This is a genomic window from Labrys sp. HAY1-8F (genome assembly GCF_056754975.1).
This window is the reverse complement of the sequence record NZ_JBPGWZ010000002.1, coordinates 4,893,135-5,346,809: the sequence shown is the minus strand read 5'-3', so window position 1 is coordinate 5,346,809 and position 453,675 is coordinate 4,893,135. Positions and strand designations below refer to the sequence as shown.

Annotated in this window: 419 protein-coding genes, 1 tRNA gene, 2 other RNA genes and 9 pseudogenes (2 of these 431 running past the window's edge); 223 read left to right on the top strand and 208 right to left on the bottom strand. The window is 63.0% G+C overall.

Annotated elements, in window-relative coordinates:
* Positions 1-402, top strand: partial view of a LuxR C-terminal-related transcriptional regulator gene (locus ACR9ZN_RS33850; RefSeq protein ID WP_434955974.1) — the 3' portion only. Its footprint begins 273 nt before the window's first position; only the last 402 of its 675 coding nucleotides appear in the window; its start codon lies off the left edge, out of view; the stop codon is at positions 400-402.
* Positions 403-578: 176 nt separating this feature from the next.
* Entirely contained in the window at positions 579-1,487 is a 909-nt protein-coding gene (locus ACR9ZN_RS33845; RefSeq protein ID WP_481274286.1) for a homocysteine S-methyltransferase family protein, read from the top strand.
* Positions 1,488-1,551: 64 nt separating this feature from the next.
* Here ACR9ZN_RS33845 and ACR9ZN_RS33840 read toward each other — a convergent pair whose 3' ends face one another.
* The 5 genes and pseudogenes from ACR9ZN_RS33840 to ACR9ZN_RS33820 all read right to left on the bottom strand — a co-directional run bounded on the left by ACR9ZN_RS33840 (position 1,552) and on the right by ACR9ZN_RS33820 (position 5,966).
* Complete coding sequence (locus tag ACR9ZN_RS33840) at positions 1,552-2,145, bottom strand: hypothetical protein (RefSeq protein ID WP_481274285.1); 594 nt, start codon at positions 2,143-2,145, stop codon at positions 1,552-1,554.
* A gap of 200 nt (positions 2,146-2,345) precedes the next feature.
* Positions 2,346-3,203 (bottom strand): annotated as a pseudogene (locus ACR9ZN_RS33835) (efflux RND transporter periplasmic adaptor subunit); the annotation flags it as partial.
* Positions 3,200-3,409 carry a DUF1656 domain-containing protein gene (locus ACR9ZN_RS33830; RefSeq protein WP_454813586.1) on the bottom strand — a complete coding sequence of 70 codons (210 nt, stop codon included), beginning with the start codon at positions 3,407-3,409 and terminating at the stop codon, positions 3,200-3,202. The gene ACR9ZN_RS33830 and the pseudogene ACR9ZN_RS33835, both read right to left, overlap by 4 nt.
* Positions 3,406-5,514 carry an FUSC family protein gene (locus ACR9ZN_RS33825; protein WP_481274284.1) on the bottom strand — a complete coding sequence of 703 codons (2,109 nt, stop codon included), beginning with the start codon at positions 5,512-5,514 and terminating at the stop codon, positions 3,406-3,408. Before ACR9ZN_RS33825 ends, ACR9ZN_RS33830 begins: the two co-directional genes overlap by 4 nt.
* Positions 5,511-5,966, bottom strand: coding sequence for a MarR family winged helix-turn-helix transcriptional regulator (locus ACR9ZN_RS33820; protein ID WP_434955970.1), 456 nt, complete (start codon positions 5,964-5,966; stop codon positions 5,511-5,513). The genes ACR9ZN_RS33825 and ACR9ZN_RS33820 overlap by 4 nt, the downstream gene beginning before the upstream one ends.
* A 135-nt stretch (positions 5,967-6,101) precedes the next feature.
* On the opposite strand from ACR9ZN_RS33820, the gene ACR9ZN_RS33815 reads away from it, so the two are divergent.
* The 10 genes from ACR9ZN_RS33815 (at position 6,102) to ACR9ZN_RS33770 (ending at position 18,266) form a co-directional block, all read left to right on the top strand.
* The gene (locus ACR9ZN_RS33815; RefSeq protein WP_481274283.1) at positions 6,102-6,797 is read left to right on the top strand and encodes a helix-turn-helix transcriptional regulator; all 696 of its coding nucleotides are present in this window, start codon (positions 6,102-6,104) and stop codon (positions 6,795-6,797) included.
* Between the two features lie 66 nt (positions 6,798-6,863).
* A complete protein-coding gene (locus tag ACR9ZN_RS33810; protein ID WP_481274282.1) occupies positions 6,864-8,156 on the top strand; it encodes an SDR family oxidoreductase in 1,293 nt (430 codons plus the stop codon).
* Entirely contained in the window at positions 8,153-8,626 is a 474-nt protein-coding gene (locus ACR9ZN_RS33805; RefSeq protein ID WP_434955967.1) for a DUF2269 family protein, read from the top strand. The genes ACR9ZN_RS33810 and ACR9ZN_RS33805 overlap by 4 nt, the downstream gene beginning before the upstream one ends.
* Before the next feature lie 82 nt (positions 8,627-8,708).
* Complete coding sequence (gene panE, locus ACR9ZN_RS33800) at positions 8,709-9,620, top strand: 2-dehydropantoate 2-reductase (RefSeq protein ID WP_481274281.1); 912 nt, start codon at positions 8,709-8,711, stop codon at positions 9,618-9,620.
* Between the two features lie 134 nt (positions 9,621-9,754).
* Entirely contained in the window at positions 9,755-11,908 is a 2,154-nt protein-coding gene (locus ACR9ZN_RS33795; RefSeq protein ID WP_481274280.1) for a hydantoinase/oxoprolinase family protein, read from the top strand.
* An 18-nt stretch (positions 11,909-11,926) separates the two neighbouring features.
* Positions 11,927-14,122, top strand: coding sequence for a hydantoinase B/oxoprolinase family protein (locus ACR9ZN_RS33790; protein ID WP_454813576.1), 2,196 nt, complete (start codon positions 11,927-11,929; stop codon positions 14,120-14,122).
* A 7-nt stretch (positions 14,123-14,129) separates the two neighbouring features.
* Positions 14,130-14,636, top strand: a complete 507-nt coding sequence (locus tag ACR9ZN_RS33785; RefSeq protein ID WP_454813574.1) for an acetone carboxylase subunit gamma — start codon at positions 14,130-14,132, stop codon at positions 14,634-14,636.
* Positions 14,626-16,143, top strand: a complete 1,518-nt coding sequence (gene betC / locus ACR9ZN_RS33780; RefSeq protein ID WP_481274279.1) for a choline-sulfatase — start codon at positions 14,626-14,628, stop codon at positions 16,141-16,143. Before ACR9ZN_RS33785 ends, betC begins: the two co-directional genes overlap by 11 nt.
* Positions 16,144-16,152: 9 nt before the next feature.
* Positions 16,153-16,977, top strand: a complete 825-nt coding sequence (locus ACR9ZN_RS33775; RefSeq protein ID WP_481274278.1) for an SDR family NAD(P)-dependent oxidoreductase — start codon at positions 16,153-16,155, stop codon at positions 16,975-16,977.
* A gap of 236 nt (positions 16,978-17,213) precedes the next feature.
* Positions 17,214-18,266: a helix-turn-helix transcriptional regulator gene (locus ACR9ZN_RS33770; protein WP_481274277.1), complete on the top strand. Its 1,053-nt coding sequence runs from the start codon at positions 17,214-17,216 to the stop codon at positions 18,264-18,266.
* Positions 18,267-18,499: 233 nt separating this feature from the next.
* On the opposite strand, the gene ACR9ZN_RS33765 is transcribed toward ACR9ZN_RS33770, so the two are convergent.
* From ACR9ZN_RS33765 to ACR9ZN_RS33750, 4 genes are all read right to left on the bottom strand, one after another.
* Positions 18,500-19,135: an NrsF family protein gene (locus tag ACR9ZN_RS33765; RefSeq protein ID WP_454813571.1), complete on the bottom strand. Its 636-nt coding sequence runs from the start codon at positions 19,133-19,135 to the stop codon at positions 18,500-18,502.
* Positions 19,132-19,677 carry a sigma-70 family RNA polymerase sigma factor gene (locus ACR9ZN_RS33760; RefSeq protein WP_454816737.1) on the bottom strand — a complete coding sequence of 182 codons (546 nt, stop codon included), beginning with the start codon at positions 19,675-19,677 and terminating at the stop codon, positions 19,132-19,134. The genes ACR9ZN_RS33765 and ACR9ZN_RS33760 overlap by 4 nt, the downstream gene beginning before the upstream one ends.
* Positions 19,678-19,745: 68 nt before the next feature.
* Positions 19,746-21,011: a D-tagatose-bisphosphate aldolase, class II, non-catalytic subunit gene (locus ACR9ZN_RS33755; protein WP_481274276.1), complete on the bottom strand. Its 1,266-nt coding sequence runs from the start codon at positions 21,009-21,011 to the stop codon at positions 19,746-19,748.
* A 29-nt stretch (positions 21,012-21,040) separates the two neighbouring features.
* Positions 21,041-22,045: a LacI family DNA-binding transcriptional regulator gene (locus ACR9ZN_RS33750; protein WP_434959621.1), complete on the bottom strand. Its 1,005-nt coding sequence runs from the start codon at positions 22,043-22,045 to the stop codon at positions 21,041-21,043.
* Positions 22,046-22,508: 463 nt separating this feature from the next.
* Here ACR9ZN_RS33750 and ACR9ZN_RS33745 point away from each other — a divergent pair, with 463 nt between their 5' ends.
* The 3 genes from ACR9ZN_RS33745 to ACR9ZN_RS33735 all read left to right on the top strand — a co-directional run bounded on the left by ACR9ZN_RS33745 (position 22,509) and on the right by ACR9ZN_RS33735 (position 25,454).
* Positions 22,509-23,486: an ABC transporter substrate-binding protein gene (locus ACR9ZN_RS33745; RefSeq protein ID WP_481274275.1), complete on the top strand. Its 978-nt coding sequence runs from the start codon at positions 22,509-22,511 to the stop codon at positions 23,484-23,486.
* Positions 23,487-23,676: 190 nt separating this feature from the next.
* Positions 23,677-24,714 (top strand): ABC transporter permease subunit, encoded by a 1,038-nt coding sequence (locus ACR9ZN_RS33740; protein ID WP_454813569.1) that lies wholly within the window; start codon positions 23,677-23,679, stop codon positions 24,712-24,714.
* The gene (locus tag ACR9ZN_RS33735) at positions 24,711-25,454 is read left to right on the top strand and encodes an ATP-binding cassette domain-containing protein (RefSeq protein ID WP_434955955.1); all 744 of its coding nucleotides are present in this window, start codon (positions 24,711-24,713) and stop codon (positions 25,452-25,454) included. The genes ACR9ZN_RS33740 and ACR9ZN_RS33735 overlap by 4 nt, the downstream gene beginning before the upstream one ends.
* Before the next feature lie 106 nt (positions 25,455-25,560).
* Here the strand turns inward: ACR9ZN_RS33735 and ACR9ZN_RS33730 are convergent, their stop codons facing one another.
* Entirely contained in the window at positions 25,561-25,995 is a 435-nt protein-coding gene (locus ACR9ZN_RS33730) for a MarR family winged helix-turn-helix transcriptional regulator (protein WP_454813568.1), read from the bottom strand.
* Between the two features lie 107 nt (positions 25,996-26,102).
* On the opposite strand from ACR9ZN_RS33730, the gene ACR9ZN_RS33725 reads away from it, so the two are divergent.
* The 4 genes from ACR9ZN_RS33725 (at position 26,103) to maiA (ending at position 30,939) form a co-directional block, all read left to right on the top strand.
* Positions 26,103-27,446: an MFS transporter gene (locus ACR9ZN_RS33725; protein WP_481274274.1), complete on the top strand. Its 1,344-nt coding sequence runs from the start codon at positions 26,103-26,105 to the stop codon at positions 27,444-27,446.
* A 52-nt stretch (positions 27,447-27,498) separates the two neighbouring features.
* The gene (gene hmgA, locus ACR9ZN_RS33720) at positions 27,499-28,857 is read left to right on the top strand and encodes a homogentisate 1,2-dioxygenase (RefSeq protein WP_454813566.1); all 1,359 of its coding nucleotides are present in this window, start codon (positions 27,499-27,501) and stop codon (positions 28,855-28,857) included.
* Entirely contained in the window at positions 28,857-30,164 is a 1,308-nt protein-coding gene (gene fahA / locus ACR9ZN_RS33715; protein ID WP_481274273.1) for a fumarylacetoacetase, read from the top strand. The genes hmgA and fahA overlap by 1 nt, the downstream gene beginning before the upstream one ends.
* A 139-nt stretch (positions 30,165-30,303) precedes the next feature.
* Positions 30,304-30,939, top strand: a complete 636-nt coding sequence (maiA, locus tag ACR9ZN_RS33710) for a maleylacetoacetate isomerase (RefSeq protein WP_481274272.1) — start codon at positions 30,304-30,306, stop codon at positions 30,937-30,939.
* A 26-nt stretch (positions 30,940-30,965) separates the two neighbouring features.
* Here maiA and ACR9ZN_RS33705 read toward each other — a convergent pair whose 3' ends face one another.
* Positions 30,966-32,231, bottom strand: coding sequence for an AGE family epimerase/isomerase (locus ACR9ZN_RS33705; protein ID WP_481274271.1), 1,266 nt, complete (start codon positions 32,229-32,231; stop codon positions 30,966-30,968).
* A gap of 307 nt (positions 32,232-32,538) precedes the next feature.
* Here ACR9ZN_RS33705 and ACR9ZN_RS33700 point away from each other — a divergent pair, with 307 nt between their 5' ends.
* Entirely contained in the window at positions 32,539-33,354 is an 816-nt protein-coding gene (locus tag ACR9ZN_RS33700; RefSeq protein ID WP_481274270.1) for a phytanoyl-CoA dioxygenase family protein, read from the top strand.
* A 71-nt stretch (positions 33,355-33,425) separates the two neighbouring features.
* Positions 33,426-33,878, top strand: coding sequence for a GNAT family N-acetyltransferase (locus ACR9ZN_RS33695; RefSeq protein WP_481274269.1), 453 nt, complete (start codon positions 33,426-33,428; stop codon positions 33,876-33,878).
* Positions 33,879-33,895: 17 nt separating this feature from the next.
* Here ACR9ZN_RS33695 and ACR9ZN_RS33690 read toward each other — a convergent pair whose 3' ends face one another.
* From ACR9ZN_RS33690 to ACR9ZN_RS33675, 4 genes are all read right to left on the bottom strand, one after another.
* Positions 33,896-34,396: a 2-thiouracil desulfurase family protein gene (locus ACR9ZN_RS33690; RefSeq protein ID WP_481274420.1), complete on the bottom strand. Its 501-nt coding sequence runs from the start codon at positions 34,394-34,396 to the stop codon at positions 33,896-33,898.
* A 686-nt stretch (positions 34,397-35,082) separates the two neighbouring features.
* Positions 35,083-36,384 carry a phosphopyruvate hydratase gene (gene eno / locus ACR9ZN_RS33685; RefSeq protein WP_481274268.1) on the bottom strand — a complete coding sequence of 434 codons (1,302 nt, stop codon included), beginning with the start codon at positions 36,382-36,384 and terminating at the stop codon, positions 35,083-35,085.
* Positions 36,381-37,397 (bottom strand): phosphotransferase family protein, encoded by a 1,017-nt coding sequence (locus ACR9ZN_RS33680; protein WP_454813559.1) that lies wholly within the window; start codon positions 37,395-37,397, stop codon positions 36,381-36,383. The genes eno and ACR9ZN_RS33680 overlap by 4 nt, the downstream gene beginning before the upstream one ends.
* Positions 37,398-37,407: 10 nt before the next feature.
* Positions 37,408-38,001 (bottom strand): TetR/AcrR family transcriptional regulator, encoded by a 594-nt coding sequence (locus ACR9ZN_RS33675; protein ID WP_481274267.1) that lies wholly within the window; start codon positions 37,999-38,001, stop codon positions 37,408-37,410.
* 68 nt (positions 38,002-38,069) lie between these two features.
* On the opposite strand from ACR9ZN_RS33675, the gene ACR9ZN_RS33670 reads away from it, so the two are divergent.
* Both ACR9ZN_RS33670 and ACR9ZN_RS33665 read left to right on the top strand, forming a co-directional pair.
* Complete coding sequence (locus tag ACR9ZN_RS33670) at positions 38,070-38,498, top strand: VOC family protein (RefSeq protein WP_481274419.1); 429 nt, start codon at positions 38,070-38,072, stop codon at positions 38,496-38,498.
* Between the two features lie 157 nt (positions 38,499-38,655).
* Positions 38,656-39,183, top strand: a complete 528-nt coding sequence (locus ACR9ZN_RS33665) for a DUF1269 domain-containing protein (protein WP_481274266.1) — start codon at positions 38,656-38,658, stop codon at positions 39,181-39,183.
* A gap of 84 nt (positions 39,184-39,267) precedes the next feature.
* Here the strand turns inward: ACR9ZN_RS33665 and ACR9ZN_RS33660 are convergent, their stop codons facing one another.
* Positions 39,268-39,807 carry a GNAT family N-acetyltransferase gene (locus ACR9ZN_RS33660; protein WP_441772573.1) on the bottom strand — a complete coding sequence of 180 codons (540 nt, stop codon included), beginning with the start codon at positions 39,805-39,807 and terminating at the stop codon, positions 39,268-39,270.
* Between the two features lie 264 nt (positions 39,808-40,071).
* Between ACR9ZN_RS33660 and ACR9ZN_RS33655 the strand changes: the two genes are divergently transcribed.
* A complete protein-coding gene (locus tag ACR9ZN_RS33655; protein WP_481274265.1) occupies positions 40,072-41,127 on the top strand; it encodes a hypothetical protein in 1,056 nt (351 codons plus the stop codon).
* Positions 41,128-41,417: 290 nt separating this feature from the next.
* A complete protein-coding gene (locus ACR9ZN_RS33650) occupies positions 41,418-42,239 on the top strand; it encodes a DeoR/GlpR family DNA-binding transcription regulator (protein WP_454813556.1) in 822 nt (273 codons plus the stop codon).
* Between the two features lie 56 nt (positions 42,240-42,295).
* On the opposite strand, the gene ACR9ZN_RS33645 is transcribed toward ACR9ZN_RS33650, so the two are convergent.
* On the bottom strand, positions 42,296-43,231 hold the full coding sequence (locus ACR9ZN_RS33645) for a LysR family transcriptional regulator (RefSeq protein ID WP_481274264.1): 936 nt from the start codon (positions 43,229-43,231) through the stop codon (positions 42,296-42,298).
* 95 nt (positions 43,232-43,326) lie between these two features.
* Here ACR9ZN_RS33645 and ACR9ZN_RS33640 point away from each other — a divergent pair, with 95 nt between their 5' ends.
* The 3 genes from ACR9ZN_RS33640 (at position 43,327) to ACR9ZN_RS33630 (ending at position 44,812) form a co-directional block, all read left to right on the top strand.
* Positions 43,327-43,506, top strand: a complete 180-nt coding sequence (locus ACR9ZN_RS33640; RefSeq protein ID WP_481274263.1) for a hypothetical protein — start codon at positions 43,327-43,329, stop codon at positions 43,504-43,506.
* Positions 43,507-43,550: 44 nt separating this feature from the next.
* Complete coding sequence (locus ACR9ZN_RS33635) at positions 43,551-43,964, top strand: DoxX family protein (protein WP_441772575.1); 414 nt, start codon at positions 43,551-43,553, stop codon at positions 43,962-43,964.
* Positions 43,965-44,212: 248 nt separating this feature from the next.
* Positions 44,213-44,812 (top strand): nitroreductase family protein, encoded by a 600-nt coding sequence (locus tag ACR9ZN_RS33630; protein ID WP_434955931.1) that lies wholly within the window; start codon positions 44,213-44,215, stop codon positions 44,810-44,812.
* A 236-nt stretch (positions 44,813-45,048) separates the two neighbouring features.
* On the opposite strand, the gene ACR9ZN_RS33625 is transcribed toward ACR9ZN_RS33630, so the two are convergent.
* The 4 genes from ACR9ZN_RS33625 to ACR9ZN_RS33610 form a co-directional block, all read right to left on the bottom strand.
* Positions 45,049-46,224 carry a CaiB/BaiF CoA transferase family protein gene (locus ACR9ZN_RS33625; protein ID WP_454813555.1) on the bottom strand — a complete coding sequence of 392 codons (1,176 nt, stop codon included), beginning with the start codon at positions 46,222-46,224 and terminating at the stop codon, positions 45,049-45,051.
* 44 nt (positions 46,225-46,268) lie between these two features.
* Positions 46,269-47,666, bottom strand: a complete 1,398-nt coding sequence (locus tag ACR9ZN_RS33620; RefSeq protein ID WP_481274262.1) for an amidase — start codon at positions 47,664-47,666, stop codon at positions 46,269-46,271.
* Positions 47,667-48,041: 375 nt separating this feature from the next.
* Positions 48,042-49,475 (bottom strand): cryptochrome/photolyase family protein, encoded by a 1,434-nt coding sequence (locus ACR9ZN_RS33615; RefSeq protein ID WP_481274418.1) that lies wholly within the window; start codon positions 49,473-49,475, stop codon positions 48,042-48,044.
* A gap of 63 nt (positions 49,476-49,538) precedes the next feature.
* A complete protein-coding gene (locus ACR9ZN_RS33610; protein WP_454813550.1) occupies positions 49,539-50,825 on the bottom strand; it encodes a 3-phosphoshikimate 1-carboxyvinyltransferase in 1,287 nt (428 codons plus the stop codon).
* A 345-nt stretch (positions 50,826-51,170) separates the two neighbouring features.
* Between ACR9ZN_RS33610 and ACR9ZN_RS33605 the strand changes: the two genes are divergently transcribed.
* The gene (locus ACR9ZN_RS33605; protein WP_454813549.1) at positions 51,171-52,394 is read left to right on the top strand and encodes a TCR/Tet family MFS transporter; all 1,224 of its coding nucleotides are present in this window, start codon (positions 51,171-51,173) and stop codon (positions 52,392-52,394) included.
* Positions 52,395-52,405: 11 nt separating this feature from the next.
* Here ACR9ZN_RS33605 and ACR9ZN_RS33600 read toward each other — a convergent pair whose 3' ends face one another.
* Together ACR9ZN_RS33600 and ACR9ZN_RS33595 are read right to left on the bottom strand one after the other, a co-directional pair.
* A complete protein-coding gene (locus ACR9ZN_RS33600) occupies positions 52,406-53,149 on the bottom strand; it encodes an alpha/beta fold hydrolase (protein WP_481274261.1) in 744 nt (247 codons plus the stop codon).
* A gap of 155 nt (positions 53,150-53,304) precedes the next feature.
* The gene (locus ACR9ZN_RS33595) at positions 53,305-54,834 is read right to left on the bottom strand and encodes a UxaA family hydrolase (protein ID WP_481274260.1); all 1,530 of its coding nucleotides are present in this window, start codon (positions 54,832-54,834) and stop codon (positions 53,305-53,307) included.
* A 161-nt stretch (positions 54,835-54,995) separates the two neighbouring features.
* Here ACR9ZN_RS33595 and ACR9ZN_RS33590 point away from each other — a divergent pair, with 161 nt between their 5' ends.
* Both ACR9ZN_RS33590 and ACR9ZN_RS33585 read left to right on the top strand, forming a co-directional pair.
* The gene (locus tag ACR9ZN_RS33590; protein ID WP_441772584.1) at positions 54,996-55,712 is read left to right on the top strand and encodes a GntR family transcriptional regulator; all 717 of its coding nucleotides are present in this window, start codon (positions 54,996-54,998) and stop codon (positions 55,710-55,712) included.
* 11 nt (positions 55,713-55,723) lie between these two features.
* On the top strand, positions 55,724-56,776 hold the full coding sequence (locus tag ACR9ZN_RS33585; protein WP_481274259.1) for an aldo/keto reductase: 1,053 nt from the start codon (positions 55,724-55,726) through the stop codon (positions 56,774-56,776).
* 86 nt (positions 56,777-56,862) lie between these two features.
* Here the strand turns inward: ACR9ZN_RS33585 and ACR9ZN_RS33580 are convergent, their stop codons facing one another.
* Entirely contained in the window at positions 56,863-57,768 is a 906-nt protein-coding gene (locus ACR9ZN_RS33580; RefSeq protein WP_481274258.1) for an EamA family transporter, read from the bottom strand.
* Positions 57,765-58,424 (bottom strand): nitroreductase family protein, encoded by a 660-nt coding sequence (locus ACR9ZN_RS33575; RefSeq protein WP_481274257.1) that lies wholly within the window; start codon positions 58,422-58,424, stop codon positions 57,765-57,767. The genes ACR9ZN_RS33580 and ACR9ZN_RS33575 overlap by 4 nt, the downstream gene beginning before the upstream one ends.
* Positions 58,425-58,546: 122 nt before the next feature.
* On the opposite strand from ACR9ZN_RS33575, the gene ACR9ZN_RS33570 reads away from it, so the two are divergent.
* Together ACR9ZN_RS33570 and ACR9ZN_RS33565 are read left to right on the top strand one after the other, a co-directional pair.
* Complete coding sequence (locus ACR9ZN_RS33570; RefSeq protein WP_454813542.1) at positions 58,547-59,452, top strand: LysR family transcriptional regulator; 906 nt, start codon at positions 58,547-58,549, stop codon at positions 59,450-59,452.
* Positions 59,453-59,514: 62 nt separating this feature from the next.
* On the top strand, positions 59,515-60,114 hold the full coding sequence (locus tag ACR9ZN_RS33565; RefSeq protein ID WP_481274256.1) for a hypothetical protein: 600 nt from the start codon (positions 59,515-59,517) through the stop codon (positions 60,112-60,114).
* Positions 60,115-60,196: 82 nt separating this feature from the next.
* On the opposite strand, the gene ACR9ZN_RS33560 is transcribed toward ACR9ZN_RS33565, so the two are convergent.
* Entirely contained in the window at positions 60,197-60,787 is a 591-nt protein-coding gene (locus ACR9ZN_RS33560) for a hydrolase (protein WP_481274255.1), read from the bottom strand.
* Between the two features lie 366 nt (positions 60,788-61,153).
* Here ACR9ZN_RS33560 and ACR9ZN_RS33555 point away from each other — a divergent pair, with 366 nt between their 5' ends.
* The 8 genes from ACR9ZN_RS33555 (at position 61,154) to ACR9ZN_RS33520 (ending at position 66,827) form a co-directional block, all read left to right on the top strand.
* A complete protein-coding gene (locus ACR9ZN_RS33555) occupies positions 61,154-61,375 on the top strand; it encodes a GNAT family N-acetyltransferase, cg3035/Rv0428c family (RefSeq protein ID WP_481274254.1) in 222 nt (73 codons plus the stop codon).
* Complete coding sequence (locus ACR9ZN_RS33550; protein WP_481274253.1) at positions 61,341-61,874, top strand: GNAT family N-acetyltransferase; 534 nt, start codon at positions 61,341-61,343, stop codon at positions 61,872-61,874. The genes ACR9ZN_RS33555 and ACR9ZN_RS33550 overlap by 35 nt, the downstream gene beginning before the upstream one ends.
* A 141-nt stretch (positions 61,875-62,015) precedes the next feature.
* Entirely contained in the window at positions 62,016-62,318 is a 303-nt protein-coding gene (locus ACR9ZN_RS33545; protein WP_434955915.1) for a DUF2849 domain-containing protein, read from the top strand.
* 1 nt (position 62,319) lies between these two features.
* Complete coding sequence (locus tag ACR9ZN_RS33540) at positions 62,320-63,987, top strand: nitrite/sulfite reductase (protein WP_434955914.1); 1,668 nt, start codon at positions 62,320-62,322, stop codon at positions 63,985-63,987.
* Positions 63,971-64,738, top strand: coding sequence for a phosphoadenylyl-sulfate reductase (locus ACR9ZN_RS33535; protein ID WP_454813537.1), 768 nt, complete (start codon positions 63,971-63,973; stop codon positions 64,736-64,738). The genes ACR9ZN_RS33540 and ACR9ZN_RS33535 overlap by 17 nt, the downstream gene beginning before the upstream one ends.
* Positions 64,739-64,936: 198 nt before the next feature.
* Complete coding sequence (locus ACR9ZN_RS33530) at positions 64,937-65,437, top strand: DUF934 domain-containing protein (RefSeq protein WP_481274252.1); 501 nt, start codon at positions 64,937-64,939, stop codon at positions 65,435-65,437.
* A gap of 114 nt (positions 65,438-65,551) precedes the next feature.
* On the top strand, positions 65,552-65,902 hold the full coding sequence (locus tag ACR9ZN_RS33525) for a hypothetical protein (RefSeq protein WP_434955911.1): 351 nt from the start codon (positions 65,552-65,554) through the stop codon (positions 65,900-65,902).
* Between the two features lie 97 nt (positions 65,903-65,999).
* Positions 66,000-66,827, top strand: a complete 828-nt coding sequence (locus tag ACR9ZN_RS33520) for a class I SAM-dependent methyltransferase (protein WP_454813533.1) — start codon at positions 66,000-66,002, stop codon at positions 66,825-66,827.
* Positions 66,828-66,861: 34 nt separating this feature from the next.
* On the opposite strand, the gene ACR9ZN_RS33515 is transcribed toward ACR9ZN_RS33520, so the two are convergent.
* A complete protein-coding gene (locus ACR9ZN_RS33515) occupies positions 66,862-67,845 on the bottom strand; it encodes a LysR substrate-binding domain-containing protein (RefSeq protein ID WP_481274251.1) in 984 nt (327 codons plus the stop codon).
* 144 nt (positions 67,846-67,989) lie between these two features.
* On the opposite strand from ACR9ZN_RS33515, the gene ACR9ZN_RS33510 reads away from it, so the two are divergent.
* Complete coding sequence (locus tag ACR9ZN_RS33510) at positions 67,990-69,414, top strand: MFS transporter (RefSeq protein ID WP_481274250.1); 1,425 nt, start codon at positions 67,990-67,992, stop codon at positions 69,412-69,414.
* A gap of 1,634 nt (positions 69,415-71,048) precedes the next feature.
* On the opposite strand, the gene ACR9ZN_RS33505 is transcribed toward ACR9ZN_RS33510, so the two are convergent.
* A complete protein-coding gene (locus tag ACR9ZN_RS33505; protein WP_481274249.1) occupies positions 71,049-72,890 on the bottom strand; it encodes a hypothetical protein in 1,842 nt (613 codons plus the stop codon).
* Between the two features lie 295 nt (positions 72,891-73,185).
* On the opposite strand from ACR9ZN_RS33505, the gene ACR9ZN_RS33500 reads away from it, so the two are divergent.
* The 5 genes from ACR9ZN_RS33500 (at position 73,186) to ACR9ZN_RS33480 (ending at position 78,224) form a co-directional block, all read left to right on the top strand.
* Entirely contained in the window at positions 73,186-73,656 is a 471-nt protein-coding gene (locus ACR9ZN_RS33500; RefSeq protein WP_454813527.1) for a peroxiredoxin, read from the top strand.
* 247 nt (positions 73,657-73,903) lie between these two features.
* Positions 73,904-76,006 (top strand): molybdopterin-containing oxidoreductase family protein, encoded by a 2,103-nt coding sequence (locus tag ACR9ZN_RS33495; RefSeq protein ID WP_481274248.1) that lies wholly within the window; start codon positions 73,904-73,906, stop codon positions 76,004-76,006.
* On the top strand, positions 76,003-76,362 hold the full coding sequence (locus ACR9ZN_RS33490; protein WP_434955904.1) for an MmcQ/YjbR family DNA-binding protein: 360 nt from the start codon (positions 76,003-76,005) through the stop codon (positions 76,360-76,362). The genes ACR9ZN_RS33495 and ACR9ZN_RS33490 overlap by 4 nt, the downstream gene beginning before the upstream one ends.
* Before the next feature lie 65 nt (positions 76,363-76,427).
* Positions 76,428-76,802: a nuclear transport factor 2 family protein gene (locus ACR9ZN_RS33485; RefSeq protein WP_441772598.1), complete on the top strand. Its 375-nt coding sequence runs from the start codon at positions 76,428-76,430 to the stop codon at positions 76,800-76,802.
* A gap of 141 nt (positions 76,803-76,943) precedes the next feature.
* On the top strand, positions 76,944-78,224 hold the full coding sequence (locus tag ACR9ZN_RS33480; protein WP_454813522.1) for a cystathionine gamma-synthase family protein: 1,281 nt from the start codon (positions 76,944-76,946) through the stop codon (positions 78,222-78,224).
* Positions 78,225-78,253: 29 nt separating this feature from the next.
* Here the strand turns inward: ACR9ZN_RS33480 and attM are convergent, their stop codons facing one another.
* The gene (gene attM, locus ACR9ZN_RS33475; protein WP_481274247.1) at positions 78,254-79,045 is read right to left on the bottom strand and encodes an AttM family quorum-quenching N-acyl homoserine lactonase; all 792 of its coding nucleotides are present in this window, start codon (positions 79,043-79,045) and stop codon (positions 78,254-78,256) included.
* 28 nt (positions 79,046-79,073) lie between these two features.
* Positions 79,074-79,475, bottom strand: a complete 402-nt coding sequence (locus ACR9ZN_RS33470) for a tautomerase family protein (protein WP_481274246.1) — start codon at positions 79,473-79,475, stop codon at positions 79,074-79,076.
* 99 nt (positions 79,476-79,574) lie between these two features.
* Between ACR9ZN_RS33470 and ACR9ZN_RS33465 the strand changes: the two genes are divergently transcribed.
* Positions 79,575-80,429, top strand: a complete 855-nt coding sequence (locus ACR9ZN_RS33465; protein WP_481274245.1) for a LysR family transcriptional regulator — start codon at positions 79,575-79,577, stop codon at positions 80,427-80,429.
* An 84-nt stretch (positions 80,430-80,513) separates the two neighbouring features.
* Here ACR9ZN_RS33465 and ACR9ZN_RS33460 read toward each other — a convergent pair whose 3' ends face one another.
* The gene (locus tag ACR9ZN_RS33460) at positions 80,514-81,944 is read right to left on the bottom strand and encodes a hypothetical protein (RefSeq protein ID WP_481274244.1); all 1,431 of its coding nucleotides are present in this window, start codon (positions 81,942-81,944) and stop codon (positions 80,514-80,516) included.
* A gap of 262 nt (positions 81,945-82,206) precedes the next feature.
* Between ACR9ZN_RS33460 and ACR9ZN_RS33455 the strand changes: the two genes are divergently transcribed.
* On the top strand, positions 82,207-83,787 hold the full coding sequence (locus ACR9ZN_RS33455; RefSeq protein WP_481274243.1) for an alkaline phosphatase D family protein: 1,581 nt from the start codon (positions 82,207-82,209) through the stop codon (positions 83,785-83,787).
* 141 nt (positions 83,788-83,928) lie between these two features.
* Here the strand turns inward: ACR9ZN_RS33455 and ACR9ZN_RS33450 are convergent, their stop codons facing one another.
* The 5 genes and pseudogenes from ACR9ZN_RS33450 to dctP form a co-directional block, all read right to left on the bottom strand.
* Positions 83,929-85,446 carry a malonate--CoA ligase gene (locus tag ACR9ZN_RS33450; RefSeq protein ID WP_481274242.1) on the bottom strand — a complete coding sequence of 506 codons (1,518 nt, stop codon included), beginning with the start codon at positions 85,444-85,446 and terminating at the stop codon, positions 83,929-83,931.
* 10 nt (positions 85,447-85,456) lie between these two features.
* Complete coding sequence (locus ACR9ZN_RS33445; protein ID WP_481274241.1) at positions 85,457-86,881, bottom strand: malonyl-CoA decarboxylase; 1,425 nt, start codon at positions 86,879-86,881, stop codon at positions 85,457-85,459.
* Between the two features lie 27 nt (positions 86,882-86,908).
* Positions 86,909-88,252 carry a TRAP transporter large permease gene (locus ACR9ZN_RS33440; RefSeq protein WP_481274417.1) on the bottom strand — a complete coding sequence of 448 codons (1,344 nt, stop codon included), beginning with the start codon at positions 88,250-88,252 and terminating at the stop codon, positions 86,909-86,911.
* A gap of 96 nt (positions 88,253-88,348) precedes the next feature.
* Positions 88,349-88,864: pseudogene (locus ACR9ZN_RS33435) on the bottom strand (TRAP transporter small permease); the annotation flags it as partial.
* A 1-nt stretch (position 88,865) separates the two neighbouring features.
* Positions 88,866-89,906, bottom strand: a complete 1,041-nt coding sequence (gene dctP / locus ACR9ZN_RS33430; RefSeq protein WP_454813513.1) for a TRAP transporter substrate-binding protein DctP — start codon at positions 89,904-89,906, stop codon at positions 88,866-88,868.
* Between the two features lie 159 nt (positions 89,907-90,065).
* Here dctP and ACR9ZN_RS33425 point away from each other — a divergent pair, with 159 nt between their 5' ends.
* The 4 genes from ACR9ZN_RS33425 (at position 90,066) to ACR9ZN_RS33410 (ending at position 94,853) form a co-directional block, all read left to right on the top strand.
* A complete protein-coding gene (locus ACR9ZN_RS33425) occupies positions 90,066-90,725 on the top strand; it encodes a GntR family transcriptional regulator (protein WP_434955893.1) in 660 nt (219 codons plus the stop codon).
* Between the two features lie 639 nt (positions 90,726-91,364).
* Positions 91,365-93,161, top strand: coding sequence for an autotransporter outer membrane beta-barrel domain-containing protein (locus ACR9ZN_RS33420; RefSeq protein ID WP_481274240.1), 1,797 nt, complete (start codon positions 91,365-91,367; stop codon positions 93,159-93,161).
* A gap of 163 nt (positions 93,162-93,324) precedes the next feature.
* A complete protein-coding gene (locus tag ACR9ZN_RS33415; protein WP_481274239.1) occupies positions 93,325-94,059 on the top strand; it encodes a FadR/GntR family transcriptional regulator in 735 nt (244 codons plus the stop codon).
* The gene (locus tag ACR9ZN_RS33410) at positions 94,056-94,853 is read left to right on the top strand and encodes an inositol monophosphatase family protein (protein ID WP_481274238.1); all 798 of its coding nucleotides are present in this window, start codon (positions 94,056-94,058) and stop codon (positions 94,851-94,853) included. Before ACR9ZN_RS33415 ends, ACR9ZN_RS33410 begins: the two co-directional genes overlap by 4 nt.
* Before the next feature lie 13 nt (positions 94,854-94,866).
* Here the strand turns inward: ACR9ZN_RS33410 and ACR9ZN_RS33405 are convergent, their stop codons facing one another.
* Positions 94,867-95,256 (bottom strand): hypothetical protein, encoded by a 390-nt coding sequence (locus ACR9ZN_RS33405; RefSeq protein WP_434955889.1) that lies wholly within the window; start codon positions 95,254-95,256, stop codon positions 94,867-94,869.
* Between the two features lie 11 nt (positions 95,257-95,267).
* Positions 95,268-96,650: an MFS transporter gene (locus ACR9ZN_RS33400; RefSeq protein WP_481274237.1), complete on the bottom strand. Its 1,383-nt coding sequence runs from the start codon at positions 96,648-96,650 to the stop codon at positions 95,268-95,270.
* A gap of 112 nt (positions 96,651-96,762) precedes the next feature.
* Between ACR9ZN_RS33400 and ACR9ZN_RS33395 the strand changes: the two genes are divergently transcribed.
* The 5 genes and pseudogenes from ACR9ZN_RS33395 (at position 96,763) to ACR9ZN_RS33375 (ending at position 100,494) form a co-directional block, all read left to right on the top strand.
* Complete coding sequence (locus ACR9ZN_RS33395) at positions 96,763-97,701, top strand: LysR family transcriptional regulator (RefSeq protein ID WP_481274236.1); 939 nt, start codon at positions 96,763-96,765, stop codon at positions 97,699-97,701.
* A 219-nt stretch (positions 97,702-97,920) separates the two neighbouring features.
* Positions 97,921-98,894: pseudogene (locus ACR9ZN_RS33390) on the top strand (MBL fold metallo-hydrolase).
* A gap of 31 nt (positions 98,895-98,925) precedes the next feature.
* Complete coding sequence (locus ACR9ZN_RS33385; protein ID WP_481274235.1) at positions 98,926-99,390, top strand: tetratricopeptide repeat protein; 465 nt, start codon at positions 98,926-98,928, stop codon at positions 99,388-99,390.
* Positions 99,391-99,449: 59 nt separating this feature from the next.
* Positions 99,450-99,896: a DoxX family protein gene (locus tag ACR9ZN_RS33380; RefSeq protein ID WP_454813500.1), complete on the top strand. Its 447-nt coding sequence runs from the start codon at positions 99,450-99,452 to the stop codon at positions 99,894-99,896.
* 172 nt (positions 99,897-100,068) lie between these two features.
* Positions 100,069-100,494 carry a DUF3592 domain-containing protein gene (locus ACR9ZN_RS33375; protein WP_481274234.1) on the top strand — a complete coding sequence of 142 codons (426 nt, stop codon included), beginning with the start codon at positions 100,069-100,071 and terminating at the stop codon, positions 100,492-100,494.
* A 1-nt stretch (position 100,495) separates the two neighbouring features.
* On the opposite strand, the gene ACR9ZN_RS33370 is transcribed toward ACR9ZN_RS33375, so the two are convergent.
* From ACR9ZN_RS33370 to speB, 4 genes are all read right to left on the bottom strand, one after another.
* Entirely contained in the window at positions 100,496-101,995 is a 1,500-nt protein-coding gene (locus ACR9ZN_RS33370) for a hypothetical protein (protein WP_434955882.1), read from the bottom strand.
* Positions 101,996-102,081: 86 nt separating this feature from the next.
* The gene (purN, locus tag ACR9ZN_RS33365; RefSeq protein WP_454813497.1) at positions 102,082-102,717 is read right to left on the bottom strand and encodes a phosphoribosylglycinamide formyltransferase; all 636 of its coding nucleotides are present in this window, start codon (positions 102,715-102,717) and stop codon (positions 102,082-102,084) included.
* Positions 102,714-103,787, bottom strand: a complete 1,074-nt coding sequence (gene purM, locus ACR9ZN_RS33360; protein ID WP_454816731.1) for a phosphoribosylformylglycinamidine cyclo-ligase — start codon at positions 103,785-103,787, stop codon at positions 102,714-102,716. The genes purN and purM overlap by 4 nt, the downstream gene beginning before the upstream one ends.
* A 41-nt stretch (positions 103,788-103,828) precedes the next feature.
* Positions 103,829-104,812: an agmatinase gene (gene speB, locus ACR9ZN_RS33355; protein ID WP_441772619.1), complete on the bottom strand. Its 984-nt coding sequence runs from the start codon at positions 104,810-104,812 to the stop codon at positions 103,829-103,831.
* Between the two features lie 300 nt (positions 104,813-105,112).
* Between speB and ACR9ZN_RS33350 the strand changes: the two genes are divergently transcribed.
* Positions 105,113-105,631: a PRC-barrel domain-containing protein gene (locus tag ACR9ZN_RS33350; RefSeq protein ID WP_481274233.1), complete on the top strand. Its 519-nt coding sequence runs from the start codon at positions 105,113-105,115 to the stop codon at positions 105,629-105,631.
* A gap of 178 nt (positions 105,632-105,809) precedes the next feature.
* Positions 105,810-106,208, top strand: coding sequence for a (R)-mandelonitrile lyase (locus ACR9ZN_RS33345; protein WP_441772621.1), 399 nt, complete (start codon positions 105,810-105,812; stop codon positions 106,206-106,208).
* A gap of 124 nt (positions 106,209-106,332) precedes the next feature.
* Here the strand turns inward: ACR9ZN_RS33345 and ACR9ZN_RS33340 are convergent, their stop codons facing one another.
* Positions 106,333-107,493 (bottom strand): AAA family ATPase, encoded by a 1,161-nt coding sequence (locus tag ACR9ZN_RS33340; RefSeq protein WP_481274232.1) that lies wholly within the window; start codon positions 107,491-107,493, stop codon positions 106,333-106,335.
* Positions 107,494-107,734: 241 nt separating this feature from the next.
* The gene (locus ACR9ZN_RS33335; RefSeq protein WP_481274231.1) at positions 107,735-107,914 is read right to left on the bottom strand and encodes a hypothetical protein; all 180 of its coding nucleotides are present in this window, start codon (positions 107,912-107,914) and stop codon (positions 107,735-107,737) included.
* Between the two features lie 300 nt (positions 107,915-108,214).
* Here ACR9ZN_RS33335 and ACR9ZN_RS33330 point away from each other — a divergent pair, with 300 nt between their 5' ends.
* Positions 108,215-109,270: a LacI family DNA-binding transcriptional regulator gene (locus tag ACR9ZN_RS33330; protein ID WP_481274230.1), complete on the top strand. Its 1,056-nt coding sequence runs from the start codon at positions 108,215-108,217 to the stop codon at positions 109,268-109,270.
* Between the two features lie 56 nt (positions 109,271-109,326).
* On the opposite strand, the gene rpsI is transcribed toward ACR9ZN_RS33330, so the two are convergent.
* The 4 genes from rpsI to ACR9ZN_RS33310 all read right to left on the bottom strand — a co-directional run bounded on the left by rpsI (position 109,327) and on the right by ACR9ZN_RS33310 (position 112,520).
* The gene (gene rpsI / locus ACR9ZN_RS33325; protein ID WP_434955874.1) at positions 109,327-109,800 is read right to left on the bottom strand and encodes a 30S ribosomal protein S9; all 474 of its coding nucleotides are present in this window, start codon (positions 109,798-109,800) and stop codon (positions 109,327-109,329) included.
* Between the two features lie 4 nt (positions 109,801-109,804).
* Positions 109,805-110,266 carry a 50S ribosomal protein L13 gene (gene rplM / locus ACR9ZN_RS33320; RefSeq protein ID WP_068289828.1) on the bottom strand — a complete coding sequence of 154 codons (462 nt, stop codon included), beginning with the start codon at positions 110,264-110,266 and terminating at the stop codon, positions 109,805-109,807.
* Positions 110,267-110,435: 169 nt separating this feature from the next.
* Positions 110,436-111,014: a nitroreductase family protein gene (locus tag ACR9ZN_RS33315; protein WP_434955873.1), complete on the bottom strand. Its 579-nt coding sequence runs from the start codon at positions 111,012-111,014 to the stop codon at positions 110,436-110,438.
* A gap of 291 nt (positions 111,015-111,305) precedes the next feature.
* Positions 111,306-112,520, bottom strand: coding sequence for an MFS transporter (locus ACR9ZN_RS33310; protein WP_454813491.1), 1,215 nt, complete (start codon positions 112,518-112,520; stop codon positions 111,306-111,308).
* 108 nt (positions 112,521-112,628) lie between these two features.
* Between ACR9ZN_RS33310 and ACR9ZN_RS33305 the strand changes: the two genes are divergently transcribed.
* The 4 genes from ACR9ZN_RS33305 (at position 112,629) to ACR9ZN_RS33290 (ending at position 115,519) form a co-directional block, all read left to right on the top strand.
* Positions 112,629-113,027, top strand: coding sequence for a transcriptional regulator (locus tag ACR9ZN_RS33305; protein ID WP_434955871.1), 399 nt, complete (start codon positions 112,629-112,631; stop codon positions 113,025-113,027).
* A gap of 31 nt (positions 113,028-113,058) precedes the next feature.
* On the top strand, positions 113,059-113,991 hold the full coding sequence (locus tag ACR9ZN_RS33300) for a hypothetical protein (protein WP_481274229.1): 933 nt from the start codon (positions 113,059-113,061) through the stop codon (positions 113,989-113,991).
* Positions 113,992-114,221: 230 nt separating this feature from the next.
* Positions 114,222-114,926: a L,D-transpeptidase gene (locus tag ACR9ZN_RS33295; protein ID WP_441772625.1), complete on the top strand. Its 705-nt coding sequence runs from the start codon at positions 114,222-114,224 to the stop codon at positions 114,924-114,926.
* Positions 114,927-115,042: 116 nt separating this feature from the next.
* Entirely contained in the window at positions 115,043-115,519 is a 477-nt protein-coding gene (locus ACR9ZN_RS33290) for a DUF2867 domain-containing protein (protein WP_481274228.1), read from the top strand.
* Positions 115,520-115,534: 15 nt separating this feature from the next.
* Here the strand turns inward: ACR9ZN_RS33290 and ACR9ZN_RS33285 are convergent, their stop codons facing one another.
* Complete coding sequence (locus ACR9ZN_RS33285; RefSeq protein WP_434955867.1) at positions 115,535-116,431, bottom strand: cation diffusion facilitator family transporter; 897 nt, start codon at positions 116,429-116,431, stop codon at positions 115,535-115,537.
* A 162-nt stretch (positions 116,432-116,593) separates the two neighbouring features.
* Complete coding sequence (locus tag ACR9ZN_RS33280; protein ID WP_481274227.1) at positions 116,594-117,196, bottom strand: class I SAM-dependent methyltransferase; 603 nt, start codon at positions 117,194-117,196, stop codon at positions 116,594-116,596.
* 111 nt (positions 117,197-117,307) lie between these two features.
* Here ACR9ZN_RS33280 and ACR9ZN_RS33275 point away from each other — a divergent pair, with 111 nt between their 5' ends.
* The 3 genes from ACR9ZN_RS33275 to ACR9ZN_RS33265 all read left to right on the top strand — a co-directional run bounded on the left by ACR9ZN_RS33275 (position 117,308) and on the right by ACR9ZN_RS33265 (position 119,472).
* Positions 117,308-118,609, top strand: a complete 1,302-nt coding sequence (locus ACR9ZN_RS33275; protein WP_454813480.1) for an MFS transporter — start codon at positions 117,308-117,310, stop codon at positions 118,607-118,609.
* Between the two features lie 78 nt (positions 118,610-118,687).
* Positions 118,688-119,134 carry an SRPBCC family protein gene (locus tag ACR9ZN_RS33270; protein WP_441772627.1) on the top strand — a complete coding sequence of 149 codons (447 nt, stop codon included), beginning with the start codon at positions 118,688-118,690 and terminating at the stop codon, positions 119,132-119,134.
* Between the two features lie 2 nt (positions 119,135-119,136).
* Complete coding sequence (locus ACR9ZN_RS33265) at positions 119,137-119,472, top strand: ArsR/SmtB family transcription factor (RefSeq protein WP_454813479.1); 336 nt, start codon at positions 119,137-119,139, stop codon at positions 119,470-119,472.
* 28 nt (positions 119,473-119,500) lie between these two features.
* Here ACR9ZN_RS33265 and hisI read toward each other — a convergent pair whose 3' ends face one another.
* The 3 genes from hisI to folE form a co-directional block, all read right to left on the bottom strand.
* On the bottom strand, positions 119,501-119,911 hold the full coding sequence (gene hisI / locus ACR9ZN_RS33260) for a phosphoribosyl-AMP cyclohydrolase (RefSeq protein ID WP_454813478.1): 411 nt from the start codon (positions 119,909-119,911) through the stop codon (positions 119,501-119,503).
* A 70-nt stretch (positions 119,912-119,981) separates the two neighbouring features.
* Entirely contained in the window at positions 119,982-121,511 is a 1,530-nt protein-coding gene (locus ACR9ZN_RS33255) for an NADP-dependent glyceraldehyde-3-phosphate dehydrogenase (protein ID WP_481274226.1), read from the bottom strand.
* 251 nt (positions 121,512-121,762) lie between these two features.
* The gene (folE, locus tag ACR9ZN_RS33250; RefSeq protein WP_434955860.1) at positions 121,763-122,410 is read right to left on the bottom strand and encodes a GTP cyclohydrolase I FolE; all 648 of its coding nucleotides are present in this window, start codon (positions 122,408-122,410) and stop codon (positions 121,763-121,765) included.
* Between the two features lie 146 nt (positions 122,411-122,556).
* Here folE and ACR9ZN_RS33245 point away from each other — a divergent pair, with 146 nt between their 5' ends.
* From ACR9ZN_RS33245 to ACR9ZN_RS33225, 5 genes are all read left to right on the top strand, one after another.
* Positions 122,557-123,000 (top strand): iron-sulfur cluster assembly scaffold protein, encoded by a 444-nt coding sequence (locus ACR9ZN_RS33245; RefSeq protein ID WP_441772631.1) that lies wholly within the window; start codon positions 122,557-122,559, stop codon positions 122,998-123,000.
* Between the two features lie 204 nt (positions 123,001-123,204).
* Positions 123,205-123,534, top strand: coding sequence for a hypothetical protein (locus tag ACR9ZN_RS33240; RefSeq protein ID WP_481274225.1), 330 nt, complete (start codon positions 123,205-123,207; stop codon positions 123,532-123,534).
* A 43-nt stretch (positions 123,535-123,577) separates the two neighbouring features.
* Positions 123,578-123,877: a membrane protein insertion efficiency factor YidD gene (gene yidD, locus ACR9ZN_RS33235; protein ID WP_441772633.1), complete on the top strand. Its 300-nt coding sequence runs from the start codon at positions 123,578-123,580 to the stop codon at positions 123,875-123,877.
* A 63-nt stretch (positions 123,878-123,940) separates the two neighbouring features.
* The gene (gene thrS, locus ACR9ZN_RS33230) at positions 123,941-125,890 is read left to right on the top strand and encodes a threonine--tRNA ligase (RefSeq protein WP_481274224.1); all 1,950 of its coding nucleotides are present in this window, start codon (positions 123,941-123,943) and stop codon (positions 125,888-125,890) included.
* 72 nt (positions 125,891-125,962) lie between these two features.
* Complete coding sequence (locus tag ACR9ZN_RS33225) at positions 125,963-126,493, top strand: metallophosphoesterase (RefSeq protein WP_481274223.1); 531 nt, start codon at positions 125,963-125,965, stop codon at positions 126,491-126,493.
* 47 nt (positions 126,494-126,540) lie between these two features.
* Here ACR9ZN_RS33225 and ACR9ZN_RS33220 read toward each other — a convergent pair whose 3' ends face one another.
* Positions 126,541-127,125 (bottom strand): TetR/AcrR family transcriptional regulator, encoded by a 585-nt coding sequence (locus ACR9ZN_RS33220; protein WP_434955855.1) that lies wholly within the window; start codon positions 127,123-127,125, stop codon positions 126,541-126,543.
* Between the two features lie 1,461 nt (positions 127,126-128,586).
* On the opposite strand from ACR9ZN_RS33220, the gene ACR9ZN_RS33215 reads away from it, so the two are divergent.
* Positions 128,587-128,946, top strand: a complete 360-nt coding sequence (locus tag ACR9ZN_RS33215; RefSeq protein ID WP_441772636.1) for a helix-turn-helix transcriptional regulator — start codon at positions 128,587-128,589, stop codon at positions 128,944-128,946.
* Positions 128,947-129,662: 716 nt separating this feature from the next.
* On the top strand, positions 129,663-130,109 hold the full coding sequence (locus ACR9ZN_RS33210) for a VOC family protein (RefSeq protein ID WP_481274222.1): 447 nt from the start codon (positions 129,663-129,665) through the stop codon (positions 130,107-130,109).
* 222 nt (positions 130,110-130,331) lie between these two features.
* On the opposite strand, the gene ACR9ZN_RS33205 is transcribed toward ACR9ZN_RS33210, so the two are convergent.
* Positions 130,332-130,407: transfer RNA gene (locus tag ACR9ZN_RS33205), tRNA-Thr, on the bottom strand.
* A gap of 148 nt (positions 130,408-130,555) precedes the next feature.
* On the opposite strand from ACR9ZN_RS33205, the gene ACR9ZN_RS33200 reads away from it, so the two are divergent.
* The 7 genes from ACR9ZN_RS33200 to ACR9ZN_RS33170 all read left to right on the top strand — a co-directional run bounded on the left by ACR9ZN_RS33200 (position 130,556) and on the right by ACR9ZN_RS33170 (position 138,323).
* On the top strand, positions 130,556-131,920 hold the full coding sequence (locus ACR9ZN_RS33200; protein WP_481274221.1) for an L-serine ammonia-lyase: 1,365 nt from the start codon (positions 130,556-130,558) through the stop codon (positions 131,918-131,920).
* A 138-nt stretch (positions 131,921-132,058) separates the two neighbouring features.
* A complete protein-coding gene (locus tag ACR9ZN_RS33195; protein WP_481274220.1) occupies positions 132,059-132,598 on the top strand; it encodes an ATP-binding protein in 540 nt (179 codons plus the stop codon).
* 220 nt (positions 132,599-132,818) lie between these two features.
* The gene (gene plsX / locus ACR9ZN_RS33190) at positions 132,819-133,892 is read left to right on the top strand and encodes a phosphate acyltransferase PlsX (RefSeq protein WP_454813460.1); all 1,074 of its coding nucleotides are present in this window, start codon (positions 132,819-132,821) and stop codon (positions 133,890-133,892) included.
* The gene (locus ACR9ZN_RS33185; protein WP_434955849.1) at positions 133,892-134,869 is read left to right on the top strand and encodes a beta-ketoacyl-ACP synthase III; all 978 of its coding nucleotides are present in this window, start codon (positions 133,892-133,894) and stop codon (positions 134,867-134,869) included. The genes plsX and ACR9ZN_RS33185 overlap by 1 nt, the downstream gene beginning before the upstream one ends.
* A gap of 255 nt (positions 134,870-135,124) precedes the next feature.
* Positions 135,125-135,442, top strand: coding sequence for an integration host factor subunit alpha (locus tag ACR9ZN_RS33180; RefSeq protein ID WP_434955848.1), 318 nt, complete (start codon positions 135,125-135,127; stop codon positions 135,440-135,442).
* Between the two features lie 306 nt (positions 135,443-135,748).
* A complete protein-coding gene (locus ACR9ZN_RS33175) occupies positions 135,749-136,405 on the top strand; it encodes a MerR family transcriptional regulator (RefSeq protein WP_481274219.1) in 657 nt (218 codons plus the stop codon).
* A gap of 286 nt (positions 136,406-136,691) precedes the next feature.
* A complete protein-coding gene (locus ACR9ZN_RS33170; RefSeq protein WP_454813456.1) occupies positions 136,692-138,323 on the top strand; it encodes a phytoene desaturase family protein in 1,632 nt (543 codons plus the stop codon).
* 97 nt (positions 138,324-138,420) lie between these two features.
* Here the strand turns inward: ACR9ZN_RS33170 and ACR9ZN_RS33165 are convergent, their stop codons facing one another.
* From ACR9ZN_RS33165 to ACR9ZN_RS33155, 3 genes are read right to left on the bottom strand one after another with little or no spacing between them, the layout of a single operon-like run.
* Complete coding sequence (locus ACR9ZN_RS33165) at positions 138,421-140,685, bottom strand: xanthine dehydrogenase family protein molybdopterin-binding subunit (RefSeq protein ID WP_481274218.1); 2,265 nt, start codon at positions 140,683-140,685, stop codon at positions 138,421-138,423.
* Complete coding sequence (locus ACR9ZN_RS33160) at positions 140,678-141,736, bottom strand: FAD binding domain-containing protein (protein ID WP_481274217.1); 1,059 nt, start codon at positions 141,734-141,736, stop codon at positions 140,678-140,680. Before ACR9ZN_RS33160 ends, ACR9ZN_RS33165 begins: the two co-directional genes overlap by 8 nt.
* On the bottom strand, positions 141,733-142,230 hold the full coding sequence (locus ACR9ZN_RS33155; RefSeq protein WP_434955843.1) for a (2Fe-2S)-binding protein: 498 nt from the start codon (positions 142,228-142,230) through the stop codon (positions 141,733-141,735). The genes ACR9ZN_RS33160 and ACR9ZN_RS33155 overlap by 4 nt, the downstream gene beginning before the upstream one ends.
* A gap of 304 nt (positions 142,231-142,534) precedes the next feature.
* Between ACR9ZN_RS33155 and ACR9ZN_RS33150 the strand changes: the two genes are divergently transcribed.
* Positions 142,535-143,128: a TetR/AcrR family transcriptional regulator gene (locus ACR9ZN_RS33150; RefSeq protein WP_454813452.1), complete on the top strand. Its 594-nt coding sequence runs from the start codon at positions 142,535-142,537 to the stop codon at positions 143,126-143,128.
* Positions 143,129-143,155: 27 nt separating this feature from the next.
* Here the strand turns inward: ACR9ZN_RS33150 and ACR9ZN_RS33145 are convergent, their stop codons facing one another.
* From ACR9ZN_RS33145 to ACR9ZN_RS33125, 5 genes are all read right to left on the bottom strand, one after another.
* Positions 143,156-145,429, bottom strand: a complete 2,274-nt coding sequence (locus ACR9ZN_RS33145; RefSeq protein WP_481274216.1) for an FdhF/YdeP family oxidoreductase — start codon at positions 145,427-145,429, stop codon at positions 143,156-143,158.
* A gap of 226 nt (positions 145,430-145,655) precedes the next feature.
* The gene (locus tag ACR9ZN_RS33140) at positions 145,656-146,096 is read right to left on the bottom strand and encodes an NIPSNAP family protein (protein ID WP_481274215.1); all 441 of its coding nucleotides are present in this window, start codon (positions 146,094-146,096) and stop codon (positions 145,656-145,658) included.
* Positions 146,097-146,158: 62 nt separating this feature from the next.
* On the bottom strand, positions 146,159-147,091 hold the full coding sequence (locus ACR9ZN_RS33135; RefSeq protein WP_454813449.1) for a LysR family transcriptional regulator: 933 nt from the start codon (positions 147,089-147,091) through the stop codon (positions 146,159-146,161).
* Positions 147,092-147,186: 95 nt separating this feature from the next.
* Positions 147,187-149,337, bottom strand: a complete 2,151-nt coding sequence (locus tag ACR9ZN_RS33130) for a sodium-translocating pyrophosphatase (protein WP_434955838.1) — start codon at positions 149,335-149,337, stop codon at positions 147,187-147,189.
* Between the two features lie 159 nt (positions 149,338-149,496).
* Positions 149,497-149,766, bottom strand: coding sequence for a hypothetical protein (locus tag ACR9ZN_RS33125; RefSeq protein WP_441773840.1), 270 nt, complete (start codon positions 149,764-149,766; stop codon positions 149,497-149,499).
* Between ACR9ZN_RS33125 and ACR9ZN_RS33120 the strand changes: the two genes are divergently transcribed.
* Positions 149,765-151,312: an esterase-like activity of phytase family protein gene (locus tag ACR9ZN_RS33120; RefSeq protein WP_481274214.1), complete on the top strand. Its 1,548-nt coding sequence runs from the start codon at positions 149,765-149,767 to the stop codon at positions 151,310-151,312. The two genes, ACR9ZN_RS33125 and ACR9ZN_RS33120, sit on opposite strands and share 2 nt — an antisense overlap.
* 72 nt (positions 151,313-151,384) lie before the next feature.
* Here the strand turns inward: ACR9ZN_RS33120 and thiL are convergent, their stop codons facing one another.
* The 9 genes from thiL to ACR9ZN_RS33075 form a co-directional block, all read right to left on the bottom strand.
* On the bottom strand, positions 151,385-152,371 hold the full coding sequence (thiL, locus tag ACR9ZN_RS33115; RefSeq protein ID WP_454813446.1) for a thiamine-phosphate kinase: 987 nt from the start codon (positions 152,369-152,371) through the stop codon (positions 151,385-151,387).
* A gap of 254 nt (positions 152,372-152,625) precedes the next feature.
* Entirely contained in the window at positions 152,626-153,087 is a 462-nt protein-coding gene (gene nusB, locus ACR9ZN_RS33110; protein WP_441773837.1) for a transcription antitermination factor NusB, read from the bottom strand.
* Complete coding sequence (locus ACR9ZN_RS33105) at positions 153,084-153,611, bottom strand: 6,7-dimethyl-8-ribityllumazine synthase (protein WP_434955833.1); 528 nt, start codon at positions 153,609-153,611, stop codon at positions 153,084-153,086. Before ACR9ZN_RS33105 ends, nusB begins: the two co-directional genes overlap by 4 nt.
* Positions 153,612-153,865: 254 nt before the next feature.
* Positions 153,866-154,501, bottom strand: coding sequence for a riboflavin synthase (locus ACR9ZN_RS33100; RefSeq protein WP_481274213.1), 636 nt, complete (start codon positions 154,499-154,501; stop codon positions 153,866-153,868).
* Between the two features lie 9 nt (positions 154,502-154,510).
* The gene (gene ribD / locus ACR9ZN_RS33095) at positions 154,511-155,662 is read right to left on the bottom strand and encodes a bifunctional diaminohydroxyphosphoribosylaminopyrimidine deaminase/5-amino-6-(5-phosphoribosylamino)uracil reductase RibD (protein ID WP_481274212.1); all 1,152 of its coding nucleotides are present in this window, start codon (positions 155,660-155,662) and stop codon (positions 154,511-154,513) included.
* A 102-nt stretch (positions 155,663-155,764) separates the two neighbouring features.
* Complete coding sequence (gene nrdR, locus ACR9ZN_RS33090) at positions 155,765-156,241, bottom strand: transcriptional regulator NrdR (RefSeq protein ID WP_434955830.1); 477 nt, start codon at positions 156,239-156,241, stop codon at positions 155,765-155,767.
* 123 nt (positions 156,242-156,364) lie between these two features.
* Positions 156,365-157,660, bottom strand: a complete 1,296-nt coding sequence (glyA, locus tag ACR9ZN_RS33085) for a serine hydroxymethyltransferase (protein WP_454813444.1) — start codon at positions 157,658-157,660, stop codon at positions 156,365-156,367.
* Between the two features lie 176 nt (positions 157,661-157,836).
* Positions 157,837-159,081, bottom strand: coding sequence for a L,D-transpeptidase family protein (locus ACR9ZN_RS33080; protein WP_434955828.1), 1,245 nt, complete (start codon positions 159,079-159,081; stop codon positions 157,837-157,839).
* A 291-nt stretch (positions 159,082-159,372) separates the two neighbouring features.
* Positions 159,373-159,780, bottom strand: coding sequence for a DUF6163 family protein (locus ACR9ZN_RS33075; RefSeq protein WP_434955827.1), 408 nt, complete (start codon positions 159,778-159,780; stop codon positions 159,373-159,375).
* Between the two features lie 226 nt (positions 159,781-160,006).
* Between ACR9ZN_RS33075 and hemB the strand changes: the two genes are divergently transcribed.
* The gene (hemB, locus tag ACR9ZN_RS33070; protein ID WP_481274211.1) at positions 160,007-161,044 is read left to right on the top strand and encodes a porphobilinogen synthase; all 1,038 of its coding nucleotides are present in this window, start codon (positions 160,007-160,009) and stop codon (positions 161,042-161,044) included.
* 18 nt (positions 161,045-161,062) lie between these two features.
* Here hemB and ACR9ZN_RS33065 read toward each other — a convergent pair whose 3' ends face one another.
* Complete coding sequence (locus ACR9ZN_RS33065; protein ID WP_434955825.1) at positions 161,063-161,344, bottom strand: Rdx family protein; 282 nt, start codon at positions 161,342-161,344, stop codon at positions 161,063-161,065.
* Between the two features lie 198 nt (positions 161,345-161,542).
* On the opposite strand from ACR9ZN_RS33065, the gene ACR9ZN_RS33060 reads away from it, so the two are divergent.
* From ACR9ZN_RS33060 to ACR9ZN_RS33050, 3 genes are all read left to right on the top strand, one after another.
* On the top strand, positions 161,543-162,880 hold the full coding sequence (locus tag ACR9ZN_RS33060) for a branched-chain amino acid ABC transporter permease (RefSeq protein ID WP_454813442.1): 1,338 nt from the start codon (positions 161,543-161,545) through the stop codon (positions 162,878-162,880).
* Positions 162,881-162,997: 117 nt separating this feature from the next.
* Complete coding sequence (locus ACR9ZN_RS33055) at positions 162,998-163,747, top strand: arginyltransferase (RefSeq protein WP_481274210.1); 750 nt, start codon at positions 162,998-163,000, stop codon at positions 163,745-163,747.
* A gap of 156 nt (positions 163,748-163,903) precedes the next feature.
* Positions 163,904-164,251 carry a GCG_CRPN prefix-to-repeats domain-containing protein gene (locus ACR9ZN_RS33050; protein WP_434955822.1) on the top strand — a complete coding sequence of 116 codons (348 nt, stop codon included), beginning with the start codon at positions 163,904-163,906 and terminating at the stop codon, positions 164,249-164,251.
* Positions 164,252-164,502: 251 nt separating this feature from the next.
* Here ACR9ZN_RS33050 and ACR9ZN_RS33045 read toward each other — a convergent pair whose 3' ends face one another.
* Complete coding sequence (locus ACR9ZN_RS33045; RefSeq protein WP_481274209.1) at positions 164,503-165,429, bottom strand: PfkB family carbohydrate kinase; 927 nt, start codon at positions 165,427-165,429, stop codon at positions 164,503-164,505.
* A 269-nt stretch (positions 165,430-165,698) separates the two neighbouring features.
* Between ACR9ZN_RS33045 and ACR9ZN_RS33040 the strand changes: the two genes are divergently transcribed.
* The 3 genes from ACR9ZN_RS33040 (at position 165,699) to ACR9ZN_RS33030 (ending at position 167,589) form a co-directional block, all read left to right on the top strand.
* On the top strand, positions 165,699-166,070 hold the full coding sequence (locus ACR9ZN_RS33040; protein ID WP_481274208.1) for a hypothetical protein: 372 nt from the start codon (positions 165,699-165,701) through the stop codon (positions 166,068-166,070).
* A 198-nt stretch (positions 166,071-166,268) separates the two neighbouring features.
* The gene (locus ACR9ZN_RS33035; RefSeq protein ID WP_481274207.1) at positions 166,269-166,829 is read left to right on the top strand and encodes a GNAT family N-acetyltransferase; all 561 of its coding nucleotides are present in this window, start codon (positions 166,269-166,271) and stop codon (positions 166,827-166,829) included.
* Between the two features lie 286 nt (positions 166,830-167,115).
* Positions 167,116-167,589 carry a hypothetical protein gene (locus ACR9ZN_RS33030; protein WP_441773830.1) on the top strand — a complete coding sequence of 158 codons (474 nt, stop codon included), beginning with the start codon at positions 167,116-167,118 and terminating at the stop codon, positions 167,587-167,589.
* Between the two features lie 70 nt (positions 167,590-167,659).
* On the opposite strand, the gene ACR9ZN_RS33025 is transcribed toward ACR9ZN_RS33030, so the two are convergent.
* A complete protein-coding gene (locus ACR9ZN_RS33025; protein WP_481274206.1) occupies positions 167,660-168,802 on the bottom strand; it encodes a Gfo/Idh/MocA family protein in 1,143 nt (380 codons plus the stop codon).
* Between the two features lie 219 nt (positions 168,803-169,021).
* On the opposite strand from ACR9ZN_RS33025, the gene ACR9ZN_RS33020 reads away from it, so the two are divergent.
* Both ACR9ZN_RS33020 and ACR9ZN_RS33015 read left to right on the top strand, forming a co-directional pair.
* Positions 169,022-169,174 (top strand): hypothetical protein, encoded by a 153-nt coding sequence (locus ACR9ZN_RS33020; RefSeq protein ID WP_434955816.1) that lies wholly within the window; start codon positions 169,022-169,024, stop codon positions 169,172-169,174.
* A 180-nt stretch (positions 169,175-169,354) separates the two neighbouring features.
* Complete coding sequence (locus tag ACR9ZN_RS33015) at positions 169,355-170,182, top strand: MurR/RpiR family transcriptional regulator (RefSeq protein ID WP_454813438.1); 828 nt, start codon at positions 169,355-169,357, stop codon at positions 170,180-170,182.
* 106 nt (positions 170,183-170,288) lie between these two features.
* On the opposite strand, the gene iolG is transcribed toward ACR9ZN_RS33015, so the two are convergent.
* Positions 170,289-171,275, bottom strand: coding sequence for an inositol 2-dehydrogenase (gene iolG / locus ACR9ZN_RS33010; protein ID WP_434955814.1), 987 nt, complete (start codon positions 171,273-171,275; stop codon positions 170,289-170,291).
* Positions 171,276-171,729: 454 nt separating this feature from the next.
* Between iolG and ACR9ZN_RS33005 the strand changes: the two genes are divergently transcribed.
* The 7 genes from ACR9ZN_RS33005 to ACR9ZN_RS32975 all read left to right on the top strand — a co-directional run bounded on the left by ACR9ZN_RS33005 (position 171,730) and on the right by ACR9ZN_RS32975 (position 181,438).
* Positions 171,730-173,649 carry a bifunctional 5-dehydro-2-deoxygluconokinase/5-dehydro-2-deoxyphosphogluconate aldolase gene (locus tag ACR9ZN_RS33005; RefSeq protein ID WP_481274205.1) on the top strand — a complete coding sequence of 640 codons (1,920 nt, stop codon included), beginning with the start codon at positions 171,730-171,732 and terminating at the stop codon, positions 173,647-173,649.
* 166 nt (positions 173,650-173,815) lie between these two features.
* Positions 173,816-175,642, top strand: a complete 1,827-nt coding sequence (iolD, locus tag ACR9ZN_RS33000; protein WP_481274416.1) for a 3D-(3,5/4)-trihydroxycyclohexane-1,2-dione acylhydrolase (decyclizing) — start codon at positions 173,816-173,818, stop codon at positions 175,640-175,642.
* Positions 175,643-175,942: 300 nt separating this feature from the next.
* Positions 175,943-176,833: a myo-inosose-2 dehydratase gene (gene iolE / locus ACR9ZN_RS32995; RefSeq protein ID WP_454813435.1), complete on the top strand. Its 891-nt coding sequence runs from the start codon at positions 175,943-175,945 to the stop codon at positions 176,831-176,833.
* Between the two features lie 145 nt (positions 176,834-176,978).
* A complete protein-coding gene (gene iolB / locus ACR9ZN_RS32990; protein ID WP_481274204.1) occupies positions 176,979-177,773 on the top strand; it encodes a 5-deoxy-glucuronate isomerase in 795 nt (264 codons plus the stop codon).
* A gap of 434 nt (positions 177,774-178,207) precedes the next feature.
* Complete coding sequence (locus ACR9ZN_RS32985; protein ID WP_434955810.1) at positions 178,208-178,951, top strand: outer membrane protein; 744 nt, start codon at positions 178,208-178,210, stop codon at positions 178,949-178,951.
* Positions 178,952-179,271: 320 nt separating this feature from the next.
* Positions 179,272-180,108: a methyltransferase, TIGR04325 family gene (locus ACR9ZN_RS32980; RefSeq protein WP_481274203.1), complete on the top strand. Its 837-nt coding sequence runs from the start codon at positions 179,272-179,274 to the stop codon at positions 180,106-180,108.
* A 433-nt stretch (positions 180,109-180,541) separates the two neighbouring features.
* Positions 180,542-181,438, top strand: a complete 897-nt coding sequence (locus ACR9ZN_RS32975; protein ID WP_434955808.1) for a hypothetical protein — start codon at positions 180,542-180,544, stop codon at positions 181,436-181,438.
* 30 nt (positions 181,439-181,468) lie between these two features.
* Here the strand turns inward: ACR9ZN_RS32975 and ACR9ZN_RS32970 are convergent, their stop codons facing one another.
* Positions 181,469-182,479: a S1C family serine protease gene (locus ACR9ZN_RS32970; RefSeq protein WP_441773905.1), complete on the bottom strand. Its 1,011-nt coding sequence runs from the start codon at positions 182,477-182,479 to the stop codon at positions 181,469-181,471.
* Between the two features lie 245 nt (positions 182,480-182,724).
* Between ACR9ZN_RS32970 and pdxY the strand changes: the two genes are divergently transcribed.
* The 3 genes from pdxY to ACR9ZN_RS32955 all read left to right on the top strand — a co-directional run bounded on the left by pdxY (position 182,725) and on the right by ACR9ZN_RS32955 (position 185,317).
* Positions 182,725-183,573 (top strand): pyridoxal kinase PdxY, encoded by an 849-nt coding sequence (gene pdxY, locus ACR9ZN_RS32965; RefSeq protein WP_454813432.1) that lies wholly within the window; start codon positions 182,725-182,727, stop codon positions 183,571-183,573.
* Positions 183,574-183,717: 144 nt separating this feature from the next.
* The gene (locus ACR9ZN_RS32960; protein ID WP_441773821.1) at positions 183,718-184,620 is read left to right on the top strand and encodes a PhzF family phenazine biosynthesis protein; all 903 of its coding nucleotides are present in this window, start codon (positions 183,718-183,720) and stop codon (positions 184,618-184,620) included.
* On the top strand, positions 184,613-185,317 hold the full coding sequence (locus ACR9ZN_RS32955) for an NUDIX hydrolase (protein WP_481274202.1): 705 nt from the start codon (positions 184,613-184,615) through the stop codon (positions 185,315-185,317). Before ACR9ZN_RS32960 ends, ACR9ZN_RS32955 begins: the two co-directional genes overlap by 8 nt.
* A gap of 15 nt (positions 185,318-185,332) precedes the next feature.
* On the opposite strand, the gene ACR9ZN_RS32950 is transcribed toward ACR9ZN_RS32955, so the two are convergent.
* Positions 185,333-185,605 carry a hypothetical protein gene (locus ACR9ZN_RS32950; protein WP_454813430.1) on the bottom strand — a complete coding sequence of 91 codons (273 nt, stop codon included), beginning with the start codon at positions 185,603-185,605 and terminating at the stop codon, positions 185,333-185,335.
* A gap of 400 nt (positions 185,606-186,005) precedes the next feature.
* Between ACR9ZN_RS32950 and leuA the strand changes: the two genes are divergently transcribed.
* On the top strand, positions 186,006-187,712 hold the full coding sequence (leuA, locus tag ACR9ZN_RS32945; protein ID WP_454813429.1) for a 2-isopropylmalate synthase: 1,707 nt from the start codon (positions 186,006-186,008) through the stop codon (positions 187,710-187,712).
* Positions 187,713-187,808: 96 nt separating this feature from the next.
* On the opposite strand, the gene ACR9ZN_RS32940 is transcribed toward leuA, so the two are convergent.
* The 4 genes from ACR9ZN_RS32940 to ACR9ZN_RS32925 all read right to left on the bottom strand — a co-directional run bounded on the left by ACR9ZN_RS32940 (position 187,809) and on the right by ACR9ZN_RS32925 (position 191,980).
* A complete protein-coding gene (locus tag ACR9ZN_RS32940) occupies positions 187,809-188,057 on the bottom strand; it encodes a putative hemolysin (protein ID WP_441773819.1) in 249 nt (82 codons plus the stop codon).
* Positions 188,058-188,106: 49 nt separating this feature from the next.
* Positions 188,107-189,150 (bottom strand): ABC transporter permease, encoded by a 1,044-nt coding sequence (locus ACR9ZN_RS32935; RefSeq protein ID WP_454813428.1) that lies wholly within the window; start codon positions 189,148-189,150, stop codon positions 188,107-188,109.
* 41 nt (positions 189,151-189,191) lie between these two features.
* Positions 189,192-190,718 carry a sugar ABC transporter ATP-binding protein gene (locus tag ACR9ZN_RS32930; RefSeq protein ID WP_454813427.1) on the bottom strand — a complete coding sequence of 509 codons (1,527 nt, stop codon included), beginning with the start codon at positions 190,716-190,718 and terminating at the stop codon, positions 189,192-189,194.
* Positions 190,719-190,942: 224 nt separating this feature from the next.
* Positions 190,943-191,980, bottom strand: coding sequence for a sugar ABC transporter substrate-binding protein (locus ACR9ZN_RS32925; protein ID WP_481274201.1), 1,038 nt, complete (start codon positions 191,978-191,980; stop codon positions 190,943-190,945).
* A gap of 318 nt (positions 191,981-192,298) precedes the next feature.
* Here ACR9ZN_RS32925 and ACR9ZN_RS32920 point away from each other — a divergent pair, with 318 nt between their 5' ends.
* On the top strand, positions 192,299-193,072 hold the full coding sequence (locus ACR9ZN_RS32920) for an FAD-dependent oxidoreductase (protein ID WP_481274200.1): 774 nt from the start codon (positions 192,299-192,301) through the stop codon (positions 193,070-193,072).
* Between the two features lie 26 nt (positions 193,073-193,098).
* Entirely contained in the window at positions 193,099-193,557 is a 459-nt protein-coding gene (locus ACR9ZN_RS32915) for an FAD-dependent oxidoreductase (RefSeq protein ID WP_481274199.1), read from the top strand.
* Positions 193,558-193,579: 22 nt separating this feature from the next.
* On the opposite strand, the gene ACR9ZN_RS32910 is transcribed toward ACR9ZN_RS32915, so the two are convergent.
* The 9 genes and pseudogenes from ACR9ZN_RS32910 to ACR9ZN_RS32870 all read right to left on the bottom strand — a co-directional run bounded on the left by ACR9ZN_RS32910 (position 193,580) and on the right by ACR9ZN_RS32870 (position 202,734).
* A complete protein-coding gene (locus ACR9ZN_RS32910) occupies positions 193,580-194,887 on the bottom strand; it encodes a class I SAM-dependent methyltransferase (RefSeq protein ID WP_434955797.1) in 1,308 nt (435 codons plus the stop codon).
* Between the two features lie 156 nt (positions 194,888-195,043).
* The gene (locus tag ACR9ZN_RS32905; protein WP_434955796.1) at positions 195,044-195,313 is read right to left on the bottom strand and encodes an usg protein; all 270 of its coding nucleotides are present in this window, start codon (positions 195,311-195,313) and stop codon (positions 195,044-195,046) included.
* Between the two features lie 172 nt (positions 195,314-195,485).
* A complete protein-coding gene (locus ACR9ZN_RS32900) occupies positions 195,486-196,781 on the bottom strand; it encodes an MFS transporter (protein WP_454813424.1) in 1,296 nt (431 codons plus the stop codon).
* 141 nt (positions 196,782-196,922) lie between these two features.
* Positions 196,923-197,072 (bottom strand): annotated as a pseudogene (locus ACR9ZN_RS32895) (ketol-acid reductoisomerase); the annotation flags it as partial.
* 146 nt (positions 197,073-197,218) lie between these two features.
* Positions 197,219-198,448, bottom strand: coding sequence for a caspase family protein (locus tag ACR9ZN_RS32890; protein WP_481274198.1), 1,230 nt, complete (start codon positions 198,446-198,448; stop codon positions 197,219-197,221).
* 72 nt (positions 198,449-198,520) lie between these two features.
* Positions 198,521-198,928: a hypothetical protein gene (locus ACR9ZN_RS32885; protein WP_440725494.1), complete on the bottom strand. Its 408-nt coding sequence runs from the start codon at positions 198,926-198,928 to the stop codon at positions 198,521-198,523.
* Positions 198,929-199,135: 207 nt separating this feature from the next.
* Positions 199,136-200,155 (bottom strand): ketol-acid reductoisomerase, encoded by a 1,020-nt coding sequence (gene ilvC / locus ACR9ZN_RS32880; protein WP_454813422.1) that lies wholly within the window; start codon positions 200,153-200,155, stop codon positions 199,136-199,138.
* Between the two features lie 149 nt (positions 200,156-200,304).
* A complete protein-coding gene (gene ilvN, locus ACR9ZN_RS32875; RefSeq protein ID WP_434955793.1) occupies positions 200,305-200,841 on the bottom strand; it encodes an acetolactate synthase small subunit in 537 nt (178 codons plus the stop codon).
* A gap of 129 nt (positions 200,842-200,970) precedes the next feature.
* Positions 200,971-202,734: an acetolactate synthase 3 large subunit gene (locus ACR9ZN_RS32870; protein ID WP_454813421.1), complete on the bottom strand. Its 1,764-nt coding sequence runs from the start codon at positions 202,732-202,734 to the stop codon at positions 200,971-200,973.
* Between the two features lie 393 nt (positions 202,735-203,127).
* On the opposite strand from ACR9ZN_RS32870, the gene ACR9ZN_RS32865 reads away from it, so the two are divergent.
* Entirely contained in the window at positions 203,128-204,213 is a 1,086-nt protein-coding gene (locus ACR9ZN_RS32865; protein ID WP_481274197.1) for a DUF1963 domain-containing protein, read from the top strand.
* A gap of 169 nt (positions 204,214-204,382) precedes the next feature.
* On the opposite strand, the gene ACR9ZN_RS32860 is transcribed toward ACR9ZN_RS32865, so the two are convergent.
* The 4 genes from ACR9ZN_RS32860 to serB all read right to left on the bottom strand — a co-directional run bounded on the left by ACR9ZN_RS32860 (position 204,383) and on the right by serB (position 207,527).
* The gene (locus ACR9ZN_RS32860) at positions 204,383-204,895 is read right to left on the bottom strand and encodes a dihydrofolate reductase (protein ID WP_481274196.1); all 513 of its coding nucleotides are present in this window, start codon (positions 204,893-204,895) and stop codon (positions 204,383-204,385) included.
* A 7-nt stretch (positions 204,896-204,902) separates the two neighbouring features.
* Positions 204,903-205,856, bottom strand: a complete 954-nt coding sequence (locus ACR9ZN_RS32855; RefSeq protein ID WP_481274195.1) for a thymidylate synthase — start codon at positions 205,854-205,856, stop codon at positions 204,903-204,905.
* Between the two features lie 180 nt (positions 205,857-206,036).
* On the bottom strand, positions 206,037-206,585 hold the full coding sequence (locus ACR9ZN_RS32850) for a DUF4256 domain-containing protein (RefSeq protein ID WP_481274194.1): 549 nt from the start codon (positions 206,583-206,585) through the stop codon (positions 206,037-206,039).
* A gap of 51 nt (positions 206,586-206,636) precedes the next feature.
* Positions 206,637-207,527: a phosphoserine phosphatase SerB gene (gene serB, locus ACR9ZN_RS32845; RefSeq protein ID WP_481274193.1), complete on the bottom strand. Its 891-nt coding sequence runs from the start codon at positions 207,525-207,527 to the stop codon at positions 206,637-206,639.
* A 17-nt stretch (positions 207,528-207,544) separates the two neighbouring features.
* Here serB and miaA point away from each other — a divergent pair, with 17 nt between their 5' ends.
* From miaA to ACR9ZN_RS32820, 5 genes are all read left to right on the top strand, one after another.
* The gene (miaA, locus tag ACR9ZN_RS32840) at positions 207,545-208,477 is read left to right on the top strand and encodes a tRNA (adenosine(37)-N6)-dimethylallyltransferase MiaA (RefSeq protein WP_481274192.1); all 933 of its coding nucleotides are present in this window, start codon (positions 207,545-207,547) and stop codon (positions 208,475-208,477) included.
* A 271-nt stretch (positions 208,478-208,748) separates the two neighbouring features.
* Complete coding sequence (hflK, locus tag ACR9ZN_RS32835) at positions 208,749-209,879, top strand: FtsH protease activity modulator HflK (RefSeq protein ID WP_434955785.1); 1,131 nt, start codon at positions 208,749-208,751, stop codon at positions 209,877-209,879.
* Positions 209,876-210,796, top strand: a complete 921-nt coding sequence (gene hflC, locus ACR9ZN_RS32830; protein WP_441773809.1) for a protease modulator HflC — start codon at positions 209,876-209,878, stop codon at positions 210,794-210,796. Before hflK ends, hflC begins: the two co-directional genes overlap by 4 nt.
* Positions 210,797-211,190: 394 nt before the next feature.
* On the top strand, positions 211,191-211,394 hold the full coding sequence (locus ACR9ZN_RS32825) for a DUF2065 domain-containing protein (protein WP_434955782.1): 204 nt from the start codon (positions 211,191-211,193) through the stop codon (positions 211,392-211,394).
* 172 nt (positions 211,395-211,566) lie between these two features.
* Positions 211,567-213,069 carry a Do family serine endopeptidase gene (locus tag ACR9ZN_RS32820; RefSeq protein WP_454813415.1) on the top strand — a complete coding sequence of 501 codons (1,503 nt, stop codon included), beginning with the start codon at positions 211,567-211,569 and terminating at the stop codon, positions 213,067-213,069.
* 270 nt (positions 213,070-213,339) lie between these two features.
* Here the strand turns inward: ACR9ZN_RS32820 and ACR9ZN_RS32815 are convergent.
* Positions 213,340-213,959 (bottom strand): annotated as a pseudogene (locus ACR9ZN_RS32815) (SspB family protein).
* 105 nt (positions 213,960-214,064) lie between these two features.
* Positions 214,065-214,415, bottom strand: a transfer-messenger RNA (tmRNA) gene (gene ssrA / locus ACR9ZN_RS32810).
* A 195-nt stretch (positions 214,416-214,610) separates the two neighbouring features.
* Between ssrA and fumC the strand changes: the two genes are divergently transcribed.
* From fumC to ACR9ZN_RS32795, 3 genes are all read left to right on the top strand, one after another.
* Complete coding sequence (fumC, locus tag ACR9ZN_RS32805) at positions 214,611-216,020, top strand: class II fumarate hydratase (protein ID WP_434955779.1); 1,410 nt, start codon at positions 214,611-214,613, stop codon at positions 216,018-216,020.
* 112 nt (positions 216,021-216,132) lie between these two features.
* Complete coding sequence (locus ACR9ZN_RS32800; protein WP_434955778.1) at positions 216,133-216,321, top strand: DUF4169 family protein; 189 nt, start codon at positions 216,133-216,135, stop codon at positions 216,319-216,321.
* A 9-nt stretch (positions 216,322-216,330) separates the two neighbouring features.
* Positions 216,331-216,546 carry a ribbon-helix-helix domain-containing protein gene (locus ACR9ZN_RS32795; protein WP_068282176.1) on the top strand — a complete coding sequence of 72 codons (216 nt, stop codon included), beginning with the start codon at positions 216,331-216,333 and terminating at the stop codon, positions 216,544-216,546.
* A 312-nt stretch (positions 216,547-216,858) separates the two neighbouring features.
* Here the strand turns inward: ACR9ZN_RS32795 and ACR9ZN_RS32790 are convergent, their stop codons facing one another.
* A complete protein-coding gene (locus tag ACR9ZN_RS32790; protein WP_481274191.1) occupies positions 216,859-220,554 on the bottom strand; it encodes an AsmA family protein in 3,696 nt (1,231 codons plus the stop codon).
* A 723-nt stretch (positions 220,555-221,277) separates the two neighbouring features.
* Here ACR9ZN_RS32790 and ACR9ZN_RS32785 point away from each other — a divergent pair.
* Positions 221,278-221,439: a hypothetical protein gene (locus ACR9ZN_RS32785; RefSeq protein ID WP_156771335.1), complete on the top strand. Its 162-nt coding sequence runs from the start codon at positions 221,278-221,280 to the stop codon at positions 221,437-221,439.
* A gap of 312 nt (positions 221,440-221,751) precedes the next feature.
* Here ACR9ZN_RS32785 and ACR9ZN_RS32780 read toward each other — a convergent pair whose 3' ends face one another.
* The gene (locus tag ACR9ZN_RS32780) at positions 221,752-223,164 is read right to left on the bottom strand and encodes an FAD-binding oxidoreductase (protein ID WP_481274190.1); all 1,413 of its coding nucleotides are present in this window, start codon (positions 223,162-223,164) and stop codon (positions 221,752-221,754) included.
* Between the two features lie 304 nt (positions 223,165-223,468).
* On the opposite strand from ACR9ZN_RS32780, the gene ACR9ZN_RS32775 reads away from it, so the two are divergent.
* Positions 223,469-223,987: a thioesterase family protein gene (locus ACR9ZN_RS32775; RefSeq protein ID WP_441773975.1), complete on the top strand. Its 519-nt coding sequence runs from the start codon at positions 223,469-223,471 to the stop codon at positions 223,985-223,987.
* On the opposite strand, the gene ACR9ZN_RS32770 is transcribed toward ACR9ZN_RS32775, so the two are convergent.
* Entirely contained in the window at positions 223,970-224,779 is an 810-nt protein-coding gene (locus ACR9ZN_RS32770) for a DUF817 domain-containing protein (protein ID WP_481274189.1), read from the bottom strand. The two genes, ACR9ZN_RS32775 and ACR9ZN_RS32770, sit on opposite strands and share 18 nt — an antisense overlap.
* Before the next feature lie 32 nt (positions 224,780-224,811).
* Between ACR9ZN_RS32770 and ACR9ZN_RS32765 the strand changes: the two genes are divergently transcribed.
* The 4 genes from ACR9ZN_RS32765 to ACR9ZN_RS32750 all read left to right on the top strand — a co-directional run bounded on the left by ACR9ZN_RS32765 (position 224,812) and on the right by ACR9ZN_RS32750 (position 229,355).
* The gene (locus ACR9ZN_RS32765; protein ID WP_434955773.1) at positions 224,812-224,991 is read left to right on the top strand and encodes a hypothetical protein; all 180 of its coding nucleotides are present in this window, start codon (positions 224,812-224,814) and stop codon (positions 224,989-224,991) included.
* Positions 224,992-225,099: 108 nt separating this feature from the next.
* Positions 225,100-226,071: an ABC transporter substrate-binding protein gene (locus ACR9ZN_RS32760; protein WP_481274188.1), complete on the top strand. Its 972-nt coding sequence runs from the start codon at positions 225,100-225,102 to the stop codon at positions 226,069-226,071.
* A 231-nt stretch (positions 226,072-226,302) separates the two neighbouring features.
* Positions 226,303-227,379, top strand: a complete 1,077-nt coding sequence (locus tag ACR9ZN_RS32755; protein WP_481274187.1) for a quaternary amine ABC transporter ATP-binding protein — start codon at positions 226,303-226,305, stop codon at positions 227,377-227,379.
* Positions 227,376-229,355 carry an ABC transporter permease gene (locus ACR9ZN_RS32750; RefSeq protein WP_481274186.1) on the top strand — a complete coding sequence of 660 codons (1,980 nt, stop codon included), beginning with the start codon at positions 227,376-227,378 and terminating at the stop codon, positions 229,353-229,355. Before ACR9ZN_RS32755 ends, ACR9ZN_RS32750 begins: the two co-directional genes overlap by 4 nt.
* 203 nt (positions 229,356-229,558) lie before the next feature.
* Here the strand turns inward: ACR9ZN_RS32750 and ACR9ZN_RS32745 are convergent, their stop codons facing one another.
* Positions 229,559-230,200: a LysE family translocator gene (locus ACR9ZN_RS32745; protein ID WP_434955769.1), complete on the bottom strand. Its 642-nt coding sequence runs from the start codon at positions 230,198-230,200 to the stop codon at positions 229,559-229,561.
* A gap of 102 nt (positions 230,201-230,302) precedes the next feature.
* On the opposite strand from ACR9ZN_RS32745, the gene ACR9ZN_RS32740 reads away from it, so the two are divergent.
* Positions 230,303-231,220, top strand: coding sequence for a DMT family transporter (locus ACR9ZN_RS32740; protein WP_454813405.1), 918 nt, complete (start codon positions 230,303-230,305; stop codon positions 231,218-231,220).
* A 140-nt stretch (positions 231,221-231,360) separates the two neighbouring features.
* Entirely contained in the window at positions 231,361-233,721 is a 2,361-nt protein-coding gene (locus tag ACR9ZN_RS32735) for an ATP-dependent helicase (protein WP_441773983.1), read from the top strand.
* A gap of 204 nt (positions 233,722-233,925) precedes the next feature.
* Here the strand turns inward: ACR9ZN_RS32735 and ACR9ZN_RS32730 are convergent, their stop codons facing one another.
* Together ACR9ZN_RS32730 and ACR9ZN_RS32725 are read right to left on the bottom strand one after the other, a co-directional pair.
* Positions 233,926-235,287, bottom strand: coding sequence for a dicarboxylate/amino acid:cation symporter (locus ACR9ZN_RS32730; RefSeq protein WP_454813404.1), 1,362 nt, complete (start codon positions 235,285-235,287; stop codon positions 233,926-233,928).
* A 367-nt stretch (positions 235,288-235,654) separates the two neighbouring features.
* Positions 235,655-236,890: a cytochrome P450 gene (locus ACR9ZN_RS32725; RefSeq protein ID WP_481274185.1), complete on the bottom strand. Its 1,236-nt coding sequence runs from the start codon at positions 236,888-236,890 to the stop codon at positions 235,655-235,657.
* 95 nt (positions 236,891-236,985) lie between these two features.
* Between ACR9ZN_RS32725 and ACR9ZN_RS32720 the strand changes: the two genes are divergently transcribed.
* The 3 genes from ACR9ZN_RS32720 (at position 236,986) to ACR9ZN_RS32710 (ending at position 241,114) form a co-directional block, all read left to right on the top strand.
* Positions 236,986-238,155: an aminotransferase gene (locus ACR9ZN_RS32720; RefSeq protein WP_441773985.1), complete on the top strand. Its 1,170-nt coding sequence runs from the start codon at positions 236,986-236,988 to the stop codon at positions 238,153-238,155.
* 82 nt (positions 238,156-238,237) lie between these two features.
* The gene (locus ACR9ZN_RS32715) at positions 238,238-239,161 is read left to right on the top strand and encodes a 50S ribosomal protein L11 methyltransferase (RefSeq protein WP_434955763.1); all 924 of its coding nucleotides are present in this window, start codon (positions 238,238-238,240) and stop codon (positions 239,159-239,161) included.
* Between the two features lie 141 nt (positions 239,162-239,302).
* Positions 239,303-241,114, top strand: coding sequence for an aminopeptidase P family protein (locus ACR9ZN_RS32710; RefSeq protein WP_481274184.1), 1,812 nt, complete (start codon positions 239,303-239,305; stop codon positions 241,112-241,114).
* A 72-nt stretch (positions 241,115-241,186) separates the two neighbouring features.
* On the opposite strand, the gene ACR9ZN_RS32705 is transcribed toward ACR9ZN_RS32710, so the two are convergent.
* The 13 genes from ACR9ZN_RS32705 to murB form a co-directional block, all read right to left on the bottom strand.
* Entirely contained in the window at positions 241,187-241,489 is a 303-nt protein-coding gene (locus ACR9ZN_RS32705) for an AzlD family protein (RefSeq protein ID WP_481274183.1), read from the bottom strand.
* Positions 241,479-242,219, bottom strand: a complete 741-nt coding sequence (locus ACR9ZN_RS32700) for an AzlC family ABC transporter permease (RefSeq protein ID WP_434955760.1) — start codon at positions 242,217-242,219, stop codon at positions 241,479-241,481. The genes ACR9ZN_RS32705 and ACR9ZN_RS32700 overlap by 11 nt, the downstream gene beginning before the upstream one ends.
* A 119-nt stretch (positions 242,220-242,338) precedes the next feature.
* Positions 242,339-243,196 carry a helix-turn-helix transcriptional regulator gene (locus tag ACR9ZN_RS32695; protein WP_434955759.1) on the bottom strand — a complete coding sequence of 286 codons (858 nt, stop codon included), beginning with the start codon at positions 243,194-243,196 and terminating at the stop codon, positions 242,339-242,341.
* A 68-nt stretch (positions 243,197-243,264) separates the two neighbouring features.
* Entirely contained in the window at positions 243,265-243,744 is a 480-nt protein-coding gene (locus ACR9ZN_RS32690) for a DUF3828 domain-containing protein (RefSeq protein ID WP_454813400.1), read from the bottom strand.
* Complete coding sequence (gene ligA / locus ACR9ZN_RS32685; RefSeq protein WP_454813399.1) at positions 243,737-245,875, bottom strand: NAD-dependent DNA ligase LigA; 2,139 nt, start codon at positions 245,873-245,875, stop codon at positions 243,737-243,739. The genes ACR9ZN_RS32690 and ligA overlap by 8 nt, the downstream gene beginning before the upstream one ends.
* A 106-nt stretch (positions 245,876-245,981) precedes the next feature.
* On the bottom strand, positions 245,982-246,545 hold the full coding sequence (locus ACR9ZN_RS32680) for an REP-associated tyrosine transposase (protein ID WP_481274182.1): 564 nt from the start codon (positions 246,543-246,545) through the stop codon (positions 245,982-245,984).
* 70 nt (positions 246,546-246,615) lie between these two features.
* Entirely contained in the window at positions 246,616-248,310 is a 1,695-nt protein-coding gene (gene recN / locus ACR9ZN_RS32675) for a DNA repair protein RecN (RefSeq protein ID WP_454813397.1), read from the bottom strand.
* A gap of 117 nt (positions 248,311-248,427) precedes the next feature.
* Positions 248,428-249,294, bottom strand: coding sequence for an outer membrane protein assembly factor BamD (locus tag ACR9ZN_RS32670; RefSeq protein ID WP_454813396.1), 867 nt, complete (start codon positions 249,292-249,294; stop codon positions 248,428-248,430).
* 263 nt (positions 249,295-249,557) lie between these two features.
* Entirely contained in the window at positions 249,558-250,517 is a 960-nt protein-coding gene (gene lpxC / locus ACR9ZN_RS32665; protein ID WP_434955753.1) for a UDP-3-O-acyl-N-acetylglucosamine deacetylase, read from the bottom strand.
* A gap of 326 nt (positions 250,518-250,843) precedes the next feature.
* A complete protein-coding gene (gene ftsZ, locus ACR9ZN_RS32660; RefSeq protein ID WP_481274181.1) occupies positions 250,844-252,508 on the bottom strand; it encodes a cell division protein FtsZ in 1,665 nt (554 codons plus the stop codon).
* Positions 252,509-252,746: 238 nt separating this feature from the next.
* The gene (ftsA, locus tag ACR9ZN_RS32655; protein ID WP_434955751.1) at positions 252,747-254,072 is read right to left on the bottom strand and encodes a cell division protein FtsA; all 1,326 of its coding nucleotides are present in this window, start codon (positions 254,070-254,072) and stop codon (positions 252,747-252,749) included.
* On the bottom strand, positions 254,069-254,842 hold the full coding sequence (locus ACR9ZN_RS32650) for a cell division protein FtsQ/DivIB (RefSeq protein WP_454813395.1): 774 nt from the start codon (positions 254,840-254,842) through the stop codon (positions 254,069-254,071). The genes ftsA and ACR9ZN_RS32650 overlap by 4 nt, the downstream gene beginning before the upstream one ends.
* 478 nt (positions 254,843-255,320) lie before the next feature.
* On the bottom strand, positions 255,321-256,238 hold the full coding sequence (gene murB, locus ACR9ZN_RS32645) for a UDP-N-acetylmuramate dehydrogenase (RefSeq protein WP_481274180.1): 918 nt from the start codon (positions 256,236-256,238) through the stop codon (positions 255,321-255,323).
* A gap of 115 nt (positions 256,239-256,353) precedes the next feature.
* Between murB and ACR9ZN_RS32640 the strand changes: the two genes are divergently transcribed.
* Both ACR9ZN_RS32640 and ACR9ZN_RS32635 read left to right on the top strand, forming a co-directional pair.
* Positions 256,354-256,941, top strand: coding sequence for a nucleotidyltransferase family protein (locus tag ACR9ZN_RS32640; RefSeq protein WP_481274179.1), 588 nt, complete (start codon positions 256,354-256,356; stop codon positions 256,939-256,941).
* Complete coding sequence (locus ACR9ZN_RS32635) at positions 256,938-257,489, top strand: DUF4269 domain-containing protein (protein WP_441773993.1); 552 nt, start codon at positions 256,938-256,940, stop codon at positions 257,487-257,489. The genes ACR9ZN_RS32640 and ACR9ZN_RS32635 overlap by 4 nt, the downstream gene beginning before the upstream one ends.
* Before the next feature lie 31 nt (positions 257,490-257,520).
* On the opposite strand, the gene ACR9ZN_RS32630 is transcribed toward ACR9ZN_RS32635, so the two are convergent.
* Positions 257,521-258,201 (bottom strand): DNA alkylation repair protein, encoded by a 681-nt coding sequence (locus ACR9ZN_RS32630; RefSeq protein ID WP_454813392.1) that lies wholly within the window; start codon positions 258,199-258,201, stop codon positions 257,521-257,523.
* A gap of 51 nt (positions 258,202-258,252) precedes the next feature.
* Complete coding sequence (gene murC, locus ACR9ZN_RS32625) at positions 258,253-259,656, bottom strand: UDP-N-acetylmuramate--L-alanine ligase (RefSeq protein ID WP_434955745.1); 1,404 nt, start codon at positions 259,654-259,656, stop codon at positions 258,253-258,255.
* A 213-nt stretch (positions 259,657-259,869) separates the two neighbouring features.
* Here murC and ACR9ZN_RS32620 point away from each other — a divergent pair, with 213 nt between their 5' ends.
* Complete coding sequence (locus ACR9ZN_RS32620) at positions 259,870-260,340, top strand: hypothetical protein (protein WP_454813391.1); 471 nt, start codon at positions 259,870-259,872, stop codon at positions 260,338-260,340.
* A 72-nt stretch (positions 260,341-260,412) separates the two neighbouring features.
* On the opposite strand, the gene ACR9ZN_RS32615 is transcribed toward ACR9ZN_RS32620, so the two are convergent.
* The 6 genes from ACR9ZN_RS32615 to ACR9ZN_RS32590 form a co-directional block, all read right to left on the bottom strand.
* Positions 260,413-261,465 carry a DUF2955 domain-containing protein gene (locus tag ACR9ZN_RS32615; protein WP_454813390.1) on the bottom strand — a complete coding sequence of 351 codons (1,053 nt, stop codon included), beginning with the start codon at positions 261,463-261,465 and terminating at the stop codon, positions 260,413-260,415.
* Positions 261,455-262,567: an HlyD family secretion protein gene (locus ACR9ZN_RS32610; protein ID WP_434955742.1), complete on the bottom strand. Its 1,113-nt coding sequence runs from the start codon at positions 262,565-262,567 to the stop codon at positions 261,455-261,457. The genes ACR9ZN_RS32615 and ACR9ZN_RS32610 overlap by 11 nt, the downstream gene beginning before the upstream one ends.
* Positions 262,567-263,199, bottom strand: coding sequence for a MarC family protein (locus ACR9ZN_RS32605; protein ID WP_441773996.1), 633 nt, complete (start codon positions 263,197-263,199; stop codon positions 262,567-262,569). The genes ACR9ZN_RS32610 and ACR9ZN_RS32605 overlap by 1 nt, the downstream gene beginning before the upstream one ends.
* 387 nt (positions 263,200-263,586) lie before the next feature.
* A complete protein-coding gene (murG, locus tag ACR9ZN_RS32600; RefSeq protein WP_441774038.1) occupies positions 263,587-264,681 on the bottom strand; it encodes an undecaprenyldiphospho-muramoylpentapeptide beta-N-acetylglucosaminyltransferase in 1,095 nt (364 codons plus the stop codon).
* Positions 264,675-265,844 (bottom strand): FtsW/RodA/SpoVE family cell cycle protein, encoded by a 1,170-nt coding sequence (locus ACR9ZN_RS32595; RefSeq protein WP_149251433.1) that lies wholly within the window; start codon positions 265,842-265,844, stop codon positions 264,675-264,677. The genes murG and ACR9ZN_RS32595 overlap by 7 nt, the downstream gene beginning before the upstream one ends.
* A 179-nt stretch (positions 265,845-266,023) precedes the next feature.
* Entirely contained in the window at positions 266,024-266,641 is a 618-nt protein-coding gene (locus ACR9ZN_RS32590) for a TetR/AcrR family transcriptional regulator (protein WP_454816727.1), read from the bottom strand.
* Positions 266,642-266,719: 78 nt separating this feature from the next.
* Here ACR9ZN_RS32590 and ACR9ZN_RS32585 point away from each other — a divergent pair, with 78 nt between their 5' ends.
* A complete protein-coding gene (locus tag ACR9ZN_RS32585) occupies positions 266,720-267,691 on the top strand; it encodes an alpha/beta fold hydrolase (RefSeq protein ID WP_481274178.1) in 972 nt (323 codons plus the stop codon).
* Between the two features lie 92 nt (positions 267,692-267,783).
* Here ACR9ZN_RS32585 and ACR9ZN_RS32580 read toward each other — a convergent pair whose 3' ends face one another.
* A complete protein-coding gene (locus ACR9ZN_RS32580; protein WP_434955739.1) occupies positions 267,784-267,969 on the bottom strand; it encodes a 4-oxalocrotonate tautomerase in 186 nt (61 codons plus the stop codon).
* Between the two features lie 113 nt (positions 267,970-268,082).
* Between ACR9ZN_RS32580 and ACR9ZN_RS32575 the strand changes: the two genes are divergently transcribed.
* The gene (locus ACR9ZN_RS32575) at positions 268,083-268,967 is read left to right on the top strand and encodes a LysR family transcriptional regulator (RefSeq protein WP_481274177.1); all 885 of its coding nucleotides are present in this window, start codon (positions 268,083-268,085) and stop codon (positions 268,965-268,967) included.
* An 11-nt stretch (positions 268,968-268,978) separates the two neighbouring features.
* Here ACR9ZN_RS32575 and murD read toward each other — a convergent pair whose 3' ends face one another.
* The 6 genes from murD to rsmH all read right to left on the bottom strand — a co-directional run bounded on the left by murD (position 268,979) and on the right by rsmH (position 276,489).
* A complete protein-coding gene (murD, locus tag ACR9ZN_RS32570; protein WP_481274176.1) occupies positions 268,979-270,367 on the bottom strand; it encodes a UDP-N-acetylmuramoyl-L-alanine--D-glutamate ligase in 1,389 nt (462 codons plus the stop codon).
* Between the two features lie 14 nt (positions 270,368-270,381).
* The gene (gene mraY, locus ACR9ZN_RS32565; protein ID WP_454813386.1) at positions 270,382-271,503 is read right to left on the bottom strand and encodes a phospho-N-acetylmuramoyl-pentapeptide-transferase; all 1,122 of its coding nucleotides are present in this window, start codon (positions 271,501-271,503) and stop codon (positions 270,382-270,384) included.
* Between the two features lie 172 nt (positions 271,504-271,675).
* Positions 271,676-273,127, bottom strand: coding sequence for a UDP-N-acetylmuramoyl-L-alanyl-D-glutamate--2,6-diaminopimelate ligase (locus ACR9ZN_RS32560; protein ID WP_481274175.1), 1,452 nt, complete (start codon positions 273,125-273,127; stop codon positions 271,676-271,678).
* 154 nt (positions 273,128-273,281) lie between these two features.
* Positions 273,282-275,087 carry a peptidoglycan D,D-transpeptidase FtsI family protein gene (locus tag ACR9ZN_RS32555; protein WP_434955734.1) on the bottom strand — a complete coding sequence of 602 codons (1,806 nt, stop codon included), beginning with the start codon at positions 275,085-275,087 and terminating at the stop codon, positions 273,282-273,284.
* Positions 275,088-275,098: 11 nt separating this feature from the next.
* Positions 275,099-275,455: a cell division protein FtsL gene (ftsL, locus tag ACR9ZN_RS32550; protein ID WP_434955733.1), complete on the bottom strand. Its 357-nt coding sequence runs from the start codon at positions 275,453-275,455 to the stop codon at positions 275,099-275,101.
* Positions 275,452-276,489, bottom strand: a complete 1,038-nt coding sequence (gene rsmH, locus ACR9ZN_RS32545) for a 16S rRNA (cytosine(1402)-N(4))-methyltransferase RsmH (RefSeq protein WP_441774003.1) — start codon at positions 276,487-276,489, stop codon at positions 275,452-275,454. Before rsmH ends, ftsL begins: the two co-directional genes overlap by 4 nt.
* A 250-nt stretch (positions 276,490-276,739) precedes the next feature.
* Between rsmH and ACR9ZN_RS32540 the strand changes: the two genes are divergently transcribed.
* The gene (locus ACR9ZN_RS32540; protein ID WP_454813383.1) at positions 276,740-277,774 is read left to right on the top strand and encodes a DUF4424 family protein; all 1,035 of its coding nucleotides are present in this window, start codon (positions 276,740-276,742) and stop codon (positions 277,772-277,774) included.
* 32 nt (positions 277,775-277,806) lie between these two features.
* On the opposite strand, the gene ACR9ZN_RS32535 is transcribed toward ACR9ZN_RS32540, so the two are convergent.
* The 7 genes from ACR9ZN_RS32535 to ACR9ZN_RS32505 all read right to left on the bottom strand — a co-directional run bounded on the left by ACR9ZN_RS32535 (position 277,807) and on the right by ACR9ZN_RS32505 (position 283,893).
* The gene (locus ACR9ZN_RS32535) at positions 277,807-278,655 is read right to left on the bottom strand and encodes a transglutaminase-like domain-containing protein (RefSeq protein WP_441774005.1); all 849 of its coding nucleotides are present in this window, start codon (positions 278,653-278,655) and stop codon (positions 277,807-277,809) included.
* A 146-nt stretch (positions 278,656-278,801) separates the two neighbouring features.
* On the bottom strand, positions 278,802-280,331 hold the full coding sequence (locus tag ACR9ZN_RS32530; protein WP_454813382.1) for a PAS domain S-box protein: 1,530 nt from the start codon (positions 280,329-280,331) through the stop codon (positions 278,802-278,804).
* Between the two features lie 160 nt (positions 280,332-280,491).
* A complete protein-coding gene (locus ACR9ZN_RS32525) occupies positions 280,492-280,674 on the bottom strand; it encodes a CsbD family protein (RefSeq protein WP_481274174.1) in 183 nt (60 codons plus the stop codon).
* 185 nt (positions 280,675-280,859) lie between these two features.
* Positions 280,860-281,111: a GlsB/YeaQ/YmgE family stress response membrane protein gene (locus ACR9ZN_RS32520; RefSeq protein ID WP_434955727.1), complete on the bottom strand. Its 252-nt coding sequence runs from the start codon at positions 281,109-281,111 to the stop codon at positions 280,860-280,862.
* 324 nt (positions 281,112-281,435) lie between these two features.
* Positions 281,436-281,845, bottom strand: an RNA gene (gene rnpB / locus ACR9ZN_RS32515) — RNase P RNA component class A.
* A gap of 156 nt (positions 281,846-282,001) precedes the next feature.
* A complete protein-coding gene (locus tag ACR9ZN_RS32510; protein ID WP_441774007.1) occupies positions 282,002-282,757 on the bottom strand; it encodes an N-acetylmuramoyl-L-alanine amidase in 756 nt (251 codons plus the stop codon).
* A gap of 107 nt (positions 282,758-282,864) precedes the next feature.
* The gene (locus ACR9ZN_RS32505; protein ID WP_454813380.1) at positions 282,865-283,893 is read right to left on the bottom strand and encodes a CorA family divalent cation transporter; all 1,029 of its coding nucleotides are present in this window, start codon (positions 283,891-283,893) and stop codon (positions 282,865-282,867) included.
* Positions 283,894-284,099: 206 nt separating this feature from the next.
* Here ACR9ZN_RS32505 and ACR9ZN_RS32500 point away from each other — a divergent pair, with 206 nt between their 5' ends.
* The 3 genes from ACR9ZN_RS32500 (at position 284,100) to ACR9ZN_RS32490 (ending at position 286,416) form a co-directional block, all read left to right on the top strand.
* Positions 284,100-284,807: a B3/B4 domain-containing protein gene (locus tag ACR9ZN_RS32500; protein WP_454813379.1), complete on the top strand. Its 708-nt coding sequence runs from the start codon at positions 284,100-284,102 to the stop codon at positions 284,805-284,807.
* A gap of 229 nt (positions 284,808-285,036) precedes the next feature.
* Complete coding sequence (locus ACR9ZN_RS32495; protein WP_481274173.1) at positions 285,037-285,570, top strand: GNAT family N-acetyltransferase; 534 nt, start codon at positions 285,037-285,039, stop codon at positions 285,568-285,570.
* A 27-nt stretch (positions 285,571-285,597) separates the two neighbouring features.
* Positions 285,598-286,416, top strand: coding sequence for an AAC(3) family N-acetyltransferase (locus ACR9ZN_RS32490; RefSeq protein ID WP_454813378.1), 819 nt, complete (start codon positions 285,598-285,600; stop codon positions 286,414-286,416).
* 94 nt (positions 286,417-286,510) lie between these two features.
* On the opposite strand, the gene metF is transcribed toward ACR9ZN_RS32490, so the two are convergent.
* Both metF and ACR9ZN_RS32480 read right to left on the bottom strand, forming a co-directional pair.
* Positions 286,511-287,329, bottom strand: coding sequence for a methylenetetrahydrofolate reductase [NAD(P)H] (metF, locus tag ACR9ZN_RS32485; protein WP_481274172.1), 819 nt, complete (start codon positions 287,327-287,329; stop codon positions 286,511-286,513).
* Positions 287,283-288,401, bottom strand: coding sequence for an ArsR/SmtB family transcription factor (locus tag ACR9ZN_RS32480; protein ID WP_481274171.1), 1,119 nt, complete (start codon positions 288,399-288,401; stop codon positions 287,283-287,285). Before ACR9ZN_RS32480 ends, metF begins: the two co-directional genes overlap by 47 nt.
* A 200-nt stretch (positions 288,402-288,601) precedes the next feature.
* On the opposite strand from ACR9ZN_RS32480, the gene ACR9ZN_RS32475 reads away from it, so the two are divergent.
* Complete coding sequence (locus tag ACR9ZN_RS32475; RefSeq protein WP_481274170.1) at positions 288,602-289,171, top strand: dihydrofolate reductase family protein; 570 nt, start codon at positions 288,602-288,604, stop codon at positions 289,169-289,171.
* A 30-nt stretch (positions 289,172-289,201) separates the two neighbouring features.
* On the opposite strand, the gene ACR9ZN_RS32470 is transcribed toward ACR9ZN_RS32475, so the two are convergent.
* The 6 genes and pseudogenes from ACR9ZN_RS32470 to ACR9ZN_RS32445 all read right to left on the bottom strand — a co-directional run bounded on the left by ACR9ZN_RS32470 (position 289,202) and on the right by ACR9ZN_RS32445 (position 294,138).
* Positions 289,202-289,813, bottom strand: a complete 612-nt coding sequence (locus ACR9ZN_RS32470) for an MOSC domain-containing protein (protein ID WP_481274169.1) — start codon at positions 289,811-289,813, stop codon at positions 289,202-289,204.
* Between the two features lie 83 nt (positions 289,814-289,896).
* Positions 289,897-290,271: a hypothetical protein gene (locus tag ACR9ZN_RS32465; RefSeq protein WP_454813374.1), complete on the bottom strand. Its 375-nt coding sequence runs from the start codon at positions 290,269-290,271 to the stop codon at positions 289,897-289,899.
* Between the two features lie 142 nt (positions 290,272-290,413).
* Complete coding sequence (locus ACR9ZN_RS32460; RefSeq protein ID WP_454813373.1) at positions 290,414-291,496, bottom strand: 3-deoxy-7-phosphoheptulonate synthase; 1,083 nt, start codon at positions 291,494-291,496, stop codon at positions 290,414-290,416.
* Positions 291,497-291,741: 245 nt separating this feature from the next.
* Positions 291,742-292,380 carry an SGNH/GDSL hydrolase family protein gene (locus tag ACR9ZN_RS32455; protein WP_454813372.1) on the bottom strand — a complete coding sequence of 213 codons (639 nt, stop codon included), beginning with the start codon at positions 292,378-292,380 and terminating at the stop codon, positions 291,742-291,744.
* A gap of 90 nt (positions 292,381-292,470) precedes the next feature.
* Positions 292,471-293,241, bottom strand: coding sequence for a trans-aconitate 2-methyltransferase (gene tam, locus ACR9ZN_RS32450; protein ID WP_481274168.1), 771 nt, complete (start codon positions 293,239-293,241; stop codon positions 292,471-292,473).
* 170 nt (positions 293,242-293,411) lie between these two features.
* Positions 293,412-294,138 (bottom strand): annotated as a pseudogene (locus ACR9ZN_RS32445) (SDR family oxidoreductase).
* 252 nt (positions 294,139-294,390) lie between these two features.
* Between ACR9ZN_RS32445 and ACR9ZN_RS32440 the strand changes: the two are divergent.
* The gene (locus tag ACR9ZN_RS32440) at positions 294,391-295,734 is read left to right on the top strand and encodes an Hsp70 family protein (RefSeq protein WP_481274167.1); all 1,344 of its coding nucleotides are present in this window, start codon (positions 294,391-294,393) and stop codon (positions 295,732-295,734) included.
* A 115-nt stretch (positions 295,735-295,849) separates the two neighbouring features.
* Here ACR9ZN_RS32440 and ACR9ZN_RS32435 read toward each other — a convergent pair whose 3' ends face one another.
* The 5 genes from ACR9ZN_RS32435 to ACR9ZN_RS32415 all read right to left on the bottom strand — a co-directional run bounded on the left by ACR9ZN_RS32435 (position 295,850) and on the right by ACR9ZN_RS32415 (position 301,096).
* On the bottom strand, positions 295,850-296,848 hold the full coding sequence (locus tag ACR9ZN_RS32435) for a hypothetical protein (RefSeq protein WP_481274166.1): 999 nt from the start codon (positions 296,846-296,848) through the stop codon (positions 295,850-295,852).
* Entirely contained in the window at positions 296,845-298,500 is a 1,656-nt protein-coding gene (gene ettA / locus ACR9ZN_RS32430; RefSeq protein WP_434955710.1) for an energy-dependent translational throttle protein EttA, read from the bottom strand. The genes ACR9ZN_RS32435 and ettA overlap by 4 nt, the downstream gene beginning before the upstream one ends.
* A gap of 116 nt (positions 298,501-298,616) precedes the next feature.
* Entirely contained in the window at positions 298,617-299,381 is a 765-nt protein-coding gene (locus tag ACR9ZN_RS32425) for a site-2 protease family protein (RefSeq protein ID WP_441774020.1), read from the bottom strand.
* A 76-nt stretch (positions 299,382-299,457) separates the two neighbouring features.
* A complete protein-coding gene (locus ACR9ZN_RS32420) occupies positions 299,458-300,489 on the bottom strand; it encodes a transporter (protein ID WP_434955708.1) in 1,032 nt (343 codons plus the stop codon).
* A gap of 154 nt (positions 300,490-300,643) precedes the next feature.
* Complete coding sequence (locus tag ACR9ZN_RS32415) at positions 300,644-301,096, bottom strand: NUDIX hydrolase (protein WP_434955707.1); 453 nt, start codon at positions 301,094-301,096, stop codon at positions 300,644-300,646.
* Positions 301,097-301,719: 623 nt separating this feature from the next.
* Between ACR9ZN_RS32415 and ACR9ZN_RS32410 the strand changes: the two genes are divergently transcribed.
* From ACR9ZN_RS32410 to ACR9ZN_RS32400, 3 genes are all read left to right on the top strand, one after another.
* Positions 301,720-302,016 (top strand): hypothetical protein, encoded by a 297-nt coding sequence (locus ACR9ZN_RS32410; protein ID WP_434955706.1) that lies wholly within the window; start codon positions 301,720-301,722, stop codon positions 302,014-302,016.
* A gap of 126 nt (positions 302,017-302,142) precedes the next feature.
* Positions 302,143-302,910, top strand: a complete 768-nt coding sequence (locus tag ACR9ZN_RS32405) for an SDR family oxidoreductase (RefSeq protein ID WP_454813365.1) — start codon at positions 302,143-302,145, stop codon at positions 302,908-302,910.
* A 97-nt stretch (positions 302,911-303,007) separates the two neighbouring features.
* The gene (locus tag ACR9ZN_RS32400; protein WP_454813364.1) at positions 303,008-304,630 is read left to right on the top strand and encodes a SulP family inorganic anion transporter; all 1,623 of its coding nucleotides are present in this window, start codon (positions 303,008-303,010) and stop codon (positions 304,628-304,630) included.
* A gap of 114 nt (positions 304,631-304,744) precedes the next feature.
* Here the strand turns inward: ACR9ZN_RS32400 and ACR9ZN_RS32395 are convergent, their stop codons facing one another.
* Positions 304,745-305,791 carry a hypothetical protein gene (locus ACR9ZN_RS32395; protein WP_481274165.1) on the bottom strand — a complete coding sequence of 349 codons (1,047 nt, stop codon included), beginning with the start codon at positions 305,789-305,791 and terminating at the stop codon, positions 304,745-304,747.
* A gap of 152 nt (positions 305,792-305,943) precedes the next feature.
* Here ACR9ZN_RS32395 and ACR9ZN_RS32390 point away from each other — a divergent pair, with 152 nt between their 5' ends.
* From ACR9ZN_RS32390 to efeO (ACR9ZN_RS32365), 6 genes are all read left to right on the top strand, one after another.
* Entirely contained in the window at positions 305,944-306,453 is a 510-nt protein-coding gene (locus ACR9ZN_RS32390) for a hypothetical protein (protein WP_481274164.1), read from the top strand.
* Positions 306,454-306,837: 384 nt separating this feature from the next.
* On the top strand, positions 306,838-307,677 hold the full coding sequence (efeU, locus tag ACR9ZN_RS32385) for an iron uptake transporter permease EfeU (protein WP_434955701.1): 840 nt from the start codon (positions 306,838-306,840) through the stop codon (positions 307,675-307,677).
* Positions 307,674-308,843 carry an iron uptake system protein EfeO gene (gene efeO / locus ACR9ZN_RS32380; RefSeq protein ID WP_454813360.1) on the top strand — a complete coding sequence of 390 codons (1,170 nt, stop codon included), beginning with the start codon at positions 307,674-307,676 and terminating at the stop codon, positions 308,841-308,843. Before efeU ends, efeO (ACR9ZN_RS32380) begins: the two co-directional genes overlap by 4 nt.
* A gap of 13 nt (positions 308,844-308,856) precedes the next feature.
* A complete protein-coding gene (locus tag ACR9ZN_RS32375) occupies positions 308,857-309,237 on the top strand; it encodes a Dyp-type peroxidase domain-containing protein (RefSeq protein WP_481274163.1) in 381 nt (126 codons plus the stop codon).
* Positions 309,237-310,148, top strand: a complete 912-nt coding sequence (locus ACR9ZN_RS32370) for a Dyp-type peroxidase (RefSeq protein ID WP_481274162.1) — start codon at positions 309,237-309,239, stop codon at positions 310,146-310,148. Before ACR9ZN_RS32375 ends, ACR9ZN_RS32370 begins: the two co-directional genes overlap by 1 nt.
* A 41-nt stretch (positions 310,149-310,189) precedes the next feature.
* Positions 310,190-311,020 (top strand): iron uptake system protein EfeO, encoded by an 831-nt coding sequence (gene efeO / locus ACR9ZN_RS32365; protein ID WP_434955697.1) that lies wholly within the window; start codon positions 310,190-310,192, stop codon positions 311,018-311,020.
* A gap of 87 nt (positions 311,021-311,107) precedes the next feature.
* Here efeO (ACR9ZN_RS32365) and ACR9ZN_RS32360 read toward each other — a convergent pair whose 3' ends face one another.
* Positions 311,108-312,319, bottom strand: a complete 1,212-nt coding sequence (locus tag ACR9ZN_RS32360) for a hypothetical protein (RefSeq protein WP_454813358.1) — start codon at positions 312,317-312,319, stop codon at positions 311,108-311,110.
* Between the two features lie 103 nt (positions 312,320-312,422).
* Positions 312,423-313,880: a xylulokinase gene (gene xylB, locus ACR9ZN_RS32355; protein WP_454813357.1), complete on the bottom strand. Its 1,458-nt coding sequence runs from the start codon at positions 313,878-313,880 to the stop codon at positions 312,423-312,425.
* 272 nt (positions 313,881-314,152) lie between these two features.
* Here xylB and ACR9ZN_RS32350 point away from each other — a divergent pair, with 272 nt between their 5' ends.
* The 5 genes from ACR9ZN_RS32350 (at position 314,153) to ACR9ZN_RS32330 (ending at position 318,117) form a co-directional block, all read left to right on the top strand.
* The gene (locus tag ACR9ZN_RS32350; RefSeq protein ID WP_454813356.1) at positions 314,153-314,374 is read left to right on the top strand and encodes a hypothetical protein; all 222 of its coding nucleotides are present in this window, start codon (positions 314,153-314,155) and stop codon (positions 314,372-314,374) included.
* A gap of 448 nt (positions 314,375-314,822) precedes the next feature.
* Positions 314,823-315,455 (top strand): outer membrane protein, encoded by a 633-nt coding sequence (locus ACR9ZN_RS32345; RefSeq protein ID WP_434955694.1) that lies wholly within the window; start codon positions 314,823-314,825, stop codon positions 315,453-315,455.
* 113 nt (positions 315,456-315,568) lie between these two features.
* Entirely contained in the window at positions 315,569-315,943 is a 375-nt protein-coding gene (locus ACR9ZN_RS32340; protein WP_434955693.1) for a hypothetical protein, read from the top strand.
* Between the two features lie 51 nt (positions 315,944-315,994).
* Positions 315,995-316,669, top strand: coding sequence for a response regulator transcription factor (locus tag ACR9ZN_RS32335; RefSeq protein ID WP_434955692.1), 675 nt, complete (start codon positions 315,995-315,997; stop codon positions 316,667-316,669).
* Positions 316,666-318,117, top strand: a complete 1,452-nt coding sequence (locus tag ACR9ZN_RS32330) for a sensor histidine kinase (RefSeq protein WP_481274161.1) — start codon at positions 316,666-316,668, stop codon at positions 318,115-318,117. The genes ACR9ZN_RS32335 and ACR9ZN_RS32330 overlap by 4 nt, the downstream gene beginning before the upstream one ends.
* 51 nt (positions 318,118-318,168) lie before the next feature.
* Here ACR9ZN_RS32330 and ACR9ZN_RS32325 read toward each other — a convergent pair whose 3' ends face one another.
* The 4 genes and pseudogenes from ACR9ZN_RS32325 to ACR9ZN_RS32310 form a co-directional block, all read right to left on the bottom strand.
* A complete protein-coding gene (locus ACR9ZN_RS32325) occupies positions 318,169-319,029 on the bottom strand; it encodes a hypothetical protein (RefSeq protein ID WP_481274160.1) in 861 nt (286 codons plus the stop codon).
* A gap of 293 nt (positions 319,030-319,322) precedes the next feature.
* Entirely contained in the window at positions 319,323-319,730 is a 408-nt protein-coding gene (locus ACR9ZN_RS32320) for a hypothetical protein (protein ID WP_454813352.1), read from the bottom strand.
* A gap of 381 nt (positions 319,731-320,111) precedes the next feature.
* Positions 320,112-320,273 (bottom strand): annotated as a pseudogene (locus tag ACR9ZN_RS32315) (sugar phosphate isomerase/epimerase); the annotation flags it as partial.
* Positions 320,274-320,351: 78 nt separating this feature from the next.
* Positions 320,352-320,489, bottom strand: a pseudogene (locus ACR9ZN_RS32310) (ATP-binding cassette domain-containing protein); the annotation flags it as partial.
* 785 nt (positions 320,490-321,274) lie between these two features.
* On the opposite strand from ACR9ZN_RS32310, the gene ACR9ZN_RS32305 reads away from it, so the two are divergent.
* From ACR9ZN_RS32305 to ACR9ZN_RS32295, 3 genes are all read left to right on the top strand, one after another.
* Complete coding sequence (locus ACR9ZN_RS32305) at positions 321,275-321,682, top strand: rhodanese-like domain-containing protein (protein ID WP_454816725.1); 408 nt, start codon at positions 321,275-321,277, stop codon at positions 321,680-321,682.
* A gap of 243 nt (positions 321,683-321,925) precedes the next feature.
* Positions 321,926-322,408 carry a GNAT family N-acetyltransferase gene (locus ACR9ZN_RS32300; protein WP_434955686.1) on the top strand — a complete coding sequence of 161 codons (483 nt, stop codon included), beginning with the start codon at positions 321,926-321,928 and terminating at the stop codon, positions 322,406-322,408.
* Positions 322,409-322,534: 126 nt separating this feature from the next.
* On the top strand, positions 322,535-324,094 hold the full coding sequence (locus ACR9ZN_RS32295; RefSeq protein WP_481274159.1) for a RimK family protein: 1,560 nt from the start codon (positions 322,535-322,537) through the stop codon (positions 324,092-324,094).
* Positions 324,095-324,214: 120 nt separating this feature from the next.
* On the opposite strand, the gene ACR9ZN_RS32290 is transcribed toward ACR9ZN_RS32295, so the two are convergent.
* Positions 324,215-324,349, bottom strand: coding sequence for a hypothetical protein (locus tag ACR9ZN_RS32290; protein WP_454813350.1), 135 nt, complete (start codon positions 324,347-324,349; stop codon positions 324,215-324,217).
* On the opposite strand from ACR9ZN_RS32290, the gene ACR9ZN_RS32285 reads away from it, so the two are divergent.
* Entirely contained in the window at positions 324,348-324,554 is a 207-nt protein-coding gene (locus ACR9ZN_RS32285; RefSeq protein ID WP_454813349.1) for a hypothetical protein, read from the top strand. The genes ACR9ZN_RS32290 and ACR9ZN_RS32285 overlap by 2 nt on opposite strands.
* 405 nt (positions 324,555-324,959) lie before the next feature.
* Entirely contained in the window at positions 324,960-325,364 is a 405-nt protein-coding gene (locus tag ACR9ZN_RS32280; protein WP_481274158.1) for a RidA family protein, read from the top strand.
* 89 nt (positions 325,365-325,453) lie between these two features.
* On the opposite strand, the gene ACR9ZN_RS32275 is transcribed toward ACR9ZN_RS32280, so the two are convergent.
* Together ACR9ZN_RS32275 and ACR9ZN_RS32270 are read right to left on the bottom strand one after the other, a co-directional pair.
* Complete coding sequence (locus ACR9ZN_RS32275) at positions 325,454-330,223, bottom strand: DUF3320 domain-containing protein (RefSeq protein ID WP_481274157.1); 4,770 nt, start codon at positions 330,221-330,223, stop codon at positions 325,454-325,456.
* A gap of 146 nt (positions 330,224-330,369) precedes the next feature.
* On the bottom strand, positions 330,370-332,154 hold the full coding sequence (locus tag ACR9ZN_RS32270; protein ID WP_434955680.1) for an MFS transporter: 1,785 nt from the start codon (positions 332,152-332,154) through the stop codon (positions 330,370-330,372).
* Between the two features lie 501 nt (positions 332,155-332,655).
* On the opposite strand from ACR9ZN_RS32270, the gene ACR9ZN_RS32265 reads away from it, so the two are divergent.
* Positions 332,656-334,644 (top strand): ABC transporter substrate-binding protein, encoded by a 1,989-nt coding sequence (locus ACR9ZN_RS32265; protein WP_481274156.1) that lies wholly within the window; start codon positions 332,656-332,658, stop codon positions 334,642-334,644.
* A gap of 80 nt (positions 334,645-334,724) precedes the next feature.
* Here the strand turns inward: ACR9ZN_RS32265 and ACR9ZN_RS32260 are convergent, their stop codons facing one another.
* The gene (locus ACR9ZN_RS32260; RefSeq protein ID WP_481274155.1) at positions 334,725-336,239 is read right to left on the bottom strand and encodes an FAD-dependent oxidoreductase; all 1,515 of its coding nucleotides are present in this window, start codon (positions 336,237-336,239) and stop codon (positions 334,725-334,727) included.
* A gap of 44 nt (positions 336,240-336,283) precedes the next feature.
* Between ACR9ZN_RS32260 and ACR9ZN_RS32255 the strand changes: the two genes are divergently transcribed.
* Both ACR9ZN_RS32255 and ACR9ZN_RS32250 read left to right on the top strand, forming a co-directional pair.
* The gene (locus ACR9ZN_RS32255; protein ID WP_454813345.1) at positions 336,284-336,766 is read left to right on the top strand and encodes a MarR family winged helix-turn-helix transcriptional regulator; all 483 of its coding nucleotides are present in this window, start codon (positions 336,284-336,286) and stop codon (positions 336,764-336,766) included.
* A 145-nt stretch (positions 336,767-336,911) separates the two neighbouring features.
* Positions 336,912-337,439: a DUF1697 domain-containing protein gene (locus tag ACR9ZN_RS32250; RefSeq protein WP_454813344.1), complete on the top strand. Its 528-nt coding sequence runs from the start codon at positions 336,912-336,914 to the stop codon at positions 337,437-337,439.
* 27 nt (positions 337,440-337,466) lie between these two features.
* Here ACR9ZN_RS32250 and ACR9ZN_RS32245 read toward each other — a convergent pair whose 3' ends face one another.
* Positions 337,467-337,847, bottom strand: coding sequence for a hypothetical protein (locus ACR9ZN_RS32245; RefSeq protein WP_434955676.1), 381 nt, complete (start codon positions 337,845-337,847; stop codon positions 337,467-337,469).
* A 106-nt stretch (positions 337,848-337,953) separates the two neighbouring features.
* Positions 337,954-339,351 carry a glycerophosphodiester phosphodiesterase family protein gene (locus ACR9ZN_RS32240; RefSeq protein ID WP_454813343.1) on the bottom strand — a complete coding sequence of 466 codons (1,398 nt, stop codon included), beginning with the start codon at positions 339,349-339,351 and terminating at the stop codon, positions 337,954-337,956.
* Between the two features lie 667 nt (positions 339,352-340,018).
* On the opposite strand from ACR9ZN_RS32240, the gene ACR9ZN_RS32235 reads away from it, so the two are divergent.
* From ACR9ZN_RS32235 to ACR9ZN_RS32220, 4 genes are all read left to right on the top strand, one after another.
* Positions 340,019-341,089, top strand: coding sequence for an ABC transporter substrate-binding protein (locus ACR9ZN_RS32235; RefSeq protein ID WP_481274154.1), 1,071 nt, complete (start codon positions 340,019-340,021; stop codon positions 341,087-341,089).
* A gap of 233 nt (positions 341,090-341,322) precedes the next feature.
* Positions 341,323-342,132 (top strand): ATP-binding cassette domain-containing protein, encoded by an 810-nt coding sequence (locus tag ACR9ZN_RS32230; protein WP_481274415.1) that lies wholly within the window; start codon positions 341,323-341,325, stop codon positions 342,130-342,132.
* Positions 342,129-343,400 (top strand): sugar ABC transporter permease, encoded by a 1,272-nt coding sequence (locus ACR9ZN_RS32225; protein WP_441773796.1) that lies wholly within the window; start codon positions 342,129-342,131, stop codon positions 343,398-343,400. The genes ACR9ZN_RS32230 and ACR9ZN_RS32225 overlap by 4 nt, the downstream gene beginning before the upstream one ends.
* A 120-nt stretch (positions 343,401-343,520) precedes the next feature.
* Positions 343,521-344,264, top strand: a complete 744-nt coding sequence (locus tag ACR9ZN_RS32220) for an SDR family oxidoreductase (protein ID WP_454813340.1) — start codon at positions 343,521-343,523, stop codon at positions 344,262-344,264.
* A 17-nt stretch (positions 344,265-344,281) separates the two neighbouring features.
* On the opposite strand, the gene ACR9ZN_RS32215 is transcribed toward ACR9ZN_RS32220, so the two are convergent.
* The gene (locus tag ACR9ZN_RS32215) at positions 344,282-345,184 is read right to left on the bottom strand and encodes a LysR family transcriptional regulator (RefSeq protein ID WP_481274153.1); all 903 of its coding nucleotides are present in this window, start codon (positions 345,182-345,184) and stop codon (positions 344,282-344,284) included.
* 104 nt (positions 345,185-345,288) lie between these two features.
* Between ACR9ZN_RS32215 and ACR9ZN_RS32210 the strand changes: the two genes are divergently transcribed.
* From ACR9ZN_RS32210 to ACR9ZN_RS32200, 3 genes are read left to right on the top strand one after another with little or no spacing between them, the layout of a single operon-like run.
* Positions 345,289-345,852, top strand: coding sequence for a chromate transporter (locus ACR9ZN_RS32210; protein WP_481274152.1), 564 nt, complete (start codon positions 345,289-345,291; stop codon positions 345,850-345,852).
* Positions 345,852-346,382, top strand: coding sequence for a chromate transporter (locus ACR9ZN_RS32205; RefSeq protein ID WP_434955668.1), 531 nt, complete (start codon positions 345,852-345,854; stop codon positions 346,380-346,382). The genes ACR9ZN_RS32210 and ACR9ZN_RS32205 overlap by 1 nt, the downstream gene beginning before the upstream one ends.
* Positions 346,383-346,408: 26 nt before the next feature.
* Complete coding sequence (locus tag ACR9ZN_RS32200) at positions 346,409-346,675, top strand: hypothetical protein (protein ID WP_454813338.1); 267 nt, start codon at positions 346,409-346,411, stop codon at positions 346,673-346,675.
* Here the strand turns inward: ACR9ZN_RS32200 and ACR9ZN_RS32195 are convergent.
* Genes ACR9ZN_RS32195 through ACR9ZN_RS32185 form a run of 3 tightly spaced genes read right to left on the bottom strand, consistent with a single transcriptional unit; the run spans position 346,672 to position 349,193 of the window.
* Entirely contained in the window at positions 346,672-347,280 is a 609-nt protein-coding gene (locus ACR9ZN_RS32195; protein WP_454813337.1) for an HAD-IA family hydrolase, read from the bottom strand. The two genes, ACR9ZN_RS32200 and ACR9ZN_RS32195, sit on opposite strands and share 4 nt — an antisense overlap.
* 47 nt (positions 347,281-347,327) lie before the next feature.
* A complete protein-coding gene (locus ACR9ZN_RS32190) occupies positions 347,328-348,329 on the bottom strand; it encodes an NADP-dependent oxidoreductase (protein ID WP_454813336.1) in 1,002 nt (333 codons plus the stop codon).
* A gap of 48 nt (positions 348,330-348,377) precedes the next feature.
* Positions 348,378-349,193 carry an oxidoreductase gene (locus tag ACR9ZN_RS32185; RefSeq protein WP_454813335.1) on the bottom strand — a complete coding sequence of 272 codons (816 nt, stop codon included), beginning with the start codon at positions 349,191-349,193 and terminating at the stop codon, positions 348,378-348,380.
* Positions 349,194-349,282: 89 nt separating this feature from the next.
* Between ACR9ZN_RS32185 and ACR9ZN_RS32180 the strand changes: the two genes are divergently transcribed.
* A complete protein-coding gene (locus tag ACR9ZN_RS32180) occupies positions 349,283-349,714 on the top strand; it encodes a winged helix-turn-helix transcriptional regulator (RefSeq protein WP_434955663.1) in 432 nt (143 codons plus the stop codon).
* A gap of 136 nt (positions 349,715-349,850) precedes the next feature.
* Here the strand turns inward: ACR9ZN_RS32180 and ACR9ZN_RS32175 are convergent, their stop codons facing one another.
* A complete protein-coding gene (locus ACR9ZN_RS32175; RefSeq protein ID WP_481274151.1) occupies positions 349,851-351,425 on the bottom strand; it encodes an MFS transporter in 1,575 nt (524 codons plus the stop codon).
* 151 nt (positions 351,426-351,576) lie between these two features.
* Here ACR9ZN_RS32175 and ACR9ZN_RS32170 point away from each other — a divergent pair, with 151 nt between their 5' ends.
* Positions 351,577-352,434 carry a LysR family transcriptional regulator gene (locus ACR9ZN_RS32170; protein WP_454813333.1) on the top strand — a complete coding sequence of 286 codons (858 nt, stop codon included), beginning with the start codon at positions 351,577-351,579 and terminating at the stop codon, positions 352,432-352,434.
* A gap of 15 nt (positions 352,435-352,449) precedes the next feature.
* Here ACR9ZN_RS32170 and ACR9ZN_RS32165 read toward each other — a convergent pair whose 3' ends face one another.
* Complete coding sequence (locus ACR9ZN_RS32165; protein WP_454816723.1) at positions 352,450-352,932, bottom strand: Lrp/AsnC family transcriptional regulator; 483 nt, start codon at positions 352,930-352,932, stop codon at positions 352,450-352,452.
* Between the two features lie 243 nt (positions 352,933-353,175).
* On the opposite strand from ACR9ZN_RS32165, the gene hppD reads away from it, so the two are divergent.
* Positions 353,176-354,279: a 4-hydroxyphenylpyruvate dioxygenase gene (gene hppD / locus ACR9ZN_RS32160; protein WP_454813332.1), complete on the top strand. Its 1,104-nt coding sequence runs from the start codon at positions 353,176-353,178 to the stop codon at positions 354,277-354,279.
* 61 nt (positions 354,280-354,340) lie between these two features.
* Here hppD and ACR9ZN_RS32155 read toward each other — a convergent pair whose 3' ends face one another.
* Together ACR9ZN_RS32155 and ACR9ZN_RS32150 are read right to left on the bottom strand one after the other, a co-directional pair.
* The gene (locus ACR9ZN_RS32155) at positions 354,341-355,306 is read right to left on the bottom strand and encodes a methionyl-tRNA formyltransferase (protein WP_481274150.1); all 966 of its coding nucleotides are present in this window, start codon (positions 355,304-355,306) and stop codon (positions 354,341-354,343) included.
* A gap of 202 nt (positions 355,307-355,508) precedes the next feature.
* Positions 355,509-356,963 carry an aldehyde dehydrogenase family protein gene (locus ACR9ZN_RS32150; protein WP_434955658.1) on the bottom strand — a complete coding sequence of 485 codons (1,455 nt, stop codon included), beginning with the start codon at positions 356,961-356,963 and terminating at the stop codon, positions 355,509-355,511.
* 240 nt (positions 356,964-357,203) lie between these two features.
* Between ACR9ZN_RS32150 and ACR9ZN_RS32145 the strand changes: the two genes are divergently transcribed.
* The 8 genes from ACR9ZN_RS32145 (at position 357,204) to ACR9ZN_RS32110 (ending at position 363,859) form a co-directional block, all read left to right on the top strand.
* Entirely contained in the window at positions 357,204-358,280 is a 1,077-nt protein-coding gene (locus ACR9ZN_RS32145; protein ID WP_481274149.1) for a substrate-binding domain-containing protein, read from the top strand.
* A gap of 107 nt (positions 358,281-358,387) precedes the next feature.
* Positions 358,388-359,026: a hypothetical protein gene (locus tag ACR9ZN_RS32140; protein WP_481274148.1), complete on the top strand. Its 639-nt coding sequence runs from the start codon at positions 358,388-358,390 to the stop codon at positions 359,024-359,026.
* A gap of 196 nt (positions 359,027-359,222) precedes the next feature.
* Entirely contained in the window at positions 359,223-359,894 is a 672-nt protein-coding gene (locus tag ACR9ZN_RS32135) for an amino acid ABC transporter permease (protein WP_434955655.1), read from the top strand.
* 8 nt (positions 359,895-359,902) lie between these two features.
* Positions 359,903-360,553, top strand: coding sequence for an amino acid ABC transporter permease (locus ACR9ZN_RS32130; protein WP_454813328.1), 651 nt, complete (start codon positions 359,903-359,905; stop codon positions 360,551-360,553).
* 28 nt (positions 360,554-360,581) lie between these two features.
* Entirely contained in the window at positions 360,582-361,409 is an 828-nt protein-coding gene (locus tag ACR9ZN_RS32125) for a transporter substrate-binding domain-containing protein (RefSeq protein ID WP_454813327.1), read from the top strand.
* Between the two features lie 260 nt (positions 361,410-361,669).
* A complete protein-coding gene (locus ACR9ZN_RS32120) occupies positions 361,670-362,359 on the top strand; it encodes a CatB-related O-acetyltransferase (RefSeq protein WP_454813326.1) in 690 nt (229 codons plus the stop codon).
* A gap of 144 nt (positions 362,360-362,503) precedes the next feature.
* Positions 362,504-363,223: a WbqC family protein gene (locus tag ACR9ZN_RS32115; protein ID WP_454813325.1), complete on the top strand. Its 720-nt coding sequence runs from the start codon at positions 362,504-362,506 to the stop codon at positions 363,221-363,223.
* Between the two features lie 45 nt (positions 363,224-363,268).
* Positions 363,269-363,859, top strand: coding sequence for a GNAT family N-acetyltransferase (locus tag ACR9ZN_RS32110; protein ID WP_481274147.1), 591 nt, complete (start codon positions 363,269-363,271; stop codon positions 363,857-363,859).
* A gap of 25 nt (positions 363,860-363,884) precedes the next feature.
* Here ACR9ZN_RS32110 and ACR9ZN_RS32105 read toward each other — a convergent pair whose 3' ends face one another.
* Positions 363,885-364,763, bottom strand: a complete 879-nt coding sequence (locus tag ACR9ZN_RS32105) for a glycosyltransferase family 2 protein (RefSeq protein WP_481274146.1) — start codon at positions 364,761-364,763, stop codon at positions 363,885-363,887.
* Positions 364,764-364,925: 162 nt separating this feature from the next.
* On the opposite strand from ACR9ZN_RS32105, the gene ACR9ZN_RS32100 reads away from it, so the two are divergent.
* The 4 genes from ACR9ZN_RS32100 (at position 364,926) to ACR9ZN_RS32085 (ending at position 368,344) form a co-directional block, all read left to right on the top strand.
* Positions 364,926-366,071 carry a DegT/DnrJ/EryC1/StrS family aminotransferase gene (locus ACR9ZN_RS32100; RefSeq protein WP_434955648.1) on the top strand — a complete coding sequence of 382 codons (1,146 nt, stop codon included), beginning with the start codon at positions 364,926-364,928 and terminating at the stop codon, positions 366,069-366,071.
* A gap of 655 nt (positions 366,072-366,726) precedes the next feature.
* Entirely contained in the window at positions 366,727-366,942 is a 216-nt protein-coding gene (locus tag ACR9ZN_RS32095) for a hypothetical protein (RefSeq protein ID WP_481274145.1), read from the top strand.
* Positions 366,906-367,220, top strand: coding sequence for a hypothetical protein (locus ACR9ZN_RS32090; protein ID WP_481274144.1), 315 nt, complete (start codon positions 366,906-366,908; stop codon positions 367,218-367,220). The genes ACR9ZN_RS32095 and ACR9ZN_RS32090 overlap by 37 nt, the downstream gene beginning before the upstream one ends.
* A gap of 788 nt (positions 367,221-368,008) precedes the next feature.
* Positions 368,009-368,344 (top strand): ArsR/SmtB family transcription factor, encoded by a 336-nt coding sequence (locus ACR9ZN_RS32085; protein ID WP_441773780.1) that lies wholly within the window; start codon positions 368,009-368,011, stop codon positions 368,342-368,344.
* A gap of 46 nt (positions 368,345-368,390) precedes the next feature.
* Here the strand turns inward: ACR9ZN_RS32085 and ACR9ZN_RS32080 are convergent, their stop codons facing one another.
* Positions 368,391-368,966, bottom strand: coding sequence for a TetR/AcrR family transcriptional regulator (locus tag ACR9ZN_RS32080; RefSeq protein ID WP_454816721.1), 576 nt, complete (start codon positions 368,964-368,966; stop codon positions 368,391-368,393).
* A 92-nt stretch (positions 368,967-369,058) separates the two neighbouring features.
* Here ACR9ZN_RS32080 and ACR9ZN_RS32075 point away from each other — a divergent pair, with 92 nt between their 5' ends.
* From ACR9ZN_RS32075 to ACR9ZN_RS32065, 3 genes are all read left to right on the top strand, one after another.
* A complete protein-coding gene (locus tag ACR9ZN_RS32075; RefSeq protein ID WP_481274143.1) occupies positions 369,059-369,964 on the top strand; it encodes an SDR family oxidoreductase in 906 nt (301 codons plus the stop codon).
* A gap of 8 nt (positions 369,965-369,972) precedes the next feature.
* Positions 369,973-370,845 carry a DMT family transporter gene (locus tag ACR9ZN_RS32070; protein ID WP_481274142.1) on the top strand — a complete coding sequence of 291 codons (873 nt, stop codon included), beginning with the start codon at positions 369,973-369,975 and terminating at the stop codon, positions 370,843-370,845.
* A gap of 123 nt (positions 370,846-370,968) precedes the next feature.
* Positions 370,969-372,567, top strand: coding sequence for a peptide ABC transporter substrate-binding protein (locus tag ACR9ZN_RS32065; protein WP_454813318.1), 1,599 nt, complete (start codon positions 370,969-370,971; stop codon positions 372,565-372,567).
* 74 nt (positions 372,568-372,641) lie between these two features.
* Here ACR9ZN_RS32065 and ACR9ZN_RS32060 read toward each other — a convergent pair whose 3' ends face one another.
* The 5 genes from ACR9ZN_RS32060 to ACR9ZN_RS32040 all read right to left on the bottom strand — a co-directional run bounded on the left by ACR9ZN_RS32060 (position 372,642) and on the right by ACR9ZN_RS32040 (position 382,175).
* Positions 372,642-373,241 carry a sarcosine oxidase subunit gamma gene (locus ACR9ZN_RS32060; RefSeq protein ID WP_454813317.1) on the bottom strand — a complete coding sequence of 200 codons (600 nt, stop codon included), beginning with the start codon at positions 373,239-373,241 and terminating at the stop codon, positions 372,642-372,644.
* Complete coding sequence (locus tag ACR9ZN_RS32055; protein WP_441773776.1) at positions 373,234-376,215, bottom strand: sarcosine oxidase subunit alpha family protein; 2,982 nt, start codon at positions 376,213-376,215, stop codon at positions 373,234-373,236. The genes ACR9ZN_RS32060 and ACR9ZN_RS32055 overlap by 8 nt, the downstream gene beginning before the upstream one ends.
* Positions 376,212-376,490 (bottom strand): sarcosine oxidase subunit delta, encoded by a 279-nt coding sequence (locus ACR9ZN_RS32050; protein ID WP_481274141.1) that lies wholly within the window; start codon positions 376,488-376,490, stop codon positions 376,212-376,214. Before ACR9ZN_RS32050 ends, ACR9ZN_RS32055 begins: the two co-directional genes overlap by 4 nt.
* A gap of 110 nt (positions 376,491-376,600) precedes the next feature.
* Positions 376,601-377,851, bottom strand: a complete 1,251-nt coding sequence (locus ACR9ZN_RS32045; protein ID WP_481274140.1) for a sarcosine oxidase subunit beta family protein — start codon at positions 377,849-377,851, stop codon at positions 376,601-376,603.
* Between the two features lie 307 nt (positions 377,852-378,158).
* A complete protein-coding gene (locus ACR9ZN_RS32040; RefSeq protein WP_481274139.1) occupies positions 378,159-382,175 on the bottom strand; it encodes a PAS domain-containing protein in 4,017 nt (1,338 codons plus the stop codon).
* A gap of 254 nt (positions 382,176-382,429) precedes the next feature.
* Here ACR9ZN_RS32040 and ACR9ZN_RS32035 point away from each other — a divergent pair, with 254 nt between their 5' ends.
* Entirely contained in the window at positions 382,430-383,263 is an 834-nt protein-coding gene (locus ACR9ZN_RS32035; RefSeq protein WP_481274138.1) for an aminoglycoside phosphotransferase family protein, read from the top strand.
* Between the two features lie 6 nt (positions 383,264-383,269).
* Here the strand turns inward: ACR9ZN_RS32035 and ACR9ZN_RS32030 are convergent, their stop codons facing one another.
* Positions 383,270-384,127 (bottom strand): aldo/keto reductase, encoded by an 858-nt coding sequence (locus ACR9ZN_RS32030; protein WP_481274137.1) that lies wholly within the window; start codon positions 384,125-384,127, stop codon positions 383,270-383,272.
* 170 nt (positions 384,128-384,297) lie between these two features.
* Complete coding sequence (locus ACR9ZN_RS32025; RefSeq protein ID WP_481274136.1) at positions 384,298-385,233, bottom strand: LysR family transcriptional regulator; 936 nt, start codon at positions 385,231-385,233, stop codon at positions 384,298-384,300.
* A 111-nt stretch (positions 385,234-385,344) separates the two neighbouring features.
* Between ACR9ZN_RS32025 and ACR9ZN_RS32020 the strand changes: the two genes are divergently transcribed.
* Entirely contained in the window at positions 385,345-386,094 is a 750-nt protein-coding gene (locus ACR9ZN_RS32020; protein WP_481274135.1) for an SDR family oxidoreductase, read from the top strand.
* Positions 386,095-386,114: 20 nt separating this feature from the next.
* On the opposite strand, the gene ACR9ZN_RS32015 is transcribed toward ACR9ZN_RS32020, so the two are convergent.
* A complete protein-coding gene (locus ACR9ZN_RS32015; protein ID WP_481274134.1) occupies positions 386,115-387,254 on the bottom strand; it encodes a Gfo/Idh/MocA family protein in 1,140 nt (379 codons plus the stop codon).
* Between the two features lie 192 nt (positions 387,255-387,446).
* Here ACR9ZN_RS32015 and ACR9ZN_RS32010 point away from each other — a divergent pair, with 192 nt between their 5' ends.
* The 5 genes from ACR9ZN_RS32010 to ACR9ZN_RS31990 all read left to right on the top strand — a co-directional run bounded on the left by ACR9ZN_RS32010 (position 387,447) and on the right by ACR9ZN_RS31990 (position 392,685).
* Positions 387,447-388,787, top strand: coding sequence for an ABC transporter substrate-binding protein (locus ACR9ZN_RS32010; protein WP_481274133.1), 1,341 nt, complete (start codon positions 387,447-387,449; stop codon positions 388,785-388,787).
* 4 nt (positions 388,788-388,791) lie between these two features.
* Entirely contained in the window at positions 388,792-389,715 is a 924-nt protein-coding gene (locus tag ACR9ZN_RS32005) for a carbohydrate ABC transporter permease (RefSeq protein WP_481274132.1), read from the top strand.
* Positions 389,712-390,545 carry a carbohydrate ABC transporter permease gene (locus ACR9ZN_RS32000; protein ID WP_434955631.1) on the top strand — a complete coding sequence of 278 codons (834 nt, stop codon included), beginning with the start codon at positions 389,712-389,714 and terminating at the stop codon, positions 390,543-390,545. The genes ACR9ZN_RS32005 and ACR9ZN_RS32000 overlap by 4 nt, the downstream gene beginning before the upstream one ends.
* Positions 390,546-390,566: 21 nt before the next feature.
* Positions 390,567-391,391, top strand: coding sequence for a sugar phosphate isomerase/epimerase family protein (locus ACR9ZN_RS31995; RefSeq protein WP_441773767.1), 825 nt, complete (start codon positions 390,567-390,569; stop codon positions 391,389-391,391).
* Between the two features lie 181 nt (positions 391,392-391,572).
* Positions 391,573-392,685 carry an ABC transporter ATP-binding protein gene (locus tag ACR9ZN_RS31990; RefSeq protein WP_481274414.1) on the top strand — a complete coding sequence of 371 codons (1,113 nt, stop codon included), beginning with the start codon at positions 391,573-391,575 and terminating at the stop codon, positions 392,683-392,685.
* Positions 392,686-392,831: 146 nt separating this feature from the next.
* Here the strand turns inward: ACR9ZN_RS31990 and ACR9ZN_RS31985 are convergent, their stop codons facing one another.
* Positions 392,832-393,182: a hypothetical protein gene (locus ACR9ZN_RS31985; RefSeq protein ID WP_481274131.1), complete on the bottom strand. Its 351-nt coding sequence runs from the start codon at positions 393,180-393,182 to the stop codon at positions 392,832-392,834.
* Positions 393,183-393,588: 406 nt separating this feature from the next.
* Here ACR9ZN_RS31985 and ACR9ZN_RS31980 point away from each other — a divergent pair, with 406 nt between their 5' ends.
* Both ACR9ZN_RS31980 and ACR9ZN_RS31975 read left to right on the top strand, forming a co-directional pair.
* A complete protein-coding gene (locus ACR9ZN_RS31980; RefSeq protein WP_481274130.1) occupies positions 393,589-394,107 on the top strand; it encodes a DUF1176 domain-containing protein in 519 nt (172 codons plus the stop codon).
* Between the two features lie 84 nt (positions 394,108-394,191).
* Positions 394,192-394,848: a TetR/AcrR family transcriptional regulator gene (locus ACR9ZN_RS31975; protein WP_481274129.1), complete on the top strand. Its 657-nt coding sequence runs from the start codon at positions 394,192-394,194 to the stop codon at positions 394,846-394,848.
* Positions 394,849-394,856: 8 nt separating this feature from the next.
* On the opposite strand, the gene ACR9ZN_RS31970 is transcribed toward ACR9ZN_RS31975, so the two are convergent.
* Positions 394,857-395,444, bottom strand: coding sequence for a L,D-transpeptidase (locus ACR9ZN_RS31970; RefSeq protein ID WP_481274128.1), 588 nt, complete (start codon positions 395,442-395,444; stop codon positions 394,857-394,859).
* Between the two features lie 191 nt (positions 395,445-395,635).
* On the opposite strand from ACR9ZN_RS31970, the gene ACR9ZN_RS31965 reads away from it, so the two are divergent.
* The 4 genes from ACR9ZN_RS31965 to ACR9ZN_RS31950 all read left to right on the top strand — a co-directional run bounded on the left by ACR9ZN_RS31965 (position 395,636) and on the right by ACR9ZN_RS31950 (position 398,967).
* Positions 395,636-396,622: a LysR family transcriptional regulator gene (locus ACR9ZN_RS31965; protein WP_481274127.1), complete on the top strand. Its 987-nt coding sequence runs from the start codon at positions 395,636-395,638 to the stop codon at positions 396,620-396,622.
* A 147-nt stretch (positions 396,623-396,769) separates the two neighbouring features.
* Complete coding sequence (locus ACR9ZN_RS31960) at positions 396,770-397,159, top strand: YciI family protein (RefSeq protein ID WP_434955624.1); 390 nt, start codon at positions 396,770-396,772, stop codon at positions 397,157-397,159.
* A complete protein-coding gene (locus tag ACR9ZN_RS31955) occupies positions 397,156-398,412 on the top strand; it encodes an RNA polymerase sigma factor (protein WP_481274126.1) in 1,257 nt (418 codons plus the stop codon). The genes ACR9ZN_RS31960 and ACR9ZN_RS31955 overlap by 4 nt, the downstream gene beginning before the upstream one ends.
* Before the next feature lie 90 nt (positions 398,413-398,502).
* Complete coding sequence (locus tag ACR9ZN_RS31950; RefSeq protein WP_481274413.1) at positions 398,503-398,967, top strand: SRPBCC family protein; 465 nt, start codon at positions 398,503-398,505, stop codon at positions 398,965-398,967.
* 60 nt (positions 398,968-399,027) lie between these two features.
* Here ACR9ZN_RS31950 and ACR9ZN_RS31945 read toward each other — a convergent pair whose 3' ends face one another.
* The gene (locus ACR9ZN_RS31945) at positions 399,028-399,768 is read right to left on the bottom strand and encodes an SDR family oxidoreductase (RefSeq protein ID WP_481274125.1); all 741 of its coding nucleotides are present in this window, start codon (positions 399,766-399,768) and stop codon (positions 399,028-399,030) included.
* A gap of 105 nt (positions 399,769-399,873) precedes the next feature.
* On the opposite strand from ACR9ZN_RS31945, the gene ACR9ZN_RS31940 reads away from it, so the two are divergent.
* On the top strand, positions 399,874-400,800 hold the full coding sequence (locus tag ACR9ZN_RS31940) for a LysR family transcriptional regulator (RefSeq protein ID WP_481274124.1): 927 nt from the start codon (positions 399,874-399,876) through the stop codon (positions 400,798-400,800).
* Between the two features lie 25 nt (positions 400,801-400,825).
* Here the strand turns inward: ACR9ZN_RS31940 and alkB are convergent, their stop codons facing one another.
* The 3 genes from alkB to ACR9ZN_RS31925 all read right to left on the bottom strand — a co-directional run bounded on the left by alkB (position 400,826) and on the right by ACR9ZN_RS31925 (position 403,157).
* Entirely contained in the window at positions 400,826-401,464 is a 639-nt protein-coding gene (alkB, locus tag ACR9ZN_RS31935) for a DNA oxidative demethylase AlkB (RefSeq protein ID WP_481274123.1), read from the bottom strand.
* A gap of 85 nt (positions 401,465-401,549) precedes the next feature.
* The gene (locus ACR9ZN_RS31930) at positions 401,550-402,350 is read right to left on the bottom strand and encodes a DUF72 domain-containing protein (protein ID WP_441773803.1); all 801 of its coding nucleotides are present in this window, start codon (positions 402,348-402,350) and stop codon (positions 401,550-401,552) included.
* Positions 402,351-402,458: 108 nt separating this feature from the next.
* The gene (locus ACR9ZN_RS31925) at positions 402,459-403,157 is read right to left on the bottom strand and encodes a helix-turn-helix transcriptional regulator (RefSeq protein ID WP_481274122.1); all 699 of its coding nucleotides are present in this window, start codon (positions 403,155-403,157) and stop codon (positions 402,459-402,461) included.
* A 120-nt stretch (positions 403,158-403,277) separates the two neighbouring features.
* Here ACR9ZN_RS31925 and ACR9ZN_RS31920 point away from each other — a divergent pair, with 120 nt between their 5' ends.
* Positions 403,278-403,913 carry a LysE family translocator gene (locus ACR9ZN_RS31920; protein WP_481274121.1) on the top strand — a complete coding sequence of 212 codons (636 nt, stop codon included), beginning with the start codon at positions 403,278-403,280 and terminating at the stop codon, positions 403,911-403,913.
* 8 nt (positions 403,914-403,921) lie between these two features.
* Here ACR9ZN_RS31920 and ACR9ZN_RS31915 read toward each other — a convergent pair whose 3' ends face one another.
* Both ACR9ZN_RS31915 and ACR9ZN_RS31910 read right to left on the bottom strand, forming a co-directional pair.
* The gene (locus ACR9ZN_RS31915) at positions 403,922-404,518 is read right to left on the bottom strand and encodes a TetR/AcrR family transcriptional regulator (RefSeq protein WP_441773757.1); all 597 of its coding nucleotides are present in this window, start codon (positions 404,516-404,518) and stop codon (positions 403,922-403,924) included.
* A gap of 125 nt (positions 404,519-404,643) precedes the next feature.
* Positions 404,644-406,233 (bottom strand): rhomboid family intramembrane serine protease, encoded by a 1,590-nt coding sequence (locus ACR9ZN_RS31910; RefSeq protein WP_481274120.1) that lies wholly within the window; start codon positions 406,231-406,233, stop codon positions 404,644-404,646.
* A 385-nt stretch (positions 406,234-406,618) separates the two neighbouring features.
* Between ACR9ZN_RS31910 and ACR9ZN_RS31905 the strand changes: the two genes are divergently transcribed.
* Both ACR9ZN_RS31905 and tuf read left to right on the top strand, forming a co-directional pair.
* Entirely contained in the window at positions 406,619-408,556 is a 1,938-nt protein-coding gene (locus ACR9ZN_RS31905) for a DEAD/DEAH box helicase (RefSeq protein WP_481274119.1), read from the top strand.
* A gap of 524 nt (positions 408,557-409,080) precedes the next feature.
* Entirely contained in the window at positions 409,081-410,286 is a 1,206-nt protein-coding gene (gene tuf, locus ACR9ZN_RS31900) for an elongation factor Tu (RefSeq protein ID WP_434955613.1), read from the top strand.
* A 57-nt stretch (positions 410,287-410,343) separates the two neighbouring features.
* On the opposite strand, the gene ACR9ZN_RS31895 is transcribed toward tuf, so the two are convergent.
* Positions 410,344-411,243 carry a GntR family transcriptional regulator gene (locus ACR9ZN_RS31895; protein ID WP_481274118.1) on the bottom strand — a complete coding sequence of 300 codons (900 nt, stop codon included), beginning with the start codon at positions 411,241-411,243 and terminating at the stop codon, positions 410,344-410,346.
* A gap of 240 nt (positions 411,244-411,483) precedes the next feature.
* Between ACR9ZN_RS31895 and ACR9ZN_RS31890 the strand changes: the two genes are divergently transcribed.
* From ACR9ZN_RS31890 to ACR9ZN_RS31880, 3 genes are read left to right on the top strand one after another with little or no spacing between them, the layout of a single operon-like run.
* On the top strand, positions 411,484-413,112 hold the full coding sequence (locus ACR9ZN_RS31890) for a sugar ABC transporter ATP-binding protein (RefSeq protein ID WP_481274117.1): 1,629 nt from the start codon (positions 411,484-411,486) through the stop codon (positions 413,110-413,112).
* Complete coding sequence (locus tag ACR9ZN_RS31885) at positions 413,109-414,401, top strand: ABC transporter permease (RefSeq protein ID WP_441773752.1); 1,293 nt, start codon at positions 413,109-413,111, stop codon at positions 414,399-414,401. The genes ACR9ZN_RS31890 and ACR9ZN_RS31885 overlap by 4 nt, the downstream gene beginning before the upstream one ends.
* Positions 414,401-415,369, top strand: a complete 969-nt coding sequence (locus ACR9ZN_RS31880) for a substrate-binding domain-containing protein (protein WP_481274412.1) — start codon at positions 414,401-414,403, stop codon at positions 415,367-415,369. Before ACR9ZN_RS31885 ends, ACR9ZN_RS31880 begins: the two co-directional genes overlap by 1 nt.
* An 82-nt stretch (positions 415,370-415,451) precedes the next feature.
* Here ACR9ZN_RS31880 and ACR9ZN_RS31875 read toward each other — a convergent pair whose 3' ends face one another.
* Both ACR9ZN_RS31875 and ACR9ZN_RS31870 read right to left on the bottom strand, forming a co-directional pair.
* Positions 415,452-416,303: an EamA family transporter gene (locus ACR9ZN_RS31875; protein ID WP_481274116.1), complete on the bottom strand. Its 852-nt coding sequence runs from the start codon at positions 416,301-416,303 to the stop codon at positions 415,452-415,454.
* 184 nt (positions 416,304-416,487) lie between these two features.
* Positions 416,488-417,402, bottom strand: a complete 915-nt coding sequence (locus ACR9ZN_RS31870; RefSeq protein WP_481274115.1) for a metallophosphoesterase — start codon at positions 417,400-417,402, stop codon at positions 416,488-416,490.
* 413 nt (positions 417,403-417,815) lie between these two features.
* On the opposite strand from ACR9ZN_RS31870, the gene dapA reads away from it, so the two are divergent.
* Both dapA and ACR9ZN_RS31860 read left to right on the top strand, forming a co-directional pair.
* Positions 417,816-418,739 carry a 4-hydroxy-tetrahydrodipicolinate synthase gene (gene dapA, locus ACR9ZN_RS31865; RefSeq protein ID WP_454813289.1) on the top strand — a complete coding sequence of 308 codons (924 nt, stop codon included), beginning with the start codon at positions 417,816-417,818 and terminating at the stop codon, positions 418,737-418,739.
* 205 nt (positions 418,740-418,944) lie between these two features.
* Complete coding sequence (locus tag ACR9ZN_RS31860) at positions 418,945-419,361, top strand: hypothetical protein (RefSeq protein ID WP_454816713.1); 417 nt, start codon at positions 418,945-418,947, stop codon at positions 419,359-419,361.
* A gap of 18 nt (positions 419,362-419,379) precedes the next feature.
* On the opposite strand, the gene ACR9ZN_RS31855 is transcribed toward ACR9ZN_RS31860, so the two are convergent.
* Together ACR9ZN_RS31855 and ACR9ZN_RS31850 are read right to left on the bottom strand one after the other, a co-directional pair.
* Positions 419,380-420,627 carry an MFS transporter gene (locus ACR9ZN_RS31855; protein ID WP_434955606.1) on the bottom strand — a complete coding sequence of 416 codons (1,248 nt, stop codon included), beginning with the start codon at positions 420,625-420,627 and terminating at the stop codon, positions 419,380-419,382.
* A gap of 141 nt (positions 420,628-420,768) precedes the next feature.
* The gene (locus tag ACR9ZN_RS31850) at positions 420,769-421,320 is read right to left on the bottom strand and encodes an AAA family ATPase (protein ID WP_454813288.1); all 552 of its coding nucleotides are present in this window, start codon (positions 421,318-421,320) and stop codon (positions 420,769-420,771) included.
* Between the two features lie 381 nt (positions 421,321-421,701).
* Here ACR9ZN_RS31850 and ACR9ZN_RS31845 point away from each other — a divergent pair, with 381 nt between their 5' ends.
* The gene (locus ACR9ZN_RS31845; protein ID WP_454813287.1) at positions 421,702-423,276 is read left to right on the top strand and encodes an ABC transporter substrate-binding protein; all 1,575 of its coding nucleotides are present in this window, start codon (positions 421,702-421,704) and stop codon (positions 423,274-423,276) included.
* 24 nt (positions 423,277-423,300) lie between these two features.
* Here ACR9ZN_RS31845 and ACR9ZN_RS31840 read toward each other — a convergent pair whose 3' ends face one another.
* Complete coding sequence (locus ACR9ZN_RS31840; RefSeq protein WP_434955603.1) at positions 423,301-424,362, bottom strand: calcium:cation antiporter; 1,062 nt, start codon at positions 424,360-424,362, stop codon at positions 423,301-423,303.
* A gap of 211 nt (positions 424,363-424,573) precedes the next feature.
* On the opposite strand from ACR9ZN_RS31840, the gene ACR9ZN_RS31835 reads away from it, so the two are divergent.
* Both ACR9ZN_RS31835 and ACR9ZN_RS31830 read left to right on the top strand, forming a co-directional pair.
* Positions 424,574-425,221: a YiiX/YebB-like N1pC/P60 family cysteine hydrolase gene (locus ACR9ZN_RS31835; RefSeq protein WP_454813286.1), complete on the top strand. Its 648-nt coding sequence runs from the start codon at positions 424,574-424,576 to the stop codon at positions 425,219-425,221.
* A gap of 102 nt (positions 425,222-425,323) precedes the next feature.
* Positions 425,324-426,076: an SDR family NAD(P)-dependent oxidoreductase gene (locus tag ACR9ZN_RS31830; protein ID WP_434955601.1), complete on the top strand. Its 753-nt coding sequence runs from the start codon at positions 425,324-425,326 to the stop codon at positions 426,074-426,076.
* A 12-nt stretch (positions 426,077-426,088) separates the two neighbouring features.
* Here the strand turns inward: ACR9ZN_RS31830 and ACR9ZN_RS31825 are convergent, their stop codons facing one another.
* On the bottom strand, positions 426,089-426,739 hold the full coding sequence (locus ACR9ZN_RS31825; protein WP_454813285.1) for a TIGR02466 family protein: 651 nt from the start codon (positions 426,737-426,739) through the stop codon (positions 426,089-426,091).
* A gap of 90 nt (positions 426,740-426,829) precedes the next feature.
* A complete protein-coding gene (locus ACR9ZN_RS31820) occupies positions 426,830-427,075 on the bottom strand; it encodes a DUF1127 domain-containing protein (RefSeq protein ID WP_454813284.1) in 246 nt (81 codons plus the stop codon).
* Between the two features lie 135 nt (positions 427,076-427,210).
* Here ACR9ZN_RS31820 and ACR9ZN_RS31815 point away from each other — a divergent pair, with 135 nt between their 5' ends.
* The gene (locus tag ACR9ZN_RS31815; RefSeq protein WP_454813283.1) at positions 427,211-428,719 is read left to right on the top strand and encodes a winged helix-turn-helix domain-containing tetratricopeptide repeat protein; all 1,509 of its coding nucleotides are present in this window, start codon (positions 427,211-427,213) and stop codon (positions 428,717-428,719) included.
* A gap of 133 nt (positions 428,720-428,852) precedes the next feature.
* On the opposite strand, the pseudogene ACR9ZN_RS31810 reads toward ACR9ZN_RS31815, so the two are convergent.
* The 4 genes and pseudogenes from ACR9ZN_RS31810 to ACR9ZN_RS31795 form a co-directional block, all read right to left on the bottom strand.
* Positions 428,853-429,252: pseudogene (locus tag ACR9ZN_RS31810) on the bottom strand (GFA family protein).
* A gap of 1,106 nt (positions 429,253-430,358) precedes the next feature.
* Complete coding sequence (locus tag ACR9ZN_RS31805; RefSeq protein ID WP_434955596.1) at positions 430,359-431,249, bottom strand: LysR family transcriptional regulator; 891 nt, start codon at positions 431,247-431,249, stop codon at positions 430,359-430,361.
* 194 nt (positions 431,250-431,443) lie between these two features.
* Positions 431,444-432,406 (bottom strand): thioredoxin-disulfide reductase, encoded by a 963-nt coding sequence (gene trxB / locus ACR9ZN_RS31800; RefSeq protein ID WP_434955595.1) that lies wholly within the window; start codon positions 432,404-432,406, stop codon positions 431,444-431,446.
* A gap of 13 nt (positions 432,407-432,419) precedes the next feature.
* Entirely contained in the window at positions 432,420-433,364 is a 945-nt protein-coding gene (locus ACR9ZN_RS31795) for a mitochondrial fission ELM1 family protein (protein WP_454813281.1), read from the bottom strand.
* 211 nt (positions 433,365-433,575) lie between these two features.
* Between ACR9ZN_RS31795 and ACR9ZN_RS31790 the strand changes: the two genes are divergently transcribed.
* A complete protein-coding gene (locus ACR9ZN_RS31790; RefSeq protein WP_434955593.1) occupies positions 433,576-433,947 on the top strand; it encodes a septal ring lytic transglycosylase RlpA family protein in 372 nt (123 codons plus the stop codon).
* A 115-nt stretch (positions 433,948-434,062) separates the two neighbouring features.
* On the opposite strand, the gene ACR9ZN_RS31785 is transcribed toward ACR9ZN_RS31790, so the two are convergent.
* Complete coding sequence (locus tag ACR9ZN_RS31785) at positions 434,063-434,500, bottom strand: MarR family winged helix-turn-helix transcriptional regulator (RefSeq protein ID WP_434955592.1); 438 nt, start codon at positions 434,498-434,500, stop codon at positions 434,063-434,065.
* A gap of 98 nt (positions 434,501-434,598) precedes the next feature.
* On the opposite strand from ACR9ZN_RS31785, the gene ACR9ZN_RS31780 reads away from it, so the two are divergent.
* The 4 genes from ACR9ZN_RS31780 to ACR9ZN_RS31765 all read left to right on the top strand — a co-directional run bounded on the left by ACR9ZN_RS31780 (position 434,599) and on the right by ACR9ZN_RS31765 (position 437,663).
* On the top strand, positions 434,599-436,218 hold the full coding sequence (locus tag ACR9ZN_RS31780; protein WP_454813280.1) for an FAD-dependent monooxygenase: 1,620 nt from the start codon (positions 434,599-434,601) through the stop codon (positions 436,216-436,218).
* Positions 436,218-436,571 (top strand): hypothetical protein, encoded by a 354-nt coding sequence (locus ACR9ZN_RS31775; RefSeq protein ID WP_454816711.1) that lies wholly within the window; start codon positions 436,218-436,220, stop codon positions 436,569-436,571. Before ACR9ZN_RS31780 ends, ACR9ZN_RS31775 begins: the two co-directional genes overlap by 1 nt.
* Positions 436,572-436,741: 170 nt before the next feature.
* The gene (locus ACR9ZN_RS31770) at positions 436,742-437,275 is read left to right on the top strand and encodes an SDR family NAD(P)-dependent oxidoreductase (protein WP_481274114.1); all 534 of its coding nucleotides are present in this window, start codon (positions 436,742-436,744) and stop codon (positions 437,273-437,275) included.
* Positions 437,241-437,663, top strand: a complete 423-nt coding sequence (locus ACR9ZN_RS31765) for an L-2-amino-thiazoline-4-carboxylic acid hydrolase (protein WP_481274113.1) — start codon at positions 437,241-437,243, stop codon at positions 437,661-437,663. The genes ACR9ZN_RS31770 and ACR9ZN_RS31765 overlap by 35 nt, the downstream gene beginning before the upstream one ends.
* 153 nt (positions 437,664-437,816) lie before the next feature.
* On the opposite strand, the gene ACR9ZN_RS31760 is transcribed toward ACR9ZN_RS31765, so the two are convergent.
* A complete protein-coding gene (locus tag ACR9ZN_RS31760; protein WP_454813277.1) occupies positions 437,817-439,019 on the bottom strand; it encodes a pyridoxal phosphate-dependent aminotransferase in 1,203 nt (400 codons plus the stop codon).
* A 539-nt stretch (positions 439,020-439,558) separates the two neighbouring features.
* Here ACR9ZN_RS31760 and ACR9ZN_RS31755 point away from each other — a divergent pair.
* The 5 genes from ACR9ZN_RS31755 (at position 439,559) to queC (ending at position 444,776) form a co-directional block, all read left to right on the top strand.
* Entirely contained in the window at positions 439,559-439,720 is a 162-nt protein-coding gene (locus ACR9ZN_RS31755; protein WP_187829720.1) for a hypothetical protein, read from the top strand.
* A 165-nt stretch (positions 439,721-439,885) separates the two neighbouring features.
* Positions 439,886-440,644 (top strand): NAD-dependent epimerase/dehydratase family protein, encoded by a 759-nt coding sequence (locus tag ACR9ZN_RS31750; RefSeq protein WP_481274112.1) that lies wholly within the window; start codon positions 439,886-439,888, stop codon positions 440,642-440,644.
* Between the two features lie 278 nt (positions 440,645-440,922).
* Complete coding sequence (locus ACR9ZN_RS31745) at positions 440,923-442,980, top strand: elongation factor G (RefSeq protein WP_481274111.1); 2,058 nt, start codon at positions 440,923-440,925, stop codon at positions 442,978-442,980.
* A gap of 77 nt (positions 442,981-443,057) precedes the next feature.
* Positions 443,058-443,993, top strand: coding sequence for an oxygen-dependent tRNA uridine(34) hydroxylase TrhO (gene trhO, locus ACR9ZN_RS31740; RefSeq protein WP_481274110.1), 936 nt, complete (start codon positions 443,058-443,060; stop codon positions 443,991-443,993).
* A gap of 78 nt (positions 443,994-444,071) precedes the next feature.
* Entirely contained in the window at positions 444,072-444,776 is a 705-nt protein-coding gene (gene queC / locus ACR9ZN_RS31735; protein ID WP_481274109.1) for a 7-cyano-7-deazaguanine synthase QueC, read from the top strand.
* 371 nt (positions 444,777-445,147) lie between these two features.
* Here the strand turns inward: queC and ACR9ZN_RS31730 are convergent, their stop codons facing one another.
* Positions 445,148-446,002 carry a PA3715 family protein gene (locus ACR9ZN_RS31730; RefSeq protein WP_481274108.1) on the bottom strand — a complete coding sequence of 285 codons (855 nt, stop codon included), beginning with the start codon at positions 446,000-446,002 and terminating at the stop codon, positions 445,148-445,150.
* A gap of 176 nt (positions 446,003-446,178) precedes the next feature.
* Here ACR9ZN_RS31730 and ACR9ZN_RS31725 point away from each other — a divergent pair, with 176 nt between their 5' ends.
* Complete coding sequence (locus ACR9ZN_RS31725) at positions 446,179-446,889, top strand: GNAT family N-acetyltransferase (RefSeq protein ID WP_481274107.1); 711 nt, start codon at positions 446,179-446,181, stop codon at positions 446,887-446,889.
* Positions 446,890-447,124: 235 nt separating this feature from the next.
* Here ACR9ZN_RS31725 and ACR9ZN_RS31720 read toward each other — a convergent pair whose 3' ends face one another.
* Positions 447,125-447,499: a lysozyme inhibitor LprI family protein gene (locus ACR9ZN_RS31720; RefSeq protein WP_481274106.1), complete on the bottom strand. Its 375-nt coding sequence runs from the start codon at positions 447,497-447,499 to the stop codon at positions 447,125-447,127.
* Positions 447,500-447,655: 156 nt separating this feature from the next.
* Between ACR9ZN_RS31720 and uvrB the strand changes: the two genes are divergently transcribed.
* On the top strand, positions 447,656-450,376 hold the full coding sequence (uvrB, locus tag ACR9ZN_RS31715) for an excinuclease ABC subunit UvrB (RefSeq protein WP_481274105.1): 2,721 nt from the start codon (positions 447,656-447,658) through the stop codon (positions 450,374-450,376).
* 893 nt (positions 450,377-451,269) lie between these two features.
* On the opposite strand, the gene ACR9ZN_RS31710 is transcribed toward uvrB, so the two are convergent.
* Together ACR9ZN_RS31710 and ACR9ZN_RS31705 are read right to left on the bottom strand one after the other, a co-directional pair.
* On the bottom strand, positions 451,270-451,710 hold the full coding sequence (locus ACR9ZN_RS31710) for a hypothetical protein (protein ID WP_434955575.1): 441 nt from the start codon (positions 451,708-451,710) through the stop codon (positions 451,270-451,272).
* A gap of 217 nt (positions 451,711-451,927) precedes the next feature.
* The gene (locus tag ACR9ZN_RS31705) at positions 451,928-453,058 is read right to left on the bottom strand and encodes a polysaccharide lyase family protein (RefSeq protein WP_481274104.1); all 1,131 of its coding nucleotides are present in this window, start codon (positions 453,056-453,058) and stop codon (positions 451,928-451,930) included.
* Positions 453,059-453,556: 498 nt separating this feature from the next.
* Here ACR9ZN_RS31705 and ACR9ZN_RS31700 point away from each other — a divergent pair, with 498 nt between their 5' ends.
* Positions 453,557-453,675: the beginning of a T6SS effector amidase Tae4 family protein gene (locus tag ACR9ZN_RS31700; protein WP_434955573.1), read on the top strand. Its footprint extends 412 nt past the window's final position; the window shows 119 of its 531 coding nt (coding positions 1-119); it begins with the start codon at positions 453,557-453,559; its stop codon lies beyond the right edge, outside the window.

Below are 453,675 nucleotides of genomic sequence, written 5' to 3'. Positions count from 1 at the left end.
TCTACGATGGTCTCCTCCTTGGAGCGTGGAGCACGCGGCTTCGTGACCATGAGCCTGAGCCTGGAAGTGGCCATCGAAGCAATCCGTATCGTGAATGTCGGTGGTACCTTCGTTCCGGCCAGCGGCCTGTTGTCCGCACGCCAGGGCTTCGCGGCACCGACCAACGGCCAGTTGCCGGCCATTGAAGGGCGCCCCCATTTCACCGAGCGCCAATTGGCGATCATTGCCTGCGTCCGCAAGGGCGAACCGAACAAGATCATCGCCCATAAGCTCAATATGACCGAAAGCACGGTCAAGGTTCACATTCGCAATATCATGCGCAAGATCAAGGCCAAGAACCGCACCGAGGTTGCGTTCCTGACCAATGAGCTGCTGCTTCCCAGCGAAACCTCGAACGACTGAGGCGCGCGCCCTCATCGACGATGTACAATGGACTATATGGCGGAGGCCGGTTCGCGGTCATGCCCGCCACCCGGCATCGCGAACGCACCTCTTCTGCCCTTGCCTCCTCCAGCAACACCTTGCTCTCCGACGTGAGGACAGCTAGTGGCTTTTGCATCATGGATGGAGTGCGCTACATGCCTGGAACGATCCGGATTCTCGATGGCGGCATGAGCCGGGAACTGCTTCGCCTCGGAGCAGAATTGCGCCAGCCCGAATGGTCGGCCCTCGCATTGATGGAAACCCCCGATACCGTCCGCCGAGTTCATGCCGAGTTTATCGAAGCCGGCGCCGAGGTGATCACCACCAACAGCTATGCCCTGGTCCCCTTCCACATCGGTGAGCAGCGCTTCCGCGAGCAAGGGCCTGCCCTGATCGACCTCGCCGGCCGGCTCGCAAGGCAGGCCGCCGACAACAGTTCCGGCCGCAAGGTATTAGTCGCGGGATCGCTGCCGCCGATCTTCGGCTCCTATGAACCGCAGCGCTTCGATCCCTCCCGTGCCCAGGAATATCTCAGCGTTCTGGTCGCCGGCCTCGCGCCTCATGTCGATGTCTGGCTTGGCGAAACCCTCAGCCTGATCGCCGAGGGCGAGGCCGTGCGTCAGGCCGTTGCCGCCACCGGCAAGCCCTTCTGGGTCTCCTTCACCCTGGCCGACGAGATGGGGGCCGAGGACGACGAGCCACGGCTGCGCTCCGGCGAAAGCGTGGCCGATGCCGCCGCCTGGGCGGCCGGGTCGGGGGCTGGAGCGCTGCTCTTCAATTGCAGCCGCCCCGAGGTGATGGGCAAGGCCGTACGCGTGGCCCGCCATTTGCTGGACGAACGGCAATCCGACCTCGAAATCGGTGTCTATGCCAATGCCTTTGAAGAACAGGAAGGAGATGGCGCCGCCAACGAGACCCTGCATGGCACGCGCGAGGACCTGACGGCTACCACCTATTCGCGCTTTGCCTGCGAATGGGCCGATGCGGGCGCCACCCTGATCGGCGGATGCTGCGGCATCGGTGCCCGGCACATTCATGATCTCGCGGCGGCCTTGAGGCGCTAAAGACTGCCTCGGATCGGCGCCTCACGCCCACCCCAGGTAGAGAGTCTCCGGCGCCATAATCGCCCTAGCCGGCTCTGCCCAGGGCAATGGCCGATCCGGTGAAAGGCAAGACGAGATCGTAACCCGTCGGCGGCGGCGCGATCGGCGTGGTTGCCGCGGTACCAAATTGAGTGATACCCGCCCCGACGGCCTGTGCGAGATCGTAGCGCCTTCCACCGAAGTCGAACGGATTACTGGCGGTCAGACGGGCCGAGAACACATTGGTACCCACGATGGCCACGCTCGCCGCAGTGAGCGAAGCTGCAACCGTGGTGCCGACCACCAGGCTGGTGCGGCGAAAGGTGGCGATACATTCGCCCTGTGCAAAGGAGGCCGGATCGGCAAAGGTCGCCCCTGGCCGCCGCTGCAGATACAGGGAGAATTCACCGACCGGGTCGAGCCCAAGCGACAATGCGCCATTGTCGATCCCATCCGCCTTGAACGGCGTGGCGGCAAAGGTGAAGTGAGCGCTGGTTTCGGCAGGAGTGCCGTCGAACAGCAGCGCGTCCGGGAACGGCAAATGCAGGAAGTAGCCGTAATCCGCCAACAAGCCGTCATTGGCACGGTAGAAGCGTCCGGTGGCGTACCAGGCAAGTTCGGCGGTCATCAGCGCGGTCATGAAGAGTCCTCAGCGGCAAAGGAACGCTACTCTATAGACCGGGAGCCAAGCGCGTTCACGATTGAACGCTTATCTGCTCCAACTTTGGGAGCTCGAAAGATCGAGGCGACACCGCACGCCCGCAGACGCGCCTCGATATTCTTCTCAGGATTTACTCGTCCCCCCGAACCACCGGTGCCGACCTGTGGCGGCTTCGACTTGACGGTGACGGTCGCCGTCTGGCCCGCCACCAGGCGGAAGCCCTCCGGCAGCTTGTCGAGCGCCACGCGGATCGGCACGCGCTGGGCCAGACGCACCCAGGAGAAGGTCGGGTTGATGTTGGCCAGAAGATTCGAGCCGTCGCTGCGCTCGCGATCCTCGATGCCACCGGCGATGCTCTCGACATGGCCGCTGATGACGGCCGGCTGACCCATCAGATGGATGTCGACGGGGTCTCCCACCGCGATCCGAGGCAGCTTGGTTTCCTCGAAATAGCCCTCGACGCGCAGGGAGTCGGTATCGATGAGCGCGGTCACCGCCTTGCCCGCCGCGACATAGTCGCCGGGATTGAGGTGGAAGTTGGTGATCACCCCATTGACCGGCGCCTTGATCTCGGAGCGTTCAAGATTGAGCCTGGCCACCGCCTGGTTGGCGAGGGCCTGCTGGTAATTGGCGCTCGCAACGTCCTGGCTTGCCAAGGATTGCTCGATCTTCTGGGCGGATGCCACGTCCTTGCCCAGTTCACTGTAGCGCACATAGTCGCGCCGCGCCTGCTCGAGCGTGGCCTTGGTGCCGGAGACGGCCGCATCGGACTGCTGCAAGGCGAGCTCGAAGCGCTTGGGATCGATGCGGATGAGAACGTCGCCGCGATGGACTTCCTGGTTGTCGCGGATCAGCACCTCGCTGACCAGCCCGGACACGTCCGGCGTGATGCCGACGATATCGGCCCGGACATGGCCATCTCGGGTCCATGGGTCGTTCATATAATAGTCCCACAGCCGCCAGCCGAAACCGGCAGCGATGACGACGACGATGAGGGTAATGAGGACTCGCCCCAGCGAGGCAAAAAAGCGTTTCACGATACGAACCGTTGAAAGATGGAAAACAAGCCGCTCAGCACGATGACGAACAATGCGAGATCGAACAGGGAGCGGTGCCAGACCAGGCGATAGACGCCAGCCCTGGCCAATGCAGAGCGGATCAGGAGATTGGCGATGATGGCGACGAGCGCGAGGATCATCAGGCTCGGCACATAGACGCCAAAGATATCGATGTCGGCGTTCACGATGCCAACTCCATTTTGGCGAGCCCCAGTTCGGCAAGGGCGGGCATGGCTGCGGGTGCGGCCAGGTTCACGGGTGCCGGCGAAGCGGGAAAGAGGGCGCGCCGCAAGCCGACGAGCGCCTGTACGGCATTCCGGCGCACGCTCTGCTCCACGCCTTGCGCAAAATCCGACAGAGCCTCGTCGATGGCGCCCAGCAGCGAAGCCGGAGGATCGACCGCCCTGCCCGTCGCCGCCCGCGTGCCGTAGAATCGGGCGATGGCATCGAGCAAATGCTGCAAGCGCCGGCGCTGTGTGGACGACAACTTGCTTCTCAGCCTCTGCAGATCGAGCACGTTGATGCCGACCCGCAGTTCCACCAGGAGATCGGCCGCTGCCACATCCTCGCTGACGCCTTGGGCCAGCCGCGGCACCAATTGGCCGAGCCGATCGAAGACACGACCGGCGAAAGCATTGGCGTCGGCATTGCGCCCGCCGCGCGAGGTCGCGGCAATGTCCGCCCAGCCGGCCTTGACCAGACGCTTGGCGACCAAGGCCGCACCGAAGGGCCTGGTGGCCAGGGTCCAGACCAGGGCAAAGCCACCGCCGAGGATCGAGGCAACTGACGAGTTCATGAAGGCCGCGAACTCGGCGCTGTAATTGGCCTGCAACCCGACGAAGGACGCCGTGTTCACCGCCAGCAGCATGGCGATCATGTTGAACTGCGGGCGCGACACCAGCGTCCCGACGAGAATGAACGGTACGGCGAACATCACCACCAGCCCGACATAGTCATGGGCAAGCGGCAGAAGGGCGAAGAGATACACCGCCGACAAGCCGACGCTGATGGTCATCCACACCGTGAAGCTGCGGATCTGGTTGACCGGGTTGTCGATGGCGGCAAAGAAGGAGCAGCCGACCGCCGTCATGATCACACAGCCCGATCCCTCGCTCCAGCCGGTCCATATCCACATCAGGCCGGACAGGATGGTGGCGAGCACTACCGAGCCGACCTGGAAGGTCAGAAGCGCATAGTCGTAGTGGCTAACCTTGCCGACGGTCCGGCGCATGCGGAAGGTCGGTCGCCAGCGGCTGATGCGGTCGCCGAGTTCGATCTGCCGCTGCAGTTGGCGGCAATCCTCCCACAGATCGACCAGTTCCTTCATGCGTTCCAAGGTGCTCGAAAGCACCAAGGCAGGCCATTGCGCCTGCTGGTCGCTGCCTGGATCGCTTTTGGGCTCCAACGCGGAAATATCGGCAAGCAGTCGGTCGGCCGCGCCGCGCTCATTGCCCTCTCCCGAGCGCATCCAATCAAGCAGGCGCGCACGCAGGGCTTCGATTCCGGCGACCTCCCCGCTCGTCTCATGCAAGGCGGCCAGACGGTCGTCCAGGGACGACAACAGCGGCAGGAGCAAGGCCATGCGCCCTCGCAGCTCGTTGGCGACGCGCACGGTCGCCTGGTTCGCCGTGTCATAGCTGAGCTGGCTGATCAACATGTCCATCGCCCGGATGTCGCTGGCCAGGCGCTGGCGTTCGGGCGTGGCGCCTGTTCCGGCACCATCCGTGAGCACGGCGCTCGCCCAAGCTCCCGCATCACGCAGCCAGCCCTTGATCTGCTGCGCAAGCACGGGCCCGATCCGAGCCGGAAAGAACAGGGAGTTCACCAAGGCGGCGCAGACGATGCCGAGCGTGATCTCCTCGGCGCGCGAAATGGCGACGTCAAAGATCGTGTCCGGCGCATTGACGGTGGGCAATGCAATAAGGGGAAGCGTGTAGCCCGCCAGCATGAAGACATAGCTGCGCGGCGTGCGGTCCAGCAGGGAGACGAACAGGAAGACGCCGGTCCACAGGCCGACGACGATGATGAACAATTCGGGCGCGGACGAGAAAATGGGCAGTAGCAGGATCGACCCGGCCGCGCCGATGAAGGTGCCGAGTGCCCGATAGAGCGCTTTCGACGTCGTGGCCCCAGCCAGGGGATTGGCGACGACATAAACAGCCGCCATCGCCCAATAGGGCCGCTCCAGCCCGGCGGCCAGCGCGATATAGAGCGCCACCATCGAGGCCGAGAAAGCTTTGAGCGAGAAGACCCAGTCCCGAACGGTCGGCAGGGGAAAGCCGGCGGTCATGTCGCCGCCTCCGCCTGCTGGCGGGCCGACGCCTCCTCGATGGCGCGGAACACCCGCAGCGTTGCCTCGATGTCCTCCTGCGACACATGGCCAAGAATGCGGGCGCGCAAGGCGACGAGCTCCTGCTCGATCACGCTTGTCACCCTTTCGCCCTCGGCCGTCAGCCAGAGCGTCTTGGCCCGGCGATCTGCGCCCTCGCGCCTCTCGATCAGGCCGCTGACACAAAGCTGGTCGAGCAGGCGCACCAGGGAGGCTCCTTCGATGCCGATCGCATCGGCGACTTCGGTCTGATTGACGCCGCCGCCCATGCGCTCGATCTGGATGAGCGGCACCGCAGCGGCGTCGGAGACGCCGTGGGCCGCGACGATGTCATGCACCAGACGGCGCCAATGGCGGCCGATCTGCTGGGTTTTCCCGGTCAATGCAAAGCGCAAGGCGTCAATCTTTTCCATGCCTAATAATTAGCATCCTAATTAAAAGCATGCAAATTATTTATTGCGCCCGGTAACGCCGAACGAGAGAAAGCCTCCTGACATCATCTGTCAGTCGGGCGTATAGAATAACGGTTCCACGTCGGATGAGACGCCATGGCCCGAACGAGCCGCCTCCTCTCGCTCCTGCAGATCCTGCGCGGCAAGCGCCGGCCGGTGACGGCGGCTGCCCTGGCTGAGGAACTCGCCGTCTCCGAACGCACGCTCTATCGCGACATCGCCGAACTGGTCGCCCAGGGCGCTCCCATCCAGGGCGAAGCCGGCATCGGCTATATCCTGCGGCCCGGCTTGTTCCTGCCCCCTCTGATGCTCTCGGAGGACGAGACCGAGGCCATCGTGCTTGGACTGCGCTATGTCGAGCAGCGCGGCGACGACACGCTGGGCGGCGCGGCCCGGGAGGCTCTCGCCAAGATCGAGGCGGTGCTGCCGCCTGCAGCGCAGGAAATCGCCCGCAATCCGATCGCCCTGCCCGGACCCAGCCACAAGGGCTTCCCCGACAACAGGGTCGCGATCGAGGTGTTTCGTAGCGCCATCCGTGCCCAAACCAAATTGCGCATCGACTATGGCAACCTCAATGGCCAGGCGACCACCCGCGTGATCTGGCCGATTGCCATCGGCTTCATGAACGAGGCGCGCATGCTCGCCGCCTGGTGCGAGTTGCGTGAAGACTTCCGCCATTTCCGCACCGATCGCATCGCGGCCGCCAGCGAGATCGGCGAGCGCTATCCCGGACGGCGCAGCCAACTGGTGAAGACCTGGCGTGCCGTGATGGACGAAATCGCCAAGCGCTAGCCCCCTACTGCGCACCAGCTCTTCTTCTTGCTTGCCTCGCCATGGCAAACCGGGCAAACGGCCTCCATGCATATTCTCGTTCCCGGCGGTTACGGCTTGATCGGCTCGGCCATCGTTACGGCTTTGCTCGCGGCCGGCCACGAGGTCACGGGTCTCGGTCGTTCCGTCGGCCAGGCGCGGTTGCTCGAACCCCGTGCGCGCTGGCTTCAGCACGACCTCAAGGATCTCATAAGCGCCGAGGCGTGGCGCCCGCTCCTGAACGATATCGATGCCGTGATCAATGCCGCCGGCGTGCTGCAGAGCGGCCCTGGCGACGATGTGATGGTGACCCAGTCCCTGGCCATCGTCGCCCTTTTCGAGGCCTGCGAGCAGGCCGGAGTCAGGCATGTCGTCCAGATCTCCGCCGTCGGCGCCTCGCCTGACGCCGCCACGGTGTTCATGCGCAGCAAGGGCAATGCCGACGAGGCGCTGGAGGGCTCGTCGCTCGACTGGACCATCTTGCGTCCCGGCCTGGTGCTGGGCTCCTCGGCCTATGGCGGCAGTGCCCTGCTGCACGCCCTCGCCAGCCTGCCGGGCTTCATTCCGCTGCCGCCCGCGCCATCGATCCGCAGCGTGGCGCTCGACGACGTCGCCGCAACCGCCCTGGCCGTAGTGGAAGGACGGCTGCCGCATCGGCGCATCTATGATCTCGTCGAGGACAAAGCGCATAGCCTCCGGGAGATCGTCGCCACGCTGCGGGCAAGGCTCGGCCTGCCGCCCGCCCGTTTCGTCCGCTGGCCCCTGTGGATCTTCCGGCTTGGCTTTCGCTTCGGCGATGTGGCGGGCCTGCTCGGCTGGCGCCCGCCGATGCGCACGACCTCGCTCGACCAGATACTGGCCGGCATTGATGGCGATCCGGCGCCGCTCGGGGCCGCAAACGGCCGCTCGCTCAAAGCCCTGCCGGAGATCCTCGAAGCCATCGGCGGCACAGTGCGCGAACGCTGGTTCGCGCGCCTCTTCCTGCTCAAGCCGATTATCGTCACGACATTGGGCCTGTTCTGGCTGCTCTCGGGACTGATTGGTCTCATCGCGGCGAACCAAGCCGAGGCCGTGCTGACAGCGCGAGGCTTTGCGCCGATTACCGCGGCCCTCTTCGTCCATGGCGGTGCCATCGTCGACATCCTGCTCGGCGCAGCCATGCTTTGGCGACGGACGATGCCGGCTGCAGCGATCGGCATGATCGGCATCACCCTCGCCTATTTGCTTGCCGGCAGCGCGTTCACGCCCGATCTCTGGCTCGATCCGCTCGGTCCCTTCCTCAAGACGCTACCGGCGGCCGTGCTCGCCTTGGTGGCGCTCGCCATCAAGGATGCGCGATGACCTATGCCGACCTGCTGCTCTGGCTCCATGTGATCGGGGCGACCGTGCTGTTGGGCACCGGGGCGGGCATCGCCTTCTTCATGCTCGTCGCCCACCGCACCGACGATGCCCGGCTGATCGCACATGTCGCCGGCACCGTGGTTACGGCGGACCTTCTGTTCACCGCCACCGCCGTGGTGCTGCAGCCTCTCACCGGCGCCCTCCTGGCCCTGGAGATAGGCTGGCCGCTGAGCTCGCCCTGGATCGCGCTGTCTCTGGGACTCTACGTCTTCACCGGCCTGTTCTGGCTGCCCGTCGTCGTCATCCAGGTCAAAATGCGTGATCTCGCCAGGAAGGCCGTGCAAGAAAATTCGGCTCTTCCTTCAGACTATTACAGGCTTTTCCGCATCTGGTTTGCCTGCGGTTTTCCGGCTTTCTTCGCCGTACTCGCCATTCTCTGGCTGATGCTGATGAAGCCGCAATTCGGATAGTGCAGGCCTGGCTTGCTTGTCCGCGAATTCACGGAGACCTATACCTCAGGCTCGAATACAGCCAACCAATGGCGGAGGGACCATGCGCATCCTGGTTGTCGGTGCTGGCGCGACAGGCGGCTATTTTGGCGGCCGCCTGATGCAGGCGGGCCGTGACGTCACCTTACTGGTTCGGCCCGCGCGAGCGGAAAAGCTGCGGAAGGAAGGCCTCAGGATCGTCAGCCCGTTCGGCAATGCCGACCTTGCTCCGAAGCTGGTCACCACCGGCAGCATCTCCGCTCCCTACGACCTTGTGCTGCTCACCGTGAAGGCCTATGGGCTCGAAGCTGCCCTTGATGACATCGCACCCGCCGTCGCTTCCGAGACGATGATCCTGCCTGTGCTTAACGGCATGCGCCATGTCGATCTCATCAAGGCCCGCTTCGGCGAGAAGGCTCTGCTCGGCGGCGTCTGCCTGATCGCCGCCACCATCGACGACGAGGATCGCATCGTGCAGCTCACGCCCATGCATAACCTCATCTACGGCGAGATGAGTGGCGAGCGGTCCGAGCGCGTCGAGGCAGTCGATGCGACCATGCAGGGGGCTGGCTTCAACGCCAAGCTTTCCGATGACATCGAGCGCGACATGTGGGGCAAATGGATCACGCTTGCCAGCCTTGGCGGCATCTGCTGCCTGATGCGCGGCTCGGTTGGCGAGATCGAAGCGGCACCAGGCGGCCGCGCCTTCGTGCAACGCTTCTTCGAGGAGGTGGTCGGCGTGGTGAAAGCCGTGGGCAAGCTGCCCGGCGAGCCCATCCTGAACATGGCGCTCTCGATGCTGACCCAGAAGGATTCGGCCATGGCGTCCTCGATGTATCGGGACCTGCAGAAACGCGCGCCGATCGAGGCGGATCAGATCATCGGGGACCTGCTGGTGCGAGCTCAGGAGGCAGGAATGGAAACACCCCTGTTGTCAGCGGCTTACACAAATCTGACGATCTATCAGGCAAGATGATCTGGAGCGTGGACATCACGACATGCTTGCATGTCGCGATGTCCACGCTCCCCGATAGTGACCGCAGGCACATGGCGGATCGCGCCGCCCCCCGCCTAGCTTGTTCCCCAACCTCATCTGGGACGGGAACCGCGATGACAACGGCAGGCGCAGAGACAATCGGCAACCCCATCGTCATCGGCATCGATGCCGGCGGCACCATGACCGACACGATCCTGGTCGACGGCAACGGCCACTTCAAGATCGGCAAGGCAGCGACCACGCCGCGCGATGAATCGGAAGGCTTCATCATCTCGGCCGCCGATGCAGCCGATGCCTGGGGCATCTCGCTGGACGATCTGTTCTCCGGCATCGACGTGGTGCTCTACTCCGGCACCGGCATGCTCAACACCCTGCTCTCGCGTACGGGACGCAAGCTCGGCTTGATCACCACCAAGGGCCTGGAGGATATGATCCTGATGGGCCGTGGCCTGCAGGCCTGGGCCGACTATTCCTATGCCGATCGCCTGCACGCCATCACCCATCACCATCCGGATCCCCTGGTGCCGCGGCGCCGCACGCATGGGGTCACCGAGCGCGTCGACCAGTTCGGCGATGTGATCATCCCGCTTTATGAGCATGAAGTCGTCGCGGCGGTACGCAAGCTGATTGCTGACAAGGTCGACGCCATCTGCATCATGACGGTGTTCTCCCATGTCAATCCGGCGCACGAGAAGCGGATCGCCGAGATCGCCCGGGAGGAGATCGCCGCGGCGGGCACCGAGATCCTGGTCTATACCAGCCATGAGGTCCGCCCCGTCATCCGCGAGCAGTCCCGCCTCAACTCGGTGCTGATCGAAGCCTATGCCACCTCGCGCGGTCGCAGGCAGCTCAAGGGCATCGAGGACATTTCGAAAAAACACGGTTACCGCTATCGCGTGCAGACGCTGCTCTCCTTCGGCGGCCTCACCTCGATCGACCATCCCCGCCTGCACGAAACCATGATCTCCGGTCCGATTGGCGGCATTCTCGGCGCAGCCTATGTCGGCAAGCTGATCGGCAACGACTCGCTGATCTGCTCGGACATGGGCGGCACCTCCTTCGACATGGGCGTGATCACCCGCGGCCAGACCCGCATTGAGAACGAACCGATCATGGACCGGTTCAAACTCAACGTACCGACACTGCATCTCGACACCATCGGTGCCGGCGCCGGCATGATCCTCAAGGTCGACCCGTTGACCCGGAAGATCAGCCTCGGCCCTGAGAGCGCCGGCTCCGATCCCGGACCGATCTGCTTCAACCGGGGTGGCACCCGGCCGACCATCGCCGATTGCGACGCCATTCTCGGACGTCTCAACCCCAACTATTTCCTCGGCGGCAAGGTGAAGCTCGACGTGGAGAAGGCGACACGGGCCTTCAAGGAGCAATGCGCCGACATCCTCGGCGTGCCTCTGCACGAGGCGGCCGAAGGCATGATCGAGATGCTGGAGGCCGACGCCAACAATGCTCTGCGACGCGTGATCTCGGGCCAGGGCATCCATCCTTCCGAATTCACCTTGCTCTCCTATGGCGGTTCCGGGCCACTGCATCTGGCCGGCTGTAGCCGCGGCATCGGCTTCCGCGACATCATCACCTTCCAGTTCGCCGCAGCCTTCTCGGCCTTCGGCTGTACCACGGCCGACTATATGCGCCGCCACTCGATCTCGACGCAGATCGACATTTCGAGCTCGGCCGGCGATGACCACCTGGCAGCGACAGCGGCCCGGATCTCGGGCGTGTGGGAAGAATTGCGCGACGCCGCCGTCAAGGAAATGGTCGCTGACGGGCACGCTCTCGACAAGATCCGGACCGAGCCCTTCCTGATGATGCGCTACACGGGCCAACTCGAAGACGTGGAGGTGCTCGCGCCGCTCCATCAGGCGGCAACGGCGGATGACATGCGCACCATCATCACCGCCTTCGAAGAGGTCTATGGCAAGATCAACCACCGCGTCTCACGCTACGGTTCGGCCGGCTATTCGGTGATGGAACTCGGCCTGATCGCCACGGCCGACAAGGTGAAGCCGACCCTGCTCAGGCGTCCGCTGGGCGCGACCAATCCGGCCCCGGCCCATAAGGGTACGCGTGAAGCCTATATGGGCGGCCGCTGGCACAAGGCCGACCTCTACGAGATGGACGATCTTCAGCCCGGCCACGAGGTCAAGGGTCCCGCCATCATCGAACATCCCGCCACCACGCTGGTGGTCCATCCCGGCGACAGCGTCTTCATCGACGAGTGGACGCTGCTGCATTACCGCCACGCTTGAGCGAAGAGGATTAAACCCATGCTGGACCACGTGAAAGCACGCATGCCGCTTCGCGAACGGATGCTGGAATCCGAGCGGCTGATGGAAGAAACCGGCTGCTATGATGGCATCACCTCGCTGAAGCTGCGCAAGCAGGATCCTCTGAAATTCGAGACACTACATACCAAGCTGCGCGCCTATTGCGTCTCGGCGCGCGAAATGGCCCGCCGCATCTCCGCCTCACCCGGCGTACGCGAGGTCGGCGAGATGGTCGTCGCCCTCTACACGCCGGAGGGCGATGCCATCGCGCTCTCCAACGGCATCATGGTCCATGTCCACACTATGAGCCGCTTCATCAAATGGATGATCCGCGAAGGCTATGAAGCCGATCCGGGCATCAATCCCGGCGACATCTTCGCCAACAACGACGCCTTCATCGGCACCGTGCAGGTGCCCGACGTGATGGACGTGGTGCCGATCTTCCATTCGGGTGAACTGATCGGCTGGGCCGGCGCCGTCTGCCACGAGCTCGAGGCCGGCGGCATCACGCCGGGTGGCGACGTCTGCCTGGCCCAGGAGCGCTTTACCGAAGGCCTGTTCGTCTGTGCCGAGAAGATCGGCACGAATGACGAGATCCGCCGCGATTACGTCATCCGTTGCGAGCGCAATCTGCGTATGCCGATCTACTGGGTGCTCGACGAAAAGGCCAAGGTCGCGTCGTGCATCGACATCCGGGAAAACCTGATCGCCCTCGTCGACGAGATCGGCCTGGATTACTGGAAGCAGATCTCCAAGGAATTCATCGAGGAAGGCCGCATCAGCCAGCTCGCCCGCACGCGCCAGCTTACCGTGCCCGGCATTTATCGCGGCCACACCTTCTATGGCCATGTCACCGAGGGCAAACCGGGTTTCCAGCCCCTGGGCGATCCGAACTGGCTCTACAACATACCCGTCGAGATGGAGATCACCACCGACGGCAAGATCACACTCGACTTCGAGGGCACCCAGCCCTGGGGCTATCATTCGATGAACTGCACGCCGGCCGGCATGGATGGCGGGATGTTCGTCACCCTGACCCAACACATGAACTTCGAGGGCCTGGTGAATGATGGCGCCTGGCTCGCCACTGAACTGAAACTGCCCAAGGGCACCTGGACCAACCCCGACAACGAGATGGTCGCGACAGCGACCTCCTGGGCCCTGCTGCTGCCAGCCTATGGCGTGTTCCAGCGCCTGCTCTCCCGCGGTTTTCTCGCCCGCGGCTTCGTCGAGGAGGTCTTCGTCGGCCAAGTCAACTCGCCGATGATCGAGATGGGCGGCGAGAGCCAATATGGCACCCTGTTCGGCATGGCCCATTTCGAATGCGCGGCTGCCGGCTCAGGTGCCCTCGCCATCAAGGACGGGCTCGACACCGCCTATGTCGGCTGGAACCCGGAATCCGACATGGGCAATATCGAGATATGGGAACAGAACATGCCGATGCTCTATATCGGCCGCTCGATCCTGCCCAACTCCGGCGGGTCGGGCAAGTATCGCGGCGGCTGTGCCTTCATCTCGACCTGGCTGATCAACAAGACGTCGCATCTACGCCTGATGACCTCGGAGCACTCCTCGCGAGTCTTCGACAATGGCGGCATGTGCGGCGGCTATCCTGCGCCGACCTGCCAGATGCACCGGGCCGTGCGCGATACCAATCTTGCCGAGATCATCGCCGACAGGCGGCCTCTCCCCCACACCATCGGCACTGACCCGGCCCATTCGGACTTGGAGAAACTGGTCGAAGGCCGGCACATCACCGAGGAAGGCCCCTATATCACCGCGCCGCACAAGTCCGGCGACATCTTCACCCATTCCTATAATGGCGGCGGCGGTTACGGCGACGTGCTGGAGCGCGATCCGATCAAGACCGCGCAGGATGTGGAAAACGGCTACCTCACCCCGGAAGCATCCGAGCAGGTATTCGGCATCGTCATCCGGGAAGTCCCGCAGACGGATCGGCTGGAGGCCGATCTCGCCGCCACCGCCGCCTTGCGCGAGAAGATGCGGGCTGAACGCATCGCGACGTCCGTGCCTGTCTCGGCCTGGATCGCCGAGGAGGCCAAGCGCGTCGCCGCCAGCGACTTCGCGCCCGAGGTCGCCAAGATGCACGCCAATGCGATGAAGCTCTCGCCGCGCTTTGCCGCCGACTTCCGCAAGTTCTGGGGCCTCGACGCCTCCTTCACGGTTCACTACTGAGGTCAGCATGTCCAGCTATCCCAAGGAAACCATTCGCGAACTCGTTGCAGGCAGCCTGCCCTGGCACCAGACCCGGCAGATCATGAGCGCCTATAAGGACGACGACCGTTTCCACACCTATATCCAGGTCCTGCAGGAGCGGATGGCCTGGAAGGACCCGATCCTGCTGCCGGTCGGCGATCACCTCTTCATCGCCGACACGCCGAATGGCCGCGTTACCAAATGCGAATGCGGCCAGGAGTTCGGGCATTACAGGAAGAACTGGAAACTCGGTGCCCATATCCGCGTGCGTCGGACCAAGGAGGCCCTGCGCGAGATCTATCCCAATTCCGATATCCCCGATCCGGAATGGATGGAAATCCGGGAATTCCTCTGCCAGTCTTGCGGCACCCTTCATGAGGTCGAGGCAGCCGCTCCCGGTTATCCGATCGTGCATGATTTCGAGCCGGATCTGGAGGGCTTCTATCGCGAATGGCTCAAGCGGCCTCTTGAACCCGAGGGAGATGCTCGATGAGTCCCCCAACATCCTCATTCTGATGGCCGATCAGTTGGGTGCCCCGGCGCTCGGCGTCTACGGCCATCCTGTTGTGAAGACCCCCAACCTCGACCGCATCGCCAAAACCGGTGCGGTCTTCGACAATTTCTACTCCAACTTTCCCCTCTGCGCTCCCGCGCGGCTGGCGTTGATGACTGGGCGGCTGTGTTCGAACATTCAGGCCTGGGACAATGCCGCGCAGATCCCGTCTGATGTTCCCACCTTCGCCCATTATCTGCGCGTGCTCGGCTACCGGACCTGCCTGTCGGGCAAGATGCACTTCATCGGGCCCGATCAGTTGCATGGTTTCGAAGAACGGGTAACGACCGACATCTGTCCCTCCGATTTCAACTGGACGGCCGACTGGGACGATCCGTGGCGGACCATGGACTGGTTCCACAACATGAAGAACGTCAGCGACGCCGGCATAGCCGAACGGGCCCTGCAGCAGGACTATGATGAGGAGGTCGCGCACAACGCCCGGCGCTGGCTGTTCGACCAGGCGCGCGACAGCGACGATCGCCCCTTCCTACTCGTTGCCTCCTTCACCCATCCGCACGATCCCTATGTGACGCCGCAACGGTTCTGGGATCTCTACGATCACGACAAGATCGACATGCCCCGCGTGCCTTTCATTCCTCCAGCCGAACGGGACGCGCATTCACGGCGGCTGTGGGAACAATATGATCGCGGAGAGTTCGGGGTCGGCGATGAGCATGTGCGCGCTGCCCGCCACGCCTATTACGGCAGCGTGTCCTATCTCGACGAGCGAGTTGGCGAGGTTCTCGATGCGCTCGAGCGCTCCGGGCATGGCAAGGACACCATCGTGATCTTCCTCGCCGATCATGGCGACATGCTTGGCGAGCGCGGCCTCTGGTACAAGATGAGCTTCTATGACTGGTCGTCGCGTGTGCCCCTGCTCATGGCCGGCCCCAACGTGCCGGCAGGCGCCCGCATCAAGGCGAATGCTTCCCTCGTCGATATTCTGCCGACCCTGGTCGAGATTGCCGCTGGCCCGGAATGGAACGATTACCCAGAAGGTCCCGACGGGCGCAGCCTGCTCTCCCTCCTGAGACAGGACGCCGACGACCGTATCGCGGTCAGCGAGTTGATGTCGGAGGGTGTGGCGGCCCCTTATGTGATGCTGCGCAAGGGCCGCTACAAATTCACCTATGTCGAGCACGACCCGCCGCAGCTCTTCGACATGGAAGCCGATCCGGACGAGGTGCATGACCTCGCAGGAGATCCGGGACATGCGGGCGTGGTGCGGGACATGCTCGGCGAGGTCGAGCGCCGGTGGGACATGTCCAGGCTCAAGCGGGAAATCATCGCCAGCCAACGTCGGCGCCGCCTCGTCTACAAGGCGCTGAGCACCGGCAAGATCACGCCCTGGGATTATCAGCCCTGGAGCGATGCTTCGTTGCAATATTATCGCGGGACGAAGTCGTATCACGAGGCCGAGGCCCGTGAATTCATCCGGCCATAAGGGAAGACCATGACCAGCTTGAAAGGCCGTACCGCGCTTATCACCGGCGGCCTCACCGGCCAGGGCCTCGCCATCGCACAGGCTCTGGCGAGCGTCGGCGCCAATGTCGCGGTCGGCTCCTATATCGGCGAAGGCACGCGCCTGGGCGATGCCGCCGCCTATCCCGAGCGGACTGAACTGCAGCGCGTGCGCGCCATGCTCGATGCTGAGGGCGTCAAGGTGCATGCCGGCCATCTCGACGTGCGCTCCAGCGAGATCATCGAGGCCTTCATCGAGGCGGCCGAAACAGCCTGCGGCCCCATCGACATCCTGGTGAACGCCGCCGGTACCACGGCCGAACAGCCGGTCAGCGGCCATTCCGACGCACTCTGGGACAAGATCCTCGACACCAATCTCACCGGGGCCTTTCGCACCACGCGCAGCCTCCTGCCCGGCATGATCGCGCGGGGCTGGGGCCGCGTCATCAATATCGGCTCGACGGCCGCCAGTGTCGGCTGGAAGGACAATCCAGCCTATTGCGCTTCCAAATCCGGCTTGCTGGGCTTGACGCGCTGCGTGGCGTTGGAAGGAGCGCCGCATGGCGTCACGGCCGTGATGATCTCACCGACCTGGGTGGAGACCGAGCTGATGCGCCGCAACGTCGCCCAGGTCGCCGAGCGCGACGGCAAGGGGGAAAGCCTGGAAAGCGCCATGGCCCGGATTGCGTCTCAGAATCCGCAGCAGCGCATCATCCAACCCGACGAAGTGGCTGGTCTCGCTGTCTTTCTCTGCAGCCAGGCCGCCAAAGGCATCACGGCCGAAAACATCCAGATCACCGGGGGAGCGCTCTGGTAGAAAGCTTCAGGGAACGCTACCCTCCCTCTATGCTAAGGGTTTGCGGGTCAATAGACGGATTAAATTAGCTCGACCTTTGTCATTGCCGGGCTTGACCCGGAAATCCAACTCCCTTCCGGTTATCGGAGTCGGGGCCGCTGGATGCCTGGGCCAGGGTCCGGGCATGACAAAGGCAGCGTCTCACTTATGTCAGACAGCACCTGTGGCCGAATGCGACTTCGGCGTGGAATGTACGGATGAAATCTTCCCTGATCGCTTCCGGCCTTCCGCTCGCCACCGTCAATGCTGCCATCGGAGAGGCCGCCCGGCTGGTAGGAACATCCGACTTCTATGTCGCCCTGCTCGCGGCCTTCCGTTCCCTGGTCTCGCACGACATCGCCACCATGGTGCGATATTCGGCGGTCGGCCGGCCGAGCTTCCTCATGCATCACGGTTTCTCGGATGCCCTGGCCCGCCAATATGAGACGACCTTCCATGTCTTCGACCCGTTCCATCGCTATTGGGCGCAGACGGAACGGCCCGGCGTCGTCAGCCTCGACATGTTTCCGGCCACGGCCACCCGGCAGAGCCGCTATGTCCGCGAATTCCTGCAGGAATCCAGCATCACCGACGAACTTGGTTACTTCCTTCCCGCCATGGGACGGGCCAGCGTTGCCTTGTTCCTGGAACGTCGCATCGGCCGCTTCCTCGACAGTGAACGCACGGCCATGGAAGATTTCTATCCCCTATTTGCCGGGCTGGAGAGCGCGCATGTCAATGCGGTCCTGGCGGCGGCGATCGGGCGCGGCGCAGGCGGCGTCTCCCTGCCGCTGGCCATCATGCTGCGCGACCTCGAAGGCTGCGTCGTCCACGCATCGGAGGCCTGGCGGGAATTGGAAAGCAGGGATGCCGGCCTGCCGCGTGCCGTCGAACGGCTGACGGCCGAGAATGCCGGGGAAGCCATACTGGACGACGCCACCGTTCTGCACAGGACCCGTATCTCGCCAACCCATGGCTCCGCACCGGAAGGTTGGCTGTTCACGGTAGAGAAATCGGCATCCTCTTCAACGGATTACGACCAGACGATCATCTCCAAGCTCAATCCGACCCTCACGCCCCGGGAGATCGACATCGTCAAGCTGGTGCTCGAAGGCCACCCTACCGCCACCATTGCCCAGCGCCTCAAGCTCCAGCGTGGGACGGTGAAGAACCACCGGCTTCGCATCTATGAAAAGCTGGACATCACGTCGGAGCGCGAACTCTTCCTCACCTATATCCAGGCGCTGCAGAGGCATCGATCGAACGGCTAGACTCTCCCAAAAAAACCAGTCTTTACAGAATGATAACCATAGGGCTCAAACCAAATCATTCGTTTCCGCGCAAAAAAGCAAAGCGGCTTGGTGATGGCTATCGGAAAATAGCCACCGCCCTGGAAGTCAGATTCAAATTCAAAGAACAAATAACAATAACAACATATTGCAGGGATATTCAAAATACCCGCTTCATTGCAGAGCATGTCGATGGCCACGAGGCCATGCCGTGCTCACCAGCGCAGCAAACGACGGCCGGCGATATATCCCAAGACGGTGACGATACCTGTCGCCAGGCTATACCAGGTGGCGACGAAAAGCGGGCTGTCGTCCACGCAGTGGCTGGCATAAAGGGTTGCCGCGATGCCGCTGGCGGCCAGGCCTGCCACCGCCCCGGCCCTGCCGGGGTTCTCGGGAGCGCCCTGGCGCAGGGCATAGAGAATGCAGGCCAACGGCCCGAGCGCCAGCAAGGGTATCAACATCAGGCAATAGCGGGCATTGACGCCCATCCAGCGTGTTCCCCAACTGGCGGGCGGCATGACCATCATTTCCACGGCGACTGCGCCAATCAAGAGCAAGGGTGCAACGACCAAAGCAAGGCGCCATCCCCCCGATTGTGCACCCGGCTTGACCAGGCGCAGGATCAGGCCACAGGCCGAAACGGCCAGTGATGCCGTCACCACGAACTTGAACAGGAAACGCCATGTCTCGGCCGCCGCGGCGATATCGGGACGAGGACGGAAGCCCAGAAAGAAAAGCGCGGCCGAAAAAGCCGTACCGACGATCACCGCCAGTCCGAAAGCCCTGCCGAGGGACCATCTGACCGGCGCATCTTCCGAAATGGCATTGATGAGATCGTCGGTCTTCACGACTGGTCACTCCGATAGAGCGCTGCGAGCTTCTTGAGGCCCCGATGCAAAGCAACGCGCACGGCCACTTCCGTCATCTTCAACTTTGCAGCCGTCTCCCGGATGCTGACGCCCCCTAGGGAGATGGCTTCCACGATGTCCCGCTGCGGCGGTTTCAGATGCGCCAGCATTTTCTCGGCCTCATGCTGGGACAGCACGGTTGCCGGCTCCTGCGCTTCGAGAATCTCGATCACGTCCTCGATCGGCACCATCACCTGCCGTCCCCGACGGCGCATGGTATCGATCATCTTGTTGCGCACGATCGTCGAAAGCCAGGGACCGAGCGGGCGCGACTGGTCCCAGGTTCCACGCTTGAGATGAATGGCGAGCAGCACTTCCTGCACGACGTCCTCGACCTCCGCCGATGGGGCACCGAAACGCTCGCAATAGCGGCGCGCCGTGCCGCGCAGATAGGGCGTCACCGACTGCAGGAACCGCCGATAAGCCGGTGCGTCCCCAGCGATCGACTGCCGCAACCATGCCGCCCACTCCTCTTCGCGCATGGGATTATGCACGAGCCTTCCTCTCTACGGCCGGTCTCACGGCTTTGTTACCAAATGCCGGCGCCGACTCACTGCACCGCCGTCGCCCCGGCATAATCGTCCAGCACCGAGCGTATGGCCAGAGAGAGGCAAACGGCCATGTCCAGCGGTCCGTCATGCCCCGCCGCTGCAGGCACGAACTGATGCACCAAAGTGGGTGGCAAGGTGCGCCCTGCCAACGCCTTCGACAAGCGCGCCACGGCGCGGGCCGCGACCGGATGCGGCCAGTAATAGCGGATGCGGTCACTGTAGCTATAATGGCGCAGCACGTGCTGGCCGGCGGCATCGGCTTGATAATAGCGCTGCCAGTAGCCGGGTTCGGCCAGCATCAGGGCCTCCATCGCCTTGGCCAGCGAGCGTTCGCCATAGGAGGCATCGAGTTCCCCGGCGATGAGATCGAGGCCGTAGAGCGCCTCGCGCCAGGCAAAGGTCAGGCCGGGCCCGACTTTCAGGATGGCAAAGCCATCGGCCACCAGTTGCGCCAGCTTTTCCCGTGGCTGGTAGTCGGTGGAATGGGCCTCGAACACGAGGGAGGGCTCGTTGCCCAGCACGCCGATGAGATCCCGGGCCTTCTCGGGCCGGTAGACCACCACATCCTCATGGCCAAATTCGACGCCGGGCTGCACCACTAGACCAATCACGCGCTCCAGCGCCGCCTCGACGCCTTGCTGGCGAAAGATGGTCCGATGGGTCTCGATGGTCTGGCGTGCCGCTCCCGCCGCGGTCGGCTGCAGGCTGTCGAGCGCATGCCAGGCGCCCCCCGGCACCGGCACCTCGGTGCCGATGATGTAGACCGGCAGAGGCAACCCATTGTCGCGGGCTGTCTGCTCCGCCACCCAGGTCAGGCGGGCGGCACGCCTGGCCGTGGTTTCGTCGTCGAGCGCCTCGGGCTCGCCCTTGCAGCCCATGCTGGCATCGAGATGGATCTTGCCAAACCCCGCCACGACATAGGCCGCCATCATCGCCTCGGCCTTGGCCATCGCCTCTTCCGCGTCGAGATGGCGCCAGGGATTGGGACCGAGATGATCGCCGCCAAGGATCAGCCCGGTCGTGTCATAGCCGACTGCCTTCGCCTTCCCGAGCACGAAACGCCTGAAATCGGCTGGCGTCATGCCGGTATAGCCTCCCTCCTGGTTCACCTGGTTGCAGGTCGCCTCGATCAACACCTCGCGCCCGCGCTCGCGGCCATGTGCCAGCGTCGTCTCGATCACGTCCGGATGAGCCGAGCAGATCGAGGCGATGCCCCGCGGCCTTCCGGCACGGCGCGCAGGGGCCAGGTCGAGAAGCTTGGTCATGTAGGGTCTCCGTAAAATGTGGATCGCAATCAGGCCGAAGCCCGCATCATCAATTGTGCCTCGAGCCGCAATTGCTGCTGTCCTTGTGCAGGTTCCTCGCCCTCGACCTGGGCGAGCAGCAGCTCGACGCCGAGATTGCCGAGGCGGAAAAAGTCCTGCGCCACCGTGGTCAAGGGCGGACAGCCGAAACGGCTATAGGGCTGGTCGTCATGGCCGGCGACGCGCAATCGGCAATCGGCTTCACGCCCGACCTTCAGGCCGCGCTGGAAGGCTGCGGCCATCACCCCTACGGCGATACGGTCATTGGCGCACAGCACCGTCGAGGTCGGAAACCCCGCGCCGTCGATCACCTGCAGGGCCTCGGCATAGGCAATTTCCTCGAAACGCCAGTCCGGCTTGCCTGCAACAGTGATGATCTCCGGCTGGAAGCCGAGCCGCTCCATTGCCTGGACATAGGCATTGCTGCGCTCGGCGGCATTGTGATTGACCGCAGGCATTTCAAAGAAGCAGGGAGGCGTCCCCGTGCGGCAGAGATAATCGGTGATCAGACCGATGCTCTGCTCATTGTCGGTGCCGACGAAGGGCGAGCCGTCCTGCAGGGAGGAATCAAGATAGACCACGGGAATATGGGCACGCAGGGTCTCCATCCGTGTCGCATCGGTATAGGCGCCGAGGGGGGCGATGATCGCTCCGGCAATCTTGAGCGACAGCAGCGTCTCCACCGAACGCGCCTCATGCAGGGCATCTCCTCGCGAGGAGAGCACCAGCACGAAGTAACCATCCTGCGCGCAGCGTCGCTCGATGTGACGCACCATCTCCGAATAGAACATGTCCGAGGTATCGGGCACGATCACGCCGATGATCTTGGGCCGCTTTCGGTTGAGGTTCACTGCAAACAGGTTCGGCCGATAGTCATACTTGGCCAGGGCCCGCTCGATGCGAGTGCGGATCGATTTGCGCACACTGCCAGGGTCGTTGAAATATTTCGACACGGTTGGCCGCGAAATGCCACTGAGCTCGGCGAACTCGGCCATGTTCCTGATCTTTCGCACCAACCGCCGCTCCCTGTCGTGTTCAGCTCGCCTTTAATTTTTACACAGGCAAACAATTTTATTTTTTACATGCCATAAAATTGGCCACCCGGAAATTTGATCCGATCATTGCTCTCAAAAAATATAATGTTTTAGTTCAATGCGATAATGCCAAAACCCTTCCTCCGAACAAGGCACATTTTGTCAATTTTTCCATGAGCAATATCTTTAATTGACGCTCATCACGCAAAACCATAGTCTGACAATTAATAAAAGACAAAAACAAATTCAGGGAGGGAGAAGACGAGAGCGCGCGACGCGAATTTACTCGCGTTGGCCGCAATCAAAATCTCTTTCCTCACCTTGATCGGCGGCCTTTCCCGCCATGACCGGCCGGCTACCTCCCGTCAGAAGAGGATCCGTGCCGGAGGGATCGATCCGACTTACGTCAAACCGAGGAAACGACATGAGGAAACTGCTTACGGCCCTCGCGGCTCTTGCCATCGGGGCCAGCGTGCTCGCCGCTCCGGCGCAGGCCCAGGACAAGAAATACACCATCGCCCTCATCCCGGGCCTGACCACCGACGCCTTCTACATCTCCATGCGCAAGGGCGCAGAGGCAGCCGCCAAGGTGGTGGGAGCCGAACTGGTGTTCCAGGGCGCGCCCGACTTCAACCCGGTGACGCAGACGCCCGTGCTCGATGCCGTCATCGCGCGCAAGCCCGACGCCATCCTGATTGCGCCGACCGACAAGGTTCAGCTCGTCCAGCCGCTGAAGAAGGCCATCGATGCTGGCATTCCGGTGATCACCGTCGATACCTTCATCGGCACCGGCAAATATCAGACCGGCGCGGGTGACGCCGACTTCCCGCTCTCCTATGTCGCCTCGGACAATATTCTGGGCGGGCGCATCGCGGCCCGTGCCCTCGCCAAGGCTATCGGCGAGAAGGGCAAGGTCTATGTATCCAATGTGAAGCCGGGCATCTCGACCACGGATCAGCGCGAGGAAGGCTTCAAGGACGAGATGAAGAATTATCCCAACATCTCTGTTCTTGAAACGCAATTCAACGACAATGATGCCAACAAGGCCGCTTCGCAGATGCAGTCGGTCTTCGCCCGCAATCCCGATCTTGCCGGTGTGTTCGGCGCCAATCTGTTCTCCGCTCTGGGTGCCGCCAATGGCGTGCAGCAGGCTGGCCAGAGTGGCAAGATCCGTGTCGCCGCCTTCGACGCTCCGGCTACGATCGTCGACAACATCAAGTCCGGCCTGGTCGACATCGCCATCGCCCAGCATCCGGCGGAGATCGGCTATTTCGGCGTGCTTTCCGCCTATGCCCATCTGACTGGCCAATCGATCCCTGCCTCGATCGGCACGGGCTTCACCGTGATGGACAAGTCCAACGTCGAGAAGCCGGAAGTTGCCGCCTTCATCTACAAGGAATGAGGCCTTCCTAGCATCTGCGCCGCCGGAGCCTTTGGAGCAGGACGCTCTAGAGGAAAATGACTTTTCTCCGAATTGCCATTTTTCTCTAACTCTTTGTTTTGACGCGTTTTCTTAATCGAAAAGTCTGTCAACTTTTCTGGAAAACGCTCTGGCCCGGCGGCCTCTTCATGACCTCTCAACGGAGCGCCTGATGTCGGCAGCCCAATCCTCCCTCAGTCGGGCGCAGCCCGCGGCAGGACCTCATCCCATCCTTCTGCGCATCGCGGAGCTCAGGGCCTGGCTTTTCCTGGTCCTGCTCCTGGTCTTCTTCGAGTGCTGGGCCCGGATCGCCTATGGCTCGACCTTCGTATTCTCGGTTCCCACGCTGCAATCGATCTCGATCTATGCCGTCGCCCCGCTTCTGCTGGCGCTCGGCTCGACCTTCGTGATCATTTCGGGCGGCATCGATCTTTCGATCGGCTTCATCATGGGGCTGTCGGCCGTGGTGGCGGCCCATACCGCCAATCTCGCGGGCGCCTCCATGCCGCCCTTCCCGGCCATGCTGATCGGCATTGTGGCCGGCGTCGCCGTGGCCACCATCCCCGGCTATATCAACGGCCTGCTGATTTCGAAACTCAGGGTCCCTCCCTTCATCGGCACGCTCGGCATGTACGGCGTGGCTCGCGGCATCGCCTATCTGCTCGCCGGCGGCACCACCGTCCCGGTTTCGAATGCCTGGTTCGCAGCACTCGGCAATGGCCGCCTCTACGGGGTGCCCGTCGTGGTGATCGTGGCCGCCCTCTTCCTCATCCTGATGCACTATCTGCTTTCGCAGACGCGCTTCGGCCAGCACACCTACGCCATCGGCGCCAGCGAGCAGGCCGCGCTGCGGGCCGGCATCAATGTCTCCAGGCATACCCGCAAGCTCTACGTGCTGTCGGCTGTCTGCGCCGGCATCGGCGGCGTGCTCTATGCCGCCCGCTTCACCGCCGGTGCGGCCCAGGCCGGCGAGCCGCTCCTGCTCGACTCGATCGCCGCTGTGGTGATTGGCGGCGCCAGCCTGTTCGGCGGCTCGGGCTCGATCTCCGGCACGCTGGCCGGAGCGCTCGTCATCGCCGTCATCCAGTTCGGCCTCGTCTACATCAATGTCGAGCCCTTCTGGCAATTCGTCTCGGTGGGCGTCGTCATCATCGTTTCCGTGCTGGTCGACCAGGCCCAGCGCAGCATTGCCGGAGGCCGCCGCTCATGAGCACCCAGCCTCTCCTCGACATACGCGACGTCTCCAAGCATTTCGGCGGCGTCACCGCGCTCAACGGCGTCTCGCTCCAGCTCAATGCCGGCGAGGTCGTGGCTCTCGCTGGCGACAACGGCGCCGGCAAGTCGACCCTGATCAAGACCATCTCCGGCGTCTACCAGGCCGATGGTGGCGAGATCCGGCTGAAGGGCGAAGTCGTGAAATTCGCGACCCCCGAGGCCGCGCGTGGCCATGGCATCGAGACGATCTACCAGGACCTCGCACTGGCCGACAATCTCTCCATCGGCGCCAACATCTTCCTGGGACGCGAGCCGATGACGAAGGCCTTCGGCTTCCTGCCCGTGCTCGACCGCAAGAAGATGGCCAAGGCGGCGCAGGAGACCATGGCGCAGCTTGATTTCCACGTGACTCGCCTCGATGCCCCCGTCGGCAATTTCTCCGGCGGCCAGCGCCAGGCGGTCGCCATCGGCCGTGCCGTCTACTGGAACGCCCAGGTGCTGATCATGGACGAACCGACCGCCGCTCTCGGCGTACCCGAGCAGCGCAAGGTCGTCTCCCTGATCAAGACCCTCAAGGCGCAGGGACGCGGCATCATCTTCATCTCGCACAATCTGCAGGACATCTTCGCGGTCTCCGACAGAATCGTGGTGCTACGCCGCGGCACCCTGGCGGGCGAGCGCCTGATCGCTGAGACCAATCATGACGAGATCGTCAAGCTGATGGTGGGCGGATAACGTACTTTTGCGAATTGATGGAGCCATCGAAACTCGCAAAAACTCCTCAAAACAATAGGCGGGAGCAAAGAGGCGCTTCGTAAAACGCACCTTGCTCCGGCCGGTGCTATCTCAGATCCATGCTGGCTTCGAGCTTGTCGAGCCCCCGCAACAGCGCCTTGGCCTCCGGGCCAAGGGCCGCCAGCAAGGCGGCTTCGAAAGCCAGCGCCCGCGGCACGATCTCGGCATAGACCCGCCGCCCCAGCGGCGTGAGGCTGAGGATCTCCTCGCGCCTGTCTTCCACGCTCTCGCGGCGTTTGAGCCAGCGGCGTTCCTCCAGCGCTCGCACGGCGCGGCTGACCTTGGTCTTGTGCATGGAGGAATGGGCACCGATCGCCTTCGCGCCCATCTCGTCGAATTCGCCCAATGTCGCCAGCACCCGCCATTCGGGCACCGTCAGGTCGTGCTCCGGGCCATAGACCGCCCGAAAGTCGCGCGATACCGCCGCTCCGATACGGTTGAGCCGATAGGGCAGAAAGTTCTCGAGGGTGAGCTTGGCCATGCTTTGATAGTTACATTATCGACAGTTACAACTGCAACTTCATAAACGAGCGTCCGCTTCTCTTCGGGAGGTCGCATAACCAAAGATCCGCGACCGGGAGGATGAAGATGGCTTCGATGGCGTCCCGCCTGAAGGTGATGCTTGCCGCCACATTGGGCTCGACACTGGAATGGTATGATTTCTTCATCTTCGCCGCGAGCACCGTGCTCGTCTTCAACAAGGTGTTCTTTCCTGCCGACGATCCTTTCGTGGGTACCCTACTCGGCCTCGGCACCTTTGCGGCCGGCTTCCTCGCCCGCCCCTTCGGCGGCATCGTCTTCGGCGTGATAGGTGACCGGCTCGGCCGCAAGAACACGCTGATCGTCAGCCTGTTGATGATGGGTATCGCCACCGTCGCCATCGGCCTCCTGCCGACCTATGACACCCTCGGCGTCGCCGCTCCCCTCCTGCTCCTGCTCATCCGCATCTTCCAGGGCGTTGCGGTCGGCGGCGAGGCAACCGGCGCACTGACGATCGTGGCCGAATCGATGCCGGCCCGGCATCGCGGTTTCTGGACCAGCTTTCCGATGGCGAGCGGCCCGGCCGCCAATGTCCTCGCCCTCGGCATCCTCGGCCTCGTGCAGCTCTGGCTCGGCGAGGAGACCTTCCTGGCCTGGGGCTGGCGCATTCCCTTCCTGCTTTCGATCGTGCTGATCGCCCTCGGGTTCTGGGCCCGCCGGCAGGTCGATGAATCGCCGGCCTTCCTCGAGATTAAGTCGGAAACCGAAATCGCCCATGCGCCGCTGGCCGAAGCCTTTGCCACCCAGAAACTGTCGATGGCCAAGGTCTTCTTCGTCAAGGCAGCCGAGAACACCCTGCTCTATCTGTTCTCGACCTTCGTCCTGCTGCTGGCGACCACCCGGCTCGGGCTCAGCCGTGCCCAGGCCATCGATGTCGTCCTCGTCGCTTCGCTCGCCTCCCTGCCCGTCATCCTCGGTTCGGGCTGGCTCAGCGACCGCATCGGGCGCCGGCCCGTGATGATCGCAGGCTTCATCGGGGCCACGGCCGCCGCCTCTGCCCTGTTCACCCTCGTGAAGGGTGAGGCGCCATCGGCTCTCTACCTTCGCGCCATCCCGGCCCTGTGCGCCCACGGGTTCCTGCTGGGCGGCCTTGCCCCCTATGTCATCGAGATGTTCCCGACGCGCGTGCGCTACACGGCCCTCTCCGCCTCCTATCAGGCCGCATCCGTGCTCGGCGGTTCGGTCGCGCCGCTGATTGGTGCTCTCCTGATCGAGCGCACGGGTACGCCGATGTCAGTCGCCATCTATGCGGCTTTGATGGTCGTGCCGGCCCTGCTGGTGCTCATATTGACGCCGGAGACCCGTGATAGAGCCGCAGATGGCGACGCCTCCAACCAGCCCAGCGCCAGTCCCTTCGGGCAGGAGGATCTGCAGCACCGGACGCACCTTTGATGGTTACAAACGCAACGATTATAACAGGAACGTTCGAATTCAGGAGGCGATCATGGATCTCCAGTCTCCCCGACCAGACAGCGATCGAAAAGGCGAGGCCGTCAGCGCTATCCAGGCCGGCTACATGTCGGGCTTCGGCAACGGCTTCGAAACCGAGGCACTCCCGGGCGCCCTGCCCCTCGGCCGCAACTCCCCCCAGCGCTGCGCCTATGGGCTTTATGCCGAGCAGCTCAGCGGCTCACCTTTCACGGCACCGCGCACCACCAATGAGCGCTCCTGGCTCTACCGCATCCGGCCAACGGTGAGCCATTGGGGCGCGTTCACCAAGGCCGATATCGGTTTCTGGCGCACCGCGCCCGCCCCCGAGGTCGAGGTTCCGATCGCGCCGCTACGCTGGGATCCGCTCCCCATCCCGGCCGAACCGGTTTCCTTCCTCAACGGCGTGCACACCTTGACCACGGCCGGCGACGCCGCCACCCATTCCGGCATGGGTGCTCACGTCTATCTGATCACCCGCTCGATGGTGGACGAGTATTTCTACAATGCCGATGGCGAGTTGCTCTTCGTGCCGCAGCAGGGTTCGCTGCGCCTCGCGACGGAGTTCGGCATCATCGATATCGAGCCGGGCGAAATCGCCGTCATCCCGCGTGGCGTGAAGATCCGGGTCGAGCTCCGGGATGGCCCGGCCCGCGGCTATCTGTGCGAGAATTACGGGGGCGCCCTCACGCTGCCCGAACGCGGCCCGATCGGGGCAAATTGCCTCGCCAACCCGCGCGACTTCCTCAGCCCTGTCGCCGCCTATGAGGACCGGGAGGTGCCCTCTCGCCTCTATGTCAAATGGGGCGGCATTCTCTGGTCCGCCGCGATCAACCAGTCGCCGCTCGACGTGGTGGCTTGGCACGGCAATTATGCGCCCTACAAATATGATCTCAGGCGCTATTCACCGGTCGGGCCGGTGCTCTACGACCACGCCGACCCGTCCATCTTCACCGTGCTGACCTCGCCCTCGGAAACGCCCGGCACCGCCAATATCGATTTCGTGATCTTCCCGGATCGCTGGCTGGTGGCCGAGAACACCTTCCGGCCGCCCTGGTATCATATGAACGTGATGAGCGAATTCATGGGCCTGGTCTATGGCCAATACGATGCCAAGACTGGCGGCGGCTTCGTGCCGGGCGGCGCCTCGTTGCACAACATGATGCTACCCCATGGCCCTGATCTGGACGCCTTCGAGAAAGCGAGCCGTGTCGAACTCAAGCCGCACCGGCTGGAAAATACGCTGGCCTTCATGTTCGAATGCCGCTTTCCGCAGCGCGTGTCCGCCTATGCCGCCGGCTCCGACGCCCTGCAGAAGGACTATGGCGGCTACGGCCACAAGATGACCAAGCATTTCGACCCCAACAGGCCCTGATGTCACAGCTCGATCAGACCCATGACCCCGCTTTGACCAGTTGGGTCGCCTCCGCGAACGGCCATGCCGATTTCCCGATCCAGAACCTGCCGCTCGGCATCTTCAGCCCCGGAGGCGCGACGCCGCGCGCTGGCGTCGCCATCGGCGATGCCATCCTCGACCTACGCGCCGTCCTCGATGGCGGCCTGCTCAGCGGCGCCGCCGAACGGGCCGCCGAAGCGAGCCGGGGCAACGACCTCAACGGCTTGCTGGCCCTAGGCCCTGGCCCACGGCGTGCCCTGCGCCAGGCGCTCTCCAGCCTCCTGGCCGAAGCCAGCTCGCTGCGTCCCAGGGTAGAGCCTTTGCTGTACAAGGCATCCGACTGCTTGCTCCAGCTGCCGGCCCGGATCGGCGACTACACCGACTTCTATGTCGGCATCCACCACGCCACCGCGGTGGGCAAGCTGTTCCGCCCCGACAATCCGCTCCTGCCCAACTACAAATATGTGCCGATCGGCTATCATGGCCGCGCCTCTTCCGTCCTTCCCTCGGGAATCGCGATCCAGCGCCCGCTCGGCCAGTCGAAACGGCCGGAGGCCGAGATTCCCGTCTTCGGCCCGAGTGCACGGCTCGACCACGAGCTCGAACTCGGCGTGTGGGTCGGACCCGGCAACGACCTCGGCGCCCCGATCGGGATATCGGCCGCAGGCGACCAGATCGCAGGCCTCTGCCTGCTCAACGACTGGTCGGCCCGCGACATCCAGGCCTGGGAATATCAGCCTCTCGGGCCCTTCCTCGCTAAGAGCTTCGCCACCACCATCTCGCCCTGGATCGTCACGGCCGAAGCGCTCGCCCCCTTCCGCATCGCGCAGGCGCCCCGCCCCGCAGGCGATCCGGCGCCGCTCGACTATCTCAACGATGCAGGCGACCAGGCCCTGGGCGCTTTCGACATGGAATTGGAGGTCCTGCTGACGACTGCCGAATTGCGCAGCCGGGGGCTCGCAGCCCATTGCCTGGCTCGCTCCAATGCGAGGCACATGTATTGGACCGTGGCGCAGATGTTAGCCCATCACACCTCCAATGGCTGCAATTTGCGCCCGGGCGATCTCATCGGTACGGGCACCATTTCGGGGCCTGGACAGGACGCCTGCGGCAGCCTGCTCGAGGCCAGCCAGGGCGGCAAGAACCCCATCCGCCTCGAAACGGGCGAGGAGCGGCGCTTCATCGAGGATGGCGACGAGGTGATCCTCAAGGGCCGCTGCCGGCGCGAAGGCTTTGCCTCCATCGGCTTCGGGGAATGCCGTGCGATGATCCGGCCAGCGCTATAGTCTCGCCATAAGGATGGAGGCTGGCGCGGGTTTGGTGTGCCGATCTCGCTCCGTCACGTGATGGAACTGAGGAGATTGGCACACCGGATTTCTTGCGTATTGGCTCTGCGCATCGCCATGACAGGAAGGCAACGCGACCATGAAACTCTACACCTATTGGCGTTCCACCTCGTCCTATCGGGTCCGGATCGCCCTTGCCCTCAAGGGCCTGGAAACGGAACAGGCCTTCATTCATCTCGTGCGCAGTGGCGGCGAACAGCATGGCGAGGCCTATCGGGCTCTCAATCCGCAGGAGCGCGTGCCCACGCTGGTGCTCGATGACGGCAATGCTTTGACCCAATCCCCTGCCATCATCGAATATCTCGAAGAAACCTATCCGGTACCGCCACTGCTGCCTTCCGACCCCACGCGGAGAGCCAAGGTGCGCGCCGTCGCCGCCATCATTGGCTGCGACATCCAGCCTTTGCACAATCTCGGCCCGCTGACCTATCTGCGCCGGACGCTCGGCCAGGCCGAGCCGGAGGTCGAAGCCTGGATCGCGACCTGGGCCGGCTCGGGGCTGAAGGCAGTCGAGGCGTTGATCGGCGACGGCCCCTATTGCTTCGGCGAGACACCGGGGCTGGCCGATGTCTATCTCATCCCGCAGCTCTATGCCGCCCGCCGCTTCGGCGTGCCGCTCGACGCCTATCCTCGCATCCGCCGCGTCGAGGCCGAGGCCGAAGGACATCCCGCCTTCGTCAAGGCACATCCGGCGAACCAGTCCGACAGCGAGTGAGGTGAGGAAACGAGCGGCGCGCCGCCCTAGATCTTCACCCCCTCGGTGATCAACCCGCGCGTGATGCTGCCTGTGGTAGGCAGCAGCGGAATGAGGCAGGCCTGGAGAGCGTGGTAGATGTCGACCTTGCCGTAGAACGGGCCGGTGTTGGGCTTGAGGTCGTCGCCGAGCTGGGGGAACCAGCCACCATTTACCTTGTCGATGAAGCGGGCGGCGCTGAAGTTCCAGATAGTACGGTACCATTCTTCGTAGAAACCGTCGCCATCAGTGGCGTTGAGGAAAGCCGCCGCGCCGATACCCTCGCAGCAGGGCCACCAATAGCGATCGCGAATGCGCGCCGCGCCGGTCCAGTCGAGCGTATAGTAGAAGCCGCCCTTCTCGTGGTCCCAGCCGTCCTTGACGGCCTGGCGGAACAGGTTGGTGGCGGCATCGGGCAGCCAGGTCAGCTTGCGCCCGCCCAGTTCCCAGAGCTGCAGCAAAAGGCGGGCCCATTCCAGCCAGTGCCCTGGCGTGGTGCCGTAGGGACGGAAGACCGGGCTGCCGGAATAGTCCTTGTTGAGTTGCCAATCCTGGCTGAAATGCTCGGGCAGATGCCAGCCATTCTCGGCGGCGTGGCGCCGCACGATCAGGTCGGCGATGCGCTCGGCCTTATTGAGATAGGTGTTGTCGCCGGTTGCCTCGAAGGCTGCCATCAGGGCTTCGGTCAGGTGCATGTTCGAGTTCTGGCCGCGATAATTGTCGAAGGGCTGCCAGTCCCGCGTGAACTCCTCCGCGGTGGCGCCGGGGCCTGCCTCCCAGAAATGCTCATCCAGTATGGTGGAGATGTCTGCCAGCAGCCGGTCGGCGTCGGGGTGTCCGGCGACCTTGGCGCTGGAGGCTGCGAGCAGCACGAAGGCATGGCCATAGGCCTGCTTGGTATCATCGGTCGGCCCTTCATAGCCGACGCCCCAGAAATAGCCGCCCTTGTCCTTGTCGCGATGGCCGTTCCAGATGAAGTCCATGCCGTGATCGATCATCACGTCGGCGCCGGGGCGCCCCATCAGATGGGCGATGGCAAAGCAATGCACCATGCGCGTGGTCGCATGGATCTGGCGAGTCGGCCGGCTGCCGGGCGGCTGTCCCGGCGAGAACGGCTTGCAGGCCATGTCGAGGTCGTAAAAGCCACCGAGGGGATTGAGACTGTTCTGTTCGAATACGGAGAACAGCGTATCCGCCTGCTGCAAGAGCCAGGCTCGGTGGCTTGATAACGTCACCCATTTCGGCGTGGCAGAAGCGGAAGCGGCGGACGTCATCTGAAGTCTCCTCGATACGGCATGGATTGGGGCGTCGAGCCCGCCCCTGCTTAGAACAGCTCGGACGCCCGCGCCACTGATTGGTATGAAGAAACAGCGGCGATGTGGTTGACCCACGCACGTGCGTGCCTATGCTGGAGCGGCCATGATGACGCAAACATTTAACGTCGCCACCGTCTTCTTCCTCGTCGGCTAGCGGCTGACCGAAGACTGGACGCCGGTCCGCTCCGCCGGACCTGTCGCCGTGAACCACACGGCTGTCGCCGTTCGCCCCTGTCGGCAGAACGGCGCGATGATTGAGATTGTCATGCCCAAACACCCGGAAGGATGCGCGCTCGATGCTGCGCAGATCGAACGATTCATCGAAGACGGCTTCGTCCGGATCGACGGGGCCTTTTCCCGCGAACTGGCAGACGAGGCCCGCGCCATCATATGGCGGGACATCCCCTGCGATCCCGACGATCCCGCCACCTGGACGAGCCCCGTGATCCGGCTCGGCGGCTATGGCGGCGGCCCGTTCCAGGAGGCAGCCAATACGTCCGTCCTCAGATCCGCCTTCGACCAGCTCGTCGGCAGCGGGCGCTGGTATCCGCGCGACGGGCTCGGCAGTTTCCCGGTGCGCTTTCCCCATCCGGACGATCCGGGTGACGCCGGCTGGCATGTCGACCTCTCCTTTCCAGGCGAGGACTGCGATCCCAATGAGCGCACCGACTTCTCGGCCTGGCGCGTGAACATCACCTCGCGCGGGCGGGCTCTACTCATGCTGTTCCTGTTCTCCGATATCGGGCCCGAGGATGCACCGACCCGCATCCGTGTCGGCTCGCATCTGGACATGGCTCGTTATCTCGCACCGGCAGGCGAGACCGGCCGCTCGCACATGGATCTGGAACAGATGGGCGCCCGGCGGCAGCAGACGCTGGCCACGGGTGAGGCCGGCACGGTCTATCTCTGCCATCCGTTCCTGGTACACGCTGCCCAGAAACATCGGGGCTCGGCGCCGCGCTTTCTGGCCCAACCTCCCCTGATGCCAAAGGAGCCTTTCCGGCTGCAGCGCGAGGACGGCGACTATTCACCCGTGGAGATTGCCATCCAGCGCGCCCTCTTGGAGCGTGTGCAAACCTGACGACGGCCGCTCTCTCCGGCCGGCGACCGGAGAGAGCGGGGATGTCGCCCGCCGTTCTTCAGGAGGACATCATGGTCCAAGCCCTACGCCTGGCCACCACCGCCGACCTTCCGGCCATCGAACATATCGTCAAGGCGGCATACACGCCCTATATCGCACGCATCGGTCGCAAGCCCGGACCGATGCTCGATGATTATGCCGCGCTGGTGCGCGCAGGGCGTGTGCGCGTGAGCCCTCTCGACGGCAATGTCCTGGGCATCCTCGTCCTGATCCCCCAAGAGGATGTGATGCTTCTGGACAATATCGCCGTCGCTCCCGCAGCGCAGGGCCGAGGATTGGGCCGCCGCCTGCTCCAGGCTGCCGAAAACCTCGCCCGCGAAGCGGCCTATCGGCGGATCAGGCTCTACACCAATGAGGCGATGACGGAGAATATCGCGCTCTACGCCCGTAGCGGCTATGTCGAAACCCATCGCGTCGAGGAAAAGGGCTTGCGCAGGGTCTATATGGAGAAAGATCTGGCCTGATGCGGGCGGCCCCTCCTTCAGCCTGCGTCGACGCTTTCCAGCCTGGCCTCGAGAGCAGCGATTTCCGACGGGGTGAAAACTTCCAGGCCTTCCGCCCGCAGGAGTGCGGCCGTGACGCCGGCACCGGCATGTTTTCGCCCGGCGAACGCGCCGTCGTAAATATAGGCACTGCCGCAGGACGGGCTACCGTCGATCAAGAGCGCGAAGCGACAGCCCTCCGCCCGCGCCAAGGCCAGAGCGCTCCGCGCCCCATCGAGATAGAGCGCGGTCACATCGGCACCGTTACTGTCGACCACGCGCGCGGTGCCCGCCAAGACATCGCGGCCCGACAGCCCCTCGGCGATCTCGGCCGGCGGCCGGGGCACGCTGAACCCTCCGGCAAGCTCGGGGCAGACGACGACGAGGCGTCCTTCGTCGCGCCAGCGCGCGAGGGCTAGATGATCCAGCGTCTTCGCCGCCCCGTCATAGCGTACCGGTCGCCCTACGAGACAGGCGCTCACCAGGATCTTGGCCGTCATCGCCACTCCGCATCGTTCCTGCGTATCGTCGCTGTGATAGGGCCATGCACACGCCGCCACAACCTTGAGCTCGCGTTCGATCCGGCTGCGGGCTCTCAGATCGTTCACGTTCCCCAGCCCTTAGGATGTCCGAACGCCACGGCCTACAAACAGGCGCTACCGAGTATTGCCGCAGCCAAACGGCACCGCTTTGGTACCTCTCTGGTATCAGTCCAGTCATACTCTGGTTCTATTCTCGGAAGCCCATAATGGGATTCGAGGATGTGACCAGGCCTCAAATATCACGAATTGTCTTAGGATTTCCACATATCGCCGGAGTTCATGTCAGACAATTTTCGACCATTCAAGCAATTAATCGATTTATCCGATGACGGCATCGTGCATGGCACTTTTTTGCATTGCCGAGTGTAGCCAGCTTTGTTACGGGATGGCGCAAGCTTGTGATGAAGTTATGGAGCTGCAGACGCTTTATTTGCCAGGAGATGCTTAACTTTAGCATTCAAGTGCAGATTTCGATTGCGAAAACTTAACGTCATGCAAGTAAATGCCAGCCGGAGGAGGAAGACAGGCGCTCCCTCCTCCGGCTTTTCTTTGCTTGCTGCCCCGGCGCCCTATCACCCCAGCGGGCAAGCAGCCTTTTCAGCTCCCTGTTAAACCGGACCGACAAGACATCTTGGCGCAGTCTCTCAGGCGGCGCCCTGCCGGCGGTTGAAGGGTAAGGCTTCGATACCCGCAAAGCGTGCCTTGGGTCCCAGGGCCTCCTCGATGCGCAGGGCTTCGTTCCATTTCGCCATACGTTCGGAGCGAGCGAAGGATCCGACCTTGAGCTGGCCGGCGTGCCAGCCAATGGCGAGGTGTACGATGGCCACATCCTCGGTCTCGCCGGAGCGTGCCGACACGATCGTGCCAAAACCGGCACGCCGTCCCGCCTCGCAGGCAGCCCTCGCCTCGCTGACCGTGCCGGCCTGGTTGACCTTCACCAGCACGGCATTGACGGTTTGGTTCCTCACCGCCTCTTCGACCAACCCGGCATTGGTAACCAGGAAATCATCGCCGATCACCTGAATGCGATGACCCACGGCCGCGGTAAAGCGTGCAAGCCCCTCGGCATCATCCTCGGCAAAGGGATCTTCGATCGAAAGAATGGGATAGCGCTCACACCAGCCGAGGAGATAATCCGCCATGCCGTCCCGATCGAGCTCGCGCCCTTCCAGGCCGAGCCGATAGCGCCCGCCGCGGCCAAATTCGGAGGCGGCGACATCGAGCGAGATCACCACCTCGTCGCCCGGCGTGAAACCGGCGCGCTCGATGGCCAGGACCAGGGTATCAAGCGCCTCTTCATTGGAGCTGAAGGCCGGCCACCAGCCTCCTTCATCCGCGACGCCCTGCAGCAGGCCGCGCTCGGCCATGATCCTGCCGGCCGCAAGATAGACCTCGGCCGTGGTTTCGAGCGCCTCGGCGAAGCTCGCCGCCTTCGGCGCCATCACCATGAAATCCTGGATGTCGGTGCGGCGGCCGGCATGGGCCCCTCCGCCGAAGATCTGGATTTCCGGCAGGGGAAGCGTGACCGCCTCCTCCCCTGCCAGATATCGCCATAGCGGCAAGCCCCGGCTGGCGGCGGCTGCGTGCAGCACGGCGAGCGAGACGGCGACGGTGGCATTGCCGCCGAGTCTTTGCTTGGTCGGCGTGCCGTCCAGCGCGATCAGCGCCTCGTCCAACCCCGCCTGGTCGAACGGGTCGCGGCCGATCAGTAGCGGCGCGATCTCCCCGCGCACGCTGGCAAGTGCCCCTTGGACATCGAGGCCCCCCAGCTTTTCGCCGCCATCGCGGCGCTCGAGCGCCTCGCGGCTGCCGCGGGACGCACCGGCTGGCGCGATCCCCCTCGCGATCGTGCCGTCGCTGAGCTCGACTTCGGCTTCGATGGTGGGGCGACCACGGGAGTCCCAGATACGGCGAGCAGCAAGTCTACGGATGGCTATATCGATCATTGGCGGGTCCAGGCATTGGCGATGGCGATCAGGTCTTCAAGGGGATCGGCGATCAGAGGCCTGGCGAAGCGGCGCACTGCTTTCCGTTCCTCCTCCAACGTCAGATATTCGACGGGCGACTTGCCATCCACGCGCGCCAGAAACAGCACAGGCAGCAGGGCGGCGGCCCTGGCCTCGAAAGCGGCGCGGTCCTCCCAGTCGATCCTGGCGAAATAAGCGTTGACCAAAGCCTCGAAGGCATCACGATAGGCCGCGCGGGGCACGCCCTGCCGAGCCCCCTTCAACATGAGATGATTGAGGCAGAAGGCGAGATCGAAAGCCGGATCGCCAAAGCAAGCACATTCGGCATCGAGGAAAACGGGGCCCGTCTGCCCGCACAGGATGTTCTTCGGGCTGACATCGCCATGGATCAGAGCCTTCCTGGTGGCGAGCGTGCGGGCGGCGACGGCCTCAATCTTGGCCGACAGATCGGGATGGGCGCGGGCTGTGGCGACGAGATAGGGCTCGATGCGGATCGGCCCGAAGGTCGCGTCATTGGCAAAGCGCACCGCAAGCCCGGCTTCCTGCGCGCTGGCGGCATGAATGAGGCCGAGATCGGCGCCGACGCGCCCCGCAAATGCCGTATCGATCTGCTGGTCCAGCAACTGCGCCTTCCAGACCGGATTAAGCTCGGGGGACAAAAAGGCCATGGCAAACAGGCCAAGTTGCTCGTCCTCGCCAAGCAAAGTGGGCACACCGTCGGGCAACCAACGGCCGACCTGGCGGATCCAGGCCGCCTCCGCCGCATTGCGGTTCGTCGGCGCCTCCCAGACGGCTGCCACCTTGAGGCGAGCCAGCGCCCGCTTGACGCAAAAGCGCCGGTTCGAGGTTTCGACCAGGTGGATGTCGGAGGAAACCCCGCCCGTCAACGCTGTAAAGCGCGCCGTCTCTTTCTGCCCGAGCAGCCCCATCCGGCGCAACGCAGCGGGGAGCGTCAGCGAGGAGTCATCGGATTGGTGATCGGATTGCGCCATCGGATCCTCATCAGGCCGCAGGACGAAGGCCGTCGAGCACGGCCCGGATGAGCGTCCGCCATTCTTCCCCATTCGCCCCCGCTGCAATGGACAGCGCCGCCCTGTCATAGACAGCCGACAGGAGCAGCGCCGCCTCTTCGACGGGCACAGGCCGCAACCGCCCCCTTGCGATAGCGGCGGCGACGCCTTCGCGCAACGTGCGTCCGCCATGGGCGGCATCGATGGCATCCACCGTCTCACGGCCCAGCACGGCCGGCGCCTCGATCAGCAAGAGCCGGGTACGTCCGGGTTCGGACATGGCGACCAGAAAAGCCTCGCCGCCAGCGATCAGTGCCTCCATCGCGCCGGGTTCTTCCGGTGCCGCCCGTTCGATCTCGTCGGCCAGCGCAGCATTCTCTGCCTCGACGACAGCCCGGAACAGCGCCTGCTTGTCGGCGAAATGATGATAGAGCGCACCACGGGTCACCCCCGCTTCCGCTACCAATTCGGGCGTTCCCGTATCGGCGTAGCCCTTGGACACGAACAGGCGCCGTGCAGCCGCGATCAAGGCCGCTCGGGTTCTCAGCGTCCGATCCTGATTGGAGCGTCGGCTATCTTCTTGCATACATACAGCCTGTATGTTACTGAAAAACATTCAGACTGTATGTTTAAAAGGGAGACGCAGGAATGTCCATGAAGATCACCAGCTATTATCCCGTGATCATGACAAGGCAGGTAGCCACCACGGCGGCCTTCTATGTCGAGCATCTGGGCTTCCAGATCCTGTTCGAAGCCGATTGGTATGTGCATCTGCAGTCGGTGGCAGATGCGAACGTCAATCTCGCCGTGCTCGACGGCGATCACCATACCATTCCCGAACGGGCGCGCGGTGGGCAGGTCGGCGGTCTCCTGCTCAATTTCGAGGTCGACAACGTCGACGCCGAATATGCGAGGCTCAAGCAGGCGGGTTTGCCGATCCTGCTGGAATTGCGTGACGAGGCATTCGGGCAACGCCATTTCATCACGGCCGATCCCAATGGCGTACTGATCGACGTGATCAAGCCCATCCCTCCTACGCAGGAATTCGCCGGCAATTATGCCATCGACGCGGCATCGCCGTGAAACCCAGCTCGGAAGGACATTCAAATGGGTGCCCTCGTGCGCCAAGGAGAATGCCCGATCCGTGCCCGACAATGGTCACATGGATTCAATAGGCTTGCGGGATAAACCTCCTTCATGCCGCAATGCGCGCCATGACAGGTGAACACAGGAGTTCTTGATGTCCGATCTTATTGTCGTCGGGTTTGATTCCATCGATGAGGCAGACAAGGTTCTGCTCAAGCTGGACGCGCTCAAGAAGGAATATCTGGTCGATCTCGAAGATGCGGTGGTGGTCACCCGCAATACCGAGGGCAAGGTTCATCTCAAGCAGAGCATCAACCTGACCGGCATCGGCGCAAGTTCGGGCCTGCTCTCCGGGGCGCTGTGGGGCGGGCTTGTCGGCCTGCTCTTCCTCAATCCGCTGGCCGGCTTCGCCATCGGCGGCGCCGTCGGCGCGGGCGTCGGCGCCCTCTCCGGCTCCTTGGCTGATTACGGCATCGACGACGACTTCATCAAGTCGCTCGGCCAGACCATTCCCAACAATTCATCGGCCCTGTTCGTGTTGGTCCGCAAGGTCCAGCCCGAGAAGGTTCTGGCCGAATTCAGCGGCCTCAAGGGGCGGGTGATCAAGACCTCGCTGTCGCCGGAACAGGAGCAGAAGCTGCAGGAGGCCCTGTCGGCAGCGCCCGCTACGACCAACGGCTAAGTTCTTTGCTCACATGCAGCGGCCAACCCAGCGGCACGCCGCTGCATGTCCTCGCCTGGGTTCTGCGCCCGGAAGCGGAATGCCTCAACGCCCGGTCTCTTCGAGCGAGGCGAAATCGCTTTGTGTCATCTGGTAGCGTCTCCAGATCGCACCTTGATCATCGCGCACGCCGGCGTCGCTCAGGCCCAGCTTCTGCGCGACGCGCAGCGAAGCGGTATTGCGGGGAGCGATCTCCGCCATGATCCTGTCAGCCTTCAGCGTGGTAAAGGCGTGTCGAATCACCGGCATCGCCGCCTCGGTCGCATATCCCCTGCCCCAGGCCTCCCGCACCAGCCGCCAGCCGATCTCGATCTCGGGCCCGATGCCGTCCGCCGGAATGAGCAGGATCCAGCCCAGAAAACGATTGGGCTGATGCTTTTCGACAACAGTCCCATAGCCCAGTCCCGGTCCGTAATCGGCCTGCATGCGCCGCCTGACGAAGGCTTCGTGCTGTTCCGGATCGTGCCACGGGCCAGGAATATGCTTCGTGACTTCCACATCGCGATCCATGACGAGACAGGCCTCGAAGTCGACCATGGTACGCGGCCGGACCAGCAGGCGCTGCGTTTCGAAACTCGGCAGCACGGCATCCCTCCTTCAACCCGGTGCGATCGGCAGGTGCCGTAGCCCCCCGCAATACGGGAGCGAACAACACACCTCATCCATGCAAATTTGCATCGCGATCCGCAAGGTTTCCAGTCCATGCCGGGTGTGGCGACAATTCCAGCAAAAGGAAAACTTTGCACTGGTTTGAAAGATTTTGATCGTATATGAGTGTCATTGAAATGAATGCGACTCGCCGCAGCGAGGAAGCGGCGGCATTCATCGCCAGTCCAAGGAGCCTATGCGATGGCCTATCCCCAAACCCGTCTCGACCAGAAACTGCGCAATATCCGAGCGGGCAACTACAAGCGATCCGATTTCATCATCGCCGATGCCAAGGATGGCGACATGGGCTCCGGCCTTGCCGCGACCGGCTTTGCCCGCAGCGATGATGGCGGCCAGGGCCGTGTACGCACGCGCGCCGAATTTCTCGATCAGATCCAGACCATCGTCGAACAGGATATCGTCGACATCATGCTGGTGTCGGCCTCCAATCTCGAACTGCTGCACGAGCGCGGCGTCTTCCGCAATTCGGCGGTGAAACCCTCCATTCGCGCCAATGACACCACCGATTGCTGGGGTGGCGTGCGTCACCAGGCCTATACCAAGCATCCCTCCCGCCATTTCCGGACCGCCAACCTTTCGCGCGTCATGTACGGCACCAACGAGCCTGCGATCGGTGCACCCGTGATCGGCACCGATCTCGGCCTTTATTCGGTGACCTTCCTCAACGACATCGATCACGATTACGAGGCGCTCGATGCCTTCGCTGCTTTCCGCGAAGAGGCCGCCGACAACAATTTCAAGTACTTCTTCGAAGTCTTCAATCCGAATGTCGATTGCGGCCTCGATCGGGCCCAGATCGGCGAATACATCAATGACAGCATCCTGCGCTGCCTGGCCGGCGTAACCAAGGCGGACCGGCCGCAATTCCTCAAGATCGTCTATAACGGTCCCAAGGCGCTGGAGGAATTGGCGAGCTTCGATCCCGATCTGGTGGTCGGCGTGCTCGGCGGCGGCGCCGGCACCACCCGCGACACCTTCGAGCTGCTGCACCAGGCCGAAAAATATGGCGGTCGTGTCGCTCTATTCGGCCGCAAGATCAACCTGGCTGAGGATCCGCTCGCGCTGCTGGGGTTGATGCGTCAGGTCGCCGACGGCACCGTCGCTCCGGACGAGGCGGTCAAGGCCTATCATGGCGAACTTGCCAAGAATGGCCTCAAGGCCAAGCGCAGCCTGGACGATGATCTGGCGATCACCGAGGATGTGCTCAAGCCGGCGACCCTGAAGAAGGTCGCCTGACCGAAACGGTCCCAGCCCTTTGGCTGGAGCAAGGCTGCTCTAGCCAATCCATTGGACTGGCTGAAAACATGGAGCTCGGGCAAACAGGCGTTCAGTCATGAACAGACCTTGCTCCAGGCAAGGCGGGTCGCTGTGATCCGCCTTTTGTCCATCTGGGAAAGAGCGCACTTTAATGGCAGAATCTGCAAGATTGTGCGTAAGTCTGGGCACTATCGTCTGACTGCGTCGAGGCGGCCCGTACCTGTCGCGGTCCTTTCGATGGTCAGTCCGCCCCAAGGAGTCCGCTTTATATGGAAGCCCCCACCAAACGCGTCGAGATCATCCCCGCCAAAAGGCGGGCGCTCATCTTGGAGCATCTGCGCATCAATGGGGCCGCCTCCATCCAGGAACTGGCCGACTCGATCGGCGGTTCGCAGTCGACCATTCGCCGCGACCTCGAACATCTGATGGAAGGCGGCTATCTCGAACGCACCCACGGCGGCGCCCTGCTCGTGCCGCCGCTGCAGGCGACCTTCGAACGTGAATCGCAGATCAATGCGCATATGCAACGCGCCCAGAAGATCGCCATCGGCGTCGAAGCGGCCTTGCGCATCAACAACCGCGAGAGCGTGATCTTCGAAGCCAGTTCCACCGTGATGGAGGTAGTGCGGGCGGCCGCCCTGCGCGACCTTTCCCTCACCGTCGTCACCAATAGCCTGGAGATTGCCCAGGTGAGTTCCGACGTGCCGAGCTGGCGCGTGATCATGCCCGGCGGCACCATCCGGCCGGGCGGCTGGCGCTCGCTCTGGGGCGAGCCGGGCGAGAGCTTTTTCAACACCGTGCATGCCGATGTCTGCGTCACCGGCGCCTATGCCGTAAGCGGCAATGTCCTCACCGATGCCGCCCTCGAGGTCGCTTCGCTCAAGCGCAAGATGATCCAGTCCTCCCGGCGCACCATCGTGGTGGTCGACAGTTCAAAATTCTCGGCGCCTTCGTTCTCGACCTTCTGCGAGCTTTCCGCCATCGACGAATTGATCACCGATGACGGCATCAGGCCCGAACATCTGGAAGCGCTTCATAGCTACGGCACCAAGGTCACCGTGGTGCCAATGAAGGGGACGGCGCCGCGATAGACTGGCTTCGTCAGCGCACCTGGTGCCTCATCATAAGACTGTCCGGTGCCTTGCGCCTACGCCGCGCTACGCGCAGCGGCAAGCGCCTCGCCGGTCTCGTCCAGCGCCGCCTTGAGCTTGGCAAGCAGCCAGCTCGCCGCAGGACCGAGGGCCGTATCCGTGCGCCGGATGCTCTGCAGGGGATAGAGATTGCGATCCCAACCCGTCATGGCGAGACGAACGAGCCGGCCCGCGGCGATGTCGTCATTCACCATGTCCTCGGGCATGCTGCCCCAGCCGATGCCGGAGCGGAGCAGCATGAATTTGGCGCCGAGATCGGCGATGCGCCACGTCTTCGAGCTGAGTACGCCGAATTCCTGCCCTTCGGTGAATTTGGAGCGGTCCGTCAGCACGAGTTGTACATGCTCCTGCGCCCGGACATCGGCCTCCTCGCTATCGAGGCTGGCCAGAGGATGGGAAGGAGCAGCCACGGGGATCAGGCGGATCGAGCCGATGCCCCGCCTCTCGATGCCGATGATGTCGCGCGACAGGGGCCCGCCCACGCCGAGATCGGCGATGCCGTCGAGCACATGCTGGGTGACGGCGCCGAGCGCCTCGACATGCAGGCGCAGTGACACGGTGGGAAATTCCGCCTGGAAGGCGTTCAGTACCCGCACCAGGGCGCAGGGCGGCAGCATGACGTCGACCGTCAGCGTGACTTCCGCCTCCAACCCCGAGGTCAGGCCCTTGGCCTTGGCGATCAGGCTGCCCACGCCCCGCGCCACCACGCGCGCTTCGGCCAGCATGGCCTTGCCCGCCTCGGTCAATTGGGGTTTGCGGGTGGAATCGCGATCGAAAAGCTCCAGACCGAGCTGGGCTTCCAGATTGGCGATGGTGTAGCTGACCACCGAGGTTGCACGCCCGAGCTGGCGGGCCGCGCCGGCGAAGCTACCGGCCTCGACGATGGCAAGGAAGACCTGAAGCTGGTCAAGCGTGGGGCGCGGATCAGACATATCAATTTTCTCGAACCTAATTGTCTATATTATCCAGATTTTCTTGAACATCAATCTCTGAGATAACAGCGCCAAGTTCAGATGAGGTGCTCGCCATGTTCATCACCAGCCTGTTGGATTGCCTGTTCGGACGCAAAGCCGGTCTCTTCGCTCCAGTCAAGGAGCAGGTCCTGCCACCGCCGAAGATCCATATCGTGTCCCTTGCCCCCTCGGGTGCCACGGATGCGCTGGCCAGGGCGCTGGAAACCGCGCACTTCACCGACACCAAAGCCTGAGCGGCCAATTCCGCTCCCCTCCTCCAAAGACAAGAGATAATCCCATGTCCTCAGACGTTCGTTACACCCCGCTCCTTGGCCGCGTGCTGATCGCCGCCATCTTCCTTCTCAGCGGCTTCGGCAAACTCACGGCCCCTGCCGCCACCGCCGGCTACATCGCCACCGTTGGCCTGCCGCTGCCCTATCTCGGCGTGGCTATCGCCATCGTGGTCGAGCTCATCGGCGGCCTGCTGCTGATCGTCGGCTACCAGACCCGCCTCGTCGCCCTCATCATGGCGGCGTTCTCGGTCGCCGCCGCCGCATTCTTCCACAACAATCTGGGCGACATGAACCAGTTCATCCACTTCTTCAAGAACATCGCCATGGCTGGCGGCCTGCTGCAGGTCGTCGCCTTCGGTGCCGGCAGTCTCAGCGTCGACGCCGTCCTCAACAACCGGAAAACCGTTGCGACCGCCTGAGGAGGAAGGCCGGGCCAGCCCGGCCTTGCGTCGCCAACTGCCAGACGGATCGAAGCGATCCGTCTGGCCTTTTGGCAAAATCGACCAGCCCTCCGATGCAAGCGCTACGACATCTCAACTTTTTCGGATCTAACCATCGAGATTATCGTGATTTCCACGGCGTCTCTTTCGAGACATGGAAAGCTGCGATAGAACCTGCCGCAAATGACGGCTCCTCCTCGCCGTCGAGAAGATAGAGAAGACTCCCCATGTCCAAGACCTTTATCGACCATATCAAGACCCGCCGCACGCAATATGCCCTGGGCAAGACATTGCCCAAGAGCCAGGAAGAGATTTCACTGCTGATCCAGGACGTGATCAAGCATGTGCCCTCCTCGTTCAATTCGCAGAGCTCACGCGCCGTGATCCTGTTCGGCAAGCAGAGCGACAAGTTCTGGCACCTGACCAAGGAGATCCTGCGCAAGATCGTGCCGGCCGACAGCTTCGCCTCGACCGAGGGCAAGATGGATGCCTTCGGCGCCGGCGCCGGCACCGTGCTGTTCTTCGAAGACCAGGATGTCGTGAAGAGCCTGCAGGAGAAGTTCCCGCTTTACGCCGACAACTTCCCGGTCTGGTCCGAACAGTCGGGCGGCATGGCCCAGTTCGCCGTATGGACGGCTCTGGCCGAGCATGGCATCGGCGCCAGCCTGCAGCACTATGCACCGCTGGTCGACGAGGCCGTGCAGAAGGAATGGCATGTGCCGACGTCCTGGAAGCTGCGCGCCCAGATGCCCTTCGGCTCCAACGAGCAGCCCCTGCCCGAGAAGAGCTTCATGAACGACAATGACCGCTTCAAGGTCTACGCCTGAAGACATCGGCGCGTATCGGAGGTAATTCCGGTTGATGACATGAACGAGGCCGCCGCATGGCGGCCTTTTTTCGGGATAGCCGCCATCTCGTTCGTGAGTACTATCGTGACGGGGTAGGCGCGAAATCGGAGGGTCGATCTCCAGATCGACCAACTTGGAAACACCGGGTATGATAGCGAGTGAAGACGGTCGATCTGGAGATCGACCCTCCGTGTTTTGCCCCCCGCAAGCGCCCCTTACACCTTCGGTAGGTCCGGGCTCGCGGTCCGCGCCACCATCGGCTCGCCGTCGATCAGGATGGGCGTGCGCACGGAGGGAATGGAGCCCCCCTTCACCCCGGCATGCGGCAGGTCGACGATCATGCCGCGATGGGTGGCCTGCACATCGTGCAGAGCGTCGGCAACCGAATTGATCGGCCCGGCGGGCACGCCGACCTTTTCCAGAGACGCCAACAGGTCCGCCCTCGTTCGCCGCCCGGTCAATCCGGCGATCAGGGCCGCCAGCGTATCGCGGTTACGCACCCGGTCCTTGTTGGTGAGATAATCGGGATGGGCCGCGATATCCTGGATGTTGAGCACGCCGCAGAGCTTGACGAACTGGCTGTCATTGCCACAGGCGACGATGAGGTGGCCGTCGCTGGCCGGAAACACCTGATAGGGCACGATGTTGGGATGGGCATTACCCATGCGGGTGGGGCTCTTGCCGGAGGCCAGATAATTCATCGCCTGGTTGGCGAGTACCGAGAGCTGGACGTCGAACAGCGACATGTCGACATGCCCTCCGAGACCCGTCATCTCGCGCCGGCGCAGGGCAGCCTGCACACCGACCACGGCATAGACCCCGGTGAAGACATCCGCGAAGGCGACGCCGATCTTCTGCGGCTCGCCGTTTGGATCGCCGGTCAGGTCCATGATGCCACCCATGCCCTGGATCATAAAGTCGTAACCTGCCCTGGAGGCATATGGACCATCTTGTCCAAATCCCGTGACCGAGCAAGTGACCACGCGTGGGTTGATCGCCTTCAGGCTTTCATGGTCGAGGCCATATTTCTTCAGCCCGCCGACCTTGAAATTCTCGAGCACGACATCGGCCTCGCGCACGAGGGCGCGGACCTGCTCTGCCCCCTCGGCGGTCTCGAAATTGAGGGCGACCGAGCGCTTGCCACGATTGCAGGAGTGGAAATAGGCCGCACCGAGATTCTCGCCATCCTCCGTGGTGATGAAGGGCGGTCCCCAGGTGCGGGTGTCGTCGCCCTGCCCCGGCCGCTCCACCTTGATGACCTCGGCGCCAAGATCGGCAAGCAACTGCCCGGCCCAGGGCCCCGCCAGGATGCGGGCGAGTTCGAGCACGCGCACGCCATGCAGCGGCTTAGGCGGATTGTGGGTGGGAAGGTCCGGCAGAGGTGTCCACATGATGGCTTCAAGGGCTTTCTTAGGAAAAACGTTTCGGAGATGCGTCAGACGGCGGCCGGCGGGAAGACGGGAGGCCGCAGGCCTTCGATCCATTTGGCCAAGGCCAGCACGCCGCGATCATCATGCCGATGGCCAACGATCTGCACGCCGGCCGGCATGCCGCTGGCGCCGAGGCCCATCGGCACGGAAATGACGGGGCAGGAACTGGTCAGGTTGAAATGGCCGGTCATGTCGACCGATTTGAAGCGACCGTCGGGCAGGATCTCGTCGCGCTCGCGCCGGGCAGGATCGGCGAAGGGCGCAGTCGTGCAGGTCGTCGGGCACAGAAGGGCATCGTAGCCCTTGAGCACTTCGGCAAAGGCTCGCCACAGAGCGGTGCGCCGATGCTCGATGGCGCGCAGCTTGACGGCATCGAGCTTGCGGCCCGCCTCGATCAGCGCGACCACGTTCGGATCGAGATCGCCGCGATGCCCTTCCAGGAGATGGCCGACATCGCCCGCAAAGCAGTAGGCCCACAGATCCTCCCAATCGAGCACCGACTGCACGCTGAACGGTGTCTTCACCCAGATGATCTCGGCACCGGACCGAGCGAGATCGTCGATCAGGCGATGGAACAACTCGGCGACTTCGTCCGAGATCGCATGGGTGTCGAGATCGAGCGAGACGGCGAGGCGCGGCCGGGTCGGCGACGATGCGACGGGAAAAGCCGGCGGCAAGGCCGGCAGCGACAGGGCATCCGCATCGTCAGGCCCCTCACTGACAGCCAGGAACAGGGCCGCGTCGTCGACGCAGCGCGCCAGCGGCCCGAAATGGGCGAGCGTGTCATATTGCGTGCGCAGGATGTCCATCGGGATGCGGCCGAAACTCGGCTTCAATCCGACTACCCCGCAGAGCGAAGCGGGAATGCGCACCGAACCACCCATGTCGGTGCCTTCGGCCAGCATCACGCAGCCTGCCGCGACCGCTGCCCCCGAGCCGCCGGAAGAGCCGCCCGCGCTGAGCTTGGTATTCCAGGGATTGCGGGTGATGCCCCAGAGGGGGCTCTGGGTGTTGCCGGAATAGGCGAATTCGGGTGTGGTGGTGTGACCGACGATGACGGCACCAGCCGCCTTCAGGCGACGCACGATCACCGGATCATGCTCGGCGACATAATCGCGGAAGACCTTGGAGCCGAAGGTCGTCAGCTTGCCTGCGATAGGCGTGAAATCCTTGATGCCAACAGGCACGCCGCACAGGGCCTGGCCTGCGCGCTCGGCAAGAGGGAAGGCATCGATGCGGGCGGCCTGCTCGCGTGCTTCTTCGGCATAGATCTCGGTGAAGCAATTGATCCTTGGCTGCTCCTTGGCGGAACGGGCGAGGCAAGTCTCGACGGCCTCGGCAGCGGACGACTTGCCGCTCCTGATCGCCTCGGCCAATGCGACCGCGCTGTTCAACTCCGCCATCGATCCCCCCTTAGACTCAAGCACCTCAACCTAGCGGCAAGAACAGCGTCGCGGTAGGGGCTGCGACGTCACTGCAGGCCGCATGCCGGCCTTCGCCATGACATCTCAAAGATGGCCGCGGATTGAATTATTCCTTCGATATCACAGCGCAGCCCCTCACCCTTACCCTCTCCCCGTAAGAACGGGGCGAGGGGGGCACAAGCGTTGCGATTTTATCACCAAGGATCTCATCTGGCTCTTCGGCTGGGCGAGATAAGACCATTTCCATTCAAACGTGCCATCGAAGTCCCCCTCGCCCCGTTTTTACGGGGAGAGGGTAAGGGTGAGGGGCAGTGCCGCCTATCAAACAAAACACCTATTCTTCGTCGCAGCACATCATCCACGTAGCGAGCGCCAAGCCGCCAATGCCCTTTCGCGAGCAACCTTGTGATCGACGATCGGAAGAGGATAGGTCCTGCCGAGGCGGATGCCAGCCGCATCGAGTTGCGCGGACGAGGCGGTCCAGGGCCGATGAACGAAGGGAGCGGGCAGGCGCTCGAGTTCCGGCAACCAACTCTTCACGAAAACTCCATCCGGATCGAACTTCTCGCCCTGGGTCACCGGATTGAAGATACGGAAATAGGGTGCGGCGTCAGCGCCCGATCCGGCCACCCATTGCCAGCTCGCCGGATTATTGGCCGGATCGGCGTCGACCAAGGTCTCCCAGAACCAGCGCTCCCCTTCCCGCCAATCGATCAGCAGATGCTTGACCAGGAAGGAGGCGACGATCATGCGGGCGCGATTGTGCATCCACCCGGTCGCCCACAACTGGCGCATGGCCGCGTCAACGACGGGATAGCCGGTCATGCCCTGCTTCCAGGCGGCGAGATCTCTGCCGTCCTGGCGCCAGGGCATCGCATCGAAATCCGGCTGAAGATTGCGCTCATGCAACGGCGGGCAATGATAGAGGAGAGAATAGGAAAACTCGCGCCAGCCGAGTTCCGACCTGAACTTGTCGACGTCGCGATCGCCGGCCGCCATGCCACCATGCTGGCGTGCCGAGAGCGCATGCCAAAGTTGCCGCACGGATACATTGCCGAAACGCAGAAAGGGCGAAAGCCGCGACGTCGTCCTGTCGTCGAGACCATCACGATCGTTGGCATAACCCGCGAGATCCTCATCGAGGAAGTCCTGCAGGCAGCTGAGCCCTGCCGCTTCCCCGCGCGTCCAGTCCGCACGCATCGCTACGGCCCAATCGGGACGCTGGGGATCGGGCTCGAGGGCGGTTGGATAGCCGAAGTGCTGAACCACTTCTTCCGCAAGCGGCGCAAAGGTGGGTTCGGCCGGTGCCGGCAAGGGTGGCTCGACGGCCCCCTGTTGGAAGGCCCGCCAGAAGGCCCCGAAGACGCGATAGGGTCCACCCGATTGGGAGGAGATCGTCCAGGGCTCCCGCAAGAGAGAGCCATTGAAACTATGGGCTTCGACACTGCGAGACCGCAGCCCCGCCTTGATGCCCGTATCGATATCCCGGCCAGCCGGATCATAGCGCCTGTTCCAGTAGACGGCGCCGGCAGAGACCTTGTCTACAATTGTATTCAGGATCTCCTCGGCTGCGCCGGCGAGGACATGCAATCGCCCGCCTTTTTCGCGCAGGGCCGCATCGAGCGCCACGAGCGACCCATGCAGCCACCAGAGCGCCGCGCCCTCCGGCCGGCGCTGGCCCGTGCCTGCGGGTTCGTGGATATAGAGGCAGAGGATCGGCGCCCCGCTCTGGCAGGCGGCATGCAAGGCGGGATTGTCGCGCAGGCGTAAATCATCGCGAAACCAGATGATGCCGGGCTTGGCCGGGGGGAAACCGTTGTCGCCATGCCTCTGCCCCCGGTCAGCGCGCCTTCACGCGTGGCTTTCCTCCAGCTTTACGCCGAGCGAGGCCAACGCCTGCCAGTAGCCGGGATAGGTCTTGGCGACGCAACCAGGATCCTGGATGGAGATGCCGTGGATCTTCAGCCCTGCCAGCGCGAAACTCATGGCGATGCGATGATCGGCGTAGCTGTCAATCGAAGCCGGCAGGGTCTGGCCTATAAGCCCGGGATCGGAAGCAACGATGAGGTCATCGCCCTCCTCTCTGGCGAGGTCGGGACGAATGCGGGTCAGGCCGTCGGCGAGCGCGGCCACCCGGTCGCATTCCTTGACGCGCAGATTGGCGATGCCGGTGAAGCGCACGGGCGTCTGGTTGAAGGCGGCGAGCACGGCAAGCGTCGGCACCGCGTCCTGCATCTGAGAGCCATCGATCACCGGCGGCAGATGCGGAAAGGCCGCGATCAACGCATGGGCCTTGGCGTCCGGCTGGGTGAAGGCTTCAGCCGGCACGCCAAGATCAATGGCGCCCGATGTCAGCACCTCGGCGGCCCATAGATAGGTCGCGGCGGAGGCATCCGGCTCGATCAGATAGTCGGTGGCACGATAGCCCGTCGGCGACACCCGCCAGGTCCGGGCGTCGGGCCGATCGATCTCGGCACCAAAAGCACGCATGGTGGCGAGGGTCAGGTCGATATAGCCGCGCGCACCGATCTCCTCGCCTTCCCGCCCACCTGCCAACACGATATCGACAGGGTCCTGGCCGCAGGCGGCCGCCATCAGCAAAGCGGAGACATATTGGCTTGATAGCCCCGCATCGATCTCGACCCGCCCTGCCCCGAAGCTGCCCTTGCCGTGCACGGTGACGGGCGGGCAGCCGGTCGGCGCCTCGGCCGCGATACCGAGGGTGCCGAGTGCAGCAACCAACGGCGCGATTGGGCGCTTGCGCATATGGGCATCGCCGTCAACCACGACATCGCCCTCGACCAGGGCCGCCGCGGCGGCCAGGAAGCGGGTGGCCGTGCCGGCATTGCCGAGGAAGAGGGGCGCAGCCGGCTTCATCAGCCGGCCCGAACTGGTGACGGTGAAGCTGGTCGCATCGGGCTCCTCGATGGTGACGCCCATGGCCTGTAGCGCCAGCGCCATGTAACGGGTGTCGTCGCTCTTGAGCGCGCCGGTCAGGCGGCTGGTTCCCTTGGCCAGCGCCGCCACCAGCAAGGCCCGGTTGGTGATCGACTTGGAGCCCGGCGGCACCACGCGTCCGCGCAGCGGGTGATCCGGCGGGATCACCGTGGTCAGATCTCCGCTCCAATCCGTCGACATCCTCTATTCCTTCATTCCAAGAGCAAAGCGCGTTTAAACGGAAACGTCTTTTTGCTCTAGATCTTTGTTTCAACGCGTCTTTGCGATTCTTGGCGATTCCGCCAAATCACAAAACGCTCTGGCCCCGCCGCAGCGGGCAGAAAGACGCAATCGCGCCCTCTCTACGATTGTTGCGCGGTTGCGCCAAGTGAGAACCAATCCCGCCGCCTCCGGCCTCGTGGATTGCACGCCGCGGCTGCGGCCAGCTAAGCAGAATTTCTGCTGATCGTTCCCGTGGCTCGATCAGCAGGAATTTGCTTGGAAGAGCAACCTGCGGAGGATCTGGTTTTTCAGATAGGGTGCCCCATGACGGAATCGAAGACCAGCCCCCACGCCCTCACCTTCGTGCTTATCACCGTGCTGATCGACATGATCGGCCTTGGCATCATCATTCCCGTGCTGCCACGCCTGATCGAGGGGGTCGCGCATGTCGACATCGCCGAGGCTTCGGTGATTGGCGGCTGGTTGTTCGTGGCCTATTCGGCCATGCAGTTCCTGTTCGGCCCGATCCTCGGCAATCTCTCCGATGCGCATGGGCGGCGGCCGGTGCTGCTGCTTTCCATCGGGGGCCTCGGCATCGACTATCTGCTGACCGCCTTCGCCCCGACCATCGCCTGGCTCTTCCTCGGACGGCTGATCGCCGGCATCTGTGGCGCCTCCTACAGCGCAGCGAATGCCTTCATCGCCGACATCACCAGGCCGGAGGAGCGCGCCAAGGCCTTCGGCATGGTCGGTGCCGCCTTCGGCGTCGGTTTCGCGCTGGGCCCGGCACTGGGCGGCCTGCTCGCCGGGTTCGGCCCGCGCGCGCCTTTCTTCGCCGCGGCGGCCCTGTCGCTCGCCAACCTCGTCTATGGCTATTTCGTGCTGCCGGAGACGTTGGCGCCCGAAAAGCGCCGCCCCTTCGCGCTTTCCCGCGCCAACCCGCTCGGCACCCTGATCGCCTTTCGCCACCACCCCTTCCTGCTCGGCGCCGGCCTGGTGCTGTTCCTGCATTTCCTGGCCAACAACGTCTACCCGGCCATCTGGGCCTATTACACGATCTATCGCTATGGCTGGAGCGAGTTCGATGTCGGCCTGTCGCTGGCGGCCTTCGGCGTGATCACCGGCATCGTGCAGGGTGGTCTGGTCGGCGTCATCATCCGGCGCCTCGGTGAATGGCACACCGCCGCGATCTGTCTGGCGCTCGAGGCGGTCGTGCTGGTCGCCTACGGCCTGGCCAGCAAGGGCTGGATGATCTACGCGCTGCTGGGCTTCTCGAGCCTTGCCGGCATCGCCATGCCCGCCATCAACGCCATGATGTCCCATCAGGTCGACGACGATGCACAGGGCGAATTGCAGGGCGCGATCTCCGGCCTGATGGGCATCACCGCCATTCTGAGCCCGGCCATGGCGACCCAGCTTTTCGGCCTGTTCGCCGGCAAGCAGGCGGTGATCGAATTGCCCGGCGCGCCCTTTTTTGCTGCCGCCATCATCGCGGCGCTCGCGTTGCTGGCCTTTCTCGCCGTGCCGGAGAAGCGGCGGGCGTCCTAGAGCAAAACGCTCTAGCCACCTGGCCTGAGCCAGGCCCTGACGGCTCGCGCCCCTTCCGGCGCGTGTTCGTAGACGACGCTGTTGTGGTTTCCCGCGGTCCAGATCATCTCGAGGCCATGGCGCTCGGCGAAGACCTTCATATGGCGCCCTCGAATATCGTCGCGGCCGCACCACATCAGCACCGGCGCTCCGCCGGACAGCAAGGCCTCCGCCAGGCCGTCCATTTCGGCGAGCGCATTCCAGCTCGCGCGCAGGCCCGGCTCGTCCGCAGGCGTCACCCACGAGACCAGATGCGGCACGAAGGCCCGCGCCAATTCAAGGGCCTGCTCGAAATGCAACGGTCCGTCGAAGCCCGGCGGAAAGGCGGCCGACACGCCCTTCACCGGGTCCCAGCCGCCGAGCGTCAGGGATTGCAGGCGATCGGGACAGTGCCTGGCCATACCGGCCGCGGTCCACGCCCCCATCGAGTGACCGATGACATCCGCGCTCTCGATTTCGAGGGCATCCATCACAGCCGCGACCTTGCCGGCCTGGTTCTCCAGGCGATAAGCGGCCTGATCCGCCGGCCCGTCGCTTTGGCCATGGCCGAGCGCATCCACCAGCACCACCGTGTGATCAGTCAGGAACGCTTCAGCGAAGCCGCCTTCGAGCCAGCATTGCGAGCTCAGCAAATGCCCATGCAACAGCATGACGGGCGGTCCCGCGCCGACTGTCTGATAGTGGGTACGATGACCGTTATGGGAGATAAAGGGCATGGCAGATGGTCTTTAAGGAGAGAACGGCACAGAATTTGTCATACCCGGGCTTGCCCCAGGTATCCAGGGGCCGCCAGATGCCGGCCTGAGGCACTGGATTGCCGGGTCAAGCCCGGCAATGACAAGCAACGTACAATCCGACCCGATCCGGAAAGTTACATCGTCGCGCCGACCTGCCAGGGCACGAACTCGTTGGAACCGTAGCCGAGTTCTTCCGACTTCGACTTCTCGCCCGAGGCGACGGCCAGGATCTTGTCGAAGATCTCCCTGCCCTTCTCCTCGATCGAGACGCCCTCCAGCACGTCGCCGCAATTGATGTCCATGTCGTCCTGCATGCGGCGATAGATGTCGGAATTGGTGGCGAGCTTGATCGAGGGCGTCGGCTTGCAGCCATAGGCCGAGCCGCGGCCGGTGGTGAAGCAAAGGACGTTGGCGCCGCCTGCGACCTGCCCGGTGGCCGAGACGGGATCATAGCCGGGAGTGTCCATGAAGACGAAGCCCTTCTCCTTCACCGGTTCGGCATATTCATAGACGGCGGTGAGCGTGGTCGTACCACCCTTGGCCGCAGCGCCGAGAGACTTTTCCAGAATGGTGGTCAACCCGCCGGCCTTGTTGCCGGGGGATGGGTTGTTGTCCATCGAGCCGTTGTTCTTGGCTGTATATTCTTCCCACCACTTGATGCGCTTGACCAGCTTCTCGCCGACCTCGCGGCTCGCGGCGCGGCGGGTGAGCAGGTGCTCGGCGCCATAGATTTCCGGCGTTTCGGAGAGGATGGCCGTGCCGCCATGATGCACCAGCATATCGGCGGCGGCACCGAGGGCAGGATTGGCGGAGATGCCGGAATAGCCATCCGAGCCGCCGCATTGCAGCGCCAGGATCAGCTCGGAGGCCGGGATCGTCTCGCGCCTGGCCTGGTTGGCCAGCGGCAGCATCGCCTTGATGCGCTCCATGCCCTGCTCGATGGTCTTGCGCGTACCGCCAGTGTCCTGAATCGTCATCGTCTGGAAATGGTCGCCCTCGACGATGCCATACTCGGTCTTCATACGGCCGATCTGGAACACCTCGCAGCCCAGGCCCACCAGCAGCACGGCTGATATGTTGGGATTGGAAGCGTAGCCCCATTGCGTGCGCTTCATGATCTCGAAGCCTTCGCCCCTGTCGGCCATGCCGCAGCCGGTGCCATGCACGAAGGGCACCACGCCATCGATGTTGGGATAATCGGCCAGGATGCCGGACTGGTTGAAGGCATCCGCCATGAAACGGGCCACCGAGGCCGAGCAGTTCACGCTGGTCAGGATGGCGACATAATTGCGCGTGCCGGCCTTGCCGTTGGGACGGCGATAGCCCTGGAAGGTTGCCTGCTGGTCGAGCGGCAGGATCGATTCCTGACGCGCGTCCTGTGCAAAGGCGTAATCTCGCTCGAAGGCATGGAACTCGCAATTGTGCGAATGGACGTGGGAACCCGGCACGATCGCCTGCGAGGCGAACCCGATGATCTGGCCGAACTTGACGATCGGCTCGCCCTCGCCAATCGGCACGACGGCAATCTTATGGCCCTTGGGCACGCGCTGCAGCGCCGCCACGCCCTCGACATCGGCCCCGGGCTCGATCACGTCGATGGCGACAAGCACATTGTCCTTGGCATTGAGACGCAAGGTCCGGGCGGTTTTGGCAACGATCTGCATGACGAAATCCAGGTGAAAAGTGCCAAAGCGTTTTCCAGAAAAGTTGATAGACTTTCCGATTGAGAAAACGCGTCAGAACAATGAGTTGGAGAGAAAGTGCGATTTTGGACAAATCGCACTTTGCTCTAGGCAAGGGCAAAAGCCATTGCTAACATGTTAGCATGTCAGATGTCACCGTCAAAGCCTCTTATGCCTTCCTCGAGCCGCTTGGCATGACGGGCCGCGGCGGCACGACGGAGCGCGTGCTGGCGGTCTTGCGCGAAGCCATCATCGGTTTCGAACTCGCGCCGGGCGAGGACATCGACAAACTTGCCATCTGCGAAAGGCTGGGCGTGTCGCGCTTTCCGGTCTCGGAGGCCCTGGCCCGCCTGCAGGCCGAGGGGCTGGTGGAAATCCTGCCGCAACGCGGCACTCGCGTCTCGCGAATCCGACTGGCTGAAGTGCGCCAGAGCATGTTCATCCGCCGTGCCCTGGAGGCCCAGGCGGTGCGCAGCCTGGCCCGCGATCACGACGACAGGCTGCTGCCGGCACTCGAACGCAATCTGCGCTACCAGCAGGCGGCTGCCGAGGCCGGCGACCGGCGTGGCTTCCACCTGCTCGACCTCGAATTCCATCTCATTCTGCTCGATGCCCTCGGCTTTGCCCGCGTCAAAGCGGCTGTGGAGGCGGCCCGCGCCAATCTCGATCGCGTGCGCCGCCTGCTTTCTTCGCCCCGGCACATTGCCCTCACTTTGGTCGACCACCAGGCCATCGTTTCAGCCCTGCGAGGCGGCGATGCCGATGCCGCCGCCAGGGCAATGGAAGCGCATCTCGATACCGTCATCACGGAGCTGGTGGCCTTCGCCGCCGAAAATCCCACACTGTTCGAAGACCTGTGAAGAGAGAGGCCATGACCAACAAATTGCCCGACAGCAAATTCGCCATCCGCAAACACACCAGCCGTTCCGGCGCTGTGATCCCTTTTACCGAACTCGGCTTTGGTACAGCTCCGCTCGGCAATCTCTACCGGGCACTCGACGAGGATGTCGCCGCCCTCACCGTCAGCGCGGCCTGGGATGCCGGCATCCGCTATTTCGACACCGCCCCGCTCTATGGCCTGGGCCTCGCCGAGACGCGCCTCAATCCCCTGCTGCGCCGACGCAAGCGCGAGGACTACGTTCTCTCCACCAAGATCGGACGCCTGCTCAAGGTGGTGCCGCCGGAAGAGCGCACCGGCATCGGCAAGTTCTTCGACACGCCCTCCCGCCAGCAGGTCTACGACTATTCCTATGACGGGGTGATGCGCTCGGTGGAGTTCTCGCTCGAACGCCTTGGCATCGATACCATCGACGTGCTGCTCGCCCATGACGTCGACATCTTCACCCATGGCTCGAAAGAGGCCTCCGACCAGCGCATCAAGGAGTTGATGGAGGGCGGCTACCGTGCGCTCGAACAGTTGCGCAGCGAGGGCACGGTCAAGGCGATCGGCGCCGGCATCAACGAGTGGCAGGTGGCGGAAACCCTGGCACGCGCCGGTGATTTCGACGTCTTCCTGCTTGCCGGCCGTTACACCTTGCTCGAACAGGATGCCCTCACCAGCTTCCTGCCCTATTGCGCGGAAAAGAAGATCGGCATCGTGCTGGGTGGCCCTTACAATTCCGGCATCCTGGCAACCGGCCCGCGCCCGGGCGCCTTCTACAATTACGATCCGGCGCCGCCTGCGATCCTCGACCGGGTTGCCCGGATCGAGCGGGTCTGCGCCTCCCACCACGTCAAGCTGGTCGAGGCCGCGCTGAAATTTCCACTCGGCCATCCCCAGGTGGTTTCCGTCATTCCCGGCGGCCAATCGCCCCAGGAAGTCACCCGCAATGCCGAGATCATGGGCGCCAAGATCCCGGCGGCACTCTGGGACGACCTCAAGGCCGAAGGCCTGCTGCGCGAGGATGCGCCAGTACCGGCCTGACCAGGGCGCGCACGACCTACGACAAAAATGGCGGCCATTGGCCGCCATTTTTATTTGTATACATACGCAGACACTCACGACAGCCGTCAGTGTCTCCGCACTCCAGCCTGCAACTTCTGGCTCGCCCAGACACTGCCGATCACCAGAACCATGCCGATGAGTTGTACAACCGTGAGCGACTGGCCGAGCAGGCCCCACCCCAGCACCACGGCGGTCAGGGGTGACAGGAAGAGCAGCGAGGCCACCGCAGAGGGGCCGAGACGGGCAATGCCGCGGAACCAGAGCATATAGGTCAGCGCCGCACCGATCAGGGTGAGATAGGCGAGGCCAGCGACATTTCCGAGGCTGAGCGCCGGCAAAGGCGGCTCCACCCATAATGCGACAAGCACCAGGAGAAGGCCACCGGCCGTCAACTGCCAGGCCGTGAAGGTGAGCGTCGACACCGGAGGCTGCCAGCGACGGCTCATCACCGTTCCCAACGCCAGCGACAGCGCCCCGGCAAAGCCAGCGGCAATGCCGACCGGATCGAGCACGACACTGCGCGGTGCGATCAAGAGCAGCATCACGCCGCCCAAACCCACCAGGGCGGCCGCAATCGCCGCCAGCCGCACCGGCGTGCCCAGCACGGCCCGGGTCAGGAAGATCACGATCAGCGGCTGGATGGCGCCGATGGTGGCCGCCACACCGCCCGGCAGCCGGTAAGCGGCGATGAACAGCATGGTCAGGAAGAAGGCGATGTTGAGCGTGCCAAGCACCACGACGCGCCACCACCAATGCCCCTTCGGCAATTGCCGCACCAGCAGGAGGAGGAGCAATCCCGCCGGCAAAGCGCGCAGCATCGCCACGGTCAGCGGATAGCCGGGCGGCAGGAGCTGCGTGGTGACGATATAGGTGCTGCCCCACACCGCCGGGGCGATGGCGGTGATCAACACGTCGAGAGGCCGGCCGTGCCCCATGGCGCTCCCTGAAGAAGCCTGACTGAGACTGCTCATGACAGCACCATCACGTCTTCCAGAGGCCGCCGCGGCTTTTGCGAGCCATTGCCCTCCGCCGCTCGGCCGACCGCGACCAGCATCACCGGGATCTCGTCCGGCCCGAGGCCGAAACCGACCCTGACCGCCTCGGCATCGAAGCCCGTCATCGGCCCTGAGGCCAGGCCCGAAGCGGAAGCGGCCAGGATCAGCGTCGCCGCCGCCAGGCTCGCCGAACGGATGGCCTCGTCGCGTTCGGCCTCGGCATTGTCCTCGAATTGGCGCCGGGCCGCCGCGACCCAGCCATCCACCACGCCTTCCGGCATCAGGCCCGCCTCGACCGCGGGACGCAGCCGCGCGGCGAGGTCGACCCGGCCCGCCAGCATGCCGCAGACGATGAAGGTGACGGCGGCATCGCCGACCTTGGCCTGGCCATGCGCCGCCTGGCGCAGGCGCGCCTTGGCCTGCGCTTCGCGCACCGCGATGAAACGCCAGTTCTGCAGATTGTAGGCGGAGGGCGCCGAGGTCGCCAATCGCACCAATTCGCCGATGTCGGCGTCGGACAGCCGATGCGAAGGATCGAAATGATTGGCCGATACCCGGCCTTCGATGGCGGCTTTCCACTGGGCCTCGACCAGTGCGGTGTCGGCAACGGGGATCTTGGCGAAATAGGTCATGGCTTGCCTGCTTGATGTCGGGGGAGCGCGTATTGCGATCACTGCAGATCAATCTAGGCATTCACCACAGAACGATAATATAGGATAAGATTACGATATTCATTACCTGCGGTGTTCAATCAATGGATCAGCTCACGGCCTTCAAGGCTTTTCGCCAGGCGGCCGAGCGCGGCAGCTTCGCCGAGGCTGCCCGCGCCCTCGGCCTGTCGCCGGCGGCAATCAGCAAGAATATCGGTGAACTGGAGGCGACTCTGTCGCTGCGCCTGTTCAACCGCACCACCCGCCGCATGAGCCTGACGGAAGCCGGTGCTCTCTATTACGAGCGCGTTCGCCAGATTCTCGACGACATCGACGACGCCGGTGCCTCGATCGGCGCATTGAGGCAAGCCCCCACCGGGCTCCTGCGGGTCTGTTCGCCGATGACCATGGCGCTCAAATGCCTGACCCCGGCCTTGCCCGATTTCCTGCACGCCAATCCCGCTCTATCCCTCGACCTCAACATGGACGACCGCCGCATCGACATCATCCAGGAAGGCTACGACATTGCCATTCGCGGCAGCGATCTCCTGGAGGATTCAAGCCTGGTGGCCCGTAAGCTCATGGCCGTGCCGCATGTGGTCTGCGGCGCTCCGTCCTATTTCGCCCGCGCCGGCCTGCCGGCGCGGCCCGAAGATTTGAAGCAACACGATTGCGTGCGCTTCACCCTGTCCTCCCATGCCGATCACTGGCATTTCGACAGGCATGGCGAGGCCGTCGGCGTACCAGTCAGAGGCCGCTTCAAGGTGACGTCGAGCCTCGCCGTCCGCCAGGCCTTGCTGGGTGGCTTCGGCCTCAGCCTTATCCCGCGCATCTATGTCGAGGACGATCTGCGCACCGGCCGGCTACAGCCGGCCCTGACGGACTGGCACAGCATGGAAACCTCCATCTTCGCCATCTATCCTTCCAAACGCCACTTGGTGCCGAAAGTCCGGGTGTTCCTGGATTTTGCCGCCGAACAGTTTGCCCGTTCGACATTTCCCGAAATCTAGGGCCGGAATCGCGAATGTCTCGGAATGGGACATCGGTTCCCCTCAAGAGCAATAGTCGATCCATGATGACAAAACCGTCCGCCCTGCTCCTGCTCGGCACCTCGCATGTCGGCAAATCGACCTGTGCCCACCACATCGGCAGCGCCCTCGGGTGGCCCGTGATTTCGACCGATCAATTGGGTCGCCATCCGGGGCGTCCCTGGACGGGTGTGCCAGACCCCGTCATGGAATTTTATCTCCGCCTGGCGGACGACGCCATTCACTGGTTTCTCCGAGTCCATCACGAGAACATACGCCCGCTCATCCAGAGCAAGTTGCAGGCGCTACGCCAAGAGGGCAACGGCTTCGTCTTGGAAGGGGCAGCCCTTCGGCCTGAATATTGTCCCGACTGGGCGATCGGCGCGGCACTGGTCATCTGTCTCCACGCCGAGCCTCGGGCCTTGCGGGAGCGCATCGAAAGAGGGAGCCGTTATTCCCAGCAAGACGACCGGATGAAAATCGCCATCGACAAGTTCGCGGAACGATCCGTTCGCGAGTATGAAGCCTTCGTCGAAGCCGCGACCAGGCACGACATCCCCCTGATGAATGTCAGCGATCCGAACAGCGCCGATCGCCTGGCCAAGGATCTGATTTCCCGCCTTGCCGGTCGATCAGAATCGTGAGCGGACGAATCGCTGCCCCGTCGGCATCTTCCGGGTCGATCAATCGGCCCGGAGCGTCGCTGGGGTGAGGCAACACGACCGCTCAATCCTTCATGGCTTCCTTGATGGCATCGATGATCACGGCACTCGAGCGGATGCGGGCGACGCGCGGCAGGACATGATCGATCGAGAAGCGATGCATGTCGGCCGTCGTGCTGCTGGTGGCGTCCTCGACTACGATGGCGGCATAGTTGTAGGCGAAAGCATCGCGGACGCTGGCTTCGACGCCGAAATTGGTGGCAATGCCGCTGAAGATCACCGTGTCGATGCCACGCCGGCGCAATTGCAAATCCAGTTCCGTGCCGTGAAAGGCGCTCCATTGGCGCTTGGTGATCACCACATCGGCCTTCGAAGGGTTGATCCTGTCATCGAAGGCAACAGCCTCGGGGGGCATTTTGTCCTCGGGCAGGATCAGGGGTGCATCCACAGGAACCTTCACCACATCCCCATAGCCGTCGGAAAAAGCCACGCGCACCAGGATGACCGTGCCACCCGCCTTGCGCAGCGCCTTGCCGATGCGCAGCGACCGCTCGATGACATTCTCGCCCGAATGCGGCGCCACCGGCCGGCCGACGATCCAATTCTGCAAATCGATCATCACGAGGGCGGTATGGCGGGGGTCCAGACGCAACATGGCAAGCTCCGATAAACGTCGATGCGCTGGAGCAAGCCGCGTTCATGGCTGAACGCTTGCCTGCTCTAGCTGTTGTTTCCGCACGTCTTTGCAATTCCGGGCGAGTCCGTCCAATCGCAAGACGCTTCGGGCACCGCGAGGTGCAGTCGGGCCGTGTCGTCGGTTATGGCTTTGCTGGGATCCATAACCGACGACACGGCCCAGGGTAGTCAGCCTTGTAGGAGCAGCCCCGCGCAAAGCTCAAGTCGACCATCCGGTCAAGCTTGCGCTACAAAAGGATGATCAGTCTGACGCAAAATATGGCGCCTTGTCGCCAACCTCGCGGCGGACCATCGAGGTTTCAACGAACAGGCAGTGCATACAACCATGGCAGACAACAACGACGTTCTGGCCCGGCGCGTGGAAGAGGCATGCCTGAACGGCTGGCCAGCCTTGAAGACGATATGGCTCGACGGCTGGCTGCTGCGCTTTTCGCACGGGCACACCAAGCGGGCCAATTCCATCAGCCTGCTCTGGCCCGGCACGCGTTTCGGCGCAGGATATCGGCGGCGCCTTGGACGAGGCCGGATATGGCCCGGGCGAAGATGAAACCTGCGTACTCTATCGCGACTTTGCCACCGCCCGGCCCCAAGGCAACGGCAGCGCAGCGCTCGTGCGGCCCGGTCTCGACGACATCTGGTTCGAGGCCCATGCCCGCCTCCAGAAATTCTCCGCAGCGGCCGCCGCCAACGCTCGCGCCTTGTTCGGCGCCGTCGCCGTGCCCACCGGTTATGCGGTTTCGCTGGCCGGCGACGGCCGCCCGGCCTCCCTCGCCTTCGGCGCGGTGTATGACGGCATCGTCTGCCTCAACGCCGTGGCGACCGATCCCGAGTGTCGGCGCCAGGGTCATGCCTACGGCGCCATCAACGCCCTGCTTGCCTGGGCCCAGGACGAACAGGGCGCGAAAGGAGCCTGTCTCCCGGTGGTGGCTGGCAACGATATCGGCAGGTCCCTCTACCGTTCGCTCGCCTTTTCTACAGAAGTCAGCCGTTATTCTTATCGCCGCAAGGTTGCATGGTCGCCGAGCAGCGTTGCTCAGGATGCATGACTTTCGGGCCATCTCATTGATAAATAAAATAAATTTTTAAAACACCTATAAATAACATTATTTTTACGTATTGAAATCTATTTGACAAATTGCGCGCGAGAACCGATATCGTGGATGAATTCCAATCAGGGGTTTTTCATCATGCCGCTCGCTATCACAGCCAACCGCCTCAAGGATGGGCGCGTGGTGTTCCGCACCCCCAGCGGAAACTGGTCGCTCGATGTGGCGGACAGCGCCATCGAGCCCGATCAGGCAACCGCCGATGTGATCCTCGCCGGCGTTACCGCCGCTGCCAATGAGCAGGATGTCGTCGAGATCTATGCCGTCGAGCTGGACGTCAGCGGCGAGAAGCCCCGTCCCGCCAAACTGCGCGAGGCCATCCGGGCGCTCGGCCCGACCATCGCTTACCTGCCGAAGACCGAACTTGCCGAGGCTGCCGAATAAAATGGGTGCCCTCTACCGTTATGACGAGTTCGACCACGCCTTTGTGAACGCGCGCGTCACCGAGTTTCGCGACCAGGTGCAGCGCCGCATCGCGGGCGACATCACCGAGGAGGAGTTCAAGTCCCTTCGGCTGATGAACGGCGTCTATCTCCAGCTGCATGCCTATATGCTGCGGATTGCCGTGCCCTACGGCACGCTGTCCTCAAAGCAGCTGCGTACCCTCGCGACCATCGGCCGCCGCTGGGACCGTCACTACGGCCACTTCACTACCCGCCAGAACCTGCAGTTCAACTGGATCGCCCTCAAGGACGTGCCCGACGTCCTGCAGGCGCTTGCCGATGTCGAGATGCACGCCATCCAGACTTCGGGCAATTGCATGCGCAACGTCACGGCCGATCATTTCGCCGGCGCCGCCGCCGACGAGGTCGCCGATCCGCGCGTCTATGCCGAAATCATGCGTCAATGGTCGACGGCTCATCCCGAGCTGTCCTATTTGCCGCGCAAGTTCAAGGTCGCCATCACCGGCGCAGAGGAAGACCGGGCCGCGGTCAAGGTCCACGACATCGGCTATCAGATCGTGCGCAACGAGGCCGGGGAAATCGGCTTCCGCGTCTTCGTCGGCGGCGGCCAGGGCCGCACCCCCATGGTCGGCAAGGCCTTGCGCGACTTCCTGCCCGAAGCGGATCTCCTCACCTATACCGAGGCGATCATGCGCGTGTACAATCTCGAAGGCCGCCGCGACAACAAGTACAAGGCGCGCATCAAGATCCTCGTGCATGAAAAGGGCCTCGACGCCATCGCCAAGGAAGTCGAAGCCGAGTTCGACCGCATTCGCGACGGCGCCCTCAAGCTGACGCCGGATTCGGTGGCGGCGATGCAGCAATATTTCGTCGCCGGCCCGTTCGAGACGATCTCCGGGACGCCGGTCTTCGACAAGGCCAGGGACACGGACGCTGACTTCGCCCACTGGGTGTCGGTGAACGTTCACGCCCACAAGCAGTTGGGTTATGGCATCGCCACTATTTCGTTGAAGCCGATCGGCGGCATCCCGGGCGACGCCTCCTCCGACCAGATGGATCTGGTGGCCGATCTCGCCGATCGCTATTCGCTGGGCGAGATCCGCATCAGCCATCTGCAGAACCTCGTGCTGCCGCATGTGAAGCTCGACGACTTGCCGGCCCTGTTTGCCGTGCTGCAGGGCGCGGGCCTTGCCACCGCCAATGAAGGGCTGATCACCGACATCATCGCCTGCCCAGGCCTGGACTATTGCTCGCTTGCCAATGCCCGCGCCATTCCGATCGCGCAGGGATTGTCCGAGCGCTTCGGTTCGGCCAAGCGCCAGGCGGAGATCGGCAGCCTGCCGATCAAGATTTCCGGCTGCATCAATGCCTGCGGCCATCACCATGTCGCGGCGATCGGCATTCTCGGCGTCGACCGCAAGGGCGTGGAAAACTATCAGATCACCTTGGGCGGCTCGGCCCGCGAGGACTGCTCGATCGGCGAACTCGTCGGCCCCGGCTTCGGCAGCGAGGCCATCGTCGACGCGGTCGAGAAGGTGGTCGACACCTATCTTGGCCTGCGTCTCTCCCCACAGGAAACATTCCTGGAGGCGGTGCGCCGTGTCGGCCTGCCGCCCTTCAAGGAGGCACTCTATGGACAGCGTGCTTGATCTTTCGACCGCTCCCGTGACCGTCGGTTTGGCTAGCCCCGCCATCGATCCGGAAGCGCAGGCCATCGCGCTGGCGGCGCAATATCACGACGCCGATGCGCAGACCGTGCTGCGTGCGGCGCTGTCGCTCTACAAGGGCGGCATTGCGCTTGTCTCGAGCTTCGGCGCCGAATCGGCCGCCCTCCTCCACATGGTGGCGGAGATCGACCGCGCCACGCCGGTGATCTTCCTCGACACCGGCCGGCTGTTCAGCCAGACCCTGCTCTACCGCAACGAACTCGCCCGCCGGCTCGGCCTCACCGATCTGCGCACGGCCTCGCCTCGCCAGGCGCTGGTACAACAGGAAGACCCCGATCGGCTGCTGGCCTACAGCAATCCCGACATGTGCTGCTGGATCCGCAAGGTCGACCCGCTCGACACCGCCCTGGAGCCTTTCTCGGCCTGGATCACCGGCCGCAAGCGCCACCAGGCTTCGACCCGTAGTGCCCTGCTGCCCTTCGAGGCGGATGCCGGGCGCATCAAGGTCAACCCGCTGGCGGACTGGACTGGCAAGGACGTGTCGGACTATCTCGAACGCCACGATCTGCCGCCCCACCCCCTGGTTGCCGACGGCTATCCCTCGATCGGCTGCATGCCCTGCACCAGCCGCGTCGCCGAGGGCGAGGATGCCCGTGCCGGACGCTGGCGCGGCAAGTCCAAGGTCGAGTGCGGCATTCATGTTTCGCCTGAGAAGGCCGGAAGTGGTATCTGATAACAATTGACATTGTAGTTGACCGTCATTGCGAGCGGAGCGAAGCAGTCCAGGCGCCGAAAGGCGCATAATTGGGGCTTCTGTTTAGCTCCGCTCGCACTGGCCCTCGACGAGTCGAGCTCCATGCAGTTTGGTATGAGAGACGACTTCCATACTGTTGAGAAGCCTGCGCTTTGCGTGGGGATTTAGGAGACGCGCGTGCCCCTCTGGAAGAATGGCCGTTTCGAGGCAGACATCTATACGCTGGCCGGCGACGAGGACGCCTTGCCGGACGGCGCCGTGATCGTCTCGCTGAAGCGCTTCCTGGCCGAAAAGGACAGCCTCGCTTCCCGCAACGCGCGGGTCGGGGTGGTGCTGCAGCCGGCCGACGACATCGACCTTCTGGCGGAGGTCCTGCCGAACCTGCCGCTGCTGGCCCTCGCCTTCCCCAAATTCGGCGATGGCAGGGCCTTCTCCCTGGCGCGTATCGCCCGCGAGCGCTACGGCTTTGCCGGTGAGTTGCGCGCCGTCGGCGACATCCTGTTCGATCGTATCGCCTATATGATCCGCTGTGGCTTCGATGCCCTGGACATCAGCAATGGCCCGACGATCGCCGCGCTGGAAGCCGGCAAGGTGCCGATCTCGCACAAGCGCTATCAGCCGACCGGCAGCGACGAAACCAAGGCCGACAAGCTCAAGCCCTGGCGCCGGCTGGGATAGCCCGAGCATAAGGCGCTCGAGGCAAGCCGATCACCTCGCGCAATGGTGACCTGCAACCATCAAGCTTGCCCTTGTCCAAATATCGGCCCACAGTGCCTGGGAATCGGAGGCTGCATGCTCTCTTTCCAGGTAATGTTCATTCGGGCCATGTCTTCGGCTCTCGAAACCAGTCAAGCCAGCGCCGTCACCATCGGTCACCGTATGCCCATCCTGGCAACACTGCCATTCTGGCCCCACCCCGACAATCTGATCGAAGCCAGCCTCATGGTGACTGAAAAGTTCGAGGCTCTTGCCGAAGGCGCGGTTGCAGCGACTGGCGAGATGGCCGCGCTCGGCCTGCGCGCCGCTTTCGGCAAGGCCGATGCACAGGATCTGGCGTCCGGCTTGATCTCCGTTGCCGTCGCTGCCGCCAAGCCAGCCGAGCAACGGGTGCGGGCCAATGCTCGACGCCTCTCGCGCCATTGATGTGTGGCGTCGGCGCCAAGCGCGGCGATTGGTTCCATTCAATGGACAAGGCAGCCCGCTGGGCGCCCTGTCAGTTCCCCTGTAGCGTAGCCGGGCCATGGAAAAGGTTTCTCTGAGCCAGGAGAAGGAAACCCTTCTCATCACCCTCTACGCCAAGGGCCAGGAAAGCCACCTGCCCGACTCGCTTTTGCAGGACCGCTTCGCAGCATCGGCGATAGACCGGATCGATTACGATTTCTCGCGCCTCGGCATCAACCGCGACATGATGATCGGGCTGGCGATGCGCGCCTACATCCTGGACAACTGGGCCCGCGCCTTCCTTGCCTTCCACCCTGACGCGATCGTGCTGCATCTGGGCTGCGGCTTGGATTCCCGGGTCTTCCGTATCGACCCACCCGCCAGCGTGCACTGGTTCGACATCGACTATCCCGATGTGATCGCGCTCCGGCGCCGGCTCTATCCCGAGCGCGATGGCTACAGCCTGATCGGATCCTCCGTCACCGATCCTGCCTGGCTCGAGACCATTGTGCCTGAAGGTCGCCCGGCGCTGATCCTTGCCGAAGGCATGTTTCCCTATCTGCAGGCCGACCAGGCCGTTCCCCTGCTCGACAGGCTGTCCGGGCATTTTCGCAGCGGTGAGATTGCCTTCGATGCCTATAACAGCCTCGGCCTGCGCATGATCCGCAAGCAACCCTCCATACGCGCCACCGGCGCACAGCTGCATTGGAGCCTTGGCGATCCCCATGACATTGAACGCCAGATCCCGCGTCTCAGGCTGATGCAGGAATTGCTCGCCTATGACAGGCAGGGTTACGATCCCGCGCAGATCGCCCGAATGTCCCGCCCTGCCCGCCTGGCCGTCTGGTTGTTCAAGGCCATCCCCGTCCTCGGCCGGGTCGGACGGCTGCTGCGCTACAGGTTCTGACCGACCAAGCGACTGGCGATCGCAGAGCCACTTTTCAGATGCGGTCCGGATGGGGAGCAGGCTGGCTCCAGTCTTCTTCCACAGCAAAGCGCTTTAGCTTTTGACGCTGATCGTCAGCCTCGGCGAGCATCCAATCGCGGAACGACATGATCCCGGCGTCCTCGCTGCGGCCTTCCGCGCAGACGAGGTGATAGGTGTGGTCGCCAGCCATTTTGACACCGACATCGAACAGTCTGATCAGCCGCCCTTCGGCAAGGTCGTTGGCGATCATGGCGAGATCGGCGAGGCCGATGGCGCCGCTGTCGATGACGGCCTGCACCACATGGCTGGTATCGGCAAAGGCGACGCAGCCACTATCGTCGAAATCCTGGACACCGGCAGCGGCCATCCACATGCGCCAATTCGGCCAGACCAGATCGCCCCGGCGCCACTCCCGGTAGCACAGCGTCTGCCGCTTGAGGTCCATCGGCCTTTGGAAGCCGTCGCCGGCTTCGAGCCGCTTCGGACTACAGACGGCGACGACGATGGTGTCGAACAGCCGGACTGAACGAAGCCCGTCATATCGACCGTCGCCGAAACGGATGGCGAGGTCGACATCGTCGACCTCGAAATCACGGACCTCATCGGTGATGTCGAAACGCAGGTTCAAGCCTGGATGGGCAGCCTGGAAGGCCGGGAGCCTCGGCAGAAACCAATTGGTGGCAAAGCGGGCGCCAAGAGACAGGCTGAGTTGCGCCGATCCGCGCTGCAGTTGCCCGGCACGGCTGACCGCGCGCTGCAGAGTGTGAAGTGCCTCGCCGACCGCCTCGAACAGAACCACACCCGCCGGAGTGAGTTGGATTCTGCGGCTGGTGCGCGCGAACAACACCAGGCCGAGTTGTTCCTCGATCTCCTTGACCTGATAGCTGACCGCCGCCGGCGTCAGGCCGACCTCCTCGGCCGCGCGGGTGAAATTCAGATGCCGGCCCGCCGCCTCGAACGTCTTCAGGGCCCGGGTCCCCGGCAGGGTGCGCTTCATCGATCTTCAAGCCAATTTTGATGTTTCATCGAGAACTACTCGTTTTTCATGGCCTCATCAATCATCCATGACAGTACGACTTGACAATCAAGGGGCCGGGAGGCGGCGACCTGACTTCTCGGCACCCCCATATGGAGTGATTGCATGTCTGTCGGCACCGCCCCTTGCGAGGCGTATCCGGGCGATCTCGCCCACCCCTCCCCGCCCGATCCAGGCACGGCCTTTCGCTGGCCCGCCCGCCTGTGGATCGTCCTTCTCGTCTCGAGCGGGGTCATCCTGCTCGATGGCCTCGACGTCTCGATGATCGTGGTGGCGATACCGCAGATCCAGCGGGAATTCGGCATGAGCGCCGCCACCGCGCAATGGCTGGCCGGCGCTTATATCCTGGCCTTCGGCAGCTTCCTTCTCCTGGGCGGGCGCTGCGCCGATCTGTTCGGCCGGCGTCGCATGCTGGTCTCGGCCATGGCCGTATTCGTCCTCGTCTCGGTGTTCGGTGCCTTCACCAGCGATCCCTCGCTGCTGATCGCCTCGCGTTTCGTCAAGGGCATGGCGGCGGCCTTCACCGCACCGGCGGCGATGTCATTGCTGACAACCACCTTTCCCGAAGGCCCCCAGCGCAACAAGGCGTTCGGCATCTTCAACGTCTTCGAGGCCTCCGGCTACTCTTCCGGCCTGTTGATCGGCGGGCTGCTCGCCACACTGAACTGGCGGGCCGTGTTCATCCTGCCGGTACCGGTCGCCTTGCTGATCCTGTGGGCGGCGCTGCGCTTCGTGCCGGCAGACCCGCCCACCGCCAAGCGGATCCGGCTCGACCTTGGCGGCGCGCTGACCTTGCTCGGCGGCATGCTGACCTTGGTCCTCGCGCTCGTCTCCGCCGCCGAAACCGGCTGGCTTTCGCCATGGACCATCGGTGGCCTCATTCTGGCAGGCCTGCTGCTTGCCGGCTTTGCTGCCATCGAGAGCCGTGTCGAGGAGCCCCTGATCCGCCTCGGCCTGTTCCGCAATCGCAGGCTGGTGGCCGCGAATGCGAGCGCGGCCCTGCTCTATGGCGGCGCGATGGGCTTCCAGTTCCTGCTCGGCCTCTATCTGCAGAACCTTTTGGGCTGGCAGCCCTGGCAGATGGCGCTCGTCCTGCTACCCGCAGGGTTGATGGTGGTGATGATCGGCCCCAAGCTCGGCGCGCTGATGGACAGGTTTGGGGTTACCCGCATTCTGCTCCTCGGCCTCGCCGCCTTCGTGCCCTGCTACCTGCTGGCGCTCCGCCTCGGCCCGGAGCCGGAGCTGTGGACCCTCTTGCTGCCGGTGTCGCTGCTCTGGGGTTTCGGCTTTGCCCTCAGCATCTCGGCCTTGATGGTTGCCGGAACCAGCGGCGTCGCCGACGAGGAACAGGGCCTCGCCGCCGGTCTTCTCAACAGTTCCCTGCAGGTCGGCGGCGCCTGCGGCCTTGCCGTGGTCACCGCGGTCATCATGCCGGCGACGGAGGTGGCCATGCTTTCCTCCGGCGTGGTGGTCAGCCTGGTCTTCGCATTCCTGACGCTGCTGGTGCAGCTGGCCCTTCGGCGCGGCTGAGGGTACAGGGCCGGAGCGGTACCGGGACAGCTCTCAATTGGTCTGCTTCTGGAACTCGAAGATCTTGCGCAGGAAGCCGGGCGCAATCGCCGAAAGCGGGTTGACCGTGAGCACCGGCGCATTGACCCGGCCCGATACCTTGAAGTTGATGGCGAACAAGCCGCCATATTGGCCGCCGCTCAGCAGGCCGCCGATGAGCGGGATCTTGGAGAAGATGTTGTTCAGGGCATAGGCAGGCACGAAGGTGCCGGTGAGGTTGACCCTATCCGTGCCATAGTCGAGGGCGCCCGACAGGCTGACGCCGACATCCGGCCCCCAGACGACCGAATCCAGGATGCCGATACGCGAGGCCGTCCGGGTGAAGGCGAGTTCGAGCCTGGTGAACTGGGCGGAGTCGCCGCTGCCGGGCGCATAGGAAGAGAGTTTGCCCGCATTCTTCAACGTGCTGCGATATTGCCCCAGAGCCGTCTCGTTCTCCACCGAGAAGCTGCGCATCACCAGGCGGCCGCGCATATTGTCGATCACCGGTGAGAAGCGGGCGCCAAGCGCACCGCCGCGCAGACGGGTGTAGAGATCCAGGAAACGCATGACGGCACCGGCATTGGTGGACTGGACCGTGACCAGATTGCCGTCACGCCCCTCATTGCCCAGCGAGGCGGTGAGCTGGCCATTGACCAGCCTGCTGCTGAGATCGAGCTTGCGGATCGTCGTGCCCTTGCTGTCCAGCATCAGGCCGAGATCGGCGAGCGTCTCGTCGTTGAAGCCGACCACCTGGCCCAGCCTGATGTCGGCATTGACGCTGGTGCTGGCGCTGCCGCCCTTGGCGCGCTTCTGCAGCATCGACAGCAAGGGGCGGGCATCGAGCCGGTTGCCGCGCACGAATACCTTCCAACCATTGCCGAGCGGCTCGAAAACACCCTGGAAATCATCGCCCGGCGACAGGCTGATCCTATCCATCATCGCCTTGCGCAGCTTGTTGTCCGGGCCGAGCGTCACGGTGCCGCGCAGCGAGACCGGCCCGCTGTCCAGCGTCAGCTTGTCGAGCGTGCCGCCGCCCTTGTCGGCGGGATCCCAACTGAAGCTGAGCTTGCCCGGAGCGCCGGCCGGCTTCTGCCAGCCCGGCAACAGGTCCTTGATACGCACCGCGGCCAGATCGATGTCCACATCGTAGCGCGGGTCGCGCGGATCGGCGACCGGGTGAATGTCGGCCTGAACGGGCCCCGTCAGCGCATCGCCGAAATCGAAGCCCTTACGCTTTCTCGTCGCCTCATCCAGGATGACGCTGAGGGCCATCTGCGGTTCCTGGCCTTCGGCCTTGCGCAAGTCGAAATTGGCCGGCAGCCCATCGAAGACGCCCTTGCCGGTGAGCAGCATCAGTCCCGGCTCTAGCGAGAGCTTCATCGTGCCGTTCTGCAAGCTGCTGCCGGCAACGTGATCGATCTGCATTTCCTGCACGCCGCCCGTGATGGCATATTTGATGTCGTCAGGACGGGGATGGTCGATCAGCGGCAGGTCGAGCTTGACCTTGAGATCGGCTATGCCATTGACCTCATCCGGCTTGATATCCATGCCCTTGGCGGCCTCGGCCAACGGCGGCATGGTCATCAGCTTGGCTACCGCCTGTGCCGGACCTTTCACTCCGAAAACCGCGGACTGGCTCGGCGGCTTCTGGGCGAAATCGTTGATCTTGTAGGTCCCGTCGGCAAGGGCGAGCGTACCGGTGTCACCGGTCTCGACCGAAGCGCTGTCGATACTGACAGTAAGACGACGGCCCGAGAAATCGACCCTGCCCTCGGCATCGCTGATCGGCGGCAGCGTATCGACGATCTGAACAATGCCTTTCGACATCGGGACCGAGCCGGAAAGCGCCTCGTCCGGCAGGGGGGAGTCTTGCCATCGACCGAAGCGAGCGCTCCCTGGGGAATAGCGAGCTTGAGCGTCGCTCCATCGGCGACACCGCCCTTGATATGATCCTCCAGCCAGATCTTGGCCTCAGGTATCGAGAAGACGGGCCATATCCGGGTCAGCGCCACGGCCGACAGGGTCTTGGCCTTCGCCGTCAGGTCGATCGCGGGGGTCTTGCCGCCGAAGCCGACAGCGCCGCTGAAATCAATGGCGACGGTCGGCCCCAGCACCTCGCCCTTGTCCAGGCTGAGACGATTGGTGGCGGGATCATAGCGTCCGGCAAGATCGATGCGGTCGAGCTTCAGCGGCGGACGTTCCTCGCGGCGGCCTGCCAGCAGCACGTCCGGCGCCTGCAGATCGTAGGTCCAGACCGGCCCCGTCGCGTCGGAAGGCGGAACGACCTTGCCCTTGAAATCCAGGATGCCCTCACCCGATCTGACCATGGCCTGGACAACCTGCACGGTGCCAGCCGTCTTGTTCCAGTTCAGGCTGATCTGAGCGCCGTCGAACACGAAGGGCGGTTCCTTCGGCTCGACATTCCAACTGCCCCCGGCGCTGGTAACGCTGACCTCGGCCATCTCGACCGAACCGTCGGGATTGATGGTCGCACGGGCCAGCACATCGAAGGAGGCCTTGACCGATGGCTGTTCGACACCCGGCGCCAACGCGGCAACGAGTTCGGTGACGCCAATATTGCTGGCCTTGACATCGATCGAGCGCGGATCGCCGTCTCCTCCTTCGGTGGTGGCATTGATGGAGCCGCCCGCGGCGGCCAGGGCCACCGACAGGCCACCGGCAGCGGCGGTCCGGCGAACGGTCAAATCGATGCCGCGATGAACAGTGTCATGGCCGATCGCCTGGTCGTGCACGGCCAGCGCGGCATCGCGCAACTCGACCCTGTCGATGGAGCCGATCGAGGCGATCATCGTGTCGAAGCCGTTGAGAACCGCCGCAAGCGACAGGACCCCGCCCGCGGGTGGGGCCGTGGTATCGACCCCGGCCTGGAGCGTGAACCGGCCGTCGATGCTGACATTGACGGTAGCCGCGGCGCCCTCCACCACGATCGAGCGCGCCGTGACGTCGCCAAGCAGCAGCGACGTCAGATCGAAACCTGCATAAACGCGCGGTGCCGAGGCGATCACGACGTCATGTTCCCTGACGGTCACGCCGCGGATCATCGCAATCAGCCCCTCCGGGCGGCGTTCGATCGCCACATCGTCCAGGCTGAGGCGATAGCCCGGCGGCAATTTGGCGGCGATGGCCTGATGCACGGTCTGGGTGATGAAAGGCAGCGATAGAGGACCATTGCCCAGCCGCCAGTAGAAGATACCAATGGCAGCCCCGACCACCACCGCAGCCGTAACGACCACGGAAACGGCACTTCGCAACAGCACCCGGCCGCTACCGCGCCGCGGCCGGGCCGGGGAGGCCATGGGCGGTGCTTCTGAATCTGCCGGCAACGCCTCCACGGGATGGTCGTATGGCAATTGGCCCGCAGCGTTCTCCAGGGCCGCCGGGTCATCGGCGGCAGCCGTCGTTTCATGCACTGCGTTGTGTGCGTCCCTCGCCATCAACAATTCGCCAGCCCCTTGCGCTCGATCCTTCATGCCCCACGGCATGCCGCTGGGATCATGGCCTCACCCAGGTTGCCGCACCGTTAAGGAAACGCAGTAGGATGAAGATGCAAATTGTTGAGATAAGTCGACAATTTAATATCGTCTTTCTCACGAATACGCTGGGCAAACACACACCGGACTTCCTCATCCCGATAGATGAGGGCCATGGATGCAAAACGGCCTGGACCGTGCCTGCTCCGAAACATACACGATTGTGCCTTGACGTACCATTTTGCCGAAAGGATGGCATATGCATCCCCTGCAGGCCGGTGAGGCCGCTCCCGCCTTTTCTCTGCCCCTCGCCGATGGCGGCACGATCCGGCTTGCGGATTTCCAAGGCCGCAAACTGGTGATCTTCTTCTATCCCAAAGCGGATACACAGGCCTGCACCCGTGAGGCTGTGGAGTTTTCAGCCGCCAAGGCGGATTTCGCCGCCGCCGGCACGGAACTGCTCGGCGTCTCGCATGACCCTGTGCGCAAGCAGCAGAAATTCGTGGCAAAGCACGGATTGACCACGGCAATCGCCTCCGACGAAAGCCTCGATATGCTCAATTCCTACGGTGTGTGGGGTGAGAAGCAAATGTATGGTCGCACCTATCTCGGCATCGAACGCACCACGCTGCTGATCGACGGCAAGGGCGTCGTCGCCCGCGTCTGGTCGAAGGTGCGCGTCGCCAACCATGTCGCCGAAGTGCTCGAAGCAGCACGCGCATTGGCGTAATGGCAATCTTGGTTTTCATTTAAGCGGGATTTGGAGTGTCAGCCCCACTCCATCACCTGATGGAGCTGAGGGGCTGGCACTCCGTGGCTTCCGCCCCTTCATAAAACAAACGCAGCCGTGGTGCCAAAGGCGCACTCCGCCTATTCATCGTGTGAATGGATCGATGAATTCTCGCAATGGTCGCAGGCAGGGCTGGTTCTTGTAGCGCCCTCGCCTTACGATGCCGTCGTGACATGACGAGACCCCGATGAACAAACCGCTCGGCCCGATCCGCAGGGCCTCCGCCTGCCCGCATGATTGCCCCTCGACCTGCGCCCTCGAGATCGAAGTGCTCGATCGCAACACGATGGGCCGGGTCTATGGCGCCGCCGACAACAGCTTCACCAAGGGCGTGATCTGCGCCAAGGTCGCCCGCTATGCCGAGCGCGTGCATCACAAGGATCGCCTGCTCCATCCGCTGTTGCGCACCGGGCCAAAGGGATCGGGCCAATATACGCGCATCGGCTGGGACGAGGCGCTCGACCGCACCGCCGAGGCCATGCTGGCCGCAGAACGCGACTTCGGAGCCGAAAGCGTCTGGCCCTATTACTATGCCGGCACCATGGGCCTGGTCATGCGCGACGGCATCAACCGCCTGCGCAATGCCAAGCTCTATTCGGGCCAGTATTCCACCATCTGCACCTCTCTGTCCTGGTCGGGCTATCTCGCCGGCCATGGCCGCATGACCGGCACCGATCCGCGCGAGATGGCTCAATCGGACTGCATCGTGCTGTGGGGCACCAATGCGGTGGTGACGCAGATCAATGTGATGACCCACGCCGCCTCTGCCCGCAAGAAGCGCGGCACCAAGATCGTGGCCGTCGACGTCTATGACAACGCCACCATGCAGCAGGCTGACATCAAGATCATCCTCAAGCCGGGCACGGACGGTGCGCTGGCCTGCGCCCTCATGCATGTGCTGTTCCGTGACGGCTATGCCGACCGGGCCTATCTTGCCAAATTCGCCGATCACCCGGCCGAGTTCGAAGCCCATCTGGCCAGCCGCACGCCGCAATGGGCTTCCGATATCACCGGCGTGCCGGTAGCGGAGATCGAAGCGCTGGCCAGGCTGCTCGGCGAGCGCCCCCGTACCTTCTTCCGCCTTGGCTATGGCTTTGCCCGTTCGCGCAACGGTGCGGCCTCGATGCATGCGGTCAGTGCCATTCCCGTGGTGATGGGCGCCTGGCAATATGAGGGCGGCGGCGCGCTGCATTCCAATTCGGGCATGTTCGGCTGGCGCAAGACCCTGATCGAGGGGCTGGACGTGCGCGACCCCAAGGTGCGCGAGCTCGACCAATCCCGCATCGGCCCCATCCTCACCGGCGATGCCGAGGCATTGTGCGGCGGCGGCCCGGTGAAGATGCTGCTGATCCAGAACACCAATCCGATGGCGGTCGCGCCTGACCAGGACCTGGTGAAGCAGGGCTTTGCCCGCGAGGACCTCTTCACCGTGGTGCATGAGCAGGTGATGACGGATACCGCCCGCATGGCCGACCTCATCCTGCCGGCTACCATGTTCGTCGAACATGACGACGTCTACCAGGGCGGCGGGCAGCAGCACATCCTGCTTGGTCCCAAGCTGATCGAGCCGCCGGGCGAATGCCGCAACAATCACGAGGTGATCAGCGCCATCGCTGCCCGCGTCGGCGCCGAGCACCCCGCCTTTGCCATGGATCCGCGCGAGCTGATCGACCGCACGCTTCAAGCCTCCAAGCGCGGCACGCTGACCGAGTTGGAGGAAAAGCGCTGGCTCGACGTGCAGCAGCCTTTCGAGGACGCCCATTTCCTGAAGGGGTTTGGCTGGCCGGACGGCAAGTTCCGCCTCAAGGCCGACTGGCCGAAGAACCCCTATGCGGCACCCGCCAAGTTCGGGCCCGTGCACGACATGCCCGCCTTCCCCGATTACTGGACGGCGATCGAACTGGCCGACGACATCTTCCCCTTCCGCCTGACCACCAGCCCGGCCCGGAACTTCCTCAATTCGAGCTTCACGGAAACTCCGACCTCGCTCGCCAAGGAAGAACGGCCCGATGTGCTGATCCATCCCGACGATGCCGCCGCCCACGGCATAGAGGATGGTGACAAGGTCGAGCTGGAAAGCCCGCGCGGCAAGGTGCGGCTGCATGCCAAGCTCTTCGAAGGCCTGCGCCGCGGCGTGCTGGTGGCGGAATCGATCTGGCCGAACAGCGCCTATGAAGACGGCAAGGGCATCAACACCTTGACCGGGGCCGACGCGCCCGCCCCCGTCGGCGGCGGCGCTTTCCACGACAACAAGGTCGCCATCCGCAAGCTTCCAGCTTTGGCGTCATGACCCGCGACGAATACAACGCCTTCTGCGGCACACTCCCGGCCACCAGCCATGTGGTGCAATGGGGCGGCGCCCATGTCTGGAAGGTCGGCGACAAGGTCTTCGCCATCGGCGGCCAGCAGGACGGCGAACCGCGCTACACCTTCAAGGTCAGCGACATCTCCTATGAGGTGTTGAAAGAACAGCCGGGTCTGCGCCCGGCGCCCTATCTGGCCTCGCGCGGCATGAAATGGATCCAGCATTACGCCGAACCCGGCCTGAGCGACGAGGATCTGCGCGATTATCTGCGCCAGTCCCATCTGATCGTCTCGCGGGGCCTCTCGAAGAAGAGGCGGGCCGCGTTGGGCCTGCCGGGCTAACCTTTACGTGGCCCCCTTCTCCCGTAATGACGAACGGTGTCACCTGCCTATTTGGGACAACCAAGATGGACGCCTCCGCAGCAGAAGCCGTGATTGCCGGCCAGCTCGCCGCCTATAATGCCCGCGACATCGAAGCCTTCATGACCTTCTGGCATGAGGATGCGCTGGTCTTCGAGCATCCTTCGACCTTGCTGGCGGCGGGCGCCGCCGAAATCCGGGCCCGCCACCTCGTTCGTTTTCGCGAACCCGATTTGCACGGCAAGCTGATCGGCCGGCTCTCGGTCGGCACCCTGGTGGTGGACCGCGAAATCGTCACCCGCAATTTCCCAGAGGGCCGAGGCGAGGTCGACGTGATGGCGATCTACGAGGTCGAGGACGGCAGGATCGCCAAGGCCTGGTTCAAGCTCGGCACGCCGAGGCTTGCCGCACAAGGGGACTGAAGAGCGACGTGTGCCAATCCACCCGGCCACGTTTCCCGCCCCTTTTCCATCCCTCCATCGCCTCGCCTTTTGACAAACTGACCTCGCCGGCAGCACCATCCCACGGACCACCAGCGAGGCAATCCGTGAGAGGAGCCGGTCATGGCCGTCGATCGCAGCCACAAGCGCACATTGGGCAATCATCCCCTGCATCCCGAAACCCTGATGCTGGGTTATGGCTATGACCCGGCCCTGTCGGAAGGCTCGGTGAAGCCACCGGTATTCCTCACCTCCACCTTCGTGTTCCAATCGGCCGAGGATGGTCGCGATTTCTTCGACTATACCTCCGGCCGACGCTCGCCCCCCGCCGGCAGTGCGGCTGGCCTGGTCTATTCGCGCTTCAACCATCCCAACACCGAGATCGTCGAGGATCGCCTCGCCATCTATGAGGGCGGCGAAGCCGCCCTGCTGTTCTCCTCGGGCATGGCGGCCATCTCCATGGCTGTGCTGGCCTATGCCCGTCCCGGCGATGTCGTGCTGCATAGCCAGCCGCTCTATGGCGGCACCGAGACGTTGCTCGCCCGTACACTTGCCGATTTCGGCATCGGGCACACGGGTTTCATCGACGGTCTGCATGCCGCAACAATCAGTGAGGCGGCCGACAAGGCGATGACGGCGGGCCGTGTCAGCGTCATCCTGATCGAGACCCCGTCCAATCCGGTCAACACCCTGGTCGATTTCTCCCTCATCAGCGAGGCGGCCGATCGCATCGCCGAGCTCCAGGGTGCGCGGCCGGTGATCGTCTGCGACAATACACTGCTGGGTCCGCTCTTCCAGCGCCCCCTCGGCCATGGCATCGATATCGTGGTCTATTCGGCTACCAAATATATCGGCGGCCACAGCGACCTGATCGCCGGCGCGGCCATCGGCAGCAAGGCCGTGCTGAAGCCCGTGCGCGCCTTGCGCAGCGCCATCGGTACCCAGCTCGATCCCCACACCTGCTGGATGCTCGGCCGTTCGCTCGAAACCTTGTCGCTGCGCATGCAGGCGGCTGCACGCAATGCGATTGCCGTTGCCGACTTCCTGGCCGCTCATGCCGGCGTCGCCGCCGTGCATGCCTTGCACGCACTGCCGGAAGACAGCCCGGCGCGACGGGTATTCGAGCGCCAATGCACCGGCGCCGGCTCGACCTTCTCGATCGAGATCAAGGGCGGCCAGGCCGAGGCCTTCCGGCTGCTCAACGCACTCAAGGTGTTCAAGCTCGCCGTCAGCCTCGGCGGCACCGAGTCGCTGGCCAGCCATCCCGCCTCGACCACCCATTCGGGCGTACCGGCCGAACTGAGGGCCCAGCTCGGCGTGACCGACGCGACCATCCGGCTCAGCGTCGGCATCGAGAATGCCGAGGACTTGATCGCCGACCTCGCCCAGGCGCTGGAGGCCTGAGCGGGCAGACATGCTGGGGAACGGGCGCGTCAGTCGTAGAAGTGCGGGGCCTGCCTGAACCCGGTCCAGGCCTCGGGATCGTGGCCCGGCACCACGGTCGCCCCCACCCGGTCGGCGAGGAAACGCAGCTTGCGTACCGACCGCGCCACGTCGCTGGCCGAGCACATCAGGCCCGGCAGCGCCTTCTCGTTCCAGTGGTCCCAGGTATAGGCGGCATCGATCGCCAGCAGGAACGGCCCGCTGTTCGGAAGGTTGACCAGCACGGATTGATGGCCGGGCGAATGCCCTGGGGTGAATAGGATCCGGATGCTGCCATCGCCATAGAGATCGAAATCGTCGGTCGCCTCCCCCTCGAGGAACTGCCAGGCGAGGCCCGGCCGGTCGAAGTCACGGCGGACATAGGCTGCCGCTGCGAACCAGTCGGGGGCGAAGGCGTACTCATATTCCCGGCGCTGCACGATGTGCGTGGCGTTGGGAAAGCGGCCGACGGCGCCGCTATGGTCCGAATGCAGGTGCGAGAGCAACACGAAGCGGATATTGCCGGGCTGGACGCCGAGAGCCTGAAGCTGGGCGAGGCAGCCTTGTTCGGACGTCATCACCGGCCGGAAGACTTCGACGCTGCCACCCCAATAGGCACCGGGATCAGCAAGGCCTTCAGCCGCCAGACCTCCGTCGATCAGCACGGCTCCCTTTGGATGCATCACCAGGAACCAGGGAACCGGGATCTCGTAGTCCTCCCCCTCGCCCTGGTTCATCTTGATGTGGTGCAGCTTGCAGCGCTGGGTGCCGGACTGGAACATATACAAACGTAGACTAGACATTCGAAACTCCGACTGCCCGCCGAGGCGGTCATCCTCTCGCGCTCTCATGGTAGTGGCGATCCTGGGTGATGCCGCCATAGCCATAGGTCGTCGCCCGGCAATCCACGATGTGGACATTGGAATGGGAATGAACGTTTCCAATTATCGCCGACAGCAGCTCAAAGGCCTGGGCGAGGAAGGCGGCCTTCTCCTCCCGGGTATTGGTCTCGTCGGTGACCGTCACTTCCAGGCGGAACGAGTTCTTGCCGAGCTCCGCCAGGGACTGCCCCGCAATGAACCATTGCTCATGCGGCAGATAGTCGACCGTCACCAGGGTGTGATCGGGCTCTTTGCGCAGAACGGTGCAGGTGAGACGCGCGACTTCGTCGGCAAGGCGGCGGGTGAGGCTGCCGTCGGCCTGGCCGGAAACGGTGAGAAAGATACCGGGCATGTCAGCTCCTTCATGGGGGACAGCGCCTGTATGAAGCGAAGCTTTCATTCGGAAAAGCAGGAAGATATGATATTATCCATCGGAAAATAGGATGAATAAATGCGCCCCTTCGACCTCGACCTGCTGCAAACGCTCGTCGCCATCGCCGAAACAGGCAGCTTGTCGGCAGCGGCGCCACGGGTCCACCGCTCGCAATCGGCCGTCAGCGAACAGATGCGCAAGCTCGAGCAGCATTGCGGCGTGACTTTGCTGGTGCGCGGCAAATTCGGTGCAAGCCTCACGCCGGCGGGCGAGCGCCTGGTCGTGCATGCGCGCCGGCTGCTGGCGCTCAGCGAGGAAGCTTTTCGCGATGTCCTGGGCATGCCACTTGCCGGCGATCTGCGCCTGGCCATCACCGACTATTTCCGCCCGGCGACGATCACGCTGCTGCTCAAGCGCCTGCGCGAGCGCTATCCGCAACTCAGGCTGCATGTCTCCACCCGCCAGAGCTTGATGATCGAGAGCCGCCGCGACTTCGACATCGGCCTGTCGATGCGCCTTCTCGACGACGACACGCCGGGCGAGGACGGCCGCATCCGGCTCGGCCGCGAACCCCTGTCCTGGGTGGCCTCTCCCACCCTTGCGCTCGATGGCAGCCAGCGCCTGCCGCTGGTGGTGCTTCCCGAGGCCTGCGCGCTGCAGCGCCTGATCATCCGCACGCTCAACCAGGGCGACATCGACTATGAGATCGCCCATTCGGCTGCCGGGGTCGCCGGCCTGCATCTGGCGCTCGCCGCCGGCCTGGGCGTGGCCTGCCTCAACCGTTCCGCCATACCGGCCGGCATGGCCATTCTCGACGCCGGTTTCGGCCTTCCGGCCATGCCCGACATCGAATTCTCCATCCTGCCGCCCCAGGCCGGCGAATCGGCCCTGGTAACGGAAGTCCGCCATTTGCTGTCCAAGGAGCTTGCCTGATCGCCTCGGTACTCTAGACGCGAAGAGGGCGGCCTTTCAGGGAAGGCCACCCTCCGAACGCACAGCTTGCAGGTTGAAGGCGCCCTATTTCTGCGCACCCGGCCCGAAGGACTGGCCGTTCACAGTGACCTTGCGGGCGAGACTGTCGAAGTCGATATCCCAGGTCAGCCGGCCGTCAGGCCCGGTCTTCGCCAGGCCCTTCAGGAAGGCGATGCCCATGGCGGCGCGCTGCGGCCCGGGGTCGGAGCCACCGGCCTTTCCGAGAGCGGCGGCGATTCCATCCAGATTGGAGGTAGAGACCGTCGCCTTGCCCTGCTGGGCAGGCAGCAATGAGGTTTCCCCCTGCCCCTTCACATCGTAGGCGGGCGCCGTCAGGCTCTGGCCGAAGGTGAGCTTGGGCTGGTTCGCCAGAAGCAAGGGCATCAGCACCGCTTTTAAGGCGTCGGCCTGGGCAGGTTTTGCATCGGTGCCAGCTTCGATCATCTTGCCGGCGATCGTCTCGAGATCGAGCCCTGTCAGGTTGAAATCGAGGGTAGCTTTTTCCGGAACCAGGGACTTGGCCCAGTCGGGCATCATGCCGTCCGGCAGGACGAGACCGTTCATGGCCAGATTCAGGCCGACATTACCTGTCTTCACCAAGCCGTTCGAGGCGAGATTGGTATCCACCGAGGCAATCTTGATGATGCCCTTGGGCGTCCCCACCGTCATGTTGTCATAGCGGATCTGCGCGGTCAGCGTTTGCCACAATGGCAATACGGCCTTCAGCTTGGCCCGCGCCTGCTCCTGGGCCGCCTTGCCATTGTCGCCAGCCTTGCGGGCCGCGAAATAGGCGAGGGCCTGCATGAACTGCGGGCTGCTGAAGCCACTGGCTACGAAGGTCTCGTGCACGCGATCGGCGCGCAGCACCATGGGAGGGGCAGGGTTGGCCGGATCTTTGACGGTGACCGTCTCGACGAGGTCCAGGAGGTCGCCCGTCATGTTCAGGTCCGTCTTGCTGGCATCCCCCACCTTTCCGGTGATGGTGAAATCGATCTTGCCGACGCTGGCGTCGATGTCCTCGATGGGCGAGCGCATCGTGAAGACGGCCGACTCGCAGCTCATTGTTTGATCGGTGAATTGCACGGCCTTGGGGTCGAAAACGCCCTTTCCGATGCAATTCTTCAGGCGCTGGACCAGTTCGCTCTGAGGGCCGGCCTTGCCCGATTTGTAGACGAAATCGAGCGAAGGCACCGTCTGCTCGAAGACATATTTGCCACCTCCCTGCGGCGTAAGGCGGGTGGCAAGCGGACCGAAGCTGAATTGTGCACCGTCAGCAGGCAGGCCGAGCTTGCTGCTGCTGAGATCGTAGACGAGATCGTAGCTGTCGCCATGGGGCTTGACCGTGACAATACCCTTCTCGATCACTTTCGGGCCAAGATAGCGAGCAATCTCTTCTCGGATCGCCTTGGCTCCCTGCTCGGTGGCAGGTTCTGCCATTGCCGGCGGCGAGACCAACCCGATCAGCGCGACGCTCACCAGCATTGCCTTGCGCGCAACACGGTGCTTACGCTCAGATTTCTTCAAGAAAGTCATAAAATACCCGGTCTGCTGCATGGAAGATCCCCGTCTCCCTATGCCATAACCCGATGCGCGCCGCCTGTGAATTTTTGCTGCAGGCCACCGCATGAGACCCGTTCACCGCCCCTCTCGAGCACAGTTTACAATTCCTCCAACTATTTGACATGCCTCTGTCATGTCGGTGGCCAAGAAGGAGCGCAATTCAAGCCGGAGAGTCGCCATGCGCTTCATCGAAAGACCTTTGTCCCGCCGCCGCTTCCTGACCGCAACCGCCGCAACCGGCCTTCTCGGTGCAACGGGTTCGCTGGCGATGCCGGGGGTCTCCCGTGCCGCCGATCGTCCCCAGGTTACGGCCGGCCTGCAGTCGGGCGACGTAGCCGGCGACAGAGCCGTGCTGTGGTCACGCACCGACCGCCCAGCCAATGCGATCTTCGAATGGTCGACCACCGAGAGTTTCAAGACCGTGAACCGGCTGCCGACGGTGACGGCCTCCCCCGAGACGGACTACACCGTGAAGATCCTGGCGGAAGGCCTGCCGGCGGACCAGGAGATCTTCTACCGCGTGCGCTTCCAGGATCTCGCCCATACCGGCGTCGAGAGCGAGGTCGTCACCGGACATCTGCGCTCGGCTCCGGCCGGGCTGCGTGACGTCTCCTTCGTCTGGTCCGGCGATACCGCCGGCCAGGGGTGGGGCATCGATGCCGACCGTGGCGGCATGAAGATCTATTCGGCCATGCTCAAGCACAACCCGGATTTCTTCATCCATTCCGGTGACAACATCTATGCCGACGGCGTGATCAAGCCCGAGGTGAAGCTGCCTGACGGCACCATCTGGAAGAACATCGTCACGCCGGAAAAGTCCAAGGTCGCCGAAACCCTCGACGAATATCGCGGACAGTACAAATACAACCTCATGGACAAGAATTTCCGCGCGCTCTACCAGCAGGTTCCTGTCGTCACCCAGTGGGACGACCATGAGGTGACCAACAACTGGTCGTCCTCCAAGGACCTGCTCAGCGATGATCGCTACAAGGAAAAGTCGATTGCGGCCCTGGCGGCGCGCGGCGCACAGGCCTTCCACGAATATATGCCGATCGCCACCACTTTGGCCGAGCCGCGCCGGGTCTATCGCAAGATCCCCTATGGCCCGCTGCTCGACGTCTTCATGCTCGACATGCGCACCTATCGCGGCCCCAACGGCGACAATCTGCAGGCCACGGAAGGTGGGGAAGCCGCCTTCCTCGGCGCCGAGCAGCTTGCCTGGCTCAAGCGCGAACTCGCCAACTCCAAGGCGACCTGGAAGGTGATCGCCGCCGACATGCCGCTCGCTCTGGTGGTGTGGGACAAGGCCGACCAGAAGAAGGGCTTCGAAGCCGTCTCCAACAACGACAATGGCAAGCCGCTCGGCCGCGAGCTCGAATTCGCCGATCTCCTGCGCTTCATCAAGGCGGCCGGCGTGAAGAACACGGTGTGGCTGACGGCCGACGTCCACTACACCGCCGCCCATTACTACAACCCGGACAAGGCGGCTTTCCAGGACTTCGATCCCTTCTGGGAGTTCGTCTCCGGCCCGCTCCACTCGGGCACCTTCGGCCCGAACGACCTCGACATGACCTTCGGGCCCGAGCTCAAATATGTGAAGGCGCCGGAAGGCGGCCAGCAGAACCTGTCGCCCGCGGCCGGCCTGCAGTTCTTCGGCCATGTCGCCATCGCCGCCGACACGCGGGTGATGACCGTCACCTTGCGCGACGCCGCCGATGCCTCGCTCTGGTCGACCCAGCTCGAGCCGAAGCTCGGCTGAGTGTCATCCCGCACGCGGTGCAGCATGCAATGCTGCGCCGCAGATGCGGGACCGCATCGAGATATGGCCTCATCCGGCTTGCGATCCCGGATCTGCGCTGCATCACTTCGTGCTGCAACGCGTCCGGGATGACAATATCGATCACCCCCGCGCGTAAAGATCGCGATAGGTCGTCTGCAGCACGTTCTTCTGGACCTTGCCCATGGTGTTGCGCGGCAATTCGTCGACGAAGAGCACGCGCTTGGGCTGCTTGAACTTGGCGAGGCGCCCTTCCAGGGTCTGAAGGATCGTTCGTTCCTCCACGGTGGCGCCGGGCTTGCGCACCACGATGGCCGTCACGCCCTCGCCGAAATCGGCATGCGGCACACCGATGACGGCGCTCTCGAACACGCCGGGAATGCCATCGATTTCCGTCTCGACTTCCTTGGGATAGACGTTGTAGCCGCCGGTGATCACCAGGTCCTTGCCACGTCCGACGATGTGGACATAACCCTGGGCATCGATCTTGCCGAGGTCGCCGGTGATGAAGAAGCCGTCGGGCCGGAATTCCGACTTGGTCTTTTCCGGCATGCGCCAATAGCCCTTGAACACGTTGGGGCCCTTCACCTCGATCATGCCGATCTCGCCTTGCGGCAAGGCCTCGCCCGTCTCGGGCCTGGTGATGCGCAGCGAGATGCCCGGCAGCGGCATGCCGACGGCACCGGCCACGCGCGCCCCGTCATAGGGGTTGGAGGTGATCATGTTGGTTTCGGTCATGCCATAGCGTTCGAGGATGGCATGGCCGGTGCGCGCTCTCCATTGCTCATGGGTCTCCGACAGCAGGGGCGCCGATCCCGACACGAACAGCCGCATATGGGCGGTCGCCTCGGCCGTCAGGCTCTCCTGCTGAAGGAGGCGGACATAGAAGGTCGGCACCCCCATCATGCAGGTTGCTTCGGGCAGGTGGCGCAGCACCTCCGCCGCATCGAAGCGCGTCAGGAAGATCAGCGAGGAGCCTGCCATCAACGTGGTGTTGATGGCCACGAACAGGCCATGCGTGTGGAAGATCGGCAGGGCATGCAGCAGCACGTCGGCCTGGCTGAAGCGCCAATAGGCGGCCAGGGTAACGGCGTTGGAAGCCAAGTTGCCATGCGTCAACATCGCACCCTTGGAGCGCCCGGTAGTGCCAGAGGTGTAGAGCAGCGCCGCCAGATCGTCCTCGCCGCGCGCAACGTCGTCGAAGGCTTCCGGCGCGCTCCTGGCTGCCTCGGCGAGCGAGCCGTCGTCACGGCTTCCCAGGGTTGCAACGGCAGCGCCGAGCCGGGTGCCGATCTCGCCCAGTTCATCCGCCTTCTCAGGCGCACAAACCAGCAGGCGCGGTTCGGCATCGCCGACGAAATAGTCGAGCTCCGCCTTGGTGTAGGCGGTGTTGAGGGGCACGAACACCGCGCCGGCGCGCAGGCAGGCAAGATAGAGAAACACCGCCTGCGGGCTCTTCTCGACCTGGACGACCACGCGGTCGCCGGCCTCGACCCCGTAGCCGCGCAGGGCGTTGGCATAGCGTCCCGACCAGGCAAGCACGGCGCCATAGTCGAAGCCGCTGCCGTCGGAGAGGGTCAGGAAGGGTCTCCCCGCTTCGGGCATCCGGGAACGGATCAGGCTGAACAGATGGTTCGACACGCAAATTTCCTCAGGGATTGGGACGAGGCCGCGGGGCCGGATCGGCGCTGCGGGTGGGTGGTGGCAGGGCCGGTACGGCTGTCTTGCGACGCATCGGCTTCGTTTCCGTGGCTTTCAGAAGCTTGCGCACGGCCGGGCTCGCGGCGATCACGCCCTGATTGGCGAAGGCCTCGTGATTGTCTTCGATGGCATCGAGATCATAGAGATAATTGACCATGAGACCTCCGGCCTGGCGCAACCCGTTCGGCGAGACGTCACCCCGCCAGTTGATGCGTTCGAGGCGGGCGCCATTGCCCAGATGGAACCGCGCCACCGGATCGATCGGCGCACCCGATGGTGTCCGGGCCACCAGGAAATAATGGGCGGCAGCCGCGAGTTGCGCTTCACGCATGGCCTCTGCCGGCCCGGTTCCCCCATGCTCCGCAGGCCGGAACAGCCCCTCCAGCACCGTGAGGTCGGCCACGCCTGGAATATGCGGCTCCTCCTTGGCGAGTTCCCGCTTCAGCCAGCCCATGAATCCGGGAACCGGCGACAGGGTGACGAAACTCTTCAGCTTTGGCAGGTCGCGCCGGAGTTCCTCGACCACCTGCTTGATCAGGAGATTGCCGAAAGAAACGCGACGCAGGCCGACCTGGCAGTTGGAGATCGAGTAGAACACCGCCGTGGTCGCATCCTCGGCCCGGATCGGCTTGCGCTCGAGGGCGAGCAGCGGCGCGATGGTCGCCGGTATGTCCTGCGTAAGGGCGACCTCGACGAACACCAGCGGCTCGTCCGCCATCTGCGGATGGAAGAAGGCGAAGCAGCGCCGGTCCGAAGGCTCCAGCCGGCTGCGCAAATCCTCCCAGCTATGGATGGTGTGCACGGCCTCATACTGGATGATCTTGGCCAGGATGTTCGCCGGCGTCGTCCAGTCGATCCGCTTCAGCATCAGGAAACCCCGGTTGAACCAGGACGAGAACAGATGGGCGAGATCCGCATCGAGGGCCTCCAACTCCTCATTGTCAGGCAGGCTGGCGAGGACGTCCTCGCGCAGGCGCACCAAGGCGGCCGTGCCGCCGGCGGGGCGGTTGAGCCGGCGGAAGAGCTCCTGGCGCCTCGGCTCGGCAGCGGCGCTGAGTTCGGCCATGGTCCGGGGAGACTTGTCACCGAGATAGGCCTCTATCGCCGCATCCAGGCGCGGCTGGTCGGCGCCGAAGTCCTCGGCCAGCGCCGCCAGATGGCGGCGGCGATGCTCGTCATCGGCCGCGGCATAGGCATCGAGCCATTGCTGCGCCAAGGCGACGCCGGAAACCTCGCCCCGGCCGGTCAGCAACGCATTGCTGAGGGCCAGCAGATCGGTCGATCGCACCTGGGATGAGAGGCGTTCGAGGCCGATGAGGCCCCTCCCCCGTTCTGCGACCGCTTCCAGGAATTCCTGCAGGAAGTTTCTGCTCATCGCTGTTCACCATACCCTGTCAATGGATTACCCCATGATCAGATTGGGCAGCCAGGTGGCGAGGCCTGGGATCAGGCAGGCCAGCACCACCGCCAACGCCATCAATCCGACGAAAGGCAGTGTACCGCGCATGATATCCCCGAGCGGGATGTCCGGCGCGATATTCTTGATCACGAAGATGTTGAGCCCGACCGGCGGATGAATCAGGCCCATCTCCATGACGATGGTCATCACCACGCCGAACCAGATCAGGTCGAAGCCGGCCGCTTTCAAGGGCGGCAGGATGATCGGCGCCGTCATCAGAATGATCGAGACCGGCGGCAGGAAGAAGCCGAGCACCACCACGAAGAGCAGGATCGCCGTCAGCAGCAGCCATTTCGACAGGTTCAGGCTGATGATCCAGGCTGCCGCCGACTGGCTGATCTGGAGATAGCTCATCACATAGGAATAGAGCAGCGACATGCCGATGATCATCAAGAGCATGGTCGATTCCCTGAGCGTACCCGAAAGGATCGGCATCACCTTGGAAGGCCGCCAGATGCCGTACATGGCCGAGATCACCACCAGGGCCAGCACGGCACCGACGCCGGCGGTCTCCGAGGGCGTCGCCCAGCCGGCATAGAGAACCACCATCACGCCGGCGAGGATGGAGACGAAGGGCACCACCCAGCCGACCATGCGAAGCTTTTGGGCGAAGGTGTAGCTCTCCTCGTGCAGGATGGCCGAACGAACGCCGGTGCGCTCGGCCTGGACCAGGGCCTGCCGCTTCTCCTTGCGGTAATGCAGCATCGCGTAGATGGCGAACATCGTCATCAGGAGCAGGCCCGGGCCGATTCCGGCCAGAAACAGCTTGCCGAGCGATACCTCTGCCGCCACCGCATAGAGCAGCATGGTGACCGAGGGCGGCAAGAGGATGCCGAGCGTGCCACCGGCCGCAATGATGCCGGCGGCAAAGCCGCCCGAATAGCCGCGGGCCCGCATCTCTGGGATGCCGGCGGCGCCGATGGCCGAACAGGTGGCGGGCGAGGAGCCGGCCATGGCAGCGAACAGCCCGCAGGCGACCGTGTTGGCCACGCCGAGCCCACCAGGAATGCGATGGAGCCAGGCATGCAAGGCCGAATAGAGATCCTTGCCGGCGTTGGAACGACCGATCGCCGCCCCCTTCAGGATGAAGAGCGGGATGGCAAGGATGATGACATTGGCCAGTTCCTCGTAGAAATTCTGCGCCAGCGTGTCGATCGAGGCGGCCGGCATGAACAGGATCATGAAGGTCAGCGCCACCACCCCGAGGGCGAAGGCGATCGGCATGCCCGAGAACAGCACGATCAGCGTCGCAGTACAGTAGGCAACGCCGATGCCCCATTGCGGCAGGCCGGTTAGTAGCGGCAGGGGTGGGCGCGACCACAGGGCGAAGGCGAGCACGGCGAGCAGCACGATGATGCACACCGGCAGCGATCGTTCCGCCACCTGCAGGGCGACCTGCGCAGCCAGCAGCACCATGCCTGCCGTCAGCAGGGAATAGGGAATCCACAAGGGTGGGCCCCAGGCCGAGTGCGAAGTCTGCTCGTCCACCCAGGCTTCATGGAGGAGCGAGCCCGATTTCCAGGCGAACAGCACGCAGAAGAACAGCACCAGCGCATCAACGACCAGCCGCCTGGTGCCGGAGGTCGCCGGCAGCCAATGGTCGAGGATGTCGATCCCGACATGGCCGCGTACCGCCTGCACCGAGGCCGCCGACAGGAAGATGGCACCGGCGATCAGGTAGATGGTGACTTCGTCCTGCCAGAGCACGGATTGGCGCGTCACATGCCCGGTGATGACGCCGAAGGTGAGGACCACAGCCGCCGCCAGCAGAGCCACGGCCGAGAGCCGAAAGGCGACGGCGTTGACAGCCCCGAACACCCGCCGCACCGCTCCCGCCTGTTCCGCCGGGCGGGTTTCGTCGGCGGCGAGAATGGCGTCGTGCTGGATCGAGCCGCCCATCTCACGCCACCTTCTGTGCGAGCTTCAGCAACTCCGCGGCCTCGCTCGAGCGCGCCGCATAATCCTTCCAGGAACTGGCCTCGGCGACTTTGCGCCACTCGGCGAGGTCGGTCGCGCTGAAATCGGCGACTTCGACACCTTTGGCGGCATAGACCTTGGCGACCTCCTCGTCGTCGTGCTGCGCCTGCTTGGTGGCCCAGCCTTCCATTTCGGTGCCGACATCCAGGAGCGCCTTCTGCTGATCGGCAGGCAGGGCGTCGAAGATCGTCTTGGACATCAGCAGCGGTTCGAGCATGAACCAGAAGGAGCCTTTTCGCGCCGAGGTCAGCGATTTGGCGAGTTCCTCCAGGCGGAAGGAAATCAGGCTGGTCGACGAGGTGACGGCGGCGTCGAGCGCACTGGTCTGCATGCCGATATAGATTTCGTTCGAGGGCATGGTAGAGACCTGCGCCCCGGCGGCGGTGAACATCAGATCCATTTCCCGGCTGCCGCCACGGATCTTCAGCCCCTTGGAGCTGTCGGGCGTCAGCACCGGCTTGCCGCGCGAGGCCACGCCGCCGCCCTGCCAGACCCAGGCGATGATCTTGATGCCCTTGGCCTCCAGGATGCCAGAGAGCGCCTTGCCGATTTCGGCATTCTTCCAGGCGGCGCCCTGCTCATAGCTCGTCACCAGGCAGGGCATCAGGCCCAGATTGGTGGCATGCAATTCGCCCCCGGCATAGGCGACGGGAAACAGCGACATGTCCAAGGCGCCGCGCCGCATGGCCGAGAACTGCGCATTGGTCTTCATCAGCGAGGCATTGGCGTAGACGTCGAATTTCAAGGCGCCGCTGGTGCGCTTTTCCACCTCGGCGGCGAAGATGCGGCAAAGCCGATCGCGAAAATCCCCCTGCTCGACGGTGCCGCCGGGAAACTGATGCGACATCTTCAATGTAGTGGCGGCGCGGGCTTCCCCGGCCGACCGGATGATCAATGGCGTTGCAAGTGCGGCAGTCAGGATCTGCCTCCGGGTAAGCGACATCTGCCTCAAGGCAAGCGACATGGCGATTTCCTCTCATCCATCCGAGGCTGGCTGGTTCCGCCTGCGGTTGCATTCACCATTATTGCAGTTTTGAAACAGTTACAATAAAATTGTATACAAGTTTTGCGAGATTGACTCCATCACCTTGAGAGTCGTACGAAATTGCGGAGGATATCGGCCATGAGCGAAAAACCCGCGACCCGCCTGCGCAACCAGATCGAAGAAGAAATCGCCACAGGGGTGTCCAAGCCCGGCGACAGGCTCGACGAGGTCTCGCTGGCGGCCAGATTCGGGGTGTCGCGGACGCCGATCCGCGAGGCTCTCCAGCAATTGGCGGCTGCCGGTCTGGTCGAGATCCGCCCGCACCGTGGCGCCATCGTCAGCGCCCCCGATCCCAAGCGCCTGATCGACATGTTCAGCCTGATGGCCGAATTTGAGGCGATCTGCGGGCGCCTGGCCGCCCGCCGCCTGCTACCGAGTGACGAGGCCGCGCTGGGAGAGACGCTTGAAGCCTGCCGCAAGGCGGCCGACAGCGGCGACATGGACGTCTATTACTACGAGAACGAACGCTTCCACCGCGCCATCTATGTGGCCAGCGGCAATGACTTCATCGCCGAGCAGGCCATCGCCCTGCACAAACGCCTCGCTCCCTTCCGCCGCCTCCAGCTCCGTGTACGCAACCGCATGCGCACCTCGCTGGCCGAGCACGAAGCCATCGTCGACGCCCTGCTGGCCGGCGATAGTGCCCTCGCCTCCACACGCCTCTATGATCACGTCGCGGTGCAGGGCGAACGTTTCACCGATCTGATCGCCTCGCTGAACCGCGCGGCTGCGGAATAAGAAAACCTCGCACTACAAATCAGGTGCTTTGAAGCCGCCACTCGCCGACAAGGCTGCCTTGGCTTGTCACCGCGACCATCTTTTCCATTCTTCATATTATTCATACTATTGTCACGCGCCGTCCCTATGAAGCATCTCATCGAGCAAGCACCCCGCCATCCTACCCATCGGACGGGACGGATGGCATCGAGGCAGCCTGCTCGTGACCGCGCCTCGTGACCACCGATAGGAATTCTTACTCAGCCCGCTATTTCGCCGAGATCACATCATCCGCACAGCGGATGCCGGTACATGTCTTCAAGCCGATGCTTTGATTGTACCTGACACGCGCCGGTCCGATTTCATCTGTACTGGCGCGTCTCCTCCAAATCCTCGCCAATATCCAGGGCCGGGCTGGTGCCGCCGCCGGCCGGGATGTTTCGTCATAGTCGCATTTTCGCACGTCATCGCCGGCCGCAAGGTCGGCGGGCGCCGCTGTGCACTCACAAAAACCTGCCCCGAGAGATCGAAACCATGCCTGCCACACCGTTTGATACGTCGAGCAAACCGCCTGAGAAGACTACCTTCGCTCCCATCGCCTGTGCCGGACTCCGCCCTTGGCTCAGCAGAACCGCCTGGCCATGCCTCGTCGGTCTGTCGATGCTCGGTGCCACCAGCCTGCCCGCGCTGGCGGTGGAACCCTGGATCATGGTCGAGAAATCACTGTTCTCGGGCGTCGATGCCTCACGCGGCCAGGGCGTCACCACCGACGGCACCAATTGGTATTTTTCCGGCACCAATGCCCTGGAAATGACCAACGGCTCCTTCGATCCGAAATTGCTGGTTACCTCAGCCATTCCAGATGCGCTGAAGAATCCCTCCCAATATTCCGATATCGGGCTCAACCATATCGGCGACATCGACTATGCCGACGGCAAGCTCTACATCTCTTTGGACACGAGCAACCGCTCGCCGACCACCAATGGCAAATATGAAAGGCCGGTCTTCGCGATCTATGACGCGAAAACACTGACCTATCTCGGCCAGGCTTTTCCGCTCAATCCTCCGCATGGCACGCATGACATCGCCAGTTGGGTGGCCGTCGACGCCAAGAACAGCGTCGGCTACGGCATGGCCTATGAAAATGCAACGGAACTCGCCGTCTACAACCTTTCGGACTGGTCGTTCCAGAAATACATTCCCCTGTCCCAGACCATCGATCAGGCCCAGGGTGGCAAGATCTTCAACGGCTGGATGTATTTTTCGACCGATAATGACCAGAAGCTGATCTATCGCGCCAATCTCGTGACCGGCCAGGTCGAGCTCATCGGCAATCTCAAGACCAATGGCGAGCAGGAAGTCGAAGGCCTGGTCTTCAAGAACACGCCCGACGGCTGGTCGATGCACATCCTGAATCGCGAGGAAGATCCGAACCATCCCGGCCAAACCGCAATCGGCTTCTACCGCTATGTGCGTCCCTACGGAAATGCGCTCTCGGGCGAGATCCATGCCGATATCAAGGGCGCCTTCCTCGAGGATAGCCGCTACCCACGCGATGCCGCCAACCGACGCCTGCGCTCGGCCTTCGGCGGTATCGCCGGAACGTCAGGCGGCGCGGCCATAGGCAACACCGACGGCATCGTCGTCTGGGGCACGCCCTTCGCCGCCACCGGCCGGGCCAAGGGTTCGGGCGACGCCGCCTCCTTCGACCGCACCAGCGGCGGCTTCATCGGCGGTATCGATGCACCGGTTGGGGACTGGCGCGTGGGCGTCCTCGCCGGCTATAGCCATACGAGTTTCGACGTCTCCGCCCGGACCTCCGACGGCTCCAGCAACAACTATCAGCTCGGCCTCTATGGCGGCACGCAATGGGGCCGGCTCGGTTTTCGTACCGGCGCCATCTATGGCTGGCATAATGTCGACACCAAGCGCGATGTCGTATTCCCGGCCTTCCGCGAAAGGCTTTCGGGGCAGTACAATGCTGCGACGGCACAGGCCTTCGGTGAGCTCAGCTATCGCTTCGATCTCGGTCGGAGCGCCTTCGAGCCTTTCGCCAATCTCGCTTATGTCCATCTGGACACGCAAGGCTTTGCCGAGAAGGGCGGCACCACAGCGGCGCTGACCAGCCAGAAGAGTTCGGCGGACACCGTTTACACCACATTGGGGCTCCATGCCTCGACCGGCTTCGACGTCGCCGGGACCACGCTGACCCTGCGCGGCACGCTCGGCTGGCAGCACGCCTTCGACGACGTGACCCAGAATGCGAAGCTCGCCTTCAACAATGGTTCGTCCTTCACGATAGCGGGCGCGCCGCTCGCCAAGGATGCGCTGGCGGTCGAGGCTGGCGTCGACATCGCGCTCGCGCCCAACACAACTTTGGGAGCCTCCTATTCCGGCCAGCTTGCCAGCCACACCCAGGGCCATGCCTTCAAGGTCAATCTCGACATGAAGCTGTGATCTGAAGGATACCGGCGCGGTGAGGATTGGACGAGGCAGCTTTGTCAAGGCAAGTTTGCCATGCGACCTCACCGCCATCGTCCCAAGCTGCTTATCCGCGGCGTGATACGCCGCTAACAGGAATAGAATGAAGAATGCAGCCTTTCCTTCCAAGGTTTCACCCATGAGCTCCCTGGGAGGGAACGCCACCGGCACCAGCCTCTATTCGCGCCTTCTCAACGACATCGGCCAGAGCATCGTGCGGGGCGACCTCGCCCCGGGCGATCAATTGCCGAATGCCGATGACTGGAGTGCCGCCCATGGCGTGAGCCGCACGGTGCTGCGAGAGGTCGTCAAGGTGCTCGCCAATAAAGGCATGGTGGAGATGCGCCCCAAGGTGGGCACGCGCGTGCGCGCCAGAGAGGACTGGAACTTCCTGGACCCCGACGTGCTGGTCTGGCGCTACGGGCCGAGAACCACGGCCGAGGAGGCCCGTTCCCTGTTCGAGCTGCGGCGCGCCATCGAGCCGATGGCCGCCGCCTTGGCCGCCGAGAGGGCGACCGATGAGCAGGTCGCGCAGTTGCGCCTCCTGCTCTCGCGAATGCAGCAGGCCGGCGACGACAGCGAACGCTTCGCCATACCCGATCTCGCCTTCCATCAAGCCATCCTGCGCATGTCCGGCAATGAGCTGATCGGCTCCCTCGCCGCGCTGATCGAGACCGCCTTGGTCATCAGCTTTCGCCCGACGGACGACAATCCCGAGGGCCAGAGCCACTCGCTCGCCCTGCACCAAGCGGTCGTCGACAACATTGCAAAGCGAGATCCGATCGCGACCGCCAAGGCCATCACCTCCTTGCTCGACGAGGCGGAGGAGGACGTGAAACGCTCTCTGGTGGCAAGGCGCGAGCGGAAATCGTGATCGGCGACGACATCGACCGGCGGCATCGCTTCGCCCAGGAATGCGCCCGGCAGGCCGGAGCAATCGCGCGTCGCTACTTCCGCTCCGACGAGGCGCTGTCCAGCTTCGAAAAAGGCCGGCACGATCCGGTGACCCAGGCCGATTTGGAAATCGATCGTTTCCTGATCGATCAACTTGCCGGGGCGTTCCCGGCCGATGGCATACTGACCGAGGAAACCGGCGGCTCGCCCGCACGCCATCTGTGGGTCATCGATCCGATCGACGGCACGCTGAACTTTGCCCGCGGCATCGCCCACTTCGCCGTGTCGATCGCCTTTTGCGTCGACGGCAGGACGGAGAGCGGCGTCGTCTACGATCCGATCGCCGACGAGATCTTCAGCGCCCGGCGCGGCCAGGGCGCCTTTTGCAACGGGAGCCCCATCGGCGTTCGCACGACACGTGGTCCCTCCGATGCGATTGTCGATGCGGGATATTCGCTTCGGCACCCCGCCGCCGACTATCTCGGGCTGATCGGCCGCCTCCTCGCAAACGACTATGCCTTCGTCCAGAACGGCTCGGCGGCGATGGGGCTCGCCCAGGTCGCCTGCGGCCGTATCGACGGCTTTTGCGAGCTCTCCCTCAAGAGCTGGGACGTGCTCGCCGGCCTGCTCCTGATCGAGGAATCTGGCGGTTGGGCCAGTGATTTTCCGCGCGGACCTGGCCTACTGCAGGACCACAAGGTCCTCGCCTGTACCCCGGCTATTCGCCAATCCCTGCAAGATCTCCTGCAGGCGGAACAGGCTTGGCCAGCGTGATCGCACCACCGCCTCAGAGGCACGGCGTTTCCTGCAGACGCAGCCATTGCACGGAGCCCTGTGCGTCACGCGTGAAGACGGCGGTCGATCGCCGCATGGTGGTCCCACCCGAGGCGCTCTCCTGCCGCTCGCGATAGGAGACGACGGCCCCGTCCTCGTTGCCGAGCAGCGTCTCCAGCTCGTCGATCACGATCCGCAATCCGGGCCGACTGCCGCGAGCCTGAATGAAGAAGGTTTGCAAGCCCTCATAGTCGATCTGCGCTCCTGAGAGGGTCACCATGGTGAAGGCAGGCGAGAAGCGCTCGAGCAAACTGGAGAAGTGCGTTTCATTTCCCTCTCCCGACAGCCACAGGCGGATTTCGACACAGGTGTCGATGACTTCCTGGGCAAAGCAATCATGCATGTTTGGTCTCCTTATTCGGTTTCGGAACGGACCACATGGCCCAGCAGGCGCCGGGCCTGGAGGTTCGGTAGCCGGAGGATCGCCGGCAGGGGCAGGAGCGAGAGCGCCGCCGCCACGAGGAAGGCGCAGAGATAGGCCTGCGATGGCGCCGACGGGCCCAGTATCCCCGCGAAGCTGCCGACGAGGCAGCTCATCACCGCGACGCCGAGGCAGAAGCTCAACTGGCGATTGATGTTCCACAGCGCGCTGGCCTGGCCCATCTGCCGATGCGGCACGTCGAGAAAGGCCGCACTCTGAGCCGCGCTCGAACACAGGCTGCCGCCGAACCCCATCGCGAGATAGGCTGGGATCAGCCAGTCACCACCGGCGCAGAGCAGCAGGATGCCCCCCGCTTGGACCAGCATCCCGGCCACGAGCAGGGGCACCGGCCCTGATCGGGAAATCGCGAGACGCGTGCAGGAGATCGCTGCGAAAGCCGCGATCGACCAGGGAATCATCAGGGCTCCCGTCTGGGAAGCCGTGAGGCCGAGCTCGCCCTGGAGATGGAGGGAGGCGACCAGGTTCACGCCAACGAAAACGCCGGGTACGCACAGATAGACGATGGCCGGGCCACGCAGCAGTGGTCGCGACAGCAGCCTGAGCTCCAGCAAGGGCCGTGACCTGCCCAAAGCGCGTCTGACATGGAGTGTCCCGGCCAGAATGGCGATGCCGATGGCGACGCTTGCGAGCCAGGCCTGCTCGCCTTCACCGAGCCAGGTCAGCCCGAGCAGAAGCGCGACCAGGGCGGTGATACTGGTCGCGAATCCGGAGACGTCGAGGGGACCTGGATCCTCCTGGCGCTCCGTTCTCGGCAGCCAGCGCTGCACGAGGCAGAAGGCGAGGCCGACCACGGGCAGCATGCCGATGAAGATCCAGCGCCAGGACAGGAAATCGACGGCGACGCCTCCGATCCCCGGCGACAGGGCGGGGACGATCAGGGCAACCATCATCACCAGGGATGTCAGCCCGGCGCGCTGACTCGACGGATAGGCGCGGTAGGCCATCGCCTGCCCGACCGGGATCAGCGCGCCGCCTCCCAGTCCCTGCGCCAGGCGCCAGGCCAGCAAGGCAGCGAGGGACCCTGCAACAGCCGAACCGCCTGCCCCGAGCGCAAACACACCGAGGGACACCAGCAAGACCCGACGCTCGCCCCAGCGCGCAGCCATCCAGGCGCCGAGCGGGATCACCACGGTCAGGCCGAGCATATAGGCATTGCCGGTCCAGGCCAATTGCGCCGGGGATGCCTGCAATTCCCGCCCGAGAGCCGGATAGGCCGCGTTGATGACGAACATGTTGGCGAGGTCGAGGCCGAAACCCAGCAGGTAGACGATAGCAATTTTTGAACGAACCGACATGACCGACATGGAGAGCTGATGAACTGCCCCAGACCTAGCGATTGCCAATACGATAAATAGGTCGAATAATTGGACAATATTGGCGCATTATTTTTGACAATGGAGAACGAGTTTGATCAGCCTCGGCCGTCTCGAAATCTTCCGTGCCGTGGTGGAGACCGGTTCCTTTACGGCTGCCGCCGCCCGTATCGGCCAGGCCCGCGCGGTGGTGAGCTTCAACGTCAAGCAGCTCGAAGGGGATCTCGGCATTCCCCTGTTCAGCCGCACCACGCGGCGCGTAGTGCCGACGGCGGCAGGGGAGCGTTTCTACGCGCGTTGCGTCGACATGCTGGAGACCGCGCGTCTCGCCATCGAGGAGGCGCGCGGCGAGCATGCGGATCTCACCGGAACCCTGCGCCTCACCACCACGGTGGAATACGGTCTGACGCGGATCGTGCCGGCATTGCAGGCCTTCATGCGCCTGCATCCGGCCCTCCGGGTCCAGATCGAGACGCATTCCCTCGAGACCGATCTCGTGCGCGAGCGTTTCGACGTGGCCATCCGCCTGGGAGAGCTGAGCCGGTTGCGCGATCTCGGCTACAAGGCCGTCCGCCTGGACACATTCGAAATGCGTCCCGTCATCGCACCCGACCTGCTTGCCGCATCGGGCCGAAAACGCATCGACACGCCGGCGGCGCTCGACGACTATCCGCGGCTCGGGCATCGGCGTTTGGAGCAGGTGCCTGCCTGGGACCTGAAGGATAGTGCCGGTGGCAGCCATGCCTATCGGCCGGCCGGCGAACCATGCCTTCTCGCCGACAACGCTTCGATCCTGCGCGCCTTTGCCCTGCGGGGCGCTGGCTTTGCCCTGCTGCCGCAATGGCTCGTCCAGGACGATCTGGCTAAGGGGCGTTTGCTGGACGCATTGCCGGACTATCGCTTTCCCGCCCAGAATGTCTATGCGCTCTACCCGGCCGCAGGACAGCTGCCGCGCAAGGTGCGCAGTTGGATCGACTTCGTGAAAGCCCATCTTGCCCGCTCTTCCGCTTCAGGCAGCGAACGGAGCGCATGAGGCGTCGGAAGGGCACGGCGACCGCGCCCTACATCGAGGGATGAAACGGTCGAGTTCGATCCCCACGGACTGGCGCGCCGACAACACGAATCCCGGAGATCGAAAAAACTTTGCGACGGACGGGAATAATTCCATGCGTCCCCAGGTCTGGTCACTCAGCGGAGGCACTGACAGGCAGTGCAACCGTCCGGCATAAGCCGTTGAACAGGAGTGACCAGAATGCTGAAGATGACGCGCCGTTCGGTGCTGGGTTCTGCGGCGGCAGCCGCAGCGTTCGGCCTGGCGGGAAAACTTGAATTCATAGCCCCTGCCCTCGCCCAGACGCCCGTCGAGCCAAGCATGGGCTTCTACAAATACAAGGTCGGATCCATCGAGGTGACGGCTATCTATGATGGCATTTGGCGCAAGCCCCACGACCCGACCTTCATCAAGAACGCATCGGTGGAAGATACCAAGGCGGCCTTGTCCAAGGCCGGCCTGACCACCGAGTTCATGCCGATCCCTCTCACGGTGGTCGTGCTCAAGGTCAATGACAAGTTGATCATGATGGATGCCGGCTCGGGTGTCGGACAATGGCAGGCCAATGCCACGCATCTGCCGGCCAACATGGCCGCAGCCGGTATCGACTACAAGGCCATCGACACCATCATGATCTCGCATTTCCATCCCGATCATGTGTGGGGGTTGATGGAAAAGGGCACCAATGCGCCCGTCTTCCCCAATGCGGAACTGATCGTCAGCGCCGCCGAATACAATTGGTGGACGGACCCGTCGCGCGTCGAGAAGCTGGCGGAAGGGCGGCGACCCGCCGGCAAGCGCATCGTCGAAAACTTTCCGAAATGGAAGAACTGGAAGCTGGTGCAGGACGGGGCCGAAGTCGCGCCCGGCATCCAGATCCTGTCGGCGCCCGGCCACACGCCAGGACACTCCGTCTATCTCATGGGTTCCGGCAACGAGCAGTTCATGGTCTCGGCCGACATCATGTATGTGCCCGCTCTGCTTGCCCCCACCCGGACTGGCAAGGCGCCTATGACCAGGATGGTCCGATGGCCATCGGAACACGGCGCAAGCTCATCGACCGGGTGATCGCCGACAACATCAGGATCTGCGGCTCGCATTTCCCATTCCCCGGCAGCGGCACCTTCGTAAAGGACGGCAATGCCTACGGCTTCACGCCGACCGCACAGCTCTGAAAACCGACATTCCGCCATCAGGAGAAAAACCATGCTAAAATATGCAGTCGCGACAGCGGTGGCCACGCTGGCACTGGCCGCGGTCACCACCACGCTGCTCTCGATACCCGCCTATGCCGTCGACAATATCGAATCCACCGACGCGCCGGACCTGACATCCGTCAAGGCCAAGATCGAAGCCAAGAACTATACCGGCGCCCTGGACGAACTGCGGGGCCTGGCCGAAGATACCCAGCAGGCCGATGTCTACAACCTGCTCGGCTTCACGCTGCGCAAAACCGGCGATTACAAAACAGCGCTAACCTATTATACCAAGGCGCTGGAACTGCAGCCCGGTCATAAGGCCGCCCGAGAATATCTCGGTGAGCTCTATGTCGAGACCGGCGACGTCGACAAGGCCAAGATGCAATTGTCGGAACTCGGCAAGCTGTGTCCCCAGGGCTGCGAGGAACTCGAGGACCTGCAGAAAGCCATCGACACCAAGGTGACGAAATGACGTGTGAGCCGGCAGGCGCCAACGCGCCTGCCGCCCTTTTTTGGTCGGAGGTGGCTGCGATGACTCAAATCAGCAAGATCAAGGCAGGACTCACCAATGCCGTGCTGCTCGCCGGCAGATTGCTGCTCGCCTTGATCTTCGTTCACGAAGGGACAACCCTGGCGATGCATTTCACGGGCACCGTCCAGGCCATGGCCGTGGTCGGCATCAGCGCCCCCATGGTCGTCGGCGTCATAGCACTGCAATTGGGGGCGGGCCTGGCCCTCGCTCTCGGCATTCTCGCCCGCATCGGCGCCATTCTACTCGGCCTGTTCTGCCTCGCCACGGCGACGCTTTTCCATATGGACTTTTCAAGCCAGAACGAATTGCTGCATTTCGAGAAGGACCTCGCCATCGCCGGCGGCATGCTCGTCCTGTCGATTGCAGGATCCGGCAGCTTTTCATTGGATCGGTTGCTGCGGCAACTGCCCTCGCTGCCCAGTCCTTTGAGGCGGATCCTGTTCTAGGGCGACAGCCGTTTGATTGCGAACCCGGAATATCGTCATTGCGAGCGCGGCTGCACTGCTAAAACGAAACGCATTCCCGCCGGGCCGCTGCCGGCCGATCTCGCAACCCGCCTGTTCCCTCGGAGCGGCAAGTGCCGTAAACCCCGGACATCGGAATTGTGACTGGAATGACATGATGGTGAGCGTGCGACGTGTCCGAGGCCCGGCAGCCCTGTCGATCGTGGGGCGTAGCTTCCTCATCCTGGGCTTCGCCGGGCTGCTTGCCGCCCCGGTGCTCGGCATGAGCGAATGGCGCAGCCCTCGTACGGCCTCGGCCGCCGGCACCATCGTCTCGGTCAATCCCTATCCGGTCGTCAGTTTTTCGACACCGCAGGGCAGTGTCATCCGCTTCACCAACCTCGTGCGCAGTTCCCTCCTGCGCGAAGGCGACAGTGTGACCGTCGCCTATAATCCGGCCATTCCGACCGACGCCACGCTCGACGGCCTGCTCGGGCGCTGGTTCTTCACAGGCCTTGCCGCCTTGCTCGGCACGGCCTTTCTGTTGGTGGGCGGCCTCGCGACCTTCATCGGCCGCAGGCGCACCGCCGGCAAGACTTGACTTAGTCCGGCTGCGGCAGGCGGAAGACCTGGTCGTTGACCTTCACGCTATGCGTGACGATGTCGTAGGAGACGTTCCAGACCAGTTGCCCGTTCGCCTCTTCCTTGGCGAGTCCCTTCACGAAGGAGAGGAAGAACACCACTTTACGCGCATCCTCGATATCGGCCTTGCCGAGATTCTCCATCACCGCGTCGAAGCCGGTGGCGGATACCGAAAGGCTGGCCGTCGGCTCGGGATTGACCGCCGCGCTGCCATCCCCCTTCAAGGTGTAGCCGGGAGCGGTGATGTCGAAATTGACTTTGTAATTGAGGTCGCCGTCGAGCAGCCGCGTCATCAGCGCCACCGCCATCATCTTGCTGAAGGGCGGATCCTGCGTGGCATCGAGGCCCCGGATCAGCACGTCTGCCATGCCGTCGAGGCCGTTCAGGGACAGCTTGGTGGCGTAGTTCGCTTGGGCCGGGATCAGCGAGCGGGCCCATTCGGGCACCACGACGTCAGGAATCTCGAGGCCGGAATAGTTCAGTGCGTCGGAATAGTAGCCCTGCTTCACCAGGCCGGTGAGCCCGTAGGCCTGCCGGGCCTTGCCCAGCTTGACCTGGCCGAACGGCAGGGTGACCACGAGGTCTTCGATGTGGGACGTGCTCGAAACCTCCTGCCAGAACGGCAAGGCGGCTCGCAGCTTGGTCTTGAGGTCGTCCTGCGCCAGGACGATCTGCCCCTTGGAGGGGTGCTCGCGCAGGAAGGCAACGAGATCATAGATCGCCGCGAAGCGCATACCGGTGGCCGAAAACGTCTGCTGGCCGCCGGCCAGTTCGAACGATACCGGGAATTGCTGATCCTTCTTGTCCTGGACCTTGCCCTTCAGCCCTTGCAACTCGCTGTCGAACTTGACGTCGACGCCGTCGTTCGCATCGGGCTTGCTGCTGGTCGCAAAGCCGAACTTGCCGGTCGACAGATCAATGTCGGCATCATGATTGCGAACCGTCGCGGCGCTGCCGTCGCAGCCGGCCGTCAGGGTCGCAAAGCTCATCAGCTTGGGAGCGAACACACCCTGGCTGGCGCAGGCGGTGAAATTCAGGCTGCCGGTCTCCGGGCTTTCCTTCCAGACCCGGCTCCAGGCCACGGCAATGGGCGCCGGGCCGCTCTTCACAGCCCAATTGCCGTCAGCCTGCGGCGTCAGGCGCACCACGTAAGGATTGATGCGCAAGACCTCGGCGACGCCCTTGCCCTTGGCGGCGTCGAGCTTGGTGCCATCGAAGGAAAGGGTCACATCGTAACCGTCGTCCTTGGGCGCGATAGCGATGAAGCCCTTTTCGAACGGTACGGAGCCGATATAAGACTGGAAGGTCTCGGTCAGTTTGCGCGCGCCTTCCGCCGTGGCCGGTTCGGCCGAGGCAGATGTAGCACTGGTGAGGGCCAACAGGACGGCGCAGCACGCAGCGGCTGATGACAGCGCCGTTTCCCTCTTCATGCGAAGCGCGACACCGTTCATGATCGACATTCTGGCTCCTCGAAAATCCTAAATGAGAAAAACTGGGTCAAAGACAGTTCGGGTCGGACAATAGGGTGGCGACGCGGTCGCCGATGTCACTCGCAGAACAGCAGATCGCCGGGGGCGATCTCGACGCGCTCGCCCATGACCGGTGCCTCACCACGCGCCACACGGGCGAGAGCTGCCGGATACAGTTTGTGCTCGGCAAGCAGCACGCGCGCAGCAAGATCCGAAGCCGTGTCGCCGGGCAGCACGGGCACTGCCGCCTGCGCAATGATCGGCCCCTCATCCATGCCGGGCGTGACATAGTGGACGGTGCAGCCATGCAGGCGCACCCCGGCCTCGAGCGCGCGCTCATGGGTGGCAAGCCCCGGAAAGGCCGGCAGCAGGGCCGGATGGATGTTGATCATGCGCCCGGTCCAGCTTTGCACGAAAGGCGCCGTCATCAACCGCATGAATCCTGCCAGCACCACAAGATCGACGACATGGGCTTCCAGCCGCGCTTCCAGCGCCGCCTCGAAATCGGAGCGGCTGGCAAAAGCCTTGTGGTCCACAGCTTCGGCGGCGATGCCGGCCTCGCGTGCCCGAGCCAGGCCTTGCGCTCCCGGGCGGTTGGAAATAACCGCAACGATCTCAACTGGATAGGACGGATCCCTCGCAGCTTCGATGAGCGCGGCCATGTTGGAACCGCGCCCCGAGATCAGGATGGCGGCGCGCTTGCGTCCCTTCATAGCGACAGCGTGCCGCGATAGCCGACGCGTTCGGCGCCGTCCTGCGTCACCACAGTGCCGAGACGGACCGGTGGCAGGCCTGCTTCGGCGAGAGCAGCTTCGACGGCCTCCGCATCGGCCGCGGCCGTGACGACAATCATGCCGATGCCGCAATTGAAGGTACGCAGCATCTCATGCGCTTCGACGCCACCCGTGCGCGACAGCCAGCCGAAGACCGGCGGCGGGGTGAAGGACGAGAGGTCGATGGACGCCGCGATGCCATCCGGCAGCACGCGCGGGATGTTGTCCGGGAAGCCGCCGCCGGTGATGTGGGCGAGCGCCTTGACGGAAGAGCCCGTCGCCTTCAGCGCCGCCAGCAACGGCCTGACATAGATGCGCGTCGGCGTCAGCAGCGCTTCGCCGAGAGTCTTGCCCTCGGCGAAAGGCGCCGGAGCGTCCCAGCCGAGACCCGAGAGCTCGACGATCTTGCGGATGAGCGAATAGCCGTTGGAATGCGGGCCTGAGGAAGCCAGGCCGAGGATGACATCACCTTCGGCCACGCTGCCGCGCGGCAGGATGGCATCGCGCTCCACGGCGCCGACCGCGAAACCGGCGAGGTCGTAGTCACCATCGGCATACATGCCCGGCATTTCGGCGGTCTCGCCGCCGATCAGGGCGCAGCCGGCATCCTTGCAGCCTTCGGCGATGCCCTTGACGATGGCAACGCCCTGCCCCGGCGCCAGCTTGCCGGTGGCGAAATAATCGAGGAAGAACAGCGGCTCGGCGCCCTGCACCACCAGATCGTTGACCGACATCGCCACCAGGTCGATGCCGACAGTGTCGTGGATGCCGGTCTCGATCGCGACTTTCAGCTTGGTGCCGACGCCGTCATTGGCCGCGACCAGGACAGGATCCTTGAAGCCGCAGGCCTTGAGATCGAACAGGCCGCCGAAGCCGCCGATCTCGGCATCGGCGCCGACGCGGCGAGTGGCGCGGACCAGGGGCTTGATGGCATCGACCATGGCATTGCCGGCATCGATATCGACACCGGCGTCGGCGTAGGTCAGCGAGTTCTTGCGTTCGTTGCTCATGGACGTCGGGTTCTTGGCCGTTGGGTTCTTGGGCGTCTTGCTCATGCCCCGGCTTTGCCCTGCTTCCGCTCGGCAATCAAGCCCAGATAATGCTGAAGTACCGTCGCGCCCGCAATCGAGGTGATATCGGCATGGTCATAGGCAGGTGCGACTTCCACCAGGTCGCAGCCGACGATGTCGAGAAAGCCGAGCCGGCGCAGGATCATCAGCGCCTGGCGCGACGAGGGACCGCCGGCGACAGGCGTGCCAGTGCCGGGCGCATAGGCCGGATCGAGGCAGTCGATGTCGAAGGTGATATAGGCTTTGGCATCGCCGACCCGCTGGCGGACACGCTCGACCACCTGGGCGACGCTGAGCGTTTCCAGATCCTCGCCATAGAGGATCTCGATGCCGCAATCATCCGGCGCATGGGTGCGGATGCCGATCTGGATGGAGCGCTCCGGCAGGATGATGCCCTCGCGCACGGCGCGCGCCACGAAGGAGCCGTGGTCGATGCGCCCTTCGTCGTCGTACCAGGTGTCCTGGTGGGCGTCGAAATGCACCAGCGCCATCGGACCATGCTTGGCGGCATGGGCCTTGAGCAACGGCCAGGTGACGTAGTGATCGCCGCCGATCGAGCATAGCATGGTGCCGGTGTCGATGATGTCGCGCGCCTGCGTCTCGATGCAGGCCGGGATCTCGCCGTGGCGCGCATAGTCGAAGGAGCAATCGCCATAGTCGACCACGGCGAGTTGCTCGAACGGATCGGCCTGGAAGGGATATTGCGGGTCGCCGTCGAAGATCGCCGAAGCGCGCCTCACCCCCTGGGGTCCGAAGCGGGCGCCGGGCCGGTTGGACACCGCCGCATCGAAGGGAATGCCCCAGACGGCAACGTCGATACCGGTCAGGTCACGCTGATAACGCCGGCGCATGAAGGACAAGATGCCTCCATAGGTCGGCTCGGTGGCGCCACCGAGCACCTCCTTGCGAAAGACGGCATTGTCGGTCGGGCGCGGGCGCTTGGGATCATCAGTGGGACCAGCCATGGGATTCTCCTCCAAGCAGAGTTTCCTGGTGAGGCCCACGGATGGGCCTCACCAGGAAACTCTGCAAATGTTGATATCTTGCAGATTCCTCCTGATTGCGCCCGTGGCCCGATCAGGAGGAATCTGCTTAGCGTTTTGCTTACGAATATCGCCCCTGGCTTTAAGGGCAATGCGTGACAAAGGGAATATGTCCGATGGCGTGGTTTCGGCCTCACATGGAGCCGTTGAGCCGGTTTCGTTGGAACATCGCATCGCCAGCTTGGTTTTATGGGGTGGAACGGCTCATCAAAGGAGGTTTCCATGATCCTGAGAAAAGCCACTTGCACCGTCGCCCTCGTCACCCTGCTGGGCTTGCCCACCGCGGCATTGGCGCAGCAGACCACCCCCGCCCCAGTGGGGGCGGTGTCCTTCGTCACCAAGGCCGAGCCCGGCCAATACCGGGCCAGCCAGCTCGTCGGCGTCAAGATCTACAATGCCAAGGATGAGAATGTCGGCAATGTCAACGACGTGCTGGTCGACAAGAAAGGCACGGTCGTCGGCGTCGTTATCGGCGTCGGCGGCTTCCTGGGCATGGGGGAAAAGAATGTCGCCCTGCCCTACACCGCCATAACCTGGACGGACGCCGCTCCGGCCCCGGCCCAACCCGCCGCTGGCGCTCCGGCACCTGCAGGCACGCCATCGGCAGCGCCCGTGACTCCCGAGACCCAGCCCGTCAACCAGGTACGGGACTATCCGGCCCGCGGCATGCTGGCGATGACAAAGGAGCAGCTGGAAGCAGCGCCAGCCTTCAAATACGCCTCGGAAGCCGTCACCCAATAGGCGCGCCTTCGACGCTAGCCGGATTCGACGTGATCCCCGGCTTGCAGGTTGATCCCACCGCGGTTCCCGGCTGGACCCGCTTCTCGCCATACCGGCGAGGGGCGGGTCTGAATGGACTATGACGACGCAGCCATCACCGCTAAGATCCAGCCTTCTCCCATCGATCGCGAGGATCATCATGGAAATCAAGCGGAGCGGCTCACAGCCTTCCGGGCGCGGACCTGCGGACTGGTTCACGGGCACTGTCCGGATCGATCCCCTGTTCAGCGCACCGCAACCGGCCCGCGTCATCGGCGCCAGCGTCACCTTCGAACCTGGTGCCCGCACCGCCTGGCATACCCATCCACTCGGTCAGACCCTGATCGTGACCGCAGGCTGCGGCCTGGCTCAGCGCGAGGGTGGCCCGATCGAGGAGATCAGGCCGGGCGACGTGATCTGGTTCGCCCCCGGCGAGAAGCATTGGCACGGCGCCGCTGCCACCACGGCAATGACGCATACCGCCATCCAGGAGCAGTTGGACGGCAAAGCCGTCGACTGGCTCGAACAGGTCAGCGACGAGCAATATGGCGCTCGCTGAGCACGCCATATCGAGTTCCCTCTCCAAGCAGAGTTTCCCGGCGAGGCCCTCGAATGGGTTTCGCCGGGAACTCTGCAGCTGTTTGATATCTTGCAGATCCCCCTTGATCGCGCCCATGGCTCGATCAAGGGGTATCTGCCTGGTCATCCTCGGCGAAATCGCCCGATAGCCGCAGGCCTTCAAGCCAGGTTTCACCGCCGCGCTTGATCACACGGTGCGCCGGCACGCCGGAGAGGGTTTCGATGGCGTCGGCCAGGGCTTGCGAATGGGTCACCAGCCAGATCTGGGTCCGGCGCGAGGCGCGCACGATCATGCCGGCGAGCGGAGCCAGGAGATCGGGGTGCAGGCTGGCTTCCGGTTCGTTCAAGGCAATGAAGGGCGGCAGTCGGGCGGACAACAGCGCCCCGGCCAGCGCGAGATAGCGCAAGGTTCCGTCGGAGAGTTCGCTCGCCTCGTAGACGCGCTTGGGATTGTCGGGAAAGATCATGCCGAAGGAGGCCATGCGATCGGGCATCGGCACCACCAGGCGGGCACCGGGAAAGGCTTCGTCGACAGAGTCGAACAGCGCCTCGCCATCGGCGCGGATATGGACGAGCGTGGCGAAGACAGCCGCCAGATCGTGGCCGTCGGAAGCCAGGGTCGGCGTGGTGACGGCATAGCAGGGCTGGCGCAGCGCCGAATCCCGGTCCGTGCGCAGGCCGTGATAGAAACGCCATTCCAAGAGAGTGCGGCGCACGGAGGCAAGGTCGGCCAGGCGATCGGCGTCCTGCAGCGTCGCCAAAGCGGTTTCCGACGCCAATAGCGGCACGCCAAACGGGCGCCGCTTGCCATCAGGGCCGGCGATGCTGACGGCCGGTCCCTTGCGCTCCAGCACCGTCTGTTCGCGGCCGCGATGGCTGAATTTGAGCGTCTCGACCTTGACCTGCGGCTCGCCGAGAAAGCCCGTGCCGAGAATGACGCCGCCGGCTTGCTGCACCAGCCCGGCCTCTATCCGGTAGCGATAGCGGGCACTGTCACTGATCAAGCCGACATCGAGATGGATGCGGGCCGGCTCGTTTCTCGGGCGCATGCCGGCCCACAGCGCGGCCGCCAATCCCCCTTCGCGAGCCAGCTCATGGGCGAAGCTGCCCTGTGCCGCCGCCTGTATCAACTGCAAGCCGCGATAGAGGTTAGTCTTGCCGGTGCCGTTGGCACCGACGAACACACTGAGGTCGCCGACCTCGAAATGGATGGAGCGCAGCGAACGGTAACCCTTGAACCAGATATCGCGGACGCTGAAGGACATGGCACGGTTCCGAATCGACAGGGGCCGAGCTTGCCATAGAAGTTGTTCGGGGCGGCATCTTCCACTGCACCCATTGCGCGGGGAATCCGACCAGAGACGCAGTTCGGAGGTTTCGATGCGATGTCCCTTGCTCTCTTCGGATAGTCTGGTGTTCGACTCGACGATCAGCGATCACAGATCGACGGCCGCTGCCCCGCCCAGGCAGGATCACGGCGGGTGATGGCTGGGGAGCGTGGCTCCTTCACCGCCCCCTACGTCCGCCCCGCCCGGAAGGCTTGGGTGCGCGCCAATGGCTGATCGCCGTCGCCAAGGTGCTGTACCAAGCTCGGTTCGGCTGGACGGCCGGTGTTGCTTCCGGCGAGACCGGCTGCTCCCAGCGACGCCGATAGGCCGTCTTGAAGAAATAGCTCGAGGGAATCATGACGGATGCTCCGTGGTCGAATTTATTGAATCGATTCAATATCTTGCGCAAAAACAACCCGCAAGTTGCGGGCGAAGAACTCTTTTACGATCAATTGAATCGATTCAAAAATTAACGGAAAACCTGCTCTGGGTCAAGCAAAATTGAATCGATCCAACGACATGCTACAGTCGGTCGCATCGCCTTCCCGCCGAAGGGAGCAGGCGGGATGGCGCGACTATCGGCGGCGCGCTGTCCGTCGAGGTCGGTTAGGCACGCCTGCCATGCCGAACACGGCGCTAACGCAATGGGAGAAGCCCCTTGGATAAGGTCATACGGCTCGCGGATGTGGCCAAGGCGGCGGGCGTGTCGCAGGGCACCGCCTCGAACGTCTTCAACCGCCCGCGTCTGGTGCGACCGGAAGTCCGTGAGCGCGTCGAGGCGGTCGCCGCCTCCCTCGGCTATCGCGGGCCCGATCCGAAGGGGCGCCTGCTGCGCGCCGGCAAGGTCAACGCCCTCGGCATCGTTACGGCCGAACCCCTGTCCTATTTCTTCGAAGATCCCTTCGCCCGCCTGATGATGGCAGCGATTTCCAAGGCCTGCGACGAACGCGGCGCCGGCATCGCCCTGGTCTCGGCCATGAACGAGCAGAAACTGGCCTGGAATGTGCAGAGCGCCCTGGTGGACGGCTTCATCCTGTTCTGCATCGACGAGGGCCCGCGGCTGGTGGAGCTGACGCGGGAACGCCACCTGCCTTTCGTGGCTTTGCATCTGGGCACGCGCGACGAAGCCATCGCGGCCATCGGCGTCGACAATTTCGCCGGCGCCAAGGCAGCAGCGGCGCATATGGCAAGCCTCGGCCATCGGCGCTTCGCCATCCTGTCCATGCCCTTCGCCGACGACCGGACCGGGCCTGCCACCATGCAGGAGGTCGAGGCCGCGGTCTATTCGAGTTCGCGCGACCGTGTACTCGGCTACTTCGCCGGTCTCTCCGAGCATGGCATCGATACCCGCATCGTGCCGATTTTCGAAACGCAGAACGAGGAAACGGACGTCAACGTCGCGATGGCTCAGCTCTTCGCAGCCCCTGCCCCACCGACCGCCCTGCTGGCCATGTCAGACAGGATCGCCTTCGCCGCCCTCGAATGGCTGCACCAGCGGGCCCTGTCGGTGCCGGAGGATGTCTCGGTCATCGGCTTCGACGGCGTGCCGGAAAGCGCCTTTTCCGAACCGCCGCTCACCACCATTGCCCAGCCGATCGCGGCGATGGGCCAGCTCGCCGTCGAGATGATCCTCGACACGCCCGACGAGACCGGCCGACGGCAGTTTGCCACCGAGCTTGTGGTCCGGGGCTCGACCGCTTCGCCAAGGCCATAAGCCAGCCAACAAAAAACCCCGCCGAAGCGGGGTTTTCGTAAGTCCTGTCCGGAAGCTTAGCGCTTCGAGAACTGGAAGGAACGGCGAGCCTTGGCGCGGCCGTACTTCTTGCGCTCGACCACGCGGCTGTCGCGGGTGAGGAAGCCTTCCTTCTTCAGAGCCGGACGCAGTTCCGGCTCGAAATAGGTCAGGGCCTTGGAGACGCCGTGGCGCACGGCGCCGGCCTGGCCGGACAGACCACCGCCGGCGACGGTGATGTTGATGTCATACTGGCCGGTGCGGTTGGCGACGGTGAGCGGCTGCTGGATCAGCAGGCGCAGCACCGGGCGGGCGAAGTAGACGTCCAGTTCACGGCCGTTGACCGTGACCTTGCCGGCACCCGGCTTGATCCAGACGCGGGCAATGGCGTTCTTGCGCTTGCCGGTGGCATAGGCGCGGCCATGGGCGTCCAGCTTCTGGACATGCTTGGGCGCTTCGGCGGCGGCGGCAGCCTCGCCGAGAGCCTGCAGCGAATTGAGCGTATCGGCCATCGGATCAGCCCTTCACATTCTTGGCGTTCATGGCGCCGACATCGAGCGCTTCGGGCTGCTGAGCCTCGTGCGGATGCTCGGTACCCTTGTACACGCGCAGGTTGAGCATCTGCTTGCGGCCGAGCGGACCACGCGGAATCATGCGCTCCACGGCCTTTTCGACGATACGCTCAGGGAACTTGCCTTCCAGGATGAACCTGGCGCTGCGCTCCTTGATGCCGCCGGGATGCCCGGTGTGGTGGTAATAGACCTTCTGATTGTATTTGCGGCCGGTGAACACCACCTGCTCCGCATTGATGACAATCACGTTGTCGCCGCAATCGAGATGGGGCGTGTAGGTCGGCTTGTGCTTGCCGCGCAGGCGCATTGCAATCACGGAAGCCAGACGACCGACGACCAGACCCTTGGCGTCGATGATGACCCACTTCTTCTCGATATCGGCGGTCTTGAGCGTAAAGGTGGACATGGTGTCGCCTATGGTTGCGCTGTCGATCCGACGGTTGAAAACGACAAGGCGGCCTGAGGGGCCGCCGAGTTGGAGTGCTTCTACACGACAGCCGAATAGGCGTCAACGCGAGATTTTAAGCACGTGTCAAATTTTTATATTTAAAAACAATAACTTACATATAAGGTAATTAATTACCTGCATTTTGACCATAGTAAGTTATGAGATCCTCGAGCTTGGGACGCGGCCGATCCGGCACGGTTTCTCTGGGTGTACCGATATGCACGAAGCCGGCGAGCTTCTCGTGCGAACCGATACCGAGCCTGGCCAGCACTCTTTCGTCATAAGCCATCCAGCCCGTGAGCCAACTCGCTCCGAAGCCCAGCGCATGGGCGGCGATGACCAGATTCTCGCAGACCGCCCCGGCCGACAGCTCCTGCTCCCAGAGCGGGATCTTCACATGGTTGGCAGCCGTCGATACCACGCCGATCACCAGCGGCGCCAAGGTGAAACGCGTCGATTCCTTCTTGCGGGTCCCCTCGTCCGCATCGGGACAAGCAGCCATGAAGGCATCATAGACGACCTGCCCTGCCTTCTCGCGCGCGGCGCCCTGGTAGATCACGAAGCGCCAGGGATGGAGCTTGCCGTGATCGGGCACGCGCGTTGCGAGGGTCAGCAACGTCTCGAGCTGGGCGGCATCCGGCCCCGGTGCCGACAACATGGCTGGGGGCACCGACCGGCGGGTCTTCAGAAGCTCGATTGCATCCATGGCGTACATTCCCAATGCATTGCGATCTGGCGCACTCGCCGAAAATCGCAAAGCCGCGTCAGGGCGCGGCGTTGGAGCAAGGCGGCGTTTTGCTCAAACGCGCTTTGCCCGAGGAGACGAACGCTCACATAAGGCCTGCGGCAGGTCTTGGGTAGGACTTCCGGCGCGATGAGCCTGAGTCCTCCCCATCTTTGCGACCGGGCGATCACGGGATGCCGTTACACAAACTCGCCTATCTCTCTGATAAATAGGAGATTGTCGTTCATTCGCCTTGGCTCGGACTCGGTGAGGTCATTCCGCCGCATCCTGGTGGACGACGGCGCGGGCCGCCTCCTCTACCGGTGTCTGCCGCGCCGGGCGATAGGTTGTCGCCAGCAGAATGGCGAGCGCCAGTACCTCGGTGCCGGCTCCCACCCAGCCGACGGCCTGGACCGAATAGCGCTCGACCACCACGGCGCCGATGGCCGCGCCCGCCGCAGTGCCGAGATAGATGGCCGATGCGTTCAGGGCCAGCAGGACCGAGGCCAGGCGCTGGTCGATGGCAAGCAGGCGCACCTGCTGCACAGCCGGGAAAGCCCAGCCGAAAACGCCCCACAGCACCAGCACCAGCCCTGCCCCGATCCAGCCGGCCAGTCCCGGCAGGAACGCCGGGATCAGCGGAAGAGCACCGAAACTCACCACCAGCACCGCCAGGACGATGGTGAGGAAGCGCCGATGGTTCCAGCGATCGGCCGCATATCCACCCACTGTATTGCCGGCAGCCCCCGCCAGGCCCGCCAGGATCAGGAAGCCGGCGACCGCTTCCGGCGAGGCGCCCAACACGGCTTCGAGATAGGCCCCAATGAAGGTGTAGACGCCGAATGCGCCGGCCAGGACTACGACCGTCAGGCCGATGACCTCGAGCACGTCCGAACGACGCGCGACGGCAAGACGATCGGCGAGGCCGGGCGCCGGAGGCCCCGACACCGCCGGCAGCTTCAGGGCGATGCCGGCCAGTACCAGCAGGCTCATGGCGGCAACCATGACGAATGTCGCCCGCCAACCCAGATGCGCCGCAATGGCGGTTCCCAGGGGCACGCCGATCACCAGCGCCACGGTCATGCCGGTATAGATGAAGGACAAGGCTCGTCCGCGTTTGGCCGGCTCGACCGACACAGCCCCATAGGCAAAGGCGGCCGGCATGAAGGTTCCGGCCGATAGCGCCAGGATGATACGGCACGCCGCCAGGGTGAGAAAGCCGGTGGCGAAGGCCGCCGCCAGATTGGCGAGGCTAAACACGGCCATGGCCGTTATCAGGAGAGTGCGACGCTCCCAGCGCGCCGTCATCACTGCGATAAGCGGCGAGCCGATCGCATAGGCGAGCGCAAAAATGGTGACGAGGTGACCAGCATGGGCGACGGGGATGCCGAGATCTTCGGCGATGCGCGGCAGGATGCCGGCAATCATCAAGCCTTCGCTGCCGATGGCGAAGGCACCTAGTGCAAGCCAGGTCAGGGTCCGATACATGGCGAGTCCATAAGTTCAATAATTATTGAACTTATGGACTCTTCTCCACGCCTGTCAATGAATTCAATGACTCTTGAACTAATGGACCTCAGGCGATATGTCCCAGTCATGGCCAAGACGATCTTTCACCCGGAAACCGATCAGATCGAGTTGACGACGGTTCTGGAAGCGCTCAGCGATCCCATTCGCCGTGACATCATTCTCGGCCTCTTCGAGGAGGGCGAGCAGAATTGCTCCGCCTTCAATGGCCTGAGTTCCAAGACCAATCTGACCTATCATTATGTGCGCCTGCGCGAGGCCGGCCTGACGCGCACGCGTTTGATGGGCACGTATCGCCTGATCACGCTCCGCGCCGACGACATCGAATCGCGCTTCCCCGGCCTGCTCGCGCCAATCCTGGCTGCCGCACGGGCTGAACGCCTTCAGCGGCAGGCCGAAGGCTTGTCCGGTGCCTTATCCTCCGCGAAGGCAGTAGCCCCGGAGGCCGGGCGTGAAGATGGGGCTTGAAATCGCCGCCTTTCCGTGAATCGTGGCGGCCATGATTGCCAAGACCTCGATCCTCAAGACTTCGATCCTCAAGACTTCGATCCTCCTGCTGGCAGGCGCTCTCGTGGCCATGCCGGCGGTCGCGCAGACGCCCCCGAGTTCCGAAGCCGCTCCCGCGGCGGCGCCGCAGGCGCCTGCCCAGCCTGCGCCACCGGCCGCGGCCGAGGAACCCGCCGTCACGCGCAAGGTCGAACTCTCCGCCAGCTTCGCCGAGAAGGGGGCGCCGATTCCATCGGGCCTGAAATGGCGGGTATACCGCCTCGGCAAGGGTGAGGCCGATGCGGTCAAGATGGCTGAATCCGACGATCCGGCTCCCGAATTCTCGCTGGCGCCCGGGCGCTATGTCGTTCATGCCGCCTATGGACTTGCCGCCGCGACCAAGGAGATCGAGGTCGACAAGGCGTCCGTGCGGCAGGGGCTGGTGATCAAGGCGGGCGGCCTGCAGGTCGAGGCTTCGGTGCTCGACAAGCCGATCCCGCCCGAGCAATTGACCGCTCGCGTCATGGTGATCCAGCCGACCGGGGAGCGCCGGCTCATCGCCGAGGGCGTTCCGGCCACCAGCATTCTGCGCCTGCCCGAGGGACGCTATTTCGTCGAATGCACCTATGGCGAGTCCAACGCCACCGTCTCCGCCGAACTATCGATCGGTACCGGCAAGCTGACGCAGGCCACCTTCCACCAAATGGCGGCGACGCTGACGCTCAAGCTGGTGAGCCAGGCCGGCGGCGAGGCGATCGCCAACACGGCCTGGTCGGTGCTGACGCCAGGCGGCGACGTCATCCGCGAATCCATCGGCGCCTTTCCTTCCCTGATCCTGGCGGAAGGCAACTACACCGTCGTCGCCCGCCATGAGGGCCGGGTCTATACGCGCGAGTTCGACGTCAAGGCCGGCCATGACGGCGACGTCGAGGTGATCGCCCGCTAAACTGGGACCGATAGTGGCCCGGAGGGCCGATCGGCAACTTGGTCGAGCAATTCTGTTGCCATTTGATCACAGTTGCATGCACTTTTGCCAATCGCGGCCCTCACCCCGAATTCGGTGCGCAATCCTGCCGCAATGCGCCTCTATCGCCCCAATTCATTGGAGCAACCGCTCCTCAGATTTGCTGGCTCATAGCTGCCATTGGTACACGGCACTGGATATTCGGGGTTGAAATGATACTGACGCGACGCATACTTCTTCTGGGTGCACCACTTTTTCTTGCAAGTTGCGCAACGAGAAGCGGCCAGAGAAATGCCAATTTGCAGCAGGCCGCCTATACACCTGATCCTTACTATGTGTCCCTCTACGGAGGCATCGAGGATGATCGTTTTCCCGTCCAGCCTGTGAACCTAGCCAAGGTGCCGCCGAAATATTGGCGCCGTGAGGTCCCCTATGAGACCGCCGAGCAGCCCGGAACCATCGTCGTCGATCCCAACCAGCGTTTCCTCTATCTCGTCCAGGAAAACGGCCGGGCGATCCGCTATGGCGTCGGCGTCGGCAAGACCGAGGCGTTCAATTTCCAGGGCGAGGCCACCATCTCCCGCAAGGCCGAATGGCCACGCTGGACCCCGACGCCCGACATGATCCGCCGCGATCCCGAGTTGAACGAACCCTATCGCAACGGCATGCCCGGCGGGGTCGAGAACCCGCTCGGTGCCCGCGCGCTCTATCTCTACCGCGACGGCCGCGACACACTCTATCGCCTGCACGGCACCACCAATCCGGCCACCATCGGCACCAAGGTGTCCTCGGGCTGCGTCCGCCTGATGAACCAGGACATCATCGACCTCTATAACCGCGTGCCTACCGGCACCAAGGTCATCGTGCTGCCTTCGGCGCCGGCTCCGGAAGAAGCCCCCCTGCCCGACATGGTCTGAGATTTGCGGGTGCGTGCGGCATCACGGCACGCGCCCGCAGTCCTCAACGGCTCTATACTCCGCCTCATCGCTCCGTTCTGCCGAGATCCTGCCGGAGCGCGTGGAGCATCGTTTCCATGGATACCATCGCCGTCGATCCCGATGCGGGCCTCGCCCGCCTTCTTCCCGGTGCCCAATTCGCCGACGCCTATGCGCTGGACATGGCCCCGCCGAAACTCGACGCAAGGCGAGCCGCTGAGCGTATCATGGCCCGCTCGCCGCGCTGGATCGCCACCCTTCTGGCTCTCAGGAACCTCGTCGTCGCTCCCTTCGGCCTGCACACCCGCCCGCCATCCTCACCGTCAGGCCTGGGTGTCCTCGGCATCTTTCCCGTCCTCAGCCAGACGCCGGACCGACTGGTCGCCGGCTTCGACGACAGCCATCTCGACTTTCGGGTGGTCGTCGACATATCCAGGATCTCGGAGCGTCAGCGCGTCACACTGACCACGCTCGTCCTCACCCATAATCGTCTCGGGCGCGCCTATCTTGCCGCCGTGCTGCCTTTCCACCGGGTGATCGTGCGCGCCATGCTGCGGCAGGCATGCGAGGCCTGATCGCGGGTGCTTGCCTCAGGAAGCCAGCAGGACGGGCACGCCCTTATGCTTGGCCTTCTCCTCCGGCTCGACATGGATGGTCACCCGAGCGCCTTCGATCTCCTGCCGGAGCGCGAGTTCGATGCGGTCGCAGATGGCGTGCGACTCGGTCACCGACATCGAGCCCTGCACCACCAGGTGGAAATCGACGAAGACGACACTGCCAACCTGGCGGGTCCTGACATCATGCGCCTCCTGGGCGCCTTCGCTGTGGGTGGCGATGATCTTGGCGATCTGGTCGAGGATCTCGGGGGGCGCGGAGGCATCCATCAGGCTGGATACGGAATCGCGGATCATCACCCAGCCCGACCACAGAATATTGACGGCGACGATCGCCGCCAGGATCGGGTCGAGAATGAGCCAGCCCGTCACGGCGACGAGGGCAACGCCGATCAGGACGCCGCCGGACGACCAGACGTCGGTCATCACATGCCGGCCATCGGCGACGAGGGCGGGCGAGCGCCACGCCCGGCCCCAGCGCAGCAGCGTCACCGCCCAGCCGAGATTGATCGCGGTCGCCACAGCATTCACCGCCAGGCCCAGCACCGGTGTTTCCAACGGCTTGGGGGCGAGAATGCCGTCATAGGCCTTGACCAGGATCAGGATCGCCGCCAGCACGATCAGCACGCCCTCGATCACGGCGGAGAAATATTCGGCCTTGTGGTGACCATAGGGATGGCCGCCATCCGCAGGCTTGGAGGCCACGCGCAGGGCGATGAAAGCTGCGCCAGCCGCAACCACGTTGATGATGCTCTCCAGGGCATCCGAATAGAGCGCCAGCGAGCCCGTCAGCCAATAGGCGCCGAATTTGAGCGCGAGGACGACAAGGCCGACGCCGGCACTGGCAAGGGCGGCTTTCTGGGCGCGGTTCATGATGGTTCCCGGTTCATGCGCACGGCCTTCGCAAAGGCCTCCGCTAAAGGCAGCTCCCTACTCCGATGAGCTGCCGTAAGGCCAGAGCAAATAGTATAGCCTGGGCTATCGCTGCTGCGACCGCTGCTGAACCATCCCGAACGGCAAGGTTTTTCGGCCTGATCAGGGCATCGACTTGCGCGCCAGGACATAGAGCCAGTCGGTCGGCTTGTTGTCATAACCGCCGCCCTTGGCGGCCTCGATCCCGACGCTCTCCCAGGGGCCGGGCCGATAGGTCTGCTCAAGCCAGTCGGCCGAGGGATAATTGTAATAGCGGTCGAACTGATCTCTGCCCTCCGCTTTGCCAGCCTTGAAGCTGGCGTGGAAAACCCCGCCGGGCTTCAAGGCCCGGTGGATCCTGCCAATGATCGCGGACAGGTTCGCACGCGGCACATGGAGCAGGCAGGCATTGGCCCAGACGCCGTCATAGGCTTCACGCGCCTCGATATCCTCGAACAGCAGGACATCGACCAGCCGGCCTAGCCGCACGGCTGCCGCATGCGCAATTTCCCGCGTGCCATCAGTCGGCGTGACGTCGAAGCCGCGCGCCAGCATGTATTCGCTGTCCTGTCCAGCGCCACAGCCAAGTTCCAAGACGGATCCGCCCGGAGCGACATGAGACAGAAACTGATCCAGGCGATGTTTCTGTGCCACTTGTCCCCGCGTGGTATAGGCACTCGCCTGTTCAGCATAGAAAGCGATCGTCACATCATCTTTGGCAGGCATCTACGTTTCCTGTTTCACTTCCTCGCGCCCGGCGCGATAACGCGAATGCTTCGGCCCTTCTGCCGAATCAGGTCCCTCGCGATATTTCACAATTAATAGACGGAAAATAACATGGCAGGAAACGCGGAAGCCAGCTCTGCTGGGGGCTCCAGCACCCAGACAGCGCCGGGTGGAATCGGCCGCATCGTTCTGGCGAGCCTGGTGGGCACCACGATCGAGTTCTACGATTTCTACATCTACGGAACGGCCGCCGCCCTGGTGATCGGGCAGACCTTCTTTCCGTCGACCGCGCCCGGTTCGCAGGCACTCAACGCCTTCCTCACCTTCGGTATCGCCTTCCTGGCCCGCCCCATCGGCTCCATCCTGTTCGGCCATTTCGGCGATCGCATCGGCCGCAAATCGACGCTGGTGGCGTCCATGCTGGTGATGGGTCTGTCGACCACGCTGATCGGCGCGCTGCCGACCTATGAACAGGCCGGCTTCCTGGCCCCCTTGCTGCTGTGCATCCTGCGTTTCGGCCAGGGCATCGGTCTTGGCGGCGAATGGGGCGGTGCGGCCCTGCTCGCGACCGAGAACGCTCCCCCGGGGCGACGCTCCTGGTTCGGCATGTTCCCCCAGCTCGGGCCTCCGATCGGCTTCTTCATGGCCAATGGCCTGTTCCTCGTCCTGCTGATGTTCCTCGACGAAGCGAGCTTCCTCTCCTGGGGCTGGCGCATTCCCTTCCTGATCAGCGCCGCGCTGGTGGCCATCGGCCTCTATCTGCGCGTCTCCATCAGCGAAACGCCGGAATTCCGCGAAGCCATGGCCCGCAACGAGCGCGTCGAGGTGCCCTTGCTCGAAGTGCTCAGGGACCATTGGGTACCGCTGATCCAGGGCTCTCTCGCCATCGTGGTGTGCTACGCCCTGTTCTACATCTCCACCGTCTTTGCCCTGGGCTATGGCGTCAACACGCTGCATATTTCGCGCAGCGACTTTCTCGGCCTGCTCTGCGTCGCCGTCATCTTCATGGCGATTGCCACGCCGATCTCCGCCGCGCTTTCCGACCGCTTCGGCGCACGTCCCGTCCTGTTGATCTCCAGTGCCCTGGCGGCCTTGTCGGGCTTGTGCCTGCCCGTCCTGCTCGGCAGCGGCAATAGCTTCGAGGTCCTCGCCTTCCTGTCGCTTTCGCTCGCCCTGATGGGGCTGACCTTTGCGCCGCTCGGAGCCCTGCTTCCCGACCTCTTCCCCACCAAGGTGCGCTACACCGGCGCCTCCAGTGCCTATAATCTCGGCGGCATCCTGGGTGCCTCGCTCGCGCCCTATCTGGCTCAGATCCTGCTGCAGAAGGGCGGCCTGCCCTGGGTCGGCTATTATGTCAGCGTTGCGGCGGTCATCAGCTTCATGGCCGTGTTCAGCATGAAGCGGGGCGGCTGAAAATTTGCGAATAAGCAACCAAATGGTTGCATAAGACGGCGCGATCTGACATATATGCGCAACCAGGAGGTTGCAATTATGTCAGATCGTATTGAAAAGACCATCGAGCTGAACGCGCCCATCGACCGTGTATGGCAGGCCCTGACCAATCACGAGGAATTCGGCACATGGTTCCGGGTCAAGCTGGACGGGCCTTTTGTGCCCGGCCAGATCTCGCGCGGCCATATCACCTATCCCGGCTATGAACATGTCGTCTGGGAAGCCAAGGTCGTCAACATGGACGAGCCCCGCCTGTTCTCGTTCACTTGGCATCCCTATGCCGTCGATCCGGACGTCGACTATTCAAACGAGAAGCCGACACTGGTGGAATTTCATCTGCGCCCGGAGGGGACGGGAACCCATCTCAGCGTGACTGAATCCGGCTTCGGCGCCATTCCCGCCCACCGCCGTGCCGAAGCCTTCCGCATGAATGACGGCGGCTGGGCCGAACAGATGAAAAACATCAAGGCCCATATCGGCGGCTGATCATGTCGACAGCTGACCTTGCCACCCCATCGAACCCCGCCGCCATCTTCGCGGCATTGGGAGATCCGACCCGTCTGTCGCTGCTCAAAAGACTGAGCAGCGGCCAGACCCAGTCGATTGCCAGGCTGTCCCTTGACACGAGCCTGACACGCCAGGCGATCACCAAGCACCTGCATGTGCTCGAAATGGCCGGGCTTGTTTCGAGCCTGCGTATCGGGCGCGAGACCCAGTTCGCCTATCGGCCCGAGCCCATCGTCGCGGCGCAGGCCTATCTTGAGGAAGTTGCCGTTCAATGGGACGACGCACTCGGGCGCCTCAAGGCGCTGGTGGAAAAGTGACGGTCGCTGGTTGCCCGGCCAATGGCCACTACTCCGCTATCACCAGCCGCGCCGGCCCGCCCTCTTCGCTCTTCACCACGCGGTAGAAGCAGGAATGGCGGCCGGTGTGGCAACAGCCGCCATCACCGCCGACTTCCACGCGCATGATCAGGGCGTCCTGATCGCAATCGGTACGCAACTCCACCACACGCTGCAACTGACCGGAAGTCTCGCCCTTGCGCCAGAGAGCCTGGCGCGAGCGTGACCAGTACCAGGCCTCGCCAGTCTCCAGGGTGCGGCCCAGAGACTCCGCATTCATATGCGCGACCATCAGCACCTCGCCATGCTCGGCGCCGAGCGTCACCACAGTGATCAGGCCGTCGCGGTCGAATTTCGGCGTGAAGACGAGGCCCTCCTCAAGGGAGGCCTTGTCGCCGGGCGGGGGAAACGAGGTGCTCATGGTTCTACTCTGGGGACAGATGTGGACTAGGCTTGGATCCTGGAAGATCCTGGGCCCTCGATCCAGGGCCCTAAAAGATGAAGTCCGTATGGATGAACTTCGACTTGTGGCTGCGCGTGATCTCGTCAAGCAATTTCTTGCTGGGCTCGGTCTGCTTGGCGGCGATCATCGAGCGGATCGAGAAGGAACGCAGCGCGTCGGTGACCGACAGCGTCCCCTCGGCCGAATCCTTGCGGCCGGTGAACGGGAAGACATCCGGCCCGCGCTGGCACTGGCAGTTGATGTTGACCCGGCAGACCTGGTTCACCAGCGGATCCACCAGGGTGCCGATGTCATCCGCGCTGGTGGAAAAGATGCTGACCTGCTGGCCATGCTCGGAGGTGATGACATAATCGAGCGCCGTCTCGATGTCGTCAAAGGGCATCACCGGCACGATCGGCCCGAACTGCTCCTCGCGATAGAGCTTCATGCCTTCGGCGACAGGATAGACCACGGCCGGCCGGAACAACGTTGCCACCTCATCCCCGCCGCCGGCATTGACCACCCTGGCGCCCTTGGCCACGGCGTCCTCGACGCAGGCCATCATGTACTCGGCTTTGGCCCTGTCAGGCAGTGGCGTGATGCTGACGCCCTTGTCCCAGGGCATACCGATCTTGAGCTTGGCAAGCTCCTCGGTGAAGCGTTCCAGGAAACGATCGACGATGGAACGGTGCACGATCAGCATCTTCAGCGCCGTGCAGCGCTGGCCGTTGAAGGACAGCGCACCCGCAAGGCATTCCTTCACTGCCAGTTCCAAGTCGGCATCGGCCAGGACGATCGCGGCATTCTTGGCATCAAGGCCGAGAATTGCGCGCAGCCGGTTGGCCTTGGGATGCAGCTTCTTGAGGTGATCGGCAACCTTGCTGGAGCCGATCAGGGTAAGCGCATTCACCTTCCCCGATTCCAGCAGATGCGGCACGATTTCCGCGCCCTTGCCGTAGACGAAGTTGACCACGCCGGGCGGGAAAGCACTGCGGAAAGCTTCCAGCAACGGCTCGAACAGAAGGACGCCGAAGCGCGGCGGCTTGAACACCAGCGTGTTGCCCATGATCAGGGCCGGGATCAGCGTGGCAAAGGTCTCGTTCAGAGGGTAATTGTAGGGCCCCATGCACAAGACGACGCCAAGGGGCGTGCGGCGGATCTGGCCGATGGTGCCTTCGACGATCTGGAAACGTGAATTCTCATTATCGAGGTTGCGCACGGCATCGACAGTGGCGCGCATATAGTCGACGGTGCGATCGAATTCCTTCTCGGCATCCGGCAATGACTTGGCGATCTCCCACATGATCAGGCGCACGATCTCACTGCGGCGCGCCACCATCTGGCGGATGAAATCCAGCATGCAGGTGATGCGATCGGCGACCCGCATCGTCGGCCAGGCGCCGCGGCCATTGTCATAAGCGCCGACCGCGGCGGCCAGTGCGGCATCGGCTTCCGGGATGCCGCCGACCGGAATCGAGCCGAGGGTGACCGGCAGCAACCGTCCTTCCCCATCGCGCAGGTGAATGGGCGAGATCACGCTCTGCTTCTCGCCGGTCCATGCCAGCAATTGTCCGTTCACCAGCACGCGATCCTGGTGGATCTCGCCTGGAAGACGGAACTCGGCAGGAATATCCCCGGCCTGCGGGAACAGAAGTCTTGAGCTCAGTCGACTGCGGCATCATCGCTTCTCCTTCGAGACATGGCTGCCCCATCCCCTGCACTATCCATGCCACACGCGTTCCAGCGTGCAGCACAACTCATAAAGGGAATAAGACGCTCGACCGCAGAACTGCGCCGCCGTGACGAGCAGCCCAGGCAGCCAGTTGTCGCTCAGCGTGCCTTGTAGGCGCGCTGTACCAGGGACAGGAAGTGCATCTGCTGCTGCGGCTCAGACTTGAAGACGCCGGTGAAGCCAGTTGTCACCGTGGAAACGCCCTGCTTCTGGATGCCGCGCATGGCCATGCACATATGCTCGGCTTCCAGCATCACGGCCAGTCCCCGCGGCTTGAGGCGTTCCTCGATGGCCTGGGTGACGTTGGCGGTCAGATGCTCCTGCGTCTGCAGGCGGCGGGCATAAATCTCGACCACGCGTGCGAGCTTGGACAGGCCGACCACGCCGCCGCTGGGATAATAGGCGATATGGGCGTGGCCCATGATCGGCACGATATGGTGTTCGCAATGCGAATAGAAGGGGATGTCCCGTACCAGCACCATGTCATCATAGCCGCCGACTTCCTCGAAGACGGTGTCGAGTTCTTCGCCGGCATCGTGCTCATAGCCCTTGAACATCTCGCGCCAAGCCTTAACCACCCGCTTGGGCGTGTCGATCAGGCCTTCGCGATCCGGATCGTCACCGGCCCACTGGATCAGCGTCCGCACGGCGGCTTCGGCCTCCTTGCGTGACGGGCGAGGCATAGGGGCGCGGGCGACGTCATCTCGTTCCAGTTTGGCCGCAGGCTTATCCACCAGTGCATCCATCAACAGCTACTCCCACCGCCAAGGCAGATTGCTCACAATCGGCCTTGCGGGTTTAGATCATACCGGTCTGGAGAGCACCCCTCCCCAACCGACCCATTCATGCCTATATAGGTGAGAGCGAAGCGCATACAATCAAGCGTCCACCCATGCTCGACGATGTCTATAATAAACGTATCCTCGAATTGGCAGCCAATATTCCGCGTATCGGCCATCTGCCGCGCGCAGATGCCGCAGCCACCGCCCATTCCAAATTATGCGGTTCCACCGTCTCGGTGGAGCTGGCGGTAGAAGGCGGCAAGGTCGCTGATTTCGCCCATATCGTGAAGGCCTGCGCCCTCGGACAGGCCTCCTCCTCCATCATGGCCCGCAACATCATCGGTGCAAGCGGTGATGAATTGCGGCAGGCGCGCGAGACCATGCGCCGCATGCTCAAGGAGAATGGCCCGCCTCCGGAGGGCCGTTTCGCCGAGGCTGCCGTGCTGGAACCGGTGCGTGATTTCAAGGCCCGCCACGCCTCTACCTTGCTCACTTTCGACGCCGTCGTCTCGGCCTTCGACAGTATCGAGGCCAAGAGCAAAGCGGCGGAATAGCGCAGTTTCCCGGGATCGCAGGCGTCCTCGCCTGCTCTTGGAAAACGCCGCGTTTGCGTAAAAGAAAGGTGCAGGCGAGAACGCCCGCTGCCACAGGGCTTACCCTGCCCCTTGCGAATTGTGACGGAAAAGCCCCATTCTGCTCTTGAACTTGCCGGTTTTTCCGGAAATGAGCATCGCGTTTAGGTAAGGACGGGGGCGCCCATGTTGAAACTAATCCTGCGGCGAAACGTCAAGTCGGGGCTGATCGGCGGCAAGAAGTTCGAGGTTCATAACCGCATCGAGACGGACAAGGATCTCACCGCCTTGTTCAAGGGTTATCCCGACGAACTCGTACTCGCCTATAAGTCGATCTGGGCCGACCGCAGCCTGTCGCTCAAGCGCAGCGAATTCCTGCGCGGGACCAAGTTTACCGTCACTTCCCTCAACGAGCTCATCGAACTGGAGGAAAGGCTGCAATCGGCCTTCGACCAGGTCCGGCGCATGATCGAGATCGTCGAGACCTTCCAGACCGATATCGCCCTCGAACTTTGATTCCGCTTCCGGCTGGAGGCCGTCACCCCTGTCGCATCTCGTCATGACCTGGCCTCGCACTGCCGCACATCTCGTCATCAGGACCTACCAGGTCACGCTGTCGGCTCTGATCGGGCGGCAATGCCGCTATTTCCCGAGCTGCTCGGAATATGCGGACGAGGCGATCGAGCGCCACGGCGTATGGGCGGGCGGCTGGATGGGGGTGTTCCGCATCTGCCGCTGCCATCCCTGGGGCAGCTCGGGCCTCGATCCCGTGCCGGAACGATTGCCCGCCGACACGAGCTGGTATAGACCGTGGCGCTATGGCCGCCGGCGGCCTTTTACCTGCGACGAGGGCCAGTAAGCCCTCTTTATCACCTGAAATCGCTTACCTGCTTGGTTGGCAGGAGTGAGCCCGGAGACACATATGCCTGTTTTGACTTTCCCCGATGGCAATCAGCGTTCCTACGATGCCGGCGTGACCGGCAAGGCCGTTGCCGAGGGCATCTCCAAATCGCTGGCCAAGAAATCCATCGCCATGAAGCTCGACGGGGTACTGACCGACCTCGCCGAGGAGATCGGCGCGGATGCCCGCATCGAGATCGTCACCCGCGAGAGCCCGGAAGCGCTGGAGCTGATCCGCCACGATGCCGCGCATGTCATGGCCGAGGCCGTGCAGTCGCTCTGGCCCGACACCCAGGTCACCATCGGCCCGGTGATCGAGAACGGCTTCTATTACGACTTCTACCGCGCCGAGCCCTTCTCTTCGGAGGATTTCCCGGAGATCGAAGCGAAGATGCGCGAAATCATCGCGCGCAACGCGCCCTTCACCCGCGAAATCTGGAGCCGTGACAAGGCCAAGCAGGTCTTCGCCGACAAGGGCGAGAAGTTCAAGGTCGAGCTGGTCGAGGCCATCCCCGCCGACCAGGATTTGAAGATCTACTACCAGGACAACTGGTTCGATCTTTGCCGCGGCCCGCATATGGTCTCGACCGGCCAGATCGGCACCGCCTTCAAGCTGATGAAGGTGGCCGGCGCCTATTGGCGCGGCGACAGCAACAATCCGATGCTGACCCGCATCTATGCCACCGCCTGGCGCAACCAGGAGGAGCTCGACCTCTATCTCAAGCAGATCGAGGAAGCCGAAAAGCGCGACCATCGCCGCCTGGGCCGAGAGATGGACCTGTTCCATTTCCAGGAGGAAGGCCCTGGCGTGGTATTCTGGCACGGCAAGGGCTGGACAATATTCCAGGAGCTGATCGCCTATATGCGCCGGCGCCTGAAGGCCGACTACAAGGAGGTCAACGCGCCCCAGCTGCTCGACAAACATCTGTGGGAAATCTCCGGCCATTGGGGCTGGTATCGCGAAAACATGTTCATGGCGAAGTCGGCCGGCGACGAGACCGAGGACGAGCGCGTCTTCGCCATCAAGCCGATGAACTGCCCGGGGCACCTGCTGATCTTCAAGCACGGCCTGAAGTCCTATCGCGACCTGCCCATGCGCCTGGCCGAATTCGGCGCGGTGCACCGCTATGAGCCCTCGGGTGCCCTGCACGGCCTGATGCGCGTGCGCGGCTTCACCCAGGACGATGCCCATATCTTCTGCACCGACGAGCAGATGGCTGCCGAATGCCTGAAGATCAATGATCTCATCCTGTCGACATATGCCGATTTCGGCTTCAGCGAGATTACGATCAAGCTCTCCACCCGGCCGGAGAAGCGCGTCGGTTCGGACGAATTGTGGGACCGAGCCGAAGACGTGATGATGAAGGTGCTCGACACCATCCAGGCGCAGTCGAACCAGATCAAGACCGGCATCAATCCCGGCGAAGGCGCCTTCTACGGGCCGAAATTCGAATACACCCTGAAGGACGCCATCGGCCGCGAATGGCAGTGCGGCACCACGCAGGTCGATTTCAACCTGCCGGAGCGCTTCGGCGCCTTCTTCGTGGATTCGGACGGTGAGAAGAAGACACCGGTGATGATCCACCGCGCCATCTGCGGCTCGATGGAGCGCTTCCTCGGCATCCTGATCGAGAACCATGCCGGGCATTTCCCGCTCTGGCTGGCTCCCGAACAGGTAATGGTGTGCACCATCACCTCGGACGCCGACGACTATGCCCAGGAAGTCGTCGCTGCCTTGCGGGCGGCGGGACTACGCGCGGAAATCGACCTGCGCAACGAGAAGATCAACTACAAGGTGCGCGAGCATTCCCTCGCCAAGACCCCGGTGATCTTCGCCCTCGGCAAGAAGGAAGGGGCTGAACGCACCGTCTCGATCCGCCGTCTCGGCTCGCAGGCCCAGTCGGTCCTGCCGCTCGAGGAAGCGATCACTGAACTGGTCAAGGAAGCGACCCCGCCGGATCTGCGGCGCTAAATCGGAGGGACACTCCCTCCCTTGTGCAATGGGCGTCGGCCTGCGGGCCGGCGCCTCGAAACAGGCCCTGCCGTGAGCAAGCTCTTCTTCACCGCCGATACTCATTTCGGCCACGAATCGATCATCCGCCTGTGCAAGCGCCCCTTCGAAACCGTCGAGGCGATGGATGAGACCTTGATCGCACGCTGGAACGACAAGGTCGCGCCCAACGACGTGGTCTATCACATCGGCGATTTCAGCTTTCGCGCGGGCAAACCAGCCGAGACCTATCTGGAACGCCTCAACGGCCAGATCCATCTCATCCTCGGCAACCACGACGATCCGACCAAGCTGGAATCGACCGGGCGCTTGCGTTCGATAGCCGAGATCAGGGAGATACGCGGGAAGGGCCAGACTATCGTGATGTGCCATTATCCGATGCGGGAATGGCCGGGAGCCTGGCGCGGGGCCTGGCATCTGTTCGGGCATGTGCACGGCCGCCTCGACAACGAGCCCTTCGGCTACAGCCTCGATGTCGGCGTGGACAGCCATGATTACGCCCCCCTCGCAGTGGAGGAAGTGGCCACGCTGATGGCCGGGCGTCAGCAGATTTTCGGCACCTGACGTCTGAAGGACGGCAGCGGAGGCCGTTCTGCAGTCAGTGCTCTATCCTACTCCGCGGCAACCCTGGCCACGGGTTCGTTCCGCACAGCCAGCCCCGCCAGCACCATATCGAAGATCTTGTCGACATAGGCCGCATCGGGCGGTGTCACGGTGGTATGGAACCGCTGGAAGATGGGAGACATGATCAGATCCAGTACCATATCTGGATCGACATCGTCCCGGATCTGCTTCTTATGCATAGCTGAGATCACGAAAGCCCTGGCGATCTCCTGGCGGCGTTTCATGACGATCTCGCTGAATCGTTCTCGGAACGGACGTTCGAACTGCGCCTCGGCCAGGAGGGCCCTGGAGGCGCCCTCCATCATCGGGTTGCTGAGATATTCAGCCAGACGGCGTACATAGTTGCGGAAATTCACCATGGGTTCGCCGCCTGCAACCATGGGTGGCAGCACTTCGGTGCAGCGGGCAAGATAGGCATCGAGCAGGAGATCGGCCTTGCTGTCATACCAGCGATAGATGGTCTGCTTGCCTACCCCGGCAAGGGCAGCGATGCGTTCGACCGAAATGTCGCGATAGGGAGCGCGTTCAAGCAATTCGGCCGCTGCATGCAAAATCGCCTGATGCGTTTCCATGCAGCGCGGTCTTCCGACGGGTCGTGCCGCCTGCTGCGCAATGGCCACCGACAACTCCTTCAAATGTCAAGAATATAATCTAGACGTAATGTCTCATATATATACGCTTCTGTGCTTGTTTACAATCAACCAGACCTTGTATGGCCACCCTATCTCCCGTGGCGGCGGGCGGAAATCGACAGAGCAGCAGCTCGAGACTAAGCGCCGGCCGCCGCCCATTGAGGAGGGATAAGCGACAGCTCACCGCTCACGAAAATTTCAATACGCCCCGTATTATATCTCTTGCATTAGGAGACGATCCGTCTTATAAACAACCCCATGGAAGGGATGGCAATCATTTTTCTGGATTGCGGCTCCTCCGAGACTGAGTGTTCAAGCGTATCGTCAGTTCAGTAACGATTGTTAGTACGTAAGTGTAGATGAAGGCGTGTTTGCGCTTTTCGATATTGCATAGTTTGATTTCTTTTCGGGCGCCGCACCTCCCCAACAGGTGCGGCGCTTTATTTTTGTCACCTAGCAATCGCCCCGGTGATGACGAACAATATTATCGAGCCGCTGGCGGTAACTATGTACGGCCACCCTTTCGCCCCCCGCCGCATCCCCTGAAAACTCGTCATCGCCTATCCTGAAAGAAAACGCGCCGGGCCATATTTAGCCGCATAAGGACTTAGGGCGAGATTCGGGGCTTCGGAACATCACAAGGTAGCCCGCAAAGGGCCCACCCATTCCCGGGCAGCAATGCGACCGCCGGCACGACGGGGAGCGCGCCCTTCGAAACTCAATGAATTCGCGCCAATAAATATAATGGTAGGTCCAAATCCAAAAGGGTGCCACAAAAGTCAACAGGGAATATTTTGGCGTTTCGACGCTGTATTTGCATTTTTCTTGTCTAATATTGACGAAGATGTCGATGCAATTTTTGATGATATCATTCCCTCTGCTTAATTGATCCAGCACTCATGCGTTAAGTGATCGATATTCTGGCGACATCAAAACGAAAATCTTGTGGTTGCAGGCATAAATTAGTCCCTCCGCGCAGTCATGGCATGCCGTCGTTTCTCTCAATCCATCTCCCACGGCAGACGTGCGGCAATCACCGGAGAGTTAATATGAACACGCGCTCTTTCGTCGCTGTTACAGCCATCGTCGCGACGATTTTTGGATGTGGTTACGCAGCGAATTCTCTTCGAGACGCTGCAGCAGATGGCCTCAGATTGAAGATGGAGAGAGTTCAATACCTTACGGACACATCGACAATGAGACTTTCCAGCAACAATCTCACAAAAGCAAAAGAATGCGCCGCCCCTCACAGAGAAATTGATAACTCTACTGTAGAATGTAAATAAAAATTACACGTACTTGAATAATATTTAACCAAAATAAAATGTAATTACATCTATCTATATAATAAAAATCGGAAAAATTCGATTAACACCATTATTTTCAAATATGGAGGTCCATATGCAAAGGCATCCGGCCAAATTACGCCACTCAGACACGCCTGAACACCGAGATATCACCGTCGCCTGCAGTCCCTACTACCGCATGCGGGCTGATATACAACGACACCTGAAATCCTCGCGCGCGCTTCCCAATGGACACGTTGAGGGCAATGAAATCAATATCGTAGAAGCGTGGCGAAAAGCAAATAATCTCAGCCAGGAGGAACTTTCGCACAAAGCACATGTATCTATCGAGGAAATTGTCGACATCGAGACCGGGAAATTCAACTCGCCGATGATCACTTACATAAAAATCGCCAAAGTACTTAGAGTTCACATTTCTATGATACTGGGGTCGAGCAGGACTATTATTTCCTAAGAGGAGATGGATGCCACGCACGCCTCCGCGGCGCTCGCCACCGATATGGCCGGATGCATCACGTGACCGAGCAATCACTGACGCGTGGACGGCATATTCTGGCGAACCGAAGGCCCATGCCGGTGTTGCTGGTTGCATCCTGGGGTGTATGAGCGATCCTGAACCGCTGTATCTCGACTTGCTTTGAGCAGCCGAGGGGCCGGATGGACCCGTGTCGAGACCGCAGTTACGAGACTCGCGGATCTAAATCTCATTGGAGAGACGCTCGGCATTCGCGACATCCGTATCGCCGTCGAGCCAATGTTACATCAGCCTTCGCGACGATGAAAATCCACTCCGTATGGGTTGCGCGCCAAAGACGGACACCTTGCCGAGCATCCGATACGCTGCGGTGGAGAGCGCTTTTTCAGCTATGCTCGCAACCAAGTTCCGCAGTGCCTTGTCCGCTTCATCCGCAAATAGCGGAAGAACCGGCACCAGGGGACAGCAGGCGAGGATCCTCGCCTGCCAATCGAGGCAAATCGTCGACCCGCGCAACACCCCGGCTCTTTTGCGGCGGCACTGGCTCGACCAGCGACCAACCAAAATCCCTCAGATCGAGCCGGCGATGCATCATAAGGCTCCTAACCAGTGCCCTGAATCACCACTTGCTTCCCTGCCCCTAGCAAGCAGTTTTAGGAGTTTACGGCTCAGACGACACCTTGTAGATTTGTGACATGGCGCTCAAACGGATGGACAACGTAGGAATCGTCGTCGATGACCTCGAAGGGACGATCGATTTTTTTCGCGAGCTCGGCCTCGAGCTCGAAGGACGTGCCACGATCGAAGGAGAATGGGCGGGACGTGTCACTGGGCTAGGCGATCAGCGCGTCGAGATTGCCATGATGCGCACGCCGGACGGTCACAGCCGGATCGAGCTATCCCGCTTCCTCTCGCCGCCTGTCATCGCCGATCACCTCAACGCGCCGGTTAACGCTCTAGGCTACCTCCGCGCCATGTTCACCGTCGACGACATCGACGAGACGCTCGAACGGCTCCGCAATAGCGGCGCGCAACTCGTAGGTGAGGTCGTCCAGTATAAAGACGCGTATCGGCTCTGCTACATCCGCAGGCCTGGGGGGCTTCTGATCGGACTCGCCCAGGAACTCGGCCCCGCACAATAAGGCGACAATGACGAGGAGTGACGCGGCCCGATCCGCCGTCATCGCCGGTGCCCAATAGCTGGCTTTGAAACCCTGGCGACTTTCCAGGCAACTGTCACGAGCGACTGGCCCGTGGCGCTCACCATGAAAGCGATGCCAGAGCGTCAAGCTTTAGAACAAAACCACTCCACCAGCCTGCGACGGCACGGCCCAAACAATTGAAACCCAAGGGAAGTGGGAAGGTGGTGCCGGTTGCGGGACTTGAACTCGCGACCTACCGCTTACAAGGCGGTTGCTCTACCAGCTGAGCTAAACCGGCGTCGGTTTTGGGGTAGCAATTCGAGCCCCTTCGCGCAAGTTTCCTGTGCAATGAAAGTTGGTGTAATATTTGTTACGCTCCCTGTGGCGATGGCGCGTTCCGATTGTTGCGATCCAACAGTAACCGGTTGGTGGGGAACTCAGAGCCGATGATCAGTGTCTTCGACATCTTCAAAATCGGCATCGGACCCTCGTCCTCGCACACTGTCGGCCCCATGCGCGCCGCCAATCGCTTCGTGCAGTCGCTGCGCAAGCAGGGCCATTTCATCCATACCCACCGCGTCGAAACGGTGCTCTACGGCTCGCTGGCCTGGACCGGGCACGGGCATGCCAGCGATATCGCGGTGATCCTGGGCCTCGCTGGCGAGGAACCGGAAACCGTCGATCCCGAGACCGTCGCCGCGATCGTCGAAGACGCCACCAGCAAGGGCATGCTCGCGCTCGGTGGGCGCCGGGCCATGAGCTTCGAGCGCAACCGCGACATCGTCTTCGACCGCAAGACCCCGCCCAAGGGACACCCCAACACCCTGTCCTTCACGGCTTGGAACGAGGGCGGCACCGCCCTCGCCACGGAATTCTACTATTCCATCGGCGGCGGTTTCGTGCTGGCAGAGGGCGAAGGTGCCACGGCGCGCGAGACGACGGAGGTCCCCTACCCCTTCCGCAGTGGTGCCGACTTGCTGCGCCTGGGCAGCGAGCACGACCTGACCATCGGCGGCATCGTCCTCGCCAATGAGATGGCGAACCAACCAGAAGCCACCGTGCGCGAGCGGCTCGCCGGAATCCGCGTCGTGATGGATGCGGCCATCGACCGCGGCATGCGCCAGGAGGGCGAATTGCCAGGCGGATTGCGCGTGAAGCGCCGGGCCAAGGCCCTGCATGACCGCCTGCTCATCGATATCGGCCGCAATGTCCGTGCCCCCCATGAGATGATGGACTGGGTCTCCCTTTTCGCCATCGCCGTGAACGAGGAGAACGCCGCCGGCGGGCGCGTGGTGACGGCGCCTACCAACGGCGCAGCGGGCATCGTGCCGGCAGTGCTGCGCTATTACCGGGATTTCTGTGACTATTCGGAAGCCGGCGCCGACGAGTTCCTGCTCACGGCTGCCGCAATCGGCATGTTGTTCAAGATGAACGCCTCGATCTCCGGTGCCGAGGTCGGCTGCCAGGGTGAAGTCGGAGTTGCCGCCTCGATGGCTGCGGGGGGCCTTGCCGCCGCGCTCGGCGGCAATATCGCCCAGGTCGAGAATGCCGCCGAGATCGGCATGGAGCATCATCTGGGCATGACCTGTGACCCGATCGGCGGCCTGGTACAGATTCCCTGCATCGAACGCAATGCCTTCGGGGCCAACAAGGCGATTGCCGCCGCATCCCTCGCCTTGCGCGGCGACGGCACCCATAAGGTCAGCCTCGATCAGGTGATCACCACTATGCGCATCACCGGCGCGGACATGCAGTCCAAATACAAGGAAACCTCGCAGGGCGGCCTCGCGGTCAATGCGGTGGAGTGCTGACGCTTTTCAGCGCTCTCCCCGAAACTGCCTTCCGCCCAGCAAGGCCGACGACCTTCAATGCAGAGTTCGAAAACCTTGCACTCCTCTCGTGCCTGGTCCAGAACGCTTTGAACGCCATTTCCTCCCCTTGCCTGAACCATGCCTGATCTCGCTGGCCAGATCCTCATTCTCACCGGGCCTCCGGGATCGGGAAAAACCACCACTGCCCGTGCCCTGGCCGCCGAGCCCGGTGCACCCGCGGTGCATCTGCATGCCGACGATTTCTGGCACTTCGTCAAGAATGGAGCGATCCCGCCTTATCTCCCGCAGGCGCATCGGCAGAACGAAGTCGTGATCGACGTGCTCGCCCGTACCGCGGAAGCCTATACCAGCGGCGGCTATTTCGTGATCGTGGACGGCATCATCGGCCCCTGGTTCCTGCCACCCTTCAGAACACTCGCCCCACCGCTGCATTATGTGGTGCTGCGCCCGCCGCTCTCGGCCGCCATCGAACGCTGCCGCCTTCGCGGCGGCGACACGCTCAGCGATCCCGAACCGATCACTGCCCTGCACGAGCAGTTGTCCTTGCTGGGGCCGCTTGAGCGCCACGTCATCCCGACCGCGGGGCAATCCCCGTCCGACACGCTCATGGCCGTCCGCCAGGCTGCGGCCAGCGGTTCGTTCCGGCTGGTACACTGACGGGCTTGGTGAAGCTTCGGCAATTTCTTGCGTTTCGAGCCGTCATCACCATGATTTTGACGTGAGAATCGGTCAGTCGAAGGCTTCTACATCTTTGACGAGCCTAAATTCCGGCCGTCAACCTTCGCTACACTCTTGTGGTGCATGGTCTTTTGCTGCAAAACGCAGCGCCTCCCCGCCGTGCGAAGCGGCCAGACGCAACAGGGCAACCGAACACTTCATGGCTTCCGATAATCGGGCTTCGAAAATTCGTATCGCTCTCGACGCGATGGGGGGCGACCACGGCCCCACGGTCGTGATTCCAGCCGCCGAGCTGGCGCTCACCCGCCATCCCGATCTGAGCTTCTCATTCTATGGCGACGAGGCCACCATCGCCCCGTTGCTGACGGCCCATCCGCGCCTTCAAGCCGTTTCCAGCGTCCATCACACCGATGTCGCCATCCGCATGGATGACAAGCCGAGCCATGCCCTGCGCTATGGCCGCAAGAAATCCTCGATGTGGCTGGCCATCGACGCCATCAACAAGGGCGAGGCCGACGCCACCGTCTCGGCCGGCAATACCGGCGCGTTGATGGCGATGGCGCGCTTCTGCCTGCGCACGCTCGCCGAAATCGACCGCCCCGCCATCGCCGCTCTGTGGCCGACCTTGCGGGGCGAATCGATCGTCCTCGACGTCGGCGCCTCCATCGGAGCCGACTCCAACGCCCTGATCGACATGGCGGTGATGGGCGCGGCCATGGCCCGTATCGTGCTGGGCGTAGAGCGACCCACGGTTGGCTTGCTCAATGTCGGCGTCGAGGAGGTCAAGGGCCTCGAAATGGTGCGCGAAGCCGGCCGTATCCTGCGCGAGACCAGCCTGCCCGATCTGACCTATCACGGTTTCGTCGAGGGGGACGATCTCGGCAAGGGCACCGTCGACGTGGTGGTGACCGAGGGCTTTGCCGGCAATATCGCTCTCAAGACCGCAGAAGGCACGGCCAAGCAGATCGCCTCCTATCTGCGTTCGGCCATGTCGCGCACCTTGATGGCGCGCATCGGCTATCTCTTTGCCCGCGGCGCCTTTCAGGCCCTGCGCGATAAACTCGACCCCAACCGTGTCAATGGCGGGGTCTTTCTTGGCCTGAACGGCATCGTGATCAAGAGCCACGGCGGCGCCAATGCCGAAGGCTACGCGGCTGCCATCGATCTGGCCTATGATATGGTGAAGCAAGATCTCATGAAGAAAATCACCGAAAGCCTGAGCTTCGACCATCGCGCCGTGATGGTCGCTGCCAGCAATCCGGACGCGGCATAATGGCGACGATTCGTTCCGTCATCCGAGGCATCGGCTCCTACCTGCCCGAAAAGCGCGTTACCAATGAGGAACTGTCGAAGCACGTCGACACCACCGACGAATGGATCGTACAGCGCACTGGCATCCGCGCGCGCCATCAGGCGGCCGAGGGCGAATTCACCTCGCATCTCGCCACCAAAGCCGCCGAGCGCGCTTTGGCCGATGCCGGCCTGAAGGGCTCCGACATCGACCTGATCGTGCTGGCGACATCGACGCCCGACAACACCTTCCCCGCCACGGCCACCACCGTGCAGGCCAATATCGGCATGACCGGCGGCGCTGCCTTCGACGTTCAGGCGGTGTGCACCGGCTTCGTCTACGGTCTTTCCATCGCCGACAATTTCCTGCGCTCCGGCTCGGCCAAGCATGCGCTCGTCATCGGTGCCGAGACCTATTCGCGCATTCTGGACTGGTCGGATCGTACCACCTGCGTGCTGTTCGGCGACGGCGCAGGCGCCGTGGTGGTCGAAGCCACCATGAATGACGGTTCGATCCACGATCAGGGTGTGCTGGCGACCAAGCTGCGCTCGGACGGGCGCCACAAGTCCAAGCTCTACGTCGATGGCGGCGCCTCCACCACCGGCACCGTCGGCAAGCTGCGCATGGACGGCAAGGAGGTCTTCAAGCTCGCCGTCGGCATGGTGCCGCAGATCATCATCGACACCATGGATGATCTCGGCCTGGCCTATGACGCCGTGGACTGGTTCGTGCCGCACCAGGCCAATGCTCGCATCATCCATGCCACCGCCGAGAAGCTCGGCTTGCCGCCGGAGAAGGTCGTGCTCACCGTGGCCGAGCACGCCAACACCTCGTCCGCCTCGATTCCCCTGGCGCTCGACACCGCGGTCAAGGACGGGCGCATCAAGCGGGGCGACCTTGTCCTGCTCGAAGCCATGGGCGGCGGCTTCACCTGGGGCGCAGCCCTGATCCGCTGGTAGTCTGACGAATTTGACGGTTGCCTGAGAGAGGCGGAAGCGAACACCGGTTTCGATTGGTGGTTGACCTTGACCGATTTCGTCAATAGCTTCGCGTTTTCAGTGACATAGAGTCGGGACTTCAGTGCCGGCCCTGCTGGGATGATTTGCGGGGCGGATTCGTGGCGGGACAGGCTTCCCGCAGTTCCGGGTTGCATCGAACGGATAACAGACAGGTGGCCTCTCCATGGCGCCTGTCCAACGTGGGGCATGAAAGCGATGGCGGGAAATACCGTCACAAGAGCAGATCTTTGCGAAGCGGTTTACCAGAAAGTAGGCCTGTCGCGGACCGAGTCATCGGAACTGGTCGAGATGGTCCTGCATGAAATCTCCAGTTGCCTCGAGCGGGGCGAGACGGTGAAGCTGTCATCCTTCGGCTCCTTCGTCGTCCGCTCGAAGGGCGAGCGCATCGGCCGCAATCCAAAGACCGGCAAGGAAGTGCCGATCTCCCCACGCCGCGTCATGGTTTTCAAGCCTTCCAACATTCTCAAGGCCCAGATCAATGGCGAGAATGTCGACGGCATCGTGGACGAATAGGCACCCTATTGGCATGAGCCAGCCAAACCGGTATTGGACTGTTCTGTCCGATACTCTGCGAGCAGCACATTCTGGTTCGCCGGCCAAGGCAGGTTTCATGTTCAGGCACCCCTGAAATCAGCCGGCAATCGCAGCTGCTCTCGCCCGCTGACAGCGGCCATCCCCTTCCCTCTGACGGTTTCACGCTACCACTCGGTGATGTTTTGGGTTGGAAACAAGTGATAAACGCTTGTCTTTCATCACAGAATCGGACGAGTGATAGGGGAAAGGCACGATTCGCCGCTTTCCGCTCGGGAGTCCGGCAGCATGGAAAAAGCACCTGACGCGTTTCGCACGATCAGCGAGGTCGCCGAAGATCTAGACCTGCCCCAGCACGTCCTGCGCTTCTGGGAAACCCGTTTCAGCCAGATCAAGCCGCTGAAGCGCGGCGGGGGGCGTCGCTATTATCGCCCCGATGACATCGATCTGCTCAAGGGCATTCGCTACTATCTCTATGGCGAGGGCTACACCATCAAGGGTGTCCAGCGCATCCTCAAGGAGCGCGGCAATCGGCATGTGATCGAGATCGGCCGGGCCCAGAACGAGGATTATGTGCCGCCCGTCGCCGTGATCCCACGGGCGGACGAGGAAGAGCGTCGCCGCGAGCGGGCCGAATGGCCCGAAGCGGAGGCCGCTGCGCCCGCTGATCCCGCGGGCGATTACGAAGAGGCCGACGATCGAGTCGAGCCAGTTTTCGACGACGAGCCCGAAACCTATGAGTCACCACCGGCCCAGGCCTCGCTGCCACTGTCGTCTCTCGCAGGCCCGCCCATGCGAGCCGAGCCGCGCCCTGCACCGCCCCCGGCCACTCGCGCCGAAAGCGGCAGCGGATTGTCGCTGAGCGACGAACGTCGCCGGCGACTGCAGACGGTGCTGCTGGAACTCGGCGAGTGCAAGCACATACTCGAAGCCGCGCGCGGTTAAAGCGTTTTGCGATTTGGCGGTCACGCCAAGAATCGCAAAGACGCTCCAGGCAATCCGTTGGATTGGCTTGGAACCAAAGAGCTAGATCAAACAAGCGTTTCCGTCTAAACGCGCTTTGCTCTAGGAAACCGGAACGGCATGGCGCCCGGGACCATGGACGCCGCAGCCATGTGTTCGTCGATTGCGACGACCGGCCCTTGGAAGCGTTGCGCATGCCGCATAAGAACGAGCGGACGAGACGCCCGCGGTCCCAGCCGCAGCGTCACAACAAAAAGGCTTCGAAGAATTGGCTGACGCATCTACGCCCGCGGTCCGCAGCGCGAACGCTCCCTATGACGCGGTCATCATCGGCGGTGGCCACAACGGCCTGACCTGCGCCTATTACCTCGCACGGGCCGGCCGAAGGGTGAAGGTGCTGGAGCGCCGCTCCGTTGTCGGCGGCGCCGCGGTGACGGAGGAGTTCCATCCGGGCTTTCGCAATTCGGTGGCCTCCTACACGGTGAGCCTGCTCAATCCCAAGGTCATCCGGGACATGGAGCTGGAACGCCACGGCCTCAAGGTGGTCGAGCGCCAGGCCTCCAATTTCTTTCCCTTCCCCGACGGGCGCTACATCCTCTCCGGTGAGGGCCGCACCCAGACCGAGATCGCCAAGTTCAGCGAGAAGGACGCCGCCCGCTTCCCGGCCTATTGCGACGAGATCGACACCATCGCCGACGTGCTGCGCGATCTCATCCTGGAGACGCCGCCCAACGTCTCCGATGACGGCTGGTTCGGCTCGCTGCCGGAATTATTGCGCGCCGGCAAGCTTGGCCACCGCCTGTCCAAGCTCGACATGCACCATCGCCGCGTCTTGCTCGACCTCTTCACCAAATCGGCGAGCGATTATCTCGACGGCTGGTTCGAGAGCCCCGAGGCCAAGGTGCTGTTCGGCTTCGATTCCATCGTCGGGTCCTATGCCGCCCCCTCGACGCCGGGCTCGGCCTATGTGCTGCTGCATCACGTCTTCGGCGAGGTGAACGGCAAGAAGGGCGCCTGGGGCCACGCCATCGGCGGCATGGGCGCCATCACCCAGGCCATGGCCAAGGCTGCCCGCGAGGCCGGCGCCGAGATCGAGACGGACGCCCCGGTCCACCGGCTCATCGTCGAAAAGGGCGTTACGGCCGGTGTCGAGCTGGAAGATGGCCGCATCATCCGCACCAAAGCCGTCGCCGCCAATATCGGACCGCGCCTGCTCTTCGACAAGATCGTGCCCGAAGACGCCGTACCGGCCGACTTCCTGCAGCGTATCAGACGCTTCAAATGCGGCTCGGGCGTGCTGCGCATGAACGTGGCGCTCTCCGAGCTGCCTGATTTCACCGCCCTGCCGGGACGCGAACAAGGTGTCCACCACACTGCCGGCATCATCATCGGGCCGAGCCTCGACTACATGGAAGATGCCTTTCTCGAGGCCCGCCGCCATGGCTGGAGCCGGCAGCCCATCGTCGAGATGCTGATCCCCTCCACGCTCGATGATACGCTTGCGCCCCGGGGCCAGCACGTCGCCAGCCTGTTCTGCCAATATGTGGCACCGCAACTGCCGAACGGCGAAAGCTGGGATGCTCATCGCGAGGAAGTCGCCGACCTGATGATCGACACGGTCGAACGCTACGCGCCCGGCTTCAAGCAGAGCGTGCTTGGACGCCAGGTGCTGACGCCGCTCGATCTCGAACGGGTGTTCGGCCTCGTCGGCGGCGACATCTTCCACGGTACATTGTCGCTCGATCAGTTGTTCTCGGCCCGGCCCATGCTTGGCTATGGCGATTACCGCACGCCCGTGAAGGGGCTCTATATCTGCGGCTCCGGCACCCATCCCGGCGGCGGCGTCACGGGCGCCCCAGGCCACAACGCCGCTCGGGAGATGCTCTGCGACCGGGTCTGATTGAGTGGTAGTGGTAGCGGTGGCGGGCAGACGCCCCGCCACCCATCACTGAGCCACGTAATTGCCCACGGTGCTGCGAGCCGTTACCCAGCCCCGATCACAACAACTCCTCGATGGCGATCGGGAAGCTTCTCACGCGCTTGCCGGTCGCATGCCAGACGGCATTCGCCACCGCGCCCGCCGTACCGGTGACGCCGATCTCGCCGACGCCCTTGATGCCGAGCGCGTTCACATGCGGGTCGTGCTCCTCGACCAGGATGGCCTCCAGGGACGGCACGTCGGCATTGACGGGCACGTGGTATTCGGCGAGATCCGCATTCATGATCCGCCCCGAACGGTGGTCAACAACCGCATGCTCGTGCAAGGCGAAGGACACGCCCCAGATCATGCCCCCCAGATACTGGCTGCGAACCAGATGCGGATTGACGATCCGGCCCGCGGCAAAGGCGCCGACGAGGCGGCTGACACGTACCTGTCCGAGATCGGGATCGACCTTGACCTCGGCGAAAACTGCGCCGTGGGCATGCATGGCGTAATTGGCCTGCGACGCCGGATCGGCGCTGCTGCGGCCCCGAGCCTCGATCTCCGACAGCCCCGCCCGGACGAGGATGTCGCCATAGCTCTCGCTGCGGCTCTCGTCGTCGCGGCGGAAGAGCCGCCCCTCGCGGGCGATCACACCGGCATTGCCGGCCCCGAACAGCGGCGAGCGCTCATCGCCTACAGCCAGTTCGGCCAGCCTGGCGATTACCGCCGCGCCAGCCTCATGAATCGCGGAGCCGGCCGTGGCCGTATGCGCCGAACCACCGGCGATGCCCGCATCCGGCAGGTCCGAGGTGCCGGCGCGAAATTCCACGCGATCGAGATCGAGCCCCAGGCCATCGGCGGCGATCTGGGCCAGGGCAGTCCAGGCGCCCTGCCCCATGTCATGGGCGCCGGTTTCCATCAGGCCGGAACCGTCTTGCCGGATCACGGCCCGCGCCTCGGCCTGGAACATCAAGGCCGGGAAGATCGCTGTGCCCATGCCCCAGCCGACGAGAAAGCCGGCCTCATCGCGCATCTGGCGGGGAGCAAGCGGCCGACCGGCCCAGCCGAAGCGCTTGGCGCCTTCGGCATAGCATTCGCGCAGGGCCTTGGAGGAGAAGGGCTTGCCAGTGGTTGGCTCGATCTCCGCATAGTTCCTGAGCCGGAACTCGAGCGGATCGATACCGCTTGCCCAGGCCGCCTCGTCCATCGCGCTTTCCAGGGCAATGGAGCCGGAGGCCTCGCCGGGCGCACGCATGAACAGCGGCGTTCCCGTATCCGTCCGCACGGCGTCATAGGTGGTGGCGATGGCGGGACTGGCATAAAGCGCATGCGAGGCACCGGCCGCCGGCTCGAAGAAATCGTCGAAGGTCGACGAGGCCGTCAGGGCGTGATGGACCAGCGCCGTCAGCGCCCCGTCTTTGGCAACTCCGAGTCGCAAGGTCTGGCGGGTCGGGGCACGATGACCCACCGGCCCGTACATCTGATCGCGCCTCAGCACGAGCTTCACCGGCCGGCCGACCAGGCGGGCGGCCATGATCCCCAGGATCTGGGGACCGGAAACGAGCCCCTTGCAGCCGAAGCCGCCGCCGAGAAACGGGCTGCGGATGTGGATCTTGTCGGGCGCTATGCCGAAAAGCCCGGCAATGCGGCCCTGCGCCATCGCCATGCCCTGGCTGGGCGTATCGATCGACAGGGTGTCGCCCTGCCAATGCGCGACGATGGCATGCGGCTCGATCGGATTGTGATACTGGGCAGGGGTCTCGTAGACGGCTTCCACTTGGCTGTCCGCCCTGGCAAAGCCGGCCTCGATATCACCATGAACGGCTTGCGACGGATTGCCGACGCCCACGGCCGACGGCACGAAACTGTCGCCGTCGAGCCCAACTCGCGCCGTCTCGGCCTCGTAACGCGGCGCCAGCAGCGCGGCGCCTTCCGTAGCCGCTTCCAGCGATTGCGCGATCACCACTGCGATCGGCTGGCCAGCATAGCGCACGCGATCGTTCTGCAGGAGATCGAGCCGGAACATGAAGGGATGGTCCTTGGCATCCGGATCCTGCGCCAAGGGGGGCTTGTGGTCTGATGTCATCACCTCCACCACGCCCGGATGGGCCTTGGCGGCTTGGATGTCGAGGAAGGCAACCCGGCCGCGGGCAATCTGCGCCACAGCCGTTACGGCATAGAGCATTCCGGCAGGATGATTGTCGGCCGCATAGCGCGCGGCCCCGGTGACCTTGAGGACGCCATCGCGGCGCGTCAGGGGTTGGCCGATATTGGAACCGTGCCGGACATGAGCCGGAGCACGGTTGAGCTTGAGGTCGGGCGTGACGGGTTCAGGCATCTCGGCGTGCTCCGGGCTGCGTTGAGAAGGGAGAACCTGGCAGAGCAGGAACGCGATCCGGCGTGCCGGCGGCCGCTTCGGCCAAGGCGCGCACGAGCGTGCGGCGCGCCAGTTCGATCTTGAATTCATTGTCGCCCGAGGGCTTCGCTTCGGCGAGAGCCGCCTGTGCCGCGCGTTGGAAGGCGGCTTCGTCCGGCGCCGAGCCGACCAGGATCGCCTCCGCTTCGCTGGAGCGCCACGGCTTAGCCGCGACGCCGCCGAGCGCCAGCCGAGCCGCTTCGATCACACCGTCCTTGAGGCGCAAGGCTGCTGCCGCCGACACCACCGCAAAGGCATAGGACGTCCGCTCGCGGACCTTGAGATAGCGCGCATGGGCGGCAAAGAGTGCGGCATCGGCGGGCAGCCGCACCGCCACGATCAGATCGCCGGCGTCGAGGGCGGTATCGCGCTCCGGCAATTCGCCCGGCAGGCGATGCAGATCCGCAAGCAAGATCTGGCGAGCCCCTGCCTTGCCCTCGATTTCCACCACCGCGCCAAGAGCCGCCAGCGGCACGCAGAAGTCGGATGGATGCGTGGCAATGCAGGCCTCGCTCCAGCCCAATATCGCGTGCAGGCGATTCTCGCCGCCGTGGGCATCACAACCGGACCCCGGCGCGCGCTTGTTGCAGGCGCCGGTAACGTCGAAGAAATAGGCACAGCGCGTGCGCTGCATCAGATTGCCGCCGACCGTAGCCGCATTGCGCAACTGCCCGGATGCGCCCGACAGCAGAGCTTCGGCGACCGCGGGATAGGTTTTTGCGAAAGCCGGATCATGGGCAAGGTCGGCATTGCGCACCAGCGCACCGATCCGCACACCACCGTCGGGAAGCCAGTCGATCCGTCCGAGATCCGGCAGGCGGGTGACGTCGACGAGCCGGTCGGGACGGCTCACGCCGGTCTTCATCAGGTCGAGGAGATTGGTACCGGCGGCAAGAAAGGCAGCGCCAGGCTGTGAGGCCGCCGCAACCGCATCGGCGATCGTCGCCGGCCTCACATAATCAAAGCTCTTCATGCCGATTTCCTCCGTCCGCTCTCGGCGAGGACATGGTGGGCTTCCAGAACGGCCTCGGTGATACCGGCATAGGCGGAACAGCGGCACAGATTGCCGCTCATGCCCTCGCGGATACGCTCGGGATCCTCCCCGGCCTGGCCCTCGCGGATCAGGCCGATCGCGCTCATGATCTGGCCTGGCGTGCAGAAGCCGCATTGAAAACCATCATGGGTGATGAAGGCCGCCTGCATGGGGTGAAGATGGTCACCCTGCGCTACGCCTTCGATGGTTTCGATCTCCGCACCATCATGGCTGACGGCAAGTGCCAGGCAGGAATTGATACGGCGGCCATCGACTAGAATGGTGCAGGCGCCGCATTGCCCGCGGTCGCAGCCCTTCTTGGTGCCGGTGAGATCGAGGCGCTCCCGCAGGAGGTCGAGAAGCGTCACCCTGGGATCGTCGAGTTCGACGTGACGTTGCTCACCGTTCACGGTGAGGCTAATGGAGAAAGTCATACACTGCTCCAATCGACTGATTTCTGGCTGTCGAGGCTGCCAAGAGCAAAGCGCTTTTGGGTGTGGCCGATTCCTCGGATCGAAAAGCGCTTGTCTCTTCAGAGTCTCCGGAGGAGCGCGATCCGGATGGATCGAACTCCGGGCTTCAAGCCGCGAGACACAATCTGGGCGGCCGGATGCAAACGGGGTGCCCAACGGGATCGGGCATCGATTTGATTGGAAAGCATCTGTCTGATTTGATGCTCATGCTGTATTTATACGGAGGGATCCTCCGTTTTGCAAGAGGCAGGCTGACTGAATTCAGATGGTGGAGCGAACCGAGAAAACAAGCCGCAGACCGCGCGCCGATGCGATCCGCAATCGAGAGCGGCTGCTGGCGGCCGCCAAGACCGTCTTCAGCTTGGGGGGATCCGGGGCGAGCCTGGAAGCGATCGCGAGGCAGGCGGAAGTCGGCATCGGCACGCTTTACCGCCATTTTCCCACCCGCGAATCACTGTTCGAGGCGGTCTATCGGCAAGAGGTGGACCATCTGAGCGAATTGGCGGAGCAGCTGAAGGACGAGATGGAGCCGGTCGATGCCGTCCGCCGCTGGCTGCATGCCAATGTCCAGCTGGTCGCCACCAAGAAAGGCATGCTGACGGCCTTGGCTCTCGCCGCCTATGCACCATCCGAACTCTATGCCTATTCCTTCGATCGCCTGACCAAGGCGCTCGGCGCCCTCCTGGACCGCGCCATTGCCGCAGGCCAGATGCGGACGGACGTCGCACCGGAAGACCTGCTGCGGGCCCTGGTGGGCATGTGCTACATGCGCGACCATCCCGGTTGGCTGGAAGCGGTACAGCGGCTCGTCGACGTTTTCGTCGACGGCCTGTGCGTTGGAGCTGCAAAGGCAGGGTGAGTATCCGGTCGGGGAGTCTTCTGCCGATCAGCTTGCCTTCCGGATCCGCACCGGCACGGATTTGTAGGAGGGCGTACCGCTTTCCTCATCCTTGTAGTCGAGAGGCACCAGCCCATTGGCTTCGGGATAATAGGCCGCGACCGAGCCACGGGCGATATCATAGGCAATGGCCGTGAGGCTGAGGCGCCGAGGTTCGCCCGACGGCAGCGCTGTCTCGACCTCGACGAGATCGCCATGCTCCAGGCCCAATCGGGATAGATCATTCGCGTTCACGAACAACACGTCGCGACGGCCGAACACACCGCGATAGCGGTCGTTCAAGCCATAGATCGTGGTGTTGTACTGGTCGTGGCTGCGTATGGTCGCCAGCTTGAGGATGCTGGTATCGGCGCTGGCTGGGTCCTCTTCCAACCCCTTGAAGGGCAGGAACTCGGCCTTGCCCGACGGGGTCGGCCAGATGCGCTCGGTCGGCGGTAGGGGCAGGCGGAAGCCGCCGGGGATGCGAATGCGCTGATTGTAGTCCTTGAAATCCGGCAGGACATTCTCGATGGCGTCACGGATGAGATCGTAATCGGCGACCATCTCGGCCCAATAGACCTTGCTGTTGGGCAGCGTCGCCATGGCCATGCCGGCGACGATGGCCGTCTCGGAGCGAAGATGCTCCGATGCCGGCGGCAACCTGCCACGCGAGGCATGCACCATCGACATCGAATCCTCCACCGTGACAGCCTGAGGCCCGCTCGCCTGCATGTCGCGCTCGGTCCGTCCCAGCACCGGCAGGATGATCGAGTGCTTGCCGACGAGCAGTTGCGAGCGGTTCAGCTTGGTGTCGAGATGCACGGCAAGGTCGAGCTTGCGCATGGCCGCGTGGCAGCGGTCAGGGTCCGGCATGGCGACGGCAAAATTGCCGCCCAGACAGATCAGGACTTTCGAGCTGCCCGCATCGATCGCTTCCATGGTGGCCACCGCATCATGGCCGTGATGCGTCGGCGGCTTGAAGCCGAAGGTGCGTTCGATGCCCTCGAACAAGGGTGTGTTGGGCCTTTCGGTAACGCCGACCGTACGATTGCCCTGCACGTTGGAATGGCCGCGCAAGGGGCAGATACCGGCTCCCGGCTTGCCGAAATTGCCTTTCAGCAGGAGGAGGTTCGCGATCTGCTGGACGTTGGCGGTTCCCCGATTGTGCTGCGTGATGCCCATGCCATAGGCGACAATGGTAGCATTGGAACGGGCATAGGCCTCGGCAACGTCACCGAGCTGGGCTTTGCCGAAACCGCTGATGGCCTCGATGGCGTCCCAGGACGTCGCCTTCAGATCGGCGGAGAACTCGGCAAAGCCGCGAGTATGGGCGGCGATAAAATCGTGGTCGAGCACCTGGTTGCCCGAGGCCTCGTCCAACTCGACCAAGGCCTTCATGACCCCCTTGAGGGCTGCGGCGTCCGCACCGACCTTGACCTGATAGTAGGAAGAGGCGATCCGCGTGGAACCGAAGGTGCCCATCTCGATGGCATTCTGGGGGTCGGCGAAACGTTCTAGCGCCCGTTCTTTCAGTGGGTTGAACACGATGATCGGCACGCCACGCCGCGAACATTCATGCAACGTTCCCATCATGCGCGGATGGTTGGTACCCGGATTGTGCCCGAGCGAGAGGATCAGCTCGCAATGGTCGAAATCCTCCAGCGAGACCGTGCCCTTGCCGATGCCGATCGATTGCGGCAGGCCGACGCTGGTGGCCTCGTGGCACATGTTGGAACAATCGGGGAAATTGTTGCTGCCGAATTCGCGGGCGAAGAGCTGAAACAGGAAAGCGGCCTCGTTGGAGGCGCGGCCGGAGGTATAGAATTCCGCCATGTTCGGATCCGGCAGAGCGTGCAATGCAGCGGCGATACGCGCGAAAGCATCGTCCCACTCGATCGGCTGATAAGTGTCCGTCTCCGAATCATAGGCCATCGGGTGGGTAAGGCGGCCCTCGTTCTCGAGGTGATAGTCGCTCCAGCCCAGGAGTTCGGTCACCGTGTGATCGGCGAAGAATTCAGGCGTAACGCGCTTGCTCGTCGCCTCCCAGGTCACGGCCTTGGCGCCGTTCTCGCAAAACTGGAAAGTCGAGCTGTGCTCCTTGTCCGGCCAGGCACAGCCGGGACAGTCGAAACCCTCCGGCTGGTTCATCCGCAAGAAGGTCAGCGGCGCTTCGAGCACTTCCATCTGCGTGCGCACGGCCGCTGCCGTCGCCTTGAGTGCGCCCCAGCCGCCGGCGGGGCTGTCATACGGCCTGATGCCAGGAACGTCGCGCTTGCGGGCCATATGTCCCTCCGCTCCTATGTATCCCATTTGGATCGTCGCGGGTCGCGGCCAGCCAGGCAGCCCTCGCATATCGAGGAGCCTCCCGGATTGTTTCGGCTCAACCCCGATCCAGCTTGCGCGTTCTCCTCATCGTGTCAACCAACATAAAAAGGCGTTCGCCGACGGCCCATTGGGGGCACTGAGAAGGCAGGCGAAGACGCCTGCGTTCCCGGACGATTTCAGCCCCTCAGATCTGGGGTGCGTAATCAACAGCCTGCATGGCGCGGTCTTCGATGGCGCCCACCATCTTGCCGTCATGCGCCGCGGTTTCATCCTTGATACGCTGCCACTCCTGATCGGCCATGAAGCGGTCCCAGCTCGCTTTCATGGTCGCAGCATCCGGCCAACGCAGCAGGTAGACAAGTTCCGTCCGCTCCGGCGTGGCCGTCTCCCACAGCGAGACGAAGTCAAAGCCATAGGTCTTCATGATGCGGATGGCATGGTCGCGAAAGCGGGCATGAAAAGCCGCCTTGTTGTGCTCGAATATCTCGTAGATGCGCAATTGATAGATCATCGAATTCTTGCTCCTTCGGGCATCACTGGAGCCGGTATGGAGGGCAAAGGCCGTCGCTACGGCAGCCGTCGCAAATTTCAGGACATCACGTCGGTCCGTGGTCTGAAGATTCATGGCAACCGCTCCAACTCAACTCGGAAGCGATTTTGGTCACTCGGCGATCAATGTAAAATATATTATAGATGAGCGATTGATACCTCTTGAGTATCAAGCTTTGCCACCTGCCTGACAACTTCAACGAAGCTATCGCGGATCGGCGAGGCAATATCGGCCCGCCAACCGAGAACCATATCCATATGGCTCAATTCATCCGGTGCGGCAGTGATGATCGGACAAAAAACCACCCCCTTGCGGTTCTCCTGACAGGCCGAGGCCGGCACCAGCGCGACCCCGAGGCCGCCTGCAACCAGGCCGACGACGGTCTGCATTTCGCAGGCTTCCTGGGTAATGCGCGGCTCGAATCCCTCGTGGCGACATAAGGCGATCAGTTGGTCGTGAAAGCTCACCCCCTCGTTGCGAGGGGTCATGATGAAGCCTTCCCCGGCCAGTTGCTCCAGCCTTATCGCCGCACCCGTCGCAAGGGGATGATCGTCGGGCAAGGCAGCCAGGACCGGCTCGCGCTCGATTCGCTCAAAATGGATATCGTCGGCAGGAACCCCCGGCCAGCGCATGAAGCCGATATCGGCTTGGTTGCCTCGCAAGGTCTCGATCTGCTTGGCCGTTGTCGCCTCGCGCAGAATGAGTTCCACATCCGGGAAACGGGAGCGGAACGTCCGCAGTGCCAACGGAACCAGGTCACGACGGGCCGTGCCGACAAAGGTGATGGCAAGCCGGCCGGTCAGCCCCGCCTCGATCCGGCGTGCCCGCAAAGCCCCCTGCTCCAGGTTTGCCAGGCACGCTTTCGCCGTCTCCAGGAACGCGACCCCCGCCTCGGTCAAGGCGACATGCCGATTGCTGCGTGTGAAAAGGCGTGCGCCGACCTTCTCCTCCAGCTTGCGCACGGCCTGGCTGAGCGGCGGCTGGGCCATGTGCAGGCGTTCGGCGGCGCGATGGAAATGCAGCTCCTCGGCGAGGACGACGAACTGGTGCAGGAGACGCGTCTCGATCATCGGTCAGAACCATTCTGGCCGCGGCGTCGGCCATTTCAAAACGAATGAGGGAGGGCAATGCCCTCCCCCACACGACCATAATCTATCGCAAAAACTCAGTGATGGGCCAGGATGGCCAACAGGAGGAGTGCGACGATGTTGGTGATCTTGATCGCCGGATTGACGGCGGGACCAGCCGTATCCTTGTAGGGATCGCCGACCGTATCGCCGGTCACCGAGGCCTTGTGGGCTTCGGAGCCCTTGAGGTGCTTGGTGCCGTTGGCGTCGATGAAGCCATCCTCGAAGGACTTCTTGGCATTGTCCCAGGCACCACCGCCCGCCGTCATCGAGATGGCGACGAACAGGCCGGTGACGATCACGCCGAGCAGCATGGCGCCCACGGCAGCGAAGGCGTCGGACTTCGAGCCGGTGATCCACAGAACCAGGAAATAGATCACGATCGGGGAGAGCACCGGCAGCAACGAGGGGACCAGCATCTCCTTGATGGCAGCGCGGGTCAGAAGATCAACCGCCTTGCCGTAATCCGGCTTGTCGGTACCCTGCATGATACCAGGCTTCTCGCGGAACTGACGCCGAACCTCCTCGACGATAGCCGAGGCTGCCTTGCCCACGGCGGTCATGGCGATACCACCGAACAGATAAGGGATCAGGCCGCCGAGCAGCAGGCCGACCACCACATAGGGATTGGCCAGCGAGAAGTTCGGCTGCACCCCGGCAAAATAGGGATACTGTGTCGAGTTCGCGGCGAAGTAGGTCAGGTCCGAGGTATAGGCGGCGAACAGCACCAGGGCGCCGAGGCCGGCCGAACCGATGGCATAGCCCTTGGTCACGGCCTTGGTGGTATTGCCGACGGCGTCGAGTGCGTCCGTCGACTTGCGGACTTCCTTGGGCAGGCCGGCCATTTCGGCTATGCCGCCGGCATTGTCGGTAACGGGGCCGAAGGCGTCGAGCGCCACCACCATGCCGGCGAGGCCGATCATCGTCGTCACCGCGATGGCGGTGCCAAACAGGCCGGCCAGCGAGTAGGTCGCGATGATGCCCGCGACGATCACGATGGTCGGCAGCGCCGTCGCTTCGAGCGAGACGGCAAGGCCCTGGATGACGTTGGTGCCGTGCCCCGTGACAGAGGCCTGCGAGATCTGGCGCACCGGCCGATAGCCGATGCCCGTGTAATATTCAGTGATCCAGACGATCAGGCCAGTTACCAGCAGGCCGACGATGCCGCAGGCGAACAGAGCGGTGCCGGTGACATCATGCCCAGCGATGGTGCCGATCGAACCCCAGCCGATGAGGAAATGCGTGGCAACGGCCAGGCCCCCGACCGACAGTACCGCCGAAGCGATGAAGCCCTTGTAGAGTGCGCCCATGATCGACTGGTTGGCACCAAGCTTGACGAAGAAGGTGCCGATGATCGAGGTGACGATGCAGGCCGCGCCGATGCCGAGCGGATAGAGCAGCACATTGGAGAGCACCGGCGTGCCGGCGAACAGGATCGCCGCCAGCACCATGGTGGCGACCACGGTGACCGCATAGGTTTCGAACAGGTCGGCGGCCATACCGGCACAATCGCCGACATTGTCGCCGACATTGTCGGCGATGGTGGCGGGGTTGCGTGGATCATCCTCGGGGATGCCGGCCTCGACCTTGCCGACGAGATCGCCGCCGACATCGGCGCCCTTGGTGAAGATACCACCGCCCAGACGGGCGAAGATCGAGATCAGCGAGGCGCCGAAGCCGAGAGACACCAGCGAATCGATGATCTCGCGCGCCTGCTTGGGATCAGCGAAGGAGAGCTGCATCGGCCCGGTCAGCACATAGTAGTAGACAGAGACACCCAGCAAGGCGAGACCGGCTACCAGCATGCCGGTGACCGCGCCGGCCTTGAAGGCGACTTCGAGCCCCTGCCCCAGCGAGTTCATCGCGGCTTGTGCCGTGCGGACATTGGCCCTCACCGACATGTTCATGCCGATGAAGCCTGCAAGCCCCGAGAGCACCGCGCCGATCAGGAAGCCGATGGCACTCGGGATCGAAAGGAAATAGGCAACCAGGGCAAAGATGATGATACCGACACCGGAAATGGTGATGTATTGGCGCCTGAGGTAAGCCTGCGCGCCTTCGCGCACGTAACCGGCGATTTCCTGCATCCGGGCATTGCCGGCAGGCTGCGCCATCACCGACTGGAATGCCCAGACTCCGTAAACGAGGGAAAGCGCCCCGCACGCAATAATGACCCACAGAGAAAGCATGGACTATATTTTCCTTGTTCTTTACTCTCACAAGCCGCTGAACAAATCGCACGAACGAACCACGCCTGCCCTTCGTATCGAAGGCCAGGATATTGCAGGTGCGGCGAATCCTCCCACCGGAGCCGTTTGATTGTCCGGATTGCCGCGATGCTGCCAAAATCACACGGGCAGCGCAACCGACGCAGTGCGTTGGCGGCAAGTTCTTTCAAAGATCCCAGGTTTCTTTCGAAGAACCTCCTGGTGCGTCACCCGCCGGAAAACTGTCACGCCCCTGTCATCGGCTCTTGCCAAGGAAGTCCACGCTGACGCGTCTTGCGATTTGGCTCCCTCGCCGAAATCGCGAAGACGCATCGAAACAACAAAGACCGAGAATAAAGGCGCGTTTTCTCTTGGCGCGCCGGCGTTCTGGCCACCGAGCGAGATTTTCATGCGCCTTCTCCGGACCGTCCTCCTCACCACCCTCTCGGTTCTGCCGACGCTGGCCGTGGCCGAGCCACTCGTCGTCAAGGAACCTTTCGTTTCCTCCGCCCCGGGCGAGGAGAAGATCGATTTCGCCGGCGGCAGCTTCGTCAATCACGGTCTGGTCGGCGTCGGCCGGCTGAGCGCCGACCTCAAGGACGAAAAGGGCGATACGCTCGGTTCCTTCTCCTCCATGACGATCGATCCCAAGAGCTGGAGCAAGACCGCCAACGGCTATAAGGGCCAGCTTCGGTCCCTGCCGGACCGTGGCTACAACAATCCCGACAAGGGCCTGTTCTTCGATTATCAGGGCCGTGTCCTCGCCTTTGATTTAGCCTTCACGCCCTATTCCGGCCCCACTCTGCCCACTGCGGCGACCTCGCAGGCGCAGATCGAACTCAAGCCACTCGACGACAAGGGCGTCTTCCTCACCGGCCTCGACGGCAAGCCGACGACAGGCGCCGATCCCGCCGACAACACCGTCGAGATGAATGGCTATACCCTGCCCGTGCCGCCGGCCGGAGCGCTTGGCGCCGGCTCCCTGTCCTTCGACGCCGAGTCGATCGCCTACCGCTCCGACGGCAGCTTCTATGTCGGGGACGAATATGCAGCGGCTGTCTATCTGTTCGGTGCCGACGGCAGGCTGAAGGGCGTCATCCCGCCCGGGCCGGCACTCACTCCCACCAAGAAGGGCAAGATCAACTTCACCTCGATGGACGCGCCCGATACCGGCCGGCGCAACAATCAGGGCCTGGAAGCAATCTCGCTGACACCGGACGGCAAGACACTCTATGCCGTGCTACAGAGCGGCACGCTGCAGGACAGCTCCGCCAGCAAGAACCAGGCGAACCGCGCCACCACTCGCATCTATGTCTACGACGTGGCCTCCCACCCGCTACCCAAGACCCCCAAGGCCGTCTATGCGATCGAGCTTCCGGTCTATTCCAAGAAGGGCGACGGCAAGATCGACAGCACCGCGGCCCAGAGCGAGATGGTAGCGCTCGACGATCATCGCTTCCTGCTACTGGCGCGTGATGGCGCCGGCCATGGCTGCGACTGCAAAAACCCCGAAATGTTCAAGGCCATCCTGGTGGTCGACACCAGTGGCGCCACCAACCTCGCGGGCACGGACTATGAAACCGGCACCAAGCCGATCGCGCCCGCCAAGGATGAGCGCAACGTCCTGGACACTGCCATCACCCCTGCCCGCTCGCAGGTGCTGGTCAACCTCTTGAACGCCACCCAGCTCGGCAAGTTCGGCCTCAACATCGACAACGCCAAATCCAATGATCTCACACTGTCGGAGAAGTGGGAAGCCATGACGCTGGTGCCGGCCCTCGATCCGGCCGCTCCGAACGACGCTTTCCTGTTCGTCGGCAACGACAACGACTTTCTCACCCGCAAGGGGGTGATGAAGGGCCAGAGCTATGATGCCGGTCTCACCAACGACACCCTGGTGCTGGCCTATCGTCTGACCCTGCCTGAAGATCTCGCCAAGGCTCTGACGGCAAAGTGAGAATGAAAATAGGGTCCATCCCTCTCTCGAATCGCGAGAGGGAGCCCGGCCTAACTTATCTCTCCGGCGGCTTCAGAAGTGGCTGAAGCTGCCCCGGGCAAAGTGAAGTTCCTCACCCTCGTCGTCGAGCCATCTCGGGGCGCGGTGGCCTGATGTCACCGTACCGATCGGCGTGACCGGCACGCCGGACTCCTGTGCTGCCTCCTCGAAGGCGACGCGCTGTTCGAAAGGCACTGCACAGAGGATCTCGTAATCGTCGCCCCCGGTGAGGGCCGTTTCCAGCAGGCCCGAGTCGAGCTTGCATGCCGCCTGGGCGGCCGGTGAAAGCGGCACGGCACCGAGTTCGAGATCGGCTGACGCTCCGGAAGCCCGCAGCAACTTGGCGAGATCGCCGACGAGGCCATCCGAAATATCCATCGAGGCCGATGCATGAGAGAGCACCGCCGGCGCCAAAGCCGTGCGCGGCTGTGGCAGGAGGTAGCGCCGGGCCAAATAATCGCGCTCCAGCTCCGACAACCCCGCCAAGGCTTGGGCTCTGCGGCGCGCCAACAGGCCCAGAGCCCCGTCGCCGATGGAGCCGCTGACATACAGGGTGTCGCCCGGCCGCGCACCGTCCCGCCGAGGAATGTGATCGGAGGGCACCAGGCCGAAGGCGTTGACGGCGATCGTCAACGGCCCCGTGGTCTTGACCGTGTCGCCTCCCAGCAGAGCGAAGGAGAATTCCAGGCCATCCACCGCCAGTCCCTCCGCGAAACGAACCAGCCAGTCCTCGCGCCAGCCGGGCGGCAAAGCCAGGCAGAGCGTATAGGCATAGGGCTGCGCTCCCTTGGCGGCCAGGTCGGAGAGATTCACGCGCAAGGCCTTGCGCGCGATGAGATCGGGATCGTCATCGGCAAGAAAATGAATGTCGGCGACCAGCGCATCGGTGGTGACAACCAGATGCGCCCCCGCCGGTACGCTCAGCGTCGCCGCGTCATCGGTCAGTCCGCGTGCGCCGGGATGGGTCGCGAGCGGGGCGAAGAAACGGCTGATCAACTGGTCTTCGGTGAGCCGCGTCATGCGAGCACCCCCAAGCGGATTCCTCTTGATCGTGCCCGTGGCTCGATCAAGAGGAATCCGCAAGATATCAAACATTTGCAGAGTTTCCCGGCGAGGCCCGTCCATGGGCCCCGCCGGGAAACTCTGCTTCGCGTTTTGCGATTTGACGGAGTCCGCTAGAATCGCAAAGACATTTCAGCCAATCCGTTGGATTGGCTTGGAAACCTGGCATTAGAGCAAATAAGCGTCCAGTCATGAACGCGTTTTGCTCTGGATCAGGAAGCCTGGAGATGGTCGTTGCGTTCGGCCCTGGCGATCTTGTCGAGCACGGCATTGACCATGCCGGCCTCCTCGCGGTCGAGGAAGGCATGCGCGACACTGACATATTCGGAGATCGTCACCTTCGGCGGAATGTCCTTGCGGTGCAGCAGTTCATAGACGCCGGCGCGCAGGATGGCGCGCAGAATGGCATCCACCCGCTTGAGCGGCCAGCCATCGGCGAGGGCCTGGTCGACCTTGGGATCGATATCGCGCTGTTCACGTACGACACCGCCGACGATGTCGCGAAAGAAGCTCTCCTCGGCAGGCGAATATTCAACGCCGTCGATTTCCTGGCCGATCCAATGGTTTTCGAACTCTGCCAGCACCTCGACGACACTACTGCCGCGGATGTCCATCTGGTAGAGCGCCTGCACGCTGGCAAGGCGCGCAGCGGAGCGTTTCTGGGCCCGGCTCATGCCTCCACCCCATGCAGGCGGCGTTTCAGGGCAACCATGTGCAAGGCCGCATCGGCCGCGCCGCCGCCCTTGTTCATTTCAGCAATACTGGCGCGGACCCGGGCCTGCTCATCATTCTCGACAGTGAGGATGCCGTTTCCGAGCGGCAGGGCCCGTTGCACCGAGATGTCCATCAAGGCGCGCGAGCTTTCGCCGGCTACGATGTCATAATGGGTGGTCTCGCCGCGCACCACGCAGCCGAGGGCCACCGCGCCGTCATAGGCCCGGCCGCGCTGCACGGCGGCATCGAGGGCCATCACGATGGCTGAGGGAATTTCCAGGGCGCCCGGCACGGTGAGCACGTCGAAGCTGCCGCCGGCCGCCTTGATGGCGCCGGTTGCGCCGGTGAGCAGGCCGTCGGCGATTTCTTCGTAGTACCGGGCCTCGACGATCAGGATATGCGGTGGCAGCGGGCCACCAAGGCCGGAGTCGGTGTTCTCGAAGGAAGGAGCGGAAGAACTGGATACACGCCTGGGACCGGCCATGGGAAATCTCGTCTCGGAGGAAAAGGCAGGCCTAGGGAAGACTGCCCGAAAACAACTGGATTGACGGCGTTCCTAGAGCGTTTTGCGATGAGACGGAAGCGTCTCGAATCGCAAAGGCGTGTCGGAACGAAAAACTAGAGTAAACAAGCGTTCAGTCATGAACGCGCTTTGCTCTAGAGCATCATGCCGAAAAGGGGAAGCCGGTTTTGAGCAGGAGCGATGTGACCGCAAAGCATGGCGGCGCGGAGCCTGTCTCAGCCTTCCGCGCGATCGCTCCAGCGCTCCGTGCCGACATCCGCCAGCCGCGCGGCATAGCGCGCCATGGTATCGATCTCGATATTGATCTCGTCCCCCGGCCGCACCTGCCCCCAGGTGGTAACGCACAGCGTATGGGGGATCATCATCACGCCGAAATCCTGCCCGTCTACCCTGTTGACGGTCAAGGAGGTACCGTCGAGCGCCAGCGATCCCTTCTGGGCGATGAAGCGCGCCAGATCGCCAGGGGCGCGGAAAGTGAATTGCGAGGTGCCGTCCTGGTCCTTGCGATCCAGCACGGTGGCGACCCCGTCCACATGCCCGGAAACGATATGCCCGCCAAGTTCGTCCCCGATCCGGAGCGCCCGCTCGAGATTGAGCTTGTGGCCCACGCGCCAGGAGGCCAGCGTGGTGCGCCCGATCGTTTCGGAAGAAGCATCGACGGTGAAGAGCGTATCGCCGCCCGGCCGCAGCGCCAGGCTGGTCAAAGTGAAACAGATGCCGGCCACCGCCATGGAGGCCCCTACCGTCATGGTGTCGGAAGGATAGGAGCAGGCGAACGTGATGCGCTTGGCGGAACCGTGATCCTCCAGCGCGACGATCTCGCCTATGTCGGTGATGATGCCGGTGAACATGGTGGACCTTCAGTTCCTGCGTTGAATGGTCATCGTATCATGTCCGACCATGCGTGCGGCGAGATTGGGCAATTGCCCGTCGATTTTCGCCTGAAGCTGTGGTGCCAGAGCTACTACCCCCTCGCCGATCGGTTCGGGCGAGGTGAACTGCACGAATTCCTCGACGAGATCGGCCTCGACCAGTCCGGCCGCCAGCCGGGGCCCGGCCTCCACCAGGAGGCGCGTGACGCCGCGTGTGCCGAGCAAGCGCAAGGCCTCGCCGAGATCGAGGGATGCGCCCTCGCCGGGCGGCAAGGCCGAGCAGCCGATCCGCATCACCTCAACGCCCGTCTCGACCAGGGTCCGTTCCGGTGCAACCGGTGCATCGGCACGGGCCAGCACCCATACGGGTACCTCGCGCACCGTCTGCACCAGTCGCGAGGCGAGCGGGAGCCGGAGCTTTGAATCGAAGACGATCCTTACCGGCGACTGGGCGGCCATGCCGGGCAATCTCACAGTCAGCATCGGATCATCGGCCAGCACGGTGCCGATGCCGACGGCTATGGCATCGCTCTGGGCCCGCATCATGTGGACATGGGCACTCGCCTCCTCACCGGTGATGCGCACCGGCCGTCCACCGGGACCGGCCAGCTTGCCATCGGCGGAGACGGCGATCTTCACGGTGACCCCGGGCCGGCCGAAGGTCACGCGCGTGATGTGCCCGACATGGGCCTGGAAGGCTTCCTCGGCCAGCACCCCCTCGCGGACTTCGAGCCCATAGCGCCGGAGCATGTCGAAGCCGCGCCCTCCCACGCGCGGGTCCGGATCGCGCAAAGCGCCGACGACACGCACAATACCGCCTCGCGCCAAGGCATCGGCGCAGGGGCCGGTGCGTCCGTAATGCGAACAGGGCTCGAGGGTGACATAGGCCGTGGCCCCCTTGGCCAAAGGCCCCGCCTCGGCCAGCGCCTGGGTCTCCGCATGCGGCCGTCCGCCCGGCTGAGTCCAGCCCCGGCCGACGATGACATCGGCGTCACCGACCCGCCTGACGATCACGCAGCCGACGGCTGGGTTGGGCCAGGTATTGCCGAGCCCCCGCCGCCCCAGCGCCAGCGCCGCCCGCATGAAGCGCTCGTCACGCCGCAAGGAGTCGATGGCGGGATTGGGCAGGGCAATAGTCAAGGGACGTCATCAAACCGGCATTGAATGTTCGAAACAGCAGATAGGCTTGCCGCACGCGTCATGCAAGCAAAGCACGGCCATGCCGTCACCTGCCGGTCGAACTCACGCTTCGTCTGCCCGCGTCTCATCCTCGATGCTCAATTCATCCAGGACGGCGGTGAAATCCTTGGCCTCGCTGAAATTGCGATAGACGGAGGCAAAACGCACATAGGCAACGTCGTCGAGGGCCTTGAGCCCCTTCATCACGATGCGGCCGATCTGTTCGGATGTGATCTCGCTCTCGCCGAGACTCTCGATCTGGCGCACCAGGCCATTGACCAGCCGTTCGACGCGTTCTTCGTCAACAGGCCGCTTGCGCAAGGCCGTGCTGATCGAGCGCGAAAGCTTGTCGCGGTCGAAGGTGACCTTGCGGCCCGAACGCTTCACCACCGTCAGTTCACGCAGTTGCACACGTTCGAAGGTGGTAAACCGCCCGCCGCAATCGGAACAGACGCGGCGGCGGCGGATCGAGGTTCCGTCATCGGTGGGGCGACTGTCCTTCACCTGCGTGTCGGGCGCGCCGCAATAAGGGCATTTCATGAATTATTCCCGGGAGCGCGGACATCTCGACAACATGCTCGCATGTCGCGATGTCCGCACTTCCTATACCGCACACGATATGTTTCCAGGAAGCGGACAAGATGTCCGCGCTCCCGGCAGCGATCAGTAGATCGGGAAACGGCCCGTCAGCTTGTTGACCTTGATGCGCACAGCTTCTTCCACCGCGCCATTGTTGTCGGCTCCGTTCTTGGCCAAGCCTTCCAGCGCCTCGGTGATGAGATCACCGACTTCCTGGAATTCCTTGACACCAAAGCCGCGCGAGGTAGCGGCGGGGGTGCCCAGGCGGATGCCCGAGGTCACCATCGGCTTCTGCGGGTCATAGGGGATGCCGTTCTTGTTGCAGGTGATGTGGGCCCGCTCCATCGCCTTCTCGGCAAAATTGCCGGTCAGGTTCTTGGGCCTGAGGTCGACCAGCATCAGATGGTTGTCGGTGCCGCCCGAGACGATGTCGAAGCCGTTGCCCTTGAGATTGGCGGCCAACGCAGCGGCATTCTCCACTACCTGTTTTGCATAAGCCTTGAACTCGGGGCGCAGCGCCTCGCCGAAGGCGACGGCCTTGGCGGCGATGACATGCATCAGCGGCCCGCCCTGCAGGCCGGGGAACACCGCCGAGTTTACCTTCTTGGCGATCTCCTCGTCATTGGTGAGGATGATGCCGCCACGCGGCCCGCGCAGGGTCTTGTGGGTGGTCGAGGTCGCCACATGCGCGTGCGGGAATGGGGAAGGATGCGCATCGCCGGCGACCAGGCCGGCGAAATGGGCCATGTCCACAAAGAAATAGGCGCCCACCGCATCGGCGATCTGACGGAAGCGGGCGAAGTCCCAATGGCGGGCATAGCCCGAACCGCCGGCGATGATCAGTTTGGGCTTGTGCTCATGGGCGAGGCGCTCGACCTCGTCCATATCGACGCGCTGGTCCTCGGGACGCACATTGTAGGGCACCACATTGAACCAGCGGCCGGACATATTGACGGCCGAGCCATGGGTGAGATGGCCGCCGGCATTGAGGTTCAGGCCCATGAAGGTGTCGCCCGGCTTCATCAGCGCCAGGAACACGCCCTGATTGGCCTGGCTGCCGGAATTGGGCTGGACGTTGGCATAGGCGCAGCCGAATAGTTTCTTGACGCGCTCGATCGCCAGATTCTCGGCCATGTCGACGAATTCGCAACCGCCATAATAGCGGCGGCCTGGATAACCCTCCGCATATTTGTTGGTCATGATCGAGCCCTGGGCTTCCAGGACCGCCTTCGAGACGATGTTCTCGGAGGCGATCAGCTCGATATGGTCGCGCAGGCGGCCCAATTCGAGATCGATGGTCCGCGCCAGCTCCGGATCGGCAGACTTGAGATCGGCGGCGAAGAAGCTGTTCGACAGAGAAGCGGAGCGGGCGTCATTCATCGTTGGCGGGCCTCGTTGGAGAAGAGGCAGACGACATAACGGAGTTACGTCGCAAAGTCATGTCTGCAAGCGACCAAAGTTGCGTCAGAGCTGGAGAGGTGGGTCTGAAACGCAACAACGCCGCAGACAGGCTGCGGCGTTGCAAATCTCAGAGAGGTTGAAAGTGCGTTCCCCGATCAGCCCTGCTCTTCCTTAGTGACCACGGAAAGCGAGGCGAAGCCGTCCTTGTTGTAGATGTCATCGCGGAACTCGACCAAGCCTTCCGGCGTCGCCCAGGCGGTAATGTAGGCCCAGAAAACCGGCACCTTGGCGGTCGGGTTCACGGTCGTCTGCGCGCCCGAACGGATCACCTCGTCGATGCGGTCGCGGGTATATTCCGTGCCCGACAAGATCCAGGCCACCAGTTCGCGGACGTCCTGCACGCGAGCACAGCCCGAAGAATCGAAGCGGTAATCGGAACCGAACACCGACTTGTAGGGCGTGTCGTGCATGTAGACGCCATACTGGTTGGCAATATTGATGCGCACCTGCCCGAGCGAATTGCCGAAGCCCGGATCTTGCCTGAAGCGCATGCGCGTGGCTTCGTCCGTGTTCCAGTTGATCTGTTCGGGCGTGATCTCCTGGCCCTGCGGCGTAAAGATGCGGATGTGGTGATCAGCCAGATAGCTCGGCTCCTTCTGCATCAGAGGGATCAGGTCCTTCTTGATGATGGAGAGCGGCACCGTCCAATACGGGTTGAAATTGATGTTCTGCACCACGGTCGACAAGATCGGTGAAGGCCGATCGGGCTTGCCGATCACCGTGGAGTGACGCTGCTCGACCGCGCCATTGTTGACCGCTTCCAGCTCGGTCGCCGGAATATTCATCATGATGTAGCGGTTGCCCAGATTGCCCATCGAGCGCAGGCGCACGATGTTCATCTGAAGCTGCTTGATGCGCACATCGATCGGAATGGCGAGAGCGGCGCGCGAGGTGTCGCCGATGACGCCGCTGGACAGGATGCCGTGGCGCGATTGGAAGCGCTTCGCCGCGCCGTCGAGATAGGAATCGAAGACGGGCGAGCCGCCGAGGGAGGGCGCCAGATCGCCCGAGGCGATCAGGCGCTGGCGCAGCGAGACGACGTCGGGGCTGCGCGAGCCGAGCTGGAGGCGGCCCTTGCCGGTCACTTGCGGCCAACCGCCCTGGGCAGCGATCTCGCTATATTTCTGCAGGGCGTTCTGCGTGGCCTGCAAGGTATAGGCCGAGAAGGTGGGCGAGGAACTGCTGGCCTGCCCGATGGGGCTGGCTACTGAATCGTAGCGTTCCTTCATCTCCATCTGGCCTAGGCCGTAGTCTTGCGCGGCAGCCGGACGCGCCAATGCGGTCGCAGCGGCGCCCAAGGCCAGAGTGGAGAGAAAACCACGACGAGAATAGTCAGACATCTTGTTCCAATCCTGCAGCAAAGCCCGCTTGCATCACACACCTACCGTACCGGTAATTTCCTGCGGCCATGAATTAACGAAGCTCTTTACACGGGAGAGGTAAACGAACCGAGACCAAAATCAGGCCCCGACATCCCCCATTCACAATCCCGATATAGGAAACTCGCGAGAAGCCCTACCGCCAGAAAGCGGCAAAACCGGGACAAATGTGGCAAGCCCTGTCACGATCACCGCCATGTGAGCGCGAATTAAGCCCGCGTGACATAGTTGCAACAGCCTGCTCATCGCCACTCACGGATGGCGCCGCTCGCGCGAGGCGAGAAAGGCAAGACCGATATAGAGCACGATCAAGACGCCGATCGTCGTCATCATCGCATATTGCCGTCCGAAAATTTCGGGCCGGAACAACGAGATGATGAAATAGCTGCCGGAAGCGATCAACCAGATGACCCCGCCCCAGGTCGCAGCCATCCACAGGCCGACCGCCGCGACCAGGTCGAACACGGCAAACACGATCACGGCGCTCTGGGTGAGAACAGGCATGCCGAGGAAACGATCCGGATCGGCCTGGCCGATCCCGAGGATCAGGCACCAATGGATGATACCCTTGGCCATCCACAGCACGGCGACGGCGCGCATGAACCACAACAGATAGGCGCCATAGGGCGGGCCGTCGCGGTCAAACTCGATATCGCTCATGTCCTTGGATCACTCTTGTCTTGGGCGCGTCGTCATTGCTGGAGGCCGTTCTAACGGCGTGCGCCGCCGAGGGCAAATCGGCTGCAAGCCAATAGCGTCCTTCCGGCGGGCTGGAGCAGCAATCCTGACCTGTGCGTTCCGAGCTGCGGGGGTGTGACATGAGGACATGCCTGCGCCTGCCTGGATGTGATAAAACCCGTGCAAAGTTCAATTCGAAGAGACTGCGATGCCCTCCTCCGTCACCCCTCTCATATCAGCCCTCGCCTCCGCCTCGGACCGTCTCGACCTGGTCGAACGCCCGCGCCGCAACCGCAAGAGCGAATGGGCCCGCCGGCTGGTGAAGGAGAATGTGCTCACCACCAATGATCTGATCTGGCCGATCTTCGTGCAGGAAGGCGAGAATCTCAGAACTCCTGTGGCAGCGATGCCGGGCGTCGACCGGGTCAGCATCGACATTGCCGTCGAGGAGGCGCAGCGGGCCGCCGCCCTCGACATTCCCGTGGTGGCGATCTTCCCCTACACCGATCCCTCCCTGCGCGATTCCACCGGGAGCGAGGCGCTGAACGCGCAGAATCTGACCTGCCGGGCCTGCCGCGCCATCAAGGCCAGGATACCGGGAATCGGCTTGCTGACCGACGTCGCACTCGATCCCTACACCTCGCACGGCCATGACGGGCTGCTGGAAGCCGGACGCATCCTCAATGACGAGACCGTCGCTTTGCTGGTGCGCCAGGCCCTGGTCCAGGCCGAATCCGGTTCCGACATCATCGCGCCGTCCGACATGATGGACGGCCGCGTCGGCGCCATCCGTGCTGCGCTCGATGCTGCCGGTTTCCTCGACGTGCAGATCATGGCCTATTCGGCCAAATATGCGTCGGCTTTCTACGGCCCCTTCCGCGAGGCGGTGGGCTCATCCGGTGCGCTCAAGGGCGACAAGCGCACCTATCAGATGGACTACGCCAATACCGACGAAGCCCTGCGCGAGGCCGAACTCGACATCGCAGAAGGCGCCGACATGATCATGGTCAAGCCGGGCCTGCCCTATCTCGACATCGTCGCCCGCCTCAAGCAGAGCTTCGGCCGTCCGACCTTCGCCTATCAGGTCTCGGGCGAATATGCGATGATCATGGCGGCCGCCCAGAACGGCTGGATCGACGGCGAAAAGGCGATGATCGAGAGCCTCACCGCCTTCAAGCGCGCCGGCGCCGACGGCATCCTCACCTATTTCGCACCGCGCGCCGCCGAATATCTGCGCGGCAAATAGCAGGCCGCGCTTGCGGCCCTACCGGTCGATATGGCCGAGGTCGCGGTCGGGATCGAGCCGGTCGCGCACCAGCTGCTTGAGCGCCTTCACATCGGGAAAGCCGCCATCGCGCTTGCGTTCCCAGATCTCCTGGCCGTCATACTCGATGCGAAAGGCGCCGCCGGTGGCCGGTACCAGCGTGACCTCGCCCAGATCCTCGGAAAAGGTCGAGAGCAGTTCCTGGGCCATCCATGCCGCCCTGAGCAGCCATTGGCATTGCCGACAATAAACGATGGTCACACTGGGCTTGCCGTCACGCATCACGAGTCTCGAACCAAGAACGGGAGTTGTACGATATCCCCGTAGCCGCGCCAGGAAAAGCTCGCGGTTAAGTGAGCTGCCATCCGGAGCGGCGAGGCTTGCTGTCCGAATCGCGGCGAGTCTGTAATCTCACCGATAGACAGCGCCGATATCAAAACTCGGGTCAACCGATCTGGCGCGAAGATTCAGGCGGCACCATTGATCCATCGTGTCATCGCCCTGGTTCTCGTCACTTTATGCCTGGCTTCCTGCAGTGACAGCCTCGACCCGCAGGAAGTTCGCATCTGCCGGCAGACATTGCCTGCCGTGACGCTCGAGCCCGATGAGCTCACGGTCACTGCCATCGCCCCGGCTTCCGCACCGTTCAAGATGCGCATCGACTATCGGGCTTTGCAGGACGGGCGCACCACCGATCATACCGTGCTTTGCGCCTTCGGGTTGAGCTCGCAGGATAATCGGTTCATCGAGCTGAGTGCCCTGGCTGCGGATGGCAGGTCCTTTCCTCCCTGGAAGCTCCACCTCCTCAAACGCTATTGGCTCGAGCGGCCCGAGGCTGTCCTCGCCGATCCCGGCGCCGGCGAAACCATAGCCGACGTCCCCGAGGTTCCCCGCAGTGTCGCCTTTCTGGTGCAGAGTCTTGGCAATGGCGTGCCGACCACGGCGATGACCATGCTGATCGCCGTCGCCTATGCCCTCGTGTTCGGCCTGGTCCAGCGCATCAACCTGGCCTTCGGCGATTTTGCCACGCTCGGCGGCGTGATGAGCGTCTCGATCATGCTGATCATGCTGGCGCTGGGCTCCCGCTCGCCGGCCTTGGACCTCATCATCGTGTTCGCAGCCGCCGTCGGGCTGGTGGTTCTGGCCGGCCACATGGTCGAGAAACTGGTCTTCGCTCCCCTCGCCTTCCGGCGCGGCCAGACCATCCTGATCGCTACGGTGGCAGTGGCCTCGGTGATGCGCGAGGCGATGCGTGTCGCCCAGGGGCCCAACGATCGCTGGGCGCCGCCGATCACCAGCCCCTATCTGCCCGTGGTGCGGTCGGGCAATTTCGTCGCCCACATCACGGTTATGCAGATGTCGATCGGCGCAGCGGCCGCCATCGTCGCCATCGCCGTCGTCATGCTGATGCGCCGCAGCGAACTCGGCCGGCGCTGGCGGGCCATATCGGACGATGCGCTCATGGCCAACCTCGTCGGGATTTCGAGCCGAGGCATGCTGACACTGACCTTCGGCCTCGCTTCGGCGCTGGCCGGCTTCGCCGGTTTCATCATGACCGTCTATTATGGCGGGGCCGACGCTTATGGCGGGGCCATGATCGGCCTGAAAGGCCTGGTCGCAGCCGTCATCGGGGGTATCGGCTCCATCGAAGGAGCCTTGCTCGGTGGCCTCGTGCTCGGCCTGTTCGAGGTCATCTGGCAGGCCTATTTTCCGATTGAGCACCGCGACGTGGCCGTGATGATCTTTCTCGTTCTCATGCTGATCTTCCGCCCGGGCGGGCTGTTCGGCTTTGCTGACACCACGCCCCGGCAGGTATAAGAGGCGGCGGCTTCAAAAACGGCCTTCAGCGCGATAATTTGATGTCGCCAGGCAGGGGGACTCTGGCGAGACGCAGCGCCCGGTGGTAACTTTCGCCTTCATGCATGGAGAATGGCGTTGAGCATTGAAATACGCGACTCACCGCAATTCTATCTGACCGCACCATCGCCCTGCCCCTATCTGAGGGGCAAACAGGAGCGCAAAGTGTTCACCCACTTGATCGGTGAACGGGCCGCGCGCCTCAATGACGTGCTCAGCCATGGCGGTTTCCGCCGTTCGCAAACCATCGCCTATCGGCCGGCCTGCGAGAATTGCAAGGCTTGTGTTTCGGTGCGCGTACCGGTTGCCGATTTCGTCAGGACGAAATCTTTCCGCCGCGTGCAGGCCGACAATCGCGACGTCACCTCGCACATGCGCAACGCCACGCCGACATCGGAACAATATTCCACCTTCAGGGCCTATCTCGACCAGCGTCACGCCGATGGCGGCATGGCTGACATGACGGTGCTCGACTATGCCATGATGGTCGAGGATACCCATGTGAACACGCAATTGGTGGAGTACCGGCTGTCCGGCGCCGGCCTGCCGTTGAACCGTCAGGGCGAGGGTCCGCTGATCGGGGTTTCCCTCACCGATGTGCTCGCCGACGGCCTGTCCATGGTCTACTCGTTCTACGAACCCGCCATGGCGGGGCGCAGCGTCGGCACTTTCATGATACTGGACCATATCGCCCGCACACAGGCGATGGGACTGCCCTATCTCTATCTGGGCTATTGGGTCGAGGGATCACGCAAAATGGCCTATAAGGGCCGCTTCCTGCCCCAGGAGCGGCTCGGTCCCAATGGTTGGGATCGCGTCGAGAAATAGGCGCCGGATCGGCCGGGCACAGCCCGTCATCACGCCATCATGTTTCTGAACGCCAGATGACCAGGGCGTTCGCGCCGCGTTCAGGCAGGAAATGGCATCGTGTCTTCATTGCTCCTCGAGTTCCCAAGAACTCGGGATCCCTCAATGAGGTAACCGATGAATCTTCTCGGCAAGACCATGATTGCGGCCTCCTTCGCGCTGACGGGCCTGATGGCCAGTGTCGGCTCGTCCTCCGCCATGAACGTTGCTCCCACGACGCCGGGCGCCTCGCCGCTGGTCCAGGATGTCCGCTGGGGCTGTGGCCCTGGCTGGCAGCCCAATCGCTGGGGCCGCTGCGTCCCGGTTCGCCGCCCCTATTACGGCTATGGCGGTGGCTATGGCTACGGCGGTGGCTACGGCTGGGGTCACGGCCCCCGCAGAGGGTGGGGTGACGACTGGGGTCGCGGCCGCCGTGGCGGCTGGGAACGCCCCTATTATGGCCGCGGTCAGTGGCGCGACTACTGATCCGACAAAGCAAGCCATGAGGCGGGCGGCTGGATCGAACCCGCCCTCCTCATCCGGTTGAGCCACCGGTGTCCTGCGTAACCGGCTCACGCGTAAAAACGGTGCCCCAGGCAAGCGCTCGCCTTGCGAAAGCAAGACACATGCAGGCGCCTGACGGCGCCGTTTTGCATTTCAATCGTTCCCGCGTCACATGCAAAACTGCGTCGCGCCGGAGAGTACGATGATAGGCTTTTTGGCAGGGGCGCCGCGCCTCAGGAGACGCGAAGCGGGTCCAGCCGGGCCGCCGCTTCCTCGACGGCTCGCCTTTCGGGCATGCCGTCCCAGCCATTGCCGAGTTCGCATTTGAGGCTCGCGGCAGCGCTGGCAAAGCGGGCGGCGTCGATCACCGACCGCCCTTCCGCCAGCCCGGCCGCCAGGGCGCCGTGAAACACGTCTCCCGCACCGGTAGTATCCAGCACGCTCACCGGCAAGGCGGGCACGAGGGTCAAAGCGCCATCGACCCACCACAGTGAGCCTCGTGCACCCAATGTAAGGCCGAACATGCCGCCGAGGCGCCGCGACAGCGCTTCACAGCCATCCGTATCCGGCTGCGCTCCGGCGCTGGCAAGCGCAAATCCATCCTCGGAGAACACCGGGAGGCTTGCCCGTCGCGCCAGTTCGAACAGCACCGCCGGATCGGTGACCTCCGCGTCGAGCACCGACGGGACTTCGGCCGAGGCGGCCGCATTCAGCACGGCAAGAGAGGCTTCGTGCCAATTGATGTCGGCCAGCACCGCGCCGGCTTTGGCGATCTCCTGCAACGGCAGATGGGCCGGCGAGGCCGGCAGATCGGTATGATCATGCCCAACGATGAAACGTTCGCCCTGGCGATCGACGATCACTACGGCGGTGATCGTATCCATCTCCCCACTGCATTTCACGCCATCGATCCCAACACCGTGATGGCGCAGGCGCTCGCATAGGAAGGACGCCTCGGCATCGCTGCCCAGGCGGCTCCACAATTCAACCGGCTGCAGGAGACGGGCACAAGCCACAGCCGCCGTCGCTGCCGGCCCACCGCCCCGCTTGAAATGGTGCCGGGCCGTGACCTTGATCGCCTGCCGTGGCATTTCGTCGATCTCCAGCACCTGATCCACCGTTGTGGTGCCGACACAGATGACAGGGCCCCTCGTTCTCATCGGCTCTTGCATGATAGCCTTGTCTTCGCCGCCCGGGGCGTTCCGCCCACGGGTCCTTTCAGGATGTTTCCTCGCGGTGATATAAGGCCAGTTTGTCAGACAAAACAATATTGTGATCGGCTCTCCCGAAGGACCTTGCGGGCAGCGCCAACCATGACCGGATCGGGTTGGCAAGCCTTACCATACGTCAGTTTCCCTACCGATATAACACTCGCGTCACGCTCGTGCTGGTGTTGTCAGACCAACGTTCGGGGATCGGGGAAGAGCGCATGTTGCAGCTATGGACAAAAGCGCTCGCCTCGCAATGCTGTAATAAATTACCGGCGGACTTGGTCGCTTGCGCTCCTCAAGAGGCAATGAAAAGCCCGGTCCATGCAAACGCGGCCGGGCTTGTGGGGCGGTCGGATGGCTCGAATGGGGCATTCAATCGCCGGGTAAGATCAACCGCGACCGGCCAGATCCGCAATGTCGCTGCGACTGAAACCGATTTCGGCAAGATCCTTTCGGGTCCGCATCCGACAGGCCTCCAGGCGCTTTTGATAGGCCCGGTACGCCTGACAGCGGATGCGCAGATCGGCAAGGACGCTGGCAGCAATCATCGTCATTTTCTCGAATTCACCGTTTGTTGCGGTGCAACATAACATGCGCCAGACCGGCCCAATAGCGATGCGAGCGCATGGCTATCATGTGGGCCTTTTCGCAACAGCCCAAACCCAGGAGCTAGGACTATCGCCTACCTGACTAACCAACCGCCCTCCGAATTGTCGAAGGGAACCAACACCCATTTTGCACCTATCAATACGACCGATCGCACGGATGAGATCGAGGAAAGTTCACCTATGCCCCTTCTGTCGGCGTTCACCGTCGCTCCCACCATCGAAACGTCGCGCCTGATTCTTCGGGCGCACCGACCCGGCGATCTGGAGAGCGTCACGGCTATGTGGGCAGAGCCCGCGGTGCTTCGCTATGTGCGTAAGTCCCCCTATCCGCGCGAGGAAGTCTGGACTCGGATGCTGCGCTATGCCGGCCATTGGCTCTGGATGGGGTTCGGCTTCTGGATCGTGACCGATAAGGCCGACGGCCGTTTCCTCGGCGAAGTCGGCATTCATAATTTCGAACGCGACATCGAACCGGAATTTTCAGGTACGCCGGAACTCGGCTACTCCCTGATTGGAGCAGCCCATGGCAGGGGCTATGCCACCGAGGCGGCCAAGGCCGCGCTGAACTGGTTCGACGGTCATATCGACCTGCCGCATACCAATTGCATGACGAGCCCCGACAACATCCACTCCCAGCGGGTCGCCCTCAAATGCGGCTATGATTATCTGCGCCAGTCCATTCATCTGGGTTCTCCGGTCGCGATCTTTCGCCGGCGTAGAGTCATCGCTCCCTCGCCATGAAGCAATGTGGAATCATGGCTTGATCGGCTCGATGACGTTAGGGACAGCAGGGCCTTGACTGAGATTCGATCAGGAAAGCTTGCGGGCGCAGAGCGTCGGCAAGCTTTCGCCGAAGTGGAAACTGATCCGAGCTGATGAAGGTTCCGCTTTTTTCTTTGGCAGACTCGGTCTATCACCAGGGTGTGCCGTACCTTCGCCGCATTCCTGATCACAAAAATAGGCATTCCGGCTGAGGCTTATCCAGAGTCGGCGGCGGGCAATATCCGCCGAAAATGAGGGAGTTAGAATGATGCTTCGTTCCGCCATCATTGGTACCGGACTACTGATCGCTAGCGCGGTCGCTCTTGCTGCGCCGGCTCAGGCGCTCACCATGAAGGAGTGCAGCGACAAATATCAGGCCGCCAAAACTGGCAACACGCTCAATGGCGCGAGCTGGAACGATTTCCGCAAGGCACAATGCGGCACGGAAGCGACGCCGGCTGCCACGGCGCCGGCAGCACCTGCGGCCCCGGCCACGACAACGGCTGCCAAACCGGCTCCCGCCGCCAAGCCGGCTCCGACCGCCGCAGCATCGGGCAACGCGGTGTTTCCGTCGGCTATCGATCCGAAATATGCCAAGGAATCTGCCGGCAAGCAGCGCATGCACACTTGCCTCGACCAGTACAACGCCAACAAGACCAGCAATGGCAATGGCGGCTTGAAATGGATTCAGAAGGGCGGCGGCTATTACAGCGAATGCAACAAGAAGCTGAAGGGCTGATCTCCTTCCTTTTTCATGCGGCCGCGGATACCCTCCGCGGCCGTTTTATTTTGCGATAAGGGCAAAACAATCAACCTCCGACCTTGACCCAGCTTCCCTTTGTAAAGCTCTCCGCGATGGCATGGACAGTGCGTTCAATGGCAAGGCCATCATCGAAATCGAAAACCGACGCCTCCTTGCCCTGGATGCGGGCAATCACTTCACGGCACTCGATCACTTTCAGATCATTGAAGCCGAGCCCATGGCCTGGCGCCGGAATGAAGCGATCATAGGGTCTGTGCACGGGCGCACTGAGGATGGTCCGGAACCCTTGGGTTTCCTCGGCCCCCTCACGGCGAAAGAGTTGCACCTCGTTAAAACGCTCCTGATCGAACACGACGGCCCCGGCATCACCGAAGACCTGCAGCTGGATCCGCCCCTTGCGCCCCCAGGCCGCGCGGTTGACGGTGAGCACACCCGAGGCGCCACTCTCGAGACGCAGCAGGGCCGTGGCGATATCATAATTCTCGATGGCCCGCCTGCCACCGTCTGGATGCGGGCGGTCCGCATAGGGCCTGGCCATCTCCCCGAACACTTCGGCGACCCCGCCAAGGACGAAACGCAGCAGGCTGAGGGGATGCACGGCAAAGTCGTCGAGAGCCCCATACCCGGCGCTGGCCTCGTTGCGGGTCGCGAAGGGGGTTTGCCGGTCGGCCATGAAATCCTCGTCCATCTCCAGGCGGACGTGGTTGACGACGCCGATCGCGCCCTCGCCGATCAGCTTGCGGATCAGCCGCATGGCGGGGTTCTGTATATAATTATAGCCCAGCACCGCGACCTTGCCGCTGCGGCGCCAGGCGGCGTGCATCGCCTGCGCGTCGGCAAAAGCGGTCGCCATCGGCTTTTCGCACCAGACATGCTTGCCCGCCTCCAGCGCAGCGATTGCCATCTCGGCATGGAAGCGGTTCGGCGTGGTTATGGAGATCACGTCGATCTGCGGGTCGGCCAGGAGTTCACGCCAATCGCCTGTCGAGGCCGCAAAGCCGAGTTCCTCCGCCTTGGCCTGGGCGAGATCGGCCGAAGCCTCGGCAAGCGCGAGCAAGCGGGGCCGGGCGAGGTCGCCGAAGGTCGAAGCCACCGCATTCCAGGCTAGGGCGTGACATTTGCCCATATAGCCCGTTCCGATCAGGCCGATTCCAAGCCCCCTGTCGTCCGATTTGGCCAACGCGTCCATCACCTGCCTCCATTCGCGTTCATCCGCCATACCGCCATGGTATGGCCGTCATTCCATTTCATTGTGCATCGCAGCACAGATCTGCTGTATGTTGCAGTGCATCAAAATCGGCATAGATCGATTCGACTCGCCGGGAGCGCTCGTGCGGCCTCTCGGAGGAAGAAAGGATATCCATACTGGCTCGCGCCGTTCGCCGTCGCAGCCAAGGGGACAACTGCCATGCTGTTTACTGGCATCATCGCGGCCTTGATTGCCCGCTTCACCGACGACCCGGCCCGGCATCTGCCGCCGCCCTCCTCCGATGCACCACGCGACCGGGATGAGGAAAAACCGACAACCGACAGTGTCGATCCGCTCACGCGCCGACACTGAGCTGATCCACACCCCCGATTGCGAAACGGGTTTCGCAGCCTTTCCAGTTGCACTAACCTTCCCTGGGGCGCGCTTTTGCGGCACGATCCGGCATCGCAGTCGCGTGGCATCACCGCCAGCGGCGTCAATGATAGGGAGGGCAGCGAGAACACTGCCCCGCTTCTGGAACGGGATAGGACCATGGCTGAGGACGAGACGCGCGACTTTGCCGACTTTTCCGCGCGCCTCGCAGACCGGATCGACCAATTGCCCAAACGCCTGAGGCAAGTGGCTCATTTTGCCAGCGACCATCCCGACGAGATTGCGCTCGGCACGGCTGCCGCGATCGCCGAAAATGCCGGCGTGCAGGCTTCCACCCTGGTTCGCTTTGCCAAGACGCTGGGCTATTCCGGTTTTTCCGACCTGCAGCAGGTCTTTCTCACCCGCCTGAAGCAGCGTTTTCCCGATTATCGACAGAGAGTGGCCTTGCTGCGGGCCGAGCCGAACGAAGGCTCGCTTTCGGCACCGCTGCTCAACGGCTTTGCCGATGCCGCCACGCTTTCGATCGAACGCCTGCGTGCGTCCGCCGATCCCGAAAAGATCGACGCAGCCATCGAATTGCTTGCCGGTGCCGACATCATCCATCTGGTCGCGGCCCGCCGGCTTTTCTCGGTCGCCGCCTATCTCGCCTACGCCTTTGGCAATCTCGGCCAGCGTTGTGCGCTGGTCGACCATGTCGGCCAGCTCGGCAAGGAACAGATTTCGCTGGCCGGCCCCAGGGACGTGGTGCTGGCGATTTCCTACAACCCCTACTCGCCCGATACCATCGAACTGGCCGGCATCGCGCATCAGCGCGGCAATGCCATCCTGGCTATTACCGACAGCCCGGCGAGCCCTCTCGCACGCCTCGCGCGCATTCGCCTGGATGTGGAAGAGGCCGATCATGGTGCCTTCCGTTCGCTGGCGGCGACATTCGCCCTGGCCATGACGCTTGCCGTCGGCACGGCCGAACACAAGGGACGCGACTGAGGGGGCAAACTGCGAGCGCGGCCGAGGCCAGCACTTGGAGTGTCGATGCCGCTCCATCTTTCGATGGAACTGAGGGGATCGACACGTCGTATCTCCCGCGCCTGCCCTACAGCTTTACCGCATTGCCCGTCTGGGCGGCCTGCGTGGCGGCATCCGCCAGGATCTGGGCCTTCAGCCCGTCCTCGCCCGAGGGGTTGGGAACCTTGCCCGCCAGGATGGCATCGACGAAGGCCGTCATCTCCAGGCGGTAGGCCTCGGCATAGCGTTCCAGGAAGAAGTCCTGCACGGGATCGGCGAGGAAGCCGGCTCCCGTCGCCACTTCCACGGTGGTCTTCGGCACGTTGTGGGCACGAATCAACCCCTTGGAACCGTGCACCTCGATGCGTTGGTCATAACCATAGGTCGCGCGTCGCGAATTCGAGATCTGGGCGATCTTGCCCGAAGCCGTCTTCAGCAGCACGGCGGCAGTGTCGACGTCACCCGCCCTCCCGATCGCCGGATCGACGAGCGCGGAGGCGACCGCATGCACCTCGACCGGCTCCTCGGCCAGCAGGAAGCGGGCCAAATCGAGGTCATGGATCATCATGTCGCGGAAGAGACCGCCCGAGCTCTCGATATAAGAGACAGGCGGCGGCGCCGGGTCGCGCGAGATGATGGTGACCAGTTCCACCTCCCCGACCGATCCGTCGACGATACGCTGCTTGAGCGTTGCGAAATTGGGGTCGAATCGGCGGTTGAAGCCGATCATCAGCGGCTTGCCGGCCTTGCCGACCTCGGCGAGGCAGCGGCGGATCCTGTCGGAAGACAGATCGACCGGCTTCTCGCAGAACACCGCCTTGCCCGCCTGCACCGCGCGTTCGATCAGATCGGCATGCGTGCTGGTCGGCGTGCAGATCAGCACCGCGTCGACGTCGTCGGCCGCGATGGCTTCGTCGATCGTGCTGACACGTGCGCCGGTCTCGGCTGCAAGCGCCTCGGCGGAGGGTTGATGCGGATCGGAAACCGAAATCAGCCTGGCCTGCGGGTGCAACGCCGCGTTGCGGCCATGGATCTTGCCGATGCGGCCGGCGCCAAGAACTGCGAGACGAACCATTTCTCTCCCCAATCTGTCGATTTGACCCAAGGACCGGGCCTCTTTGCTGTACGATAATCACACACAGATTCCTGAGGAATCTGCAGAATGCGGAATTTCCCGATATTGCTCATTCATGGGCAGTGCCGTGAAATTCTGCTGGGGCAATCGCGCCACGCCCTCGAATCGCAATCTTTCATGCGGAGGCGGTGGCAACGCCTGCTTCATTCCAAAATATGGCATTTTTATTCTATATTGACAACACAATAGAATATATGTTTCATTTTTGAAGCGCCGACCGAAGGGCGCGGCAATCGCCGCAACGCCCACCGAGCGCGGCGACAAAAACAAGGCGGCGGCTCGCCATGGCGTCGCCAAGAGGAAGCGTTATGCGCCGGCCGTTCCTGCCCGACGCGGTTGCAACTTTGCAGCCGGGACCGAGGGATCAGGTGGCCTGCCTGTCTGGAGGTCAAGGATGAGCACGCCCGCACTCGATGTCATCACGATCGGCCGCGCTTCGGTGGATCTTTATGGCCAGCAGGTCGGCGGCAGGCTGGAGGACATGTCCTCCTTCACCAAGGCTGTAGGGGGTTGCCCCGCCAATATCGCCATCGGCACCGCTCGCCTGGGCCTGAAATCCGGCCTGATCACCCGGGTCGGCGACGAAGCCATGGGCCGCTTCATTCGCGAGCAGATGCAGCGCGAGGGTGTTGCCATCGAAGGGATCCATACCGATCCCGCACGCCTCACCGCCTTGGTGATTCTCGGCGTGCGCGACGAGAAGCAATTTCCCCTCATCTTCTATCGGGACAACTGCGCCGACATGGCGCTCGACGAAAGCGACATCGACGAGACGCTGATCGCCTCGGCTGCGGCCATCGTCGTCACCGGCACGCATTTTTCCAAGCCCAACACCGACGCCGCCCAGCGCAAGGCCATACGCCTTGCCAAGAAGCATGGCCGCAAGGTGGTGTTCGATGTCGACTATCGGCCCAACCTCTGGGGCCTCGCCGGCCACGGCGCCGGCGAGGAGCGCTACATCAAAGCCGATCACGTCACCGCGCATCTGCAGACCATCCTGCCCGACTGCGACCTGATCGTCGGCACGGAAGAGGAACTCGCCATTGCCGGCGGTTCGGAGGACACGCTCGAAACGTTGCGGCGCATCCGGGCCATCTCCGCCGGCACCATCGTCTGCAAGCGCGGGCCGATGGGCTGCGTCGTCTTTCCAGGCGCCATCCCGGCAAGTCTCGACGACGGTATCCGTGGACCGGGCTTTCCGGTCGAGGTCTATAATGTCCTAGGCGCGGGTGATGCCTTCCTCTCGGGTTTCCTGCGCGGGTGGTTGCGCGGCGAGCCGCTCGAAACCGCCTGCGCCTATGCCAATGCCAGCGGTGCGTTCGCGGTTTCCCGTCTGCTTTGCTCGCCGGAAATTCCGACTTTCACCGAGCTGAGCTATTTCCTCGACCATGGCAGCAAGGAGCGCGCCCTGCGCAAGGATGCTGCCATCAACCACATTCATTGGGCCACCACCCGCCGCCCGGCCCCCGAAGGGCTGATGGCGCTCGCCGTCGACCACCGCGCCCAGATGGAGGCGATGGCGGACGAAATCGGCGTATCGCGGGAGCGCATCTCCGTCTTCAAAGCCCTGGCGGTCAAGGCTGCCGCGAGGATCGCAGCCGGGCGACCTGGTTACGGCATGCTGATCGACGGCATCTATGGCCGCGAAGCCTTGTTCCGTGCCGCTGACCATCCCTTCTGGATCGGTCGGCCGGTTGAACTTCCAGGCTCCCGGCCGCTGGAGTTCGAAGGTGGCCCCGACGTCGGCACCAGCCTGATCGAATGGCCGGTCGGACACACGATCAAATGCCTTTGCTTCTATCATCCGAGCGACCCCGCTGCCCTCAGGGAGCAGCAGGAACGCCAATTGCTGCGTCTTCACGCGGCGGCGCGCACGGTGGGACGCGAATTGCTGATCGAGATCATCGCCGGCAAGCATGGTCCGCTCGAGGACGACACCGTGTCGAGCGTGGTGCAACGCCTCTATGATCTCGGCATCAAGCCGGACTGGTGGAAGCTGGAGCCGCTGAAGACCGCCGCGGCCTGGCGTGCCGTCGCTGAGGTGATCGAACGCAACGATCCGCTTTGCCGCGGCATCGTGCTGCTCGGCCTGGAAGCGCCTGAGGAGGATCTCGAAGCCGCCTTCGCGGTGGCGGCGAGCCAGCCCATGGTCAAGGGTTTTGCCGTCGGACGCACCATCTTCAACGAACCGGCCAGGGCCTGGCTGCGCGGCACCCTCAGCGATGAAGACGCCGTCGATGCCATGGCATCGCGCTTCGCCCGGCTGGTTCAGGCCTGGCAGAGCGCCTCCGGGCAGGCGGCGGCTGCCCAATAGCCCTCGCGAAGCGGGTTCGTGCGCGCTATGGTCCGGCACCCCAGGCAGGGGCGGCGCAGGGCCTCCACTTTTCGATAAATGGCATTCGGAGCAGGCCACTCAACCATTTTGATAGTTGAGTCCAATACGCTCAGGGAGAGATTTCGTGGCTACCATCCGTCTCACAATGGCCCAGGCCCTGGTCCGCTTTCTCACCGCCCAAAAGACGGTCCTCGATGGCGAGACGGTGCCGATTTTCGCCGGCGTCTTCGCTATTTTCGGGCATGGCAACGTCGCCGGCATCGGCGAGGCTCTCTACCAGGCCCGCGCGACCCTGCCGACCTATCGTGCCCATAACGAACAATCGATGGCACATGCCGCCACCGCCTATGCCAAGGCGATGCGCCGCCGCCGCATGATGGCCTGCACCACATCCATTGGACCGGGCGCGACCAATCTGGTCACGGCTGCGGCTGTCGCCCATGTCAACCGCTTGCCGCTCCTGCTGCTGCCCGGGGACGTCTTCGCCAATCGCCGGCCCGATCCGGTGCTGCAGCAACTCGAGGATTTCGGCGACGGCACCCTGACCCCGAACGACGCCTTCCGACCCGTCTCGCGCTATTTCGACCGCATCACCCGGCCCGAACAGATCATCCCGGCCCTGGCTCGAGCCATGACCGTGCTGACCGATCCGGCCGATTGCGGTCCGGTCACCCTGGCTCTGTGCCAGGACGTGCAGGCCGAGGCCTATGACTACCCCTCCTCCTTCTTCGAGGAGCGCATCTGGACCAGTCGGCGTACGCGTCCCGACGAGGACGAATTGGCGGCTGCCGTTGCGGCCCTGAAGGCTGCCCGCAAGCCCGTGATCGTCACCGGCGGCGGCACGCTCTATTCGCAGGCCGAAGCCACCCTCGCCGCCTTTGCCGAAAAGCACGGCATTCCGGTCGGCGAAACCCAGGCTGGCAAGAGCGCCATCGCGCAGGACAATCCTCTCGGCATGGGGGCCATCGGCGTGACCGGCACCGGCGCTGCTAATACGGTGGCCGAGGAAGCCGATCTGGTTCTGGCCGTGGGAACCCGCCTGCAGGACTTCACCACCGGCTCCTGGTCTCTGTTCAAGGCCGAGACGCATCGCATCGTTGGCCTCAACACCCAGCCTTTCGATGCCGCCAAGCACCGGGCTTTGCCGCTGGTCTGCGATGCCAGGGTGGGTCTCGAATTGCTGTCGAGCGCGCTCGGCAACTGGAAGGCGCCGGAGGACTGGACAGGCAAGGCGGTGTCCGGACGCGAAGAATGGCTGAAGACATCAGCCCGCTACACCGACGCCAGCAACGCCGAACTGCCGTCCGACGCCCAGGTGATCGGCGCCGTGCAACGGGTCGGCAAGCCCAGCGACGTCGTGGTCTGCGCCGCTGGTGGCCTGCCGGGCGAACTCCACAAGCTCTGGCTGGCCGGTGCTCCCGGTGGCTATCACATGGAATATGGCTATTCCTGCATGGGCTACGAGATCGCCGGCGGGCTGGGCGTGAAGATGGCCGAGCCCGACCGCGAGGTCATCGTCATGGTCGGTGACGGCTCCTATCTGATGGCCAATTCGGAGATCGCCACCTCGATCATGGCCGGTGCCAAGCTGACCATCGTCGTGCTCGACAACAGGGGCTATGGCTGCATCAACCGCCTGCAGCGGGCGACGGGCGGCGAAAGCTTCAACAACCTCCTGCGCGACACCCGCCACGACGTGCTGCCGGACATCGATTTTGCCGCGCATGCCGCCAGCCTTGGTGCCCATGCCATCAAGGTCAAGAGCCTGGCCGAGTTGGAGGCCGCCGTCACCGCCGCGCGCGGCCATGTCAGAACCTCCGTCGTAGTAATCGATACCGATCCTCTCGAATCGACCGATGCGGGCGGAACCTGGTGGGATGTCGCCGTGCCCGAGGTTTCCCAGCGTCGTGAGGTCGAGGCCGCCCATGCCGCCTATGTGACCCAAAAGGCGCTGCAGCGCGTGGGCGACTGAGCCTGAGTTGGGGGCGGGTCTTCAGGCCCGCCTTCGTCAAATCATACCAAGTCGCAGAAAGATCGACCCATGGTCCGCGATGACGGTAATTGGTGTGCCGGTCTTCAGACCGGCATTCTTGGCGCGGAAATGCCGGTCCCGCTCCATCTCTCGATGGAGCTGAGAAGACCGGCACACCAATCCCGCCAGATGCGTCAAGAGTCAGCATTAATGCGGCTTGGTATCACTCCACCTATTCTCGCAGATAAGCGGGTCTGAAGAAGACCCGCCCCCCGAAACAGCACATACCGGAGCCTATCCATGTCTATCCGTATTGGCGCCAACCCCATCGGCTGGTCGAATGACGACATGCCTGAGATTGGTGGCGACACACCGCTGGAAACCTGCCTGGCCGAGGCCAGGGAAGTCGGCTTCGAGGGCATGGAACTCGGCAACAAGTTCCCGCGCGAGGCGAATGCGCTCAAGGCCGCACTCGCGCCCTTCGGCCTCGCCTGCGTCGGTGGCTGGCACTCGATCGAATTGCTGACCCGGGACGAGCACGCCGAGTTCGCGGCGGCGCGGGCCCACATCGACCTGCTCAAGGCTGCGGGTACCAGCGTCTTCATCGTTGCCGAAACTTCCAACGCCATCCATGGCGACAAGGCCAGGCCGCTGTCGCAGCGTCCGGTGATGGCGTCCGCCGATTGGGCCGAATATGGCCGTCGCATCACCGCCTATGCCGAGATGCTCAAGGCCGAGGGGCTGCAGCTCGACTATCACCATCACATGGGCACCATCGTGCAGTCGCAGGCCGACATCGATGCCTTCATGGCAGTGACCGGCCCGGCCGTGCACCTCCTGCTCGATACCGGCCACGCCACCTGGGGCGGCTCCGATCCGGCGGATCTCGCCCGCCGCTATCGCAACCGCATCAGCCATGTCCACACCAAGGATGTGCGCGCAGAGGTCAGGGCCCACTCCGATGCCGAGGATTGGAGTTTCCTCGATAGCGTGCTCGCCGGGGTCTATACGGTTCCCGGTGACGGCATGATCGATTTCGCGAGCGTGTTCCGCGAACTCCAGGGCTATTCCGGTTGGATCATCGTCGAGGCCGAGCAGGACCCCAAGAAGGCCAATCCGCTGGCCTACGCCAAGGCCGGCTACGCCCATCTGCGGAAGGTGCTCGGCGAGACGGGATTGAAGGCGGCCTGACGGCCACTTCGATACACCAGCAGCAATGAGCCCTAAGGCATTTTGCGATTTCACTGGGTCACTTCAAATAGCAAAGATGCGTCGAAACAAAGAGTCAGAGCAAAGTGCGGTTCGCAGGAATCGCACTTTGCGCCAGGAGGCCATGATGTCGAAACTTCTCCTCAAGCCCGGCCGGTCCGGCTCCCGTATCCACCGGGTCACGCCGCAATCGGCCGGCTGGACCTATGTCGGCTTCGAAGTCCACGATCTGGCGGCGGGCGAAAGCCTGAGCGCCGAGACCGGCGCCACCGAAATCTGCCTCGTGCTGGTGGCCGGCAAGGCTTCGATCAAGGCCGGCCGCCAGGATTTCGGCGTGCTGGGCGAACGCGCCAATCCCTTCGAGGGCGCGCCCTGGTCGGTCTACGTCCCCGCCGGCTCGTCCTATGAGGTCAAGGCTGAAACGCCGGTCGAACTCGCGATATGTGCGGCACCGGGCACCGGCGCCCTGCCTGCCCGCGTGATCGGCCCGGATCAGGTCGGCCAGGAAACACGCGGCAAGGGCTCGAACACACGCCATGTCCGCAACATCCTGCCGGAATGGGAACCGGCCGAGAGCCTGCTGGTGGTGGAGGTGATCACACCGTCCGGCAATTGGTCTAGCTATCCGCCTCACAAGCACGACCAGGACAACTTGCCTGCCGAAAGCCTGTTGGAAGAAACCTATTACCACCGCTTCAACCCTGCCCAGGGCTATGGCGTCCAGCGCGTTTACACGGATGACCGTTCGCTCGATGAGGTGATCGCCTTTTCTGATCGTGATGTCGTACTCGTGCCCAAGGGATATCACCCTGTCGGCGCGGCCCACGGCTACGACCTCTATTATCTCAACGTCATGGCGGGTCCCAAACGCGTGTGGAAGTTCCACAACGATCCTGATCACGCCTGGCTCGTCCAGGCCTGAGGTTCGGTCTACCGATACTTCCCCGTCGACTATTCGTTCTTCTAAGGCCCGCAAGCGCCCGGCTTGCGGGCCTTTCGTCATTTCACGATGACGATACGTTCAAGCGCCCACCGACAAAAGATACTGACATAATACCTTGGAGGTAGCGTCCCTGTCCGCTTGGTCTCAAAACCCATCCCCCATCGATAGCAAGACCTACGTCTCCGTAGGTCGTTTGGAACCGATTGAAGGTTAATATTTCTAAATAATGAGCTTTATTTAACCTAAAGCTAGGAGATACTCCCCGAATTTTTAATTGCAACCACCGTTGAATGGCAATTATATACCGCCATCTCCACGGTATCTATAAAAATCAACCGGGTGTGTCTTTCTTGTTACAGACTCAACGTCCGAGAAACGTCACTATTCGGAAAATGTTGTTAGGACATGTAGCCATGAAAATTTCTGCCGCAGCTCTGGCAATCCTGCTTTCCTCAACGGCCGTCTACGCCGCTGATCTCGCTCCGCAGCCTGTCGAACCGATCGCTCCGGTCGCAGCCCCCTATTCCTGGACCGGCTTCTACGGCGGTGTTCAGGCAGGCTATACCTGGGGCAAGTCCGACTATTCGGACTATTGGATCGCCAGCGGCGAGTGGGACTACAAGGGCAAGTTGACTGCCAACGGTTTCACGGCCGGCGTCTATACTGGTTACAATTACCAGTTCCAGAACAATCTGGTGGTCGGTGTCGAAGGCGACATCAATTATGACTCCCTGAAGGGAAGCGCGAGGGCTCGAGGCAACCTCAACTTCTCGCATGGAGCCCCAGATCCGATCACGACCTATAAGCAGCGAGCAGAGCTGAAATGGGATGGTTCGGTTCGTCTGCGGGTCGGCTATGCCATCGATCGCTTCCTGCCCTACATCACTGGCGGCGTCGCATTCGGGAAATATGACTTCGCGCCCATCTGGAATGTCGACGGCCCGCTGCGTTATTCCAGCACCCGCGTGGGCTGGACCGTGGGTGCTGGCCTGGAATATGCCGTCACCGATAACCTGATCGCTCGCGTCGAGTATCGTTATGCCGATTACGGCAAAAAGGATTATTTCAACTACTCAACAACGGCAGCCGGAAATTACAATGATCGGATCAATCTGAAAACCCATACGATCCGCGCGGGTATTTCCTACAAGTTCTGATCGACCTCTACCCCACTCGCTATCTAGCGATAGCGAGGACCAGGAAGAATTGATACGCGCCGGCCACGCCGGCGCGTTTCTCTTTGCGCGCTGACGGTCTGGTTATGCCGCCTGTCCCTCGTCTCGATCGGCCTTCACATTATTCAGCGCAGGCATGCTGATCGACCGCAATCCACTTTCATTGCACGCAATTAATCTTCATATCCCAATCGGAATGAAGCAAATCGGGCGCGACCACAGTATGAAGGCACGTTTGGGGTGCTGTCGGAACTCGACACCCAGCTTCGCCAGCATGCCGCCCCCTCACCGCCGGGACTTCCATGAAACAGCTCTTCAAAGCCCTCATGATGCACAGCGCCATTGGCGCCTGGCTGGGGAAACTTCCCTTCGTGAAGGGACTTTACATCCGGCATGTCTGGGCGGGACGGATGGATCTGTTCTACGGCGTCTTCGGCAGCTACGCCGAAGCCGAGCGATTTTCCGCAAATATCGGCAAGGTCGGCTGGCATGACGACGCTCTCGCCGAATTGCTGGTTCGCGACGCCGAGGTCGCAGCACCGACCGTGTTTCAGATCTCGCAATTTGCCGTCATGCTGTGGCTGTCGAAACTCCTCCAGCCGGGCAGCAGCGTGCTCGATTTCGGTGGCGCCGGCGGCATCTTCTATGAACTGTGCGAGCGCTACGGCCTCCTGAAGCCGCCTCTGAGCTGGCACGTCGTTGATATGCCCGATATGGTTGAGCGTGGGCGGCAGCGACATGCAAGGCTGGGATCCACCATGATCAGCTTCGGGTCGGAGCTGGCAGAGGCGCCAGCCCCTGACATCATGCTCATGCTGGGCATGATCCAATATCTGCCGGACCCCTTCGGCGAGCAGGGCCCCGGCATTCTCGACACGATCCCGGCCTTGCCTGAGCACATTCTGATCAACAAGATTCCGATCTCAGATGCGCCCGACGCCTGGACGGCTCAGAACCATGTATCCTCCGTCATCCCGTGTCGGTTGTTCAATCGCGCCAAGTTCCTGGCCTATTTCGAGGCACGCGGCTATCGCCTGCAGGATCGCTGGCTGGTGCCCGAGCTCCAGGCCGAAATCCCGTTCCATCCCGAGCGCACACTGACCTATTTCGAAGGCTTTTATTTGCGGCGGCAGGGCTGAACTTCTCGCAATTGCCCAAGAACGGGCATCGTCGAGACATCCAGCAAATGTTTGAGGCTCGGTAGATTCCTCGTGGTCGTGTCCATGGCTCGATCGGGAGGAATCTGCCTGGGCCGAACTGCGATTCAACAAGATCCCTCACTGGGGCACTGCTGGCGGCAAGCCTCAACCTTTATGAGGCCATTCCCGCGTCCAGTCACCAAAAGTAGTAGACAGCACTCCGTCAAGTGGGCGCACGCAACCGACCAAATAAGGGCTATCTTACGTTCGGATATGGCATACCATGCAATTCGGAGTAGCCTCAGTATATCCGCACCTATCCACTAAGCCTGCTGCTTATTCACATTTTTCCCAGCTTGTAACCATCTGTCGTAACGAGCAGGATACTTTCAAAATTAGTGCATATCTTCTCTCTTCACGAACGGTCCTGGCCATGAGCTTTTCCGCCGACGAACTCATTACCATCGATGCAGACGGCTATCGCGACGCCTATGATCGCGTGCCCATGGCTTTCGAGCACAGTCTTCATCGCTTGCCGATGTTCCAGCCCGATGCGCTGGCGACCCTGGCTGAGCGCTACGCCGACAGTCCTCAGGATTATTTTATCGCGGGGTCAGCGCCGACGCCGGGCACGAAGTTCTACGATGTCGAGCAGAACAGGGCCAGGCCGCACGAGGTCCTGGCTCAGTTGAGCGATGCGCCCGCCCGCGTCCTGCTGAAACGCCTTGAGAACCATGATTCCGGCTTCCGCGACCTCCTGGACACACTCTTCCGCAAGATCACCGCACTGCGTGGCGGCCTAAGTGACGAGAGAATCGCCCGGCTCGAATCCGCCATCTTCATTTCCTCGGCCGCATCCACCACGCCCTTCCACTTCGATCCGGAAATTACGCACTTCTTCCAGATCGAGGGCCCCAAGCATTATCACGTCTTCCCGCCGAATGTGGTGGATGAGAGTGATCTCGAACGCTTCTATGTCAGGGGCACGGTGAACATCGGCCAGCTCGATCTCGAAGGCTGCGATCCCCAGCAGGAGCATGTCTTCGACCTGGAGCCGGGCCGCGGTTTCCATCAACCGCAGGATGCTCCCCATTGGGTGCGGACCGGCGGCGTACGCAGCATCTCCTATGCCTTCTCCTTCGAGACCGATGCCAGCCGCGGGCGCGGGCACGTCCGCGCAGCCAATCGTTATCTGCGCGCCATCGGCATGCAGCCACAGCGCCCAGGTCCCAATCCGGGCGCCGACCGGGCCAAGGCCGCGGTCATGCAGGTGGTGACGCCGACATTGCGAGGCGTGCGCAAGGTCGTCAGGCAGGTTTCAGGACACTGACGCGGATCGGGCGCAACCGACCCGCTGCCCTCACGACCCCTGCCGCTCCCTCGGCGTTACGTCGAGAGAGCGGGGCTTGCCGTTGCGCAGCACGTCGAAACGCGTCGCTTTGCCGATGCGCTCTTCGCCGAGCAGGCGGATGAGATCGTCCACCGCGGCGACGCGACGCCCGTCGAGCGCGACGATGATATCGCCCATTAACAGCCCTGCGCCGTCCGCAGGACCGCCGGCTTCGGCGCTGGCAATCATCACTCCTACGCCCTGCTCGATGCCCGCCGCCATCTGAACACGGCGTGAAATCGACGCCTGCTGGGCGGCGATACCGATGGAAGCCCTGCGCACGCGACCATGCCTGATGAGTTGCCCCATCACGAAGCTCGCGGTGTTGGACGCGACGGCAAAGCAGATCCCCTGCGCTCCCATGATCACCGCTGTGTTGATGCCGATGACTTCGCCGAGCGTGGACACCAGCGGCCCGCCGGAATTGCCCGGATTGAGGGCAGCATCCGTCTGGATGACGTCATCGATCAACCGCCCGCTCTTGGCGCGCAGCGAGCGCCCGAGCGCCGAGATCACGCCGGTCGTCACCGTGGCCTCGAAGCCGAGCGGATTGCCGATGGCGATCGCCACCTGCCCACGCCGCAGCAGGCTGGAATTGCCGAGCCGCGCCGAGGGCAGGCTGACCGGCTGCTCGATATGAACGAGAGCCAGATCCGTATCGGGATCATCGCCGATCAGTCGCGCGTCGAAATGGCGTCCGTCCTGGGTCTGCACCGAAACCCGGGAGGTGCCCTGCGCAACGTGGCTGTTGGTCAGTACGAGGCCGTCCGGCGAAAGAATGACGCCGGAGCCCGACCCCGCCGGCTTACCGCCCTTGCGGATGTCGAGTTTCACGACGGCGAGCCCGACTTTTTCGGCAACGTCGATGACGGCGTTCGAATAAGCGTCAAGCAAAAACCCGTCTTCGGGCGTCGAAAGAGATGAAGTCCGTTGAGGATGGGTGTCCTCATCCAGAATGGCGGACGGTGCGATATCGAGCAACATTGTATCGACCCAAGACAAAGAAAATGAATACTGAGCACCGATATGGGAATGCCACCGCCTTCGCGGAAGTCCCCTTCCCCTCGCCGCCGTCATGGCGGCAAAGCGGGTCCCCTCGCCTTTGCATAGCTACGCTTGATCGAAGCGATCAAAAATGATCATGAATGGCGTTCGCGCCAAACCGTTGCGCCCGACCTGAATTTCGTCTGTTGTGTCATGCTCAGTGCTTGTTTGTCCGAGTCATCATGAACATCCTGTCCATCCAGTCCTGGGTCACCTATGGCCATGTCGGCAATGCCTCGGCGGTTTTCCCGATGCAGCGCCTCGGCTGTGAGGTCTGGGCCATCCACACCGTGCAGTTTTCCAACCACACCGGTTATGGCGCCTGGAAAGGCCGGGTCTATGACGGCACCATGGTGGACGAACTGGTCGAGGGCCTGGCCGAGCGTGGAGTCCTGCCTCGCTGCGATGGCGTGATCTCCGGCTATATGGGCTCCTCCGACATCGGCAACGCCATTCTCGCCGCCGTCGGCAAGGTCCGCGCCGCCAACCCGGCCGCGACCTATTGCTGCGATCCGGTGATCGGCGATATCGGCCGCGGCGTTTTCGTACGCCCAGGGATTCCCGAGTTCATGCGCGACCAGGCGGTCCCGGCCGCCGACGTCATCACTCCCAACCGGTTCGAGCTCGAATATCTCGCCGGGCGGGAAGTCCGCACCCTGGCCGATGCCAAGGCCGCTGTCACCGCCTTGCAGGCCACCGGTCCCAAGGTCGTACTGGTGACCTCGCTCGATACCGACGACACGCCGGACGATGCCGTCGACCTCCTGGCGGCGGACAGCAACGGCTTTTACCGGGTTCGCACGCCTCGCCTCGGCCTCGACATCAACGGGGCGGGCGATGCGATCGCCGCACTGTTCAATCTGCACTGGAAGCGCTCGGGCTCGGCGGCACAGGCCCTGGACCTGGCCAGCGCCTCGATCTACGGCCTGCTCAAGCGCACTGCCGAGGCGGGTTCGCGAGAGATCCTCACCGTGGCGGCACAGGACGAATTCGTGACGCCAAGCCACCGCTTCGAGGTGGTCGCGGTATAGAGCAAAGGGCGTTTTCCCGCACTTTGCTCTAACTCATTGTTTTAAGGTGCTTTCTTAATCGAAAAGTCTATCGACTTTTCTGAAAAACGCTTTCGTTTCTACCGGAACGGTCCTTTTGTCCCTTTGCCTTGCGAGGAGCCCACCATGCCCCGTCGTTTCTACACGCTCGACGTCTTCACCGATCGCGCCCTTGCGGGCAATCCTCTTGCGGTGGTGCTCGATTGCGAAGGGTTGGATGCTGCGGCCATGCAGCAGATCGCCCGCGAATTCAACCTGTCGGAAACCGTCTTCGTCCTGCCACCGGATGATGGCCGCCACCGGGCTCGTATCCGCATCTTCACGCCGGGCCTCGAAATGCCCTTTGCCGGCCATCCCACCGTGGGCACGGCCGTGCTCTTGGCGCTGCTCGACCATGACCGCCGGCCGGGCGACTACCTCTTCGGCCTGGAAGAACAGATCGGTATCGTGCCCTGTGCGGTCTCCCTCAAGGACGGCAGCGCCTATGCCCGCTTCGACATACCGGCCCTGCCGACCGAGCGCGGGGCGCCGACGGCCACGAGCTTGATCGCCGAAGCGCTGGGCCTGAGCGAACAGCAGATCGGCTTCGAAAACCACCATCCCACCGTGTTCGGCACCGGCTTTCCCTACACCTTCGTTCCCGTGCGTTCGCTGGAAGCGATCGGGCGTATCCGGATCAATACGAGCCTGTGGACGGAGGCTTTTGGCCAGGAAGGCCTCGGCGCCGCCTATGCCTATACCCGCCAAACCGTTGAGGCCGGCTCCAGCTTCCATGCCCGCATGTTCTCTCCCGGCGACGGCATCCCCGAGGATCCGGCCACCGGTTCCGCGGTGGCCGGCCTTACCGGCGTGATTGCCCGCTTCGACGACCTCGCCGACGGTACCCGCCATTTCCGCATCGAGCAGGGCTTCGAAATGGGCCGCCCTTCCCTGATTGACCTGTCCATGATCATCAAGGGCACGCGTCTGGCCGGCGCCTCGATCGGCGGCTCCGCCGTGATCGTCAGCGAGGGAAACCTGCATGTCTGAGCCGGAGATCGTCGCGCTCGACGCCATCGATTGCCGCTTGGAACAACAGCCCTGGCAGTTCGCCGAGGAGAATGCCGAAGCGATAGAAGCGCATTGGCAAAAGGTGATCGAAGCGAAGCCGGCGAGCTTCAACGGCAAGATCCTGCTGCTGCACCGCTGGCAGATCGTGGAACGCCGGTTTCGCGGCGCCTATCTAATGACGGACTATGCCAGCTTCCTGGCCTGGCGGGATTTCGGCACGCCGGGCGACGCCCGATGGAACTGTTTCGCCATGGCCGCACTCGAGGCCGCCGATGGCGCCTTCCTGCTCGGCGAGATGGCCGAGCACACCTCCAACGCCGGTGCGATCTATTTCGCCGCCGGAACGCCCGATCCCTCCGACCTCAATGGAACTATCGTCAATCTCGCCGGCAGCGTGACCCGGGAACTGGAGGAGGAGACCGGCGTTTCGCCGGCTGGCGTCGATATCGCTTCCGGATGGACCGCGGTTTTTCACGGCCAGCGCATCGCCCTGATGAAATCGGTGCGATCGCCCCTGCAATCAGGGGAACTGAAGAACAGGATCGAGCACTTCCTCGCCCGGGAGGAGCGCCCGGAACTCTCCCGCATGCATGTTGTCGCCACGCGAGCGGACATTCGGGCCGACCGCATGCCTGCTTTTCAATGCGCCTATCTGGCGCATCGGCTCAAAGTGTGATGCACGGTCCCGCCGTCAGCGGACGGGATAGCCGTGACGGCGCTGTGTCGAGGAGATCAGCGACTGGGCCTTGGCGTCGTCGCCGGCCTTGCAGGCCTGTCCCGCCTCAGCCAGGTCCCGGCTCATGACATCATGTACCTTCTTGTCGACGAAGCCGGTCTTCGCGTCTCCGTCGATGACGCGCTGAACGAAGGTGATCCGTTCGGAGCAGGAAGCGGCCAAGGCCGCCGAAGGCAGGATCGAGGGAGTCAGGGCCGAGAACACAGCGGCGCAGATCAACAGACGCATCGGGGTCTTCCAATGATTGACGCCTTGTGATCGCAGGCAAGGGCGTCACTCTCAAGCCCTTCGGCCTTCCTCTCCACTGCAAACGCGCCATGATGGCCGCCCCTTCCCGGCATTTCCCCTTGCCGGCTCCATCATGGCACTGTACAAGCCCTTGCACCTGATGGCCGTGGGCCGTCTCAGGAAAGGGAATGAACCGTGGCGATATCGCCCGCCAAATTCGAAACGCTCGCGCATCCGGCGCCGGCGCTGGCGTTCGCCCTCCTTTCCAGCCTCCTCCTTAGCCGCCCCTGAGGGCCGGCCGGGCTTCAGCCTGGGCGCTCAGGGGACATGAATGCGGTCGACTGGGCCTGTTGTCAGGCCCTACTTCGCCACCCCTTCCTTTGGCTAAAGAGTTTTTATCATGACATATGCAGGCAAGGTCTCTCAGTTCTCCGCTCCCAAGGTCGATATATCAGCCAAATACAAGCCTTGGCCGCCGATCGACCTGCCGGATCGCCAATGGCCGTCCCGCACCATCAGCCAGGCGCCGACCTGGTGCGCCGTCGATTTGCGCGACGGCAACCAGGCCCTGATCGAACCGATGGGCCACGAGCGCAAATTGCGCATGTGGGACACGCTCGTCGGCATGGGCTTCAAGGAGATCGAGGTCGGCTTCCCCTCCGCTTCGCAGACGGATTTCGATTTCGTCCGCTTCCTGATCGAGACGGGACGTATTCCCGATGGCGTCGCCATCCAAGTGCTGACGCAGGCACGCGAGGAGCTGATCCGCCGCACCTTCGAGAGCCTGAAGGGCGTCAAAAGCGCCATCGTGCATCTCTACAACTCGACCTCCGAGCTGCAGCGCCGCGTCGTCTTCCGCCAGGACCGCGCCGGCATCCGCGACATCGCCGTCAACGGCGCCAAGCTGATCATGCAGCTCACCAAGGAGCTGGGCATGGAGGCGAATATCCGCCACCAATATTCGCCCGAGAGCTTCATGGGCACCGAACTCGATTTCTCCAAGGAGATCTGCGAGGCGGTGATGGACGTCTATCAGCCCACCCCCGACAACAAGCTGATCCTGAACCTGCCGCTCACCGTCGAGATGTCAACGCCCAACATCTATGCCGACCAGATCGAATGGATGTCGCGCAACATCAAGAACCGCGACAGCGTCATCATTTCCCTGCATCCGCACAATGATCGCGGCACCGGTGTCGCGGCGGCCGAGCTCGGCCTGATGGCCGGCGCCGACCGTGTCGAGGGCACGCTGTTCGGCAATGGCGAACGCACCGGCAATGTCGATCTCGTCATCATGGCCGGCAACCTGATCATGTCGGGCGTCGACCCCCAGATTGATCTCTCCGATGTCAATGGCCTGGTGCGCGTGGCCGAGCACTGCAACCAGCTGCCGATCCACCCGCGCCATCCCTATGCCGGCGAACTGGTGTTCACCGCCTTCTCGGGCTCGCATCAGGACGCCATCAACAAGGGCTTCAAGGCGCTGGAAACGGCGACCTCACCCGTCTGGGAAGTGCCTTATCTGCCGATCGACCCCAAGGATCTCGGGCGTTCCTATGAAGCGGTAATCCGAATCAACTCCCAGTCCGGCAAGGGCGGCATCGCCTATATTCTGGAAAAGGAACACGGCATCGAACTGCCGCGCCTCCTGCAGGTCGAATTCTCCAAGGCGGTGCAGGGCATCGCCGATGGCGAAGGCGTTGAACTCGGCGCCGACAGGCTGTGGAATGCCTTCACCCGCGAATATCTCGACAATGGCCGCTACACCTTCATTTCCCATCAGATCGTCAGCGATGGTGAGGGAGAAGAGCGGACCATCACCGCGCGCATTCGCGACGAGGGGGTGGACAAGACCATAACCGGCATCGGCAACGGCCCCATCGACGCCTTCGTGACCGCTATGCGCGCCGAGAGCGGTCTCGACTTCGACGTCGCCAATTATCGCGAGCATGCCATGGGATCGGGCGCCAATGCGGCGGCGGTATCCTATGTCGAGCTGCGCATCGCCGACGGTTCTACCCTGTTCGGTGTCGGCATCGACAAGGACACCACCAAGTCGGCCCTCAAGGCCGTAATCTCCGGCGTGAACCGTATCCTCAAGCGCTGATCGGAACGCTTTGCTTCAGCGACCGGAACCGGCCCCTCAGGGCCGGTTTCTGTTTGGAAATGCGGCAAGGGCCAAACCAAGCTCCCGGTAGCGCCTTCACCGGTGGCTGCTGCGATAGAGCTTCCATTCCTCCACCCGCCTGCCGTCCGGCAGCTGGCAATCGGCGCTCTCCCCCGCGTCGGTCCGCACGGGAATGGACTTCCCGCCCTGCTGCGCACAGTACACCGATGCGGGATTTGCCATACCGACGGCGTGCGGTGACAAAATTGGATCCGGCCCTCGCCGCGCTATGCAGACGGTCAGAGTCAGGCAAATGAAGACCACCGGATAGATCTTCTTATGCATCTCGCCTCCGGCGCTTCTGGGTGGATTGATAAGACCTTATCTGGCACCTTTATCCCGCCGCTGCACTTTCGTCGCGCAGACGCTGGGCATAGACATTGATGATCAGGGCGATCAACAAAATGACGCCACGGATCAGGATCTTGAGAAAGCTGTCGATCTCGACATGATCGAGGCCATTGTTGAGCACGCCGAGCACGCACAGCCCAACAATGGTGTTGCCGATGCCGCCGCGCCCGCCGAAGAGGCTGGTGCCACCGACCACCACGGCCGCGATGGCGTCGAGCAGATAACCGGTGAATTCGTTCTGCTGCGCGCTGCCGAAATGCGCGACGCCGACCATGCCTGCCACGCCCGAGCATACCGCCGAGATCACCATTACGGCGGCCAGGATCGTCCTGACATTAATGCCGGAGAACTCCGCCGCCTCGCGGTTGCCACCGACCATATAGATGTAGCGCCCGAAGCGCGTATAGGTCAGCACGATGTGGCCGACACCGAGGAAGATCCCCAGCACGATCACGATCCACGGCAGCCCGCCGATATTGCCGGAGCCCAAGGTCGAGACCAGATCCGGCACGGCATAGGCGATCTGGCCGCGCAGCAGCAAGGCACAGATGCCGTCGGCGATCTGCATCATCGCCAGCGTCATGATGAAGGAGGGAATGCCGATCCGCGTCAGGCCGAAGGCATTGACCAGCCCCAATGCCGCGCATGCGATAAGAGCAAAGACGATGGCCACGCCGCCGGGCATGATGAAATTGGCATTGGCGATGTTCACATAGGATTCCTGCGCCGTGAAGAACGCTACCGCCACACCGGTGACATTGGCGATCGAGGCCACCGACAGATCGATCTCACCGCACAGGATCACGAAGGTCAACCCGACGGCGATGATGCCGGTCACCGAGATCTGCACCAGGATGTTGGCCAGATTGTCCAGCGTCACGAAGGACGGACTCGCCACCGCAAAGAAGATCACCAGCGCCAGCAAGGTGGCGAAGGGCGCGATGTTGCGCATCTGGTTGCGCAAGATCGCCCCCAAGCCGTGGCGGCCGAACGTCGCCTGGCTGCCATCCTGAACCGGTGTGCTCATTCCTCAAAACTCCCAAGCTGAAGACAGGCGGGTTTGCCGCCTCAGGCCGCTTCCAGCAATTTGTCCTTCGAGATCGTCTCGGCGGCAAACTCGCGCACGATCCGCCCCTTCTTCATCACCACGACCCGGTCGGCCAGCGACAACACCGTCTCGGGCTCGGCCGAGACCACGATCACCGCCAGTCCCTTGTCGCGCAGGTCGCGCACGATCTTCACCACATCGTCCTTGGCGCCGACATCCATGCCGCGCGTCGGCTCCGAGAGGATCAGCACCTTTGGCATGTGGGTCAGCCATTTGGCCAACGCGACCTTTTGCTGATTGCCACCCGACAGCGAGCCGAGCAAGGCATTCACCCGCGGTGGCCGGATATGGAGAGCCTCGATATGTCCCTGCGCGGTCTTGCGCTCCACGCCAGGCTTCAGCCACAGGCGCGAGATCCTCTCGAGAATGCTGATCGAGATGTTGCGATAGAGCGGTTGATGATGGAATAGCATCGAGCGCCGGCTCTCCGGCACGAAGGCAATGCCCGCCGCGCGCGCCTGCGCCGTGTTGCGCAGGGTCCGCGTCTTGCCTTCCAATTCGATATGCCCATGCGCCGGCTTGAGCTTGCCGAACAAGGTGCGGGCGAATTCGAGCTGGCCGCAGCCCATGAAGCCGTAAACGCCGAGCACCTCGCCGGCGCGCACGTCCAGCGACACATCGGCAAAGGCGCGACCATAGGAGAGGCCCTGCGTCGCCAGAACCGGGGAGCCTTCGGGCCTGGCCGGCAGCGAGATCAGACCCGAATAGCTCTCTTCAAGCCCTTCATGGCCGCGGCCGATCATGTGTTCGATCACCCAGTTCTTGTCGATGCCTTGCGTCGAATGGGAGATCACGTGACGGCCGTTGCGGAAGATCGTCACCGCATCGGAAATGCTGAGAATGTCATCGAGAAAATGCGAGATGAAGACGATGCTGCGACCATCGGCCCGCACCTTGCGCAACACCTCGAACAGGCGCTGCACCTCCGGCGGCGACAGCGCCGATGTCGGCTCGTCGAGGATGATGATGCGAGCGCCTGAAAACAGCACGCGCGCCAGCTCGATCAATTGCTGCAGGCCGATCGGCAAGGCACCGATACGCATGCGCGGATCGACCTCGATGCCAAGATTTTTGAGCTGCTCGCGCGCGCCCTTCACCATGGCGGGCCAATCGACCAGGCCGAAGGCGTTGAGCGGCTGCTTGCCGAGATAGACGTTCTCGGCGACGGTGAGATCGGAAACGATACTGAGTTCCTGATGCACCATGCTGATGCCGGCAGCGAGAGAGTCATGCGCCGAACGGAAATGCACTTGCCTGCCGTCGATCTCCAGGCTGCCCTGATACTCGGTATGCACTCCGGCGATGATCTTCATCATCGTCGACTTGCCGGCGCCGTTCTCGCCGACCAGCCCGTGGATCTCGCCGGCCTGCAGCGTGAAATCCACGCCCTTGAGAGCAGCCACGCCGCCGAACGACTTGGAAATATCCGTCATCTTCAGGCGCGGGGGAGCACCGGTCGCCGCTTGCTTCTCGTCTAGCGCCATCATGCCTCTCGGAACGCGGTGGTGTGCCTGGTTTCGGGATGGAATCGAAAGGTCGCGGCCAATTGGGAGAAACGCCACTTTTGTCATGCCCAGGCTCGTCCCGGGCATCCAGATACCGCAACCCGATGGGTCCGTGGCCCTGGATCACCGGGACGAGCCCGGTGATGACAAAAAGTGGAGGTTCCCACCATTCTTCCGGCTTGGTCGTTCAAACCGGCACACCGACCTCAGATCAGATAGTGCTTTTCCATCCAGAGCATGCCGGCGGCGTTGTCCTTGGTGACGACCGGCCCGTCCGTGACGATGTGCTTGGGAATGCCGCCATCGCTCGACTTCTCACCGCCGACCACCGCCGCAACGCCGGCCACGATCGCCCCGCCATGGATGCGGCTGGACGGATTGCGCACGGTGGCGTGCATACGCCCATCTTCCACCGCCGTAACGCCGGGCGGCATGGCGTCGACACCACCGATGACGATGTTGGTACGGTTGCGCGCCTTCATGATGTTGTAGGCCGCAAGCGCCATATCGTCATTGTGGAAGAAGGCCGCGTCGATCTGCGGATATTTGGTAAGATAGGTTTCCCACAACCTCACCGCCTTGGTGACATCCCAGTCCGCGGGCTGGGTGTCCAGCACCTCGATGTTGGGAAACTGTTTGATGACGCTTTCGAAACCTTTGGCGCGGCCCTGCGCGCCGCTATGGCCGAGAGCGCCTTGGGTCATGATGATCTTGCCCTTGCCGCCGATGGCGTTGCACAGGGCCTGCGTGACCGACGCCCCCATGAATTCGTTGTTAGGGGCCAGGAAACTATGCACGTTGATCTTGTCTGGCGGGGCGATCAGCGTATCCATCTGGATGATCGGAATGCCGGCATCGATCATCTTCTGCACCGGCTGGGTCAGCGTGCCGATGCCGAAAGCCTGGATGGCGACGAAGTCCCATTTCTGCGAAGCCATGTTGTCGATGGCGGCGCGCTGCTTGACCGCGTCGAGCTGGCCGTCGAACCAGGTCACCTCGACATTGAAGAGCTTGCCCCAATATTCGGCCGCTTCCTTGCCCTGCGCGCACCAGGTCGCCTGCAGGCCGGCATTGGAGAAGGCAGCCTTGAGCGGTTTTTCGGAGCGGCCGGCCACCTTCGCAGCCTCGGCGGCGAAAGCTGGGTCAAGGCCGAATCCCCCGAACAGGGCCGCGGCAGCGCCAGCGGAGAACGAGGCAGAACGAATAAAATCGCGCCGCGTATGCGGCGTCCTATCCTTGGGCATTCATTTCCTCCCTGGAGCAAACGCGTTTGGAACGCTTGTTTGCTCTTACCCTTTGTTTCCACGCGTCTTTGCGTTTGCGGGCAACGCCGCCAAATCGCAAAAGCTCTGGCATTTTGCTTTCGGTGCGCGACACCGACGCGGCTCTTTGCAAGCCTGGCGCAGGCGGTTGAATCCGCTGCGCTGACACCATCTTATGTTTGTTCCGACAATTGACAACCGCTATTCTTTTGAGCGGATAGTTTCTTCATCCAGTTGGCCCTGTGGACCAGTACGGCACCCCGGTGGCGAGGCCTGCCTCGTCACGGTAGGGTCGCGGGCATGGTCAGTCTTTCCATAGCCATCGTCGGGGCGGGCGTTGCCGGTCTGGCAGCAGCGTCCTGCCTCGCCGATGCGGGCCACCGCGTGGTGGTGTTCGAGCGTTTCGACCAGGCCAAGCCGGTTGGCGCAGGGCTTTTGCTGCAACCGACGGGCCTGGCGGTGCTGGAACGCCTCGGTCTGCGCGAGGGAGCCGCCATCCTGGGCAGCCGGATCGAACGCCTCTACGGGCGCTGCGGCCCGACAGGCCCGTTGATCTTCGACCGGCGCTATGACGAGCTCCTGCCCGGGCTGCATGGCATCGGCATTCATAGGGCGAGCTTGTTCCATCTGCTGATGAGCGCGGCTGAAGCGCGGGGCATAGCACTGGAGCAGGCGGCAGATATCACCGAGATCAGCGATATCGACAACCGTCCCATGATCGAGGACGGGGCCGGGCGGCGCCACGGCCCATTCGATCTGGTGGTAGACGCCAGCGGCGCGCGCTCACGGCTCAGGGACAAGCTCGGACTGTCGCAACGCCGGCCCTACCGGCATGGTGCGGTCTGGGGCGTGGCTGAGGATACCGGCTTTGCCCGCGATGCGCTGCAGCAGCGCTACAGAACGGCGCGCTTCATGATCGGCGTGCTGCCGGTCGGACGGCTACCCCACGACCCGACGCCGCTAAGTGCCTTCTTCTGGAGCATGCCGGTCGAGGAGCTGGATCGCTGGCCCCAGGCCGATCTCGCCGCCTGGCGGGCGGAGGTCGCGGCGATCTGGGGGAAACGGAGCCGCTAACGCAGCAGTTCACCCGACATGAGCAGTTGACACCGGCTCGCTATGCCCAATTGACCGTCGCCAACCCGATAAGCGGCCGCCTCGTGATGATCGGCGATGCCTGGCATCAGACCAGCCCGCAACTCGGCCAGGGCGCCAATATGGCGCTGCTGGACGCGGCTGCCCTCGCCGATGCGCTCACCCTCCATGCCGACATCGACAAGGCCCTGCCTGCCTTCGTCCGCATGCGTCGCGACCATATCCGCTTCTATCAGATGGCGAGCACCGTGTTGACGCAGTTCTTCCAGTCGCATTCGCGCCTGACCGGACCGATACGGAACCTGGCCTTCGGCCCCATGAGTCGATTGCCCTGGCTGCGCACCGAAATGGTCAAGACCCTCGCCGGCCTCAAGACAGGGCCTTTCTCCTGGAGCCGCCCCGAAGACCTCGCTGGCCAAGCGGCCACCGGACAGCCACCCATCGCCTTCCAGCGGCAAGAAGCCTGATCGCGGCAACCTTCCAGACCATTTAGCGGTACAGATCCTCACGCGTCGGCGGCAGGCCCGAGGGGCCCTTGGCCTTGCGCGAGGCGAGCGTCTGGAAGATGCCGACGGCGGAGCGCTCGAAAGCCAGTGAGCAGCCAGCGAGATAAAGCAGCCAGATCCTCGTCTTGGCCTCGCCCACCTCGGCGGCGGCCTGGTCGCGCCTGGCATAGAGATTCTCGGCCCAGGCCTTGGTGGTGCGCGCATAATGCTCACGCCAGGCCTCGACGTCATGCACCTCGAAGCCATTGCCTTCCAGGCCGTTGGCCGACATGCCGACGGTATCGAGTTCGCCGCCAGGGAAGATGTAGCGCGTCAGCGCCGCGAATTCGGGCCGCTTCTTGCGGAACTTCTTCATGTCGCGCTTGGCCGGCCGGGCGATGGCGTGATGCAGATAAAGCCCGCGCGGCCGCAGCAGGCTGTGGATCTTCTTGAAATAGGCCTCGTGATTGTCGAGGCCGACATGTTCGAACATGCCGATGGAGGCAACCTTGTCAAAAGTACCCGTCAGGTCGCGATAGTCCTTGAGCTCGACGGTGACCCGATCCTTGAGGCCGAGCCGGGCAATACGTTCCTGCGCGAAATCGAACTGCTCTTGCGCCAGCGTGACGCCATGGGCAGTGACGCCGTAATGCTGGGCGGCATGGCAGATCAGCCCCGCCCAGCCCGAACCGATGTCGAGGAAGCGTTCGCCAGGCTGCAGGCGCAGCTTGCGGCAGATCATGTCGAACTTGGCCGTCTGCGCTTCGTCGAGCGTGGTTTCCGGCTTCGGCCAATAGGCGCAGGTATAGGCCATGGTCGGACCCAGGAAGAGGCCGTAGAAATCGTTCGACAGGTCGTAATGAAACTGCACGAGCGGCTTGTCGTCCCTGCCCTTCTCGACCTTGCCCTCGATCTTGCCCTCGAAATCGTGCTTCTCCGCGGTGCCCTGCTTGGGCAGCGAACGTGTCACGAAGGGCCACAAGCCGCGGACGAGTTGCAGCTTGCTCAGGCGCTTGAACAGGCCCTTGGTGTTCATGCTGCCGCGCCGCTCGGCCACGTCGAGGAGCGTGCCGCCTTCGATTCGCAGGCTGCCATCGGCCAGAAGCTGGATGAGTTGGTCGAAAAGGGCATGAGGCCGACGCACCAGACGCGTTATCGCATCGGCGTCCGAGATCTTCAGGCGCAGATCCGTGCGGGCGCTAGGCCCGAGTGGAATGACCTCGCCATTCCACAACTCAACGGCGAGATCAGCCTGCAACTGGTCGGCCAGATGCGAAATCAGCCGCCTGGCGGCATTGATATATTTGTCCACGGAGCCTCCGCACGCTTGCGGGGCGTTATACCGCGATCCGTGGACGATGCCAGAGCAAAGCGCGTTTTCACGAAAACCCCTTTACTCTAACTCCTTGTTTCGACGCGTCTTTGCGATTCATGCCTAATACGTCGGATCGCAAAACGCTTTGGTGTCTCAGTGGATACGAAACTCCTGCCCGATCGCCCGCAATTCGGCTGGCTTGATAAGGCCGCTATGCGAGACGGTGATCGAATGCAGAGGCCCTTCCAGCTTGTCGCGCCAGAAAGCCAGGAATTTATGCAATTCCGGAAAGGCCGGAGCAAGATCATATTCCTGCCAGACATAGGCCTGCAGCAGGGCCGGATGGTCTGGCAGGCGATAGAGAATATTGGCCGTGGTGAGGCCGTACCCTTCCAACTGACGACGAAACGCAACAGACACCATTTCTGTCACCTCCATGGTGATCGGAGACAGCATGATTGCACCGCAACCTTAACGAAATGGCAATATCAAATTGGAATTAATCCATAAGAATCAATATCTTATCACTCATCAAGAAAGAGTGCTGCCAAACTTGCCAATCGAGGAACAGAGGGCGGTCTCGCCCGCCCCGCCTTCAATCGATCGTCTGTCCTGTACGGTCACGCATGGTGGCAAGGGTCAGAATGCTGACGAGGGCCGCCGCCGCCACATAGAAGGACGGCGCGATCTTCAGGCCTGTCTTTTCGATCAATAGCGTCACGATCAGCGCAGCAAAGCCCCCGAACAGGGCAACAGCGAAATTATAGGCAAGCGACAGGCCGGTCGAGCGTAGGGCCGCCGGGAACTGTTCGGCCAGCAGCGCCGGCGCAGGGCCGGTGAAAGCGGCGAGCAGGAGGCCGAGCACGACCTGCACGGTGACGAGCACCGGCAAGGTCGGATTGGCATTGAGCCAGGCGAACAATGGTATCACCAGGATGCCGATGCCGATGGCGGCGACGAGCAGCAGGGTCTTGCGGCCGATCAGATCCGACAGCCTGCCGGCTATCGGACAGCCGAACATCAGCACGATGCCGCCCAGCGTGGTGGAGATGAAGGCGTCCTTGGCCGGGATGCCCAGGAATTTCTCGACATAGAGCGGCATGTAGAACAGCAGCACATAGGTGCAGACGGTCCACAGAATGGTGACACCGAAGCCGGAGAGAACACCGCGGCCGTGGACGCTCAGCGTCTCGCGCAAGGGACTCTCGCTCTTGCGCGTCGTCTCGGCTGCAAAAACCGGGGTCTCGTCGAGGCGAGCCCGGATATAGAGTCCGACCGGACCGATGAGCAAGCCGAACCAGAACGGCACCCGCCAGCCCCAGCTCTCCACCGCCTCCTGCGGCAGGAACTGGGTGATGGCGACGCCGCACAGCCCGCCCAGCACCACCGCGAGAGCCTGGCTGGTCTGCTGCCAGCTCGCCGCCAGGCCGCGCTGCTCGGGCCTGGCGTATTCGACCAGATAGGAGGTGGCGCTGCCGACCTCGCCGCCAGCGGAAAACCCCTGGATCAAGCGGGCCAGCATCAGGACGGCCGCGCCGAACACGCCGGCCTGGGCATAGGTCGGCGCAAAGCCGAGCAAGGCCGTGCCGAGTGCCATGGTCAGGATGGTGATGGTGAGCGCCGCCTTGCGGCCATGGCGATCGGCGTAGACCCCGAGCACGATGGCGCCAACCGGGCGCATGCAAAAACCGACCCCATAGACCGTCACGGTCAGGAGGATGGCGGTCAGCGGGTCTTCCTTGGGAAAAAACTGCCGCGAGATCAGGGCGGCGAAGAAACCGTAGACGGTGAAATCGAACCATTCCAGGCCATTGCCGATGGTCGCCGCGACAATGGCGTGCCGTCGCTTGCGATCAGAAACGAGAATTCCGGCGGATGCTTCGACCGTCATACCAAATTTCTCCGTTTAAGCGGTTTGGTATGACATTTGACAGTGTGATGACAACGCTGTCCAGACCGTCTCCCGATTCAAGTGAACCGGGAGACGACATTATTAAACTTCATAAATCGGAAAAGAATACTTCCGAAATCCTTAATTGCGGGCCTTGTCGGCCAACTTGTCCTCGCTGATCCAGGGCATCATGCCGCGTAGCTTCTCGCCGACCACCTCGATCTGGTGGGGATCGTTCAGGCGATGGACGCCCTTGAAGCGCGAGGCGCCGGAGCAATATTCCTGCACCCAGCCCCTATCTTGGATTAGCCGAGCAGAACGCCATGCTGCAAGCTCTCGCCGCCAGCGCCAAGTCCTCGGATGACCAACCGAAGCCTTTCGATGCCTGCGACTAGCGCCGTTGAGATTTGAAGTGTTCCAATCAAATCCCAAACAATTTAGGGGGTTTGACTACTCGGCCCCACCACACGATCCGGATCTGCATCGAAGATAATGTCCACAGTGACCTCGCGGCCGCCGCGCCATATCTTGAACGGCACTTTCGCGCCGACTCGGACATCGGCAAGCAAGCGGATCAGATCCTTCGGTTCCCATAGCGTGCGGGAGCCTAGTTTGACGATGACATCATCCTTGCGGATACCCGCGAGCATCGCCACGCTGCCGGTCGCCACATCGACGACAAGCACGCCCCTCGACGGATCGACACCAGTGCGCTTTGCAACGGCAAGGCTGAGGGGTTTTATCGTCACCCCAAGCTTGGCCTTGGCGGGAGCCGGCACCGGTTGGGGCGGCTCGGATGGAGGCAGCTTGGCGTCTTGCTGGGGCGCATCCGGCAAAATTGGTTGCGGGTCGATCTTCGTGCTGCTCTCGCTGCCGGTCGGATTGAGAATGATTTCCCCATCGATCTGATCATAAAAAGCCGGCTGCTGCTCATGATTTTGAGTTCTCGCCAAGGCACGGACCTCTGTCTGTACCTGTTTGGCTAAAAGAATGTGGCTAAGTCCGGGTTTGCTGAGGTATTTCGTCAGAACCCTGGTAAATACCGAATTCTTGACGGTGTCGCCACTACCCAACCTATCAAGGGCTGTTTGACCTGCCCCCGCCGAGAACAGAACCAGCACCCCCGCTGGCGCATCAACGCGAGCCAGCCCCCGATCCGCACCGATGCCGCGCGTGCCGATGGCTTCGAACGGATTGTTGCGGCAGGCGTCAATCACCGCGATCAGGGATGTCGGCGCGCGGGCGCGCAGCCGGGCTATTACATCGTCGACATTGTAGGATTCGGCCTTGATCAAACTTTCGGCCCCCGGATCCGGGCGCTCGATATCGGTAGGCAGAAGATAGTTGGCGCCGCCGATGGAGATGCCGTGACCAGCAAAATAGACGAAAACCGTGGCACCAGGCGTTATCGAGGTTTCGAAACTACTGAGTAGCCGGTTGGTCGCCCGGAAATCGAGATCCTGGCCGGTCGTAACTTTGAATCCCAGCGCTTCCAGCTTGTCACGCATCGACACCGCATCGGCCACCGCATTCTGGAGTCGCGGAGCGACAGCATAATTGTCATTGCCTATGACCAGTGCCAAGCGCTCACTCGCCGCCCACGCAGGAAGCGAAAGGGCAAGCGCCAGCATCAAGCCTGTCCCCGCCCAAACCAACAATCTGCGCATGACGGGCTCTCCGTGGATGACAAATTGAACCCAGGCTGGCGAACGCCCAGCGACAAAAGCACAGGATGTGGCTCACAATGCCTGAAGTTCTTCAGAGCCGGGTTCACCATATTGGATCCGCGCCACCCAATAGTCGACCGGCGTGTACCAGGTCGCGGTGCCACGAATGGAGCGACCATCCGCCGAAACCGTGCCGTGATACTCACCCAGGGAACGCCGGAGCAAGGTGATCATATTGTCTTGGATGCCGGCATATTCGATGGTATCGCGCACGATATCGCCGGATACATTGTCGCGTACGGCCATGGCGAACGAAATGCTCCCAGTGCGGGTCCAACGTCCCCTGAAACGTCGGTTCCCACTTACCGAGACCTCTTCCACATCCCAGTACTCACCAAGGTCGATATCCCTCGCGAGCGCGGGGCTTGAGACAATCGCGGCAACAAATCCTTGCAGCATGGTACGCCGGTTGACGGGCATCTCGGGCCTCGGTCTATTGAATGAAAAGGCTTCCTTTAGGAGAAACTATCAAAGCCGCGACCTTGTGCGAGTGCGCGACCACACATCACATTTCGCCCCTGCATATAGACGTTGCTGGACACAAAAAGTCTATGTCTCCCGATTCAAATGAACCGGGAGACGACGTTATTACACATCACCATTCGGAAAAGAATACTTCCGAAACCCTTAGTTGCGGGCCTTGTCGACCAGCTTGCCCTTGCTGATCCAGGGCATCATGCCGCGGAGCTTCTCGCCGACCACCTCGATCTGGTGGGAATCGTTCAGGCGACGGATGCCCTTGAAGCGCGAGGCGCCGGAGCGGTATTCCTGCATCCAGTCGGAGGTGAACTTGCCGGTCTGGATGTCCTTGAGAACGCGCTTCATCTCGGCCTTGGTCTCATCGGTGATGATGCGCGGACCCGTGACGTATTCGCCCCACTCGGCCGTGTTGGAGATCGAGTAGTTCATGTTGGCGATGCCGCCCTCATAGATGAGGTCGACGATCAGCTTCACTTCATGCAGGCACTCGAAATAGGCCATCTCCGGGGCATAGCCGGCTTCCACCAGCGTCTCGAAGCCGGCGCGGATCAGCTCGACCAGACCACCGCAAAGCACGGCCTGTTCGCCGAACAGGTCGGTTTCGCATTCTTCCTTGAAGTTGGTCTCGATCACGCCGGAACGGCCGCCGCCGACGCCGCAGGCATAGGAGAGCGCGATGTCATGGGCATTGCCCGAGGCATCGTGATGGATGGCGATCAGGCAGGGCACGCCGCCGCCCTTCTCGTATTCGCCGCGCACGGTGTGGCCGGGGCCCTTGGGGGCGATCATGATGACGTCGACGGTCTTCTTCGGCTCGATCAGGCCGAAATGCACGTTGAGTCCGTGGGCGAAAGCGATGGCCGCACCGTCCCGGATGTGGGGGGCGATCTCGTCACGATAGATGTCGGCCTGCAGTTCGTCGGGCGTCGCCATCATCAACAGGTCGCCCCACTTGGCGGCTTCCGGCACGGTCATGACCTTGAGGCCGTCGGCTTCCACCTTCTTGGCGGTGGTCGAGCCTGGGCGCAGCGCGATCGCGATCTCCTTGGCGCCCGAATCCTTGAGGTTCATCGCATGAGCACGGCCCTGCGAACCGTAGCCGACGATCACCACCTTCTTGGTCTTGATCAGGTTCAGATCGGCGTCGCGATCATAGTAAACGCGCATGGTCGTTGTCCTTCAGACAGTTCATGATGAGGGAAATGATGCGGGCGAATAGCCCGTCATCGGATTTGAAGCAATGTTTGTGATGAGAAAAAGCGCGATGGGCTCCATTTCTTTCGCCCAACGCCTGCTACGCGCATGGAAAGAAGGGTCTAGAGAGGCTCTGGGCCGCGGGCGATCGCCGCGATGCCGGTACGCGAGACCTCGACGAGGCCGATCGGGCGCATCAGCTCGATGAACTGGTCGAGCTTCTCGCCCTTGCCGGTCAGTTCGAACACGAAGCTCTCGACGGTGGCGTCGATCACCCGGGCCCTGAAGGCATCGGCAATGCGCAAGGCCTCGCTGCGCGCTTCCCCCTTACCGCGTACCTTGATCAGCATAAGCTCCCGCTCCAGCGCCTTGCCGGTCAAGGTGAGGTCGACGACCTTGTGCACCGGTACCAGGCGGTCAAGCTGCGCCTTGATCTGCTCGATCACGTTGGCCGTGCCGGTCGTCACCACCGTGATGCGCGAGACATGCTCGGCATGCTCCGTCTCGGACACGGTGAGGCTTTCGATGTTGTAGCCACGGCCCGAGAACAGGCCGACGACGCGGGCAAGAACACCCGGCTCGTTGTCGACCTCCACCACGAGGGTGTGGGTCACGATGGTCTCGGCCGTCGAGGCCATGAAGTAGGCAGATCCGGTCATTTGATATTCCACATAGCGCGTTCCCGGGTGCGCGGACATCTCGTCCGCATCTTGGAAACAGAGAGGATGCAGGAGAGGAAGAGCGGGCGAGACGCCCGCGCCCCCCAGCGCACGCAAGTGCGTGCGCGATCACACCAGCTGCTTGCCCTTAGCGTCGATCACGCTGCCGATGTCGACGGCCGCGTCGCCCAGGATCATTTCGTTATGTGCCTTGCCCGAGGGGATCATCGGGAAGCAGTTCTCGGACTTGTCGACATGGCAGTCGAAGATCACAGGATGCGGGGTGTCGATCATCTGCATGATCGCCGCATCGAGATCTTCAGGCTTGGTGCAGCGGATGCCGACCCCGCCATAGGCCTCCGCCAGCTTGACGAAATCGGGCAAGGCGGCCGAGTAGCTTTCCGAATAGCGGCCGCCATGCAGTAATTCCTGCCACTGGCGTACCATGCCCATATATTCATTGTTGAGGATGAAGATCTTCACCGGCAGGCGATACTGCACCGCTGTCGACATCTCCTGCAGCATCATCTGGATGGAGGCTTCGCCTGCAATGTCTATGACCAGTGCCTCCGGATGCGCGAGCTGTGCACCGATCGCCGCCGGGAAGCCATAACCCATGGTGCCCAGACCGCCCGAGGTCATCCAGCGATTCGGATCCTGGAAGTGGAAATGCTGGGCCGCCCACATCTGGTGCTGACCCACTTCCGTGGTGACGTAGACGTCGCGATCCTTGGTGAGCTGATAGAGGCGTTCGATCGCGTATTGCGGCTTGATCGTCTCTTCTGAGTTGCGATAGGAGAGCGACTTGCGCGCGCGCCATCCCGCGATCTCTTCCCACCAGCTCTTGTGTGCCGCCTTGTCGACATCGGGTTTCAGCTCGCGCCAGGCCGCCAGCATCTGATCGAGCACATGCGCGCAGTCGCCGACGATGCCGATATCGACCTTGACGTTCTTGTTGATCGAAGAGGGATCGATATCCACGTGGATCTTGCGGCTATGCGGCGAGAACGCATCGATACGGCCGGTGATGCGGTCGTCGAAGCGGGCACCGATATTGATCAGCACGTCGCAATCATGCATGGCCAGATTGGCCTCGTAGGTGCCGTGCATCCCCAGCATGCCGAGCCATTGCGGATCCGCCGCCGGGAAAGCCCCCAGGCCCATCAGGGTCGAGGTCACCGGATAGCCGGTGAGCTTGGCGAATTCACGCAGTAGCGCCGTCGCGCGCGGACCGGCATTGATCACGCCGCCGCCTGTGTAGAACACCGGCTTCTTGGCGCCGGCGATCATCGCCACCGCCGCCTTGATCTTGTCCTGATCGCCTTCCAGCCGGGGGCGATAGGTCTTGTGGATGTTGTCGGTCGGCTTGAAATATTCGCCGGCCTTGAACTGGATGTCCTTGGGAATGTCGATCAGCACCGGACCCGGGCGACCCGACGCGGCAATCAGGAAGGCCTCGTGCAGGATGCGCGGCAGGTCCTCGATGCGCTTCACCAGATAATTGTGTTTGGTGCAGTGGCGGGTGATGCCGACGGTATCGGCCTCCTGGAAGGCATCCGAACCGATCAGATGGGTCGGCACCTGGCCGGTGATACACACCAGCGGGATGGAATCCATCAAGGCGTCGGTCAGCCCAGTCACGGCATTGGTGGCGCCCGGACCCGAGGTCACCAGCACGCAACCCACCTTGCCGGTGGAACGCGCATAGCCCTCGGCAGCATGGACGGCCGCCTGCTCGTGCCGGACGAGAATGTGACGAAGCTGCTCCTGCTGGAAGATTGCATCATAGATCGGCAGGACAGCACCGCCCGGATAGCCGAACAAGGTGTCCACACCCTGGTCGATCATGGCTTGCACCACCATTTCCGCGCCGGTCATTTGCTTCGTCGACATTGCCTTTTTCCTTGGCTTCCGAATTGCTTCCAAGTTTCCTGGGTTATCTTCCGGGTTTCTCGGGCTTTTCGGACTTCGAGTATCGTTCTCTGAGATTTCGGACAATAAAAAAGGCCCTCAAGGGGCCCATGTGCGTCATCGAAGGAGATTCGGGCTATACCCGCTCCACCGACAACGCCAAACCTACGATAAGAATGTTGCGCAACGGAGCGCTCCTTTTTGCGAAAGTTACGGGGTTGTAAGGGTTGAAAAACAGGCGGTCAAGCGCTGATTTGCAGAAACTGCCAATTGTTGCGCAACATCTGGCAACCGTCATCTTCCGGGACCGCAACCTGCCTTCTCCCGCCTCGACATTGGCGCACTCGGGAGAGGCTCGATGAAAAGAAAGTCACGATGTTCGACAGCCCCTCCGACGCCAGACTGGCGCTGCAGGCCTATTTCGACACGCCGCGCGTGGAAATGCTGGTCGAGGCCCTGGTGCCGAGCCTCGTATTCGAGATAGCGCCCGGCAAACGCGTCGTGCTTGGCGATACCAAATTCGGCGGCAGGCCGGACCTGCCGGCCGGCACAGCCTGGCCCCGCCCGCCGGCGCCGGCCGATCCAGAGGAAATCGCCAAACGCGGCAATGCGGAAGCGGGTGCGGAGATGCGCCGACACCTGGCTCAGGGCCTTCCTTACACTTTCATCGCCCAGATCGATCTCGCGGACGCCGCCAAGCTCGGCAGCGTTGCCTCGCCGCTTCCAGCGGACGGGCGCCTGTTGTTCTTCTACGATCTTGCCGTCGGGCCTTGGGAAACCGGCAGGCGACCGGCCAAGGTGATCTGGGATCGTGCACCGAACGACAAGCTCGCCACGCTGGCCATGCCCGAAGACCTGGTGCAAGCAGCGGAGAAGGCGCGCCGCGACGCCGCCGAAAATCGGGTCAAATACAAGCTGCCCGAACCATCGCAGCCGGAAGGTAGCAACTACGACGCGCCCGAACGCGCCATGACGCTGCGTGCGGGGCTGAGCCTGCCCGACCCCAGCGCCATCGAGATGGAGGCATCGGCCAAACTTTATGCCGCCTATTCGGCGTCTAATGGAACACAAAGCGGCAAGAACGGGCAGAGCTTCGAGGACGCCTATGGTGAAGCGCTCACCGCCGGTGGCAAGCTCAAGCCGACGGGACGCTGGCACCGCCAGCAGCTTCTCGGCAGCCCCCAGCCCGAGCAGGACGATCCTCGCTACGATGCCGTCGTGGTCTCGCAATTCGGCAAACAGCACTTGTCGTCGGACGAATGGAAGAAAGAACGCGCCGCCGTCATGACGGCAGCCCATGATTGGATGCTGCTACTCCAACTCGACCTCGCCGATTGGAGCGGTGGCACCTGGGGCGAAGGCACCGTCTACTTCCTCATGCGCAGGAAGGATCTCGAACAGCGCCACTTCGATGAGGTGATTGCCGTCTATCAGCAGACTTCAGGATTCATCCGTCAATAAACGAAACGAATTGGCTCGACCTTTGTCGTTGCCGGGCTTGCCCGGGCAATCCGGTCCCTCCCTCCAGACCCCGAAGAGGATGCCCCTGGATGCTCGGGCATGACAAAGGTGGTGCTTCAGTTATTTCCGGACAATGGCCTTAATTCAAGTCGGCGACGACATCGCAGGCTCAAATGCGCTCCAAGGCCACGACCTCGAAACGGGCATCGTCCCCCTCCCCACGGGGATGGGGTGCGCGCGATACCTCCCGCCACTCCCCGACCGGCAGGGCGGGAAAGACAGCGTCGCCCTGCGCTTCCAGGTCCAGTTCCGTCAGCAGCAGGCGGCTCGCCTTCGGCAGGGCCTGGGCATAGATCGCGGCCCCGCCCGCAATGACGACCTCGTCGGCCTTCATCTCGGCTGCGACCTGCTGCCCGCGCTCGAGTGCCGCTTCCAGGCTGGCGGCCACTTCTACTCCCTCTGCCTGAAAAGCGGGATCGCGTGTCACCACGATGGTGCGACGCCCTGGCAGCGGTCGTCCGATCGACTGGTAGGTCTTGCGGCCCATGATCAAGGGCTTGCCCATGGTGGCGGCCCTGAACTGCTTGAGATCCGAGCGCATGTGCCACGGCAGCCCATTATCGACGCCGATGACGCGATTGCGGGCCATGGCGGCAACCATGATGACGGGAATAGCCATCATGCCCCGATCATACCGCGATCGGCGCGGAGATCGCCGGATGGGCTTCATAGCCTTCCACGATGAAATCCTCGAACTTGTAATCGAGGATCGAGGCAGGCTTGCGGGCAAAGCGCAGCTTCGGCCAGGGCATCGGCGTGCGGCTCAACTGCTGGGCGACGAGATCGCCATGGTTCTGATAGACATGCACGTCGCCGCCGAACCAGACGAACTCGCCGGGCTCCAGGTCGCATTGCTGGGCCAGCATGTGGATCAGCAGCGAGGCCGTGACGAGGTTGTAGGGCACGCCGAGGCCGACGTCGCAGGAGCGCTGGTGCAGCAGGCCGCACAGCCGGCCATCGGCGACGAAATATTGATAGGTTGTGTGGCAGGGCGGCAGGGCCATGCCGTCGAGTTCCGCCACGTTCCAGCCGGTGAAGATCAGGCGGCGCGACGTCGGATTGTTGCGGATGTCGTGCACCAGCCGCGCGATCTGGTCGATCCCCTTGGGATCCCTGCGATAGAGCCCCTCCTCGCCCGGCACGTCGGTCGGCACGAAAAGCGGCCAATGGCGCCATTGCGCACCGTAGACGGGCCCGAGATCGCCCCAGCGCTCCGCGAAAGCCTCGTCCGCGACGATCCGCGCCTCGAAATCTTCTTGGCTGATCGCCTCGCCGGTTGCCTGGCGATATTTGGCGAGCGGCCAATCAGTCCAGATCGTCACCTTGTTCTGCAGCAGCGGCCGGATATTGGTACCGCCATCGAGGAACCACAGCAACTCGCGCACGATCGTCTTCCAGGACACCCGCTTGGTGGTGAGCAAGGGCAGCGTGCCATCGGACAGATCGATGCGCAGGCTCTGGCCGAACAGCGCGCGTGTGCCGACGCCGGTGCGGTCGACCCGCGGCGTGCCCTCGCGCCAGACGCGGTCGAGGAGATCAAGATAGCCTTGTTCAGGGTGCGGCTTGTTGGAGCGGTCGAGCATGGCCTGATCTTAGCCGCGGCGTCCGATTCCGCGACCCCCCTGAGAGAATTGTGCACGCAATCTTTCAGTCTGCGCGGCCATGTCGAGATGGCGGCTCTTGAAAGGCTAGCGCGGATTTCCTGCTAAACTATGTACGAACGCCGACGGTCGCTTTAGCCCGACATCTGGCCGATCTTCGGATTACACCTTGAGCACGCCTCGAAACCCCCGCACGGCATAATAGGAAGATGCCCCGTTGTGGTACAAGAAAACATGATCATAGCGGCGATCGCAAAACAGGGCTCCGCCCTTTTTCCTGATCTCGGGCGGCGTCTTCACCCAGCTCGAGGTTTTCAGGTCGAACGCACCCAGTTCCTGTAGCGCACGATATTGTTGTTCCGTCAGGAGCTCGATGCCGATGGCGGCGGCCATGTCGACCGCGCTGCCCTCCGGCTTGTGCTCCTTCCTTTCATCGAGCGCCTGCCGGTCAAAGCAAAGGCTTCTGCGGCCTTTGGGCGTTTCGGGTGAGCAGTCGTAGAAGACGTATTCGCCGGTCCCCGAATCGTGGCCGATTACGTCCGGTTCGCCTCCTGTGCGCTCCATCTCGCCAAGGGCGTGCAATTTCTTGGGATCGGCCTCCAGACGTGCCCGCACCGTGGCCCAGTCGAGGCCCTTGTGGCGTTTCATATTGGCTTCGAAGCGGGCTTTCAGCACATCCAGCAAGTCCTGATTGCCGTCCTTGGTCATCATGCAGCTCCCACTTCCCGTTGGTGGATGTGGCCCCATCCTGGCGCCCAATGTCTAGCGCACGAAATCCTGGCAGCGATATCCCTGCGCATAGAGCAGCGCCGTCAGGTCGCCATGCTCCACCCGCATCCGAGCCGCCGCGGCGACCGCGGGCTTGGCACGATAAGCCACGCCGAGACCGGCTTCGCCCAGCATGGCAAGATCATTGGCGCCATCGCCGACCGCCATCGTATCGGAGGCCGCCAGCCCCCTCGCCTGCCGCAAGCGATCGAGATTGGCGCGCTTGGCTTCCTTGCCGAGAATCGGCTCGGCCACCTCACCGGTAAGGCGGCCATCCCTCACCACGAGAAGGTTGGACTGATGCTCGTCGAAGCCGACCATCGCCCCGATCTTGGCGGTGAACAAGGTGAAGCCACCCGAGACGAGCGCCGTATAGGCCCCGTTCGCCCGCATGGTGCGCACCAGTTCCGGTCCGCCCGAGGTCAGGGTCAGGCGTTCCCGGATGACCTCGTCGGCGATGCTCTCTGGCAGTCCCTTCAGCAGGGCCACACGCTCGCGCAGAGCCGGTTCGAAGGCGATCTCGCCACGCATGGCACGCTCGGTGATCTCGGCCACCACCGCTTTGGCGCCGACGAAATCGGCCAATTCGTCGATGCACTCCTGGCCGATCATGGTGGAGTCCATGTCGGCAAGGAAAAGATACTTGCGCCGCCCCTCGGCTTCCTGCACCACCAGATCCACCGCGCTGCCTGCCAGGGCCTCGCGCAAACGATCCTCGATCTCGACGATCGGTGCATCGGCCGTGCAGGTTATGTCTACTGCCACGCCGGGTGCCAGGACGATGGGAGCTCCGGGGGAGGCCAGCGACTGCGCCGCGTGCGACAGGGTAGCTGCATCAAGGGCGGGACGGTCCGGATGGGAGATCAGCGTGGCGACAAGGGACATGAGGGCAGGTATCCGGAGTGACAGCCATTCAATATGACGCGGTGCTTCTCGCAGGTCCGACGGCGAGCGGCAAGTCAGCTTTGGCCCTGGCGCTTGCCGAAAGCTTCGGCGGCAGCATCATCAACGCCGATTCCATGCAGGTCTACCGCGATCTCGCCGTGCTCAGTGCCCGACCGGATGCGAACGAGACGGCGCGCGCGCCCCATTTGCTCTATGGCCATGTCGACGGAGCCATCAATTATTCGGTGGGACGCTGGCGCGATGACGCGGCCGCCGCCTTGGACAGTGTCCGGCAGCAGGAACGCCTGCCCATCGTGATCGGCGGCACCGGCCTCTACTTCAAAGCCCTGGAAAGAGGGCTCGCCGAGATGCCGGCCGTTCCCGACAGCGTCCGCGACGCGATACGCGGCAAGGCCGAAGGCATGGAGACCGAGGCCCTGCACGCCTGGCTGAGCCAGAAGGACCCGGCCATGGCGAATCGTCTGCGGCCCAGCGATCGTCAGCGCCTGATCCGTGCCCTCGAAATTTTCGAGGCGACCGGCCGCTCCCTGTCGCAATGGCAGAGCGAACCGCATTCGCCGCCTCTGCTCGATGCCGACAAATGCCTGCGCCTCTTTCTCAGCCCCGAGCGCGCCGAACTCTATGCCAGGATCGATCGGCGCTTCGACCTGATGGTCGGGCAAGGCGCCATCGAGGAGGTTCACGCACTCTCCCAGCGGGGGCTCGATCCTGCCCTGCCCGTCATGCGGGCCCATGGCGTGCCTGGGCTCTGCCGCTACCTCGCCCGCGAAATCGGGCTCGAAGAGGCCATTGCGGGCGCCAAGTCCGATACACGCCATTACGCCAAGCGCCAGTTCACCTGGTTCCGCCACCAGATGCCGGGGTGGCGCTTCGTCGAGCCTGATCAGGCACTTGCAATTGCCTCAGCCGCGCTGATGAACGAAATTTAACACGTGACCGTTACGCTGTGCGGCAATCGCAGTCCGGCGTCGGGTTTACATAGGAATTTCAAGGGGCTGCATATGAATTTCTGTAGCTTTGCCATGTGAAGACAGCTTCATCCCAATAGGGTTTGGTGGATTTAGAGGCTTGTTTTCAAACATGGTTTCGGATTGATCGGGGGGGTTGCATTCCTATATGCAGCTTCTCTCCAGCTTATTCCGTTCTTTGGAATGAGCTTTCGTCCTGCTTCAGGCAGGCGAACAATCAAAGGACCAAGACATGCCTTGGAGTAACCAGAGCGGCGGTGGTGGCCCCTGGGGTAGCGGCGGCGGCAACAACGGCGGCGGGCGACCGGGGGGCGGTGGCCCCTGGGGTGGCGGTCCATCCGGCGGTTCCCAGCCCCCGGATCTCGAAGATTGGCTTCGCCGCAGCAAGGACGGCCTCAAGAATCTCCAGGGCGGCGGCGGTTTCACGCCGCGCAACATCGCAATCGGCGCCGTGGCGCTGATCGGCTTGTGGCTGCTCACCGGCTTCTATCGCGTGCAGCCCAACGAGGTCGGCCTCAATCTCGTCTTCGGCAGCTACAAGACGCTGAGCCCGCCGGGCCTGCGCTACAACGTGCCCTACCCGATCGGTGCGGTCGAAAAGCTCACTGTCACCAATGTCGAGACCATCAATATCGGCACGCGCGGCGACAGCGACAGCGCCAATGAAATGCTGACCGGTGACGAGAATCTCGTCAATATCGGCTTCACGGTGCAGTGGCAGATCAACCCGTCGGCGGCGGACAAGTTTGCCTTCAATCTGGCCAATCCGAGGGGAACGATCCGAGCCGTGGCGGAGAGCGCCATGCGCGAGGCCGTCGGCCAGCGCAACATCACGCCGATCCTGACGGGCGATCGCCAAGCGATCGAACAGCAGGTGCAGGGTGAAATGCAGCGGGCTCTCGACAGCTACGGGGCCGGCGTCATGGTCCGCCTCGTGCAGTTGCAGAATGTCGATCCGCCGCCCCAGGTGATCGACGCCTTCCGCGACGTGCAGGCCGCTCGCGCCGACCAGGAAAACACCATCAACCAGTCGCAGGTCTATGCCAACAAGGTGATCCCGGAAGCTGGCGGTGAAGCCGCCCGTATCACCCAGGCGGCCGAGGCCTATCGTGCGCGCACCGTCGCCGAAGCTGCCGGTGAGGCGTCCCGTTTCAACGAAGTCTTCAGCGCCTATCAGAAGGCCCCCGTCGTCACCCGCGAGCGCATGTATCTGGAAGCCATGACAGCCATCCTCACCGACACGAACAAGGTGATCTTGGACAGCAAGACGCAGGGCCAGGGTATCGTACCCTATCTGCCACTCGACCGTGTGCTGAAGCGGCCGGCCGGCTCGGCGCAACCCCAGCAGGGAGCGGCGCAATGAAATCCCCGCTTGGAACCATTGCCTTGATCACGACCGGTGCCGTCCTGGTCCTGGCCTATCTGTCGGCCTACACGGTGACGCCGCGCGACTACGCCCTGCCGCTGCGCTTCGGCGAGGCGCAGCCGGCGAAGACCCAGCCCGGTCTCTACTGGAAATGGCCCTTCATCGAGAATGTCGAGTACATCAACAAGCAAGTGCTCGACCTCGACAGCCAGCCGCAGGAAGTCATCGCCAGCGACCAGAAGCGCCTGAAGGTCGACGCCTTCGCCCGCTATCGTATCTCGGATCCGCTGCGCTTCTTCCAGACCTCGCGTACGGAAAAGGGCGTGGAACTGCAGCTTTCCTCGATCCTGTCCTCGGCGGTTCGCCGAATTCTCGGCCAGTCGACCTTCGCTGCCGTCGTGCGTGACCAGCGCGCCGGACTGATGGAAAAGATCCGCGCCGAGGTCAATCGCGAAGCCGCCGGCCTCGGCATCGAGGTGGTCGACGTACGCATCCGCGGCGCCGACCTGCCGCAGGCCAACTCGGAGGCCGTCTACAAGCGCATGCAGTCGCAGCGCCAGACGGAGGCCCAGCAGATTCGCTCGCAGGGCACGCAACAGGCGCAGATTATCCGATCCGACGCCGACAGGCAGGTCGCCAAGATCCTCGGTGAAGCGCGCGGCAAGGCCTCGGAGACAACCGGCCAGGCCGACTCGAGCCGCATCAAGGTCCTGGCAGACGCCTACAACAAGGACCCGGAATTCTTCCAGTTTTACCTGTCGATGCGTAACTACGTCGATGCGATGAAGCCTGACAACACGCAGGTCTTCATCAGCCCGGACTGGGATTACTTCCGTTATCTTCGCTCACCGGCTGCCCCAGCGGGAACACCGGCGCCTGCGGCCCCGACTCCTCAGGCTGCTCCGGCGCAATAGGCTTGACGTCGGCCCTAGATAAAGCTCCATTGCGCCGGCCGCCTCGTTGCGGCCGGCGTTTTCATAGGACCGCCGCGAACATTCCGTCGGCGCCCTTGCCAAAAGCGTTCTGCGATTTGACGAGTTCAACAAAAATCGCAAAAACGCTCTGGCCAATCCGATGGATTGGCTTGGAAACAAGGAACTGGAGCAAACAAGCGTTCAGGTATGAACGCGTTTTGCTCAAGCGTAGTTTCCTAGCGAGGTCCGCGGATGGGCCTCGCCAGGGAACTACGCAAATGTTGATATCTTGCAGGTTCCTCCTGATCGCGCCCGTGGCTCGATCAGGAGGAACCTGCTTAGGATCGCGAGCCGTCGGAAGGTTCGGGTGAGGTTCATATAATGTGTGGGGCGGATGAATAGTTTCTCTTTCGGTGATTTCATCACGGCGCTCGGACTGGCCTTTGCGATCGAAGGGTTGTTCTTTCTGGCCTTTCCCGAGCCGGTACGGCGCATGATGGTCTCGGTCGCCAACTCCCCCAACGCACAGCTTCGCCTCGCCGGCTTCATTTCCGCCATCATCGGTATCATCATAATCTGGGTTGTAAGGGGCATGTGACGTGTCGGCCCGGTGTTGGGCCGCACCGCCGCTTCCTGTTGCAGACGAAACTGACAAGCCCAACTTTGCGTGAACTTACGAGCGCGTCACGCTCGCGCCGCATTCCGCACTTGAAATTCAATCCGACCGCGCCCCACATCAACACCGATGCGGGTGACCATCCGAGGACTTGATGCCGATTCAACTCAACAGCTTGATGCGCCGCAGCGGCGCCGTTGCCATCGCCGCCTTGATCGCCGCCAGCCCGGCAACCCTGGTGGCGCCGCCTGCCATGGCCGCGGCGGGCCCGCCCTCCGTCGCTGATCTCTCGGCCGAACTGATCGATGCCGTCGTCAATATCTCGACCTCGCAGACGGTAGCCTCCGGCAGCAATGACGAAGACGGCGAGGACCAGCCGCGGGCCCCGATGCCCAAGCTGCCGCCCGGATCGCCTTTTGAGGAATTCTTCAACCAGTTCTTCAACAAGGAAGGCAAGGGGATGCAGCGTCCCCGCAAGACCGAAGCTCTCGGCTCGGGCTTCGTCATCGACCCCAGCGGCATCATCGTCACCAACAACCATGTCATCGACGACGCCGACGACATCGAGGTCAATTTCAACGACGGTTCCAAGCTCAAGGCCAAACTGCTCGGCCGCGACAAGAAGGTGGATGTGGCCGTGCTCAAGGTCGACCCGCCCAAGCCGCTGAAAGCGGTGAAGTTCGCCGACAGCGACAAGGTCCGCGTCGGTGACTGGGCCATGGCTATCGGCAATCCCTTCGGCCTGTCGAGCACGGTGACGCTGGGCATCATCTCGGCCCGCAACCGCGACATCAATTCGGGGCCTTACGACAATTATCTGCAGACGGACGCCGCCATCAACAAGGGCAATTCCGGCGGGCCGCTGTTCGACATGGATGGCGGCGTCATCGGCATCAACACGGCGATCATCTCGCCCACAGGCGGCTCGATCGGTCTCGGCTTCTCCATGCCGTCGGCGACGGTGCAGCCCGTGATCGAGCAGCTTCGGCTCTATGGCGAGACGCGGCGCGGCTGGCTGGGCGTACGTATTCAGGGCGTTAGTGACGACATCGCCGAAAGCCTGGGCATGCAAAAGGCGCAGGGCGCGCTGATCGCCGGCGTCGACGACAAGGGCCCGGCCAAGCCGGCAGGCCTCGAGCCGGGCGACGTGATCCTGAAATTCGACGGCCACGACATCAAGGAAATGCGGGACCTGCCCCGCCTCGTCGCCGACACGGCGGTGGACAAGAAGGTCGAGGTGGTGATTCTGCGCAAGGGCCAGACCCTGACCAAGACGGTGACCGTCGCACGCCTCGACGAGAGCGACGCCGCCATCAAGGCATCCACCCGCGGCACCGAAACGCCTGAAAAACCGAAGATCACCAAGGCCCTCGGCCTGGAAATGTCCGGCATCACCAAGGAGCTGCGCGACAAATACAAGCTTGCCACCGATGCCAAGGGCGTGGTGGTGACCAAGGTGGACAACGGCTCCTCGGCCGAGGACAAGCAGGTCAAGGTCGGCGACGTTATCCTCCAGGTCGGCCAGCAAGCGGTTTCCAATCCCGAGGATGTGAGCAAGCGCATCGAGGAGTTGAAGAAGTCCGGCACCAAGCAGGCTCTGCTGCTGTTGTCGAACACGCAGGGTGAACTGCGCTTCGTGGCACTTGGCCTGAACTGAGCCTGAGCTTCAGATCTTACAAGACGATGGGTCTCCGCCTTGCGGAGGCCCATTCGTAATTGCTTCGGGCGATCCAATTAAAGGTGTGCGGGGAAGCAATGTGCCTGGAACTGCGGGCGTCTCGCCTGCTCCTGGAAACGCAGCGCGTGCGGGGAAGGGAGAGGCGGACGAGGCATCTGCGGCCTCAGCCGACAACCAAGCCGTCAGCTTGATGCATAGCAGGGCGTGACCCCGCTCATGCTGGCGAGGATGTCACTCGTGTGAGGCCGCTTACTTCTTCTTACGGAAATGATCGAGGCTGACGATTTCTCTCTCTCGGCGGGCTGCTCGTCCTCACCGCCTTCGCCTGCCGTCGCAGTAACCGGCTCTTCAACAGGAACGCTGGCCTTCTTGCGAGCAGGCTTGGCCGCAACCTCTTTGGTCCCGGCTTCCTTGGCCGGTGCACGCTTGCCGGCTTCGCCCTCGTCACTACGCGGAACTGCGCGAATCGCAGCCGGCGCCGGTACCGGTGCGGCTTCCTCTTCCGTCTCGACTTCGTCGACCTCGAACTTCACGCCGAAATCCACTGACGGATCGAAGAAGGCCGTCATGGCAGCGAAAGGCACGACCAGCCGCTCGGGGGCATTGCCAAAAGACAACCCAACCTCGAAGCCGTAATCGCTGACTGTGAGATCCCAGAACTGATGCTGGAGGACGATCGTGATCTCTTCCGGAAACTTTTCCGCCAGGCGCGCCGGAATACTGACGCCGGGAAACTGCGTCTTGAAGGAAATGAAGAAATGATGGTCGCCCGGCAGTCCGATGCGGGCAGCATCGGCCAGCACGCGGCGAACCATGCCGCGCAGCGCATCCTGAGTGAGAAGATCATACCGGATATGGTCAATACTCATCGCGCAATTCTTACCAGGCCAGCTTTTGATTACATCAGGCCCGCTGGCACATTCATACGCCTTGCAGACCGCATCTTCGGATGGCCTGCAGGCAGACCGGAATGAAGTGGAGGCTTCTGTTGCCAGGTGCCTCCGAACCCCGCCTGCCGGTGCTACCCGTCAGGACTTGATTTCGGTCTAGTTACCGCTTACGCGGCAACCGCAACCGGAGCATAGTTGTCGTTGGCAACTATTGAAAAGGCCCGATATCGGCGGAACCATGCCGAGCGAAAGCACACCCTTTACACCCTCGTCGATCCTGTTTCGCCCCCGCCGCAGCCCGCCCTGACGGGCTCTGGTGGAGGCGCCGGGTACTGCCCCCGGGTCCGAAAGGTTTATTTCGATGACCATTTATCGCCATAGCCGGCGCGAGCCGGCAAAGGGAATATAGGCTGCCTGTTCGGCAGAAAAAAGAGGCGATTGCGGTTTGACGGAGCTTTCCTCAGGCTTGACATGCCTTATTTGAGAGAGAGGGCGTCTCGCCCTGCCCGTGCCATCCTCAATCGGCATGCGGCAGCGGCCTTGTATGCCCCACCGGAGACTCGAATACGAGCCGCCATGCGCTCCCCGAATCCAGGGCTGACCGCATGGGGCCAGTTGCAGGAGACCATCATGACTGAAGCCACCCCCGCCAGCCGCCAGGAAAGCGACTCCTTCGGGACGATCGAGGTGCCCGCCGGGCATTATTGGGGGGCACAGACCCAGCGCTCGCTCGAGAATTTCCGCATCGGCGCCGAGAAGATGCCCCGCCCGCTGATTCACGCTCTCGGGCTGATCAAACTGGCGGCCGCTCGCGCCAATCGCGAGCTCGGCGTGCTCGACCCCGCTTTGGCTGAGACCATCGAGCGCGCGGCTCGCGAGGTCGCCGACGGCAGGCTTGATGACGAGTTTCCCCTGGTGGTCTGGCAGACCGGCTCCGGCACGCAGACCAACATGAATGCCAATGAGGTGATTTCCAATCGCGCCATCGAGATGCTCGGCGGCACCATGGGCTCTAAGAAGCCGGTGCATCCCAACGACCATGTCAATCGCGGCCAATCGTCCAACGATACCTTCCCCACCGCCATGCATGTGGCTGCCGCCCGGGAGATCCATGACCGGCTGCTGCCGGCACTGCGCCATCTGGCTTCCGCCCTGGAACAGAAGGCCGAAGCCTTCAAGGACATCATCAAGATCGGCCGCACCCATTTGCAGGACGCGACCCCACTCTCGCTCGGTCAGGAATTCTCAGGCTATGCCACGCAGTTGCAGCAGGGCATCCGGCGGATCGAGGCTGGCCTTGCCGAATTGATGCCCCTGGCGCAGGGCGGCACGGCGGTCGGCACCGGCCTCAACACCCGCGAGGGGTTCGCCGAACGGATCGCGGCTGAACTTGCTGCCCTGACCGGCCTGCCCTTCGTCACCGCCCCCAACAAATTCGAGGCCCTCGCCACGCATGATGCCTTGGTGGCCGCCCATGGTGCGCTCAACACCGTGGCCGTCAGCCTGTTCAAGATCGCCAGCGACATCCGACTGCTCGGCTCGGGCCCTCGAGCCGGCCTCGGCGAGTTGATTCTGCCTGAAAACGAGCCGGGCTCTTCCATCATGCCGGGCAAGGTCAACCCGACCCAATGCGAGGCGATGACAATGGTCTGCACACGGGTGTTCGGCAATCAGAGCACCATCACCTTTGCCGGCAGCCAGGGGCATTTGGAACTGAACGTGTTCAAGCCGGTGATCGCCGACGCGACATTGCAGTCTATCCGCCTGCTTGCCGACGCAGCCAACAGCTTTACCGATCACTGCGTCAGCGGAATCGAGGCTGACACTTCCCGAATCAGCGATCTCGTGGCGCGTTCCCTCATGCTGGTGACGGCACTAACACCTGTCATCGGCTATGATAAGGCAGCTTATATTGCGAAGACAGCGCACCATAACGGTACCACTCTACTTCAGGAAATATTGGCGGCAAAAATAATGGATGAAAGAGCTTTTGAAAATGCGATGAGCCTTGCACGGATGATAACGCCAGATAAAGAATGACAGGAACGTTGTTTTCCAATCAAGGCATATGTCTTACAAGATGTGCCCAGATCGGGCCTCAAGTCGATAGTGAAGTTGTTCACTTGAGAGAAAGTTCCTTTCCGGTAAGCTGATGACTGAGATCGTGAATTTGAGGAGAGTACGCAAGGCTCGGGCAAGGGCCGAAGCCGAGCAGGAAGCTGCCCGGAAACGCTCGATCCATGGACTCTCGCGCATCGATAGAGAAAGGCTGCAGGCGGATAAGCAGGAGGCCGAAAGGCACCTCGACAGACACCGCCTGAAGCCCAATAATGTAGAGTGATGGGCTGCCATGAAAAGCAAAGTCGTTAAACGTTCCATCGTCATTGCCGGCCACAAGACGAGCGTTTCCCTGGAGGATGCCTTCTGGGAAACTTTGAAAGAACTGGCCGCCAAGCGCGATCTCACGCTCTCGGACGTCGTTGCCGAGATCGATGCCACACGCGCCCAAGGAAATCTGTCTTCGGCAATCCGGCTCTTCGTCCTGGAGAATGTGCGCCGAGGATGAGGGTGGCTTGATTCGGCCCGGCCCGCAGTGGCGTTCGCCTGATTGATGGAAAGCAGGTTCCATCCGGCAGGCCTGGTTTTGCTCCCGCTTGATGCTTGCCTTCATCATGTTGCAGGAGTTTGTCTCTACGGCAGCGGCCATAGCCCATTCGAACAATTGAAGACCTAGCTTGCTTCAGACTTAGCGCGTCCATAAAGGCTAGATCTGCTGTCTTGTGTGTAACGCAAAATAGACGGCCTTATAATACCACCCGCAACCACCGACATCTGATTTCAACCTGGAATAGCGGTAAGCAACGGCCCTCCCCCCGCCTCAGGGGCCGATCGGCGGTGATCCGATGGGAGCCTGCGGCAAGGCCGGCCCGGAATTCGGCAGAAGCGGGGCTGGCACCACCGTGGTGTGGCCGGGAGTTACCGACGAGGCGGGCAGGTTTTCGAGAGAAGGCAATTTCACCGGCGGCACGCCGGGAAGCCCGGCCGTGGGCGCCAGCGGTACCCCCGCCCCGCCCGTTGCCGGCACCGGTGCTCCCGGCCTCAGTTGCAGAGGTGGACTGGTGGGTGCCGGGACCTGAAGCTGGGCTTTCCGACGCGCATCTTCGATCGCCTTCTGCATCTTCAAGGCTTCCGCGCGACGCGCATCCTCCTGAGCCTTCTCCTCGATCCGCCGTTGTGCCTCCAATACCTCGAGTTTGCGGGCCTGCTGTTCGACACCGCGAATACTGAGCCAGGCGACAAGGCTCGATACATCGACCTGCTTTTGCAAGGCGTCGATGGTGCCGCGCAATTGCACCGGGATGATTGGGGCCGGGCCCCCGAAGCCATCGGCCGGATTGGTAGGGGAGAGCGCGATGTCGGCCTTCACCGTCAGGTCCGAGAGATCCAGCAGACCGGAGAGGGCAATGCTGCCCTGCGCCGAGGTGGCTCGGGTCGAGGAGAGACGGAGCACGCCGCCCGCGAGCGAGAGATTGCCGTTGATCGTCCCGGTCTTCAGCGGAGCTTCATCCAAGCTGCGTTCGAAGGCTTCCCTGACGTGACCGGCGTCGCCGGAAAGTCCACCATCTACCGCCACCACCGTCTGGCCGAAGGCCTTTTCGGAGAGCCCCGCCAGCGATGCCTGGGCAAGTTCGGCGGTTCCTCCCCCCGTGAGGGAGGACATCAACGCGTCGGGCGAGCGGCCATTGCCCTGGAATTCGACGCCCATGGCCAGTTCGCCAGAAAGCTGACGTCCCTGCAGCGCGACCTTGTGCAACGAGAAATGTCCGCTTGCGGCAGTATCGAGGGCGGCATGCGAAAGCTGGAGGGCACCGCTGACATCACCGCCGGCGAGTTTTGCAGCAAAATCATCGACGGCCACCTTGCCATTGCCGAAATTCAGCACCGCGCGCGCATTGTCGAGTTCCGGCAGGCGTCGAGACAGGCGCAACGTCTTGGCCGAGACAGAAAGCCGACCTGCGAAGGCATCGAAGGTTCCCGCACCAAAGCTCTCATCGGAAAAGGCATTGCCATTGGTGTTCCCCGCGCTCAGATCCGCTCCCGAGAACAGCGAGCCGAGCAGTTGCCCATCAGCCTTGAGAAAATTCAGGCGACCGTCGAGGCGCGTCGGCTTGCCGGCATTGATGGTGAGCGCTCCACTGAGCGGCATGCCGAGCACCGTCCCCGTCAGATCATCGAAGACATAACGACCTGCCCTGGCACGAAAACCGGAGTCCAGCGTGGCACTCTGGGAAGGAACCACGCCCGGAAGCGGCAGGCTCAGTAGCTGGGCCGGCACCAGCGCATCGTCGGTGCTGGCCGTCAGGCGCCCGTCGAAAGCAGGCGCTTCGAATGAACCGGTCATCTTGCCGGTACCGGAGAGTTGCAGCCCCGCTCCTTCGAAACTGGCGTTCCAACGCATCGCGCCGTTGAGCGGACCCGACAGGGCCATCTCCAGCGAGGCACGCCCGGGCACGGAACCCACCGCATAGTCGAGCCCAGCCTGGCGCATCAGCGTGGCGACGTCGAGGCTGTCGGCCTTCACCCTGATATCGGCGTTCTCGCCTGCGCCCTTGCCCGCGAATTGGGTGTCGAGTTGCAGAACGCTGCCGCCGAACTTGCCGTCGACCGAATAACGCCGCGCAGCCCCGAAGGCAACGGAAAGGCTGGCATTGGCCGGCGAGAGCGAGGCCGCGCGGGCCGCAAAGGCATTGACCCAGAAAACCGGCAGCGTGCTGCGCTTGAGCGTGGTAGCCAGCCCCGAAAGATCCTTGCCGTTCAATACGATGCGGATCTCGCCCTGTGGCTCGGCACCGATATTGTCGATGCGGCCATTGGCGGTGAGATTGGCGCCGCCGAGGTCGTTGACGACCACATCCTCGAGCGCGATCAGCTTGCCGCCCGCCTTGATATGCCCACTGACCGATTTGGCCTCGATTCCCGACAGGGCCAACGCTTCCGCCTGCAAGCGGATATCGGCTTCGCTGAACAGGTCGCTGCTGCCGGGCAGGAGAGCGGCCACCGATGGCAGCACGTCGAGATCGATACGCTGCGCGGCCAGATTGGCTTCGACCCGCCCGGCGGACCGGCCGTGTGCCAGGCGGTTCCAGGCCAGCCTGCCCTTGACCGCGGCATCGTCGATGGCGAGGGTCAGCTGCGAAAAGTCCACCTTGTCGGCGTCGGCGTCGAGGGCTGCCTTCAGGGACAGTTTGCGGACGGCATCCGGCCGCCCCAGAACGGGCTGGCCCTGCAGCCAGCCGATCAGGCCGGTGGCCTGGCCCGATTTGAGGTCGAGATTGCCCTTGAACCCGCCTCCTTCGTCATTGACGTCGCCGGCCAGCAAGAGATGGCTCTTGCCCGGCAATGTCGCCTCGAGACGATCGACCTGCAATTTCCCCTCGGCAACCCTGAGGCTCGCCCGGGCATTCTGGATCAACTCGCCGCCCAGCATGAGGCCATCGGCGGCAAGATCGATCTGAGCGTTGGTGGCGGCTCCGGCAAGCGTCGGTACGGTCCTGGCAAGCCTGGCCAGCACCGCGGCCGGTGGCTGGCGCTTGTCGGGGCCGATACCGGCGAAACGATCGAGTTCGAGCTGCTTGCCGGCAAGGTTCGCCTCCAGCACCGGCGTGGCGCCGAAAGCCAGGTTCACGCTGCCGGCAAGCTTGAGGGCCCGCTCGTCCGGCCCAAGCTGGATCGACACCTTGTCGGAGGCCACGCCTGCGGGCGTGGCGGTCACCGGCCCCGACATACTCCAGGCCAATTGCTCGCCAGCGGCCTGATCATCCGGCCCCCCTTCTCCCGCCGCCTTCGCGGAGAAGGTCGGACGCAGCAGCGTCGCCATCCCGACAAAGGTCGGCTTGCCGCCCTGAAGCTTGACCTGACCGTCGAGATCGAGCGTCACCGGCTTGTCCGCCGGCACCGCGGTGATGCGCAGATTGAGGCTACCCTTCTCGGCAACGCCGGTCGCGATCTTTATCGTATGAGGCACGCCGGCGATCTTGATGCCGCCCTCGGCCTTGTAAGGACCGAGTACCGAACCGGATTCACCGACCAGATTGATGCCGGTCAGGCTGATGTCCTGGCCGTCGACCTTGTTCACATAATGAAGCGATCCGCCGCTGACCTCGAAGCTTTCGACCGCGGCCCCGAGCGACACCGGATATTTCGAAAGGGGAGCGATCGTCCCCTCGTCATCGGCCGCTACCGACAGGGCTGGATCACGCACCACCACATTGGAAAGATCGACATCGCCGCGCAGCAGGCCGCCGAGGCTGACGTCTCCATCGATGCGCGCAACGTTCAGCCTGGTGGTGCCATAGGGGTCTCCGATGCTGACATCCGAGAGCGAAAGCCAGGGCTGGGGCAAGAGGCGCGCTTCGATCGGGCCACGAATGATGACGGTTGTGCCGAAATGCTGCGTGAGGCGGTTGCCGATATCCTCGCGCCAAGCGTTCCAGTCGACGTAGAGGGGCGCGGTGAACACAGCCGCGAACGCCACGATCAACAAAAATCCGATAACGGTGAGCGCCTCGCGCACGCCGCACGTCCTTTCCAATGCCTTTGCAATCCAGTACCGGGAATCGCAAAGGTGCCTCCAAACGAAGGGTTAGAGCAAAATGCGTTCCGTCAGAACACGCTTTGCCCTCGACCGGCAAATGTTTCACCCCGCCGATGGCGCCATGGTGAATCCGGTTTCGAGGTCCCTTCCCTGCCAGCGACGACCATACGCGAAAACCGCGGCGAGACGAAACCGGGAACGTGGAGAAACTGTGGTCCCGGGTCACTGCACAGGGCGGCGGGAGATGGTCCCAAACGGTCGAAATCCCGATCGAAACTTTCGTTATGAACAGATTCGGCAGCAATTGTATTACGAACGACCCGCCATGTTCACATTTTCACCAAGTCTTTAGATTTCATTAAGACCCGTACAAAATTTGTGCTATGACATCCTCCGCCGGAATAAATGCTAAAGCATGAGCCGGCTGGGCTGTGCCTGAATGCTCCCCCACAAAAGAATGAGCAGCGGGCGAAAAAGGGGCGGTCGAATTCGTGGCCGTTCGTCACAACAGCGTCGCGTCAATAGAGGAACGGTATCTCTCGCTTTCAGTGAGGTGGGTACACAATGTTACGCTTGATCAGCTCCGTCGGAGTCGTATTGGCGTTAGGTGTCTTCGGCGCAGGCTTCTATACGGTTGGGACTAGCACGGGGCAGTCTCCGTTGGCCCGTAGTGAGCCGACAAGCCGTGTAGCAGCAGCGAACATGCTGGTTTTTCTTTCGGTGGACAAGCAAACGCAGCAGGCTGGTTATCTCGACGGCCGGCCCGTTCCTTCCGGTTTGACGATGCCGATCATCGTTCGTGTCAAACCCAAGGACGCTACCGAAGGAAAGGCCGCCGGTCAGCCGGTGGTGGTGACGCCATAGGAGAGGATAGATTCAACGGCCAAAGCATTTTGCGATTGGACGGGATCGCAAAGACGCGTCGAAACGGGAGTTAGAGCAGGAGAGCGTTCAGCCATGAACGCACTTTGTTCTAGGAGGGACCGGGCCGGAACTATCCTTGAGCAAACAGAGCCGGGCCCGATCGCAGGCAAGGTTCAACAGGCACCCGGATACGTGCCCAAGATGAATGAAGACGATGGGCGGATGTTTCGAGGAGAAGCATCCGCCTGTTGCTTTTTGCGGCGGTTCCTGAAGCCGGTACGCTCGAACGGGTGTCCGGCTCCGGCATGCCGCTCAATCGGGAAAGATCTTGCCGGGATTCATGATGCCGGCCGGATCCAAGGCCTGCTTGATCGCCCGCATCGCCGCCAGGGCCGGGGCACCGTGTTCGGCCTTGAGATATTTGCGCTTGCCCTGCCCCACGCCATGCTCCCCGGTGCAGGTCCCTTCCATGGCCAGCGCCCGCTCCACCAGCCGTTCGAGAAAGCCCTCGCAGGCAGCGACCTCGCGAGGATCGCTCATGTCGATCATCGGCTGCACGTGGAAATTACCGTCGCCGACATGCCCGACGATCGGCGCGATCAGACCGGTGGCATCGATGTCCCGGCGGGTTTCGGCCACGCATTCGGCCAGGCGCGACAGCGGCACGCAGACATCGGTGGCAACGATCTCGGCGCCCTGCCACATGGACTTGACCGCCCAATAGGCGTTGTGGCGCGCCGCCCATAGCTTGGTGCGCTCCTCGGGCTTGGTGGCCCAGGTGAAGGGACCGCCGCCGAACTCGGTCGCGATTTCGCCGAAGCGTTCGGCCTGCTCAGCCACGCCGGCATCGCTGCCGTGGAATTCAAGGAACAGCATCGGGGTCTCTGGCAAGCCCAGGCCGGAATAGGCATTGGCCGCCTTCACCATCAACGTGTCGAGCAGTTCGATGCGCGCCACGGCAAGGCCGGACTGGATGGTGGCGATCACGGCATCGCAGGCGGCCTTCTCACTGCCGAAGGGACAGATACCGGCGCTGATGGCCTCGGGAATGCCATGCAGGCGCAGGGTCACTTCCGTGATGAGGCCAAGCGTTCCCTCCGAACCGACGAGCAAGCGCGTAAGGTCATAGCCGGCCGAGCTCTTCTTGGCCCGGCTCGCCGTCGAGACGATCTCGCCATTGGCCAGCACCGCCCGCAGCGAAAGAACATTGTCCTTCATGGTGCCATAGCGCACCGCATTGGTGCCGGAGGCACGCGTTGCCGCCATGCCGCCCAGGGAAGCGTCGGCACCGGGATCGATGGGAAAGAACAGCCCCTGGTCGCGCAGATAGTCGTTGAGTTGCTTGCGCGTGACCCCCGGCTGCACCACGGCGTCGAGATCCTCGGCATGCACGGCAACGATGGCGTTCATGCGGCTGGTGTCGACGGAGATGCCGCCTTCCGGTGCATTGACATGCCCTTCCAGACCGGTTCCGGTGCCGTAGGGAATGATGGGCACGCCATGGCCGGCACACAGCCTGACGATATCAGCTACTTCATTTTCATTCTCAGGGAAAACCACGGCATCCGGCGCCTGGGCGGGCAGCCAGGTCAGCGTGCTTGCATGCTGGTCGCGCAAAGCCTGGCTTGCCGAAAAGCGCGGACCGAATTGTCCGGCCAGGGCATCGCAGACGGCAGAGAGATCTTCGGGCTGGTAGCGCCGGGAATTTGCGCCGGAATTGACCATAATATGTTACTTTGTCTTGAGGTATCAGCCATTTGGCATACACTGACTTGGAAGCCCTGCGCCAGAGGGTATCGCGATCGTGATCGATCGTCGCCCATCCAGTATGGGCAGAGCTGGAACGAGACTGAATATCCGAGCCTGCCCAACAGGTTCGGATATTCAGTTTGAAGTGGGTGAGAGGGCAGAAAATCGAGGGCTTTTTGCGACTATCAAGAGTTGTAAAGGCGCCTCGAAACAAGGAGTTAGAAGCAAAAGTGCGTTTTTTTTTCAAAACGCGCTTTGCTCTAGTGGCGTGGAGGCGGAAATGTTTGACACCAGCAAATTGCCAGCATTGTTCTTCGCGCCGTTCGTATCGTCACAGATGCGCATCGAGCCCCATTGGATCGACTATAACGGCCATCTGAACATGGCCTATTATCACGTCCTGTTCGACAACGCCCTTGGCGAAGCCCTGGCGCTCGTCGGTCTGGGGGAGGATTATATCCGTGAGCGCGGCATGTCCTTCTTCACCGGGGAAGTACACGTTATCTACAAGCGTGAACTTCACCTCGACGATCCCGTGCGTGTGCGCCTGCAACTGGTCGGCTATGACGAAAAGCGTCTGCATATCTATGAAGAACTCTGTCATGCCACCGAAGGCTGGGTGTCGGCCACCTGTGAACTGATCTCGCTCAATATCGACATGGCGACCCGGCGGGTGGCTCCGTTCCCCTACGACATCATCGACAATCTCGCCGAGATGCGCTCCTCGCATGGCTATCTGCCCACGCCAGAGATCGTCGGCCGGGCCATCCGCACCCCGGCGCTAGTCAGCCGGCAATAGCCGGCGGGCGCTACGCGCCAGCCGCACCGGCCGGTGCACCAGCGACACCAGCACGAAGCTGACGATCATCAGCAGATACCAGGCCCCGAGCTTGCCGAAGGAAACCAAGGCGAAGCCGTGGCGCTGGTTGGGATAGATCCAGACCTGGCCGAAACTGCCGATGTTCTCGGCGATCCAGATGAAGAAGGCAACCAGGAAGAAACCGAGCAGCAGCGGCATGGAGCGCGGTTCCCGGTCCACCGTAAAATAGATCTGCGTGCGCCAGAACAGGATGACTATGGCGGCGAACAGGCCGAGGCGGATGTCCGGCAGAAAATGGTGGGTGAAGAAATTCACATAGATCAGTCCGGCCAGCAGGATCGTCCAGCGCATGCGGGGATAGAAACTGTAGCGGAAGTCGAACAGGCGGGCCGCGCGGGCGATGTAACTGCCAACGGCCGAATACATGAAGCCCGAGAACAGCGGCACTTCGCCGATCTTCAGCAGGCTCGGCTCGGGATAGGCCCAGGAACCGGCCTGCGTTTTGTAGATCTCCATGATGGTGCCGACGACATGGAAGACCGCGATCACGGCGGCTTCTTCCCAGGTCTCGAGCTTGAGCGCAAGCAACAGGCCCTGGATACCCAGCGCCGCGAAGCAGAGGAAATCATAGCGGCTGACCCAGGCCCCCTCGGGATAATAGAAGCGCGTTGCCAGGATGAGGGCGAGAAAGGAACCGCCGAACAGGCAGGCCCAGCCCTGCTTGAGGCCGAAGAGCCAGAATTCGCGAAGGAAGAGCCTGAACATTGCCATGCCCAATCCTTGCAGGCGCGTTTGCAGCCTCGATGCAGATGCAATGGCGCGCCCGTGAAATCCGGGCGCAGGATCGGCGTACGCCATGGCGGAAAATGGGCGCGCCGCTGCGCCGCCTTTTCGAGCAAAGCGCCCAAATAATCACCATCAACGCTTTGAAATATAAACAATATTCTTGGCACGAAAATAACTTGCCCAAGGGCTTTGTCTGAGCGACACTTCCAGGATCGGCATTGGCGACAGACCTTGGGCGGAAGACCTCGCCCCACAAGAGGCACAAGCGCCGGCCGGCCATTCAGAGAGACGGAAGGGTGCCTATTATGGACTGCCTGAAAGTATTTCGACGCAGCGGCCTTGCGGCCGTGGCGGCCGCTTTGCTCGTGGGAATTTCACCGGCTTCGGCGGCTTCGCCGGAATCCTCCGATCCCATCAAGATCGCCTTGTTCGACTGGACCAGTGTCAATCTCAATGCCAAGATCCTGGGCGGCATCCTGGAAAAGCTGGGATACACCGTCGAATATCCCACCGCCGACTATCTCTCCAGCCTGTCGACCGGCCTTACCAATGGCGATCTGACCCTCGGCGTCGAATTTTGGGACACCACCGCCGGCGAGGCCATGAAGGCCTCCGACGCCACCAAGCAGACCGAACGCCTGGGCAAGCTTGGTCCCAAGGCCAAGGAGGAATGGTGGTACCCGATCTATATGAAGGAGAAATGCCCCGGTCTGCCCGATTGGAAGGCTTTGCTGGACCCCAAATGTGCCGAGGCCTTCTCCACGCCCGATACCGCTCCCAAAGGCCGCTACCTCGGCGGACCCGTGACCTGGGAAGGCTTCGATGACGAGCGCGTGGCAGCCCTGAAGCTGCCCTTCACGGTCATCCATGCCGGCACGGACGGTGCCATGTTCGCCGAGCTCGATTCCGCCTATCAGCGCAAGGCCCCAATCATGCTGTGGATCTATTCGCCACATTGGGCCACGGCGAAATATCAGGGCGAATGGGTAAAATTCCCCGAATATGAGCCGGCCTGCTACACCGATCCGAAATGGGGTACCAACCCGGATGCCAAATATGATTGCGGCAAGCCGCATGGCGAGATCTGGAAATATGCCTGGGCCGGCATGAAGGACAAATGGCCCGTGGCCTACAAGGTTGCCAAGGCCTACACGATCGAGACTGACGAACTCAACAAGCTGAGCGGCCAGGTCGATCTCGAAGGCAAGAGCCTGGACGATGTCGCGGCAAAGTGGGTCACCGACCACGAGGCGACCTGGAAAGCCTGGGCCCAATGATTGGCCGAGATGGGCGAGCCTGGAGAAGCTGACCGAAAAATCGCAGGAACCTCAAGGTTTTTGTCGTCACCGGGCTGTCCCGGAGATCCATGCGCCCCCCAGGCTGCGGCATCTGGATGCCCGGGACAGGCCCGGGCATGACAAAATCAGAACACCCGCGTTCTGGCCTCGATTTCCAAGTCAGGCTCCGGAGGCCCGTCCCTCAATCCCCGATGCAACCAAGAGGCACCGATGCAAGCCGCGATCGCTTCGCCAGGCCCGGACACCGCCACACGCGCCGTGAAGCTGGCCTGCCGCGACGTCTGGAAGGTTTTCGGCCCAAATGCCGCCCGCGAACTGGCCCGGCACGGCCAGCGGCCGACGGATGAGGACCTTGCCAAGGCAAGCCTGGTCGCCGCCGTGCGCGAGGCCAGCCTTACCGTGCACGAGGGCGAGATCTTCATCATCATGGGGCTGTCCGGCTCGGGCAAATCTACCCTGCTGCGTTGCCTGGCCCGATTGATCGAGCCGACCGCCGGCACAGTCGAGTTCGACGGCAGGAATCTGCTCAAGGCCAGCGGGGCCGAGATGATCGAACTTCGCCGCCACAAGATGGGCATGGTGTTCCAAAACTTCGCCTTGCTGCCGCATCTGAGCGTGATCGAGAACGTCGCCTTCCCGCTGGCCGTCCAGGGCATCGCCAAGGCCGAGCGACTGAAACGAGCGCAGGACATGGTCGATCTGGTCGGCCTGCGCGGCCGCGAAGGCTTCTATCCGCGCGAACTCTCAGGCGGCCAGCAACAGCGCGTCGGCATCGCGCGCAGCCTCGCCACCAAGCCCGAACTCTGGTTCCTCGACGAACCCTTCTCTGCTCTCGATCCGCTGATCCGCCGGGAGATGCAGGACGAACTCGTCCGGCTGCAGAAGGTGCTGCACAAGACCATCGTCTTCATCACCCATGACTTCGACGAGGCGATCCGCCTCGCCGATCGCGTCGCCATCATGAAGGACGGCGCCATCATCCAGACGGGTACGCCGGAGGAGCTCGTCACCCGGCCGGCAACCGATTATGTCGCCGAGTTCACCCGTGACGTCCAAAGGGCGAAGGTGGTTTCCGCCTGCGGCCTCATGCGTCCCGCCCAGCCCGGTTCCGCCTATGCCGGCAATCTCGCCCCGGCGGACAAGGTCTCCTCTTTCGCCGCCGACATCATCGGTGCCGCCGCGCCCTTCGCGGTCCGCGATCCTGCCGGCGCCCTGCTCGGCGAGGTCATGCCCGACGCCGTGCTCGATATCCTGACCGGCGGCGACCAGCGCAGGAACGCCGCTTGAGCAAGTCAGCCCCCCTTTCCCTCGCTCAACCGTATACATCGCCTGGTGGCCGGGTAACGACCTGGACCGTGATCTGGTGCCTTGCTTTCCTGCTCGCCATCACGCTCTACTTCATGAGGTCGAATGCAGGCTGGCTTTCCGCCTGGCCCGATAACTGGATCATTCCCTTCGCGGGTTGGATGTCGGCCGTCATGGCCTGGATGAAAAGCAATCTGAGCTGGCTGACACGGGCGATCGCCGCCATCCTCGACCTTCCTCTCCAGATTGCTTTCGGATTGCTGGCCAAGCCGTTGAAATTATGGGGCATCCCGCTGCCGACATTATCCTGGCTGGGCGTGATTTCAGCGGCGATCATCGCAGGCCATGCTGCCGGAGGGCTGCGGCTCGCGGCCCTGATGGCGGCCTGCTTTGGCTATATCGCGCTTTTCGGCCAGTGGCAGGGGGCCATGCTTACCCTCGCTTTGATCCTGATCTCGGTGCCGCTTTGCGTGCTGACAGGCCTGTTGCTCGGCGTCGCCGCCTGGCGTTTTCCGAAGCTGGATCGGCTGGCGGTCACCCCGGCCCTCGATCTGATGCAGACGATCCCGACCTTCGCCTATCTCATCCCCATGTTGATCCTGTTCGGCAACAGCCCGGTCTCGGCGATGATCGCCACTTCGATCTTCGCCACGCCGCCAATGGTGCGGGCCACCATGGTGGCGCTGTCCCGGATTCCCTCCGAGATCGCCGATTTTGCCGTCATGGCAGGCTGCACGTCGCGCCAGAAGCTCTGGCGCGTGCTGATCCCCACGGCGCGGCCCATGCTCATGGTCGGCGTCAACCAAGTGATCATGCTGGCGCTGAACATGGTGATCATCTCCTCGATGATCGGCGCGGGCGGGCTCGGCTATGACGTGCTGCTGGCCCTGCGCGCCCTCAAGATCGGCCAGGGCATGGAGGCGGGCTTCGCCATCGTGGTGCTGGCCATCGCCCTCGATCGGCTCTCGCAGGCCTTTGCCTATCGCGGCGGCCAGCCCGTGCATCGGGAGGGCAGCGGGCTCTTCGCCCGCCATCCCCATCTCGTCCTGGCGCTGGCTCTGCTGATTGCAAGCACGCTGGCCAGTCTCGTCTTGCCGGCTCTCGCCAAAATCCCCCCGGGCTGGACCTTGTCGACTGCGCCGTGGTGGAAGGCGGGCGTCGATTGGATCACCGTGCATTTCTTCGACGTGATCGAGGCCCTGCGCGTCGGGCTTCTCGTTTATGTGCTCAACCCTGTCCGGGCCTTCTGCGAAGCCATTCCCTGGCTCGCCGCGCTGGTCCTGCTGGTGCTGGCGGGTTACCGTCTTGCAGGCTGGCGCCTCGCCGCCCTCATCGGCTTGCTCGTGCTTTTCTGCGCCTCGTCCGGGCTGTGGCAGAAGACGATGTCGACCGTCTATCTCTGCGGCGTGTCGGCGATCCTCGCCACGCTGATCGGCATGCCGATCGGCGTCTGGGCCTCGCGGAGCGACCGTGTGTATCGCGTGATCGAACCTGTCGTCGATACCCTGCAGACCCTGCCGTCCTTCTGCTTCATCATTCCGATCGTGATGCTGTTCCGGGTTGGCGACGTCACTGCCCTGATCGCCACGGTCTCCTTCGCCGTCGTCCCAGCCATCCGCTATACCAATCATGGCCTGCGGCAAGTGCCGCCGACCCTGATTGAAGCAGCGAAGACGGCCGGTTGCACGCGCTGGCAGACCTTCCGCCTGGTGCAATTGCCGATGGCGCTGCCCGAGATCATGCTCGGCATCAACCAGACCATCCTGCTCTCGCTGAGCATGATCATCATCTGCGCGATGATCGGCACGCGCGATCTCGGCCAGGAGGTCTTCATCGCCCTCGCCAAGGCGGATGCCGGCCGCGGCATCGTCGCCGGCCTTGCCATCGCCTTCATCGGCATCGTCGCCGACCGCCTGATCGGCGGCGCGAGCGCCAAGGCGCGCAAGCGTTTGGGGTGATGCCAGCTGTAATGGGGAGTTCGACGAACAAGTGTAGCTGTCATCCCCGGCCGAGCAGCTTACGAGCATCGCGAGGAAGAGCGAGGGGATGGAGATCCAGGGGGTGAGGTGGCGCATTTGCCCCTTGGATCCCCTTCCCTCGCCACTGCGCGGCTCGCCGGGGATGACAGCGTGAAGCGACTACCTATTCCCGGGTTCTCGCTTTACCCGCGCGCTGAACCCGCAAGGCCGCGCGCGCCGTCGAACAGCGATTTCAGGCCGAAACCGATGAAGACGACGCCGACGATCCGCGTCACCCACAGGCCATGGCGTGCGAAGAAAGTCCGGATCGGCTTGAGGCCGATGGCGACATAGAGGATGAAGTCCGCCGCCACGAAACCTAGAAAGGCGGCCACGATCAGGCCGGGCGTCGCGCTCCAGGTGATGTGATCGCCATAGGGCGCCACCAGCGCCCCGAAGGTGGCGAGTGCCACGGGATAGGATTTCGGGTTGGTCAGGCCGAAGATCACGCCATTGACCAGAGGCCGGTCGGCGCCGATCACCGCAGCCTTGCCGTCCCGGCGCGTCATCACGGCCCTCACCCCCATATAGATCAGGTAGAGGCCGCAGCCGATGCCTAGGATATCGAACAGGGTCGGGCCGATCTGGCTCACCCCGACAATCGCCGCCAGCGCCGCCACCGACCATAGGATATCGCCGACGAGATGACCGGTCATGAACCAGGCGCCGGGCGTGCGTCCCTTGGCGGCACCGAGCGCGAACAGGGCCAGGAAGGCCGGCCCGGGCGAAATCGTATAAAGGAAGCCAGCGAAAAAGGTTGCGGTGAGCAGGGAAACATCGAACATGGGAATCGGCTTGGCGGCTAGAGAAGTTTTCATAGCGCACGGCCGGCGTCCCGACGCAAGCGGGCATGCGTTCTTCCCTCCCCAGCCCGTACAAGCTTGTTCATGCCTGTCTCCAAGACGTCCGAACCTCTCATCCTGCTGCTGGCGACCGGCACTTTTCTTGGGCTCAACTTCCCGCTCGGCAAACTGGCCGGCGCGGCCGGCATCCAGCCGGCGGTGTGGACCCTGCTGATCTCGACGGGCTGCGCCCTCGTCATCGGCGCTGTCCTGGCGCTCAAGCGCGAGGCCTTTCCGCTGACACCACCTTATCTGCGCTTCTATGCCATTGGCGGCACGATTTCCTATGCCATCCCGAATTTCCTGGTCTATCTGACCATTCCGCATCTGGGCTCGGGCTATGCCTCGATCATGTTCACCTTGTCGCCGATCATCACCACGATCCTGGCGACGGCCCTGAATGCGCGGCGCCCGAATTTGCTCGGCGTCATCGGCATCCTGATCGGTTTCGTCGGCGCCATGCTGATCGTGCTCGGCAAGGGGCGGGTCGGCGATGCCAGTTCGCTGTGGATCGGCATCGGCTTCCTCATCCCCCTCTCGCTCGCCGTCGGCAATGTCTACCGCACCCTGGACTGGCCGCCGAACGCCCGCCCGCTGCCCCTGGCGGTCGGCACCAATCTCGCCTCCTCCCTGGTGGTTTCGGCCGCTTTGCTGCTTGCCAATGGTGAACTCGGCCTCACTTCCCTCGCCGAAGCCCCGCTGCTCAGCGTGATCCAGGTCGCAGCGAGCGCTGCGATGTTCGCCGTCTTCTTCCGCCTGCAAATGGCGGGCGGGCCGGTCTATCTTTCCCAGATCGGCTATGTCGGCGCTGCGGTCGGGCTGGGCAGCGGCACCTTCTTTTTGGGCGAGCACTATGACTTGCTCACCTGGCTCGGCGCCGTGGTGATTGCCGTAGGCGTCATCGTCACCACCATTGCCCAGCGCGCGCCGTCGACAGCGCCAAGCTCGGTTGGGAAAAGCTGAGGCCGAGGGCGCACCCAGCCTCCTCTTAACCGATACGCGGCGCAACTGTTGACGCATACCGATGGGAAGTGCTCGCAATCTCGACGCGGCTCCCCATCTAAGTCATTATCCGGCAATCCAGAATCACGCGAAAATCCGATTTGTCCGATCCCCGTTCCCCTTCCCTTGCCCATCAGCCGGCCGCCGGCGGCATCGCTGCGCGCGCCATGGCCGCCGCAAGGCCTGCCGCCTATCTCACGGGCTTGAACCCTGAACAGCGCGCGGCTGTGGAAACGCTGGACGGCCCCGTACTCGTGCTGGCGGGCGCCGGCACCGGCAAGACGCGTGTGCTGACCACCCGCATCGCCCATATCCTCGCCACCGGCCGTGCCGCCCCCCACCAGATCCTCGCCGTCACCTTCACCAACAAGGCGGCGCGGGAAATGCGCGAGCGCATCGGCGTTTTGATCGGCCAGAGCGTGGAAGGCATGCCCTGGCTCGGCACCTTCCATGCCATCGGCGTGAAGATCCTGCGCCGCCATGCCGAGTTGGTCGACCTGAAATCCAATTTCACCATCCTTGACACCGATGATCAGGTCCGCCTGATGAAGCAGGTGATCTCAGCCGCGGGAATCGATGAAAAGCGCTGGCCTGCCCGCCAGCTTGCCCATGCCATCGACGGCTGGAAGAATCGCGGCCTGACGCCGGCGCAGGTTCCTGCGGGCGAAGCCATGTCCTTTGCCAATGGCAAGGGCGGCGAGCTCTATGCCGCCTACCAGGCCCGGCTCAAGACCCTGAACGCGGCCGATTTCGGCGATCTACTGCTGGAATCCATCCGCCTGTTCCGCGAGAACCCGGGCGTTCTGGCCGAATATCACCGCCGCTTCCGCTTCATGCTGGTGGACGAGTACCAGGACACCAACGTCGCCCAATATCTATGGCTGCGCCTGCTGGCCCAGACGCCGGCGGGCGAAAAGCCGAATCTGTGCTGCGTCGGCGACGACGACCAGTCGATCTATGGCTGGCGCGGGGCGGAGGTCGACAACATCCTACGCTTCGAGAAGGATTTTCCGGGCGCGACCGTGATCCGGCTCGAGCGCAATTACCGCTCGACCGGCCATATTCTCGGCGCGGCGGGGCACCTGATCAGCAACAATGAGGGGCGCCTCGGCAAGACCCTGTTCACCGACGACGAGGAGGGCGAGCGCGTCACCGTAGCCGGCTCCTGGGATTCGGGGGAGGAAGCCCGCGCCATCGGCGACGAGATCGAGGCGCTGCAGCACAAGGGCCACGCCCTCAACGACATCGCCATCCTGGTGCGCGCCTCTTTCCAGATGCGTGAATTCGAGGATCGCTTCGTCACGCTCGGCCTGCCCTATCGCGTCATCGGCGGGCCCCGCTTCTATGAGCGCGCCGAAATCCGCGACGCCCTCGCTTATTTCCGCGCCACCATGCAGCCGGCAGACGATCTTGCCTTCGAGCGCATCGTCAACGTGCCCAAGCGCGGCCTCGGCGACGCCACAGTGCAGATCCTGCACGACTATGCCCGCCATAACGGCGTGCCGATGATGCAGGCCACGCGGGTGCTGGTGGAAACCGAGGAACTCAAGCCCAAGCCGCGCCAGACGCTCGGCGCCCTGATGGCCTCCTTCTCGCGCTGGGCCGCCCAGAGCGAGGTGCTCGGCCACCAGGAACTGGCGGAACTGATCCTGGAGGAATCCGGCTACACCGACATGTGGCAGAAAGACCGCACGGCCGAGGCCGCGGGCCGGCTGGAAAACCTCAAGGAACTCGTGCGATCGATGGAAGGCTTCGAGAACATGGCTGGCTTCCTCGAGCACATCTCGTTGGTGATGGATGCCAGCGAGGAAGGCGCCAGCGAGGACAAGGTCTCGATCCTGACGCTGCATGGGGCCAAGGGCCTCGAATATGAGACCGTGTTCCTGCCCGGCTGGGAGGAAGGCCTGTTCCCGCACCAGCGCTCGCTCGATGAGAATGGCCGTGCCGGCCTGGAGGAGGAACGGCGCCTCGCCTATGTCGGCCTCACCCGCGCCCGCCGCCGTGCCAAGGTCTGGTTCGCCTCCAACCGCCGCATTCATGGCCTGTGGCAATCGACCATGCCGTCGCGTTTCGTCGACGAACTGCCTGCCGCCCATGTCGAGGTGATGGAAGCTTCCAATTCCTACGGCTCCGGCGGCTCGCTCGGCATGAGCCGTTTCGACAAGGCCCAGCCTTTTTCCGGCTCGAACTATTCGACGCCGGGCTGGCAGCGGGCCCAGCACAACATGGCGTCCGGATTCCGTACCACCCAGGCGCCGCTTCGCCGCGAGCCTCTGACCATCGAGGGCGAATTGGTGGCCCGCTCCACCGGTACGGCCTCGGCCTACAAGGTCGGCGCCCGCGTCTTCCACCTGAAGTTCGGCTATGGCGAGGTGGCCGAAGTCGACGGCAACAAGCTCACCGTCGATTTCGACAAGGCCGGCCGCAAGCGTGTGGTCGACAGCTTCGTCGAGGCGGCATAAGCTGGTTTTCGAGCCAACTAAGGCGCGACCAGCCTTCTCCCCTTGCGGGAGAAGGTGGACCGGCGAAGCCGGGCCGGATGAGGGGTGCCAGCACCCATCCTTCACGGTCCCATATCCCCCTCATCCGCCCCTTCGGGGCACCTCTAGTCAACTCAAGAGAGTTGACGACACCCGCAAGGGGAGAAGGGTTGGTCGCAGCTCCCCTCACCCCTTGGCCGGCACGCCGGCGTCGAGATTGTCGATGCCGCCGGCCTGGTTGAAGCGGGCCTCGTCGAGGATGCCCTGGCGCTTGGAGACCAGCAGCGGCACCAAAGCCTGACCGGCGACGTTGACCGCCGTGCGGCCCATGTCGAGGATCGGATCGATGGCGAGGAGGAGGCCGACACCGGAGAGCGGCAAGCCCAGGGTCGACAGCGTCAGGGTCAGCATCACGGTGGCGCCGGTGAGGCCCGCGGTGGCGGCCGAGCCTATCACCGAGACGAACACGATCAGCGCGTAATGCTCGATGCCGAGCGGGATCTGGTAGAACTGGGCGACGAAGATCGCCGAAATGGCCGGGTAGATTGCCGCGCAGCCATCCATCTTGGTGGTCGAGCCGAGCGGTACGGCAAAGGCGGCATATTCGCGGGGCACGCCGAGGCTGCGCTCCGTCACCGCTTCGGTGACCGGCATGGTGCCGACCGAGGAGCGCGAGACGAAGGCAAGCTGGATCGCCGGCCAGGCGCCCGCGAAGAAGCGGGCCGGGCTCAGCCCGTGCAGGACCAGGAGCAGCGGGTAGACGATGAGCAGGACGATGGCGAGGCCGATATAGATGGCGAGGGCATACCAGGAGAGCTGTCCCAGCGTCTGCCAACCATATTGCGCCACGGCCTTGCCGAGCAGGCCGATCGTGCCGATCGGGGTCAGGCGGATGACCCACCACAGGATCTTGCGCACGATGGCGAGCAGCGACTCGTTGAAGGTGAGGAAGGGATTGGCCCGTTCGCCGACGCTCAGGGCTGCCACGCCGACCGCAATGGCGATGACCAGGATCTGCAGCACGTTGAACTGCAGCGAAGTGGAGGCGGCACCATCAACGAGCTTGGTCGAAGCCTGGATGCCAAAGATGTTGGCCGGCACCAGGCCCTTCAGGAAGTCGAGCCAGGAGCCGGTGGTGGCGGGCGCCTTGGCGGTCTCCGCCAGCACGCTCGAATGCAGGCCCGGTTGTATGATCAGGCCGAGGGCGATGCCGATCAGCACGGCAATCAATGCGGTGATGGCGAACCACAACAGCGTCTGCCAGACCAGCGCCGCGGCATTCGACAATTTGCGCAGATTGCCGATCGAAGCGACGATTGCGGTGAAGACCAGGGGGGGCACCAGGGCATAGAGCAGCTGGACGAAGATCGAGGCGATCGTCGTCAGCGTCTGCACCAGCCAGTTCGGGTTGCCTGTTACGTCTGGCCCAAGAGAGCGGGCGTAAAGGCCGAGCGCCAGTCCCACCACCATGGCGGCGAGCACCTGGAAACCGAAGGAGGCATAGAAGGGCTTGGCTGCCGCCGCTTGCGGGCCGGAGGGGGTTGCCATGATCAGTCCCTTGCAATGTGTCGATGACAATATAACACAAAGTGTATGTTATATATTTGCAATATCCATAACATGAGCGGATTTGAAAGAAAACGACAGCCAAGACAAAGCTGACACGCCCCTCGTGCAGGGCTTGCTCCTGGGATCGCAGGCGTTTTCGCCCATAGGCGCTAACTTTGGGTGGTGGCACCAGATTGGAGGGTCGATCTCCAGATCGACCATCTTGGAAATGTCGAGCCAGATAGAGGACAAAGGTGGTCGATCTCACTCCATCAATTGATGGAGCTGTGGAGATCGACCCTCCCGCTACCTGCGCCTCTGGCCGCAAAGTTAGCGCCCATGGGCGAGGACGCCTGCGATCCCAGGGTTACCAGCTCAAATCCAGCGCCTTCAGCCCGTGGAAATGATAGGTATCGGCATAGACAGGCGTTCCCTCCAGCCGCAGGCCGGGCAGCCGTTCGAACAGGATCGGTACCGCGACCTCCAGTTCCAGCCGCGCCAAGGGCGCTCCCACGCAGAAATGGATGCCGCCGCCGAAGCTGACATGAGGCGGACGCTGCCGCGTCATCAGGAAACGCTCGGGCTCCTGGAAGCGATCAGGATCATGGTTGGCGGCACCGAGCAGCAGGCCGATCTCATCGCCCTTGCGGAAGGTGGCTGGCCCGAGCGTCACGTCCTCCAGCGCATAGCGCTTGAACATGTGGAGTGGTGGATCGAAGCGCAGTATTTCCTCCACCAGCCCCTCGCCGCCCGCCAGCACCGCCTCACTGCCGAGACCAGCCTGCAGGATGGATTTCACGCCATTGCCGATGGCATGCACTGTCGCCTCATGGCCGGCATTGAGCAGGAGGATGCAGGTGGAGATCAGTTCCTCCTCGCTGAGCCGGTCACCCTCGGCTTCGACGGCGATGAGGTGGCTGATGAGATCGTCGCGCGGCTCGGCCCGCCGCCGCTCGACATAGCCGCGCAGGAAGGAGGAGAAATCTTCAGCTGCCGCAACGGCTTGATCCTCGATGCTACGGCTGCGGCTGAACTGATACATCGCCACCATATGGTGCGACCAATCGAGCAGCTGCGGCGCCATCTCGACCGGCACGCCCAGGAGTTCGGCAATCAGGATCACCGGGATCGGCGTGGCGAAGGCCCCGATCAGATCGACGCTCCCTCGCCCCTCGAAACCGTCGATCAATTGGTTGGCAAGGGCCGCGATCCGCGGCCTGAGGCGCTCGACCTGCCGGGTGACGAAGGCCCGATTGACCAAAGTGCGCAGTCTCGTGTGAACAGGCGGCTCACGCTCCAGCATGGAATGGGCATCGACGGCATCGAAGGGCGCCAGATGAGGCTGCGGCTCCGGCCAGCCGAGTTCGGCGCGGGTGGCCACGTGGAGCACCTCGCGCCCAAAGCGCTTATCGCGAAAGAGGTCGAACACCGTCTGGTGCGAGGCCGCGCACCAGCAGCCATATTCCTCCCAGAAGAACAAGGGGCATGCTTCGCGGATGGTCCGGTAGGTGGGATAGGGATGCTGCACGAAGGCAGCATCGGTGGGGCTGAGCGACACGGCCGCGCGGGCGGCATCGATCCTGAGGCTGGGTGGCAAAGACATGGGAGAAGCCGTAGGAGATTCCTGCGACAATGTCATCGCCGCGGCCATCTGGAATCCACTTGTCAGGTCAATGCGCCGCAGGCATTTAAGGGCCCATGAGCACGCTGCCCGCCATCAATCCCAATCTCCTCGACACCGCCACTCCGCCGATCCCGGAAGCGCAGGCCTGGGCGCGCGACTATGACGGCGCGGCGGGCCCGCTGATCGACCTCTCGCAGGCGGTTCCGGGCTATCCGCCGCATGCCGAATTGCTGGAACGGCTCGGCCGCAATGCCAGCGCGGCATCGAGCGCGAGCTATGGCCCGATCGAGGGCGATACGGTTCTGCGCCAGGCCTATGCCGCGCACCTCTCCAGCCTCTATGGCGGCAAGGTCGACTGGCAGACCGTCTCGATCACCACCGGCTGCAACCAGGCGTTCTTCGTCGCCGCCCTGGCAGTGGCCAAGGCGGGTGACTCAATCCTGCTGCCGAGCCCCTGGTACTTCAATCACAAGATGACGCTCGACATGCTCGGCATCGAGGCTCGGGCATTGTCCTGCCCGCCTGAAAACGGCTTCGTGCCGGATGTCGAGAGCGCCGCCGAACTGATCGATCCCACCACGCGGGCGATCCTGCTGGTCACGCCCAACAACCCGACTGGCGCCGTCTACCCGCCTGAAACCATCGAAGCCTTTGCGCGCCTGTGCCGGGAACGTGGCCTCTTCCTCATCCTGGACGAGACCTATCGGGACTTCGTCGCCGGTAGGCCGCACGGACTCATCGCTTCCGGTGATTTCGATAACACGCTGATTTATCTCTACTCCTTTTCGAAGAGCTACTGCATTCCCGGCCATCGACTGGGCGCGCTCGTCGCCGCCCCCGCCGTAGCGGCTGAAGTCGGCAAGGTTCTCGACACGTTGCAGATTTGTGCACCACGCGCCGCCCAAGCCCCCGTCGCCTGGGCCATCGACGGCCTGACGGAATGGCGTGAAGCCAATCGTCTGGAAATCGACAGGCGGGCAGCCAGCTTCCGCGCGGCCTTCGAGGGCATCAACGGCTGGCGGATCGATGCGATGGGCGCCTATTTCGCCTTCCTGCACCATCCCTTCCATGGCCATACCGCCGCGAGCGTGGTCAAGGAGTTGGTGGAGAAGGCCGGCGTGCTCTGCCTGCCGGGTCCCTATTTCGGCCCAGGCCTCGAAGGACATATGCGGGTCGCCTTCGCCAATGCCGGCGTGGAACAGTTGCGGGCCCTGCGCGAACGCTTCCAGCGTTTCGGCGGCTAGGGAGCTTGGGGCTGCAGGAAACAACATCGCGTTAATCGCGATTTCCGTTGCCCTTCGGCGATCGGCGCGATAGCCAAGCGACATGCTCGAAGGTCTTCATCCCAACAATCCCACCCATGTCGCGCGTATCGTCACCGACGAGATGCGCGCCCGTCGCATCGCCGACCTGCTCGGCGAGGCCTTCGATCCCACGGAAACGGCGATTGCCGCCTTCGAGAGGGAAGACGGCACGGCCAAGCCCCCCTGGCTGGTCGAGGTCTATTTCCGCACCGAGCCGGACGAAGCTTCCGTAAGGGACCTGATCGCGCTGGCGGCCGGCCCTGACATGGAGGTGATCTTCGACGCGTTCGGCGACAAGGACTGGGTCGCCGCCTCCCTCGAGGGCCTCGCGCCAGTCAGTGCAGGCCGCTTCACCGTCCATGGCAGCCACGATCGGCAGCACGTGCCTGGAAACACCATCGGCATCGAGATCGAAGCGGCCCTGGCCTTCGGCACCGGTCATCACGGCACCACGCGGGGCTGTCTCCTCGCTTTGGACGATCTCCTCAAGCGCAAGCGCCCGAGCCGGCCGCTCGATATCGGCACCGGCACCGGCGTGCTCGCCATCGCGGCTGCGCGCGCCCTGCGCCTGCGCGTCCTGGCTTCTGACATCGATCCGGTTGCCATCGCCACCGCGCGCAACAATATCCGCTTCAACAAGGCCGGAGCCTATGTGGAGAGTTTCGTGGCGCGCGGCACCACCGCACGCGCCATGCAGACCAACAAGCCATTCGATCTGGTCTTCGCCAACATCCTCATGGGCCCGCTGGTCCGCTTGGCGGCACCGATGAGCCGCCTCCTGGCGCCCGGCGCCACAGTGATCCTCTCGGGTTTGCTCCACTCCCATGCCAATGCCGCACTGGCGGCATATCGCGCCCAAGGGCTGCATCTCATCCGCCAGATCAAGATCGACGAATGGACAACGCTGGTGCTGTCGTATGGCGGTGGCAAGCCAAAGAAGCTGTGAGCAAGCAAAACCATTCCCTTCTTCCCTTGCGGGAGAAGGTGGCAGCCGCCGGATGAGAGGTGTTGGCGCCAAGTCTGCAAGGGCGCGTCTCTCCCTCATCCGCCTGCCGGAGAAGGCAATTATATTTTCAAGGGTGATCAAATGGCTTTTCAGTCCTTCGACGAAATTTCCCAGCCCAGCCTCGGCCCATCCCGCGCGGCAGCGTTACGCGGCAAGCTCGCCGCCTCGGGCCTCGACGGCTTCGTGGTTCCTCGCTCCGACGAGCATCAGAACGAATATTGCCCGCCCTCGGAAGAACGCCTCGCCTGGCTCACCGGCTTTGCGGGATCCGCCGGCATCGCCATCGTCCTGAAGGACCAGGCTTCGATTTTCGTCGATGGGCGTTACACCGTACAGGTGCGCGAGCAGGTGGACACTTCGACATACACGCCGCGCCATCTCATCGAGGAGCCGCCGGAAAAATGGCTGGGCGCCGTGCTCAAGCCTGGCATGAAACTCGGCTATGATCCGCATCTTCAATCGATGAACGAGGTCGAACGCCTTCGCACCGCCTGCGAGAAGGCGGGCGCAAGTCTCGTTGCTGTCACGGAAAACCCGGTCGACGCCATCTGGACGGATCGTCCTGCCCCGCCCCTCGCCCAGATCATCCTGCATGACGTCGCTCTGGCTGGCGAGAGCGTTTCCTCCAAGGTCGAACGCCTGCAGGCCAAATTGCGCGAGCAGAAGATCGACGCCGTCTTCACCAACGATGCCCATGCCTCCGCTTGGCTCTTCAACATCCGCGGCGGCGACGTCTCCCACACGCCCCTGCCCCTCTCCTACGCGTTGGTGCCCGCGGAGGGACAGCCGACCTTGTTCGCCGATGGCCGCAAATTTTCCAACGCGGTGCGGGACGATCTCGCCCAGCATATGGCGATCGCCGAGCCGCGCCAGATAGAGGCCGTGCTCGCTGGAAGCGTGAAGGGCAAGACGGTGCGGCTCGATCCCGGCATGGTGGTCGAGCATTTCGCCACCTTGGTCGAGCAGGCCGGCGGCAAGGTGCAGAAGGGCGGCGATCCCGTGGCCCTCCTGCGTGCCGTCAAGAATGAGGCCGAGCGGGCCGGCGCCAGGGCCGCCCATATTCGCGACGGCGTCGCCTTCGTGAACTTCCTCGCCTGGTTCGAGCAGGCCGTGCCTGCCGGCAAGGAAACCGAGATCTCGGTGGCCGAGGCCCTGGAGCGCTTCCGAGAAGGCACCGGCGTCTTGAAGGACCTCTCCTTCCCCTCAATCTCCTCGGCCGGGCCGAACGCCGCTTTGCCGCATTATCGCGTCAGCCACGCCAGCAACCGCCCGGTGACGCCTGGCTTCTTCCTGATCGACTCAGGCGCGCAATATGTCGACGGCACCACCGACATCACTCGCACCATCGCGGTAGGCGAGGTCTCGCCCGAGATGAAGGACCGCTATACCCGCGTGCTCAAGGGCCACATCGCCATCTCCCTGGCGCGCTTCCCCAAGGGCGCCTCGGGCGCCCAGCTCGACAGCTTCGCCCGGGCCGCGCTCTGGGAGATCGGTACCGATTTCGACCATGGCGCCGGCCATGGCGTCGGCTCCTATCTCTCCGTGCATGAAGGGCCGCAGCGCATCTCCAAGCTCGGCACCACGCCGCTGGAACCCGGCATGATCCTGTCCAACGAGCCGGGCTATTACCGGGTCGGCGCCTTCGGTGTGCGCATCGAGAACCTCGTCCTGGTCGAAGAGATCGAGATCAAAGGCGCCGAGCGCACCATGTACGGCTTCGAGACGCTCACCCTCGCGCCCATCGACACCAGGCCGATCGAATCGTCCCTGCTCACCCAAAGAGAGATCGACTGGCTCAACGCCTACCATGTCCAGGTGCGCGAGACGCTCGCCCCTCTGCTCGACGAGCCGGAGCGCCAGTGGCTGGAGCAGGTTACGCAGGCGATCGGTTAATCGGGGCGCTAGCCTTCGGGTCAGCCTTGCGACGCTCAAGCGTTAACGAAGAGGCGGGTCTGAAGACCCTCCTCACCCCATGGCCATCCTCAACAGCACCACGCTGACCACGCCGACCGCGATGGTGACGAGCAGGGGCATTCGGGTGGCGGAGACAGCGGTGATGCCGGCGGCGATGGTTTCGGCCGCCCCGGTCGCCAGGGCGACCGGGGCGATCACGGAAACCAGCACGGCTGCCGGGATGGCGTCGAAGGCGGCCTTGGTGCGGCCCGCCAGAGCGAGGCGGCCGCCCAGGAAGATGCCGGCGATGCGGGTGGCGTAGGTCACCAAGGCCATGGTGAGGATGGCCGCGACCGTATGGGGATCAAACGACATCGATGGCCTCCTTGGTGTCGAGCTTGCTATGGCCGGGAGGCCCGGCCAGGAAGCCGGGATGGCCCGTCAGGAAGGCAGCCAGAATGCCCGCCAGGGCGCCCGCGGGCACATGCCAGGGTGCCCCGATCTTCAAATAGACCAGCGCCGCCACCACGGCGCTGGTGAGGATGGTCGCCGCCGAGCTGCGCCCTTCCCAAAAGCCTGCGATCAGCCCGATGAACAGGGCCGTAAAGGCGAAATCGGCGCCGTAGCGGGCAGGATCGCCCAGAAGCTGGCCGACGAGCCCGCCCGCCGAGCTCCACAGCGCCCAATTGAGATAGAAGAACACCGACATGGCGAAATAATAGGTCGGCGTCAGCTCGGCCCTAGCGGCCCGGCGCTCCGACATCGCCCAGTTCTCGTCGGCCATCATGAAGAAGCCGAGAAAACGCTGGGCGGGCGAGAACAGCGCCGTCTTGGGTGTCAGCGAGGCCCCCATCAGGATATGGCGGCAATTGATCAGCAGGGTGCCGAAGGCCAAGGTCAGGATGGAAACCGGCTGCACCCATTGTTCGAGGGCAGCGAATTGCGCACTGCCGGCAAAGACGGTTGTCGACATCAGCGCGATCTCGGCCGGCGACAGGCCCTTGGAGACAGCGATGGCGCCGAACAAGAAGCCGATCGGAATCGCCGCCAGGGCGGGCGGAGCGATATCGATCAGCGCGGAACGGATTTCGGAACGGGCGGACAAGGGACAACTCCTGATGGAGCGCCCTGATTAAGCACAACGCAATCGCCAGTCTTGGACAAAAGTTGCATCGGGAGTGTCAGCCTCTGGCCAACGTTTGTCGGCCGGAGGCTGACGCTCCATCACCCGCGAAAAGCCCCCGGCGTCACACCCATGCGCGCCTTGAACACTCGGTTGAGATGGCTCTGATCGTAGAAGCCGCAGGCAGCAGCCACTTCGGCCGGTCCTTCGCCTGCCGCCAGCAGGCGGCGGGCCGCTCGGTAGCGCCGGTCGGTGAGATAGGCATGCGGCGTGGTCCCCATCGCCTTGCGGAAGGAGCGCACCAGATGGCTGCGATTGAGGCCGGCCACAGCGGCAAGCTCGTCGAGGCCGACATCGCGCTCGAAATGCTGGTCCAGATAGGCGCGCGCCTTGGCAAGCGGCCCGCTCTCGTCACCGAGTTTGATCGGCTCGCCATGTCCGCCCCAACGCCCGAGCAAGGCCGAAAAGAAGCGGCCGAGCCTGGCATCCCGTTCGAGTAGGGTTACGGCGGGATCGCTGAGTGCAATCTGCAGCTCCACCAGGTCAGCCGCCAGAGCAGGATCCTCGATCACCGAGCGATCGAACCAAGGTGTGCCGGCGGTCGAACGGCCGAAAGTGTCCTCGGCAATAGAGCGCATCAGATCGACGGTGGGGTAGAGTACGCGGTAGACGAAGCCCTCGCCCGCCGGCTCGCCGTCATGCAATTCATCGGGGCAGACCATCGCGAAACTTCCCGGTGAGGCATAATGCCTGACACCGCGATGCGAGAATGCCTCGCAACCGTCGAGCACGGCGGCGATGGCATAGGTCTCATGGGTATGGGGCACATAGCGGTGCCGGCGGAAGATCGCGCTCAGGCATTCCAATCCATCATAGCGCTGCTCGCGCCAGAACCGAACGGCATCGCCCCGTTCGGCGGCATCCCCAAGTGTGGTGAAGGCAGTGGATTCCGACGGCATCGCCACAAGATAATGACTTTGTCGGCAAATTGCTTGGATGAAAGTTGCGTCCGCCGTAGCGGCCGCCTTTATTTCAAGGACAGCATCTGACGAAGGGACCAAGCCTCCTCAGTACTGCCCTTCTTCGAGATGTTGAAAACACGCCACTGCTCGTTTTCCTTCACCAATTCGTAGACGAGTTCGTCGCGTTTGGGATCACCGCGATTGAAACTCACGCCCACCTGCGCCCGGTCACCCTGCAGCGAAGCAGGCTCGATCTTCAAATCCTTGATCATCGGATCCTGTGAATCGCTCACCGGATCGAAATCGAGCGCTCCCACCTCGCCCGACTTGGTGGATTCGTCGATATCCTTCTTCACTGCGGCGGCCAGGTCCTTGCTGAGATATTTGGCACGCAGCTTGGCATCGCCGATGATGTCGACGCCCTTCGTCTCGGGCGTCTTTCCCGAATAGATCTGCTTCACTATAGCCTCGGGCGAGGTTTCGGCCGCCAGGACTGGCACCGCCAGCCCCGATGCCAGTAGAAGGCCGAGGCAAAGTCTACGCATCCTGGTCATTCGTCGTGTTTCCCGCTCCATTCACAAGCTCGAACCATTCATCCTCATTGATGACCTTGACGCCGTGCTTTTGCGCATCCGCCAGTTTCGAACCGGCACCGGGGCCGGCTACCACGAGATCGGTCTTCTTGGAGACGGAGCCCGAGACCTTCGCTCCCAGCCGGTCGGCCATGGCCTTGGCCTCGTCGCGGCTCATGCGCTCCAGCGCCCCGGTGAACACCACCGTCTTGCCGGCGACAGGGCTCTCGGAGCGGGGCTTTTCAGCATCGAGGATGCGGATCTCCGCCGTCAGCCGTCCGAGGATGGCAAGGTTGTGGCTCTCGGCGAAATAGGCGCCGATGGCCTCCACCACGGTTTCGCCGATCTGGTCGATTGCATCCATCTCGGCACCGGCCTCCTCGTCCTTGGCGGCGATGCGCAGCGCCGCCTGCTCGAAGGCCTGCCAGGAACCATAGGCGCGGGCGAGCTGGCGGGCCGTGGTCTCACCGACATGGCGGATGCCGAGCGCATAGAGGAAACGCTCCAGCGCGATCTCGCGGCGGGCATCGATGGCCGCGAACAGGTTCTTGGTGGAGGTCGCGCCAAAACCCTCACGATCCTTCAGCTTCTTCAGATTCTGGCCGTCACGGACTGCCAAAGTGAAGATGTCGCCGGGCTCGCGGATAGGCAAATCGTCATTCTCGAAGAAGAAGGCGATCTGCTTTTCGCCCAGCCCCTCGATGTCAAAGGCGCGGCGGGACACGAAGTGCCTAAGATGCTCGATCTTCTGGAAAGGACAGGCGAATTCGCCTGAGCAGCGCCGCACGGCCCCCTCCCCGCCCGTCACCGTTTCCTCGCGCACGACGGGGGTCTTCAGCGAACAAGGGCAGGTTTCAGGGAAGACATAGGGAACGGCGTCCGCCGGGCGCTTCTCGATCACGGCCCCCAGGATCTGCGGGATGACGTCGCCGGCCCGCTGCACGATCACGGTATCGCCGATACGCACATCCTTGCGGGCGATCTCGTCCTCATTGTGCAGAGTGGCATTGGAGACGACCACGCCACCGACGGTAACCGGCTGGAGCTTCGCCACCGGCGTCAAAGCTCCGGTGCGTCCCACCTGGATCTCGATGCCCTGCAGTAGCGTGGTTGCCTTCTCGGCCGGGAACTTATGCGCCGTCGCCCAGCGCGGCGAGCGCGAGACGAAGCCGAGCCGCTGCTGCAGATCGAGCCGATCGACCTTGTAGACCACGCCATCGATGTCATAGCCCAGGGTGGCACGCTGGGCCTCGATCATCCGGTAGTGGACAAGCAGGTCAGCCGCACCATGGCAGCGTACCATCAACGGGTTCACGGCAAAGCCCCAGTCGGCGAAAGCCCTCACCACTTCGAATTGCGTGGTGGCCGGAAGGGCGCTCACCTCGCCCCAGGCATAGGCGAAGAAGCGCAGGGGGCGGCTGGCGGTGATGGCGGCGTCGAGCTGGCGCAGCGAGCCGGCCGCCGCGTTACGCGGATTGGCGAACAGGGGCTTTCCGAGAGCCGCCTGCCTCTCATTCATGGCATTGAAATCTGCGTGACTCATATAGACTTCGCCGCGCACCTCGAAAGTCTCGGGGACATTGCCCTTGAGCACGTTGGGAATGTCGCCGATGGTGCGGACATTGGCAGTGACGTCCTCGCCTTCGGCACCATCGCCCCGCGTGGCGGCCACCACCAGCCTGCCCTTCTCATAGCGCAGCGAGCAGGACAGCCCATCGATCTTGGGTTCAGCGGTTACAACCACATCATCGCTCTCGCCAAGGCCCAGGAAGCGGCGGATGCGAGCCACGAACTCCTCGACATCCTCATCGGAGAAGCTGTTGGATAAAGAGAGCATCGGCACGCGGTGCCTTACCTTGGCGAATTTCTCCGACGGCGCTGCGCCGACTCTGTCGGACAGGCTCTCGGCCGATTTGAGCTCGGGGAAAAGCTCCTCGATCGCCGTGTAGCGCCGACGCAGGGCGTCGTAATCGGCATCGCTGAGAATCGGCGCATCGTTCTGGAAATAGGCCTTGTCGGCCTCGATCAACCGCGCCGCGAGCGCCTCATAATCAGTGCGGGCCTCGGCGAGCGAGAGGTCGGAGACGGATTTGGAAGTGTTCATGGCAGGCCAACCGATGCATTGCTTTGCTGTGGCTTAACACAACCATTCCAATCGGGGCAGAGGGACGGAGCGGGTTGCGCGTCGGTGGGCCGATCTCCAGATCGGCCTATTCGCCCGACCGAAAACGCGCACTTGACCATTTCCAGTCGATCGGATGACGGCAAAGTCCCGCTTTCACGGGATTGCGCTCGATATAGTCGATAGTTCGCCCGAATTGCTCCTCGTTTCGCATGAAGCGGTCGAAATAGTCGCGCTGCCAAAAGGCTCCATCTCTCTGAAGTACGCGGTTCGCTCTTAGGGCTGTGTATTTCTTCCAGGATCGGATGATATCGCCGAGCCGATGTCCCTCAATAGTCTCGAATAGGCAATGCACATGATTGGGCATGATACACCATGCCCACAAACGATAGCGCTCCTGATCGAAGGCAAACAAGGCCTGTTGCACGAGGTACGCAATCTGGGACATCCCTAACCAACATGCACCAAGACCCCTATCTAGTTCCCGTTCGATCTGTCGCCGATTGAGCTCCATTCGATCGATCGGATTGGCGAAATTCGTGGGAAGGCTGTCCACCAATCGAAATGTAACGAACTGCGTTGCCTCTGGTGAATCGAAATGAGGCAAGGAATGGGGCCGATACCAACCTAGATGTGGCTTCGTCTCGACCAAGCAAATTCCGAGCCTAACCCGTGCCGATCTGGAGATCGGCACACCGAAATGCGACTGACGGCCTTGAAGACTATCGCGGCTGTATCGACCGGACGGCGCCGCCTCCACTCGCCAACAGCCGATCCGCCGCAGCCCGTGCTTCATCCGTCACATGAGCGCCAGCGAGCATGCGGGCGATCTCCTCGCGCCGCTTGTCGGTGTCCAGGGGAGAGACGCGGGTGGCGACCCTGTCCTTGCCTTCGGCCTCCTTGGCGATCAGGAAATGGGTGGAGGCGCGCGCCGCCACCTGAGGGGCATGGGTGACGTTGATGACCTGCACTTTGCCCGCCAGCCGCGCCAGACGCTGGCCGATGGCATCGGCGACGGCCCCGCCCACACCGGAATCGATCTCGTCGAACACCAAGGTCGGCGCCGAACCGCGATCGGCCAGCGCCACCTTCAGGGCCAGCATGAAGCGCGAGAGCTCGCCCCCCGACGCCACCTTCATCATCGGACCCGGGCGGGTGCCCGGGTTGGTCTGCACCCAGAATTCGACCCTGTCGAAACCATCGGGAGAGGCCAGGGTCTTGTCGCTCTCGACCGAGGTGGTGAACTTCGCCCTATCGAGCTTCAGAGGTGATAATTCACCGTTGACAGCGGCGTCGAGCTGGCCTGCGGTAGCTCGGCGCTTGTCCGAAAGCACCGCGGCCTCAGCCTCATAGGCGAGACGGGCGGCACGATCGGCCTGCTCCAGGGTCTGGAGCTGCCCCTCCCCCTCGTCCAGGGCAGCGAGATCGGCCGTATAACGCTCGGCCAACGCCGGCAGATCCTCGACGGAGACGTCGTATTTGCGGCTGGCGGCGCGCAGAGCGAACAGGCGTTCTTCCAGCCGCTCCAGCTCGGCCGGATCGAAATCGGCTTCGTCCAATGCCGTCTGCAGCGCGATGCGGGCCTCTTCCAAGGCGTTGAGCGCCTGGTCCAGCGAGGCGATGGCCGGCTCGACCAGGCGTGGCGCCTGGGTCCCGCGTCGCTCGAGACGCCGGATGATGGCCGCCAGCGACGGCGTGGGAGAGCCATTGCCCCCAACCCCGTCATAGGCCTCCTTGAGGTCGACGGCGATCTTCTCGGCCTGCATCATATGGGTGCGGCGCTCGGCCAAGGCCTCTTCCTCGCCAGGCTGGACGTCGAGCTTGCCGAGTTCGTCGACCGAATGGCGCAGCCAGTCGCCCTCCGCCCGTGCCTTTTCCAGCCGGGCCCTGTGCTGTGCCAGCGACTGCGTCGCCTTGCGCCAGGCCGCATGCTTACCAGCCACATTGGCCGCCAGATCCTCCAACCCTCCGAAGGCATCGAGCAGGGCTCGGTGGGAAGCCGGATCAGTCAGAGCCCGGTCATCATGCTGGCCGTGGATCTCAACCAGGGCGGCTCCCGTGGCACGCAGCACCTGCACGCTCACCGGTTGGTCGTTGATGAAAGCGCGGGTACGGCCATCAGCCATCTGCACGCGGCGCAGGATCAGATCGCCGTCATCCGGGATATCGTTCGCCTTCAGCACAGCGCGGGCGGCATGATCGACCGAAACATCGAAAACCGCGCTGACCTGGCCCTGGCCGGTGCCGTGCCGAACCAGAGAGCCATCTCCCCGGCCACCGAGTGCCAAGGCAAAGGCATCGAGCAGGATCGATTTGCCGGCCCCAGTCTCGCCGGTGAGCACGGACAGGCCCGAGATGAATTCGAGGTCGAGCCGGTCGATCAGGACGATATCGCGAATGGCCAGTTGAACGAGCATGACAGCCTCTATACCGGGCTTGCGCCTGCGCCGCATGACAAAACATGAGGCTGCTCACAAGCAAAGGGCCGATCTTGCGACCGGCCCTTTACGAATTCGACAGTCGTTGCCAGCGCCTTAGAGCGTGATCGCGCTGCGGAACGTCCGGCTCAGCCAGGAATCGGTGTCTTCGCGCGGTTCCAGGCCATGTGACTTCACCAGCGTATAGGCATCCTTGTACCACTGGCTGTTGGGATAGTTGTGGCCGAGGATGGCGGCGGCGGTCTGCGCCTCGCTGGAAAGGCCCAAGGCCATATAGCATTCCGTCAGACGGCTCAGCGCTTCCTCGATCTGGCGGGTCTGAGCATAGTCCTTGACCACAGCCTTGTAGCGGTTGACCGCAGCGGTATAGTTCTGCTGCTTCTGGTAGAAACGACCGATCTCCATTTCCTTGCCAGCGAGCTGGTCGCGTACGACCTGGATCTTGAACTTGGAGTCGGCGACATATTCCGACTTGGGATAGTCGGTGACGACCTTCTGGAAGCCGGCTAGCGCCTGACTGGCCCGATCCTGGTCGCGTGTGATGTCAGGGATCTGCTTATACTGGGAGTTGGCCCAGATATAGGTCATATAGGCCGCATCCTTGTCGGTCGGCCACAAGGTCACGTAGCGGCGCGACGAGGTGATGGCATCGTCGTAATTGCCCGACGTATAATTCGAATAAGCCATCATCAGAATGGCCTTCTTCTGCCATTCGGTCTGCGGATATTGCTTGTCGAGCGACTCGAAACGCTTCGAGGCTTTCGAATAGTCGCCCGCCTTCATGGCGACCAGACCCTGATTGTAGAGAAGATCCGGCGGATCGGTCGCCTGGGTCTTGTAACCCGGATCGTCATCCCAGAAACCGCAGGCGGCCAGCGGCGACGCCATCAGCGCAATGGCGACGGCGCGAACCGCGAGCCGCGTCGCGACAGTGCGGGAAGACGAGAGGGAACGCAGCGGCATCACTCAGACCTCTACTTCGACTAGTACTGGCATTGTCGCGCGCTTCCGGCAGATGAAACCATCCATCAGTTTCGCACCACAACGTTAAGACTTCGTGGTTCGACAAATCACCACCACCACCGGCCCGTCCTTATGGATAGGCCGCTATGCCGGCAGCAATTCCGGGGTCCTTGTAGCCGATTGTCCGGCCAAGCGCCACCGCCTCCGCAAAATTGTACAATGCTTTGCGGTGACGCTGTCAAGCGAGGCAAAAGCCTTCGCGCTCAATTGGTATCAGGCGCGAAGGCCGCAGCGGCCAGGCCGCTGGAGAGCTCGGCATGGCCGCTCTCGCGGCGTACCGGTGCATCAACCATGGTCCAGGCGCTGTCATCGGCGAACAGGGCCTGAAGCATCATGTAGTTCACGCGATGCCCACCGCAATAGGAACGGAACTGACCGATCAGCGGAGCGCCGGCGAGTGCCAGATCGCCCACAGCATCGAGCATTTTGTGACGCACGAACTCATCGGCATAGCGAAGGCCTTCCGGATTGAGGATGCGATCCTCGCTCAGGGCAACCGAGTTCTCCAGGGACGAGCCGAGCGCCAGTCCCCGCTCCCACAGTTGCTCGACATCCTTGACGAAGCCGAAGGTACGGGCCCGCGACAATTCACGACGGAAATTGTCGGGCGTCAGGTCGAGCACACGGCGCTGGCGGCCGATCAGGGGCGTCTCGAAATCGATCTCGACATCCATGCGGAAGCCCGCATTGCCGGACTTGTCCGACGGCGTCAGCTCGGCCCAGGCGCGTCCCATCTCGACGCGCACAGGCTTGAGAACCTTGATCTGGCGGCGGCGCGAACGCAGCGTGGCAATGCCGACCTGGTCGATCGCCGCGATGAAGGGAGCGGACGAGCCGTCCATCACTGGTACTTCAGCGCCGTCGACTTCCACGGTGACGTTGTCGATGCCGAGCCCACGCAGGGCAGCCATCAGATGCTCGATGGTCGCCACCGACGCCCGCGTGGTGTCGCCGATGACGGTGCACAGGCGCGTATCGATGACATTGCCGTAATGAGCAAGGATCTCCCGTTCGCGCCCATTATCCAGATGGGTGCGCAGGAAGATGATGCCGCTGTCGGCCTCGCTCGGATGCAAGGTGAGGGAGACGGGCTTGCCAGAATGGACACCGATCCCTTCGAGGGATACCCGGTCATTCAAAGTCGTCTGGAAACCAGATTTCATGAGCTTATTCCACAAGCCGTCCGCCAGGGTGGCGGTACCCAACCGAAACTAGACCGGCCTGCTTTCTGTTTGACCTTTTGATCCTATCATTCCCTGCCACGAGGACAGGGACTCGGACCTTTCTTCGAAAATACGTAAAGCAAAAACCAAAGGTTTAGCCAAATCACGCTTTCTTACGGTCTGTAACACAAGCTCGCCAAGTTCCGGCTGGAGAGCCTAGTTTTAAAATCCTTAATCATTTCAAAAAATTACGGCCCGGGTGATGCACCCGGGCCGTGATTGATCCGTGCTATGGTTACGATTCCGTCACGAAGACAAAACCGGCCTCAATTCGAATGGCGGCGCAGGAAGGCTGGAATCTCGAGCTGGTCGTCCTCGATCGAACGGGACTGCTGGGGCGCCGGACGCGGCGCCGGGGGACGGCGCTGGGCCTCGGGCGGACGTGGCGGCGCAGGGCGCGGCTCGACCTGGCGGGCGACAGGCGCCGGCTCGTGTTCGACCTCATCCGCCTCGGGACGGCCGAGGCCGACGGCGGCCAAGCGCTGGAGCAGCGTCATACGCTTCTTGTCACCGCCCTGGGGAGCCTCGGGACCACGCTGCGCGGCAATCTGGGCCTGCGCCGGCATCGGCAGGTCCTCGATGCGCGGCATGCGCGGCGGGCGGACGACAGCCCGCTCCGGTGCCGGCGGCACGAAATGCTCCGGCTCGGGATGGTGCTCGGGAGCACGCGGCGCTTCCTCGACCACCGGCTCACGGAACAGGGTCGGCTTGGGCGCCAGCGGGCGCAGAGTCACGTCATTGGCGGCAGCCACCGGCTCGACCGGGGCGGCCGGCGCAGGCTGGGCGATCTCCTGCTGGATCGGGGCTGTTTCAGCGGCCATCGGTGCCGGAGCCGCCGACGCGGTATTGCGCGGAGCGGCAACGCGGGCAGCCTGCACGGCCTGGGCGGCAGCCTGCTCACGCACGCGCTGGGTCATTTCCGCCAGGCGAATGTCGTCTTTGGAGGGGGAAGCCTGAGGCAGGATGGCCGAGTCGATACCGGTGGCGACCACCGAGACACGCATCGTGCCTTCCAGCGACGGATCCTGGGTGGCGCCCAGAATGATGTTGGCTTCCGGATCGACCTCTTCGCGAATGCGGGTCGCGGCCTCGTCGAGCTCGTAGAGCATCATGTCGGGGCCGCCGGTGATCGAGATCAGCAGGCCGCGAGCACCCTTCATCGAGACGTCGTCGAGCAGCGGATTGGCGATCGCGGCCTCGGCGGCCAGGATGGCACGGCGCTCGCCGGAGGCTTCGCCGGTGCCCATCATCGCCTTGCCCATCTCGCGCATCACGGCGCGCACGTCGGCAAAGTCGAGATTGATCAAGCCGGGCTTGACCATGAGATCGGTGATGGAGGCAACACCCGAATAGAGCACCTGGTCGGCCATGGCGAAGGCGTCGGCGAAGGTGGTCTTGTCGTTGGCGACGCGGAACAGATTCTGGTTCGGGATGACGATGAGCGTATCGACGCTCTTCTGGAGCTCGGCGATGCCGGACTCGGCCAGGCGCATGCGGCGCAGGCCCTCGAAATGGAAGGGCTTGGTGACGACGCCGACGGTCAGGATGCCGACCTCGCGGGCCACGCGGGCGATCACCGGAGCGGCGCCCGTACCCGTACCACCGCCCATGCCGGCGGTGACGAAAACCATGTGGACGCCATTGAGATGATCGCGGATCTCGTCGATCACCTCCTCGGCAGCGGCTCGACCAACCTCAGGCTGAGAACCTGCGCCGAGGCCCTCGGTGACCTGAATACCCATCTGCACGATGCGATCGGCCTTCGAAAGGGTCAGCGCCTGCGCATCCGTATTGGCGACGACGAAGTCGACGCCTTCCAATCCGGCCTCGATCATGTTGTTGACGGCGTTGCCGCCAGCCCCACCAACGCCGAACACGGTGATACGCGGCTTCAACTCCCGGATATCCGGCATTTTGAGGTTGATCGTCATGGTTCGCCTCTTTTGCAAGACGCGTCGCCGCGCCCCTTAATTGACCTTCATCAAGGCCTTACGACCCCTTCCTGCTCTTTGAATCAGAAAGTTACTGATTTGCGAAGCAGGCATTTGTGTAATCCGGCTAAATTCGACCGGAAAAATTAGTCAAAATGGTCTTGAAAAACCGACCATTCTTCATGTCTCAACGTTACTTTTCGATTCGAAACTCGATTTCCCTTTTGCAAATCGAAGTTTAGAAGCTGTGTTTCAACCAACGCCCTACCCGACCAAAATAACCGTCTGTTCCGGTAGCTTGCGCCCGTGTCCGAACCTGCGGTTCGAAATGCTCGACTCCGGCGATCTGCGGATAGACCAGGAGGCCTGCTGCCGTAGCGAAAGGTGGCCCCTTGGCCGCTTCGGGCATGCCGGCAATGCCGAGGGGGCGCCCGATGCGGACCTGCCGGTCCAAAATCTTGCGCGCCAGTTCCACCGTGCCCGTCAATTGGCAGGCGCCACCCGTCAGCACGACGCGGCGCCCCGCTTCGGCCCAGGCGCCTGAACCGCGCAGGCGGTCGCGCACCATTTCGAGGATTTCCTCGATGCGCGGCCTGATGATGCGGACCAGACGCGAACGCGGCACGTGATGAATGCCATCGCCCTGGTCATCCCCGACGGGTGGCACGGCGATGGTCTCGCGGTCATCCGAGGGGCTCGCGATGGTAGCGCCGTAGAGAACCTTCAGGCGTTCCGCCTCCGACAGCTTGGTCGACAGGCCGCGCGCCACGTCGGTGGTGACATGCGCCCCACCCACCGGCAGGCTATCGGCATGCACGAAGGCACGGTTGGCGAAGACGGCAACGGACGTGGTGCCGGCCCCCATGTCGATCAGGGTCACCCCCATCTCTGTCTCGTCATCGACGAGAGCCGACAGGCCAGCCGCATAAGGCGTGGCGACCATCGCCTCGACATGGAGATGGCAACGCTCGATGGCGAGCATCAAATTCTTGGCCGGCGTGGACTCGGCCGTCACCACATGCATGTCGACGCCGAGTTGACGTCCGAGCATGCCTCTGGGGTCGGAAATGCCACCGACGCCGTCCAGCATATGGCCGATCGGCAGCGAATGCAGCACGGCGCGTCCGTCGCGCACGGAATGGCTGGCACCAGCATCGAGAACGCGGTGAATGTCGAGATCGCAGACCTGATGGCCACCGACCTCGACCGTAGCCGAATAGTGCTCGCTCGCCACCCGCCCGCAGGAAATGTTGACGATCACCGAATCCACCCGCACGCCGGCCATGCGCTCGGCGGCATCGACGGCGTGGCGGATCGCCTGCTCGGCGGCTTCCATGTCGACAACGGCGCCGGACTTCAGCCCGCGTGAGCGTTGATGGCCGATACCCAGGATCTGGGCCTGATGGCTACGGCCAGGCAGGAGATCGGCCCCTTCGAGCGGACGCAGCCGCGCGATCAGGCAAACGATCTTGTTGGTGCCGACGTCGAGCACCGACATCACCGTGGTGCGGCGCGGCGCCAACGGCTTGAGCTTGGGGGTCAGGCCATTCTCGAAGGGGCTCATGCGCGGCCCCCCTTTGCCTTTTTCTTGGACAGCGCGTCGGCCCGGGCAGCCGCAGCCTGCTCACTCAAACGAAAGGTAGCGCGATCGGGCATACGCATGTCGACTGCCAGAATATCCTTTTCCAAAACCTTGCCCTTCCGCTCAAGGCCAGCCAGAGCCTTCAGGGCCTGTTCCGGGTTGTCCTCGGGAAGGCGAACGACCACGCCATTGTCGAGCGTGAGATTCCAGCGACGCTGGGAGACGAGGGTGGCTCCCCTTACCCGCCCGCTCAGTTCGGGCGTGGCGGCGACCGCCGCGACGATCTCGCTGGCCCGCTTGTCGGCCCCCTCGCCCACCACCAGAGGCAGATCAGCAAAACGGGCCTCGACGTGGCTCTCGATCACGACGCCATCTTCGGCGATCACGTTGACCGAGCCGTCACGCTGCCACAGGGCATAGGGCGCGCGCTCCTCGATGGTAACCGAGAGCGTGGAGGGAAATAGCTTGCGAACCTGAGCCGATTTCACCAGAGGCAGCTTCTCCAACCCTTCGCGTGCCGCTTCGGCATCGAGAAACAGCAAGGAGGAGGTGTTGGTGACCCCGGCGGCGGCGAAAATCCTCTGATCCGTCAGCTCGCGCTGGCCGGTGACGGCGACGGTCTCGACCCGGAAGCCGAAGAGATTGGCCGCCATGTCGAGCGGCGCGCCATATTGGACCTTCATCTGCGGCCAGACCGGTCCGGTCTGGGCGCCATAGACGATGGTTCCCGCCAGAAAGGCGGTCGACAGCATGAGCCCCAACCCCCGAGGGGGCTTTGCCAGCAGACGCTGCAGCCGCGACGAGCGCTGATCCACGAACGTCCTGGTCGTGAATCCGGCTTGGCGCAGGGAGGACAGATTGAAAAAACGCAGCATATGCTCGAAGCCAACGCTCTTGAGGAACCATCCGTTAGGGCGGTCTTTTGAAGGGCGATCTCAGGAGCTGATCACCCCCCTCAGGCGGGAAATGCTTCATGCCCCATTAACGTTAGCTTTCGGACAAATCAGTAAACAATCGGTTAGCGGCGCTTCAGCTTTGCCGCTTTAGGCTCTGGGGCGGCTCAGAAATCGACACCATGCCCGATCCGACATGACGCAAGGTCACTCTGCCTGCCATATCAAGCAGAGTTTCCCCGCAAGGCCACAGGACGGATTTCGCCGGGAAACGCTGCAAATAGCTGATATTTTACAAATTCCTCTCGATCGTACGATGAGAGGAATTTGCTTAAGGTCAGGCAGGCAGCCCAACGCGCTTGATTTCCCAGTCGAGCTCGATGCCCGAACGGTCCTTCACGCGCTCGCGGACGGTCTCGCCCAGCGTCTCGATGTCTGCGGAGGAAGCAGTGCCGAGATTGACCAGGAAATTGGTATGCATCGGCGAGACCTGGGCTCCGCCGATGGTCAGCCCGCGGCAACCGGCCTCATCAACCAGCTTCCAGGCCGAATGGCCGGGCGGGTTCTTGAACGTGGAACCGCCGGTGCGGGTATTGACCGGCTGGGACGAGGAACGTGTCTCGGTGATCTTCTGCATCTCCGCCAGGATCGCCTCGCGATCCCCCGGCTCGCCGCGGAAAGTCGCTTGCGTGAACACGACATCGGCTGGCACGCTGCAGCGCCGATAGCTGAAGCCCATGGCGGGAGCATCATAAAGCGCGATGGAGCCATCGCGGCGGACAGCGCGCGCCGAGACGAAGACATCCTTGGTCTCGCCGCCATAGGCGCCGCCATTCATGCGCAAAGCGCCGCCGATCGCGCCGGGAATGCCGCGGAGGAAGGACAGACCCCGGATCCCCGCTTCCGCCGCCGCGCGCGCCACCTTGACGTCGGGGGCGCCTGCTCCGGCCGTGATGGCCAGACCGTCGACGGCAATGCCGCCGAAGCCCTTGCCGAGACGGATGACCACGCCCTCAACGCCACCGTCACGCACCAGAAGATTGGAGCCCAGACCGACCACCATCCAGGGGGTTTGCGCGGGCAATCCGGCCATGAACAGCGCCAGATCCTCCTCGTCCACCGGCGTGAACAGCACCTGGGCCGAGCCGCCGGTGCGGAACCAGGAGAGCGGTGCCATCGGCGCATTGGCGTCCAGCGCACCGCGCAATCCCGGCATCAGCGGGCGCAGCGAGGGGATGATGTCGGGAAGGGGCATGGTATCCGAAAAGATCTTGGTCTGATCAGTGGGTTGGCAAGGGCGCTTTATTGCCTACATTCGCCCAAAAGCCCAGCGATTCTGCTAAGCGGATTCCGTTTGGAGAGCTCGTACCTTGCCCCATCCGTCCGCTTCTCTTGAAGAGCGCCTGCGCACCATCGTCCGCGAGGATGAGAACCTCATGGCCTTTCTCGTCGCCGCCCGGATGCTGCGGCTGCCGCAATGGCGGCTGGCTGCGGGCTGCGTCTATCAGACCGTGTGGAACAGTCTGAGCGGGAAACCCGCAGGCACCGGCATCAAGGACTATGACCTCATCTATTTCGATGCCGACGATGTGAGCTGGGAGGCCGAGGATGCCGTGATCCGGCGCTCCGATACCGTTCTCGGCGGTCGCTGGCCGGTCGAGATCCGCAATCAGGCCCGGGTCCATCTATGGTTCGAGCGGCGTTTTGGCCTGCCCTATCCGCGGCTCAATTCGGCCGACGAGGCCTTCGGGCATTATGCCGCCGTCGTGCATGCGGTCGGTGTCCGGCTGGAGGAGGACGATACGATCGACATCGCCGCTCCCTTCGGCCTCGATGATGTTTTCGGCATGATCATCCGCCCCAATCCGGGACGCCGCGACGACAAGGGCCTGGCCGCAAAGGCGGCACGCGCAAAGGCGATCTGGCCGCAATTACGCCTGGTGGATCTGCAACCATGACGCCCAGACTGGACTATGCGCAGGCCTTGCGGGCAACGAAGCTGCTCGAGCTGTTGCACGCCTATGATCCCCATATCGCGGGCACACCGCCTCTCGGCGTCGACCTGCCCACCAGCGATATCGACATCCTCTGCCACGCCCCGGACACCCTCGCCTTCACCCGGACGGTCTGGGAGACTCTTGCCGGAGCGCCGGCCTTCTCCATCCATCAATGGATCGGTGGCGGGCGCCCGGTGATCGCCACCTTTACGGCAGAGGGCTGGTGCTTCGAGATCTTCGCCTCTCCGCAGCCCGTGGCCGAACAGGCTGGCTGGCGCCATTTCGTGGCGGAGCGGCGGCTGCTCACGCTGGGAGGAGCGCTTTTTCGCAGCCGCGTCATGCATCATCGCGAGGCGGGCCTGAAGACCGAACCCGCCTTCGCCGCGGCACTGGGCCTGAAACGCGATCCCTATCAGGCCCTTCTCGATCTGGAGCGGCAAAAGGACGGCCATCTCGAGGCGCTCCTCGCCGCCGCCGGCTGCCTGCCCCCATCAGCGCAAAGGGAGTGAACCCGGAGGACGTTTGCGCGCCGGGTCCGCTTTACGCCTTGATATGCTTCAAGGCTTCACGCCGGCTGAGGCCGCTGAGCTCGGGGTGCTCCTCGACATAGCGGGCAACCTCCACGGGATCGACGCGGGCATGGTGCCTGAGAGCCCAGCCGATCGCCTTGCGCAGGAAGAACTCCCTGGAGGCGATCGAGGGCGCGATGCAGGCATAGAGGAGTTCGAGATCCGTCTCCACCTTGGCGTCGAGCTGGCAGAGGATCGCGCTCCGGCGCTTCCACATATTGGCGTCGACGGACCAGGCGAGCATGGCCTGGCGCATTGCCGCGCCGTCATTGCGCAGGATCGGTAGCAGGCGATGCGCGGCGATGACATCGACATAGTCCCACCAGGCACCGGTGACGATCATCTCCTCATACATCGGCAGGACTTCGAAGCGCTGGAACGACCTGGCAGCACGCAGGCCGGTCAGTTCGATGGCGGCGTAGCGTTCCTCGCGGAAACGAGCGCCACGCCAGATGGCGAGAACCTCCGCCTGCCAATGCCCGACGCTCTCAAACCGAAGATCGGCGAATACGGCCTTGCAGATCTGCCTCAGCGGCACGGCGGAAACGCCCAGATAGGGCATCGTCGATTTCATATAGGCTTGCATGCCCGCAGCCCGCGCCGGGTCTGCCGCAACCGCCAGACGTGCGTGGATCGTCTCGGCGAGGCTCATGCCCTCCTCCTACTAAGCGGAGTTTTCCGATGAGGCGCGAAACGCTTTGGCCTACCCCAGCGCCGCCAGTTCGCCAGGCAGCGCATAGGCCCATTGGGTGATGTTGCCGGCCCCCAGACACACGACATAGTCACCGGGCTTGGCCACCGACGCGACCAGGCCGGCGAGCGAGCCGGGGCGATCGAGCCCGACGACATGGCGGTGACCCCGAGCGCGGATGCCGGCAACGAGGCCTTCCTTGTCTGCCCCCGGGATCGGCGCCTCGCCGGCCGCATAGACATCGGCGACCACGACCATATCGGCATCGTTGAAACAGGCCGAGAACTCGTTGAACAGGCTCGCCAGGCGGCTGTAGCGATGCGGCTGCACCACCGCGATCACCTGGCCGGTGGTCGAGGCCCGCGCCGCCTTGAGCACGGCCGAGATTTCCACGGGGTGGTGGCCGTAATCGTCGAACACCGTAACGCCGTTCCACTCCCCGGTGCGGGTGAAACGCCGCTTCACGCCGCCGAAACCTTCCAGGCCCTTGCGGATCGCCTCGGCATCCATGCCGAGATTGTGGGCGACAGCGATGGCAGCCGTGGCATTGAGGGCATTGTGCCCGCCCGGCATGGGCAGGCCGAGATCGGGTAGCTCCACTACCGCGCCGGTCTTGCGGTCGCGAATGACGACCCGGAAACGCGAACGTCCACCCGAAAGATCGAGATCCAGCAGGCGCACATCGGCCTGCGGGTTCTCGCCATAGGTGACGACGCGGCGATCCTCGATGGTGCCGACCAGCTCCTGCACCACCGGATGGTCGAGGCACATCACGGCAAAGCCATAGAAGGGAATGTTCTCGACGAAGGCCCGGAAGGCATCCTTGATGGCCTCGAAGGTCTTGAAATGATCGAGATGCTCGGGATCGATATTGGTGACGATGGCGACGTCGGTCGGCAGCTTGAGGAAGGTGCCGTCGCTTTCGTCGGCTTCCACCACCATCCAATCGCTCGAGCCCAGCCGCGCATTGGTGCCGTAGGCGTTGATGATGCCGCCATTGATCACGGTGGGATCGAAACCGCCAGCATCAAGGAGCGTCGCTACCAGCGAGGTCGTGGTGGTTTTGCCATGCGTGCCGGCAACCGAGACACAGGTCTTCAGCCGCATCAGTTCGGCCAGCATTTCGGCGCGCCGCACCACCGGCAGGCGCTTTTCGCGCGCGGCGGCAAGTTCGGGATTGTCGCGCTTGATTGCGGTGGAGACCACGACCACCTCGGCCTCGCCGATATTCTCGGCGGCGTGGCCGATGAAGGTCTTCACGCCCTTATCCTTCAGGCGCTTGACGTTGTAATTGTCGGCCGCGTCCGAGCCCTGCACCGTGTAGCCCAGATTGACCAGCACTTCGGCGATGCCGGACATACCGATGCCGCCGATGCCGACAAAGTGGATGGGGCCAATTTCACGGGGCAGCTTCATGAGATCTCTCGAAAAGATGGGATTTGGCTTCGTATAGGGGTGCGGAGGCTAGGAGGCAAATCTTCATCGGAGCCGGATCAGGGAGACCCATTGCCGCCGCTTTGACCTGTCCCGGATATTCGGTCGATTAGACTGTCCTGCACGGCATCCGTTCGATTACATAGGTAAAATCAGGAGGCGCTTCGGTATCGTCCGGCAGCAAGGGAGGCGCATATGCAGCCATTGTCCCGAAATTCCATTTTCTACATTCTGTTCGTGACAATCGAAACGGCTCTCGCCTCTTTCTTATTCTGGATAATTTTTCCGATATTTCGAAATTTGATTAACAACATGGGTAAGGAGCAGGATTTCCAGCCGTGGATTGGGGTGATTATTGTCGGGGACACCTTCGCCCTTCTATGTTTCTATTGGGCAAGATATCGTTTTTTCCCTATCTATACACCGTTCCACAGTGCAGTCGTCGGCCACCTCCTCCAATTTACCAGCCGCGCCAGCTTTTTCATTGGCGGCGCGCTCTTCTCGGTAATTTTCTTCAGGCACGTGCCTGAACTCGATCCGCTCCCGCCCATCGGCCAGATTCTGGTGAAGGGATTTATCGTCATGAGCGTTCTCTTCGCCTTGTTCTGCTATTCGCTCGAACTCGAGCGACTGGGAAAGGCAATCGAGGTGCCCCCCCAAGCCTGACAAAGTGGGAAGAGCCGATATCGCGTGCAAAGAGATAGCGGAGGGCGCTGAGACCGGCGTCACGTCTGGCGCTCATCTCGTGTCCGCGCCATTCTTGTCTATGTCGCTCGATCGCCGGGGCACAGATGCAGGCCACGACAAGGCCGTCAGGCAAAGCGTGCAGGCGATCGCAAACAGCACTTGGCCGATGCGCGTGGCAAAGCTTTCCACCGTACTGCCGGGCAGCGGCGACACACCCAGTCCCAGCAGCACGAGAAAGATGATCAGCGCGCCGGCATAGATCCTACCGGATGTGGGATCGGCGGCCGCCCTGCCGCCGAACAGCAAGCCGACCGTGAGGACGATCAGAAACAGGAAGGGCAGTTCCGGACGTAATTCCAACAGGGCAAAAGCGACGGAGGCGACGATGCCACCGAGCAGATTGACGGCAACCAGGCCGAAGGCCGCGCGACCGCTGGCAGCAAGGTCGAGCTGGTTGAGAAGCGAAGCCACCGTGATCGGTACGACCACCGCCGATGAAAACCGGTCGCTGACGAGGCAGACCGTCACCATGACCAGCAGGATCAACGCGTTCGCCAAGGCCCGCATGGTCGCCTGGCTCGATGGCGGAGAGACCGGCGTTGGGGGTATCTTGCCGCCCGTGTCGGGAAAGGCGGCGTGGGCGAGCCATGTGAGGACGACGCCGGCCACGGCGGCTTTCAGCAGGATGACAACGATGCCCTCGCCGAGGTCCTTTTGCAGGACGCCGAGCAGGGGCACCATCACCGCGAGAATCAAGACCAGGAATGCCGCCTGCCCCCCCTTGCCCAGTACCAGTAGCAGGAAGCAGAAAAAGTAGATCAGGCCGAGCGAGATCAGCAGCGCGGCCGGCTTGTCACCGAAAATGCCTGTCAGCCACACCATGGCCAAGCCGCAGACGGCAATCAGCACGACGAAGCCGACGGCCTGCCGCAGTCCGAGCGGCTTCAGGCCACCGATCAGGAATTGCGTCGCCAACATCGGAGCGAGGAAAGGCAAGGGAGAGCCTTCCGCCGTGCTCATCGTGAAACCGATGGCGACCGCGAAAGCGATGCGTAGGCCTTGACGCTTTGCCCGCGACAGCCCCGGATTCTCCTCAGCTGACATAGGTCAGCGCCGAGACCAGGCGGATCCAGAATCGGCCGACAGCGTTCATCGCCGGGTTTTCGCCGGTGTAGACCACGACACTAACCTGCGAGCCGTAGCGGATGCCGCGCGGCGGGCTATCCTTGAACACCAGTCGCACCGGGAAGCGCTGAGGCTCGCGCACCCAACCACTCTGGTTGCGGATGGTCGGCAGCCCCGTGGCGGGGTCGATGCTGCCCTGGGAAACGCCCCAGCCGATACTCTCGACACGCATGGCGAAAACGGTGCCGGGTAGAGAATCCAGCACGACCTCGGCGTCATTGCCCGGCGCCATATATTCCAGACTGTTTTCCTTGTAGGCGGCGGCGACCCATATGCTGTTCGCGTCGATGAAGGTCAAAGCCGCCTGACCCGTGCCGATCACCTGGCCGACGCCGAGCTGGAGATTGGTGACGACGCCGTCCGACGGAGCAATGACGGTGGTATGGAGCAGATTGAGCCGGGCGCGCTCAAGCACGGCAAGTGCTTCCTTGAACTGCGGATTGTCGTTGCCTTGCGGCCCAAGCTGCTCGCGCGCTTTGGCGAGGTCTGCTTCGGCGCCCGTTACGGTCGCTTCCGAAACGCCAAGGGCCGAATTGGCTTCGTCAAGCTTGGCCCGTGCATAGATGCCTCGTTGCACCAGGATCCTCGCTCGCTCCACCTGGGCTCGTACATTCTCGCGATCGGCCTGTACCTTCACCAGCTTGGCCTGGGCGGATTCCACTTCCTGAGTGGAAGCGCCGATTGTCAGGCCGATCCGTTCGAGACCCGCCTGCGCCTCCGCGACGGCGATCTCATAGGGCTTCGGATCGATACGAAACAGCACCTGCCCGGCAGCGATGCGGGCATTGTCGCCGACGCCGACTTCCAGCACCCTGCCCCCGACCTCTGACGCCATCCGCACCACATAGGCCTGAACCGCGGCCTGCGAGGAGATGGGGGTCAACCGCTCCATCGCCACCGAAAGCGCGAACACAACGATGACGATCAGGACCGTCACGAGCGCCGTGCGCCGCAGCGGGTTCCTCGGCGGTGGCGCCGGATCGGTGATAGCCGGCGCATCGGGACGGGCGGCCTCGTTCATCAATGGGCTCCGGTCACCGCAGCGATGACACCGAGATCGCGGAAGCTCGAGATCATCAACTGGACGGCAAGCGCCGCCAGCAACAGGCCGACAACCTTGCCGACAACCACCATGGCGCCGCCGCCGCCCTTCTTCAGCAGCTTGTCAGCCGAAAGCAGGATGGCAAGATTGATGCCCATGATGACGAGGACCATCACCGCAACGGTGATCAGTTCGCCGATGCTGTCCTTGGTGGCGACGACAGTGGTGATCGCCACCAAACCCTGGGGCGTCGCCATCATCGGAATGGCAAGCGGATATACAGCGATGTCGGCGGAGGGCAGAGCATCGCCATCTTCCGCCTTCTTCTCGCTTCCCATCACCATGTCGAGGGCAAAGAGCAGCAGGATCAGGCCGCCTGCGATCTTCAGCGCCGGAAGCGTAATATGGAAGACACCGAGCAGCCATTGCCCCGCGAAGACGAAAACGAGGCAAACGATGGCGGCCACCAGCACGGTCTTGAAGGCCACCTGGCGCTTGAACGCCGCATCGGCCTTGCCCGTGAGCTTGGCATAGACGATGGCCGCCTTGAGCGGTCCGATCGTAATCAGCAGGATGACGAAAATATCGGCTAGCCCAATATCGGTGCTCATCGCCCCCCCAATCGCAGGCGCTTCGCCAAGTGCGGTATTGTTGCCCGCGAGAATACAACTTGCGCTTGCATTGCAAGGATATCAAGCGCCTCCGACCCGGGAGGCAATCGCTTTGGGTTATCGCGTGATGAAGACTGGAACGAGAGGCCCGCACTCCCGAAAACTCTCAAGCCCCGGACGAACGACAATTTGAAGCGATTACCCTGAAGTGGGTGTCCGGTCCCGGATGAGATGCCGTAGATCGATTTTAAACTATGGAGGATCTGGGGCTCATGTCGTGTACAAGCCCGCCAGCGCCCGCGAAACGAATAGGCCCGGAGCGCCTCAGCCCCGGCTTTCTCCACCACCTGCAGGTTCGCAAAGCCGGTCCGAGGACCCGCCCTCCCGTCACATCGCCGCCAGCTTGACCACCCAGTCGGCGAGGCGGCCGGCTGCGTCAGGAATACCGGCGTCCCGTGCATTGACGGCCATTGCCTGCAGCCCCACCGGATCGCCGAGGAGTGCCGTGAGATCGGCAGCAAGGGTCTCGGCAGTGAAGTCCGGTTGCATCACCATCCGGGCACCGTTGACATTGGCGAGCGTACGAGCATTGGCGGCCTGGTCCTGATCGAGGGCTCCCGGCAGCGGCACGAGGATCGACGGACGGCCGATGACCGAGAGCTCGGCGACGGTCGAGGCGCCGGAGCGGCTGATCACGAGATGGGCCCCCGCGATGCGGGCGGGCAGGTCACGAAAGAAGTCGCTGACCTCGGCGGTGACGCCGAGACCCGCATAGGTACCGCGCACGGCGGCAAGATCCTCCTGGCGCGCCTGCTGCACGATCCTGAGCCGACGGCGCAATTGTTCGTCCAGCCGCGCGATCGCCGGCGGCACGATCGACGACATCACCGCCGCGCCCTGGCTGCCGCCGAAGACCAGCAGGTTGATCGGCCCATCCAGGTCGGGATAGGGAACCTTGGCTGCTTCCATCACAGCCGGCCGCACCGGGTTGCCGGTATGGACCAGCTTCGATTTCGGCACATCGTCCATCATCGCCACATCGGCAAAGCCGGTGGCGATGCGCGTCACCTTTGGCGCCAGCATGCGGTTGGCCCGGCCCATCACCGCATTGGCTTCATGGATCATGGTCGGGATCTTGCGCCAGGCCGCCGCCGTCAGCGGCGGCAGGGTCGGATAACCGCCAAAGCCGCAGACGACAGCCGGCCGCAGCCGGCCCAGCATGCGCCAGGCTGCCAGCGTACCGGTGCCGAGTTGCCAGAGCGTATTGGCCATGGCGAGCGGCGAACGCGAACGCACGGTCTCGGACGGGATGACATGAATGTCCTCCCAGGCGAAGGTACCGGTATAGCGTTCTACCCGTTCGTCGGTGGCAAGATGGGGGCGGAAGCCGAGTGGCACGAGCGCACCCGCCAACGCTTCGGCCGGAAACAGATGGCCGCCGGTACCACCGGCGCAGAGCAGGACGATCTTGCCGCTCACGATGACAATCCGATGCCGGCTGCGGCCTGAGCCCTGCGGTCGCGGAAGCTGAAGGCGCTTTCAAGCATGTCGGTGCGCGGACGGCGGCGGGTGAGAGCCAGCACCATGCCCATGCCATAGGCCACCGAGATCAGCGAGGAGCCGCCATAGGAGATGAAGGGCAGCGTCATGCCCTTGGCGGGCATCATATGGAGATTGACCATCAGATTGATCGAGGACTGCATTCCGAACAGCAGAGTGAGGCCGGCGGTGGCGAAGCGGCAGAAGGGATCTTCGACCTTGTAGGCATGCCAGAAGCCGCGCAGCACGATGAGGGCGAACATCGCCACCACTGCCATGACGAAAAGAAGGCCGAACTCCTCGCCGGTTACCGCCATGATGAAATCGGTGTGGGAATCCGGCAGGATCAGCTTGTAGGTGCCCTCGCCCGGCCCCTTGCCGAGCCAGCCGCCTGAAAGGAAGGCATCGCGCGCCACGTCGACCTGGAAAGTGTCGGTGCCCTCGGGCTTGAGGAAGCGATCGATACGCGAGGTCACGTGCGGGATGAACTGATAGGCCGCCACGATGCCGACGACACCGACGCCGCCGAGCCCCACCATCCAGAACCAGTGCAGCCCGGCCATGAAGAACAGCGCGCCCCAGACGATGGAGATCAGCATGGTCTGACCGAAGTCGGGCTGCAGGATGAGCAGTCCCGCCGAGCAGGCCAGCAGCAGCATGGCGAGGATATTGGCGGGAACGTCCGGCCGCTTGACGTTTTCGGAGAACAGCCAGGCCGCCAGTACGACGAAGGCCGGCTTGAGGAATTCGGAGGGCTGGATGCCTGCGATCCAGCGCCTGGAGCCCTTCACCTCGGCGCCGAACAGCAGCGTCGCCACCACCAAGGCTGTGGCGAACAAAAACATCACCAACGCCAGCCGGCGGATCGACTGCGGCGACAGGAAGGACACCCCGATCATCACCATCAGCGCCACCGGGATCATCATCGCCTGGCGGTTGACGAAGTGAAACATATCGGAGATGCCGATGCGCTCGGCGACGGCGGGGCTCGCCGCCAGCAGGAGCACGATACCGGTCAGCATCAGGGCCAGGATCGTCATCAGCATCAGCCGATCGACGGTCCACCACCAGGCATTGAAGGCTGAACGTTCGGTACGCGAGGCCATGAACAGGGAGTCCGTCAGCTGAGGCAGGATCGCCCTAGCAGTGCTCCCGACAGGGTTTAGGAAGGGTTAAATGCGAAGGCTTTACCGCGCTTTTGCCGGCAATGCCCCTGGACCACCGATTGAACAGCCGCCCCCAGCCGCTCGGAGCGATCGGCACCGATCCGCGCCTTGGCCCTCTTCTATTGTCGCGCCTGGCCTCGGAGCTGCCTGCGGTCGAGCCCCGCCACCACATCCTCGACGATCCCCTGCAACTCAGCCCGGCCGATACCGTCCCGCGCCTGGATCGAAATCCCCTGCATGACGGCCGCCAGATGTCTTGCCAGGCCCGGGATCGTCCCGGCGTCGGCGAAGGGCCGGAGCGCCTCAGCGATCTTGGCTCGGATGGCGTCGCGCCGTGCCGCGAGATCGCGGGCCAGTGTGGCATGGTCAGGATGGCAGGTGATCATCCCGCTGGAGATCATGCAGCCACGCTCGCGATCGGGATGGGTGACGGCCCCGACCGCCGCCTCCAGCAGCAGGCGCACGGCCTGTGGCAGGCCGCTCGCCTCCGCGACAGCGGCGAAATCGAGTAAGCCGATGCTGCCCTCATAGCGGGCGAGCGCCTCCTGATAAAGCCCGGTCTTGCTGCCGAAGGCGGCGTAGAGGCTGGGTGGTGCGATCCCGATCGCCTTGGTGAGATCCCCGATCGACACACCCTCATAGCCGTGGCGCCAGAACAGCCGCATAGCCGTCTCGACGGCCTGCTCCCGATCGAAGCTCCAGGGCCGCCCGCCACGTGATTTCGAACCATGTTCCATATCGAGCACTAAACAACATCTTGACAGGCGGCGTCAAGCAAGTTGAATAGCGATCGATAAATAACATGGAAGAAAGCAATGGATTCTTCGAAGCGCCTTTTCCTGGGTGCTGCAGCCGCCCTCACCGCTCTCGCCATCGAATCGGGACTGACAGGTTCCGCATCGGGCGCGACCGGCAAGAAACAACCGAATGCCGCCGCGAAGGCCGGCCGATCCGGCTCAGGGCGTGAGAGCTTCATCGTCCCTTCGGCCGATGGCACGCTGCTCGCCGGCGAGGCACAGGGCGATCCGGCAACGCCCGAGATCCTGTTCATCCATGGCCTGCGCCAGAGCCGGCTCAGCTGGGACAAGCAGTTTGCCGATCCGGCACTGGACGGCTTCCGGCTGGTGCGTTTCGATCTGCGCGGCCATGGCGATTCCGACAAGCCAGCCTCGCCCGACGCCTATTCCGATGCCGATCGTTGGGCGGATGACGTTGCCGCGGTGATCGCGGCCACGAAGCTGCGCCGCCCCATCCTGGTGGGCTGGTCGCTGGGAGGCCATGTTGCCGGCACCTATCTGCGCAAATATGGCGGCTCGCGGATCGCGGGGATCAACCTGGTCGATGCCGTCACCAAGCTGTCGCCGGATCTGCTCACTCCGCTCGCGGTCAGCTTCGCCAAGACGGCGATCTCACACGATCTCGGCGAACGGACCGCCGCGACGGCCGACTTTCTCGCCGCCTGTTTTCACAAGCCGCTCACCGGCATCGAGCTGCAGCGCATGCTGGTGGTCAACGGCATGACCGGGCGGGCGGTGAACGAGGGCTTCGTGAAGATCGCCACCCCCGATCTCGAACCGGTGTTCCAGGCCTATCCCGGCCCGATCCTGCTGACGCATGGCATTCATGACCGGCTGGTGCGCCTGGCGATGTCCGAACGGATCAAGGCCCTTCATCCTGATAGCCGGCTCTCGGTCTACGCCGATAGCGGCCATAGCCCCTTCTATGAGGAGCCGGCACGGTTCGGACGGGAACTCGCGGCCTTTACGACCGCGTCGACAAGAGGCTGATGCCGCGTGGAGCCGGTTCGATCCGGCAAGCAGATCCTGCCGGCTCCCGCACATTCCGCAGCAAGACCATCGCCCGCCGCGGAAAGACACGCTCAACTGTCCGATTTCAGCTTTCCTGCAACGGCCCAGGCATCCTTCGGGACCTCGGTGATGATGATCTCGACGGCTTCCGGCGGACAAACCAGGGTCTCGACGACAGCTTTGGTCGCCGCCTGCACGAAATCGCGCTTTTGTTCGAGTGTACGTCCGGGATGCATTTCCAGTCGCAGGATAGGCATGGTCACTTCCTCATGAAAAGGTCCGATAGCGGGCCTCCCGCAATGTTCTCCAAACCCGGTTGCTGATAAATAGCCATCTGAGCATTTCATTCAGAACCATATGGATTGCAATCATGGACAAGCTCGCCGGCATGGCCATGTTCGTCAGGGTGGTGGAAGAAGGCAGCTTCGCCGCCGCGGCGGAGACCAGCCGGGTATCGGCGACCATGGTCGCCAAGCATGTCCGCCTGATCGAGCAGCGCCTGGGAGCCCGACTGCTTCACCGCACCACGCGCCGCCACCAGCTCACGGAAGTCGGCAGGCTCTATTACGAACGCTGCAAGACGGCACTGGCCGAGGTGGCCCTGGCCGAAGCGAGCGCCTCCGAATTGCAGGCCAGTCCGCGTGGGCGTCTGCGCTTGGCCGCGCCGGTGAGTTTCGGCAGCGAAAGCCTGGTGCCGGCCCTGATCGACTATCTGCAGCGCAATCTCGACGTCACCGTCGATCTCATGCTCGACAACCGCACCCCGGACCTGATCGGTGAGGGCTGCGATCTCGGCATTCATATCGGCGATCTCACGGATGAAAACCTGGTGGCCCGTCCGCTGAAGCCCTATCGCCGAATCCTGGCGGCCGCGCCGTTTTACCTGGATGTGCACGGGCGGCCAGACCATCCGCGTGAGCTCTGCGATCATGATTGCCTCGGCCATGCCTATTGGCGCACGCAGGGCATCTGGCATCTCGTCGGCCCGCACGGCGAAACCTGCACCGTAAATGTCGGGGGCCGCTTCACCACCAATCAGGGATCGGCGCTGCGCGTGGCGGCGCTCCATGGCGCAGGCATCGTTTTGCAGCCCGAACTGTTGTTGATCAACGATATCGACGCCGGCCGGCTCGATCCCGTGCTGCCGCTATGGTCCTATCGTCCCACACCGATGCACCTCGTCTACGCCCCGGATCGGCGGCCGACGGCCATGCTGCGCAGTGCCATCGACTTTCTGGTGGCCCGCTTCGGCTGATCGAGATGCCGTCAGGCCTTTCCGACACCCGGCAGGGACAGCACGGCCCGGGAGAAGGCCTTGCCCCGTTCTTCGAAATTGCGGAACTGGTCGAAGGAAGCGCAGGCTGGGGAAAGCAGCACCACGGCCTCCTCGAGGCCGGAAGCCGCCGCGTCGGCAGACGCCAGAGGCACCGCCTTCTCGATCGTCTCCGCCCGCACATAGGGCACCCGCCCTTCCAGTGTCGCAGCGAACTCCTCCGTCGCCTCGCCGATCAGATAGGCTTTGCGGATCTTGGGAAAATACTCGGTCAGGGCCTCGATGCCGCCGGTCTTGGGCTTGCCGCCGGCGATCCAATACAGGGTCGGGAAGGATGACAGGGCCTTGGCCGTGGCATCGGCATTGGTGGCCTTGGAATCGTTGACGAACAGCACAGGCCCAAGCCGGCCGACCTGTTCCATGCGGTGGGCGAGGCCCGGGAAGCTGCGCATGCCGGCCTGGATCTGATCCAGTGTCAGCCCGCCGGCCCGGGCAGCAGCCAGCGCAGCACAGGCATTCTGGGCATTATGCGCGCCGCGCAGGGAGCCGATGCCGGCGAGGCTGGCGACTTCGGCCGCCCTGCCCGCTTCGGCCGAAAGCAACCTGTCGCCAACGGCGTAGACGCCGTCGCTCAATGGCCGCTCCACCGAGATGCGGATGGGCCTGCCGCCCTGGCGCTCGATCTCGTCGGCAACAGCAGCGCACCAGACATCGTCGACGCCGACAACTGGCGTGCGGGCGCCTTCGACGAGGCGCGCCTTCACGGCGGCATAATGTTCCAGCGTGCCGTGGCGGTCGAGATGATCCTCAGTGACGTTGAGCAGGATAGCGACGGAGGGATCGATGCTCGGTGCCAGATCGATCTGGTAGGAGGAGCACTCGACGACATGGACCTTGTCGAGCGACGGCGGATCCAGCGACAGGATCGCCGTGCCGATATTGCCGCCGAGCTGTACGTCGTGGCCGGCTGCGGCGAAAAGGTGGGCGATCAGTGCCGTGGTCGTGGATTTGCCGTTGGTGCCAGTGATGGCGATGAAGGGCGAGCCCGGCGCCCTCGCCCGGCGCTCGCGGACGAAGAGTTCGATATCGCCGATCACCTCCACCCCATGTGCAGCGGCCAGCTTGACCGACCAATGCGGCTCGGGGTGGGTGAGCGGTACCCCGGGCGACAGGACCAGCGCGGCGACGGAGGACCAGTCGATCTCATTGAGGTCGCGGACGTCGAGCCCCTTGTCGCCAGCGGCCTTGCGTCCGGCTTCGCCATCGTCCCAGACGATGGGCCTGGCGCCACCGGCGGCGAGAGCTTCGGCAGTCACCAGGCCCGACCCGCCTAGGCCGAACACGGCAACAGCACGGTCGCCGAAGGAAGTGATCGGGATCATGACGATCTTTCGTCCTATCTGAGCTTGAGCGTGGCAAGCCCGAGCAGAGCCAGCACCACCGCGATGATCCAGAAGCGGATCACGACCTGCGGTTCCTTCCAGCCAAGCTGTTCGAAATGGTGATGGATCGGCGCCATCTTGAACACGCGCTTGCCGGTATAACGGAACGACAGTACCTGGATGATCACCGACAGGGTCTCAGCCACGAACAGGCCGCCCACGACCAGCAGCACGATCTCATGCTTGGTGGCCACGGCGATCGAGCCCAGCATGCCGCCGAGCGCGAGCGAACCGGTATCGCCCATGAAGATCTGGGCCGGCGGCGCATTGAACCAGAGGAAGCCGAGCCCCGCCCCGATCATCGCGCCGCAGATCACCGCGAGTTCGCCGGTGCCGGGTACGAAGTGAAGCTGCAGGTAATTGGCGAAATTCGCGTTGCCGACGAGATAGGCGATGACACCGAAGGTACCGGCGGCCACCATCACCGGCACGATGGCAAGCCCGTCCAGGCCGTCCGTCAGATTCACGGCATTGCCGAAGCCTACGATGATGAAGGCGCCAAAGACCACAAAGAAATAGGAGAGGTTGATCAAGAGTTCCTTGAAGAAGGGAAAGGCGACCGAGGTCGCCTGCGAGATCGGCGCTCCGCTGCCCCACAGGAAGCCGAGGAAGCGCGCCCCGCCCGCCTGCGCCATCAGGATCACGGCGACGCCGGCGATCAGGAATTCCAGAGACAGGCGCGCCCGGCCGGAAAAGCCCTTATGGCTTTGCTTGGTCACCTTGAGATAGTCGTCATAGAAGCCGATGGCGCCAAAGCCGAGCGTTACCAGCAGCACGGCCCAGACATAGACATTGGCGAGGTTGCCCCACAGCAGCGTCGATACGCCCAGCCCCGACAGGATCATCAGCCCGCCCATGGTCGGCGTGCCGCGCTTGGACAGATGCGATTGCGGGCCGTCGTCGCGGATCGGCTGGCCCTTGCCCTGCTTCACGCGCAGCCAGGAGATCGTCCAAGGCCCGAAGAAGAACACGAACAAAAGTGCCGTGAAGATAGCCCCACCGGTCCGGAAGGTGATGTAGCGGAACAGGTTGAGGAGCTCTAAATGTTCGCTGAAGCGGCTCAGCAGATAGAACATGGAAATCCTTTCAACCTCAGAGCATTTTTTGAAAAAATGCGTCGAAACAATAGAGCAGCCTGCGAAAGGCTTGATTCTTCCTGGAGCGCGGACATCCTGTCCGTTCTTCCTAGCTCGCTAACCACGGCGTTTCCAAGAGCGGACAGGATGTCCGCGCTCCGAAGGATGGCCATCACCCGGCCCTCGCGGCGATTGCCTCGCGGGCGACGTCATGATCGGAGAAGGGCAGCACCGTCTTGCCGACGATCTGGCCTGGTTCGTGTCCCTTGCCGGCGATCAGCAGCACATCCCCGCGCCCCAGCTCCGCAATCGCTGTCTCGATCGCCAGGCGCCGGTCACCGATTTCGATCGCGCCTGGCGCCGCCGCCATGATCGCCGCGCGGATCGTGGCGGGATCCTCGCTGCGGGGATTGTCATCTGTGACGATGACCTTGTCGGCCAGCCGAGTGGCGATCTCACCCATGATCGGGCGTTTGCCGGCATCACGATCGCCGCCGCAGCCGAAGATCACCACCAGCTTGCCCTGCACGAAGGGACGCAAGGCCTCCAGCGCCTTTTCGAGCGCATCGGGCTTATGGGCATAGTCGACGAGCACCGGTGCCCCCTCGACGGTGCCGACAAGGTCGAGGCGTCCCTTGGCACCCTGAAGGTGCTCGAGAGCAGCGAAGACGGCATCCGGCTCCCCGCCGGTCAGGAGGCACAGGCCGGCGGCGACGAGAGCATTCTCCACCTGGAAGCGCCCCGCGAGCGGCAGCCGCACCCGATAGGCCCGGCCCCGATAGTCGAGTTCCAGATGCTGGATGAAGCCTTCGATCTCAACCGATTTCAGGCGGATGCCTTCACCCGCCTCGCCGACACCGAGAACATGCAGGCCCTTCCGGCGCGCCGCGGCCAATACGGCGGCGGCCTCGGCATGGTCGGCCGCCACAACCGCCCCGGCGCTATCGGGCAGGAGATCGCGGAACAGGCGCAGCTTCGCCTCGAGATAGGCCTCGAAGCTCGCATGATAGTCGAGATGATCGCGCGAAAGATTGGTGAAGCCGCCGGCTGCCAGGCGCACGCCATCAAGCCGGAACTGGTCGAGGCCGTGCGAGGAAGCCTCCATGGCGAGATGGGTGATGCCCCTGCCCGCCAGTTCGTCGATCAGACGGTGCAGCTCGACCGGATCCGGCGTGGTGAGGGATCCATAGGTCTCGCCCCAGGGCGCCACGACGCCAACGGTGCCGATGGACGCCGATTGATACCCTGATATCGCCCAGATCTGGCGAACGAAGGCAGCGACCGAGGTCTTGCCACTGGTACCGGTGACGGCAATGATGGTTGCAGGTTGGCGGTCATAGAAGGCCGCCGCAATCTCGCTCAGCGCCTTGCGGGCATTGCCGACCTTGATCTGGGCGACTGACGCAGGCACGTCGAGCGGGGCTTCGGAGACAACAGCCACCGCACCGGCGGCAATGGCCTGCGGGACATAGGCAGCGCCATCGCTCTTCGTACCGGGAATGGCAACGAAGACGAAACCCGGCTTCACGGCGCGGGAATCGGCGGTGACGCCCGCAACCTCGAGCGCACGGGCATCGGCGGCCAGGGAGCCTTCGGAAACGATGTCGGCGAGGCGTTTGGTCATGAATGTCCTGGTTTTCGACGATTCGGAATCGGCGGCTTTATTAGAGTGCCTAAGAGCAATGGCAATGCAGTTTCAATGGCCGATCGATGCATCCCGGCCATGCATTGCCGCAAACTGCAATGGGCGGGTCGTCGGACCCGCCCATTGGATGACCTTATCGGGCCGCCAGCCAGGCCATGCTCTGGTTCAACTGGTCCCTCGGGGCGTTGAGCGGCGGAACCGGATTGGGAACCTCCATGAAGCGGGGTTTGACGCCGAGGAGCGGGCCGACGCGCTCCAGGATCTTGCCGGTGGTGACGCCGGCGTTCCAGGCAGCCGTGGAATATCCATAGGTCTCGGGCAGGCCCTTGGGCTCGTCGTAGAGAACGGTGATCAGATATTTCGGCTTGTCGAAGGGAAACACCGCCATGAAGGTGGTGAAGTTCAGGTTCTTGTTGTAGCGCCCGCCGATCAGCTTTTCGGCCGTGCCGGTCTTGCCGCCAACCTGATAGCCGAAAATGTCGACCTTCTTGGCCGAGCCATTGGTGGCGTTGAGGCGCATGATGTAGCGCATCACGTCGGAGGTGTGGGGCTTGAGCACCGGCTTGGACAGGGCCAGAGCCTCGTCCTCGTCGCGCTTGATGAAGGTCGGCTTCATCAGATGGCCGCCGTTCATCATTGCGCCAACCGCCATGACGGCCTGCAGGGGTGCAACGGTGATGCCTTGGCCAAAGGCAATGGTGGCGGAGTTCAGAGTGCCCCAGCGACGCGGCAGGATCGGCGCGGCATTTTCGGGCAGCTCCGTCACCAGGCGATCGAGCTGACCCATCTGACGCAGGAAGGCCTGGTGGGCAGGCACGCCCAGGCCGAGCGCCATGCGGATGACGCCGATATTCGACGAATAGGTGAACACCTCCGGCAGGCTCAGCATACGGCGCTGCGGATGGTAGTCGCGGATGGTCCAACGCCCGATGGTGACGCTGCCGGCCCGGGCATCCAGCATGGAATTGGTGGTGAACCGGCCCGATTCGATCGCCATGGCCAGGGTCAGCGCCTTGAAGGTCGAACCCATTTCATAGGTGCCGACATTGATACGGTTGATCCTGTTGGGATCGAGGGCATCGGCCGGATTGTTGGGATCGAAGTCCGGCAATGACACCAGTGAGATCATCTCGCCGGTGGTCACGTCCATGATGACGCCGCCCGCTGCCTTGGCCTTGAAATGCTCCATGCCGGCGATGAGCTCGTCACGCATCACCGCCTGGGCGCGCAGGTCGATCGAGGTCTGCACCGGCTTCATCGCGTCGGAGGTCGAGGCATAGCCGAGCGCCTGCAGCTCGGAGAGCCCGCGCTTGTTGTCGATGTATTTCTCCAGGCCGGCGATGCCCTGGTTGTCGATGTTCACCGCGCCCAAGACGTGACTCACCGTCGGCCCGTTAGGGTAGATGCGTTTGTTTTCGTTGATGAAGCCTATGCCGGGCAGGCCGAGCGCATAAATGCGATTGCGCTGTTCTGGCGTGATCTCGCGCTTGAGCCAGATGAAGCCCTTGCCCGAGGCAAGCTTGGTCCTGAGCTCACGTGCGTCGAGCTCGGGCATCTGCGCGGTCAGCAACTCGGTCGCCTCGTCGACGTCGATGATCTTCTTCGGCTCGGCGTAGAGCGAGGGCACCTGCACGTCCGTGGCCAGGATGCGGCCGTTGCGGTCGAGGATATCCGGGCGAGCCGCCGCCAACTGGTCGGCCGCCGAGCGACGTGCGTCATATTGCTGGTCGGGAGCGGTGCCGAACTGGGTGAGCCGCGCCATGATCGCCATATAGATGCAGACGAAGCCCACCACGATCAGCACGATGCGCCCGCCGCTCTTTTCGAGCTTGGAAAGGCGCCGGCGCGGCGTCTTGGCGGGGCTGGCGGCGTCCGAGCCCGTCCCGGCTTCGGGCGCTGATGCGTTGGCCTGGTTGTCCACGATGGTCCCGTCGCTCATGTTCCCCTCACTCATGGGGTCGATCCTGTGACTTGCGGCGCCCCGGCCAGGCCGAGTCCTTCGAGTTTTTCGGCAATCAAATCGCCTTCGCGCGCCTTCTCGGGCAGATCGGTGGCATCGACGGATTGGACGACCTTCATCGGCACGAGGTCGAGATGGCGCTTGGCCAGGGCGCCGATACGGTCGGGCTGACTCATGAAGGCCCATTCGGCTTTGAGTGATTCGATGGCGCGACGTTCGGTCTCGATGGCCCGGCGCAGCTTGGCGACCTTCTCGGCCTGCAAGGTCGATTCATATTTGATCGAGTAGACGCCGATGGCGGAAGCCACCAGCAGACCGACCAGGATGAGATTGAGAATGCGGGTCAACGGCCTCTCCCGGATTGAAGACTCACCTCAGGCAATCCGAGGAAACTGGTGCCGGTGTCACGAGCGGGGGCTTCGCTGCGGATGGCGAAGCGCAGCTTGGCGGAGCGGGCGCGGGGATTGAGCTCGGCTTCCGCCTCGCTCGCAGCCAGCGCTCCCCGATGGGTCTGAACGAAGGTCGGTGGCGGTACCGCCACCACGGGCTGATGGCGCGAACCGCCGGCCTGGCTGCGGGTGCGGTCGGTGAAGAAGGCCTTGACGATACGATCTTCGAGCGAATGGAAGGTCACCACCACCAGGCGTCCGCCGGGCTTGAGTGCCCGCTCGGCGGCCAGCAGGGCCCGGCCGAGTTCGTCGAGCTCGCCATTGACGGCAATGCGCAGGGCCTGGAAGGCACGCGTCGCCGGATGAATGTCGCCGGGCTTGGAGCGGATCACCCGGCCGCACAGATCCGCCAGTTGCATGGTGGTGAGGAACGGCTCCTTCTGCCGATCGGTGACGATGGCGCGCGCCAGTGCACGCGCGCGGCGCTCCTCGCCCAGCACCTGGAAGATGCGGGCCAGCACCTCTTCGGGAAGCTCCGCCACGAGATCGGCGGCGGTCGGCCCGGCATGCGAGCCTTCACGCGACATGCGCATGTCGAGCGGCCCGTCGCGGCGAAAGGAAAAGCCGCGCTCGGCCTCGTCGAGCTGCATCGAGGACACCCCGATATCCAGCACCACCCCGTCGACGCCGCCCTCACCCAGCATGGGCGCGAGCTTGTCGAGATGGGAAAAACGGTCCTCGACCAAAGTGAGGCGTCCCTGCATCTCGGAAACCAGGGCCATGCCGTCGGTGATGGCGTTGCGATCGCGATCGACGGCGAGCACCTGCACATCGGGCGCGGCCGCCAGAACTGCGCGCGTATAGCCCCCTGCCCCGAACGTGCCGTCGATGAAGCGCTCGCCCGCCTTCGGCTCGAGCGCCTTCAGCACCTCGGCGAGCATCACCGGCACATGCCGGGCGGCATCGTTGGCGGGAGCGGAGGAAGCGGACATCGAACTCTCAAAGGCAGGAATTACAGGCGGAAGCGGCCCGCAAATCGGGCAGATTTCTCCTATCCCATTAACGCCCATGAAAGGTTAATGAAGGGTTCGTGGGGACAGCTCCATTCCTTGAAAATTCCGTTACGTCACCACTTCGATAAGAACTCGAGATCCTGCCATTGCTCCCTGCCTCTTTCGCACTGCCGCAAAGGCGGGCACTATCGGCGCCGAACCGTTTCGACGGTGTGGAGATTCGCAGCCAATGCCCCGACCCGCCAAAGCGCTCTATTGCGCTGCAGCCTTGACACTCGCCATGCCCGTCCCGGGTGCTTCGGCCGAGGAGAGTCTTGCCAATCTCGATGCCGGCGGGCTGGTCATCGAGCCGGCGGACCAGCTCGAATTGAAGGCGGAGGACATCTTCCTCTCGGCCAAGCAGGTCCGGGCTGCCTATCGTTTCCTCAACAAAGCCGGCCAGGACCTGACGCTGACAGTCGCCTTCCCCCTTCCGGAGGTGACCGGCGAAACGGACCTGGATTTAGCCATTCCCAACGCGGCTTCGCCGAACTTCCTCGATGTCCAGGCCAAGGCGGCCGGCAAATCGGTCGAGGCGAGCGTGGAACAACATGCCTTCTTCACGCCGGACGGCGGCAAGGAGAGCGAAATCACCGATCTGCTCAAGAGCCTGAACGTACCATTGCTGCCCGCCGTCGCCTCCACCGCCGAGGCTCTCAAGCGCTTGAGCAACGAGGACCTTACCAAGCTGAGTACGCCGGGCTATATCGCCCGGGCTGGCGAAAACTGGGTCCCGCTCTGGACCTTGCGTTCCAGGATCGTTCGCCAGCAGGTTTTGCCAGCTGGCAAGGAGATCATCCTGCAATACAGCTACACGCCGAGCATCGGTTCGGCGGCCGGCCTCTATTTCGACCGCGCCAACCTGACCGGCGAGTCGTTGACGCAATATCAGAAGAAATATTGCGTCAATGAGGGCTTCCTGCGTGCGGCCGACGCCTTGACCAAGCGCCTGACGGCAGCCAAGCCACAGGCAGGCGAGACCGCGAAGACGCCCAAAACCCGGCAGACCTATTTTGGCTACACCTTCGTCGGCAATGGCCGCTGGTCCGGCCCTGCCGGCCGGTTCGGCCTGGTGATCGACAAGGCCTTTCCCGACAACCTGGTCTCCTTCTGCGCAGAAGGCGCCAAAAAGGTCAGCAGCACCCGCTACGAGCTCAAGCGCAACAATTACGCGCCGGACCGCAATATCGACATCCTGATTCTCGATAAGAACGTCGCACCATAAACGTTATACAGATCACGATTTTCCGGACGCTGCTACGGTGACAGCCGCCGCTCCGTGGTTGCAGCCGCCTGTTCGTCCGGAACTCGTTCCGTCACAACCTCGAACTTGCTCAGGCTGTGACGGCCGAAGGAACTGATCATCGGGACGTCGGCGGCATCGCGGCCGAAGCCGATGAGGATCCGCCCAATCCGGCGCTGGTTGTGCCGCGGGTCGAAGGTATACCACTCCCCGCCGAGATAGGCCTGGAACCAGGCATTGAAATCCATGGCGGCCGGATCGGGAGGCACCCCGATGTCACCGAGATAACCATTGCAGTAGCGCGCCGGAATGTTGAGGCAACGGCACAGCGCAACCGCCAAATGGGCAAAATCCCGGCACACGCCGACCTTCTGCTCGAAGGCCTGCAAGGCCGAACGCGTCGCGCTGGCATGCTCGTAGCCAAAGCTCAAATGCGAATGGACGAAGTCCGTGACGGCCTGAACGCGCTGCCAGCCATCGGTTATGTCTCCGAAACGCTCCCAGGCGAAGTCGGACAGGAGATCGGTTTCGCAATAACGGCTGGCATGCAAATAGGTCAGTGTTTCCTTCGGCAGGGCCATGATGGGCAGGATTTTCGCCCTCTCGACCGCCTTATCAGGCTCCCCGCTGTCGCGGATGACGCCGTCGCAGCGCAGATGCAGGAAACCATCTTCGACATGGATGCGCCGGCACAGATTGCCGAAAACGTCGATGTGGGCCTGAGTCGGATGGTTCGACAGGGTGGAGAGATCCTGCTCGCGCACGATGTCGCCGCGCCGTGAGGGGTGAACATCGAGAACGGTGATCAGCGTGGTCGGTTGCGAGAACTGCATCGCAATATCGAAACCGTAGCGGATATGCATCTTGGCTTTCCCATAAACGGCACCGGCCCGCATCCTCATCCCGCTGGGGAGGTGGCGGCATGCCGAGGGGTGCAAGCTAGCGCCGGGAAACCTGCAGCAATAGAAGCCGATACGTCAGCATTGCTAGTGCGGATGCATCAGGTGCTTCAGCTTGAACGGGTGGGCCGGGCTTTTTGCGAAGCGCCGGTGAATCCGCGCTCGCGCGCCCACACCACGGCGGCGGCCCGGCTGTGCACACCGGCCTTGCCATAGATGCGGGCGACGTGGTTGCGCACCGTATTGCGGGTGAGCTTCAACGCCTTGACGATTTGGACATCGGTCAGCCCCTGGCAGAGCAGGCCGAGTACTTCCAACTCCCGCGGGGTCAGGTCGGCCAGCTCCGTGGAGGCCCCGTTCGACGTCCCTCCGCCCCGCAGATTGGCCAGCTTCTCGATTACCGTACGGCTGAACCAAGACGTATCCTGCATCACGGCTTCGATGGCGGACATCAGCTCGACTTCCGATCGCTTGCGTTCGGTAATGTCCTGCAGGACGATCAGGACGCAGTCCTGGCCCTGAATGCCGACGGTCTCGGCCGAGACCAGGCAATCCAGGACTTCCCCATGCCGGCTGCGCAGCTCCAAATCCCGGTTGCGCAAAGCTCCATCGGTCTCGATGTCACGTTCGAGTTGACGCCTAGACCCGCTCGAAGACCAGATCGGTACCAGGGCGATGGGCTTGTCGATCACGTCCTCACGCGCGTAGCCCAACACCACGGCGAAGGCCTCGTTGACATCCAACACGTGGAAATCTTTGCGGGCCATCACGATGGTCGGCACGGGAGTCATGCGAAAGGCCCGGGCGAAACGCTCTTCGCTCTGCCGCAAGGCCTGTTCGGCCCGCCTGCGCGGCTCCATATCCATGAAGGTGAAGAGCATGCAAGGCTCCTCACCGATCTCTATGGGCTGGCCGGCGACGATGACCAGCTTCGAGTCGCCATCGGCCAGGCGTAAACTTGCCTCGGTCTGTGGAATCGTGCGCCCCTCGCGCAGGGAGGTGATCGCACTCTCCCGGACTCCGGCATTCTCCAACACGTCGATTTCGTAGGTCGAGCGGCCGAGAACCTCCTCGCGCCTGTAGCCGGTCATTTCCAGGAAGCCCTGATTGACCTTCACATAGCGCAAATCCGATATCCGGCAGATGATGGCCGGCGCCGGATTGGCAGCGAAAGTGCGCTCGAAGCGCTCCTCCGCGGTGAAACGCTCGGTCAGATCCTCGATGACCAGCACGTAGGACTCAGGATTACCGGCCGCATCCACGAGAACCAGTCCTCGAAGCTGTTGGATGCAGCGCCACCCCTCTTTCCTTCCGCGCGGCGCCGCTTTGACGACCTCGACGACCAGTTCCTTGAAAACTTCCCCGGCCAGCAGGCGATTCAGAGGGTATTGCTCGGGAGCCAGCGAATGGTTGTTGCGGTATTTCAGCATATAATTCCGCCGATATTCGTCCGGCGTCCTGCCCAACTCCGCCAGTTCTCCCGCATCATGCAGGTCGAGGGCCCTTTCATTGGCCCAGACGATCCCCTCCGCAGGGTCTATCAACAAGATGCCTTCGGCCAGCCCCGCAATGATCTCCTGGAGCTGACGCCGATCCACCTGTCGTCGCAGGATGCTCACATCCGGAACCTCGTTCGCCATGACCTATTCCCACTGCCGGCGAGAGGCGCGGCATGCCATCTCTTACGGACGGAACCATAGTCCGGAACAGTGTGAGGCGAAAGGAACGGCGCTCCACTTCCAGGCGCCGGTAAATGACCGCCTCAATGCGGGGAGCGCCCCTGGACACTCCCCGCTCTCGTCACTTCTTCAATGCGTCGCGCGCCGCATCCTTGGCACCGCCAACGGCACTCTGGACCTTGCCCGCGAGCTTTTCCGCCTTGCCCTCGGCCTGGATCTTGGCATCGCCCGTCACCTTGCCAACGGCCTCCTTGATAGTGCCTTTGACCTGCTTTGCGGCCCCTCCGACACGATCCTTGTCCATGTCCATTCTCCTGCACTGCCACAGCCGGCGCGCCTGCACCGGACGGCATGCTCTATTGCCGCATGTCGAGCGCAATATCGAAAGACGTCAGGGTATCAGGCGGCCTGATCCATCTGCACCAGAAACGGTCGGCTCAGCTGTCGATAGGATCCGGCCATGAAGGCTCTGGGGACACCATGGTGTTCTCACGCACTGCGAGCAAAAGCTCGCCAGACCAGCAGCACGATGACTGCGCCGACAACAGCGCCGATGAAGCCCGCCTTTTCGCCGATCGTGTACCAGCCGATCTGCTGCCCGAGCCAGGTCGCCAACGCCGCGCCGACCACGCCCAGTATCGTGGTAAGGATGAAGCCGCTGGGATTGTGCTGCCCCGGCGAGAGGAAACGCGCAAGCAGGCCAACGATGAAGCCGATGAGGATGGTCCAGACGATACCCATGATGTTACCCGGTTCGAAGTCCGCGGGAGTTCGCCGGATCGCCACAGGGGCCCATTCCCGAATTCCCCACGATTTCAACTGACTGTCGCGCCTCCCTGAATCGGAATCATATCCGCCGAGAGACTCACTCGGGCGCAATGTGGCGGCGTTCGGTGACAAAAACAAGAACGACTGGCCAGGAACAGCGGTTCTAGAAAAGGCACGAATTGGAGCGCGGAGATATCAGCGACATGCTTGCATGTCGCGATGTCCGCTCTTGGAGACATCGCGTTTGAAGTCGAAAAGCGGACTGCAAGTCCGCGCACCGCTCATCCGCTGAAAGGCAAGGCTAGCTGGCCTGTAAGCCGGGTTCTGTATGGCCCGCTCGCGCGGACGTGGCGACCATTCATCTGGGGCCACCGTCACCGGTGACCTCAACGCAACCAACCCGGACGACGGCGCGGAAATGCGCCTCGGCGCGTCCGAAGACCGCCGCGGTCGTCCCTATTCGGTCTTGCTCCGGGTGGGGCTTGCCATGCCGCTGCCGTTACCGGCCGCGCGGTGCGCTCTTACCGCACCCTTTCACCCTTACCCCGGCAAGTTCAAAAGAAGCCTGCCGAGGCGGTTTACTTTCTGTGGCGCTTTCCCTGAGGTCGCCCCCGCCGGCCATTAACCGGCACCCTATTTCCGTGGAGCCCGGACTTTCCTCCATTCCCAGGTTTGAGCCTGACAACAGCGGCCGCCCAGCCAGCTAGCCGCGCCTGTGTGACGCCAAGCGCCGGCGGCGTCAACAAAGAAAAACCGGCGCCAACCGATTGGTTGGACGCCGGGAGTTGTGTCTTTGGGAGGAAATGGGAGAACCATTCGCCAGTGACCTTAGCGCCGGCAGCGCCGGGGCGCTGTGCGAAAAGTCACACCAGTGCCTGCTTGGCCAGGATGAGGCTGCGCAAGGTTTCAATGGTGGAGGCATCACAGACGCCGTCCACCCTCGCCTGGCGGAAATGGCGCTGGAAGGCCGTCACGACGGCCTCGGTGAGCGCATCATAGACCCCGTTCACCGCGATGCCGTAGCCATAGAGCGAGAACATCGCTTGCAGCGCCTCGATGGGCTGGCCAGCCTCGCCGGCGGAGAAGAAACGCCCGCCCTGAATGGCGGCGGGGCGCACATGGAGGCCGATACCCTCTTGCGCCAGCCCGGCCCAGTCGAAACGCTCACCAGGATCGGTCTTGCGCAGCGGCGCGATGTCCGAATGCCCTAGCACATGGTGCGGCCTGATGCCGTGGCGGTTCACAATATCGCGGCATAGAGCCTTGACCGCCATCATCTGCACAGCCGGAAAATCCCGATAACCCCATTCGTGCCCGGGATTGACGATCTCGATGCCGATGGAGTGGGAGTTGATATCGGTCACGCCCTCCCAGCTCGCCTGGCCGGCATGCCAGGCCCGGCGGGACTCGGGCACCATCTGGATGATCCGTCCGCCCTCGTCGACGAGGTAATGGCAGGAAACCTGCGAAGCCGGATCGGAAAGCCGGGCCAGCGCCAGTTCACCGTCGGGCATGCCGGTATAATGCAGGACGAGCAGAAGTGGCGACGCCGGGTCGAGGCGCTCGCCATGATTGGGCGAGGCAACGGCAAGGTTGGCGAGGGATGTATCAAGCTGCAAGGGCGGTCTTTTCGATACGGCAGATGGAAGGGTCCATCCACGTTGTCGGCCGCTTTCCCAGGCAGACAGGTCTGCCTGGGAAGAGTCGGTCTCGATGCGGACCGGTATTACAACCAGTTGATCCGCTTGAGAACCCATAGCGTGACGATCGAGGTGATCGTGACGAAGGCCACGATTGTCGCGAAAGCCCAGCCCTTGTCGACGCCGGGAATACCACCGACATTCATGCCGAACAGGCCGGCTACCACACTGGGCGGCAGCAGCAGCGCGGCAAGGGCCGCCAGGCGGTTGGAATTGTGCGCGATACGTTCGCCAATCACGGTGGAAAGATCGTCATGCAGGATACTGGTCCGGTCCCGGATCGCGTCGAGATATTCGATGAATCGCATCAGCTTGTCGATCACCTCACGCAAGCGCAGCTTGTCGCGTTCATCCAACCAGGGAGCGTCGTCATGCTCCATGCGGTTGAGTGCATCGCGCTGGGGGGCAAGATAGCGGCGCAGTTGCACCGCGCGCCGCCTGAGCAGCTTCAGGCGCTGACGCACTTCGCCGGCATCGCCCTGGAAGATCAGATCGTCGAGTTCGTCGACCTCCTCGTCCATGGCATCGAGCACCGGCTCGAGGTCGCGAACCAGCTTGTCGCCGATCATCGCCAGGAGATCGCCGGCATGGCTCGGCCCCTTGCCCTTGTGCAGGGCCTTGCGGATGTCGCGCAGAGCCGTGATGTAATGATCCTTGTCGCGCAGCGAGATCACGCGGTCGCCATCGACCCACAGATGCAGCGGAACCAGATCGATATCGGCGGGCTTTTCCTCGACTTCCTCCGGCGCGGTCGCACAGACACCGCGTAGAATGATCAGCAGACCATCGTCGATCGGCTCGACACGCGGCCGCGACTCTTCTTCGAGGAGGGCATCTGCGACGACAGGATCGAAATCTCCTCTGCCATGGACCCAGTCGGCGGCGGCGGGATGATCGCGCTCCAGATGCAGCCAAAGCACGCCGTCACCGGGCTTCCAGGCCCGGGCCTGCGCCATGTCGAGCTGGCAGCAGCCGCCCCGCCCGTCGAGAAGCAGGGCGAAACGCAATCCGGGTTCGATACCATAGCTCGCAGTCGGCGCGTTGGCGGTTTCCATACGGCCTCACCACAGTCTGAACAGCTGGGACGCATCCCGGCAGAACCGAAAAGCGCAGCCCGCACAAAAGCTTGCCGAACCGCGCGGATTCACATTATCCGTTCGATCCTTCGTGGCAAGATCAATCAAAAGCATGATGATTCGTTTTGTGACATCATCACCGTCCGATGCCGGCGCCACGCCAAACCGACCAGCGAATGACGCCCATGCTATTGACCATTGCCGAACTCACCGAACGCTTTCCCGACTTCCGTGTGGCCGTCCTCGTGGCCGAAGATCTTGCCGTCACCACGGGACGACCGGGCCATCTCGATGCGGCCATCCTCGCCTCGGAGGCAGCCTGCCGCAGCCAGCATGAAGGTATGGAACTTTCCACCATTCCGGGCGTCGGGGCCTGGCGCGGCGCCTATAAGGGCTTCGGCATCAAGAAGACCAGCTATCGCTCCTCGGTCGAGCGACTGATCAAGCGCGTGCTGGCGGGCGACAGACTGCCCGCCATCAACAATTTCGTCGATATCTACAACACGATCTCACTGCAGCACGGCTTCTGCATCGGCGCCGACGATCTCGACAAGATCGCCCCGCCCGTCGCCTTCCGCTTCTCGCGCCCCGGCGACAGCTTTCTGGATATGGGCGCGGAGGCAGGCGAGGATCCCAATGATCCGCCCAAGGATGGCGAGGTCGTGCTCGCCGACAGCAGGCATGTGCTGTGCCGCCGATGGAACTGGCGCCAGGACATGCGCTCGGCCATCACGCCGGAAACAAGGCGGGCGCTGGTGACGGTGCAGGCCAATGGCTGGGGTGAACTGGAGGAGGCCGCCAACCATCTCGCCGGTTGGCTCACGGCCGATTGCGGCGCCAGCATCTCGATCGGCTATGCCGACAGGAGCAATCCCACGATCACGCTGGGTTGAGCGGATCGTGCTTTTGCGAGGTGCATTCTCGTCATCTTGCCGTTCTCGAGCCAATGGCCTAGTGTCGGCGCATGAACATAAAGCGCATGACCTGCATGCATCTTGCCACGCACCTCCCTCGGGGCGCGGGAAGAGTATTGCCGTAAGCGCGATACGATCGACCCATGAACCCTGCGAGGCGAGCAGGGTCCATGGAAGCCCGGCTCTCCTCGCGAAAAGGAGAGCGACCATGCCCCCGCCCCCATCCCATCCCCTCGATTCACGGCCTGCACCGCCGGGATTGTCGATACGTGCCACGCGTTTGGAGGATGTCGATGCGATAACCGCACTCGCCAATCTTCCCGGCTACAGGGCCGGCACGCTTCGCCTGCCCTATCAGAGGCCGGAGCTGGCCCGGCGATGGCTGGAAGAGCTCGGTCCGGAGGCCCTCAATCTCGTTGCCGTACTCGAGAGCACCATCGTGGGAAATGCCGGCCTGGAGCGCTACGGCGGCCGGCGGGCCCATGCCGCAGGTCTTGGAATGGGTGTTCATGACGACCATCTCGGTAAGGGTATCGGCACCGCGCTGCTGCGGGAAGTCATCGACGCGGCCGATCATTGGCTGAGGATCGAGCGTCTCGAACTGACGGTCTTTGCCGACAATCTGCAGGCCATACGCCTTTACGAACGGTTCGGCTTCAAGCAGGAGGGGCTCCTGCGCAATTACGCATTCCGGGCCGGTGCGTTCGCGGATGCCCATATGATGGCACGGCTGCGGGGGTGAGCCCTTCTCCCTGTTCCTGAGGAAGTCATGACCGAGGCAAGCATCATCCAGCAAAGCACCATGCCGCAAACGAGGGAAAGCCTTGCTACCGACCTGCGGCTACTCGGGGTCACGCCCGGCGGAACATTGCTCGTTCATAGCTCCCTCAAGGCGCTCGGCTGGGTCAATGGCGCCGAGACGGCGGTGATCCAGGCGCTTTGCGACGTCATCACCCCCGAGGGCACGCTCCTCATGCCGGCGATGTCGCCGGACCTGACCGATCCTGTCCACTGGGGTGCGCCGCCCATTCCGCAGGCATGGCATGAACCCGTGCGCCAATCGATGCCAGCCTTCGACCCCAAGCGAACACCGGCACGCGGCATGGGCAGGATCGCCGAATTGTTCCGGACCTGGCCCGGTGTGATGCGCAGCAACCATCCCACCAGTTCCTTGGCGGCCTGGGGCACACGGGCTGAGACGATCCTTCAAGACCAACCGCTCGAAGACCCCTTCGGCGAGAACTCGCCGCTGGCAAGGCTTTACGATCTCGAAGCCAGGGTGCTTCTACTCGGCGTCAGTTTCGAGAGCTGCACAATCCTGCATCTGGCCGAGCGACGGACCTGGCCGCACCAGACCTTGATACAAGAGGGCGCTCCCCTGATGGTCGATGGCGAGCGCCGCTGGCAGCGCTATGAGACAGCGATCCTGCGTGTCGATCTCCTGGAGGATGCGGGACGCCATCTTGTCGAGACGGGCATAGCCCGTAGCGGCACCGTAGGATCGGCACCATCCCATCTCCTGCCTGTCCGCGAAACAGTCGATGCCACCGTTTCGCGCTGGCGCGGCATGAATATACTTAGCGCGTAGGAAACTGGCGCCGGCAATGCGGATATCCTCGCCCACTCCTGGGAGGATCCCATTTCAGGGAGCGAGAGAAGCGGACTGGAAGTCCGCGCTCCGGCTAAGCCGCCGCCTTCTCCACCTTTGGCCTGAGGCCGAGCAGATGGCAGATGGCATAGACAAGATCGGCCTTGTTCATGGTGTAGAAGTGGAAATCGCTGACACCGCGATCGACGAGATCGAAAACCTGTTCGGCGGCGACCGCGGCGGCCACGAGTTTACGCGTGGCAACATCATTGTCCAAGCCCTCGAAGCGGTCGGCGAGGCGCCGCGGCACATCGGTCCCGCAGCGCTCGGCGAAGTTGCGGACCTGGTTGAAATTCTGCACCGGCACGATGCCCGGCACGATCGGAATATCGATGCCCGCCTCGCGGACCCGATCGACAAAGCGCAGATAATGCTCGTTGTCGAAGAAGAATTGGGTGATGGCACGCGTGGCGCCGGCATCGACCTTGGCCTTGAGGATGTCGATGTCGAAGGCGAGCGACGGGCTTTCGGGGTGCTTCTCGGGATAAGCCGAGACGGAGACCTCGAAATCGCCCTGCGCCTTGATACCCGCCACCAGATCGGCAGAATTGGCATAGCCACCCGGATGGGGTTCGTAGCGGGCACCCACCCCGGCCGGCGGATCGCCGCGTAGTGCCACGATGTGGCGCACGCCTGCTTCGGCATAGCCACGGATCACCTCGTCGATGGCCTCGCGCGTGGCGCCGACACAGGTCAGATGTGCAGCCGGGCGGATATCGGTTTCCTGCACCATGCGGGCCACCGTGCCATGCGTGCGTTCACGGGTGGTACCACCGGCACCATAGGTCACCGAAGCGAACAGGGGATCAAGCGGCGCCAGGCGTTCGATCGCCTCCCATAGGGCCGCTTCCATCTCCGAATTCTTCGGCGGGAAGAACTCGAAGGAAACCCGAATACCGCCGTGTGAGGGCAAGGCGTGACCAGCCATCACGCGACCTCCTGACCAAGAGTGATAGTGTCCGAGACCCGGCGCGGATCACGCCCGGTCCAAATCGATACGGTGAGGCTCGAGCGCCCCCGCCCGCTTCCACCAGGCGCCAGCCATCCGGCCGCAGATGCGCGGCTTCCAGCCAATGCTCGATCGTCTCGCGGGCAAAACCGAGACGGCGATGCGCGAAATCCTCGCGCATGAATTCGAGTTCGTGTGGGGCGAAATCGACGATGACCAGACGGCCACCCGGGCGCAGCGCCCTCCCGATCTCGCGCAGGGCCTTGGCGCCATCGTCGAGGTAATGCAGGACCTGATGCACGATGATGAGGTCATAGGCGCCCGGCTCGACCGAAAGCGCGAAGAGATCGCCCTGCCGCACCACGGCATTGCGGATACCGTTCCGTTCGAGATTGGCCCTGGCGATCACCAGCATTTCCGCGCTGGCGTCGATGCCGACGGCACGGACCGCCAGCGGCGCGAACAGTTCGAGCATGCGCCCGGTGCCGGTGCCGATGTCGAGGAAAGCCTGGATAGGCTGGCTGCCGACCACCTCGCGCAACGCTGCCTCGACCGCCTCGTCGGGGGCATGCAGGGCGCGTATGCGATCCCAGTCACCGGCATGGGCGCGGAAATAATCGGCAGCCACCGCCGCCCGGGTGCGCCTGACTTCGACGAGGCGAGAACGGTCGCGGGCAAGAATGCGGTCGCTGCGATCGAGGCCGGCAAGGATTTGCGCGAAGATCTCGGATTTCATCGTCCCTTCCGCCAGGCGGAAGAAGGCCCAGGCGCCCTCGCGGATGCGCTCCACCAGCCCGGCTTCAACCAGAAGCTTGAGGTGACGCGAGATGCGCGGCTGCGATTGCCCGAGGATCTCGGTGAGATCGGTCACGTTGAGCTCGCCTTCCGCCAGGATGGCCAGCAGGCGAAGGCGCGTCGGTTCACCCGACGCCTTCAGCGTGCCCAACACCATTTCGAAAGGAGCTAGATTCGTCATCCTACGCCACCGTCTCTCACATAAAGATATGTTTATGTCATTTCCCAAAATGCGCAAGAATTTTGTTTCGCAAGCGACGACATCATGTGAACAGGCGACTTCTGCGCGAATAAGCTGGTGAAATCATCGCCTATCCCTTCGAACTGATTGCGTTATGCAATTGGTTTGGGCATAGTGGCCAGAGAACAAGGGAGGCGCCAATGGCCACGATCGTCTATGCCATGCTGATGTCCCTGGATGGCTATGTCACCGCACCACAGCAGGAATTTGGCCTGCCCATCCCCCAGGCCGAGCTGCACCGGCATTTCAACCAGCTTATGCGGCAGACGTCGGTCGCACTCTATGGGCGGCGCATGTATGAGGTAATGCGCTATTGGGACAGCCCCGAGCGCGAACAGGACTCCGGCGAGGTCGAGATGGATTTTGCCTACGCCTGGCGCGAGACGCCTAAGCTCGTTTTCTCGACGACGCTGCGGGAGGTCGGGCCGAATGCGACGCTGGTGAGCTCGAACGCCCTGGAGGCGGTGCGCTCGCTCAAGGCGGAGAGCGACGGCGAGATCGGCGTCGCCGGCCCCACCCTCGCCGCCGAACTGGCGCGATCTGGCCTCATCGACGAATACCGCCTCTATCAGCATCCCCTCGTGCTGGGCGGCGGCAAGCCCTATTTTCAGCCGGGCCTGTCGCTCAAGCTGAAACCGCTCGGCAGTGAAAGCCTGCCCCAGGGCGTGACGCTGCTGCGCTTTGCGCTGGCCGGGCCGGAATTGCCCTGACGTACCAGTGTAGCATTTGCCGTTTACGGCTCAGCCCTGCCAGATCCACTGCTCGGGGACCCGCAGCTTGAACTCTTCGTCGCCCCGGATCGAGCCGGGACGGTCGACAGTGGCGACCACGCCGCGCAGGCGCTTGGCCGCGGCGGCAAAGCGCAGCGCAAGCCCCTCCTGCCCGCTCAGATGCCGTTCGACTTCCGCCCCGGCGATGCGGCAGGGATCGTTCTGCCCCGTCACCGCCAGCACGGCGCCCGAGGGAAAGAACAGTCTGGTACCACGCGGGAGGAAGGAGAAATCCGGCACGCCTTCCACGGCGAGGTTGGCGCCAAGCCATTCCGGCTCCACGCGCTCGACGCCGAGATTGTCGGCGATCACCGCAAGGTCCTCCATCGAGACGATGGAGACCTGGCGTTCGTTCTGGATCGGCGCGTTGCGCTCGAACCAGGGCACCCTGACATCGGCGGGCCTGAGAAAACCCGCATGCCGGTCTCCCGGTATGCCCTCATGCGTGAGCACGAGTTCGCCCAGCCTCTCCGCCCCGATAGCCTCTCCCCCGGCTGCGGCGACCATGACCACCCGCCCCGCACGCTTGAGCACAGGGCTGACAGCTATGTCGGGGGTGGTGTTGATCGAAAGATCCGGCATGGTCTCACCTCGTCTGGCAGCGCGGGAATCTCGGTCTGCCACCGAATCGGCAGCGACGCAAAAACGCCGCTCGATGGCTTGCCTCATCCCTCCTCGCCGGCGCTCACCAGCCCACAGTCACGCAGGATACGGGGCAAGTGGCGCCGGATCTGCCAGCGTGTCAGCAGCACCAGAATGACCAGCATCGGGAGATTGTCGAGAATGGCGCGGAGGAATCCGATCATCACATTGCCGATGAGCCCGCCATCTCCCAGAAAGCCCGAGACGTCGCCGCCCAGCAGGCCGGCGATCAGCATCGCACCATAATGGGAAATCGAGCCTGTAACCTGCAGCATCGGCGCGACATAGAACAGGAAGTTCAGCGCCCAGCCGACAGCGAAGACGAACAGGGCCAGGGGAATGCCGATCCGCCACCAGACGGCGAAGATGACCTTCTTGATAATCTGGGTTTCGCTCACGTCCTCGTCTCCGTTCCGGCCCGACCATGCCGGTTCAGGGCAGGCCGCGTCAAATCGGCGACAATGGTAGGCGGATCCTCAGACCCGCCTACCCTCTCCGGCAAGCTTACGTTTCCAGGCGAGTCCGAAGAGCCGCCCCCGCTTACGCCCCGACCTTCACCGCGTCGCGGTTGGCGATGCGGCGCTGCTCAACCGCCAGCGCCAGGCGCTCGAGGGCGACGACGGTGGTGTCCCAATCGATGCAGCCATCGGTGATGCTCTGCCCGTAGGTCAGCGGCTGGCCGGGCACCTGGTCCTGGCGGCCGGCGACGAGATTGCTCTCGATCATCACGCCGATGATGCGGTTGTCGCCTGCCGCGAGCTGCATGCCGATATCGGCCAGCACCAGGGGCTGGTTCTCCGGCTTCTTGGCGCTGTTGGCATGGCTGGCATCGATCATCACCACCGGCGAGAGGCCCGACTTGGCAACGTCGCTGCAGGCCGCCTCAACGCTCGCCGCATCGTAATTGGTGCTCTTGCCGCCGCGCAGGATGATGTGGCAATCCTCGTTGCCGGTGGTCGAGGCAATGGCGGAGCGGCCATCCTTGGTCACCGCCATGAAGTGATGAGGCTGGGAGGCCGATTTCACTGCATCGACCGCAATGCGCACATTGCCGTCCGTACCGTTCTTGAAGCCGACCGGGCAGCTCAGGCCCGAGGCCAATTCACGATGGATCTGGCTCTCGGTGGTACGCGCCCCGATGGCGCCCCAGGCGACGAGGTCGGCGATATATTGCGGCGTGGTCATGTCGAGGAATTCGCAGGCTGCCGGCAGACCGAGATTGTTGACGTCGAGCAGCACCTTGCGGGCGATGCGCAGCCCCTTGTCGATCTGGAAGCTGCCATCGAGATCGGGATCGTTGATCAGGCCTTTCCATCCCACCGTGGTGCGCGGCTTCTCGAAATAGACCCGCATGATGATTTCCAGCGAGGAACCCAGGCGCTGGCGCAGCTTCATCAGGCGATCGGCGTAATCGAGGGCGGCCACCGGATCATGGATCGAACAGGGGCCGACCACCACGGCGAGACGATCGTCGCTGCCGCGCAGGATGTCATGCACGGCCTGTCGCGATTGAGCGACGGTGCGAGTTGCCTCCAGCGTGCGGGGATGTTCTCCCATCACGTCAGCCGGCGTGGTCAACGCCTTGATTTCACGGATACGAAGATCGTCGGTGGTGCTCAACATGGCCTGGGTTCCAGTCTCGGTTTGGGCTTTGGTTGGTCCCGGCCGGCGGCATAAAAAAACCGCCAGTCGGGCTGGCGGTTGTTTGGGTCTGATCTGTTGCTGTCTTCAGATCGAGCGCACCCCTACCTCCGCCTGAGGCCTGCGAAAGCCAAAATACCAATAAAAGGTGGGGGCGGATGCAAAGGTCATGGCAGGCATATAGCGACGGCCAATGATTTTGTCACGTGCGAATTTGCCGTGAGCAATCAGCTTCCCAGCGCCTGGACTCGTTCGGCAAATACCTGTCCCAGCGTGCGATGTGCCTCGGCTTCGTAATGGATGCCATCGATGGGGCTCACCTCGATCAGCGCGCCGACATCGAGAAACTCGGCACCATGCTTGCGCGCGACAGCCTCGTACAAAGGTGGCAGGGCCTGCGATTTTTCCACCCCGCCGGCGAACAGCGACCCGAGGCAGCCGACGAGGCGGATCGGCGGCGGGCAGGCGATCAGCAGCTTGGCCGGCGGCCGGTCGAGATTGGGCGCCCCGGCGATGATGCCGGCGAGGATGTCGACCCCGGCGGCGATGTCTTCAGGCGGTGCGCCGAAACGGGCCTTGAGATCGTTGGTGCCCAGCATCAATACGATGACATCGAGCGGATGATGGCTTTCCAGGCAGGCGGCGAGATAGCGCCGGCCATTCTTGTGGCTTCCCTCGATGAGATCGTCGCGGATGGTGGTACGTCCAGGCAGGCCTTCCTCGATCACGTGCCAGGCATGGCCGAGGATCTTGCGCATAACCCCTGGCCAGCGCGTTTTGCCGTCGTAGCGCCGGGCCTCGTCCAGGCTCGCCAGAGGCGGCGTGCCGAACGTGTTGGAATCGCCGAAACAAAGAACATTCTTCATGGAGGTCTCCTGGAGCGCTTTGCGATGGGGCGGCCTCGACGGGAACCGCAAGGACGCGCCGAAACAAGGAGTGAGAGCAAAGAAGCGCGATCAGCGTTGCACGACAATAAAGATGCGCGGAAAGGCCAGCACCACCTTGCCGTCGGCCCGCGGCGGATAGGCCTTCGCGATGCGCGCCGTATAGTCTTCCAGAAAGGCAGGCTGCTGCTCCGGATCCAGCGGATCGAGAAAGGCGCGCAGACCGGTCGCCCGCAGCCAGGACACGATGGCCGGCGCATCGTCGAGCACGTGATAATAGGTGGTGCGCCAAATATCGATCGAAGAGGCCTGACCGGCGAACAGATTATAATAGTCCTCGGCGGGCAGGATGCGCTCGCGGATGCGAGAAGCATTGCCAAGCTCGGCCGCCCAGGGGCCGTCCGCGGCCGTCTCGCGCATCAGGCGGTGGGACGGCTCTGCCAGATTGTCGGGCATCTGCACGGCCAGCATGCCGCCCGGTGCGGTTTGGGCCAGCAGGCGCGGCAGCAAAGCTGCATGTCCGGGAATCCATTGCATCACGGCATTGGCGAAGATCAGTTCCGGCGGCTTTGCTGCTTGCCAGCTCGTCACGTCTCCCTGTTCGAAGCGAGCCGAAGGCAGGCGTTTGCGCGCTTCCGACAGCATGGCCTCGGAGGTATCGATCCCGATCACCTCGGCCGCGGGCCAGCGCTTGGCCAGGAGTTCGGTGGAGTTGCCCGGGCCGCACCCCAAATCGACCGCAAGGGTGGGTGGCGCCAGGGGCACGCGATCGAGCAGGTCTCGTGCCGGCCGCGTGCGCTCATCCTCGAAACGCAAATAGAGCGAGGGGTTCCAATCGGCCATGACAAACATCCTTGAATATTCGCTCCAGCGAAGCGTCTACAGCACCACATCCGATTTCGGAATCGGACTTGGTGTTGCAGGCCCTCGTCGTCGCATCGGGAATGCCGCAAACAGGCATCCCCCTTTCGGCACCATGCCCCGGCCACGCCGGAGGACCACGGTTGGCCGCCTCAGGTGATCAGGAAGCCGCCATCCACGGGCATGGCGACCCCGTTCACCATCGAGGCCTTGTCGCTGAGGAGAAAGGCGATGGTCTCCGCCACTTCTTCCGGCTCGAAGAAGCGTCCCAGCGGGATGCGCTGCAGCATGGGCGCGGCCTTGGCAGGGTCGCTCCAGGCCTTCACCGCCATGGGCGTGAGGATCACCGTCGGGCAGATCGCATTGACGCGGATGCCTTGGCGTCCGAGTTCGTTTGCCATCACGGTGGTCAGCGAGTTCGAGCGCGCCCTTGCTGGCGCAATAGGCCGCGTGATCGGCAAAGCCGATCGAGGAGGAGATGCTGGATACGTTGACGATCGCCCCCTTCTTGCCCCGGGCGATCATACTGCGCGCGCATTCCTGGCCGAAGATCATGGCCGCGACCACGTTCACCGACATCAGTTCCTGGAAGGCCTCCACACTGGTTTCCAGGAAAGGCTCGAGTGTGGTGGTGCCGGCATTGTTGACCAGCCGATCGACGGGCTGGATCGAACGGGCCACGGCGCGGACGGCCCCGGGATCGGCGAGGTCGACGGCATGGATCTCCGCGCCCGTCTCGGCGGACAGGCTTTCGAGCTCAGCTTGATTGCGCCCGATGGCGATGATTTGTGCGCCCCGGGCCGCCAGCAGCTTGGCCGTAGCCCGTCCGATACCCTTGGTGGCTCCCGTTACCACGATACGCTCGCCGGCAAATTCCATCGCTTCCTCCCGCATGATTGGTGGCATGGTAGCGGGCGCAAGCCTGCTGACAAGTCTGACAAATCAAAGTCAGGAAATTTTGGATCGGCACTAGCTTTGGCGCGCCTCCTGGGCTATTTCCCCCGGCCCTCTTCCCACCGCCAGAGCAAAGCGCGTTCAATCATGGCCGCTTTTCCTGCTCTGCCTCTCAGGTTCGACGCGTCCTTGCGATTCTTGTCGGCCTCGACAGATCGCAAAGCCTTAGGAGGCCTCATGCCGCCCCAATCCCCAGCAACGGGACAGAGCACTCCTGTCTCCATTGGCATCGACTTCGGCACCAGCAACACGGTGGTCGCCTTTGCCCATGCCGACGGCCGCACCGAGGCGCTGAACTTCGAGCATGGCGGCCAGGGCCTGAACCATTTCGTCACGGCCCTGTGCTTTTGGGACGAACGCCGCCCCGGTAAGTCCACGATTCGCGTCGAGGGTGGGCCCTGGGCCATCGAGCAATTCGTGGAGGCGACGAGCCCCCTTCGCTTCATCCAATCCTTCAAGAGCTTTGCCGCCAGCGCCACCTTCCAGGAGACCCGTATCTTCCGCGAGCGCTATCGTTTCGAGGATCTGCTGGCGACCTTCCTCAATACCCTGGTCAAGCATGGGGACGGGAACCTCGACCTGTCGGCGGCCAACCTCGTCATAGGCCGTCCCGTTACCTTTGCGGGCCGCCAGCCCGATGACGATCTGGCGATGCAGCGCTATCAGACTGCCTTCGAGCGCCTCGGCGTCGTCAATCCCACCTATGTCTATGAACCGGTGGGCGCGGCCTTCTTCTATGCCCGCCAGCTCAAGCGCGATGCGACCGTGCTGGTCGCCGATTTCGGCGGCGGCACCAGCGACTTTTCGATCATGCGCTTCGAGCAGGCCGCCGGCCAGTTGAAGGCCGAGCCGCTCGGCCATTCCGGCGTCGGCATTGCCGGCGACGCCTTCGACTATTCGATCGTCGATCGCATCGTCTCGCCGCGCCTGGGCAAGGGCGGGCGCTTCCGCTCCTTCGACAAGGAGCTGTCGATCCCCAATCACTATTACGCCAATCTCGCGCGCTGGCATCAGCTCGCCATGATGAAGACCAATGGCGATCTCAAGGGCTTGCAGGACCTGGTCAAAGTCGCGGTGGAACCGGAAAAGCTCGAAAAATTCATCGAGATCATCGAGTTCGACATGGGTTTCTCGCTCTACAGCGCAGTGTCCAGGGCGAAGATCGCGTTATCAAGCCAGGACGAGACCGAATTCCGCTTCGCCGGCGGCGACATCGAGATCTCGGCCCCGCTGAAGCGCCGCGATTTCGAGCACTGGATCGCCGCCGACGTCTCCCGCATCGAGGCCAGCCTGGACGAAGGGCTCAAACGCGCCAACACCCGGGCCGAGGAAATCGAGCGCGTCTTCCTCACCGGGGGCACTTCCTTCGTGCCGGCCATACGCAAGCTCTTCGCCGAGCGCTTCGGCGAAGAGCGCCTGGTCTCCACCGACCAGTTCGAGTCGATCGCCTACGGCCTCGCCTTGATCGGCCGGGACGAGCAGAAAGAACGCTGGGCCGTGCGCTCGCCCTTGGCGGCATGAACGGCTCCAGCCCGAAAGGTCGAACGGCCGAACGATAGTGAAGCTTGACTGATCAAGCACCGTCATTGCGTCGCTGCGCTTGCAATGACCTGGAAGTCAAAAACGGCCGTCGCTATCAATCGAAGGTTTTCAGCACCTCACCCGTCCGATCATCCTGCAGCCGTCGCGCCCATCTGCTTAAGATCGGGAGGGCGACGAGGAAAACGGCGAAATAGCAAAGGGTCAGAAAGCGGCCCTGCCAGAGCGTGGCATCATCGGGTCTGGCCCCCCCTAGCCACCCAAGCCCTATCCAGCACAAGGCAGATAGGACGCAGGTGGTCCCGAACCAGAGCAGAACGGGCTTGAGCCGGCAACGGTGCGTGCTCAGCCATGGTATGGCGAGAAGGACGAGCGTCGCACAGATGGCGACGATGCCCCCGCCTACCCTGCCCGGACCCACGTGCAGCAAGGAATAATAGGGCAGCAGCCACCATTGCGGCACATAGGGATTGCCGGTCGAGGTCGGTGGATAGGCAAACAAAGAGCCCACATGTCCGCCGCCTCGGCTCGAACTTGTAATGACGCCGACGATGGCGACGAATGCCAGCACAAGAACGGCTTGCCAGACCTGTGACGAAAGGATTCTGGAGGGAGAAGGCTTGTGCGTGCCGACAACTCCGTCGTCACCTGTGAGCATCAAGATCAGGTCAAGCACGAGAAAAACGGCCGCAGTGACAGTTGCGACGAGTACCGGCATCTCCCAGGGAACGTCGAGAAACTGGATCAGTTCACTGCGCCACAAGGGAGTGCCGCTCTCGGGAATTTCATAGTTCGAGCTCAGTCGAAGCACGGATTTGTTCCAGGGCGCCCCATAGCCGGCAAGGGCCAGTATCTGCGCGCACAGGAGAGCCACGATGAACAAGATCCAGCTCACCTTGCGCCAACGCGGGAACAAGCCGTCATAGAGCGAGATCCCCACATGAGTATAGGCGCATAAGAAAAGGGCGCCCATCGACGCCCTTTCGGCAGTGATTGCCACGGAGATGCCCTGCGCCGCGAAAAATACAATCAGGACGAGGCCGATGGTGCGCGCCAGCCGCGCCGGTTCTGCGGCGCGGCTGGCTGGCACACTCACCTCGAGAACTTCTTGTACTGGATGCGCTTGGGAATGGTCGAGTCGATGCCGAGGCGGCGCTTCTTGTCTTCCTCGTAAGCCTCGAAATTGCCCTCGAACCACTCGACATGGCTGTCGCCCTCGAAGGCGAGAATGTGGGTGGCGAGGCGGTCGAGGAAGAAGCGATCATGCGAGATGATCACGGCGCAGCCGGCATAGTTCTCCAGCGCCTCTTCCAGGGCCCGCAGCGTTTCCACGTCGAGGTCGTTGGTCGGTTCGTCGAGGAAGAGGACGTTGGAGCCTTCCTTCAGCATCTTGGCGAGCTGCACGCGGTTGCGCTCACCGCCGGAGAGCACGCCGACCTTCTTTTGCTGGTCGCCGCCCTTGAAATTGAAAGCGGAGGTGTAGCCGCGCGAGTTCACTTCGCGCTTGCCGAGATAGAGGATCTCATTCCCGCCGGAGATTTCCTGCCAGACGGTCTTGTTCGGATCGAGCGCATCGCGCGACTGGTCGACATAGCCGGGCTGCACCGTGTCGCCGAAGGCGATGGTGCCGGCGTCCGGCTTTTCGAGGCCGAGCAGCATGCGGAACAGGGTGGTCTTGCCGGCGCCGTTGGGGCCGATCACGCCGACGATACCACCGGGCGGCAGCGAGAAGGAAAGATCGTCGATGAGGAGACGATCACCGAACGCCTTGGAGACGCCCTCGACCTCGATGACCTTGCCGCCCAAACGCGGGCCGGTCTGGATCATGATCTGGGCGGTGGTGGGGCCCTTCTCGTTCGCCTTGGCGAGCAGGTCCTCATAGGCATTGATACGGGCCTTGGACTTGGCCTGGCGCGCCTTCGGGCTGGCGGCGATCCATTCCTGCTCGGCGGCGAGCACCTTCTGGCGGCTCTCTTCCTCGCTCGATTCCTGAGCCAGGCGCTTCTGCTTTTGCGACAACCAGGTCGAATAATTGCCCTCATAGGGAATGCCGCGGCCGCGATCGAGTTCGAGGATCCAGCCCGTGACGTTGTCGAGGAAGTAGCGGTCATGGGTAACGATCAGGATTGCGCCCGGATAGCTGCGCAGATGGCCTTCGAGCCAGGCCACCGTCTCGGCGTCGAGATGGTTGGTCGGTTCGTCCAGCAGCAGAAGCTCGGGCTGTTCCAGCAGCAGGCGGCAGAGTGCCACGCGGCGGCGCTCACCGCCCGAGAGATTGTCGACGGCGGCGTCGTCGGGCGGACAGATCAGCGCGTCCATGGCCTGGTCGACCTGGCTGTCGAGGTCCCACAGGTTCTTGGCGTCGATCTCGTCCTGCAGGCGGCTCATCTCATCCGCCGTCTCGTCCGAATAGTTCATGGCGAGTTCGTTGTAGCGGTCGAGGATCGCCTTCTTCGCGGCAACGCCGTCCATGACGTTCTCGCGCACGGTCTTGGCGGGATCGAGCTGGGGCTCCTGCGGCAGATAGCCCACGCGCGCGCCTTCAGCCACCCAGCCATCGCCGGTGAAGTCCTTGTCGATGCCGGCCATGATGCGCAGCAGGGTCGACTTACCCGAGCCGTTGACGCCGAGCACGCCGATCTTGGCGTCCGGGTAGAAGGACAGGTGAACGTTGTCGAGCACCTTCTTGCCGCCCGGATAGGTCTTGTTCAGACCCTGCATGTGGTAGACGAATTGATACGCGGCCATCGTTGCCTGCTTGAGTTTTCGTGGAAAGGGGATTGGGCCGGTGTGTAGCCGAGCGGGCGCATAGGAGCAAGGGCGCCGCCGTAATAAGGCAGGCTCCCCTGCCCTGGAAGCGGGTGCTACTGCCAGAAACGGAACAGCTGATATCCGAGCCCGACATAGCCGGGATAGATGTCGAACAGGCCCGTCAGTGCGAAAACGGCTTTCCAGATCATCCCGCCGACATTGGTGGAGAACACCAGGAACAGGAAGCCGATCGTCGCCAGGGGTGCGATGGCATTGGCCTGGGCCTGAATGTGATAGGGCAGATAGGGCCGGATAACCGCAAAGCCGTCGAAGCCCGGAACCGGCAGGAGATTGAGGACGGCGGCCGAGGCCTGCAGCGCAGCCAGGAAGGCGATGCCGGCCCAGAGTGGCGCCGTGCCCATGGTTTCCGGCAGGCCGAGCATGAAAGGCAGGCCGAGCAGGAAGAGACAGACGAGATTGGCCAAGGGACCGGCCAGGGCGACGAAGGCGTCCCAATGCCTGGTCTTGAGTACGGTGCGGTTGATATAGACCGAACCGCCGGGCAAGCCGATGCCCCCCAGTATCAGGAAGAGCAGCGGCAGGCCGAAGCTCATCAGCGGGTCGCTATAGGCCAGGGGATTGAGGCTGAGATAACCCTTCTCCATCACCGACCGGTCTCCGCCCCAATAGGCCGCCAGGGCATGCGCCCCCTCGTGCAGGCACAGCGACACCAGCCATCCCGAAACGATGAAGGCGAACACGGTGACGGATGCATCGAACCACCCGGTCGCCAGGCTGATGGCCGTCACCACGAATACGGCGAGGATCGGGAGGAAATTGGCGCTCAGGCGCCAGGGCATCACCGCAACTCTGGACAAGGCAGACTCATTCTCGAAGACGGATGCGCTATTGTGGGAACTCGACCGCATTTTCGCAAGGGCAAGCGGTGATGCTTCAGATGCGTAGCCCCGCGCCGACCCGCCTGAGAATCCAATAGAACAATGCCGTCGCCCCCGCGCCGATGACGATCGCGAACCAGAAGCCCCCTTCGGTCTCGAGGAAGGGCAGATCCTTGGTGTTCATGCCGAATATGCCGGCGACCAGGCTGCCGGGCAGCAGCAGGGCCGTCAGAATCGAGAGGGCACGCAACGAGCGGTTGGTCTCTTCGGCCAGCCGGGCACCCACTTCGTCCTGCAGCAGCTTGGCCCGCTCCTGCAAAGTGAGAATATCATGGTCGAGCGATTGCAACCGGTCCGCCAGGCGTTCGGCGGCAATATGCATGCCCGGCTTGTTCGCCTCGTCCGGCTCGTCTTCCCAGTCGCGCAACACGTGAGCGAGCGAGGAAAGCTGGCGGTGCACACGCACGGTCATGCGGCGGACTTCGATCAGGCGCACTCGCTCGGTGGCGGCCATGTCCTCGACCACGCGGTCCTCGGCGGTGTCGAGTTCGTCGGCCATCCCGGCCACGCGGCGCGCCACCGAATCGCAGAAGCGATCGATGATGGTTTCGATCAGCCGCCCGGCCGCCGGCAGGTTGAGGCCCTTCTGCACGGCACGATGGATCTCCTCCACCGACCGCAGCGGATGCCGGCGCCCCGAGATCACCAGCCTCTCGCTGAGGGCGAAGCGCAGCCGGCCGAGATGATCGCTCTCCCCACCCAGCTCGCTATGGAAATCGGCGATGACACCGAAGATGACATGGTCGATCGTGTGCAGGCCGAGCGGCTCGTCCTTGGCCAGGAACAAAGCCCGCACCTCTTCGGGGAGGCTTTCGAAGGAAGACAGCCAATCCCGGGCGAGCCGGTCCGTCAGGCTGAAATGCAGCCAGAGCCAACCGTCCTCCGCAGCCAGGGCTGCAGGCACGTCGCGCGGATCGATCGCCTCGGGCTCATAGCCCTCCCGAAAGCGATAGGCCCAGATCAGGCCGGCGATCGCCGCCGGCACGAAATTGACGCCCGGCAGATGTTGCTGCTGAATAGTGTCCATGCCGCCTCCGCCAAGCGTTTCAGGCCACCCCACCCGAGGCCCGAAGCCCGCATAGCTTCAAGTTCAGGCGATATCCCGCCCCCGGGATAGCCGCCTGAAATGACGGGGCTAGATCATGCATGTGACAATGGGATGACGACCGCGCAGCGCGCTGTCATGCAGGGCTGGCAACCTGTTCGAGCAAGGCGGACAGACCCGGCTCCTCAACCAGGAGAGCAGCATCCCCGGGCGAGAACCAGCGCACCTCGCGTTCATTCATCTCCCGCCAGACCGGCAGATGGCCGGTGACGTCGAGACGATAGACGAAGACGCGGACGAGATCGAAATGCAGGTCGCGGCGCTTCCAATACAGATATTCGCCGACCGGTTCCTTGCCGACCTTGCCCAGCAGCCCGGCTTCCTCCTCGGCCTCGATGGCGGCGGCCCGGCAGTCTTTGCGATCCTTCATCGGCCATCCCTTGGGGATGGTCCAACGCCGCGTTTCGCGCGTGGTCACCAGGCAAACCTCGATCTTGCCGCGCTGGAATCGCAGGGGCAGCGCGCCGACCTGACGAAGCTCCTTGGCTTCGACGGGCGATTTGAGAGGATATTTATCGACTCTGGCCATGTAACGTGAGGAAACCCTAACACTGCACTCGGCAACACTACCTATACCGCGAATATATCAAATATTCCTTAGCACCCGTGCGCTTTTGCACACCAACTTTGTTCTACCACTTTCGAACAAGCACGTTTCCTCAAATAGACGAGAAGCTTGCTGGCAAGTTCCCGCCTACTTCCTGTCACCCGGCCATTCTAGCGGGACAAGACAACCACATAAGTTGCAATGTTGTTATTTTTTTGTCGCACACAATCTGTTTCACCACGCGACGGCCGTCTCTTGCTGCATTGCAATATTAGCTCTCGGAGCCAAACAAATAACCCAGCAAGTCTCCCTATGGACATGTGCGTCATGTCGGAGAAATTTAGCCGTTTCATTGTGAATAACGGTCACATTACCGAACAGTATAGGGTCAAATGCAACCTCATTGTGTTGAAACTCCTCATCGCTTCGCTTATGGCGTGTGGACTGGGCGGCTTTCGATTCGGGCGATATGTGCGTAAACGCACGCCATGCATGAGGATGGCCGGCTAGGGGTTCGCCGCCGGCGCATTTCTCACCTGCGCCGCAGCACCACGAAGTTTTGGGCGGTCCAAAACCGACCTTCCACGGTGAGGAAAGGAAGCCCCATGAGAAAAATGTTGCTCGCCGCCGCTTTTGGCTCTCTCGCTCTTGCCCTCGCCTCCTGCGGTGGCGGCAGCTCGAGCTGCACGGTCGAAGCCCTGACCCAGAAGGGTAAGGACCTGACAGAAGCCATGACCAACGCCATGAAGGATCCGGCCAAGGCTCAGGCCAATGCGCAGACCTGGGCCCAGAAGGCGCAGGAACTGCTGACCAAGGCCCAGGCGGCCCAGGCTGCCGGCGGCAAGCCGACCGACGAGCTCTGCAAGGCCTATGACGAACTGATCACGGCCATCAAGAAGTAAGCCTTCGCCGGTTTTATCCGGCCAAGTCTGGCTCCGGGGCAAGCTCCGGAGCCTTTTTTATTGGTCGGATGAAAAGCCCTGGCCGCCTCCCTGCCAGCGCGATAGCTTGATGGCCGGAGGCTCGCAATGCTCACCGATATTTTCGACCTGACGGGACGGGTAGCGCTCGTCACCGGCTCCAGCCAGGGGATTGGCCTGGCCATCGCGCGCGGACTGGCCGGCGCCGGCGCGACCGTGGTTCTCAACGGCCGCGACCAAGCCAAGCTCGATGCCGCCGCCCGCCTGCTCACCGAAGAAGGCTTGCCGATGGAGACCGCGGCCTTCGACGTCACCGACCAGGCCGGCGTGGAGACGGCCATCTCCGCCATCGAGGCCCGCCATGGTCGCCTCGACATCCTGGTCAACAATGCCGGCATCCAGCGCAGGGCTCCCTTCGTGGATTTTCCGCTCGCTGTCTTCCGCGACGTGCAGTCCACCAATGTCGAGGGGGTCTTCCTTGTGGCGCAAGCAGCGGCTCGCGGCATGATCGCGCGACGTTCGGGCAAGATCATTAACATCTGTTCGGTGATGAGCGAACTCGGCCGTGCCAATATCGTCCCCTATGTCGCGGCCAAAGGCGCCGTGCGCATGATGACCAAAGCCCTGTGCGCCGAGCTCGCCCGTCACAACATCCAGGTCAACGGCATCGGTCCGGGTTATATCGAAACCGAACTCAACACGGCGCTGATGCAGGACGCCGCCTTCTCAGCCTGGGTCGAGGCGCGCACGCCGGCCGGACGTTGGGGGAAAGTCGAGGAATTGGCTGGTGCCGCCATCTTCCTCGCCGGCAATGCCTCCAATTTCGTCAACGGCCACATCCTCTATGTCGATGGCGGGCTCACAGCCTGCGTGTGAGAGACGGCTCATCAAATATTGCAGTTCCATTCGCCACAATCCCGCCACGATCGCCACAATAGATGATCGCTCAACTTTGCCGGCAAAGGATTGAGCTTTGGCGGTTGCACGCGCAGATATTCTGGCGGGACTGTCCGTGGCCGGCCTCTTGGTCCCGGAAGCCGTCGCCTATGCGACGATTGCCGGCCTACCACCCCAGCACGCCATCTTCGCAGCCCTCGTCGGCCTGATCGTCTATGGCCTGCTCGGCCGCAGCAATTTTGCGATCACCTCTCCGACGTCATCTTCGGCCGCCATCCTGGCCGCCGTGGTAGCCGGCTTTCCGGCAGCGGCCGCTGGAGAACGTGAAGCCATTGCCTTCACAGCCGTGATCGTTGCCGGCCTCGTCTTCCTCGTCGCCAGCTTTGCCCGTTTGGGATCCTTGTCGGGTTTCGTGTCGCGGCCAGTGCTGCGCGGCTTCGCCTTCGGGCTGGCGGTAACCATCGTCCTCAAGCAGATTCCCGCGATACTCGGGATCAAGGCCAACGGCGACCCGTTTCACCTTCTCGTGGGAATTTTCGGCCAGATCGGCGCATGGAACCTGCTTGGGCTCGCCACGGGCCTGATCTCCCTGGCCACCCTGCTCATCGTGAGACGGTACCCGGTCTTGCCAGGTGCCTTCATCGTCCTTGTGGCAGGTATCGCGGCTACCTATGCCATCGACTTCCCAGCCCACGGCATCCAGATCGCCGGGCGGATCGACATCGCCTTGCAGGCGCCGGCCATACCCGACCTCGCCGCCCGCGAATGGTCGCGGCTGGTACAAACCGCCGTTCCCCTCGCCCTCATCCTTTTCGCGGAATCATGGGGAACGGTTCGGTCCCTGGCCTTGCGTCACGGACAGAGCGTCGACGCCAATCGCGAACTCCTCGCTTTGGGCACCGCCAATCTCCTTTCAGGCCTCGTTCGCGGCATGCCGGTCGGCGCAGGCTTCTCAGCGTCCTCCGCCAACGAGGCTGCCGGCGCGGTCAGCCGGCTCTCGGGCTTGGTCGCCGCAGTCGGCATCGCCGTGCTGATCGGCCTTGCCGGCCCGCTCGTCTCCCGCCTGCCGGAACCGGTGCTCGCAGCCGTGGTGATCTCGGCCATGCTGCACGCCCTCGATCCGAAGCCGCTGTGGCGGCTCTGGCGCATCGATCGGGATCAATATGTCGCATGCGCCGCGGCCCTCGCCGTGATAGGCCTTGGTGTGCTGAACGGCATGTTGTTTGCCATCGCTCTCTCCATCGTCGCCACCCTGCGCCGCCTCGGCTCACCCCATGTCGCCTCCCTAGGCCAACTCGACACCTCGCGGGACTTCGTCGATGCCGCCCGCCATCCCGACAGCCACCGCGACCCGCGCGTGATTATTCTACGACCAAGCCAGCCTTTGTTCTTTTTCAATGCCGAAAGCAGTTTTGCGCAGGCCCGCAAGCTTTGCGCCGACCAGCCGGGCGCGCGCACCGTCATCCTCAGCCTGGAAGAAAGCTCGGACCTCGACAGCACGGCGCTCGACGCTTTGACGGAATTCGAGGCCCTATTGCGCGGAGAAGGTCGGCTTCTCTATCTCGCGCGCCTTAAGGACGACGCTCGCATGGGGTTGGAAAAAGCCGGCGCCGCAGCCCTCATACAGGCAGACCGCTGCTATTGGAGCGTCTGGGACGCCTACCAAGCAGCCGCTCCTTCGCAGGAAACGTCACGATGACCGGCCCCTTCCGCGCGACCACTATATCGCCCCCGTCATCGAACCCGCTTTGATCGATGAACTCACCGGCTTCGGGCCAGGGGATACGTCGAGGTCGATGCTCCCTATGTCGAATTATTTGCTCGGCTGAGGCGGCCCGTAAGGCGATTGAGGCGCCGCAACCTGCCAGGCGGCCAGCAATGCCTTGAAATTGGCCACCGCTGCCGCGGCCTCGCGGCCGATCTCCGGCGTCACTGTCCGAAATTCCAGCCGAGCCCGCAGGCCATCCGCGAGGCCGAGCGTGCCGATGCAATAATGCTGGCCGGTGACGGGCAAGCCGTCGACGTCGCAGGAAACCAGGAAGGGCGCGGCCGATTTGGCATCGCGCTCGAGCCAGATCCCTCCTGGATAGATGTCATAATCGCCATCCGTCTGTGCGGGAGGCGGCGTGCCCGCCTTGGTAAGCCGCTCCTTCCAGGCCTTGAAATTGTCGAGATCCGGAGCCTTCGCCTGGAACATGCTCTCGGCCTGGAAAGTGGCGGGTTCGTAGAGCGCAACGGTAACGAGCGAACGCGGTGCCCCGCCTTCACGTGCTTCGCCGCCGCACAGGAAGGGCGAAGCCCCGTCCCCACTCCCCTTGCAGAACGCGGCCCTCCAGCTTGCTGCCATGCCGAAGGGCTTGTCCATCGCTTCCAGCGTGAGCACGAAGGCCTTGGCGGTCACCTCGGGCTGCGAACAGGCCTTTTCCAGTCCGGCCTTGGTGGCGAAATTGACCTCCTCGCCCGCGCCCTCTCCTGTCACCAGCGTCAGGGCCGGTGGGCCGGAAACGCGCAGGCGGGTCTTGCCGAGCTTCACCTCGATCCCCTTGCGCAGGCAATCGGCATAGGGAGTGGGTTGAGCCGCGGGGACGGGCGCGGGAACCTGGCCCGCCGGGCTTGCCACAGGCGTGGGCCGCGGATTCGTCGCCTCCCCGCCCGCCATAGCAGCTTCCGCAACGGCCGACTGCGGAGCCGGGCTGTGCAGCACAAAACCGCCTACCGACAACACCAGCCCGATCGTTCCAAGAGCCGCCAGGCCGATACGTTCGCGCGCTTCCATCGTCTCTCCCGAACCGAACACCGCCCTGTCGGGCTCGCTCTTTACACCCGCGCAATAAGGCAAAAACAGGGGAAATGCCACCAAGGCGATGTCCTCGATCCCCCTTCGGCCACCTGAAAGGTAAACACCACACGGGAATATCGCGGAATGGGCGTTGCCAACAGCGCGGCAGCTTCTCACATTCAGCGGATGCGACTTTCCAAAAGCCGCCTCAGTTCGAGGATCCCTCATCGCCCATGACGCTCAAGCGCCTCGTCCTCCTGCCGCTGCAGGTTCTCCTTGCAATCCTGGTGATCATCGACGAACTGGCCCGGCCGGTCTACGGACCGCTGATCCGTCGTTTCGCCGCGCTGCGCCTCGTCGAAATTGGGGAGCGCGCGGTCGCCGGCCTGCCGCGTTTCGTCATCCTCATTCTGCTGGCCGTACCCATCGCCGTGGCAGAACCGCTGAAGATCTACGGCCTGCTGCTTTTGGGGGAAGGCCGGCTGTTCCGCGGCCTTCTCATCCTGGCCGTCGCCTATCTCGCCAGCTTCCTTCTGATCGAGCGCATCTATGCCGCCGGCAAACCCAAGCTGATGACCATAGGCTGGTTCGCCTGGCTCATGAACCTGATCGACTGGGTCCGCCGGACACTGCTCGACTGGCTGAAACGCACCCCTGTCTGGGCGGCGGTCATCGCCACCCGCAGCTTTGCGGCCCGGGTCGTCACCGTATTTCGGAGTGCCATTTCACAAAGGCGCGGGTAATCCTTCAGGCACCCGGACGAAAAGGATTCGCGCTAAACGCCACCAGGCGCGCTCGATCAGCCTGCTCGCGGCGGACGGGGCGATCTCCCGCGCACCCAGGGAGATCGGCCACCTCGAAGCGCCTCTCACCGCGCCAGTCCGCCACCCGTCTTGAAGCAGACCCCAGATAAGACAGGATTATTTAGCCGCTTTGGAATATCTCTAAAAATAGATAAGGAGCTGCACAATTTAGAATCACTATGAACTAGAATTTAGAATTACTCTTATCTTTGATCCGTAACGGTTTTCTGCGTCACAGCCCCTTGTTCATCAGAATTGAACGCGTGTAATAGCTTGCCGATTGTTAATCTTGCATCGGCTGTGGGGGCGCGCAGGAACGACACCATGCTCGTACCATTTCTCATCATGCTCCGGGAGGGCATCGAGGCAGCGCTGATCGTCGGCATCGTTGCGAGCTATCTGCGTGTCACCGGGCGGAGCGCCTGGATGCCGGCGGTGTGGTGCGGCATCATCCTGGCCGTCGGCCTGTCGTTTTCGGTCTTCGTCGCACTTCACGCCGCCAGCGCCGAATTTCCCCAGCGCACCCAGGAACTGTTCGAAGCCGTGGTCGGCCTGATCGCGGTCTGCCTGTTGACTGCCATGGTATTCTGGATGGTGCGAGCCTCGCGCAGCATCAAGGCCGAGTTGCAGCACTCCGTCGATGCCGCCCTGGCCTCATCAGACCATCAGGGCCTCGCGCTGGTCGGCATGGTCTTCCTGGCGGTCGCACGTGAAGGGCTGGAGTCCGCCTTCTTCCTGCTGGCAACCTTCGAGCAGAATGTCGGTTATGGGGCGCCGGTCGGCGCCGCACTCGGCCTTGCCTGCGCAGCTGTCTTCGGCGTGGCGCTCTATTATGGCGGCGCGCGCCTCAATCTGCGCCTGTTCTTCCGCTGGACCAGCATCCTGATCATCTTCGTGGCGGCCGGCCTGGTGGCAACCGCGGTGCGCTCGTTGCACGAAGCCGGCCTGTGGAACCATCTTCAGGGCATCGCCTTCGACATCTCCGGCATCCTGCCCGGCGACAGTGCGCTCGGCACGGTGCTCGGCGGCTTGTTCGGCTATCACGACACGCCGACCCATGGCGAAGTGATCGCCTATCTCCTCTATCTCATTCCGGCGCTGTTTCTCTTCCTGATGGCGCCGACCTCCCCCTCCCCATCCAATTCGAAGGCCGCACGATCGTGACAGCCCCGCGCATCAATTATCCAGCTGTCGGGGCCGGCATGCTCGCCCTCATCGTGGCGGTGGGCGTCGGCACCTATTTCCTGGTCGCCAGGCAGCCGGGCGCCGATGGGCCCAAGGCCGGCGACACCGTCGCCATCGCCGTTACCGCAACGGCCTGTGAACCCAACGAACTTACGGTCCCCGAAGGGCGCACCATTTTCGCCATCACCAACAAGAGCAACCGGGTGATGGAATGGGAGATCCTGCAAGGCGTGATGGTGGTGGAGGAACGCGAAAACATCGCCCCCGGCTTCACCCAGAAGCTGACCGCCAGGCTCGAACCGGGCGACTATGAGATCGCCTGCGGTCTACTGACCAACCCCCGAGGCAAGCTCAAGGTAACGGCTCTCGCCAATGCCCCCAAGGAAGTCAAGCCGAGCCTGACGCAGCTGATCGGCCCGCTTGCCGAATACAAGGTCTATGTCACCTTGGAGGTCGACGACCTGGTCGACGCGACCAAGGCCTTCACCGACGCCATCAAGGCTGGTGACCTCGCCAAGGCCCGCGAGCTCTATGCGCCGACACGCCAATCCTATGAGCGCATCGAGCCGGTGGCCGAGCTGTTTTCCGACCTCGACAAGTCGATCGATGCGCGCGCCGATCTTTTCGAGAAACTGGAGGCCGACCCGGCTTTCACCGGCTTCCACCGCCTCGAATACGGCCTGTTCAAGCAGGGCAGCACCGAGGGGCTCGTCCCCTTCGCCGACAAATTGCAGGCCGATGTCACCGAGCTACAGAACCGGATTTCGACTCTGGTCATCCCGCCTTCCAAGATGGTGGGTGGCGCTGCCGTGCTCATCGAGGAAGTCGCTTCAAACAAGATCTCCGGTGAAGAAGATCGCTACAGCCGCACGGATCTGTGGGATTTCCAGGCCAATATCGATGGCGCCCGCAAGATCGTCGAACTGCTCGCCCCCCTGACCACCAAGGCCGACGCGGCACGCCAGAAGAGCATCGACGACAATTTCGCGGCCGTGAATGCCATCCTCGCCAAATACCGCACGCCCGATGGCGGCTTCAAATCCTATGACGCTTTGAGCCAGGACGATCGTGTGGCCCTGCAAAAGCCGGTGACGACGCTGGCCGAAAGCCTGTCGACGCTACGCGGCACGCTGGGCCTCGACTGAAGGGATGGGAACAATGACCGACAAGACCCCCTATCCGCCCCAATCCGATACTGATGCCCCAAGCTCCCCCGGCCGGCGCTCCATGCTGCTGGGCCTCGGCGCAGCCGGCGGCGGCGCTCTGCTCGCCACCCTGCCGGGCAAGCAGGCGGCCGCCGAGGAAGCCGGTTCAACCGGCCACCTCAGCGACCGCGTGAGCTATCTCGGGACCCATCAGGCCGGCATCACCACCGACCGACCGCCAATGGGACTGGTGGTTGCCTTCAACATCCTCGCCACCACGCGCACCGATCTCGAACGCCTGTTCCGCGTCCTCACCGATCGCATCGCCTTCCTGACCCAGGGTGGCACGCCGCCGGTAATCGATCCCAAGTTTCCTCCCCCGATTCCGGGCTGATGGGGCCCGTGGTCTCCCCGGACAATCTCACTATCACTGTGGGCGTGGGTGCCTCGCTGTTCGACCAGCGTTTCGGGCTCGCCGACAAGAAGCCGCGGCAACTGATCAAAATGCCGCAATTTTCCAACGACGCACTGTCGGCCGACCTGTGCCACGGCGATCTGATGCTCCAGATCTGCTCCAACACCGCCGACAGCAATCTGCATGCCGTACGCGACATCGTAAAGAACACGCCCGATCTTCTGATGATGCGCTGGAAGCAGGAAGGCTTCGTGCCGCCGCCGCGTGCCGCCGGCGAAACCCAGTCGGCACCGCGCAATCTGCTCGGCTTCAAGGACGGCACGGCCAATCCGGACCACAAGGACGAGGCCGAGATGAACCGCCTCGTCTGGATCCAGCAAGGTGCCCCCGAGCCTGCGTGGGCGAAAGGCGGCAGCTATGGCGTGGTGCGCATCATCCGCAATTTCGTCGAGCGCTGGGACCGCACCCCGCTCGGCGAGCAGGAAGCCATCATGGGCCGGCACAAGCCGAATGGCGCTCCTCTCGGCATGAAGGTCGAAGCCGACATCCCTACCTATCATGACGACCCGGAAGGCAAGCGCACACCGCTGGACGCCCATATTCGCTTGGCCAATCCACGCACGCCGGATTCGCGCAAGAACCTGATCCTGCGCCGCCCCTTCAACTATTCCAACGGCATCACCAAATCGGGCCAACTCGACATGGGGCTGCTCTTCATCTGCTTCCAATCCGATCTGGAAGCCGGTTTCGCCACCGTCCAGCAACGCCTGAACGGCGAGCCGCTGGAGGAATACATCAAGCCGGTCGGCGGCGGCTATTTCTTCATCCTGCCCGGCATTCCCGACAAGACAGCATTTCTTGGCCAATCCCTGCTGGCGGAGACGGCCTGAACCGATCCTTCAACCTTGAACTGAAGAGAGAGAGAAAAAACATGGCACATCTCAAATGGCGCATGCTGTTGGGCGCTGCGGTTATCGGCCTTGCCACGACCGCCAGCGCAAACACGCCGGCCGTCTCCCCGCTGGACCTGGTTCAGCCCGTGGCCGACTACAAGGTCTTCATCTCCAGGGGCGTCAAGAAGCTGGTGGAGGATACCGCCAAGTTCACGGCCGCGGTCAAGGCCGGCGATCTGAAGAAGGCCCAGGCCCTCTACGCACCGACCCGCGTCCATTACGAACTGATCGAGCCGGTCGCCGAACTTTTTTCCGATCTCGACGGCAGCATCGATTCCCGCGCCGACGACCATGAGAAGAAGGAAGCCGACGACGGCTTCACCGGCTTCCATCGCCTTGAATACGGCCTGTTCGAAAAGAAGAGCACCGATGGCCTCGCCTCCTTCGCCGACAAGCTGAATGCCGATGTCGTGGACCTGCAAAAGCGCATTGCCGGCCTCACCATCCCGCCCGAGAAGATGGTGGGTGGCGCTGCGGCACTGATCGAGGAAGTCGGTGCCACCAAGATCACAGGTGAAGAAGATCGCTACAGCCACACCGATCTGTGGGACTTCAAGGCCAATGTCGACGGCGCCCGGAAGATCGTCGAGCTGCTCCACCCGCTCACGGTGAAGGCCGACAAGGACCTGTCGCAGAAGATCCACGCAAATTTCGAAACCGTCGAGAAGATCCTGGCCAAGTACAAGACCAAGGATGGCTACGAGACCTACGACAAGCTGACGCCCGAGGATCGTACGGCCCTCCAGGGTCCGATCACGACACTCGCGGAAGATCTTTCCAAGCTGCGCGGCACGCTCGGTTTGAACTGAAATCCGGAGCAGAATGCTCTGTCGGGCGGCGGGCCTTCGGGCCCGCCTCTCCGGCCACTACCAAAATAGCCCCCGACCGAGTTTGCCTTACTTGTCGAGCAACTCGATCGAGCGCGTCAGCGCGACCTTGCGCCCCCCGACATTGTCCTTGAGCAGGACATCGATGCGATAGGGGCCCGGCTTGTCGTCCGGTTCGAAATGAATGGAAAGAGTCGAGCGGCTGTCGACCAGGTTGAATCGGCCGCCGACCTTGTCCTTGAGCGCCGTCACACCTTGCTGCGCCGAACGGGGATCGACCGAGCCATCGGGCCCTGTCACCTTGATGTCATAGCTGACATCGGCGGAGAGATCCTTCTGGAGACCCATGCCCGAAAACAGCATGGTCACGCCGATAGTGTCGCCCCGCCGTGCCTGCGGCATCTCCCCGCTCAGGGCCGTTGCCTCGGGGGCGCCGCCACCGGGCGCAGGCTTATCCGGCAGTTTGAGCATGGCGATGGTACCCGAAAAATCACCGTCACGGTCCGGGGCCGGCCTGAAGCCTGCGCTTCTGCTGGCCAACAAGGTATCCAGGGCTTGCTTGTAGGAGCCCGAGGCCTCTTCGGCCCGCTGCACCAGATAGCGTTCCAGCACCTCGTGCTGGCGCACATTATAGGCAAGGCCTTGCACCGCATTGATGCGGATCGACTTGTCGAGTTCGTTGCTGCCACTTAATGGCCTGCGCGGATCGAGCGCATCGACCAAAGTTGCGAGGAAGCCGGGATTGCCCGTCGCGAAAAAGGCACCCCATTTGAGATCCATCTCCACCGGCCGGCTCGGCGCCAGAGTGTAGAGATTACCGGGCTTGTCCCTGAGAAAGCCGGGTTCCTCATGGAAAAGCGAAGCGATCAGGTCGGTATTGCCCGATTGCCACAGTGCGAAGATGAGAACCGACTTGCTGTCGGCCGGATAATCGGCCCCGGCCCCGATCCAGCCTTCCACGCGCGCGCGGTTCTGCAGGAACAGCATCGAGAAAAAGCCGGCCAGCGTCGCGCGTGACAAGCCCGTACCCGCGATCGCTTCCGAATCCTTCAGAGCGGCGAAGACATCCGGCACCGTCGCAAGATCGTTGCGCACGTAGAAGAAGACGATGGTCGCGGCGAGCTTGATGTCGGCTGCGCTCGGCAGGGCCCTGGCCCTGGGCGGTGGCGGCGGGGAGGCCGGCAGCGCCGGCTGCGGAGGTGATGGAGACGAAGAATTCTGCGCCGCAGCGGGAGCGAAGCAAAAGCCCACCAGAACGAACGCCAGGAGCAGAGTGCGCATCAACGGAATTGCCATCCCAACGGCGCCGCGGAATTGAGCGCCCATTCCAAACCAGCTTACGGCACAAGGCGGCAAAATTGCGCTCGCCCTGCGGCAAAGCACTTCAGCCGGTCGCCGATCGCAGCGCCGGATAGAGCGCGCGCCAGCGCACCAAGGCTTCGGCATAGGCGGGGGCGAGAGTTGGATCCGGAGCGATGGTCTCGACGCGGTGCGGCGGTGTGCAGATCGCCAGCGGGTCTTCGCCGGTGACGGCCAGCCGTGCCAGCCGCGCCGCGCCGAAAGCCCCGCCGGTTTCACCATCCGCCAGGCGGTAAACCGGAAAACCCAGGACATTAGCGAGGATTTCGAGCCAGAAGCGTGAACGCGAACCGCCCCCGATCACGTCGGCACCGGCAATTACGGTTCCCGCCGCCGCCAGGGCATCGCGGCAATCGGCGAAGGCAAAGGCGACACCTTCCAGCACGGCCTGCACCATGGCATCGCGTCCATTCTCATGGGCGAGGCCGGTGAAGGCGCCGCGAATGGCGGCATCGTCATGCGGCGTGCGTTCGCCGGAAAGATAAGGCAGGAACTGCACCGGCGACGGTGCCGCCGGCTTGTCGCCGAGCGGGGCCAGCAAGGCACTCTCCTTTGTCTGCAGCACGCCGGCGATCCAGGCGAGGCTCGAGGCGGCCGATAGAATCACGCCCATCTGGTGCCATGTCTTCGGCACGGCATGGCAAAAAGCATGCACGGCATGGGCGGGATTGGGCAGGAAGCGGTCGGTTGTCGCCCACAGCACCCCCGAGGTACCGAGCGAGAGAAAGGCCGAGCCAGGCCTGATGGCACCGAGCCCCACCGCACCGGCGGCATTGTCCCCTGCGCCGCCGGCGAACAGGGGGGCCTTGGCCATGCCCCAGCGCGCCGCAAAATCGGCCTTAAGGCGACCTGCAGGTTCGGAGCCCTCGACCAGGCGCGGCATCGCCTCGCGCGACAGGCCCGTGGCGGCGAGCGCCGCATCCGACCAGTCCCGCCTGTTAACATCGAGCCAGAGCGAGCCGGCCGCATCCGACATTTCTTCGATGGCCTCGCCGGTCAGAGCCAGGCGCATATAAGCCTTGGGCAGCAGCACGAGGCGTGTCGCAGCGAAGATTGCTGGCTCATGCCGGGCGACCCACAGCAATTTGGGCGCCGTGAAACCCGGCATCGCCTTGTTGCCCGTCACCGCACGCAGATCGGGCCATTTGGCTTCCAATTCCGCACATTCGGCCTGCGAGCGGCCGTCATTCCACAAGATCGCCGGCCGGAGCGGCTGATGATCGGCCCCGAGCAGCACGGCGCCATGCATCTGGCCCGACAGACCGATGCCCTCGACCGCGGCGACCTCCTTGGGATGGGTCGTCTTCAGGGCATCGACAGCTGATATCACCGCCTCCACCCAGGCCTGGGGCGCCTGTTCCGAGAAGCCGGGATGAGGCCGCTGTACCGTCAGCGCAACGTCATGGCTGGCGACCACACGCTGCTCGCCATCCACAAGTAGCGCCTTGATCGACGAGGTACCCATATCGATGCCGAGAAACACGCATTCCTCCAAAGAATCTGTTTGGCCGATCATGCGCCCGCCACAAAAGCCGGGGCAAGCCCCATCGCGTCGAAGCGGACATGACAATGATCACCCAAAGGTAAACCATGAGTTTCACGGCCGTGTCACTGCATCTGACCTATGCAAGGGGCTCGTGGACCCCGACTTCCATCAGGGGCTGTAGACGGCGACGCCATTCGCCGTCCTGGCCAGGGCACCTACGCCCTACAGCCCCTGATGCTTTTTTCGTCGCCGCATGACGAACGGGCACGATGCTGGTTTCCCCTTTTGGCGACACCAACGATTTTCCCTGGTTCGACCGGCTGCTCTTCGCACTCGACCCGGCTCCGGGGAACCTGGCGATATTGGCACATCGCGTCCCGCATGATCCGGCTTGTCAGCCTCATGCCGACCGCATTGGGCGCAAAGGCATTCACTTACAACTCGCAGGAAAGCAAAAAATAACCTTTAGTTTACATATGCCGAAGAAGTGAATTTATGAAACATTCGTAAATACCAATAGTCTCATTTAAAAAATACATAATTATCTGAAAGATATTAATAGCGCAATGTGGGCGCAATGTTCGCCCCTATGATGATTCATGTCTTTCAGGCGGTCGAATCGATGCAGGCCAGAGGAGGCAAACCTCCGTTGGCCTTTTCCTTCTTGGGAGCAAAACGCATTCAGGCATGAACACCTGCATGTTCTAGCTCTTTGTTTCCAAGCCAATCTGATGGATTGGCTAGAGAGCCCCTGCGATTTTTGCCAATGCCGGTGCATCGCCGAATGCATCGATCTCGGCAGGCCGTCATCGCCGACGAAAGACAGCCCGAAAGGAGCCGCTCCCTCATCGGAGACATGGCTCCAAACCCGACAATCCGCGCATCGGTCCGCACGGGCAATTGCCCCGCAGCCGCAAGCGCGTGCAGTGGAGTAGACACGTGCGTACGCAATTGCTCACCCCCCTCGCGGCAGGCCTGCTGGCCTTTGCGGCGGCCGGCTGCGGTCCTGCCTGGGCCGAAGATTATTATGATACTTCCTCCCGTTACGCGCCGCCCCCGCCTACGTCCTTTAGTGGCTCCTATGTCGGCGTGCATGTCGGCGCGGCATCGGCCAAGTCGGCCAACCCCTTCGCCAAGGGCAACAGCCTCCAGTTGGGCGTGCAGGCAGGTCACGACATGCGCCTTGGACCCGCCGTCATCGGCGCCGAGATCGAAGGCTCCAATCTCGGCGGTGCCGAACGCCGCGTGCGGGGCGGCAAGATCAAGGAGAAATGGCGTGCGGCGTTGAAGGGCCGGGCCGGTATCGCTCTCGATCGCACCTTGCTCTACGGCACGGCCGGCTTCGCCTTCACCAAATTCGAAGGCACCGACGGCGCGCGTGTCAGGGACGGCTGGAAGACCGGCTATCTGATGGGCGCCGGTGTCGAGCAGGCCTTCTCCGACACCGTCTCCTTCAAGGTCGAATACAATTATGTCCGCACCCCTGGCCTGAAGACACGTTCGTCCTTCGGGCATGGCAAGGAAGACATTGGCAGCCACGCTTTGAAAGCGGGCCTCAACTACCGATTCTAGTGATCGCTGTTGGGGTCCCCGACCGGATCCGGCCACAAGTCGGATCCGGTCGGCTCCTCGTAATGTCGACGCAATCTTCGGCTTCTAGAGCCAAATATAGTCTGGAATCATCAATGTCTTTTCGTCGCGCCTTCCCTGTCGTGCTCGCCGCAGGCGTTCTGCTGCTTACGGGTTGCGCTTCCGCCGTCATGAAGAACTATGTCGGCGGTCCGGTTGAGACGGTGATGCTGGACTATGGACCGCCAACCAGCATACTGGATCTCGGACCTGGCCAGCGCGCCTATCAGTGGCGCAAGGTTTCCACCAACGTGGTGCCGGGCACCGCCAGGAGCGAAGTCCGCCGGACCCGGCGCGGTAGCGATGTCGAGACGACGGAAACGCCCGGCTATGTCGAGCGGCAGGAATGCTTCTATACCTTCTATGCCCGCGCCGCAGGCGAGCGCTGGCTCATCACCAATTTCCGCAAGCCAAGCCTGGAATGCGAGTAGTCCGGCCTCCCTGTTGAGACCGGCCCGAACCGAAGACGGACAAAGGGTCCCATGCGTATCCTGCTGATCGAGGACGAACCGGAAATGGCTTCCGTGCTCAAGACGGCATTGGAACGCCAGGACGTCGTGGTCGACCACGCCTCGAACCTGGCGGACGCCGAGGCGATGGCTCGCTACGGCGCCTATGACGCGATCGTGCTCGACCGTCGCCTGCCCGATGGCGAGGGCCTCACCTTGATTCCGCGCCTGCGCGCCCTGCATGTGGAGGCTCCGGTCATCGCGCTCACCGCCATGAGCAGCCTGCAGGACCGCGTCGCGGGGCTCGATGCCGGCGCCGACGACTATATGGGCAAGCCCTTCGCCACCGAGGAACTGGTCGCCCGCCTGCGTGCCCTGCACCGCCGCCCCTATACGCTGCGGGCGGACCAGGCGGTGGTCGGCCGCCTCACCTATGATTTCCGCCATCGCGAGGCATTGATCGACGACCAGCCCCTCGACCTACCGCGGCGTGAACGTCTCGTCCTGGAGACTCTGATCCGGCGGCCAGGGCGCACCGTCATGCGCGGCACGCTGGAAGAGGCGGTCTATGCCCTTGACGATGAAATCGGCTCGAATGCGCTCGACGCTCATATTTCGCGCCTGCGCCGCAAGCTGGACGACCTTGCGGCGGGCATCGAGATCCGAGCCATCCGCAATCTCGGCTATCTGCTTCGGGCCGCCTCGTGAAGCAGGCGCGGGCCCGTTCCCTGCAATGGATCCTGGTGCGGCGGCTGATCCTGCTGCAAGCGGCGATGCTTGTCTCCTTCATCGTGCTGTTCATCATCGCGCTGTCTGTCGCCAATCCGCAGCTCATGGTCGACAACGAGGCGGCGGTTGCCGCCATTACCGGAGCGATCGAGCGCGACAAGGACGGCAAGCTCATCGTCAACGATACCAAGGAACTGGCCGACTTCCGCACCGAATATCCCTATGTCTGGTACATCATCCGCGACCAGGCGGGACAAAGCCTGCGCGTGGGTTCGGTTCCTCCCGACTATGACCGCGATCTCGGCGACCTGCTGCGGGCGGTCGATCACGCCAATATCGGTTTCGCCGGCAAGAACGACGGGCAGGAAATGCGCCCGGAAGCCTATGTGCAGAAGATCGATACCAAGGCCGGCCCGGTGCAGATCGTCACCTCCACCCTGCACTCACGGTCCGAAGCCGACGGCTTCATCATCAACATTTCCGCCCAGGTCGACATGGCCCGCAACCCGGACGGCAGCGCCAATTGGGCACGGGTCATCCCCGGCATCCTCGTGGGCCTTGCCATCTTCCTGGTGCCGATCATCGTCGTGATGGGCGTGACCACATTGGTGACGACGCCGGCCGTGGTGCGCCGCTCCCTAACCGGTCTGGTCGGCACGGCCAGCCAGGCCGCACGCATCGATGTCAGCACGCGCGCCATGCAATTGCCGGTGGAGAACGTCCCCCAGGAGATCGTGCCACTGGTGCACGCCTTCAACCAGGCACTGGCCCGCCTTGCCCAGGGCTTCGACCGGCACAACCGTTTCCTCACAGACGCAGCCCATGAGTTACGCACGCCGATCGCCATTCTGCGCACGCGGGCCGAATTGCTGAAGGAGGAACCGCAGAGCCTGCGGCTGAGACAGGATATCGAGCGCCTCTCGCATCTAGCCCAGCAATTGCTCGATCATCAATTGCTCGATCGTCCCGCCAACCATCGCGAGGTGGTCGACCTTGCCGAACTCGCGGGCCGCGTCGCCGCCGATTTTGCGCCGCTCGCCATCGAGGCCGGCTACGACCTTGCATTCGAACCGCCGCACGGCAAGGTCGAGGTCGAAGCCAACGTCCTGCAGGTCGAACAGGCTCTCGCCAACATCATCCGCAACGCCATCGAGCATAGCGGCGGTCACGGCACCATCACGGTGGCGCTCGACGAAGTTGGTGGCCTGGAGGTGCGCGACGAAGGGCCCGGCATCCCCGCCGAGGAGCACAAGAACGTGTTCGAGCCGTTCTATCGCCTGCACCCGCTTTCGCGCGGCGCCGGGCTTGGATTGAACCTCGCCCGCCAGATCGCGCAGTTGCATGGCGGCAGCATCGCAATCGTCAACGGTCCTTGGAAGGGCGCACATGTGCGTATCGAGCTGCCCCTGCTCCGCGCGGCGGCTTGAGGATCGTCAACTGTTCAGGGCTCGTATGCGTCAGCATTTCCAGACGGGCTATTAGCGCCTGTCTTCGCTGGCGACGACCCCAAGCACCGGCAGGACCAGGCGCGGCAACTCATGCGCCACTGTCTTCACGAACATGTTCTCGATCTTCATGGCCTGGATCGGCTTCATCGCCGGAGTACCGTAGACCTTGGCGATCTCGGCGATGCTCTGGTAGATTTTTGTAGTGGCCGCCTGCACAGACCTATCCATGTAGCGCAACTGCCCGATCGCCGTGCGATACGCATAAAAGGCATGATAGTTCGTCGAGCCAAAGCGCTCGAATTCCACGATGACCATCACGACGCTGCCATCATGGCCCACCATGCGCGCGACGTCCTGCTCCACCTTGACGAGACGGATGGCACCGCAGCGCGCGCCGAGTTGCGTCAGAATCCTCTCCATTCCTTGCATGGAAAGCCCGCCGAGCGCGCCGATGTCGAGGCCGGCGGCCTTGGCAAGGTCTTCCACCGTGACGAAGAGCTTGCCATCGACCTTCGCGCCGATTTGCGTGAGAGCCTTGGCCGATGCGACCCAGGCGCAGATGCCGGCATTCGGATTGATGTCGACGATGAGCCTGGCCATGATGGCGCCCTTGACGGAGCGGAGCATCTGCGCCGCCTTGCCGACCGGCAGGATCGCGATGAGCCGCAAGCCATCCTGCCCGGCGCCGGCCGCGGTGCCCTTGGCAAGACCATCGCCAAGCCGCAGCACATCGACGAACCCGGCACCGAAAGTCATCAAGGCCTTGGTGCCGGCTCCCACGATCATCGCACCCTGGCTATAGTTGGAATCCTCGACCCATTTGTCCAGGATCGCTTCGGATTCCGTCTGCTGCTGGCTCCACCAATCCGCGAGCTCCGTGAACTTCCACATGGACCCTCCGTGCAGGATCGATTGCGCGAAAGGCCTCGCCACCGCGCCGATCTCTTTTGGGGGTATAGGAGCGCGCATATCGGCCGACAGTTCCCTGGAGAACCGTGGACATAGAGGCGCAGCCCTTCACAAAGCGGAAAAACTAGGGAAACACCCCGCCGCTATGGTGTGGTCATTCACGCAGGAAGGTGTGGGACCTTGACCATTGCGGCCATGCTCTTCGTCATGCTGGCATTACTCGGCTTCATCTATGTCACCTTCGACATCTGAAGAGGCCGTTGGGTGAAAGCTGGCTAATCCAGAACGGCCAGGCAGCCGACAATTCCCATGAGCGCAGCGGCAGACAGCATCAGCACAGTTTCGGCCAGATTGCCGCGGCCTGCGAGACGCTCCAGCCAGACTGGCTTGGCGGCTCCGGCGCTGATCTCGTCGCATGACGGCAAGCCCGTTGGCCGCGCCGGCTCGCCACAGCCGAGCCCGATCAGCAGATCGGCGGCCGTGGTATGGAGATGAGCCGAGAGCCGCGTGGCCATGGCCGGCCGTAGGTCGCGCTGTCCGCGAGCCCAGGCATCGATATCGCCCGCAGTCACACCGGCACGGCGGGCAAGCGCGGTAGCATCCACGCCGGCTGTCGCCATGGCTGCAGCCAGCCCGTTGGGGCGAGGCATGCGATCGAAATTCAGTCTGATCGGATCCGACATGACGCACCGGCCTTCGGTCAGACCTGACCGAGACGAGTCCTCGCCGGTGAGTTGAACCGACGGTCGCCCAGACATTCGAGGGGTGGGGAATATAGATACAGTCCGCAAAGGCCAAACGACACTTCGGCGGCGGTGGGATAGGGACACATGGCCTGTCTTCCACGATGACACCTTCGGCAAAGGGTGCGAATCACCCGAAACCTTCGATGTCTCCCTATCGCCCGCGGGTATTACGCGGACATTGCGCCCATCCATCCAGCTCGCAGACCTGTCGGCACGGCATTGCCGATCGGACACGGCCAAACGCTGCCGGACAAACAAAAGCATCCTCCGACCGGTGGAGATCGGAGGACGCATTGTCGGGCAATCCAGCATACGGGCCTAGATCAGGCCGTACTGCCTGGCCTTGTTGCGCAGGAAGGGCAGGCCCTCGGCCAGGATTTCCTCGCGGCTGTTGGCGACGGGGCGCCACACCGACAAGGCGGAGGCGAGCTGCGGCGGCATATGGATGAAGCTCTCCACGGCCATGCCGCCCTTGAAGCCGCCCGAGATGATCGGCTTGCGGATGATGGCGAAGATACCGGCGCGGGCGCCGACATCGACACCGACCGTGGGTGAATCCAGGATCAGGAGCTTGGGCTTGGTGGCCAGCCATTTCGCCAGCACGACGCGCTGCTGGTTGCCGCCGGACAAGATCGACACCGCGTTGTCGGGATTGGAGACCTTAATGGCCAGGGCCTTGACCCAGTCGTCGACCAGCGCTTTGCGCCGAGTCGGTGAAATCAGCCGGAAGAGATCGAGCAGCCTGTCCAGTATGGCGATGCCGCGCCGCCGGTATCCCTTGCGTCAATCCCGATCTGCCCGGCAGCGATGCGCCCTCGGTGGTCACTGACAATTACGGCGGCGCCGATGCCCTCACCGAGGGGCTGATCGCCAGGCTGCGCAAACGCCGGACGGCACCATCCGATCTGCTTTTTCTCGGCGGCATCGCCGGGGAACACGCCACCGATCGACGTATCCAGGGTTTTCGCGACGCCGTGGCGGCACATGGCCAGGGGATGACGCCGGAGGTTTCCTGCTGCGGCTATCGCCCCTCACCGGCACGCGAGGCTTTGGCCGCCCGCTTCGAAACGCTCGGCCGCATGCCGGGCGGTCTCTTCATCAATTCGATCACCGCCTTCGAGGGGCTGGTGCGGTTTTCCCTGCAGGTGCCGCGCCAGGCGATGCGCGAAGTCGGTACGGTATGTTCGGACTGGGATCCCTTTGCGGCGCATCTGCCCTTTGACGTCACGATGACCCGGCAGAACGTCGAGGCGATCATCGCGGAGGGCTACGCGCTGGTGGACAATTACACTCCAGGCGAGAATCCGATGGTGGTGGTGCCGCCCGAATCCGCCCCGAGTTCGGAGCGGGAAAGCAATTGGCGCCGAGGACAGCGCCGATCGCGCATGCTTGCGGCCTCGCGGCAATCCACCACCTTGAACGTCATGGCTCCCCAGGCAGATTCATCATCTCAAAAATCGTCACCAAAGGATGGGAATGCCATGAGAAAGCTGAAAATGTCGTCGGCTCAGATGGTCGCGGCCGCTCGCGCCCGCATCGAGGAAATCGAGACCAGGGATGCCATCGCCATGGTCGGCGATCCCGGCGTGGTCATCGTCGACATCCGCGATCCCCGGGAAAGGCAGCGTTCAGGCTATATTCCCGGCAGCTTCCACGCTCCCCGTGGCATGATTGAGTTCTGGGTCGACCCAGAAAGCCCCTATTTCAAGGACGTCTTCGGGCAGGACAGGAAGTTCGTCTTCCACTGCGCCTCCGGATGGCGCTCGGCCCTGACGGTGGCGACGCTTCAGGACATGGGTTTCGAGGCGGCCCATCTCAAGGATGGTTTCTCGTCCTGGGAAAAGGCGGGCGGACCCATCGAGTTTCCCGAGGGCCACGACGGAAAATGAGGGCGAGCGTCATCCGCCTCCCCCTCCTCCCCCTGCTCCTTCCTGCCGAAAGACACCGAATTGACCCAGGCCTGACGCCGTAAATCAAAGACGTCGAGCGCCAAAAAAACGTCTGTTTCCAGGATGATGGCAGGCATCCTGCAACAGGGCGCACACTCGTTTCCTTATGCAATCCTGATTTGTTGAGGCGCCGGCAACGCCCTACCCTCGCGTTCATTGTCGATATCAATCTGTCTGTCGCACATGACCGTACCCTATCTGCGCGAGGCGAGTTCAGCGGATCTTCCTGCCCTGATCGACCTCGAAAACGCGGCCTTCGCCGGCGATCGTATCAGCCGCCGCGATTGGCGCCATCTGCTGACCAGCCCCTCGGCCCTCGTCATCGTCAGCGACGATGCCACCGGCCTCACAGGCTGCAGCGTCATTCTCACCAACCGCCGCACGGCCGTCGCGCGGCTTTATTCCCTTGCCGTGGCACCACGCGCCCGGCGGCAAGGTATCGCACAGGCGCTCCTCCAGCAGGCAATGGCCAGCAGTGCCGGGACCGGCGCTCATCTGCTGCGGCTGGAAACGCGCAGCGACAATCTCCCCGCCCAGGCCCTGTTCAGCCGCCTCGGCTTTCGGCCCTTCAAGCGCGTGGCGAACTATTACGAAGACGGGGCCGAGGCCATTCGCTTCCAGCGCCTGATCGACCACGACTGCCTGAGGCAAAGCGCGCTGCAATAGATACGCGCGGAGTCATAAACCATTGTTCGGATGCATCTTTCGGCCTGCTGCGAAATCGCCGGCGGAGAGACGCGCAAGCACGACCGCAACGCCGAGCGCCTTCCTTCCCTTTCATGAAAGCAGCCAATGCCCGCTCAACTGATCATCGTTGAAAAATCCAGTGATTTTCGCTGGTCCGTACCCGGCATCCGGGTGATCACCGCACAGGAATTCATCGCGGAAGGACCGAGCCTGCTGCAGCGGCCGCGCCGGATCATCAATCTATGCCGCAGCTATGCCTATCTCAGCATCGGCTACTACGTGTCCCTACTCGCCGAGGCGCGCGGCGAACGGGTGACGCCAAGCATGGAGGCGATTACCGATCTTCAGGTCAAGGCGGTGCAGACCCAGAAGCTTGCCGGCCTGGAGCGCTGCCTCGGCGCTCTTGCCTCCGTACCCCGAGCGGTGGAGGCGATGCGGATCCAGGTCTTTTTCGGCCAGGTCGACGATCGCGGCATCGAGGATCGCGGTCTGCCCGAGTTTGCCAGCCGCAGCTTCGAGCTGTTCCGGTGTCCCCTGTTGGCGATCGACCTCGAGCGCCTGGAAGGCGGCAGCGGCTGGAAGGTCGCCGCCCTGCGTCCGCTCGACCCGCGCGACGTCGACCCGGCCCGCGACAGCCTGTTTCTCGATGGCCTTGCCCGCTTCTGCCGGCGTCCCTGGCGCCATGCCCCCTCGACCAGCGGCCCGCGCATGGACCTGGCAATCCTGCACGATCCCAAGGATCCCCTGCCGCCTTCCAAGCTGAAGACTCTGCAGGCCATGGTGCGCATCGGCCAGGAAATGGATATCGCCGTGGAGCTGATCGAGAAGAAGGACTATCCGCGCCTCACCCAGTTCGACGCGCTGTTCATCCGCGAGACCACGGCAATCGCGCACCATACCTTCCGTTTCGCCCGCAAGGCAGCCAGCGAGGGCATGCCGGTGATCGACGATCCCGGCTCGATCCTGCGCTGCACCAACAAAGCCTTCCTGTCCGAACTTCTCGGCGGCAACGGTATCGCGACGCCCCGTACGCTCTTCCTCACTCGCCGCACGCTGACGAGCTTCGAGACGCAGTTGACCTATCCCGCGGTGCTGAAAGTGCCTGACGGCGCCTTCAGCCTCAGCGTGAAGAAGGCCGAGAATTGGCAGCAATTTCAGGAAATTGCCGCCGCGATGTTCAAGCAGTCCGATCTCATCCTGGTGCAGGACTATGTCTACACACCCTTCGACTGGCGCATCGGCATCCTCGCAGGCGAGGTGATCTTCGCTGCCAAATATTTCATGTCCTCCGGCCACTGGCAGATCATCCAGCATGGCGAAGCCGGGGCCTATACCGAAGGCCGCACCCAGGCCGTGCCGGTCGGGGAGGTGCCGCAAGAGGTGATCGAACCGGCAGTGCGGGCAGCAAGGCTGATCGGCAACGGCCTCTATGGCGTGGACCTCAAGCAGACCAAATCGGGGGTCGTGGTCATCGAGATCAACGACAATCCCAATATCGATCTCGGCCTGGAGGATGCCGCCGCCGGCGAGGGCCTCTATCGCAAGCTGCTGTCGCACTTCCAGGCCCTGGTGGATGCCCGTCATCGCCCGCCCGCACCGGCGCTCCTGTCCGAGGCGATCTCCAGGCCGCGGCTGGTGCACAATCTGCGCGACACCGGTTCCTGAGGCGGCAAATGCCGCTGGCGTTTGGGGCTCGAACGCGCCCCCGATGGCCTGCCATGGCACGAGCGGACCACAAGCCCGCCGCAGCCGGCACCCGGCATCGCTGGCTGACAGCGCCGTTCGCTACAGGATATGCACCACCCCTTCGTGGAGGGCGATGATGAGCATGGCGAGCATCGCACTCACCGCCAGGAGGGCGGCGGCGCTCGTCAATGCTCCCTGCAGAAAGACCGAAACGGCATTGGCACGAAACGACATGGCACTCCTCCAGATGGAGAATGCAGTATCGGTCCCCGATGCTTCCGGCCTCGGTCTGTCGTGTAAAGTTTCGTTGCCGGGGCTGGAGCGTTTTTTTGAAAAGTTAATCGACTTTTCGATTGGGAAAACGCGTCAAAACAAAGAGTTAGAGAAAAAGTGTGATTCAAAGAAACCGCACTTTTCTCTAGAAACTACGCCAATGTGATGGGTCGGGCGCTTTCAGATGTCATAGCTGACATAATAGAGGCAGCAGGCCGAGGCCAAGGCGAACAGCAACGCATAGAACATGACACGACCCTTTGTAGCGAGGGTTGCATCATGCCCGGCAAACCTTTCCAGGACATGTCTGATCGGTGTCCGGACCGTGTTAAAGTGTCGTCTAATCAGCCAAGTTTGACAAGCTTGCACATCACTTTGAAAATATAGGAAAAAAGAGATTAACGACACACCCGTTTCGCCGCGACGGTGCTGTCCGTTTTCTGGCGTTCGCCTCACCGTTTCCGGGGCGAGAAAAAGCGCTTCATGGCCTCCGACGCGGTGACTATCCCCGTGCGGCGCCGGCCTCTGTGTGTGATCGAAGTCCCATCCCCCTTCCGAAAGGACTTTAAAGATGCCGCTGCAATGCATCAATCCGGACGGCATTCCAACGCCGCAGACCTATTCGCATGTCGTCGTGTCGAAGGGGAGCAGGCTGGTGTTCATTGCCGGCCAGGTCGCCGAAGATCCCCACGGCAATCTGGTCGGCCGCGGCGACATGGTCGCCCAGGCAACGCAGGTCTTCGCCAATATCGGCCTGGCCCTGGCTGCTGCCGGCGCACGACCGGACCAGGTCACCAAGCTCACCATCTTCGTGGCCGACTACAAACGGGACTACCTGTCCCCGATCGAGGAAGGCCGGATCTCCCTGTTCGGCGTGCACAAGCCCACCGACACCCTGGTGGGCGTGGCTGCCCTCTCGCACGCCGACTACATGCTCGAGGTCGACGCCATCGCCGTCGTCGACGACGATGCGTGATCGGCAAGCACGTATAGTTACGCAACGAATGCGGATTTTCGGGATGAACGACTCGGGCCGGGACGAGTGCCAGCGCCGAAAGCAGGTCCTCAACCGCTGACGATCAGGTCGTTCTGCAGCTTGAGCTGCCCCTTGAACAGCATCACCGTCAGCACGTCGTCGAGCCGCTCCTTCAGCACGGAACTGGTTGCCGCAAAGCCGAACAAGCGAGCCGCCGCCACGATCAGCGCGTCACGCGGCGCCCCGTAATTGGCGGCAATCACGGCTAGAAAGGCGGCTTCGACCTCTTCATCGGGTAGCATGTCGGGACGCCGGAGGCCGGCGCTATCCACCACGGAGCGATCACGCAGAACCACTGGGGCATCAGGCAGCTTGTAGAAGGGCCCGCCGACGATCTTGCTGGTGACGCGAGCGACGTCGATGCCGTCCTGCACCGCTTCGCGCACCCGGTTGCCGGCCCGGGCCAGGCCGAAGGAATCCCGGATGCGCGCCACGATCTCCTGTTCATGCACCGGCCCCTCGACCTCGACCACGCCGACCACATAAGCCGCCATGCGCGCCGTCGGCACCTCGTGCAGTTCCGCCGTGCCCGTCATGCTGAGGCGCGCCTCGACATAGGGACGCGCGGGCGAGGATGGTGCAGGCACCTCAGCAGGCTCCGCCGGCTGCTCATCGGTCGGGGGCGGCAACGGCTCTTCCTCCGCCCCATTTTCCGGCTCGACCGACACGGCGAGTTCCTCATCCCGCTTGCGCCAGATCGCCCTCGCTTGGTCGATCGCGTCCTCGACCTTGCCGAGTTCCTCCCGCGGGCGCAGATACCAATCCGTCGACCAGATGCGATGGATCACCCAGCCCTGCCCTTCCAGCACGTGCTGGCGCAGCCGGTCGCGGTCACGGGCCGACCGCGAGGCGTGATATTGGGCACCGTCGCATTCGATGCCGAGCAGGAAGCGTTGCGGCCGATCGGGATCCACCACCGCGAGGTCGACGAAGAAGCCGGCGCTGCCGATCTGGTGCGCGATCTGATGGCCCCGCGCCCGCAACTGGCTGGCGACCTGCTCCTCGAACACCGAATCGGGCACCCTGCCGGTCTCGACGGGCTGATCGAGCCGGCCGGTCTCGGCGAAAGCGAGAAACAGCTTCAGCGCCACGACGCCGCGCGCATTGGCGCGCGCGAGATCGATATCCTCGCCGCGGAGGGAGGAGAAGACCTCGCAGCGATACTTCGCCCGCGAGATCAGCACATTGAGCCGCCGCTCGCCGCCGTCGAGATTGAGCGGGCCGAAGCTCATGGCGAGATACCCCTCGGCGCTGCGGCCATAGCCCACCGAAATAAAGATGACGTCGCGCTCGTCGCCCTGGATGTTCTCCAGATTCTTGACGAAAAACGGCTCGTTGCCTTCCCGGTTGAAGAAAACCTCGGTCGTGGGATTGGCTTGCCGCAACAGTTCGAGTTCCTTGAGGATGGCCTGGCGCTGCGCCACCGAGAAAGTGGCCACCCCGAGTGACTGCGAGGCGCGATGGCGGGCATGCGCCATGATCGCCTGCGCCACGACCCTGGCCTCCTCGGCATTGGTGCGGCTGTTGCCGCGATCATAGACGGCCTTGGGGAGGTAGCGGAAGATCAGGCCCACCGCCTCCGCGCCCCCGGCGCCGCCACTGGGGAGGCGACCGCCGGCATGCGGGCTCGGCACCACCAGCAGGCGGTCATCGTAGAATTCGCGATTGGAAACGGCGATCAGCGACTGGTGCCGCGAGCGATAATGCCAGTTGAGCTGGCGATAGGACATGCCCTTGGCGAGGCAGAGATCAAGGACGCTTTCAGCATCACTCGCCTTGAAGGTCTCTTCGTCCCCTTCCTCCTCAGGCGCCTCGCCGGTCAGCTTGGCGAAGAAGCGTGTCGGCGGCAATTGGCGCTCGTCACCGACCACGACGATCTGGGATGCCCTTGCCGCCGCGCCGAGGGCGTCGACCGGCTCGACCTGGGAAGCTTCGTCGATGACCAGCAGATCGAAGGCGAGCGCTCCCGGCTTGAGAAACTGGCTGATGGAGAGCGGGCTCATCATCATCACCGGTTTGAGCTGCTGAATGGCAGGGCCGGCCTTGTCGAGCAGTTGCCGGATCGGCAGATGATTGCGCTTCTTCGCGAACTCGCCATTGAGCACGCCTAATGGCCCGATGCCGCCGGCCGAAGCCGGGCGTTCACGCAAATGCTTGAGGGCCACGCTCTCGCGCGCCAGGGCGATGCGGGCCCTGTCGAGCGAGCGAAAATGTTCGACCGTGCGGTTCTGCAATTCGCCGTCGAAACGCTTGAGATCGGGGTGCCGCGTGAAGACGTCCTCGCGCAAGGCCTCGTAATAGGTTCGCTCGAAGGTCGCCACCAGGCTGTCGCCCGGGATACGGCCGTCGAGCAAGCCGTCCACCAGACCGCCGAGGCCGGCCTCTCCAGCCACGCGGCAGCGATGGGTGAACGCAATCCAGCGGGTGATGCTTTCGAGATTGGCCAGCCAGAGGCGCAGTTGCCGCGCGAGGGCCGCAACCTCCAGGTCCGCACAATCGACGATGCCGTGACCGCCCTCCAGGTCGTAATCGAGGAAGTTGCTGAGTGCCTCCAGATCCTCGAACAGGCGCGGCACGCTTTGTACGATCACCGTACCCATGGCGCCGAGGTCACGGCCGCGCGGCCGGGCAGCCAGCCGTTCCAGGAAATCACGCGCGAGCGCGGGATGGCGATGGTCCCGCCACCAATCGGTGATGGCTTGCAGCTTGTCCCAGTCGGACTTGTCGCCGGCCCAGAGCGCGCCGAAGGCGCGCGCGCCCAAATCTTTCTGGCTCTCGAAACGGCGGCGAAGGTCCTGCGCCGAAATCATGCCGTCGAGAAGCTGGAGCCGCTTGGCGAGATCGCCGGGCATCTCGATGGCGAGCAAGGCCTTGAACTGGGCCTTGGCACTGCGATAGCGCCCGAAGAAGAAGCGCAGCAAGGACGCGCCGCGCGTGGCAAGTTCCTCGCGGATCGGCCGCAGATCCGCCGTCCAGGCTTCCGCCCGGTAGACCCGTGCCATCGCTTCGATAACCTTGCAATGGGCCCGTCCCAGAGCGACCAGTTCGCCGAGGGTGCCGGCGTCATCACGCCATAGCGATTGGGCGAGAAGGTGCCGGTCGGCATGGGCGGGCAGCGACGATGCCGCGCAGGTGGTGCGCCTGACGGCATCGAGATCGCGGATCGTCACGACTTCGAGCCCGAAATCCTGGATGACGCCGGTTGCGGCCTCTCCCACGGCTTCCAGATCCGCTTCGACGCTGCGCATCAGGCCGGCAAGGCGTTCGAGTTCGGCCGGATCGATGGCATCGCGCCTTACGCCGCGCCAGATGCTGGTGGCAGGGTCCCCCACCGTGGCGAGGCGCTCGGCGAGCTCCGCCATCAACTCCCGATTGGTGCGCGCCTGCTCGCCCGTCCACTGGCTGGCGCCCTCGACGGCAAAGCCGGCGAGCCCACCCGCCTCACGCAGGGCGACAAGCTGGCCCAGCAGCCGATAGGGACTGATACCGCTCGGCCTTATCGGTTCATGCAGCATCGTCGCATGCCGGTTAAGATCAGCCTGGGTCTCGGCCAGGCGCAAAGTCACGCCAGGATCTTGGACGGCCGCTTTCTGGGCAAGCTCGCGCGTTCGCCGCAACTCCTCCAGGAGCAGGCGCTTATTGGCCTTGGTCGAGTGCAATTCGAGCGTCATCGGCCCGAGCCCAACCTGGCGCAACCGCCGATGCACCACGTCCAGCGCCGCCATCTTCTCCGCCACGAACAGCACTTTCCTGCCCTGCAGGGCGACACCTGCAATGATGTTGGCGATGGTCTGGCTCTTGCCGGTGCCCGGCGGCCCCTTGATCACCAGATGGCGCCCGCGCAGCACTTCCTCGATGGCGACGGCCTGGGATGAATCGGCGTCCAGCACGTGATTGAGCGCCGGCGGCGGTATCACCGGATCGATGGGCTGACCATCGGGAACGATCGGCTCATGGGCCTCGAAGCCCTCCCCCAGCAGGGCCGCCACCGGCCCATGGTCGTGGATGGCGCTGCCGTCAGGCCAATTGTCCGGATCGAGGTCGCGATACATCAGGAATTTGGCGAAGGAGAAGAAGCCGAGCACCATCGCATCCGGCAACACCTCCCAGCGCGCCTTGCCGGAAACCGTCCTGGCGATCTCGGTGACATAGGCGGGAATATCGACTTCGTCCTCATCGAGAAAATCCTCGATCACCAGGCCGAAATCGCCACGCAACTTGGCCTGAATCGACAGATTGGGCGAAGCTGGCTCACCCCGCGCACGCAGGCTGAAACGCTCGGCGGCGCTGGAACGCTCGAGACGCACCGGCAGGAGCACGAGCGGGGCATGGCGCGCGATGTCGGATTTATCGTCCTCGTACCAGCGCAGCAGGCCGAAGGCGAGGTAGAGAATATTGACGCCCTGCTCCTCCTCGATGGTGCGGGCATCGTACCAGATATCGAACAAGCGCTTCTGGAGGGCCTCGGCGGCCAGGCGGGTCTGCAACCGGTTGGGTGCCGGTGCCACGGCCTCGCTGCTCGGTCTGGCGTCCACCGGGGCCGCCGGCGGAGCGGCGGTTATTTCCTCGATGGCCAGTTCGCCCTGTGCTGCCTCTTCCGGCTCGCGTCCGGGCAGAAAAGTGAGCGCCTTGCCGGCCGCCAGCAGTTCATAGGTCTCGGGGGCCCTCGCCTCGACGATTTCGATGGTGCGCACGCCCTTGGTCCGCATCGGCAGGTTGATCAGCCGATTGCGCAGGCCAAGATCGAGCAGAGCCTGCCGCTGTTCCAGCAGGCGCCTGCGCACCAAATTGTCAGACATTGATTCGAACCCCTCCATGGCCAGTTTATACTCGCGGAGGTTCGATTTTCCAGCGTGACACCGCTGGTTGGCGCGAAATACCTCACCAAAAAGGAAACGACGCGACACCGAGGCGCCGCGCCGTTTCCTGTCGTGTTGCGAGGCGATCAGGACGGGATGTTGTCGAGATCTCGATCCTTGGTTTCAGGCACGAAGAGCATGCCGACGATGAAGCCCACCGCCGCGACGACGATCGGATACCACAGGCCGTAATAGAGATCCCCGCTGGCCGCAACCATGGCGAAGATCACGAAGGGTACCAGGCCACCGAACCAGCCATTGCCGATATGGTAGGGCAAGGACATGCCGGTATAGCGGATGCGGGTGGGATAGAGTTCCACCAGGGCCGCCGCCATCGGGCCATAGACCAGGGTAACCAGGACGATAAGCGTGATCAGCATCAAAGCCAGCATCGGCTTGTTGATCCCGGCCGGATCGGCCGGCGCCATGGCATAGGTGGTGGCGGTCTTGTCGGTACCATCCGGGTTCTTGACGACGGCACCGCTGGCATCCTTCACAGGCGCCTGCTTTTCCGACACAGGATATTGGTGATCCTTCAAGGCCTTGTAGAGCGCCGTCGTGAACTCGGCCTTCTTGGCCTTGGCAGAGGCGGCATCAAGCCCCGTCGCGACATAGGACGGGATCACCGTATCGCCGATCTTCACCGATGCCGGCGTTCCCGGTGCGGCCGCCTCGTTGGTGTAGGACACCGAGCTCGAAGCCAGGAAATTCTTGGCGACGTCGCAGGAGGAGGTGAACTTGGCGGTGCCGATCGGGTCGAACTGCACCGAGCAATCGGCCGGGTCGGCGGTGACGGTGACGGCCGATTTGGCGAGCGCCGTCTCGAGCGCCGGATTGGCGTAGTGCGTGATGGCCTTGAAGATCGGCTGATAGAACACCGCTGCCAGGAGGAAGCCCAGCAGCATGATCCATTTGCGGCCGATCCTGTCGGACAGCCAGCCGAAGAACACGAAAAGTGGCAGGCCGACGACGAGGGCAACGCCCAGCAACAGCGAGGCAGTGGTCAGGTCTACGCGCAAGGTCTTGGTCAGATACAGCAAGGCGTAGAACTGCCCCGAATACCAGACCACGGCCTCGCCCGCGACCATGCCGAACAAAGCGATCAGGCCGATCTTGAGATTGGACCACTTCAGGAAGGCTTCGCTCAACGGCGCCTTGGAGGTTGCCCCCTCCTCCTTCATCTTGACGAAGGACGGGCTCTCGGCGAGCTGCATTCGGATCCACACCGAAACCAGCAGCAGGATGATCGAGATCCAGAAGGGGATGCGCCAGCCCCAGGCGCTGAAGGCCGCCTCTGACATGTATTGCCGGATCAACAGGATAATGACCAGCGAGAGCAGGAGCCCGCCGGTCGCCGTTGCCTGGATCCAGCCCGTATAAAGGCCCCGCTTGTTGGCGGGCGCATGTTCGGCCACATAGGTCGCGGCCCCACCATATTCGCCACCGAGAGCCAGGCCCTGTACGATACGCAGCGCAATCAGAATGGTGGGCGCGATGGCGCCGACGCCGAGATTTTGTTCGCACCACGCGTAGCTGGGCAGCAGGCCGACCAGAAAGGTCGAAGCGCCCATCAGCGTGATGGTGACGAGGAAGGTATATTTACGTCCGACCAGATCGCCCACGCGACCGAAGACGAGAGCGCCGAAGGGCCGGACGATGAAGCCCGCCGCCCAGGCCAGCAGCGTGGCGAGGAAGCTTGCAGTCTCGCTGAGCGAAGAAAAGAAATGGGCGGCAATATAGGTCGCCAATGAACCATAAATGAAGAAATCATACCATTCGAAAGCCGTGCCTAGAGAAGAGGCGAAGATAACCTTCTTGTCTTCCCTGCTCATCGGCGCCGAAGGGTCCACACTTGCCGTACTGACTGACATCGATGCTCTCCCCCGCCGGCCGGGCGCAGCCCAGCGAACCCGTGCCGGATGTCTTGTTTCCTCATCGGCCGTTGATCCGGTCCGTTGTCGGCTGTCGTGCCGGTGGACGATGCCTGAAGCGCAGGCTTCCTCAGACGATCATCACGCTGTTCAATCAAGCTTCGGCGCGCGCCGGCGACTCTGTCCGGAAAAACCGCACACCTCAAGCTCTGACGGTTTCATAGTTACTTGGCAGCGTCAAATCGTGATTCAAGTTATACTTAGCAACGTTAAGGCGTTTGGCTCCCCGGGCCGGGCATCTTGCTCGCCGCCCCAATGCTACACCACCAAGAACACGATGCCGAAAGGCCCGCGCGCGGCTGTGCCCTTCTTGTCCCAGGCCGGACCATCCTGCCTCGGCCGCTACGTGTTACCGAGATGATTGTCGCTGCCGGGTGCGATGCCGTATCATACGCTACAACCTATAGTTGAGGTTATTCCGAACACCGAAAGGAACCCGCTATGCGGATGGCCTGGTTGACCTGCCTGCTCCTGGCGATAGGCCTTTCGACAGGAACACCGGCAGGGGCCCAGATCAAGCTCGGCGTGGCCGGCCCCATGACGGGACCGAACGCCGGCTTCGGCGAACAGATGCGAAAGGGCACCGAGGCGGCCGTGGCGGCCATGAACGCCAAGGGCGGCATCGCCGGGCAGCGGGTGGAGATCGTCATCGCCGACGACGCTTCCGATCCCCGACAGGGCGTGGCGGCCGCCAACAAGCTCGCGTCGCAGGGCGTCAAGCTGGTGGTGGGGCATTTCAACTCGGGCGTCACCATTCCGGCCTCCGAGGTCTATGCCGAGCACGGCATGCTCTTGATTTCCCCCTCAGCCACCAATCCGAAGGTGACCGAGCGCGGCCTGTGGAACGTCTTCCGTGTCGCTGGCCGCGACGATCGCCATGGTGGCGTCTGGGCCGACTATGCCGCCAAGAACTTCAAGGGCAAGAGGGTGGCGATCGTGCATGACAAAACCACCTATGGCCGGTTGCTGACGGATAGCGCCCGCGATGCCTTCGTACGAGCGGGGTTCAAGCCGGTGCTGGAGGCCAGCGTCGATGTCGGCGAGAAGGACTATTCCGCCATCGTCGACCGACTGAGCAAGGCACGAGCCGATCTCCTGCTCTGGGGAGGCCTTTACACCGAGGCAGGCCTTATTCTCAGGCAATTGCGCCAACGAGGCCAAAGGACCTTGCTGTTTTCCGGCGACGGCCTGGCCGGCAGCGAATTTCCCGTCATCGGCGGCGATGCCGTGATCGGCACGCTGATGACCTTCTCTCCCCAGCCCGGCAAGAACCCCGCGGCCGCCGACGTCATCCGTACCGCACCCGACCTCGCGGAAGGCTACGCACTCTATGCTTATGCCGCGGTACAGGTCTTCCAGCAGGCGGCCAAACAGGCCCGAACGCCCGATCCGCAGCGCATGGCGGAGGTGATGCATGGTGGCGAGGCATTCCACACCGTACTCGGCGACATCGCCTTCGACGCCAAGGGCGACCGTACCACGCCCGATCTGATCGTCTATCGCTGGCAGAAGGGTGGCGACGACACTATCACCTATGAGCCGGTCGAACCGCAGGCCCCGCTTGCGGTCGCCGACGCCCTGCCGGAAAATGCCGGCGATACGATCGAAACGGCGCAGGACGCGTCCAAGCCCGCGCCTGTTATCGAGACGCCTGCCGTTGCCAAAACCACTCCCATCGTCAAGACTGCTCCTGTTGCCAACACGACCGCCGCCACCGCCGGCCAAGCGCCTCGCCGCGTCGCATTGGTCATCGGCAATTCGGCCTACCGTTCGGTGTCCCAGCTGCCGAACACCCTGCGCGATGCCGACCTTATCGGGCAGGCGCTGCGCCAGACCGGAGTGGACGACGTCACGGTTGCGCACGACCTCGATCGCGCCGGCATGATCGCGGCGCTGAAAGCCTTTGCGCGCAAGGCCGACCAATCGGACTGGGCCGTCATCTACTATGCCGGTCACGGCATCGAAGTGGACAACAAGAACTATCTGATCCCGCTGGACGCCGTACTCGAATCCGATCGCGACGTTCCTGACGAGGCCGTCCCGCTGGAGCGGGTGATGAGTTCGCTCGATGGTGCGCGCAAGCTCAAGCTGGTGGTGCTCGATGCCTGTCGCAACAATCCCTTCATCGCTCAGATGAAGCTGAGCGTGGCGAGCCGTTCGATCGATCGCGGGCTTTCGCGCGTTGAGCCGGCCGGCGCCACCCTGGTGGTTTATTCTGCAAAGGAAGGTACGACGGCCGCCGACGGCGATCAGGCCAACAGCCCCTTCGCCCTCTCCCTTGCCAAGCGCCTGGTCGAGCCGGGCGTGGAGATCAACAAGATCTTCCGCTTCGTCCGGCAGGACGTGCTCGATATCACGGGCAACCGGCAGGAACCCTATGTCTACGGCTCGCTGCCACCCGCGGATTTCTTCTTCGTCTCACCACAATAAGGCCTTGGCCGGGGCGGCGAGGTCCGTGCGGCCGGCCGGGCTGGCCGACCCCGACCGGCTCGCCCTTGTACTGCCATGGGTCATGGCTGCGCTTGTTCCGGCCGGCCGAGGCCCACCTCCTCAAGATAGCGCTCCAGCAGCGTCACTTCGGAAGAAGCAAGGATGGCCCCGACATAGCCATCGGGCCGCACGAGCACCCAGTCTCCCGGCGTGAGGGCATAGATGCCGCCGACATGGCCGGCGTGATCGACGATATCGCCCTGCTCGCCGATGCCGTGGATATGCAGCCCGCGACGCGGCGGCAGGGCTGCTGGATTGCCCTCATACACGAGCAACGTCCAGTGCGGTCCCTTGAACAGGTCGAACAAGCGCAGGGCCTGACCGGCCGCGCCCCGGACCGGGGCATCCGGCGCACGATCCCCCGCAAGCACGCCACCCTGTCGTGTCGGCCGCTCGATCGCCAGCGACGACTTGGGATAGCCGATGTCGAGCTGCTGCGTCTCGCGGCCACGCCGTATCTCGCCGCGCTTGAGATCATCCAGCAGACTTGTCGAAAGGCCGAGCATGGCTGCGGCTACAGGGCGCCGCTCCTCCTCATAGGTGTCGAGCAGCTGGTCGCGGGCGCCAGCCAGAACAGCTGCCAGCTTCCAGCCGAGATTATAGGCATCCTGAACGCTGGTATTGAGCCCCTGCCCGCCGGTCGGAGGGTGAGTATGCGCCGCATCTCCAACCAGGAATATGCTGCCGACGCGATACTGATCGGCCAGCCGGGCGTTCATGGCGAAAGCCGAGGCCCAGGAGACGGATCCCACCTGGATATCGTCCCGGCCGGTGCGTTGGGCGACCATGGCATTCAGCCCCTCGGCGGAGAGATCGACGTCGCCTTCAAGTGGAACCGGCCCCTGTATCTGGAAAAGGTCGGTTCCCGCGAGCGGACAAAGCGAGATCTGCCGCTGCATGTCCTTGTCCCCGAAACGATGCCAGACATCCCGGTTCAAACCAGTCAGGGAAACGTCGGCGACGATGGCGCGAACGCCGAGCGTCCTGCCCGGGAAACCGAGGTCGAGCGCCTGGCGCACGAAACTGCGGCCGCCATCGGCGCCGACAAGCCAGCGCACGCGAATGTTCTCTTCGCCCGCCCTGCCGGCGATCTGCAGCGATACACCGGCCTCGTCCTGGTCAAGGCCAACCAGCTCAGATCCAAATTCAGGGCGATGTCCCAATTCTGCAAGACGTTTGCGCAGGATGCTCTCGGTCATGAACTGCGGCAGCATCAATGGGGTGCGATACGGTTCGGCCGGTATCGGGGCCTGCTGCTCCATGAGCTCGGAATCGCTGTGACTGCCGTCATCGTGATAGTGGCGCTGCCGCGGATAGGGTCCGCCCGCCGCCGCGATCCGATCCAAAACTCCGAGGTCCTCGAAGATCTCCAGTGTTCTCGGTTGGATCCCCTTGCCGCGCGACCCGTGGAACGGCTTGTCCATTTTTTCGATCAGCCGGAAGGACACCCCACGCCGCGCGAGGTCGATAGCCAGCGTCAACCCAGCCGCCCCTGCCCCGCAAATGAGAACGTCAACTGCAAAATGCTTTGTCATGGCCTGCTCCATATGTGTAATATGCACATAATAGGAGACCGAATATGCCGTCAACCAACAATGTGCAAAATACACATATTAGCTCGCTGCTGCGCGAGCTTCACGGCGCTCTGGTTGACATCGTCAGCGTGATGAACCGCCCCCAGCGTGACGAGGCGATGGTGCGGGCAGCCGGCATCTCTCTCGATCGCGCTCTGTTTCCGTTGCTGGTCATGGTGGAGCGGCTCGGCCCGATCGGCGTGGTGGAACTGGCCGACCGCGTGGGGCGCGACTACACGACAGTCAGCAGGCAGGTGGCAAAACTGGAGAGCCTCGGCCTGGTGGATCGTCAGGGCAGCATTGCCGATCGACGTATTCGCGAGGCGACCATCACGCCCAAAGGCAAGGCGATGACCGATCTGGTCGATGCCGCTCGCGAGAAGATGGGCCGTGCGATCTTTGCCGGATGGGAGGACAGCGACTTTAGCGAACTCGTGCGGCTCATGCGCAGATTTGCGGACGACATCACGGCGACTTCCCCGGAATGACCTACGGGATACCTGCCACTCCATGATCGAATTGGCTTGACCGCACACACGAAGCCAGTGCTGAAATCGCCGATATCATCCCCCCAATTGCATCGAGTCTGGCTTATAGCCCGACATCGTGCGTTCCCCGATCGAGGGCCCGATCATGCGCTACATCGCCTTGCTCCGCGCCATCAATGTCGGGGGAAACTCGACGATCAAGATGGCCGAACTGCGCGCCCTCGGCGAAAGCCTCGGCTTCATCGGGGTCACAACCCTGCTGCAAAGCGGGAACCTCACCTTCGAGGCCGGCGAGGCAGCGGTGCCGGATCTGGAGCAGCACTGGGAACAGGCTGTCGCCGAGAGCTTCGGCGTCCCGGCCGCCTTCATGATCCGCACCATGCCGGAATGGCAGGCCCTGATCGCAGCCAATCCCTTCCAGATCGAGGCGGAAGCGCACCCCGCCCAGTTGCTCGCCCTTCCCAGCAAGGGCGAGATTGCCGGCCCCGCGCTCGCTTCCTTGCGCGCGGCGATCCAGGGGCGCGAACGCATCGCCGCCGGTGAGCGCTGCCTCTATGCCCATTACCCGGACGGCATCGGCCGCTCCAAGCTCACCACCAAGCTGATCGAGCGCCATCTCGGTACGCTGGTGACCGGCCGCAACTGGAACACGGTCTTGAAACTGGCCGTGTAACGTTGCTGCGCAAGACAGCCAAAATCATCATCCACCCACCCGGCTGTTCAAGGCAGCCAGCAGGCTCGACAGGGCTGCCCGCGCTCGGACCGGGCTGCGCTCGCTGCCACGCAATTCCGCGCCTGCCCGCATGATCGCCTGATCGATCAGCCGCCAAAGCCTGCCGTCCCAGGGCTTCACATGGATCTCGGCATTTTGCCAGACCGCCTCGAAATCGCCGATCCGCTTCTCGGCGGCCTCCAGATCTTCCTTCGAAGCCAGCGCGATCGTTTCGGTCGCCATGACCTCGAGCATCAGGAGGTCCTGCCACGGATTGGCAACAACCGTCACCGGCTTGGGCGTGGAAACCAGCACCGGCAGGGCAGCCAAGGGAGCGAGCAGCCAAAGGCAGAGGAAATAGATCCGCATGTCGAAGGTCCAGAGCGCGATGCCGTTCCGCCCGCGCTCGGGGATCTTGCTAGATCGGGATTACGCCGACATTGCCGCTTTCATACGGATTTGTGATGGCGGTTTCCTACCAACCGAGTTCGCGCAGATACGCGGCGCGGGCACCGACGCCCGTATGGGTGAAATCGGTAAAGACGCCATCCACGCCCAGGCGGAAGAACTTCAGATATTCCAGGCTCGGATCTCCGCGATAGTCGGCGGCCAGATATTTCTTCTCGTTCCGGAAAGTGAAGACATGCACGAACAGGCCCGCCTTGTGCGCGTCGGCGACGAGGCTGGTCGGGTCCTGGGTCCAAGCATCAGGCGTCGATCCCTTAAAGGGCGTGCCATCGGCATTGCTTTCCTTCCAGGGCGAGATCTTGAGCGAGACGATCTGAGGCTTCCAGGGACCGATGCCGTCGGCATAGCTCTTGATCTCCGCCAGGCCCGTCGGGCTCAGCATGGCGTCGAACCAGCGCGGGTCGCCCGAGACGGTCCAATCGAAGGGGCGGGAATTGGTGATGTCGTCATAGAGGACCTTGCCGGTCTTGAAGTCGACGCCATCCCCATCGATGAGCTGGACCTGCCGGGTCTCCAGACCGTGCTTGCGCATATATTTCAGGCTGCTCGGCTCAAAGCTCTGCACCAGGATGGGGGCTTCCTTGGTGTTGAGGCCATTGTCCTTGATGATCTTGATCAGGGCATCTTCGAGCGGACGGCTGCCCGGCGCGCCGCAGCCATTGGCGATGGCCTGCGCATTGTTCCAGGATGGGTTCTTGGTTTCCGGATAGACGGCGATCGGGCGTCCGGTTTCCTTACTCTTGGCCTTGGCGATGTCGATGACCTCCTGGAAGCTGAGGATCGGGAACTTGCCGTTGAACACCTTCGGCCGCTCATTGGCCGCGTCATAGGTGGTGCCGGCGATCCAATTCTTCAGCTCGGCCATGGTGAAATCGGTGATCGACCAATCATTGGTATGGTCTTCGCCGTCGACAACCAGGGACTTCAGCACCGATTGGGGATTGGCCGGCTCGGTCAGGTCGGTGAGGTATTCGGCAGGTCCGCTGGTCGGCGACTGGGGCCATTTCACCTTGACCGTGACCCCGGGCACCGTGCGTTTGCGGGTGGCGACCTCAGCATTGGTCTTGGCCACCTCCGCAACGTTGGTATTGTCGCTCAGCCAGGGATTATGGCGCGCCACCAGCACGCAATCCTTGGTCAAATGCAGATCCTCTTCCAGCGCATCCGTCCCGAGGGCAGCGGCCAGATCATAGGAAGCCTCCGTCTCTTCCGGCGCGAGGCCCGGCAGGCCACGATGTCCGATGACCAGCGGCGGCTTGCCGTCGAGGGTCAGAAAAGACTTGGCGCCTGTCGGTGCGCTAGCGGTTTGAGCAAGGACTGCCGAAGACGGGGCCATGCCCACGGCGGCAGCGCCGAGCAAAGCCACACCGACAAGAGCATTCCATCTCGCGCAACCAAATTTCATGACCGGATCTCCACCCTTTGCTCGCCATCGCCCCTGAATGCCCGCCCCTATGTTCTTGTCGTAATTTTCTGACAACCGGATGACCGGTGAAGCAAGTCGACGAGAACCACGCCGTGCCGTGTCCGGCCGAAACACGGACGCATCATTTTTGACCCGCAACGGGCCCCGGCTGGGAAGACAGCCGGATCTGCGCCTCAGCGATCAAAAAAGTATCACCACAACCCGTGAAACGTGGTGGCACGTAGTTTCCCCAAAGGGTTAGCTTAATGGGACTGGAGAGCCATTGGCTCGACGGCAAGAGCGGCAGGGTCAAGCCGGCCGCATTTGGGGGAGACGGTCATGCCCAGGGATCCGAAACCGGCCCGGGAGAGGCGCTGCGAGCATTATCGCCAATCCACGTCATGCCGGCTCGAAACGACTTTACGCGCCGCGGATCACGCGCCAGCGCTCCCAATCACCCTGCTTCTTCCAGTTGACCATGGTCCCGCGGCAAGCCGGGTCTGACGCGCCGATCAAAAAATAGCAGCGCCTTGGTACCCTGCGGCCAGCCAATGCGTTGTACCGCCAAGCTCCATCCCGGAACGCGGCGGACACCAGACCAATCTCGGCCGCGCAACGTCACCATCGATCATTCGAACAATCATAAAGTCCTAGGGAGAAAGCCCGAATGAAACTCACATCCTTGAAATCGACCGGCATCGCCGTCCTCGCCCTGTCCCTGCTTGGCAGCGCCTCTGCCCTGGCGCAGGACGCCGCCGTCAAGGACGCCACCGTGGCGTTCCTCATGCCCGATCAGGGCTCGACCCGCTATGAAGAACATGATCATCCCGGCTTCGTCGCCCAGATGAAGAAGCTGTGCGAGAGCTGCAAGGTGCTCTACCAGAACGCCGACGCCAACATCTCCAAGCAGCAGCAGCAGTTCAACTCGATGATCACGCAGGGTGCCAAGGTCATCGTGCTCGATCCGGTCGACTCGGCCGCCGCGGCCTCCATGGTCAAGCAGGCCCAGAGCCAGGGCATCAAGGTCATCGCCTATGACCGCCCCATCCCCGACGCCAAGGCCGATTTCTACGTGTCCTTCGACAATAAGGCGATCGGCAAGGCCATTGCCGAATCCCTGGTCGAACATCTGAAGGCGACGAAGGCGCCGACCGAGGACACCGGCGTGCTGCAGATCAACGGCTCGCCGACCGACGCAGCCGCCCGGCTGATCCGCGACGGCATCCATGAGGGCCTGAAGAGCGGCGGCTACAAGACCCTGGCCGAATTCGACACGCCCAACTGGCTGCCTTCAAACGCTCAGCAATGGGCCAGTGGCCAGATCTCGCGCTTCAGCAAGAAGATCGTCGGCGTGGTCGCTGCCAATGACGGCACCGGTGGCGGCGCGATCGCAGCCTTCAAGGCGGCCGGCTTCGACCCTGTGCCGCCCGTCACCGGCAATGATGCCACCCTCGCTGCCCTGCAATTGATCATTGCCGGCGACCAGTACAATACCATCTCCAAACCGAGCGAGATCGTCGCCGCCGCCGCCGCCGATGTCGCCTTCGAACTCCTTGGCGGCAAGACCCCCAAGGCTGAGGCCACCCTGTTCGACACGCCCTCCAAGCTGTTCGTGCCGGTCATCGTGACCTCCGAGAACCTGAAGGCGGAGATCATCGACAAGAAGATCGCCACGGCAGATCAGCTCTGCGGCGGACGCTATGCCGAAGGCTGCAAGAAGCTCGGCATCACACAGTAAGCATGCCATCGCCCTCCCGGCCGCCCCGAGCGGCCGGGAGATCGCAGCTGCCCGCACAGTCTCCGGCTGTATACATTGACGGATATCGCAGGATGCTGCCTCGCAGGAGGATGGCGCCACGGCCACATGCATCTGTTCGAACCCCTCCAGCAGCCAGGCCTTCCCGATCCCACACATGAAAGGATTCCGGCGTGACTGACCTTTCTCCCAGTTCCACATCGGCCAACGCGCCCATGGGCGAGCTCATTTTGAGCCTGCGCAATGTCTCCAAGCATTTCGGCGCCGTATCGGCCCTGACCGATATCGAACTCGACGTCCATGCCGGCGAGGTGGTGGCACTGGTCGGCGACAACGGCGCCGGCAAGTCGACCCTGGTCAAGGTGCTGGCCGGCGTCCACCAACCCAGTTCCGGCACCATCACCTTCCACGGCAAGCCGGTGACGCTCTCGACGCCGAGCGACGCCCTCAATCTCGGCATCGCCACCGTCTTCCAGGATCTGGCCTTGTGCGAGAACCTCGACTCGGTCGCCAATATCTTCCTCGGTCGCGAACTCGAACCTTACCGGCTCGACGAGGTCTCGATGGAGATCAAGGCCTGGAAGCTGCTGAACGAATTGTCGGCGCGCATTCCGAGCGTGCGCGAACCCATCGCCTCGCTGTCCGGCGGCCAGCGCCAGACTGTCGCCATCGCCCGCTCGCTCCTGCTCGAACCCAGGATCATCCTGCTCGATGAGCCGACGGCAGCCCTCGGCGTCGCACAGACCGCCGAAGTGCTCGATCTCATCGAGCGCGTCCGCGATCGCGGCCTCGGCGTGGTGATGATCAGCCACAATATGGACGACGTCCGCGCCGTCGCCGACCGCATCGTGGTGCTCCGGCTCGGGCGCAACAACGGGGTCTTCACGCCTGAGGATTCTCATCAAGACCTCATCAGCGCCATTACCGGCACCGCGGAGAATTCGGTGTCCCGGCGCGCCACGCGGCTTCAGGGACAGAGCGCCACCGAGGATACGCAGAGCCAGAGCCAGGAGAGCCGGCCATGAGCAGCAACATCGACCAAAGTCGGTCTGAACCGGCTACCGCCAAAACGCCGCTCGACCGCGCCGATGTCCGCGTGAAGCATGACGACAGCATCGGCGGCGCCATCAGCGCCTTCCTGGAACGCATACGCTCGGGCGATCTCGGCTTCCTGCCGGTGATCGTCGGCCTGATCCTGATCTGCATCGTGTTCCAGAGCCTGAGCCCGGTGTTTCTCTCGGCCAACAATCTGGTCAACCTGCTGTTCGACTGCTCGACAGTCGGCGTGATCGCCCTCGGCATCGTCTGCATCCTGATGCTGGGCGAGATCGACCTTTCGGTCGGCTCGGTGAGCGGCCTGTCCTCGGCTTTGCTCGGCGTGCTGTGGGTGAACATGAACTGGCCGGTAGCGCTCGCCATTCCCGCCGCGGTCCTGGCGGGCATGGCGATTGGCGCCGTCTACGCATTCCTGTTCAACCGTTTCGGTATGCCGAGCTTCGTCGCTACCCTGGCGGGCCTGCTCGCCGTGCTCGGCCTGCAGCTCTATCTGCTCGGCTCGACCGGCTCCATCAACCTGCCTTATGGCTCCGGCGTGGTGGATTTCGGCCAGACCTTGGTGATGCCTCACATCATCTCCTACGCCCTCGCCGCCATCGCCGGCGTGGTGATCTTCTATGCCGATTTTCGCACCGCAGCCCGCCGCCGCGAAGCCGGGCTATCCGCCCGTCCCTTCGCCTTCATCCTGCTGCGCGCTGCCGCGATCATCGTCGCGCTGGAACTCGTGGTGTTCTATCTCAACCAGGACCGCGGCGTGCCGTGGATGTTCACCTTGTTCGTCGTCCTGGTCGTGGTGATGAACTACGCGCTGACCCGCACCAAATGGGGCCGTTCGATGACCGCCGTCGGCGGCAATCGCGAGGCGGCGCGGCGCGCCGGCATCAATGTCCGCTTCATCTATGCCTCCGCCTTCGTGACCTGCGCAGGCCTGGCGGCCATCGGCGGCATCCTGGCCGCGGCGCGCCTGGCTTCCGCCAGCCAGCAGGCCGGCACTGGCGAGGTGAACCTCAATGCCATCGCATCGGCGGTCATCGGCGGCACCAGTCTGTTCGGCGGCCGTGGCAGTGCCTATTCGGCCCTGCTCGGCATCATCGTCATCCAGGCGATTTCGAGCGGCCTGACGCTGCTCGATCTGTCCTCCTCGCTGCGCTACATGATCACCGGCGCCGTGCTCGCCATCGCCGTGATCGTCGACTCCCTGGCCCGCAGGTCCCGCGTCTCCCACGGCCGCGCCTGACCCTGTCCCGAGCCGGCGAACTGTTACCGATCAAGAGCTCGCCGGCTCATTTTCCCGAGATACTCAAAGTCCCAGCGGGAGGCATGCGCCGTCCCGGAACTGATCGAGGAGACGCCGTTCATGGAACAGAATTTCAACAGCCAGAATTTCTCGGGGAAGGTCGCGGCCATCACCGGCGCAGCTTCGGGCATAGGCCTCGAATGCGCCAAGGCCCTGCTCGCGGCCGGCGCCCGCGTCGTCTTCGTCGACCGCGCCGAGGATGCCCTCAAGACGATCTGCGAGGAACTCGGCCCGAACGCCATCCCGGTGGTGACCAACCTGCTCGATCCGGCCAGCGTGTCGCGGATGATGCCTGAGATTCTCGACAAAACAGGCCAACTCGACATCTTCCACGCCAATGCCGGCTCCTATATCGGCGGCGAGGTCGTCGAGGGCGATCCAGACGCCTGGGATCGCATGCTCAATCTCAACATCAATGCCGCCTTCCGCACGATACGCGAAGTGCTGCCGCATATGGTGGAACGCAAGACCGGCGACATCATCGTCACCTCGTCGGTCGCCGGCATGATCCCGGTAGTGTGGGAGCCTGTTTACACCGCTTCCAAGCATGCGGTGCAGGCCTTCGTCCATACGGTCAGGCGCCAGGTCGCCAAGCACGGCATCCGTGTCGGCGCCGTCCAGCCCGGACCCGTGGTCACCGCCCTGATCAGCGACTGGCCCAAGGCCAAGCTCGACGCGGCCCTGGCGGCCGGCGATCTCATGCAGCCGACGGAAGTGGCTGATGCAGTGATGTTCATGCTCAGCCGTCCCCGCAACGTCACCATCCGTGATCTGGTGATCCTCCCCCAGGCCAACGATCTCTGACGTCGGCATGCCAAGAGTCAGGCCTGTCGACGTACCATATCCAGGAACCTCGCCAAGACGGGGCTCGGTGCATCCTCGCGGCGGGCGAGATAGAGCGGCGCGGCCAGCCGCGTCGTCTTATCGAGCCGACGATAGACGATGCCGTTCGTCTCCAATTTCGCCATGGAAGCCGGCACGATCGAGAGGCCGAGACCGGCCGAGACCAGGCTCAGCGTCGAGACCATCCGCGGCGTTTCCTGCCCTACCATCGGGCTGAACCCTGCGGCGCGGCAGGCCGCGATGATGTCGTCATAGAGGCCCGGGCCGGAGGGCCGGCGATTGAGAACGAAGGTCTCGTTTGCAAGAGCGCTGAGCGACAAGCGTTGCCGGCGCAGGGAAGCTGCGGCAAGCGGATGATGGTCCGGCAGGGCAACCAGCATCTCCTCGACATGGAGAGGCTCCACGATAAGTCCGTCGGGGCTCGCGGCCGGTGCACGGACGAAGGCCGTGTCCAGCCGATCGGCGCGCAGCAGCTCGATGAGATCGCCCGTGCTGCCTTCCTCCAATGAGAGCGCGATACCGGGCGCCGCCTCCCGCAGCCCGCGCATGACGGCGGAGACCAGCGGATGGAAGGCAGCCGAGGTCGTATAGCCGACCGCAAGCCTGCCCTGTTCGCCCCGCGCCGCCCTTCTCGCCGCCTCCAGTGCTGCATCGACATCCTGCAGGACGAGCCGGGCTCGCTCCACCAGCACCCGCCCCGGCTCGGTCAAGCGCACACCGCGGGGCAGGCGCTGAAACAGTGGCGCGCCGACCTCACGCTCCAGCGCACGGATCTGCTGGCTGAGCGGCGGCTGCTGGATGCCGAGGCGCTCAGCCGCGCGTGTCACATGCCCCTCATCCGCAACGGTCACGGCATAGCGAAGATGGCGTAGTTCGATCATGCCATATCCTTTAGATATGAATATTGCCATTACCATATATTGGACGTGATAGGTCGGGAAGCCTAACCTCAGCGCAAATTCTCGAAGCTAGGCCCGACATCATCATGGACGCAGCAACCCCTTCCCTCCCGATGGAGAGAAGATCCCCCGACATTGCCGACCTCTTCGGTGGTTTCCTCACTCTGGGCCTGATCGGCTTCGGCGGCGTACTGCCGCTGGCACGCCGCATGGTCGTGGAAGAGCGCCGCTGGTTGAGCGCGCAGGAATTCGCCGACCTTCTGGGCCTGTGCCAGTTCCTGCCAGGCGGCAACATCATCAACATGTCGGTCGCCATCGGTTTGCGCTTTCGCGGCGTGGCCGGCGCCTGCGCGGCCCTACTGGGCTTGATCGCCGCTCCGACGGCAATCGTCATCGGTCTCGGCGTGCTCTATGATCGCTTCTACGCCGATCCGCATGTCCACCACCTCTTCGCGGGGCTTTCGGCGGCCGCGGCCGGACTTCTCGTCTCGATGGCGATCAAGGTCGCTCGTCCGCTGCGGCGCGACCCCGCTGGTATCGTGATCGCCTGCGCGTGCTTCCTTGCGATCGCCATCCTGCGCCTGCCCCTGCTCGCGACCATGCTGGTCCTGGCCCCCCTCGGCATCCTCCTGGCCTGGAGGAAAGCGTGATGGCGTCGACCCTGCTGAGCCTCGTTTTGATCTTCACCGAGCTTTCGCTTCTCGCTTTCGGCGGCGGCAATACCATCCTGCCCGAGATGCACCGGCAGGTAGTCGATATCCATCACTGGATGTCGGCGCAGCAATTCGGCGCAATGTTCGCCCTGGCGCAGGCCGCGCCCGGCCCGAACATGATGATCGTGCCGCTCGTGGGCTGGCATGTCGCCGGATTGCCGGGGGTATTGGTGACCTCGCTGGCCAAATTCGGCCCCTCCTCCCTCATCACCGGTGTTGCTCTCAGGCTCTGGGACCGCTTTCGCGACCGGCCCTGGCGGCAGAAGGTGCAGGCGGGCCTGCTGCCGATGACGGTGGGACTGGTCACGGCGAGTGCCTCCGTGATCGCCGAAGCCTCCGCCGAGACCTGGCTGCTGGCCGGCATCATCGCGGTTTCCGCCTTGCTCACCGCGACGACGCGCATCCATCCGCTTCTGGTACTGGCAGGAGGCGCCGCGATCGGACTGAGCGGGCTTGCCCAATTCTGAGGCGAGGACGAAGAGGTTTTTCGATCATGGCAACACCGGCATCCGACACACTCGTTCCCCTGCTGTGCGACCTCCTGGCCTGGCTGTCGCACAATGAGCGCCCCTATGCCGAGGTCATGGACGCCTGGCGGACATCGTGTCCGCGGCTACCGGTGTGGGAAGAGGCCAATGATCGAGGTTTCGTTGCGCGCAACTGGATCGATGGCAATGCCATGGTCGGCGTGACCGAAGCAGGCAGGCGGTTCCTGAGGCAGGAGCGTGGTGTCCGATCCGTCGCTGACTTCGAGGCTTAGCCCAAGGCAACACCGTGGGCTTCCAGGTAAGACAGGAGCCAAGGTTCACCCAGAAACACTTCGGCCTGGAAACCAGCCTGCCGGGCGCCGTCCACATTGGCGGGCAGGTCGTCGAAGAAGATGGAGCTGGCAGGATCGATGCCGGCCTTCTCGGCCACCACCTGGAAGGAGCGCAGCGAGGGTTTCTCATGCCCTATCTCATGGCTGAGATAGGGCTCGAAACCGGCCAGTACGCCGCCCGATGCCTTCTTGACGAAATCCCAATGCTCTTGATTGGTGTTCGAGAAGATCATCACCCGGTTGCGCTTTGCCAGGCGCTCCATGACGGCAAGCATGGAGGGATTGACGGCGAGATGGCAGCTCCAATCCTCGACGAAAACGTCCCATGAAGCCTCATACCCGCCCACCTCGGCCAATTGCTGGTGAAACAGGCGGATCGCTGTTCCCGTGCCCCAACGCGATTGCCGGAACAAGCCCACCACCTCCTCGGGCGTCCAAGAGGGATGGCAGCGTGAAGCCAGGCGCTCGAACAGCACGGCATTGTCGTGCTCCACCACGACGCCGCCGAGATCGAAGACGAGCGCTTGGAACGGCGAAGACGACATGATGCTTCCTGCTTTCAAATCCGCTGACCTCTATTGGTCTCCAGACGTCACTTCACAGCGACGACGACCTTCCCCTTCGCACGACCCGTTTCGACATAGTCCAGTGCTTCGTTGGTCCTCTCGAACGGGAAAACCGAGTCAATTACCGGGCGTATGCCGCCCGCCTCGATCAGGGAAGTGATCTTACCAAGTTGCCCGCCGTTGGCTGTCATAAAGAGAAACGAATAGCTGATTTTTTGCCGTCTCGATTTTCTCCTAATACTGGAGCTCAGCAGGCGCATGACCTGTTGAAGCAGCCAGCCCGAGCCATTCTGTCTCGCGAAGTCCGTATCCGGCGGACCAGAAATCGAGATCAGCTGGCCGCCCGGCTTTAGCACAGCAAGGGATTTTTCCAGCGTATCCTTCCCAAGGCTGTTCAGCACGACGTCATAACCCCGCAGCACTTTCTCGAAATCATCCTTCTTGTAGTCGACCACGACGTCCGCGCCGAGACTTTTCACAAGAGCGATATTGGCCGTACTCGTGGTCGTGGCCACATGAGCTCCCAGATGCTTGGCAAGCTGGATCGCGATCGTGCCCACACCGCCCGAGCCGGCATGGATCAGAACCTTCTGCCCCTTCTGCAACTCGGCCCGCTCGACCAGCGCCTGCCAGGCCGTCAGGGCGACAAGCGGAATGGATGCAGCCTCGATCATACTCAGATTGTTCGGCTTGATCGCTACATCGGCCTCGTCCATGGCGATATACTCGGCAAAAGTCCCGATGCGATCCTGGGCCGGACGTGCGTAGACCTCGTCGCCAGGCTTGAAGCGCCGGACATTGGCCCCGACCCGCACCACCACGCCCGCTACATCGTTGCCCAGCACCAGGGGAAGGCGGTAGGGCAGGATCAACTTGAACTCCCCGTTCCTGATCTTGCTGTCGAGGAGGTTCACGCCGGCAGCTTGAATCTCCACCATGACGTCATTCGCAAGCAACGCTGGCTCGGGACTTTCGCTGAGCCGCAGAACACCGCCTTTCGTGTAGCGGTCAATCAGGAATGATCTCATTAGATTGACTTTCGTTTCTATGGAAAGCAGGCAGACCGAGCAATGCTGTCAGACCGGCAAACGAAACTGTTTGCGCAAACTCTTGTCGAATACATCTGAAGGGGCAAACCGGCGCAGTATGCCGATCTGCTGCGCCGCCTTGCCAGCGGTATAGCGGCGTCGCGGACGGGCGTCGGTCGCGGCCTTGACCACCACAGCGGCCACGACATCTGGCAGATCGGCTTTAGGCATCACGTCGCGAAGGAGCGCGTCGAGGCCAGCTCGAGCGCCATCATATTCATTCAAGATGGAATCCGGCTTAATCCCATTCTGGTCGAAGACAGTGCGGACGAACGCCGGCTCGATAACCGAGACGCGAATATTGAAGACACGAACCTCGTGATCCAGTGATTCCGAATAGCCCTCGATTGCGTGTTTTGCCGCTGAATAATGAGCCGCATATGGCGCAGGTATGAGGCCCAAGATCGAGCCGATGTTGATGATGCGTCCTTTGCCGTGCCGCCGCATCGACGGCAACACGGCATTGGTCATGCGGATGACGCCGAACAGATTGACGTCGAACAGAGCTTGCACCTGTGCAACCGAGGATTCCTCAGCGCCCCCTAGGAGGCCGAGACCAGCGTTATTCACCAGAAGATCGATCCGCCCTGCGCGGCTCAGGACCTCGTCGACGAGGCTCTGAACGGAGGCATCGCTGGTTACGTCGCAGATCAGCATCGTGATTCCGTCCGCAGTGTCGGGCATCGGCTTTCGGCTGGTGCCGAAGACACGGTAGCCATCGCGACGCAGCGCCTGTGCGGTCACCAGCCCGATGCCGGAGGAGGCCCCCGTGACCAGGGCAATGCCGCGTTCTGTCTTGCTCATCAGGTTCGGCCTTCATTTTATCGTGGAACATCGATGAGCGTTCCATTACTATCAATTCGATAGTAAGTCACTACTAAAAAGATACTGACATGAAAAAGCTTTCGGATCAGCCATGTCTGATCGCCCGCAGCCTGGCGCTTGTGGGTGACGCATGGAGCATGCTGATCCTGCGCGATGCCCATGCGGGGTTGACCCGCTTCGATGATTTTCGCAAGAGCCTCGGTATCGCGCCGACGATGCTGACGGGGCGGCTTTCAGCCCTGACCGACGACGGGCTGCTGGAGAAACGCCGCTATTCCGACCGTCCGCCGCGGGACGAATATGTGTTGACGGAAGCCGGCCGCGACTTTCTGCCGGTGCTGTTTGCGATCGGTGCCTGGGGACGCAAGCATCGCGGCGGGGGCAAGGTGACCCGGTTCTTCGACGCTGAGACCGGAACGGAGATCGATCCCGTCACCATCGACCGCCAGACCGGCGCTCCTGTCGGAACACGTCCTATTCGTATCGCCGCGCCCGAATAGTCTGCCCACGGCAGATAAAGCTGCGCCTGACAACGGATGTCGGACTCTTAGGTTCTGAGCCTAGAAAAGCATTGCGGCGCCGATAGGTTCAACGGCGCCGCTCGACTATTTTGCCTTCTGTATACGGTCGAATACTTCATTCCCCTTTCAGAGCGACAGCAGGCGAAGGCGCAACTTTGCGTTCGGCCTTGCCCACCGTCTGTGCCTGTCCGGATCCGAAGATCAGATAGCTGAGAATGGCCAGCACGATCACGCCGATGCCGCCATAGAGCATCACCAGCCCGAAGCCGTCGACCAGCGCGGCGTGGACGAGAGCGCCTGTCGGATCCGCCCCGGCGAGTTTGGGCACGGCCTGGGTCAGGCTGGCGAGATTGCCGGCGGCAACCTTCTCCGCCAATGCCCGCAGTTCCTCGGTTCCCAGCGCCGCCCCAAGGCTCGCCTGCAGCGAGGCCCGGATGCCCTCGACCAGGACGAGACCCATCACCGCGATATTGAGGGCCAGGGTGATCAGGCGGGCACTGATATCGATGCCGGAGGCCATGCCGGCCCTATCCGGCGATACCGAAGCGGTGGTGGTATTGGTGGTGGGCGTCGAGGTGATGCCGATGCCGAGGCCGGCGATCAGGAGGCCTGGCAGCAGGGTCAGCCAATTGGCACCCTCGACGCCGGCACCGATCTTCATGGCGATGAAACCGAGGCCGATCGTCAGCAGGCCGAGGGGAATGGCGATCCGCGCCTGATAGCGCCGACGCAAGGCCTCGCCGAGTGGCGGGCCGACCATGAAGGGCAATGTATAGGCCAAGAGCAGCAAACCGGCCTGGGTGGCATCATAGCCAAGACCGCTGGAGACATAGATCGGCAGATAGATGATGAAGGGCCAATAGCTGAAATTCATGCCGATGCAGCCCATGATCGCGCCCGAGAACTGCCGGATGCGAAACACCGAGAAGTCGAACATCGGATGCGGGCTGATCTTTTCGGCCACCAGAAAGGCAACGAAGGCGACGATGGCCACTGCCGCGGCGCCCCAGCGCATGGCCGGTGCCAGGTCGGCTCCCTGGGTGATCAAATAGGAGAAACCGAACACGGCCAGGGACAGCGTGACGATACCGGCCAAATCGATGCGCTTGGCCCGGGGATCGCGCGATTCCCTGACGCCGACACCGATGAGAAGCAGCGCCACGGCCGCAAGCGGCACATGGATGAGGAACACCCACTGCCAGTTGGAAAGCGAGACGATCAGGCCGCCGATCAGCGGCCCGAAACCGAGGCCGATACCCGAGACGATGCCCCAGGCCGTGAAGGCCCGGCCGCGCTCGGTGCCGTCCTGGAACTGGTGCGAGAGCACAGCCACGGTGCACAGCAACATCGCCCCGCCTGCCAGGCCCTGCAAGAAACGGGCAACGATTAGCACCAACGAATCCTGGGCAAGGCCGCAGATCAACGAGGCCATGGCGAAGGCGATGGTGGTGATCACCGTCACGCGCTTGCGGCCGAAACGATCGGCCAGGGTGCCAGTCGCCATCAATACGGTGGTGCAGGCGATGGTATAGGCATTCATGATCCACTGCAGATCCTTGAAATCCGCCTTGAGCGCGGTTTCAAGGGTCGGCAGGATGACCGGCACGCTGGAAATCTCTAGCCCGAACAAGAGGGAAGCGAGACATACGCCCGCCAATGCGACAGCATTGCGCCCTGTCTGAAAAGTCATGATCGAACAACCCGGTCCGGGGCCGGCGGCGATGGCCGCGCACTCCTCCCCCGGCTCTTGAAAAAGACGGTTGTCCTCACATAGAAGATGGCTGATCATATAAAAAGACGATCATCATCTATTTCAGAAATGACAAAATGGAATTGATACGATGACGACGCTGGATGTCGACGCCGTCAAGGCCTTCGTGATGGTGGCAGACCTGCAGAGTTTCACCAGGGCCGCCGAGGCGCTGGCCAGCACGCAGGCCACCATCAGCGTCAAGCTGAGGCGGCTGGAAGAAAAGCTCGGCGCAAGGCTGATCGAGCGCACGCCGCGGCGGGTGCGCCTGTCACCGCGCGGCGCCGCCTTCCTGCCCGCCGCCCGCGACTTCATCGCAGCCCATGAGCGGGCGATCGCCGAATTCGCTTCGGCGCCCTGCCGGCTGTCGCTCGGCTTCGTCGATCATGTCGCCGGCCCCGAACTGCCTGCCCTGTTGGCGCAGCTCAACGCCCACGACCCGACGCTCACCTTGAAGGTGAAGATCGACACCACCACCATGCTGATGGCCGCTCTCGACGAAGGCGGGCTCGACGCCGTCATCGTCCATAACGAGGACGATCGACGGCCGGGCACGCCACTTTCGGCGACCCATTACGGCTGGTACGCCTCACCCGGCTTCGAATGGCGGCGCGAAGATCCCTTGCCGCTCGCCATGTTGAGCATGTGCGAAACCTGCCCCGATCGCCTGCGCTCCACGGAAGCTCTCGAGCAAGCGGGCCTGGCCTGGAGCGAAACCTTCGTCGGCGGCGGTGGCTCGGCCCTCAACCTTGCCGTTTCCGCCGGCGTCGCGGTCGCGGCCCTCGCCCACCGCGTCGCCCCGCCCGGCGTGATCGAAGTCAGCGCCAAGCTCGGCCTGCCTCCCTTGCCGCCATCGCAGATCATCCTGCATTGCAACGCCCTGTCGCCGCGGGCGCGGGATGCCCTGCGCGTCCTCACCACGGCCTTCCGGGAACACCGAACGAGCTGAGGCACGGAGCAAGCATCATTCTTCCTCGTGCAGGCTGGAGAGCGGCAGCCCTTCGAAACGCTTCAGCGTGTCCAGGACGATCGAGGTCTTCACATGCTGCACCGAATCGTGCGGCAGCAATACGTCGTTGACGAAGCGCGACAGGCCGGCGAGGCCGCGTGTCGCCACTTTGAGGTGGTAGTCCATCTCACCGGTGAGGGCATAGGCCTCCAGCACCTCGGGCAGGTCATTGACCAGCTGGGCAAATTTGCGGGCATTGTCGCGGTTGTGGGTGGCGAGCGTCACTGAAATCACCACCAGGAGGTCGAGCCCGATCTTGTGCGGATCGAGGCTGGCCTGATAGCCGCAGATCACTCCTGATGCCTCCAGGCGGGAGCGCCGGCGCGAGCATTGCGAAGCTGATAGCGCGATCTTCTCGGACAGTTCGATATTGGTCAGGCGACCGTCGCGCTGCAGCTCCAGCAGGATTCGGAGATCATAAGCGTCGAGATCGATCATTGCATCAATCCGTGATTTCATGCGCGTTTCGTGCATAGTTTTTGCGGATTACGCGAAAGATGCAAGCACATTGCATGCGCTCAGTGGCACAATTCCTCACAAAGCGGAGGGCGCATCATCGCCCTCCTAGAGCAAAGCGCATTCATGGCTGAACGCCTCTTTGCTCTAGCTATTTGTTACGACGCGTCTTTGCGATCCTTGCCGGCTCCGTCAAATCGCAAAACGCTATGGCAGGAGGAAAATATGGGCCCTTTCCCGCATGACGCGCCGCCGGCGGCCATTACCACCGACAATCCCGCCGGAACGGATGGGTTCGAATTCGTCGAATTCGCTCATCCCGACCCCGCCAAGCTCCAGGCGCTGTTCACCAGCATGGGCTATGTGCCTGTCGCCACCCATAAGACCAAGGACATCACGGTCTGGCGTCAGGGCGACATCAACTACATCGTCAATGCCGAGCCCGGCAGCCACGCCTTGCGCTTCGTCGAAACCCATGGCCCCTGCGCGCCCTCCATGGCCTGGCGCGTGGTCGATGCCAAGCACGCCTTCGAGCATGCGGTGGCCCGGGGCGCCACGCCCTATGAAGGCAACGACAAGACGCTGGACGTGCCGGCCATCGTCGGCATTGGCGGTTCCCTGCTCTATTTCATCGACGCCTATGGCGAAAAAGGCTCGGCCTACGCCCAGGAATTCGACTGGCTGGGCGAGCACGATCCAAAGCCGGCCGGTGTCGGCTTCCATTATCTCGACCACCTCACCCACAATGTCTATCGCGGCAACATGGACAAATGGTGGGCCTTCTACCGTGAACTGTTCGGCTTCAAGCAGATCCATTTCTTCAACATCGACGGCCGCATCACCGGCCTCGTCAGCCGCGCCATCACCTCGCCCTGTGGCAAGATCCGCATCCCGCTCAACGAGTCCAAGGATGACACCAGCCAGATCGAGGAATTCCTCAAGAAATATCATGGCGAAGGCATCCAGCACATCGCCGTCGGCACCGAGGGAATCTACGACTCGGTCGACAAACTGGCCGCCAACAACCTGAAATTCATGCCAGGCCCACCCAACACCTATTACGAGCGCTCCCATGCCAGGGTGAACGGCCATGACGAGCCGATAGAGCGCATGAAGAAGCACGGCATCCTGATCGACGGCGAAGGCGTGCGCGACGGTGGCATGACCAAGATCCTCTTGCAGATCTTCTCCAAGACCGTGATCGGCCCGATCTTCTTCGAATTCATCCAGCGCAAGGGCGACGAAGGCTTCGGCGAGGGCAATTTCCGTGCCTTGTTCGAGTCGATCGAGGAGGACCAGATCCGACGCGGCGCGCTGGCTGCCGAATAGGCCCTTCCGGCAGCGCCGGGAAACCGACGCCGTTGCGGCGTCGGCACTCTTGTCTCAGCTTTCAGCCCGCAGCAGCAGCGAGATCGACATCGGCACCGGATTCGAAGCGATCCCCGACCGAAAGACCGTGCGACTTTGCAAAGGCGGCGGCCGATTGCTTCTGCCCGGCATCGTTGCGGACTGTGGCAATCTCGATCATGCCTCCTTGCGCCGCAATCGCAATGCCCTGCTCACCGATGGCAGTGATCTCCCCGGCCTTTCCGGCAACATCGCCAAAACGGCGTACCCGCCGCATCACGCTGCAGAACAGGCGGACCTTCCGGCCCTGCACCGTCGTCCAGGCACCGGGAGCAGGATCGCAGCCTCGGATGAGATTGTGAATGGCCTCGGCATGGGCATTCCAATTGACCCTGGCCTCGGCATCCCGGCACCAGCCCTCATAGGAGGCGAGGTTCTCGTCCTGGATGTGTTCCGCATGGCAACCCGCCACGACCAGGTCCGCCGCCTCCAGCATGGCCTCGACGCCGAGGGGAAAGAGATGGTCGCAATAGACGCTGCCGAGCGTGTCATTCGGGCCGATCGCGACGGTCTTCTGCAGGATCACCGGTCCCTCGTCGAGTCCGTCCGTCGGGCGGAAGATGGTTAGGCCCGTCTGTCTGTCCCCCTTGATGATCGGCCAGTTGATTGAACTCGGGCCCCGATACAGCGGCAGCAGGGACGGATGGTACTGGATCGTGCCGTGCCTTGGGATGTTGACGAAGGATTGCGGCGCGAATTGCAGCACATAGGCCATGACGGCGAGATCGACATCGAGCGCGCGCAAGGCGCCTTCGGCTGCCGGGCTCTTGAGATTGGGCAGTTGGAACAGCTTGAGCCCCCGCTCCTCGGCGGCGAGGCGGAGCGGATCGGGCCGTGCACCCGGCTTTTCGGGAGCACAGAAGACGGCCGCCACCTCGTCGCCGCGGGCCAGAAAGGCTTCCAGCACGCTCTTGCCGAACGCTTGCTGGCCAATGATTGCGATACGCATGATTTCTCCATGAATACAGGCAAAGAAGCTCCGTCGCCGCTCGCGCGGGGTTGGAAAACGCTCCATGTCTCGGGGACCCGGCATTCAGGCCGGCGCCAGGCAAACTTGCGTGGCTCCGCCGACGCTTCGTCTGCTTAGGTTCTTGTCTTGACGCAGATTCTTGCCGGAAAACCGCAACACGGTTTTCCGGCTCCTGTTTTGGTCAGGCGCCGGTGTTGATCCACACCACCTTGGGCTCGGTGAAATTGTCGATGGCGGCATCGCCATGCTCGCGGCCAAAGCCTGAATCGCGCGCGCCGCCCCAGGGCAGGCGGACGTCGGTGGGACCATAGGTATTGACCCAGACCGTGCCGGCCTTCAGCCGCCGGGTAAAGCGGTGCGCCCGGCCGATATCCCCGGTCCAGACACCGGCAGCCAAGCTGTAGACCGTGCCATTGGCCAGGCGGATGGCATCTTCCTCGTCCTTGAATGGGATGACGGCCGCGACAGGCCCGAAGATTTCCTCCTGGGAGATACGCATCTCATGCTGGACGCCGGCAAAGACGGTCGGCTCGACGAAATAGCCAGTCTTGCCATGCCTGGCACCGCCGGTGACAATGGAAGCCCCTTCCTTGCGGCCGATGTCGATATAATCAAGCACCCGCTTCATCTGCACTTCCGAGACCAGTGGCCCCATCGTGGTCGATGCCTCCAGGGGATCCCCGAGGCGGATAGAGCGGGCGCGCGCCGCCAGCCGCTCGACCATTTCGTCATAGACGCTCTCATGCACGAGAATGCGCGAGCCGGCCGAACAGACCTGCCCCGTATTGAAGAAGATTCCGGCTCCCGCGGCCTTGGCAGCGGCGTCGAGGTCGGCGTCCGGGAAGATGACGTTGGCCGACTTGCCGCCCAGTTCGAGCGTCACGCGCTTGAGATTGCCGATCGCCCCCTGCAGGATCTGGCGTCCGACCACAGGTGAGCCGGTGAAGGTGATCTTGTCGACATCCATGTGATCGACGAGCGCCTGGCCGGCAATCTTGCCAAACCCCGGCACGACGTTGAGAACGCCGGCGGGAAAGCCTGCCTCCAGCGCGAGTTCGCCGATCTTCAGGGCCGTGAGGGGCGTCAGTTCGGCGGGCTTGAGCACCACGGTGCAACCGCAGGCCAGCGCGGGCGCGATCTTCCACATGCCGATCATCAGCGGGAAGTTCCAGGGAATGATGGCGCCGACAACCCCCAGCGGCTCACGCATCGTATAGGTCAAAGCGTCAGTGCGGGCCGGTATGACCTGGCCGTTAATCTTGTCGGCCATGCCGGCATAATAGGTGAGCGTGTCGAGAACGGCGGGCAGGTCCTGGCGGCGAATGGCGGAAACGGTCTTGCCGGAATCGAGGCTCTCCAACCGTGCCAATTCATCCGCATCGCGGCGGATGAGATCTGCCAGTTTCAGGAGCAACGCTCCTCTCTCGCTGGCCTTCATCCGCGACCAACTGCCCTCGAAGGCCGCACGAGCCGAACGGACGGCGGCATCGACATCACCGGCATCTGCCTCCGCCACCCGGGCCACGACTTCGCCGGTCGCGGGATTGAGTGTCTCGAAACTGCGACCGGATGCGGCCGCGACCCGGCGGCCGTCGATCAAGAGATCATGTATGTCGCCATAAACCCGTTTAAGCACGCTAGAGCTCCCATATATGTACTATAGTTCATATTTTATCTTGTTGTCGGCGACGAAGGCCGTCGGCCGCAGGACAGAAATGATGCTAGTTACCCAATAAAATCATAGGAATATGAAATCTTCTGCTTATAAACACCGCTAGAGTTATGAACGAACGATCCTATGTTGTGACGGATATAATATGAACTCAATTTCATATGCTGGCGCACTCGCCGCAAAGCTTCGAGTCGGAGGGAGAGCATGATCCGGATCGAGATCGAGCCCGTTTGGCGTTTTCGCCGGCAGGAAGATGCGCAATCGCTCCAGATCATGTTGGACTTCCTCGCCGAGATCCGCGCCACCGGAAAGATCACCGCCGCCGCGGACAAGGCGCGTGTTTCCTATCGCCACGCCTGGAACCTGATCGAGAAATGGTCCGAATTCTTCAGCACGCCCATCGTCGTCCGCAAGCAAGGCAGCGGCACCAGCCTCACACCCTTCGGGGAGAAACTGGTCTGGGCGGGACAGCGGCTGGAAGCGCGGCTGGGACCGCTGCTGCAAAATCTCTCGCAGGAACTGGAAACCGAAATCAACCAGATGCTGCCGCACGGGCCGCTGGTGCTGCGCATCCATGCCAGCCACGGCTTCGCTGTGCCCAAGCTGCGCGAGCTTCTCAGCCGAGAGCCGGATATCGACATCGATTTTCGCTATGTCAGCAACCAGAGCTCACTGGTCTCGCTGGTCCATGACGGCTGCGACCTAGCCGGCATGCATCTGCCGCAGGGTGAGTTGCGCAAGCGCGCGATCGCTGCCAGCAAGGGCTGGTTCAACCCGAATCTGCACCGCGTGATCTCCTTCGTAACGCGCGAGGTCGGCCTTATCGTGCAGCGTGGCAATCCGCGCGGGATCGACGGGCTGGAAAAGCTGCTCGAACCATCGATCCGTTTCGTCAATCGGGATCCGGATTCAGGCACGAGGCTCGTCTTCGAACAGCTTCTGGCCCAGCACGCCATCGATGGCAGCCGGATCAACGGCTATGAACATTCCGAATTCACCCATGCCGCCGTCGCCGCCTATGTCGCCAGCGGTCTCGCCGACGTGGCCTTCGGGGTCGAGGCGGCCGCCCGGCAGTTCGGCCTCGACTTCGTGCGCCTCCTCACCGAAGACTATGTCTTCGTGTGCCACAAGCAGATCCTCGACCAGCCCGCCATGCAGCGCGTGCTGGCGGTCATGCGCGGCCAGGAATTCCACACCGCCATCTCGCAATTGCCGGGCTATCGCGTGAAGGAAGCCGGCGCGATCAAGACCATCCGGGATGTCTTCCGCCGGTCGGAGTAGTCCTGCTCTGCCGCTCGCCGAACCGGCTTCGTGTCATCCTGCACAGTGTCTTCGTCGAGGCGCCCCTAGAAGGGCCTCAGCGAAACCGGGAAGACAGGAGGAGCGCCATGACACGCAACGACATCGCGGAGACCCTTTTCGCCAGCTTCCTGCTGGGGCTGGCCGTCCTGCTGCTGCTCTCTTCCGGCGCCCTCGCGGCCGAGCCCTTCACCAGCGCCTATACCAGCTTCGATACCGCCAAATGCCCCCACCAGCCGGGAGGCGACGAGGAGGACTACGGCACCTGGCGCTGCCCGGGCTATAGAGGCCTGCCGGTGCGGCTTGCCGCCGGCGACCAGCGCATGTTCGTGAGCTTCGGCAAGGCCGGCGCCAACGACATCGCGGCCAACGAAACCTTCACCGGTTTCAACAGTGCCTATCAGGGTACGGTGGAATGGCGTCTCGCTGCCGGTGAGCAACAACCGTTCGCTACCATCCTGCAATGGCAGGTGATGACGGAAGCCGACCACAAATCCGATGCCAAGGGTCCCTCGCCCGCCTCCGGCCGCGTGCTCGTCGTCACCCGGCTCGGTAAGGACGGCACCTGTCACCTCGGCTATGTCGATGCCCGGGCCAATGCCGGCGCCAATGCCCTGGCGCGTAAGATCGCTGACGAGCACGCCCGCTCGTTCCATTGCGGCAAGGACAAGCCGATCGTGCTCGGCGCCGTCTCACCCGGCCTGATCTTGCCCGGCAAGGCTCACTGACCGCCCAACGCACGGTCTTTCCAATATCCTTGGATATCTTCCCGGCTGGCGCTTCACCCTGCCGGCCATCCATGCAAAGCTGCGTTCCATCGATCGAGGCCCACGAAGATCGGGCGCTTAACGGGAACGTCAAAGGGAGACGCCGCGTGGGCCGTTCCGTCCGAGCCGATACTGGACTGCCGCGAGAGCGGACGGCATGAGTTACGAATTCGAGTTCGCTGACGTCTTCGCCTATTGGCCGGAGCTTGCCGCCGGCGCCCTGCACACTCTCGTCCTCTCCGGGCTGGCGATGGCGATCGGCATGGTGGTGGCGGTGGTCGGCGCGCTCGCCAAGACCTCCGGCCCAACCTGGCTGCGTTACGTCGTCGACGCCTATATCGAGCTGATCCGCAACACCCCCTTCCTCATCCAGGTCTTCGTGATCTTCTTCGGGCTGCCTTCGCTCGGCCTGCGCTTTTCCTCGAACAGCGCGGCGCTGCTGGCGCTGGTGGTGAATGTCGGCGCCTATGGCATCGAGATCATCCGCGCCGGCATCGAGAGCATCTCCAAGGGCCAGATCGAGGCCGGCAAATCGCTCGGCCTCAAGCCGCTGCAGATCTTCCGCCTCGTCATCCTCAAACCGGCGATTCAGGCGATCTATCCCTCGCTGACCAGCCAGTTCATCCTGCTCATGCTCAACTCCAGCGTCTGTTCGGCCATCGCCGCCAGCGAACTGACGGCAGCGGCGGGTGACATCCAGTCGCGTACCTTCCGCAGTTTCGAGGTCTATTTCGTGGCGACCAGCGTCTATCTGGCCCTGTCGATCGTGTTCTGGTGCCTGTTCGCTGGTATCGAGCGCGCCTTCCTGCGCCAACCGAGCCGGCGGTAGGAGGCAGCATGCGCACCCTCAGCGAAGCCGACATTCTCTACATCCTGCTGGCCGTGCGCTGGACGCTGCTGCTTTCGGTGGTCGCCTTCGTCGGTGGCGGCCTCGGCGGCCTCCTCGTCGCCTTGGCGCGCACGGCCGAAATCCGGCCCCTGCGCTGGCTGGCCATGGGCTATATCAAGCTGTTCCAGGGCACCCCGCTGTTGATGCAGCTTTTTCTGGCCTTTTTCGTGCCCGGCATCTTCGGCATCGACGTCAATCCCTGGACGGCGGCGGCGATCGGCCTTTCCCTCAACGCCAGTGCGTTCCTCGGCGAGATCTGGCGCGGCGCCATCGAGGTGGTGCCACCCGGCCAGAGCGAGGCCGCCCGGGCACTCGCCCTCACCTATGTGCCGCGCATGTTCAAGGTGGTCATTCCCCAGGCCATACGCATCGCCATCCCACCGACCATCGGCTTCCTGGTACAGTTGATCAAGGGCACTTCGCTCGCCTCGATCATCGGCTTCGTCGAGATCACCCGCGCCGCCCAGATCATCAACAACGCCGCCTTCAGGCCCTTCACCATCTTCGGCCTGGTGGCGCTCGCCTATTTCCTGGTGTGCTGGCCCCTGTCGCTCTGGAGCCGCGCCATGGAGCGGCGGCTGACGGTGGCAAGACGCTGAAATTTTCAATCAACGGGAGGACACGATCATGGCTTTGACATATCTGATTTCGCGCCGAAGGCTGGGGCTGTGCCTCGCCGCCAGCATGGCTGCCTTGGCCCTGCCCCTCGCCGCCGAGCCGGCAGCCGCCGCGACACCCGATGAAATCAAGGCGCGCGGCAAGCTGATCGTTGGCGTCCTTACCGACTATCCACCCTTCGGCGGCACCGATTCCGAACAGAAACCGGCCGGTTATGATGCCGACGTCGCCGCCCTGATGGCCAAGAAGCTCGGCGTCTCGCTGGAGCTGGTGCCGGTGACCGGGCCCAACCGCATCCCCTATCTGCTCACCAACAAGGTCGACCTTTTGATCGCCACTTTCGGCATCACGCCCGAGCGTATGAAGCAGGTGTTGTTCTCCAATCCTTATAGCACGCTGACCACCTATATCATGGGGCCGAAAGACCTGAAGGTAACCAAACCCGAAGAGCTCGTCGGCGTCACCGTGGGCGTGGCCCGCGCCTCGACGCAGGACATCACCGTCTCGCAGATCGCCCCCTCCGGCACCCAGATCATGCGTTTCGACGACGACGCCACCACCACTCAGGCTCTGATATCGGGCCAGGTGCAGTCGATCGGCGCCTCCAATACCGTGCTCGCCCAGCTCACCAAGGACTATGCCAGCCTCGGCATCGAGGCCAAGTTCAAGATGAAGGAGCAGGCCAACGGCATGGCCTTCCGCAAGGCCGACACCGCCCTGCGGGAATGGTGTAACGGTTTCATTGCCGAGATCGTGGCTGACGGACAGCTCAGCCAGATCAACCAGAAATGGTTCGGCTCTGCGCTGGCCCCCTTGCCGCCGATGCCGAAGTTCTGACATGAGCGCCTAACCAGAGTTTCCTGGCCAGGCCGACGGATAGGCCGCGCCGGGAAATTCCGCCAATGTTTGGTGTCATGCAGCCTCCTCTCGATTGTCTCCGTGGCGCGATGAAGAGGAGCCGGCAGCCTTCGAAGAAGCCGTTGAGGAAGTCGGTAGAGTTGGTGTAGGCAACGGGAGCTCCGGCGGTCCCACTCTCGATCGCCGCATAGGGGCTGACTTGGCCGAGAGAGACGATAGCGAAGAAACGAAAGTCTGCCGTGGCAATTTCCCCCAAAGCGACGACCCTGACCTACGCTCCCGATGATATCGTCATTCGCTCCGCCCTGCATCGGCGGGTACTACAAATCGGCCTGCCGCGCTTTGCCTTGCGCAAAGCCGCCAAATGGTCGCGCCACCGCTATGGCCCGCGGGACGATTTCATGCGGGCACTGGTCAAGCAGCGTTTCGGCATCTCCGTCGGCAAATACAGTTACGGATACCGCCCCCTCTGCACCAAGCAATCCATGATTGCCGAGATCGGCGCTTTTTGCTCGATTGCGACCGAGATCAAGGTCTCCGGCGGCAACCACCCTCTCGACCTTGTCTCGACCAGCCCCGCCACCTACCTCAAAGGCTGGGGAATCGTCGACGAGACGATCGATCGCCCTTATCCCAAGAACGAACCGATCGTGATCGGACACGATGTCTGGATCGGCATGGGTGCGACCCTGATGACCGGCATCACCATCGGGCACGGCGCCGTGATCGCCGGCGGCGCGGTGGTGGCCAGGGACGTGCCTCCCTATGCCATCATGGGTGGCGTGCCCGCCAAACTGATCCGCTACCGCTTCGATGACGCTACCATCGAAAAATTGCTGGCCAGTGCTTGGTGGACCTGGCCGGATGCGGCCATCCGAGCCAGGGCATCGCTATTGCGGGACCCAGCCGCGTTCCTCGCCCAGCTTTGAGTACCCGAGGCATCTGGACGATGAAATGCGAGCGCCTCAACCAATGGCGGGGTATCGTCGCCCTGCTAGGCCATTCCATAATTAAGATGCTATTTTAATATCCTAGCGAAATAAAGCGCGCGACTCATAACTCTGAAATCGAACATGGCAACTGTTGTAATCACCCAACCCATGCTGTTCCCCTGGCCAGGCTTTTTCGAGCAACTCGCCTTGGCGGATATTTACGTTTATTTGGATGATGCTCAGTTTTCGAAAGGAAGCTTTACAAATCGCGTGCAGATCAAGGTCGGGGATCAAGTCAAGTGGATGACCATTCCGCTTGCCGGCGGGGGCACTTACAAGGCCATCATGGACCTGGATGCAACGACGGCCGATTGGCGGTCAACTCACCAGTTGCTCCTCAAGCAATCGCTCGCCAATGGGCCTCATGCGAAGGATGCAATCGACATCCTTGATGAGGCATACCAGCAAGAGAAACTGTGTGATGCGCTCATCCAAAGCATAGAGCTATCTGCAGCCTATATCGGCATCGGAAAAGCGCGCAAAATAGCCTATAGCAGCGCGCTGAATGTACCCGGCTCCTCGTGGAGGCGCGTGCTGGACATCGTCCTCAGTTTGGGAGGGACACGATATCTTACCGGACATGGGGCCGCGCGATATATGGACCATGAGGCGTTCGAATCGAATGGCGTGAGCGTCGAGTATATGGACTACAGCCTAACACCATGGCCACAGGGCGATGTCGCCTTTACCCCTCATGTCTCCGTCCTCAACCTGATCGGCCATGTCGGCCGCGATGCCCATCAATATCTGCAACCCCGAACCATGCATTGGCGCGAATTTCTGGCAAAGCAGGAGCCATGACGCGTTGACCGGCAGACTCCCCCTATCGACTACTTGCGGTGGTTCATGGGAGTAACGAAAAGGCTGCTAACTCTTCATGGATTTTCGTATTCCCGGGTTCTTGGGAAACGCAGTCAAGCAAACAGGAATACGATATTGAAGCGAGTGAGCTTGAGATCTCCGGAAAATAGCGATTTTGAGTTTCTTGCCTCGCTTCGGAGAGATTCCGTGCTGCAGGCCCTGCTTCTCAATGTGGTGGCATCGACGGATGATGATGCAGTCGCGGGATGGTTAGACCGCCGGAGAAGCGACCCCGATGGCAGTTTCATGGTCATTGCCGACGATACGACGGACGAACCAATAGGCTTTGCCCAGATTACCAACATTCACCATCGCAACCGGTATGGCTTTGTTGGGATCGCTCTTGCGCAGAGCGCCCGAGGCCAAGGTCTGGGGCGCCTTGCAATGGCGAATCTCGTTGCCGTGGCAAAGGAAAAATACCAACTGGAGAAAATACTCCTGGAAGTCAGAGCGGATAATCTCGCTGCGCTCTCGCTTTACCAGTCGATGAATTTTCGAATTGTAGGTACACTACTGAATCATTTTCATACGGATGATACATCTTATCATGTAATATTGATGGAGAAACAATTATAGAATTGTATTGGAATTAAAAGTTTCTTTATTTTCGAGTTTTGCTCTTGAACAAGGCTAAAACCTGTCTGATGGCGACACGGATAATCTTCCCAACTCGGGCAACCCTTTTACCGACATAGAAAAAAGTAATTCCCTTCAGGGCAAGCTTCCTGGCTCCGCTAAATCCGGCTTCATCGATATTATGGAGGCAAGCTTTCCAATAGGCTCGCCGCAGCCGGATCAGATGCATAGCCGGCACGATCCTCATCGAGCGATTGGCCTCCTTCCAGATGACTCGCTGAGAAAACTGAGCCTCCGGCGCGATCGCAACGGCTCTGCGTATGAAAACTGGATACATCACCAGATGATCGGACCCCCAGGGGTCCGGGTACGCCCGATTCACATAGTCCAATATTCCACGCAAGGCATCCGTTCGCCACATTCCGTAAAACCAGCTTGCGTGAGAGTCATAAAGAAGATCCGCGATCTGTCGGAGTTGCGTTCCCTGCGGCTCTCGAGGACGCGCAATGGTAACAGGCCGGTCGTTTCGATAGGTCATAACGGTAGGAACCGCCAGTAGGGCATCCGGCGTTCTATCAAAAGCGGCTACCAACCGCTCGACATAATCGGCGGACGACAAATCATCATGCGCTCGCCACAGGAAGAACGGCGTCTCCGCAGCGTCCACCAGACCACGAAAATTCTTCACAGGCCCGACATTCTCAGGCCGCCGCAAATATGTAATTCGATTATCGATTGCCGCATATCGTTCAATGATGGCTTGAGTGCCGTCTGTTGAAGCGTTATCCGAAATAACGACATGAATATTCTTGTATGTCTGGCTCAATAAACAGTCCAGACATTCCGCAATCATGTCTTCTGCATTGTAGACAGGAATCCCTATAGTTACGCAGGGCTCTGACACGCTCGCGGGCTCCTATCAGCAACAATCAAGGGATGTCCTATTCCTTTGCAGCAACAGCTGCAACTACCAAATCTCGCGCTGGTCCGAGCGTTTTGATCACTCTGGCGTCGCGTAGGCGAGCGCGGTATGTATCGACTGCTAATCAAGTAGAGCCGAGTCCCCGTGATCATTGCTCCCGAACGCATTCCCGTCGCAGGTCCCTCCATCACCGAGAGAGAAGCGGAACTCGCCGCGGAGGCTGCCCGCACGGCATGGTATGCCAATCACTATGCCTATAATGCCCGCTTCGAGCGCATGATGGCCGATTATGTCGGTGTGAAGCATGCCGTCAGCGTGCCGCATGCGACAGCGGCGCTGCATCTCATCCTGGCCGCGCTCGGCATCGGCCCGGGCGACGAGGTGATCGTGCCCGACGTGACCTGGATCGCCTCGGTGGCACCGATCACCTATGTCGGCGCCGAGCCGGTGCTCGTCGACATTCTGCCGGATACCTGGTGCATCGATCCGCGCGCCGCAGAGGCCGCCATCGGCCCCAAGACCAAAGCAATCCTGGGCGTGGATCTCTATGGTTCGATGTGTGACTGGCAGGCCTTGCAGGAGATTGCCGACCGGCACGGCATCCATCTCATCGAGGATTCGGCCGAGGCTCTCGGCTCTCGTTATCGCGGACGCCGGGCGGGCAGCTTCGGACGGGCCGCTGCCTTTAGCTTCCATGGTTCGAAAACGGTCGCCACCGGCGAGGGCGGCATGCTGGTGACCGATGACGACGCTCTTCACCAGCGCGTGCTCTGCCTGCGCGATCATGGCCGGGCACCCGGAGATCACCGCCTTTTCATCAATCAGGAAATCGCCTTCAAATATCGCATGAACGGCGTGACGGCAGCGCTCGGCGTCGCGCAGATGGAGCGCATCGACACGCTGATCGCCCATAAGCGCGCCATTTTCGACTGGTATCGGCAACGGCTCGGCGGGCTTAACGGCATCACACTCAATGCCGAACCGGAAGATAGCGAGAACTCCTTCTGGATGGTGACGGTAGTGCTCGATCCGGCACTCGGTCTCGACAAGTTCAGCCTGATGGCCGAATTCGACAAGCGTAACATCGATACCCGTCCTTTCTTCTCGCCCCTGTCGAGCATGCAAGCTTTCGCCGATCGCCCGGCCGCCAAGCGCCTGGTCACCCCGCACGACAAGGGACAGGCGATCGCCAGGCACGGCATCAATCTGCCGTCGGGCTACAACATGACCGAAGACAAGGCGGATATCGTGGCGGGCGCCTTGCGCGAAATTCTTGCGGGCCGGGCCTGATGCGCCGAAAAGACGGATGGCGCGGCCGTCACGACGGCTGGCTCGTGTGGTGAGTTCACCTACCACCAGTCACTCAAGCCACATTGCGACGCGTGAAACGTCAACATCGAATAGTCTCCAAAGCTACCCGCTTTGATACTTATGCTCGTCTAAAAAAAGTAAATCGATATAACTTCCGCAACGGATAGCCTGGTTCAATTTCGTGCTGGACAGAGCCGAAATTGATTGTAGCATTCTACCTTGTTAACAAAGACGCTATTGAGTTTGTGGGTGCCATTTCTGCCGGGAGTTGTTTAACGTAATAACCAAGTGCAGATTTCGCTTGCGAAAGCTTGGCGTTTCGAGAAATCGGTGAACGGGGGAAGAAGTATTACTTCTTCCCCCGTTTTCGTTGCCGGTTGTCGCTGCCGGCTTTTTCAGCTCGAGCCATTTACAGCACCTACATACCGTAATTCCTTTCTCGAGCGGCCGGGAGGCGCGATTTCGCGGCAGAACGGCCGACGGACGGACTGGTCTGTCTATTTCAGGCTCTTGCTTGACGAGTCGGCCCGCGATAACCACGTGAGCGGCAAGCAGACCTTCAGGTTCATGCCTCCCGCCCGCATCGGGCGCGTCTTCGAGGCTCTCCAACTCGCTGGTCATCACAGGATTTGCCATGCCGCACAGCTTTGCTGGCAACGCTCTGGTGCTCGGCCTGCTAGCCACCATCGGCCCGTTTGCAATCGATATGTATATTCCCGCCCTCCCTTCGATGGCGGAGCATCTCCAGACCAGCACCGCCGCCGCGCAAATGACCCTGATGGCTTTCTTTCTGGGTTTCGGCGTCACTTCGCGGTGGTTACCAGCGGTGTCGATAGCCTGCCCGTCCTGATCGTGATGCTGTTCATCACCTTTGCCTTCCTCGGCCTGGTCATTCCGACCAGCATGGTACTTTCGCTGGAACGTCACGGCCCCATCGCGGGCATGGCTTCGGCCCTTGGCGGTACGCTGCAGATGGTGACCGAGGCTGTCATGATCGCGATCGCCAGCCTGTTCTTCAACGGCACGGCCTTGCCGATGGTCACCATCATCGCCCTCTGCGCCATCGCGGCGCTGATTCTGGCTAGGCGGACCTTGACCGAGAAGGAGATTGCCGCGCCAGCAGAATAAGGCCAGCCATCGCGGCTCGACGGCTGTTTCGATCGCGGCCGAATCGGCGTCCGCAGCGGCTCTTTCCCATGGCAAATGCCAAGCCTGCTACTAAAGAGGTATCAGGATCGGCTTCCTGCCAGCGCCCGAACCTGCTAAATCTATTCCAATCTACGCATCTTTATGCAAAAAAGCCTCGCCTTCACACGCCGCGAGGCCTGCGCGCTATTCGCGCCTCCCAGCCAATCCGTCAAATTCGACACGTCATATTTGACGGAGTGTGCTCCTAGCGCCGCCCGTCTAGATTGCTCTTGCGAACGGCGCAGCGATCTCCAAACAGATCCCCTCCATGCTGTGCTGTTCGCACCTTCGCTCGGTTCTCTCGATACCCTCCCAAGCCCGCGCAGCGGGCTTCTTTTTGTGATCGGCAAGACGGACAGAAGTTTGGAATTTCGAAAGATATCAATTCGATAGGCTCCTTGGGCAGCCCAGCGCGGTTTGGAAGATCATTGGCATTTTGAGGCCTGACGATGACGCTCTCTCCTTCATCGTATCAGCTGATTCACCGGCAAGATCGGGAGCCGGATCGCGCATGTGAAACCCAGGCATTCGCCGAACCAAACCATCCATCGAAACTCAACGCCGATGCCTCCCCTTTCCAGGCCCGGGACCCGCCAGACTGGTATTCCCGCGATTGTTTTCCCTGGCTTGACGCCACACCGGCCGGCACGTTGCTGGCCGGTTTCCTCCTCCGACTAAGAAAGTAGCCTGACGTGGAAGCTCGCCTCGATCCTCTTACACTCGACAGAATGTTCCATGCGCTCGCCGATACCAGCCGTCGCTCCATGGTCGATCGTCTTGCCCGCGGACCAGCCTCTGTCAGTGAACTCGCACTCCCCCTCTCAATGGGCATGCCTGCGGTGCTCAAGCATCTCGGTGTGCTCGAAGCTGGGGGTATCGTCGTCTCCGAGAAGGCCGGCCGCGTGCGCACCTATCGCATGACGCCGCATGCGCTTGCGCTGGCGGAAAGCTGGGTCGCCGAACGCATGGCCTTGCTCGACCACGCAGGCGACGACGCGCCGCTGCCGGTAAAGCTGCCGGAGCGTGCTCAGGTGACGCAGCTTCGCTCCGTCGAAGCCCGGTGATCTTGGGCCTCCGCGAGGAGGCTTAAAGTGATAGAGTGGGCGCCCGTTAGGCGCCCATTCGACGATGCTGCAGTGCAGCCATGAAATGCCTGAGATCGCATCCGACCTGGTCGGCGATGCTGCATTTGGGCTCGAAGCCCCACCACGCCAGCGAGCCTTGCCACTGTGAGGCCATCAACTGGCCAAGCCCCGCCTGCCCGTCGCTCTGCTTCGCCAGACAAGCATCGAGGACGCCGACGAGAACCGCGCGCCAGCGCGCGCCGCGGGCCCGCAATAGAGGATCGCGCAGATCCTCCCGCAGGATCAGCAATCCCTCGGCATAGGATTCGATACCGCCATAATCCCCGGAAAGGGCGACCAGCAGGTCGATCGCGCCCTCCGGCGTGCGCGATGCCCGTGCTGCCAATTGTGCGGTTTTTTCATCTAGACGATCCCAGGCATACAGCAAAGCGGCCTGTTTCAGGTGAACCTTGCTGCCGAAGCGTTGCACGAGAGTGGCCGCGGCCAGTCCGCAGGCCTGCGCCAAACCCGCAAATGTCAGAGCCTCCGGCCCCTTGCTGTGAAGCAGCTTGAGGGCGGCCTCCAGCACGGCCTCGTCGGGCAAAGTCTTGTGTCTAGGCATCTTGACAACCATTTATAACCGAACGATCATTTATATATATTGTTTCGGGCAACGAGAAAAGGTGCTCGCTATCGAAACTGGGAGTTGTTCTCATGCTGGACAGAAAGATCGCACTGGTCACGGGCGGCACGCGAGGAGCCGGCCGAGGCGTTGCCGTCGAACTCAGTGCGGCAGGCGCAACCGTCTATGTCACCGGACGCAGCACGCGCGGCCATCGCTCGGAATATGACCGGCCGGAAACCATCGAGGAGACGGCCGAACTGATCAATGCGGCGGGCGGCAAGGGCATTGCCATCCGCGTCGACCATCTCGTACCCGACGAGGTGCGCGGCCTGGTGGAACGGATCCGGACCGAACATGGCCGCCTCGACATCCTGGTCAACGACATCTGGGGCGGCGAGAAATTGTTCGAATGGAACAAGGCCGTCTGGGAGCACGACCTCGACAAGGGATTGCGCCTGCTACGCCTGGGCATCGATACCCATCTGATCACCGCACACCACGCCCTGCCCTTGCTGATCGAGCGCCCCGGCGGTCTTCTCGTGGAGATGACGGACGGGACGGCGGCATACAATGCCGAACACTATCGTCTCTCGCCCTTTTACGATCTGGTGAAGACATCGGTGATCCGCCTCGCCTGGGCGCATGCCAAGGACCTTGCCAAGCATGGCGCGACCTCGGTGGCTCTCACCCCGGGCTGGCTGCGTTCGGAAATGATGCTCGAGGCGTTCGGCGTTTCAGAAGAAAACTGGCGGGATGCCATGGCGACGGTGCCGCATTTCGTCATTTCGGAAACGCCGCGCTTTGTCGGGCGTGCAGTGGCGGCTCTTGCAGGCGATGCTGAAAAGAATCGCTGGAACGGGCAGTCTCTTTCGAGCGGACAACTGGCGCGAATCTACGGTTTCACCGATCTTGACGGCTCCCAGCCTGACGCTTGGCGCTACATTCCGGAGGTCGAAGAAGCCGGGAAGCCGGCTGACGCGACCGGTTATCGATAGGTTCCTTCATGGCCATGCCTGCCTCCGCCGAAACCTCAGGATCCACCCGAGGCATCCTGGCCATGATCATTGCGATGGTGAGCGTGCCGTCCGTCGACGGCATCGCCAAATATCTGAGTGCCGACTACTCGCCTTTCTTCATCGGCTGGGCGCGCTATGCAGTGGCCGGTCTGGCGGTACTGCCTATCTCGGCCCTCCTGCATGGCAAGAGAATGTTCCCGGCCGAGCATCTTGCTTCCCATGTCGCGCGCACCGTCTTCCTGGTCGCGGCGATGACCCTGTATTTCCTGGCCATTGCCCGCATCCCGCTGGCGACGGCGCTTTGCGCCTATTTCGTAGGCCCGGTCTTGGCCGTCGCGCTTTCGGTCGTCGTGCTCAAGGAACGCATGACGCTGGCCAAGGGCGTCAGCCTCGCTTTGGGCTTCGCCGGCTCGCTCATCATTCTCCAGCCCGGCAGCGCCATCGAGCCCGGCATTCTGCTGGCCCTGGCCTCCGGTATCTGCTTTGCCTTCTACCTGATCGCCACCAGGCGGGCGGCCCAGCGGAGTGATCCCGTCAAGACCCTGGCTTTTCAGTGCTTCGTCGGTGCCGCGCTGCTTACGCCGCAGGCTGTGCTTTCCTGGTCCGCCCCCGCAGTCGATCATCTCCTGCTCTTCGCCGGCCTCGGCCTGATCTCGGCGGTCTGCCACCTGCTCTCCATCATCGCCTTCCGCTTCGCCGATGCCTCGACCCTGGCACCTCTCGTCTATGCCGAACTCGTTGGCGCCGCGATCGTCGGTTATTTCGCCTTCGGCGACGTACCGGACATGGTGACCCTGCTCGGCGCCGCCTTCATCATCGCGGCGGGACTCATCTTGTTGTTGCGCCGGACCGCAATCTGAACCCAGGCCTCGAAGGTCTTATCCCCCGCGAATGTCCAGGGTTGTCGCGGGCGGAACGAGCACGTTTACTCGTGCCATCACGAATCTCGGCAACAGCCGGGACGCCCATAAGGGGAAGTCCGCATGAAGCCCGCACTGAGACTATTCGCCCTCGTCCTCCCCCTCACGGCCGGCCTTTTGAGTGGGTCCGCCCACCCTGCCTGGGCCGAGACGGTGCTTCACAAAGGCAATGGTGCCGAGGCGCAGACGCTCGATCCAACCCACAGCTCGATCATTGCCGAACAGTTCATCCTCAAGGACCTGTTCGAGGGGCTCACCGTTTTCGACGCTGCCGGCAAGATCACATCGGGGACAGCCCAGAGCTGGTCGATGTCGTCCGACGGTCTCGTCTATACCTTCAAGCTGCGCCCCAACGCCAAATGGTCCAATGGCGATCCGGTCACCGCCGGTGACTTCGTCTTCAGCTTCCGCCGGCTCGAGGATCCCAAGGAAGCCGCCAGCTTCGCCAATCTGTTTTATCCGATCAAGAATGCCGAAGCCGTGAACAGCGGCAAGGCCGGCGTCGACACGCTCGGCGTCAAGGCCCTCGATGATAGAACGTTGGAGATCACGCTGGAACGGCCAACGCCCTATCTCCTGCAACTTCTTGCCAATCAAAGCGCCCTGCCGGTGCATCAGGCCTCGGTCGAGAAGCTCAAGGCCGACTTCGTCAAGCCCGGCAATTTGATCTCCAACGGTGCCTACACCCTGACCGAGAACCTTGCCAATGATCATGTCACGCTGGTGAAGAACCAGCGTTACTGGGATGCCGCCAATGTCCGCATCGATAAGGTGATCTCCTATCCGATCGATGACCAGGCCGCAGCCCAGCGACGCTTTCTTGCGGGCGAGCTCGACATGACCTTCGAGTTCGCGGCCGATCAGTTGAAATTTCTCAAGGAGAAGGTGGGCGATCAGGTGCATGTCTCGCCGAACCTGACCAATGAGTATTATGCCTTCGACACCCGCACCCCGCCCTTCAACGATGCCAGGGTTCGGCGCGCTCTGTCGATGGCGGTCGATCGCGATTTCCTGGCCGAGAAGATCTTCTCGGGAACACGCGTCGGCAGCTACAGCTTTGTCCCTTCGGGCCTGCCAGGCTATACATCCGCCAAGCCTGATTTCGCGCAGATGCCCCAGCTCGACCGCGAGGACGCCGCCAAGGACCTGCTCAAGCAGGCCGGCTTCGGCGAAGGCGGCAAGCCACTGAAGCTCACCATCCGTTTCGGCACCAACGACAACAATCGCCGGATCGCCACCGCCGTGGCCGATATGTGGAAAGCGCTCGGCGTGGAGGTCTCGCTGCTCAATTCGGACAGCAAGTCCCACTACGCCTTCCTGCGCGACGGCGGCACCTTCGAGGTGGCGCGCGCGGCCTGGGTGGCCGACTATGCCGACGCCGAAAACTTCCTGGCGCTACCAATGACGGCAAACAAGGCGTTCAACTATTCCCATTTTGCCAGTCCGGACTATGACGCGCTGGTCGCCAAATCCTATACGGAAGCCGATCCGGCCAAGCGCCTGAAGATTCTGGAGAATGCCGAGGCGCTGCTGGCGCGCGACCAGCCCGTCGCGCCGCTACTCTCCAATGCCGATCTCTGGCTGGTCTCGAACAAGGTGAAGGGATGGCAGGACAACGCCGCCAACGAGCATCTGACGCGGTTCCTCAGCAAGGAAGAGTGACGAAATCTCTCAGCCTTACCCTTTCCCCGTTGAGGACAGGGTAAGGCTGAGCACGTGCCCAAACAGCAACCCTGTTACGCCACCAGGCCGAATTCCGCGGCGCTGTCACCAAGCCAGTGCCAAAAGCTGCCGGCCATGCTCCGAAACAGGGCGATCTCATAGGTCGGCGTTTCGTCGAGCTGCCACAATGTCACGCCGATATGCGAGCATGCGGTGACCGCGACATCCCCCGGGGCGAACGCGCGCGGATGCAGGTCGATGTCCAGCCCCTTGGCGAACATATCGCGGGCTCGCGGACCTGACACCCGCAAAGCGGCATAACCGGAGGTCTGGTCGGTTACTGACGCCAGCGTGCCAACCGTTTCGACCAGATCCGAGACAAGCAGATTGGCCTCGCCAGCTTCGCGCGTAACCAGCCAGGCCGACGGCCCGATGCCCAGGGCGGCGAGCGCGCCGGCGACGGCGCGCTTGGGGCCATTCGGCAGCCCCAGGCCATAGGCGGCCTGCATGCGGGCCGCCAGCGCTCCCTCCTGCCCCTTGCGGGCAGCCAGGGTGACGATTTCCAGGCCTGAGCGATCCTGCACGGTGACGCCCGCCCCCGCTCCCACCGGTTTCAGCAAGCCGGCAAAGGCGCTACGGGACTCCAAACGCCCGGCACTGATGGCGTCAAACATGGAGACGGCTCCCTTCAGGATCAAAGAAGATGGGCGAGAGGACTTCGACCTCGATGTCGCCGTTGCGCACCGGGTCATAGGCCCGGATCACCTCGCCGTGGCGGGATGGGCCATTGGCAAGAAGACCAAGGCCGATCCAGCTTTCGAGCATCGGAGAATAGACCACGGAAGTCGCAAAGCCCTCATCGTTGGCCGCGACAGCCGCGGCCCCCTTCTTGAGGAAATGCGAGCCGGCACGCAGCCGATCCGCCGGATTGACCGGCTTGACGCCGACGAGGCCGGGACGATCGGGCGCCACCAAGGCCGGACGCTGGGCCAGGACACGGCCGATATAGTCCTTCTTGGTCGACATCATCTTGCCGAGGCCAAGATCGCGGGCCGTGGTCTGGCCGTTGAGCTCGTTGCCGGCGACATGCCCCTTCTCCACGCGCATGACGCCGAGAGCCTCGGTGCCGTAGGCGCAGCCGCCGATTTCCTCGGCCAGGGTCATCAGCGCCTGGAGCAGCGCAAGGCCGTAATGGGCTGGTACCGCGATCTCAAAGGCGAGTTCACCCGAGAAGGAGAGCCGGTAGAGCCGCGAGCCGACATTGCCGAGCTGCAGCGTTGCACATCCCATATAGGGGAAGGCTTCGTTCGACAGATCGGCGCTGGCGCCGTAGAGCTTCTGCAGCAGTTCCCGCGCCTTCGGCCCGGCCACCGCATATTGCGACCACTGCTCGGTGATCGAGGATAGCGAGACGTCGAGTTCGGGCCAGAGCGTCTGGCGGCAAAATTCGAGATGCTGCATCACCTTCACGGCATTCGCCGTGGTGGTCGAGATCACATAATGATCGGGCGCAAAGCGGGCCGCCGTGCCGTCATCCATGACGAAGCCGTCTTCGCGCAGCATCAGGCCGTAGCGGCATTTGCCGACAGCAACAGTCGAGAAGGTATTGATATAGACGCGGTCGAGGAAAGCGCCGGCATCGGCCCCCTTGATGTCGATCTTGCCGAGGGTCGAGACATCGCACACGCCGACAATCGAGCGAGTGGTCTTGACCTCGCGGCAGACGCTCTCCAGCCAGTCTTTCTCGCCCGGACGTGAGAACCATTGTGGGCGCAGCCACTGGCCGGCCTCCACCATGGTGGCGCCGTTGGCCATCGCCCATTCATGACCCGCCGTAAGGCGCGTTGCCTTGAAATGCTTGTCGCGATGTGGCCCGGCCAAAGCGCCGATCGCCACCGGGAAATGCGGCGGACGCGAAACCGTGGTGCCGACCTCCGTCATCGAACGGCCGAGCAGGCCCGCCATCATGGCATGGCCCGAGATGTTCGAGGTCTTGCCCTGGTCGGTCGCCATGCCGAGCGTGGTGTAGCGCTTGAGATGTTCGACCGAGCGGAAGCCTTCGCGATGGGCGATCTCGATGTCCTTGGCCGTGACGTCGTTCTGCTGGTCGACGAAAGCCTTGCTCTTCGTCTCGGCGACATGCCAGAGCGGCTTGAGGCCCGTCGGCTCGTCGTCACAGGCCGGGATCGGAGCCTGCCCGGCGGAAAAGCCGAGATCGCCAGCCGCGGCCCGGCCCGCTTGCGCGCCCGCCCGCAGGCAAGCACCCAGGGAAAAGTCGCCATTGGCGGCCCCGGCCACCGTCATGCCATCAGGCAGATCGCCCGGCACGAAAGCCGCAAGCTCATCCGACCAGCGCGGCCGGGCGCCCTTATGGGTGGTGAGTGCGACCTGCGGGTTCCAGCCACCGGACACCGCCAGGAAATCGGCGGGAATAGTCTCGCGCTTGCGCTCGGCGATCACCTCGACCGACTTGACGCCCTGGGCGCCGCCCTTGGCGTCGGTCACGCTCGCACCGAGCAAAGTGCGCGTTCCCGCCTTGCCGGCCCAGCCGGACACCGCCGCATCGACCTCACGGCGCGGATCAACGACCGCTGCCACGGTTACACCGGCAGCCACGAGATCGGCCGCCGTGCGCCAGCCATCGTCGCTGGTGGTGAACACCACCGCTTGGCGGCCCGGCGCTACGCCATAACGGTTGAGGTAGCTGCGCGCTGCTGAGGCGAGCATCACGCCCGGACGGTCATTGCCGCCGAAGACGATGGGACGCTCGATGGCGCCCATGGCGTTGATGCAGCGCTTGGCCATGATGTGCCACAGGCGCTGACGCGGCTGATGGGCGGGCGGTACGGGCAGGTGATCGGCAACCCGCTCCAGGGCACCATAGGTACCCGTGTCATAGACGCCGAACACCTGGGTGCGTCTGAAGATGCGCACCTCGGGCATGGAAGCGAGTTCCGCCTCGATATCGGCGGCAAAGGCAGCGGCCGGCTTGCCGCCGACCTCATGCCGCTCGGCCAACAACCGCCCGCCAAGCCGGAAATCATCGTCGCACAGGATCACGCGCGCGCCGGCCCGGCCCGCCTCGAGCGCCGCCATCAGGCCAGCCGGCCCGGCACCGATCACCAGCACGTCGCAGAAGGCGGCGGCCTTCTCGTAGGTGTCGGGATCCGGCAATTGACTGGCGCTGCCGAGGCCCGCGGCACGGCGGATCATCGGCTCATAGAGCTTCTCCCACAGGGCCGCCGGCCACATGAAAGTCTTGTAGTAGAAGCCCCCGACAAAGATCGGGCCAGCGAGCTGGTTTACCGACAAGAGGTCGAATTTCAGCGAGGGCCAACGGTTCTGGCTCGCCGCCTCCAGGCCTTCGTACAATTCGATCGTAGTGGCCTTGGTATTGGGCTCGCGTCGGGCGCCGCTGCGCAGTTCCACCAGCGCATTCGGTTCCTCCGGGCCCGCGGTGAAGATGCCGCGTGGACGGTGATATTTGAACGAGCGCCCGACCAGGCGGATGCCGTTGGCAAGCAGGGCCGAGGCCAGCGTGTCGCCACCAAGCCCTTCATAGCTGTTGCCGTCGAAGCGGAACCGCACCGTGCTGTTACGATCGACCAGGCCGGCGGAGGGCAGACGGAAGGAAACGGCCTCGCTCATGATGCGGCTCCCAAAGCTTGAGGCATCACCAGTTCAGCCTTTTCGATTGCGTGGGTCTTGGTGTTACGCCGGACCTTGAGCCAGGAACGGCAGCCCGAGCCGTGATACCAGAACTCCTCATGCGCTCCCTCGGGGTTGTTGCGCAGATAGGCATATTCATAAAAGTGCTTGCCGGCATCCGGCGCCGAGGCATCCGGACGGCTCGGCCCGGCATCGCCGAGATAGGTGAATTCGTGCACGCCGCGCGCACCGCAATAAGGACAGGCAATCCGCATTGAATCGTGCCTTGAAGTGTTTTGCGATCCGACGGCTTCGCCAAGAATCGCAAAAACGCGTTGAAACAAAGAGCTAGAGCAAAATCGCGTTCTACCAACCGCGTTGTGCTCTAGTGAAGATTGGGTTGGGCGCCCTGGCCCTTTTCGTCGATCACCGCTCCTGTCTCGAAGCGATTGAGCCGATAGGCCGCCGCCACGTCGTGCGGCTGATCCTTGGCAATGAGATGGGCAAAGCACCAACCGGAAGCCGGCGTCGCCTTGAAGCCGCCATAGCACCAGCCGCAATTGAGATAGAGGCCGTCGATGCCGCTCTTGTCGATGATGGGCGAGCCATCCATCGACATGTCCATGATGCCGCCCCAGCTGCGCAGCAGCCTGAGACGGCCGATCATCGGCATCACCGCCATGCCGCCTTCGCAGACATCCTCCACCACCGGCATATTGCCGCGCTGGGCATAGGAATTGTAGCCATCGATGTCGCCGCCGAAGACCAGGCCGCCCTTGTCGGACTGGCTGACATAGAAATGGCCGGCGCCGAAAGTGATCACGCCCGGGATCAGCGGCTTGAGCCCCTCGGTGACGAAGGCCTGCAGCACATGGCTCTCGATCGGCAGGCGCAATCCCGCCATGGTACCGACCTTGGAGGTATTGCCCGCTACCGCCATGCCGATCTTCTTGGCCCGGATGGTGCCGCGGGTGGTCTCGACACCCACGATGGCACCGCCTTCGCGGACAAAGCCCTTCACTTCGCAATTCTGGATGATATCGACACCGCGATCGCTGGCGGCACGCGCATAGCCCCAGGCCACCGCATCGTGACGCGCCGTGCCGCCGCGCCGCTGCAGCAGGCCGCCCTGGATCGGGAAACGGGCATTGTCGAAGTTGAGGAAAGGCGCCATCGCCTTCACGCCATCGCGATCGAGCAGTTCGGCATCGACGCCGTTCAGGCGCATGGCATTGCCGCGGCGGGCGAAGGCGTCGCGCTGGGCGTCGGAATGACAGAGGTTCAGCACGCCGCGCTGGCTCATCATCGCATTGTAGTTGAGATCCTGCTCCAGGCCCTCCCACAGCTTCATGGCGTGCTCGTAGAAGGGAATATTGCCCTGCAACATGTAGTTCGAGCGCACGATCGTGGTGTTGCGGCCGACATTGCCGCCGCCGATCCAGCCCTTCTCGATCACGGCGACATTGGTGATGCCGTGATTCTTGGCGAGATAATAGGCCGTGGCCAGACCGTGGCCACCACCGCCGATGATGATCACGTCGTAATTGAGGCGCGGCTCGGCGTCACGCCAGGTCGGCGTCCAGCCACGGTGGCCGTTCAGGGCATTCTTGAGAAGGGAGAACAGAGAGTAATGCATCGATCTTCTTGCCGGGGAAGAGTTCGGAAAACTTCGGTCGTCCGGTCGCTTGGCCGCCTGGCGAGAGGTGGATTCGAGAGCATGCTGCCCTAGCGCCCACATCCAAGACCAGGCCACGCCGGCACGATCAGCGCTTATCGTCGAGAATCATGGGTACCTCTGCCCTCATCGAATATGGGCTGCCTCGTTCATAGGCATAGCAGCCTGTTACCCACAGTGAAAGATTATTCCTGCGCGTGCAAGATCTTTTGCTACTTTAATGCCAGGAAAAAAGTTTCACCACGAATAGCGACCGCTCGCAAATGGCTCAAAACAGGGCATCCAGCGGCTGCGGCCGAGCCAGGATGAAGCCCTGGGCCTGATCGACGCCCAGGCCACGCAACAGAGCCAAAGTCTCCTCATTCTCCACCTGCTCGGCCACCGTAATGGCACCCAGGCGATGACCGACCGTATTGATCGATTCGACGATGGCGCGATCGACTTCGCTCTGTGTAATCTGCCGGATGAAATCGCCATCGATCTTCAGGCCGTCGACGGAGAATTGCCTGAGATAGGTGAAGGAGGACAGTCCCTTGCCGAAATCGTCGAGGATTACACCGCAGCCGGCAGCACGCGCCCTGGAAAGAAACTGCTGGGCGGCCGCCAGATTGTTGATCACGGCAGTCTCGGTAATCTCGAAATGGATCCGCCGGGGCGGCAGGCCCGATTGCGCAAACTCCTCCTGCAGCAGCGGCCAGAGGAAGGGATCGTTCAAGGAGTTGGCCGAGAGATTGATGGCAAGGGTGATGTCGTCGGCGCCCAGCAGATGGGCACCATAGCGACGGAACGTGGTGTGGATGACCCAGCGGTCGATGCTGCCCATCAGGTCATAATGTTCGGAGGCCGGGATGAAGGCAGCCGGCGCGACGATGTTGCCGGCATCGTCGAGCATGCGGAGCAGGATCTCGAAATGCCGCTGTCCGCCGCCCTGTCCGGAAAGATCGAAGATCTCTTGGGCATAAAGGCGGAAGCGATTGGCTTCAATCGCATGGCGAATACCCGCAGCCACCCGCATCTCGCTGTGATTGCGATGGGCCGCACTCTCACCGTCACCATAGACCGCAAACTGGTTTCGGCCGGAGGTCTTGGCCGTGTAGCAGGCGATGTCGGCCTGGCTCATCAACTCATCCTGCCGCGGTGACTGCACATCGATCTTGGTCAGCCCCATGCTGGCCCCGATTTGATAGGTCCGGCCATCCCAAGCGAAGCGCAATTCGGCCAGGCCACGCAGAAAGCGCTGCGCAACCGTTTCCCCGTCGCCGATCGAGCAATCGCGCAGCAGCAGTGCGAACTCGTCACCGCCCAGGCGCGCCGGCACATCCTCCGGCCGGCAGACGCGGCGCATGAGATTGGCGACCTCGCGCAGCAGCGCATCGCCGGCAGCATGCCCGGCACTGTCGTTGACGATCTTGAAACGATCGAGGTCGATGAAGCACAGCACGTGCCAATGTTCGCCCTGGCGCGCTCGCTCCAGCGAAAGTCGGATCTCGCGCTCGAAGGCGGATCGGTTGGGAAGCCCGGTCAGACTGTCGTGATTGGCCGAATGTTCGAGTGCCTGCTGGAGGACGCGGGCCTTTGTCACGTCCTGGAACACCAGCACCGCACCGATGATCTCTCCCGTGGCCGTCCGCACGGGAGCGGCCGAGTCGCGCACGCTGCGTCGCTCACCATCACGCCGCAGCAGGACGGCGCCGTCGCTGAGATAATAGGGGCGCATCCGCGCCAGGCAGGTCTCCACTGGATCGGCAAGGATCTCGCCAGTGGTTTCATCCACGATGCGAAACACCTCGGCCAGGCGCTTGCCGACCACATCCCGGCCCATCCATCCCGTCATTTCTTCCGCGACCGGGTTCATGAAGGTGACCCTTGCGTGAGCGTCGGTCGAGATCACGGCGTCCCCGATCGAATGCAGGGTGATCCGCAATCGCTCCTTTTCCTCGAACAGTGCCTCCACCAGTTCCTTGTGCTCGGTGACATCCCAATCCATGCCGACCGTGCGGACAGGCGCGCCGGCCTCGTCGCGGATCACCCGGGCGAGCGAATGGATGTGGCGGATCTTGCCGGAACGCTGGACCCGCAAGCGGAATTCCATGTCGAACAGCGAGTCTTCGCGCATCGCCCTGTCATATTCGCGCGTGATCGCGACGACGTCGTCCGGATGAATGCGATCGAGCCAGGCCTGCCGGCTGCCGTCATAGCTGCCCGGCGCCATTTCATAGAGCTGGTGGAGGCGATCGTCCCAGCTATAGCGCTGGGAGGCAAAATCATACTCGAAGACGCCGACGCCAGCCGCCTCGATCGCCAGTTGCAGCCGCTGATTGAGGGCCAGGATAGCGCTCTCGGCCTCCTTGCGTGCGGTGATGTCGGTATGGGTTCCGATAATGCGCAAGGCACGCCCGTCCGCTGCCCGTTCGACCACCTTGCCCCGGTCATAGATCCAGCGCCAGTTGCCATCCTTGGCGAGCAGACGGTTCTCGAAAACGAAATCCGGCGTCTCGCCACGCAGATGCGCCTCGATAGTCGCCTGGCAATACGGCAGGTCTTCGGGATGAACGCGATCCGACCACTCGCTCGCGCTGGTGCCGATCTCGCCCTCCCCGTAGCCCAGCATTGCTTTCCACTGATGCGAATAGAACACCTCCCCGGTCTCGAGATTTTGGTCCCAGACCCCGTCGCCCGATCCATAGAGAGCAAACTGCCAGCGCATCTCACTTTGCCGCAAAGCCGCCTCGGCGACCTTGGCATCGGTGATGTCGCGGGAGATGCCGATCAGCCCGGTAATCTCGCCACGCTCGTTGCGCCGGGGCGCCTTGGTGGAGGAATAGGTGCGTCGCAAGCCCTCGAGCATCGCCGTTTCCTCCATGGTGGAGGGTTCCCCGCTCTCCATCACGTGGCGGTCGTTCTCGATCAGGGCGCCCGCCACCTCGGCCGAAAAAATCTCGGTGTCGGATCGACCCAGGATTTCATCGCTCGTCTTCCCCATCAGCCTCTCGACCGAGGGATTGACCAACGCGTAGCGACCGTCGCGATCCTTGGCGTAGATCAGGTCGGGCGTCCCGTTCATCACGGCCTGCAGCAGAACCAGCGTGTCGTGCAGCCTCTGATTGCGTTCCACATCGTCGGTGACGTCCCAGCAGACACCGATCCCATGCGTCAGGGCGCCGTCCTCTCCTCGGATCAGCCGAACCGTGGAGCGGATATGACGCCCCCTGCCCGTCTTCGGATGCCGGACGCGATAGTCGAGCTGATAGTGCGAGCCCGACCGCAGACCGCTCCGACGGATACGGTCGACCCGGGCAGCATCTTCGGGCGAAAGCAAGCTGCGGAACGCTTCCATCGTGTTGTCGAACGTCTCCGGCGTGACGCCGTGAAGCGCGTAGGTTCGCGCATCCCAATGCCGGAGCCCCGAGGGATAATCGACGTGGAAGATGCCGATACCACCGGCCTGCACGGCAACTTCCAATCGCTCCGAGACGGCGGAAAGGCGTGCCTCCATCTCCTTTTGCCGCGTGATGTCGGTGATGGTTCCGATCATGCGCCTGGCGGTGCCGTCGGGTGCATACTCAACCGTCCGGCCTCGGCTTATCACCCAGATCCAATGGCCGTCACTGTGCTTCAATCGGTAGGTGACGTCGAAATCACGATCGCCATTGAGCCGAACACGCTCCGCGGCCTCCGCCGTGCGGGCGAGATCGTCCGGATGCATCCTGCTCTGCCAATTGCCGATCGAAAGCACGTACTCGTCGTCCAGAAGGTTGAGCATCGTGCACCAATGCGGCGACACCCACACCATCTCAGTGGGCACGTCGAAGTCCCACACGACCTGCCTAGACCCCTCCAGTGCCTGGCGCCAACGCCACTCCGCCTCGGCCAGGCTCGTCTCGTTCGGCATTTGGGCCGACACGGCCACGATTTGCGCAATGGCGGCATAGGGCGAGGCCTCGTCCGGCTTGGCCAGTTGGGAGAGGCTGGTCATGCCGGTGAAGACCGTGCCGTCATGGCGACGATAGCGGCGCTTGACACCGTCCTCGTCCCAACCATCCCAGGAAAGACCGGCCCGGTCCTCCGGATGGGCAAGGTCGACAAGAGTCATGCCGACATAGTCTGCCGCCTGGTAACCGGTGAGCCGACAAAAGGCCGGATTGGCATAGCAAAACCGGCCGTCATGCCCGATCAGTGCCATGGCGACACCGGCTTGCTCGATGACGCGGCGAAGCAGAGCCACATCGCCCGGAAGAACGACCGCATCGAAGCGATCGGAGCCCAGCCCGGCATCTATCTTCATCTGGCGGATCTCAACTGCGCGAGCGAAATCAACAGCATTGGAATTGCCATGATGGTACCGAGAAGCTACGTCATTGCCAAATGTCGTCGCAGGAATTTTCGCCTTTTTCAGCAGTGATTTGCGCCCGCACTGGAATAGGCGCCCGAGAACATTCGGTAAGCCGAGGAAACACTTCCCAGACGCCGGCATCGGGCTACCGGTCGCTCTCCCTCCGGGCACCGGGCGGCCACGGCGGGCTATTTTTGAGAGATCCCATGCATTCGTCTCAATTCCGGCAACATGCCGTTTTCGCCGAGGCGCTTGCGCGCTGGCGGCTCACACCGGATGGCGAGGCGATCGTCACCCATGCCGCGCGCCTGCTGCCAGTGCGCTGGCAAGGACGTCCCGCCATGCTGAAAGTGGCCACGGCGGAAGAAGAGCGTCAGGGTGGCCTGTTGATGAGTTGGTGGCACGCTCAGGGCGCTGCCGAGATCTTTGCCGCCGAGGCAGACGCCATCGTGATGGAACGCGGCGGCGCTCCGCTCTCTGCCTTGGTCGCCGCCGGGCGAGACGACGAGGCCACGATCATTCTCTGCGAAGTCGCGGCAAAGCTGCATGCAGCCCGTTCCGATCCTCCTCGCTCCCTCGTTCCCTTGCAGGCCTGGTTTGCCGATCTGCAGCCAGCCGCGGCCCGGGAGGGCGGCCTGCTGGCGCGCAGCGCCGCCGAAGCACTTGCCCTCCTGGCCAATCCCTGTGAAGAGACCGTGCTGCATGGCGACATCCATCACGACAACGTCCTCGATTTCGGGCCTCGCGGCTGGCTCGTCATCGATCCCAAGGGCCTGTTTGGCGAGCGTGGCTTCGACTATGCCAATCTCTTTTGCAACCCCGGCAAGGGCGACGGCGGCGCTTTCGCCTCCTCACCCGAGCGTTTTTCACACCGGCTGACCCTCGTGACCGAACATGCCCGTGTCGAACGCAGGCGGATGCTGCAGTGGATCATTGCTTGGACCGGCCTGTCCGCGACATGGCAGATCGAAATCAACGAGAGCCCCGCCATCGATTTTGCGATCATGAAGCTGGCTATCGGCGCAATCGATCAGGGCTGAGCCGCATCAGGGCAGGCGCTCTCCCCGCGAGGCCACCAGCACCGAATACCACTCCTCCCGGCTCCAGCGCGGCAGATAGGCTTGCGGGATCTCCCGGATGCGGTCGAGATTCTGCGTTCCCACGATCGGGATGGTCCGTGCCGGATGGACCATCAACCAGCTCAGGGCGACGGCGGTGCGGGAAATGCCGGCCTGCGCGGCCTTGGCATCGAACAGGGCCACCACCGCCCGTGCCCGCTCGTCCTGCGGCTGCGCCAGCCTGCCTCCGGCCAATGGCGACCAGGCGAGCACCGCCATGTCATTCATGATCGCCTGGTCCAGAATTCCGTCTGCGAGCGGATCGAGCTTGAGGGCCGAAAATTCCGGCTGATGGCTGATGATGGGCAGGCTGAGGCAAGCCGCCAGTCCCTGTGTCTGGGCAACGGTATAATTCGACACGCCAATGGCAGCGATCTTGCCGGCCCGATGCGCGTCTTCGAGGGCCCTGGCAATCTCGCTAGGGTGGGTGAGGATATCGGGCCGGTGGATCTGCCACAGATCGATGCGGTCGACCTGCATCCGCTTCAGTGACGCATCGATGGCCGAGGAAAGATAGGCGGCGGAGGAGTTGTAGGGTGTGCCGAAGACGATGCCGCCCTTGGTTGCCAGTACCATGCGCTGGCGCAAGCCGGGGCTGGCTTCGAGCACCCGGCCGAGCTGGCTCTCGGCAACCCCGAAGCCGCCGAGGTCGGACGGGCCATAGATGTCGGCGGTGTCGAACAAGGTGACCCCGGCCTCGAGCGCAGTCTCGACCAGTCGTTGAGCCGAAGCGAGGTCCTCGCCCCCGAAGCGCCACATGCCCCAGGCCACAGAGCTTACCGACATGCCGCTGCAGCCGAGGGGGCGTATCTTCTCTGGTGCCGGCAAATCGCTCATCTCAGGACCTCACAGTGACCGCGCGTCACTTCTAGAGCAAAGCGTGTTCAAGTGTGAACGGTTTTTGCTCTAACTCTTTGGTTCGACGCGTCTTTGCGATTTGAAATGATTCAATCAAATCACAAGACGCTCGTGCAAGCGGAAGCGGCCATGGACATCCCCTCCTCCCAATAAGGCGGGTCGCCGAAGCTGCGTTTCAGATGCTCGGTCAGTGCCCGCAGCTTGGCTGACGGCCGGCGCCCTTCCGGATGAGCGAGGAAGATGAATTCCGGCTCCGGCCGCACGCCGATATCGACGACCTGCAACTTCCCGGCGCGGATCTCGGGGCCCGCGATGAAAGCCGGCAGCAGGCCGATGCCGAGGCCGGCAAGCGCGGCGTCACGGATCATGTCACCATTGTTGACCCGCAAGGCGACCTTCGCCCGCACGATTTCGACACCGTCAGGCCCGAGGAACCGCCAATCGGCAGCCCCCCGGTTCGAATAGAACAGCCCCTTATGATGATCGAGCTCGCCGATGGAACGCGGCGTGCCCTCGCGGTCCAGATAGTCCGCGGATGCCACCAGAATGCGCCGGCTTGGAGCCAGACGCCAGACCATCAGCCGTGAATCCGCAATGGCACCGTGGCGGATGACGCCGTCATAGGCAGCGGAGGCGACGTCGACCCGGCGATCGTCGAGGTCCAGGATGAGTTCGACCTGCGGATGATCAGCCAGGAACGGAAACAGGGCCGGACCGAGATGCATGTGCCCAAAGGTAATCGGCGCGGCAATCCGCATCGGACCAGCCAGGGTGCCGCGCCGCTCCGCCAGATCCGCAGCCGCCTCTTGCACCTCTCGCACGATCCGCCTGGCGCGCTCGAGAAAAGCAGCTCCGTCCTCGGTCACCGACAGGCGCCGGGTGGTACGATGCAGCAGGCGCGTACCGACGGTCCGCTCCAGTTCACCCAGGCGTTCGCTGACCACCGACTTGGACAGGCGCAGGCTGCGTGCCGCCTCGCTGATCGAACCTGCTTCTGCCACCGCTACGAAACTCGCGATCCCGTCCAGCTTCATTGTTCGGAAATCCCGGAAGATAGATCCAATATAAGCAGGATACCCCGAACATGATGACTGCGCCATATTCGCTTCATTCAAAGCGTCTCCCATGAACAAGGAACTGCAATCATGAACAGGCTCTCAGGCAAGCGCGCTCTCATTACCGGCGGTACCACCGGCATAGGCCTGGAAACCGCCCGCCAATTCCTGGCGGAAGGCGCACGCATCGCGGTGACGGGCACCAATCCCCAAACGCTGGAGGCCGCGCGCAAGGAACTGGGCGAAGGTGCCCTCGTCATTCAGTCGGATGCCGCCGACATCGCCAAGCAAAAACAGCTCGCCGAGACCATCGCGCAAGCCTTCGGCGGGCTTGACATCCTCTTCGTCAATGCCGGCATTGCCCAGCTCAAGCCGCTAGCGGACTGGAGCGAGGCCGATTTCGACAAGGTCTTCGACATCAATCTGAAGGGGCCTTACTTCCTGATCCAGGCACTGCTGCCGATCCTGGCCAATCCGGCGTCGATCGTGCTGAACACCTCGGTCAACGCCCATATCGGCATGCCGAACTCCAGCGTCTACGCCGCGTCGAAGGCCGCGTTGCAATCGCTGATCCGCACCTTGTCGGGCGAATTGATCGGGCGGGGCATCCGCCTGAACGCCGTCAGCCCCGGTCCGATCGCCACGCCGCTCTATGGCAAGCTCGGCTTCTCGGAGCAGGACCTGAAGAGCGTCGCCGATAGCATCAAGGGACTAGTGCCCACCGGCCGCTTCGGCGAGGCCAGCGAAATCGCCAAGGCCGTAGTGTTCCTGGCTTCCGACGAAGCGACCTATACCGTCGGCAGCGAACTCATGATCGACGGTGGCATGGGCACGCTTTAGGGCTTCCCGAACACCTGCTCCTATCCGGTGCTGCCGAGGCTCGCCGCCTCGTCTTCCGACAGGGCCGAGGGCTGTACGTCCGGAGCCTCGATCGACACCGTCCGCCCCAGGCGCGCGGCTTCCAGGATGCCTTCCATGATCTCGAGCACATGCAGCGCGAGTTCGCCGGAAGCCCGCGGACGGCGCCCCTCCTCGAGGCTGCGGGCCAGGTCGGCCACTCCGAGCATCCGATAGTTGGCGCGATCGGGCGCGGCATAGGGCCAGTTCAGGCCGCCATAGGTCATGGCCGCCGTATCGATGTCCTGCCAGGGCTCGCCCTTGCGGCTGAGGGCGAGGGTGCCGCCGAAGGTGTCCGGGTCGGGCAGGCTGAGCGAGCCTTGGCTGCCATGCAGTTCGATGGGCTGGTTGGAGTGGCGGAACACGTCCCAGCTCATGCCGACATTGACGATGGCACCCCCGGCGAACTCGACCAGCGCCATCAAGGTCGTGGGCGTGCCGACGGCAAAGCTCGTGCCCTGGTTCGGCCCGGGCGCAGTGATCAGCCGTTCCGCCTGCCCGGTCGTCGCCATCGCCGCAACCTGGCGCGCCGGCCCCAGCAAATTGACCAGCATGGTCAGGTAATAGGGGCCCATGTCGAGAACCGGCCCGCCGCCGGGCTGATAATAGAATTGGGGATTGGGATGCCAATGCTCCATGCCGCGGCTCATCATGAAGGCGGTGCCGGTGGTCGGACGGCCGATCGCTCCCTCTTCCATCAGGCGGCGGGCCGTCCGCCCTGCCGCACCGAGAAAAGTATCGGGGGCGGAGCCGATCGCCAGCTTATGCCGACGCGCCTCCTCGACCAGCCTCCGGCCCTCCGCCGCCGTAACGGCGAGAGGCTTTTCGGTGAAGACGTGCTTGCCGGCGGCAAGAGCCGCCATCGATACCTCGAAATGGACGGCTGGAATGGTCAGGTTGAGAACGAGGTCGATTTCGTCATCGCCCAACAGTTCTTCCACGCCAAGTGCCCGAATGCCGTATTCCCGGGCTCTGACCTTGGCGACTTCCGCCGAGATATCGGCACAGGCTTTCAATTCCACGCCGGGGAAAAGCGCAGCATTGCGCAGATAGGTCATCGAGATATTGCCGCATCCGATCACGCCGATGCCGAGTTTACCCATGCGCGTCCTCCGCCATCCCAGTCAGCTGGGTTGCTCATTTTTGCATTAATTTAGAAAGTAAACACGAGAAGCGTTGTGTTTGAATGAAATTTTTTGAACGAAAATGACAATTTATCCTTGACAGCACGCGGCCTCAGGCCAAGCATGACCCGAAAATCAAGGTGAGCATTCACCATAAAGGGAGGACTTGTGATGTCGGACGTTCAGTCACGCTCGACCCCGGTTGCCGGGGCTTCGCAATCCGGGTCGGCAGCGGTGCCGAGCCGGCGCACCTTCCTGCAGGGCGCCGGCCTTGCCGCAGGTGCTTTGGCGCTCGGCCTGCCCCGTCGCGCCCATGCCGCGGACCGCACCGAGATCACCTTCGCCAGCGCCAAATTCTTCGGCAAGCAGACCATGGCGCAGGTGGTGGACGCCTATAACCAATCGCAGGGCAAGATCCACGTCACTTATGTCGAGCTGCCGCCGCCCAGTTCCTCCACCGAAGTGCACACGGCCCTGGTGCAGCAGCTCGCCCGTCGCACGGGCACGCCCGACGTCTTCACCCAGGACGTGGTCTGGATCGCCGAATTCGCGGGTGCCGGCTGGGCCTTGCCGCTGGACGAATATTTCAATGCCTCGGTGCAGAGCCAATTCTTCCCCGGTCTGGTGGCGGCCTGCACGTACAACAACAAGCTCACCGCCCTGCCCTGGTATGTCGATTCAGGCATGCTGTTTTATCGCAAGGACCTGCTCGAAGGCATTGGTGCCAAGCCGCCGCAGACCTGGGACGAACTGGCCGCCGCCGCCCAGGAGATCCAGAAATCCGGCAAGGCCGATTTCGGCTATCTCTGGCAAGGCAAGCAGGCTGAAGTGCTGGTCTGCGATCTCGTGGAGGCGATTGCCTCCAATGGGGGCTCGATCCTCGCCGCCGACGGCAAATCCTCGACGCTCAGCGACGACAAGGCGGTGGCGGCCGTCCAATTCCTCTATGACACCATCAATAAGACGAAGATCAGCCCTTCCGATGTCCTGAGCTGGGACGAAGAACCCTCACGCCAGCCCTTCACGGCGGGCCGCGCGCCCTTCCTGCGCAACTGGTCCTATGTCTATGCGATCGCGCAGGACAAGGCGGCATCTTCGGTGGTCGACAAGGTTGGCGTGGTGCCACTGCCCCATTTCGCCGGCGGCAAGAGCGCGGCCTGCCTCGGCGGCTATCAATATGGCGTCAACGCCAACACCAAGAACCGGGAGGCGGCCATCGAATTCCTGACCTGGATGTCCTCGCCATCAACCCAGCTCCAGTTCGCCCTGCAGCTCGGGATCGCCCCTACACGCCCCGAAGTGTTCGAAGATGCCCAACTCGGCAAGGAGCAGCCTTTCATGAAGCAGCTCAAATCGGTGTTCACCGGCGCGACGCCGCGCCCCGTCACCCCGAAATATGCCCAGGTCACCCTCGCCATCCAGTCGGGCGTCTCCAAGGCGCTGGTCAGCGGCAACATCAAGGCAGAGTTGGAGGCCGCCAGCACCAAGATCAATTCGATCGTCGCAGGATGACGCGATGAGCGTGCAAGCCTCCGCGGCCAGCCCTCCCCTCGGGGCTGGCCTGCGGTCCCTGGACCTGGCGCCCTGGATGCTGATCCTGCCGCTGCTGATCTCGCTCGGCTCGGTCTCGGTCTATCCCATCGTCAACGGGGTCTGGCTGTCACTGACCAATACCTCCCTCGTCACCCAGGAAGACGCCTTCGTCGGCCTTGCCAATTATCGCACGCTGCTCGGTGACGACGGCTTCTGGAACGCGTGGGGGCATACGGTTCTGTTCACGGCGGTGTCGACGGCGCTCGAGACCGTGCTCGGGCTCGCCATGGCCCTGCTGCTGTACGAGCCCTTCATTGGTCGCTCCCTGGTGCGTGCCGCCATGCTGGTGCCCTGGGCAATGCCCACCGTGGTCACCTCGAAAATGTTCGGCTGGCTGTTCGACGGACAGCACGGGCTGATCAACTACCTCCTGAAGTCCGTCGGGCTGATCGATGGCAACATCAACTGGTACGGCTCTGTCGACCACGCCCTCGACACCATCATCATCGCTGACGTCTGGAAGACCACGCCCTTCATGGCCCTGCTGCTGCTGGCGGGCCTGCAGACTGTGCCTCGGTCTCTCACCGAGGCCGCCAAGATGGACGGTGCCTCGGCCTGGCGCATCTTCTGGCACGTGCGCCTGCCCCTGCTGCTGCCGACCTTGCTGATCGCCGGCATGTTCCGGGCCCTCGATGCCTTCCGCATCTTCGACCTCGTCTATGTCCTCACCGGCGGCGGCCCGGCCGACTCCACGGAAACCTTGTCCACCCTGAGCTACAAGGTGCTCTTCTCCACCCTGCAGTTCGGCTATGGCTCTGCGCTCTCCACCGCGATGTTCATCACAGAAACCCTGATCGCCATCGGCTTCGGCATCTTCATCGTGGCACGGCTGAGGAGGCAGGGATGAACGCCCGCGAGATCCTGCGCCTCATCGTCGTCTATACCGGCGCGGCCCTGCTGCTCGTGTGGTCGGCCGGCCCGTTCCTGTGGCAGTTCTCCACCTCGTTGCAGCTCGACAAGGCGCTGACCGATCCGGTACCGAGCTTCTGGCCTTCGCCGGTCACCTTCGAACACTATGCCAATGTCTTCTTCGTCAAGAAGTTCCAGCTCTATGTGCTGAACTCGGTGATCGTGGCGGGGCTCACCACCCTGTTCTGCCTGGCCATCGGGGCGCTGGCCGCCTTCTCGCTGTCGCGGCTGGAAGTCAAGGGGCGCTTCGGCATCCTCGGGGTCGTGCTCTCGGTCTCGATGTTCCCGCAGATCGCCATCGTCGGCCCGCTCTACCTGACCGCTTCCAATTACGGCTTCCTCGACACCTATAGCGGCCTCGTCATCGTCTATCTGGCGCTCGGCCTGCCGCTGGTGACCTGGGTGCTGTTCGGCTATTTCGACACGCTGCCGCGCGAGATCGACGAGGCCGCGCGCATGGACGGAGTCGGGGTTACAGGTCTGTTCGTCCGCATCATCCTGCCGATGTCGCTGCCCGGCCTCGTCACCACCGGCCTGCTCGCCTTCATCGCTGCCTGGAACGAATTCATGTTCGCCCTGGCCTTCACCTCGACCATCGAGCACCAGACGATCCCGGTCGGCATCGCCAATTTCACCAACCTCTATTACGTGCCCTGGGGCGACGTGGCGGCCGCCTCCGTGGTGGTGACCGTGCCGCTGATCGCGCTGGTACTGTTCTTCCAGCGCCACATCATCGAGGGCCTGACTCAAGGCGCGGTCAAGGAATGACCGTCGCCAAGGAATGACATCATGAACGAGACCGCAAAACTGAAGGCCGGCTGCCAGACCTTCACCTGGGAAATGCTGGGCAAGGGCTGGAGCGGCAATGCCGACGACCTGCTCGCGGCCATCGCGGCGGCAGGTTATGCCGGCATCGAGATCACCGACACCATGATCCCGCCCTATGCCGACCGCCCGCAGGACTTTGCGAAAGCATTGGCAGACCATGGCCTGACGCTGGTGGCCTTTGCCTGCGGCAGCAGTTCCGGTTTCACCGAAGCCGACGCCGTCGAGGCCGACCTCGCCATGGTCGACCGCGCCCTGCGCTTCACCGCGCATTTCCCCGGTGCCATCCTGTCGCTGGGCAGCGCCACGATCATGAGTCCCGGCCCTCTCGACGACAAGTTCGCCATTGCCGGCCGCTTCTACAATGGCGCCGGCGAACTCGGCCGTATCGTCGGCGTCGATGTCGCCGTGCATCCGAGCTCGCATCACGACACGCTGCTGAGCTCGCGAGCCGACTATGACCGCATCATGGCCCTTCTGGACCCGGCCCTGGTCGGCTGGGTGCCCGACACCGGCCACATCCTGCGCGGCGGCCAGGACATCCTCGATACGTTGCGCACCTACCAGGATCGCATCCGCTATCTGCATCTGAAGGATGTCGATGCCGAGGGCCAGTGGCGCATGCTGGGACAGGGCGTCTGCGATCTCAGAGCGGTGGTCGACATCGTTGCCGCCGGGCCGAACTTCAATGGCTGGCTGGTGCTGGAGGAAGAATCCGACACCGCCGCCGCCGACCCCGCCGCTGCCGTCAGGGTCAATCGCGAAACGCTGCGCCGCGCCGGCATCTGACCCATGAGCGCTCACTTTGCGAACAGTAGCGCGGAATAATGGAGGGTCGATCTCCCAGCTCCATCGAACGATGGAGCGAGATCGACCGTCTTTGTTCTCTATTTCGCTCGACGTTTCCAAGATGGTCGATCTGGAGATCGACCCTCCATCCCTGCATCATCTCGCAAAGGAGAACGCCACGATGGCCACCGTCAATCTCAAGGGATTGCGCAAATCCTATGGCGCCGTCGAGGTCATCAAGGGCGTCGACCTGGAGGTTGAGGATCGCGAGTTCGTGGTCTTCGTCGGCCCCTCCGGCTGCGGCAAATCGACTCTGCTACGCATGATCGCGGGGCTGGAGAAGATCACCGGCGGCGACCTCCTCATCGACGGGCGTCTTTCCAACGACATCGCGCCGGCCAAGCGCGGCCTCGCCATGGTGTTCCAGAGCTATGCGCTCTATCCCCACATGACCATCGCGGACAATATGGGCTTCGCCCTGCGCATCGAAGGTGTGCCCCGGGCCGAACGTGCCGCCAAGGTGCAGGCTGCTGCCGAAACCCTCCAGCTCGGCCCGCTGCTGCATCGCCGGCCCAAGGAGCTTTCCGGTGGTCAGCGCCAGCGCGTCGCCATCGGCCGCGCCATCGTGCGCAATCCCAAGGTTTTCCTGTTCGACGAGCCGCTGTCCAATCTCGACGCTGCCCTGCGCGTGCAGATGCGCATCGAGCTGATGCGCCTGCACGAGCAGCTTCAGGCGACCATGATCTATGTCACCCACGACCAGGTCGAGGCCATGACCATGGCCAACAAGATCGTGGTGCTGAATGGCGGGCGGATCGAGCAGATCGGCGCGCCGCTCGAGCTCTATAATCACCCTCGCAACCTGTTCGTGGCAGGCTTCATCGGCTCACCGCGCATGAACACGCTGCCGGCACGGATCGTCGAAGCCGACGCGACAGGCTTGGGCCTTTCCTTGCCGGGGAACAAGCGCATCCGTCTGCCCTTTGCGGGCAGTGGCCTGAAAGTCGGTTCCGAGGTCACCTTCGGCATCCGCCCCGAGCACATCACGCTGGTGAACGGAGCGGATGACACAGGCGAAGCCATCGCCGGGACGACGAGCATCGTCGAACATCTGGGCGGGCTAACCGTGTTTCATACAGCTATCGCGGACGGACAGACACTGGTGGTGCAAACCGACGGCAAAAACCCCGTGCGTGCCCACACTGAGGTCCGCCTGCGGATCGATCGCGATTCAGCCCATGTTTTCGGGCCTGATGGCACTGCCCTGCCACGCCTGGCCGCAAATATCGCGTAGACCGCACAGGTCTCGCGAGGCGCCAAGACAAGCATGAGTAATGCTGTGTTTTGCAATCCGGCGGTATCGCCGGCAATTGCAAAGACACGCTGAAATCCGGGGAGCCGGGACGACGACCGGCTCGATCCAAATGCATCGTCCTTCGATCAACCGTGAAGGCTATGGCTACCGCGCACTTCCGTAAGCGGCGTCGCCGTCATGGTCGGGCGCGGATGCTGCACCATATGGTAGGCGATGCGTCCCGCCCCGATCAGCTCATAATAACGCAACACCGAATTGGCCGCGCGAGGAGCATGTCCTTCGAGATTGGCATGGTGCTGCCCATCCCTGGGCACCACCTTGAAATCACCATTGGCCGCCATCAACCGACGGGCACACAAGGCCTCAATCATCGGACGGGTCTGTTCCGTCCATATGTACCAACCGTAGTCGTCAGCCTGAGTACACAGGAATTCGAGCTCCTCGACCGAGAAGACAGCGGCATGGCTTTCTTTCATGGCTCCACCCTATCGTTTTGACCCCGCTCGATTGAACGCGGCAGGGTGCATATGGTTCCGTGAAGGCAGTGCGAAAACTATAGCGCGCATCGTCGTCGTAACCTAGGTATAGAAATCGATTTATCTTTTAAATTTTATTCATTTACCTGTATTTCGTCGCGTAAAAATTGAGCAAATAAGTCATAATCTGGGCAGAGTTGCATAAATCCGTCATATGAGCATCTTCCCGGCCAACAAGCTGGTGTGAATTCCGCCGTCGCGAGTCGCCGCCTTCCACCGGACAAATCCGCACATTACAGTCGAGCCCGCACGCAAAAAGGCCAACAATGACCGGACCTTGCCGTTCCCGGACGCAGGCCTCGGCCGGCATGATGCCGTCAGTGTCATCACAACCGGAAAAGCCTCCATGCGCCGCCTTTCAATCGCCTTGGTCATGACCACCTTGCTCGCCGGCTCGGCCTCAGCCGAGACCTTCAAGGACTGGCAGGTGAACTGCGATACGAGCCGCCAATGCCAGGCCGTCGGCTTGGCCGCAGGCGACCCGGATGCGAAGGGCTATCTCAGCATCCAACGCCGCATCGAGGCCTCGGCACCGGTGAAGGTCCGTTTCTCGGTGGTCGATCCGACCGGTGTCCTTGCCGGCCACCCTTACGTCCTTCTGGCGGACGGCAAGCCCATCGGCGACGTTGCCGGCCGAGTGACGTTTTCCGATCCCGAGGAAGAAGGCGGGCTGGCAGAGGCCACCCTCCCCGCCGACGCAACGTCTTATTTGATCCAGGCCTTGCGGCGGCACCACTCCCTGCAATTGCAGGCAGCAGACGGCAGCCTGGCGGTCAATGTCTCGCTCGCGGGCGCTGCCGCCGCCTGGCTCTATATGGACGACCACCTGGCCAAGAACACCCCTCCAGCCGAGCCCGCGACATGAACGGTGGATCGCGGGAGAGAGAAACTTGCGCCTGCCTCTACGCACGTATACTCCTGCGGCCTCGAAAACATTGCAGGCGCGGGCATGGCCAGGAAGAAAACACCCCCTCCCTCCCAATCGACCCCCGCCCCCCAAGCCAAGCGCCCGCGCAATGCCGCGGCGACGCGCGAAGCTATTCTGCAATCGGCGCTGATCGCCTTCTCGCGCGCAGGCTATGACGGTGTCGGCCTGCGAGAAATCGCGGGAGAAGCCGGTGTCACCGCCATATTGGTCAACCGCTATTTCGGTTCGAAGGAAGAGATGTTCGCTGAGGCGGCCAAGATCGCCTGCACCGATGCCAGCCTGTTCGAAGGCGATGCCACCTCCCTCGCCGACCGCGTGGCGCAGGCGATGGTGGCCAACCCTGCCGGCGAGAGCGCCGGTGTCGATCCGTTCCGGCTGATGCTGCATTCGGCCTCCAATCCCAGGGCTGCCGAAATCCTGCGTGAGGTCGTCACTGAACAATTCGAACGCCCGCTTGCCGCCAGCCTACCCGGCAAGGACCGGTCGGAACGCGCCACCCTGTTCCTTGCCTTGATCGCCGGCGTCGCGCTGATGCGCGACGTGATCGCCAGTTCCTCCCTCGCCGAGGCCGACCCGTCGGCGCTGGCCAAGCGGCTGGCTCAGATGCTCAAGCCCCTGATCGACGACAAGCCGGCCAAGAAGACGGACAAACCCCAGCAGCTCAGCCTGGGATTTTGAGACAGGCTCTAAGCCGTCGAGGCGCTGGCCGGGAGCACGACCACGGTTGTCCCGACGGGCACGCGCCGGTGGAGGTCGATGATATCCTGATTGAGCAGGCGCACGCAGCCTGACGACACCATGGTGCCGATCGTCCAGGGCTCGATGGTGCCGTGCAGCCGGTACAGCGTGTCGCGCCCGTCCTTGTACAGATAAAGCGCGCGTGGGCCGAGAGGATTGCCGGTTCCGCCCGGCAACCCGGCGGCGTATCTCGCATAGCGTTCGGGCTGGCGCCGGATCATGTTGGCCGTCGGCGTCCAACGCGGCCACTCGGCCTTGCGGGCGATGGTTGCACGGCCTTGGAAATTGAAAGCCTCTTCCTTGCCCACACCCACGCCGTAACGCAGGGCTCTGCCATGCTCCAGCACGAGATAGGCATGACGCTCGGCCGGATCGACCACGATCGTGCCGGCTTGCTCCTGCGTCTCGTAGGCGACCTCCCGGCGCAGATATTGCGGCTTCACCCGTCGCAGGTCGACAGCAGGCACGGCAAAGGGCTCGGACTCGACGGCTCCATAGAGCAAGGCCTGATCCGGGTCGACAGGCACTTCCCGCATGCTCAGATCCGGTGTGCGGTCCTGCGCGCATCCGGCCACCAAAAAAGGCAATCCAACCATAAAACTACGCCTGCTTATCATCATCACGCCTTCCGCAACGCCACCAACACGGCACGGAGGCGATTGAGCCCGATGACACCGCTGACGTCCATATGTTATGATGCTATGATAACCATAACCATGAGGCATGAATGGACATCGCGGTCGCCTTGCGCGCTTTCGTCCGCACCGTCGAGCGCGCTTCGGTAACGGCCGCAGCGCGTGACCTTGCCGTCTCCCAGCCCGCCGTCACCAAACATCTGCGCAATCTCGAACGGCATGTCGGCGCCAGACTGCTGGAACGATCCTCGCGCATCGTACGCCCGACACCACAGGGACAGGCCCTGTACGAAGCCAGCCGAGGCGCGCTCGCCACCATTGACGCGGCCCTGGAAGGAGTCCGGCGTGACATGGGGGCCATCGAAGGCCCGCTCCGGCTGCATGCACCCTCCTGCATCGGCGTCAGGCACTTGCATCCAATCGTCATGGCATTCCAGAAACGCCATCCCGCCGTTACGGTCGATCTCATCCTGGAGAACCGTGATATCGACCTTGTCTATGAAAACTTCGATCTGGCGGTGAGGTATGGACGTCCTGCCGGCCAGGAACTGATCATCCGCCGTCTCGGCCTGATCCGGCGTATCCTGGTCGTGGCGCCGAGCTTCCTCGCCCGGTCCGGGCCGATCGACACGCCGGAACGGCTGTCGGACATCGGCATCGTGAGCAGTGCCAGACTGCTTTCGCCGCGCGACATCCTGACATTGCAACATCGCAGCGGCGAAACGCTCGACCTGCCTGTCCAGCCCATCCTGCGCACCAATGACGCCGAGGTCATCACCGCCACGCTCCTGCAAGGGCACGCGGCCGGGCCGGTGCAGCAATTGCTGGTGAATTGCGAGCTTGCCGAGGGGCGTCTGGTCCGTATCCTGCCCGACTACGTCGTCCGGCCTACGGAAGCCTTCCTGGCCTTCCCCTCGGTGCGCTATATGCGACCGGTGGTGCGCGCCTTCACCGATTTCACCATTGCGGCGCTACGCAAGATCGACGGCATCGATTCGACAGAAAACGACGCGTTCCAGCTCTCTCTCGATCCCAACGACACGACCCTGGCTTCCTGCGGCAGCGAGGCTGCGATCTGAGCTTGCGCCTCGATTGCGATCGGTGCGTTTCCGCAAGGGCCCGCGGGATCTCGTCCGTTGCTGCCGACAAGAGAGTATGAATTGTCCTGCTCCCTCATGTCGGATACCTCTTGGCTCATTCGTCCTTGGCTCAAGAGGAAGCAGACAATGCAATACACGATCCTTTGCTACAATTACGAAGACGTCGTCGGCGCCTGGACCAAGGAGGAGGACGATGCCGTGATGGCACGTCTGCACAAGGTGCATGAAAAGGTCGCGGCAGCTGGCAAGCTCGGCCCGGTGGTGCGACTGCTTCCAACCACCGCCGCCACCACCTTGCGCAAGACGGGTGGCGAACCCCTGGTGATCGACGGCCCCTTCGCCGAGACCAAGGAACAACTACTGGGCTTCTACGTGGTCGACTGCGACAATCTCGAGGAAGCGCTCGATATCGCCCGCGATCTCGCCAAGGCCAATCCCAGCATCGGTTCCTACGAGATCCGTCCGCTTTCGATCTTCCAGCCCGGGGTGCTCGAACAGAAGGCGCATGCAACATGACCGATGCGGCCTGGATCAGCAGCGCGCTCACTTCCGCCCGCCCGCAGGCCATGGGAGCGCTGCTGCGCTATTTCCGTGACCTCGATACGGCCGAGGAAGCCTATCAGGAAGCCTGCCTGCGCGCGCTGAAGAGCTGGCCGAAAAACGGCCCGCCCCGCGATCCTACCGCCTGGCTGATCTTTGCCGGCCGCAATTCCGGCATCGACGCCAAACGCCGCGAGAAAAAGCAGGAGGCCCTGCCGGACGAGGATCAGATCTCTGACCTCGGCGATGCCGAGGCGGAGCTGACCGAGCGTTTGGATGGCCAGCATTACCGTGACGATATCCTGCGCCTGCTTTTCATATGCTGCCATCCGGACCTGCCCGGCACCCAGCAGATCGCGCTCGCCCTGCGCATCGTTTGCGGCCTCACCGTCAAGCAGATCGCCCGTGCCTTCCTGGTCGGCGAAGCGGCGATGGAACAGCGCATCACCAGGGCCAAGGCGCGCATCGCCAGCGCCGACGTGCCCTTCGAGGCACCGGGCGCCGTGGAGCGCTCGGAACGCCTCGGCGCCGTGGCCGCCATGGTCTATCTGATCTTCAACGAGGGCTACTCGGCCGGCGCAGAGGATGACGGCAGCCGGGTCCAGCTCTGCGACGAGGCCATCCGTCTTGCCCGCCTGCTGCTGCGCCTGTTCCAGACGGAACCCGAGATCATGGGACTGGCGGCGCTGATGCTGCTCCAGCACGCGCGCTCGCCGGCTCGTTTCGACGCCGAGCGCCAGATCGTGCTGCTGGAGGATCAGGACCGGCGCTTATGGAACAGTCAGATGATCGCCGAGGGCCTTGCCCTGATCGACAAGGCCACCCGCCACGGACGCCCCGGCAGCTATCAGTTGCAGGCGGCCCTCGCCGCCGTGCACGCCCGTGCAGCGACACCGGAAGACACCAATTGGCGCCAGATCGATTTGCTCTATGCGTTGCTGGAGGAGATCCAGCCCTCACCCGTGATCACGCTCAACCGGGCCGTGGCCGTCTCCAAGACGGAGGGGCCGGAAGCCGCGCTCGCGATGATCGAACCCCTGGAATCCCGCTTGTCCGGCTATTTCTACTTTCACGGCCTCAAAGGCGGGCTGCTGCTGAAGCTCGGCAGAGGCAAGGAGGCCCATCGGGCCTTCGACCAGGCCATTGCCCTCGCCACCACCGCAGCCGAGGCCAATCACATCCGCCAGCATCTGGATAGGCTGTTGAAGGATAACGCAGCGCAGGCGTGAGGCCTGCTTCCCGCTGCCGGAGGAACCACCGTGGTCTATGTGCTTGCCATCCTCATCGTCGTGCTGGTAGTCGTGCTGATCCTCGCCGCTATGCGCCCGCCGAGTTTCGAGGTGAAACGCTCGCTCGAAATCCTGGCGCCGCCCGGGCGGATCTATCTCCTGCTCGCCGATTTTCACCAATGGAGCCGGTGGTCGCCCTACGAAAAGCTCGATCCTGCCATGCAACGCGGTTTCTCCGGCGCCGAATCCGGCAAGGGTGCCGTCTATGCGTGGGAAGGCAATGGCAAGGCCGGTGCAGGCCGCATGGAGATTCTCGAGGCGGCACCTGAGCGCGGTATCGACATGAAGCTCGATTTCATCCGCCCGTTCCGGGCGAATAACCGCGCCACCTTCACCTTCACGCCGGCCGGCGATGCCACGCGCGTCACCTGGTCGATGCAGGGCGCCGCACCTTTCATCGCCAGGCTGATGGGGCTGTTCATCAATATGGACCATATGATCGGCAAGGACTTCGAACAGGGCCTCGCCAATCTCAAAGCGGCGGCGGAGCAATAGGCCCTTGCGAGTGTGGCGGCCTCGCCGGCCGTCGTCAGGGCGCGCCACATCTCTGCGACCTCAGATCAGCCCGCCATTGGCCCTCAAGGTCTGCCCATTGATCCAGCCACCGTCCGGGCCGACCAGGAAGGCGACCGCCGCGGCAATGTCGTCCGGCGTGCCGAGTCGCTCCAGCGGCGCCATGCGGGCATAGTGCTCGACGAGGTCCTTCGACTTGCCGTCGAAGAAGAGATCCGTCGCCGTTGGACCAGGCGCGATGGCATTCACGGTGATGGAGCGGCCGCGAAGCTCCTTGGCCAGGACGCTGGTCAGTGCTTCGATGCCAGCCTTGGTGGCGGCATAGACGCCATAGCTCGGCTGGCGCAGGCCGACGACACTGGACGAGAAATTGACGATCCTCCCGCCCTGGCGCAATCGCCTCGCCGCCTCGCGCATGGTGTTGAAGCTGCCCTTGAGATTGACGGCCACCAGACGGTCGAAACCGTCGTCTTCCGTCTCGGCGAGCGGAGACAATGCGATAATTCCGGCATTGTTGACGAGGACGTCGAGGCCTCCGAAAGCCGTCTGCACCGCCTCGAAAATATCAGCCACGGCCACGGGGTCGCTGACATCGGCCTGCAGGGCGAGCGCCCGCCCACCTGTGCCCTCGATCTCACGCACCAGCGCCTCGGCCCGCTCGGTATTGCCGGCATAGTTGATGACGACCGAGAAGCCGTCCTGCGCGAGGCGACGGGCGATGGCGGCCCCGATCCCGCGCGAGGCGCCGGTGACGAGGGCAACCTTGCTGCCATTCATAGTCATTTTGCTCTCCTTGATGTGAGGTTGATCGCTGGACGGCACTATCCAACTTCTGCCATCTCGGATAATCATGCAAAATCTGATATGACTATTCGGGATTTGCGAACAATGGATCGTTTTGACGCCATCAGGCTCTTCACCCGGATCGTCGAGCGTCGCAGCTTCACGCAGGCGGCACAGGACCTGGGTTTGCCGCGTTCGACCGTGACCGAAGCGATCCGCCAATTGGAAGCACGCCTCGGCGTCCGCCTCCTCCAACGTACCACCCGCGTCGTCAGCCCGACGCTGGACGGCGAAGCCTATTATCGTCGCTGCCTTGCCATCCTGGCCGACATCGAGGATGCCGAGGCCGCCTTCGGCGACGCCAAGCCCCACGGATTGTTGCGGATCGATGTTCATGGCACGCTCGCCCGGCATTTCCTGCTGCCTGGCCTCGCCGACTTCCTGGAACGCTATCCGGGCCTGCGGCTCCATATCGGCGAGGGTGACCGCCTGGTCGATCTCGTGCGCGAGGGCATCGACTGCGTGATCCGCGCCGGCGATCTCCAGGACAGTTCGATGGTGGCCCGCCGGATCGCCATGCTCGCCGAGGCCACCTGTGCAAGTCCCGCCTATCTCGCCCGCCACGGCGTGCCGAGCACGCCGGATGACCTCGACGGCCATCGCATGGTCGGCTTCCTATCCTCGGCGACTGGCAGCGTGATACCGCTCGAATTTCAGGTAGATGCCGACATACGCCACGTCACCCTGCCCACCGCACTGACGGTCACGGGCTCGGAAGCCCTGTTCGGAGGAGCGCTGGCGGGGTTGGGGCTCATCCAGGTGCCGCGCTACCATCTCCTGCCCTATTTCGCCGACGGCAGGCTGATCGAGGTTCTGCCGGCCCATCCGCCGACACCGACGCCCGTCTCCCTGCTGTACCCACAGAATCGCCAACTCTCGCCGCGGGTTCGTGTCTTCATCGACTGGGTGGCGAGGAGCTTCGCCGATTGGGCCGATGCAGGGGTAATCTCTCGATCACCCGGGCCAGCGTGACATGGTGGCGATTTACTGTCGTTGGTCAGGTCTTACGGAAAGTCAGATTGATGCGATTGCGTCCCAGGCGGGGATGCTGCCCTTCCTTCAGCGGCAAGATGCCGTGATAGGCCAGGCGCGACGGGCCGCCCCATACCATCACGTCGCCATGCTGCAGCGGCAGCTTGCGCGGCTTGTCGCTGCGTGACAGGCCGCCGAACTGAAAAACGGCGGTCAGGCCGAGCGAGACCGATACGATGGGGTTGCCGAAATCGCGCTCGTCCTTGTCCTGATGCAACGACATCTTGGCACCGGGCTCATAGCGGTTGATCAGGCAGGCATCCGGCTCGAACCCGGCAAAGCCCGCCTCCGCCGCCGCCTCACGCGCGAGGGTGGCGAAGGCGGCCGGCATCTCCGGCCAGGGCTGGCCCGTTTCGGGGTCTTCCATACTGTAGCGATAGCCACGCCTGTCGGTTACCCAGCCGAGCTGGCCGCAATTGCTCATCGCCACCGACATGGTGAAGCCGCCGGGCGTGACCATATGGCGGAAGGGAGCGGCCGCCACCACGGTATCGAGGGCGGCGAGCAACGCCTCCTCCCGGCCAAGGGCACGGCCGACGAGCAGCACGGCGCCCTCGGCAATGTCGAGGCGGTTGGGCTCGTCGAAACTGAACAGATCCATCATTGCTTTGTTCTGGCCCAAAATCTGGGCGGCTATGTGACCCAACGGCAGGGTTAGCGATCTCTTCCCTGGTCTCCGATGGCGGCGCTTACAAGCGTTCGATCAAGGCCTTGGCCGCCGTAGGCGCCTTGGGCTTGAAGCCGTTGATCATGAAGACGAAGACATCCCGGCTGCCCGCCTGCGGCGCCTTCTTGTCCGATGCCTTGTCAAGGTCAGCAGGCTCACCACCGCCAGCCCACAACTTGGCCCTCTCGGCCCATTTGTCCAGCGCAGCAGTGGGATAACCGAGCTCCTCGTCCTCCTTCGCCGCTTGTAGGCGCGCGTAGACAAAGGGAGCGGTGACATCGTGGATATGCGGGAAATCGGCCTTGTCGGTCAGGACGATGCCGACATCATAGGCCCGCACCAACTCGATGAACTCAGGCACCTTGAAGCTGTCGTGCCGGACCTCTACGACATGGCGCAGGGCATGGCCTTCATGGCTCTTGGGCAGGAGCTTCAGGAAGCCCTCGAAATCGGCCGGATCGAACTTCTTGGTCGGCATGAACTGCCAGTTGATCGGCCCGAGCTTCTTCTTCAATTCGACGATGCCGCTGCCGATGAACATGTCGATCGATTTTCCGGCTTCCGACAGCACCTTCTTGTTGGTGGCAAAGCGGTTCGCCTTCATCGCGAAGACGAAATCATCCGGTGTCTCCGCATGCCATTTGGCGAAGCTTTCCGGCTTCTGGGAGCCGTAATAGGTGCCGTTGATCTCGATCGCCGTCACCTGGCGGCTGGCATATTCGAGCTCCCGCTTCTGGGTCAGGTCGGCGGGGTAGAAGCTGCCGCGCCACGGCTCGAAGGTCCAGCCGCCGATGCCGACGCGGATTTGGCCAGTCATGCGAATTCTCCCGATTTGTTCTCGGTCGCCAACCGACCATACCACGCCGAGTCCGGCAACCCGAAACCTCTGACCCAAGAGCGCCGATGTCTGCGCTCGTGGGAAACTGCGCCCTTATCCCGCCTGCCCCTGGTTGATCTGCCAACCGGAAATCCATAATTCGCGCAGTCTGTCGCCCTCATGGCGGAAATAGACTCCGGTCGGCGTACAGGACAAGGCGCGATCGGCGCGGAAATTGCGGATCGCCTGGCGCAGCTCACACCAGGCCACCAGAACGAAGGCCTGCGAATAATAGATCAGCGCAAGCGGCCGGATCGTCCGCTGCGTGTGCCGTCCCTGATCGTCGCGATAATCGAGATCGAGCTTCTCCTCGTCGCGGATGGCCCGACGCACCAGGCCGAGGTCGATGCGCTCGGGCGTCGGCGCGATGTCGCCCCAGGCATGCAGCGTACGGGAGGAGAACAACTGGCGCAGAGGCCCGGGCACCGCGCCCGCCAGTTTCGCGCCGGCTCCCCGCGAGGCCTGCGTCAGTTCAGGATCGCCGGCTCGTTCGATCAGGGCCAGGCCGAGCATCAGCGCCTCGGTCTCCTCGATCGAAAACATCAGGGGTGGCAGGTCGAAGCCGGAGCGCAAGACATAGCCGATACCCCGTTCTCCCTCGATCGGCACCCGCATGGCCTGCAGCGCGGCGATGTCGCGATAGATCGAACGGACGGTGACTTCGAGAGCCTCGGCGATCGCGGCAGCCGTGACCGGTTTTCGCGCCAGCCTGAGAATCTGGATGATCTCGAACAAACGTGCCGCCTTGCGCATCGCGCCCCCTTCACAACTGACACATCCTTGTCAGTTGCCTCTCTCTATAGAGGCAGACAACCCTTTGAAAAAGCGGCAAGGATGTCACCGAACACACCTCGCCACTGGCTGGCAACTGACATGACTTATACTGAAAATCTCTGGCTCTTCCTCATCCTGCTGACCGGCATCATCATCGTGCCGGGCATGGACATGCTCTTCGTGCTCGCCAATGCGCTGACAGGCGGCCGGCGTGCGGGCCTTGCCGCGACCTCTGGCATCATGGCGGGCGGCGTCTGCCATACCCTGTTCGGCACGGTCGCGGTCGCCGCCCTCAGCCGGCTCGTCCCGGCCCTTGCCACCGGCATGATCCTGGCGGGCTCGGCCTATATGATCTGGATCGGCATCCGGCTGCTGCGCAGCTCCATCACCGTCGGCAAGGTTGAATCCGGCCATACAGCCGCGCTCGCACGCATTTTCGGTCAGGGGCTGGCCACCTGCCTGCTCAATCCGAAGGCCTGGCTGTTCGTACTGGCGGTCTACCCGCAATTCCTCAACCCGAGCTTCGGGGCGCTCTGGCCTCAGGCTGTGATGATGGGCCTGATGACGGTACTGGTGCAGCTTGCCGTCTATGGCGGGCTGGCCCTGATGGCCGCACGCGGACGCGAGGCCCTGACCTCAAGTCCCGCCCTCACCATTTGGGCCGGGCGCGGCGCGGGATTGTTGCTGGTCGGGATCGCCGCCTTTGGCCTTGTCCATCGGCTCGCCGGCCTGTGAACGCTACCTCAGCTTCGGCGTGTATCCTTGGTCAGTGCAGCGAGCGCGAATTCGACGGTCTGGCGCAGGCTTTGTGTATCGGCGCCGGCCTTGCCGCTGACCTTGAGGCCACGCAGCGTCGCCTGGATAAAGCGCACGGCCCCCTTGATATCGGTGGTCGTGCCGATCTCGCCTTCCGCCTTGGCCTTGCGCAGGCTGCCCTCCAGCGCCGCGTCGAGCGCAGCCTCGTTCTCGGTAAGCATGGCAGCGATTTCTTCGTCGTTCCGGCCGAATTCGACGATCGCGCCGACATTCATGCAGCCGAGCGCCCGAAAGGAAGGGTCGGCTTCCGCCACAGCCAGCAGCATCCTGCGAATGCCGGCGAGAGGCGATGCTTCCGCGTCGAGCTGCGCGAGCTGATTGGCGAGATTGACCGCCTGATAGCGACCCAGCGCCTCCAGATAGAGGCGACGCTTGTCGCCGAACGTGTCATAGAGGCTCTGGCGGCCGATCTTCATCGCCACAAGCAGATTGTCGGTCGACGCCGCTTCGAAGCCCTTGGCCCAGAACACGGCGGTGGCGCGCTTCAGCGCCTCGTCACGATCGAATTCTCTCGGTCTTGCCATGGCCCCAGAAACACTGTTTCGGACAGATTTGTCAATAATATTGTTGCGCCGCACAAGACCGCGCGACATTCGTCAAAATTGATAGCCGGACGAGGCTCCCTGCCAGGCCTTCGAAGGAAGCGCGACTACTGGCACAGGGTGAACTTGTTGAGATAGTCAGCGATTGGTCCGTTCTTTTCGGCAGCACACGCAGGCCCAGCCATGGTCGCCGCTCCGCCCCCATCTCCCTTGCTCTTCAGAACGGCGGCAAGGACGGCCCGAACCCTGTTTTCGAAATCGGATCCACCGACTTCCGCACTAAGCGGCCGGTCCGTCAGCGCTGCACGCAAGTCTGCCTCGGCGCCCTGGATGTCATTCCTGCGCAGCAAGGTCTGGGCCCGCAGGAAGTGCAGGCGCGGATCCTGCGGATAAGCGCGCAGGAGGCTTTCGACGGATGCATCCGATGGAGTCGCCGCGGCCGACAGATCAGGTACGAGCTGCATCCGGCGCCGATAATGGTCGTGGATCGGCAGGCACGCCCCCGCGGCGACGGAAAAGAACACAATAGCGACGAGCGCAGCCAGATTGTTCAATCGGGGCCGTGGCAGGCGACTGGGCCACAGGCCCAGCAAAAGGAAACCCATGGTCACACCGCCGATGGCGCCCCCGAAATGGGCGCCGTAATCGACCTTTCCGCCACTGACCGCGGCGTTCAGGAAGGGCAGCAATGCCGGTACCAGACCGTAGAGGGCCTGGCTGATCAGCCGGGCACGGATGGCGCCTGCGGGAATTCTGAAGGATATCACGAGAGCGGTGGCAAGCAGTCCGGTAATGCCTCCCGACGCGCCGACGCTCACCATGTTGACGGGATTGGCCGCCAGCGACATCAGGGAACCGGCGACCGCCGACACGGAGAAAGCCGCTGCCGTCCAGCGCCAGCCGATCAAGGTTTCAAGCGAATTGCCAATCAGAAGCAGCACCAGGCCATTGAAGCCGATATGGGAAAGGTCGGCATGCAGCAGCGGCGCCGTAAACAGGCGCCACCATTCTCCCTCCCCGACCACCAGCGGATAGCTCAGGCCCCCCAGGACCTGCAGAGTTTCGATGGTCGGCACGGCCGGCTTGCCAGTCTTGCCGAAGGCAAAGACCTGCTCAGCAATGAAAACCGCCAGCAGGAGAGCCATCAGCACCCATACGAAGATTGGCCTTCCCAACTTGACCGTCCGCTCCGGAGTCACCAATTCCGCTGCGGACAACCGGGGCGCACGAAGCAGCTTCTGCATCTGCCCGGCAAGGCTGAACCTGCGTCCGAACAAGGGCAAGGGCCAGGCGCGGCGCTTGGAAACGTCGACGGCGATCGCTCTGGTGGCATGGCGTCTGCCACCGCTCTTATGGCCGGACAGACGGGACTTGTCGGTTCTGCCGATCGCGTGGGAGCCAATCTCGTAGATCGTGATAGCGAGTTTTACGGAAGCCGGCAGCGCGCCGACGATATGCTGCGCGAGAGCAGAGAGGCCCTGCGCCGGCATAGTGAAAATCTTGCCCTCGGCGCTGTCGCAATTGACGATCCCCACGATCGAGATGCGGTTGCCGGCCGATCTGGTCAGGACGTAATCGCAATGCTGCAGTAATTCTTCCGATCGCGGCAAGGCTCCCAGCCTGTAGCCCCGTTTGGCGACCAGATAGCGAGCGTAATAGCGGGAGAAGGGTTCACGCTCCGTCGCAGACTCTTCCATCGGTTGGCCATTCCTCTCCCGCCATTTCTCCCCGATGTTTGCATGAGCGCCTGTCTATTTGGCAATGTGGATTCGGGCGACAACGGGGGCTCTTGCCAGGTTTGGTGCAGCCGGCAATCAATCCAAGCTGCACTGTCGGCCAGAGGCCCGCTGGTAAAGCCCAACGACCTCGTCTCCGCTGGCCACGTGCTCGCCGTCATGCCGGAAACGCGCAGCAGTATCGCGCGATCGCCCTCGCAATTGTCCGCGCTTTGTTGTATTGGGCTGCCTCATCAGTGAAATCCTGCAGAAGTGGACGCTGGCGCGCGGACTTAATACCCGTGGGCGCGCCGCCCCCGACCCGGCATTTCACATGACCGGTTTTCCTCATCGACAGGCTTTCCCCGTGACCCTTCCTTCTCTGAACCCGGCCCTTCGCCAGGCTCTGACCGATCGCAATTATGAAGAACTGACCCCCGTGCAATCGGCCGTGCTGGCCGACGAGGCCGCCGACCGCGACCTGCTCGTCTCCGCCCAGACCGGTTCGGGCAAGACGGTGGCTTACGGACTGGCCATTGCGCGCGACCTGCTCGGCGACGACGAGCGCTTCGAACAGGCCGATGCCCCTCTCGCCCTCATCATCGCGCCGACCCGCGAACTCGCCATTCAGGTCGAACGCGAATTGCTCTGGCTCTACCAGAAGGCCGGCGGACGCGTGGTTTCCTGCGTCGGCGGCATGGATCCGCGCCGCGAGCGCCGCTTGCTCGCCGATGGTGCCCATATCGTCGTCGGCACGCCCGGCCGCCTGCGCGACCACATCGAGCGCAAGGGCATCGATCTCTCGGCCATGCGCGCCGTGGTGCTCGATGAAGCCGACGAGATGCTTGACCTCGGCTTCCGCGAGGATCTCGAATTCATCCTCAAATCCACCTCCGATGACCGGCGTACCCTGCTGTTCTCGGCCACCATGCCCAAGGGCATTGTCGCCATCGCGCGCACCTATCAAAAGGATGCGCTGCGCATCGAAGTGAAGGCTGCCGTATCAGGCCATGCCGACATCGAATATCGCGCCATCCGCGTCTCCCCCAAGGAGACCGAGCACGCCGTCGTCAACCTGCTCCGCCTCGTCGCCTCCCCCACTACGATCGTCTTCTGCAATACCCGCGAATCCGTGCGCCATCTGCATGCCACCCTGCGCGAACGCGGCTTTTCGGCCGTGCTGCTCTCGGGCGAACTTGGCCAGCACGAGCGCAACCAGGCGCTGCAAGCCCTGCGCGACGGCCATGCCCAGATCTGCGTCGCCACCGACGTGGCCGCGCGCGGCATCGACCTGCCCAATCTCGGCCTGGTCATCCATGCCGACCTGCCCACCGATGCCGAGAAGATGCAGCACCGCTCAGGCCGCACCGGCCGGGCCGGCCGCAAGGGCATCAGCGCTCTGCTGGTGCCGATGTCGCGCCGCCGCAAGGCCGAAATCATGCTCAACCAGGCTGGCGTGAAGGCCCAGTGGATGGGCCCGCCGACTGCCGAGGAAATCCGCGTGCTCGACCAGCAGCGCATGCTGGAGGACCCCTTGCTGACCGAAGCCCCCGGCGAGGAAGATCTGGCCATCGCCAAATTGCTGCTCGAGAATCGCAGCGCCGAGGATATCGCCGCCGCCCTCGCCCGCGTCTACCGTTCGCGCCTGCCCGAGCCGGAGGAAGTCAGCGATCCCGGCGACGGCTTCGGGCGTCGAGACAATTTCGAGCGCCGAGATGGTCGCAAGCCCTCCCGCTTCGACCGGGACGACAGGCCTGCCCGGGACGACAGGCCCAGGTTCGACAGGGACGACAGGCCTGCCCGCTTCGAGAAGGGCGAACGCGCCCCGCGCTTCGACAAATCCGATCGGGCACCGCGTTTCGAACGTCCCGAGCGTGCTGCGCGCTTCGAGCGTGACGAGGTGCCGTCCGCCGGCGACGATATGGTGCTCTACCGCCTGAGCATCGGCCGCCGCAACAATGCCGACCCGAAATGGTTGCTGCCGATGCTGTGCCGCCGCGGCGGCGTCAAGCGCCGCGATATCGGCAACATCAAGATTCTCGACAACGAGACCGTGGTCGAGATCTCCAAGGAAGCCGCCGAGCATTTTGCCGTCAACGTGCGCAAGCCCGACGAAGAGAACATCCGCATCCAGCCCTATCGCGATCGGGGGGGCGAGGAATCGGCTCCCGAGCCTAAGCCGCACCGCAAGGGCCCGCCCAAAGGTAGCGCGAAGAATACCACCAAGCCCTGGCAAGACGAAAAGCCCTGGCAAGACGAAAAGCCCTGGCAGGGTGACAAGACCGACAAAAGGCGTGGCCGCTAAAGCGTTTTGCAATTAGACGGAATCGCAAAGACGCGTCGAAACAAAGAGTTAGAGCGAATAAGCGTTCCCACTTGAACGCTTATTCGCTCTAGCAATGAAGCTACAGCATCGGACCTGATCCAGGAATCAGGTCCGATGCTGTAAGATCTTATTATCGCATTGTTTTCTACCAAAAATCGGCGCCCTTTTTTGGCACGCTGCTACTCTAGCTTCTCCTAAGGGGATGAAGTAAGGCGCGGGCCTTTCCCCTTGCATTTCCTTCGCCAAGCGCCTATCTGCGCCATCCCAATTCGTCACCCGCCACAAGGCACCGGACCCATGCGGACGTCATCGTCGATATCGCTGATGATCCCGAGGAACATCGATTCCTCGGCCGCACGCGCTTTGCCCTAGGCCGGACCGAAATCACCTGAGATCGAGCCAGCCCGGACGCAAAAGCGGTTCCGGGCACTTTTTTGGCTCTCGTGGTGCCCAGAGCCGTGCAACCTCCCCAAGCGAGGGCCGGCAAGCACCACAGGTGTAGCATGACCAAGGAAAAGTTCACCCGGTTGAAGCCCCATTGCAATGTGGGCACCATCGGCCACGTCGACCATGGCAAGACGACGCTGACCGCGGCGCTCACCAAGGTCTCGGCAGACCGAGGCTGGGGAGCTTTCGTCTCGTATCAGGACGTGGCCCGCGCTTCCGCTGCCCAGGGCACGCGCGATGCCTCGAAGATCCTCACCATCGCCTCCGGGCATGTGGAGTTCTCGACTGAGAACCGCCACTACGCCCATGTCGACTGCCCCGGCCATGCCGATTATGTGAAGAACATGATCACCGGCGCGGCGCAGATGGACGGCGCGATCCTGGTGGTCTCGGCCCTGGACGGCCCGATGCCGCAGACGCGCGAGCACATCCTGCTCGCGCGGCAGATCGGCGTGCCCCGCATCGTGGTGTTCCTCAACAAGTGCGATTCGGTGGAGGATCACGAACTGATCGACCTGGTCGAGCTCGAGATCCGCGAGCTCCTGACGCGGCAGAACTACGAGGGCGACAAGGTGCCCTTCATCCGGGGTTCCGCCCTGCAGGCCCTGAACGGGCTCAAGGGTGAGCTGGCGGATGAGGCGATCCTCCGGCTCTTCGAGGCGCTGGACAGCACGATCGAACTGCCCGAGCGCGCCGAGAACCGGCCCTTCCTGATGCCCATCGAGAGCGTGCGCACCATCTCCGGCCGGGGCACGGTGATCACCGGCCTGATCGCGCGCGGTGCGGTCAAGCTCGGCGACGAGGTCGAACTCGTCGGCTTCGGTGCCCGTCGCAAGACGGTGGTCACCTCCATCGAAACCTTCCAGAAGATCCTGGACCAGGGTCTCGCCGGGGAGAATATCGGCTGCCTGTTGCGCGGCGTCGAGCTCAAGGAGGTCCGGCGCGGCCAGGTTCTGGCCAAGCCGGGAACGGTGGAGCCGCATGCCCGCTTCGAGGCCGAGGTTCATGTTCTCACCAAGGAGGAAGGCGGGCGTCATACGCCCTTCTTCGGCCATTACCGGCCGCAGTTCTTCTTCCGCACGGCCAACGTCACCGGCGGTATCGAACTGCCGCCGAACGTCGAGATGGTGATGCCCGGCGACACCGTCGTGCTCACCATTGCCCTCAACGAAGCCATCGCGCTCGAAGCCAATACGCGCTTCGCCATCCGCGAGGGCAACCGCACGGTGGGGGCCGGCGTGATCAACCGTCTGCTCGACTGAGAGCGTCACGGCGGAGGGCGGGCAACTGCCCTCCGCATTCAAGGCTTATTCTGCTCGCTATTTCCCCGCCCCGATCGCCGACTCCAGCAGCGTGCGCACCGATGTGCGCAAATGTTCTTCGAGCCGCTTCTGCGCCTCTTCGATCACGCCGGATCTCAACGCGAGCAGAATGCTCAGATGCTCGGCCAATGCCGTACGGTAGCGCTCGATCTCGTCGTCCTTGCGCCACTGGTAATGATAGTGAAAGACGAAGGAGACCACGTCGTAGAAGCTGGTGACGAAGCGATTGTCGAGCTGGTCCACCAGGAAGCGGTGGAAGCGACGATCGAGCTGCGGAAACTGGCGAATAACCTCCTCGCCGCCCCGGCTCATCGCCTCATGGGCTTCAACCAGCCGACCGATCTCGCGCCAGACCGGATCGTCATCGCCACGCCCGCCAAACAAGCCGATCGCCTCGATCTCGAAAGTGCGCCGCGTTGCCGCGAGCTCCCGGGCGAAGGAGGCATCGAAAGCGCAGAGCCGCCAGCCTCCGCGTGGCGCCTTCTCCACCAGGCCGTAACGCGAAAAGCCGATCAGGAATTCGCGTACGCTCACCGTGCTCGCACCGAAGGTCCGTGCGAGTTCGGCCTCCGAGAAATTGCGTCCGGGCATCAGGTCGCCCGCGACGGCCATTTCGAGGAAACGCCGTTCCACCAGGTCCGAGCAACTCTCTGTTTCAGCCAGGCCGAAATAATCCGAGGCCGCCGGCAGCCGGTGCAGCAGGGTGAGCCGGCCGTCGCGCCGGACCAGCCCCGCCTGTTCCAGGCCTTCGAGGGCTGAGCGCATCGCCGTACGGCTCACGCCGACCTCGCGCGCCAGCACGGCCTCCGGCGGCAGCTGCGCGCCGGGCTGCAGCTTCGCCATGATGTCGAGGGCCAGATTGGTGGCCTTCATCGAGACATTGCGCGGGCGCGGCATCGCCGTTCCTCAGAATTGCAATCGCATTTCGTCATCGCTGGGCGTTCGGGCGTCCCTGCGAGGTCCGCTTAGACGCGATTCATGGCTGCACAATCAAGCGAGAGCTGAGACAGCCGGCCCAATGCCTACACGACGCTTTGTACCCTTGCCGCCCCCAGCAACGCATGTTAGTGTCCTCTATAAATAAAAGACACCAATGTAACAAGGGTGTCCGAAACAAAGCACTTTTGGAAACGCACAATGCTCGCCACCCGGCTCGAACCGAGTGATGCTGCGCTGGAGGCGCGAGGCATCTCCAAACGGTTCGCAGGCGTCCCCGTCCTGTACGATGTCGACTTCTCGGTCGCGGCCGGAGAGGTGCATGCGCTCGTCGGTGAGAACGGCGCCGGCAAGTCCACCCTGATGAAGATCGTCAGCGGTATCCTGACGGAGTTCGACGGCAACTTGTTCAGCCAGGGCCGTGGCCTGCGCTTTGCCTCGGTACGAGACGCCCAGGCTGCCGGCATCGCCATCATCCATCAGGAGCTCAATCTCATTCCCGAAATGAGCGTGGCCGAGAACATCTTTCTCGGCCGCGAACCTCGCATTGCCGGCCTGTTCGTTGACCGGCGCGCTCTTGCCCGCGCCGCCGCCGACCTGTTGACGGGCTTCGGCGTCGCCCTCGATCCCGAAGCACGTGTGGGGTCGCTGCGGGTCGGCGAGCAGCAACTGGTCGAGATCGCCAAGGCCCTCTCGCTGGAGGCGCGGGTCCTGATCATGGACGAGCCGACTTCGGCCCTGTCGCCAAGCGAGTGCGAGCGCCTGTTCGGGATCATCCGAAAGCTCGCCGCCTCGGGCGTTGGCATCGTCTATATCAGCCACCGCATGGACGAAGTCTCCCTGCTCGCCGACCGCGTCACGGTGATGCGCGACGGGCGGCGCGTGCTGACGGCCCCCATGACGGAGCTGACGCCCGAACGCATCATCGCCAGCATGGTCGGGCGCGACCTCAGCCTTGCCACGCCGCCCCATACGCCCGATCGCTCCACCGAAGCCCTCGCCGTGCACGGTCTCGGCCTGAGCCTGCCCCAGGTGCGCGGCGGTTGGAAACGCGTGTTGCGCGGCGTTTCCTTCAGCCTGCATCGCGGCGAGATCCTCGGCATTGCCGGCCTGCTCGGTTCCGGCCGCACCGAAATTCTGGAAACCATCTTCGGCGCGAGCAGTGGACGGCGCGAGGGCCGCATCCTGGTCGACGGCGAAGAGGTTCGGATCGACAATCCGCGCCAGGCCATCCGGCACGGCCTAGCTCTGGTGACGGAGGACCGCAAGGCAACCGGGCTCCTCTTGCAATCGACCATTCGCGACAATGTCTCCCTGCCCTCCCAGCCGCTGCAGCGACGCCTTGGCCTACGCGATGACGGCCTGGAAACCCGGCTTGCCCGCGAGGCGATCGATAGCCTTTCCGTGCGCTGCCGTTCGGACGAACAGATCGTCGGCCAGCTCTCCGGCGGCAATCAGCAGAAGGTGGTGATCGGCAAATGGCTTGCCATCGGCCCGCGCATCCTGCTGCTCGACGAGCCGACGCGCGGCATCGACATAGGCGCCAAGAAGGAGATCTACGACCTGATCTTCCGCCTCGCCGGGCAGGGCATGGCCATCCTTGTCGTCAGCTCCGAACTGCCCGAATTGCTGCTGCTCTCCGATCGCGTCCTCGTCATGCAGGAAGGGCGCCAGGCCGGCATCCTCGAGCGCCGGGAGGCCAGCGAGGAGGCGATCATGACCCTTGCTTCGCCGAGGCGGTCCGCCGCCCTACCCGAGCTCTCTGCCGTATCCGCCGGAATTTCACCTTTCCCACCTGCCCCCAATGAGCCGTCAACGAGCCGTCAATGACCTTTCTGAGACTTCTGTCGCGGACCAAGCTGTATTGGGGCCTCGCCGCCCTCTTCCTGATCGGCGTCGCCTTTTCGCCGGTCACTTCCAAGGGGCGAAACATCTTCCTGACCTCCGGCAATCTCTCGGACGTACTTCGCCAGGTTTCGATCACCGGCCTGGTCGCCGTCGGCATGACCATGGTGATCCTGATCGGCGGTATCGATCTCTCCGTCGGCTCGATCCTGGCCTTGGGCACCGTGCTGGCCGCGCTGCTGCTGACGCAACCGGGCCTCACCGTGGCAGCCGGCATCGCCCTGCCCGTAACCTTCCTGGTCGCGATGGTCGGCGTCGCCCTGATCGTCTCCTTCGTCTCCGCTCAGCTCGGCGCGGGCAGATCCGCCACAACGGCGGCGCCAATCCATCGAAGCCGCCGTAGATCCACACTCTCGGCAATCTGGCTGCCCCTCGTCGCAGGCATCGTCGTCGCAGGGCTTTTGACACTCTGGCTCGCCTCCCAGGCCGGCAGCCAGTTCGGTATGCCCGGCGTACTGATTGCCGTCTCTTGCATCGGGCTCGCGGTCGGCGCGCTCAATGGCGCCATCATCGTCGGCGGCCGCCTGCAGCCCTTCATCGTCACCTTGGCCATGATGGTGACGATGCTTGGCCTTGCACGCCTGGTCGCCGGCCAGGACAGCGCCGTGGTCGCCGTCTATTCCGGCACCAACGCCACCACCGACATCGATCTCCTGCGCGCCGTGCTCTGGGGCGTGCTGCCGGTGCCGGGCCTGTTCTTCCTCGCCGCGCTCACCCTGTTCATGGTGGTGCTGAAATTCACCGCCTTCGGCCGCTATGTCTATGCCATCGGCGGAAATGAGGAAGCGACGCGCCTCTCCGGCATCGCCGTCACACCGGTGAAGATCGCAACCTATGCTTTCTCAGGCATGCTCGCCTGCATCGCCGGCGTGCTCTATGTGGCGCAATACCGCCAGGGCAAGCCTGATGCCGGTGTCGGCCTCGAACTCGACGCCATCGCCGCCGTGGTGATCGGCGGCACCAGCCTGATGGGCGGACGCGGGAGCCTGGCCGGCACGCTGGTCGGCGTACTCATCTTCGGACTGCTCACCAATATCCTGCAGCTTCACAACATCTCCACCAACGTCCAATTGGTGATGAAGGGGCTGATCATCATCCTCACCGTACTGCTGCAGGAACGCAATCTTGGCCAGATCTTCGCGTCGCTCCGCACGAGCCCGCGAGCCGAGGCACAGGATGAGAAGACCTATAACAAGCTGGAGGAAACCCCATGATCAATCGCCGAAGCTTCATCCACGCCGCGCTCGCCAGCGGCGGCGCCATGCTGATCCCTGCCGGCTGGACGCCGCGCGCCCTCGCCGACGACAAGAAATATACGATCGGCTTTTCGCAGGCGACGACGCTCGAACCCTGGCGCGTCCAGTTCAACAAGGATCTGAAGGCCGAGGCCGAGAAGCATGCGAACGTCAAGCTCCTGATGGCCGATGCCGAGGACAAGACCGAGAAGCAGGTGTCGGACACCGAGAGCTTCATCACCCAGGAGGTCGACGCCATCCTGATCAGCCCGAAGGAATCGGCCGGCCTGACCGCCGTGGTCGAAAAGGCCATGGACGCCAAGATCCCGGTCTTCGTGCTCGACCGCAACGTCAATTCCGAGAAATACACCCAGTGGATCGGCGGCGACAATGTGGTGATCGGCCGGGCGGTCGGCGACTTCGTGGTCAAGACCCTGGGCGGGACCGGCAAGGCCAAGGGCAATGTGGTCGAAATCTGGGGCGGCCTCGGCACGCAGGCGAGCCATGACCGCTCCAACGGCTATCATGAGAAGGCGGACAAGGAGAGCGGCATCAAGCACCTGCTCAACCAGCAATCGGCCGATTGGAAGCAGGCCAAGGCCTATGAAGTGATGTCGACGGCCCTGCGTAATTTCGAGGACATCAACCTGGTCTATGGCCACAACGATCCCATGGCCTATGGCGCCTATCTCGCCGCCAAGGATGCCGGCCGGGAAAAGAACATCCTGTTCGTCGGTGTCGACGGCCTGCCCAATGAGGGCGTCAAATATGTGCATGATGGCGTACTCGCCGCCACCTTCCTCTATCCGACGCCCGGCGCCGAGGGCCTGCGTCAGGCTTTGAAGATGCTGGGCGGCGGGACGGTCGAGAAGAAGCTGGTGCTGGATACGCAGACCATCACCAAGGACAATGCCGACGCCATTTTGAAGACGAACGGATTGCTGTGAGGGTACGGGCGGAGAAGGCCTCACCTTCTCCGCTCCGATAACGCCAAGGCTGGGACCGCGGACGTCCCAGCCGCTCCGCCTCCTACCCCAGCCGCATCAGCACGAGGCCCCCCAGGATCAGCAGGGCAGACAACCCGCGCACCGGTGTAAGGGGCTCTTTCAGGAAGACCATGGCGATCAGGCCGCCGAACAGCACGCTGGTCTCGCGCGTGGCGGCAACCAGGGCGATCGGCGCCACCGTCATCGCCCAGATCACGATCCAATAGGCGGCGAGCGACATCGCCCCGCCTGCGAATCCCGGCACCAGGAATTTCAAGGCGGGACGCACGCCCGTCCACCCCTTGCGCCAAAGGCATATCGCCAGCATCGGATAGGCATCGAGCGTGAAGAGTGCGGCCGCATAGGAATTGGGGCTCCCCGCAGCACGTGCGCCGATGCCGTCGACGATGGTGTAGAGCGAGATGGTGACGGCGGTGAGCAGGGCATAGATCACGGCTGTCCGGTTCGGGACCAGTGAGCCGCGCTGCCCCTTGAGCGAAATCAGCAGGACCCCCAACCCAAGCACGGCAATGCCGGCGACGTTGCCCAGGGTCATCGGATCATGAATGAAAACCAGGGAAATCGCCGTCGTGGCCAGCGGCGCGGCTCCGCGGGCAATTGGATAGACCTGGCTCATGTCGGCACGACGATAGGCCTCGGCCAGGAAGAGGTAATAGCCAAGGTGCAGAACCGTCGACAGGGCCACCCACATCCAGGCTTCCTTGTTGGGCAGCCCGGTGATCGCCAGCGCCGGCAAGGCGATGACCCCGCAGGACACCGCGATCAGCGTCATCGCCAGGAAGGGGTCGAGCTTGATCTTGACCAGCGCGTTCCACCCGGCATGCAGGGCCGCCGCGGTCAGCACGGCCAGGAAGACGGGGAGTTGCAATTCCATGGGGGAGCGACTTCAGGACATCGAGCGCCCGACAGACGGCAAAGGGGCCGCTGACCGGTGATACGCAAAGGAGGGGCCGGCAAAGCGCAGCGTCGATTTTGCCTGCGCTTTCAGTGCTCTCCTTCTCATTATGACAGTTTGATGTCAAAGCCGCTTCGCGGGGTGCGACGTTTCGCGTGAGCCTTCAGGCCGCCACCCAAACAAGCTTGTCGTTGGAGAGAACCGCTTCGCTGGACCAGCGATAGGCGGTCAGCACACCGCCCTTGGCAACGCTGAAATCAAGGCACGACGCCGTTGGCGACAACAATTGCGGCCGGCCCGACATCCAGTAATGGCCGAACATCACCGGCACGGATTCTTGATAGTGATAATCGGACTGTATGGGATCGTCGGGCAGTTCGCTTCTTCGTTCATCCAGCCCCAGGGCCGCGAGCCGGAAAGTCGTCGCCGCCCGATCCCACCAACGCAGGCGAGCCTCGTGCCGGGTGTGGCCGTCCTTGTCGCGGAAAGAGTGCCCGCCGGGCAGCCGCACCTCCGGCCCCTTGAGCAGGATATCGGCGGCGAGATGTTCCGGCGTGCCCCCGCGATAGGCCTTGCGCAGGCCCTCGTCATGAAAGCATCCGTCTGCATCGAGACAGGTCGCGGCCAGGCAGGCCTGCGAGGCTCCATGCCAGCAGGCGTGCACGATCCGCAGGCCGCCGAGATCAAGCCACACCGGCAAGGACGCAAACCAGGTCAATGCCTCGCGATGGGCCGGTGATCCCTGTCCGATCTGCGCGAGAAAGGCGGCATGCTGCTTCTCGTTCTTTTCGGTGTGGGGCCGGAGGAAGCCACCGGCGCCGTCCGGCGTGGCCCAGCCGAGAGCGTTGAACTCGTGGTTGCCCATGATCGCTCGGCCCGTCCCCGCTCCGGCCATGGCGCGGACGACACGCAGGACCTCGACCTGTTCCGGCCCGCGATCGATGAAATCGCCCAGGAAGATCGTCTTGCGGTCGGCATGCCGATAGACCCCGCTCGCCTCGCGGTAGCCGAGCTTCGCCAGCAGCCTGTGCAATGCATCGGCATGGCCGTGGATGTCGCCGATTACATCAAATTCCATCGTCAACTTCCTGTTCTTCCGTGTTTTTTGCGTCCCGATGAAATGCCGCCTCAAAGAGCGCGGACGTCCCCGCGGCACTCGAGTGAGTGTCGGACGACACTCGAGTGAGTGCCGGACGATCCGCATCTTTCCAACAGACACAGCACTTCCAAGAACGGGCAAGAACATCCGCGCTCCCGGGAATGATGCCCATACACGACGGGAGTGACCCGCTTGACAAGGCACTGACCCCCCTGTCAGTTTAAAGCATGGCCTGCGCTTACATCGCCTTTTCCGCTTCGAAACAGCACCTCCTCATCGGGGGCAGGTGATCGTCGCGCGCGCCATAAGCAGCGAACCAAGATCGAAAATGTACCCCGCCGGTTCGACGGGGTTCTTTTTTGCTGCCGTCTCCGGCAAATCGGAGATGCTCCATGGAAATCCCCTCTTCTTCCGCCCGATCGCTGGCCTCCCCGCAGGGCTTGTGGTTGCCCTTGATCACGCCCTTCCGCGACGGCGCGCTCGACAAGACCTCGCTGAGACGTCTCATCCGCCATTACGGCACGCTCGAACTGGATGGCCTCGTTCTCGCCGGCACCACGGGCGAAAGCCTGACACTGGACGAGGATGAAACGCGGCAGCTTGTCGAGGTCAGCGCCGACGAGCTTGCCCGGCAAGGCCGCCGACTGCCGCTCTATCTCGGCCTTTCGGGCAGCGATACACGCAAGCTCGCCAAGCGGCTCCCCCGCCTGGGAGACTGGCCGATCGAGGGCTGCCTTATTGCCTGCCCCTATTACAGCAGGCCGTCCCAAGCCGGGCTGATTGCCCATTTCAATGCGCTGGCGGATAGCACCCAGCACTCGATCCTGATCTACAACATTCCCTACCGCACCGGCGTAAATCTGGGCAATGAGGCGATGCTCAGGCTCGCCGAACGGCCCAACATCGTCGGCGCCAAGGATTGCTGCGCCGATCCCGCCCAATCGGCCGAGTTGATCCGGCTCCGGCCACCCGGCTTTTCCGTGCTGACGGGCGAGGATGCCTTCTACCACGCTGCCCTGGCTGCCGGCGCGGATGGTGCCATCCTCGCCTCCGCCCATCTCGAGACCGCCAGCTTCATCGCCATCCGAGACGCCTTCGCTCTCGGCGATGAACCGGCCGCCGACATCGCCTGGCGCTCCCTTGCCGAGCTTGTGCCGCTGCTCTTTGCCGAACCCAATCCCGCTGCGCTCAAGTACTGGCTCTGGCGCACGGGCCTGATCGACAGCGGGGAATTGCGGCTGCCGATGACCCCGGTAAGCGCCGCGCTCGCCGCCCGCCTCGACGGCGCGATCGACCGCCTGAAGTCGGCGGCTTAGTCCCAATGCAATTCATTTGAGGAGGAGACACTCCGATTTGTCATAACCGGGCTTGACCCGGCAACGACAAAGGTTCTGCAGACTCGAAACCTCACGAGTGAACTGCACGGGACTTGGTCCGCCGTACACACAGGGGAAGGCGCGAGGGATTGACGGTTCGCGGCGCGGGTGTAGGCTTCAAAACAGTCGGCGGAGGGGAAGCGTGATGATGAAACTGGTATCGTGTGTCGCGCTGGCAGCCGCCTTGCTGTCCATCATCCCGGCCTCCGCCCAGGCGCCGAAAAGCGCGGCGGCATCTGCCGCCGCACAGAAGGAATTCAACGGCTTCATCGCGAAATTCCGGGCTGCGCTGAAGGCCAATGATGCAGCAGCCATCGCCGGCATGGCGAAACTGCCATTTCAGAATGACGCCGCCATCGCGGATGCCGCGCAGTTCCGTGCCAAGGTCTACCAGCCTGATTTCACCGCCAAGACCCGAGCCTGCCTGCAGCGCGAAAAGCCGGTCCATGATCGCGATGGAGACGGCAACCACACCTTTTCCATCGGCTGTGGTGACAACATCTTCGTGTTCACCAGGACAGCCGCGGGCTTCCTGCTGACGGATATCGCCATGAACGACTGAGCGGCCGGCAAAGGCTGCTCAGCGCGCCATTGCCGCCTTGCTGCGCTGGCGCCGTTTCGGCCAGAGGATCAGCCAGCCCACGAGGACGAGGTTCACCACATTCCACAGGAAGCCGTGCAGGAAGGCGAGCCGGTAGGACTGGGTGGCGTCATAGATGAAGCCCGAAGCGAGCCCCCCGCAGGCCATGCCGAGCACGGTTGCCATCAGCACCAGGCTGATGCGGGCACCGGCCTCGCGCGGCGGCAGGAATTGGCGGATGATCACCGCATACATCGGCACGATGCCGCCCTGGAACAGGCCGAACAGGCCCGAGATCACCCAGAGCGAAGAGAGGCTGTTGAAGAAGAGATAGAGCAGCAGCGCCGCCCCTTGCATGGCGGAGCCGATCAGCAGCATCGGCCCGGCGCCGATGCGATCGGCCACCACGCCGGAAGCAAGGCGGCTGACGACGCCCAGGCCCAGCATGAGCGCGATGATCTGGGTCCCGATGGCCACGCCATAGCCCAGATCCCCGCAATAGGCGACGATGTGAACCTGCGGCATCGACATCGCCATGCAGCAGGCAAAGCCGGCCACCACCAGGATCGCCTGCAGGGCATTCGCCGAAAGACCGAGTTCTCCGCGGGCGGCCTCCGTCGCGGCCTCGGCAGCCGCATAAGTGGTGGTCGCGGGCCGGCGGGTCAACGCCAAAGCGAGCGGCACCATTGCAACAGGCGCGAACAGGCCGATGCCGATATGGGTGGCACGCCAGCCATAATCGGATTGGAAGTGCTCGATCACCAGCGGCCAGACGGCGCCCGCAAGATAGCTGCCCGAAGCTGCAAACGTCACCGCCAGCGCCCGGCGCTTGCGAAACCAATGCGAAAGGTCTGAGATCAGCGGGGCGAAACCGGCAGCCGAACCCAGGCCGATCACAATCGAGAGGGCAGCGAACTGCCAGATATTGGAGGTGAAGGCGGCCAGCACATAGCCAGCGCAGAGCAGCACCGCCCCGATCAGGATCGGCACGACGATGCCGGCCCTATCGGCCAGGCGGCCCATGACGACCCCGCCCACGGCAAACCCCAGCATGGTGCAGGTATAGGGCAAGGAGGCACCGCCCCGCAGCGTGTCGAACTCCACTTGCAGGGTCGGCAGCACGACCACCACTGACCAGTTGCCGACACAAGCCACCGTACCAAGGATGAGAGTGAGAACCAGACGCAGCCAGGAATAGGCGGAATCGACGTCGCCAGGCCTATCGGCCTCACGGGGCAAAGCTGACACGGGGAGTTTCCTCGTTCCGGAATATTATCCTGAATATGCTTGTTTCGCCGACCGGACGGCGTGCAATGGTCAGGCTATAGCAGCTTCCGTCCCGGCTTCGCCAGATCGAACAAAGCATGGCTGACCTTCTGAACCAGCGCCTCATGCGCCCTGCCCCAGTTCTCGCAACATGAATGACACCCGCTCGGCGATCGGCAGGAGCGGCAGCGACACCAGTTCGTAACCGAGGCCGGCATAGACCCGCAGCATGGCCTCATATGTCGCCTGCGCCTCCTCCAGGCTCTGCTTGCGCTCGGTATCGCCGGCATAGATCGCCGGCCAGGGCGGCGCGATGAAGACTTGCGCACGATAGCGCCGGAGCGCGGCGGCCTTCCGGGTCGGCTCCGGCACCGGCAAGCCGCAAAGCTGGAGATAACCGATCACGTCGGGAATGCCGCGATCGAACAGCACCAGGCCGTCGAGCCCCCGCGCTTCACGATAGGAACGCAGATCCCACGCCAGCATCAGTTCGGCGAAGGCCGCGCGGTCGGCCCATGGCAAGGCATTGCCGCCAATGGCGACCTGATCCTGGATGATGGCGCGGCCCGCTTCGGGCATGGCACGCAGCCCCTCGGCCGCCACGGCCGAAATCAGGCTGGTCTTGCCTGACCCCGGGCCCCCGGTGACGACGACGAAACGTTCGATCTGAGACAAGGCTCGATCTCCTCTCGATAATGATGACAAGGGTTCGGATAGAGCTCGCAACGCCAGGCGGCGGCACGAGTGGGCCAGAAAATGGGGATAGGGCTTTCGATCCGCACTTTGGGCGCGTGGCATCAGCCTTCGCGCGAGGGTCAGCCGGGCATGGTTCGCCGGGCACCTCGGGCTTTCAACCTACACCGCGCCAGGCCCGGCCGAAAGCCCCTCGGTTCTCGTCTCTCCCTTGGAGCCAGCAAAGACGCGATATCGTCGCCCCCTCCAAAGGCAGCGTCGCTTATGGGTCATTCGTAACGGACCCAAGGCAACACGATGGTCAGGTGAGGGGTATGCCGCCCGCGGCCAAGCCCATCCGTCCATCACAGGGGAAGGCCAGGCATGACAGACAGGATCGGCAAGTCGGGAGCGCAAGGCTTGATCGTGGATCGCCGCGAACTGATGAAAGGAGCCGCCGCGCTCGGCCTCGGCTACGGCCTGATCGGACCTTTCGGAGGGCCGGCCCTGGCCGCCGAGACGCCTAAGAAGGGCGGCACGCTGCGGCTTGGCATGGAGGGCGGCTCGGCATCCGACACCCTCGATCCGCGCGCCGTCGCCGATTCCATCCCTGTCAGTTACAGCTACCAGATCTGGAACGGACTAATCGAAGTCGACAAGAATGGCAACGCGGTCGGCGAATTGCTGGAGAGCTGGGAATACAAGCCCGGCGCCAAGGAATGGATCTTCAATGTGCGCAAGGGCGTCACCTTCCATTCCGGCAAGACGCTGGATGCCGACGACATCATCTATTCGATCAACCTGCATCGCGGCGACACCAAATCCGCCGCCAAGGATGTGCTGTCTGGTATCACCGAAATCAAGAAGCTCTCGCCCAGCCAGATCCAGATCACCCTGGGCGAGGGCAATCTCAACCTGCCCTACAATCTCACCGATTTCCACATCCTCGGCATTCCCAACGAATTCAAGGATTTCTCCAAGCCGGATGGCACGGGTGCCTACAAGCTTGAAGTGTTCGAGCCCGGCGTGCGCGTGGTCACCAAGAACAGCGGCCATTACTGGAAGGAGGGCTGCGGCAATTTCGACGCCGTCGAACTGCAATATATCGGCGATTCAGCGTCGCGCCTGCAGGCGCTTATCTCGGGCCAGGTCGATGCCGTCAACCGGCTCGATCCCAAGACCATGGACCTGGTGACTGGCTCGCCCGATGTGAGCGTGGTGCAGACCAAGGGCACCGGCAATCGCTATTGCTTCGTGGCGCTGTGTGACACCGAGCCCTTTGCCAATGCGGACCTGCGCTGGGCCCTCAAATATGGCATCGACCGCAAGAAGATCGTCGATACCGTCTATCAGGGCTATGCCACGGTCGGTAACGACATCACCATCAGCCCGACGAACAAATACTTCGCCAAGGACCTGGCGCAGACACCCTACGATCCCGAGAAGGCCGCCTTCCACTACAAGAAGGCCGGCAGCCCCAAGCTGGAGCTCAAGGTATCCGAGGGCGCCTTCAGCGGCGCCACCGACTCGGGGGTGCTCTATCAGGAGGCTATGAAGCAGGCCGGCATCGAGCTCACGGTCACGCGCGTCTCGTCCGACGGCTATTGGGCGAACATCTGGCTGAAGGAACCCTTCTGCGCCGTCTACTGGGCCGATCGCCCCGCTATCGACATTCAGCTTTCGCAGACCTTCCTGTCGAACGCTGCCTGGAACGACACCCATTGGCGGCGTCCGGATTTCGACAAGCTGGTGATCGCCGCACGCGTGGAGGAGGACGAGGCCAAGCGAAAGGCGATGTATGCCGAGGCCCAGACAATGATCCACGATGACGGCGGCACGATCTGTTTTGCCGTCAGCGATTATCTCGACGGCTACGCCAAGAAGGTGGCGGGCGTGGCGCCCCACGCCCGTTTCGACATGTGCGACCAGCGGGTCGCCGAAAAGGCGTGGTTCGCCTGAGCCGGTAGGGCGCTGCCAAGCGCCCTACCCCCACCAGAAGATCGCGGCGATGATGACGTAGAGCCCGATAAGGGCAGCGCCATCCGCCATGTCGGCCCGGCCGTCCGCCGTGACGACCACGCCGATGATGGCCGACAGCATCAGGGCCACGGCCAGCATCGGCGGGATCACCAGGGTGAAGGGCGTCCCGCCCATGGCGTAGCTGACGAAGACCAGCACGGGAATCAGGGCGAGCGCCACCTGCAGCGAGGAGTTCAGGATCACGCTTATGGCGAGTTCGGCCTGGTTGCGCAGGGCGAACTGGATGCCCACGACATTCTCCACCGCATTGCCAACGATCGCCACGATGACAAGGCCAGCGAAGGCCTGGGAAATGCCGAGCGTCTCGATGGCCGGGTTCAACGCCTCGACGAACCAGTCGGACACGAACAGGGCGGCGACGCCGGCGAGAGCCAGGATGGTCAATGCCAGCCAGAGCGGCCAGCCGGCCTCCTGCTGGCCATGCGCCTCGGCCGGCACAGTGCGCTCGCTGCCGCCGAGCATGACCTTGACGGAAACCAGGAAGACCAGGAGCAGGACACCGGCACAGACCAACGCCAGCTTGTCTTCATGGGCGCCCGCCGGCAGATGCATCACCGAAGCCAGCGTCGGCAGCATCAGCGCGGAAACGGCCAGAAGCAGCAGCGCCGCGATCATACGCGGCCCCGCCGCATCGAAGACCAGCACCTTGTGGCGGGCGCTGCCGGCGATGAAGGCGATGCCGAGCACCAGCAGGCTGTTGCCGAGGATCGAGCCGATCAGCGAAGCCTGCACCACCTCGATCAGCCCGGCCCGCAGCGCGAAGATGCACACGCACAATTCCGGCAGATTGCCGACCGCCGATTGCACGATGCCAGTGGCGGCCGGGCTGAGATAGCGCCCGAGATGGTCGGTGGCCTCGCCGATCAGCGAGGCTAGCCCGGCAAGAGCCACGGCGCCGATGACGAAGACGAGGATTTGCGAAGAGCCGGTACGGCTGGCGATACCCGTGGCGGCTGATGCCCCCCCTGCGATGGCGAGCGTCACGAAATCGCGTTTCGACAGCATGGAACCTCCCGCGAAGCCATATAGGTTTCATAGCCCGACGCGAAGACGCAAGGGAAGGTCAATCTTGCTCCCCAAGAAGCGGCGTTTCGAACAGAGGAGCGGTCTGCGTTCGCGTGGCAGCATCACGAACATGCACGGATTTTCCATACCATGCAGGCTCGACAGGCAGCGTTCCGTTGCCTACCCTTCGCGCCACAATGCCGGAGGGCCGATGCGCGCAACAACCCTTCTCTCGATCGCCCTTGCGCTGACGGCAGGCCAGGCTCTGGCAGAAAACCTCCCCCCCTTGCGTCAGGGCGACCTTGTCTTCCAGCAATCGAAAAGCCCGCAGAGCGAGGCGATCCGCCTGGCCTCGGGCAGCACCTACACGCATATGGGCATCATCTCCCTCACGCCCGCAGGACCGGTGGTGATCGAGGCGGCCGATGTCGTTCGTCAAACACCGCTCAAGGCTTTCCTTGCCCGCGGCGCGAAGGGCCGCTTCGCCGTTTACAGGCTGCGCCAGCTCGTTCCAGCCAAGGCGGATGCCGCCGTCGCAGCGGCGCGGACCTATCTCGGCCGGCCCTATGATCTCTATTTTCGCCTCGATCCGGACGCCATCTATTGCAGCGAATTGCCTTACGACGCCTTCAGGAGCGTCGGCATCAGCCTTGGGCGCGTCGAGCGTTTCGGTAATCTGTCCGTGCGCAACCCTGCGGTAAAGGCGCTCTTCGCCACGCGCTGGGCCAGTCATCCCGATTGCAGGGGCGCGGCGGGGAATGCCGCGGCCTGTTGGACTCTGATCCAGCATCAGGGCATCGTTACTCCCGTCAGCATCGCCCGCGACAGCCAGGTCGTGCGGGTCGGAGGCAATCTTTGAGGAAATGAACCGGCGCGAGAAATGGGAGGATTTCCGGCTTGCAGGGCGGCGGCGGTGCAATAGGATGTCATCCTGCCGTCACCATCGGGAGAAAGCGCTGCCATGGCCCTCTTCGCCGATCGTTTCAAAGGCCGAAGCGCCGTCATCACCGGCGGGGCGTCCGGCATCGGCCTCGCCAGCGCCAGGCGCATTGCCGCCGAGGGCGGTCGGATCATGATCTGGGACGTCGACGCCACCCGTATCGACGCGGCGAAAGCGCAGATCGGCTCGGGCACTTTTGGCCTAGTGGTCGACGTCACCAATCCGGAGGCGGTGGAGGCCGCCGCCAAGACCTCCGAACGCCATCTCGGCCAGATCGATGCGCTCATCTGCTCGGCCGGTGTCGCCGGGCGCAACGCACCGGTGATCGACTATCCGATCGACGAATGGAAGCGCATCTTCGAGATCAATGTGAACGGCTTGTTCTATGCCAACCGTTTCATCGCGGCGATGATGAAGAAGCGCGGCTATGGCCGCATCGTCAATCTGGCCTCGATTGCGGGTAAGGAAGGCAATCCGACCGCTTCGGCCTATTCGGCCTCGAAAGCCGCGGTGATCGGCTTCACCAAGGCGCTGGGCAAGGAACTGGCGAAGAGCGGCGTCACCGCCAATGTCATCGCGCCGGCCACGATCGATACGCCCATTCTCAAGCAGGTGGCGCAGGCCCATATCGACTACATGCTGTCCAAGATCCCGATGGGCCGGTTCGGCAAGGTCGATGAAGTCACTTCCATGATCGCCTGGCTCGCGAGCGAAGAATGCTCCTTTGCCACCGGCGCGGTCTTCGATGCCTCTGGCGGCCGCGCTACCTATTGAGTCGGGCCCGCCTCAGCGCCAGCGATAATTGAAGCTGACGCTGATTCGCTCCTCGTCCGCCTGGTTGATCGGCACCTCGTGGCGCAGCCAGCTCTCCCACAGCAGCACCGTGCCGGCCTGGGGCGCCTCATAGACGAAGGGCCGCTGTTCCCCGCCAGCCTTGGCCTTGCGCGGGGGTGCCGCCATCATCAGGCCGAGCCGCGGATCCTCCAGCTTGAGCGCGCTGGAGCCCTTGGGCGTGGCCACATAATAGGTGCCCGAGATCACCGAGCGCGGGTGGATATGCGAGGTGTGCACACCGCCCTCCGGCAGCACATTGACCCAGATGTCGTCGAGTTTGAGCTTGTCGCGGCCAAGATCGAATTCGAGCTCCTTGGCAAAGACAGCGACATGGCCATCGAGCGCCTTCACAAGTTGCTTGATCGCCGGAAAGCGCCAGGGCAGGTCGTTCAGGGAAGCGTAGGAGGTATAGCCTGGATAGCCGTGCTTGTGGCACCAGGCCTGACCGGCCTCGTCGTCTTCGGCAAGGGAGCGGCAGGTTGCGTCGATCTCGGCGAGCGGCGCCTGCGCCTCGTCGAGTTCGGCACGGTAGAGCTTGGTAACGAAAAGGGTCTTGATCTCGGCCATGGCGAGGAAGTGGCCGAGCGAAGGCTCGCCTGTCAAGCCGCTTATCATCTGAGCGGGATTTCAGTCGGCGAAAGCCGGACTCCCAGATACCCCTCGACAGGCTGGGGGCGTTGCCGGAACATTCCCCTATCGTTCCCAGAAGTGCTTGGCGATCTCTGTCTCGACTTGCCACTTCTTCATGCCGATATCGTCGATCAAATGGGGATTGGCTTTCGCCATTTCCTCCAGGTCCCTGCGAAAATAGATCCGCTTGCGCCAGGCCGCGATCATTCTCGGCAGCATCTCCAGGCTGAAGCGCCGGCGCGGCATGTCACACGGTCCTGACCATGCCGCCTGATGCGGCGCCGAACCAAGGGTGGGAATATCGTTCATGACAACCTCCATAGGGTTCGGGTCCGGGGACCCTCGACCTGAATGAGGTTGAATTCTGCGGGATACGAACGGCGTCGTACTTAAGCTTTCCCAAATAGTTCTCAAAACTTCCAAAAGAGCTATAGATTGCGCCCCATGCAGGGATCGCGCTTTGCCTTTGGTCCGTTCGTGCTCGATTCCGGCGCGGGAACGCTCCTTCGGGACGAGGCTCCCGTTGCCGTTGGCTATCGCGGGTTGAAGTTGCTCGCGGCCCTCGTCGAAAACCCCCGCGAGATCCTGCGCAAGGCCGCGTTGATGGATGCGGCCTGGCCGGGCATGGCGGTCGAGGAAGGCAATCTCACCGTCCAGATCGCGCAACTGCGCAAGCTCCTCGGCCCGGCCGCCGATGGTGGCGAATGGATCGTCACGGTTCCTCGCGTCGGCTACCGGTTCACCGGCGCCGTCGAACAGCTTGGTCGAGAGCAGCGAAAGCCCCTGCCTTTGCCCGGCAAACCATCGATAGCCGTGCTGCCCTTCGTGAATGTCAGCAACGATCCCGAGCAGGAATCCTTCACCGACGGGCTGACCGAGGACCTGATCACCGACCTGTCGGGGATCTCGGGCCTGTTCGTCATCGCCCGCAACTCGGCCTTTGCCTATAAGGGAAAGGCAATGGACGTACGCGGCATCGCGCAGGATTTGGGCGTGCGCTACCTGCTGGAGGGCAGCGCAAGACGCGCTGCCGGACGCGTGCGCATCAACGCGCAGCTGGTCGACGCGGTGAGTGGTGACCATCTGTGGGCGGAGCGCTTCGACCGCGGCCTGGAAGACATCTTTGCCGTTCAGGACGAGGTCACCGGCAAGATCGTGGAAGCTTTGCTCGGCCGGCTGCGCGCACCGCTACCACGCAATGCACCCAGAAATCTCGAGGCCTACGATCTGTGCGTGCGGGCGCGCAAATTGATGGATGATTCGCCGCAGACGGCTCAGGAAGCGCATCTGATGCTCATGCGCGCGGTTTCGCTCGATCCTGATTATGCGGAGCCGTACCGCTGGCTTGCCATGAACCATTGGATGGGATGGGTGCATTCGGGCGGGCCAACCGAAGCGTCCCGCGGCATTGCATTGGAGCTGGCACGCAAGGCCGTAGAGCTCGGTCCAAACGATGCCGGGTGCCGGTGGGTCCTGGCTTACCTGCTTGCCTATGAGCGCCGCTTCGCCGAGGCGGATGCTCAATTCGCCAAGGCAATCGAACTCGACCCGAACGAGGCCGACATCTGGGCTGTTTTATCCGACATCTCGGTCCTGGCCGGGCGGGTCGAGGAAGGCCTCGAGCATATCCGCAAGGCTTTCAGGCTGAACTCGTTTCCGGCGAGCTGGTACTATCTGACGCTCGGCCAGGCGCAATATGCCGCCGGCGACTACGAAGCTGCGATCGAGACCCTGCGCCGGGACGAGACCTATCGTACAAGTTCGCGCCGTTTCCTCGCGGCAAGCCTTGCCCAACTGGGCCGGCTTGACGAAGCCCGCGCGGAAGTCGAACTGTTTCTCGTCGGCAACCCGCATTTCACAATCCGCCATTGGGCCGAGACGGAGCCCTTCCGCGACGCCACGACACTCGAGCATTTCGTCGACGGCTGCCGAAAGGCCGGTCTTCCGGCATGAAAAATCGCGATTCGCGGAAATCGCAATTTTTCTAGAGAAGAATGGCTTTTCTCCGAATCGTCATTCTTCTCTAATTCTTTGCTTTGGCGCGTTTTCTTAATCGAAAAGTCTGTCAACTTTTCCGGAAAATGCTTTAGCCCTCGTCCTCGAAGCGGCCCGTGGCTTCACGATCATGCTCATATCGTTTCGCGAGCGGAAACGACGGCAACCACGACTCGCGACGGACGGTCCAACTTTCATAGGTCGGCATCAACTGGTCAGGAGCATCGAGGGTCCCCAGATGCACTTCGATTTCGTCCCCGCTGCGGGCGAAAACAGACGAGCCGCAGCGAGGACAGAAAAACCGCCCCGCATAGTCACGGGTCTCGCCACCGATCGTCACCGCCTCCTGAGGGAACACGGCGGCAGCATAGAAAAGCGCCCCATGATGTTTGCGGCAGTCGAGACAGTGACAAAGGCCGACCCGATATGGGCGTCCCGATGCCACGAGTTCGGACATTGCCGCACAGGCAACCACCGGTGAATCGGTCCATGCTGCGCCTCCCCCAGAAACCAAGCGATTCAGATGGTTACAACGAACCACATGCCCATAACTATCGTTCCTTGTGAGTGGGTCGTCTTGCGGACAAATCGCGCCGGGCCCCCCGGGGTCGAGCTGCCCAAAACATAATCCTGCTGCTCCCGCGCTCGCCGGGGTTCAATCCTGACAGAACCGTCCAGCGGTACATAGATGCCGGCTAAGCAGCATTCTTCCATCGAGTGGTGAGGGGGTTGGACACGTCCCGATCCAGAATCACGCCCTGCAATCAGGGCACGCGCCAATAATGACGGAAATAAAAACTTTCCCTGTCAGCGTTGTTACAAAGTTGTCATGTAGCAATGTGCTGATGAAACAGGCTGTAGAAAGCTACCGTCTTGCGCTTTGGACAAAAAAAGACGGCCGGGACGAACCCGGCCGTAGCTTGGACAAAGTCCAAAAGTCACCATCCAGAGGGGAACGTCAGATGCTCCAGGTCGCCACCGGGAGGATGATGGCCCGAACGTCTGACAAGGCTGAGATTATATTTGCCGGCCCCCTGCTGCAATGCATTCTTTCACATGCCGGCCCTGCGTGCTGCGCATAGATGCAATTGCCACTGAAATGCGCACCCTCTTCGCCTAATCCTTGATCAGGCGGCCGCGCAATGCACCCTTGCTGCAAAAACAGGCAAGATGGCCGACGTACCTGGTTTAGCAGCCACGAAATTCACTTAAGTGAGCAACGTTCCGATGTGGCATAGCCGGATTTGACCCCGCTATTCAAAAAGCCGGGCGTGGAACCAAGCATCGGGTCAAGTCCGGCAATGACAAAGATTAGGGCAATCGGATGAACCCCCATGCGGTCATCCCGTGCGCGTTGCGTCATTCATGACGCGGCGCAGTCAGACCAAACAATGGTTTGGTCCGGGGATCGCAAGCCGATAGGAGCGCTTTTTTCGTCATGCGATCCCGGATCTGCACTTCAGCGCTTCGCGCTGCAACGCGTCCCCGCCACGACTTGCATCGCAAGTCGTGGCTGACGATGACAAAACGCCTTCACGCGATTGCCCTGGACAAAGATCGTGCAAACTCGACGATGCTCGAATCAGTCGCTTTGAGCCTAGAAGGCCCAGCGCTGGGCCTTGCTGACCAGGAAATCCCTGAGAACCTGGATACGAGCCAGATTCTTCATCTCCTCGGGGTAGACGAAATAGGTCTCGAGCTGCGGCATTTCCGCATCGGTCAGCACCTGGACCAGCGTCGACTCGCGACCGACGAGATAATCGGGCAGCACGGCGAGACCGACCCCCTTCTCCACCGCGGTCTTGACGCCACCCAGATTATTGACCTCGAATACCGGCTCGCGCGGATCCTTGGGATCACGACCCACCGTGTTCAGCCAGTTGATGGCCTGCAGAAAGCTGCCAGCCGTACCGCCGAAGCTGATGATGCGATGACGGTCGATATCCTCGATGCTGCGCGGCTGGCCGAAGCGCTTGATGTATTCAGGCGCGGCATAGGCATGGAAATGCACCGTGAAAAGCCGGCGCTGGATGAGATCCCCCTGCTCGGGCTGGCGCATGCGCAGCGCGACATCGGCTTCACGCATGCCCAGATCGAGTTCCTGTTCGGTCAGCAGAAGCTTGAGACGCATATCGGGATAGAGGTCGAGAAACTCCCCGATGCGCGGCGTCAGCCAATAGGTGCCGAGACCGACCGTGGTGGTCAGGCGCAATTCGCCATTCGGCTTTTCCCGGCTGTCGCTGAGGGCGCCCATCGCTGCTTCCAGCTTGAGCATGACATCCTGGGTGGTGCGGAACAGCATCTCACCCTGTTCGGTCAGGATCAGCCCGCGCGCATGGCGATGGAACAGCGGCGTGCGCAGGTCCCCCTCCAAAGCGGAGACCTGCCGGCTGACCGCCGACTGCGACAATCCGAGCACGTCGCCCGCATGCGTGAAGCTGCCGGCCTCCGCAGCCGCGTGAAAGACCTTGAGCTTATCCCAATCCATGAAGCACCCAGTTCAGCCCCGCTCCAGATTCTGCGCTTCGACCCTTGCTTTGCTTCGGTTCAACGCCGCCCGAATTCAACGTCGTATTTGGTTCAACGTCATATTTGGCGACGCGCGAAGATCTGATTTGCGCAGAGTATATGATGATTGCCTAGAAGTTTGAAACGGGTGGCGAATTTAGGGCGGAAATCGATTTATTCCGCTGCTTCCCTGTGGACTTCCTCGGCAGCAAGCCATTTTTCCGCCTCGAGCGCCGCCATGCAGCCCATGCCGGCCGCGGTGACGGCCTGACGATAGACGTCGTCGGCAACGTCACCCGCAGCATAGACGCCCGGCACGCTGGTCGCCGTCGTACCAACAACGGTTTGGATATAGCCGCCATTTTTGAAGGTTAGCTGTCCTGCAAAGAGCTCGGAGGCGGGCTTGTGGCCGATAGCGATGAAGACGCCGTCCGTATCGTGTTTGGTCACGACGCCGGTTTCGACATTGCGCAGATTGACGTGGGTGACACCCAGGGGGATCTCGTTGCCGCCGATCTCGTCGAGCGCGCTGTTCCAGACCACCTCGATATTGGGATGCTTGAACAGCCGATCCTGCAGGATCTTCTCGGCACGGAAATGGTCACGCCGATGCACCACCGTCACCTTGGCCGCGATATTGGCGAGGTAGAGTGCCTCTTCCACCGCCGTGTTGCCGCCACCGACCACGATGACGTTGCGGTTGCGGAAGAAGAAACCGTCGCAGGTCGCGCAAGCCGAGACACCGAAGCCGCGGAATTTCTCCTCCGACGGCATTTCCAGCCATTTGGCCTGGGCGCCGGTGGCGATGATCAGGGCATCGGCGAAATAGACGTCACCCGTATCCCCTTCCAGGCGGAAAGGACGCTGCGACAGGTCGACCTTGGAGATATGGTCGGAAACCATGCCCGTGCCCATGTGCTCGGCCTGCTTGCGCATCTCCTCCATCAGCCAGGGGCCCTGGATCACCGAGGAAAAGCCGGGATAGTTCTCGACATCGGTGGTGATGGTGAGCTGGCCGCCGGGCTGGATGCCGGAGATCAGCAGGGGCGACAAATTGGCGCGCGCAGCGTAAATCGCTGCGGTATAACCCGCCGGGCCCGAGCCGAGGATGATGAGCTTGGAGTGACGGGTAGCCATACCGGGGTTCCAATCAGGATGCAGCGCGAAGGCGCGCGAGGATTTCTTGAGCAATCAAAGGGGTTGAATCTAGGGGTTCATAGGGGTGGTTTTCAAGATGCCCATCGAACTTCACCACAGCCCCGTGCGCAATCAGGCCATCGACAAGCCGCATGATCTTGGCCGGAACGCCTTTTGGCAGATAGACATGGATGGTCTTTCCGGTCGCCGCCGCCTCACTGAGCATGTTGGCTGAATCGGCGGTAACCACGAAAGCATCGGCCAGCGCCAGCATCTCCGCATAGGGATTGGCACCCTTCCCGTCCCAGATCCAGGCCGGCTTGCCCGTGAGGGCTTGCGCGATCGCCTGCGCCATGGCGGGCGGCGTCCGGCGCGAGGGCGTGACCATCAGCCCCGCCCCGCTTTCGGCCAGACGTGACAGCGCCGAGACGAAGCCGTCGACATCATCGCTGCCAAAGGCCACGTCCTTGGAGGGGCCGCCCGCCAGCACGGCGACGCGCGGTTGCGGCAAGGCGAACAGTTCGGCGCGTACATCCGCGCGTGCCGCCGCCAACACGGCCGGTGCCTGCCGATGCGGCGAGGTCAGCGTCGCCAGCACATTGGCACCCCGCAGGCGGTCATGCGCCGGCACCCAGATGATGTCAGCCGCACCGGTTCCCGTGCGCGGATCCTTCAAGAACACGGTGAGCGTCGATGGCGAGCACCGCTTCAGCCAGGCGAGATAGCGCACGGCACGCCGGCCGGAGGCGATGGCCAGATCCGGCCAGGGAGGCGTCAGTCCCTTGAGATCGAGGGGATCAGGCGGTCCCCAGGGCATGGCAAGAGCGAACAGGCGCCGCGGTGATACCTTGTGTTCCACGATGCTACCGCCGGCCTGCGCCAGCACCGCCTCGGCGACGCCGAGGCACTGCAGAGCATCGCCCGCCTTGCCGTCCGTGAGGGTCCAAATCAGAGCCATGACGGCGCTCTTAGCACGTCCCTGCCGGCGCGCGCCATCACGGCTCAAATCAGAAGCGAATTTCATCTCGAAATCCAGTCGAGACTAATGTCTCACAGCTCTGACAATAAAGCTAAGTCCCTGAGCTTATCGGTGCTTTTTTGTCAATCATATTGAGAACACAATTCACCTTATAACCCCGCACATCCCCAACATTTGAGAGCTTGACTGAATGACGTCTAAAACGACGAACGCTACATTTTTTGCCGCAGCAATTACTCTACTAACGATGACGGGAACTAGCTATGCTGACTCCGTCGGTGTGGCCTCCTACTACGGCAAGGAATTTAGCGGTCGCCGCACGGCCAATGGCGAACGTTTCAATCCGGGCGGCCTGACTGCCGCGCATCGCTCCCTGCCCTTCGGAACCAAGCTGCAGGTGACGAACCTGCGCAACGGCAAGAAGGTCGTGGTGCGCATCACCGACCGGGGTCCCTTCGCCAAGGGCCGTGTCCTCGATCTGTCCCTCGGCGCGGCCCGCGCCGTCGGCATGGTGTCCTCCGGCACCGCCAAGGTGAAGATGGAGCGTCTCGCATCCCGCTAAGCGAGCAATAAAGAGAAGACGAGCGAATTGGGGCGGCCTTCGGGCTGCCCTTTTTCTTTTGTCGTTGCTTGTTTTTTACTGTTGCCCGGACTTCAAGCGCCGCAATGAGACCTGATCATTCCCCGCTTTGGTTCAATTTGGAGAAGATCCGGATCAGGTCCTCCAGATCGCCGGCGGAAAGAGCCGCGACCTCGAGCGGCGTGCGATAATATTCCTCCATCAGTGCCTTGCGGGTCGCCTCTCCCTTTTCGGTGAGCCGCACCAGCTTCACCCGGCGGTCACCAGGCGCCGGCGAGCGCTCGGCAAGGCCTGCCCGCTCCAACCGATCAACCAGCCAGGTTGCCGTCGAGGGATCGGAACCCCATTGCCGCGCCAGCGTACCGATCGGACGCGCCTCTTCCTGGTCCAGCGTGAATAAAACCCGTGAGTCGTTGGGTGTCAGGCCGCGGCTGTGCAGGCTCTCCAGCCGCTGTGGCGAAGAGCGCATCAGAAAATCGAACATCAGCCGCCAGGCCGCGGACGCGGATTCAGGGTTGCGATCCGACGGCGTCATGCGGGCATTCTCCAAGGCACCGAAATTCGTTCGATAAAAATATTTGACTATTAAAATATTTTAGTCAATCAAAATAATATCAAAAGGAGACGATAGCCATGGGAACCACACCGGAAATCAGAACGTCGGTGCTCATCGTCGGCGGCGGCCTCACCGGCCTGACCGCGGCCGCGCTGCTGGCCTGTCGGGGCGTACGCTGCCTCGTGGTGGAGCGGCACCCCGGCACCTCAATCCAGTACAAATTCACCGGCATCTCGCCGCGCAGCATGGAAATCTTTCGCAGCATCAGCCTGGAGGCCGAAATTCGCGCCGAGCGGACCGGCGATCAGCAAGGTGGCGGCATTGCGCGGGCGAAAAACCTCGCCGACCCCGATATCCATTGGAGCGAACTTGGCTGGCCGGACGCCCATCCATTCAGCCCCACCCAGCCTTCCACCTGCGACCAGCACGTGCTGGAACCGATCCTGCGCCGCCATGCGGAACACCATGGCGCAGACATCCGCTTCAACAGCCAACTCGAAGGTTTCGACGAGGACGCCCGAGGGGTGCGCGCCCGCATCCGCAACCTCGCCAGCGGGGAAGAGGAGGCCGTGTACGCCGACTATGCGATTGCGGCCGACGGCGCCAATGGCGGCATGCGCGAGCGGCTCGGCATCGGCTGCAGCGGCCCCGGCTCGCTGCAGCATTGGATCAGCATCATCTTCGATACCGACCTGCCGCCGATCCTGCAGGACCGGCGCTTCACTTCCTGTTTCATCACCGATCTCAACGGCGCTGTCACGCCGCGGGCCGGCGGGCGGTGGCTGCTGGCGTTGCAATATTATCCGCAGAAGGGCGAGCGCGTGGAGGACTTCGATGCGGCCCGCTGCCGCGACCTCGCGATCCGCGCCGCCGGCCGCTCCGACATCAAGGCAGAGCCGATCGACATCAGGGCATGGGACGTTGCCGCGTCCATTGCTGATCGCTTTCGCCAGGGTCGAACCTTCCTCATCGGAGACGCCGCCCATCTGATGCCGCCGACCGGCGCCTTCGGCGGCAATACCGGCATTCACGACGCCCACAACCTTGCCTGGAAGCTGGCCATGGTGCTGAAGGGCGAGGCGGGGCCGAGCCTGCTCGACAGCTATGACGTCGAGCGCCGCCCTGTCGTGCAGGCGACGCTGGCCCAGGCCCTCGCGCGCCTGCAAAGCTGGTTCAAGGATCCCACCAAGCGTCTGCCTCCGGCGGCACCGCTCGTGCCGGATTATGACGTCGTGTTCGGCCAGCGCTTCGACGCCGGTGCCTTTCTGCCCGCAGGTCCTGCATCGGATGGTCCCTTCGAGGCGCATACGATGCTGGCGGGGCGGCCCGGCACCCGCGCCCCGCATCTTTGGCTCGAATGCGACGGGCGGCGCCTGTCCAGCCTCGATCTCTTCGGCGGCGATTTCGTGCTGTTGGCCAGCAAGGCCGTCTGGCGCCAGGCCGTGGAGGAGGCTCGCCAGCAGTTCGCCATGCCGCTCGCTTGTGAGATCATCGGCCCGGACAGTGATATCGTCGACATCGACGGCCGCTGGCCGACCGCCTATGGCCTCGATCCCGATGGAGCGGTGCTGGTGCGGCCGGACGGCTTCGTCGCCTGGCGTTCGCCCCAGGGGGAAACCGAACCCGCCGAAGCTCTGTCCGACGCTGTGCACCTCCTCGGTCTGGGAGCGGCCGAAAACGCGGTGCCAGTGCCGTGATGGCGCGGATCGCAACCCTGCTCGCCCTCGACATCGCACTTTTTGCCGGCGCTTCCATGGTACACGGCGGCCTCCTGCCCATTGGAGAGCTCCATTCGAGGGCCGCCATTGCGGAGGGGATCATCGCCGTGGTGCTGGCGTTGGGTCTCGTCACCGCCTTGGCTCGCCCGTCCCTCGTGCGCCTCACCGCCCTCGCAGCCCAAGGCCTTGCCCTTCTCGGTACGCTGGTCGGCGCCGTGATGATCGCCATCGGCATCGGACCGCAGACGAGCGGCGACAAGATGTTCCATGCCGTGCTGGTGGCGGTCCTGGTGTCCGGCCTGAGGCTCGCCGCCGGAATTCGGCAGCGCTGAAGGGACCTGTACCATTGAGCAGCGGTCGTAGGCGGCGATAGCCCCTGAGACAGTCGGAGCCCGGATTCAGGTCGCAGCAGGCACGCTTTCCGTCGCTTCCCGCCCCTGCGCCGGGTACCCACAAGCGTAGCCTCCTCTTAGCTCGGCGGGCGAACCAAGAGGGCAGCACCATGGACAAGCGCGTTCTGATCACTGCGGGAGGCAGCGGCACCGGCCGGACCATGGCCGAGGCGTTTGATAAGGCGGGCGCGCATGTCTGGGCCGTCGACATCGACGCAGACGCCCTGGCCTCCTGCCCGCCTGTCTGGGAACGCGAGCAGCTCGACGTCTGCGATGAGGCCGCCGTCACAGCCTTGTTCGCGCGGATCCGCGCCTCCTGGGATGGGCTCGATGTCTTGTGCGCCAATGCCGGCATCGCCGACCCCACGGCTCCGATCGAGGATATCGAGGTCGCGGATTGGCGGCATTGCCTGATGGTCAATCTCGAGGGCGCCTTCCTGTTCGCCAAGCATGATCATTGCCGTAGACGGGCATACGGAAAATCCGGACCCGAAAGTGCGATCGTGCCAAACCGGGAAGCGCGGCTCACAATCGTGGCGGAAGGCAGATGCAGAAACCATCGCGGAATAGGAGAAGCCTGCGCCGGCCGAAAGCTGGGAGGAAAGGGTAGTGATCAACAGACCGACCAACAAATTACTGTATGACGCCATCAAGGACCGAGGCACCGCCTATCTCATGGTCTTTCGGGAACTCAACGCCCGCTACGGCGAAGACGAAGCCAAAGATGTGATGCGCAGCGCCAGCCGTGCCCACGGCCTTCGGATCGGCAAGTCGCTCGCGGGCTGCGCCCCGAGGGACTTCGAATGCATGGCGAGAGGCTTTGCAAGATCGCCCGATGATGGATCCGTGTTTTGCCCGGACATCCGGCGGCTCGACAGCAGATGCCTCGAAGTGAAGATGATGGCGTGCCCCATCAAGGATGCATGGATTGAGGCCGGATGCAGTGAGGAGGAAATCGTTACCTTGCTTTACTGCGCCTCGGCGCTCGACGAGGCGACCCTGGAAGCAGCGGGCTTCGACTATGAGATCTAGCTTTGGTCCCCGGGAAAGGAGGGCTGCTGCCTGACCCGGATTACGGAGAAGAGCGAGCAGTGAGCTACTATCGCAGCGTCGTCATGCCCTCCGCCCAACAAAAAAGCCCGCCCCCTGAGGAGGCAGGCCTGATTATATCTCGATGCCGGAAGATCAGACCAGCGTGTTGCAGAAGCGCTGGATGCGGCGGCCGGCCTCTTCCAGCGCCTCGGTCGAGGTCGCGTAGGAGATGCGGAAATTCGGGCCGAGGCCGAAAGCCGAGCCATGCACTACCGCAACCCCTTCGGCCTGCAGCAGTTCCGAAACAAAGTCCTCATCCGTCTCGATCACCTTGCCGCTGGGCGCCTTCTTGCCAATGGTGCCGGCACAGGAGGGATAGACGTAGAAGGCGCCTTCCGGCGTTGGGCACTGGATACCCTTGGCCTGGTTGAGCATGCCCACGATCAGATCGCGGCGGCCCTCGAAGATCTTGCGGCGCTCGGGGATGAAGTCCTGCGTGCCGTTGAGCGCTTCCACCGCCGCCCATTGTGCGATGGTGCAGGCGCCCGAAGTCTGCTGGCCCTGGATCATGTCCATCGCCTTGATCAGCGACTCGGGGCCGGCGGCATAGCCGATGCGCCAGCCGGTCATCGAATAGGCCTTGGAGACGCCATTGATGGTCAGGGTGCGGTCATAGAGCTTGGGCTCGACCTGGGCCGGCGTGTAATAGGCGAAGTCGCCATAGACGAGATGCTCATACATGTCGTCGGTCATCACCCAGACATGGGGATGGCGCAGCAGCACGTCGGTCAACGCCTTCAATTCGTCACGGCTATAGGCGGCGCCCGACGGATTGGAGGGCGAGTTGAAAATGAACCATTTCGTCTTCGGCGTGATCGCCTTTTCCAGCGCCTCGGGCGACAGCTTGAAATTGGTGGCCAGCGTGGTTTCGGCGAAGACCGGCGTACCGCCGCACAGGGCCACCATCTCCGGATAGGAGACCCAATAGGGCGTGGGAATGACGACCTCGTCGCCTGTGTTCAGCGTAGCCATCAGGCCGTTGAACAGGATCTGCTTGCCGCCGGTGCCGACGATGGTCTGCGATGGCTTGTAGTCGAGGCCGTTCTCACGCTTGAATTTGGCGGCGATAGCTTCGCGCAACTGCGGAATGCCGGAGACGGGCGGATATTTCGTTTCCCCGCGCATCATGGCGTCGACCGCGGCCTTCTTGATGTTGTCGGGCGTGTCCATGTCGGGCTCGCCGGCGCCAAGGCCGATGATGTCGCGTCCCGCCGCTTTCAGTTCGCGCGCTTTCTGGCTCACCGCGATGGTCGCGGAAGGCTTGATGCGCGAGAGGGCGTCGGCGAGAAAAGCCATGGCTGGAAACTCCTGTAAGCCGTGGATGAAGCGGGTGTAGGGAACGCGAGGCGGCCTCACGGGCGGCCCCCTGCCCGCCCCGGAGGGCGCGCTTCTGCTTAGGCGCGGGCCAGCCTCCGTTCAAGCGCAAAGATTACGTCCAATGCACAACTTGCCGGAGAGGCTGCGCGGGTTCATTCCTAAACCATCCTGGGATTTGACGGTGACGGCGAGAACCGCAAAGGCGTGTCAAACCAAAGAGCTATGGAGCAGGCGCGCTCAGCCATGAACGCGCCCGGCTCCGGGCAACATCGACACAACAAAGCCGTGAAACTTCCTCACCGCCGCCCGAGAACGCGCAAAAGCCTGCCGTGATCGGCAGCGATGCTTTGACTGTAGCCGATGCGCTTCATGGCCACCCGAGTTCTTGGCGGCGTGATGCGTGGTTGGAAGTAACCGAGTTGAGTGCCGCGTGCGTTTTCGCACTTCGTTCCGCCGGACGAAGTTTTAGACGACAGGACGTTAGATGTTTTCCAGTCGAGCGTTTCGAGGAGATCACGATGGCCGTCAATCAGGCAACCGCACATATGCTCAAGGCCGACACCCGCGCCATGCGCGTTTCGGCGGCTGAAGCAGAACGTCAACTGACCTTGGCGCTCTGGCTCGTCGGACTTCTCGCGACTGCAACAGTAGTAACAGCGACCATTGGGTTCTTCGCCTAGTCCCCCCGCAAGCGAATTGAACTGGTCGCCTAACGCGCCGGATGGTCCCCCCGCCATCCGGCGCATTTTTATTTTGGTACAGCCATTCACGCAATTCTTGGCACTTTTCGCTGACCTCATGCCAAGGCTATTTCAGAAGCCAGTCGCTCTGAAACGAGGTTAGCCATGTCCCGAGTTGCTTCGCACCCAACCGTTTTGCCTCGAACCATTTTCCTGGCCGGTGCCACCGGTGCCGTCGGGGCGCCGCTCACGCGCCTGCTCGTTCGTGCCGGTCACCGGGTCGTCGGCACGACGCGCACGCCTGCCAAAGCCGATATTTTGCGGAAACTCGGCGCCGAGCCGGTCGTGGTCGACGTCTTCGACCGCGACGCCCTGATCGCCGCCGTGACAGCCGCCAGGCCCGAAATCGTCATCCACCAGCTCACCGATCTCCCCCCGGCCCTCGATCCGGCCCGCATGGCGGAATTCGTGCCGCGCAATGCCCGCATTCGCCGCGAAGGCAGCGCCAATCTGGTTGCTGCCGCTCTCGCGGCCGGAGCCCGGCGGATCATCGCCCAGAGCATTGCCTGGGTCTATGCACCCGGCCCGCTGCCGCACATCGAGACCGATCCCCTCAATCACGGGGCCGAGGGCCCGGGCGCGGTCAGCGTGCATGGGGTGATCGCCCTGGAGGATACCGTGCTCCAAGCGCCGATCGAAGGCGTGGTTCTGCGCTACGGTTATCTCTATGGTCCCGGCACCGGCAGCGACATCCCCAGCCGGGCGATGTCCGTGCATGTCGATGCTGCGGCGCAGGCGGCGCTGCTCGCGATCGATCGTGGCCGGTCCGGCGCCTATAATGTCGCAGAAGCAAGCGCTGAACTGTCGATCGTCAAGGCTTCCGACGAGCTTGGCTGGCGAGCCGATTTCCGCCTTCCGGGATGACGGTCGTCTGTTCATGAGGGAGCGCCGCCCGATATGCGGAGTGTGAGCCTCCCGGCTGACATCTTACTGGCCGACAAGCCCTCGTTCCAAGATGTCAGCCGGGAGGCCGACACTCCCAATCTCGCTCAAATGAAAAACAGAGAATGGTCCGCCAGGCGGCATAGGCACCGCCGCCTTCGACAGCGCATGTCACTTTTCCCTTGCCACGACCTCCAATCGGCGCGACGCTTTGGTCAGCCGCCCAAAAGAGCGGCGGCCAGAACAGGAGGGACGCGACAATGACGCAGAACACTCCAAACGGCAGACGATCCAGCGGGCCGCGCTGCATCGCCCTGGTCGGCCCGTTCCAAAGCGGCAAGACGACCCTTCTGGAAGCCATCCTCGCACGCATGGGCGCTTTACAGCGCCAGGGCACCGTGGCGGCCGGCTCCACCATCGGCGATGCCAGCGCCGAGGCGCGCGCCCACACCATGAGCGTCGAGGCCAATATCGCCTCCGTGGACTTCATGGGCGAGACCTATACCTTCATCGACTGCCCCGGCTCGATCGAGTTCCTGGCCGAGATGCGGCCCGTGCTGCCGGCGATCGACGCGGCGGTTGTGGTCTGCGAGGCCGATGAGAAGAAGGTCCCGGCCCTCCAATTGATCCTGCGCGAACTCGAAGACCAGAAGATCCCGCGCTTTCTCTTCCTCAACAAGATCGACAACTCGCATCAGAGCGTGCGCGACGCCCTGCCTTTGCTGCAGCCGGCTTCCCGTCTGCCGCTGCTGCTGCGCCAGATCCCGATCTGGAAGAACGGCGTTGCCGTCGGCTATGTCGACCTCGCGCTCGAACGGGCCTTCATCTACCAGGAACACGCGGCCTCCCAGGTGGTGGAGATCCCGCCCGACGAACGCGACGAAAGCAAGGATGCGCGCTATTCCATGCTGGAGCGACTGTCTGATCATGACGATGCCCTGATGGAGCAGCTTCTCGAAGAGGTCGAGCCCCCCCGCGACCGGGTCTTCGACGATCTCGCCCACGAGTTGCGCGACGGCCTGGCCGTGCCGGTTCTGATGGGCTCGGCGGTCAATGGCAACGGCATGCTGCGGCTGATGAAGGCGCTGCGCCATGAGGCGCCCTGCATTCATGAGACCGCCGCACGGCTCGGCATAACGCCGGGATCGGAGCCTCTCGGCTATGTCATGAAAACCTTCCATACCGCCCATGCCGGCAAGCTCTCATTGACGCGCGTGCTCAGCGGCGCCTTCCAGGAAGGCATGACGGTGACGACATCCTCCGGCGAGACCGGCCGTATCGCCGGCTGTGCCCGGCTGCTGGGCCAGACCACCCAGAAGACGACGCAGGCGCAGGTCGGGGATACCGTGGCGCTCGGCAAGGTCGATGCCGCCCATACCGGCGACATGCTGGCTGTCGGCAAGGCCGTGCCCCGGCCGGCCGAGATCGAGGCGCCCCAACCGGTGATGTCGCTCGCCGTCCGGGCTCGCGACCGCAAGGACGACGTCAAGCTCTCGGCCGCCCTGCAGCGCCTCACCGACGAGGACCAGGCGCTCGCCATGGAGCAGAATGCCGAACTCGGCGACATCATCTTGCGGGGCCAGGGCGAGATGCATCTGCGCGTGGCGGTGGAGAAGCTCGCCTCGAAATTCGGCGTCGCCGTCGACTCGAACCAGCCGCAGATCGGCTATCGCGAGACCATCCGCAAATCGGTGACGGGCGTGCGCGGACGCCACAAGAAGCAATCGGGCGGGCATGGCCAGTTCGGCGACGTGGTGCTCGATGTGATGCCGCTACCGCGAGGCGAAGGTTTTGCCTTCATCGACAAGATCACCGGCGGCGTGGTGCCACGCAATTACATCCCTTCGGTCGAGGAAGGCGTGAAGCACTATCTCAAGCGCGGCCCGCTCGGCTTCCTGGTCGTCGATGTCGGCGTGGCCCTCACCGACGGCTCCTACCACACGGTGGATTCCTCCGACATGGCCTTCCAGACCGCGGCGCGCATCGGCATGAGCGAGGCGATGCCGCAATGCAGCCCCGTGCTGCTGGAACCGGTGCTGGCGGTGGAGATCTCGGTGCCCTCGGATGCCACGGCCAAGGCCAACGCCATCGTCTCCTCCCGGCGCGGCCAGATCCTCGGCTTCGATGCCCGCGACGGCTGGGAAGGCTGGGACGTGGTACAGGCGCTGATCCCGGAAGCCGAGATCACCGACCTGATCATCGAACTGCGTTCGGCAACCGCGGGCGTCGGCACTTTCCGATCCAGATTCGACCATCTGGCCGAGCTCTCGGGGCGGCAGGCCGACACCATCGTCGCTTCGCGGCAGGCGGCGCAATAGACCTCCGGCACCCCCGGCGCCCAGCCGGCGGTGCCGGGAAGGTTTACCCCCGCCTCCATTGGCGCTAAAGAGCGGCGATGCCGACCATCGAAATTGCCGCCTTCTATCATTTCGCCCGTCTGCCGGGGTTCGCCGACCTGCGCGAACCGCTGGCCAAGCTCGCCTGCTCGCTCGGCATCAAGGGCATCATCCTGCTGGCGCATGAGGGCATCAACGGCACGGTGGCCGGCACGCCCGAGGCGATGGCGGCCTTCCATCCGCGCCTGCGCGCGATCACCGGCCTGCCCGCCATCGAGCACAAGACCTCCTTCGCCGAGGACATGCCCTTCCTGCGCATGAAGGTGCGGCTGAAGGAGGAGATCGTCACCATCGGTGACAAGAGCGTCGACCCGCTGGAGCGTGTCGGCACCTATGTCGAGCCCGGGGACTGGAACGCCCTGATTTCCGATCCCGAGGTACTGGTTATCGACACGCGCAACGATTTCGAGGTGCGTATCGGCAGCTTCAAGGGCGCCATCGATCCCCGGACGGAGAGCTTCGGCGACTTCCCTGCTTTTGTCAGGGACAATCTCGACCCCGCCAGGCACAAGAAGGTGGCGATGTTCTGCACCGGCGGCATACGCTGCGAGAAGGCGACCAGCCTGATGCTGCGCGAGGGCTTCGAGGAGGTCTATCATCTCAAGGGCGGCGTGCTGCGCTATCTGGAAGAGATCCCGCCTGCGCAAAGCCTTTGGGAGGGCGCCTGCTTCGTCTTCGACAAGCGCGTCGCGGTCGGCCATGGCCTCAGGCAAGAAGATTTCACCCTCTGCCATGGCTGCCTGTCGCCCCTCTCGGCAACGAACCGGCAATCGCCCGACTACGAAGAAGGGGTGAGCTGCCCCTATTGCGCCGCAACCCTCACCGAGACACAGAAAGCCTCCTCGCGCGAACGCCATCGCCAGGAGACGCTCGCGCGCCGGCGCGGCCACGCCCATCTCGGCCCGCGCCTCACCACCGCGGTTGAAGAAGGCTGAAAAACCCCGCCATTCCAAGGGGATGAATGGCTGTCGTGAAGAGGTTCGGGATGGAGAAAACCATGTCTGACAAAGCCCATGTCTGACAAAGCCCTGGTCCTGTTCTCGGCCGGCCAGGATTCCACCACCTGCCTGGCCTGGGCGCTCGAGCGTTTCGACAGCGTGGAGACGGTCGGCTTCGATTATGGCCAGCGCCATAGCATCGAGCTGGCGATGCGCCCGGTGGTTCTCGCCGCCTTTCGCGAAGCCTTCCCCGCCTGGGCCGCGCGGCTGGGCGAAGACCATCTGGTTGACCTCGGCATACTCGGCCGCATCAGCGAAACCTCCCTGACGCGCGACGTCGAGATCGCCATGCAGGAGAACGGCCTGCCCAACAGCTTCGTGCCCGGGCGCAATCTGCTCTTCCTGACCTTCGCCGCCACCCTCGCCTATCGGCGCGGCGCCCGCCATCTCGTCACCGGCGTGTGCGAGACCGATTTCTCCGGCTATCCGGACTGCCGCGACGACACCATGAAGGCCATGCAGCTGGCGCTCAATCTCGGCATGGAAAGCCGTTTCATCATCCACACGCCCCTGATGTGGATCGACAAGGCGCAGACCTGGGCGCTGGCCCGGGAGCTCGGCGGCCACCGGCTGGTGGACCTCGTCCGCGAACAGACCCACACCTGCTACAATGGCGATCGCAGCCATCGGCATGATTGGGGCTATGGCTGCGGCACCTGCCCGGCCTGCGAACTGCGGTCCAGCGGCTACCGCCGCTTCATGGCCGAGAGCGGTTCCTGAGGCAAATGCCAGGCAGGCGGCATAGCTGCTAAAGCGTTTTGTGATTTGACGGAATCGTCAAGAATCGCAAAGACGCGTCGAAACAAGGAGTTAGAGCAAACAAGCGTTCGGTCTCGAACGCGCTTTGCTCTAGGACAAGGGCTGGGCGAGATGATTGGATGCCGATAAGGCCAACATAAGCGCCCCTCGCCCCGTTCTCAGCTCCGCGAACAATTTGCGAGCTCACGCTGCCCCCCATCCTTACCTTCTCCCTGCAAGCGGGGCGAAGGGATGACTGGCGTCGCGTTCTTTGCCTCAGCCCAGCGTCATCGACGGGCATGACGACGGCCGGCAGGAGACAGGCGATGGCAGCCAGGCAAGACGGCGTGCGATCACGGCTGTGCCCCGAGCTCGATGGTGGAGAACAGGTCCTTCTCGATATCGCTGCCCTCGCTGCGCGGCTTGACGCCGGCGGCCGGGCGGTAATGGCCATTGTCGTAGATCAGCTCGAACCGCGCCGCCTTGCCGGGCTGCTTGTCGAAACTGCATTCGCCACCGACCTTCTTGGAGGTTTCATGGGTGACGCTCTGCTCGACCGTGAGGTCGCGATAGCCCAGCTCGACCTTGGGACCGAGCTTGACGGTGCGCGTCACCGAGGTCGACTCGCCCTCGCAATCGCCATTGTTCTCGCCATTGCTGCGCTCGACGATCAGCCCGTCCAGCACGCGCTCGATGCGTCCCTTGTCGAAGGTGTACATCCAGAGCGCCTGCTCGTTATAGGGATTGACGCGCGAACTGCCTGATTGCGAGGTGCGCAGGCCGAAGGCACGCAGCCCGTCGCCGACGTCGTAGCGGGCCGTGTCGAGGCTCATCGAGCCGAACTGGATGGCGTCCGAGAACGCCATGCCCTTCTCCAGCCGCCGCGCCACGGGATTGCCGGTGGCGACATCGGCGATGATGATCTCGACATCGCCCTTGTTCTCGCCCTCGACCGGCGGCTTGGCCTCGATCAGCGGCACCGCCGCCAGCATCAGTTCGGGGCGGTAGGGCCAGGCCTTGCAGACCACGTCGTCCGGGTTGATCGAACGATCATAGCCACCGCCCTTCACCAGCAGGCCGTTGTCGCCTTGCTGCGCGTCGGGATAGGCCTGCTTGAGCAGGGCATCGGTGATGTCGCATTCGGCCAGGGCCTGGGTGGGCAGCATCAGGGCCAGGGCAGCGGCACCGAGGGCGAGCTGAAGCTTCATGTCGGGTGATTCCAATTCCGGAGGGACGATCCGACATCTAGCACGAGCCGGAGCCGGGACAATCTAGAGCAGCGGCAATCTCTTGCACCGTTTGACCGGCGACCTCAGTTTCGGCGGATACAGGACGTTCGCTCCCTGCGATTGCCTGCCCGGCACCGCATCGCTAGGCTCGGTCCATGCCTCTCGACACAGATTCCCAGCGGGCCTTGCTGAGCCGCCGTCTCGACACGCTCTATGCCACCGACGGCCGCGGGCGCCTGCTGCACAGCAATGAGTGGGACTCCCACCCGGCGCCCCGCTTCCATCTGATGCGGACGCTGGCCGGGCCGCTGTTTCGCTGCCGCGCCGATATGCCGGATGCGCTGGTCGCCCGCCTCGGCGAGCTCTGCCGCGACGAGGCGCTGGGCGAGGTGCCGAGGGAACGCCCGGCCCGGGAAGAAGCCTATCTCGATCTGCTCGGCCACCAGGCTCCGGTGACGCAGATCTGGGCCGGGCCGGTCTACCGAGCGGATGCCGTCCCGCCGCCGCAACGGCAACCCATCGCCATCGATGAGGGCAATGCGGACTTGCTGCGGCCGCTCTTCCCCGACTGGCTGCCGGACGTACCGCACAGGCGGCCCTTCCTGGCCGTGGTCGAGGGCGATCGCGCCGTGGCGATCTGCGCCAGCGTGCGCATCTCCGATGCCGTGCATTGCGCCGGCGTCGAGACCCACTCCGACCACCGCCGCCATGGCCATGCCGTCGCGGTCGTCGCCGGCTGGGCGCAGGCCGTGCGGGCGCTGGGGGCGGTGCCCTTCTACAGCACGTCCTGGGACAATCTGGCCTCGCGCGCCGTCGCCGCCAGCCTTGGCCTGCCTTTGGTCGCCACGGACTTTCATGTCAGCTGAGGCGGCAACTGACCGCTGCCGGAAAGACGAGAGCACGGGTACCCTTCAAGAATAGCTGCTCTGTCATCCCCGGCGAGGCCGTAGGCCGAGGGAAGGGGATCCAGGGGTCGATAGGCGTGGATCCATGGCCCCTGGATCCCAGTCACAAGCGAAGCTTGTGACGATACCCTAGCTCTCTCGCTGCACTCGCGAAGCGCTCGGCCGGGGATGACAAGGGGCCTGCTTCTGAACTCCCCTACTGCCCCTCGCCCAGGGCCGAGGCCCAGTCCTTCTTGACCTGGCCGATGCGCGCCACATAGGCGCGCTCGATGCAGGAGGCGTCGGTGCAGACATCGCGCACCGTCTCGCGCCAGTGGGTCTGGTCCTTGCCGAAGGGGTCGCTGACCGCGCCGGTCTCGCCGTCGACCCCGCGCGTCTCGCCCTCGATGGCCTGGTAGAGCCTGTTCATCTCGTCATCGAGGCGGGACAGTTTCGGATGGGCGCAGATCAGCTTCTCGACCGCGCTATGCGCCTTGCGGCAGTCGAAACCGGCGGCCTGGGCCGGGCCTTGCCAGGCGAGGGTTGCGACGGCCAGGGCCGCTGTCATGATAAAAATTGCAGGACGGATCATCCGAAACTCCGAAGGCAACGAAGAACCCGTCGCTAGCACAACAGGGCCGGCCTTGTCGTGCCGCAGGAAACTTCGCCACCCTGCTGACAGGACGTTGTCAGCAAGTTTCCGACGACGGCCCTTCCCCCGGCGCGTGACTCACCCCATTATCAGGGCATGTCCGATACACCCAAAGCCCCGTCCTCGAGCAAGACCCCTGCTCCGAAGAAACTCCGCACGCCGAAATCCAAGGCGTCGCGCCCGGCCCTGCCCTCGCTCGACGAGCATCTGAAGGCCCTGCTCAATCCCGGCCTGCTCAAGGAGGCCAAGAGTAGCCTGAAGGACTGGAGCAGCCTGCGCGACGACGAGAAGCCGGGCTTCGGCGAGGGGCCGCAGAGTGGCTTCGACGCCGGTGCCGTCACCGGCCTCGACCCCGAGCTTGCCGCCAAATTGGGCGTGCCCTCGGCCGGCGGAGGCGCCGAGATGGAGGGCCGTGCGGTCAAGCGCAAGGCACCTGACAAGAAGGCCCGCGCCAAGGACGACGGCCAGCTCGATCCCGACGGGCTCGACAAGCTCGGCGGTTCGGCCGGCACCATCAAGGCGCTCTCCGAACTGCTGGAGACCGGCGACCCGCGCATGATCGGCAAGCCGATATGGACGCCGCATCGCCCCTCGCGCCCCGACAAGAGCGAGGGTGGCATCCGCCTGGAACTCGTCTCGGAATATCAGCCGGCCGGCGACCAGCCCACCGCCATCGCCGACCTGGTCGAGGGCCTGCAGAGCCATGAGCGAGACCAGGTGCTGCTCGGGGTCACCGGCTCGGGCAAGACCTTCACCATGGCGCAGGTGATCTCCCGCACCCAGCGCCCCGCTCTGATCCTGGCGCCCAACAAGACGCTGGCGGCCCAGCTCTATGGCGAGTTCAAGTCGTTCTTCCCCAACAATGCGGTGGAATACTTCGTCTCCTATTACGACTATTACCAGCCCGAAGCCTATGTGCCGCGCACGGACACCTATATCGAGAAGGAGTCCTCGATCAACGAGCAGATCGACCGCATGCGCCACTCGGCCACGCGCTCCCTGCTCGAGCGCGACGACGTCATCATCGTCGCCTCGGTCTCCTGCATCTACGGTATCGGCTCGGTCGAAACCTACACCGCCATGACCTTCGGCATGAGCGTGGGCGAGCGCGTCGAGCAGAAGCAGCTGATCGCCGACCTCGTCGCCCTGCAATACAAGCGCATCAGCGCCGATTTCGGCCGCGGCACCTTCCGGGTGCGCGGCGACGTCATCGAGCTGTTCCCGGCCCATTACGAGGACCGCGCCTGGCGCATCAATTTGTTCGGCGACGAGATCGAGAGCATCGCCGAATTCGATCCGCTCACCGGCCAGAAGATCCAGGACCTGCAATTCGTCAAGGTCTACGCCAATTCGCATTACGTTACGCCACGCCCGACGCTGAACCAGGCGATCAAGGGCATCAAGGACGAGCTCAAGGTCCGTCTGCAGCAGCTCTATACCGGCGGCCGCCTGCTGGAGGCCCAGCGCCTCGACCAGCGCACCACCTTCGACCTGGAGATGATGGAGGCCACCGGCTCCTGCGCCGGCATCGAGAACTATTCGCGCTGGCTCACCGGCCGCCTGCCCGGCGAGCCGCCGCCGACTTTGTTCGAATATCTGCCCGACAACGCCCTCGTCTTCACCGACGAGAGCCACGTCACCGTGCCGCAGATCGGCGCCATGTACAAAGGCGACTTCCGGCGCAAGGCGACCCTGGCCGAATATGGCTTCCGCCTGCCCTCCTGCCTCGACAACCGTCCCTTGCGCTTCGAGGAATGGGACGCGATGCGCCCGCAGACCGTGCATGTCTCGGCCACCCCCGGCAAATGGGAGCTGGAGCACACCGGCGGCGTCTTCGCCGAGCAGGTCATCCGCCCAACCGGACTGATCGATCCGGAATGCGAGATCCGCCCTGCCCGCACCCAGGTCGACGATCTCCTCGGCGAGGTGCAGCAGGTGGCGAAACAGGGCTACCGCACCCTCGTCACCGTGCTGACCAAGCGCATGGCCGAGGACCTCACCGAATATATGCACGACCACGGCATCCGCGTGCGCTACATGCATTCGGACATCGACACCATCGAGCGCATCGAGATCATCCGCGACCTCCGCCTCGGCGCCTTCGACGTGCTGATCGGCATCAACCTGCTGCGCGAGGGCCTGGACATTCCCGAATGCGCCCTGGTCGCCATTCTCGACGCCGACAAGGAAGGGTTTTTGCGCTCGGAAACCTCGCTGGTGCAGACCATCGGCCGCGCCGCCCGCAATGTCGACGGCCGCGTGTTGCTCTATGCCGACAACATGACCGGCTCGCTGGAGCGCGCCATCGCCGAGACCAACCGCCGACGCGAAAAGCAGGTGGCCTGGAACACCGCCAACGGCATCACGCCCGAGAGCGTCAAGCGCGGGATCGCCGACATAACCAACTCGGTCTATGAGCGCGACCGCGTCACCGTCGACAAGGGCCTGGCCGACAAGGTCTCCACCATCGGCCACAATTTCGAGGCCGTGACCGCCGACCTCGAAAAGCGCATGCGCGACGCCGCCGCCGACCTGCGCTTCGAGGAAGCCGCGCGGCTGCGCGACGAACTCAAGCGCCTGCGCGAGACCGAAATGGCCGTGGCCGACGACGGCTCGGCCCGGCAGGTCAATGTACGCCAGAAGGCCGGCGCCTATAAAGGCCCGAAGGCCTATGGCGATGCAGCCAACCTGCCGAAGACGCGAGCCGCCAAGCCGGGGCTGGACAGCATGGGTCCGGGCACGGATCGCGAAGTGCCGCTGGGGGCTGAGGCGCGGAAGAAGGGGGGCGGGAAGCCGGGACGGGGGTGGAAGCGGTGAGAGCGGCAGCTATTAGAACAGCGACATGGCTATTCGCCATGGTGTTGGTATCCACGTCTACCGTTTCATCGTTCGCAGCAACCGAAGACTTTGGCCAGGTTGGAATATGTGGCGTTTTTTCTCCAAATGCCCTTTGGCTTTCGGCGACCGGCGACAGTTACATTCAGAAGGCCCTCACATCGAGAGCCAGAGGCGACGGGCCGATCAAGGTTGTGCGCTACCGATTTCGGCTATCGGAGAACGAGGTGAGCCGCATAAACGCGTTTCTCGGGAAAAGAAATATCTGGCATCCCAACTGCAAGACTCAGTGGTACGACAATGAAACGACTGCGATTTGGCAGCGGCAGAACGGCGTTACAAGAACGACTTGTGAGTCATCGTCCCCTATTCGTCCAACGCCGAATTTTGGAGCATTCTTCAAAATCCTCGATTCCGTAGATGGCGGTCAGGGTCCCACAATCGAGATCTACAGAGGCCTCGACGAGATGTCTTGGGCACCGCTTGGCTTTGAAAAGATCCTGTGCCCAAGCGCGGAGATACCGCCTGAAAACCAGTGACGCTCTCGCCGGGTTTGCAGAACGTTATTAGGCGCTCGGAAATCGCGGCAACGTTTGATGAAATCAGGATCATTGCGCAGGCTTGCCGTTAGCGGCTACGTTAATCCCTCTTATTACGGTGACAGCGCTGGAGTGCACCCCATATCTGAGACAATGGAATTTGGGTAACAGGGCTCCAGGAGCCCATTATGTCGACGCCATTTGGCAGAAGCCCCCGGCAGTATTCGACTGCCTTCAAGCAAGAAGTCCTGCGCCGGTTGGAGAGCAATTACGGTGACAGTGCATTTAATTTCAATTTGATTCCGCATCGTCGATAAAATGCACTGCGACTGTAGTTTAAGGTGCCACTTCTACGGTGACCGCAGTCTTATCCGGAGGATTGAGAATCCCATTGAAGTTGGTTTGCAACGTGAGGTCGTCAGTTCCGGTGAAGCCTGGATTTGGCTGATAATTGACAGCCGTCATGGGTATCAGCTTCGAGTTGCATTTAAAGAGATGGCTTGTCGCGGGATAAGCGGCATGGTCTCTAACGGTAACAATGGTGAGGGTACCGTTCTTCGGTGGAGAGACGGCTTTGACGCGGGGCGGTGCGTCGTACATCACGCAATCGTCGCCAATCTGATAGGCGCTGTAGATTTTTACGGCTTGATTCTTTTTGGTATGACGAGTGACGCTTGGACCTACCCTCAACCCTTTCTCCAAAGGCTTGTTCTCAGCGCACGACTGCAAAAGAAAAGCCGGTCCGAGTAGTAACAAGATAAAATAAGCACGCTTCATCACGACTTCCCCCTCGGCAGCACTTTTCTGGCTGCAATTTTGGAATGCCTAACGATAGGACACCGCCGAAGTCGCTTGATCAAGCAGCAAAAGTCGAAACAGAGCGGAGCGGCCGGAATTTCGAATTATAGTGACTGGACTGCACCCCTCTGGTGAGACAATAAGTTTAGGTAACAGGGGGCGCAGTGTTGGGGTTTGAGGTAGATGGGTTCACCCGTCACGGCGTCTCCAACGGATGCATGTGCTCGAGCCGCAGCCCGGCCGCATCCGAGGCCTGGGAGAATTCGTCGAGATCGACGCTGAGCGTCCCCGGCTGCCTGAGGCGATAGAGACCGAGCTTGACATATTGCGTCCCCGGATCGGCCTGGGGATCGATGGGCGGCCGGGTGCCGAAATCGCCGCTGACGCGCACGATCTTCCGGCCGTCGGCCCAGACTTCGAGCAGGGCACCAACCGGCCTGCCGGACGGGTCGTCGTGCGAACCCCTGATATGATAGACCATGTCGACCCAGGCCTCCCTCGGCGTCGGCAGCGGCCGGTTCGACACCGGCTCGATACGGACCAGGCGACAGCCGAGATAATTCTCCGGGGCGGACAGGAAGGCGAGCCCTTGCAGGTAATCGGCGGCACGGTTCTCCCCGCTGCGCCGATCCTCCAGCTCCTTGCCCGGCAAGGGTGCCGGCAAGGGTGTGTTGGCCGGCATCACGCCGGTCAGAACTTCCGCCTGCCGCTGCTGCCCGATTTTGCCCCGTATCAGCGCGACAGCCTGTTCGCGCACCCGATCGTCGGACGCGTCCAGGGAGGCGAGAAATCCCTGGGCCTCGAGTACCTCGGCCACATTGTTGCGATCCGTCGCAACCAGGCACCGCCCATTGGCCGTTTCCACGGTAATATGAAAAATGCCGTCATCGTAGCGCTGCGCCACGAACGGGCTGTCATTGCCAGGCCCCTTCCATTGGCCGATGACCGTGCGGTGGCTGCCGGAAGCCGCGACCTGCCCCCGGATACGGAAGCTGAACGCATACCAGCTATCGGAGCCGTAAGGGAGCGCTCCACTCTTCGCGACCTGCAATTCGGCACGCTGGCAGCCGCCCGCCGGCATTTCCTCAAGCGGGCAATCATTGCCGCCGTCGGCATCCGTCGTGACGATCGAGATCGCGCCCGCGGTTCCGCCACTGCCGGGGAAGAGCGGCTGCACCTGCCGGGACGGATAGCCGCCGACGAACTTGCTGAAGCTCCACGACGTTGGGTCGGCGCTACCGCTGTCGAAACCGTCATGAAGATCGCCGGCCTGGCAGCCTCCGGCCAGACTCGACGAGATAAGCAAGCCGGCAACGAACCACCGCATGCGTCGCCCCCCAATCGCGCGAGCATCATGCAAAGGTGAGGCGGTGTCAAAACAAGGGACTGGAACTACGGTGGCGCTTTACTGATTTCGTCGCCTCATGCACTATATCGATCTTGCTGGTCATCGTGGAATTGGTGGTTACGGCGACGGTGCATTCATTCAGCTGTCTCTCAAGACATTTAGGTTGCCCCGCCCGATGAATGCACGATCACCCCAATCCGTAAACCCAACTGGAAGCCGAGACCGGCCCCGTCCCTCGCGAAAGAGGACCAAAACCTGCGTCACGTGAATTTCTTCAATAATTTCCGGCGGGAAAACTGGAGCGGCAAGCAACTCATTCGGCTTTGACTTATGGGTTTGTTATGTCTATCGTATCATTGCTAAATCAGTCTAGCGAACCGGCACGAAAGTATCCGCGGCTGCGCTTGCAATTCCGCGCTAGACCGCATACTTGCAAAATCCGAAGTATCACGATTCAGTCAGCTCACGGTGACGAATATGAGTGATGATACAGTAAGGGATGTGAACTTTATTTCCTTCGATTTTAATAAAATATGGGATAATTTCCCATATTTTACCAGCCTTCCGCCGGACGCTGCGGGTGTCATGGACGGAAT

Bases quoted from the DNA above. Each gene is read 5' to 3' on its own strand.
- ACR9ZN_RS32695 (WP_434955759.1), bottom strand. From the start codon at position 243,196: ATGCCGTCGGAATCCACTGCCTTCACCACACTTGGGGATGCCGCCGAA.
- ACR9ZN_RS31985 (WP_481274131.1), bottom strand. From the start codon at position 393,182: ATGAAAGAAAGCCATGCCGCTGTCTTCTCGGTCGAGGAGCTCGAATTC.
- ACR9ZN_RS33545 (WP_434955915.1), top strand. From the start codon at position 62,016: ATGCCGCTCGCTATCACAGCCAACCGCCTCAAGGATGGGCGCGTGGTG.
- ACR9ZN_RS33420 (WP_481274240.1), top strand. From the start codon at position 91,365: ATGCTCGGTGCCACCAGCCTGCCCGCGCTGGCGGTGGAACCCTGGATC.
- ACR9ZN_RS32520 (WP_434955727.1), bottom strand. From the start codon at position 281,111: ATGGGTATCGTCTGGACCATCCTCATCGGCTTCATCGTTGGCCTGCTT.
- dapA (WP_454813289.1), top strand. From the start codon at position 417,816: ATGGAAATCCCCTCTTCTTCCGCCCGATCGCTGGCCTCCCCGCAGGGC.
- ettA (WP_434955710.1), bottom strand. From the start codon at position 298,500: ATGGCCGCGTATCAATTCGTCTACCACATGCAGGGTCTGAACAAGACC.
- hmgA (WP_454813566.1), top strand. From the start codon at position 27,499: ATGGATCTCCAGTCTCCCCGACCAGACAGCGATCGAAAAGGCGAGGCC.
- ACR9ZN_RS32505 (WP_454813380.1), bottom strand. From the start codon at position 283,893: ATGGAAACCGCCAACGCGCCGACTGCGAGCTATGGTATCGAACCCGGA.
- ACR9ZN_RS32270 (WP_434955680.1), bottom strand. From the start codon at position 332,154: ATGTCAGTCAGTACGGCAAGTGTGGACCCTTCGGCGCCGATGAGCAGG.
- ACR9ZN_RS33165 (WP_481274218.1), bottom strand. From the start codon at position 140,685: ATGCCTGAACCCGTCACGCCCGACCTCAAGCTCAACCGTGCTCCGGCT.
- ACR9ZN_RS33670 (WP_481274419.1), top strand. From the start codon at position 38,070: ATGAAGATCACCAGCTATTATCCCGTGATCATGACAAGGCAGGTAGCC.
- ACR9ZN_RS31940 (WP_481274124.1), top strand. From the start codon at position 399,874: ATGGATCGTTTTGACGCCATCAGGCTCTTCACCCGGATCGTCGAGCGT.
- ACR9ZN_RS32070 (WP_481274142.1), top strand. From the start codon at position 369,973: ATGGCCATGCCTGCCTCCGCCGAAACCTCAGGATCCACCCGAGGCATC.
- ACR9ZN_RS32055 (WP_441773776.1), bottom strand. From the start codon at position 376,215: ATGAGCGAGGCCGTTTCCTTCCGTCTGCCCTCCGCCGGCCTGGTCGAT.
- ACR9ZN_RS33630 (WP_434955931.1), top strand. From the start codon at position 44,213: ATGTCCAAGACCTTTATCGACCATATCAAGACCCGCCGCACGCAATAT.
- rsmH (WP_441774003.1), bottom strand. From the start codon at position 276,489: ATGTCCGCTTCCTCCGCTCCCGCCAACGATGCCGCCCGGCATGTGCCG.
- ACR9ZN_RS33340 (WP_481274232.1), bottom strand. From the start codon at position 107,493: ATGTCCTTCAGCGTCCGCGATATCTGGTTCAAGGGTTACCGTTCGCTG.
- ACR9ZN_RS33160 (WP_481274217.1), bottom strand. From the start codon at position 141,736: ATGAAGAGCTTTGATTATGTGAGGCCGGCGACGATCGCCGATGCGGTT.
- rplM (WP_068289828.1), bottom strand. From the start codon at position 110,266: ATGTCCACCTTTACGCTCAAGACCGCCGATATCGAGAAGAAGTGGGTC.
- ACR9ZN_RS32480 (WP_481274171.1), bottom strand. From the start codon at position 288,401: ATGACGAATCTAGCTCCTTTCGAAATGGTGTTGGGCACGCTGAAGGCG.
- ACR9ZN_RS32490 (WP_454813378.1), top strand. From the start codon at position 285,598: ATGACCGAGGCAAGCATCATCCAGCAAAGCACCATGCCGCAAACGAGG.
- serB (WP_481274193.1), bottom strand. From the start codon at position 207,527: ATGTCCCTTGTCGCCACGCTGATCTCCCATCCGGACCGTCCCGCCCTT.
- ACR9ZN_RS33480 (WP_454813522.1), top strand. From the start codon at position 76,944: ATGGCCGTCGATCGCAGCCACAAGCGCACATTGGGCAATCATCCCCTG.
- ACR9ZN_RS33100 (WP_481274213.1), bottom strand. From the start codon at position 154,501: ATGTTCACCGGCATCATCACCGACATAGGCGAGATCGTCGCGCTGGAG.
- ACR9ZN_RS32620 (WP_454813391.1), top strand. From the start codon at position 259,870: ATGCAGCCATTGTCCCGAAATTCCATTTTCTACATTCTGTTCGTGACA.
- ACR9ZN_RS33185 (WP_434955849.1), top strand. From the start codon at position 133,892: ATGGCGACGATTCGTTCCGTCATCCGAGGCATCGGCTCCTACCTGCCC.
- ACR9ZN_RS32295 (WP_481274159.1), top strand. From the start codon at position 322,535: ATGCCCGCTCAACTGATCATCGTTGAAAAATCCAGTGATTTTCGCTGG.
- ACR9ZN_RS32720 (WP_441773985.1), top strand. From the start codon at position 236,986: ATGAGCACGCTGCCCGCCATCAATCCCAATCTCCTCGACACCGCCACT.
- ACR9ZN_RS32280 (WP_481274158.1), top strand. From the start codon at position 324,960: ATGCCGCTGCAATGCATCAATCCGGACGGCATTCCAACGCCGCAGACC.
- ACR9ZN_RS33815 (WP_481274283.1), top strand. From the start codon at position 6,102: ATGGCCCGAACGAGCCGCCTCCTCTCGCTCCTGCAGATCCTGCGCGGC.
- ACR9ZN_RS33335 (WP_481274231.1), bottom strand. From the start codon at position 107,914: ATGATTCCCTCGAGCTATTTCTTCAAGACGGCCTATCGGCGTCGCTGG.
- murB (WP_481274180.1), bottom strand. From the start codon at position 256,238: ATGCCCCTTCCCGACATCATCCCCTCGCTGCGCCCGCTGATGCCGGGA.
- ACR9ZN_RS33640 (WP_481274263.1), top strand. From the start codon at position 43,327: ATGTTCATCACCAGCCTGTTGGATTGCCTGTTCGGACGCAAAGCCGGT.
- ACR9ZN_RS32080 (WP_454816721.1), bottom strand. From the start codon at position 368,966: ATGCCTAGACACAAGACTTTGCCCGACGAGGCCGTGCTGGAGGCCGCC.
- ACR9ZN_RS33025 (WP_481274206.1), bottom strand. From the start codon at position 168,802: ATGGACGCGTTGGCCAAATCGGACGACAGGGGGCTTGGAATCGGCCTG.
- trxB (WP_434955595.1), bottom strand. From the start codon at position 432,406: ATGGCTACCCGTCACTCCAAGCTCATCATCCTCGGCTCGGGCCCGGCG.
- ACR9ZN_RS33040 (WP_481274208.1), top strand. From the start codon at position 165,699: ATGTTGCAGCTATGGACAAAAGCGCTCGCCTCGCAATGCTGTAATAAA.
- ACR9ZN_RS31730 (WP_481274108.1), bottom strand. From the start codon at position 446,002: ATGAAGCTTCAGCTCGCCCTCGGTGCCGCTGCCCTGGCCCTGATGCTG.
- ACR9ZN_RS33675 (WP_481274267.1), bottom strand. From the start codon at position 38,001: ATGCAAGAAGATAGCCGACGCTCCAATCAGGATCGGACGCTGAGAACC.
- folE (WP_434955860.1), bottom strand. From the start codon at position 122,410: ATGGATGCACTGGTGGATAAGCCTGCGGCCAAACTGGAACGAGATGAC.
- ACR9ZN_RS32195 (WP_454813337.1), bottom strand. From the start codon at position 347,280: ATGTCGTCTTCGCCGTTCCAAGCGCTCGTCTTCGATCTCGGCGGCGTC.
- ACR9ZN_RS32850 (WP_481274194.1), bottom strand. From the start codon at position 206,585: ATGATGACCAAGGACGGCAATCAGGACTTGCTGGATGTGCTGAAAGCC.
- ACR9ZN_RS32855 (WP_481274195.1), bottom strand. From the start codon at position 205,856: ATGCTCGACCGCTCCAACAAGCCGCACCCTGAACAAGGCTATCTTGAT.
- ACR9ZN_RS32010 (WP_481274133.1), top strand. From the start codon at position 387,447: ATGTCGGACGTTCAGTCACGCTCGACCCCGGTTGCCGGGGCTTCGCAA.
- ACR9ZN_RS32470 (WP_481274169.1), bottom strand. From the start codon at position 289,813: ATGCCGGATCTTTCGATCAACACCACCCCCGACATAGCTGTCAGCCCT.
- ACR9ZN_RS32040 (WP_481274139.1), bottom strand. From the start codon at position 382,175: ATGAAGATAGATGCCGGGCTGGGCTCCGATCGCTTCGATGCGGTCGTT.
- ACR9ZN_RS33465 (WP_481274245.1), top strand. From the start codon at position 79,575: ATGCGCCCCTTCGACCTCGACCTGCTGCAAACGCTCGTCGCCATCGCC.
- ACR9ZN_RS33740 (WP_454813569.1), top strand. From the start codon at position 23,677: ATGTCGGCAGCCCAATCCTCCCTCAGTCGGGCGCAGCCCGCGGCAGGA.
- ilvN (WP_434955793.1), bottom strand. From the start codon at position 200,841: ATGACCGGATCTGCCTACTTCATGGCCTCGACGGCCGAGACCATCGTG.
- ACR9ZN_RS33445 (WP_481274241.1), bottom strand. From the start codon at position 86,881: ATGAGCAGAAACTTCCTGCAGGAATTCCTGGAAGCGGTCGCAGAACGG.
- ACR9ZN_RS32590 (WP_454816727.1), bottom strand. From the start codon at position 266,641: ATGGAACATGGTTCGAAATCACGTGGCGGGCGGCCCTGGAGCTTCGAT.
- ACR9ZN_RS33565 (WP_481274256.1), top strand. From the start codon at position 59,515: ATGATGACAAAACCGTCCGCCCTGCTCCTGCTCGGCACCTCGCATGTC.
- ACR9ZN_RS32705 (WP_481274183.1), bottom strand. From the start codon at position 241,489: ATGTCGTTTGATCCCCATACGGTCGCGGCCATCCTCACCATGGCCTTG.
- ACR9ZN_RS32030 (WP_481274137.1), bottom strand. From the start codon at position 384,127: ATGTCGGTAAGCTCTGTGGCCTGGGGCATGTGGCGCTTCGGGGGCGAG.
- ACR9ZN_RS32715 (WP_434955763.1), top strand. From the start codon at position 238,238: ATGCTCGAAGGTCTTCATCCCAACAATCCCACCCATGTCGCGCGTATC.
- ACR9ZN_RS33610 (WP_454813550.1), bottom strand. From the start codon at position 50,825: ATGTCGACGGATTGGAGCGGAGATCTGACCACGGTGATCCCGCCGGAT.
- ACR9ZN_RS33045 (WP_481274209.1), bottom strand. From the start codon at position 165,429: ATGAGAACGAGGGGCCCTGTCATCTGTGTCGGCACCACAACGGTGGAT.
- ACR9ZN_RS33625 (WP_454813555.1), bottom strand. From the start codon at position 46,224: ATGTGGACACCTCTGCCGGACCTTCCCACCCACAATCCGCCTAAGCCG.
- ACR9ZN_RS31920 (WP_481274121.1), top strand. From the start codon at position 403,278: ATGACTTATACTGAAAATCTCTGGCTCTTCCTCATCCTGCTGACCGGC.
- ACR9ZN_RS32020 (WP_481274135.1), top strand. From the start codon at position 385,345: ATGAACAGGCTCTCAGGCAAGCGCGCTCTCATTACCGGCGGTACCACC.
- ACR9ZN_RS31960 (WP_434955624.1), top strand. From the start codon at position 396,770: ATGCAATACACGATCCTTTGCTACAATTACGAAGACGTCGTCGGCGCC.
- ACR9ZN_RS32955 (WP_481274202.1), top strand. From the start codon at position 184,613: ATGTCTGAGCCGGAGATCGTCGCGCTCGACGCCATCGATTGCCGCTTG.
- ftsZ (WP_481274181.1), bottom strand. From the start codon at position 252,508: ATGACGATCAACCTCAAAATGCCGGATATCCGGGAGTTGAAGCCGCGT.
- ACR9ZN_RS33135 (WP_454813449.1), bottom strand. From the start codon at position 147,091: ATGATCGAGACGCGTCTCCTGCACCAGTTCGTCGTCCTCGCCGAGGAG.
- ACR9ZN_RS31845 (WP_454813287.1), top strand. From the start codon at position 421,702: ATGACAGACAGGATCGGCAAGTCGGGAGCGCAAGGCTTGATCGTGGAT.
- ACR9ZN_RS32240 (WP_454813343.1), bottom strand. From the start codon at position 339,351: ATGAAATTTGGTTGCGCGAGATGGAATGCTCTTGTCGGTGTGGCTTTG.
- ACR9ZN_RS33635 (WP_441772575.1), top strand. From the start codon at position 43,551: ATGTCCTCAGACGTTCGTTACACCCCGCTCCTTGGCCGCGTGCTGATC.
- ACR9ZN_RS31805 (WP_434955596.1), bottom strand. From the start codon at position 431,249: ATGGATTGGGATAAGCTCAAGGTCTTTCACGCGGCTGCGGAGGCCGGC.
- ACR9ZN_RS33105 (WP_434955833.1), bottom strand. From the start codon at position 153,611: ATGGCCGGTCCCAGGCGTGTATCCAGTTCTTCCGCTCCTTCCTTCGAG.
- ACR9ZN_RS31755 (WP_187829720.1), top strand. From the start codon at position 439,559: ATGGCCGTCAATCAGGCAACCGCACATATGCTCAAGGCCGACACCCGC.
- ACR9ZN_RS33690 (WP_481274420.1), bottom strand. From the start codon at position 34,396: ATGACGGCCAAGATCCTGGTGAGCGCCTGTCTCGTAGGGCGACCGGTA.
- ACR9ZN_RS32165 (WP_454816723.1), bottom strand. From the start codon at position 352,932: ATGATCGATCTCGACGCTTATGATCTCCGAATCCTGCTGGAGCTGCAG.
- hisI (WP_454813478.1), bottom strand. From the start codon at position 119,911: ATGAGCACCTCGTTTCCCCCGCCCGGCGACAAGGCCTCCCTTGAGGAG.
- ACR9ZN_RS32230 (WP_481274415.1), top strand. From the start codon at position 341,323: ATGGGCGAGCTCATTTTGAGCCTGCGCAATGTCTCCAAGCATTTCGGC.
- ACR9ZN_RS32980 (WP_481274203.1), top strand. From the start codon at position 179,272: ATGAAACAGCTCTTCAAAGCCCTCATGATGCACAGCGCCATTGGCGCC.
- ACR9ZN_RS32235 (WP_481274154.1), top strand. From the start codon at position 340,019: ATGAAACTCACATCCTTGAAATCGACCGGCATCGCCGTCCTCGCCCTG.
- ACR9ZN_RS32595 (WP_149251433.1), bottom strand. From the start codon at position 265,844: ATGGCCTCGCGTACCGAACGTTCAGCCTTCAATGCCTGGTGGTGGACC.
- tuf (WP_434955613.1), top strand. From the start codon at position 409,081: ATGACCAAGGAAAAGTTCACCCGGTTGAAGCCCCATTGCAATGTGGGC.
- ACR9ZN_RS33155 (WP_434955843.1), bottom strand. From the start codon at position 142,230: ATGACTTTCTCCATTAGCCTCACCGTGAACGGTGAGCAACGTCACGTC.
- hflC (WP_441773809.1), top strand. From the start codon at position 209,876: ATGAAATCCCCGCTTGGAACCATTGCCTTGATCACGACCGGTGCCGTC.
- nusB (WP_441773837.1), bottom strand. From the start codon at position 153,087: ATGAGCCGGGCCCAGAAACGCTCCGCTGCGCGCCTTGCCAGCGTGCAG.
- ACR9ZN_RS33180 (WP_434955848.1), top strand. From the start codon at position 135,125: ATGGCGGGAAATACCGTCACAAGAGCAGATCTTTGCGAAGCGGTTTAC.
- ACR9ZN_RS32065 (WP_454813318.1), top strand. From the start codon at position 370,969: ATGAAGCCCGCACTGAGACTATTCGCCCTCGTCCTCCCCCTCACGGCC.
- ACR9ZN_RS32290 (WP_454813350.1), bottom strand. From the start codon at position 324,349: ATGTCGTTTCGTGCCAATGCCGTTTCGGTCTTTCTGCAGGGAGCATTG.
- ACR9ZN_RS32730 (WP_454813404.1), bottom strand. From the start codon at position 235,287: ATGGCAACCCCCTCCGGCCCGCAAGCGGCGGCAGCCAAGCCCTTCTAT.
- iolG (WP_434955814.1), bottom strand. From the start codon at position 171,275: ATGGTTCGTCTCGCAGTTCTTGGCGCCGGCCGCATCGGCAAGATCCAT.
- ACR9ZN_RS32950 (WP_454813430.1), bottom strand. From the start codon at position 185,605: ATGCGTCTGTTGATCTGCGCCGCTGTGTTCTCGGCCCTGACTCCCTCG.
- ACR9ZN_RS32755 (WP_481274187.1), top strand. From the start codon at position 226,303: ATGCAAGCCGCGATCGCTTCGCCAGGCCCGGACACCGCCACACGCGCC.
- fahA (WP_481274273.1), top strand. From the start codon at position 28,857: ATGTCACAGCTCGATCAGACCCATGACCCCGCTTTGACCAGTTGGGTC.
- ACR9ZN_RS32035 (WP_481274138.1), top strand. From the start codon at position 382,430: ATGCATTCGTCTCAATTCCGGCAACATGCCGTTTTCGCCGAGGCGCTT.
- glyA (WP_454813444.1), bottom strand. From the start codon at position 157,660: ATGAATGACGCCCGCTCCGCTTCTCTGTCGAACAGCTTCTTCGCCGCC.
- ACR9ZN_RS32050 (WP_481274141.1), bottom strand. From the start codon at position 376,490: ATGCGGATTGCCTGTCCTTATTGCGGTGCGCGCGGCGTGCACGAATTC.
- ACR9ZN_RS33020 (WP_434955816.1), top strand. From the start codon at position 169,022: ATGCTGTTTACTGGCATCATCGCGGCCTTGATTGCCCGCTTCACCGAC.
- ACR9ZN_RS33305 (WP_434955871.1), top strand. From the start codon at position 112,629: ATGGCCAAGACGATCTTTCACCCGGAAACCGATCAGATCGAGTTGACG.
- ACR9ZN_RS33295 (WP_441772625.1), top strand. From the start codon at position 114,222: ATGATACTGACGCGACGCATACTTCTTCTGGGTGCACCACTTTTTCTT.
- ACR9ZN_RS32905 (WP_434955796.1), bottom strand. From the start codon at position 195,313: ATGGTGTCTGTTGCGTTTCGTCGTCAGTTGGAAGGGTACGGCCTCACC.
- ACR9ZN_RS32530 (WP_454813382.1), bottom strand. From the start codon at position 280,331: ATGGCGAACGAGGTTCCGGATGTGAGCATCCTGCGACGACAGGTGGAT.
- ACR9ZN_RS32215 (WP_481274153.1), bottom strand. From the start codon at position 345,184: ATGATCGAACTACGCCATCTTCGCTATGCCGTGACCGTTGCGGATGAG.
- ACR9ZN_RS33415 (WP_481274239.1), top strand. From the start codon at position 93,325: ATGAGCTCCCTGGGAGGGAACGCCACCGGCACCAGCCTCTATTCGCGC.
- ACR9ZN_RS32920 (WP_481274200.1), top strand. From the start codon at position 192,299: ATGGTCAGTCTTTCCATAGCCATCGTCGGGGCGGGCGTTGCCGGTCTG.
- ACR9ZN_RS32630 (WP_454813392.1), bottom strand. From the start codon at position 258,201: ATGAGCCTCGCCGAGACGATCCACGCACGTCTGGCGGTTGCGGCAGAC.
- ACR9ZN_RS32225 (WP_441773796.1), top strand. From the start codon at position 342,129: ATGAGCAGCAACATCGACCAAAGTCGGTCTGAACCGGCTACCGCCAAA.
- ACR9ZN_RS32525 (WP_481274174.1), bottom strand. From the start codon at position 280,674: ATGGACAAGGATCGTGTCGGAGGGGCCGCAAAGCAGGTCAAAGGCACT.
- ACR9ZN_RS32800 (WP_434955778.1), top strand. From the start codon at position 216,133: ATGACTGAGATCGTGAATTTGAGGAGAGTACGCAAGGCTCGGGCAAGG.
- ACR9ZN_RS33810 (WP_481274282.1), top strand. From the start codon at position 6,864: ATGCATATTCTCGTTCCCGGCGGTTACGGCTTGATCGGCTCGGCCATC.
- ACR9ZN_RS32860 (WP_481274196.1), bottom strand. From the start codon at position 204,895: ATGATGGCTATTCCCGTCATCATGGTTGCCGCCATGGCCCGCAATCGC.
- rpsI (WP_434955874.1), bottom strand. From the start codon at position 109,800: ATGGCCGATACGCTCAATTCGCTGCAGGCTCTCGGCGAGGCTGCCGCC.
- ACR9ZN_RS32415 (WP_434955707.1), bottom strand. From the start codon at position 301,096: ATGGCCAGAGTCGATAAATATCCTCTCAAATCGCCCGTCGAAGCCAAG.
- ACR9ZN_RS33275 (WP_454813480.1), top strand. From the start codon at position 117,308: ATGGCAGGAAACGCGGAAGCCAGCTCTGCTGGGGGCTCCAGCACCCAG.
- ACR9ZN_RS32885 (WP_440725494.1), bottom strand. From the start codon at position 198,928: ATGCCCGTCAACCGGCGTACCATGCTGCAAGGATTTGTTGCCGCGATT.
- ACR9ZN_RS32935 (WP_454813428.1), bottom strand. From the start codon at position 189,150: ATGAGCACACCGGTTCAGGATGGCAGCCAGGCGACGTTCGGCCGCCAC.
- ACR9ZN_RS32370 (WP_481274162.1), top strand. From the start codon at position 309,237: ATGGGGCCCGTGGTCTCCCCGGACAATCTCACTATCACTGTGGGCGTG.
- ACR9ZN_RS32795 (WP_068282176.1), top strand. From the start codon at position 216,331: ATGAAAAGCAAAGTCGTTAAACGTTCCATCGTCATTGCCGGCCACAAG.
- ACR9ZN_RS33785 (WP_454813574.1), top strand. From the start codon at position 14,130: ATGTCCAGCTATCCCAAGGAAACCATTCGCGAACTCGTTGCAGGCAGC.
- ACR9ZN_RS32500 (WP_454813379.1), top strand. From the start codon at position 284,100: ATGCTATTGACCATTGCCGAACTCACCGAACGCTTTCCCGACTTCCGT.
- ACR9ZN_RS33220 (WP_434955855.1), bottom strand. From the start codon at position 127,125: ATGGAAACGCATCAGGCGATTTTGCATGCAGCGGCCGAATTGCTTGAA.
- ACR9ZN_RS33370 (WP_434955882.1), bottom strand. From the start codon at position 101,995: ATGTCGATCATGAACGGTGTCGCGCTTCGCATGAAGAGGGAAACGGCG.
- ACR9ZN_RS33380 (WP_454813500.1), top strand. From the start codon at position 99,450: ATGACTCAAATCAGCAAGATCAAGGCAGGACTCACCAATGCCGTGCTG.
- ACR9ZN_RS33560 (WP_481274255.1), bottom strand. From the start codon at position 60,787: ATGTTGCGTCTGGACCCCCGCCATACCGCCCTCGTGATGATCGATTTG.
- ACR9ZN_RS33125 (WP_441773840.1), bottom strand. From the start codon at position 149,766: ATGAAAATCTCGCTCGGTGGCCAGAACGCCGGCGCGCCAAGAGAAAAC.
- ACR9ZN_RS33795 (WP_481274280.1), top strand. From the start codon at position 9,755: ATGACAACGGCAGGCGCAGAGACAATCGGCAACCCCATCGTCATCGGC.
- ACR9ZN_RS33515 (WP_481274251.1), bottom strand. From the start codon at position 67,845: ATGAAGCGCACCCTGCCGGGGACCCGGGCCCTGAAGACGTTCGAGGCG.
- ACR9ZN_RS32405 (WP_454813365.1), top strand. From the start codon at position 302,143: ATGCTCACCGATATTTTCGACCTGACGGGACGGGTAGCGCTCGTCACC.
- ACR9ZN_RS32930 (WP_454813427.1), bottom strand. From the start codon at position 190,718: ATGATGGCGCTAGACGAGAAGCAAGCGGCGACCGGTGCTCCCCCGCGC.
- ACR9ZN_RS32200 (WP_454813338.1), top strand. From the start codon at position 346,409: ATGGCAACACCGGCATCCGACACACTCGTTCCCCTGCTGTGCGACCTC.
- ACR9ZN_RS31790 (WP_434955593.1), top strand. From the start codon at position 433,576: ATGACGTCTAAAACGACGAACGCTACATTTTTTGCCGCAGCAATTACT.
- ACR9ZN_RS31980 (WP_481274130.1), top strand. From the start codon at position 393,589: ATGCGCCGCCTTTCAATCGCCTTGGTCATGACCACCTTGCTCGCCGGC.
- iolB (WP_481274204.1), top strand. From the start codon at position 176,979: ATGTCGAAACTTCTCCTCAAGCCCGGCCGGTCCGGCTCCCGTATCCAC.
- ACR9ZN_RS33280 (WP_481274227.1), bottom strand. From the start codon at position 117,196: ATGCCTGCCAAAGATGATGTGACGATCGCTTTCTATGCTGAACAGGCG.
- lpxC (WP_434955753.1), bottom strand. From the start codon at position 250,517: ATGAAATCTGGTTTCCAGACGACTTTGAATGACCGGGTATCCCTCGAA.
- ACR9ZN_RS32060 (WP_454813317.1), bottom strand. From the start codon at position 373,241: ATGTTTGACGCCATCAGTGCCGGGCGTTTGGAGTCCCGTAGCGCCTTT.
- ilvC (WP_454813422.1), bottom strand. From the start codon at position 200,155: ATGCGCGTTTACTATGATCGCGACGCCGATCTGAACCTGATCAAGACC.
- dctP (WP_454813513.1), bottom strand. From the start codon at position 89,906: ATGTCGCTTGCCTTGAGGCAGATGTCGCTTACCCGGAGGCAGATCCTG.
- ACR9ZN_RS33840 (WP_481274285.1), bottom strand. From the start codon at position 2,145: ATGACCGCGCTGATGACCGCCGAACTTGCCTGGTACGCCACCGGACGC.
- ACR9ZN_RS33680 (WP_454813559.1), bottom strand. From the start codon at position 37,397: ATGGCGCAATCCGATCACCAATCCGATGACTCCTCGCTGACGCTCCCC.
- ACR9ZN_RS31705 (WP_481274104.1), bottom strand. From the start codon at position 453,058: ATGCGGTGGTTCGTTGCCGGCTTGCTTATCTCGTCGAGTCTGGCCGGA.
- ACR9ZN_RS33140 (WP_481274215.1), bottom strand. From the start codon at position 146,096: ATGAATCTTCAGACCACGGACCGACGTGATGTCCTGAAATTTGCGACG.
- panE (WP_481274281.1), top strand. From the start codon at position 8,709: ATGCGCATCCTGGTTGTCGGTGCTGGCGCGACAGGCGGCTATTTTGGC.
- ACR9ZN_RS32125 (WP_454813327.1), top strand. From the start codon at position 360,582: ATGGCTTTGACATATCTGATTTCGCGCCGAAGGCTGGGGCTGTGCCTC.
- ACR9ZN_RS31795 (WP_454813281.1), bottom strand. From the start codon at position 433,364: ATGGCTCTGATTTGGACCCTCACGGACGGCAAGGCGGGCGATGCTCTG.
- ACR9ZN_RS32135 (WP_434955655.1), top strand. From the start codon at position 359,223: ATGAGTTACGAATTCGAGTTCGCTGACGTCTTCGCCTATTGGCCGGAG.
- ligA (WP_454813399.1), bottom strand. From the start codon at position 245,875: ATGAACACTTCCAAATCCGTCTCCGACCTCTCGCTCGCCGAGGCCCGC.
- ACR9ZN_RS31860 (WP_454816713.1), top strand. From the start codon at position 418,945: ATGATGAAACTGGTATCGTGTGTCGCGCTGGCAGCCGCCTTGCTGTCC.
- ACR9ZN_RS31720 (WP_481274106.1), bottom strand. From the start codon at position 447,499: ATGATCCGTCCTGCAATTTTTATCATGACAGCGGCCCTGGCCGTCGCA.
- ACR9ZN_RS33535 (WP_454813537.1), top strand. From the start codon at position 63,971: ATGGACAGCGTGCTTGATCTTTCGACCGCTCCCGTGACCGTCGGTTTG.
- ACR9ZN_RS33130 (WP_434955838.1), bottom strand. From the start codon at position 149,337: ATGCTTTCTCTGTGGGTCATTATTGCGTGCGGGGCGCTTTCCCTCGTT.
- ACR9ZN_RS33825 (WP_481274284.1), bottom strand. From the start codon at position 5,514: ATGACCGCCGGCTTTCCCCTGCCGACCGTTCGGGACTGGGTCTTCTCG.
- ACR9ZN_RS32360 (WP_454813358.1), bottom strand. From the start codon at position 312,319: ATGCGCACTCTGCTCCTGGCGTTCGTTCTGGTGGGCTTTTGCTTCGCT.
- ACR9ZN_RS33270 (WP_441772627.1), top strand. From the start codon at position 118,688: ATGTCAGATCGTATTGAAAAGACCATCGAGCTGAACGCGCCCATCGAC.
- ACR9ZN_RS32535 (WP_441774005.1), bottom strand. From the start codon at position 278,655: ATGCATATCCGCTACGGTTTCGATATTGCGATGCAGTTCTCGCAACCG.
- ACR9ZN_RS32780 (WP_481274190.1), bottom strand. From the start codon at position 223,164: ATGGTCAATTCCGGCGCAAATTCCCGGCGCTACCAGCCCGAAGATCTC.
- ACR9ZN_RS32350 (WP_454813356.1), top strand. From the start codon at position 314,153: ATGCTGGTTTCCCCTTTTGGCGACACCAACGATTTTCCCTGGTTCGAC.
- ACR9ZN_RS32745 (WP_434955769.1), bottom strand. From the start codon at position 230,200: ATGTTCGATGTTTCCCTGCTCACCGCAACCTTTTTCGCTGGCTTCCTT.
- ACR9ZN_RS31875 (WP_481274116.1), bottom strand. From the start codon at position 416,303: ATGGAATTGCAACTCCCCGTCTTCCTGGCCGTGCTGACCGCGGCGGCC.
- ACR9ZN_RS33425 (WP_434955893.1), top strand. From the start codon at position 90,066: ATGAGCGAAAAACCCGCGACCCGCCTGCGCAACCAGATCGAAGAAGAA.
- ACR9ZN_RS33065 (WP_434955825.1), bottom strand. From the start codon at position 161,344: ATGCGTGACGGCAAGCCCAGTGTGACCATCGTTTATTGTCGGCAATGC.
- ACR9ZN_RS32940 (WP_441773819.1), bottom strand. From the start codon at position 188,057: ATGCATAAGAAGATCTATCCGGTGGTCTTCATTTGCCTGACTCTGACC.
- ACR9ZN_RS33570 (WP_454813542.1), top strand. From the start codon at position 58,547: ATGGATCAGCTCACGGCCTTCAAGGCTTTTCGCCAGGCGGCCGAGCGC.
- ACR9ZN_RS32095 (WP_481274145.1), top strand. From the start codon at position 366,727: ATGCCGCACAGCTTTGCTGGCAACGCTCTGGTGCTCGGCCTGCTAGCC.
- ACR9ZN_RS32375 (WP_481274163.1), top strand. From the start codon at position 308,857: ATGACCGACAAGACCCCCTATCCGCCCCAATCCGATACTGATGCCCCA.
- ACR9ZN_RS33050 (WP_434955822.1), top strand. From the start codon at position 163,904: ATGAATCTTCTCGGCAAGACCATGATTGCGGCCTCCTTCGCGCTGACG.
- ACR9ZN_RS31975 (WP_481274129.1), top strand. From the start codon at position 394,192: ATGGCCAGGAAGAAAACACCCCCTCCCTCCCAATCGACCCCCGCCCCC.
- ACR9ZN_RS33485 (WP_441772598.1), top strand. From the start codon at position 76,428: ATGGACGCCTCCGCAGCAGAAGCCGTGATTGCCGGCCAGCTCGCCGCC.
- ACR9ZN_RS31895 (WP_481274118.1), bottom strand. From the start codon at position 411,243: ATGCCGCGCCCGCGCAATGTCTCGATGAAGGCCACCAATCTGGCCCTC.
- ACR9ZN_RS32555 (WP_434955734.1), bottom strand. From the start codon at position 275,087: ATGAGCGACGGGACCATCGTGGACAACCAGGCCAACGCATCAGCGCCC.
- ACR9ZN_RS32785 (WP_156771335.1), top strand. From the start codon at position 221,278: ATGCTGGTTTTTCTTTCGGTGGACAAGCAAACGCAGCAGGCTGGTTAT.
- ACR9ZN_RS32870 (WP_454813421.1), bottom strand. From the start codon at position 202,734: ATGTCGACGAAGCAAATGACCGGCGCGGAAATGGTGGTGCAAGCCATG.
- ACR9ZN_RS31970 (WP_481274128.1), bottom strand. From the start codon at position 395,444: ATGCGGGAAGTGCCTGTCGACCCGGATCAGGCCTTGCTCTATGGAGCC.
- ACR9ZN_RS33605 (WP_454813549.1), top strand. From the start codon at position 51,171: ATGACGGAATCGAAGACCAGCCCCCACGCCCTCACCTTCGTGCTTATC.
- ACR9ZN_RS31785 (WP_434955592.1), bottom strand. From the start codon at position 434,500: ATGACGCCGTCGGATCGCAACCCTGAATCCGCGTCCGCGGCCTGGCGG.
- ACR9ZN_RS33015 (WP_454813438.1), top strand. From the start codon at position 169,355: ATGGCTGAGGACGAGACGCGCGACTTTGCCGACTTTTCCGCGCGCCTC.
- ACR9ZN_RS33665 (WP_481274266.1), top strand. From the start codon at position 38,656: ATGTCCGATCTTATTGTCGTCGGGTTTGATTCCATCGATGAGGCAGAC.
- hflK (WP_434955785.1), top strand. From the start codon at position 208,749: ATGCCTTGGAGTAACCAGAGCGGCGGTGGTGGCCCCTGGGGTAGCGGC.
- thiL (WP_454813446.1), bottom strand. From the start codon at position 152,371: ATGACGCGGCTCACCGAAGACCAGTTGATCAGCCGTTTCTTCGCCCCG.
- metF (WP_481274172.1), bottom strand. From the start codon at position 287,329: ATGGAAGCGGCCCTATGGGAGGCGATCGAACGCCTGGCGCCGCTTGAT.
- ACR9ZN_RS32180 (WP_434955663.1), top strand. From the start codon at position 349,283: ATGAAAAAGCTTTCGGATCAGCCATGTCTGATCGCCCGCAGCCTGGCG.
- ACR9ZN_RS33755 (WP_481274276.1), bottom strand. From the start codon at position 21,011: ATGACCAAGCTTCTCGACCTGGCCCCTGCGCGCCGTGCCGGAAGGCCG.
- ACR9ZN_RS32220 (WP_454813340.1), top strand. From the start codon at position 343,521: ATGGAACAGAATTTCAACAGCCAGAATTTCTCGGGGAAGGTCGCGGCC.
- ACR9ZN_RS32110 (WP_481274147.1), top strand. From the start codon at position 363,269: ATGGGAGTAACGAAAAGGCTGCTAACTCTTCATGGATTTTCGTATTCC.
- ACR9ZN_RS32190 (WP_454813336.1), bottom strand. From the start codon at position 348,329: ATGAGATCATTCCTGATTGACCGCTACACGAAAGGCGGTGTTCTGCGG.
- ACR9ZN_RS33700 (WP_481274270.1), top strand. From the start codon at position 32,539: ATGCCCAAACACCCGGAAGGATGCGCGCTCGATGCTGCGCAGATCGAA.
- ACR9ZN_RS32740 (WP_454813405.1), top strand. From the start codon at position 230,303: ATGCCTGTCTCCAAGACGTCCGAACCTCTCATCCTGCTGCTGGCGACC.
- ACR9ZN_RS32420 (WP_434955708.1), bottom strand. From the start codon at position 300,489: ATGGACACTATTCAGCAGCAACATCTGCCGGGCGTCAATTTCGTGCCG.
- ACR9ZN_RS33145 (WP_481274216.1), bottom strand. From the start codon at position 145,429: ATGGCCCGCAAGCGCGACGTTCCTGGCATCAGGCCGTATGACAGCCCC.
- ACR9ZN_RS32005 (WP_481274132.1), top strand. From the start codon at position 388,792: ATGAGCGTGCAAGCCTCCGCGGCCAGCCCTCCCCTCGGGGCTGGCCTG.
- ACR9ZN_RS31775 (WP_454816711.1), top strand. From the start codon at position 436,218: ATGGCGCGGATCGCAACCCTGCTCGCCCTCGACATCGCACTTTTTGCC.
- ACR9ZN_RS32285 (WP_454813349.1), top strand. From the start codon at position 324,348: ATGGCACTCCTCCAGATGGAGAATGCAGTATCGGTCCCCGATGCTTCC.
- ACR9ZN_RS33195 (WP_481274220.1), top strand. From the start codon at position 132,059: ATGCCTGATCTCGCTGGCCAGATCCTCATTCTCACCGGGCCTCCGGGA.
- ACR9ZN_RS31780 (WP_454813280.1), top strand. From the start codon at position 434,599: ATGGGAACCACACCGGAAATCAGAACGTCGGTGCTCATCGTCGGCGGC.
- ACR9ZN_RS31945 (WP_481274125.1), bottom strand. From the start codon at position 399,768: ATGACTATGAATGGCAGCAAGGTTGCCCTCGTCACCGGCGCCTCGCGC.
- ACR9ZN_RS32960 (WP_441773821.1), top strand. From the start codon at position 183,718: ATGCCCCGTCGTTTCTACACGCTCGACGTCTTCACCGATCGCGCCCTT.
- ACR9ZN_RS32335 (WP_434955692.1), top strand. From the start codon at position 315,995: ATGCGTATCCTGCTGATCGAGGACGAACCGGAAATGGCTTCCGTGCTC.
- ACR9ZN_RS32155 (WP_481274150.1), bottom strand. From the start codon at position 355,306: ATGCGTATCGCAATCATTGGCCAGCAAGCGTTCGGCAAGAGCGTGCTG.
- ACR9ZN_RS32475 (WP_481274170.1), top strand. From the start codon at position 288,602: ATGGCCACGATCGTCTATGCCATGCTGATGTCCCTGGATGGCTATGTC.
- ACR9ZN_RS32725 (WP_481274185.1), bottom strand. From the start codon at position 236,890: ATGTCTTTGCCACCCAGCCTCAGGATCGATGCCGCCCGCGCGGCCGTG.
- ACR9ZN_RS31815 (WP_454813283.1), top strand. From the start codon at position 427,211: ATGCAGGGATCGCGCTTTGCCTTTGGTCCGTTCGTGCTCGATTCCGGC.
- ACR9ZN_RS33600 (WP_481274261.1), bottom strand. From the start codon at position 53,149: ATGCCCTTTATCTCCCATAACGGTCATCGTACCCACTATCAGACAGTC.
- ACR9ZN_RS32710 (WP_481274184.1), top strand. From the start codon at position 239,303: ATGGCTTTTCAGTCCTTCGACGAAATTTCCCAGCCCAGCCTCGGCCCA.
- ACR9ZN_RS33240 (WP_481274225.1), top strand. From the start codon at position 123,205: ATGTTGAAACTAATCCTGCGGCGAAACGTCAAGTCGGGGCTGATCGGC.
- ACR9ZN_RS33495 (WP_481274248.1), top strand. From the start codon at position 73,904: ATGAACAAACCGCTCGGCCCGATCCGCAGGGCCTCCGCCTGCCCGCAT.
- ACR9ZN_RS32075 (WP_481274143.1), top strand. From the start codon at position 369,059: ATGCTGGACAGAAAGATCGCACTGGTCACGGGCGGCACGCGAGGAGCC.
- ACR9ZN_RS32670 (WP_454813396.1), bottom strand. From the start codon at position 249,294: ATGCCGCTGCGTTCCCTCTCGTCTTCCCGCACTGTCGCGACGCGGCTC.
- speB (WP_441772619.1), bottom strand. From the start codon at position 104,812: ATGGCTGGTCCCACTGATGATCCCAAGCGCCCGCGCCCGACCGACAAT.
- ACR9ZN_RS31830 (WP_434955601.1), top strand. From the start codon at position 425,324: ATGGCCCTCTTCGCCGATCGTTTCAAAGGCCGAAGCGCCGTCATCACC.
- ACR9ZN_RS32170 (WP_454813333.1), top strand. From the start codon at position 351,577: ATGACGACGCTGGATGTCGACGCCGTCAAGGCCTTCGTGATGGTGGCA.
- ACR9ZN_RS33120 (WP_481274214.1), top strand. From the start codon at position 149,765: ATGCGCCTTCTCCGGACCGTCCTCCTCACCACCCTCTCGGTTCTGCCG.
- ACR9ZN_RS33655 (WP_481274265.1), top strand. From the start codon at position 40,072: ATGGCCTATCCCCAAACCCGTCTCGACCAGAAACTGCGCAATATCCGA.
- ACR9ZN_RS32765 (WP_434955773.1), top strand. From the start codon at position 224,812: ATGCAGATGCAATGGCGCGCCCGTGAAATCCGGGCGCAGGATCGGCGT.
- ACR9ZN_RS32825 (WP_434955782.1), top strand. From the start codon at position 211,191: ATGAATAGTTTCTCTTTCGGTGATTTCATCACGGCGCTCGGACTGGCC.
- hppD (WP_454813332.1), top strand. From the start codon at position 353,176: ATGGGCCCTTTCCCGCATGACGCGCCGCCGGCGGCCATTACCACCGAC.
- iolD (WP_481274416.1), top strand. From the start codon at position 173,816: ATGGCCCAGGCCCTGGTCCGCTTTCTCACCGCCCAAAAGACGGTCCTC.
- queC (WP_481274109.1), top strand. From the start codon at position 444,072: ATGTCTGACAAAGCCCTGGTCCTGTTCTCGGCCGGCCAGGATTCCACC.
- ACR9ZN_RS32410 (WP_434955706.1), top strand. From the start codon at position 301,720: ATGAGAAAAATGTTGCTCGCCGCCGCTTTTGGCTCTCTCGCTCTTGCC.
- ACR9ZN_RS32265 (WP_481274156.1), top strand. From the start codon at position 332,656: ATGCGGATGGCCTGGTTGACCTGCCTGCTCCTGGCGATAGGCCTTTCG.
- ACR9ZN_RS32585 (WP_481274178.1), top strand. From the start codon at position 266,720: ATGGATTCTTCGAAGCGCCTTTTCCTGGGTGCTGCAGCCGCCCTCACC.
- ACR9ZN_RS31745 (WP_481274111.1), top strand. From the start codon at position 440,923: ATGACGCAGAACACTCCAAACGGCAGACGATCCAGCGGGCCGCGCTGC.
- ACR9ZN_RS31750 (WP_481274112.1), top strand. From the start codon at position 439,886: ATGTCCCGAGTTGCTTCGCACCCAACCGTTTTGCCTCGAACCATTTTC.
- ACR9ZN_RS32605 (WP_441773996.1), bottom strand. From the start codon at position 263,199: ATGAGCACCGATATTGGGCTAGCCGATATTTTCGTCATCCTGCTGATT.
- ACR9ZN_RS32635 (WP_441773993.1), top strand. From the start codon at position 256,938: ATGACGCCCAGACTGGACTATGCGCAGGCCTTGCGGGCAACGAAGCTG.
- ACR9ZN_RS32210 (WP_481274152.1), top strand. From the start codon at position 345,289: ATGGACGCAGCAACCCCTTCCCTCCCGATGGAGAGAAGATCCCCCGAC.
- ACR9ZN_RS33455 (WP_481274243.1), top strand. From the start codon at position 82,207: ATGCGCTTCATCGAAAGACCTTTGTCCCGCCGCCGCTTCCTGACCGCA.
- ACR9ZN_RS32575 (WP_481274177.1), top strand. From the start codon at position 268,083: ATGGACAAGCTCGCCGGCATGGCCATGTTCGTCAGGGTGGTGGAAGAA.
- ACR9ZN_RS33470 (WP_481274246.1), bottom strand. From the start codon at position 79,475: ATGCCCGGTATCTTTCTCACCGTTTCCGGCCAGGCCGACGGCAGCCTC.
- leuA (WP_454813429.1), top strand. From the start codon at position 186,006: ATGACATATGCAGGCAAGGTCTCTCAGTTCTCCGCTCCCAAGGTCGAT.
- trhO (WP_481274110.1), top strand. From the start codon at position 443,058: ATGCCGACCATCGAAATTGCCGCCTTCTATCATTTCGCCCGTCTGCCG.
- ACR9ZN_RS31915 (WP_441773757.1), bottom strand. From the start codon at position 404,518: ATGGCAAGACCGAGAGAATTCGATCGTGACGAGGCGCTGAAGCGCGCC.
- iolE (WP_454813435.1), top strand. From the start codon at position 175,943: ATGTCTATCCGTATTGGCGCCAACCCCATCGGCTGGTCGAATGACGAC.
- ACR9ZN_RS31890 (WP_481274117.1), top strand. From the start codon at position 411,484: ATGCTCGCCACCCGGCTCGAACCGAGTGATGCTGCGCTGGAGGCGCGA.
- ACR9ZN_RS32925 (WP_481274201.1), bottom strand. From the start codon at position 191,980: ATGCCCAAGGATAGGACGCCGCATACGCGGCGCGATTTTATTCGTTCT.
- ACR9ZN_RS33750 (WP_434959621.1), bottom strand. From the start codon at position 22,045: ATGGCCGAGTTCGCCGAGCTCAGTGGCATTTCGCGGCCAACCGTGTCG.
- ACR9ZN_RS33620 (WP_481274262.1), bottom strand. From the start codon at position 47,666: ATGGCGGAGTTGAACAGCGCGGTCGCATTGGCCGAGGCGATCAGGAGC.
- plsX (WP_454813460.1), top strand. From the start codon at position 132,819: ATGGCTTCCGATAATCGGGCTTCGAAAATTCGTATCGCTCTCGACGCG.
- ACR9ZN_RS32185 (WP_454813335.1), bottom strand. From the start codon at position 349,193: ATGAGCAAGACAGAACGCGGCATTGCCCTGGTCACGGGGGCCTCCTCC.
- ACR9ZN_RS32140 (WP_481274148.1), top strand. From the start codon at position 358,388: ATGACACGCAACGACATCGCGGAGACCCTTTTCGCCAGCTTCCTGCTG.
- ACR9ZN_RS33705 (WP_481274271.1), bottom strand. From the start codon at position 32,231: ATGACGTCCGCCGCTTCCGCTTCTGCCACGCCGAAATGGGTGACGTTA.
- tam (WP_481274168.1), bottom strand. From the start codon at position 293,241: ATGGCCGATTGGAACCCCTCGCTCTATTTGCGTTTCGAGGATGAGCGC.
- ACR9ZN_RS32900 (WP_454813424.1), bottom strand. From the start codon at position 196,781: ATGACGGTCGAAGCATCCGCCGGAATTCTCGTTTCTGATCGCAAGCGA.
- ACR9ZN_RS33405 (WP_434955889.1), bottom strand. From the start codon at position 95,256: ATGCATGATTGCTTTGCCCAGGAAGTCATCGACACCTGTGTCGAAATC.
- ACR9ZN_RS33285 (WP_434955867.1), bottom strand. From the start codon at position 116,431: ATGAACCGCGCCCAGAAAGCCGCCCTTGCCAGTGCCGGCGTCGGCCTT.
- ACR9ZN_RS33005 (WP_481274205.1), top strand. From the start codon at position 171,730: ATGAGCACGCCCGCACTCGATGTCATCACGATCGGCCGCGCTTCGGTG.
- ACR9ZN_RS31965 (WP_481274127.1), top strand. From the start codon at position 395,636: ATGGACATCGCGGTCGCCTTGCGCGCTTTCGTCCGCACCGTCGAGCGC.
- ACR9ZN_RS33500 (WP_454813527.1), top strand. From the start codon at position 73,186: ATGCATCCCCTGCAGGCCGGTGAGGCCGCTCCCGCCTTTTCTCTGCCC.
- ACR9ZN_RS33265 (WP_454813479.1), top strand. From the start codon at position 119,137: ATGTCGACAGCTGACCTTGCCACCCCATCGAACCCCGCCGCCATCTTC.
- ACR9ZN_RS33590 (WP_441772584.1), top strand. From the start codon at position 54,996: ATGTCAGATGTCACCGTCAAAGCCTCTTATGCCTTCCTCGAGCCGCTT.
- ACR9ZN_RS31885 (WP_441773752.1), top strand. From the start codon at position 413,109: ATGACCTTTCTGAGACTTCTGTCGCGGACCAAGCTGTATTGGGGCCTC.
- ACR9ZN_RS31710 (WP_434955575.1), bottom strand. From the start codon at position 451,710: ATGAAGCGTGCTTATTTTATCTTGTTACTACTCGGACCGGCTTTTCTT.
- ACR9ZN_RS31760 (WP_454813277.1), bottom strand. From the start codon at position 439,019: ATGGCTTTTCTCGCCGACGCCCTCTCGCGCATCAAGCCTTCCGCGACC.
- alkB (WP_481274123.1), bottom strand. From the start codon at position 401,464: ATGATGGATCTGTTCAGTTTCGACGAGCCCAACCGCCTCGACATTGCC.
- ACR9ZN_RS33540 (WP_434955914.1), top strand. From the start codon at position 62,320: ATGGGTGCCCTCTACCGTTATGACGAGTTCGACCACGCCTTTGTGAAC.
- recN (WP_454813397.1), bottom strand. From the start codon at position 248,310: ATGCTCGTTCAACTGGCCATTCGCGATATCGTCCTGATCGACCGGCTC.
- ACR9ZN_RS31820 (WP_454813284.1), bottom strand. From the start codon at position 427,075: ATGAACGATATTCCCACCCTTGGTTCGGCGCCGCATCAGGCGGCATGG.
- ACR9ZN_RS32540 (WP_454813383.1), top strand. From the start codon at position 276,740: ATGCCCCGACCCGCCAAAGCGCTCTATTGCGCTGCAGCCTTGACACTC.
- uvrB (WP_481274105.1), top strand. From the start codon at position 447,656: ATGTCCGATACACCCAAAGCCCCGTCCTCGAGCAAGACCCCTGCTCCG.
- ACR9ZN_RS32260 (WP_481274155.1), bottom strand. From the start codon at position 336,239: ATGACAAAGCATTTTGCAGTTGACGTTCTCATTTGCGGGGCAGGGGCG.
- eno (WP_481274268.1), bottom strand. From the start codon at position 36,384: ATGATCGATATAGCCATCCGTAGACTTGCTGCTCGCCGTATCTGGGAC.
- ACR9ZN_RS32390 (WP_481274164.1), top strand. From the start codon at position 305,944: ATGACGCTCAAGCGCCTCGTCCTCCTGCCGCTGCAGGTTCTCCTTGCA.
- ACR9ZN_RS31770 (WP_481274114.1), top strand. From the start codon at position 436,742: ATGGACAAGCGCGTTCTGATCACTGCGGGAGGCAGCGGCACCGGCCGG.
- ACR9ZN_RS33350 (WP_481274233.1), top strand. From the start codon at position 105,113: ATGATCCTGAGAAAAGCCACTTGCACCGTCGCCCTCGTCACCCTGCTG.
- pdxY (WP_454813432.1), top strand. From the start codon at position 182,725: ATGAACATCCTGTCCATCCAGTCCTGGGTCACCTATGGCCATGTCGGC.
- murC (WP_434955745.1), bottom strand. From the start codon at position 259,656: ATGAAGCTGCCCCGTGAAATTGGCCCCATCCACTTTGTCGGCATCGGC.
- murD (WP_481274176.1), bottom strand. From the start codon at position 270,367: ATGATCCCGATCACTTCCTTCGGCGACCGTGCTGTTGCCGTGTTCGGC.
- ACR9ZN_RS33030 (WP_441773830.1), top strand. From the start codon at position 167,116: ATGATGCTTCGTTCCGCCATCATTGGTACCGGACTACTGATCGCTAGC.
- ACR9ZN_RS32560 (WP_481274175.1), bottom strand. From the start codon at position 273,127: ATGACCAAACGCCTCGCCGACATCGTTTCCGAAGGCTCCCTGGCCGCC.
- ACR9ZN_RS32300 (WP_434955686.1), top strand. From the start codon at position 321,926: ATGACCGTACCCTATCTGCGCGAGGCGAGTTCAGCGGATCTTCCTGCC.
- ACR9ZN_RS32255 (WP_454813345.1), top strand. From the start codon at position 336,284: ATGCCGTCAACCAACAATGTGCAAAATACACATATTAGCTCGCTGCTG.
- ACR9ZN_RS32085 (WP_441773780.1), top strand. From the start codon at position 368,009: ATGTTCCATGCGCTCGCCGATACCAGCCGTCGCTCCATGGTCGATCGT.
- ACR9ZN_RS31840 (WP_434955603.1), bottom strand. From the start codon at position 424,362: ATGCTGTCGAAACGCGATTTCGTGACGCTCGCCATCGCAGGGGGGGCA.
- ACR9ZN_RS33400 (WP_481274237.1), bottom strand. From the start codon at position 96,650: ATGTCGGTTCGTTCAAAAATTGCTATCGTCTACCTGCTGGGTTTCGGC.
- ACR9ZN_RS32985 (WP_434955810.1), top strand. From the start codon at position 178,208: ATGAAAATTTCTGCCGCAGCTCTGGCAATCCTGCTTTCCTCAACGGCC.
- ACR9ZN_RS33745 (WP_481274275.1), top strand. From the start codon at position 22,509: ATGAGGAAACTGCTTACGGCCCTCGCGGCTCTTGCCATCGGGGCCAGC.
- hemB (WP_481274211.1), top strand. From the start codon at position 160,007: ATGCCCTCCTCCGTCACCCCTCTCATATCAGCCCTCGCCTCCGCCTCG.
- ACR9ZN_RS32145 (WP_481274149.1), top strand. From the start codon at position 357,204: ATGATCCGGATCGAGATCGAGCCCGTTTGGCGTTTTCGCCGGCAGGAA.
- ACR9ZN_RS31725 (WP_481274107.1), top strand. From the start codon at position 446,179: ATGCCTCTCGACACAGATTCCCAGCGGGCCTTGCTGAGCCGCCGTCTC.
- ACR9ZN_RS33650 (WP_454813556.1), top strand. From the start codon at position 41,418: ATGGAAGCCCCCACCAAACGCGTCGAGATCATCCCCGCCAAAAGGCGG.
- ACR9ZN_RS33310 (WP_454813491.1), bottom strand. From the start codon at position 112,520: ATGTATCGGACCCTGACCTGGCTTGCACTAGGTGCCTTCGCCATCGGC.
- ACR9ZN_RS31910 (WP_481274120.1), bottom strand. From the start codon at position 406,233: ATGGAAGAGTCTGCGACGGAGCGTGAACCCTTCTCCCGCTATTACGCT.
- ACR9ZN_RS33075 (WP_434955827.1), bottom strand. From the start codon at position 159,780: ATGAGCGATATCGAGTTTGACCGCGACGGCCCGCCCTATGGCGCCTAT.
- ACR9ZN_RS33585 (WP_481274259.1), top strand. From the start codon at position 55,724: ATGACCAACAAATTGCCCGACAGCAAATTCGCCATCCGCAAACACACC.
- ACR9ZN_RS33775 (WP_481274278.1), top strand. From the start codon at position 16,153: ATGACCAGCTTGAAAGGCCGTACCGCGCTTATCACCGGCGGCCTCACC.
- ACR9ZN_RS32650 (WP_454813395.1), bottom strand. From the start codon at position 254,842: ATGCTGTCGACCGCCTTTCTGGCGGGAACCATCGTCTATGGCGCCCAG.
- ACR9ZN_RS32455 (WP_454813372.1), bottom strand. From the start codon at position 292,380: ATGAAGAATGTTCTTTGTTTCGGCGATTCCAACACGTTCGGCACGCCG.
- ACR9ZN_RS32130 (WP_454813328.1), top strand. From the start codon at position 359,903: ATGCGCACCCTCAGCGAAGCCGACATTCTCTACATCCTGCTGGCCGTG.
- mraY (WP_454813386.1), bottom strand. From the start codon at position 271,503: ATGTTCTATCTGCTGAGCCGCTTCAGCGAACATTTAGAGCTCCTCAAC.
- ACR9ZN_RS33210 (WP_481274222.1), top strand. From the start codon at position 129,663: ATGGCGCTCAAACGGATGGACAACGTAGGAATCGTCGTCGATGACCTC.
- yidD (WP_441772633.1), top strand. From the start codon at position 123,578: ATGACCTGGCCTCGCACTGCCGCACATCTCGTCATCAGGACCTACCAG.
- ACR9ZN_RS32205 (WP_434955668.1), top strand. From the start codon at position 345,852: ATGGCGTCGACCCTGCTGAGCCTCGTTTTGATCTTCACCGAGCTTTCG.
- ACR9ZN_RS32340 (WP_434955693.1), top strand. From the start codon at position 315,569: ATGTCTTTTCGTCGCGCCTTCCCTGTCGTGCTCGCCGCAGGCGTTCTG.
- ACR9ZN_RS32275 (WP_481274157.1), bottom strand. From the start codon at position 330,223: ATGTCTGACAATTTGGTGCGCAGGCGCCTGCTGGAACAGCGGCAGGCT.
- ACR9ZN_RS32495 (WP_481274173.1), top strand. From the start codon at position 285,037: ATGCCCCCGCCCCCATCCCATCCCCTCGATTCACGGCCTGCACCGCCG.
- ACR9ZN_RS32305 (WP_454816725.1), top strand. From the start codon at position 321,275: ATGAGAAAGCTGAAAATGTCGTCGGCTCAGATGGTCGCGGCCGCTCGC.
- ACR9ZN_RS33695 (WP_481274269.1), top strand. From the start codon at position 33,426: ATGGTCCAAGCCCTACGCCTGGCCACCACCGCCGACCTTCCGGCCATC.
- ACR9ZN_RS32325 (WP_481274160.1), bottom strand. From the start codon at position 319,029: ATGTGGAAGTTCACGGAGCTCGCGGATTGGTGGAGCCAGCAGCAGACG.
- ACR9ZN_RS32775 (WP_441773975.1), top strand. From the start codon at position 223,469: ATGTTTGACACCAGCAAATTGCCAGCATTGTTCTTCGCGCCGTTCGTA.
- ACR9ZN_RS32000 (WP_434955631.1), top strand. From the start codon at position 389,712: ATGAACGCCCGCGAGATCCTGCGCCTCATCGTCGTCTATACCGGCGCG.
- ACR9ZN_RS33300 (WP_481274229.1), top strand. From the start codon at position 113,059: ATGATTGCCAAGACCTCGATCCTCAAGACTTCGATCCTCAAGACTTCG.
- ACR9ZN_RS32245 (WP_434955676.1), bottom strand. From the start codon at position 337,847: ATGCGGATCTATTTCCTCTGCCTTTGGCTGCTCGCTCCCTTGGCTGCC.
- ACR9ZN_RS31925 (WP_481274122.1), bottom strand. From the start codon at position 403,157: ATGCGCAAGGCGGCACGTTTGTTCGAGATCATCCAGATTCTCAGGCTG.
- ACR9ZN_RS33345 (WP_441772621.1), top strand. From the start codon at position 105,810: ATGGAAATCAAGCGGAGCGGCTCACAGCCTTCCGGGCGCGGACCTGCG.
- ACR9ZN_RS31990 (WP_481274414.1), top strand. From the start codon at position 391,573: ATGGCCACCGTCAATCTCAAGGGATTGCGCAAATCCTATGGCGCCGTC.
- ACR9ZN_RS32770 (WP_481274189.1), bottom strand. From the start codon at position 224,779: ATGGCAATGTTCAGGCTCTTCCTTCGCGAATTCTGGCTCTTCGGCCTC.
- ACR9ZN_RS33245 (WP_441772631.1), top strand. From the start codon at position 122,557: ATGCTCGACGATGTCTATAATAAACGTATCCTCGAATTGGCAGCCAAT.
- ACR9ZN_RS33770 (WP_481274277.1), top strand. From the start codon at position 17,214: ATGAAATCTTCCCTGATCGCTTCCGGCCTTCCGCTCGCCACCGTCAAT.
- ACR9ZN_RS33845 (WP_481274286.1), top strand. From the start codon at position 579: ATGCCTGGAACGATCCGGATTCTCGATGGCGGCATGAGCCGGGAACTG.
- ACR9ZN_RS33315 (WP_434955873.1), bottom strand. From the start codon at position 111,014: ATGGATGCAATCGAGCTTCTGAAGACCCGCCGGTCGGTGCCCCCAGCC.
- thrS (WP_481274224.1), top strand. From the start codon at position 123,941: ATGCCTGTTTTGACTTTCCCCGATGGCAATCAGCGTTCCTACGATGCC.
- attM (WP_481274247.1), bottom strand. From the start codon at position 79,045: ATGTCTAGTCTACGTTTGTATATGTTCCAGTCCGGCACCCAGCGCTGC.
- ACR9ZN_RS33820 (WP_434955970.1), bottom strand. From the start codon at position 5,966: ATGGAAAAGATTGACGCCTTGCGCTTTGCATTGACCGGGAAAACCCAG.
- ACR9ZN_RS33525 (WP_434955911.1), top strand. From the start codon at position 65,552: ATGCTCTCTTTCCAGGTAATGTTCATTCGGGCCATGTCTTCGGCTCTC.
- fumC (WP_434955779.1), top strand. From the start codon at position 214,611: ATGACTGAAGCCACCCCCGCCAGCCGCCAGGAAAGCGACTCCTTCGGG.
- ACR9ZN_RS32580 (WP_434955739.1), bottom strand. From the start codon at position 267,969: ATGCCTATCCTGCGACTGGAAATGCATCCCGGACGTACACTCGAACAA.
- ACR9ZN_RS33730 (WP_454813568.1), bottom strand. From the start codon at position 25,995: ATGGCCAAGCTCACCCTCGAGAACTTTCTGCCCTATCGGCTCAACCGT.
- ACR9ZN_RS32015 (WP_481274134.1), bottom strand. From the start codon at position 387,254: ATGGGTAAACTCGGCATCGGCGTGATCGGATGCGGCAATATCTCGATG.
- ACR9ZN_RS33520 (WP_454813533.1), top strand. From the start codon at position 66,000: ATGGAAAAGGTTTCTCTGAGCCAGGAGAAGGAAACCCTTCTCATCACC.
- ACR9ZN_RS32760 (WP_481274188.1), top strand. From the start codon at position 225,100: ATGGACTGCCTGAAAGTATTTCGACGCAGCGGCCTTGCGGCCGTGGCG.
- ACR9ZN_RS32115 (WP_454813325.1), top strand. From the start codon at position 362,504: ATGGCAACTGTTGTAATCACCCAACCCATGCTGTTCCCCTGGCCAGGC.
- ACR9ZN_RS32440 (WP_481274167.1), top strand. From the start codon at position 294,391: ATGCCGCCCCAATCCCCAGCAACGGGACAGAGCACTCCTGTCTCCATT.
- efeO (WP_434955697.1), top strand. From the start codon at position 310,190: ATGGCACATCTCAAATGGCGCATGCTGTTGGGCGCTGCGGTTATCGGC.
- ACR9ZN_RS33490 (WP_434955904.1), top strand. From the start codon at position 76,003: ATGACCCGCGACGAATACAACGCCTTCTGCGGCACACTCCCGGCCACC.
- ACR9ZN_RS33385 (WP_481274235.1), top strand. From the start codon at position 98,926: ATGCTAAAATATGCAGTCGCGACAGCGGTGGCCACGCTGGCACTGGCC.
- ACR9ZN_RS33575 (WP_481274257.1), bottom strand. From the start codon at position 58,424: ATGACCTATTTCGCCAAGATCCCCGTTGCCGACACCGCACTGGTCGAG.
- ACR9ZN_RS31950 (WP_481274413.1), top strand. From the start codon at position 398,503: ATGCGCCCGCCGAGTTTCGAGGTGAAACGCTCGCTCGAAATCCTGGCG.
- ACR9ZN_RS32320 (WP_454813352.1), bottom strand. From the start codon at position 319,730: ATGTCGGATCCGATCAGACTGAATTTCGATCGCATGCCTCGCCCCAAC.
- ACR9ZN_RS32250 (WP_454813344.1), top strand. From the start codon at position 336,912: ATGCGCTACATCGCCTTGCTCCGCGCCATCAATGTCGGGGGAAACTCG.
- ACR9ZN_RS33505 (WP_481274249.1), bottom strand. From the start codon at position 72,890: ATGGCGAGGGACGCACACAACGCAGTGCATGAAACGACGGCTGCCGCC.
- ACR9ZN_RS33580 (WP_481274258.1), bottom strand. From the start codon at position 57,768: ATGAGCAGTCTCAGTCAGGCTTCTTCAGGGAGCGCCATGGGGCACGGC.
- ACR9ZN_RS33080 (WP_434955828.1), bottom strand. From the start codon at position 159,081: ATGTCTGACTATTCTCGTCGTGGTTTTCTCTCCACTCTGGCCTTGGGC.
- ACR9ZN_RS32460 (WP_454813373.1), bottom strand. From the start codon at position 291,496: ATGTTGAGCACCACCGACGATCTTCGTATCCGTGAAATCAAGGCGTTG.
- ACR9ZN_RS33555 (WP_481274254.1), top strand. From the start codon at position 61,154: ATGGCAGACAACAACGACGTTCTGGCCCGGCGCGTGGAAGAGGCATGC.
- ACR9ZN_RS33215 (WP_441772636.1), top strand. From the start codon at position 128,587: ATGCAAAGGCATCCGGCCAAATTACGCCACTCAGACACGCCTGAACAC.
- ACR9ZN_RS32690 (WP_454813400.1), bottom strand. From the start codon at position 243,744: ATGCGTAGACTTTGCCTCGGCCTTCTACTGGCATCGGGGCTGGCGGTG.
- ACR9ZN_RS31870 (WP_481274115.1), bottom strand. From the start codon at position 417,402: ATGGAATTTGATGTAATCGGCGACATCCACGGCCATGCCGATGCATTG.
- ACR9ZN_RS33150 (WP_454813452.1), top strand. From the start codon at position 142,535: ATGGTGGAGCGAACCGAGAAAACAAGCCGCAGACCGCGCGCCGATGCG.
- ACR9ZN_RS33725 (WP_481274274.1), top strand. From the start codon at position 26,103: ATGGCTTCGATGGCGTCCCGCCTGAAGGTGATGCTTGCCGCCACATTG.
- ACR9ZN_RS33290 (WP_481274228.1), top strand. From the start codon at position 115,043: ATGGATACCATCGCCGTCGATCCCGATGCGGGCCTCGCCCGCCTTCTT.
- ACR9ZN_RS33200 (WP_481274221.1), top strand. From the start codon at position 130,556: ATGATCAGTGTCTTCGACATCTTCAAAATCGGCATCGGACCCTCGTCC.
- purM (WP_454816731.1), bottom strand. From the start codon at position 103,787: ATGAGCAACGAACGCAAGAACTCGCTGACCTACGCCGACGCCGGTGTC.
- ACR9ZN_RS33595 (WP_481274260.1), bottom strand. From the start codon at position 54,834: ATGCAGATCGTTGCCAAAACCGCCCGGACCTTGCGTCTCAATGCCAAG.
- nrdR (WP_434955830.1), bottom strand. From the start codon at position 156,241: ATGAAATGCCCTTATTGCGGCGCGCCCGACACGCAGGTGAAGGACAGT.
- ACR9ZN_RS32865 (WP_481274197.1), top strand. From the start codon at position 203,128: ATGTTCGACAGCCCCTCCGACGCCAGACTGGCGCTGCAGGCCTATTTC.
- ACR9ZN_RS32615 (WP_454813390.1), bottom strand. From the start codon at position 261,465: ATGTCAGCTGAGGAGAATCCGGGGCTGTCGCGGGCAAAGCGTCAAGGC.
- ftsA (WP_434955751.1), bottom strand. From the start codon at position 254,072: ATGAGCCCCTTCGAGAATGGCCTGACCCCCAAGCTCAAGCCGTTGGCG.
- ACR9ZN_RS31995 (WP_441773767.1), top strand. From the start codon at position 390,567: ATGAACGAGACCGCAAAACTGAAGGCCGGCTGCCAGACCTTCACCTGG.
- ACR9ZN_RS31835 (WP_454813286.1), top strand. From the start codon at position 424,574: ATGCGCGCAACAACCCTTCTCTCGATCGCCCTTGCGCTGACGGCAGGC.
- betC (WP_481274279.1), top strand. From the start codon at position 14,626: ATGCTCGATGAGTCCCCCAACATCCTCATTCTGATGGCCGATCAGTTG.
- ACR9ZN_RS33645 (WP_481274264.1), bottom strand. From the start codon at position 43,231: ATGTCTGATCCGCGCCCCACGCTTGACCAGCTTCAGGTCTTCCTTGCC.
- ACR9ZN_RS32975 (WP_434955808.1), top strand. From the start codon at position 180,542: ATGAGCTTTTCCGCCGACGAACTCATTACCATCGATGCAGACGGCTAT.
- ACR9ZN_RS32820 (WP_454813415.1), top strand. From the start codon at position 211,567: ATGCCGATTCAACTCAACAGCTTGATGCGCCGCAGCGGCGCCGTTGCC.
- ACR9ZN_RS32890 (WP_481274198.1), bottom strand. From the start codon at position 198,448: ATGCGCAGATTGTTGGTTTGGGCGGGGACAGGCTTGATGCTGGCGCTT.
- ACR9ZN_RS33790 (WP_454813576.1), top strand. From the start codon at position 11,927: ATGCTGGACCACGTGAAAGCACGCATGCCGCTTCGCGAACGGATGCTG.
- ACR9ZN_RS32610 (WP_434955742.1), bottom strand. From the start codon at position 262,567: ATGAACGAGGCCGCCCGTCCCGATGCGCCGGCTATCACCGATCCGGCG.
- maiA (WP_481274272.1), top strand. From the start codon at position 30,304: ATGAAACTCTACACCTATTGGCGTTCCACCTCGTCCTATCGGGTCCGG.
- ACR9ZN_RS32175 (WP_481274151.1), bottom strand. From the start codon at position 351,425: ATGACTTTTCAGACAGGGCGCAATGCTGTCGCATTGGCGGGCGTATGT.
- ACR9ZN_RS33760 (WP_454816737.1), bottom strand. From the start codon at position 19,677: ATGCGCGAAGAGGAGTGGGCGGCATGGTTGCGGCAGTCGATCGCTGGG.
- ACR9ZN_RS32025 (WP_481274136.1), bottom strand. From the start codon at position 385,233: ATGAAGCTGGACGGGATCGCGAGTTTCGTAGCGGTGGCAGAAGCAGGT.
- efeU (WP_434955701.1), top strand. From the start codon at position 306,838: ATGCTCGTACCATTTCTCATCATGCTCCGGGAGGGCATCGAGGCAGCG.
- ACR9ZN_RS32045 (WP_481274140.1), bottom strand. From the start codon at position 377,851: ATGCATTACTCTCTGTTCTCCCTTCTCAAGAATGCCCTGAACGGCCAC.
- ACR9ZN_RS33805 (WP_434955967.1), top strand. From the start codon at position 8,153: ATGACCTATGCCGACCTGCTGCTCTGGCTCCATGTGATCGGGGCGACC.
- purN (WP_454813497.1), bottom strand. From the start codon at position 102,717: ATGAAGGGACGCAAGCGCGCCGCCATCCTGATCTCGGGGCGCGGTTCC.
- ACR9ZN_RS33510 (WP_481274250.1), top strand. From the start codon at position 67,990: ATGTCTGTCGGCACCGCCCCTTGCGAGGCGTATCCGGGCGATCTCGCC.
- ACR9ZN_RS33175 (WP_481274219.1), top strand. From the start codon at position 135,749: ATGGAAAAAGCACCTGACGCGTTTCGCACGATCAGCGAGGTCGCCGAA.
- ACR9ZN_RS33735 (WP_434955955.1), top strand. From the start codon at position 24,711: ATGAGCACCCAGCCTCTCCTCGACATACGCGACGTCTCCAAGCATTTC.
- ACR9ZN_RS33375 (WP_481274234.1), top strand. From the start codon at position 100,069: ATGATGGTGAGCGTGCGACGTGTCCGAGGCCCGGCAGCCCTGTCGATC.
- ACR9ZN_RS31955 (WP_481274126.1), top strand. From the start codon at position 397,156: ATGACCGATGCGGCCTGGATCAGCAGCGCGCTCACTTCCGCCCGCCCG.
- ACR9ZN_RS33035 (WP_481274207.1), top strand. From the start codon at position 166,269: ATGCCCCTTCTGTCGGCGTTCACCGTCGCTCCCACCATCGAAACGTCG.